We start from the raw sequence: 456,295 nt of genomic DNA on the forward strand, positions 1-456,295 counted from the left end.
CTGGATCGCCTGCCCGAGGAAAGCACGCTGGAACTGCTGCCCAGCGGTTGGCTCGATGGCCTGGGCCTGCCGTCGCTGCGCAGCGCGCTGCTGACCGTGCACCGGCCACCGCCGGATGCCGACCTCGCCGCGCTGGCCGCCGGCACCCACCCGGCGCAGCGCCGCCTGGCGATGGAAGAACTGCTGGCCCACCACCTCAGCCTGCGTCGCCAGCGCATTGCCTTGCAGGCACACCATGCGCCGCCGCTGGCTGGTCCTGGCAAGCTGGCCAAGGCGCTGCTGAAGCAGCTGCCGTTCGCGCTCACCGGCGCGCAGGCGCGCGTGTTCAAGCAGATCCGTGAAGACCTCGCGCGCCCCAGCCCGATGCTGCGGCTGGTGCAGGGCGACGTCGGTTCCGGCAAGACCGTGGTGGCCGCACTGGCGGCGATGCTGGCGGTGGAGCAGGGCAAGCAGGTCGCATTGGCAGCGCCCACCGAACTGCTGGCCGAACAGCATCTCAACAACCTGCGCGGCTGGCTGGAGCCGCTCGGTGTGCGTATCGCCTGGCTGGCCGGCAAGGTCACCGGCAAGGCGCGCGCCAAGGTGATGGAGCAGGTCGCCAGCGGCGAAGCGCAGGTGGTGGTCGGTACCCACGCGCTGATGCAGGAGGCGGTGGTGTTCCAGGATCTGGCCTTGGCCATCGTCGACGAACAGCACCGCTTCGGCGTGCACCAGCGCTTGGCGCTGCGCGACAAGGGCGCGGGCGGCAACAGCGTGCCGCACCAGCTGGTGATGACCGCCACGCCGATTCCGCGCACGCTGGCGATGTCCGAGTACGCGGACCTGGATGTGTCGGCCATCGATGAACTGCCACCGGGACGCACGCCGGTGCAGACCGTCGCCCTCAACAATGACCGTCGCCCGGAACTGATCGAGCGCATCGCGCTGGCCTGCGAGGAAGGGCGGCAGGTGTACTGGGTGTGCACGCTCATCGAGGAAAGCGAAGAACTGGATGCCACCCCGGCGCAGGCCACCTACGAATCGCTGCAGGCACTGCTGCCCGGCGTTCGCGTGGGGCTGGTGCACGGACGCCTGAAAGCCGCCGAAAAGCTGGCGACGATGGTGGCGTTCAAGACCGGCGAGATCGACCTGCTGGTCGCGACCACGGTCATCGAAGTGGGCGTGGACGTACCCAATGCTTCGTTGATGGTGATCGAGAACGCCGAACGCCTCGGCCTGGCCCAGCTGCACCAGCTGCGCGGCCGCGTGGGGCGTGGTTCGGCGGTATCGCGCTGCGTGCTGCTGTACCAGGCTCCGCTTTCGCAGATGGCGCGCGAGCGCCTGCAGACCATGCGCGAAACCAACGATGGTTTCGTCATCGCCGAGAAGGATCTGGAACTGCGCGGCCCCGGCGAACTGCTGGGCACCCGCCAGACCGGCCTGGCCGGTTTCCGCATTGCAGACCTGGCCCGCGATGCCGGCCTGCTGCCCGGCGTGCATGACCTGGCCGAGCGGCTGCTGGCCCAGCAGCCCGCGTTGGCCGATCGCGTGGTGCAGCGCTGGATCGGCACCGCCGTGCGCTACGCCTCGGCGTAAGTGGCGGGGTCAGGCCCCTTTGCACAGCAAAGGGCTCTGACCCCATCCCCGGGACGCTCATCCACGCACGGCGTGGATCCACTGTAGAGCCGAGCCCACGCTCGGTTGCCGTTCGCGCTGCGCGCGTGAGTCGAGCATGGCTCGACTCTACAGAGAGCTCTTCCCTGCCATCCGCGGGAAACCCGTTTTCGGCGTTGCTGTTGAAGTTGTCGGCCAGCGGCCGGCACTACCGCGGGTGCAGGTCGCAGCCCTGCCGCCCCCCATACTTGCAACGGTCATCATCCCGGTCCACACTTCGTTGCCGATCTGAAGACGGCAACGATGACCCACAAGATCCCCCTGTTGATCGACACCGACCCCGGTGTGGACGACGCCCTGGCCCTGCTGATGGCCTTTGCCGATGAACGGCATGACGTGGTCGCCCTGACCATCGCCGCCGGCAATGTCGGCCTGCAGTACACCGTCCGCAACGCCCTCAAGCTCTGCGACATCGTCGGCCGCACCGACGTGCCGGTGTTTGCCGGCAGCCCGGATCCGCTGCTGCATCCTTCCGTAGACGCTGCCCACGTGCATGGCCGTGATGGCTATGGCGACGTGGACCTGCCGCCGCCGAGCCGCCAGGCCGAAGCCGAGCATGCTGCGCTGGCCATCCTGCGCCTGTCGCACGCGCATGCCGGCGAACTGATGCTGGTGATGCTTGGCCCGCTGACCAACCTCGCGCTGGCACTGAAGCTGGACCCGACCCTGCCCCAGCGCATCAAGCGCATCGTGGTGATGGGCGGCGCGGTCACCTGCCACGGCAACATCACCCCGGCAGCCGAATTCAACATCGCCTTCGACCCGGAAGCGGCGCATGTGGTGTTCACCTCGTTCAAGCACCTGCTGGTGTCGGACTGGGAGGCCACCGTCGCCCATGGCCTGCCGCTGGAAGAAGCCGAGAAATGGCTGCAGGCCGATTCCGATCGCGCCCGCTTCTACGAGCTGATTTCGCGCAAGACCCGGGGCCTGTCCGAAGACAGCAAGGGCGGCCGCTGGTACACCGCCGACGCGGTTGCCATGGCCTGGGCACTGAACCCGGAAGGGCAGCTGCGGGTCGAGTCGCGTCCGCTGAACGTGGAGCTGAATGGCACGTTCAGCCGCGGCGCCACCATCGTCGACTGGAACCGCCAGACCGGCCAGCCGGACAACTGCGATCTGCTGATGGCCTACGACCAGCAGCGTTTCGAGACCCTGGTACGCCAGGCCCTGGGCGCGGACTGAAGCCGATTGACCGGCACCGGTTGCCCCGGGCGGCAACCGGTGCTTATAATGCCGCTCTTGACCACCAGCCCATTTACGGTGTGAGCCCATGAAGGCCGATATCCATCCGAACTACCGCGACGTCGTCTTCCATGACGTCACCTCCGATTTCAAGATCCTGACCCGCTCGACCATGGCGACGAAGGAAACCATCAAGTGGGAAGACGGCAACGACTACCCGCTGGTGAAGGTTGAAATTTCCTCGGCTTCGCACCCGTTCTACACGGGCAAGCACAAGGTCATCGACACCTCGGGCCGTATCGACAAGTTCCAGAAGCGCTACGCGCGCTGATCTGTCGATCCAGCTTCGAACCGACGGCCGCGCTCTGCGCGGCCGTTTGTTTTTCCCCAATGCCTACCCAACGGGCGTTTGGATGGACAGAACACTGCGTTCGTGTGACAACGCTTTTGCCGATCCGGGCCGCTTGCTGGCCGGGTTCTGGCCGCCTGCCGTCTACGACTTCTGTCTAGCGCCTGGCAAATGCTGCTGTGCGATAATGGCATGATCCCCGGCACAGGCCGAGGACGTCATTCACGTGCCTGACCAATGCGCTTGGGCAGGCGCCTTCCCATGAAGGAGCGCACACAGTGTCCGATCTTGATCAGGTCACGCTCAACGCCGGCGATAAGTCCGTCGTTCTGCCCGTCATCAAACCCACCCTCGGCAACGACTGCGTCGACATCGCGAAGCTGACCAAGGAAACGGGGTTTTTCACCTACGATTCCGGCTTCACCGCGACGGCCAGCTGCAAGTCCGCCATCACTTACATCGACGGCGACAAGGGCGTGCTGCTGTATCGCGGCTACCCGATCGAGCAGCTGTCGGAAAAGTCGAGCTACGTCGAAGTGGCCTACCTGCTGATCAACGGCGAGCGCCCGAGCGCCGAGCAGCTGAAGGCCTTCACCGATGAGCTGACTGCCGAAGCCAATGTCGACGACTCGATCAACACCCTGATCGGCAGCTTCGCCAAGGACGCCCACCCGATGGCCATCCTGGCTGCTGCGATCGCGCAGCTGTCGGCCATCTACCACGATGCGCTGGACCTGTCCGACGCCGAACAGCGCCGCCAGGCCGCCGTGCGCCTGATCGCCAAGGTGCCGACCCTGTCGGCGCTGATCTACCGCCATGGCAAGGGCCTGCCGGCCAACAAGCCGGACACGTCGCTGGACTACGTCAGCCGCTTCCTGAAGCAGACCTTCGAGTCGGCTGACGGCCAGTACGATCTGAACCCGGATGTGGTCAAGGCGCTGGACCTGCTGTTCATCCTGCACGCCGACCACGAGCAGAACGCCTCGACCTCGACCGTGCGCCTGGTCGGTTCGACCGGTGCCAACCCGTACGCGTCGGTCGCCGCTGGCGTCACCGCGCTGTGGGGTCCGGCCCACGGCGGTGCCAACGAAGCCGTGCTGAAGATGCTGGAAGAGATCGGCAGCGCCGACAACGTCGAGTCCGCCGTGGTCAAGGCCAAGGACAAGACCTCCGGCTTCCGCCTGATGGGCTTCGGCCACCGCGTCTACAAGAATTTCGATCCGCGCGCCAAGGTCATCGGCGAGATGACCAGCAAGGTGCTCAAGCAGCTGGGCGTGCAGGATCCGCTGCTGGACGTGGCCGTGAAGCTGGAACAGGCCGCGCTGCAGGACGAGTACTTCGTCGCGCGCAAGCTGTACCCGAACGTCGATTTCTACAGCGGCATCATCTACAAGGCGCTGCAGATCCCGACCGAAATGTTCACCGTCATGTTCGCCCTGGGCCGTACCTCCGGCTGGGTCTCGCATTGGCTGGAACAGCAGGTCGATCCGGAAATGAAGATCGGCCGTCCGCGCCAGGTCTACACCGGCAGCGACGTGCGCGACTACCAGGGCTGATCGCCCCGCGTAGGTTGTGCCGAGAACGCCCCGCATGCGCGGGGCGTTTTTTTTTCTGCCGCCCTGGTGGGTGCCAACCAAGGTTGGCACGCTTTCGACACTCGCGAAAAACCATCCACGCATGGCGTGGATCCACTTGTTCCCGCCCTTGGTTGGCACGCTCCCCATCCACGCGTGGCATGGATTTACCGCGTTCCCGCCTTGGTAGGTGCCAACCTTGGTTGGCACGCTCTTCAACGCGCCAAGACCGCGTGATCCAGGGGTCTCATCAGCTTCACAAGCGCTCGCGCAGCCTCAGGACGCCAGCTGCATTCGCAGCACCTGAAATGGAGCGTCCATCCCGATGAGTACCCGATTCGACCCACCCGAGCGCGGCCCGCTCGGCGCTGACGTCGCCGCTGTCGTCACTGCCCCCATCGTTCCGCCCGCCAGCGAAAGCGCGGTGTCGTGGGGAGCCATCTTCGCTGGCGCCGCCGCCGCCGCTGCGCTCTCTCTCATCCTGCTGATCCTCGGCGTGGGCCTGGGGTTGTCGTCGGTGTCGCCCTGGTCGTTCGAAGGCGTCAGCAAGGAAACCTTCGGCTGGTCCAGCATCGCCTGGCTCACCTTCACCGCGCTGGCCGCTTCCGGCCTGGGTGGCTATCTGGCGGGTCGCCTGCGCACCAAGTGGACGCAGATCCACGGCGACGAAACCTACTTCCGCGACACCGCGCACGGCTTCGTGTCGTGGGCGGTGGCCACGCTGCTGACCGCGGGCCTGCTGACGTCGGCCATCGGTGGCGTGCTGGGTGCGGGCGCAAAGGTGGCCGGCGCCACTGCCGGTGCCGCTGCGTCCACCGTCGGCGTGGCTGCTGCCGGTGCCAGCGGCGCTGTGGCGGCTGCACCGGAAGGCGACCTCGACTATTGGGTGGATGCGCTGTTCCGCAGCACGACCCACGCAGGGCCGGCCGATCCCGCAGCGCCGCCGCCGGGCGCACCGATGGACCCGGATGCCGCGCCACCGCCGGCAGCGGGCGCCGGTCCGCGCGACGCGCGCATGGCCCCGCCGCCGCGACCGGCGCCGGGCAACGGTCCGATCGGCGATCGCCGCGAAGTGCGTGCCGAAGTGAACCGCATCATCGTCAACAGCCTGCAGGGGGAAGGCCTGGATCCGGCCGATACCCAGTACCTGTCACAGCTGATCGCGCGCGATGCCGGGATGAGCCCGGCTGAAGCGCAGGCCCGCGTGACCGATGTGCAGACGCGCATGCGTGCAGCGCTGGAGAAGGCCAGGAATACCGCCAAGCAGGCTGCCGACGATGCGCGGAAGGCGACCGCCTACGCCGCATTGTGGCTCTTCATCACCCTGCTGATCGGCGCGTTCTTCGCCAGCCTCAGCGCCACCTGGGGCGGCCGCCGCCGCGACCTGTAATCCACCCTTCCATGCAAGGAGACCTGCCATGAAGATGATTCTGCTCTGGTTGCTGGGCGTGCCGATTCCGCTGCTGATCCTGTACGCGATCTTCTTCTGATCGCGCACCACCGCGCCGTGTCATCAGGCCGCCGAAAGGCGGCCTGATGCCATCCCGCAGGCGTGGATGCCCCACTATAGAGTCGAGCAATGCTCGACTCTACAAAGGCAAAGCAATGAGGTTTGTTGCATTGAGCCGATGAGGAAAATTGCATAACCCTCAAACATTGAACACCTTCAAAAATTCTCCTTAACGTTCAACGATTTAGGAATGCTTGAATGGCCTGCATGGCAATGGATTTCTAACATTCTCTCCGTCGCCCGCACCCATCCCCGCGGGCGGCGCTTCCCTCCCTTTTCTCCTTGGGGAGGGGAGCTTTCAAATTCCCCCTTGTCCGAGAGAGACAACCATGCACGCCATTATCAAGAAGGCCGCGCTCGCTGCAGCGCTGGCTACTGCTTCGCTGTCCGCGCACGCGCTGGAAACCAAGATCACCGTCTACGCCGACGTCGACCCGACCCTGGCGCTGCTGCGCGACGATGGCACCCCGCTGCCGGACACCGTGCAGCTGACCCACGATCCGCTGCGTGGCCTGCTGCCGTCGACGCAGCAGGTGCGCATCCATTCCAATGACGAAACCGCGGACATCGAGGTGCGCCTCGGCCACGATCCGGTGCTGCTCAATGGCGCCACGCGCGTGCCGCTGGCCGTCAGCCTGAACACCGACGCGCTGACCACCGCGGTCACCGAGTTCAAGGCGGCTGACCTGTTCAACGGCGCCAGCTCGACGCCGGGTGCCTCCATCTCGATGCCCCTGACCATCGCCCAGGCGGGTGCCGGTGGCCCGCTTACGGTCAACGGCCGCTACGAAGGCATGGTCTACATCGTCATGAACCAGAAGCCCTGATCCACGGCTTCCCGCGCCGGCCCGCACTCCGGGCCGGCCGCTACTCCAGCGGTACCCTCCATGACCCCACATGCCCCCGCCGTTACACGGTTGGCGGTCGCGCTCGCCCTGGCACTGGCTGCTCCCTCGGTAGCGGCCCACGGCGTCCCCGCCGGCTTCGAGGATCTGGTCGAAGGCCAGACCGAACAACTCGACATCCAGCTGTTCGGCCGCTCGGCCGGGCTGTCGCCGGTACGCGTGACCCTGGAACACGTGCAGCTGGAAGACCCCGCGCGCGTGCTGCAGGCGCTGGCCCTGCCTGCCGAAGCACAGGCTGCGTTGCTACCGGGGCTGTCGCAGCCGTTGCCGCGCAACAGCCACCTGGCCTGCCGTTTTGGTGGCGCCACGGCGGGGTGCGGCTATCTGGACCCGCCCGAAGAGCCCACCGCGGCGCGCGCGCTGTACGACGAAGGCGAGGGCGCGGTGCGCCTGTTCGTGGCGCGTCAGTGGATTCCCGGCGAGCCGGCAGCGGAGCGTTACCACACGGTCACGGCCAACGCCGAGAACGCCTTCCTGCACCAGCAGACGCTTAATGTGAGCGGTGGTCGCGATTATCAGGCACTGTCCGCGCGCGGCGTGGGCACGCTGGGCCTGTTTGATCGCGGCCACCTGTCCGCCGACTGGTACTACACCCAGCAGCGCTACCGCAGCCGTGGCAGCAACGACGACTTCCAGTTCGACAACGTCTATTACCGCCATGACCTGGGCCAGGCGCATTACCTGCAGGCCGGGCGCATGGACCGCCGCAACCTGTCCAGCCCGCAGGGCGGCACCTTCAGTTTCAGCATGCTGCCGCTGGACCGTTTCCAGGGCGCGCGCGTGGGCACCACCCAGGCCTACGTGGACACCGACGCCGCCGTGCAGGCGACGCCGCTGACCGTGCTGCTGGCGCGCGATGCCCGCGTCGATGTCTTCGACGGCGAGCGCCTGCTGCAGACCTTCTACCTGCAGGCCGGCATCAACCAGATCGACACCCGCAATTTCCCCTTCGGCAACTACCTGGTGCGCATGCGCATCTACGAGGACGGTGTGCTGGTGCGCACCGAGGAGGCGCCGTTCGACAAAGGCGGCGACTGGACCAACAGCCAGTGGCAGTGGTTCGTGCAGGGTGGCCGTCGCAACGAGCGCCGTAGCGACCGTTTCGATGGAGAAAGCGTGGCAATGGCCGGCGTGCGCGTGCCGCTGGGCCGCGATGCCGCACTTACCGCGGGTGCCGCCAACCTCGGCGGCCACAGCTACGGCGAGCTGCGCCTGGACCTGCGCCGCGTGCTGGCCACCCAGGAAATGCGCGCCTCGCTCAGCGGCATGCGTGGAAGCGATGGCAGCAATGGCCAGCAGCACCAGCTGTCATACCGGCGCAAGGCGTCGTGGAATCTTTACCAGCAGCGCATGCGCGGCAAGGCCTGCCAGTTCGAGGCCGATGCACGCGACCAGCTGGGCTGCACCAACTCACTCAGCGGCTCGGTATCGCTGCCGCTGGCCGGCGGCAACGTCTACGTGGGCTACACCCGGCGCCAGACCTGGCGCACCGGCTGGCATCGGCCCGGATTCGAGCAGGACCCGTTGTTCGGGCTGGATCCCTTGCTGCCGCCCGGTCCGCTGGAGCCGCGCCGCGAGCCCGTGCTCAGCCGGACCTGGCAGGCCAGCTTCAGCCGCAGCCATCGCTGGCAGGACTTCAGCGTGTCCACGCGCGTGGGGCTATGGCAGCAGCGCAGCACCGACAGCGTGCGCGGCAGCAACGAGCGTGACCGTGGCATCTACTTCAACCTCAGCCTGACCCGCCTGCAGCGCAGCCATGACAGCAGTGGCCAGCGCCGCTATGCGGTGGACGTGCGCCAGCCGCAGCATCAGCGCCCGGCCATCGACTACAGCGTGGGCCAGAGCCTGCGCCAGGACCGGGACACGCACTATCGGGAGCTGAACGCCGAACTGCGCGCCAACAACAACGATCGCTACAGCGCATCGCTGAGTGGCCAGCTGCAGAACGGCACCGGCAACACAACCGCCAGCATCGCGCACTATCAGCAGCGCGGGCGTGGTGAGACCGGCTACAGCGGCAGCCACAGCTCTGGCTTCGCACTGGGTCGTCGTGGCCTCTACTGGAGCGGTGCCAACGGCGCCGAGGCCGGCCTGGCCGTGCAGGTGGACGGTTTCGACGATGCCGACCTGCATGGCGTGGCCGCAGAATTGCAGGTGGGCGGGCTGCGCCGACAGCGTCTGCAGATCGGCGAGCGCCGGCTGCTGCCGCTGCAGGCCTATCAGTCGCAGCGCGCCGAAGTGCAGGACGCCAGCACGCTGGACAGCATCGCCGCGATCCGCGTGACCGGCGTGGGCGGAGCACGGCCGATGTTCCTCACCCCCGGCAAGCTGATGCGCATGCCAGTGCCGATCGAAGTGACCTACACCTTCATTGGCAATGCCAAGGACCTTGCGGGGTCGCCGCTGGGCGGCGCCCGCATCCTCAACGCGCCGGTGCCCGGCACCAGCGCCAACGGCAGCTTCGTTGCCGATTTCCCGCGCCGCGAAACAACGCTGTACCTGCTGCAGGACGACCGCCTGCTGCACTGCCCGTTGCAGGTGCGCGAGCGCCGCCAGGTGGTGCTGCTGGTCGGCGCCGTGCACTGCGAGCCGCTGGCCGTGGCCCAGCTGCCCCCCGAGATCCGCCAGCAGGCCCGCGTGACCCGCCTGCTGCAGGAACGCGCGTTGATCGCCGCCACGCCCCAGACCGCTGCTGCAGGAGGTACGCCATGAGCCGGCGTTGGATGTGTGTGTTGATGCTGGTGTGTGCGCTGGTGCTGGTGATGCCACGGGCGTGGGCGCAATGGCCGCCGGAGACGCATCCGACGGACCAGAGCCGGGACATCGTGCTGAGCTGGGATCGCTCGGCGGTGCCGGGTGATGTGGAGCTGTGGGCGCCGCGGACGGTGCTGGGGTTCAGTCATGACCTGGCGTTCAAGTATGGGCAGATCCATGTGGTTTGTGGGTCTGCTTCTGATAGTGAGTTTGGGAAATGTGCCGTAGATGGTGAGCCGGGACAGTCGCTTGGCATCAGTAACGTTGCCCTGCTGTTCGTAGAACAGAGAACCGGCCTGCGTACTGAGCTTCGAGCGGAGGGGTATCTGCAGAGGATCATGTCGGACTGGATCTGCGCCAGTGACTACTGGGACACGTCTAGAAGACATCTGAATGCGTCCTTCTGGTTCGAGTGCGGCTCGGGTGAGCCAGCGGGTACCGGGGCGAACCTTGAGGTTCCAGCTGCAGAACTCTCCAGACTCGTCGCAGGCCACTGGAAGGCCACGATGCGCCTGAACATCAAGGCCGATCCCGCCGCAGCACCCGTCGCCACGGCGACCTTCAACTTCGACTTCACCGTCACCGACTACGACGCGATCTCGATCTACTTTCCCGGCTTCGATGGCATCGCGCCGCTGGTCAACATGGACCTGCGCTACGACCCCATCCGCAAGATGGTCGGCGGCTACAAGGAAGTGGACATGTGCCTGTACGACGGCGTGGGTTCGCAGAGCGAGTTCCTCGGCGTCACCGTGCGCGACAGCGGGCCACGGGCCCCGCCCGGACGGGACTTCGCAGTCTGGCACGGGGATGGCGGCAGCGATGACACCCAGCGCCTGGACTACCAGGTCGGCCTGAAATACGGCGGAAACCTGCTGGCCATGAAACACGGCGAGGAACAGCTGCTGCGCGGCATCGACAGCGCGCAGCTGCGCCTGGTGATGCTGCCGGGCATCAATCAACCCGTGTACTGCGTGCCCACGCCGCTGGTGCTGGAAACGCCGCCTACCCCCATCGCCAGCAAGCGGCCCGGTCTTTACGACGGCGAGCTGACGGTAGAGCTGCGCGTGCCGACCGCCAAACCCTGATCCCACGGAGCCTCATCATGAAGAAGCTGCTGTTCTGTCTGCTGCCGTTGAGCGCGCTGCTGGCGCCGCCGGTACATGCCAACCTCTCGATCCATCCGATGCGCGCGGCCGTCGATGGCAAGCGCGGTACGCAGATCCGCGTCTACTCGCACTCCACCCAGCCGCAGTACGTGCAGGCACGCCTGTTGCGCATCGCGAATCCTGCGCAGGTTGGCGAGGAAGAGGTGGAAATGGAGGCGGCCGACGCCGCGGTCGCCATCACCCCTGGGAAGTTCGCACTCAGTGGCGGAGGCAATCGCCTGATCCGGGTCATTCCACTGCGCAGCGTGGAGAAGGAAGTGGCCTACCGCGTCTACTTCGAGGGCGTCAGGGGACCGGACGGGACCCTGCTCGAGGGTGACGAGCAGGCGGCACAGGCCAACGTCGGTGTCAGCCTGGTCTGGGGCGCGCTGGTGAACGTGCTGCCCGCCAACGGCAGCGTGGATCTGCAACTGCAGGGCGACACCCTGCGCAACGTGGGGACCTTGCGGGTCGGCATCACCGGACTGGCCGAGTGCAGCGCCAGTGGTGCCTGCACGACCCACGACTTTGCCAAAAGCCTGTACCCGGACGCGGAGCTGAAGCTGCCGTTCCAGCCTCAGCCGGGCAACACCGTGCAGCTGCATTACCGCCTGTCCAAGGACGGCTACCGCGAGCACGTAACCACCCTGGCGCCGAGCGCCTGAACGTTCTGGCCCCGCGCTATTCGCGGGGCCTCATTTTCGATGTCCTGTTAAGGGAGAGAGCATGAATCGCATCTATCGTCGTATCTGGAGTGCCGCCAAGCAGTGCTGGGTGGTTGGAAGTGAGTTGAGCAGTCCGCGCGGCAAGTCCGCTGGAGGCAGGGCACTATTGCTGGTGGCGGCACTGGTGGGCCTCCCTGCCGCAGCGCACGAGCACTCGGAGGAAGTGGCTGAGGGCGAGCGTGAAGGGACCGACTCCACTCAACTCCTGTTGCCCTCTCCGTGGCGCTTTTCGTCATTTTCGAACCAGGTAAATGCGGGTTACACCCAGCTGGCTCTGGTAAATGACAGCCAGTATCGGAATGCCACGATCAGCGGTGATATGCAGATGATCCTGGGGTCACGGTCGAGCATCAGTGGCTGGGGATCGGTGGTCTACGGCACCGAATCATCGTTGTCGGGGCTGGGAAGTGTGCTTGTGGGGAATTCATCCATTGCACGCGGCGACAGGAACGTCGTCGTTGGATATGGATCTGAGGCCAAGAGCGGATACGCGACAGTCGTAGGCGCCAGCTCGATCGCATCAGGAATTGGTGCAACCGCACTGGGGCATGACGCCAGGGCATACGCGAGCAACTCCATTGCAGTGGGCAGCGGTGCCAGGACCGTGGAGAGTTCCGCAGGTGTTTCCCGTATTGCTATTGGCGGGAACGCCTTCGCTGGAACGGCGGGGTACTCCGGTGCCATCGCGTTGGGAGGGAACGCACGTGCCGAGTACAGTGGAGTTGCGCTGGGGCATCATGCCAAGGCGAGCGCCCATGGCTCGATAGCCATCGGAGCATATTCCGAGGCAACGGAAAGCAATTCGGTGTCCGTTGGCAGCTCATCGACGAAGCGGCGAGTGACCAATGTGGACGATGCGCGATTGAACGCCAGCAGCACGGATGCCGTTACCGGAAAGCAGCTCCATGCTACCAATAGCAATGTAGCGGCCGCGCGGTCCGTCGCCGATTCCGCCAAGACCAATGCCGACAGCGCGCTGGCAAAAGCCAATGTGATTTCCGGCCTTCTGAGCCAGACATCGGCCTCGGGGAACGTCCGCCTCGGCGCAAGCAACAGTGGCACCGTACTGGATGTACGCAACAGCGCAAACGCCAGCCGTAAGATCACGGGCGTCGCAGACGCCACGCTGAGTACGACCAGCACGGAGGCTGTGTCTGGCAAGCAGCTGAATGCCACCAACACCAATGTAACGGCCGCACGGTCCGTCGCCGACTCCGCCAAGACCAATGCCGACAGTGCGCTGGCAAAGGCCAATACGCTCTCCGGCCTTCTGAGCCAGACGTCTGCTTCGGGAAATATCCGTATAGGCGCAAGCAACAGCGGCACCGCACTGGACGTCCGCAACAGTGCCAGCGCCAATCGCAAGATCACGGGCGTGGCGGATGCCACGCTGAGCACGACCAGCACGGATGCTGTGTCAGGCAAGCAGTTGAATGCCACCAACACCAAGCTGGCAGATGCACAGCGCGTCGCAGACGCGGCAGCCGCGCGCCTGAGCGCATCCGCCCCGGCCATCGGGCTGGCGGCAGAGGCGGAGGGAAGCGGAAGCACCGCCAGCGTAGCAATGGGGCGCTCGGCGAAGGCCTACAACACCAACAGCATCGCAGTTGGTGCAGATGCTAGGGCCAGTGTCGACGCCAACGGCGACAAGAGCGCTGCCACCGGTGCAGTTGCTCTCGGTGCTGCAACGCGCAGTGGCAACGGCGCGGTGGCGGCAGGCCTGCGTGCTTCGGCAGTGGGTGATCGCGCCGTGGCCGTAGGCAATGATGCGACCGCCGCGGCGACCCATGCCGCCGCGCTGGGCTACAAGGCAAATGCGAGCGGCAACCAGGCCGTCGCCATTGGCCGGGAGGCCGCCGCATCGGGTTTGTATTCGACGGCGCTTGGCAATCTTGCAAAGGCAGGAGCCGAAAGTGCCATTGCGTTGGGCGACCGCGCCCTGGCATCGCACACGGGAAGTGTCGCTCTGGGCAACGCCTCGCAGACCACCGGCATCAATCAGGTCTCGGTCGGCAGCTCCAGTATCAAGCGCAAGATCGTCAACCTTGCGGATGGCGCTGTCAGCAGCAGCAGTACCGAGGCCATTACGGGCAAGCAGTTGAATGAAACAAATGGCCGGGTAACGACTGCACAGAATGCCGCCAACGGCGCGCAGACCACCGCCAATGCCGCACAGGTTGATGCCAGCAAGGCCTTGTCTGAAGCCACCGTTCTGGGTGGGCTGGTCGGGCAGGTTTCGGCCACGGGGATTGTCCGCCTGGGTGAAAAGAACAGCGGCACCGTAGTGGATGTGCGCAATAGCGCAAATGCGAACCGTAAGCTGACCGGCGTGGCCGATGGCGTGGTCAGCGCCAGCAGCTACGAGGTCGTCAACGGCAGGCAGCTCAATGCCACCAATGAGAAGGTGGGGGCTGTGGAAGGCATGGCCACCTCTGCGGCTGCGGACGCGACCCTGGCAAAAGCGGATGCGGCCAAGGCGCTGGCCGAAACAGCGGTTCTGGGCGGGTTGGTGGCGCAGGTATCCGCCTCTGGCGATGTGCGTTTGGGAGAGAAGAACAGCGGTACGACCCTGAATGTGCGTAATAGTGCAAATGCCAACCGGAAGATCAGTGGTGTGGCGGATGGAGCCTTGAGTGCCGGTAGTGCCGAGGCTGTGTCAGGGAGGCAGCTGTACTCGAGTAATGCTCGGATCGCAGCCCTGGAAGATACAACTCAGTTTCTGAGCATTGGCACGGCGCCTGCTAGCGAGCGTGCCGAGGCGGGGCCGGTAGGAGTCGCTGTAGGTAACTCAGCCAAGACCGGCAACGATGGGGGAACAGCAGTGGGTACACATGCGAAGGCACTCGGCAGAAACTCCGTGGCCATTGGCCGTGCGTCAGTTGTGCATGAGGATTCTGATAGTGGATTTGCACTAGGTGCTGGAGCGGAGGTTGGCATTGCGGGAAGCGGCGCACGGGGAGGTGTTGCAATCGGTGCTGGAGCAAAGGTGGGTGAAGGAGCGGATGGTTCACTGGCACTCGGCGAAGGCTCTCAGGCGAATGAGGCCGGAGTGGCTTCCTTTGGAAGTGCGACTACTTATCGTCGTCTGGTGAACATCGCCCGAGGCACCGCCGACCACAACGCCACCACCGTCTCTCAGCTCAAGGAGTCCCTCGCCACGCTCGGCGGAGGCGCAGGCATGGATGCCAACGGCAACATCATTGCCCCTATTTATTCAGTGCAGAGCGGAACGCAGAACACTGTCGAGGATGCGCTGATGGCGCTCGACGGCGCAGTCGTCAGCACCACCTCGCGCGTGAACCAGGTCGAATCACAGCTCCGCTCCGTGTTCCAGGAAACTCCCTCGGTGCGTGCAGACGGCACCCACCAGCTCACCCTGGCTGGTGCCAACGGCATGGTCATTTCCAACGTGGCCAACGGCCTGATCGCGGCCGGCAGCCGCGATGCGGTCAACGGTGGCCAGCTGCATTCGATGCAGCAGCAGATCAACGGCCGCATGGATGGGCTGGAGCAGCGCATCGACGGTCAGCCGCAGGCCCGCGCCATGGCGGCAGCATCCACGCCTTCGCCGTTCACCGAAGACATCGCGCCGGCACCGGAAACCAGCGGCTCGCCGCAGATCGCCTCGACCGGTGAAGGTGACAAGCCCACGCCGCAGCCGAAGCCGAAGCAGGACGACACGCCCAAGCCGCAGGTCGACACCGCCGACCTGGAAAAGATGCTGGCCCGGGCCAACGAGTACACCGATGGTGCGATCAGCACCTTCGAGCGCCGCCTGGACAAGATGGACAAGCGCTTCAACCGCATGGCGGCAATGAGCAGCGCACAGAGTGCGATGGCGATGAATACCGCCGGCCTGGCCACCTACAACCGCCTGGGTGCGGGCGTGGGTTACAGCGAGGGTGAGTCGGCGATGGCGGTGGGCTACCAGCGCGTGCTGAACGAGAAGGGTTCGGCCACCTTCAGCCTCAATGGTGCGTTCACCAACAGCGGTGAGCGCAGCATGGGCGTCGGCGTGGGCATCGGCTGGTAAGCCGTGCAGCCCCGGCGTGGTGCGCGTAATGAACCCCGCCGCGCCGGGGTCCTTGCCGAGGAGATGGCAATGTATCGATGGGTAAGCCGATTCATCAGCTACCGCACGTTCTATCTGTGGCGGGCGCGTTTTTACTACTACACCCGCAATCTGGATCGCTGGGTGCAGTTCACCTTGTTGTGCCTGGTGGGCATGGTGCTGGTGCTCTGGTACCACTGGCGGGTGGCGAGCGTGCCGCCACCGCGCGTGCATCCGGAGGCCGCCGCGCTGCGCGTGGAGAACATCACCCAGGAAGCGATCCACCGCATCGTGCTGGTGCGGCATGGTGGCCCGACACCGGGCGAGCCGTTCACCACGCCGGAAGACGTCCGCGCGGGAACGCTGCGCACACTGCGGGTGCGACAACTGCTGGACAGTGAGAGGGTGTGGCAGCTGAAAGCCCACATGCTGGCCGACATGGCGGCGTACATCGAAGCCACGGGCAGCTGCTTCCCCTTCCCATGCTGGCAGGTGAGCCACCGGCTGGAGCTCATGCGTGCGGCGGAGGCGGAGAACGCGGCCATCAACCGGGGGCTGGAGCCGGTGCTGGAGGTGCCGTTGGACAGGATGCCCAACCTCAACGGCGGTGAGCGCGCGCGGATACAGACGGCGTGGTCGGACCCGTTCGGCGATGTCTACAACCAGACCTGGTTGCTGGGCGATCTGCAGAACATGCATGCGCGGATGATGATGGCGTATCCGCAGCGGGTGGGAGCACCGTGGCTGATGCGCCTGCTTGGCGATGAGACGGAGGAGCAGCACCATGATGTCTGGTAGGGCAGCGCGCCTTCTGTAGAGCCGAGCCATGCTCGGCTGCTCTTGGGCCAGGTGTCCGCATGCCTGATGCACAGTGCGGACCAACGGTCCGCACCTACCAGAAGAAGGAAGCAGGCAGCGCGCCTTCTGTAGAGCCGAGCCATGCTCGGCTGCTCTTGGGCCAGGTGTCCGCATGCCCGATGCATCGTGCGGACCAACGGTCCGCACCCACCAGAAGAAGTAAGCCGGCAGCGCGCCTACTGTAGAGCCGAGCCATGCTCGGCTGCTCTTGGGCCAGGTGTCCGCACGCCTGATGCACGGTGCGGGCCAACGGTCCGCACCCACCAAGGCCGGAACCACCCAAGGTCGGCGCAACCGTCACCCCCCGATATACGCGGTGATCTCCGCCTCGGCCAGCAGCTGCCGCAACTGTGCGACAGACGCGCGTCGCATCGGCTTCTCATCCACCGGCGACAAGGGCGCCTGGCGCAGGGCGTCATACGGCAGCACGGCCAGGTCGAAGGTCAGCTCTTCGGCGCTGAACACCCACACCGGCACGTCCAGGCTCCGTTCGCGGTCCATCCGCAGTCGGCGCGTCCGCGATTCGGCGGGAATGCCGTGCTCGTCCAGGAAGCGGTGCACGGCTTCCGGGTCGTCACTGTGCAGGTGCAGCTGTACGGGGCTGTTGGCATCGGCGGTGCCCTCCAGCACCGGGCCGGCCAGGCGCGGTGCGAAGCCGTGCAGGAACTCCAGCGCACGCAACGCGGCTTCGCGGCGGCGCTGCAGTTCGTTGCCGTGCTGGGGGCCGGAGAACAGCCGCTGGTACTCGCGCAGGGCGTCTTCGATCTCGGTGTTGCGGGGCAGGGAGGCATCGTCGTGGATGCCGAGCCGGCTGGCGGCCTTCAACTTGGCCTGGTGGTAGTCGCGGATGCCGCCTTCGGCCATCAGGCGGGCGGCTTCGTGGGCGAGGCGATGGCGCCGCTCGCGGGTCTGGCTGGCAGCATGCTGACGGGCGCGATGCATGCGATGACTCCTGTTGCGACCTGGCTACAGACTAGCGCAAGGATGTGACATCCGCGTGGGTATGGCGGAGGCAACCGCTCTGGTAGGTGCCGACCTTGGTCGGCACGGGGCGCCAACCAAGGTTGGCCTCTACCGGAGCCGCATCGGTACCAACCAACGGTTGGCAGCCACCAACGCCTTGGTAGGTGCCGACCTTGGTCGGCACGGGGCGCCAACCAAGGTTGGTCTCTACCGGAGCCGCATCGGTGCCAACCAAGGTTGGCCTCTACCGGAGCCGCATCGGTGCCAACCAAGGTTGGCCTCTACCAGAGCCGCATCGGTGCCAACCAAGGTTGGCCTCTACCGGAGCCGCATCGGTGCCAACCAAGGTTGGCCTCTACCAGAGCCGCATCGGTATCAACCCATGGTTGGCACCCACCCGACCATTCCTCAGAAGATGTCGAACGCGGCGGCGTCGGCCTGCGGCGTATTGAGGTTCAGGTCGTAGTCGGTCAGGCGGTCCATGTCTTCCACCTTCACCCACTCGGTCGCGCCGTTGAGGGTGGCCTGGACCATGCCGCTGGGCGGGTCGTTCTGCGCGATCGGGGTGTCCTTCAGCGCGGTGCGCATGTAGTCGATCCAGATCGGCAGGGCGGCCTTGCCACCGTATTCGCGGTAGCCCAGCGAGCGGAAGTCGTCGCGGCCCACCCACACGGTGGTCACGTACGGGCCACCGAAGCCGGAGAACCAGGCGTCGCGGTGGTCGTTGGTGGAGCCGGTCTTGCCGCCCACGTCCTCGCGGCCGAGCACCTTGGCCTGGACGCCGGTACCGCGCTGGACCACGTCGCGCATCATCGATACCAGCTGGTAGGCGGTGCGGGCGTCGATCGCGCGCGGGGCTGTGCGGGCATCCGGGTTGGCCGGTGCCGCCGGGGTTTCGACCTTGGCTTCGGCCTTGGCTGCGGCGGCCGGGTCCACCTTCGGGGCCGGAGCGCCGAAGTTGAAGCCGTCCACCACCTGGTTGACCGGCTGGTCGCTGCTGCCGGCGCAGTCGCGGCAGGCCAGCGCCGGGTTTTCCTTGAACACCAGGCTGCCGTCGCGGTCATTGACCTGGTCGATCAGCCAGGTGTCCACGCGCGAGCCGCCGTTGGCGAACACGGCGTAGCCGCGCGCCACCGACAGCGGGGTCAGCGAGGCGGTGCCCAGCGACATCGACAGGTTCGGCGGCAGCTCCGATTCGGCAAAGCCAAACTCGCTGATGTACTTGCGTGCGTAGTCCACGCCCATGCCATCGAGCAGGCGCACCGACACCAGGTTGCGTGACTGCACCAGCGCTTCGCGCAGACGCATCGGGCCGCGGAAGCCGCCGCCGTCGTTCTGCGGGGCCCAGGTCTTGCCGCGGCGGTCGCGGAACACGACCGGGGCGTCGAGCACGATCGAGGCCGGGTTGTAGCCCTTGTCGAAGGCGGCTGCGTAGACGAACGGCTTGAAGCTCGAACCCGGCTGGCGACGGGCCTGGGTGGCGCGGTTGAACTTGTTGCCGGAGAAGCTGAAGCCACCCACCAGCGCCTTCAGCGCGCCGCTGTGGGCATCCAGCGAGACCAGCGCGGACTGGCCGCGCGGGATCTGGTCCAGCAGCCACTCACCTTCCTTGGCACCGGCGCGCACGCGCACGATGTCGCCGCGCTGCACCAGCTTGCCCGGGGTCTTGTTGGTCCACTTGGCGGCCCCGGCCGGCAGCACGATCTCGCTGCGGTTGGCCAGCACCACGGTGGCGCTGCCGTCGGCGCCGGTGCCGGCGACGATCGCCGGCAGCAGGCCGGCCTGGCCGTACATGCCGCGCAGGTGCTCGGCCAGGGCGGCGGCGTCTTCGCCGGCACCCACCTGCACCTGCTTCTCCACGCCGTGCCAGCCGTGGCGGTGGTCGTACAGCAGCAGGCCGTCGCGCACCGACTGGTTCGCGGCGGTCTGCAGGGTGGAGTCGATGGTAGTGGTGACGTGATAGCCCTTGTTGACCACGTCGCCGCCGAAGCGGGCGATCATCTCCTGGCGCACCAGCTCGGCCACGTACGGGGCATCGACCTGCACCGGCGGCTCATGCGCGGTGGCGTGCATCGGCACGGCCTTGGCCGCGTCGGCCTCGGCCTGGCTGACGAACTTCAGGTCGGCCATGCGCTGCAGCACGTAGTTGTCGCGGCGCTGGCGGGCACGTTCCGGGTTGGAGATCGGATTGCCCGACGAGGGGAACTTGGGGATGCCGGCCAGCGAGGCCATCTCGTCCAGGTCCAGCTCGTTCAGCTTCTTGCCGTAATAGAACTCGGCGGCAGCGGCCACGCCGTAGGCACGGTTGCCGAAGAAACTCTTGTTCAGGTACAGCTCGAAGATCTCGTCCTTGCTCAGCTCGGACTCGATCTTCCGCGCCAGCAGGATCTCGGCCAGCTTGCGGGTGTAGCTGTACTCGGAGCTGAGGAAGAACTGGCGGGCCACCTGCTGGGTGATGGTGGAGCCACCCGGCACGCGCTTGTCGCTGGTGGTGGCCAGCAGCCAGACCGCCCGGCCGATGCCCATGTAGTCCACGCCGCCGTGCTCGTAGAAGCGGGCGTCCTCGGTGGCCAGGAAGGCCTGCTTCAGCTTCTCCGGCACGTCCTTCATGGTGATCGGGGTCCGCCGGGTCTCGCCGAACACCGCCATCAGCTTGCCATCGGCAGCATAGACGTACATCGGCTCCTGCATTTCCACGTCGCGCAGGGTCTGCACGTCGGGAAGCTTGGAGGAAACGGCATAGTACAGACCGCCCACGGCGGCCGCGCCGATCAGCGCCAGGACCAGGACAATCAGGAAGATCCAGCGCAGCCAGCGGCGGAGTCGAGTCATCGGGTTCAGATTCCGATTGCGAATTTCGTGGTCGCAGAGTATAGATTACGCAAGGTGCCGGCTGGGGTCGGCACCGGGGAGCGCAAGGGGAACAGTCAGGGGCTGCATGGTGAATCCGTGAAGGAATTCACAGCAGGGCCGTTGCCATTTGCTAAGAATACGTTATTAATGCTTGGGCGCAGGTCTTGCGTCCAAGTGCCCGTCGGCAGGGGAGAAACCGTGGGGCTCATCCCAAAAAGTCAGTCGCCGCTCGTAGGCGTCGACATCAGTTCGACTGCGGTAAAGCTTTTGCAGCTGTCCCGCAGCGGCAATCGTTTCCGCGTGGAACATTACGCTGTGGAACCTCTGCCGCCGAATGCGGTGGTGGAGAAGAACATCGTTGAAGTGGAGGCCGTGGGTGAGGCCATCCGTCGGGCGATGAACCGTTCAGGCAGCAAGGTCAAATTGGCCGCTGCCGCTGCCGCCGTCGCGGGGTCGGCAGTGATCACCAAGGTGATCCCGATGCCGGCCGATCTCGACGAAAACGACATGGAAGCCCAGATCGAGCTGGAAGCGGTCAACTACATTCCGTATCCGATCGAGGAAGTGAACCTGGACTTCGAGGTGATCGGGTCGATCCCGAACAACCCGGAGATGGTCCAGGTGCTGCTGGCCGCGTCGCGTTCGGAGAATGTCGAGCTGCGCCAGTCGGCGCTGGAACTCGGTGGCCTGCAGGCCAAGGTGATGGACGTGGAGGCCTTCGCGGTCGAGAACGCCTACGCCCTGGTCGCCAGCGAGCTGCCGGTATCCATCGACGGCGTGGTCGCGCTGGTCGATATCGGCGCCACCATGACCACCCTCAATGTCCTGCGCGGCGGCCGCAGCCTCTACAGCCGCGAGCAGGTGTTCGGTGGCAAGCAGCTGACCGATGAGATCATGCGCCGCTACGGGCTGAGCTACGAGGAAGCCGGGCTGGCCAAGCGCCAGGGCGGCCTGCCGGAAAGCTACGAGATGGAAGTGCTGGAGCCGTTCAAGGAAGCCACGGTCCAGCAGATCAGCCGCCTGCTGCAGTTCTTCTACGCAGGCAGCGAGTTCAACCGCGTCGATCACATCGTGCTGGCCGGCGGCTGCGCCGTGCTCGGTGGCCTGCCGGAGATGGTCGAGGAACAGCTGGGCGTGCCGACCGTGGTCGCCAACCCGCTGGCGCAGATGACCCTGGGGCCGAAGGTGAACGCGCATGCGTTGGCCCAGGATGCCCCCGCGCTGATGATCGCGACCGGTCTGGCGCTGAGGAGCTTTGACTGATGGCACGCATCAATCTATTGCCCTGGCGCGCCGAGCGGCGCAAGCAACGCCAGCGCGAGTTCTACGCAATGCTGGGCATGGCCGCCGTCGGTGGCCTGCTGCTGTCGCTGATGATCTGGTTCTACTACGACCGTCAGGTGAGCGGCCAGATGGACCGCAATGCCTATCTGGAAGCCGAGATCGAGAAGGTCAAGGAACAGAACAAGGAGATCGATCGCCTCGACGCGCAGAAGGAACGCCTGCTGGCCCGCAAGAAGGTGATCGAGGAACTGCAGGCCAAGCGCTCGCAGATGGTCCACCTGTTCGACGCGCTGGTGCGCACCATCCCCGACGGTGTGGTGCTGACCGCGCTGAAGCAGGAGGGTGATGTGCTGACGCTGGAAGGCCGCACCCAGTCCAACGCCCGCGTTTCGGCCTACATGCGCAACCTGGAGACCTCCGGCTGGATGACCAACCCGGAGCTGTCGATCATCGAAGCGCGCGACCCGGAGAAGGACAAGGACGGCAAGGCCGGCCCGCTGGCCGACATCAAGGCGCTGCCCTACGTGTTCGTGGTCAAGGTGAAACTGCCGGCACAGAGCGAAGAGGTGTCGGCGACGCCGGGCCTGAACGCCGATGGCTCGGTGGCGACGGCTGCCCCGGCACCGGTGGCACCGTTGGCCGCAGGTCCGGATGCCGCGACGCCTGCGGCTCCGGCAGCGGGCCAGCCGGCAGCGGCTCCCGCCGCACCGGCTGCTGCACCGTCGGCCGCTCCGGCCAAGCCGAACCAACCGGCCGCTCCGGCCCCGGCACCTGCCCCGAAGCCTGAGGGCAGCCGCCTGGCGCAGCCGCCGCAGGCCTTCAATGCGCTGCTGCAGGGGGACCGCGCATGAGCCAGAAGATCGACATCAAGAACCTGGATTTCAACGACATCGGCAACTGGCCGCAGAAGGCCAAGATCGTCTTCTGCTCGTTGCTGGCGCTGGTCATCATGTTCGTGGCGTGGATGCTGCTGATCAGCGGCAAGCGCGAAGAACTGGCCGGCCTGGAATCGAAGGAAGTCGAGCTGCGCACCGAGTTCACCAAGCAGCAGGAACGCGCGGTGAACCTGGGGCCGCTGAAGCAGCAGTTGGCGCAGATGGAGCAGGTGCTGCAGCAGATGCTGCGGCAGCTGCCGAGCAAGACCGAAATGCCCGACCTGATCATCGACATCTCGCAGACCGCGCTGTCCAGCGGCCTGACCAACGAGCTGTTCGAGCCGGAGCAGGAGCAGATCAAGGAGTTCTACGCCGAGAAGCCGATCAAGCTGCGCATGGTGGGCAGTTACCACCAGTTCGGCGCGTTCGTCAGTGGCGTGGCCTCGCTGCCGCGGGTGGTGATCCTGACCATGCATGACATCAACCTCAAGCCCAAGGAAAAGACCGGCGGCAACGTCCGCAGCGGTGCACTGGAACTGTCCGGTACGGTCAAGACCTACCGCTACCTGGACGAGACCGAGGTGCAGGCGCAGCAGGCGGCCGACGCTGGCAAGGAGGGCAAGAAGTGATGCGCGCGCAGACCGTACGTGGTGCGATGGTGCTGGCTGTGCTGCTGCTGGCTGGTTGCGGCCGTGGCGTGACCAGCACGCCCGGTGACGCACCGAACCTTGAGAAGTGGGTGGAAGGCGAGCGCGCGCGACCGGCGCAACCGCTGGAGCCGCTGCCGGTGATGCAGCAGTTCGAGACCTTCGAATACTCCGCGCAGGGCATGCGCGATCCGTTCACCGATGCCTGGACCAATCCGCAGCAGGGGAATGGCGGATTGCGACCGGACCCGAACCGACGCAAGGAGCCGCTGGAAGGCTTCCCGCTGGATGCGCTGGACATGGTCGGCACCATCGGTACCGGCGCAGGTACCGTGGCGCTGGTGATGGGGCCGGACAAGGTCACCTACCGGGTTCGCCCGGGCGGTTACCTGGGGCAGAGCGACGGGCGGGTCACGGCGGTCTTCGAAGACCGCGTGGAGCTGATCGAACTGGTGCCGGATGGCGCGGGTGGCTGGCTGGAACGGCCGGCAACGCTCTCGCTTGAAGATCAATGATCGTTTACTGGGGATAGCACGATGACCTTTCACCAAGCCAAGGGGCTGCGTCCCATCCGGCGCTCTACCTTGAACCGTGTCAGCGCGCTGGGAGTCGCGCTGATGCTGGCCTGCGCTCCGGCGCTGGCTGCCGCACCGGCGGAAAAGCCGGTGGGCGCCACCGTGGCACCGGCCGCCGCGCCGGCGGGCCTGTCGGTGGCCAAGATCGATTTCAAGCGTGGCGATGACGGCGCCGGGCGCCTGATCGTGCAGTTCGACGGGCAGGGCGCGATCCCTGACCTGCGCACGCAGGGCAACAGCGTGGTGGTCGACGTCGGCAATGCCCGACTGCCGGCCAACCTGCAGAAGCCGATGAACGTCACCGACTTCGCCACGCCGGTACAGCGCATCGACGCCAAGCCGTCGGGCGCCGGCACCCAGCTGGTGCTGAGCACCGGTGGCGCGGTGGAGTCGCTGGCCTACCAGAGCGGCAACGAATACGTGGTCGAGATCAGCCCGCGCCAGGCCCAGGCCGCCGTGGGTGCGGTCACCGCCGGCAGCGTCACCCAGGCGGCCAAGGCCGTCGGCCAGCGCGGCTTCACCGGCAAGCCGGTGACCTTCAACTTCCAGGACGTGCCGGTGCGCACCGTGCTGCAGTTGATCGCCGAGGAGTCCAACCTGAACGTGGTGGCGTCCGACTCGGTGCAGGGCAACGTGACCCTGCGCCTGGTCAATGTGCCGTGGGACCAGGCGCTGGACATCGTCCTGCGCGCCAAGGGCCTGGACAAGCGTCGCGACGGCAGCGTGATCTGGGTGGCGCCGCAGGCCGAACTGGCCAAGTTCGAGCAGGAAAAGGAAGACGCGCGCATCGCCATCGAGAACCGCGAAGACCTGCAGACCGACTACATCCAGATCAACTACCACAGCGCCACGCAGATCTTCAAAGCGCTGACCGAGGCCAAGGGCATCGGCGGCAGCGGTGGTGGTGGCAGTGGTGGTGGTTCGGGCAGCTCCTCGCAGGAAGACAGTGGCTTCCTGTCCTCGCGCGGCCGCATCGTGGCCGACGAGCGCACCAACACGCTGATGATCAGCGACATCCCGAAGAAGATCGCGCGCATGCGCGAGCTGATCAACGTGATCGACCGCCCGGTCGACCAGGTGCTGATCGAAAGCCGCATCGTCATCGCTACCGACACCTTCGCCCGCGAGCTGGGCGCGAAGTTCGGTGTCAGCGGCAGCCGCGACAACGTGTACTTCAGCGGTAGCCTGGATGCCAATGCGAAGACCCGTGAGTCGCAGGTTGCGACCGACCTGGCCAATGCCAAGGCCGAGCGTGACTGGGTAGCCGGTGGCCGGGTCGGCCCGCCGCCGGTGAAGTCCGGCTCGGCGATCACCCGTGGCCTGAACTGGAACCTGCCGGTGGCTGCCGCCAGCAACCCGGGTTCGCTGGCACTGTCCATCCTCAATGCCGGTTACCTGCTGGACGTGGAGCTGTCGGCCATGCAGCAGGAGTCGCGAGGCGAGGTGATCTCCAACCCGCGCGTGGTCACCACCAACCAGCGCGAAGCGATGATCAAGCAGGGCAAGGAAATCGGCTACGTCACCATCAGCGGTGGTACCGCTGGCGGCGTGGCGACCCCGAACGTCCAGTTCAAGGAAGTGGTGCTGGAGCTGAAGGTCACCCCGACCATCACCAACGACAACCGCGTGTTCCTCAACATGCAGGTGAAGAAGGACGAAGTCGACCAGCTGATCCAGCTGGAGGGCTACGGCACCGTGCCGTCGATCAACCGACGCGAAGTCAACACCGCGGTGCTGGTCGAGGATGGGCAGACCGTGGTGATCGGTGGCGTCTACGAGTTCACCGATCGCAACAGCATCAGCAAGGTGCCGTTCCTGGGCGACGTGCCGTTCCTGGGCAACCTGTTCAAGAAGCGCGGTCGCAACAAGGACAAGGCCGAGCTGCTGGTGTTCGTCACCCCGAAGGTGCTGCGCGTGGCCAAGCAGAACTGAGCCGTCGCACCGGAGTCTTCGAAGAAGGGCCGCCCCGTGCGGCCCTTCTCCGTTTGGGCTGGCGGCATGCACTAAGCAGATCCATGCCCAGCGTGGACGGCTGTTCAGCGGTTCTTGATGCCAATCGCAGGGCACCCTGCGATGATGTCGGGAACCCGTGCCGTCCTGCGCCGGTCAAAGGCCCCCATGAACCTGCCACCGCCGATGCCCGAAACCGTCTCGCCGCCGCCCGCGCCGGCCACCTCCCGCCTGCATGCGGCGTTCACCCAGCTGCGCGACGCGCTGTCGGCCGAGATCGTCGGCCAGGCGGCACTGGTCGAACGCCTGCTGATTGCATTGTTGGCCGACGGCCATCTGCTGGTGGAGGGCGCGCCGGGCCTGGCCAAGACCACGGCGATCCGTGCACTGGCCTCGCGCCTGGAAGCAGACTTTGCCCGCGTGCAGTTCACCCCCGACCTGCTGCCGGCCGACCTCACCGGCACCGAGATCTGGCGCCCGCAGGAGGGCCGCTTCGAGTTCGTGCCCGGCCCGATCTTCCACCCGATCCTGCTGGCCGACGAGATCAACCGGGCACCGGCCAAGGTGCAGTCGGCGCTGCTGGAGGCCATGGGCGAGCGCCAGGTCACGGTTGGCCGCCATACCTATGCGCTGCCGCCGCTGTTCCTGGTGATGGCCACGCAGAACCCGATCGAGCAGGAGGGCACCTTCCCGCTGCCGGAAGCGCAGCTGGACCGTTTCCTGATGCATGTGCGCATCGGTTACCCGGACCAGGCCGCCGAATCGGAAATCCTGCGGCTGGCCCGTGAGCGTGCCCGTGGTGCATTGGGCGAGGCTGCGCCGGCGCCGGACAAGATGCCGATGCAGGACGTGTTCGACGCCCGCCGCGAAGTGCTGGACCTGCACATGGCACCGGCACTTGAGCGCTACCTGATCGAACTGGTGCTGGCCTCGCGCGATCCCGCGCGCTACGACGCCGGCCTCGGCCGCCGCATCGCCTGGGGGGCAAGCCCGCGCGGTTCCATCGCACTGGAGCGCTGTGCCCGTGCGCGGGCGTGGCTGGCCGGCCGTGACTTCGTCACGCCCGACGACGTGCGTGCAGTCGCCGCCGACGTGCTGCGCCATCGCGTGCTGCCCAGCTATGAAGCCACCGCCGAGGGCTGGGACGGCGAGCGCCTGGTGCAGGAGCTGCTGGCCCGGGTGCCGGCACCCTGAGCCTGCGCATGACCGATCCATCCCTGGAACAGGCACCGTCCGCGCTCGAAGGTGACGGGCTGCGCCCGCAGCTGGCCGAACTGGTCGCGCTACGGCGGCTGGCACAGCGTCCGCCGCCGCCGCGCCGTGGCCGCACCGGCAACGCGGGCCAGGCACCGTCCCAACTGCGCGGCCGCGGCATGGAATACGCCGAGTCGCGCGAATATGTAGCTGGCGACGACGCGCGCCACATCAATTGGCGCGTGACTGCGCGCACCGGCCGCGCCCATACCAAATTGTTCCAGGCCGAGCGCGAGCGGGTCAGCCTGATCGTGGCCGATACGTCGCCGGCGCTGTACTTCGGCACGCGCGTGCGCTTCAAATCGGTGCAGGCCGCCCGTGCCGGTGCGGTTGCCGCGTGGTCGGCGCAGCGCCGCGGCGACCGCGTGGGTGCGCTGCGCGGCAGTGACCGCGAAGCGCCGATTGCCCCTGCGGGCGGGCCACGCGGCGTGCTGCGCGTGCTCGACGCGCTGACCCGCTGGTATGCACAGCCGCCGGTCGACGATCTGGGCCTGGCGCGTGCACTGGATCATGCCGGTCGCGTGCTGCGCCCGGGGGCACGCATGCTGGTGCTGGCCGATCCGCAGCAGGCCATCCGCATTCCGCCCGCGCGCTGGAGCGCGCTGGCCCAGCATCACGATCTCAGCCTGGTGCTGCTGGTTGATCCGCTGGAACTGCATCCCCCCTCGGCGGCGCTGCAGTTCCAGACCGCACAGCAGCGCATCGGCCTCGACCTGCGCCGCAGTGAAGTGCAGGCGCATTGGCAGGCACACTTCGTCGAACCGCTGCAGGAACTGCGGCGCCAGCTCGGCGCACGCCGTGTCGATGTGCAGGTGCTGTCCACGGATGCGCCCAGCGACGCGTGGCTGGCGCCATCACCGACCGAGGTGCCGGCGTGAGCGCCGCGCTGCCGCTGCGCGATGTGCAGTTGCCACCGGCACCTTCATGGTGGCCGCCTGCCCCCGGTTACCTGATGGTCGGCGCGGCGGTGGTGCTGGTGCTGTTGGTGATCGCCGTGCTGATGTGGCGGCGTCGCCGTCGCCGCCAGCGTTGGTTGCAGCTGTTCGATAGTGAACTGGCAGCCACCACCGACGCTGCGGCCGAACTGGCGGCCATTGCCGGATTGCTGCGCCGTGCCGCACGCCGTGCAAAGCCGGGCAGTGAATCGCTGCGCGATGATGCCTGGTGGCAGCGTGTAGACCCGCAGGGCACGTTGCCCGATGCGCGTCGCAGCCTGCTGGCCGAAGGCGCGTATCGCCCACGCGTCGACAGCAGCGACGTGGCGGCCGTGCGCAGTTGGGCCCGCGAGCGCTATCTGGCGATGCTGCTGGAGCGCCGCCGATGAACCTCTGGACGACCTATTGGCCATGGCCGGACCTGCAGCTGGCATGGCCACTGGCATTGCTCGCGCTGCCGTTGCCGTTGCTGATGCGCTGGTGGAAGCGCCGTGCAGAACCGGGCGCCGCGCTGCGTGTGCCCTACGCCGCCGCCGAGCTCGAAGCGCTGTCCGGTGGGGGCCGCGTCGACGTGTCGTGGCTGCGCACGCTGCTGCTATGGCTGGGCTGGTGCGCGCTGTGCATCGCGCTGGCACGGCCGCAGCAGCTGGGCGAAGCCATCACGCCGCCGCAGCAGGGCCGGCAGATGATGCTGGCGATGGACGTGTCCGGCAGCATGGGCGAGGGTGACATGGTGCTGGGAGCCCAGGCGGTTGATCGCCTCACCGCGGCCAAGGCCGTGCTGGCCGACTTCCTGGATCGTCGTGCCGGCGACCGCGTCGGCCTGCTGATTTTCGGTGATCGCGCCTACACGCTTACGCCGCTTACCGCAGACCTGGCCAGCGTGCGCGATCAGCTGCGCGACAGCGTGGTCGGCCTGGCCGGGCGCGAGACCGCCATCGGTGATGCCATCGGCCTGGCGGTGAAGCGCCTGCGCAGCCAGCCGGAGGGACAGCGCGTGCTGATCCTGTTGACCGATGGTGTCAGCAACGCCGGTGTGCTGGAGCCGCTGCGCGCCGCGGAAGTCGCGCGCGCCGAAGGCGTGCGCATCCACACGGTTGCATTCGGCGGCGATGGCAGCATGCGCTTGTTTGGTATCCCGATTTCCACCGACCAGGATCCGGTCGATGAGGCCACCCTGAAGAAGATCGCCAGCATGACCGGTGGCCAGTTCTTCCGCGCGCGTGACACCGCGCAGCTGGCCGGGATCTACGCCGAGCTCGATCGCCTGGAGCCGGTCGCCGCGAAGGGGCCGAGCCTGCGTCCGCGCGAAGAACGCTATGCCTGGCCGTTGGGGCTGGCGTTGCTGCTGGGCGTGCTGGCCTGGCTGTGGCCGGAGCGTCGCCGATGATCGCGTTTGCTTCGAATCTCCCCGATTGGAGCGCATTGCACTTCCTGCGACCAGAGTGGTTGTGGGCGCTGCTGGCGTTGCCCCTGATCCTCGCGCTCGCGGTGTACCGGCAGCGACGCAGTGATGCGTGGCGGCAGGCGGTGGACGCACACCTGTTGCCACATCTGCTGGCCGCGGGCGCGAAGCGGCGAGTGCGCCTGCCATGGGCGCTGCTGCTGGGCTGGACACTGGCATCGCTGGCCATGGCCGGGCCGAGCTGGCGCCAGCAGGCACAACCGATGTTCCAGGCCAGCGCACCGCTGCTGGTGGTGCTGGACCTGTCCAGCCGGATCACGGCAACCGATCTTCCGCCGTCGCGCCTGCTGCAGGCGCGGGCGAAAGTGGGCGAGCTGCTGCGCGCGCGCCAGGGCGGGCAGGTGGGGCTGGTGGTGTATGCCGATGATGCCTACACCGTGGCGCCGCTGACCGACGACGGCAGCAATGTTGCGTTGTATCTGGATGCGCTGTCGCCGGACGTGATGCCGCGTGATGGCCAGCGTGCCGACCGCGGCATCGACTGGGCGACACGCTTGATGCGGCAGATCGGCGCGCTGCAGGGGCAGATCCTGCTGGTCAGCGATCAGGCGGACAGCGAAGCTGCACTGGCGGCGGCGCAGGCACGCAGCCTGGGCCTGCAGGTGTCGGTGCTGGGCCTGGGCACGCCTGCCGGTGCGGCCTACCGCGATGGCAATGGGCAGATCCGCCAGGCCGCGCTGGATGAGGGCAGCCTGCGTGCAGTCGCCACTGCCGGTGGCGGCCGCTATGCGCGCATCTCTGCCGATGACAGCGATCTGCGTGCGCTCGGTGTACTCGACGCGCGCGACGGCACGGCGGCGCAGCGGCCGGGCGAAGGCAAGCAGTGGCGTGACGAAGGCTTCTGGTTGCTGCCGCCGGTGATGCTGCTGGCATTGCTGGCCTTCCGCCGACGCGCGGTGCTGGCTGCGGTGCTCGCGGTGGGTCTGCTGCCATGGATGAATGACGCGCAGGCGCAGGCCCCTGCGACGCCTGTCTCGCAGCCGGCGCAGGGCACGCTGTGGAAGCGCAGCGACCAGCTGCAGCATCAACGCCTGGCCGAGGGGGTTCAGGCCTACCGCAAGGGCGACTTCGCCACTGCACGCAGACAGTTCGAAGGCATCGACAGCGATGCCGGTTGGTACAACCTGGCCAACACGCTGGCACGCGAAGGCAACTACGACGAAGCGATCGCCGCCTACGACCGCGCACTGGCGCTGCATCCGGGCATGGCCGATGCAGTGGCCAACCGCGCCGTGGTCGATGCTGCACGCAAGCGCAGGCCATCCGGGGGCGGCCAAGGCCCGGATCAACAGAAGCCACCGCAGAACGGGCAGCAGAAACAACCGCAGGGCCCGCAGGGCCAACAGAACCCACAGGGACAGCCGAAGCAGGGCCAGCAGCAACCCGGCCAGGGCCAGCCGCCGTCGGGCCAGCAGGGCCAGCCCAAGGCGGGTGACAACAACGCGCAGTCGGAGCCTCAGCCTGGCGAACGTGGCCGCGATGGCCAGCAGGCACCGCCGCAGGTGGAAGATGCCAAGGCGCAGGCGCAGGCCGATGAACAGCAGCGCCAGCGCATGCAGCAGGCGATGCAGCAGGCACGCGAGGGTGAGGCCGGCAAGGGCGGCAAGCCAGTGCCGGGTGGTGAGGGCCGCACGCCGCGCCAGCGCGAGGAGCAACAGGCGGTGGAGGCATGGATGCGGCGTGTGCCGGATGATCCGGGCGCATTGCTGCGGGCCAAGTTCCAGCTGGAAAACGAACGCAGGAAGAGGGAAGGGCGATGACGCGGTCGATCAACATGCACGGGCACTGGCCTCGACAGGTACTGGCGGCGCTGCTGTTGTGGCTGCCGCTGCTGGCCTGGGCGCAGCCGCGCGCGTGGCTGGACCGCGACCGCATCGCGATGGGCGACACGGCCACGCTCAATATCGAGAGCGACCAGGGCGCCCCTGACTTCACGCCATTGCGCACCGACTTCGACCTGAGCGGGCAGACCAGCAGCCGCCAGGTGGAATGGAGCAATGGCAGCATGCAGCAGCGCAACCTGTATGGCGTGGCGCTGACACCACGACGTAGTGGTGCGCTGGTGGTACCGGGCCTGCAGGTGGGCAGTGTGCGCACCGCACCGCTGACGCTGCAGGTCGATGCGGCGGCCGTGGCGGGGCCCGACAGCAATGCGATGGCCTTCATCGAAACCGTTGTCGATGACGATACGCCGTATGTGCAGCAGAGCGTGGGCGTGGTGGTGCGGCTGTACTTCGCCTCGCAGCTGGCCTCCGGCGAGCTGGTGCTGGATACCCCGGCGGGCGCGTCGTTGCAGCGTGTGGGCGACGACCGCACCGATGTACGCCAGGTCAACGGGCGCCGCTACAACGTGGTCGAACGGCGTTTCCTGCTGATCCCCGAGCGCAGCGGCGCGTTGCGCCTGGCCGGTGCCCGTTTCAGTGGGCGCAGTGCGGGTGGCTTCTTCGACGACTTCTTCGGCGGTGGCGATGGCCGCATGAATGCCACCGGCGCAGACCGCACGCTGCAGGTGCAGGCACAGCCGGCGCAGGCCCCGCACCCGTGGCTGCCACTGCAGAGCCTGCAGCTGCGCTACACCAGTGCGCCGACCAGTGCCCGCACCGGTGAGGCCGCCAACGTGGTGGTCGAAGCGGTTGCCGAAGGCGCGACGCGCGCGCAGTTCACCGACCTGCCGGTGCCGGATGTCGGCACCAATGCGCAGGTGTTCGCCGAACCGGCACAGTACGAAGAGACCTTCAACGGCAGCACGCCGCGCCTGAAGATCACCCGCCGCTATTCGATCGTGCCGCGCCAGCCGGGTTCGCTGGTGGTGCCGGGGCCGCGCCTGCCCTGGTGGGATGTGCGTAACGGCAAGGCGCAGGAGGCGAAGCTGCCGGACCTGACGCTGGCCGTCGCGGCCGGCACCGGCACCGGCACTGCCTCACCGGCGCCATTGCCGCCGATCGACACCGATGCCGCGCTGCCGGGCGCCGATGGCCAGGACAGCCGCATCGCCGCGACCGATCCGCGTGCCAGCGGCCTGTCCGAGCGTCCGTGGCCGTGGATGGCGGCGGCCATCGGCCTGGCGTTGCTGTGGGTGCTGACTCTCCTGTGGGGCTGGCAGCGAGGTCGGCGCCCGCGCGCAGTGGCGCCAGTAGCGGGCAAGGCCTCTGTGCCGACTGCGGCGGGCGGGCGTGCCGGCCTGGCAGAACTGCGCCGCGCGCTGGATGGCGAGGGCTTCGACCAGGTGGAAGCACAGCTGTGTGCGATGGCTGGTGTGGAACGCATCGAGCAGGTCATCGCGCGGCTTGGGGATGCAGCCCAGCGTCAAGTGCTACAGGACCTGCAGCAGGCGCGGTGGGGCGGGCAGGGGGATCTGGCGCCGCTGCGCACGCGCCTGCGCGAGGTCTTCCGTGACGGACCGCACTGGTCGGCGGCTGCGGGCACCGCCGACACTGACCTGGCGCCGCTGTATCCGCCGCGGCGAACCTGAACCGGCGCCGCTTGCGCGCTTTGTTAGAGTGCATTCATTTTTCGAGGAAACCCGCGTATGACAGCAGCTGCTGCCGACAAGAAGAAGTTGCCCCTGCATTGGAAGATGGGCATCGGCTTTGCGATCGGCCTGGTCCTGGGACTGATCGTGCACGCCCTGGGCGGCAGCGTCGATGGTCTGCAGGCTGGTGCCAAGTGGGTAATGGACTACGTCACCACCCCGGCGTCGGGCCTGTTCCTCAACCTGATCTTCATGCTGATCGTGCCGCTGATCTTCTCGGCGCTGATCATGGGCGTGTCGGAGATGGGCGACATCCGCGCCCTCGGCCGCATCGGCTGGAAGACCCTGGCCTACACCGTGCTGCTGTCCGGCATCGCGGTGGGCATCGGCCTGGTGCTGGTCAACCTGCTCAAGCCGGGCGCGGGCGTCGATCCGCAGACTGCGGCACTGATGCTCTCGGAGAACGCCGAGCGCAGCAAGGAAATCGTCGCTGGCATCCACGGCACGCCGAAGGGCATGGACATGCTGCTGTCGATCGTGCCGAGCAACGTGCTGCAGGCCGCGTCGGACAACGGCGCGATCCTGTCGCTGATGTTCTTCGCGCTGATGTTCGGCATCGGCATGGTGCTGACCGACAATGAAAAGGTTGCCCCGCTGCGCCGCGCCATCGAAGGCGTGTTCGAAATCTCGATGACCCTGATCAACCTGGTCATCCGCCTGGCCCCTTATGCGGTGGCCTGCTTCATGTTCAACCTGGCCGCGCTGTTCGGCTTCGAGCTGATCATCCGCCTGGGTGCCTATGTGGGCGTGGTGGTGCTGGCGCTGGGTCTGCACATGATCGTGACCTACGGTACCGCGGTGTGGCTGTCCGGCCGCTCGCCGCTGTCGTTCTTCCGCGATACCCAGGAAGCAACGGTGATGGCGTTCTCCACCGCCTCCAGCAATGCCACCCTGCCGACCGCGCTGCGCGTGGCCGACCAGATGGGCTTGCCGCAGCGCGTGTCGCGCTTCGTGCTGACCGTGGGTGCCACCGCCAACCAGAACGGCACCGCGCTGTTCGAGGGTGTGACGGTGATCTTCCTGGCCCAGTTCTTCGGCGTGGACCTGAGCATCGGCCAGCAGATCATGGTGATGGCGGTCTGCATCCTCGGTGGCATCGGTACCGCCGGCGTGCCGTCGGGATCGCTGCCGGTGGTGGCGATGATCTGCGCGATGGTCGGTGTGAACCCGCTGGGCATCGGCCTGATCCTGGGCGTGAATCACTTCCTGGACATGTGCCGTACCGCGCTGAACGTGACCGGCGACCTGGCCCTGACCACGCTGGTGGCCAAGGGCGAGTCGCACGATGGCCCGGCGCTGGGTCCGCAGCAGGACTGAGTCCAACGCCCCTCCTGGCGACCTGATCGGGGTCGGATTCCTTTCCTCAGGGGAAAGGGCTCCGGCCCCTTTTCACATGCGGAATCCGGCGGAGATCACGTCCTTGCGGGCCAGCGGCCGGCACGACCGGGCAAGGTGAACTGACCCCCCGCCCGGCGACTATGGGACAATAGGCCGCCCGCACGTCCGCGGCCGCCTCCCGATTCCGACAGAACCATGACGCAGCCTACCCGTCGCCAGTTGGCCAACGCCATCCGCTTCCTTGCCGCCGATGCGGTTGAAACCGCAAAGTCCGGCCACCCCGGCATGCCCATGGGCATGGCCGACATCGCCGAAGTCCTCTGGAACGACTACCTCCGCCATAACCCGAGCAACCCGCACTGGTTCAACCGCGACCGTTTCGTGCTGTCCAACGGCCACGGTTCGATGCTGCAGTACGCGCTGCTGCACCTGAGCGGCTACGACCTGCCGATCGAGCAGCTGAAGCTGTTCCGCCAGCTGGGCAGCCACACCGCCGGTCACCCGGAACGCCACGAGACCCCGGGCGTGGAGACCACCACCGGCCCGCTGGGCCAGGGTTTCGCCAATGCCGTGGGCTTCGCCCTGGCCGAGAAGCTGCTGGCACAGCGCTTCAACCGCCCGGAGCTGGAAGTGGTCGACCACCGCACCTGGGTGTTCATGGGCGATGGCTGCCTGATGGAAGGCGTGTCGCATGAAGCGGCCTCACTGGCCGGTACCTGGGGCCTGCACAAGCTGGTCTGCTTCTGGGACAACAACCACATCTCCATCGACGGCAACGTCGAGGGCTGGTTCACCGACAACACCCCGGAGCGTTTCGAGGCCTATGGCTGGAACGTGGTCCGCGACGTCGATGGCCATGACCCGGACAGCATCAAGGCCGGCATCGAGGCCGCGCTGTCGCAGAGCGACAAGCCGACCCTGATCTGCTGCCGCACTACCATTGGTTTTGGTTCGCCGAACAAGGCGGGCAAGGAATCCAGCCACGGTGCACCGCTGGGCAAGGACGAGCTGGAAGCCACCCGCAAGCAGCTGGGCTGGGAATACGGCCCGTTCGAGATCCCGCAGGCGATCTACGACGGTTGGCGCGCCAATGGCGCCGGCACCCTGCGCCAGGCCGAGTGGGAACAGCTGTTCGACAAGTACGCCAGCCAGTACCCGGCTGAAGCAGCCGAACTGACCCGCCGCTCGCATGGCGAACTGCCGGCCGACTTCGTTGCCAAGGCCGATGCGTACATCGCCCAGGTGGCCGCGGAAGGCCCGACGATCGCCTCGCGCAAGGCCTCGCAGCTGGCCATCGAAGCCTATGCCCCGCTGCTGCCGGAAATCGTCGGCGGTTCGGCCGACCTGGCGCACTCCAACCTGACCCTCTGGAAGGGCAGCAAATCGGTTGCCAGCGACGACGCCAACGCCAACTACGTGTACTACGGCGTGCGCGAGTTCGGCATGACCGCCATTGCCAACGGCCTGGCCCTGCACGGTGGCTTCATTCCGTTCGACGCCACCTTCCTGGTGTTCAGCGATTACGCCCGCAATGGCGTGCGCATGAGCGCGCTGATCCCGGCGCACGCCATCCACGTCTACACCCACGACTCGATCGGCCTGGGCGAAGACGGCCCGACCCACCAGCCGGTGGAGCACCTGGCCTCGCTTCGCTACATCCCGAACAACGACGTGTGGCGTCCGTGCGATGCGGTCGAGTCGGCGGTGAGCTGGAAGGCCGCGATCACCCGCCAGGACGGCCCGAGCTGCCTGGTGTTCAGCCGCCAGAACCTGCCGCACCAGCCGCGCAGCGCCGAGCAGATCGCGCAGATCGAGCGCGGCGGTTACGTGCTGGCCGATGCCGCCGGTACCCCGGATGTGATCCTGATCGCCACCGGTTCGGAAGTCTCGCTGGCCACCGAAGCCAAGGCCCAGCTGGATGCGGCTGGCCTCAAGACCCGCGTGGTCTCGATGCCGTCCACCGACGTGTTCCTGCGCCAGGACGCGGCCTACCGTGAATCGGTGCTGCCGAACGCGGTGCGCAAGCGCGTGGCCGTGGAAGCCGGTGTCACCGGCTTCTGGCGCCAGTTCGTCGGCCTGGACGGTGCCGTGATCGGTATCGACACCTTCGGTGCCTCCGCCCCGGCCGACCAGCTGTACAAGCACTTCGGCATCACCACCGCGCACGTGGTGGAAGCCGCCAAGGCGCTGTAAGCAGCATTGCGACGTAATGAGGAAAGGCCGGCGCACGCCGGCCTTTTCTTTGCCGCAGGAAAAAGGGGACGGAGGGGATTAAGTCGTTTGTGCACAAACGACTTAATCCCCTCCGTCCCCTTTTCTCAGGCGGTGCGTGCCAGTGCCAGGCGCAGCAGGCGCGCGTCCAGGCGTTCGGCGAAATCCTTCGGTGCCTGCAGGCCCATGCGCTGCAGGTACACCGCATCGCCGTCGCCGGCCGGTTGCCGTAGTGCTGCCCAGACGGTACGCAGCTTGTCGCCGCGGGTCTGCGTATTGGCCTTCAGCCACGCCAGCGCTTTCACCAGCACCTGCTCGATCTCGTTGAAGTCACTGCCCAGCGGATAGTCCGGCAGGCTGCCATCGGCGCGGAACGGGGCCAGCGCCGCTGTCAGCGCCTGCGGCGTATTGCGCTGCTGCCGCTGCGGATCCGGTTGCGCGACCGCCAGCAGTTTGCGCGAGGCGTGCGCCTGCTGCAGCAGGCCGCCCTGGAACGGGGCCTCAGTGATTGCGGTCATCGCATGCACGCAGTCCTCGTCGGTCAGTCCGCGCAGGTCGGCAATGCCGTATTCGTTGAGGTAGATGTCGCGCAGGTGGCGCGGAATGGTGGTGTGCCCGTAGTTCCAGCGCACGTTGGATTCGCGTCGGCCCTTGTCATCGCGCGCGGCACGGAACATCAGCACGCTGCGGGCTTCCGGCAGGGCATGTGCCATCGCCACGAAGTTGTACTGGCCGCCCACACCGGATACCACGCGTCCATCGTCCAGCGCGTCGGACACCGCCGCGCCCAGCGCGGTGGCCATCATGCAGGAGTTGAAGAAGCGCGCATGGCGGCGCTGCAGGCGTTCCAGCGTTTCGTTGCCGCCGTACAGCTGGTTGATCTCGCTGATGCGGCGCATGCCGATCGCACGGCACTCGTCCTCCGGCAGCGTGCGCAGCCACTCGTAGAATTCCGGCGAGCCCAGGTAGAACGCGCCGTGCAGGTACTCACCTTCGGCCGCCAGGGTGGCGTGGTCGATCGACAGCGTGCTGCCGTTCTCGATGCGCTGCATCAGCGCCAGGTCATCGTGTACCTTGCGCTTGATCACCCCGGTCTGCACCAGCCTGCGGAAGCCCTCGTTGAGCATCTCGCTGCAGCCGTACAGGCCCACTTCGAACGGGTCCACGCCGCCGATCTCCTGCACCAGCGGGTGGCTGGCCAGCTGCGGATCCAGCGCGTGCAGCACGCGGCGGTAGCGCGCGTTGTCGGTGTGGCGCAGCACCAGCGCATGGCTGAGCGCGTCGGCCAGCGTACCGATGCCGATCTGCAGCGTGCCGCCATCGCGCACCAGCGTGCTGGCGTACAGGCCGATGGCGTAGTCGGCATCGCCGACCGGCTGCCGCGGCAGCCCGAACAGCGCCGGGTACGGCGGCGGTGGGGTGATCACCAGATCGAAGAACGAGACATCGACCGTGGCCGAGCCGCCCAGGTAGGGCAACTGGGGATCGATCTCGGCAATCAGCAGCGGACGCGGCAGGCCACGTGCGGTCATCGCGTCCAGCGTGTCCTGGGTGATGTCGTTGTTGCACGACAGGGAAAGCCGGCGGTCGTTCGGGCGCATCGCCACTTTCTGCACGATCACCTGTGGCGCGCGCTGCGCCACCGCACCGGCGGCGTGGGTGTAGTTCAGGCTGGTATAGCTGGACTGCGCCTGGCGCGAGCCGAGCAGGGCGCCGGACTGCATGTAGAACTCTTCCACCTGCACATGTGCAGGCAACGCGTCGCGCGCGATCGCATCGGCATAGGCCAGGCGCGGGAAGTCGTCGCCGAAATGGCGCTGCGCGAACGGTGCCAGGAAGCGGGCTTCCAGGCCGTTGCCCCGCGCCTTCGGCGGATTCAGCGACAGCGCGGTATACAGCTGCAGCGGCCGCGACGGATCGTGCTCGACGCGCGCGTAGAGGGCATTGAGCAGCCGATGCGGCTTGCCCAGTGCCAGCGGTGCCCCGATCCGCAGCGGCCCGTCCACGCGCGCAAACAACCAGTCGACGGCGGCGTCCAGGTCGGTGAGGTGTTCGGTCATGCGCGGCGGTCCTGCGTCGGGGGAGTGCGGGCATTACAGCATGTCGGGCTTGAACCGCCGTCGACGCGAGACTTCCGCGCCGGCCACCATGAACTGCCCATCGCCGCGGTAATGCACCGTGCGCGGCAGTTTCGGCCGGGGCGCAACATGGGCGTGCACGATTTCCCAGATGAACAGATTGCTCGCTGCCACCTGGCTGTCGTCGTACAGGCGGCATTCGAAGCACGAATGGCATTGGCCGACCAGTGGCGCGCCGACCTCACGCGCGGGCAGTGCGTCGAGCCCGAAACGGGCGAACTTGTCGACCTCGCGGCCGCTGCAGTTGCCGATGTCCACCACGGTATCGAGCAGCTCCACCCCGGGCACGTTGATCACGCACTCGCCGCTGCCGCGCGCCAACGCGTGGCTGTGGTTTGCGCCCCACAGGTAGGTGGCGACCAGTGAAGGCGAGAAGCCCATGACCATGTGCCAGCCCATCGTCATCAGGTTGCGCTGGCCGCGCCATGCCGTGCTGACCAGCACGATCGGGCCGGGTTCGAAGAAGCGGCGGGCCTGCTCGACCGGGAAATCCTTCTTCGGCAGTGCTTTCATCCGGGGCCAGGGGCGGGAGGAACCGATGCTGGCGCAGCCGGGATGAACCCGGAGTCGAGGGGCTTGACAGGCAGTTCGATTACGCGCGTAATCAATATGTCGATTACGGATGTAAACCATGACCCCGATCAGCGAAGCCGAGGCCGTCGTGATGGAGGTGCTGTGGCAGCAGGCACCGCGTAGTGCCGATGACGTGGTGGCCGCGCTGGCCCATCGCGACTGGGCCGAGCCGACCATCAAGACCCTGCTCAACCGCCTGCTGACCAAGGGCGCGATCACTGCCGAGCGCGATGGACGGCGTTACCTGTACCGGCCGCTGCTGCAGCGACAGGCGTGGGTGGAGGCGCAGAGCCAGGACTTCATCGGCCGTGTCTTCGAAGGGCGCGTGGCGCCGCTGGTCGCGCACTTCAGCGAACGCGGCCAGCTGAGCGCGCAGGACATCGCCGAACTGAAGAAGCTGATCCAGGAGCTGGACCATGACTGAGCTGCTCGACGGACTGTGGCGGGCCAGCTTGTGGCTGGCCGTGGGTGTGGTCCTGCTGGCGGTGCTGCGACCGCTGCTGGTGCGGTTGGGGGGCGCTGGGCTGGCCTACCGCAGCTGGTGGCTGCTGCCGCTGCTGCTGGTGGCCCTGACGCTGCCATTGCCACAGGTTGCGGTGTTGCAGCAGGTACCCACGCTGCCGCTGAAAGTGATGCCCGGTGCCCTCGATGCCCTGAGCGGGCCCTCGCTGCCATGGGCCGGGCTGTTGTTCGCGCTGTGGGCATTGGGCGCGGGCATCCGCCTGTTGCGCGACCTGCACGCACAACATCGTTTCGAACGGAGCATGGGCCCACTGACGCCGCGCACCGATGGCAGCTGGCAGGCCAGCGGCGATCCCGGCTTGCCCGCGCTGGTTGGCCTGTGGCGCCCACGCATCGTGGTTGGTCCCGACTTCGACCTGCAGTTCACCGCACAGGAACAGAGCTTGATCCTGCAGCACGAGCGCAGCCATCACCGTCATGGCGATCACTGGGCCAACGGTGCGCTGCTGCTGGTGCGCGCGGTGTTCTGGTTCCACCCGCTTCTGCCGTGGGCTGCGGGCCGCTTCCTGCGCGACCAGGAACTGGCCTGCGATGCCCGCACCATGGCCCCGCAGCCGGCGCTGCGCGGCCTCTACGCCAGCACGCTGCTGAAGGCGCAGCTGGTCCACCCGGTTGCGCCCGCGGTCTGCCATTGGCGCAGCCAACCCGTGTTGAAGGAGCGTATCGCCATGTTGAAGCAGTCCAAGCGGAAGGCATTGCCGTGGGTGTCCGGGCAGGTGCTGGTGGTCGGGTTGTGTGTGGGCATGGGCGCGGTGGCATGGGCCAGCCAGGGCGGCGCGGTTGGGAGCCCGGGGATCGGTGTCGAGCCGTTCGAGCACGCGGAAGAAGATGCGGCCAAGGCTGGGCTGGACCGTCCGATCCAGATCGACAGGATGCCACCGCCGTCCTATCCAAAATCCGCGTTCGAGCAGCGCCAGGTAGGTGTGGTGAACCTGCGCGTGGAGGTGGATGCGCAGGGGCGTCCCAGCGATGTCCGCGTGCTCAGTGCCACCAATCCGGGCGTGTTCGATGCGGTGTCGATCGCTGCGGCACGCAGCTGGACCTATCGGCCGGCGATGAAGAACGGTAAGCCGGTTGCAGCGGCGGTGAAGATTCCGATCACGTTCGCCATGGACAACACCGAGGACACCCAATGAAGTCCGCTGCGCTGATCATGGCGGCAGCGCTGCTGGTGGGGTGTGCGAGCCAGGACCGCCTGACCACGGTGGATACCCGCAGCGAAAATGTCGGCCACCAGCGCCTGCAGCCGCAGGCGGGCAGCGGCGGTGGACAGCTGCAGGTGTATTCGCTGGGTGCGACCGAAGGCTACCGGATGCCCCAGCTGTACGCGGCACCGGACCCGGAGGTTGGCGATCGTGACCCGCGCGCGGAACTGGCACCGACCACGATCTGCCTGCAGGTGGTGGTTGATGCCAATGGCGCCGTGGAGCGAAGCCTGCCATTGACCGATCGTCCGGAGTGCGCGGCAGGTGCTGCGGGCGAGAATGCGCCCCTGCTGCAGGCTGCCCAGGAAGCCGTAGCGATGTGGAAGTACTCGTCCGCAGCGGTCTGCCACTTCGCGGCGGGCAAGGTGCCTGCCGACCGCGGTGACTGCCGGGGCGCCGAGCGCGTCGAGCCGGTAGCGGTCACCCTGCAGTACGCCTTCACGTTCGAGATCGTGAAGGGCCAGCACGTGGTGCGGATGCAGGGAAAATGAACACTGGCGGTCCGTGATGGAAACCGATGGCGCCGGGCTCTGCCGGGCGTACGTCAGGCCCCGCCCTGAATATTGGCCTTTACCGCAGGCTGCATCAGCTTCGGTTCTTCCAACGTCGCATCGCGGGCCTGGCGCACGCTGACGAACTCCGCCTCGGCCACGCCGTCGTGCACGTGGATGTTGTGCGCGCGCTGTTCACCGATGGTGGTTTCGTTGGCGAAGTCGCGGCCGCCCGGGCCGTAGTCGTGGCAGACGAAAACGCGGGTGGCATCCGGCAGGGCCAGCAGGCGCTGGATCGAGCGGTACAGCTGTGCGGCATCACCGCCGGGGAAGTCGCAGCGGGCAGTGCCGCCGTCGGGCATGAACAGCGAGTCGCCAGTGAACAGCGCATCGTCGATCAGGTAGGCGATGCTGTCGCTGGTGTGGCCAGGCACGGCGATCACCTGGCAGCGCAGTTCGCCCAAAGTGAAGGTCTCGCCGTCACTGAACAGGTGGTCGAAGATTTCATCGGCGCCCGGAAGCTGCAGGCCATAGCGTGGCGCAAACGTCGCCTGCACCGCACGGATGCCTTCACCGATGGCCAGCGTGGCCTGCGGAAAGCGCTGCTTGAGCCGGCGCCCGGCCGACACATGGTCGGCGTGGGCATGGGTCTCCAGCAGCCAGCGCAGCTGCAGGCCCTGTTGTTCGATGGCCTGCAATGCCGCGCGCAGCGGTGATTCGCTGCTGGCGTCGGTGTCCGGGTCGTAGTCCAGGACCGGATCGATCAGCGCCGCCTCGCCGCTGGCCGGGTCGCTGACCAGGTAGCTGAAGGTGTTGCTGTCACGGTGGAAGAACGACTGCACCTGGACCGGCATTGGAGCTCTCCTCAGCGCGTGCCGAGCACGCGGTTCAGCAACTGCGCCAGGTTTTCACCGGCCAGCCGCAGCTGCGCTTCGGCCAGCGGCCGGTAGCGCTCGGTGTACTCGTCACCGATTTTACGCGAGGCCGGATAAACGCCAGGTTGCATGGAGATGCGGCAGCTGGCCTCGGCCCAGGCCTGCGGGTCGCGCTGCGGGTTGGACTGGCGCGCCAGCTTCGGTGCGCGCTGGCTCTGCAGCACCGGCAGGTAGCCGGCATCGTCCAGCTTGCGGGTGTTGAGCATGCCGCTGTCCCACAGCGAGTGCAGGTTTGTACCGCGGTTGCCGAACTGCAGCTGGAAATCGTTGCCGCCCTTGTCGTGGGCGTAGCCGGCGTGCATCGGCTGGTGGATGTCGCCGACCAGGTGCACGACGAACTTCAGCGCCTGCAGGCGCTCGCCGTCAGTCAGGCTGCGGTCGCCCAGAATGGCGCTCTGCGCCTTGAGGGCCTCGACGATGCAGTTGCCGTTCCTGCAGTGCTTCGGTGCTTCGTAGTGGCAGTCGTCTTCGGCGATGTTGACGTAGTGCCAGCCGGCCGAGCGACGGCCCAGGCCCGGGTCCTTGGCGCGCAGCTGGTCGGCCCAGGGCGCGATGCTGGCCAGGGTGGCGTCCGGTTCGGTGGCCAGCAGGCGGTCCACTTCGGCGCGGGCGGCGGGGGTGAGGCGGGCGTCGGCGACTTCGGCGACAAGGCGGTGGCCTTGCGCGCCCCAGGCATGGGCAGGGGCGGAGACGGACAGCAGGGCCGGCGCCAGGGCGGCGGCGAGGAACAGGGAGTGCAGGGCTTTCATGCGCCCATTCTAGCGGGGTAGGTGGATTGAAGAGCGGCGCGTTCCTGTTCCGAAGTGGAAGCGTAGAGGGAGGGGCGGCGGGACACGCCGTAAATCCGTCCTTGGGGGCTCGATGGCGCCATCCATGGCGCCAACGGTCCCGCCGCCCCTCCCTCTGCGCTCCCCTCCAAACATGGCCGCGGAGGCGGATGCAAACGTCAAAGGCAACATCAAAAACAAATGCAGGATCAAAATCGGCCTCCTGCAATTACAGGCAATCACTGCGCCTCGGATGCACGGGTTCTGCTCTTGCCTTTGCTTGAGCTGGTACGCACGCGGTGATGGGAAGGGGCAAGGCGGGGAGCGGAGCCGGGACCGTTGGCGCCATGGATGGCGCCATCGAGCCCCCAGGGATGGGTTTACGGCGTGTCCCGGCTCCGCTCCCTGCCTTGCCCCAGCTCCGGAACCGCTTCAGTCCCAGGCACAAAAAAGCCCCGGCAATTACCGGGGCAACATGCTGCGAGGGTTTTGCGTGTAGCGGGGGAGCGGGGGCGAAGCCCCCGCGCCCAATACACCGCTTTAGAACTTGAAGACGTACGAAGCGCCGTAGACCAGCGGATCGATGTTGACCGTGCCGATCTTCTCGCCGTTCAACTTCACCTTGCTGTCGATGTCGATCCAGCGCATGTCCACGCGCAGGGCGCCCTTCTCGCCGATCGCGAAGTCCACGCCGGCGTGTGCGGCCAGGCCCCACGAATCCTGCAGCTTCAGCTTGCTGCCGGCCAGCGCACCCGTAGTGTCTTCGCTGAAGAAGGTGGTGTAGTTCAGGCCGGCGCCGACGAACGGCGACACCTTGCCCTTGCTGTTGAAGTGGTACTGCAGGGTGACCACCGGCGGCAGCTGCTTGGTGCTGCCGACGCGGCCCAGGCCGTTGATGTTGATGTCGTGCTTGAACGGCAGCGCGGCCAGCACTTCGATGCCCAGGTTGTCGGCGATGAAGTACTCGCCGGTGATGGTCGGCTTGACGTCATTGTCGACGTCGACCTTCAGGGTGCCGCCGGCCAGCCAGCCGTTGTTCGACTTCGGCGCCACCTGGTGCACGCCGGCCGAGACGGTCCAGTCGCCCTTGGACTGGGCCATGGCCGGGGCGGCGGCGAGCGACAGGGCGGCGGCCAGGCTGGCCACGATCAGGGGGGAGGTCTTGCGCATGGGGGTGTTCTCGTTGCTGGGTGGATGGCGACAGTCTCGGCCTCACGCCGCGCTAACGCTTTGATCCGGATCAAATCCTGTCCGTGGGCCGGCCGGCGGTCCCGGCTGGCCCACGGTGGCCAGCGGCGGTTTGCTAGACTTGTGGGCCCTATCCATCCCGCCGCACCTGTCGCGGCCGCAGGAGCTTGAGAAATGGCAATCAAGGTTGGTATCAACGGTTTCGGTCGCATCGGGCGTAACGTCCTGCGCTCGGCGGTGCTGAACTTCGGCGACGACATCGAAATCGTGGCCATCAACGATCTGCTGGAGCCGGACTACCTGGCGTACATGCTCAAGTACGACTCCGTGCACGGCCGCTTCAAGGCCGACGTGGCGGTGCAGGGCAATGACCTGCTGGTCAACGGCAAGAAGATCCGCCTGACCCAGGAACGCGACCCGGCCAACCTGAAGTGGGATGAAGTCGGCGCTGATGTGGTGCTGGAAGCCACCGGCCTGTTCCTGACCAAGGAAACCGCGCAGAAGCACATCGATGCCGGCGCCAAGAAGGTCATCATGTCGGCCCCGTCGAAGGACGACACGCCGATGTTCGTGTACGGCGTGAACGACAAGACCTACGCCGGCCAGGCGATCATCTCCAACGCTTCGTGCACCACCAACTGCCTGGCCCCGCTGGCCAAGGTCATCAACGACAAGTGGGGCATCAAGCGCGGCCTGATGACCACCGTGCATGCGGCCACCGCCACCCAGAAGACCGTCGATGGCCCGTCCAACAAGGACTGGCGCGGCGGCCGTGGCATCCTGGAAAACATCATTCCCTCGTCCACCGGTGCGGCCAAGGCCGTCGGCGTGGTCATTCCGGAACTGAACAAGAAGCTGACCGGCATGAGCTTCCGCGTGCCGACCTCGGACGTGTCGGTGGTCGACCTGACCGTCGAGCTGGAAAAGGAAGCCACCTACGCCGAGATCTGCGCCGAAGTGAAGGCACAGAGCGAAGGCCCGCTGAAGGGCATCCTGGGCTACACCGAAGACAAGGTGGTGGCCACCGATTTCCGCGGCGAAACCTGCACGTCGGTGTTCGACGCCGATGCCGGCATCGCCCTGGACGGCACCTTCGTCAAGCTGGTGACCTGGTACGACAACGAGTGGGGCTACTCGAACAAGTGCCTGGAAATGGCCAAGGTCATCGCCGCCAAGTAAGGCCGGCGTAGATCGCAGACGAACCCCGGCCTGGCCGGGGTTCGTCGTTTAAGGGGCCCACCCTGTCGTAGCATGGGGCGGTCGACCGCTGCCGCTGGGGCGCGGGAACGCAATGGAAGCACGCAATGGAAGCACTGATCGCACTGGTCGTATTGGTCCTGTTGGCCATCCCCCTGCTGCTGGTGGTGGCGCTGGTGATGATCTCCGGCCTGCGCCGCCGCGTCGCGGCGCTGGAAAGCGCGATGGCCGCCGCGCCTGCCACCGCCAGGCCGGCCGCCAGCGCGCCCACGCCCGAACGGGCTGCGGCCACGCCCACGGCCAGTGCCGATCCACCGTTCCTGCGGCCGGTCGCCGCTGCTGCGCCGCACCCCGCGCAGCCAACGGTGCGCGAAGCAGCGCCGACCGAGGCGCCTGTTCCCCGACCTGCTGCGCCACCGCCGGTGCCCCCGGTGCCGGTGCAGCCGCCGCTGCCTTCCGAGCCGGCACTGCCCAACGTCATCGAGCGCGGCATCAGTGCGGTCAAGCGCTGGTTCACCGAAGGCAACGTGCCGGTCAAGATCGGCATGCTGGTGCTGCTGGCCGGTGTCGCGGCGCTGCTGAAGTACGTCAGCGACCAGGGCTGGCTGGTGTTGCCGATCGAGCTGCGCTTGGCCGGCATCACCGTGGGGGCGCTGGGCCTGCTGGCCTTTGGTTGGCACCAGCGCGAGCGCCGGCGCCTGTTTGCGCTGGCATTGCAGGGCGGTGCCATCGGCGTACTGCTGCTGACCATCTTCGCGGCCTTCAAGCGCTTCGACCTGATTCCGCCGGGCTTCGCCTTCGCCAGCTCCATTGCCCTGGTGGCCGGGCTGTGCGTGCTGGCGGTGGTGCAGAACTCGCGCACGCTGGCCGTGCTGGGCATCCTGGCTGGCTTCATGGCACCGCTGTGGCTGTCCACCGGCAGCGGCAATCACGTGGGGCTGTTCAGCTATTACGCGGTGCTCAACGCGGGCATTTTCGCCATCGCCTGGTTCCGCCCTTGGCGCGCGCTGAACCTGCTGGGCTTCGCCTTCACTTTCGGCATCGGCACCTTCTGGGGCGTGCTGCAGTACGTACCGGACAAGTTCAGCAGCACTGAGCCGTTCCTGCTGTTGTTCTTCGTGTTCTACCTGCTGATCCCGCTGCTGTACGCGCGCCGCCAGCCGGCCGGCCGGCGCGATCTGATCGATGGCAGCCTGGTGTTCGGCGCGCCGCTGGTCGCATTCTCGTTGCAGGCAGGCATGCTGCACGAACAACCGATGACGCTGGCACTATGCGCGCTGGGCCTGGCCGCGATCTACGCGGTACTGGCACGGGCGCTGATCGCACGTGCGTCGTACACCATGCTGGCGCAGTCGCATGCCGTGCTTGCGGTGGGCTTCGCCACGCTGGCGGTGCCGCTGGCCTTGTCGGCGCGTGCCACCGGTGCCGTGTTTGCGCTGGAAGGTGCAGGCCTGGCCTGGTTGGGGCTGCGCCAGAAGCGCTGGCTGCCGCAGGTATCCGGCGCGTTGCTGCAGATCGGCGCCGCATTCGCCTTCGTTGCCGGTGGCGACCACTGGCACGAAGACCTGCGCTTCCTGATCAACCCGACCGCCATCGGCGCGCTGTTGCTGGCCCTGGCCGGCTTCGCGTCGGCGTGGAGCTACCAGCGCAGGCCACGTCATGACGTCGCACTGGTGTACTACCTGTGGGGCCTGCTGTGGTGGCTGGGCGGCCTGGTCCATGAGATCACGCGCTTCTTCCCGTACCGCACCGAAGTGGACGCGTTGCTGGTGCTGGCCGCGGTCACTGCCTGGCTGGTGGCCGAAGTGCAGCGTCGCCAGCCGGCGCGTGCACTGGGCGTGACCGCACTGGCCATGCTCGCGCTGGGCTTCCCGCTGGCCCTGGTGCAGAGCGATGCACACCACCAGCCGTTCGCCGGTTATGGCGCGCTGGCCTGGGCGGTGTTCGCGGTGCTGGGCGTGCGGACCCTGCTGTGCCTGCGCCAGGGCGGCGATACCGTGGCCCGCATCGCGCAGTTCCTGTGGTGGCTGCTGTGGCCGTCGCTGCTTTCGCTGCTGGCCCTGTGGGGCGGTGGCGAAGCCGATCTGGCGCAGGGCTGGACGACCCTGCTGGTGACCTTGCCATGGCTGCTGATGGCGGCACTGTCGCTGTGGCGCTGGAATGCGCTGCGCTGGCCATTGGGACAGGCCTTCGACAGCGTGCGCGTCCCGCTGCAGTGCGTGCTGTTCGGCCTGCTGTCGATCGGCTGGCTGTTGGGCCAGCTGCTGCCGGGCGACGCCGCACCGCTGTTGTGGCTGCCGGTGCTGAATCCGGCCGAGATCGGCCAATGGTTGAGCCTGTTGCTGCTGGCGCGCTGGCTGTACAGCAATCAGGGTTCGCAGGCCCCGCAGGCATTGCTGAACATCCGCATGCCGCTGCTGGCACTGGCGGCCTTCGTCGCGCTGACCAGCCTGGTGCTGCATGGCGTGCACCAGTGGGGTGGGCTGGCGTGGAACGCGTCGATGATGCGCTTCAGCCTGGCCCAGACCAGCCTGACCGTGTTGTGGAGCGTGCTGGGCGTGATTGCCTGGGTGTGGGGTTCGCGTCGTGGCCAGCGTGTGCTGTGGATGGTCGGTGCCGTGCTGATGGGCGTGGTACTGGCCAAGCTGGTTATTGTCGATCGCCAGCACCTGGGCAACCTGCTGGGCATCGCATCGTTCATCGCCTACGGCCTGCTGTGCACGGTCGTGGGTTATCTGGCACCGGCTCCGCCGAGCGTGGCGCCGACCGTGGAGGAAAAGCAATGAGGAAGTGGAGCAGGGCGCTGCTGCCGGCGATGTTCGGCATGCTGGCCGCCGTCGTGGTGCAGGCGGCTGATTACCGCACGCAGTATGCCGAGCAATGGCCGCTCACATTGTCCAGCGCGCAGTCCGGTGCCTACCGCATCGTGCTGGAGCCGGCGATCTACCGCCGTGCCGTGAGCCCCGACCTCAGCGACCTGCAGGTGTTCAATGCAGCCAGCCAGCTGCTGCCGTCGGCACTGCTGGCGCCGGACCAGCCGCTGGCGCAACCGCCGGTGCAGCGTGAACTGCCGTGGTTCGTGCTGCCACCGCTGGCCGATGCCCAGCGCAACGATCTGCAGCTGCTGACCGAGCGTGATACCGATGGGCGCGTGCGCCGGGTCGAAGCACGGGTGAGTGGCGGGGCGACGGCGAACGGGCAGGGCGGCTGGCTGATCGACGCCAGCATGCTCGACCAGCAGCCGCTGGCGGCGCTGGTGCTGGACTGGGCCGACAGCGGCCAGCCGCTGCAGGCGCAGGTTCAGCTGGATGCCAGTGATGACCTGCAGCACTGGCGATCGATGGGTCGCGACGTGCCGCTGGTGGATCTGCAGCGCGCCGGCAAGCGCCTGCTGCAGCGCCGCCTGCAGGTGGACGGCACTGCACGCTACCTGCGCATCCTGGCGCAGGGCGACTCGCGGCTGCCGACCCTGCGCGGCGTGTTGGCGGAACTGCCGCCAGCGCCGGCCACGCTGCCGTGGGAATGGCTGTCGCTGGAGCCGACGTCGAAGGGCAAGGGCGAATACACCTTCGAGATGGATGGCCGGTTCCCGGTGGCGCGCGCCGATGTGGCCAGCACCGACAACAGCCTGGTGCAATGGACGCTGTTCAGTCGTGATGACGAGAGTGCCGAGTGGCAGCGCCGCAGCGCGCCGTGGATCGCCTACCAGGTGCAACAGGGCACGCAGGGCCAGCGCCAGCAGTCGGCGGCGCAGCCGCTGGGCGGCGTGCACCGCGACCGCTACTGGAAGCTGGTGGCGAATCCGGCGGAATCTGCCACTGCGCCGACGCTGCGCCTGGGCTACCAACCGGAAGTGCTGGTGTTCCTGAGCCAGGGTGCGGCGCCCTACGCACTGGCGGTGGGCAGCGCGACCGCGCGCCGCACGGACGCGCCGATCGGGGTGTTGATCGAGGAACTTCGGCAGCGCAACGATCCGTCGTGGCAGCCGACGCTGGCGCGACTGGAAGGCAGCCCGGAGCCGCTGGCGGGCGATGCGGCGCTGAAGCCGCAGCATGACTGGAAGTCGTGGCTGTTGTGGGCGCTGCTGGGTCTGGGCGTGCTGGTGGTGGGTGGTCTGGCGCTCAGCCTGCTTCGGCAGAAGCCGACGCCTTCGGCGTAGGTTCCGGCGAACGGCGCAGCCCCTCGTGGGTGGCTGCAAAGCGCGATCCCGGGGATGGGCCGAGCGGGTGGGCTGGGCAGGGGACGCCGTGAATCCGTCCCTGGAGGCTTAGCCGCGCCATCCATGGCGCGGATACCCCTGCCCAGCCCACCCGCCCGGCCTCTGACAGTTTCCGTGTGCGTCCACCCACGGAAATAAAAAAAGAAGAGCAAAAGCTGCTTGGCTGGGCGCTCTTTGTAGAGCCGAGCCCACGCTCGGCTGCTGCTCGCGGTAGACCCAGCCGAGCATGGGCTCGGCTCTACATTGGTTTCTCCGACATCAGAAACCGCTCTTGCTCCTGCCTTTGCCATCCGCTCCGCCTCATGAACCTGTCGAGGCCGGGATGGTGTGGGGTGGCAGGGGTGTGAGCCGCATGGATGCGGCGACCAAGCCCCCATGGACGGGTTTACGGCGTCCCCTGCCACCCCACAGCACCCCGGCTCACCCTCAGCACCAAGAAGCGCCAGCGCTTTGGCTGTTGCAGTTCGCTGTTGCCGTACGCCTCTGCCTGCCGCAGGCATCGCCACCCGATACAATGACCGCCTGCCGTAGCCCGGCATCCCGTCCCTGAGCCAAAGAGTTGCCCATGTCCATCGTCCGCATGACCGACCTCGACCTCTCCGGCAAGCGCGTGCTGATCCGCCAGGATCTGAACGTGCCGATCGAGAATGGCCGCATCACTTCCGAACAGCGCATCACCGCTTCGCTGCCGACGCTCAAGCGCGCGCTGGAGCAGGGCGCGGCAGTGATGGTCACCTCGCACCTGGGGCGCCCGAAGGAAGGCGTGTGGAGCGAGGCCGACTCGCTGGCGCCGGTCGCCCAGCGCCTGTCCGAGCTGCTCGGCCGCGAGGTTCCACTGGTGCGTGACTGGGTCGACGGTGTCGACGTGCAGCCGGGCCAGCTGGTGCTGCTGGAAAACTGCCGCATGAATGTCGGCGAGGGCAAGGACGACGAGGCCCTGTCGAAGAAGTACGCCGCCCTGTGCGACGTGTTCGTGATGGATGCCTTTGGTACCGCACACCGCGCGCAGGCCTCGACCCATGGCGTCATCCGCTTCGCCCCGGTCGCGGCCGGTGGCCCGCTGTTGATGGCCGAGCTGGACGCGCTGGCGCAGGCGCTGGACGCACCGGCCAAGCCGCTGCTGGCCATCGTTGCCGGCAGCAAGGTCAGCACCAAGCTGGAACTGCTGGCCAACCTGGTCGGCAAGGTCGACCAGCTGATCGTTGGTGGTGGCATCGCCAACACCTTCATCGCTGCCGCCGGCTACAAGGTCGGCAAGTCGCTGTATGAGCCGGACCTGCTGGACACCGCGAAGAAGATCGTGGCCGATGCCAAGGCGCGTGGCGCCGACATCCCGCTGCCGGTCGACGTGGTCACCGCCAAGCAGTTCATGCCGGACGCTGTTGCCGAAGTGAAGGCGGTCGACGCCGTCGCCGAGGACGACCTGATCCTGGATATTGGCCCGCAGACCGCTGCGCAGTACGCGCAGCTGATCGGAAAGGCCGGCACCGTGGTCTGGAACGGCCCGGTCGGCGTGTTCGAGTTCGTAGCCTTCAGCAAGGGCACCGAAGCGCTGGCCCGCGCCATCGCCAGCTCGCCGGCATTCTCCATCGCGGGCGGTGGCGACACCCTGGCGGCGGTCGACAAGTTCGATATCGCCGGGCAGGTCAGCTATATCTCCACTGGCGGTGGTGCGTTCCTGGAGTTCCTGGAAGGCAAGACCCTGCCGGCCGTCGCCGCGCTCGACGCGCGCGGCGCATGAGTGCCGACCGTAGCAAGGATGTCCTGTTCTTCGACCTCGACGGCACGCTGATCGATTCGCAGGTGGGCATCACCGCCTGCATCGCCTATGCGCTGCAGAAGATGGACCATCCGGTGCCGCCGCAGGAGACGCTGCTGGGCTGGATCGGTCCGTCGCTGCGCACCACCTTCGCGCCGCTGTTCGTCGAACCGGCACGGGTGGAACAGGCGGTGGGCTACTACCGTGAGCGCTTCGACGCCGAAGGCTGGCGCGAACACACGGTGTACCCGCAGGTGGAAGACACGCTGCGCACGCTGCATGGCCGTGGCCACCGCCTGGCGGTGGTCACCGCCAAGAACGAGCCGCATGCGCGCCGCATCCTTGCGCACCTGCCGTTTGGCGGGCTGTTCGAGGAGATCATCGGTTCGACCCTGGATGGCTCGCGCAGCCACAAGCCGGAGCTGGTCGGGGAAGCTCTGCGCCGGCTGCAGGTGCAGCCCGCACAGTGCTGGATGATCGGCGACCGCCGCATGGACATCGAAGGCGCGCGTCACCACGGCCTACGCAGCGTGGGTGTGCTGTGGGGCTTTGGCGGTGAGGCGGAACTCACCGCGGCCGGTGCGGGCCAGCTGGCACGCGAGCCGGCACAGCTGACGGCGCTGTTGGCCTAGGCTCCTGTAGCGCCGAGCCCATGCCCGGCTGCTTCGGCGAGTGGCCAGCCGGGCATGGGCTCGGCTCTACGGAATGCCCTGCGCCACCGTATGTCCGGATAATGTCCGTTGCATGACCTGCGGAGTCAGGCAGCACAAGGCTGTAACCGTATACATGCGGCGTGAAGGATGTGCTAATTTCCGTTCTTTAACGGGAGAGGCCCATCCACCATGTTCGAGCGTCAGCGTCGCACCAAGATCCTTGCCACCCTCGGTCCGGCCACTGATCCGCCGGGCGTGCTGGAGGATCTTTTCCGCGCCGGCGTCAATGTGGTGCGCCTGAACTTCAGCCATGGCGATCCGTCCGGCCAGGCCAAGCGTGCCGCCGAAGTGCGTGCTGCCGCGGCCCGCGTAGGCGTGGAAGTGGGCATCCTGGCCGACCTGCCGGGCCCGAAGATCCGCATCGAGCGCTTCGCCGAAGGCAAGGTGCAGCTGAAGGCGGGTGACCGCTTCGACCTGATCGCCAGCGAGAACGCCGGCCCGGGCAACGCCAGCCAGGTGGGCGTGAGCTACCTCGGCCTGCCGCAGGACGTGGGCCCGGGTGATGTGCTGCTGCTCGACGACGGCCTGATGCAGCTGCAGGTGGTGGAAGTGCAGGGCGAGCGCATCGTCAACACCGTGCTCAACGATGGTGTGTTGTCCGACCGCAAGGGCCTGAACAAGCAGGGCGGCGGCCTGTCGCTGGGTGCCCTGACCGAGCGCGACAAGGAACTGATCGGCATCGTTGCCAAGATCGGCGTGGACTTCATCGCCGTGTCGTTCTGCCGCAACGCGCAGGACATGAACGACGCGCGCGACATCGCCCGCTCGCACGGCTGTGATGCCGCTCTGGTGTCGAAGATCGAGCGCACCGAGGCGATCGAGAACCTGGAAGAAATCGTCGAGGCCAGCGACGTGGTGATGGTTGCCCGTGGCGACCTTGGCGTGGAAATCGGCGATGCCGAGCTGCCGGGCCTGCAGAAGAAGATCATCAAGGCCTCGCTGGCGCAGAACAAGGTGGTGATCACCGCCACGCAGATGCTGCAGTCGATGGTGGAAAGCCCGATCCCGACCCGCGCCGAAGTGCTGGACGTGGCCAACTCGGTCATCGACGGTACCGACGCGGTGATGCTGTCGGCGGAAACCGCCGCCGGTGCCTACCCGGTCAAGGCGGTGGAAGCGATGGCACGCATCTGCCTGGGTGCCGAGCGCCAGTTCCAGACCGAGACCGATTTCAACGCCTCGCCGCGCAACCTGGAACGTGCCGACCAGGCAATTGCCATGGCCACCATGTTCCTGTCGCAGCATGTGGGCGTGCGCGCGATCGTGGCCATGACCGAATCCGGCGGCACCGCGCGTTACCTGTCGCGTTTCCGCGCCAAGGCGCCGGTGTTCGCGGTCACCCGCCATGACGGTGCGCGTCGCCAGATGGCGCTGATGCGCGATGTGTTCCCGATCAACTTCGACAGCCGCGGCCTGACCCCGCGCGAAGCGGCGCGCGGCAGCATCCGCCTGCTGGTCGAATCGGAACTGCTGCAGGCCGGTGACCGCGTTGTGTTCACCAGCGGCGAGCACATGGAAACCCATGGTGCCACCAACACCCTGCGCCTGCTGGAAGTGGGCGAGGATGGCCGCGCCATCGGCCTGGGCGATCTGTAAGCCCTGACGGTCGGGTCGGCGCTGCTGATCTGGGGTCAGAGCCCCTGCGGGGATCTGACCCCATGCCGCAGGACATCCTTTGTCCTGCGTAGACGTGGAAGCGTTTCCATCCTGTCCTCCACGGCGAGGCAACGGGCAGCAGGGCTATACTTACGTTTTTCCCGCACCCGCCACAGGAAATACATGAGCATCGAACAGCTGGCTGAAACCGCCCAGGCCATGGTCGCCCCGGGCAAGGGCATCATCGCGATCGACGAATCCACCGCTACCATCGCCAAGCGTTTCGCCGGCGTCGGTATCGAGAACACCGAGGAGAACCGTCGCGCCTACCGCGAGCTGCTGCTGACCACGCCGAAGCTCAACGAGCACATTTCCGGCGCCATCCTGTACGACGAGACCATCCGCCAGTCGACCAAGGACGGCGTGCCGTTCGCCAAGTACATGGCCGACCACGGCATGATTCCGGGCATCAAGGTGGACAAGGGGGCGCACCCGCTGGCCGGCTGCCCGGGCGAGCTGGTGACCGAAGGCCTCGACGGCCTGCGCGAGCGCCTGCAGGAGTATTACAAGCTGGGCGCGCGCTTCGCCAAGTGGCGTGCGGTCATCAACATCGGCGAGAGCATCCCGTCGGGCACCTGCATCGAGTCCAACGCCCATGCGCTGGCCCGCTATGCAGCGCTGTGCCAGGAATGCGGTCTGGTGCCGATGGTCGAGCCGGAAGTGATCATGGACGGCGACCACGACATCGAAACCTGCTACGAAGTCACCGAAGCCACCCTGCGCTCGCTGTTCGACGCGCTGTACCAGCAGAACGTGCTGCTGGAAGGCACCATCCTGAAGGCCTCGATGGTCATCTCCGGCAAGGACTGTGAAGAGCAGGCCGATGTCGAGGAAGTGGCCGAGTCGACCGTGATGTGCCTGAAGAGCACCGTGCCGGCGATCCTGCCGGGCGTGGTGTTCCTGTCCGGTGGCCAGAGCGACGAGCAGTCCACCGAGCACCTGAACGCGATGAACCAGCTGGGCAACCTGCCGTGGCCGCTGAGCTTCTCCTACGGCCGCGCCATGCAGCAAGCCGCGCTGAAGCTGTGGGCCAAGGACATGAAGGGCAACTACGCTGCTGCCCAGAAGACGGTGTACGAGCGCGCCAAGGACAACGGCCTGGCCGCGCTGGGCAAGTGGAACGGTTGATCCGTCCCATCGCCGGATGAACAAGGCAGCGCCGGCATCACGCCGGCGTTTGCTTTTGCGGGTATCTTTTCCGCCCCCGCGTGCCTGGCCGGTATGCGGGAACCACATGGAAGGCCAAGGAGAAACAACATGCGTTTGGCAGCAATCACACTGGCCGTTGCCACGGTCCTGGTCGCCAGCGGTTGCAACCGCATCGGCGGCGGCGCGGACGCGGGCAAGGCCGCGTCACTCGATTTCGACAAGCCGGTATCCGGCGAGATCACCTCGCGCAGCGGCATCAACTACAACGACGGCAGCCACCACCAGCTCTACCAGATCAAGCTGGAAGACAAGCAGCTGGTCGGGCTGAAGCTGACCGGTTCGCTGAGCGGCTCGATCGCCGTGTTCAACAACGGCAGCCTGGTGGCCAGCAGCAACACCGGCTACGAGCGCGAAGGCGACGTCTCGGTGGCCTTCCGTGCCAACGGTGGCGGCACCTACCAGGTGGCGGTCAACGCCAACGGCTCGACCGACTACGGTCCTTACCGCCTGCGCGCCGAGAAGCTGGTGCCGTACGACGGCAAGCCGCTGGCGGGCAGCGGCGAGATCGTCGACATGCTGGCCGGTGGTTCCCAGGACTACACCCTGCAGGTGGACAAGGCCGGCCTGTACGAGATCCGCCTGGTGTCGGATGTCTTCGATCCGGTGCTGAAGCTGTCGGGCCAGGGCGTGGATGCAGAGAATGACGATGGCGGCGACAGCACCAACTCGCGTCTGACCCTGTCACTGAAGCCGGGCAAGTACACCCTGACCGCGCGCGGCCTCGGCGACGGCGTCAGCGGCATGTTCACCCTGTCGGCCAACCGCATCGAGCTGCCCGGCAATCTGGTCGAGCGCGATGGCACGGCGCTGCCGAAGGCGGGCAGCGTGTACACGATGCTCGACAACGATGGCCGTCGCCGCTTCCTGCTGTCGCTGGACCGCCCGGCCGATGTGCGCCTGGATGCGATTTCCAGCCAGGTTGATACCGTGCTGCGCGTGGTCGGCGGCGATGTCGAGCTGACCGACGACGATGGTGGCAACGGCACCAATTCGCGCCTGGAAGAGACCCTGCCGGCCGGTCATTACACGGTCGACGTGTCCAGCCTGAACAATGGCGCGGGCATGGTGGAAGTGCGCGTGCAGGTGGATGGCGCCAGCGCCGATGGGGCTGCGGCCTCGGCGGCACGCGCCGCAGCCGACGCAGCCGCCGTGGCCGATGACGCCGCCGCGGTGGAAGCTGCCAGCCGTTGAGCGTGACCCACGCCATGCGTGGCTGAGCACAACGGTGCAACGGAAAAGGCCGGGCACTGCCCGGCCTTTTTCTTTACGTCGCGCACCGGGATTCAGTGCGCGGCGGCAAAACCCGCATCGCCCAGGGGCGGCAGCATCGACCCGCGCGGTTCGCTGTCCGCGCTTTGCCCGGCGGCGCTCAACGCCTGCTGGTAGGCCTTGGCCGTAGCGGTATTGAACGCCACCAGCACGATGCGCATCGGTTGCGCATGGCTGCGCTGCCACGCCAGTGTTTCGGTCACTGCGATCTGCGCCGCCTGGTACAGCGGATAGCCATAGACGCCGCAGCTGATCGCCGGGAACGCGATCGACTGCACGCCCAGCGACTCGGCCAGCTGCAGCGACTTCCAGTAGCAGTTGGCAAGCAGCGCCGGTTCGTCGCGCTGGCCGTCATGCCAGACCGGGCCCACCGTGTGCAGTACATGGCGCGCCGGCAGCGCATGGGCGCTGGTAGCGCGTACTTCGCCCGTCGGGCAACGCACGCCCGGGCGCAGCTCCGGCAACTGCGCGCACTCGGCCAGCAATGCGGGGCCGGCCGCGCGATGGATCGCGCCGTCGACACCGCCGCCACCGAGCAGTGTTTCGTTGGCCGCGTTGACGATCGCATCCACCGCCAGGGTCGTGATGTCACCCTGCCAAACCTCGATCTTCATGCGTCCGTCTCCTGCCTGTGAGGTGATCCGCGCAGCATCTGCGCCGGCTGTTCCCACGGTAGGGGACAGGGCATCGATACTGCGTCATGACCGTCTCACGCGCTGCGATCCGACGGCCTTCACGCACGATGGCGGGCGACGCCTTCACGCAGGCTGAAGCAGAACGGGGTCAGATCCTTTCCCGCATGGGAAAGGCTCTGACCCCTGTCGCTGATCCACGCGGGTGGGGTCAGAGCCCTTTCCCTGCGGCAAAGGGATCCGACCCCGGGCGGTTTACGGCAGGCCGGCCAGCCAGTCGTCGTCGGAGCCTTCGTTGACATCGGCGAACAGCGGTGTGGAGAAATAGCGTTCACCAGTGTCCGGCAGCATCGCCAGGATCACCGAGCCGGGTTCGGCGCGGGCAGCCACGTCCAGCGCGCTGGCCACGGTGGCACCGGCAGAGATGCCGACGAAGATGCCTTCCTCGGCGGCCAGGCGGCGCGCGGTGGCGATCGCGCGGTCATCTTCGACCGAGACCAGTTCGTCCACCACATCGCGGTTGAGCACGTCCGGCACGAAGTCCGGGGTCCAACCCTGGATCTTGTGCGGCTTCCAGTCATCGCCCTTGAGCAGGGCGGCGCCGGCCGGCTCGGTGGCGATGATGCGGGTCTGCGGGCGCGCGACCTTCAGCACTTCGCCCACACCAGTGAGCGTGCCGCCGGTGCCCCAGCCGCTGACGAAATAGTCCAGCCGCTTGCCGGCGAAGTCGCGCAGGATTTCCGCGGCGGTGGTGTTGCGGTGATAGGCCGGGTTGGCCGGGTTGGCGAACTGGCTGGCCAGGAACCAGCCGTGCTGTTCGGCCAGTTCGGCTGCCTTGCGCACCATGCCGCTGCCGCGTTCGGCGGCCGGGGTCAGGATCACCTTGGCACCATAGGCACGCATCAGCTTGCGGCGCTCGACCGAGAAGGTCTCGACCATGGTCGCCACGAACTTGTAGCCGCGCGCTGCGGCGACCATCGCCAGTGCCACGCCGGTATTGCCCGAGGTGGCCTCCACGATGGTGTCGCCCGGCTTGAGCAGGCCACGCGCTTCAGCGTCGAGGATGATCGCCAAAGCCAGGCGGTCCTTGACCGAGCCGCCCGGATTGAACGACTCGACCTTGGCGTAAACGCTGACCTGCGGCGGTGCCAGACGCTGCAGCTTGACGATTGGGGTGTTGCCGACGGTGTCGAGGATGGAGTCGTACAGGGCCATGGAAGCGCTCCGGAAACGGGGCCGCGCCGGGCTTCGGCGGGCGAAGGGGGAGGGCTGGCTGTTCAGGCCAGCGGCTGCCGGCTGACCGTAGCGCCGGCATATGACGCCCGGAAATGACCAGATACCTTTCTTAAACAACCTTTGGTTATAAGCTGGTGACGGCAATTGACCCTAGAGTGGACCTCCGCCCCACGCCGCCTGCCTGCCCATGACGCTGACCCAGCTGCGCTACCTGGTTGCCATCGCCGACGCCGAGCTGAACATCACGCTGGCCGCCTCGCGCGTGCATGCCACCCAGCCCGGCTTGTCCAAGCAGCTCAAGCAGCTGGAGGACGAGCTGGGTTTCCTGTTGTTCGTGCGCAAGGGCCGCAGCCTGGAGTCGGTCACCCCGGCCGGGACCGAGGTGATCGCCCGCGCCCGCGCCGTGCTGGCCGAGGCCAACAACATCCGCACCTACGCGGCCAACCAGCGGCGCGAGAGCCAGGGCCAGCTGATCCTGACCACCACCCACACCCAGGCGCGCTTCGTGCTGCCGCCGGCGGTGGCGGCGATCAAGCAGGCTTACCCGCAGGTCAGCGTGCACCTGCAGCAGGCCGGTGAAGCCGACGCGCTGGATCGCTTGAACCAGGGTGACGCGGATATCGCCATCATCAGCACCGCTGGGGGAGAGCCCACCGATGGCATCGCGGTGCCACTGTTCCGCTGGCGACGCCTGGTGGTGGTGCCCAAGGGCCACCCGCTGGACCGCGCCGGGCGTGCACCGGACCTGGCCGCGCTGGCCCGGCAACCATTGATCAGCTACGAATCCTCGACCCGCCCGAATTCGTCGCTGCAGCGTGCGTTTGCCGCCAACGGGCTGGTGCCGGATCTGGCGCTGACCGCGCTGGATGCCGATCTGATCAAGACCTATGTGCGTACCGGCCTGGGCGTGGGCCTGCTGGCCGAAATGGCGGTCAGTTCCAACGACGAAGACCTGAGGTCGTGGCCGGCGCCGGACCCGATCAGCGAGTGCATCGCCTGGGCGGTGCTGCCGCGCGACCGCGTGCTGCGTGATTACGCGCTGGAACTGGTGCATGTGCTGGCACCGCAGATCGATCCGCGCGACCTGCGGCGGGTGCTGGATGGCAACCAGGCGGCCGCGTGGCCGGTGCCACCGACCTGGGAATCACTGACCCAGACCATCACGGTGTGAGGGGTTGGTCGAGCAGGGCTTGCAGCCCTGCACCTGCCGCGGCATTCAAGCAACAGCAACAGCAACAGCAGAAGTGGCATTCCGTGGGTTGGCGGGGCGGTGTCGGAGTGCGGGGACGCTGCAAGTACGTCCCTGTAAGCTTGGCAGCCGCATCCATGCGGCTGACACCCCGCACTCCGACACCGCCCCACCTCTGACAGATCTTCGCGGCTGTTGGTAGGTGTCGACCTTGGTCGACACGGTAGATCCACGCCATGCGTGGATGAAAGCTGTCAGATATCGAAATACATCTGGGGTCAGATCCGTTTTCCTTCGGAAAACGGATCTGACCCCAAAGCCGTTCCAACAGACCGCAGGAAACTGTCGAAGGCGGGGTGGGTCCGGTTGCGGGAGTGTCCGCGGCATGGATGCCGCGGCCAAGCCCCCATGGATGGGTTTACGGCGTCTCCCGCAACCGGACCCGCCCCGCCATTCAACAGGAAGCCAGCTTTTGCTTTTGCTGTTGCTTCGGCTCTTGCCGTGGACGTGGCCTCTGCAGGTGCAGGGCGCAGCCCTGCCGATAAACCCCTCCTGCGACGGTTCGTCGCACGGGCAACCCTGGACCCGGCTCTACACTAGCGGGATGACCCGGCTGTCCCGCCCGCAGCGCCTTCTGCTCCAGCTTGCCGTCCTGGCGACGCTGCTGATGGTGCTTGCGCCGCTGGTCAGCCGCGCGCTGAAGGCGCCATCGGTGGGCCACGCTGCGATGGCCGGCATGGACCACGCGCACATGCATCATGATGGCGCCGGATTGGGTCAGAGCCCTCTGCATGGGCAGAGGGATCCGGCCCCACCGGCCGATCCCCACGCCATGCACGGCGAAGCCTGCGAATACTGCGTGCTGGCGATGCGCCTGCTGCCGTGGCTGGCCGTGCTGGTGCTGCTGTTGCCGCTGTTGTGGCGGCCGCGGCTGGTGTTCCCCTGGTCGCGGCAGGTGCTGCCCGCGCTGTGCTGGCCGGCGCATGCCGCGCGTGGGCCGCCGCCTTTCTCCATCGTTCGCTGATGTCCCTGTCGAATCTGCCGCACGACGCCTGACCGGGCGCCGTGCGCGCGTGCGTACCTTGGAGCTGTTCCGATGAAAATGACTTCCCGCCCCGCGGGCGCCTGTGCGCGCCTGCCGGTTGCCCTTGGCCTGGCCGTAGCTGCAACGCTCGCCCATGCCGCGCCCGCCGAAGAGGCGCGTACCCTCGACACCCTGGTGGTCACCGCTGCCGCACCGTCCTCGCCACTGCACTGGGTGACCGACCCACGCCTGCCGCGGCAGCCGGTACCCGCCAGTGATGGCGCCGATTACCTGAAGACCGTTCCCGGTTTCTCCGCCATCCGCAACGGCGGCACCAACGGTGACCCGGTGCTGCGCGGCATGTTCGGTTCGCGCCTGAACATCCTCAGCAATGACGGCAACCTGATCGGTGCCTGCCCGTCGCGCATGGACAATCCGCTGTCCTACATCGCGCCGGAAAGCTTCGACCGGCTGACCATCATCAAGGGCCCGCAGAGCGTGCGCTGGGGCGCAGGTGCCTCGGCTGGCACCGTACGCTTCGAGCGCGATACACCGCGTTTCGAAGAGCCGGGCCTGCGTGCCGATGCCAGTGCGCTGGTCGGTTCGCGCAACCGCAACGACCAGGTGCTGGACCTGACCCTGGGCAACCCGACCGGCTATGTGCGCGCCAGTGGCAACCGTTCCGAAGCCGATGACTACAAGGACGGCCACGGCGATGTGGTGCCATCGAAGTGGCGCAAGTGGAACGGTGACGTGGCGATCGGCTGGACGCCGGATGCCGACACGCTGCTGGAAATTTCTGCCGGTGCCGGAGATGCGATCGCACGCTATGCGGGACGCGGCATGGACGGGGCCGCGTTCGAACGCACCAGCTATGCCGCGCGCTTCGAGAAGCGCAACCTGCCGGGTGCGTGGGACACGGTGCAGGCCAACGTGTACTACAACGAGGCCGATCACGTGATGGACAACTATACGCTGCGTGCGCCGAACCCGAACAGCATGATGCCGATGCCGATGGCTTCGAACGTGGATCGCCGTACCCAGGGCGGCCGGGTCAGTTCCGAGTGGCGCTGGCAGGACGTGCAGCTGGTGGCTGGCGTGGACGGCGAAGACAGCCGCCATCGTGGGCGCATGGGCATGGGCCGCGGCACCTATCGCCAGGTGGCGTGGGAGACCGATGCCCACTTCCGCCGCTATGGCGTGTTCACCGAGTTGACCCTCGGCGCCGGCACCGATCAGCGTTGGATCAGCGGCCTGCGCATCGATCGCGCCAGCGTGCGCGACGAGCGGCAGTCGCTCCGCGGAATGATGGGCAACATGCCCAATCCGACTGCGGGCCAGCGTCGCAAGGAATGGCTCGGCAGTGGCTTCCTGCGCTACGAGCAGGACCTGGCCGACGGCCTGACCTGGTACGCCGGCCTCGGCCACAGTGAACGCATGCCCGACTACTGGGAGCTGTTCTCGCCCGACCACGGCCCGGCCGATGCGGTGAACGCGTTTGCCGGCATCCAGCCCGAGCGCACCACCCAGCTCGACGCTGGCCTGCAGTACAAGGGACCGCGCGTGCAGGCCTGGGTCTCGGCGTACGCCGGGCAGATCCAGGACTACATCCTGTTCACCTACCACCGCAGCGGCGCGATGGGGATGAGCCAGGCCAGCAACGTCGATGCGCGCATCGCCGGTGCCGAGGCGGGGCTGGAAGTGAGCGTGGCCGAACAGTGGAAGCTGGGTGGCACGCTGGCCTATGCCTGGGGCGAGAACCGCGACCAGCAGCGTCCGCTGCCGCAGATGCCGCCGCTGGAAGCGCGCCTGAGTGCGAACTGGGAAGGCCAGCGCTGGAGCGCCGGTGCGCTGCTGCGCGCGGTGACCCACCAGCACCGTGTCGCAGATGGCCAGGGCAACGTGGTCGCACAGGATCTCGGGCCGAGCGCGGGCTTTGCCACCTTCGCGCTCAACGCGGCGTACCGTTTCGGTTCGCAGCTGCAGCTCAGCGCAGGCGTCGACAACCTGTTCGACCGCGCCTACAGCGAGCACCTGAACCTGGCCGGCAGCGCCGACTTCGGCTTCCCGGGCGACCCGGTGCGCATCAACGAGCCGGGGCGCAGCGTGTGGATGAAGCTGAACTACCGGTATTGATCCGCCGGATGTAAAAAAAACGGGGCCGGATCCCCGCCAGGATCCGTCCCCGCCCGACGCCCTCCGTCGGGCAGCTTCGACTCTACGATGACTGACCCGGCGGTGCACGACGGGATACACCCCGATACACGCCGACACTGCCCATGGCAGCCTTGCACGGAATGGGTTCAAGGCGCTATCGCAGCCCTGGTTCCACGCCGGTAAACGCTTGGCACATACCGCTTTCAGGGGCACTTGCCTACACTCGGCGGCCGTGGATCAATTTGGACCATTCATGTTGGCTCGTATCGCTTCGACCCTGGCCCTTGGCCTCAGCCTGGCCGTGCTGGCCGGGTGCGCAGGCAAACAGGAGGCCGCCGCGCGTCGGCAGGGAGAAGCGGTGCCGGTCACTGCGCAGGTCGTGCAGTCCCGTCAGTGGAGCGACACCCTGCAGGCGCTTGGCACGGCCAAGGCGCGCGAATCGATCAGCGTGACCGCCAAGGTCAGCGAGATCGTCGAGAAGGTGCATTTCGAAAGCGGCCAGCACATTGCTGCCGGTGCGCCGATCGTGACCCTGCGTGGGCAGGCCCAGGAGGCCGCACTGGTGCAGGCGCAGGCGACCTTCCATGAAGCCGATCAGCTGTACAAGCGCCAGCGCGAGCTGGCCGCCCAGCGGCTGGTGTCCAGCGCCACGCTGGATACGCAGAAGTCGATCCGCGATGCCGCCGAAGCGCGCGTGATGCAGATGCAGGCAGACATCGGTGATCGCCGTGTGCGCGCGCCGTTCGCCGGTGTGCTCGGCATCCGCCAGGTCAGCCCTGGCTCGCTGGTGACCCCGACCACGGTCATCGCCACGCTCGATGACATCGAGCACATGCACATCGATTTCCAGGTGCCTGAAGTGGAACTGGCTGCGCTGAGCGTCGGTGACAAGGTCAGCGCCACCAGCGTGGCCTGGCCGGGCCGCACCTTCGAGGGCGTGGTCAGCACCATCGATGCGCGCATCGACCCGGCCACCCGTGCCGTGACCGTGCGCGCCGACTTTGCCAACGGCGACCATGCGCTGCGTCCTGGCATGCTGCTGGACGTGCGCCTGTTCCGCCCCGAGCGCCCGGCGCTGGTGATTCCGGAAATCGCCGTGGTGCAGGTCGGTCGCGATACCTTCGTGTACCGCATCAAGGTTGACGACAGCGTCGAGCGTGTGGACGTGGTAACTGGCGCGCGCCGTGCCGGCGTGGTCGAGATCAGGCAGGGTCTGGAAGCGGGCCAGCGCATCGTGGTCGATGGCACCGGCAAGCTGCGTCCGGGCCTGAAGGTTGCCGCCAAGGACGCAGCGCCCGCCAGTGGTGCAAAGCCCGCTGAAGACGCTGCGCCGGCCGCGGCCGAGGGCCACGGCGGATGAAGCTGTCCGACATCTCCATCCAGCGGCCGGTGTTCGCCGTGGTGATGAGCCTGTTGCTGCTGGTGCTGGGCGTGATGTCCTTCACCCGCCTGACCCTGCGCGAACTGCCGGCCATCGACCCGCCGATCGTCTCGGTCTCGGTGGACTACACCGGCGCCTCGGCGGCGGTCATTGAAAGCCGCATCACCCAGGTGCTGGAAGATGCGCTGGCCGGCATCGAAGGCATCGATACGATCAATGCGCGCAGCACCAACGGCCGCTCGCAGGTCAGCATCGAGTTCACCTCCAACCGCGATATCGAAGCGGCGGCCAACGACGTGCGCGATGCGGTCAGCCGCGTGGCCGACCGCATGCCGGAGGAGGCGCGGCCACCGGAGATCGCCAAGGTCGAAAGCGATGCCGACCCCATCATCTGGTTCAACATGGTCTCCTCGACCATGGACACGCTGGAGCTGAGCGACTACGCCGACCGTTACGTGGTCGATCGCTTTTCCAGCCTCGATGGCGTGGCCCAGGTCCGCATCGGCGGCCGCCAGCGCTATGCGATGCGGATCTGGCTGGACCGGGACCAGCTGGCCGCACGCGGGCTGACCACCGGCGACGTGGAAACCGCGCTGCGCAACGAGAACGTGGAGCTGCCGGCCGGCCGCATCGAGTCGACCGACCGTGATTTCACCCTGCGCGTGGAGCGCAACTACATCAAGCCCGAAGATTTCGCGACCATCCCGCTGGGCAAGGGCCGCGACGGTTACGTGGTGCGCATGGGCGACGTGGCGAAGATCGAGCTGGCCTCGGCCGAACGCCGCGCGTACTACCGCAGCAACGGCGAACCGGGCATCGGCCTGGGCATCGTCAAGACCTCCACGGCCAACTCGCTGGACGTGGCGCGTACCGCGCGCGCTGAAGCCGAGCGGGTCGCGCTGACCCTGCCCAAGGGCACGCAGATCTTCGTCGCCTTCGACAACACCACCTTCATCGAAGCGGCGGTGGACCGCGTCTACGCCACGCTGGTGGAGGCGATGATCCTGGTGCTGGCGGTGATCTGGCTGTTCCTCGGCAGTTTCCGCGCCGCGTTGATCCCGGCGGTGACGGTGCCGGTCTGCCTGGTCGCGGCGTTCATCGCGCTGTACGCGTTCGATTTCTCGATCAACCTGCTGACCCTGCTGGCGCTGGTGCTGTGCATCGGCCTGGTGGTGGACGATGCGATCGTGGTGGTGGAGAACGTGCAGCGCCGCATCGACCTGGGTGAGCCACCGCTGGTGGCCTCCAAGCGCGGCACCGCGCAGGTCGCCTTCGCGGTGATCGCCACCACCGCCGTGCTGGTGGCAGTGTTCCTGCCGGTCGGCTTCCTGGAAGGCAACACCGGGCGCCTGTTCCGCGAGCTGGCAGTGGCGCTGGCCGCCGCCGTGGCGTTGTCCGCGTTCGTGGCGCTCACACTGACGCCGATGATGGCCTCCAAGCTGCTCAAGCCGCACACCGGGCAGGCGCCACGTGGCCTGCACGGCTTCATCAACCGCAACCTGGAACGCCTCGCGGGTGCCTATGGGCGGGTGCTCGATCACCATGTCGACCGCACCTGGATCTACCTGCTGGTGATGGTGGCCGCGCTGGTCGCCAGCTGGGGCCTGCTCAAGCTGCTGCCCTCGGAACTGGCGCCGGCCGAAGACCGCGGTTCGTTCCAGATCATGATCGACGGCCCGGAAGGTGCCGGCTACGACTACACCGTGCAGCAGGTGCAGCAGGTGGAGGCGCTGCTGGCCCCGCATGTCGGCCCGGACAAGCCGATCGTGCGTGCCAACCCGCGCGTGCCCGGTGGCTTCGGTGCCAGCGAGGAAATGCACACCGGCCGCGTCAGCATCTTCCTGCAGCCGTGGCGCCAGCGCAGCGAGGCCACGCCGGACGTGGCCAACGAACTGCAGAAGGAACTGGACACCATCCGTGGCGTGCGTGTGCGTACCCAGGTCGGTGGCGGCCTGGTGCGCAGCGGCGGGCAGCCGTTCCAGATCGTGCTGGGTGGGCCGGAATACGCGGAGATCGCGCAGTGGCGCGACCGCATCCTGCTGCGCATGGCCGACAACCCCGGCCTGGTCGGCCCCGACTCGGACTACAAGGAAACCCGGCCGCAGATGCGGGTCAACATCGACCGCCAGCGTGCGGCCGATCTCGGCGTGCCGGTCACCGCGATCGGTTCGGCGCTGGAAACCATGATGGGCTCGCGCCGCGTCACCACCTTCGTCGACAATGGCGAGGAGTACGACGTGCTGGTGCAGGCCGGACGTGACGGTCGCGCCAGCCCGGCCGACCTGGCCGCGATCCGCGTGCGCGCCACCTCTGGCGAACTGGTGCCGCTGTCCAACCTGGTCACGTTGAGCGAAGTGGCCGAGGCCGGCACCCTGAACCGCTTCAACCGCCTGCGCTCGATCACCATCAGTGCCGGCCTGGCGCCGGGCTATCCGCTGGGCGAGGCCATTGCCTGGGCGCAGAGCGTGGCCCAGGAAGAGCTGCCGCAGTACGCGCAGGTGAACTGGAAGGGTGAATCGCGCGAGTACCAGAGCGCCGGTGGCGCCGTGCTGCTCACTTTCGCCATGGCCCTGCTGGTGGTCTACCTGGTGCTGGCCGCGCAGTTCGAGAGCTTCATCCACCCGCTCACCATCATGCTGACCGTGCCGCTGGGCGTGCTCGGCGCGCTGGTCGGGTTGTGGGTGAGTGGCGGTACGGTGAACCTGTTCAGCCAGATCGGCATCGTGATGCTGGTTGGCCTGGCCGCGAAGAACGGCATCCTCATCGTCGAATTCGCCAACCAGCTGCGCGACGATGGGCGCAGCGTGCGCGAGGCGATCATTGAATCGGCGATGGTGCGCCTGCGCCCGATCCTGATGACCTCGATCGCCACCGTGGTCGGCGCCATTCCGCTGGTGGTGGCCGGTGGTCCCGGTTCGGCCAGCCGTGGCACGATCGGCATCGTGATCATCTTCGGCGTGACCCTCTCGACCTTCCTGTCGCTGTTCGTGGTGCCGGCGTTCTACGCGCGGCTTGCCCCGTACACCCGTTCGCCGGAAGCGGTGAAGCGCGAGCTGGAGAAGCAGGAAGCGGAATCGCCGTCGGTGGGCGGCCATGCCTGACCGGCACACCGACGGGATCGGGTCCCTCGCTGACGGGGTCGGACCCCTTTCCCAAAGGGAAAGGGCTCTGACGCCACTTCGAGGCGACGGCTTCCAGCTGCGCCCCTGGCGCCCGGATGATCTGGAATCGCTGCTGCGCCACGCCAACGATCCCGAGGTGTCGCGCGGCCTGCGCGACCGTTTCCCGTACCCGTACACGCGCACCGATGGCGAGGCCTTTCTCGCCGGCCGCGTGCTGGCCCCCGGAACCCTGAATCTGGCCATCGAGATCGACGGCCAGGCCTGCGGCAGCGTCGCTGCCCAGCAGGGCATGGCCGAGCGTGGGCACACCGCCGAACTGGGCTACTGGCTGGGCCAGGCCTATTGGGGGCACGGCGTGATGACCCGTGTGGTCGGGCTGTTCGCACCGTGGGTGATGGACGAGCTGCGCCTGTTCAGGCTGCAGGCCACGGTCGTCGACTTCAACCTCGGCTCGGCGCGGGTGCTGGAGAAGAACGGCTTCCAGGAGGAGGGCGTGGAGCGCTGCGCGGTCTACAAGCGCGGCGTGCTGCACGACCTTCGCCGTTTCGCCCGGGTACGCACCCAGCTGCCGTGAACACGCGGGCTGGCCGTTGTAGAGCCGAGCCCATGCTCGGCTGCCCTCGGGGGGCCAAGCCGAGCATGGGCTCGGCTCTACAAAACAGCGCTACCGCAGCGGCCTGCGATCAGGGAGAATCGACCGGTCCCTTCCAGCCGACGGGACGTCCTTACAACCCGCCGACTGGAGAGAGCGCGCGTGGAAGCAACCGTACACTTCATCAACAGCATCATCTGGAGCAAGGCACTGATCTTCGTGTGCCTGGGCGCCGGCCTGTTCTTCAGCCTGCGCACGCGCTTCATGCAGATCCGTGGCTTCTTCGAGATGTGCCGCCTCACCGTCAAGGGTGAGAAATCCGACGCCGGCGTGTCCTCGTTCCAGGCCTTGGCCATGTCGATGGCCGGCCGCATGGGCATCGGCAACATCGCCGGCGTGGCTACGGCCATCGCCTTCGGCGGCCCCGGTGCGATCTTCTGGATGTGGGTGATGGGCTTCCTCGGCGCGTCCACGTCGTATGTGGAATGCACCCTGGCGCAGATCTACAAGACCAAGGACGCCGAAGGCCGCTACCGCGGTGGCCCGGCGTACTACATCGAAAAGGCCATGGGCCTGAAGTGGTACGCGCTGGCCTTCGCCATCGCCACGATCATCGCCGCCGGCTTCCTGATGCCGGGCGTACAGGCCAACGCCATTGCCGACAGCATCATCAACGCCTGCCGTGGCACCGCGCTGTGCGGTCCGCTCGATGGCCAGGCCTTCGGCATGGAATCGGTGCAGGCGCTGAAGCTGGGCATCGGCATCGTGGTGGCGCTGCTGCTGGGCGTGGTGATCTTCGGTGGCGTCAAGCGCATCGCCAACTTCGCCGAAGTGGTGGTGCCGTTCATGGCCGCCGGTTTCATCCTGATGGCCATCATCATCATGATCATCAACTACGACCGCGTGCCGGAAATGTTCGGCATCATCTTCAAGAGTGCCTTCGGCACGCATGCCGCATTCGGCGCGATGATGGGCCTGGCGGTGGAGTGGGGCATCAAGCGCGGCATCTATGCCAACGAAGCCGGCCAGGGCTCGGGCCCGCATGCAGCGGCCGCCTCGGAAGTCTCGCACCCGGCCAAGCAGGGCTACGTGCAGGCCTTCGCGATCTACTTCGACACCATGATGGTGTGCACCGCCACCGCGTTCCTGATCCTGGCCAGTGGTACCTACAACGTGTACTCGCCGGTGGAGGGCGCCGCGCCGATCTTCCAGGGCCTGGCCGGCATTCCCGAAGGTGCGGGCTACGCCCAGGCCGGCGTGGAAGCGGTGCTGCCGGGCTGGGGTTCGGCGTTCGTGTCGATCGCCATCTTCTTCTTCGCCTTCACCACCATCATGGCGTACTACTACATGGCCGAGACCAACCTCAGCTATGTGAACCACAACAGGAAGCGCCCGCTGACCGTGCTGGTGCTGCGCCTGGGCATCATCGGCATGGTGGTGTTCGGCGCGTTCCATAATGCGACCCTGGCCTGGGCGCTGGGTGACATCGGCGTCGGCCTGATGGCCTGGCTGAACATCATTGCCATCCTCATCATCCAGAAGCCGGCGATGCTGGCCCTGCGTGACTACGAACGACAGAAGAAGCTGGGCCTGGATCCGGTGTTCGACCCTGATGCCCTGGGCATCAAGAACGCCGATTTCTGGCGCCAGCGCAAGCAGGAGAGTGTGTAAGTGAACAACCCCTGGAACAACCGCCGCCCGTCCGCCCGTCCGCCGCGCGCAACGCCGTTGCCGCGCCCGGAGGTGCCGGCCACGGGCGGTGGTGGGCGCGGTGGCAGCGACGAGCTGCGCCTGTACGGCCTGAATGCCGTGCTGGCCGCGTTCGAAGCGCGGCCACAGGCGCTGCGCAAGCTGTACCTGCTGGAGGCGCGCATTCCGCGCCTGCAGCCGCTGCTGAAGTGGTGCGTGGCCAACCGCGTGGGGTATCGCGTGGTTGAAGACGGCGATCTGAACAAGCTTGCCGGCACCACCCACCACGAAGGCGTGGTGGCCGATGTGCTGCGCGCACCGGCGCTGCCGCTGGCGCAGTGGCTGGAGCAGGTCGGCGACGGCCCGGCGCTGGCGCTGTGGCTTGATGGCGTGGGCAACCCGCACAACCTCGGTGCGATCCTGCGCTCGGCCGCACACTTCGGCGCCAAGGCGCTGCTGCTGCCGGCCGGCAGCACGCTGGCGCTGTCCGGTGCCGCCGCGCGCGTGGCCGAGGGCGGTGCAGAAGCGGTGCCGCTGGTGCAGCTGCCGGAGACCGCCCAGGCGATGACGCAGCTGCGTGCGGCCGGCTTCGGCCTGGCGGCGACCCTGGTGGAGGGCGGTGACGACGTGTTCCGCACCTCGCTGCCGGCCCGCCTGGTGTATGTGATGGGCGCCGAAGGCGAGGGCATGGACCGCAGCCTGGCGGGAGCGTGCGACCAGCAGGTCTCGATTCCCGGCAGCGGCGCGGTGGAGAGCCTGAACGTGGCCTCGGCCACGGCGGTACTGCTGGCGCAGTGGGCGAGCCGCCGCGGCTGATCCGGTATCCCGGGTCGGATCCCTCGCCGCAGGCGAGGGCTCTGACCCCTTCCAGGGTCCGTAATTGCGTCAAGCGCGCATGATGTTTTGAAAGTTTCCTTATTGGTCAGCCGCTTCCGGCAACGCAGGGTGGAACTCCATCCCACGTTGTCCAGAAGAGGCTGCCATGCATCACCCACGCTGTATCCTCATCGCATTGCTGGTCCTGACCAGCGTCCTTGCCAACGGCCGTGCCGCAGCCAGCGAACGCAGCCTGGACGGCGTCAACTTCACCGGGCCGCTGATCACCCCCAACCCGGCTGGCCTGCCGCAGGGCAACTGGTACATCGAACCCTATCTGGTGCGGATCGACAGCCGCGATCATTACGACGATGGCGGCCATCGCCGCCGCAGTGGGCAACGCAGCGGCGCATGGGCAACGGTGGTACCGATCATCTACGGCTTCAGCGACCGGGTGATGGGGCAGGTCAATCTCAGTGCATCGCGTGCCGAACAGGGCGGCGCGCGCAGCAGTGGTTTCCGTGCCGGTGACACCACCGCGCGCCTGCAGTACCTGTTGCAGGCGCCCAATGCCGATGGCACGCGTCCGGCCATCTCGGTCGCGCTGGTGCAGCGCTTCAGCACCGGCAGCCATGACCGCATCACCGGCAATCCGCTCGATGCGCAGGGCGACGGTGTGCAGCGCACCACTGCCGCATTGGGCGTGCAGCAGGTGGTCTGGCTGGGTAACGACCGCCCGCTGCGCTGGCGTGCCCAGCTCAGCGCCGGGCCTGCGCCGTCGCGGACGGCGATCTCCGGGGCCAGCGTCTACGGCACCGACGACAGCTTCCAGGGGCACATCTCCCGGGGGTCGGTGCTGGGCCTGTCGGTCGGCGCCGAGTACAGCTTCAATCCGCGCTGGGTGGGCGTGATGGAAGTGGCCGCCAGCCGCGAGACCGGCCAGCGCCTGAGGGGTTTCGCGCGCAACGCCAGCGGTGGTTTCGAACGCATCGACGAGCATCGCCCGGCCAGCCGCAGCGTCACCCTGGCGCCAGCCGTGGAGTACCACTTCAGCCCGTCACTGGGCCTGATCGCCGGCGTCGAGTTCAGCGTGGCCGGCCGCAACACCGGCCGCATCATCAGCCCCCAGGTCGCCCTGGGCATGTTCTTCTGAGGGACCGCCGATGAACATCGAATCCATCGTCAACGCGATCCTTGGCGTCGTCTGGAGCCCCTACCTGGTGGTGCTGTGCCTGCTCACCGGCCTGTACTTCAGCGTCCGCACGCGCTTCATCCAGCTGCGTGCATTGCCGGACATGCTGCGCCTGATGTTCCGCCATGAGCGCTCCGATGCCGGCGTGTCGCCGTTCCAGGCGTTGTCCCTTTCGCTGTCCAGCCGCGTGGGCGTGGGCAACATCGCCGGCGTCGCCATGGCCATCGCCTTCGGCGGGCCCGGCGCGATCTTCTGGATGTGGATCGTCGCCTTCCTCGGCGCATCCAGTGCCTTTATCGAATCCACGCTCGCACAGATCTACAAGGAGCGCGACGGCAAGGGGCAGTACCGGGGCGGCCCGGCGTACTACATCGAAAAAGGCCTCGGCCAACGTTGGTATGCAGTGCTGTTCGCATTGGTGACGGTGCTGGCGGGCGCGATGCTGGCCGGCACGCAGTCCAATGCGATCACCAGTGCGGTGAACGAAGCCTGGGACGTGCCGGTGATGACCACCACGGCGGTTCTGCTGGTGGTGCTGGGCGCCATCCTCATCGGCGGTGTGCGGCGCATTGCGCGCGTGGCCGAATGGGTGGTGCCGCTGATTGCCGTGGCCTACCTGCTGGTCGCGGCGCTGGTGATGGTGCTCAACGCGGACAGGGTGCCGGAGGTGATCATGCTGGTGCTGCGCAGTGCATTCGGCGTGGATGCGGCGTTCGGCGCGATGATCGGCACCGCCATCCAGTGGGGCGTGCGCCGTGGCGTGCTGTCCAACGAGGCCGGCATGGGCAGTGGTGCGCATCCGGCCGCCGCCGCGGAAGTCTCGCATCCGGTCAAGCAGGGCCTGGTGCAGTCGTTCTCGGTCTACATCGACACAATGGTGGTGTGCAGTGCGACCGCCTTCCTGATCCTGTCCACCGGCCTGTACAACGTCTACGACCCGGCGGTGAACGGTATTCCGGATGAGGCGCGCCTGCTGCTGGGCAATCTGCCGGGTGTCGAAGCCGGGCCACGCTTCGTGCAGCACGCGGTGGAATCGACGCTGCCGGGCTTCGGCCGTTCGTTCGTGGCGCTGGCGATCCTGCCGTTTGCGTTCACCACCATCCTGGCGCTGTATTACATGGCCGAGACCAACGTCAGCTATCTGTGCCGTGATCGGCCGACGCCCTGGGTGATGGGCGGCTTCCAGCTGCTGTTCCTGGCGGCAACCGGCTACTCGGCGGTGAACAGTGCCACAGTGGCCTGGTCGCTGGGCGACATCGGCGTCGGCCTGATGAGCTGGCTGAACATCATCGCTATCCTGCTGTTGCAAAGGCCTGCCCTGGCCGCACTGCGCGATTACGAGGCGCAGAAGCGCAAGCAGCGTGATCCGCTGTTCAAGCCGCAGACGATCGGGGTAAGCAACACCCGGGTCTGGGAGAGCTAATACGATCAGGGGTCAGATCCCTCGCCAAGGGCGAGGGCTCTGACCCCCTGTGTCACCGCATCACTCGTTCGGCGGCGTGGTCGCCTTGGCCTCGCTGCCAAAGCTGCCGTCGGCTTCCGCCGCCAGGTACGCGAACACGGTATACGCGGCCACGTTCTGCGCCAGCGCCTTCGGGTCGATCTTGTCCAGCGTGTCGTCGGCGGTGTGGTGCAGGTGGAAGTAGTCCGAGCCATCCTGCGCCAGCCACGCCCACGCACCGCCCTTGGCGGCCAGCGGGCCGACGTCGGGGCCCGGGCCACCCTTGTCGGCCTGGTACTCGATGCCCAGCGGCTTCATTACTTCGGCAATCTGCTTCGTCGCTTCACGTGAGCCTTCCGGATTCGGTGAACCAGTATTGAAGGCATAGATGCGGCCTGCGCCGAAGTCGCTCTCGGCGGCCAGCTGGTGCAGGGCCACGTCCTTGGCGTGTGCCTCGGCATAGGCCTTGCCGCCGTAGAGGCCCTGTTCCTCGTTGGCGAAGGCGATCACGCGGATGGTGCGCTTCGGTGCCTGCTTGAGCTGGCCGATCAGGTGGCCGGCGGCCATCGTGATGCCCACGCCCGCGCCGTCATCCACGGCGCCGGTGCCCAGGTCCCACGAATCCAGGTGACCACCGATCACCACCACTTCCTTCGGCAGGCTGCGGCCGGAGATCTCGCCGATCACGTTGTACGAGGTGGCGGTGCCGTCCCAGCCGCAATCCAGTGCCACCTTCACTGTGGTGCTGCCACGCGCCAGCAGGCGGGCCAGCTGGTCGGCATCGGGCACCGACAGCGCGGCCGACGGCACCGGGGTCAGGCCGTCATCGAAACGGGTGATGCCGGTGTGCGGCACGCGGTGCGAGTCGGTACCGGCCGAGCGCATCAGGAAGCCGACCGCGCCCTTGCGGATGGCTTCGGATGGGCCCTTGCTGCGGATCGCACCGCCGCGGCCGTAATCGCGGCCATCGCGGAAGGGCAGCATCTGGTAATCGACGAAGGCGATCTTGCCCTTCAGCGAACCTGCCGGTGCGGCCTGCAGCGCGGCCAGGTCGGCGAAGCGCACCACCTCGGCTTCCACGGTGCCACCCGGGCTGCCGCCCAGTGCGGTGATCTGCAGCGGCTGCGGGTTCCTGCCGGTCACGGCGGCGTGTTCGCTGCGGCGCTCCCATTTCGGGAACGTCACCGGCTCCTTCCAGACCTTGTCGAAGCCCAGGGCCTTGAACTTGGCTTCGGCCCAGGCAACGGCGCGGGCATCGGCTTCGCTGCCGGCGATGCGCGGACCAATCTCGGTGGTGAGCGACTCGACCACCTTCCAGCCGGTGTCATCGGCCAGCGCCTGGTCGCGCAGCTGCGCGGCGGTCGCCAGCGAGGCGGGGGGCAGGGTGGTGGTGCGCGGTGCCGCGAAGGCCGGGGCGGCCAACAGGGCGAGGGAGGATGCGATGGCAAGGACGCGGCGACGCATGGACAACTCCGGGAAGGGACCTAAGCCTTGGAGCTTAACAGTCGTTCAGCCCGGCGCATGGGCGGGAGGTCATGGCTGGCGCGGATGCTGTTTTCCGCCAGATGCAGCAAAGCGAAAGCCCCGCCGGAGCGGGGCTTTCGCCTGCTTCTGTAGAGCCGAGCCCATGCTCGGCTGCCTTTTGCAGATCAGCCGAGCGTGGGCTCGGCTCTACAGGTGGGAGGGGCGCCCATAGGCGCCCGGTATCCTTACTTCTTCAGGCTGTCGCGGATCTCGCGCAGCAGCACCACTTCTTCGGCCGGCGCCGCCGGTGCCGCTTCCTTCTTGCGCGACAGGCGGTTGATCGCCTTGACCACGATGAAGATCGCGAAAGCCACGATCACGAACTGGATGACGGTGTTGATGAAGTCGCCGTAGCCAACCACCACCGCCGGGATCTCCTTGCCATCCGGTCCGAGCCGGGCTGGCGACAGCGTCCAGGCCAGGCTGGAGAAGTCCACGCGGCCGATCAGGTAGCCCAGCGGCGGCATGATGATCTTCTCGACCAGTGCGGTCACGATCTTGCCGAAGGCCGCGCCGATCACCACGCCGACGGCGAGGTCGATGACGTTGCCGCGCATCGCGAATTCCTTGAACTCGGTGAGCATTCCCATTGTTGTTTTTCTCCGGTGGGGAAGTGGACAGCGCGCAGGGTAGCGCAGGTGATGTCAGCCGGCGATCACGCCGTGGCGCTCGGCCACGTTTTCCAGGCGCGCGCTGAAGCGGTCGCCGGGCTTGAGCGCGGCCACGCCGGACGGCGTGCCCATGAACACCAGGTCGCCGGCACGCAGCTGCCACAGCTTGGACAGCTCATGCAGGATCTCCGGCACGTTCCAGATCATCTGGTCGAGCAGAGCCTGCTGACGCACCTCGCCGTTGACCTCCAGCGACAGGTTCAGCGCGGCCAGGTCGGCGACTTCCTCGGCGTGGACGATTTCGCTGATCGGCGCGGAGGCATCGAAGCCCTTGGCCGCGTCCCACGGGTGGCCCTTGTCCTTGGCGGCGGCCTGCAGGTCGCGGCGGGTCAGGTCCAGGCCGACGGCATAGCCGTAGACCAGTGCGTCGGCATCGGCCACCGCCAGCTCGCCGACGGGCGCATCGCGGCCGATCGCCACCACCAGCTCCACTTCGTGGTGCAGGTTGGCGGTCGCTGGCGGGTAGGGGATTGCATCGTCGTGGCCGACCACGATCGCATCGGCCGGCTTGCTGAAGAACATCGGGCGGCCACGGTCATCGGCCGCCGGCACTGCCGCACCCATTTCGCGGGCGTGGTCGGCAAAGTTGCGGCCGACGCAGTAGATGCGGTGCACGGGGAAACTGCCACCACCGGCTACCGGCACACGCGGCAGGGCTACGGCAGGGATCACATCGGAGACATCGGACATGCGGGCATCCAGGAAGGGCGTGCCCGCAGTCTAGAACGCATGGCGCCCGCCGTCAGCGGGCGCGCAGGAGGTGGATCAGCGCGAGGCCGGCAACACCGGCTTGCGTACCACGCGGTACTCGCCTTCGACCACGGTCGGGTCGACCGGGCGGGCAACACCCGGCTTGCGCGAGGCCAGCAGCTTCCACGCCAGGCCGACCAGGATCATCGCCGCACCGACGAACACACCGATGAACACCATCGCGGCCAGGATCGCCAGGCCAAGCAGGCCCACGGCAACGCGCACCAGCGGGTGGCGCGGCTTGCGCGGCGCGAACAGGGTGCGGAACTGGTTGAAGGCGGATGCGCGATTGAACATGGCGGCTCGATAGGCTGGGATCAGCGAAACCAGAGTATCGGGACGCGCCACTGTCATTGAGTGAAAAACTCGTTAAATATAGCCTGTGCTTATTACGGATCAATGACTTGTGTTCATGTCGCAGCCAGTCACCTGAGTGGGCATGCGACAATGCGGGTTTACCTTACGAGCCTTCGCCATGACTGCCGCTGCTGCCCTGATCGCCCTGGATGCCATTGCCGATGGCGCGTTTGCCGAGGTCGAAGCGGTGGTCGATGGCGATGCCGAATCGCTGGTGCTGTACCGCGATGGCGCGCAGGTGCGCGCATTCCTGAACATCTGCCCGCATGCCGGCCGCCGCCTGGACTGGGCGCCGGGGCAGTTCCTGAAGAGCCGCGAGGGCCACCTGGTGTGCGCCGCGCATGGCGCGTCGTTCGCGCTGGACAGTGGCGACTGCATCGCCGGCCCGTGCAAGGGCGACCGCCTGCGCGCGGTGCCGATGGACGTGCGCGACGGGCAGGTCTACCTGGCCTGAGGCCGGCTAGAGGGCGGATCCGTTTTCCGGAGGAAAACGGCTCTGACCCCATCACGCCAGGAGCAGTCGAGCATGGCTCGACGCTACAAAAGCCGTGTCGACCAAGGTCGACACCTACCAAAGCGATGCACGACGCCGTTCTGACAGATCGCCGCAACCTGCCATGCCACCGAATGCCAGCCTTTGACGTTGACGTTGATTCGGCGGGTGCAGGGCGCAGCCCTGCCAACAAACCCCAACCCTCAGAACATCAGGTTGATCATCAGCACCACCACGCAGGTGTAGATCAGCGACAACGGGCCGCCGACCCGCCACATCTCGCGCGGGGTGTAGTTGGCCGGGCCGGTGATCATCGAGATCACCGGGTTGGAGGCCGTCATCAGGTTGTTGGACGCCGACAGCGCCACGATCAGCGCGAACGCGGTCGGGTTGCCACCCGCCGCCAGTGCCAGGTTCACCGCAATGGGGACCATCACGATGGTCGCGCCCACATGGCTGATCACCAGCGAGAACGCCGTGGTCAGCAGCGCCAGCGCCACCTCCAGCACCCACACCGGAATGCCGGTCGGCAGCTTGTCGATGGTATGGCCGGCTACCCACGCGGCCGCACCGCTGGAGTCCATCGCCCAGCCGAGCGGAATCAGCCCGGCCATCATGAACACCGTCTTCCAGTTGATCGAGGCATAGGCCTCGTCCATGCGCAGCACGCCGGTCAGCAGCATGCCGGCCACGCCGGTCATCAGCGTCAGCGCCACCGGCAGCTTGCTGGTCAGCGCGATCAGGATGGTCAACGCGAAGATCGCCATCGCGATCTTGAACTTGTGCGGGCGCTGCTCGCCGGTCGGGTAGTCGGTCACCACCACGAAGTCGCGGCTCTTGGCAGCCTGCGCCAGGTCGGTCCAGATGCTGTGGAACACCAGCATGTCACCGGCGCGCAGCTGCACGTCACGCACGTCCTCGCGGATCACCTGCTTGTCGCGGTTGATCGCCAGCAGGCTGATGCCGCGCTCCTTGCGCAGGCGCAGGTCGGCCGCACTCTTGCCGATCACGTTCGAGGTCGGCGGCACCACCGCCTCGGAAATGCCGGCGCGGCTGGGGTTGAACAGGTCGCCCAGGTGCTTCAGGCGCGAGGACATGCGCAGGAACTGGTTCTGCGCGAAGTCGCTGATCTGCTGGCGCGGGCCCATCGCACCGAGCACGCTGCCGACCCAGATGCGCATCTCCGCCGGCGGCGCCAGGCGGGTGTCATTGCCGGTCTTCAGGGCCAGCAGCAGTGGCGCATCGTGCAGGGTCTCGGCCTCGCCCAGGGTCATGCCGACCAGCGGGCTTTCGGCGCTGACCACCAGCTCGAACACATCGCCTTCGATGCCGTAGGTCTTGGCAAAGTAGCTCTCGGTTCGCGCCGGGGTGACCCCGTCGTTGACCAGGTTTTCTTCCTCGATCAGCTTGCGGTCGCCGTAGTAGCGGAAGTACAGCAGCGAGGCGACCAGCAGTGCCACGCCGATCGGCAGCGGCGCGAACATGCGCAGCGGCTCGATGGTGGCCAGGCCGGAGGGCAGGTTGTTGTTGGCCGAGGCCAGCAGATCGTTCAGCAGGATCAGCGGCGAATTGCCGACCATGGTCAGCGCGCCGCCCATCACGATCGCCGCCGAGATCGGCAGCAGCAGGCGCTGCATCGTCAGCCCGGTGCGCGCTGCCAGTCGCGAGGCGACCGGCAGGTACAACGCCATCACCGACGGGTTCTGCATGAAGGATGAGTTCAGGCCGGCGATGGCCGTGGTCATCATCAGCAGCCGCTGCTCGACACCGTGGCCGCGCCGCAGCAGCCAGGCGGCCAGCCGGTTCAGCGCCCCGGTGCGGTCCAGACCCGCACCGAGGATGGTGGTGGCGATGATGCTCATCACCGCGTTACCGGAGAAACCGCCGAAGATTTCCTCCGGCGCGATCAGTCCGGTGACACCGAGCACCACCAGCACCACCAGCGCGACCACGTCGGCGCGGATGCGCTCGAACAGGAACATCGCCATCGTGAAGCCGACCAGCCCGAGCACGAGCTTCATGTCGTTGGTCAGCGTCAGCGCGGTATCCATGTGGGGCGCGGCGTCCTCAGGCGATCGTCAGGTGCGGTCGTACAGCAGGTCCCAGACGCCATGGCCGAGCTTCTGGCCGCGGGTCTCGAAGTGGGTCTGCGGGCGCCAGTCCGGGCGCGGCACGCTGCCACGCGGGCCGGCACGGTTGACCAGGCCGGCGGTGGCATCGAGCACATCCCACATCTGCTCGGCGTAGTCTTCCCAGTCGGTCGCGCAGTGCAGGCGGCCACCCGGGCGCAGCTTGCGCACCAGCAGTTCGGCGAACGCCGGCTGCAGCAGGCGGCGCTTGTTGTGGCGCTTCTTGTGCCACGGGTCCGGGAAGTAGATGCGCACTTCATCGAGCGCGCCGTCGGCGATCTCGTTCTGCAGCACTTCCACCGCATCGTGGTGGTACAGGCGCACGTGGTCGGCGTTGTCGTCGGCCAGCGCGTTCAGCAGACGGCCCACGCCCGGGGCGTGCACCTCGATGCCGATGTAGTCGCGCGACGGGTCGTGCTGGGCGGCGAAGCTAAGCGCGGCACCGTTGCCGAAGCCGATTTCCAGCACCTTGTGTGCCGGGCGGCCGAAGGTGGCGTCCAGGTCACGCAGCTGGCCGTTGTAATCGATGCCGAAGCGCGGCCAGCGTTCGTCGAACGCGCGCTGCTGGGCAGGGGTGAAGCGGCCCTGGCGCAACACGAAGCTGCGCACCTCGCGGCGGCCCTCGCTCACGGTGAAGGGCTTGGGCGGGGCCTTGGAACCGGCGCTGTCAAAAGGATTGGTCATCAGCCGATCAGCCCATCCACCGGCGAGGAGGCGCTGGCGTAGCGCTTGCGCGGGATGCGCCCGGCAAGGAAGGCCTCGCGACCGGCCTCGACCGCCTTGCGCATCGCACTGGCCATCAGCACCGGGCTGCGCGCACCCGCAATGGCGGTGTTCATCAGCACGCCGTCGCAGCCCAGCTCCATCGCGATCGCCGCATCCGAAGCGGTACCGACGCCGGCATCAACGATGATCGGCACCTTGGCGTCTTCGATGATCTGCAGCAGGTTGTACTTGTTCTGGATGCCCAGGCCCGAGCCGATCGGCGCGGCCAGCGGCATCACCGCAGCGCAGCCGATCTCTTCCAGGCGCTTGGCCAGGATCGGGTCGTCGGAGGTATAGACCATCACCTCGAAACCGTCCTTGACCAGCTGCTCGGCGGCCTTCAGGGTCTGCATCACGTCCGGGTAAAGGGTCTTCTGGTCGCCCAGCACTTCCAGCTTGGTCAGGGTGTGGCCGTCCAGCAGCTCACGGGCCAGCCGGCAGGTACGCACGGCGTCCTCGGCGGTGTAGCAGCCGGCGGTGTTGGGCAGGATGGTGAAGCGCTCCGGCGGCAGCACGTCCAGCAGGTTCGGCTCGCCCGGGTTCTGCCCGATGTTGGTGCGGCGGATGGCCACGGTGACGATCTGGGCGCCAGCGGCCTCGGTGGCCAGGCGGGTTTCTTCCAGGTCCTTGAACTTGCCGGTGCCGGTCAGCAGCCGCGAGCCATAGGTCTTGCCGGCGATCACCAGCGAATCGGGGGAGACATGAACGTTCATGGCGCGATTATCGCTTATCCGCCTGAAGATGGGGTCACGCAGAGGGCGGGGTCGAGCGTGGGGTCAGATCCCTTTGCCATCGGCAAAGGGATCTGACCCCTGAACACCCGCGCAGGCCTCAGCCCCCGCCCAGCGCGTGCACGATCTCCACCACGTCGCCTTCGGCCAGGACGTGCTCGCCATGGCGGCTGCGGCTGACGATCTCGCCGTTGACCTCCACCGCCACCCGGCGCTGCAGCAGCTGCTCGGCCTGCAGCAGGTCGTGGAGGGTCGCCGAAGCGGGCAGGGTACGGGGTTCGCCGTTGAGCTGGATGTTCATCGCCGCATTGTCGCCGATGGCCTGCGCGGATCGGAACCCTTGCAAATTTCGTTGATCGCCAGCCCCGGCACAGCGTGGTCCAGCGCCCTCAGGCGACAATCCATGCGGCGGCGCAGCGTGAGCAAAACGCGGCGCAGTGGAACCATTCACCGTGCGCCGGCGTACGTCCGCCGGGTCCTCAACGATATCCCCACAGGAGTTTTTTACATGCTGCTCAGCAAACGCCCGATCCGCTCCCTGATGGCGGCCGCGATCGCGCTGGCCGCGCTTCCGGCCATGGCAGGCGAATCCCCCTATTCCAAGGCCGTGTTCTTCGGTGACAGCCTGACCGACGCTGGCTATTTCCGCCCGCTGCTGCCGGCCGATGTGCGTCCGGTGACCGGCCAGTTCACCACCAACCCGGGTTGGGTGTGGGCGCAGCAGGTCGCCAACTACTACGGCCTCAACGGCACGCCCAACGGCAATGGCCAGAACGGTGACAACTACGCCGTCGGCGGCGCCCGTGTATCGGCCGACGAAGCGGGTGGCCTCGGAGCCATTCCGTCGCTGAAGTCGCAGGCGACCCGTTACCTTGCTGCGAATGGTGGCAAGGCTGACGCCAATGCCCTGTACACCGTATGGGGCGGTGCCAATGATCTGTTCGCGGCCACGCGCGCAGCGGCCGGTGGTGCCTCGCAGGCCCAGGTGCAGGGCATCATCGGCGCCGCGGTCACCGACCAGATCGCGCTGGTGGGCGCCCTGAAGCAGGCCGGTGCCCAGTACGTGCTCGTGCCGAATCTGCCGGACGTGGGCATCACTCCGCAGTTCCGTGGCCCCAACGCCGCCGCCGCCACTGCACTGTCGGCCGGTTACAACAAGGCCCTGTACGGTGGTCTGAAGCAGGCGGGAATCGAGTTCATTCCGCTCGACACCTTCAGCATCCTGCGTGAAGTGACCGCCAACCCGGGCATGTACGGCTTCACCAACGTCACCAGCACCGCCTGCAAGATCGATCCGGCCAACTCGACGCAGAGCATCCTGACCTGCAACCCGACTAGCTACGTCAGCCCGGATGCGGCCAACACCTACCTGTTTGCCGATGGCGTGCACCCGACCACTGCCGGTCATCAGCTGCTGGGCCAGTACGCGGTCTCGGTGCTGGAAGGCCCGCGCCTGCAGCAGGTGCTGAGCCACTCGGCACAGACCATCGGCCGCTCGCGTGCCGACCAGGTCAGCATGCACCTGGGTGGTCGGCCGGCTGACGGCCTGTCCTGGTGGGGGGGCGTGCGTGGCGACCTGCAGCGCTACGACCACGCCGACCTGTACGACGGCCTGGCCCCGGCCGGCCTGTTCGGTATCGACTGGGCCCGCGACGGCATGGTGTTCGGCGGTTTCGCCGGCTTCGGCCGCCTCAGCGCCGACTTGGGCAACAGCCGTGGCGACTTCACCCAGAAGGACACCACCGCCGGTCTGTTCGCCGGCTGGTATGGCGACCGCATCTGGGTGAACGGCCAGGTCAGCTACACCTGGCTGTCCTATGACGTGAACCGCAAGGTCCAGCTGGGCCCGGCCACCCGTGAGCATGGTGGTTCGCCGGACGGCAGCAACCTGACCGCGGCCCTGAACGCCGGTTACGAGTTCGGCACCGAAGGCGGCTTCCGCCACGGCCCGATCGCCTCGGTGATCTGGCAGAAGGTGAAGATCGACGGCTACACCGAAAGCGCCGCGGCCGGCACCCTGGCCACCGCACTGGGCTATGACCGCCAGAACGTCGATTCGACCGTCGGCCGCCTCGGCTGGCAGGCCCGCTTCGATGGCGGCGCCGTCAAGCCGTACGCGCAGGTGACCTACGATCACGAGTTCGAGGACACCAAGCAGGCCAGCGCCTGGCTGCAGACCCTGCCGGAACTGGGCAACTACCGCGTGCCCGGCCTGAAGTTCGACAAGAACTACGCCACCGTCGTGCTGGGCGCCCGCACCGAGCTGTTTGGCCTGCAGAGCAACTTCGGCCTGAGCGCTTCGACCGGCCAGAAGCGCGCGCAGGACGCTACCCTGTTCGCCAACTTCAGCGGCACGTTCTAAGCAGCACCCGCTGGGGTCGGATCCCTTTCCGCAAGGAAAGGGCCCCGACCTGTTGCGCCGGGGGTCGGATCCGTTTCCGCCAGGAAACGGCTCTGACCCCATTGCGGCATGCTGCCATTGCGCAACACTGGCCCAACCGCATAGACTTTCACCGCGCACTGCGGGCGTAGCTCAATGGTAGAGCTGTAGCTTCCCAAGCTACTGACGTGGGTTCGATTCCCATCGCCCGCTCCATGTCTCCCAACGGTTTGCGCCGTCTCAGGCGCTCCGCTCCCGCTGCGCCGCTTCGCAGTCCATCGCATGGCAGTGGCGTTGCAAGCGTTCTTCTTTCGCACATGCATCCCGGTTGTGGTAGCCGATGGATGGCTTTGCCGTATTCGCCGTTCTACCCCGCCGTCAGGTTCAGTCGTGGCTGGGTTTGAAGTGCTAAAAGATCGTTAGCTGCTGGTTTTCATCACCACGTTGACTGGAGCGTCAATGATCGCTGCACTTGCGCCGCTCGGGCGGTGCCTTGATTTCTCAGGGCGCTCCGACCGCATCGAATTCTGGTCGTTTTCCCTGCTGGGCCTTCTGGTGGCGGGGCTCAGCTACAGCCTGATGAACATCGGCTACTGGCTGATCGGCACTGATCTGTTCGATTGGGAGCTGTCCCGGCAACTTGGGAAACTAGGACAGGTGTTGGCGATCATCGCACTCCTCGTCTTCCTTCCCCCGATGCTGGCATTGGCCGTGCGTAGACTGCACGACATCGACGAGTCAGGCTGGTACGTCGTGATTGCCTTCATTCCATTGGGTGTATTCGTTCTGTTTCCCGTCATGCTGCTTCCGGGCAGCGAAGAAGAGAATCGATTCGGCTGACATCACGTCTGCCAGTGCCGGAATGAAACGCATCACGGCATCTTCTCCGCCAGTCGCTGCGCATAGCCCTCGGTAAACAATTCCGCCAACGCCTGCCGCTGCGATGTGTCGATCGCGCGCGAGGCGCTTGACGTGGGTTCGATTCCCATCGCCCGCTCCACATCAAGTTTCCAGGGGCCTCCACCAACTCCTTGCAAACTAGTGATCTGATTGGGTTTTTCCTCACCCCCCTCAGTTCAGTGACTTCCAGCGAAAACCACTGACTACCAGCTCCAACCGGCACATTAAGTGGTACATCAATACGGCAGAGGTGCAGTTCGCATTGTTGCTGGAGGAGGAGCCACGGTACCGGAATGAACATCGCTTCCAACTCGACCTTCCAGGAGTTAGACGCCATGTTCATCGACGTCATGGTCCGCCAGGCCCGGGCCACTGGCAAACCCTACGCCCTCGCTGATTTTGACAGGCTGTCCCTGTTTGTCTCATCTGGCGGAACCAGGAACTGGTACTTCCGCTACACCTGGTTGGGCAAGCGAGCCCGGATCTCTCTCGGGACCTACCCTGAGCTGACGCTGCGCGAAGCGCGTAAGCTGCGTGACTAGGCGCGTGCGCTGGTCGCCAAATGTGTCAACCCACGGCTGGAACGCAATCTTTAACGACAGGCCCCCGGCTTGCCACCGAGAACACATTCAAGGCGGTCTATGAGAAGTGGATGGAACACCGCCGTCTGTCGCTCGAGGGAGGCCGCCAGACCACGGCGCCCATCATCCAGCGGATCTTCACCAAGGACATCTTCTCCTACCTGAAGCGCTACACCGACTACGAGATCACCCGGCCCATGCTGCTGGAGGTGGTCGCCCGCATCGAAAAGCGCGGGTCGCTATCGGTGGCCGAGAAGGTGCGGACCTGGCTCAAGCAGCTGTTCGACTACGCCATGGTGGTCATTCCGGCCATGCAGCCCAATCCTGCGACCGACCTGCGCGTGGTAGCCATCCCACTGCCGCCGGTGGCGCGCCCCCCCTCCTTCTTGCGGATGGCCGAGTTGCCGACGTTTCTTCAGGCGCTGCGCAAGTACCACGATACCCAGAAGGCCTGCTGACCGCCCGCTTGCTCCTGCTGACGCGCGTGCGTACGGGCGAGCTTCGCCTGGCCACGCCCGACCGGTTCGACTTGGAGCGCGGTCTGCGGATCATCCCGGTCGCCTCGCTCAAGTAGCGCAAGTTGCTCACAAAGAAGCGGCGCAAGCGCGTGACGGACATTCCGCCCTACATCGTGCGACTCTCGGCCCAGGCTCGGGAAATCGTCTGTTTCATGTTTGAACAGTTCAAACCCGCCCAGCAGTACCTGTTCTCCGGTGCCAAGCGCATTACCGACCGGATGAGCGAAAATACCGTCAATGCCGGGCTTAACCGCCTGGGCTATGAAGGCCGGCTCACCAGCCATGGCATGCGGGCCACGCTCTCAACGGCGCTCAACGAACTGGGCTATCCCAATATCTGAGTCGATGCCCAGCTTTCCCATTCCGATCCCAACCGCATCAGCGTCACCTACAACCACGCCGAGTACCTCAAGCAACGGGGGATGATGAAGCAGGATTGGACCGACCGACTAGACCTGTTCGAGTAGTATCAGGTCGAGGTCGCCAACATGCACCCGACGATCCACCTTCAGGGCGTACCGATCATTGCGGGGCAGCAGACCCAGCTATTGCATGCACCGGCTGAAAACGCAGCCATCACGCTGGTCACCCCCACCGAGCAGGCGATGACCCTGGCCACTCCCGAGTCCCAGCGGTTGTCAGCCGTGGTGATGCCAGATTACACAAAGCCCAAAATCTCGGACCTGCAGCGCGGGCGGCTGGAACTCCTGGAGACCTTCGAGCATTCCGAAAATCTGGTGGTGGCTGAGTGCGCAAGGATGGTTGGGAAATCGCGGAAGTGGGTCACCTACGAAATCCAGGCGGGGAATCTGCTGGCGCTCCAGTTCGGCAACAAAGGGCAGCGCGTGCCGGAGTGGCAGATGGACCCGCTGAATCGCCGCCTGGTCCAGAAAGTCATCCGACGGACGCCCCGCGCAGATATTGATTTACCACACCCCTCTGGAAGCGGTCGCAGGCCAGGGCCTAGACCTTGTGGCAGACCTGGTGCTTGAACACTGCAGCCGTAGCGAATCTACCGGCTTGCGGCCTGATTTGGGCTACTACAACTAGGCCTTGGCCTGACACACTTCCCAGCCGCTCAGTGGCGACGCGGCTGAGATACACCCCGATGTCACGCCGGGGAAGGCGTTATCGAGTGCTTCGTGCGGTGCGAGGTGAGGCCACCGGCCCGACCTAGCAGAAGAGCCGCAGCACCGCCTCCTTCACACTTGCTCCGGCATCGGGTGAATCCAGCATCCAGGGCTTTCGCAGTCGAAGAAGTCCACCTGGACCGGCCCCAGATCATCTTGAATCGTCTGATAGGCGTAGTTGCAGTAGACCTGGTCGTTGCCAAGCACCGATACCGCAACCCGCTGGATACCACTGTTGCGCATGCGCTGCAGCAAATGCCGGTCATGCTCGCCAATCCCCCAACCGAATAGCGTCAACGCCTGCCGCTGCGAAGTCAGCACCTCTCGATACACCGTCGACAGGTAATAGCTGTTCTGGATCGAGGAAACCTTCTGCGTCTTCGTCCCCTCGCTGACAAACAGCGGGACAACACGCTCGCTTCGCCACTCGTCCAGGATCGCCTCCAGCAGGCGGCCTCCGCCGGCATGAACCTTGAACTCTTGCTCCACGGCATCGCGGCATAGGGCCAGACTGCCATGGGGATAAAACACCAGCGTGTTGGTTTTCTCCTTGTAGAGTTCGCGGTACTTCTGCCAGTCATCATCGAATCTGGCGTGCCTGAGAAAGCAGTCCTTGAAGGTATGGCGATCATCAACGTTGAGCCCAAAGGTCATCGTCCAATAGACCAGCAGGTCGTAATTGAGCGACAGGACCGTATCGAACGACTTGAGGAACTGGTACATGAGCGGGAGATGGGCTTGCACCTCGCCGTGCTCTGGATGGACCGCTCGAACGGCTTCAATCAAGCAGTCCCGAACATGCAGGTAAGCTGCCCGTGTACGCTCGTCGGGAATCTGCAACGACTTGTTGACGGTGGTGGCCTGCCAAACCAGCCGCAGGACCAGCTCGAAATCTTGCGTGCCGAAAAAATCGAAAAGGCGGCCCACATCCTCTGTAAGCAGACCGTCTTGCTGGGCGTGGTCGAGCAATGAGCCGTAAGCAAAGCGGCGCGACACGGCGATACTTGCCCCGTTCCCAAGCACAATCGTGCCACGGTGGTACTGTTCGGCAATCTCGGCCCATCGAGCAACCTGATGCGGCATGTCGGCTCCCTCCTGTTTTTCTGGTGAGGGGATGATATCCGATCGGTTTGCAGCCCACTATTATCGTGCCACCTGCGTATCCAACAAATCCAAGGATGAGTGAATGAAGGACTACTTCAGTGATCGTGAGCACGGAGCCCGCCCCAGAACGGAACAGGAAATGACTCCGACAGCCTGGGCCGGCATCGTTGCGCTCGTGGAAGCCTTGGCCAATGGCGGTGCCTTCGGGCATAGCTATCCGGAGCAATGTGCAGATGGAGGGGTGTGCGGCAACGACATTCAGCTCCTGAACGGCGCCATTGAGGCCGAACTTCATGGTCTGTCGTGGCCATTGCAGACCCAGCACGATCGTGAGCCAGAAAGCTACCGACGCGAAATGGCGCCATGGTGCCCGCCCACACTGCTTGCCCTGGACCTAATTGAGTTCGTCTGGCGCAAGGTCGCCAAGCCCATCCAAATCGGCAAGTACCATGAGTACGCTCGGCATTATCACCTGACGTTCAACCAAGATGGTGGGCGAACCGAGTTTCGCGAGGAAGTGAACCTTATCCTTGCCCGCAACGGATTGGCATATGAGCTGACCGCCTACGGGAGCATTCGTCGCTTGCTACCCGCGGTAATTGGCGAGGCCTTGGCCAGGACGTACTTTCGTACTGGGGAGCGAACTTTGGACGTCCTGTTGGAGGAGAGTTGCGTGAAGTTCTCCGATCCTGATCCACTCATCCGTCGCGAGGCCCTGGAACGCTTATTCGACTCATGGGAGAGAATCAAGTCCATGGCCGACGACAACGACAAGGCGAAGTCCATCGCGATCATCCTAGACCGGTGTGCCACGGAGCCCGAATTTCGGAAGATGCTGGATGCAGAGGCGCGCGAGCTTACGAGAATAGGCAACAGCCATCTGTTCCGTCACCACGAGATGAAGCAGACGCCTGTCGTCGATGTGCAGCAGGTGGACTACCTGTATCACCGCCTGTTTGCGATGGTCGAACTTGTCATTCGTAAGAACGCACCTCGCTAAGGCGCGAGCGCATCACTCAGCTCATCCGTACCTGGACTCAAGAGATTCTGCCTAGGAGCCACTTGTGGGAACCATTATTGACCTGACCGTTGGAGGTCTCGAAGTCGATTGGAGCAAGAACTACAAGGGGATTGATCACGGTGATCTATTCCAAGAGCAGGATCGGGAACCGGATGGGGAGTTCAGACGCCCCTTGCGCACGATCGTCCCCCGCCTGGAGCTTCTCGGCTATCGCATAGAGACGGTCCGCCATCTGTATGAGCAAATGGCAAAGCAATGGGGGGAGGACCAAGCCGATTTCGATGATGCGGATCCAAGGGGTGCGGAGCCTTTGAGTTTTGAAGAGCTGCTCGTATTTGTGAGAGCCCATCCCATCCAGGCATTGGACGACCGGTTTGTTGAAGAGTTGGACGCTGGGAAGATGCGTGGCCGTTTTGACGGCTCCGAGATCGTGGCGCGGATCCCTGCGAATCCTGATCACGCCTCTAATGCTTACTCCGAGCGCAGCTACTTCGGTGTGCTAATCGATTTTTTACCCGCCTACGCCGTCCTAAGGCTGCTTGCCGAAAACCCCGCGAACTTGGATCTGAGCGTCATCTGGCGCTACGGCCCATTGGTTGAGGCCGGCTGGGCCGATGCCTCGGACTTCGTACCCTGTACCCGCCGGGAGCAAACGGTTTTGATTGCCACCGAGGGTTCATCGGATGTGCACATTCTGAAGCTTGCAATTAAGCTGATTCGCCCTGAGGTCGCGGACTTCTTTCGATTCATCGACGTGAGCGAGCGACATCCCTTTTCAGGCACCGGCAGTCTCGTGAAGTTTGCTGAAGGCCTAGCCAAGATCGATGTGCAGAACCAAGTCCTGGTTGTCTTAGACAATGATGCAGAGGGGATGGATGCACTGGAAGCCATAAAGCGCTTCAGACTCCCCAGTAACATGCGTGCATTGTGCCTCCCTGAGCTCGATGAGTTTCGAGACTTCCCCGCTCGCGGCCCAGACGGGGTTACCAATAGCGATATCAATGGCCGAGCCGCCGCGATTGAATGCTATTTGGACCTGTCGCTGCCTAATCACGGTCCCGCGACCGTCGTATGGACCAACTACAAGGAAAAGCGAGAGGTTTACCAAGGGTCTCTGGAATTCAAGGACACTTATACGCGAGCGTTCCTGAATCAGACAGCCGAAAGCCTGCGAACAGGCACTTACGACGTTCGCAAGCTCCAATACGTACTGGATGCTCTCATCGAGGAAAGTAGCCTGCTAGCGGCCTCAGTGAGGACCACCTGCTGAAATGCGCCAATATGTGCCATGGCTTGCGACTAAGGCCGGCACTCTGGCGCGGGCTTTCGGTCGGCCGATAAGCGACGCCAAACGGCGCAGTGCACGCACAGTGTCACTTATCCATCGCATCTTCACTGGTGCGCTCAAGCGCTTCCTTGTATTGCATCAGATCGGCAAACCTCACCCTGCGGTGCTTGCCGGTCCGATGAAATGCCAACACCCCATGTTCGAGCAGCTTGACGAGATGGGGCGGGACACATTGAGCAGATCTGCAGCCTCCAGCGTGGTCAGTTTCGCATTGCGAACTGACCATGTGGCGCATGGGTCGTGGCGCTTCGCGGAGCCATTCGACATCACCCAATGCCGGAGCAAAGAGCGAGAATCAAAGACCCGCCTGTCCGAGGAAGACGGGCCGATCACTGATGTGCCGATGCTGCTGGCGCGGGAACTGTACTTTGCATGGGATCGGGATCAGGCATTGTCCGTCCTAGCCGAGGCGCACGCTGCAGTTTCGCGTTGGCGGGAATCGCCCTAGGTGCCGATGTTGGATTGCGTACAAAACGAACTGGATGAGTTCGTAGCTGGAGTGAGGTTTTCTTTAATTATCATATAGTTGCGTGCGAGTTTAAATTCCCATCGCCCGCTCCAATCACGCCACGCGCGTAGACAGAAGGCCGCTCATCAGCGGCCTTCTTCATTTCTGATTAGTTTCATATCCACGGCCATACGCGCCCGGTTAGCGTTGCCGCATTTCCTACACGGAAGCAGCGCATGGAAACGAAGGACGACGTCGTCGGCAGCCTTCATGAGATCTACAAGAACTCCGGTGCCGGCACCTCCCGCCAGCTGGCGGCAGTGCGCGCACTGGGTCGCGCCGGTGGGCCGAAGGCCGCGCAGCTTCTGTGGCAGATCTATGAGGGGACCTCGGCCGGATCGGTCACGCAGATGGCCTGCATCGCAGCGCTGGGTGAATCCGCGCGCGGGTTCTGAAGCGGACCCAGCCCGCATGGTGATGCGGGCCTGTGGTGTATCCGGCGACGGTTACTCTTTCGCCGGAATCGTCGCCGCAGGAGCCGGCCACTACCGGCGCAGGCGGCACGGGCCAGGCATCATCCACCCGCCACACGCCCGCGCTATGCTTCGCGCCTGCCGACCGATCCCACCGCGATGAAGCTCGCCATCCTGTCCCGCAACAGCTCCCTGTATTCCACCCGTCGGCTGGTCGAGGCGGCGCGCGCGCGCGGCCACACCGTGCGCATCCTGGACCCGTTGCGCTGCTACATGCGCATCGCCGCCGATGGCTTTTCCATGCACTACAAGGGCCGGCCAATGACCGGCGTGGACATGGTCATTCCGCGCATCGGTGCCTCGATCACCCGCTACGGCACCGCGGTGCTGCGCCAGTTCGAGCTGATGGGCGCGCGCACGCCCAATCCGTCCGACGCCATCCTGCGTTCGCGCGACAAGCTGCGCGCGCACCAGCTGCTGGCGGCCAAGGGCATCGACATGCCGGTCACCGTGTTCGGCGACAACCCCGACGACACCGTCGACCTGCTGTCCATGCTGGGCCCGCCGCCGCACGTGGTGAAGCTCAATGAAGGCACCCAGGGGCGCGGCGTGATCCTGACCGAGAAGGCCAGTGCCTCGCGCGGCATCGTCGAAGCGCTGCGCGGCCTGTACGCCAACTTCCTGATGCAGGAATTCATCGGCGAGGCCAAGGGGGCCGACCTGCGCTGCTTCGTGGTGGGCGACCAGGTGGTGGCGTCGATGCAGCGGCAGGCACCGGAGGGCGACTTCCGCTCCAACCTGCACGCCGGGGGTACCGCCGTGGCGGCCAAGGCCAGCCGTGCCGAGCAGCAGGTGGCGGTGCGTTCGGCCAAGGCGCTGGGCCTGTCGGTCTGCGGCGTGGACCTGATCCGTTCCGCGCGCGGCCCGCTGGTGCTGGAGGTCAACTCCACGCCCGGGCTGGAAGGCATCGAAGCGGCCTGCGGGGTCGACGTGGCGACACGCATCATCGAGCACGTAGAGAAGATCAAAAAACCCTGATTATCCATGGGGTTATGATTCTCACCGGCAAATGATCCGGGCCTTTAACGAGGCTTTAATCGGATCGGGCGTAGGCTTCAGCGAACCGCAGCTCTGCCTCTCAGCAGGATCGGTATCGGGATACGACTTCAGGCCCAGGCGGGTGCACCGTCTGGGCCTTTTTTATGCCTGTCGGCCCCATGCCCAAGGTCTCTTGTGGAGGCCGCGTGACGGTCGTAGAGTTGGCCCTTCGTTCCGGGATGGATCGGGAGGTTGGCGATGTACCGCATCATGATGATCGCGTTGCTGCTGGGCCTGTCTGGCGCTGTTGCCGCCAAGCCGGAGAAAGTGGCTGTACAGATGGACCGGCAGGGCTCGGTCGCCGAGCAGATGCGTCAGGTGGAAACCGCCCTGGCCGCCCCCGACTATGCCGAACTGTCCGCCGAGGATCGCGGCCAGGTGCAGCAGTCGCTGTCGCGTATCCGCCAGCACATGGGCGAACGCCAGACCGTGCAGGAGCTGCCGCCGCAGCTGCAGGCCGAGGTCTTCAACGAGCAGGAACGCATCAACACCCTGTTGGCGCGTGGCCATGAAGACAGCCGGCAGATCTGCAGGTACGAACGCACCACCGGCAGCAACATGCCCAAGAGCCGCTGCCTGACCGTGGCCGAACGGCGCCGGATCGAAGAGAAAGGCAAGGCGCTGATCAACGACCAGCGCAGCTACAACACGCTCAGCCCACCGCCCGCCGGGCGTTGACCGCACCGCCCTTCGGCCCATCGAGCGTGCTGTGACGGCGCATCGGTGGCACCGCAGGATCGATGTTCCACTCATGGAAGAACCTGGAGGTAACGATGCAGCGCATGACCCCCTTCGCCCTGATGTTGGGCCTGGCCCTGGCCACCACCGCCCACGCCAAGCCCGAGAAAGGGCAGGTGAAGTTCGACGCCAACGCACCGGTGGCCGAACAGATCCGCAACGTTGAGACGGCGATCAACAGCGAGGACTACAGCGAGATCGGGCTGGAAGACAAAAGCCGCGTGCAGCAGGCGCTGGGCCGCATCAAGATCAAGATGGGCGACCACGAACGCGTGGAGCAGGTCAGTCCGCAGGACCGCACCGAGATCTTCAACGACCAGGAAGTGATCAACACGATCATGACCCGCGCCCACGCCGACAGCCGCATGGTCTGCCGTCGTGAACGCACCACCGGCAGCAACATGCCGCAGAGTGTCTGCCTGACCGTGGCCCAGCGCCGCAAGGCGCAGGAAGACAGCCGCAAGGCGCTCAACGACAACCAGCGCTTCAACAACTACAAGCCCTGATCGCTGCCGGACCGATCGCATGCCGCCATCGGTCACCCTGCCGTGCGTCCCTTGTGGGCGCATCGGCGGAATCGTACAGTCGAGACCCTATTCATGGACGAACATGGAGCTCGTCATGTACCGCAATACGACACTTGCCCTGATGCTGTCGCTCGGCCTGGTAGCCACCGTGCAGGCCAAGGCGCAGAAGGACACCGTGCAGATGGATGCCTTCACCCCGGTGTCCGAGCAGATCCGCCGCGTTGAAACGGCCATGGGCAGCGAGGACTACAGCGAGATCGGGCTGGAGGACAAGAGTCGCGTGCAGCAGGCACTGAACCGGATCCGGATCAAGATGAATGGCCGGGAGAAGGTGGATGAGTTGGCCCCGCAGGAGCGCAACGACCTGTTCAACGAGCAGGAGATCGTCAACACCATCATGACCCGCGCCCAGGCCGACAGCCGCATGATCTGCCGCCGCGAGCGCCTTACCGGCAGCAACATGCCGACCAGCGTCTGCCTGACCGTGGCCCAGCGTCGCAAGGCCCAGGAAGACAGCCGCCGGGCGCTGACCGACCAGCAGCGCATCAGCCGCTGACCGCTCGCCGAGGGGGCTTTTGCCGGTGTCGGCCCTTCGGTACGAAATGTTAAGAATGGAACCTGTATCGTTCAGCAGGTAGACGTCGCGTCCACCCACGCAGGGGCATCCTGAGCGGGTGGGCCTGGCCCCCCGACGACCCTTCAAGAACCAGAGGTCCCAGTGCGCATTCTCGTAATCGAAGACAACAGCGACATCGCCGCCAACCTTGGCGACTACCTTGAGGATCGTGGCCACACCGTGGACTTCGCCGCCGACGGCGTGACCGGCCTGCACCTGGCCGTGGTCCACGAGTTCGACGCCATCGTTCTGGACCTGAACCTGCCGGGCATGGATGGCATCGAAGTGTGCCGCAAGCTGCGCAACGAAGCGCGCAAGCAGACCCCGGTGCTGATGCTGACCGCCCGCGACTCGCTGGACAACAAGCTGGCCGGTTTCGATTCCGGCGCCGATGACTACCTGATCAAGCCGTTCGCGCTGCAGGAAGTGGAAGTGCGCTTGAACGCGCTGTCGCGCCGCGGCAAGGGCGTGCAGACCCGCGTGCTGGAAACCGGCGACCTGGAATACAACCTTGACACGCTGGAAGTGCGCCGCCAGGGCAAGCTGCTGCAACTCAACCCGACCGCGCTGAAGATCCTGCAGGCCCTGATGGAGGCCGCGCCGGCCGTGGTCACCCGCCAGGAGCTGGAAACCCGCGTGTGGGGCGAGGAGCTGCCCGACTCGGATTCGCTGCGTGTCCACATCCACGGCCTGCGTGCGGTGGTCGACAAGCCGTTTGAAGTGCCGCTGATCCAGACCCGCCATGGCATCGGATACCGCATCGCCACCCCGGAAGCCTGATTCCGTGGCAACCAAGGGGGAGCGCCGGCGTTCGCCGTATCGGCGGCGCCTGCGCAGCCGCATCATCGTCTCGTTCGTGTTGTTGGGCTTCTGCCTGACGACACTGTTCGCGTTTGCCACCAACTGGGCCCGCATGCGCGTGGAAAACCAGCTGGTGGAAGACGTGATGAACCGCAACATCAACGAGTACGTGCGGCGGTTCTACGAGAGCCCGGATCGCAACCCCGACCTGCCCGTGCAGCAGATGCGTGCGCGCCTGATCAAGCCTGACAAGTTTGACGCGCTGCGCGAGGAAGAGCCGGACTGGTATGAGTTCAAGGATGGCCTGTACAACATGGGCGGCGTGGACGAGCGCGGCCAGCGCTATTCCTACAAGCTGGCCGTGCGCAAGACGCCCGACGCCTGGGCATTCCTGGCCTACGACATGACCGACAGCGTGCGCGGTGGGCAGCAGCTCAACCGCGCGCTGGTGCTGTCGGTGCTGGTGTTCAGCCTGTTGTCGCTGGTGCTGGGCTGGTGGTCGGCATCGAAGGTGATGAAGCCGGTCTCGGACCTGGCCGCGCGGCTGCGTGCCTATCGCGGCGGCACCAGTGATCCCGAGCCGCTGGCGCCGCGGTTCCCCGACGACGAAGTGGGGCAGCTGGCGCAGGCGCTGGATGATTATTCGTCGCGACTGACCGAAGTGGTGCAGCGCGACCGCGAGTTCAATGCCGACGTCAGCCACGAACTGCGCACGCCGCTGGCGGTGATCCGTGGCGCCACCGAACTGCTGCTGACCCGGCCCGGCCTGGATGAGAAGGTGCTGCAGCGGCTACAGCGCATCCAACGCGCCGAACAGCAGTGCAGCGACCTGATCGGCGCGCTGCTGCTGCTGTCGCGCAACGAGCGCGGGCAGGGCACCAGCAACGTCGCGCGCGTGGCCGAACAGCTGCTGGACGCCCACCGCGCCCAGCTGGGTGGCAAGCCGCTGGAGCTGGCGCTGGAAGGCGAGCGCAACCTGGTGATCGATGCGCCGGAGGCGGCCTTGTCGGTGGCGCTGGGCAACCTGATCGGCAACGCGGTGAAGTACTCGCAGGATGGCGAAGTGCGCGTCTTTGTCGGCAGCAATTCAGTGTCGGTGACTGACAGCGGCCCGGGCCTGAGCGAAGAAGACGCCGCCAAGCTGTTCCAGCGCGGCTATCGCGGCACCCATGCCGGCCATTCGCAGGGTGGTGGCATCGGCCTGTCGATCGTCAGCCGCCTGTGCGATCTGTACGGCTGGCAGGTCAGCGTGCGCCCCGGTGGCGAGCGCGGCGTGATCGCCACGCTGACGTTCTCGCCGAAGCCGTTGTAAGGGCCCCTGCTTGGGTGGGTGCTCCACTTGTAGAGCCGAGCCTGCGCTCGGCTGCCGTGGCTTCCCGAAGCCGAGCATGGGCTCGGCTCCACAGCGGGTTCGTGTCGCGCCCTCTGTCGCTTGTGCCACCGAATTCCCCTCGCAGGAAGGATGGGCCAGAAGCCCAACACGACATCACCGTGACCGTTGCCACGTAGCGCGCGTGTCCGCATGCACGCATTCGTACACCCAACAGCGGCTTGAGAATTTCCTTACAGATCACAGCGCTGCGTGATGGCCAGATGGGGCGGCCGGGGCAGGTGCCCTGGCCGGGATTGGCGTCCTGAAAAAAACCAACATTCAGCTCTCTTCGACGGCCCCTCGGCCAGTCGTTGAAAATGCACCGCGTGCCTTGCTTCGGCGGGCGGTGCGTGGGGATTCATCAGAATCCGCTGGAGTATTTTTGCTGAATGTCGGATCTCCGGTACGCCAACCCGCACCGTCCGCCACCTCGCATCCGCAGGTGGCTCGTCGTCTGCGAGGAGATTCACCATGTCCGCACGCCCCGTGTTCCCCCAACTGTACGCACTGATCGGCGAAGCCGCTGACCTGCTGCCGGCCGACGTCGCCGCGCGCATCGAAACCCTGCTCGATGATCCGAAGGATCTGCTGCCTGCGCTGCTTGCCCGCATGGACGGCCGCGATGCCGCCGACGGCCGGCGACTGGAAGCGCAGGGCCTCAGCCCTGCCCAGGCGGCCACCATGGCCGGTCTCAGCCGCACCCTGGCCGGCTTGAATGCACTCATGCAGGTGCTGCACGCCGCCGAAGCCGCCCGCGAACAGGGCGGTGCCCACCAGCAGCTGAGCCCGGATGTCGTCGACGGCCTGCTGCTCGGCGCACGAGAACTGGCCCGTTATGCCCGCCTGCAGCTGGAGTAGGTCCACGCCACGCGTGAATGCAGAACGCTTTGTAGAGCCGAGCCCATGCTCGGCTTGATGATCGCAGCCGAGCGTGGGCTCGGCTCTACAGCAGTTCCGCGCTGGTGCAGGGTAAATCGCCGCAATGCGTGGATGCGTGTGGTAGTGCCGGCCGCTGGCCGGCAACCAAGCCTCAACCCCCAGCCAACCCCAGATACCGCTCATGCAGCGCTTCCACCTGCGCCTGCAGCTCTTCCGGGTGACCATCGTTGACCACCACATCATCGGCAAGTGCCAACCGCTGCGTGCGGCTGGCCTGGGCGGCGATCATCTTGTCGGCCAGCGCGGCGTCGATGCCGTCGCGCTGCATCAGCCGGGCGTGCTGCACGGCTTCGGGCGCATCCACCAGCAATACCCGGTCCAACCACGGGTAGGCCTGCCGCCCACCGACCTCGGTCAGCAACGGAATGGCGGCAATCGCATAGGGGCTGGCGGCCTGCTCGCACTGCTGTTGCATCAGCAGACGGATGGCCGGGTGGGTGATCGCTTCCAGCGCCGCCCGTTCGGCCGGGTCGGCGAACACGTGGGCCCGCAGGCGTGCCCGGTCCAGGCTACCGTCCGCCTGCAGCATGCCGGCGCCGAAGCGCTCGGCGATACGGTCCAGGGCCGGGCTGCCGGCGGCAACCACCGCGCGGGCGGCCAGATCGGCGTCGGCCACCACGATGCCCAGCGCGTCGAAGCGCCGGGTCACCTCGCTCTTGCCGGCGGCAATGCCGCCGGTCAGGCCAACCACATAGCGGCTCATGGGGATTCCCCTCAGCGCAGTCCGCTCAACACCAGGTACTGCTCCACCACGGGCGCGCCCCACATGAAGTACAGCCAGCCCGCGATCGCCAGGTAGGGGCCGAACGGGATCGGCGTGGCGCGGTCACGGCCCCGGGTGTACAGCCAGATCGAGCCGATGATGGCGCCCAGCACCGACGACAGCAGGATGATCGGCAGGATGCCCTTCAGCCCGCACCAGGCGCCGAGGGCGGCCAGCAGCTTGAAATCGCCGTGGCCCATGCCTTCCTTGCCGGTCAGCTGCTTGAACAGCCACCAGACCATCCACAGCGACAGATAGCCCACCGCCGCGCCGACCAAGGCAGGCTTGGCCGGCATGTACAGGTTGTCGATGTTGCCTATCAGGCCCAGCCACATCAGGGACAGGGTCAACTGGTCGGGCAGCAGCTGGGTGCGCAGGTCGATGCCAGACAAGGCGATCAGGAAGCAGGTCAGCACGATGGCGCCGAAGCCCTGCCAGCCGAAGCCGAACTGCCAGACGCAGGCCAGCACCAGCACCGAGGTCAGGGCCTCGACCAGCGGGTACTGCAACGAGATCGGCGCCTTGCAGTGGCGGCACTTGCCGCCCTGGATGATCCAGCTGAACAGCGGGATGTTCTCGTACCAGCTCAGCTTGTGCTTGCAGTGCGGGCAGTGCGAGGGCTCGACCACGATCCCCGGTGGCGGGGGTTCGTAGAAGTCCGGTTCCTCCAGGACCTCGCGCGCATCGCGCTTCCACTGCCACTCCAGCCGCTTGGGCAGGCGCAGGATGACGACGTTGAGGAAACTGCCCAGCAGCAGCCCCAGGGCGGCCGCGGCGGGGTAGCCGAGGCCGGGATGCTGGTCGAGAAATGCCATGTAGTGATTATCCGACGACGGAAGCGAGCTTGAAGATCGGCAGGTACATGCCGATGACCATGCCGCCGACGATGGTACCAATGATCACCATGATCACAGGTTCCAGCAGGCTGCTCAGGGCGTCAACGGCATTGTTGACCTCCTGCTCATAGTACTCGGCCACCTTGAACAGCATGGCGTCCAGGGCGCCCGCCTCTTCACCGATGCCGGTCATCTGGATGACCATGTGCGGGAACAGGGCGGTCTGCTTCATGGCCATGTTGACCGGGTAACCGACCGACACGTCGTCGCGCATGCGCAATACGGCATGCTCGTAAACCGTATTGCCGGTAGCGCCGGCCACGATACTCAGTGCCTCCACCAGTGGTACGCCCGCCTTGAAGGTCACGGCGGTGGTACGGGCAAAGCGGGCGATCGAGCTGTTGTGCATGATCTGCCCAATGACCGGCAGCTTCAGTATCAGCCGATCTATGCTGTGCTGCAGTTTCGGTGAACGCTTATAAGCGGCGATGAAGCCTACTACCGAGCCAATGATGACCAGCAGGATCAGCCACCACCATGAGACCATGAATCTAGACATGTTGACGATCAACTGCGTGAACGCCGGCAAGTCTGCACCGAAGCCTTTGAATACGTCTTCGAACTGCGGTACGACCCAGACCAGCAGGATGCCGCTGACCAGCAGGGCAACCGCAAGTACCATCGCCGGGTAGAACATCGCCTTCTTGATCTTGCCCTTCAGCGCCTCAATGTTCTCTTTATAGTTGGCAACAGTGTCCAGCACCGTCTCCAGGACACCGGCGCCTTCACCGGCCCGTACCAGGTTGCGGTAGAGCTCGTCGAACTGTACCGGGTACTTGCTGACAGCCTCATAGAGCGACGAGCCGCCCTCGATGTCGGTGCGCAGGCCATCCACCATCTTCTTCATGCGCGGGTTCTTGTGCCCGTTCGCGATGATGTCCAGCGACCCCACAATGGGTACGCCTGACTTCATCATGGTGGCCATCTGCCGGCTGAAGAAAGCGATTTCCTTGGGTGTGATCTTGCTCCCGGCCGCGCCAAACAGCGGCTTGGGCTTGGGTTTGACCACGCCGGGATTTATGCCCTGGCGGCGTAGTTCAGCCCGCAGCAGGTTCGCGTTCTTCGCGGCCTGCTCCCCTTTCATCTTCACGCCCCGCTTGTCGGTCCCCTCCCAGACAAACGGCTGCAGTTCCGTGGTGCTGCGCGCCACGGGCTCCTTCTTGATCGCACTGCGACTGACAGACATATCGGCTCCCCAAGACCCGCCATCCCCAGGCGGGCGTCTAGCCGTCGATGGTAGCGGGTTCATGCCCGTCTGGGCAGTTGCCAAGGGGCCCATGATGCGAATTCGTGCCGGTTGCCGGCCAAAGGTGACGCACTGCGTCACATTGCCGCGTCCATCGCAGATTCGCATCCGGGGGGTTCCCATCCGTGAAATAGCTGCCATCATGGGCGCGGGGAAATCCAGGGGGAGGCGTGCCGGGGTTGGCACGCAACCTGCGTTGATCCACCCGCAGGGGGCAGGACCCGCTCAGCTGGCCGCTGGTCAGACCGATCCTGACTTCTGAAATCAACCACCACTTATCTTGGGGATGTACCAAATGAAGAACCAGAAGGGCTTCACCCTTATCGAACTGATGATCGTCGTTGCGATCATCGCCATCCTGGCCGCCATCGCCCTGCCGATGTACCAGGACTACGTGGCCAAGTCGCAGACTGCGGCGGGCCTGGCCGAAGTCACCAGCGGCAAGACCGCTGCTGAGGTCGCACTCAACGAAGGCAAGGATTTCGCTGATCCGGCTGACATCGGTCTGAAGGTTTCGACCCGTTGCCCGACCGTCACCGTGAAGGGCACCGCGTCTTCCGGTGCAGCGTCGATCGCCTGCACCCTGGCTGGTAACTCTCAGGTGAAGGACAAGACCATCACCCTGACCCGCGCCACTGCTGACGGTACTTGGACCTGTGCCACGACCGTACTGAAGAAGTACGCCCCGACGGGCTGCACCGGCGCCTAAAGCGCTCCGGAAGAAGCCCCGCGAAAGCGGGGCTTCTTCCGTTTGGAAGGGCGATAACTCACTCATGAGCTGGGGGAGCCATGAAGCGAACTAGGGGTTTCACACTGATCGAGCTGATGATAGTAGTTGCCATCATTGCCATCCTGGCAGCTATTGCATTGCCGATGTATCAGGATTACGTGGCCAAGGCTGATTTGGCTGCAGCTTTGTCGGATATCCGGCCGGGTAAGACCACGATGGAGTCCGTTGCCCAGGACAACCAGAACGCATCTCTGGTTAACGCGGAATACATTGGGCTCAAGCCGAGTACGAGGTGTTCTGCGGTTTCAGCGGAACTGGCGGCGACGGGCGTGGGCAGTATCACGTGCACTCTCGTTGGAGGGGCGCCAGTATCGGGCAAGAACTTGGTCCTCCGTCGCGCAGCCGACGGCACTTGGACCTGCGACGGCAGCGCCTTCGAAGCGCGCTATCGCCCAACCGGCTGTTGATCACACTTCGGCCTGCCAATGGGATGTTGGCGGGCCGTTGACGGGGCTATCATCCCCGGGGGAGTCAGGATCGTGCCTGCCGGGCTGGGAGTGCCGGGCGAGGCAGTCATGCTGAAGGATTGGCGTCGTCGTCGGCCATCGGGTCGCGGCAGGTTCTGCTGCCCTGTGCGGTGCCTCTGGAAGGCGCGCCGCACTGCCTGACCCATGATGAGCCAAGGATCCATATGAACGCCGTAACCACCGCCAATCTCGTCGGCATCACCGGCCTGGCCCGTCGCCTGGTCCAGGATGGTGCGCTGGACGAGGCTTCCGCCCGCGACGCCATGGCCAAGGCCGCTGCGGCCCGGCAGCCGCTGCCGACCTGGTTCGCGCAGAACAAGGTGGTCGGGGCGGCCCAGTTGGCGGCGGCCAACGCGGTCGAGTTCGGCATGCCGCTGTTCGACGTGTCCACGTTCGACGCCAGCCAGAACGCGATGAGCCTGGTCAGCGAGGAGCTGCTGCGCAAGCACAACGTGCTGCCGCTGTTCAAGCGCGGCGGCAAGCTGTTCGTGGGTACCAGCAATCCGACCCATTCGCTGGACGAGATCAAGTTCCACACCAATCTGGTGGTGGAGCCGATCCTGGTGGATGAAGACCAGATCCGCCGCACGCTCGAGCAGTGGCATGCCAGCCATGACACGCTGGGCGACGCGCTGGGCGGTGACGACGATGGCATGGGCAACCTGGATGTTGCGGCCGGAGACGAGGATCTCGGCGCCGGTGGCGACTCCGGCATCGATGCCAAGGGTGATGACACCCCGGTGGTGAAGTTCGTCAACAAGGTACTGGTGGACGCGATCCGCAAGGGCGCCTCGGACATCCACTTCGAGCCCTATGAAGACGACTATCGCGTGCGCCTGCGCATCGATGGCCTGCTGAAGATGGTCGCGCGCGCGCCGGTGAAGCTGAACCAGCGCATCGCCGCGCGCCTGAAGGTGATGGCGCAGCTGGACATCGCCGAGAAGCGCGTGCCGCAGGACGGACGCATCAAGCTCAACCTGTCCAAGACCAAGCAGATCGACTTCCGCGTTAGCACGCTGCCGACCCTGTTCGGCGAGAAGGTGGTGCTGCGTATCCTGGACGGCAGCGCGGCCAAGCTGGGCATCGACAAGCTGGGTTACGAGCCGGACCAGCAGAAGCTGTTCCTGGACGCCATCCACAAGCCCTACGGCATGGTGCTGGTGACCGGCCCGACCGGTTCGGGCAAGACGGTGTCGCTGTATACCGCGCTGGGCATCCTCAACGACGAGACGCGCAACATCTCCACCGCCGAAGACCCGGTGGAAATCCGCCTGCCCGGCGTCAACCAGGTGCAGCAGAACAACAAGCGCGGCATGACCTTCGCCGCGGCATTGCGCTCGTTCCTGCGACAGGATCCGGACATCATCATGGTCGGCGAAATCCGCGACCTGGAGACGGCCGAGATCGCGATCAAGGCGGCGCAGACCGGCCACATGGTGCTATCCACGCTGCACACCAACGATGCACCGCAGACCATCGCGCGCCTGATGAACATGGGCATCGCGCCGTACAACATCACCAGCTCGGTGACGCTGGTGATCGCCCAGCGCCTGGCGCGCCGGTTGTGCAACAACTGCAAGCGCCCGGCCAACCTGCCCGAACATGCGTTGCTGGCCGAGGGCTTTACCCAGGCGCAGCTGGATGCGGGTATCGAGCTGTACGAGGCGGTCGGCTGTGACGAGTGCACCGAGGGGTACAAGGGCCGCACCGGTATCTACCAGGTGATGCCGATGACCGACGAGATCGCCACGATCGTGCTGGCCGGTGGCAATGCGTTGCAGATTGCCGAGGCCGCACAGCAGATCGGGGTGAATGATCTGCGCCAGTCGGCGTTGAAGAAGGCGGCGGCGGGTGTCACCAGCCTGGCCGAGATCAACCGCGTTACCAAGGATTGAGGTCGATCCACGCCATGCGTGGATGCCGCGATTCATGAGGTTGCCGGCCAGCGGCCGGCACTACCCGTTGGTGGCCCGCGTCGGGGCCCTGACCTTACTCCATCCCCAGCTTCTTCAGCTTGTAGCGCAGCGCGCGGAAGGTGATGCCCAGCTGCGCGGCGGTGCGGGTCTTGTTCCAGCGGTTCTCTTCCAGCGCGCGCTGGATGGCGCTGCGCTCGAGCTGTTCGATGTACGAGGGCAGGGCGGCGCTGCCGGGCTGCAGGTCCACCACGGCCTCGGCGTGTGCTGCGCTGCCGGGCGTGCGCGGGGCATGCTGCGGCAGGCGCAGGTCGTCGGCGCCGATGCGGTCTTCTTCGGCCAGGGCCAGCGCGCGTTCCAGGATGTTCTCCAATTCGCGCACGTTGCCAGGGAAGGCGTACTGGGCCAGTGCGTCCAGCGCCGACGGCGCCAGCAACGGCGTCGGGCGGCCATGGCTGCGGGCCAGCCGTGCCAGTACCGATGCGGCCAGTTCCGGCAGGTCCTGGCGACGCTCGCGCAGCGGCGGCACCCTCAGTTCGATCACGTTGATGCGGTAGTAGAGGTCGTGGCGGAAGCGCCCGTCCTCGACCAGCTCGGCCAGGTCCTTGTGGGTGGCCGAGAGGATGCGCACGTCCACCGGCTCCTCGGTAGCCGCGCCCACCGCGCGCACTGATTTTTCCTGGATCGCGCGCAGCAGCTTCACCTGCATCTGCAGCGGCAGCTCGGCCACTTCGTCGAGGAACAGGGTGCCGCCATGCGCGGCCTGGAACAGCCCGGGCTTGTCGGCGTGGGCGCCGCTGAAGCTGCCTTTGCGGTGGCCGAAGAATTCGCTTTCCATCAGCTCGCCGGGAATGGCGCCGCAGTTGACCGGCACGAACGGGCCGGCCGCGCGGGCGCCCTGGGCGTGGATGGTTCGTGCGACCAGCTCCTTGCCCACGCCGGATTCGCCGAGGATGTAGACCGGCGCCTGGCTGCGCGCGACCTTGCCGATGGTGGTACGCAGCACGTCCATGGCCGGCGAATCGCCGAGCAGGCGTGCGCCCTGTTCGGCGGCGGGGCCGGGTGCAGGGCGCTCGGTGTTGTTCAGTTCCAGCGCGTGCTTGACCAGGCCGCGCAGCACGGCGATATCCACCGGCTTGCTGACGAAGTCGAAGGCGCCGGCCTTCAGCGCTTCCACGGCCAGGTCCATGCTGCCGAAGGCGGTGATCATCGCCACTGGCGTGCGCGGGTAGTGCTGCGCGATCTCGCTGACCAGCTCGATGCCATTGCCGTCCGGCAGGCGCATGTCGGTGATGCACAGGTCGTACGGATTGCTGGCCAGCAGTTCGCGCGCTTCGGCAAGGTTGGCTGCCGTACTGATGCGCAGCCCCATGCGGCCGAGCGTCAGTACCAGCAGTTCGCGGATGTCGCGTTCGTCGTCGACGACGAGGGCGCTGCGGGTTTCGTTCATGGGCGTGAAAGATAAACGAGGGGGCTGGAAGCGACAAATGTTTGACGCACAGAATCGAGATCAGGTGGGCAACAGCGTATGCGGGCCGGGCAGCACCAGGCGGAAGCAGGAGCCTCCAGCGGGAACCGGGATGTAGTCCAGCCGCGCCTGGTTGGCCCGGCACAGCTCGCGGGCGATATACAGGCCCAGCCCGGTGCCATGCTCGGACGTGGTGAAGAACGGTCGGAACAACTGTGCGGCCACACTCTCGGGAATACCGGGGCCACGGTCCATCACGTCGATGACCGCACTGCGCTCGTGCTGCGCCACGCGCAGGCGCACCCGCGCCGGCTGCTGGCCGATGCGGCCATATTTGAGCGCGTTGTGCACCAGTACGGTCAGCACCTGGTAGAGGTGCTTGGTGTCGACCTGGGCCAGCACCGAGGTGTCGTTGATGATCGGCTCGATGCTGTCGGTCTCCAGCGTCTGGCCCTGCTTGTACTCCAGCACGAAGCGGCGCACGAAGGCCGCCAGGTCGACGTTCTCCGGCGTGGCGCGCTCGCGCCGGGCCAGGCCCAGCACGCTTTCGACGATGCCGTTGGTGCGCTGGCACTGCTGGCGGATGATCTGCAGCAGGCGGCGGTCGCTTTCGTTGAAGCCGGTGCCTTCTTCCAGCAGCTGCACCGCGTAGTTGATCGCGGCCAGTGGGTTGCGGATCTCGTGGGCGAGGCTGGCCGAGAAGCGGCCCATCGCCGACAGGGTGAGCGATTCGGCGCGGCGCGAGACCACGCTGGAGTCGTCCAGGAACACCAGGGCCAGGTCGCTGCCGGCCAGCAGGCGGGCAAAGCGCGGCTGCACTTCGGGCTGGTCGGGGTTGAGCTGCAGCGGTAGTTCGTCCTGCGCCCAGCCATTGCGCCAGCGCTGCAGGCGACGGGCGAGTTCCGGGGCGGCGCTGGCCAGGTCCAGGCGGCCGCTTTCGCCGCTGCCATCACTGTCACCGAGCAGCATCGAGGCCGCCTCGTTGGCCAGGGTGACGCGGTTGTCGGCGTCGACCACCAGCACGCCGGTACGCATGCGGCGGATGATCAGCTCGTTGATCTGGAACAGGTTGGCCACTTCATCGCCGCGCTGGTTGGCCAGCTGCTGGTTGCGGCGCGCGCGGCTGCCGACCTGGTAACTGATGAAGGCCAGTGCCAGGTAGCTGGTGGCGAACATCGCCAGTTCGGCCAGGGTACGGGTGGGGTCGCCGCCTTCCAGCAGCTTCCAGGTGTACTCCACGCCGGTGGCGAGGCTGGCGGCCAGGGCCAGGCCCAGCCCCAGGCTGAGCGGCAGCAGGGTGGCGGCGGCGGCGATGTTGAACAGCAGCGACATCGAGATGCCGGCGCTGGCACCGGGCAGGGCATGTGACAGCAGGGTGGCGGCGACGATGTCCACCAGCACGCCGCTGACCACGATCGGGCGCAGCCAGCGTTCGTTGCGGCCGATCACCAGGGCCAGCAGGGACAGCACCAGGTAGATGGCGGCGACGGTGTCGGCCAGCCGCGGGTGGTGCGCTTCGCCGACCATGGCCGACAGCGGGCTGTAGAGCAGGGCGGCGATGACCGAGGCGATCAGCACCCGGTACAGCGCGAAGAAGTACAGCTCACGCCGCGGAATCGATTCGATGCGGTCGATCAATGAAGCACTGGGTGACACGCCGGAACTCCCCTTCTGGCTGCCTGGGTCTGGAATCTGCGGCAGGCCTGCCCGGCGTCCCCTGAGGCCGGGCGGGCACGTCGCTTCGATGTGGCCTGCGGTGGAAGCGGTCGAGCAACCCCGACGCGACACACCCTGGCTGACCAGTATAGGGCCCCCGGCAGGGCGCCGCCGGAGCCGCCCGGATCGCGCATTTGGCCCGGGATGGATACCGGTGGCCAGTGGGCCGCCGGGCGCAACTGCCTGAATGACGGCGGAAATCTGGCGGGGTCTGGCGTTTTGTACAGACTTCTTTGCGCCCCGGCGCCGGCTCGGCCACAATAGTGGGCCCGCCGCGGTCCATGCCGGCGCCCCGCCGGGGCCCTGAGGAATTGCGTGCGGTCGTTCCTATTCCCACGGTGACGCATGAATTTCCACGAATACCAGTCAAAACAACTGCTTGCCGAGTACGGCATCCCGGTCCCGGCCGGCAAGGTCGCTGCGACCCCGGACGAAGCGGTTGCCGCTGCCAACTCCCTGGGCCAGGGCCCTTGGATGGTCAAGGCGCAGATCCACGCTGGCGGCCGCGGCAAGGCTGGCGGCGTCAAGTTCTGCAAGACCACCGACGACGTGAAGGCCGCTGCGGCCAAGATGCTCGGCACCAAGATGGCCACCTACCAGACCGCAGGCGTTGAACTGCCGGTCAACCTGGTGCTGGTGACCACCGCCGGCGAGATCGTCAAGGAACTGTACCTGTCGGTGCTGGTCGACCGTGGCACCAAGACCATCACCTACATCGCCTCTTCGGAAGGCGGCGTGGAAATCGAGCAGGTCGCTGCTGAAACCCCGGAGCTGATCCACTCGCTGAACGTCGACTTCGTCGAAGGCGTGCAGGGTTACCACGGCCGTGATTTCGGCTTCAAGCTGGGCCTGACCGCCAAGCAGGCCGGCCAGTTCGCCAGCATCATGGTGAACCTGTACCGCCTGTTCAACGAAAAGGACCTGGCCCTGGTTGAAATCAACCCGCTGGCCATCCTGGACGACGGCAACCTGTACGCGCTGGACGGCAAGTTCGACAGCGACGACAACGCCGCGTTCCGCCAGAAGGCCCTGGTCGCCATGCGCGACAAGACCCAGGAAGATCCGACCGAAGTGATCGCTTCGGAGCTGGACATCAACTACGTCACCATGGACGGCAACATCGGCTGCATGGTGAACGGCGCCGGCCTGGCCATGGCCACCATGGACGTCATCAAGCTCAACGGCGGCGAGCCGGCGAACTTCCTGGACGTGGGCGGCGGTGCCAACAAGCAGCGCGTCATCGAAGCGTTCAAGCTGATCCTGTCCTCGGACAAGGTCGAAGGCATCTTCGTCAACATTTTCGGCGGCATCGTCCGCTGCGACATGATTGCCGAAGGCATCATCGCCGCCGTGAAGGAAGTGGGCGTCAAGGTTCCGGTCGTGGTGCGCCTGGAAGGCACCAACGTGGAAGAAGGCAAGCAGCTGCTGCGCGACAGCGGCATGGCCATCATCCCGGCTGACAACATCAACGATGGCGCCAAGAAGATCGTTGAAGCTGTCAAGAACGCTGCCTGATTCGACACCAAGGAATTCCCATGTCTGTTTTGATTAACAAGAACACCAAGGTGATCGTGCAGGGCTTCACCGGCCAGCAGGGCACCTTCCACGCCACTCAGATGATCGAGTACGGCACCCAGGTTGTTGGCGGCGTGACCCCGGGCAAGGGTGGCACCACCCACATCGACCTGCCGGTCTTCAACACCGTTGCCGACGCCGTGCAGAGCACCGGCGCCAACGCTTCGGTCATCTACGTGCCGCCGCCGTACGCGGCCGACGCGATCCTGGAAGCCGCTGCTGCCGGCATCAAGGTCATCGTCTGCATCACCGAAGGCATCCCGGTGCTGGACATGCTGCGCGTCAAGAACGTGCTGACCCGTTCGCATCCGGACACCGTGCTGATCGGGCCGAACTGCCCGGGCGTCATCACCCCGGGTGAGTGCAAGATCGGCATCATGCCGGGTCACATCCACCAGCCGGGCAAGATCGGCATCGTGTCGCGTTCGGGCACCCTGACCTATGAAGCGGTCAAGCAGACCACCGAAGTCGGCCTGGGCCAGTCCACCTGCATCGGCATCGGTGGTGACCCGATCAACGGCCTGAACTTTGTTGACTGCCTGAAGCTGTTCAACGAAGACCCGCAGACCGAAGGCATCATCATGGTTGGCGAGATCGGCGGTGACGCTGAAGAAGCCGGCGCCGAGTACATCAAGAACCACGTGAAGAAGCCGGTCGTCGGTTTCATCGCCGGTGCGTCGGCTCCGGCCGGCAAGCGCATGGGCCACGCGGGCGCGATCGCCTCGGGCGGCAAGGGCACCGCGGAAGGCAAGTTCGCCGCCATGGAAGCTGCCGGTGTTGTCACCGTCCGCTCGCCGGGCGACCTGGGCGCTGCCATCGCCAAGCTGGTGAAATAAGATCGACTGCCTCCGGCAGACGATGCTGTAGAGCCGGCCGCTGGCCGGCTGCTTGAACACAGAAAGGCCGCCTCCGGGCGGCCTTTCTGCGTCTGGCGTGGGGCCGGATCCCTTTTGCTGTGCAAAAGGGATCTGACCCCGGCGTTACAATGGCGGCATTGCAACCACAGGCTGGAATCCCATGGCTTCGATCCGCATCGCGATGGCGCAGTTCGACTTCCCGGTCGGCGATGTCGCCGGCAACACCGAGCGCATCATCGAGATGATCGGCCAGGCGCGCGACGAGTACGGTGCCGAGCTGGTGATGTTCCCCGAGCTGGCGGTGAGCGGCTACCCGCCGGAAGACCTGCTGCTGCGCCCGGGCTTCCTGTACGAGTGCGAGCAGGCGATGGCCCGCATCGCTGCCGCCTGCCGCGGCATCACCGCCGTGGTCGGCTGGCCGCAGGCGGCCGGCGCGGTGGTCTACAACGCCGCCAGCGTGCTGCGTGACGGCCTGGTCGAGCAGACCTACCGCAAGCGTGAGCTGCCCAACTACGCCGTGTTCGACGAGCGCCGCTACTTCGATGTCGATCCGGATGGCGGCAGCTGCGTGTTCGAGGTCAACGGTATTCCGGTTGGCCTGCTGATCTGCGAGGACCTGTGGTTTGCCGAGCCGCTGGCCGACACCATGCGCGCCGGTGCGCAGCTGGTGGTGGTGCCGAATGCTTCGCCGTACGAGCGTGGCAAGCATGCCCAGCGCGACGCCGTGCTGGCTGCACGTACCCGCGAGAGCGGGGCGGCGATCGCCTATCTCAACGTGGTTGGCGGCCAGGACGCGCTGGTGTTCGATGGCGCCTCGGTGGTGGCCGACGGTGATGGCACGGTGCACCCGGCCGCTGCTGCCTTCGTCGACCAGTGGCTGGTGGTGGAGTACGACGGCGCCAGCCGCCGCTTCATGCCGCACGTGTGGATGGACGACGGCGACGAGAGCATGGACGCGCTGGCCTGGCGCGCGGTGACCCGTGGCATCCAGGACTACTGCCGCAAGAACGGCTTCAAGAAAGTGTGGCTGGGCCTGTCCGGCGGCATCGACTCGGCGATCGTGCTGGCCATGGCGGTGGACGCGATGGGCGCGGAGAACGTAACCGCCGTGCGCCTGCCGTCGCGCTATACCGCGGGCCTGTCCAACGACCTTGCGGCCGAGCAGTGTCAGGCGCTGGGCGTGAAGCTGGAGGCGGTGTCGATCGAGCCGGCGTTCAAGGGCCTGATGGAAGCGTTGGCGCCGATGTTCGAGGGCACCGCGCCGGACGTGACCGAAGAGAACCTGCAGTCGCGCAGCCGTGGCGTGATCCTGATGGCGCTGGCCAACAAGTTCGGTGGCCTGCTGCTGACCACCGGCAACAAGAGCGAGTATGCGGTCGGCTATGCCACGATCTACGGTGACATGTGCGGTGGCTATGCGCCGCTGAAGGACCTGTACAAGACCGAGGTGTTCGGCCTGTCCAAGTGGCGCAATACCGTGGGCGGCGCGCCGGTGATCCCGCCGGCGGTGATCAGCCGCCCGCCGTCGGCCGAGCTGCGCGAGAACCAGCTGGACCAGGATTCGTTGCCGGCGTATGACGTGCTGGACGGCATCCTGTACCGCTACATCGACCAGGAGCAGTCGCGCACGGAGATCGTGGCCGCCGGTTACGACGCGGCCGTGGTTGACCGCGTGCTGCGCCTGGTGCGCATCAGCGAGTGGAAGCGGCACCAGGCCGCGCCGGGGCCGAAGGTCTCGCGCCGCGCCTTTGGCCGCGAGCGTCGCTACCCGATCAGCAACGGCTACAAGGGCTGAGGCAGCCGTTGGCAGGTAGTGCCGGCCGCTGGCCGGCAACCCGTATCCCGCGCATCCACGCATGGCGCGGATCTACCGTGTTCGGTAGTGCCGGCCGCTGGCCGGCAACTTCCTGGATCGCGTATCCGGCATGGCGTGGATCTACCGGGCTTCGTCGAGCCGTTGTTCGAGGCCTGCGATCTCCGCAGCGTCGTTGAAGTGGTCGTCCTCCAGCCGCGCACGCACGAACGCCAGGGCATCCGCCGCCGCCGCATCCAGCGTGCCGCGATGATCGACCGGGTAGCGCCGGAACGCGACCGGCTCACCTCGCACGGCCAGGCTTGCGGCGTACAGCAGGGTGGTCAGATAGGGCACGTCGCGGTCCTCGCTGCCATGGGCCAGCATCAGCGGCTGGCTGAAGCCGCGGCGCGGTACACCCAGATAGTCGTACAGCACCGCCCAGATGCCCGGCACGCTGGTCAGTGGTGCAGTAAACATGCTGCCGGTATCGGCACCGTCCAGCGTGGCGGTCAGTTCGCTCAGGCACTGCTCGCGGGCCACTGCCACACGGGCACGGCCTGCGTCGCTGAGGACGCGGTCGATCTGAGGCGCGGCCTGCAGCAGGCCGTCGAGCAGATACGCGTGATATGCGTTGGGTGCGCCAGGATTGGCGGTGCGGTTGCCGGGATTCATCACCAGCGCGGTCAGTTCGACTGTGGTGGGCGTTCCGGCGGTGAAACTGCCGCGGTACTGCAGGGATGGGCCGCCATGGGAGGCGGCCAGATGGCCTGCTGTCAATGCGGCCGCGCCCCCCTGCGAATATCCGACCGAGACCCAGCGCGGCGACAATGTTGCCGTACCCAGGTACTGGCGGCTGGCCTTGACCATGTCGATGGCGTTGCGCGCCGCGGTACGCACGTGCAGGTAGGCATGATTGCCTGGGCTGCCCAGGCCCTGGTAGTCGGCGGCGGCGACGGAATAGCCCTGGGCCAGGAACACGTCCAGGAAGCGTCCGTCGCGTTCGGCATGGGTGGGGCCGGAGACCGAGGGCGCACAGCGATCCGCAATGCCCTGAGTGCCATGTGCCCAGGACACCACCGGCCACCCGCCCGCAGGCGCCGCGCCGGCGGGCAGGTACAGCAGGCCGGTGCCTTCCGCCAGCTGGCCGCGGTGGTCCGGGGTGCGGTAGTGCAGCTTGTAGGCCTGCGCGGCCTTCGACGGCACCCATGACGCGCGATAGGGGACAGCAGACAGCAGATCGCCCGGCGCGGCCGGTGCAGCGGCCAGGGGGCGCGGGGATAGCGCCAGCAGGGCGGTGGCGATGAGGCAGGACAGGGGACGGAAACTGCAGCGCAGTGGGGCCATGAGACGCTCCGTGATGGCCGGTGTGGCCGTTGCGCCGCAGTGTGGAACGCCTCGCCCAGGCGGGCTGCGACCGGCGTCGCATCCGCGCTGGATTCGTAGCATTCCTAGGTGCCGGCCCCGGCCCCGGCGCGGGGAGGCGGATGAGGAAAGCAGTCGAGCGTGGCTCGACTCCACAAAGAAGAAGGGCCCCTTTCGGGGCCCTCTCTTATTTCTTTTCCAGTCGCGCGTTGCGCTGGCCGGTGCTGGCGGACTTCTCGCCGGCGAACGGGTTCAGCTTGCGGATCATCCACGGGTACTTCGGCCACTTGCCTTCCAGCCACGGGTGATCCGGCTGGTTCAGCTGCAGGACGCGACGGGCGTCGTCGGCCAGGGTCTTGTTGCCCAGGTGGGTGTAGGAATCGGCCAGCACGGCCACGGCGTCGTACTGGAAGGCGCTCTGCGGGTAGGTTTCCAGCAGGTAGTTGGCGCGGCCCACGGCCGAGACCCAGGCGCCGCGGCGCATGTAGTACAGGGCGTTGTCCAGCTCGTGCTGGGCGAACACGTCACGCAGCTCCAGCATGCGCTGGCGCGCATCGGCGGCGTAGCGGCTGTTCGGGTAACGATCAACCACGATGTTGAAGTCCGAGTACGCCTGGTGCGGCGTGGACAGGTCGCGGCGGCTGGCATCCAGCGACCATACGCGGCGCAGGAAAACCGTACTGCGGTTGGAGTTGGCCAGGCCGCGCAGGTAGTACAGGTACGCAATGTTGCGGTGGGTCGGGTAGGTCCGGATGAAGCGGTCGATGCTGGACACCGCGTCATCGTGCTTGCCGGCCTTGTACTGGGCGTAGGCGGTTTCGATCATCGCCTGCTCGGTGTACGGGCCGTACGGATACTGGGCCACCAAGCGGCGGAAGCTGGCTTCGGCGCCGCTCCAGTTGCCGCCCTGCATCAGCTTGTGGCTTTTCTCGTACAGCTGTTCGACCGGCACGCCTTCGTCGGGGCGATCACCCTTCTTGGCGCCGCGGTGGCAGCCGGTTGCGGCGATGACCAGCACCAGCAGCAGGGCGGTGAGGCGGACGGGCGCGGAGAGCATGGCGGAGCGTCGGATCATGGGGTCGAGGCGGGACGCGGCTGGAATACGAAGGGTCGATGATAGCCTAGTGTCCTGTCCAGCGACTGAAACCGGCCGCCGGGACCCCAAAATTTCAAAGAATGCCCCCTGCCATGTCTGAACAACCCTCTGAATCGGCCCGCCAGGCCATCGTCCCCGACACCGCTGCCGGCCGTCGTTTCGATGCCGTCGTGGCCGAACTGTTCCCCGAATATTCGCGTTCGCGCCTGACCGAGTGGATCAAGTCCGGTGACGTCCTGCTGGACGGCGCCCAAGTGCGCCCGCGCGATCCGCTGCGCGGCGGCGAGGTGGTGACCCTCCATGTGGTGCTGGAAACCCAGACCGACGCCCAGCCGGAGGACATCCCGCTGGACGTGCTGTTCGAGGACGAGCATGTGCTGGTGATCAACAAGCCGGTCGGCCTGGTGGTCCACCCCGGCGCCGGCAACCACAGCGGCACCCTGGTCAACGCGCTGCTGTTCCGCGACCCGTCGGTGGCGGTGCTGCCGCGCGCGGGCATCGTGCACCGCCTGGACAAGGACACCAGCGGCGTGATGGTGGTGGCCAAGACCCTGGAAGCGCAGACTGCATTGGTCGAGCAACTGGCGGCCCGTGACGTGCACCGCCAGTACCTGGCCATCGTGATGGGCGCGCTGGTGGCAGGCGGTACCGCCGATGCCCCGATCGACCGCCACCCGCGCGACCGGCTGAAGATGGCGGTGCGCGAAGACGGCAAGGAAGCGGTGACCCACTACCGCCTGCGCGAGCGCTTCCGTGCGCACACCGCGCTGGAGTGCCGCCTGGAAACCGGCCGTACCCACCAGATCCGCGTGCACATGGCACACGTGCGCCATCCGATCATCGGCGACCCGCTGTACGGCGGTGCGCTGAAGCTGCCCAAGGGTGCCAGCGACGAGCTGGTGGCCGCGCTGCGCGGCTTCAAGCGCCAGGCCCTGCACGCCGAGACCTTGGAGTTCATGCATCCGATCACCGGTGAGCCGGTGCGCAATACCGCGCCGGTGCCGGAGGACATGCTGCACCTGATGAAGGTGCTGCGCGAAGACAGCGAAGCCTTCGCCGCCCGCGAGCGGGATCGCTGGTGATGGCCGCCGCGCTGCCGTTGCTGCAGGCGGACTGGCCGGCGCCGGCAGGCGTCCATGCGCTGACCACGCGCCGGCATGGCGCGGGCATTTCGCCGGCGCCGTTCGCGCAGTTCAACCTCGGCAACCGGCACGCGGCCGATGGTGATACCCCGGCCAACGTGGAGCACAACCGCCAGCTGCTGCAGGAGGGGCTGGCACTGCCCTCGGCACCGCACTGGCTGCGCCAGGTGCACAGCAGCACCGTGCTGCGCTTCACCGCGCCACCGGTGGCTGGCGCCAGCGAACCGGTGGCCGACGCCGCGGTGACTTCGGTGCCGGGCGTGGTGCTGGCGATCCTGACCGCCGACTGCCTGCCGGTGGTGTTTGCCGCGGCCGATGGCAGCGAGGTGGGTGCGGCCCATGCCGGCTGGCGTGGGCTGGCTGACGGCATGCTGGAGGCCACGGTGGCCGCCCTGCAGACGCCGCCGGCGCAGCTGCGGGCTTGGCTGGGCCCGGCTGCCGGGCCGGCCGACTACGAGATCGGCGAGGAGGTCTACCACGCCTTCGTCGGCCATGATCCGGCCGCCGGGGCGGCGTTCGTGGCCACCCGCGCAGGCCACTGGAAAGTGGACCTGTTCGCGCTGGCGCGGCAGCGGTTGCAGGCGGCGGGGATGGACCCGGCGCAGGTGTATGGCGGCACGGTGTCGACCATGGCCGATCCTGACCTGTATTCGCACCGGCGCGACCGTCGTACCGGGCGCATGGCGACCCTGGCCTGGATCGCGCCCTGACCCCGCCGCTGTTCGCGCGGGTGCTGGGGCCGGCCTTCGCCACCCTGGCAGCGCCGGTGCAGGCGCTGCATGCCGCGCCGTTGCCCTGCCGCTACGTGGGGCAGGCGCGCATCGTGCGAGGGCGGCACTGGCTGGTGCCGCTGTTGGCCGCGTTGGCGCGGCTGCCGAAGGACGGCGACGCGCTGCCCACCGAAGTGGCGTTCAGTGCACGCGGGCAGGGCGAGCAGTGGGCGCGACGGTTCGGCCGCTGGCCGATGGTGTCGCGGCTGTGGGCGCACGAAGGGCTTCTGCGCGAGCAGCTGGGCGCGGTGCGCTTCGAGTTCGCGTTGCAGGCCCGCGAGGGCGGCATCGACTGGTCGGTGCGGCGGGTCTGGGCGTTCGGGCTGCTGCCGCTGCCGACGCGTTGGTTCGGCGGTGTGCGCTGCCGTGAAGCCTGGCGCGGCGAGCGTTACACTTTCCTGGTCGATGTGACGCTGCCCTGGGCCGGAGCCCTGATCCGCTATGAAGGCTGGCTCGAACCACAGTGACGGCGCCGCCGGGACTGGCAGCGCGGTGATCGTGTTCGACGGCGTGTGCGCCCTGTGCAACCGCTGGGTGCGCTTCCTGCTGCGTTTCGACCGCAAGGGGCGCTACCGTTTTGCGGCGATGCAGGGGCAGCAGGGCAGCGCGATGTTGCGCGCGCACGGGCTGGACCCGCAGGACCCGATGTCGTTCCTGCTGCTGGACGCGCAGGGCGCCTGGACCGATACCGATGCCATCCTGCGTGTACTGGCCGGGCTGGACGGCGCCTGGCGCCTGACCGGCGTGCTGCGGATGGTGCCGCGCGGCTGGCGTGATGCCGCGTATCGCGCGCTGGCGCGCAACCGCTACCGCTGGTTCGGGCGGCATGATGCCTGTCATCTGCCCGCACCGGAGCAGGCAGCGCGATTCCTGGATTGAAGAAAAAGGGGACGGAGGGGATTAAGTCGTTTGTGCACAAACGACTTAATCCCCTCCGTCCCCTTTTTCCTCAGCCTTCCAGTGCGTCCAGGTAGCTGCCCCGCCAGTGGTTGATGTCGTAGGTGCGCAGGTGCTCCATCATGGCGTGCCAGCGCTCCTTGCGCTTGCGCAGCGACATCGTCGCCGCGGTGGCGATGGCGTCGGCAACGCCATCCAGGTCGTGCGGGTTCACCAGCAGTGCCTGCTTGAGTTCGTCGGCGGCGCCGGCCAGCAGCGACAGCACCAGCACGCCCGGGTCCTCCGGGTCCTGCGAGGCCACGTATTCCTTGGCCACCAGGTTCATGCCATCACGCAGCGGCGTGACCAGCCCCACCGCCGCTGCACGGTAGAAACCGGTGAGGGTGGCATGGGTGAAGTTCTGGTTGACGTAGCGCAGCGGTGTCCAGTCCGGCTCGGCGTGGCCGCCGTTGATGTGGCCGGCGATCTGCTCCAGCTGGCTGCGCAGCTGCCGGTACTCGGTGACATCACCGCGCGAGACGGGGGCGATCTGCAGGTAGGTCAGCGACCCGCGCTGGTCGGGATGGCGCTCAAGATACCGTTCAAAGCCGAGGAAGCGCTCGGGCAGGCCCTTGGAATAATCCAGGCGATCAACGCCGATCGCCAGTTGGCGATCACGCAGGCTCGCGCGCAGGTTCTTTACGGCGGCCTTGGTGGCGGCGGTACCGGCCTGGCGCGCGATCAGCTCGGTGTCGATGCCGATCGGGAACGCCGCCGCGCGGAAACGACGCCCGCCGGGTGCTTCCAGCTCGCCGTTGGCGAGTACCCGACCGCCGCCGAACAGGCGCAGGTAGGTCTGGAAGCGATCGGCATCGCGCTGGGTCTGGAAGCCCACCAGGTCATACGCGTAGAGCGCGGAGAACAGCCGCAGGTGGTCGGGCATCGCCTGCAGCAGGTCGGCCGAGGGCATCGGGATGTGCAGGAAGAAGCCGATGCGGCAGCCGATGCCACGCTCGCGCAGCAGTGCGCCAAGCGGGATCAGGTGATAGTCGTGGATCCAGACGATGTCATCCTCGCGCAGCAAGGGCGCGAGCTTGTCGGCGAACAGTGCGTTGACCTTGTGGTAGGTCTCGCGGGTGGCACGGTCGTAGTCGACCAGATCCAGGCGGAAGTGCAGCAGCGGCCACAGCGTGCGGTTGGCAAAGCCGTTGTAGTAGCCGTCCACCTCGCGCTTGCTCAGGTCCATGGTGACGTAGTCGATGTCACCGTCTTTCTGCCGGTGCAGCGTGCCGCTGCCGTCCTTTACCGTCTTGCCGCTCCAGCCGAACCACAGGCCGCCGCGTTCCTTCAGGGCGGCCAGCAGGCCGACCGCCAGGCCGCCGGCGCGGTTCTCGCCGGGTACGGCCACGCGATTTGAAACCACCACCAGACGACTCACGATGCCTCCTGCCAGGACCGCGACAGGCGCATCGCGGCGGTGATCAGGCCGACGTGCGAATAGGTCTGCGGGAAATTGCCCCAGGCCTCGCCGCTGTCGAAGGCCAGATCCTCCGACAGCAGGCCCAGGTGGTTGCGCTGCTTCAGCAGCAGCTCGAACATCTCGCGCGCCTCGTCCATGCGCCCGATCGCCGCCAGCGCATCGATGTACCAGAACGTGCAGATGGTGAAGCTGGTCTCCGGCTCGCCGAAGTCATCCGGCGCGACATAGCGGTACAGCGAATTGCCATGCTTGAGGTCGCGGCCGATCGCATCGACGGTGGCGATGAAGCGGGCGTCCATCGCATCGATGAAGCCGATGTCGGCCAGCAGCAGGAGCGAGGCGTCCAGGCGATGGCCGCCGAAGGTATCGGTGAAGTGGCCCAGTTCCTCATTCCAGGACTCGGCCATGATGCGCGCATGGATGGTGTCGGCGCGCTCGCGCCAGTAGTGTGCACGGTCATCGCGCTTGAGGCGCACGGCGATCTTGCACAGGCGGTCGCAGGCGGCCCAGCACATCGCGCTGGTGTAGGTGTGTACCTCGGTGCGGCCACGGAACTCCCACAGGCCCGCATCGGGCACGTCATGCAGGGCGAAGGCCTGTTCGCCCAGCGGTTCGAGGCGGGCGAATGTGTGCGCGTCGCCGGGATCCTGCAGGCGGCGGTCGAAGAACAGCTGCGTGGAGGCCAACACCACGCTGCCGTAGACATCGTGCTGGCGCTGCACCCAGGCCAGGTTGCCACGGCGCACCGGGCCCATGCCGCGGTAGCCGGACAGGCTGGGCACTTCGTCTTCGTCCAGCGTGGCTTCAAAGCCGATGCCATACAGCGGCTGCAGCGTGCCGTCGGTGGTGGCCAGGTTGAAGATGTAGCCGAGGAACTGTTCCATCGTGCGCGTTGCGCCGAGACGGTTCAGTGCCCGCACCACGAAAGCCGCGTCGCGCAGCCAGCAGTAGCGGTAGTCCCAGTTGCGCACGCTGCCGGGTGCTTCCGGAATGGAGGTGGTCATCGCCGCGATGATCGCGCCGCTGTCTTCGTACTGGCACAGCTTCAACGTGATCGCACTGCGGATGACCGCGTCCTGCCACTCCAGTGGAATGGACAGGTAGCGCACCCATTCGCGCCAGTAGTCGCGGGTGCGCTGGAAGGCTTCCTGCACGTAGCCGCTGATCGACCGGTTGAGCGACTCATCCACGCCCAGGATCAGGTGGATGGGATGGTTGAGCACGAACGGCAGGCCATCGCGCACGAAGCGCACTGGCACATCGGTGGTCAGCCGCAGCACGTGCTCCGGCAGGATCCAGCGCACATGGTTGCTGCCCCAGGTCGACTCTGGCACGCGTGCGCCCCAGTCGGCCAGCGGGCGCGCACGCACGGTGATGCGCGGGCTGCCGGCCAGCGGACGCACCTGGCGGATCAGGCTGACCGGCCGGTAGAAGCGGTCGTTCTGCCGCCAGCGGGGGGCGAAATCCAGGATTTCCAGTTCGCCGCCGTGCGCGTCGCGGAGCACCGTGCGCAGGATCGCCGTGTTGGTGAGGTATTCCTGCTCGCTGCTGGCGAAGTCTTCCAGCTCGATGGCGAAGTCGCCACCGGTCTGCTGGTTGGGGCCGAGCAGCGCACAGAAGGTAGGGTCGCCGTCGAAGGTGGGCAGGCAGCTCCAGACAACGCGGGCACGTTTGTCGACCAGGGCGCCGAAGCTGCCGTTGCCGACCACGCCCAGATCAAGATCGGGTTGGGTCATCACGCGGTACATCTCGGTTGCGGCCGTGGGGGTTGGCCGGGTCAATAGGCATTCTCACGCAGCCAGGCGTGCACGCTGCGTATGTCGGGCAGCGCGAACACCGCCGCGCTGGGTTCACGTTCACCCACCAGCACGCTCCAGCCATGCTGGCTGTTGGCGGCATCGAAGCCGAATTCATCGGTGAGGTCGTCACCGAGAAACACCGGCAGGCGGCCGCGGAAGGGCAGGTACTGCATCATCCGGCGCACGGCACGGCCCTTGTCGGTGCCGACGGGCACGAACTCGACCACATGGTCGCCGGGTTGCAGGCGGTAGCTGGCGCGGCCCCGCACGTGGCGATCGGCGAAGGCGCGCACATCACTTGCCGCGTGCGGCGCACCGCGCCAATGCAGGGCCAGGCCGACGCCCTTGTCTTCCACCAGCACGCCGGGATGGCCGTGGGCAAAGCGCATCGCCTGCTGGTGCAGCGCGTGCAGCCACTCGGCGGTGTCGTCGTCGTGCTCGTCGCGCAGCACACGACCGTCCTCGCCGCGCAGTTCGTGCCCATGCAGGCCGGCGGCAGGCAGCTGGAGGGGAGCGAACAGCTGGTCCAGCTGTTCAAGCGGTCGGCCACTGACCAGTGCCACGGCGCCTTCCAGGCGGTCACTGATGCGGCCGATGGCTTCGCGCACATCCGGCAGGAGCTGCACGGCATCCGGTCGTGCAGCGAATTCGATGAGGGTGCCATCGACATCGAGGAACAACGCACAGGCGTCGTCCAGCAATGGCGGTGGCGGACGCAGGGGGAGCGGTTCAGCCATGACGACCAGCCTGCCAGCCTGAGCGTGTACGTGGGGTCGAGGGCAGGCTGCGGATCAGCTTCGGTGGGTGCCGACCGTTGGTCGGCACGGCAGGTCAGCCTGCATCCAGCCCAAACAGCGCGGACCAACGGTCCGCACCCACCCAATGCGATCAGAACGTATAGCGGACGCGGCCGTAGTAGTACGCGCCGTTGCTGCCGATCGGCGACAGCACGTCGTACGGCAGGTTGCCGAAGTAGTGGATATCGCTGTTGGATCGATCCGGGTAGTTGTCGGTCAGGTTCTGGCCGCCGATGGCCACGCTCCATTGCGGGGTAATGCGGTACTCGACTTCGGCATCCAGCTGCCATTCGGCCTGGTAGGTCTGGCGCGGGATGTAGCCATCACCGAAGTTGAACACCCGGGTGGCGCTGCCGTAACGGTTCACGCGGGTGCTCAGCGACCAGTGGTCGTTGCTCCAGGCGGCCGAGAAGCTGCCACGCGTGCGCGGGGTGGCATCGGTCAGGGTGTTGGTCTCCTCGATGCCGAACAGTACGTAGTCCGGGTTCAGCGCGCGCAGCTGCGCCGGCGTGGCCAGCACATTCTTCAGCGTGGTCTTGGTGTAGGCGTAGGTGCCGGTCAGCAGCAGCTGGCCATCGCCCAGCGACTGCCGCCAGTTGCTTACCAGCTCGGCGCCACGGGTGCGGGTATCGGCGGCATTGACGAAGAAGCTGGCGCTCTGCAGGCCACTGACGCCGTAGCTGGCGGCCACGTAATCGGTCAGCGCATCGCCGGTGATGCTCTCCGACAGCGCGATGCGGTCGTCGATGTCGATCTGGAAGAAGTCCAGCGACAGGTCGAAATGCTCGCCGATGCGGCTGGTGAAGCCCAGCGAGGTGTTGATCGACTTCTCCGGCTTCAGGTTCTGCGCACCCAGGCCACGCGCGATCGGATTGTTGACCGACAGCAGCCGGCCCTGCACCAGCTGGCCGCCGGCGTTGTAGCCGGTGGAGGTGGATTCGTAGCCGATCTGCGCCAGCGACGGAGCGCGGAAATTGTTGGAGATGGCACCGCGCAGTGCGAACGCCGGGGTGAATTCGTAGCGCAGGCCGAGCTTGCCGGTCAGTTCGCCGCCAAAGTCGTCGTTGTGCTCGTAGCGCGCGGCCAGGTCGGTGGAGAACTTCTCGCCGAACTGGCTGGACAGGCTGGCATAGGCGCTGGCCACGTCGCGCGACAGGGTGGCGGCGTCCTGTGGGGTCAGGCCGCCACCGGCCTGCGAGCCGGTCGGGCGGTCGGTGTACGGGCCCGCCGCATAGCTGGCCGGGTCGCCGGGGCGGGTCTGGTAGCGCTCATGGCGCGCTTCCACGCCCAGGCCCAGCGTGTGGCTGATGCTGTCGCTCTGGGTGAACACGCGGCTCAGATCGAGGTTGCCCACGGCCTGCGCGTACTCGTAGTCGGCGGTCTTGAAGCGGGTCGGGCTGGTCGGGCCCAGCGACGCGTTGAGCGAATCACGCAGGCGGTAGGTGAAGTCGTTCTGGCCGTAATCCAGGCTGCTGTCGTAGCTCCATTCGCCCCACTGCCCGCGCACGCCGGCCACGGCCTGCACGTCGCGGTTCTCGCCTTCGGAAATGGGCCGGTAACCGTTCGGATAGACCTGCTTCCAGTTGGCCTCGCCATCGGGATAGCGGAAGTAGTTGGCGCCTTCGGTGTCACGCTGGTTGAAGGTGCCGAACGCGTAGAACGTCGAGGTCTGTCCCACCGGGATCTCGGTGTTCAGCCACAGGTTGATGTCCTTGCTCTTGCCATCGCCCAGCACGTAGTTGCGCTTGCCCTGCAGCGCCAGGTTGTCCGGCGTCTGGTCCCACGGCGGAATCTGGTCGAAGCCGGCGCGGTTGGTGCCGTTGCGGTGCTTGTATTCCAGGCCGACGCGCAGGAAGCCGCCGTCCTCGCCCAGCGAAGTACCGACCTTGGCGCTGATGTTGCCGGTCTGGCCATCGGTGAGGGTGCGGCCGATCGGCTTGAGGTCGGTGTGGTTGGCACCGTAGCTGGCCTCGATCTCGCCGCCGTCGCCGTCGTTGTCGAGGATCACGTTGATCACGCCGGCCACGGCGTCCGAGCCGTAAAGCGCACCGGCACCGTCGCGCAGCACTTCGATGCGCTTGATCGCGCTGACCGGGATCGCATTGAAATCGACCGGGGTGGTGCCCTTGCCGATCTTGCTGTCGGTGTTGACCAGCGCGGTGTGGTGGCGGCGCTTGCCGTTGACCAGCACCAGCACCTGGTCGGGGGACAGGCCACGCAACTGTGCGGCGCGCACGTGGTCGGCGCCACCGGAGTTGGATTGGCGAGGGAAGTTGAACGACGGCAGCAGCGCCTGCAGCGCGCTGCCCAGTTCACCGTTGACCACGCCGGCCTTGCGGATGTCCTCGGCGGTGAGCACATCCACCGGCGAGGTGGATTCGAGCACGGTGCGGTCTGCGGCACGGGTGCCGGTGACGATCACGGTGTCCAGGTTGGTGGCGTCCTGGGCCAGGGCCGGGATGGCAGCGGAGGAAAGCGCGAGGGCGATGGCGAGGCCGAGCGGCGACGCGGGCAGGCGGGCGGACATGGAGGGCTCCAGCAACAACGACGACGGGGAAGGGGGGAGATAGTTTCACTTACATCCATCCGGATGAAGCGATATATTATCTTCGCGTGATGGCCGGTGCCGATGCAAGTCCCTGCCGGTCCGGCATGAGCTGATGCCCGGTTGGCATCAGCACGCCGGGCCGGTGGCGCTGTACGCTGCCGGCTTGCCCTGTCCCCCTTCCCCGGAGCTGTACCGATGAAACACCTTGGCCTCGTCTTCGCCGTGCTGCTGGCCACCAGTGGCTGCGCCAGCCTGTCTTCGCAGGCGCCCAGCGCCTATGCCACGGCCACCACCGCCGAACTGAAGGGCGATGCCGCCCGCCCTTCCGCCGGCCATGGCTGGGTGCGCAGCGAGCTGTACTTCGGCGTAGGCGAGGAGCAGGGCGCCGGCAACCGCCCGCAGGCCGACACCATCAGCGACGCGCAGTGGCGCGCCTTCCTTGACAAGGAAGTAACGCCGCGCTTCCCGGACGGCCTGACCGTGTTCGATGCCTACGGCCAGTGGCTGTTCCGCGGCGATGCCGCGCCCAACCGCCTGCGCACCAAGGTGCTGGCGGTGCTGCACGAGGACACCCCGCAGCGCCGCGCCGACATCGAGGCGATCCGCCTGGCGTGGAAGCAGCAGACCAGGCATCAGTCGGTGCTGTGGTCACGGCAGCCGGTCGAGGTATCGTTCTGAGTTGAAGGTGCCGCCGCGGTGCTGCAGGGAGCAATGATGAACTACAGGGAATGCCTGCTGGGCCTGGCATTGGCAGGCGTACTGGCACCGACGGCGCAGGCGGGTGGGGACGACGGAGAAACGCTGCGCTTCCAAGTGGCCGCGCACGTGCAGGCGCACGCCGATCCCCAGCAGGACGGCAGCATCGCGGTGCAGCTGTCACCGTCAGGCAAGCGCCAGACGCTTGAGGGCGCGGCCGATGCCGACGGCAATTCGCGATGGTCGCTCGAAGATGTCGATTTCGATGGCTACCCGGAACTGGTCGCGCGCGCCTCGGTGGGCATGGTCAACGAAGCGGTGACGGTGTACCGCTTCGATCCGGCCAGTGCCGGGTTCCGCGCGCTGCAGGCCGATACCCACGGCAAGGACAGTTGCGGTGACCTCATGGGGCTTACGGTCGACCGTCCGAGCCGCACGCTGACCAGCAGCTGCCGCAGCGGCCCGATGTGGTACACCGACCAGTACCGGTTTGCAGGCGCGAAGCTCTATCTGTACCGCGCCGAGAGCGTGCTGATGCTGGGCGATACGTTGAACGCCGCGCTGCAGTGGGAACAGACCGGCGAGCAGGGCCCGCTGGCGGTCTGGCGCACCTATGATGCCGCCGGCCGGGTGCTGGAAAGTGCCATCGCCGATGGCCTGGGTGCACCGCCGGATGGACCGTTGCGTGGCCAGCAGGCCACCGTGGTACCCGCGCGGCTGTTCCTGTTCGATCGACCCGGCGCATCCAGCACCAGGCGTTACCTGGTGCAGGGAGACCGCGTGGAGATGCTGGATGAACAGGATGGCTGGGTGAAGCTGCGCTACCGCGACCCGAAGCAGGGCGCGGTGGAGGGCTGGATCAACGTCAACGATTGACTCGATCTCCGCCGGTAGTTTGCCTATCGAGGTGATGTGCGCCTTGCCCACGGAGGCATCACTTCTTCGGGTCTAGCCTCGGATGCTCTCCCCTCGAGGATGTATCCGATGAGCAAGCGCGTTGCCGAGATCGTTGTCGATACCCTGCAGCAGGCGGGCGTCCGCCGCTGTTACGGCATCGTTGGCGATACCTTGAATCACGTCACCGATGCCCTGCACCGCAGTGAAATCGACTGGGTACATGTACGCCACGAAGAAGTGGCCGGCTTCGCTGCCGGCGCCGATTCGCTGGTGAGCGGCGAGTTGACCGCCTGTGCGGGTTCTTGTGGTCCCGGTGGCCTGCACTTCATCAACGGCGTCTTCGAGAGCAATCGCAACCGTGCACCGATGGTACTGATCGCCAGCCAGGTGGTGACCAGTGAGCTGGGCATGGAATTTCCGCAGGAAGTGGACTTCAAGGCGGTGTATGCCAGTTGTTCGGTGTTCTGCGAGCAGGTGCACAGCCCGGAGCAGGCGCGGCGCGTCGTGGCCCTGGCCTGCCAGGCCGCGATCAGCCGCCGTGGCGTGGCGGTGGTGATCCTGCCGGCCGACATCAGCCAGGCCGAGGTGAAGCACGATGTGCCGTTCTCGGTGCACTACACCCAGCCGGTGCTGCGCCCGTCCGATGCCGAGCTGCAGCGCATCACCGAACTGCTGGGGCAGGGCAAGCGCATCGGCATCTATGCCGGTGCCGGTTGCCAGGGCGCACACGCGCAGCTGCTGGAGTTGGCCCGGCGCCTGCAGGCGCCCATCGCGCATACCTCGCGCGCCAAGGATTTCGTCGAGCCGGACAACCCGTACAACATGGGCATGACCGGCATCTTCGGCATCGAATCCGGCTTCCACACGCTGATGGAGTGCGACACGCTGCTGCTGCTCGGCGCCGATTTCGCCTGGGGCCAGTTCTACCCGGACAAGGCCACGATCATCCAGGTCGACCGCGATGGCAGTCACCTCGGCCGCCGCCACCCGGTGAGCCTTGGCGTGGTCGGTGACATCGCACCGACGCTGGACGCGCTGCTGCCGATGCTGCCGCCGCGCGAGGACAGCAGTTTCCTGGACGAGTGCATCGGGCATCGCGACAAGGCGCTGAAGAAGCGCCAACAGGAAGAACAACCGGGCGAGGGTGAACTGATCCATCCGCAGCACCTGACGGCATTGCTGTCGAGGCATGCCAGCGACGATGCGCTGTTCACCGCCGACGGCGGTTCGCCGATGGTGTGGGTGCTGCGCCATATCCGCGTCAACGGCCGCCGCCGCACGCTGACCAGCCTGCTGCACGGCACGATGGCCAACGCGATGCCGCAGGCGCTGGGCCTGCAGAAGGCCTTCCCCGGCCGGCAGGTGATCTCGCTGTCCGGTGATGGTGGCCTGGCGATGCTGCTGGGTGACCTGCTCACGGCAGTGCAGGAGAACCTGCCGATCAAGGTGGTGGTGTTCAACAATGGTTCGCTGAACTTCGTCGAGCTGGAGCAGAAGGTGGAGGGCCTGCTGGACAACTACACCGACCTGAAGAATCCGGACTTCGGCCGCCTGGCCGAGGTCATCGGCTTCCACGGCCGCACGGTGACCCGCAGCGAGGATCTGGAGGAGGCGGTGCTGGATTTCCTGTCCCAGCGCGGCCCGGCGCTGCTGGACGTGCATACCAGCCGCGCGGAGCTGGTGATGCCGCCGCAGATCGAGGCCAAGCAGGTGGCCGGTACGGCGTTGTACGCCGCCAAGGCAGTGTTGAACGGCCGCTTCGACGACGTGAAGCATCTGCTGGTGGACAACTTCCTGAAGAAGTAGAGGGTTGGTCGATGCAGGGCTGCGCCCTGCACCCGCGGTAGTGCCGGCCGCTGGCCGGCCACTCAGAAGCAACGGCGGCCATCCGTGTGGTAGGTGTCGACCTTGGTCGACACGGTAGATCCACGCCATGCGTGGATGAACGAACGAATGATCGAAATAATCTTCTGTAGAGCCGAGCCATGCTCGGCTCAGAGCCTTCGCGTACAGCGGGCGAGCATGGGCTCGGCACTGCAGCGAGAGCCTGCCTTGGCTTTGGATCTTGTGATCTTCTTCCGTGGCTGCCGCGCGCAGGAAACTGTCAGGGGTCGGTCGGGTGGGCTGCGCAGGACCGTTGGCGCCATGGATGGCGCCATCGAGCCCCCATGGGTGAGGGCGCTTTGCTTGCGAAGCACTGCTTCGCAAGGCCCGAACGCACAGCCGCCAGCGGCTGGGCCGGTCTGGGGATTTACGGCGTGTCCTGCGCAGCCCCCCCGACCGGCCGAACTCGCAATGCCGGTCGACTAACAGTCGACTCTACCCGCGACCAGCCACGAGGGGCCCCGCCGTTGGCTGGAACCCATCATTCCACGACGGAATTGGCGCGCCGGCCCCGCTGGGCCTACCATCGGCGCTCCCCACCCCCACCGCCCCTTCCATGTCCGCTCCCGCTTCCGCCGTACCGCGTCGCTGGTTCGTCGCCGGCGACTTCAACGGCTTCTTCGGCCTGGTCGTCGACAACCTCTCCATCCTCGGCTTCATCGCCATGGCCCTGGTCGGGATCTTCCAGTTCCCCGCCGACGTGGTGTTCGGCCGAATGTTCCCCGGCACCGCCTTTGGCGTGCTGGTCGGCAACCTGCTGTACACCCTGATGGCGCGCCGGCTGGCGGCACGTACCGGCCGCGACGATGTCACCGCCATGCCGCTCGGCCTGGATGCCCCCACCAGCATCGGCATGGCCCTGCTGGTGCTCGGCCCGGCCTTCCTCGCCTTCAAGCAGCAGGGCATGGATCCGCATGCTGCGGGCATCGCCACCTGGCAGCTGGGCATGGCCGCGCTGGTCATCATGGGCGTGCTCAAGTTCGTGCTGTCGTTCTTCGGTGAAGCGGTCACCCGCGCACTGCCGCGAGCTGCGCTGCTGGGTTCCATCGCGGGCATCGCGCTGGTGCTGATGGGCCTGCTGCCGCTGCTGGAAACGCTGCGCTCGCCGCTGGTCGGCTTCACCACGCTGGGCCTGCTGCTGTATGTGCTGATCGCCAAGGGCAAGCTGCCGGTGCGTGGCCCGGGCGTGCTGCTGGCCTTCGTGTTCGGCACCGTGCTGTATTACGGACTTGGCCTGGCCGGGCTGGGCGCGCCCGGCTTCCATGTGCCGGAATGGGTGCCGCCGCAGGTGGTGCTGCCGCTGCCGACGCTGGGCTTCCTTGAGGGCCTGCCCACCGCGATGACCTACCTGCCGCTGCTGTTGCCGTTCGGCCTGCTGATGGTGGTCGGCGGCATCAACGTCTCTGAAAGCGCACGCGCGGCTGGCGATGACTACCGCACCCGCGACATCCTGCTGGTGGAAGCGGTGGCCACGCTGGTGGCGGGTGTCTGTGGCGGCGTCGCGCAGACCACGCCCTACATCGGCCAGCCTGCCTACAAGCACATGGGCGCGCGCAGCGGCTACACGCTGCTGACCGGCCTGTTCGTCGGCATCGGCGGCATGCTCGGCATCATCTCCGGGCTGGTGCAGTGGCTGCCGCTGGCGGTGCTGGCACCGATCATCGTGTACGTGGCCATCGACATCACCACCCAGGCCTTCCAGGCCACGCCGCGCCACCATACCGGCGCGATGGTGTTCGGTTTCCTGCCGTCGGTGGCCTACCTGCTGGCGATCAAGGCGCCCGGCTGGATCGCACCGGACCAGCTGCCGCAGCTGCTGACCAAGCTCGACGGCCATGGCCTGCCCGAGCTGGCGGTGATTTTCACCCTCGGCAACGGCTTCATCATCACCTCGGTGCTGTGGATTTCGGCGGTGGCGGCGATGGTCGATGGCCGCCTGCGCCGTGCCTGCGGCTTCCTGCTGGTGGCGGCAGTGCTGACCCTGTTCGGCCTGATCCATTCGGTGGACCCGCGTGGCGGCATCTACCTGCCGTGGGATCTGGACGGGCTGGCACGCATCATCAGCTTGCAGTTCGCCGGCGCCTACGTGGCATTGGCGCTGCTGCTGGGCCTGCTGTCGCTGCAGAAGCAGCCGGTGAAACCGCTGGATGATCGCACCGATCATTGACTGGTGACGCCGGGCATGGCCCGGCGTTACCGCTCCTTCCACTTCTGGTGCTCTGTAGAGCCGAGCATGGCTCGGCTCTACAGGGGCGTGTTGCAGGCGGCGAATGATCACAGCGCGCTCTGCCGGCCAGCGGCCGGCACTACCGTTCGGCGTCCAGTTCCGGGTAATGGCGGAAGATGCCGTTGGTGTTGAACGGCAACCGCCGCTCAGACGCCAGATAGGCGGCAATGTTGGGTCGTTTCGCCACTCGTTCCTGCAGCGCGCGCAGCCGGGGCAGGGTGGGGCCGAGCGCCTGCATGCGGCGCGGAAACATGTAGTCCAGCCCGCTCAGCAGCTGGAACAGTGACAGATCCACATAGGAGTGCTCGCGCAGTGCATGGCGGCCACCGTTGGCGGCCATCACCTGCTCGAAATAGCCGAGGAACTTGGGCAGGCGCTCGCTGCGCAGTGACGCGGCTCGTGCCCTGGCCTGGGTCTTCTGCTGTTCGTAGTACTTCGATGCGGCGATCGGATGGTGGGTGTCGTGCACCTCGGCTACCAGGTCGGCGATGGTCAGCTGCAGTTGCAGCGCCTGCATCCGCCGCGAGGCCGCCTGCGGCACCAGGTCAAGCGGCGGGCCGAGAAAATCCAGGATCGCGGCGACCTGTGCAATGACCTGGCGGCCCGCCTTCAGGAATGGCGGCGCGAAGGGCTGCGCACCTTCACTGCTGCCATCGAGAAACGGCTGCATCACCGCATCGCCGTGCACCCGCGCCATGTCGATGTAGTCGGCACCGGCATCCTCCAGCGCCAGCCGCACGAACTCGCCACGGCCCTGGATGCCGGTCCAGTAGTACAGCGCGTACTGCATGGCAGAGTCTCCACGGGACAGGACTCCTAGCCTCGCGCGGGTGGCGCAAAGCAGACGTGAGCGTGGACGACGCGTGCCTGAACCCGAACGGCAGCGGAACAGGCGGGGAACCGGCTGCACTCGATGGGGTCACACCTTCTCCATGCGTGTGAAACGAGGTGCTGCATCATGCAGAGTGGAAAGGCGGTCTGGCCCTGGGTGTTGGGTGTGGTGGTGATCGGTGGCGCGGGCGGCTGGTTGTTCCGCGATCAGCTGAAGAGCCTGGCCGACGGTGTCCCGGTGCCGGTGCAATCAAGCCCTGCCAGTACCAGCGCACCGGCACAACCGCAGGCGGCCGCAGAGCCCGCGCCAGCACCACCATCGATCAGGCATCCGCTGGATACCGAGGCCGCCGCCGACCCGGCGCTGCCGAAACTGGCTGACAGCGACGCCGCGGCCTGGGGCGCACTGAGCCAGCTGTTCCAAGGCGAGGGGTCGCTGACCCTGCTGCTGCGTGATCACCTGATCCAGCGCCTGGTCACCCAGGTCGACAACCTGGACAAGCCCAGCGTGTCGCCGACCGCGCTGGCCGCGCGGCCGCTGCCGGGCAACCTGCAGGTCGATACGGGCGAAGGCGGCGAACGCATCGCCGCCAGCAATGCGGCACGCTATGCGCCTTACGTACAGGCGTTCACTGCGCTGGACCCGGCGGCAACGGCTACCGCTTACAAGCGCTTCTATCCGCTGATCCAGCAGGCCTATGCCGACCTTGGCCGGCCCGAGGGTTATTTCAACGACCGCCTGGTCATGGTGATCGACCACCTGCTGGACACCCCGGAACTGGCCCAGTCGCCGCTGGTGCAGCGCGATGAACGCGGCCGCTATCGCTTCGTCGATCCCACCCTGCAGTCACGCTCGATCGGGCAGAAGGCCCTGCTACGCATGGATCCTGCACAGGCGCGGGCGATCAAGCAGCAGCTGCGGGCGATCCGCAGCGCGATCACCCGCTGAGCCCGTCCACCGTACGGAACTGATCGGGATCAACGCGCCGACCACACGCGCTCCGGCATGCTGGCCGCAGGCTGACTGGCCCCGGGGTGCAGTCGCAGCCACCCTTGAAACCGGGTGGGGCAACCGCATCTTTCCAGCATTGCCGGCCCAGGCCGGCCCTGATGACCGATGAGGATTCGCAATGCGGATGGACAAGCTCACCTCGCGTTTCCAGCAGGCGCTGGCAGACGCCCAGTCGCTGGCCGTGGGCCGCGACAACAGCATCATTGAACCGGTTCACCTGTTCAGCGCGCTGCTGGACCAGCAGGGTGGCAGCACGCGCCCGCTGCTGGCCCAGGCCGGGGTGAACGTGCCGGTGCTGCGCGAGCGCCTGACCGAGGCGCTGGACGCACTGCCGAAGGTATCCGGCCAGGCCGGCAACGTTTCGATGGGCAACGATCTGGGGCGCCTGCTGAACCAGACCGACAAGCTGGCGCAGCAGCACGGGGACGCCTTCATTGCCAGCGAATGGTTCGTGCTGGCGGCGCTGGACGATGGTGGCACGCTGGGCATGGCGCTGCGCGCCGCCGGTGCCGACAAGACGCGCCTGCAGGCGGCGATCGACAAGCTGCGTGGCGGCGAGAACGTGCAGTCGGAGAATGCCGAGGAGCAGCGGCAGGCGCTGGAGAAGTACACCATCGACCTGACCGCGCGGGCCGAGAGCGGCAAGCTCGACCCGGTGATCGGCCGTGACGAGGAAATCCGCCGCACCATCCAGGTGCTGCAGCGCCGGACCAAGAACAACCCGGTGCTGATCGGCGAACCCGGCGTGGGCAAGACCGCGATCGTGGAAGGGCTGGCCCAGCGCATCATCAACGACGAAGTACCCGAAGGCCTGCGCGGCAAGCGCGTGCTGTCGCTGGACATGGGCGCGCTGATCGCCGGGGCCAAGTTCCGCGGCGAATTCGAGGAGCGCCTGAAGGGTGTACTCAACGACCTGGCCAAGAACGAAGGCCAGATCATCCTGTTCATCGATGAACTGCACACCATGGTCGGCGCGGGCAAGGCCGACGGCGCGATGGATGCCGGCAACATGCTGAAGCCGGCGCTGGCACGCGGCGAGCTGCACTGCATCGGTGCGACCACGCTGGACGAATACCGCAAGTACATCGAGAAGGACGCTGCGCTGGAGCGCCGCTTCCAGAAAGTCTTCGTCGGTGAGCCGTCGGTGGAGGACACCATCGCGATCCTGCGCGGGCTGAAGGAAAAGTACGCCGTGCACCACGGGGTGGAGATCACCGACCCGGCCATCGTGGCCGCCGCCACGCTGTCCAACCGCTACATCACCGATCGCCAGCTGCCGGACAAGGCCATCGACCTGATGGACGAGGCTGCCTCGCGCCTGCGCATGGAGATCGACTCCAAGCCGGAGGAGCTGGATCGCCTGGAACGCCGGGTGATCCAGCTGAAGATCCAGCGCGAGATGCTGAAGAAGGAAAAGGACGAAGCCTCGCGGCAGCGGCTGGCCGACCTGGAGAACGACATCGACGGGCTGGAGCGCGAGTTCTCCGACCTCAATGAAATCTGGAAGTCGGAGAAGGCTGCGCTGCAGGGCGCCACCAAGATCAAGGAGCAGGTCGAGCAGGCCAAGCTGGAACTGGAAGCCGCGCAGCGCCGCCAGGATTTCGCCAAGATGAGCGAGATCCAGTACGGCCTGTTGCCGCAGCTGGAAAAGCAGCTGGCCGCGGCCCAGGAAGCCGAGCACAAGGACTTCAAGCTGGTGCAGGACCGGGTCACCGACGAGGAGATCGCCGAGGTCGTGTCGCGCTGGACCGGCATTCCGGTCAACAAGATGCTCGAAGGCGAGCGCGACAAGCTGCTGCGCATGGAAGAAGTGCTGCACAACCGTGTGGTCGGCCAGGAGGAAGCGATCAAGGTCGTCTCCGATGCCGTGCGCCGTTCGCGTGCCGGCCTGTCCGATCCGAACCGTCCGGCCGGCTCGTTCCTGTTCCTCGGCCCGACCGGCGTCGGCAAGACCGAGCTGTGCAAGTCGCTGGCCGAATTCCTGTTCGACAGCGCCGACGCGATGATCCGCATCGACATGAGCGAATTCATGGAGAAGCACAGCGTCGCCCGCCTGATCGGCGCCCCCCCGGGTTACGTGGGCTACGAGGAAGGCGGCTACCTGACCGAGGCGGTGCGCCGTCGCCCGTACTCGCTGATCCTGCTGGACGAAGTGGAGAAGGCGCATCCGGATGTGTTCAACATCCTGCTGCAGGTGCTGGACGATGGCCGCCTGACCGATGGCCAGGGCCGCACCGTGGACTTCCGCAATACCGTCATCGTGATGACCTCGAACCTGGGCTCGCACCAGATCCAGGACATGAGCGCCGACGACAGCCCGGAGGCCTACACGCAGATGAAGGCAGCGGTGATGGGCGTGGTGCAGGCGCACTTCCGTCCGGAGTTCATCAACCGCCTGGACGACATCGTGGTGTTCCACCCGCTGGACAAGCAGCAGATCAAGCAGATCGCGCGCATCCAGATGCGCGGGCTTGAGAAGCGGCTGGCCGAGCGCGGGTTGAAGCTGGCGGTCTCCGATGCGGCGTTTGACCTGCTCGGCAACGTCGGCTTCGATCCGGTGTACGGCGCGCGCCCGTTGAAGCGTGCGATCCAGTCGCAGCTGGAAAACCCGCTGGCGCAGCAGATCCTGTCCGGCGCCTTCGTCAACGGCGATACCATCGAAGTCGGCAACGACGGTGGTCGCCTGGTGTTCGCCAAGGCTTGAACCGGTGGCGCCCCGGCCATGGCTGGGGCGCCATCCGAGCCTTGGCAGCGCACGATGGTCCTGTTTCACTTTCGCAAGGATGAGGAGAACCGCATGGACGTTGCCCGCAGGGCTTCACTCTGCATGACGCTGGCGTTGGCTGCTGTTTGTGGACACGCCGCGGCCGCCGAACAGGTCCAGCTGCCGCCGATGAAGGGCTACCAGCAGGCCCACCAGAGCACCGACGCGCAAGGCAACCGCATCACCGAGTACGTGCCACAGGGCCAGACCGTGCACGACTGGACCGACATGGTCACCGTCAACGATGCGCCGAACAGTGGCCATGTGAGTCCGCGTGAGTTCCTCGGCATCATCGAGGCGGGGTGGCGCATCGCCTGTCCGGCGGCGCAGAGCCACTGGATCCGCGAAGGTGAAGAAGGGGGACGGCCCTTCGCCCTGCTGATGCTCAGCTGCCCGCGGAATCCGGGGACAGGCAAGCCGGAGTTCACCTGGATCAAGGGCGTGCAGGGCAGGCAGGGCTTCCACACCGTGCAGAAGTCGTTCCGCTCCGAGCCGGAGAAGGAGGACGTCGTGCAGTGGATCGGCTGGCTGCGCGAGGTCGGGTTGTGCGGCAGCGGCGACGCACCGGCCTGCCGCTGACCGCAGAGGGAAAGGGCGCCCAGCGGCGCCCTTCATGCATCAGAAGCGGTGGGTGTAACCGCTCATCAGCCCGAACTGGTTTGCCTTCTGCACGATCGGGCTGTTGGCCGCATCGCCGAGCAGGCGCGTGCCTTCGGCCGAGATGTACCAGTTGCCGTTGCGGCCCACGCGGTGGCTCCACTTCAGGCCGACACCGGCACTGACCAGGCCGGCCTTCGGCCTGTGCTCGGCGAAGCCCGTGCGTTTGGCCTGTTCCGGGCTGACGCCGTACCAGGTCTGCATGTAGCCGCGGTTGCCGTAGTCGGTGGAAACACTGCCGCTGACCACGCCACCGGCCAGGTCGAACAGCGGCATGCTCAGGTTCAGATGGATCTGCTGGGTGGCCAGGCCGTTCTCGGCCTTGTCCTCGTCCTTGCGGGTGAACTGCCAGGAGCCGCTCAGCACGGCTTCGCCCAGCGTATAACCAGCCGAGACGCCGACCAGGGGACGGGTATCGATATCACCCATGCCGCGCAGGAAGTCCGAACCGCCCAGCAGCGAGTCCTTGTCCTTGCGGATGCCGCTGGCGCCGACATAGGCACGCACGCGCGTGTGCTCGCCGAGGGAGGTGCCCCAGCCGATGCCACTGGTGCCCAGAAACCATCCCCCCGGCGAGGTGACATCAAAGGACAGCGACGGCGTCGCACGATACTCCTCGCTGCCGCTGTAACGCGGTGCCACGCCGCCACCGGCGGCGAGCTCGAAGGTCCAGTGGTCATCCTTGGCGTGGGCGATCGGGGCGGCGAACAGCGGCAACACGGCCAGGCAGAGCAGGGCGGGGGAACGGCGAAGCTGGGACATGGAAACTCTCGGCAATGGGAGGAAAGCAGCGCGCGCATCCGGCGAGTGCTGCAGGGTTGCCAGCGTGGCGATATGCCGGCGACCGATCCGTCCGCAGTTGTGCGGGAGTTGTAATCAACTGTAATCGCGCCCTTGGGCGTTCAGCTGGCAGCCAGCGGCCAGTGCATTTCCAGGCGCGCGCCGCCCAGCGTGGCGCGACTGATGCGCAGCTCGCCGCCGTGGCGGGCTGCAATGCGGCCGACAATGGCCAGGCCCAGGCCGAAGCCGCCGGTATCGCGGCTGCGGCTGTCGTCCAGGCGGGTGAACGGGCGCATCACCTTCTCCCGATCGGCTTCGGCGATGCCCGGGCCGTCATCGTCCACGCGCAGGCAGGCGCGGCCGCTGATACCGACCAGCGAGACCTCCACCTGCGAACGCGCGTGGCGCAGCGCATTGCCGACCAGGTTGCTCAGCGCCAGCTGCAACAGGCGTGGCTCGGCATCCACTCGCGGCAACGCGCTGGGCTGCACGCGCAGGACAATGCCGGCACGTTCGGCATCGCGGCGGGCATCGGCCAGGCAGGCCTGCAGCCAGTCGTTGGCTTCGATGCGCTGCATCGGTTCGCCCTCGCTGGGATGCTCCAGCCGTTCGTAGGCCAGCAGTTCGCTGACCAGCCGGTTGAGCTCGGCCAGGTCGCCGTGCAGGCCCTGCGCCAGCCGTTCGCGGCGTTCGCGGTCATCGCTGTCCTGCATCAGGTCCAGGCCGAAGGCCACGCGCGCGATGGGCGTGCGCAGTTCGTGCGAAATGGCATGGGTCAGGTCGCGCTGGCGCTGCACCAGTTCGGCCACGCGTGCCGCCATGCGGTTGGAGTGTTCGACGATGACCCGGATCTGCGAGCGGGGCGAAACCTGCGCACGTGCCTGCAGGTCGCCGGAACCGATGCGGTCGGCGTGCCGGCGCAGTGCTTCCAGGTCGCGCCAGAGCAGGCGCACCCAGGCATACAGGCTGGCGCCCACCAGCAGCAGGATGCTGAGGTAGGCGGCGATGGTCATGTACGTCGTCATCTGCACCGCGCCGGGCAGGCGCAGGTGCAGCCAGCGGCCATCGCTGCTGTCGATGGGCAGCAGCACCTGCTGGTACTGATCGCGCACGACGAAGCCATCGGCCTTCACGGCCTCCTGTTCCTGCGCGTCGAGCGCGGGAGGCTTGTCGAGCAGGGTCAGGGCGATGCCGTAGTGTGGCTGCCACTGTTGCAGGCGCTCACGCTGCTGGACGGCGTCCAGGCCGGCCAGGCCACTGCGCAGGGCGTACACCTGCCCGCGCACCTGCTGCACGAACACGCGATCCTGCACGGGCGTGTAGATGCCATCCAGGATGTGGTTGAGAAAGAACACCGACACCAGGAAGCAGGCGCCGGTGATGAACCACAGCCACAGGAACAGCCGCTTCATTCCGACCAGGCCGCAGGATTGAACTGGTAGCCGCGCCCCCACACGGTCTTGATCCGCCGCGGTTCGCGCGCATCGTCGCCGAGCTTGCGGCGCAGCTTGCCGATGCAGACGTCGACGCTGCGGTCCAGACCGTCGAAGCCGATGCCGCGCACCGCCTGCAGGATCTGGTCGCGCGACAGGATCTGCCCCGGCTGGCTGGCCAGCAGCCACAGGATCTCGAATTCCGTGGTGCCCAGCTCGACCGGCTGGCCGTGCAGGTGCACCTCGCGCTGCATGCGATCGATCAGCAGCTCACCATGCATCAGCCGGCTGGGCGTGCCGGTATTGCTGCTGCCGTGGCGGCGGCGCAGCAGGGCGCGCAGGCGGGCCAGCAGCAGGCGTGGCTCGATCGGCTTGTGCACATAGTCATCGGCACCCGATTCCAGGCCCAGCACCTGCTCGATGTCGTCCTCACAGGCGGTCAACATCAGGATCGGCACATCGGAGAAGCTGCGGATCTGCCGGCACACATCGATGCCCCCCAGGCCGGGCAGCATCAGGTCCAGCACCACCAGCTCCGGCGCATGCTGGCGGCAGGCGGCGCTGGCGAGGTCGCCGCGTGCCACGTGCTGCACGGTGAAGCCATGTTCGTGGAGATAGTCGCTGACCAGTTCGGCCAGGCGACGGTCGTCCTCCACCAGCAGGACCGACGTGGGCGAACTGCTGGCAGGGGGAGTCCAGGGGGATGGCTGCATGCGTGGGGCCTCCGTTCCCAGGCAGGAGCGCCCGGCGGCGCAGCCTAGCAATGCCCCATGACGACTGCCTGAATCGCGGCCAACCTGATAACCGCGGGTACGGACGTCATCGCCAGCGGCTTTCAGCGGGCGGCCCCGGCTGGCCTATGGTGGCGGTTTCCCCGGATGGAGCCTGGTGCAATGAGCGACCCGCAGTGGCAACTGGAAACCCTGGCCGTGCACGGCGGTTACCGTCCCGACCCGACCACCCGCGCGGTGGCGGTGCCGATCTACCAGACCGTGGCGTATGCCTTCGATGACACCCAGCACGGCGCCGACCTGTTCGACCTGAAGGTTCCGGGCAACATCTACACGCGCATCATGAACCCCACCACCGACGTGCTGGAGCAGCGCCTGGCCGCGCTGGAAGGCGGCATCGGCGCGCTGGCGCTGGCCTCGGGGCAGGCCGCGATCACCTATGCCATCCAGACCATCGCCGAGGCCGGCGACAACATCGTCGCCTCCAGTGCGCTCTACGGTGGCAGCCTCAACCTGCTGGCGCACACGCTGCCGCAGCACGGCATCCAGGCGCGCTTTGCCGATCCGGCCGACCCGGCCGCGTTCGCCGCGCTGATCGACGACCGCACCAAGGCGGTGTTCGTCGAATCGATCGGCAACCCGCGCGGCAATGTCACCGACATTGCTGCGATCGCCGAGGTCGCGCATGCCGCGGGCGTGCCGCTGATCGTCGACAACACCGTGGCCACGCCGTTCCTGCTGCGCCCGTTCGAGCACGGCGCCGACATCGTGGTGCATTCGCTGACCAAATACCTCGGGGGACACGGCAACAGCCTGGGCGGCGCGATCATCGATTCCGGCCGCTTCGACTGGACCGCACAGCCCCAACGCTTCGCGCGGCTCAACCAGCCCGACCCCAGCTACCACGGCGTGGTCTATACCGAAGCACTGGGGCCAGCCGCCTACATCGGCCGGGCGCGGGTGGTGCCGCTGCGCAATACGGGCGCTGCGTTGTCGCCGTTCAACGCGTTCCTGATCCTGCAGGGCATCGAGACCCTGGCCCTGCGCATGGAACGCATCAATGCCAATGCGCTGGCCGTTGCGCAGTTCCTGAAGGCGCATGCCAAGGTCGCCTGGGTGCGCTACGCCGGACTGGCCGACGACCCCGAGCATGCCGCCGCGCAGCGCTATCTGGGTGGACACGGCTCGGGCGTACTGACCTTCGGTCTGCCCGGTGGGCGCGAGGCCGGCGCCCGCTTCCTCGATGCGCTGAAGCTGTTCACCCGCCTGGTCAACCTGGGGGATGCGAAGTCACTGGCCACCCATCCGGCTTCGACCACGCATCGCCAGCTGGATGCAGCGGAGCTGGCCAAGGCCGGTGTCAGCGAGGACACCGTGCGGCTGTCGATCGGCATCGAGCACATCGGCGACCTGCGCGCGGACCTGGAACAGGCCCTGGCCGGCGCCTGATAGCTGCGCGCTTGGTCGTCATCGCCACAGGCGATCACCGCCGGCACCGCGATGGGTTACGGTGGAACTGCCTCTCCAAGGCATGGCAACGTGGCGATCCAGATCCCCGGTCGATGCGGGTCGACCGGGGATTTTTTGTTTGACGATGACTCCAGCCCGGCACTTCGCTGGACTGCGCCCAAACCCGCTACAGCAGGTTTATCAATGACTTAGGCGCGTCCATCATATGCCGGTGCTTTCCGAAATTTGACCCGGCTTCCGGTCGCGTGGCTCCCATGTGGCTCTCGGAATCCGAGGTTTCCGAGGAGTCATCATGGCAAGAATCAAACTCACCAAGTCCGCTGTCGATGCCGCCAAGCCCCAGGCGCAGGCCATCGAACTGCGGGACACCGTGGTGCCCGGCTTCCTGTGCAAGATCACCCCGGCCGGCCGCAAGGTGTTCATGCTCCAGTACCGCACGAACGCCGGCGAGCGCCGCAAGCCCGCCCTGGGCCAGTACGGGGAACTGACCGTCGAGCAGGCCCGTGTCATGGCGCAGGAGTGGCTGGCCGAGGTGCGCCGGGGCGGCGACCCGAGCGCGGCCAAAGCTGCCGCCCGCAAGGCACAGACCATGAAGGAGTATTGCCTCACCTTCATGGAGGACTACTCCAGGCAGCGCAACAAGCCCAGCACTCAGCGGGGCTATCAGGGCGTAATCGACCGCTGCATCATCCCGATCATGGGGCGGATGAAGGTGCAGGACGTGAAGCGCCCGGACGTGGCCGCGCTGATGAAGAAGCTGGCCCACAAGCCGGCCGAGGCCAACCGCACCTTCGGCGTGCTGCGCAAGATGTTCAACCTGGCCGAAGTGTGGGGGCTGCGTCCGGACGGCACCAATCCGTGCCGCCACGTCCCGATGTTCCCGCCCGGCAAGGAAACCCGGCTCATCGTGGACGACGAGCTGGTGAGGATCTTCCGGCATCTGGAACACGTGGAGGCGGAAGGATTGGAGAACTACGTCATCCCGCTGGCGATTCGCCTGCAATTCGAGTTTGCCGCCCGCCGCTCCGAAATCTGTCCGCTGGAGTGGGACTGGATTGATCTGGAGAAGCGCCGCGTGGTCTGGCCCGACAGCAAGACCGGCGGCATTTCCAAGCCCATGAGCGAAGAAGCCTATCGGCTGCTTTCGACGGCGCCGCGCCGGGAGAGCTGCCCCTACGTCCTGCCGTCGCCCAACGACCCGGCCCGGCATCTGACGCATGGCGAACACTATGGCGGCTGGAAGCGCGTACTCAAGGCCGCCGGTGTGCCGCATGTCGGCACGCACGGTATCCGCCACCGGGCTACGACCGACATTGCCAATTCGGGCGTGCCGACCAAGGTCGGCATGAAGCTGACGGGCCACAAGACGGTGGCGATGTTCATGCACTACGTCCACACCGAGGACAAGCCGGTGCGCGATGCGGCCGAACTGGTGGCGAGCCGGCGGCAGGCCATCACGGGTGCGCTGCGCCCTGCGGAGGCGACGGCATGATCCAGTTCGGGCTTCCTGGGCTATCCGCCGTCGCGCTGGAGACGCTGGAGAAGCTGCCGTATCCGAGCGCCCAACCTCATGGCTCGATTGTCGCATCGCAGTTGCGACAATTTCCATACTTGCCTTCTATATCCGAACAGATATAATGATGAGGGAGAAACGCAAGCTCCTGTTCTGGGAAGGCTCCTCGAAGAAGGACTTCAAGGTGTTCCCCGTCCCCGTGCAGAAAGACATGGGCGTGGCACTGTTCGTCGTTCAGTTGGGGGGTACGCCGGACGTGGCCAAGCCTTGGAAGGGGCTCGGCTCCGGGGTGTACGAGCTGGTGGAAGACCATCGGGGCGACACCTTCCGCGCCGTCTACACGGTACGGGTCGGCGATGCGGTGCATGTGCTACATGCGTTTCAGAAGAAGTCCAAGTCCGGCATTGCCACACCGCAGCCGGACGTGGAGTTGATCGAGAAGCGGTTAAAGGCAGTGCTCGCCCGATATGGTGCGAGCGGGAGATCGTGATGACGCGCAAAGACCATCCTCAAGGCACCGACAACGTGCTGGCCGACCTCGGATTCGCCGACGCGGAAGAGCTGTCGGCGAAAGCCGTCTTGGCGGTCAAGCTGAACGAGCTGATCGACAAGCGTAGCCTCAGCCAGACCGAAGCCGCTCACATCACCGGCATGACACAGCCTAAGGTGTCTCAGGTGCGACGCTACAAGCTGCAAAACATCTCACTTGAACGCTTGATGCAGGCGCTTGTCTCGCTGGACCAGCATGTCGAGATCGTCGTTCGGCCGGCGCGGCGCGCGCATGCCGCCGGCATCACGGTCGCAGCTTAACGATTCGAGCGAGCAAGAGCCGCAATGAAATTCGCATACGAAGACCTCAGTGATGGCCAGTTCGAGACACTAGTCGTTCTCCTGTGCCAGCGGTTGCTTGGGGTCTCGGTACAGGGATTTGCGAAAGGGCCTGATGGCGGGCGCGATGCCAAGTTCATAGGAACGGCGGAACTGCACCCGAGCAAGACGGTCCCGTGGGTCGGTACAACCATCGTCCAGGCCAAGCATACCAACGGCTATAACCGTAACTTCTCCGAGTCCGACTTCTTCAGCACGACGGCCGCGAACACTGTGCTGGGCAAAGAAATTCCCCGCGTTAAGAAACTGCGCGAGGCCAGGCAGCTCGATCACTACATGCTGTTCGCCAACCGTCGGCTGGCAGGCAACGCCGAAACCGAGATACGCGACTACATCGCGTCTCAGTGCGGCATTCCCGCCTCGTCGATCTATCTCTGCGGACTGGAGCAACTGGAAATCTGGCTGAAGCGCTTCCCCGAGGTTGCGAGGGAAGCAGACCTTGATCCGGTCGATTCACCGTTGATCGTCAGCCCCGATGATCTGGCCGAAGTAGTGCAGGCATTGGCGCGCCAGAAAGACGGCGTGATCGCACTGCTAGGGAGGGTCTGAACAACGCACTCTGACACTTGGATTTCAGCGTCAGAGCGCCGGACCAGCGTCGATTTGATCAATTTCCCGCCCTTTCAGGCGGTTTCTGGCGGGTTTTCCCGCCTTACAGGCGCACCACCCCCATCGCCGGCAACAGGCGCCGGCGCGCCATCCACAGGTTCGACAGCGCGAACAGCGTCAGCACCTGCGCCGCGTTCTTCGCCAGGCCGCGGTAGCGCACCTTCGTGTAGCCGAACTGGCGCTTGATCACCCGGAACGGATGCTCGACCTTCGCGCGCAGGCTCGCCTTGTACCGCTCCCAGCGCTCGGTGTAACGCCGCTCGCGCGGGTTCTTCATCGCCCGCAACTTCGACGGCTTCTCCGCGATCAGGAAGCCGGCCTCCACATCCTTCAACTCTTCACGCTTGTCGGCACCGGTATAGCCGCTGTCGCCACAGATCGTGTCTTCCCGGCCGTGCAGCAGCCTGTGTACCCGGGTCACGTCGGCCACGTTCGCCGCCGTGCACTCGACGTGGTGCACCAGGCCGGATTCATCATCGACGCCGATGTGCGCCTTCATGCCGAAGTGCCACTGGTTGCCCTTCTTCGTCTGGCACATTTCCGGATCGCGCTTGCCTTCGGCGTTCTTCGTCGAGCTCGGCGCGGCGATGATCGTCGCGTCCACGATCGTGCCCGCGTGCAGGCTCAGGCCCTTGCGCGCCAGATGCGCATTCACCCGCTCGAAGATCCGCCCGGCCAGGCCGTGGGTTTCCAGCAACCGGCGGAAGTGGAGGATCGTGGTCTCGTCGGGAATCGCGTCCACGCCGCCCAACCGCGCGAACCGGCGCATCACCGGCGTGTCGTACAAGGCCTCTTCCATCGCCGGGTCGCTGAGCGCGTACCACTGCTGCAGGAAATGGATGCGCAGCATCGTCGCCAGCGGGTACGGCTGGCGGCCGGGACGGCCCAGCTTCGGGTAGTGCGGCTCGATCAGCGCCAGCAGCGCCTGCCACGGCACCACCTGCTCCATCTCGGCCAGGAAGATCTCCCGCCGCGTGCGCTTGCGCTGGCCCAGGGTCTCGGCATCACCGAACGTCAGCTGCATCGATCGTCACCCCAATCTGGTGCGCTATTGTCGCCTGCAGCAGCGGAGTTGTTCAGACCTTCCCTAGACGATCCACCGACTGCGCGCGTGACGTACGAGCAGAAGAACGCACTCAACAACATGAGTGCCGACTACGCCAAGGCGCAGCGGCGGAAATACCTGAAGGAGACGGCTCAAATTCGGGCTTTCTTGGCAGCACCGGAAAACCTCGACCTGCTGCGCATGTACGAGTCGGTGGTCGATGAGTTCCAACTCAAGATCATCGCGAAGCGCAAGGACTACCAGACCTTCGACGAGGTCATGGAGTATCTAGTGGACCTGTTGTTCAACCGCGATCCTGTCTTGCGGCAGCACGCCCACAAGCGCCTGACTCGCGCCGTGCTGTTCTACATGTACTGGAATTGCGATATCGGGGAGGTGGGCGATGCTGCGGCCGACCAAGCACTCTCATCCTGATCGCACGGTCATCAACGTCTCGTTGCTGCTGCTGGCTCGCCTGAAGGCCCGGCGCGTGGATGAGTACGACGTGCTGCGCACGTTCGCGAAGAAAAGTGTCGTCGGCGGGGACGTGCTGTTCCTGCCGGCACTGAATTTTCTGTATCTCATGGGCCTGATCGAATATCGCCCCAAGACCGACGCCGTGGAATACATGGGGCCAAATGAAGCTGTCTAGACTTTATTCCAGCAAGCCTGACTTGTTCGAGCCTGTGGAGTTCGTCCAGGGCCTGAACGTCGTCATGGCTGAAATTCGCCTGCCGGAGAACCGAAACAAGGACACCCATAACCTCGGCAAGACCACGCTTGGGCGTTTGCTCGACTTTGGCTTCCTTGCCAAGCGCGATCCCAAGTTCTTTCTTTTCAAACACGTCGAATTGTTCAAGGACTTCATCTTCTTCCTGGAGATCGAGCTGGAAGATGCTTCGTTCGTGACGATCCGGCGCGGTGTGGAAGAAGCCACCAAGATCAGCTTCAAGCGCCATGAGGCCGGGCATCAGGACTTGTCGGGGCTACCGCTGGTGGAATGGGATCACCAGGACATGCCCTTCGAGCGGGCGCGTGACCTGTTGGATGGATTGCTTGACTGGCGCGCACTCAAGCCTTGGGCGTTCCGCAAAGGCTTAGGCTACCTGCTGCGCTCCCAGGATGATTTCCGCGATGTGTTTCATCTGCGCAAGTTCGCGGCTGCGCATTCGGATTGGAAGCCTTTCCTGGCTCACGTTCTCGGCTTTGACGCTCAACTCGTGGCGAAGCACTACGAGAAGGAAGAGCAGCTTGCGGAGAAGCAGTCCACCGCGCAGACCATCAAGAACGAGCTGGGCGGGTCCATTGAGGACATCAGCAAGATCGAGGGCATCCTGCTGCTCAAGCAAAAAGAGGCTGAGAAAAAGCAGAAACTGCTTGACGCCTTCGACTTCCGCGCCCAGGACAAGGACAGCACCAAACAGTTGGTTGATGACATCGACGAACGCATCGCGTCGCTCAATGCCGAACGCTACTCGCTCAACCAGAACAAGAAGAAGATCATCACCTCGCTGGAAGAGGATCAGATCCTCTTCAACCCTGACGAAGCGCAGCGCCTGTTCGAGGAAGCCGGCGTTCTGTTCAAGGGGCAGATCAAGAAAGACTTCCAGCAGTTGATTGCCTTCAATCGGGCAATTACCGATGAGCGCCGCGGCTATCTGCAGGAAGAACGCGCAGAGGTCGAAGCTGAGCTTAAGCGCATCAATGCAGAACTGAATACCTTGGGCAAAAAACGATCGGAAATGCTTTCATTTCTGAGTGGAACCGACATCTTTGGCAAGTACAAGCAGGTCTCGGACGAGATGGTGACGCTGCGCGCTGACATCACTTCCCTGGAGCGTCAACGCGGCTTCCTGCATCGTTTGCAGGAGTTGCGAACCGAGATAAGGGCGTTGACCGAAGAGCGTGGGCATCTACAGACACAGATCGAGGCGGATGTCGAGAAGCAGAACTCCGATCAGAACAGTTTGTTCTCGGCAATCCGCGTGTTCTTCAGCGAGATTGTCGAAGAGGTGATCGACCGCAAGGCGCTGCTGAGCGTATCGCCGAACCAAGCGGGGCATCTGGAGTTCAGGGCGGAAATTCTTGACGAATCAGGCAACGCAACCAGCGCCGACCTTGGGCACACGTACAGGAAACTGCTGTGCATCGCCTTTGACTTGGCCATCCTGCGAGCCCACTTGGACGACAAGTTCCCGCGCTTCGTTTACCACGACGGCGTGTTCGAGTCTCTGGATGATCGCAAAAAGGAAAATCTGCTGACGGTCATTCGCCGGTATGCCGACCTGGGGCTCCAACCCATCATCACGCTGATTGATTCTGACCTGCCAACGCGGGCCGAAGACGATGAGCCGGTGTTCTCGGCCGATGAGATCGTGGTCACATTGCACGACGAGGGTGAGCACGGGAGGCTTTTCAGGACGAAGGCTTGGTAGCGATGGAGGCTTTCTCGTTTGAGTCAGTGTTTCGTCCCCTCTTAGCGGAACAAGAAGCCTACCTGCGTCTTTATCCGCCTGGTGAAGCTGTGCTGCTTGCTTTGCGCGATCTGCTGGAAAGAGACAGTCGCCTACTCTACATCGATGCCAACGAGCGCTCCATCACTTTCCGCTTTGCTATGCATTTGCAGTCCCATCTGAGGGAATGGGAGATCGACTGCGAGTTCAACCGAGATGGCGTCGAGCCCAAGCGGCTTGGCCACATGGAGCTATATCCAGACAGCGAGGACGAGGAGGCGAAAACAGTCTTTCCAGATGTAATAGCCCATCGGCGCGGAAAGAAAGAGAACTTTCTCGTTGTCGAGTTCAAGAAGTCAACAAGCCACGTAGACCGAAGTATTGATCGCCGGAAGCTCCTCGGCTACAAACGCCAACTGGGATACGAGCACGCACTCTTTGTCGAGGTTGGATCGGGCGGACAGGCAAGCATTACATCGCTCGAATGGATTTAACGCCAAGGTCTACTTATACAGATCATCAAGAACAAGGCTTTGGGTTCTGAGTCTGATGTATCTGTGCCTACCCCTCTACTTCAAGCTGCTTCGACTGCCGGTAGGCTGACGCAGTCTGGCGGGCGCAGCGCGAATAAGAACTACGCCTTCCAGTGGGTTTGGTAGTTGGGGCCGTCAGAAAGAGGTTTCGCGCTCGGCGGGAAGACTTGAATGGTCAACGGAATAGGAAAATCGGCGCCGATGATCGCAGCCTCGCCGGGCTTCAGGTTGGGCAGGAACGACGAAGCGGACCGATCAATTTCGCCGCAGGCGCGTTCGACAACCTCGCGGTCCCGATCATTCGTGAGCCGATGCACCACGAGTGTTCCCATCTGGCTCAGAACACCTTCCGTTATGTCGCGTGGGCGCTGAGTTGACAGACAGATGTTGAGTCCGTACTTCCGGCCCTCTTTGGCGATCAACTCGAATGCGTCCAGGCGGGCGACCGCGTCATCGCCTCCGATATGCCGCCCGAGAAAGTTATGTGCCTCGTCGACGATGATGACAACAGGGCAACTCTTGAATGCGCCATCGCGTGCCATGTTGAGAAGATGCCGTCCGATCACGTTCGCGATGATCTCGCGCGCCTTGAACTCAAAGGCAACGCCGCTCAGGCATATCCGAAGCAACCGATCTTCGTTGGAGACGAAGGACGAGATGCTTTCCGTCAATGCAGGAGCCTTCGACTTGAAGACACAATCGAAGGAAGATGAACTGAGAATGCCGCTAATGCGCGACATCAAGGACAGGCAGTACGAGACCTCGCCTGAGTCGCCACCCCATTTGGTGGTGTCCTTCGACCCCCGGGCCACACCGAATCCGTCCGGGTAGACACACTCCTGCTCGATCTGTGAAACGAGCTTCCACACGTCGAACGCTTGCTGTGGATCGTCGAGCTTCTCCGCAATGCCAGCTTTGGCCTCTTCTGCCAAGATCGGGACTTTGGACTGATCGATCTTTTTGATGATCCCACCAGTCGAAATATGGGGAGCGAGGGTGGCAAGTCGAAGACTGCGGATCGCCGCGCGCAGCTTCGGTCCCTGAACCTTGCCGGCAGGCTCAAACAGCGCGATGAAGTCCGATTCAATAAAAGACGTTTGCGGCAAGGCGCAAGGAGAGGACGACTTCGCAGTGTTGACCGGCGCGCCCAAGTGAAAGTTGGAGACGTGCTTTCCGTCAAACCCGCGATACTCCCCCGTCGCGTCCAAGAGGATAATTTTGGTCTTGTAGCGCAGGCATTCTTCGATGATCCGAGCGGTCGTCCAACTCTTGCCGCCGCCAGTGGCGCCCAGAATCGCGCAGTGTCGGCCGAACAGTTTCTCCGGCTTGACCGACACGTAGCTTTCAGGCGCGACATCGATCGAGCCCAGCTTGAGAAGGACGTGGCTGGCTTCGGCCTCCGCCGCCTCCATGAACTTCGGTAAGTTGGCGATGAAGCTGTGCGGCGCAGCGTAGACGCGGTCGCCCAGGCGAGGATAGGAGTCAACGCCCGCCGAGATTCGAAGTGAGTCCATTGCGATGGAGCCCAGCAGTTGGATCGTCCCGATGCCGTCCAAATCTGGCACCCTGCCATGCGAGGTGTCGATCAGGCGCCTGTCGGCATCTGGCAAATGGATCTCGACCACCCGTCCAAGCAGGAGGTTGATCTGTCCCTCGATCAGGACGAACTCTCCAACTTCACCCTTTCCGTATCGGCCACCCAGAAAGTGGGAACCGCTGGGCGAGCCCGCCTCGTTGAGATTGAACTTCACCACCTGGGCGGAAACGGAGCACAACTGGCCAACATACAACTCCGGTCGGAGCAATCCGCGCGGAAAAGCGTCGGTGACGTCAAGCGCGGTACTCATGTCGGTTTGACCAGCGACTTGATGTCGCGCGTGAGCCGCTGCGCGGGCGTCAGCGATTTGAGGTCCGGAATCATCTCGGCGAACTCGCTGAACGTGGCATTGATCAGCCACACGTCCTCGCCCTGTTTGGCGAGGTTGTAGAGCGCATCCCAGTATCGGTTGTTCTCCTTGCTCCGAGAGGTCAGATCATCCGCCGAGGGATTGACGATGATCAACCGCAAATGCGGATTGGTGCGAACCGCCGCGACAATGGGTTCCGACAAGTGATCATCATTGAAACCGAAGCCCGATACGATGAGGCAAGTATTTGGTTCTCGCAGCGCCGCCAGGTACTGCGAGATCAGTTCCAAGTGCGGTTGGACGTAGGACTGTTGGTATTTACCTTTGGCGGGATAGATCAGACAGGCCGTCTCCGGAGTCGGGTCAGTCTTGATCTCGATATCGCCCGAACTGGATTGATCCCAGTTAACCGAACCATGCAGCTTGTACAGGTGAAACACGCCTTCCAACGGGTTGCCAACCTCATCGCCTGTCGAAGGCCGACGGACGATGTCGTACAGGAAGAACCGCGGATCAAACTGCCGGGGCTGTGTAAATGAGAAGCCGTCGAGCAAAACCAGCCCCTGCTTGCCCGCAGCGCGCTCAAAGCAAAGATCGTAGTTCGTCGTGAACAATTTCATCCGCGAGTCGCGAACGCGGCGTCGAGACAGTCGATGCAGGAAAGTGCGATGGCTCGCCAACTTGGAATCGTCGGCGCCATCGAGAAAGGCGGAACATTCTTTTAAGATCACACCCTTTGAGACGGAGACAAATTTCTCGACCTGCTCGCTTTTTTTGATCTGAAGATATGCATCGCAACGCGAAAGCAAAGCCTCGATGTTCTCCTGTTCAACGGCAGTCTCATAGCCGATCTCAGCAATTACGGCATTAGCCTGTTCGGTCGGCTTCCGCTCATCCTTTCCAGTGTCAGGATTCGAGTTCACGCAGTGATCCCACAACGTCCACATCGAAGGACCGTTGATCTCTCCGAGAGACGTCCCACTTCCTGCAAGGGCGACCACATGCTGCATCTGAAGCGAGGAAAGCAATACCGCTTTCAGTTCTTCGCGTGCAGCAGCGGCTTCAGACAAAATCTGCTGCCTCTTTGCGTCGTCAGCCTCGCCAGTTACATCCGGCCTGAGGGACTTCCAAGCGCCGGATTCCGGACTGAAGAAAAGTTGTTGACCGAAGGTGGTCGGCTGTGACGTCGTCATGTCGTCCCTACAGATGTGTTTGGATTCTTCCGGATGCCCGATCGCCCGGGACCAGCCTTTGGAATAGTAACAAAGCGCTTCGCACATTCTGGCCGACCCGCGGCCCAACATCCACGAAAGCCAAGGCTGTGCGTCCCGGCGCGTTCCGCCGTCGGGTTCGCGGGCCGCGCCACGTGCAGAGTCGCGGCCATCCTGCTTTGATCCTTGGCGCCTCCGGCCCACTCGGGCCTGCGCGTTCCGCTTACCCCCAAAGGCGACTGTGTGAGTATTTCTCCAGCAGACCATGAGATGGGTGTTAATTCCTCACTCGCCAACTTCGTGGCCTACATCGAATGAAGTTGTCGTGTACGTTTCGCCTGTCCTAGCGTTGAGCCCTTAAGGCTGAATCGAGCCGCTACTCGGTTCCGTTGCGCTCACGCTGACGCAGGCGCTTCACGTAGGCCTCGTCCAGCAGCTCGTGCGGGCTCAGATCCAACGCACAGTTCGCCAATGAGGCCAATGTCCGGTCTGTGAGCTTGAACCCCCTCGGCAGTTGGCCGTGGTTCTCCGCGCTGTTTTCCTCGATCGAGGCGAACAGTGCCTTGAAGAAGTCGGCATTGGAGGGACGTGTCGCCGCAGTGGCGGCGGCCGTCAGCGGGTCTGTGGCCGCCATCTCCGCCTTCTCCGCATCCGATGCCAGTTCGCGCATGAAGTCACTCAGCGAGGGCCAATACTTCAAATCAAACTGGCCACGAAGTGCATCCAGCTTCTCTTGGACGTAAGACTGAAACAGGTAGTTGTCCCGGGATGCCGCTTCGATCACTTCGCCAACGTGATAGTGGGTTTCGCTGCTGAAGCCCGAGGTGTCGTGCAGGTCTGAGCGCTGTTCCAGCAGCGCCGCCAACTCGTCTGCCTTCCTCGCGATTTGCCGATTGACGTTGGATAGATCGCTGCGTGCAGCGCGAGCCTCCTGCATCTTCTGTGGATTCCAGAAAGCGGCGGTGCTCAACACGAGGCCAAGAAAGACCTGGAGCGCCGGCGGGTGGGAATGGAGCTTTTCGTGCAATTCATCATAGGCGTCCTTCAACTCGACGCCACGCGCCAGCAGTCGATCCGCGACAGCGTTCTCGCTGGGCAGGATGTGGTGTTCGATGTTGTACTGCCTCCCCTCCAAGAGGAGTTTTTCGCAGGCTTGCTGCGGAATCATGGTTTGAGACGAACTCACGGTCTTGTCCTTGATGTTTTAGACCCTTCACAGCGTATTGAACCCTGCCGGATTTGTCGGTACCCGAGCGACTGTCGATGAACCGACTCTGAGGTACCCAGGCAGGTGCAGTCCGGGCGTCCCCGGCCACCTGGGAGATGGCCGGTCGCGCTGTCGTGCGCGTAGCGCATCGAGCCGCCTGCAGCGTCTCGCCCCTGCAGGGCTTCCATCGTTCCCTCGCTCCGCTCGGCTGACGCCTCCGGCCCGGATTCCTCGATCCGGGCCTGCGCGCTTCGCTTGCCGTACGGTCGGCGTGTTGGGGGGCCATTGCCTTGTCCAGCCGTCTCCCCTGACTTCATCACCTTGTCCGCGACTGTAGCCCGCGCCCGTGTGCCGTCAAGGCGCGCAGGGCCGTGTCCTCGGCTGCGCCTGCGGGCCGCACCAACCCTGCGCTTGTTTCCTTGACGGTCCCCCGTCCGCGCGCTCCTGACCGTCGCGGGCGATGAACTCAGGAAAGACGGTGGCAACAGGGCCAACCGGGTTCCTCGTGCCGACCGCACCAAACAGCCGAAAGGCTGGGCTCCGAATCTAGGAATCCGGTGTGCGGTTTGAACAGCAAACCCTTTTCGTCAGGAGAAATGCAATGCAACTCGCATCCCGATTCGCTTCCCGTTCCCCGTCGCTGCGCAGCGACTACCCGCTGTCCGACGATCAAATCCGCAAGGTCGCGCCGTCCATCTTCGCGGACGCCCCGCACGAAAGCCGTTCCGAACGGTACGCCTACATCCCCACCGCCGCCGTGCTGGCAGAACTGCGCAAGGAAGGGTTTGAACCCTTTATGGCAGCGCAAACCCGCGTGCGCCACGACGACCGCCGCGACTACACCAAGCACATGCTGCGCCTGCGCCACGCCAGCCAGATCAACGGCGCGGAAGCCAATGAAATCGTGCTGTTGAACTCGCATGACGGCACGAGCAGCTATCAGATGCTGGCCGGAATGTTCCGGTTCGTGTGCAGCAATGGTCTTGTCTGCGGCGACACGGTGGCGGACGTGCGCGTGCCCCACAAAGGCGACGTGGCCGGTTCCATCATCGAAGGCGCTTACGAAGTGTTGAGAGGCTTCGACCGCGTGCAGGAATCCCGCGATTCCATGCGCGCCATCACCTTGAGCGATGGCGAATCCGAAGTGTTCGCCCGCGCCGCGCTGGCCCTCAAGTACGACGACCCCGACAAGCCCGCGCCCATCACGGAATCGCAAATCCTGATGCCGCGCCGCCACGACGACCGCCGCCCGGACTTGTGGAGCGTGTTCAACCGCACGCAAGAGAACCTGACCCAAGGCGGCCTGCGCGGGCGCAGCGCCAACGGACGCCGCCAGCAAACCCGCCCGGTGCAGGGCATCGACCAAAACATCCGCCTCAACCGTGCGCTTTGGCTGCTGGCCGATGGCATGCGCCAGTTGAAAGCCTGAATCCCCACGCGGCAGGGGCAGGCAGCAGCCCTTGCCGCTTCTCTCGCTGCTGCATCCCTAACCGCAAGGAGTTATCACCATGAACGCCGATACCCAAATCGAAACCCGCGCCATCGAAACCGCCGCGCCGCTGGAAGTGGCCGACCCGACCAAGAACCTGATTTTGGTTCCGCTCTCGCAGTTGCTGCCGCGCCGCTCCAAGCGCAACGCGCGGACGACCTCGCGCATGTCCATCCCCGAACTGGCCGCGAGCATTGCCCGCGTCGGCCCGCTGCAAAACCTCGTCGTCATCCTTGCCGCTGATGGCGAGCATTACGAAGTGGTGGCCGGCGACCGACGCCTGACCGCCTTGAAGCTGCTGGCGAAGAAGAAGCGCATCCCTGCCGACTACGAAGTGGCGTGCCTGCTGGTGCCCGACGCTTCGGCCCGTACCGTCAGCCTCGCGGAAAACCTGCTGCGCGAGCAGATGCACCCGGCCGACCAGTTCGAGGCGTTCGCCGCACTGGTCAAGGAAGGCCGCCCCATCGAAGACATTGCCGCCGACTTCGGCGTGACCCCGCTGGTGGTGCAGCGCCGTCTCAAACTCGCCAACGTCTCGCCGCGCCTGCTGGCCGACTACCGGGCCGGAGCCGTCACGCTGGAACAGTTGATGGCCCTGACCATCACCGACGACCACGCCGCACAGGAAAGCGCGTTCTACGGTGCGCCCGAATGGCAGCGTGGCGCGTCCGCGCTGCGCGAACGCCTGACCGAACGCGAAATCGACGCCACGCATCCGCTGGTGCGCTTCGCCGGGCTGGACGCCTACACGGCGGCGGGCGGCGGCATCCGCCGCGACCTGTTCGCGGAAGGCGATGCCGGAACCTACCTGACCGACGCCGCGCTGCTGGAAACGCTGGTGCGTGGCAAGCTGGATGCGCTGGCCGGGGACGTGCGCGCCGAGGGTTGGGCGTGGGTCGAAGCCGTGCCGCATATGAGCTACGCCGAGCGGCAGGCGTTCCAGAACGCGCCGCGCCAGCGCCGCGAACCGAACGCCCGCGAAGCCCGCCGCATCGCCTCGCTGCAAACCCGCCTCGACAAGATCTACGCCGAACTGGAAGAAGCCTACGACGCCGAGGACGAGGACAAGACCGAAGCGCTGGAACCGCGCCGCGAACAGGTTGCCGGGGAACTGCAAGCCGTGGAGGAAGCCTTGCAGGGCTACGCCCCGGATGTGCGCGCCGTGGCCGGTGCCATCGTCACCCTCGACCGCAGCGGCGAAGCCATGATTCATCGCGGGTTGCTGCGCGAGGCCGAAGCCAAGGCGTTGCGCACGCTGGAACGCTTGCGGCAGGGGTTCGGCAGCGCGGAAAGCGAAGCCGGGAACGACGACGAAGGCGAGGACGCCGAACAGCCCAAGGCCGCGAGCCTGTCCGACCGGCTGGCGCAGCGCTTGAGCGCGCACCGCACCGCCGCGCTGCAAATCGAAGTCGCCCGCCATCCGCAAGTCGCGCTGGCCGCGCTGGTGCATGGCATGGTGCAGAGCGTCTTGCAGGACAACCACTACGGCCACGACTTGCCGCTGGGCGTGAGCCTGAAAGTGCAAGACCGGCTGGAAGGCATGGCCCCCGACTGGCCCGAGTCGCCCGCCGCCGTCGCCCTGCGCGAGTTGCAGCAGGTCGCGGGCGAAGCGCTGCCGCAGGACAGCGCCGAACTGTTCGCCGCGCTGCTGGCGATAGAGCAAGGCGAACTGGTGCGGCTGCTGGCGGTATGTGTGGCGGCGACCGTGGACGTGGTGACGCCTCGCGCCACGGCGCAGCAGCCGGGCGCGGAACTGGCGCAGGCTGTGGGGCTGGACATGGCCGCATGGTGGCAGCCCACCGCAGACGGGTATTTCCAGCATGTGCCGAAGGCCGCGATTCTGGAAGCCGTGGGCGATTTTGCACCGTCGCACGCTGCCCGGCTGACGAAGTTGAAGAAGGCCGACATTGCCAGCGAGGCGGAACGGCTGGCCGATGGTACGGGTTGGATGCCCACCATCTTCAAGGCCGAAGGCCCGGAAGCTGCGCCGGAGGAAACGCAGGCGCAGGACGCCCCGGAGGATGCCGAGGCAATGGCGGATGAACCCGCCGAGGCACTGGCCGCTTGACCCGCGCCGAAGGCAAGCGCCCCGGCCTCGACCGGGGCGCTTCGCTTGAAGGAGAAGCCCCCATGGCCCGCACCACCACCAGCCGCCTGCGCATGGCGGCGATCTATGCGCCCGGCGCAGTACGCGCCCGCCGCTGGCACGGCGAAGGCGACGTGCGCGGCTACCGCCCACCCTCGGGCTGGTCGGCCCGCGCCGACCTCACCGACATTCACCCCATCACGGGCCGCGCCTTGCCGCGTGCCATGTGGTGGATTATCGAAACCAAGGAATAACGAGCCGCACCGGCCCCAAGCCGTTCCGCCTTGGGGCCGGTGGTCGAAAATCCGGGCGCGGCGGTGGCCGCGCCCGGTTCCAGCGTCCAAAGCAAAATCGCCACGTCGCCGCCTTCGACCAGGCGGCGACGTGGCGGACGTGCAAGTGCCTTGCGCGCGGTACGGCGATCGGCGCCCGCTGGCGCGGGCAAGGTTTCGATGGCGCCCCGCCGCAATGGGCGGGGCTTGTGGGGCTACGCCCCGGCTTGCTGCGGCAGGTTGTGCCAAAGCGTGCCGTCCTCGACGCTGGCGGTTCGCGCCTGTACGTCACGAAGGACGGTTCACCGACAAGCCACCCGGCTTCGCTATGGCGCATCCACGCCACGCCTCAACCACGTCGTCGCAATCTGCGGCAAGAAGCGTTCTCGCCTGTCGTTGGGGTGTTGGCCTTGCCAGTGTCAGGGCGCAAGCCGGTGAAGCCGTCACGCGGGGATGCCGAGTCGGCCACGTCTCCATTCGGGAGCGGGCGGCCCGTGCGTCCTTGGCTTGTCGTGAATCCTGGCGGTGGCACGGCTGCGCCTTGGGCTTCATGGCCGCAACCTTCCAGCGAAAACAATTTCCCCTGCGCTGCGCGCATTCCTCGCGGGACAAATTCTTTTCGCTTCCAGGTTCTCCACGGTATTGCGACCGCTGCGCGGTGCGGCCAGCCCATCCCCCGCCGGCCGGATCACAACAAGGACGCACTGGCGCGACCTTGTTCAAACCGAAAGGAGAGAAACATCATGGCTAACATCGGCACCTTCACCGCAGAGAAAGACGGCTTCACCGGCCAGCTCCGCACCCTGACCCTCAACGTCAAGGTCAAGCTGGTTCCCAACGACAAGGGCGACAGCGAGAACGCCCCCGACTTCCACCTTCAGGCGGCCGGCCACGAGATCGGCGCGGCGTGGAAGAAGACCAGTGAGGCCGGGCGCGAGTACCTGTCCGTGAGCATAGACGACCCTTCGTTCCCGGCGACGGTCTATGCCCGCCTGATCGAGAACGAGGACGGCACGCACGACTTGATCTGGTCGCGCAGCAAGCCCAAGGCGGCCTGACGGCCGCCCACCGCGCCCCGCCCATTGCGGCGGGGCGCGGCATCTCTCAGTTCCAATCGCTCGCCTGAGCGTTAGGCGAGCGCAATCTTCCGATCTACGCCGCAAAAATCAGCGATCACCCCAACCACCGCCTGCGCCTGTGAAGGCAGTGCGGATGGCGTGGGAGCTTGGGGAGAGAAGGCTGCGGACTCTAACGCAAGTGCCACATCGAACGCCGCTGACCCCGTTAGGTTTCTGGCGAAGAACTCGGCCAACAGATCGGCTTTGACGTTACTAGCCTGTTGCTGAAGTTCCTGTTGCAGCGTATCAGCGAGACCAGGTTGAGCCGCAACGCCTTCCACTAGTGCTGCCGCCATGCGACCGACCTTCTCCGTGAAAGCCTGCCCTGATACGCCGTAGCGTATTCCACGCTCGATGATCTGACGGCGTTGCTCCTGATCCTCAGCAATGAATTCCCTGAGGATGAAGTCCATCGCGATCATGAAATGCGAGCATGAGGCATAGAAGAGTCTCCATGCCCGATTTCCGGAGGCGATTTGGGCCAGCAAATATTCGATGTCTTCAAGCCAGGCATTGCATCCGTCGAAGTTCAAGGAGTGAAGCAGGCGAGATTTGCTTTCTTCATACCTACCACGCCAGTCACCACTTAATCGACCTAGAGAGCCCGATTCAAGATCCGCAAGGAAATCTTCCTCGGTGATGCGCTCCTTGTGGCTGCGTGCGCTATTGGTTAATCGCGAAAGGAACTTACCATCCAATACCCGGACATTGTGTTGGAGGCCAAACTCGCGAACATCCGGCCTAGAATCCGTTGTCGCGACAATGCACGAGTCAAGACCTAGAACTGACTGTAGGCCCTTTGCCCAAAAAATGCGTTCAAGAGCCTGCGGTGTCTTCTTGTTCTTGATGTCGACGCAGATGCGTTCTCTGCTGAGAGGCGAATTGCGCGCGTATAGCCACAGATCGACATCCGTCACATCGAATCGATGGAATGTAAACTTGATGCCTCTGGCAACATAGTAGCCAATGCTTAGGAAATAATTCCGCAGTGCTTCCTCGGCGACAGAGCCCTTTAGTGGTTGGCTTTTCATCGCTTGAGCCCGCCGGTTCGAATTTCTTGGAGCAGGTTGCGCGCCTTCAGTTTCACTGCCTCTGTGGCATTTTTCCGCTGCACCTCTCGATTCAATTCCGGCGCGACGTATTCAGTGATACGTGCACCAGGAATATGCGAAACGCTCTCGGCCGTTATGTCGCCATCTTCGATTACGGCGAGCGCAAGTCGCCCCACTTCTGGCTTCAGGAGCCTCATGGTGAACATGCCGTTATCAGCAGGCGTCACAGCGACGACGCCTTTCAACTCAAGGGCTTGATAGTCGCTTCCAATGGCGGTGGCGGGACCGACGCTATGGCCTGCGATCAGCTTATTCATGAGTGCCGAGACCATCTGGATACGGCCGCGGTAGTAGCTGCTGACGGTCATCCCGTAGGTGAGCGAGGCTACCAGCGCCTTGGCTAAATCCAGCGCATCGTCCGCAATGGAGTTGCTGAATTTGGAGAATGCAGCCGGACGGGTAACGAAGTGGCTCTTGCCCTGATCATTGCCGACAACGCTGACATCGAACAGACCAATGGAGTGAAGACGTGCGAAAAGATCCTGCCCTAGAATCCTGTTAACCGTCTCCAATGGCAGGCAACCTGTTTCTTGAAGCTTCTGATTAACTTCTGTCAGAAGCGCAGCCTCGGGGGCTTTCAAGGTTGATAGAATTGCATTGACCTTCCGCGCATCATCGCGCCGGAACAGGTTGCCATTGAAAAGCAGTTTCTCTTGAGCCGAGATCGGCTCAGAGTCAAAGAAGCCGATGTTGGTCGCAAGATCCAACGTATCACCGACCTCCTTGCGTGAAAGCTTCAAGTGATCGGAAACGACCTCGGCGATAGCTTTGTCCGTCGTGGGCGTCTCGGAGGCAATCTCTGATACGAAGATTACGGCTTCTTCATGTGCCTCGTGGCTGCTTTCATCGAAAATTCTGGATGTGTGCTCAAGCACACTATGTCCAGTCAAGCCAAGGACTTCCACCCCCCCGTTGCCCGGCAGGATTAGTCTTTGCCGCGCGAGTTCGGCAACGATTGCAGGGAGTTCCGTTTTGGGGCTGATGTGGTTGGCACGTGCGAGTGCCTCTAGGCGTTGTTGCGTGACAACGCTTTGCCTTTCCGCAGAGATTGCGGATAACAACGTGCCACTTTTCCCAGCGAAGGCGATCGAGTCGAAATCTTGGTTCGTTGTTGCTTGAAGTTTTCTTGCGTGGTGCAACAGCCACGCGCCTTGGGTCTTCTTATCCATGAACATCCCGTTGCTCGATAGATAGCAGCTCTTGCTCTACTTGCTTAAGCACACGCCTTACCTTGTCCATGTCGTCGCCTGCATAGGCCAGCGTCAGCAACGTGAGCGGATGCACGTCCATGACCTCGCACAGCTCGGTCAGCTTGTGCATGGTCGGGCTTTTCAAGTCGCGCTCCAACGAACTCATGTAGGTACGGCTGGACACGTCGGAGAACGCTTCCTGGCTCAAGCCACGCGCCTTCCTGACCGTCCGTATGGCCGTCGCCAATGAGTGTTTCGCTGCCGCCAACTTGGTTTCCCCTAGAAAACCAAGATGACAGCCCATTGAACCCAATAGGGCTACAATCTATAGTGTTCATTTCTGCGAAGCAATCCGCTTCGTGTCTTTACGGGAATCCGCATGGACGGGTTCCAACAGAATCGGGGCGCCGCATCTGTGTCTTTCCTGGCCTGCGTAATTCCGCTTCTGCGTTTCCGTGCATGTACGGATTCGATGGCTTGCGCCTTCGTGCTTTCCCGCCAAAGCACGCATCCGCTTCAGCGGTTCCGCGCTTCGTTGGAAAATCGTATCCGTGCATCCTCGGATGCGTGGGGATTCGGGGGATGACCCAGCCGCTTGTCACCACTGAACAGCGAGCGCAACTGCTCGCCGTCGGCGCGTGCCGCGCCGACGGCCGGAGCATCGACCCTATGCCAGTGGTGCGACTGTTCACCCCTGACGCGCACGCCACCTGGCTGCTGGCCGCACTCGATCCGGCCGATGGCGATACGGCCTGGGGGCTGATCGACCTCGGAATAGGCATGCCCGGCCTGGGCCATGTGAAGCTGTCCGATCTGGCGTCCATCGTCGGGCCGCGCAAGCAGCCGGTGATGCGTGATCGCTACTTCCAGCCGGTGCGGCGGCTATCGGAGTACCTGCGGCTGGCCGAAGAAAACGGCTCGATCACCGACTGACCAACCCCCAGCAACAACAGCGCATTCTGACTATTTCAGTCTTACCCAAGACCTGCGCAGTCTGAATCCGCACTCTTGCACCGAAGCGGTGCGTTCTGTTGCAAACAGTCATGATCTTTGGTGCGGGCTGCTGCACGGTGCTCCATGCTGCGCGCCATTTTCGTGGCGGCCCAGCCGTCGCATTCAGACGATTTCCGCAATGCCCTGGAGCGAATCAGTCTTGACACCAGCAGTTACAGCTTATCCCGATTTCGATGACGACTTGATGGCGACTCGATAGCTCCCGCACGGCGGAATCCGTGGCGACGTTCCTGCTGAATGACAGGAGGCTGCGTCATGGCTGACCCGAGCGCCGAACACTGGTATCCGACCGCCGCGTATCTCTACACGCTGCACCTCGACGGCCCCGCGCTGGCGTGGGAATACCTGCGTCGCCACCCCGACTACCGCCGCGACTGGCTGCGCCGGCGCCGCCGGCCAGAGGCCGCCGCGCGCTGGGGATTGCGCCTGCTGGAAGATCCCGCCCTGGATGCGCGCGACGCGCATCCGGCTTGGTTCCCTGACCACGATGCTGTCGTGCAACTCTATCCCGATGCCGACCCGCCACCCGATGCGGTGGCCTTCGCGTTCTGGCGCATTCCCGGCCAGAAACGCCTGGTCCACGATGGCAAGCGCCTGGTGCTGCTGACACGATGGCCGGGCTGCTGCCTGCGGCTGGTGATCGCTCCCGGCTTGGCCGACGGTATGGCCTACGCCTATGCCATTCGCGCCTGCGGCGCATCCTGCGGGCGCTATCAGGCACTGGCGGCTGAGCTGGACAAGCTGGCCATCGCTGGCGACACCTTACCCGCGGGAACGGCACGGCCACGGCCGACACTCGCCACATTGCTGGAGTTGAACACGCTCCAGGCGCTCGACGGCACCCTGGCGGGCGCATCCTTGCGCGAAGTGGCCGAAGGACTGTTCGGTGCCGATGCAGTCGCAGACGACTGGTACGCCGATAGCGCCTTGCGCGCCCGCGTGCGGCGACTGGTGCGCCGGGGCGATGCGCTGATGCGCGGCGGCTACCGCCGCCTTGCACAGCTTCCGCCCGTTGCACAGGGACGCGCTGCATCCCATGCAAAACGTCCCTGAGCAGGAAGCCTTGCTTTCTTGAAAGTGCCTCTATCCGGCTGCGTGGTGTGGCCGGGCTTGATGGAGGTACATCCCATGCGACCCGCTCCCTTGCGGCCTGCCGCCACTGCTGTCGCTGCGCCCGTGCAGCCCCAACGCTACCTGACCAACGACGAAGCCGCCGAATACTTGCGGCTGTCGCCGCGCACGCTGGAGAAACAGCGCGTGATCGGCGGCGGCCCGAAGTTCCGCAAGTTCGGCCGCCGCGTCATGTACGCGGTGGCCGACCTCGATGCCTGGGCCGACCAGCGCAGCTACGAGGCCACGTCCGACCCGGAATATGCCGAGCGTCACGCGGGCGACTACCGTGATGGCCGCTGATCGTCGGCTCGCCGGTGGCCATCGTCATGTCCAGCCCATCGCTGCCGTCGAGGCAGCGATCGCAGCAGCGGGAACAGCTCGACCTGTTCCGCGCGCTGCCGGGCGACGGCATGGCGCCGCGCGACAGCCAGGACTTGATGGCCTTTCCGTTCTTCTCGCTGGCGAAGTCGCGGCGCACGGCGCCGATCGACTTCCGCAGCGGGAACATCACCATCCGCGTGGAAGGCACGGCCGAGCACGGCATCGCCACGATATGGGATGCCGACGTTTTGATTTGGGCGGCCTCGCAGATCGTGGAGGCGCGCGACGCAGGCATTCGCCCGTCGCGCTGGATACACGCCACGCCCTACGAAATCCTGCGCTTCATCGGGCGCGGCACGTCCCTCAACGACTACAAGCGCCTGAAAGCCGCGCTCGACCGGCTGCAATCGACCAGCGTGGCCACGTCCATCCGCGAAACCACCGGGCGGCGCTTGCATCGCTTTTCGTGGGTGAACGAATGGCGCGAGCTGGCCGACGCCAGCGGCACGCCGCTGGGCATCGAACTGATCCTGCCGGACTGGTTCTATGCCGGCGTACTCGACGCCGCCCTGGTACTGACCATCGACCCGGCCTATTTCCGCTTGAAGGGCGGTATCGAACGCTGGCTGTACCGCCTGGTGCGCAAGCACGGCGGGCGGCAGGAACACGGCTGGCAATTCGACTTCCGGCACCTGCACCGGAAGTCCGGCAGCGCGGCGCGCTTCTCGGACTTCGCCTACGACCTGCGCGTGCTGGTCGCGCGGCAGTCGCTGCCCGGCTACGTCCTGGGCATCGAGCCGATGCCGGGCGAAAGGCTGGAACTGCTGACCTTCCGGCCCGTGCCGTTCACGGCACGGGGATAACTGAGGGAAAAGGTGTGGACGGCCTCGTGCTATCAGGAGTACAGGGTATCGTGCTATCGGGAGTACGCCTATCGTGCTATCAGGAGTACGAAAACGCCGCAAAGCCAGTAACGGCGCGGGTTTTCGCCCCCTCTAACTTACCTAACTATAAATCTCTAACTTTTAGTAGAAGCGCGCCGTTTCGGTGGACAACCGCAAAACGGCACGGCCAGGCCGGCTTTCCAGCAGGGAGGGCCGCGCCATGATCTTCGCGTTTCTCAATCAAAAAGGCGGCGTCGGCAAGACCACACTCGCCACCCACATCGCCGGCGAGCTGGCGATGCGCGGTCTGCACGTCATCCTGCTGGACGCCGACCCGCAGGGTTCGTCGCTGGACTGGACGCAGCGCAGAAGCCAGCAGGGCTTGCCACGGCTGTTCAGCGCCGTGGGCCTCGCCCGCGAAACGCTGCATCAGGAAGCGCCGGAGCTGGCCCGCCGCGCCGATCACATCATCATCGACGGCCCGCCGCGCATCGCCGCCCTGGCGCGTTCCGCGCTGCTGGCGGCCGAGCGCGTGCTGATTCCCGTGCAGCCCAGCCCGTATGACCTTTGGGCCAGCGCCGAGATGGTGGCGCTGATCCGCGAGGCACAGGTGTTCCGGCCTGCGCTGCGCGCGGCCTTTGTCATCAACCGGCGTGTCAGTACCACCATCATCGGCAGGGAAGCACGGCAATCGTTGGCCGAACAGCCGCTGCCGGCACTGCGCAGCGAAGTGCGCCAGCGCATCGTCTTCGCCGACAGCGTGGCCGCTGGCCGGCTCGCCCGCGAAATCGCGCCCGACAGCGCCGCCGCACGCGAGATCGCCGCGCTCACCGATGAACTGCTGCGGTGGCCGACATGAGCGGCCCGCGCAGCAAGCGCGTCGGCATCGGCGCACGTCCGCCCGCGAATCCGCACGCCGAGGCGTGGATTCGCCAGGGCGATGCCGATGCACTCAACAAAGGCGACCTCTACACCGCACGCCTCACGCTCGACGTGACGCCCGCGCTGCGCGCACGCATCAAGATCGCCGCCTTCGGCCAGGGCGTGACCGTAGCCGAACTGCTGCGCGGTCTGCTGGAACGGGAGTTTCCCGAGAACCGCATGGAGAGCACGCCATGAACGCATCCCTCGCGACCGCCGCGACCGCCGCGAACGCGGCCACGGCTACGCCGCCGTATTCGCTTCCAACACTCGCCGGCCGACCCGGCAACGTGCCGATGACCCGCGTATCGCTCGCCTACATCGAGCCGCGCTTCAAGCTCTATCTGCGCTTCGGCGAACCTGCGCGCACGCTGCGGCTCGACCGCTGGCGGCGCTGTGCGGTGTTCCTGCCGCGCATGGTGTTCTGCCGTATCCGCTGGCAAGCCAACGACTACGGCACGATCCGCTGGCAGCTCATGGTGATGCAAGCCGCCACGCCGCTGGACGACATGCAGCGTATCCCTGGCGTGCGGCCAGGCGCACGCCTGCTGCTGCACGCCGAAGGCGAAAACGCGGTGCGTGCCGTGCTGGAACGCATCGACGGCATCGAAGGGCAAGGCATCGCCGCCATCGACGTGTCGCCCGCGTACTGGCGCACGCTGGGCAACCGCCTGGCGGCCCGCCTGGCGCTGCCCGAATACACCGCCGAGCGGCACGCCGCCTGGCTGGCCGGAAAGGCGCTGCCATGACGACCCAATCCAACACCACATGCACGCACGAAGTCGCGCCGCATCCTCGCTCGCGCCTGCGCGTTCGCATCGTGCTGGCGGGCTTCGCTGCCGTCGGCCTCGCTGCGCTGGCCTGGGCGGCTTTCGTGTCGCCGCTGCCGCGTCTGACCTACAACCCGTCCGACAGCGTGGCGATCGGCTGGTATCGCATCGAACCGTTCGACCCGCGCACCGCCTCGCTGCCACGTCCGTTGTCCGTGGACAGCATCGTGCTGGTGCCGCTGCCCGACAGGGCCGCCATGCTGGCTGCGCAGCGCGGCTACCTGCCGACCCGCGTTCCGCTGCTCAAACGTGTGGGCGCAGTCGCGCCGCAACACGTTTGCATCGTCGCCGGGCAGCTACGCATCGACGGCGTGCCTGCGGCCGCTGCGCTGCCTGCCGACCGGCTGGGCCGGCCGCTGCCATCCTTGCAGCTTTGCCGCCGCCTCGAACCGGGCGAGCTGTTCCTGTTGAGCGTGACCAATCCGGCGTCGTTCGACAGCCGCTATTTCGGCCCGGTCAGCGCATCCGCCGTGATCGGCGTCGCGCACCCGGTCTGGCTGAAGACACGCCCATGATGGCCGCCGATTCACTGCACGTTGCCGTGCCTCTCATCGTGCCATCGGGCATGCCGTTCCGGCTGCCGCCGCCGTGTCGTCGCGCGTGCAGCGCGGGCGCATTCGCGCCGCGCTTCGCGCAACATCCGGCGCAGCCGTCCAGCGTGCAGGCGTCTTGCCTCGAACGCGCCCGGCCTGCGGCCATTGGCGCGTTCGCCGGCGGGCTGGCTGCAAGCAGCGCAGCGCCGCCGGGCCGCCGACGCCCGGAGCGACAGCGAGGGGCAAAGGCGGAAGGCAAGACAAAAGGACGTGGCACCGGGCCGCGTCGAAAGCCAGTCTGCACATGGGGGTGGCGCGGCACGGAGCGGCTTCGCCGCCGTGCCGCGTTCGGCGCGAAGGTCGCGCCAATGCGGGCATGTCCGCGTGCTTCGCACGACCGGACACGCCAGAGCTTGCAGGGAGAACGGCCATGACCGACCGCCGCGACGACGATTTCCGCGTGCGCCCCAGCGCCCCGAAGAACCGGGGTAAGGGCCAGGGGCAGAGCTTCGTTTCCAAGGTGCTCAAGCAGGCCGGAAAAGCCAGCAGCGGCAAGTCGGCGGTGCGCCGTCCTGGGGCGGCTGCCACCGGCCAGCGTCCCGGCTCACGCCTGGGGCGCGGCCATACGGCGGCGCGCTTCGCCGGCGCGAAGCTGACGCCCATGTCGCGGCGCGTGACCATCAAAACCTTGCTGGTCAATCACCAACGGGCCAGCCCACAGTCGCTCGCCAAGCACCTGCGCTACATCGAGCGCGACGGCGCGGGTCGCGATGGCGAACCGGGCCGGGCCTACGGGCCACAGGCCGACGAAGCTGACCTCGATGCCTTCAAGGAACGCTGCGCCGATGACCGCCACCATTTCCGCTTCATCGTCTCGCCGGAGGACGGGGCCGAACTGGACGACCTGCGCACCTACACCCGGCATCTGGTGGATCGCATGGAAGCCGACCTGGGCACGCGGCTGGATTGGGTGGCGGTCGATCACTGGAACACCGACAACCCGCACACCCACCTGATCGTGCGCGGGCGCGACGACACCGGCAAAGACCTCATCATCGCGGGCGACTACATCGCCGATGGCTTCCGCCACCGCGCCGCCGAGCTGGCGACCGAATGGCTGGGGCCGCGCACCGAGCTGGAGATCCAGCAGACCTTGGGGCGCGAGGTGGAACAGGAGCGGTGGACGAGCCTGGATCGCACCTTGAAGCGCGAGGCCAGCGACGATGGCCTGGTGCATGTCGAACGGCTCAACGAACCCCGCTTGCAGCGCCAGCGCCTGCTGCTGATCGGCCGCCTGCAGCGCTTGCAGCGCCTGGGCTTGGCCGACGAGGCGCAGCCGGGCTCCTGGGCCATCCATACCGATGCCGAGAAGACCTTGCGCGCCCTGGGCGAGCGTGGCGACATCATCCGCACGATGCAGCGCGCCATGAGCGGACAGCCGCGCGAGCTGGCGGTGTTCGAGCCGGGCGATGACGGCCGCACCATCTTCGGCCGCGTAGCAGCCAAGGGGCTGGCCGACGAACTGCACGACCGCGGCTATCTGGTCATCGACGGCGTGGACGGCAAGGCCCACTACGTCGCGCTGAACGCCCGCGACGAGCTGGCGAACTATCCGACCGGCGCCGTGGTGGAGGTGAAGGGATCGGCCGACGTGCGCGCCGCCGACAGGAACATCGCCGCGCTGGCGAGCGATGGGCTGTATCGCACCGATCATCACCTGGCGATTGAGCAAGGCCGAGCCAAGCCCGGTCGTGACCCGCAGGAAGTCGTTGCGGCCCATGTCCGCCGACTGGAAGCCCTGCGCCGGGCCGGCATCGTGGAGCGCGTGGCCGACGGGCTATGGAAGGTGCCGGACGACCTGGCCGAGCGTGGCCGCCGCTACGACGCGCAGCGCCTGGGCGGTGTGGCGGTGGAGCTGAAATCGCACCTACCCATCGAGCGGCAGGCCCGCGTCATCGGCGCCACTTGGCTGGATCAGCAGTTGATTAACGGCGGCCGAGGCTTGGGCGACCTGGGCTTTGGTGGCGAGGCCAAGCAGGCGATGCAGCAGCGTGCCGACTTCCTGGCCGAACGGGGGCTGGCCGAGAAGCGCGGCCAGCGCGTGATCCTCACCCGGAATCTGTTGGCTACGCTGCGCAATCGGGAATTGGCGCAAGCCACGAAAGACATTGCCGCCGACACCGGACTGGAGCATAGGCCCATCGCCGACGGTCAGCGCGTGGCCGGCATCTACCGTCGCTCGGTCATGCTCGCCAGCGGTCGCTACGCGATGCTCGATGATGGCATGGGGTTCAGCCTGGTACCGTGGCGGCCGGTGATCGAACAGCGGCTGGGGCAGCAACTCGCCGCGACGGTGCGCGGTGGCGGGGTGTCCTGGGAGTTTGGGCCTCAGCGCTGGCCTGGCATCGGATAGAACTGTTGCTCATAAGCAAAGCCCCACCAACCGCCTTGAAAAGCGCCACCGCATCCTGCGGCCAATGCACCTGTGAGCGCGGTATGCTCGACTTCTCTATCGGCGGGTCTCGTTCGCTCACTATTCCCAATACCTGTCCGCGCTCCTTGCCCTGCCAGACCTTCTGGCGATCGACGGTACTCGCATCAGGTAGGTAATTGGGTCACAGGCTGGCGTAAATAGTGCCGCGGCGTGACCCTGAACCATTGCGCTTCCGTCCTAGCTGCGCCCGGCTTTCGAGTTGAATCTGTCATTGGAGTTATGAAGGGTGGGCGGACAAGCCTGCAGGATGAATTTCATTGATTCATGGGGACGCGAACACGGACGTAAGTGCCTCGGCCCGGCTGGCTGTCCAGATCAACCGAGCCGCCGTGCTTCGACACCGCCGCCTGGACGATGGCCAGCCCGAGCCCGCTGCCCGGTTTCCCGACCGACGTACTGCCGCGGTAGTGGCGCTCGAAGGCCAGGATGCGGTCTTCCTCGTCCATGCCGGGGCCGTGGTCGCCGACCTGGATCAGGACCATGCCGTTGTCTGCGGTCGCCCGCAGGTCGATGGGCGATCCGGGAGCGTACTTGCGCGCATTGTCCAGCAGGTTGCGGATGATCTCGCGCAGCATGGTCGGGTCCATGCAAACACGAAGTCCGGGAGCCGCCTGTACGGCGATCACGCGATCCGGTTCCAGTTGCCTGACCTCGGCCGCGAGTTCTTCCAGCGTCGGCACGAGCGCGATCCATTCGTTCGATGGGCGACGCATGACATCCAGCCGGGCCAGCAGCAACACGTCGGCGACCAGGGCGCTCATCCTTTTGACCTCCTGCTGCAGGCCATCGAGCTGGGTATAGGCGCTGGTATCGCCAGGGCGGATGGCGTGCCGCAGGTTGTCGAGCGAGGCGGACATCACCGCCAATGGCGTTCGCAACTCGTGCCCGGCCTCGGCCAGATGGCTTCGCAACCTTGACTCCTTTGCCTGGGCGTCGCGTGCGACCGTGGCCTGGGCCAGTTGCGCGATCAGGTATCCGACCAGCGCCGACAGCACCAGGCTGATGGCCGACACTGCCCAATAGCGCTTCAGCACGCCCGGACCCACGCGCGGATAGACCAGCAAGGCCATCAGCAGGATCGCCAACGCCAGCACGCAGCACACCGCGGCCGAAATCCAAGCCGTTCGCGTGGAGCGCTTCATCCGATTTTCTCCTCGATGCGCAGTGTGTAGCCCACGCCGCGCACGGTCTGGACCAGACGCGGGCTTCCATCGGCCTCCAGCTTCGCACGCAGCAAGGACACGAATCGATCCACCGTTTCCGTACCGACTTCGGCGTCCACTCCCCAGACCGACTCCAGCAACTGGCTCTTGCGGAAGACCCGCCCCTGCTCGCGCATCAGGCCGACCAGCAGATCGAACTCACGCGCGGACAGGGCCAATGGCGAATCCGACTTCCATGCGCGGCGCCTGAGTGGATCGACACGCAGATCCGCATACGCCAGCAGGTCGCTCGATCCCGCTCCGCGCCGAAGGTGCGCCACCAGCCGCGCCTTGAGTTCGTCCATGGCAAAGGGCTTGGTGAGGTAATCGTCGGCCCCGCCCTCCAGCGCCACGATCTTGTCCCCCAGTTCGGTGCTTGCCGTGAGCATCAGGACCGGCACCTGTGTGCGTTTGCGGATGAGCGGGAGAAGCGCCAGGCCATCGATGTCGGGCATGGCCAGGTCCAGCACGATGGCGTCCGGGCGGCGCTGTGCGATGCGCGCCAACGCCTCCCGACCGTTGGCGGCCGTGTCGACCTCGAACCCGCGCAAGCGCAGTGCGACTTCCACGGCGCGGCGCAGGTTGGGTTCGTCGTCGACGACCAGGATGCGGGGGCTCTGCTGCATGGGGTGCCTCTGCGGTGCCGGCTAAACCTAAACCAACCAGCCGCAGCGCATCCAGCCGGCTTTCCGGATTCCTTCCGATATCGCTCTCGAGACTGGCGGTGTCCGATCCGGGACAGTCATGGAGATACGACGATGAAGAAGCAGAATACGGTGATCCTGATGCTGGTTTTGGCCGTTCCACCGGCGTGGGCCGCCCAGGATACCGGCGTCAGCGGCAACGGGATGGCGGCAGGCCAAGGCTCGGCGAATGGACAAGGCCTCGCTGTCGGCCAAGGGGAGGCCAGCGGGACCGGCACGGTCTACTACCGCGGCGAAGATGGACTTATCCATCGCAAATCGGGTACCGGAACCGTGGATGGCCGTGGCGTCGCGGTGGGCGCAGGCGAGGTGGACGGAAAGGCACTGGTCGCCGGCCATGGGCGGGTCGAAGGGGATGGCGCCGTCCGGCCCACGCATGGGAACACCCCTGTCAGCGGTGCCATCGGAAGCGGCACGGCCACGGGAACAGGGGCGGCCATCGGCAAAGGTCAGGCCAGCGGAACGGGGACGGTGTATTACCGGGGCGAAGATGGCCGGATCCACCGCAAATCGGGCACCGGTTCGGTGGCCGGACGGGGCGTGGCCATCGGAGATGGTTCCGTCAAGGGCAAGGCCGCCGTACGAGGCAAAGGCCAGGCCCATGGCTATGGCATCAAGCGGCCTTGATAGCCAGACGCGCGGCGCCCCGGTCGTCTGACTGGGGCGATCACGTAGCTGGCTGTTACCCAAATGTGATCACTTGACACGTCAGCGCGGCATCCAGCAAGGCGTTGTCCCTGGCGTGTCTTCCACATCGAGCAAGAAGGAGCATGCAATGCACACTGCCATTCGCTGGATCGCCCCGATGCTGCTCTCCACACTGGCCGTTACCGGCTGTGCTGCCGCCCAGCACCGGGATTGGGACAACAATCCGCCCGGCCCCGCCGGCGGCCCCGGCACCAACTGGGAAAACCCGCCGGGCTGGCGTGGCGGTCCGGGCGCTTCGCCCAACCAGCGTTTCTACCGGCGCGACGGCGTGCGTTACGAGTTCAAGCTCGTCAGCGGCGGTTATTACTACAGCCCGCGCTGGGGCTATTGGCATCCGCGATACGGCTTGTGGAACCAGGGCCGCCGCTGCTGGATGGATATCGACAACAACCCGCCAGGTCCGGCCGGTGGCCGGGGCACCAACTGGGAAAACCCGCCGGGCTGGCGCGGCGGGCCGGGGGCATCGCCGGATCGGTTCGACCGTTGCCGTTGAACGTGCGTCCCGGACCCGCTTGTCGGACGCCACCTCGAACGATGTCTCATCACATGAGCACTGAAGGTCGTCACGCATGAACCGTCAGCACGCTGTCAGCGCGGCCAATCGTTTTGGCCTGGGCGCCCGGCCCGGTGAGATCGATTCGATCACCGACCCGCAGGAATGGCTCCTGGCGCAGTTGCGAATGCCGGCTTCGGAGCCGGCGTTGGCCGAATTGCCCGGCAGCCTGGAATATCTGCGCCAGGACATTGCCCTGCGGCAAACCCGGCGCGAATCCAGGCAACGCGGCCCGGCCGGGGGCGCGATGCCGCTGGCCAGGCGCCAGCGGCAGGCGCAATTGCATGAACTGCTGCTGCGCCACCAGGTTGCCGTGGCCAGCCCGACCAGCTTCAGGGAGCGCATGGTGCGGTTCTGGTCGAACCATTTCGCCGTGTCCGTGGACAAGCGCGTGGCGGCGCCCTATGCCGCGCCGATGGAGCGCGAAGCGATCCGCCCGCACGTGCTGGGGCGATTCGCCGACATGCTGCTGGCGGTGGAAACCCATCCGGCGATGCTGCGATTCCTGGACAACACGCGATCGGCCGGGGCGGACTCGAAACTGGCAGTCCGCGCACATCGGCGGAATCCGGAGCGGGAACTCGGGCTCAACGAGAACCTGGCCCGCGAGATCCTCGAACTGCACACGCTGGGGGTGCAAGGCGGGTATTCGCAGGCGGACGTGACCGAGCTGGCCAAGGCCATCACCGGATGGAGCGTGCCGGCGCCGCAGGACTTCGAGCGCGGCGCGCCGGTGCGTGCCTTCATGTTCCGCGCCAACGCCCATGAAGGCGGATCGCGCGTGGTGATGGGCAAGCGCTACGCCGAGGACGGACTGGCGCAGGGCCAGGCCGTCCTGGCCGATCTTGCGGTCCATCCCGCCACCGCACGGCACGTGTCGTGGAAGATCGCCCGCCACCTGGTCAGCGACGAGCCGCCGCAGGCGCTGGTGGAGGCGATGGCAAGAACCTGGCTCGCTTCCGGCGGCGACCTGGCGCAGGTATATGCCGCGTTGATCCGCCATCCGGCCGCCTGGGGCGAGTCGGCACGCAAGTTCAAGACGCCCGACGACTATCTGCTGTCGGCTGTGCGCGCCGGCGGCGTGCTGGACAGCTCCCGCCCGCAGGCCCTGTACACCTTGCTGGACAGGATGGGACAACCGCCGTTCACCCCGCGCTCGCCCGCCGGCTTCGCCGACGAGGCCGCACAGTGGAGCGGTCCGGATGCGCTCTGGAAGCGGATCCAGAGTGCGCAGGCGCTGGCCGAGGCCGTACCGGAGGATCGGCTCGATCCGGAAGGTACCGCCCGCGCCATCTTCGCCGACACGCTGGACGAAGAAACGCGGTCCGCCCTGCGCCGGGCCGAGTCGCCGCGTGACGGCCTCGCCCTCCTGTTCGCCAGCCCCGCCTTCCAGTGGAGGATCTGACCATGACGCTGACCCGACGCATGTTCCTGGGCGCTGCCGGCGCGGTGACCACGTTGACCCTGTGGCCGTGGCAGGGCCAGGCCCGGACAGCGGGCGATACCCGGCTGCTGGTCGTGCTTTTGCGCGGAGGACTGGATGGACTGCATACGCTGATTCCCCGCGACGATCCCCAATACCGCAGCCTGCGCGGCAGCCTGGTTCCCGACGATGCACCGGCGCTGGATGGCAGCTTCGCGCTGCATCCGTCGCTGTCCTTCGCGCACGATCTTTATCGGCGCAAGCAGCTGCTGCCGGTGGTGGCGGTGGCCCCTCCGTATCAGGAGCGTTCGCATTTCGACGCCCAGAACTGCCTGGAGAATGGCACCGGTCGCCCCAGTGGCGCCGGGACCGGCTGGCTCAACCGCTGTGCCGGCGCAATGGCCGATGGCGAGGCATTGGCCATCGGCAGCGTGATGCCGCTGATCATGCGTGGCCCGGGGGACGCCGCGACCTGGTCGCCGCCCCTGCCGGAGGACGTCAATCCGATCCTGTTGCAGCGGCTCGAGCCCCTCTATTCGCATGACGCGGCGCTATCCGCCAGTTTTTCCCGGGCAATGGCCACCCAGGGAACAGTCGCCGGCGTGGGCGGCCGCGCAGCGCGCATGGTGGCCGCCACCACGGCGGCGGGGCGCTTCATGGCCAAGGCCGACGGACCGCGAATCGGGTTCGTGGAGGATTCCGGCTGGGACACCCACGCCAACGAAGCCGCGATCCTGAAGAACAAGCTGTCCGAGCTCGACGTGGGACTGCGGGCCTTCCACGAGGCCGCGCAGCCGATCTGGGACCGCACGGTGGTGGTCGTGGTGAGCGAGTTTGGCCGGACCGCCAAAGTCAACGGCACCGGGGGGACCGACCATGGAACGGGAGGGCTGGCCTTGCTGGCCGGCGGGGCGGTTCGCGGGGGGCATATTGCCGGGCAGTGGCCTGGACTGGCTCCGGGCGATCTCAACGAAGGTCGGGACGTGCGCGTGACGACGGACATGAGGGCCTTGTTCAAGGGCGTGCTTGCCGGGCACCTGCGGCTGGACATGAGAACACTGGACACGGCGGTGTTCCCGGATAGCGGCAAGGTGCGCCCGATGGATGGGTTGCTGGTTTAGCACTCGAACCGTCGAGTCCAGGTCGCCGAAGATGCCGATCGGCGGGCGTTGCTGGAAAATCCCTCGACTACTTTGCTACTCCTGCCAGCCGCCACCAACCGCCTTGAAAAGCGCCACCGCATCCTGGGCCAATGCGCCTTGCGCGCTCAGCGCGGTCTGTTGCGCATCGAGCATGCTCAACGTCTCCACCAGCACGTCGCGCTCGCTCGCCGTGCCCAGCATCTGCTCGCGTTGCTTGCGCTGCCAGACTTCCTGGCGGTCGAAGGTCGCACGCGCCGCGTATGCGGCCTGGCGTTGCTGATAACCATAGTCCGACAGCGCATCCTCGGTTTCCTGTAGTGCGCCCAGCACGCTCTGACGGTACTGGGCAACGGTAGCCTCGTAGCCGGCGCGCGCCTGCGCCGTTTGCGATCGACGCGCACCACCGTCGAACACCGTGCCCAGCAGTTGCGCGCCGAGCGACCAGGTTCGCAGCGGCGCATCGAGCAGATCGTCGACGCTGCCGCCGACATAGCCACCGTTGGCCGACAACCCCAGGCTCGGGAAATACGCGGCCTGCGCGGCTCCCACCTGCGCATTGGCAGCCTTGACCCGTGCCTCGGCCGCCATCACGTCGGGGCGGCGCCGCAGCAGTTCGGCCGGCATCACCGCCGGGGGCGCCGGTGCCTCGAACCCGTATTCGGGCCTGGGAGCCAGCACGAACGATGACGGTGCCTGCCCGGTGAGCGCGGCCAGCGCATGCAGGCACCGGGCGCGCGTGGCCGAGGCCGCTTCCAGTCCCATGATGCTGCTGTCCAGTGCGTTGCGCGTCTCCACCACGTCGTTGGGCGAGGCGGTGCCAAGCTCATTCGCCCGTTCGGTCATCTCCAGCAGTCGGCCGTTGGCATCGACCTGATTCTCCAGTAGCGCCATCTGCACTTCGGTCTGGCGCAACGACAGATAGGTGCTGGCCACGGTCGCGGCGATGCTCAGCCGTTGCGCATGCAGATCCTGCGCCGAGGCCTCGGCCTGCGCACTTTGGGCTTCGGCGCGCCTGCGCACGGCTCCCCACAGGTCCAGCTCCCAGCTCACGGTACCCTGTGCAGTAGCTTGCTGGCGCACCTGTCCCTCGCCCAGCCCCTGCGCAGCCGCCGTGTTCTCGCTGCGGCTTTGCGAAACGCCCATGCTGACCTGCGGCCTCCCGGCCGCACGGACCTCGCCGATTGCCGCCTGAGCCTGGCGCCACGCGGCGTCCGCTGCCGCAATGGACAGGTTGGCCTGTTGCGCGCGCTCTTGCAGCTCATTGAGGTCGGGATCGTGCCAGGCCTGCCACCAGGCCTCGCCGTACCATTCAGTCGGTTCCGGGTCGGCACGCGTCCACACCATGCCGCCCTCCTCGAACCGTTCGGGGACGGGCAGGTCGGGCCGGACATAGTCGTGGCCCACGGTGCAGGCCGCCAGCGCCAGAGGCAGTAGCGCGCTGGCGAGCAGGCGCCTGCGAGATCGGGAAATGCGTGTCATGGTGGGGTCCTGCGGTGGAGGGTGCCGAATCGATCCATGAGCACATAGATCGCCGGTGTCGAATAGAGCGTCAGCACCTGGCTGAGCATCAGCCCGCCGATGATCGCCACGCCCAGTGGTTGCCGGAACTCGGAGCCGTAGCCGGAACCGATGACCAGGGGGACTGCTCCCAGGATTGCCGCAAGCGTGGTCATCATGATGGGGCGGAGCCGCACCAGACTGGCACGCAGGATCGCCTCCTGCGGAGACAGTCCCTCGGCGCGCTCGACCTGCAATGCGAAATCGATCATCAAGATCGCGTTCTTCTTGACGATGCCGATCAGCAGGATCACGCCGATCAGCGCGATGATGCTGAACTCGAAGCCCCCCGCCGCCAGCGCGATCAGCGCACCGATGCCGGCAGAGGGCAAGGTGGAGAGGATGGTCAGCGGATGACGCAGGCTCTCGTAGAGCATGCCCAGCACGATGTATACGGCCAGCAGCGCGGTGACAATCAGCAACGGCATCGTCTTGACCGTGTCGGCGAAGGCCTTGGCATTGCCTGCAGGCGCCGCGGCGATGCCTGGGTCCAGGTGCAGCGCATCGACCGCCTGCCGTATCGCGCGTTGCGCCGGTTCCAGCGAAGCGCCGGGACTGAGGTTGTAGGACAGCGTGACGGCGGGGAATTGGCCTTGGTGGGACTGTGACAGGCTGGTCTTCTGCACGCTCCAGCGCGCTATTGCCGACAGTGGCACCAGCTCGCTGCCGTGACCAGGCGTGACGTAGATCTGGTCCAGCGTCGCGGGGTTGCCAGCCTGCGACGGGTCCAGCCCCATGACCACGTGGTACTGGTTCATTTCCCGGTAGATCGTGGAAACTAGGCGCTGGCCGAAGCTATCGTAGAGCGCCTGATCGATGGCCTGCGCCGATACGCCGAGCCGCGCGGCAGCGGGCCGGTCGATCTCGATCTGCGCCTCGACGCTGCCGTCCATCAGGTCGGAGCTGACGTCGGTGATCAACGAAACCTTGCGCATGGCCTGTTCGACCCGCGCAGCGGCCACATCCAGGGCCGCGCGGTTGTCGGCCGACAAGGTGAACTGATATTGCCCGGCCGACTGCCGCCCGCCGACGCCGATGTCCTGCACGGCCTGCAGCGTCACTTGCACGCCGGCCTCATTGGCGAAGGTCTTGCGCAACTGGTCGATGACCACATCCGCGCTGTCCTGGCGCGGATCGTGCAGCGGCTTGAGCGTGACGTAGAGCGCGCCGGCGTTGGAGGCGCTGCTGCCGGTAGCCCCGAGGACGCCGATCACCTGGTCGACGGACGGATTGCCGCGCAACATGCGTACCACTTCGCTGAAGCGATCGCGCATCTGCCCGAAGGAGATGTTCTGCGGCCCATAGACCTGGCCCAGCAGCAAGCCCGTGTCCTGCTGCGGGAAGAAGCCCTTGGGCATGACCGCGAACACGACCAGTCCCAGGCCGACGACCGCAGCGGTAGCCCAGGCCATCAGCCGCGGGCGCTGCAGCGTCCAGCGCAGTGTGCGTCCATAGAAGCCATCGGGGGAAGCGCCCTGCCCATCGGGGTGCCGCGCGTCGTCCGCCGGACGCAACAGCATGCGGCTCATCATCGGGGTGACGGTGAGCGAGATGACCATCGATACCAGCACCGCGGCCGCAAGCGTGACCGAGAACTCGCGGAAGAGGCGTCCGACCAGGCCAGACATCAGCAGCAGCGGAATGAACACCGCCACCAGCGAGACGCTGATTGAGAACACGGTGAAACCAACCTCGCGCGCGCCGTCCAGCGCCGCCTGCACGCGGCTCTTGCCCATCTGCTGGTGGCGCATGATGTTCTCCACCACCACGATGGCGTCGTCCACAACGAATCCGGCCGCGACGATCAGCGCCATCAGCGAGAGGATGTTCATGCTGTAGCCCAGCGCCCACATCACTGCGAAGGTACCCAGCAGCGACAGCGGCACCGCGACCGCCGGCACCAGGGTGGCGCGCCAGTCGCGGAAGAAGACCGCTGTCACCGCGATCACCAGCAGGATCGACACCACCAGCGTCAGCTCCACCTCGTGCAGCGAGGCGCGGATGGTCTGGGTCCGGTCCAGCATCACGTCCAGCTTCATGGTGGCGGGCACGGCGGCCTGCAATTCCGGCAGCTGCGCGCGGACCCGGTCCACGGTCTCGACCACGTTGGCGCCGGGGCGCTTGCTGATGATCAGTGCCACGCCCGGCCGCCCGTTCATCAAGCCGAAGCTGCGGACGTTCTGCGTCGAATCGGTGACCGAGCCCAGGTCGGACAGCCGGACCACCGCGCCGGCGTTGTCGCGCACCACCAGGTCCCGGTAGGCGGCCGCCTGCAGCAGATCGTCGTTGGCGGCCAGCGCGTATTCGGCGTCGCCGACCTGCACCGATCCCTTGGCGCGACGCGCATTGGCACCGTTCAGCAACTGCCGGATCTGGTCCAGACCGATCCCGTACTGGCTCAGCCGCTGCCCGTCCAGCTCCACACGCACGGCCGGCAGCGCGCCGCCACCGACCTGCACATCGCCCACGCCTTCGGTCTGAAGCAGCTTCTGCTGCAGCAACGTGGATGCTGCGTCGTACAGCGCGGCACTGTCATCGGTCTGCGAGGTCAGCGCCAGCGCCATGATTGGCGCTTCGGCGGGGTTGACCTTGCGATAGGTCGGCACGCCGTCCATGTCGCTGGGCAGGCGGCTCATCGCGGCGTTGATGGCGGCCTGCACGTCGCGTGCGGCGCCGTCCACGTCGCGGGCCAGGTCGAACTGGATCACGATGCGCACCGAGCCGCTATAGCTGACCGACGTCATGTCGGTGATCCCGGCGATGGCGCTGAACTGGCGCTCCAGTGGCGTGGCCAACGAACTGGCGACGGTATCCGGATCGGCACCGGGAAGGTTGGCGGTAACGGCGATGGTGGGGAATTCCACCTGCGGCAGCGAAGCCACCGGCAGCATGCGAAAGGCCAGCAGGCCCAGCAGCATGATGCCGACGGCGATCAGAGTGGTGGCCACCGGCCGACGCACGAACGGACCGGACAGATCGATCGCCATGGCTTAGATCCGCTTGGCCAGGGCCTGCTCGGCCGGACGCAGCAACAGGTAGATCACCGGCGTGGAGAACAGTGTCAGCAACTGGCTCACGATCAGCCCACCGATGATGGCCAGGCCCAGCGGGTGGCGCAGCTCCGCGCCCATGCCGCTGCCGAACGCCAGCGGAACGGCGCCCAGCAATGCGGCCAGCGTGGTCATCAGGATCGGCCGGAAGCGCTGCTCGCAGGCGCGCTTGATCGCCTCGGTACCGTCCAGGCTGTGGTCACGCTCCAGCTCCAGCGCGAAATCGATCATCATGATCGCGTTCTTCATGACCATGCCGACCAGCAGCACCACGCCGATGGTTCCGATCACGTCGAACTGGCTGCCGCTCAACATCAGCGCCGCCAGCGCACCCAACACTGCCGAGGGCAAGGTGGACAGGATCGTCAACGGGTGGATGAAGCTCTCATAGAGCATGCCCAGCACCAGATACACCACCAGCACCGCCGCCAGCATCAGAATGGCTTGGCCGGACATGGCGCCGCCCAGGCTGCCGGCCGCGCCTTCCAGATGCAGCGTGACCGCAGCCGGCAGGCCGATGTCCTTGGCAATGGAGTCCAGCCGCTTCACCGCGTCGCCGAGGGTGACGCCATCGGCCAGATCGAAACCGATATCGGCGTAAGGGAACTGCCCCTGACGCTCGAATGATACCGGCGCGTCCCCCGCGTCGATCGTGGCCAGCGCGGCCAGCAAGACAGGGGTGCCATTGGTGCCGGGTACGTGGATGCGCTGCAGCACGTCCCGTATGTCCTGCAGGCCGCCCTTGGCGGCCAGTACGACGTGGTACTGGCTCAGGTCGGTATAGATGGTCGAGACCTGATTCTGACCAAACGCTGCGTACAGTGTGTCATCGATACTGCGCATGTTCACGCCCAGGCGCGAAGCCGCGACCCGATCCACGTCCAAACGTGCCTGCAGGCCCCGGCGGGCTGCCTGGCTGTCCACCGCAGAGAACGCTGGATCGGCTCGCATGGCGGCCATCAGCTTCGACGTCCACTCGGCCAGCAGGCCACGATCGGTGGACTCTAGGCCTGCCGCATAGGGCATGGACGAGGACTGGGTATCGAGTGTCAGGTCTTGGACCGGGCGCAGGTGCAGCACCATACCGGCGCGCTGCGCCTTGTCGGCGAGGCGTTTGATGACTGTGGCGCTGGTGTCCTTTCCCGCCTTCAGGCGCACGAGCATTGGCACGGTCCCGAGCGCGGTGTTGGTCTGGCTCACGCCGGCGCTGATGGAGATGTTCTCCACGGCCGAATCGGCAGCCACCAGCCGCGCTGCGGCCTGCTCGCGCTCTTGGATGCGCGAGAACGCACTGTGCGCATCGACTTGCAGCGCGCCCTGCAGCATGCTGGTGTCCTGCACCGGGAACAGGCCCTTCGGCAGCGCCCACAACAGCGCCAGGGTCAGCACCGTCGCGCCGGCCACGGCAAGCATGACCGCCGCACGGCGCTGCATCAGGCGATCCAGCAATCGTGCATAGCCACGCTCCAGGCGCACGAAGAACCCTGCCTCGTCGTGCTCGGCCTCCGGCTTGAGCACGCGCGCGCACAGCATCGGTACCAGCGTCAGGGTCACGCCTGCCGACACCACGATGGCCACCGAGAGGGTCACTGCAAACTCGCGGAACAGGCGGCCAACCACGTCGCCCATGAACAACAGCGGGATCATTACCGCGATCAAGGCTGCCGACAGCGATACGATGGTGAAGCCGACCTGTCCGGCACCTTCCAAAGCGGCCTGCATGCGCGACTTGCCCATCGCCATGTGCCGGCTGATGTTTTCGATCATCACGATGGCATCGTCGACCAGGAAGCCAGTGGCCACGGTCAACGCCATCAGGGTCAGATTGTTGAGGCTGAACCCCAGCCCATAGATGATCGCCACCGTGCCAAGCAGGGACAATGGGACGGTGATGCCCGGGATGATCGTCGCTGGCCAGTTGCGCAGGAATACCCAGATCACCGCTACCACCAGCACGATCGCAATCAGCAGTTCGACCTGCACGTCGTGAACCGATGCGCGGATCGTCTCGGTTCGGTCGCTCAGTATCTGCAGACGGACCGAGCTGGGCAGGGCGGCCGACAGGCTCGGCAGCGCGGCGCGAATGCCGTCGACGGTCCTGATCACGTTGGCACCGGGTTGGCGCTGGATGCTGATCAGGATCGCCGGCGTGTCGTTCGCGTAGGCCGCCTGTCGCGTGTCTTCCGCTCCGGTGGCGATCTGCGCCACTTCGCGCAGATACAGCGGCGCACCATCGTGCCAGGCCAGCACCAACGATGCATATTCTTCCGGTTCGACCAACTGGTCGTTGGCGCCGATCGCGTAGGCGACCGTCGGACCGTCTATGGTGCCCTTGGGAAGGTTGACGTTGGCGGCGGTCAGGGCCGCCTCGACGTCTGCCAGCGTCAGCCCGTGGCTGGCGAGCTGGCGTGTATCGACCGTAACGCGGACTGCGGGACGGTGGCCGCCGCTGACCGTTACCAGCCCGACACCGGACATCTGCGAGATCTTCTGCGAGATGCGCGTCTCGGCCAACGCCTGCACCTGCGTCAGCGGCAGCACGTCGGACGTCATGGCGAGCGTCAGCACCGCCGTGTCGGCTGGGTTGACCTTGCTGTAGACCGGGGGATAAGGCAGGTCGTCGGGCAGGCGTGCCCGCGCCGCGTTGATCGCGGCCTGCACTTCCTGCTCCACTTCCTCCAGCGAGGTGGACAGGCCGAATTGCAGCGTAATGACCGAGGCACCATTGGCACTGCTCGACCGCATACGCTCCAGTCCCGCGATCTGTCCCAGCTGGCGCTCGAGCGGTGCGGTAAGGGTGTTCGCGGTTACGTCGGGTCCAGCGCCGGGATACTCGGTGTAGACCTGCAGGGTGGGATAGTCGACTTCTGGCAGTGCCGAGATCGGCAAGCTGCGATAGCCGATAAGACCGGCAAGCAGTACGCCGACCATCAGCAGTGCGGTGGCCACCGGCCGGCGGATGAAGGTGCTGGAGAGATTCATGGCGTAGGTTCAACGCCCGGCTTGCGCCGGCGCGACCACGCGCACCGCAACACCGTCCTCCAGCGCGTCGATGCCGTCGACTGCGATCTGCATGCCGGGCTTGAGCGCGTCGGCGACCACCACGCTTTGGCTGTCCAGGGTCGGCCCCATCGTTACGTTCTGCAGATGCGCCTTGTCGTCTTTGATCATGAAGACATAGGCACCCTGGTTGCCGTACCGGATCGCCGAAAGCGGCACGACCATGGCGTTTTCCAGTGTCTGCAGATGGACCCGCGCGCTGACGAATTGGTTGGGAAACAATCGGTGCGCGGCATCGTTGAACTGGGCGCGCAACATCACCGTTCCTGTTGCGGCGTCCACGCGGTTGTCGATGGCCTCCAGGCTGCCCTCGGCAAGCACGTCGCCGCCGTCCCGGCCCAACGCATCAACCCGTACAGGACCTTGTCGCCGTGCGTTGAGTACACGGGACATCTGGTCGATCGATAGCGCGAACTTCACCGTCGTCGGCGATACGCTCGTCAGCGTGGCAACGCCGTTGGCATCACCGGATTGCACAAGATTGCCAAGATCCACCGCCCGCAGGCCCACCACACCGTCGATGGGCGCGGTGATCCGGGTATAGCTCAGCTGTACGCGCAGGTTGTCCACCGAGCCCGAGTCCGCCTTGACTATGCCCTCGGCCTGCTGGACCGCAGTCTCTTGCGTGTCGAGCTGCTGGCGCGAGGCGGAGCCAATGTCGACCAGCGCCCGCGTGCGATCCAGGTCGCGGCGCGCGTTGGCGAGTTGTGCGCGATCTCGCAGCAGCGCGCCTTCCGCCGTCTGCAACTGCGCCCGCAACGCACGATCATCGATCGTAGCCAGCAGATCGCCGCGGGCGACCACTTGTCCTTCCCTGAAGTTGATCGAGGCCAACGTGCCTTGTACTTGGGCACGCACGATGACCGTGGTCGATGGCGTGACGGTACCGACCGCGTTCAGAAATACAGGCACGTCGCGTACGGCGATCGCTGTGGTCCGCACGACCCGCGATACATTCTCGTCGCCTTGGCCTGCTTGACGATGTCTAAGGAAGGTCTGAACAACTCCGCTGCTGCAGGCGACAATAGCGCACCAGATTGGGGTGACGATCGATGCAGCTGACGTTCGGTGATGCCGAGACCCTGGGCCAGCGCAAGCGCACGCGGCGGGAGATCTTCCTGGCCGAGATGGAGCAGGTGGTGCCGTGGCAGGCGCTGCTGGCGCTGATCGAGCCGCACTACCCGAAGCTGGGCCGTCCCGGCCGCCAGCCGTACCCGCTGGCGACGATGCTGCGCATCCATTTCCTGCAGCAGTGGTACGCGCTCAGCGACCCGGCGATGGAAGAGGCCTTGTACGACACGCCGGTGATGCGCCGGTTCGCGCGGTTGGGCGGCGTGGACGCGATTCCCGACGAGACCACGATCCTCCACTTCCGCCGGTTGCTGGAAACCCACGGCCTGGCCGGGCGGATCTTCGAGCGGGTGAATGCGCATCTGGCGCGCAAGGGCCTGAGCCTGCACGCGGGCACGATCGTGGACGCGACGATCATCGCCGCGCCGAGCTCGACGAAGAACGCCGAAGGCAAGCGCGATCCGGAAATGTGCCAGACGAAGAAGGGCAACCAGTGGCACTTCGGCATGAAGGCGCACATCGGCGTCGATGATGAATCCGGCCTGGTGCACCACGTCGAGTGCACGGCGGCGAACGTGGCCGACGTGACCCGGGTACACAGGCTGCTGCACGGCCGGGAAGACACGATCTGTGGCGACAGCGGCTATACCGGTGCCGACAAGCGTGAAGAGTTGAAGGATGTGGAGGCCGGCTTCCTGATCGCGGAGAAGCCGTCGAAGTTGCGGGCGATGAAGAACCCGCGCGAGCGGCGTTACACCGAGCGCTGGGAGCGGTACAAGGCGAGCCTGCGCGCGAAGGTCGAGCATCCGTTCCGGGTGATCAAGCGCCAGTTCGGCTACACGAAGGTGCGCTACCGCGGCCTGGCGAAGAACGCGGCGCAGGTGCTGACGCTGTTCGCGCTGTCGAACCTGTGGATGGCGCGCCGGCGCCTGTTGCCGGCGATGGGGGTGGTGCGCCTGTAAGGCGGGAAAACCCGCCAGAAACCGCCTGAAAGGGCGGGAAATTGATCAAATCGACGCTGGTCCGGCGCTCTGACGCTGAAATCCAAGTGTCAGAGTGCGTTGTTCAGACCCTCCCTAACTAGTAAGCTGGCTACGAGAACGATCACAACGAGCAAAAGGGTAAGCAGCGCCACAGGGCGCCAACGTCGGACTTTCACTGGAATAGGCCACACGGAAGCAAGGAAGGGAGAGAAGGAAGGGCCGAGCCCCGATCGGCATGGATCGATGCGGGGCCGTTACGAACCTTCCTCGTCGGGGCGGCATGGTACGAACGCCGCCTGCCCAATCGGCTTCAAACTGCGCACATGTTGTTACATTCGGTTACAGCCTTGGTCGACCGTCATGGACAAGTGGCTGAAACAAAAGGGCTATTTCCGAGATTCATCATGCCCTGACGGTGCGGTTGCGGTTGCAAGGCAACGCCTCTTGCGCGAAGAATTTGTCTAACCCTTCGTGAATGGCAGACTCCGTGGAAGATGCACCGCACCGAATACTGGTCGTCGACGATGACCTGGAATTGCGCGACATGCTGCGCCGCTATCTGGGCGAGCATCGCTTCGACGTACAGATTCTGGCTTCCGCCGACCGACTCGACGAACGACTACGGCGTGAACCCTTCGACGTACTGATCCTGGACCTGATGATGCCTGGCGAGGACGGCTTGTCGATTTGCCGTCGCCTGCGCGCGGAGGGAAGCACCGTTCCCATCCTGATGCTGACCGCACGCGGGGCGGCGGTGGACAGGATCCTGGGCCTTGAAATGGGCGCTGACGACTATCTGGCGAAACCTTTCGACCCGCGCGAGCTGATTGCACGGCTGCATTCGATCCTGCGCCGGCAGTCCATGGTGAACTGCGATGGCCGCTGGGCCGGTGGCAACGTCATCCACTTCGGGCCCTTCATTCTCAATCTGACTCGGATGGAGGTGACACGCCATGGTGAGGTACTGGCGCTCTCCAGTTCGGAATTTCAGCTCTTGCGCATTATGGCGACCAATGCCGGGCGCCCCTTGAGCCGCGAGCATCTGCTGGAGAAGCTGAAGGGGCGCGAGTACGACTCGCTCGATCGCAGCCTGGATGTGCAGGTCCTGCGTCTACGACGCAAGATCGAGGACGACCCGTCATCACCACGCTACATCCGCACGGTATGGGGCGTAGGCTACATGTTCGTTGCCCAGGCCTCCGAATGAAACTGCCCTGGCCCAGGTCGCTACTGGCGCGTAATTTTCTGCTGCTGATGGTTCTGGCGCTGGCGCTGGAGTTCTCGGTGTTCGCGACCTTCTACCAACTCCTGCAGAAGCCCCGCAGCGAAGGGCTGGCGACGCTTGTCGCCTCGCAGATCAACACCCAACGCGTCATCCTCGCGGCACTGCCTCCTGGCGAGCGCGACGACGTGATCCGGCGGATCAACGCCGAAGGCGCCATGAAGATCAGCCCCGCCATTGAGGGGAATGCTTCTCACGGGGAGGAGAGCGGCGGCATTTGGCTGACCGATTTTGCCCGGCGCCTGGAGAGACAACTGCCGCCAGGCAGCCGGCCGGCGATCACGCACCTGGGCGCTGCCCATGTACGGATGCAGGTGGGTGATCAGGCCTACTGGCTATCGTTACCGCTTCATGTGCAGCTGCGCGACCGGGCCATGACCGTCGCCGTGGCCACTTCGGGGCTGATCGTCGGCCTGATGTTGCTGGCTGCCTGGCTCATCCAGCGAAGAATCAATCGCCCGCTACGGCAGCTGCAACGCGCAACCCATGCCCTGGGTAGCGGCCGGGCGCCCGGTAGACTGCCCGAAGACGGACCCAGCGAACTGGCAGCGGTCACGAGGCAGTTCAATCGCATGGCCGAGAACCTGGAACGCAACGAAGGCATGCGTACGCTGATGTTGGCCGGCATCTCGCACGACATCCGAACGCCGTTGACCAAGCTGCGCCTGTTGCTGGCCATGGACCAGCTGGACGAGCACACCGCCAGCGGCTACATCCAGCAGATCGATGCAATCCTCGGCCAGTTCCTGGACTTCGGCCGAACCGAGGGTGACGAGGCACCGTCCATACTCGACGTCAACATCCTCGTACAGCAGCTTGCCGCGGAATTCGGCGAGCGTGGGGACACTTTCGCTCTGAATCTGGACCCTGCCCTTCCTACGATGTGCTTGCGGCCGCTGGCATTGCAACGTGCCATCGCCAACCTGATGGAAAATGCCGTGCGCTACGGCAAGACAGGGCTGGCCGTAGACACGCAGGTCGGCGATGGATGTGTGAGCATCCGTGTTCGTGACGCTGGCCCCGGCATTCCGCCGGACCAGGTGGAGTACCTGACGCGGCCATTCACGCGTGCCGACGATGCACGCTCGAACAACGGAGGCACGGGTCTGGGTCTGGCGATCGTGGACCGCCTGGCAAGGATTCATGGCGGGGATCTGCGCCTGGAAAGTCCGCCTGAAGGCGGCCTGCATGCGACCATCGTGCTGCCCGTTCAGGCATCGCCGAACTGAAGGTCATCTGTACGCGCCAAACCTCTGTAAGGAAATGAAACATCTGCCTTACCGAGCGCAACACCTCTCGCAGCAGCACTTCCTAGCATGGATTCATCAGGCCGGATCTACTCCGCCTGATTCCATCAACCCAATAGGAGTACTGCCAAATGCGATCCCTCATTCTGACTTCCTTGCTGGTGCTGCCTGGATTGGCCCTGGCCGCGCCGCAGTTCGGCGGCGCTGATCGTGCCAAGGCCGCCGAGCAGCTGGAAGCGCGGTTCAAGCAGGCCGACACCGATCAGGACGGCAAGCTGACCCAAGCCGAGGCCGAGAGGGGCATGCCTCGGATCGCCAAGAACTTCTCCAAGATCGACGCCGCCGGAAACGGTTACGTGACCCTGGATCAGCTCCGCGCATTCGCCCAGCAAGCGGCCGCGGCCGGCAGGGGCAACTAAGCCTCGCATAGCCAGTTTCCTCCCCGTTCACCGGCACACCCATCTCCCGGTCTCTCCCGGGCCGGTGAACGGGGCTCTCTTCCTTCGCGAGGAATCGCCCGATGCCAAAGCAGTTCACGGGTGCGGTGCTTGCGCTCGCATCTCTCTTCCTTTCAGCCAAGCCGATCAACGCGCGTGCGCAAGATGCATGGTCGTCGGACCACGATCACAAGATGCATGGTCTGATCGGCCTGGGCGCGGCGTCAATCCCGGATGCGCCGGGAAGCGATGACCAGCGAACCATTCCTCTTCCTGTCCTGAGCCTGCGCTTCTCGGGAAGTGCGTTCTACGTGGGAAACCCGTTTGGCGGATCGCCACTTCAAGCCGGCGCAGCATGGAAAACCGATGGCGGCTGGCGTTTCGGCGCAGGATTTTCCACCCAAGCCAACGAGCCTCGCGAAGCCGACAATCGCCAGCGAGAAGCGGGTGTGGAAGACATCGAGCGAGGCAGCGCCGCATTGGTGTTCGCGCAATGGAACTATGAGCAGGTATCGGCCACGCTGACCGGAGCCAAGGCGCTGGGCGACAGCGAACAAGGAATGATCGCGACGCTCCGTCTGGAGCGCGTTATTACCCTGAATCCCAGGCTGCGTATCACCTTCGGACCGTCGGCGACCTGGGCAGATGACGAAAACATGCGGACCTACTTCGGTGTCCCGCTTGGCAGTACCGAACTCGCGCAATACGAGCCTTCCGGTGGCCTTCAGGAAATCGCGATGCAGGCGGGGATCAGTTACGCGGTATCTCCCAAATGGATCCTCGGCGCGGGCCTGCGGATCGCGAGGCTGCAGTCCGAAGCGCGCGCCAGTCCGCTGGTCGAGGACGAGACCCAGCGCAGCATGTCTGCATTCCTGGCACGTCGATTCTGACGGTAGATCGGAGCAAGACCGGCCACTCCTACTTACGCCGGCGCGTGGGAAGTGTATGCGGATGTTGACGCATGGTCGGTGAGCATCCTTGGCAGAGCGTGCGATTCCCACCGCCGGCACCTTCAAGCGCGGCGTCCCCGCGCCGCCATTTCCCCTATCCCATAGCACAGGAGTCCCACCATGTATTTACTGAAAATCATTTCGAAACTGGCCGTCCTGGCCGCCGTCGCCATCCCCTTCGCGGACATCAGCAGCGCGCACGCTGCGGTTGTCGTAGTCCCGCCGCCCGCGCCGCCGGCAGCGACCGTCGTAGTACGGAAACCGGCGCCAGTCGTAGTCGCGGTGCCAGCACCGCCCGCCACAGCCGTCGTTGTGAGGAAACCCGCGCCGGTCATCGTCTCGACGCCAACACACCCCTCGGCCGTCTATGCTCGTACCCGTAACTTCAGCGCCGACGGAAACGGCAATCGCAGCGCCAGTCGCTCCGGCAGCGCCGGCACCATCTATGGCGGGAGCGCCCATTATCAGGCCAATGCCTATCGCAATGCCGATGGCAGCGCCGGGAGGAGCGCGACCGCCTCCGTCCAAGGGGCGAATGGCGGGCGTGCGAGCCGCACGGCCAACGGTTACCGGGATGGCGCAGGCAATGCCGGCTACAACTACAACGCCTCGGTCGAAGGTGCCAATGGGGGCAGTGCTAGTCGCAGCAGCAACTTCGCCAAGACCGACGATGGAAGCTATTCCGGCAGCCGCAGCACTGAGATGACTGGTCGCAATGGCAACAGCTACTCCGGTTCGACCGAAGTCAGCAACGGCACGCTCACCCACACCGGCAGCTGCACCAACGCCTCGGGTGAGGTGGTGTCCTGCCGCTGATGCTTGTCTGGGTGCCGCTGCGGGGCGGATTCTCCTCCCTCTGGCCGTCTCCGTAGCGGCGCCCACCTTACCGCCCTTGGGAAGAAATTGCGCGAGTTTCGGGTCCTATTGGCCCCATCACGGCCGTCCCTGCAATTCTCGTCCTTTGCTCCATCGGAGAGCTTCATGGAAATTCGTATCCTGCTTTCCCTTGCTGCCTGCATCGCCCTTACCGCCTGTGCCACCGCGCCCAAGCCGCTGCAAGGCACATTCACCCAAGTTAGCCCGCACGATGTGGCGGCCGGCGCGCAGGCCGTTGCGCAAGTGCGCTGGGGTGGCAGCATCGTCGAAACCAAGCCAGGACCGGACTCGACCTGCGTGCAACTGATCTCTCGACCTCTCGACAGCCATGCTCGCCCGAACCGCAGCACACCGGATGCGGCAGGCGGACGCTTCGTCGCCTGTCACGCGGACTTCTACGATCCAGTCGTGTTCGCCCCGGGACGCGAGGTCACCGTCGTGGGCACGATCGAAGGTACTACCACGACCAAGATCGGCGAGTACGACTACACATTGCCCAGAGTCAATGCCAGCGTGATTTATCTGTGGCCCGAAACGAAGGAAGCGCGCGTGGTCTATCCATATCCCTACTACGGTCCTGTCTGGGGTTACCGCGGTTGGTGGTGGTAGACGGTAAGGGAAAGCGCCAAGACATCAAAATGGCCTTTGATTCCATCAACTGTCGAAGGTGGCAAGCATGTATGCCTACGAGACGATGCCGCTGAATTCCAATGAGGATGACATGCCGGTTGTTGAATTGATCATCGCATTGAAGGCATCGAGTGATCGCATAGAGGAAATGCGTGACGTGCTGCAGGCATTACGCGAGGCCGCCATTCAAGATCCAGGATGTCTGGACTATCGCATTGCCCGAGGAAGCCTATCGGAAAACCGATTTTTCCTGCTGGAGCGTTGGGTCGATGCCGAGGCACTGTTCCGACACGAGCATACGCCGTACTTCTTGGATGGAGTGGCGCGCGTGCGAGCATGCTGTGAATCCGTGGATTTTCAGCCAATTACCTGGTTGGAATGAGCGAACGTTATGGAGCTTCGCCATCTTCGTTGCTTCCTGGCTGTCGCCGAAGAATTGCACTTCGCCCGTGCAGCTGAGCGCCTGCACATCGAGCAGTCGCCATTGTCACGCGCCATCAAGGAGCTGGAGGAAGAACTGGGCGTGGCGCTGTTCGCCCGCACCACGCGCAGCACGCGACTGACCCGTGCGGGCAAACTGTTCCTGGATCACGTGCCGCGCGTGTTCACTGCTTTGCAGCAGGCGCGCGACAGTGCGAAGGCCGCGGCCAATGGCTTCCACGGCCAGTTGCGCATCGCCCTGTCCGACGGCATTACGCCGTCGCGTCTGCCGGCCTTGCTGGCGCTGTGCAGGCAGGAAGAACCCGAAGTCGAAATCCGCCTGACCGAGGTGCCGCTGTCGCAGCAGATCAAGGGCCTGCACGACGACCTGTACGACGTGGGGTTCGCTCGCGCCGACGAAGCAGGTGACGGCATCGTAGCGATGCCTGTCTGGAACGATCCGCTGATGGTGGCCGTGCCGGCCCGGCATGACCTGCTCAGGTACAAGCGGATTCCGTTGGAAGAAGTGCTGCGCTTCCCACTGGTGCTCTGCGACCCGGTGGCGTGCGAAGGCCACGCGCGACAAGTGGATCGCCTGCTGCGCCGCGTGGACATGGAACCGCTGGTGGCCGAGCGGGTGGCGTCCTGCGACCTGATGATGGCCTTGGTATCGGCCGGGTTCGCCCTAGGGCTGACGGGCGCAGCGCACATCACGGCCAGCCGCGAACAAGGCGTGGTCGCACGGGCGCTGGCGGGATGTTCGCCCGTGCTCACCACCTATCTGCTGCGCCTGGATGCCGAACCATCGGAGACGCTGGCTCGCTTCATCGAGCGCGTGCAGGCCATCGACTCGCCCGAGGCCGCCAGGCCGACGCCAGGCGATGAACCCGATGTCCCGGAGGAATCCGAACCATGAAGAAGACCATTCCGTTCCTGCTGGCTGCTGCGGTGCTGACGGCCTGCGGCCCCACTGACACGCCAGAGAAGACGGACGCGCCCAGCGTTGAAGAACTGGCATCCGATCCCGTGCGGCTGAAAGAACTGCGCCAGCAATGCAAGACGGATCGCCCCAAGCTGGGCGACGTGCTTTGCAATCGAGTCGCCGAAGCCACGCGCAAGCGGTTCTATGGCGACGGCAATACGCCCTACACGCCGCCGGAGAGTCCGCCGAAGTTCTGACCGTGGGTGCTCCACCACGAAACCTCTGCTTTTCTGCTCGACACGCCGCAGCGCGCCTTCGCTTGCGGCGTTTTTCTTTGGCGCGATGCAGCCCCAATTCGTTCCGATTACTCGACCTTTCTCCCGATAACGGTCTTTGACCGGCACCGACCCGGCACTGATCCTCACTTCATGCGGCACGTCCTTGTGCTGCGCGTGAACGAGGAATCAGCGCAGAGGAAATCGGAGGCCAGTCATGCAAGGTCAGGGCGTGTTGTTCGGGCAGATCGCCGCCGTCTTCGGCATCGTGATCGCCGGTGTGTGGGGTGCCACACAATGGACAGCCGCCGCCCTGGGCTATCAACTACGCCTTGGCTCGCCCTGGTTCGATTTCTTCGGAACGCCGGTCTATCACCCCTGGCGGCTGTTCGAGTGGTGGTTCTTCTTCGATGCCTACGCGCCGCAGGTCTTCGACATCGGCGGGGCCTTCGCGGGCGGCAGCGGCCTGCTGGCCGTGGTGGTGGCCATCGCCATGTCGGTGTGGCGCTCGCGGCAGGCCAAGCTGGTCACGACCTATGGTTCGGCGCGCTGGGCCGAAGCCGACGACATTCGCAAAGCCGGGCTGACGCAGCCGGCCGGCGTCTTCCTCGGCAAGTATCGCAACGAGTATCTGCGACATGAAGGCCCGGAACACGTCCTGACCTTCGCGCCCACGCGCTCGGGCAAAGGCGTGGGCTTGGTCGTCCCGACATTGTTGTCCTGGCCGGCTTCGGCCGTCATCCATGACATCAAGGGCGAGAACTGGCAGATCACCGCAGGCTGGCGCTCGCGCTTCTCGCACTGCCTGCTGTTCAACCCCACGGATGCGAAGTCGGCGGCCTACAACCCGCTGCTGGAAGTCCGGCGCGGCGCGCATGAGGTGCGCGACGTGCAGAACATTGCCGACATCCTGGTCGATCCCGAAGGCGCGCTGGAGAAGCGCAACCACTGGGAGAAGACTTCGCACGCGCTGCTGGTCGGGGCCATCCTGCATGTGTTGTACGCGGGCGAGGACAAGACGCTGCGAGGCGTCGCCAACTTCCTGTCCGACCCGGCCAGCCCGTTCGAGCTGACCTTGCACCGGATGATGACGACGAAGCACCTGGGCGATGCACCGCACCCGGTTGTCGCGTCCGCTGCGCGCGAAGTGCTCAACAAGTCGGATAACGAGCGTTCGGGCGTGTTGAGCACCGCCATGTCGTTTCTTGGCCTCTACCGCGACCCCACGGTGGCCGAAGTCACCTCGCGCTGCGATTGGCGCATCGCCGACCTGATCGCATCCGAGCATCCCGTCTCGCTGTATCTGGTGGTCCCGCCTTCGGACATTTCGCGGACGAAACCGCTCATTCGCCTGATCCTCAACCAGATCGGCCGGCGCCTAACGGAATCGCTCGACGGCAGCGACGGCATCGCGCGCCGCCACAAGCTGCTGCTGATGCTCGACGAGTTCCCGGCGCTTGGCAGGCTCGATTTCTTCGAGACGGCGCTGGCCTTCATGGCGGGCTACGGCATCCGCAGCTTCCTCATCGCGCAGTCGCTCAACCAGATCGACAAAGCCTACGGCCAGAACCATTCCATCCTCGACAACTGCCATGTGCGCGTGACGTTTGCGACCAACGACGAGCGCACCGCCAAGCGGATCTCCGAGACGCTGGGCACCGCCACCGAACTGCGTGCGCAGCGCAACTACGCCGGCCACCGGCTCGCGCCGTGGCTGGGCCACCTGATGGTGTCGCGCCAGGAGACGGCTCGCCCGCTGCTGACGCCGGGCGAAGTGATGCAGCTTCCGCCCGACGAGGCCGTGGTGATGGTGTCCAGCGTGGCGCCCATCAAGGCGAACAAGCTGCGCTACTACGCCGACGCCAATTTCAAGCGGCGCGTGCTGCCGCCGCCGGCGCTCGCAGCCGGGCAGTACGCCGATGCGCCGCCCTCGCGGCCGGATGACTGGAGCGGCCTGGCGATTCCTGCCGTGCCCGACGCCCCTGCAACGACATCCGCCGATGGCCTGGGCACCGCCGACGACGGCGGCCCACGTCGCCAGCCCGAGCTATCCGAAGTCGCCGAATACAGCCCCGAGCCGCAGCACGCAGGCAACGACCTGGCGCTGCTCGATGACGACGACGACCTGCCGCTGCCGCTTCCCGGCCAGCTCGACCCGGCCATGCAGCGCACGGCCCGGCTGGCATCGCTGAATCCCAACGACGGAATCGAACTATGAGCCAGTACCGCCTCAACCTGTTCATCCAGCCCGAACATGCCAAGCGCCTCGAAGAACTGGCCGCCAAGAAAGGCGTCTCGAAATCCAGCATCGTTGCCGCCGCCCTGGCGTCCTGGCTATCGCCGGATGCCGGCGACCAGCGCGAGGCGGCCATCGCCAGGCGGCTGGATCGCCTGTCGCGCCAGGCCGAACGCCTGGAGCGCGACCAGAACATCGAAATCGAAACGCTGGCGCTGTTCATCCGCTACTTCCTGACCGTCAGCACGCCGATTCCCGAAGCCCATCAGGACGCGGCCCGCGCGCAGGGCAAGGCGCGCTTCGAGCAGTTCGTGGAACAGCTTGGCCGCCACCTGCTGCGCGGCCGCAGCTTGGTGCGCGACGTGGTGGAAGAACTGCACCCTGACCCGGTGCGGATGGAGGATGCGGCGGCGCTGGCCGAGGCGCGGGAGCGTGCGTCATGAGCGCCGCACCGAAGTCATCCACCGCCGCTGCTCTGGATCGCCGCATCCAGATGCTGCGCACGGCAATGGGGCCGCTGATCGCCACCGCGCTGGAAGACCCCGACGTGGTGGAAATCATGCTCAACCCCGACCGCACCCTATGGGTGGATCGGCTGTCGTCGGGCCGCGCCCCGCTGGGCGTCGAACTGTCCGAGGCCGATGGCGAACGCATCATCCGCCTGGTGGCCGCGCATGTCGGTGCGGAAGTGCATCGCGGCCAGCCGCTGCTGACCGCCGAGTTGCCGGAAACCGGCGAACGCTTCGAGGGCATTCTGCCGCCGGCCGCGCCCGGCCCGGCCTTCGCGCTGCGCAAGCGGGCCGTGAGCATCATCGGCCTGGATCGCTACGTGGTCGACGGCATCCTGTCCGCGCCACAGGCCGAGTTCCTACGGCGGGCGGTACGCGAACGGCAGAACGTGCTGATCGCGGGCGGCACCAGTACGGGCAAGACCACGCTCGCCAATGCCTTGTTGGCCGAGATCGCCGCCACCGGCGACCGCGTGCTGGTGCTCGAAGACACCATCGAACTGCAATGCGCGGCCCGCGACCACGTGCCGCTGCGCACCCGCGCCGGCGTCGTGTCGATGCAGGAATTGGTGCGCGCCACGATGCGCCTGCGCCCCGACCGCGTAATCGTCGGCGAGGTGCGCGGCGGCGGAGCCCTGGACTTGGTGAAGGTGTGGGGCACCGGCCACCCCGGCGGTATCGCCACCATCCACGCCGGTTCCGCGCTGGGCGCGCTGCTGCGCCTGGAACAACTGATTCTCGAAGTGGCGGTGAACCCGCCGCGTGCGCTGATCGCCGAGGCGGTCAACGTCGTGATCCACATCGCCGGGCGTGGCCGCAAGCGCCACGTCGAAAGCATCGCCCGCGTCGTCGGCTTCGACGCCGCCGGCTACCAACTGGCGGACGCGCTGGAAACGCCGTTTCCCGAGCTGCCGCCGGTTTCCCTCGCAGCCGCCGCCGCTGCGCCTTCCCCGTCCCTCGACCCACTTGGAGAACTGCCATGACGCAGATGCACGTTCCTGCTTTCCGCCTTTCCGTAAATCCGGTTCCCATCCTTGCACGCCTCCGGCGCCTGGCCCGGCCGGCCCATCGCGGCCTGCTGCTGGCCGCCATCATGCTGATGACGGCCGGCACCGCGCAGGCTGCCGGTTCCTCGATGCCCTGGGAAGGGCCGCTGCAATCCATCCTGGAGTCGATCCAGGGGCCGGTCGCGCGCATCGTGGCCGTCATCATCATCATCGCGACCGGCCTCGCGCTGGCCTTCGGCGACACGTCGGGCGGCTTCCGCAAGCTGATCCAGATCGTGTTCGGCCTGTCCATCGCGTTCGCCGCATCCTCGTTCTTCCTGTCCTTCTTTTCGTTCTCCGGCGGGGCCGTCGTATGAGTGCCGCCGATGAAGGCACGCCGGGCTTCGCGCTCGGCTTCGAGGTGCCGCTGCATCGCTCGCTGACCGAGCCGATCCTGCTGGGCGGCGCACCGCGCACCGTGGCGATCGCCAACGGCACGCTGGCCGCTGCCGTCGGGCTGGGCCTGCAACTGTGGATTCCCGGCGTCGTGCTCTGGATCGTCGGCCACTCGCTGGCCGTGTGGGGCGCGCGCGTCGATCCGCAGTTCATGCAGGTCTTCGCCCGGCACATCAAGCACCGCCCGCTGCTGGACGTGTGAGGGGATGCCGCCATGCTGAACCTTGCCGAATACCGCCAGCGACCCGCGCTGCTGGCCGACTGGCTGCCCTGGGCCGGGCTGGTCGCGCCGGGTGTCGTCTTGAACAAGGACGGCAGCTTTCAGCGCACGGCCCGTTTCCGCGGCCCCGACCTCGATAGCGCCACGCAGGGCGAGCTGATCGCCACCACCGCACGGCTGAACAACGCGCTGCGCCGGCTGGGTTCGGGCTGGGCGCTGTTCGTGGAGGCAGAACGCCAGCCGGCGGCGGACTACCCGCATTCCGACTTCCCCGAACCGCTGTCGTGGCTGGTCGATGAGGAACGCCGCGCGGCGTTCGAGGAATCGACCCACCATTTCGAGAGCGCCTATCACCTGACGCTCGCGTTCCTGCCACCGGAGGAATCGCGCGCCCGTGCCGCCAGGCTGCTCTATGAGAACACGCCCGGCGATGGCGTGGACTGGCGCGGCCGGCTCGACGCCTTCGTAGCGGAAACCGATCGCGTGTTCGATCTGCTCGATGGCGTGATGCCGGAAGTCGCCTGGCTCGATGACAGTCAGACGCTGACCTACCTGCATGGCACGGTATCCACCCGGCGCTATCGGGTCGCGGTGCCCGAGGTGCCGTTCTATCTCGACGCGCTGCTGGCCGACTCCATGCTGGCCGGCGGCCTGGCGCCCACGCTGGGCGACCAGCACCTGCGCGTGGTGACGGTGCGGGGCTTTCCGACCTCGACCTGGCCGGGACTGCTGGACGACCTCAATCACCTGGGGTTCGCCTACCGCTGGAGCACGCGCTTCCTGTGCATGGACAAGGCCGAAGCGGAAAAGGAACTCGGCCGGCTGCGCCGCCAGTGGTTCGCCAAGCGCAAGAACGTCATCGCGCTGCTGCGCGAAACCATCTTCCAGCAGGAATCGCCGCTGGTGGATACCGACGCCAGCAACAAGGCGGCCGATGCCGATGCCGCCTTGCAGGAACTGGGCAGCGATCAGGTCGCCTTCGGCTATCTCACCGCCACGGTGACGGTGCTCGACGCCGATCCGGCCGTGGCCGACGAGAAGCAGCGGATGGTGGAGCGCGCCATCCAGGGCCGAGGCTTCGTCACCATCCCCGAAACCCTCAATGCCGTGGACGCCTGGCTGTCGTCCATCCCCGGCCACGCCTACGCCAACGTGCGCCAGCCCATCGTCTCGACGCTGAATCTTGCACACATGATGCCGCTGTCGGCGGTATGGGCCGGGCCGGAGAAGAACGACCATCTCGACGGCCCGCCGCTGATCGTGACGCGCACCGATGGCGCGACGCCGTTCCGGCTGGTGACGCACATCGGCGACGTGGGGCATACGCTGGTCGCTGGCCCGACCGGCATGGGCAAGTCGGTCCTGCTTGCCGTCCTGGCGATGCAGTTCCGGCGCTACTTCAGCTCGCGCATCTTTGCCTTCGACATGGGGCGGTCCATGCGGGCGACGGTGTTGGGCCTGGGCGGCGAGCACTACGACCTCGGTGCCGATGGCGGCATCGCGTTCCAGCCCTTGGCCCGTATCGACAGCGAGGGCTATCGCACCTGGGCGGCCGAGTGGGTGGAAGGCCGCCTGCTGCACGAAGGCGTCACCGTCGGCCCGGACGAGAAGGCCGCCATCTGGTCGGCGCTGGGGAGCCTCGCCGGTGCGCCGCCGGAGCAGCGCACGATGACGGGGCTCTCCGTGCTGCTGCAATCCAACGCGCTGCGTCAGGCACTCTCGCCCTACGTGCTCGGCGGCGCCCACGGCAAGCTGCTGGACGCCGACCTCGACCGGCTGGGCAGCGCCGACGTGCAGGGCTTCGAGATGGAGGAGCTGATGCACAGCCCGGCCGCCGTGCAAGCGGTGCTGCGCTATCTGTTCGCCCGCTTCGATGAACGGTTCGACGGCGCGCCCACGCTGCTGATCCTCGATGAAGCCTGGCTGTTCCTCGATGAACCGGCCTTCGCGGCGCGCATCCGCCAGTGGCTCAAGACGCTGCGCAAGAAGAACGTCAGCGTCATCTTCGCCACCCAGTCGCTGGCCGACATCAAGGACTCGACCATCGCGCCGGCGATCATCGAAAGCTGCGCCAGCCGAATCTTCCTGCCGAACCCGCAGGCCACCGAGCCGCAGATACGGACGATCTACGAGGGCTTTGGCCTCAACAGCCGGCAGATCGAGATCGTTGCCACCGCCGAGCCCAAGCGCGACTACTACTACCAGTCGCGCCTGGGCAATCGCCTGTTCGACCTCGACCTGGGGCCGGCCGCGCTCGCGTTCGCGGGCGCTTCGACCCCGCAGGACCAGCGCGACATCGACCGCGTGCTGGCGCAAGCCGGCGTGCCCGGTTTTGCCGGCGCGTGGCTGCGCCATCGCGGCCTCGATTGGGCCGCCGACCTGCTGGCCGAGTTCCCCGGCGCCGCGCCATTGGCCCCTTCCGTCCTTTCCCCACCACCACAGGAGAACCTGCCATGAAGAAGCGTCTTATCGCCACCGCCATCGCGGCCATGCTTTGCACCGTGTCCACCGCGCAGGCGCAATGGGTCGTGGTTGATCCCACGAACTTGGTGCAGAACACGCTGACCGCGATCCGCACGCTGGAGCAGATCAACAACCAGATCCAGCAGCTCCAGAACGAAGCACAGATGCTCATCAACCAGGCACGCAACCTGGCGAGCCTGGACTTCAACATCGTCAACCGGCTGCGCTCGACGCTGGCGACGACCGAGCGGCTGATCGCCGAGGCGCAGGGACTGGCCTTTGATGTGCAGAACCTCGACCGCGAGTTCGCACGTCTGTACCCGGAGCAATACGCCGCCACCGTCAGCGGCGACCAGATGTACCGGGATGCGCAGGAGCGTTGGAAGCACACGCTCGACGGTCTGCATACTGCGATGCGCATGCAGGCGCAGGTATCGCAGAACCTGCGCGAGGACGAATCCGCGCTGGCCGACCTCGTGAGCCAGAGCCAGTCCGCCACCGGCGCCTTGCAGGCCGCGCAGGCGACCAATCAGCTCCTGGCCTTGCAGGCCAAGCAGTCGATCCAGGCGCAACAGCTCCAGATCACCCAGGACCGCGCGACCTCGCTCGAACTGGCGCGGCAGGCGGCGGCCACCGAGCGCGCCCGCGAAGTGCGCCGGCGCTTCCTCGGCACCGGCACGCCGTACACGCCGCAGCGCGTGGATTTCTACCGCAACTGACGGGAGACGGCCATGCGATGCGCTTGCCTCCTGCTGGCCGTGCTGCTGACAGCCTGCGGCCAGCACTCGGCCGACAACCGCGCCGATGCCCTGGCCGCCGATCCCGTGCGGCTCAAGGCACTGCGCGCGCAATGCGCGGCCGACCGGCAGGCCGTCGGCGAGGACGCTTGCCTGGCCGCCGCAGAAGCCTTCCGCCGGCGCTTCTTCGCCGGCCAAACCGGGCCGGACGAGTACCGAACGCTGGAGGAGCTGCCGCCCATTCCCCCAACCTTCGATGAGCCGATTGGAGATGAAACGCCATGAACGACGTGACGATCATCGACCGCTTTCTGGATACGTTCTCGCGCTACATCGACTCCGGGTTCGGGCTGTTGCAGGGCGAGGTGGCGTTCCTGACGGCCACGCTGATCGTCATCGACATGACCATCGCCGGCCTCTACTGGGCCATGAGCCACGCCACCGGCCAAGGCGAGGACGTGATCGCCAAGCTGCTGCGCAAGGTGCTCTACGTCGGTGCCTTCGCCTACATCATCGGCAACTTCAACTGGCTGGCAGGCATCGTCTTCCGGTCCTTCGCCGGCCTGGGCCTGACGGCCACCGGCTCGACCTTGAGCATGGAGAACTTCCTGCAACCGGGCCGGCTGGCGAAGACCGGCATCGACGCAGGCACGCCGATCCTGGAGCAGGTCGGCGAGATGGCTGGTTTCCCCGAGGTGTTCGTGAACCTTGACGCCATCACGGTGATGTTCCTGGCCTGGCTGGTGGTGGTCCTGTGCTTCTTCGTGCTGGCGATCCAGCTTTTCATCACGCTGATCGAGTTCAAGCTGACCACGCTCGCCGGCTTCGTGCTGGTGCCGTTCGCCTTGTGGAACAAGACCAGCTTTCTCGCCGAGAAGGTGCTGGGCAACGTGGTGTCGGCCGGCATCAAGGTGCTGGTGCTAGCCGTGATCGTCGGCATCGGCTCGGGCCTGTTCGCCGAGTTCCAGGTGCATCCCGACGAGCCATCCATCGACCACGCGCTGGTCATCATGCTGGCCTCGCTGACGCTGCTGGCGCTGGGCATCTTCGGCCCCGGCATCGCCACCGGCCTGGTGTCCGGTGCACCGCAGCTCGGTGCGGGGGCGATGGCCGGTGCCGCTGTCGGCGCTGCCGGCACGGCCGTCGCCATCGGTGCTGCCGCAACCGGCGTGGGCGGGGCGGTGGCCGCCGGGGCGCGCATGGCGCCTGCTGCCGCCAAGCTGGCCGGCAGCGGTGCGCGCGCCGCGACATCAACGGCCGGTGGTGCCCGGTCAGCGTTCCGGGCCGGGTCCGCCGCTGCCGGCGGCGGGGCCAAGGGCGCTGCGGCCGGCCTGGGCAACGTCGCCAAGACGGGCGCGCAGGCGGCCGGGCGCGGTGCCGCATCCCGCGCTTCCGCCATCGGGCAACGCATGGCTGCGCCTTTCCGCGCCGGCTGGAACGGGCCGCCGGCCGATGAAGGCGCAGGCGCCGCGTCCGGCGGCGGCCAGTCCGGCGGCGAAGCCACGTCCAACACCGGGCAGCAACCGGCCTGGGCCAAGCGGCTGCACCGCCGCCAGCAGCTCACCCACGCCGCGACCACCGCCGCCCATGCGCTGCGCGGCGGCGACGGCGGCGGCTCCGGGCAAGGCCCGAGCCTGCGCGATTCCGATTCCTGACCTTCAAGGAGAACACCCATGCGATTCAAACGACCGCAGGTGCGCTATGCCGACACGCCGCAGCCTGCCACGCCGTATCAATCTGCCGCGCAGGTGTGGGACGAGCGTATCGGCGCGCCCCGCGTGCAGGCCAAGAACTGGCGCCTCATGGCCTTCGGCCTGCTGGTGCTGACGCTGCTGATGGCCGGCGGCCTGGTCTGGCGCTCGGCGCAGTCCATCGTCACGCCCTACGTGGTGGAGGTGGACAAGGAGCACGTGCGCGCCGTAGGCGAGGCGGCCACGCCGTACAAGCCCACGGATGCGCAGATCGCGCATCACCTGGCGCGCTTCGTGACGTTGGTGCGCTCGCTGTCCATCGACCCGATCGTGGTCCGGCAGAACTGGCTGGACGCCTACGACTACGCGACCGACCGAGGCGCCGCCATGCTCAACGACTACGCCAGCAAGAACGATCCCTTCGCGCGCGTCGGCAAGGAGTCGGTCACGGTGCAGATCACCAGCGTCGTGCGCGCCAGCGACACGTCGTTCAACGTGCGCTGGACCGAGCAACGCTTCTCCAACGGCGCGCCGGCCGGCACCGAGCGCTGGAACGCCGTCATCTCCATCGTCCTGCAAACCCCACGCACCGAGGAGCGCCTGCGCAAGAACCCGCTGGGCATCTACGTCAACGGCCTGTCGTGGAGCCGCGAACTTGATCCCTCGGAAGGAACGAAACCATGAACACTCTCCAATCGCATGATCCCGTTTCGCGTCAGGATGATCTTCCCCTCGATGAGCGGTGGCGGATGTCTCAGGAGGCGTATCAGCAGCGTCTGCGGGATGGCGTCGTATCGGTATGGCCCTTGTTCGCCCCGAATCTGCGGATAGACGATCGAACACTTCGCCACGTTTGCCTGTTGACGCTGGTGGCGGCCTTGGCGGGCTGCGCCACACAGGGCAAGCCGCCGCCCGTGATCCCACTCGATGAGCCAGTGCAGGCGCAGCTCGTGCCCGATCCACCCTCGCCGGTGGAGGTGGTCGCCGTCCCCGAACCGCTGGCGCTGCCGGAGCAGTTGAAGCCGCTGCCGGAAGGTGACGAAGCCCAGCCCGGGCCGGAGCCGGCCGACGAAACCGTGCGCGTGTCCAAGGCCAATACCGAGGCGCGGGTCGCGCCCACGCGCGAGGGCTACGTCAATGCCATCCAGGTCTGGCCCTTCACCGATGGCGCGCTGTATCAGGTCTATGCCGCGCCGGGGCGCGTGACCGTGGTTTCGCTCCAGCCCGGCGAAGAACTGGTGACGGTCGCCGCCGGCGATACCGTGCGCTGGATCGTCGGCGACACGTCCAGCGGTGCCGGCGACGAGCTGCGCGTCAACGTGCTGGTCAAGCCTGTCCGCTCGGGCCTCAAGACCAATCTGGTCATCACCACCAATCGGCGCACCTACCTGCTGGAGCTGACCTCGACAGAGCGCGCTTGGATGGCGTCGGTGTCGTGGGACTACCCGAAGGACCGGATGCTGGCTTTGCAGCGCCAGGCGCAGGCCGCGCAGGTGGCGGCGCCGGTTGATACGGGCCTATCGCTGGAGCGCATCCGCTTCCGCTACGCGATCAGCGGCAGCAATCCGTCATGGAAGCCGCTGCGTGCCTTCGATGACGGCGAGAAGGTCTACATCCAGTTCCCTGCCGGCATCGCCCAGGGTGAACTGCCGCCGCTGTTCGTCATCGGCGTGCAGGGCGATGGGCAGTTGGTGAACTACCGCTTCCGCTCGCCGTACTACATCGTGGACCGGCTGTTCGGCGCGGCCGAACTGCGTCTGGGCGGCGACAAGGGCGACGTGGTGCGCATCGAGCGCACCGACGGCGTGGCGCGGAGGAACTGATGATGCGCCAGGACGACACCCCCGAGCCGGTCGCACCGCAGGCGGCCAAGGCAGCGCCCGAGGCGGTAGCGCTGCGCGCCCAGCCGCGTCCGGTCACGCGCTTGAATCGTCGCATGCTGGCGATCCTGGCCGGCGGGCTGTCGGTCGCCGTGCTGGGCGCGCTGATGTGGTCGCTGCAACCGCAGCGACACGGCGCCAGCGAACAGACCGAGCTTTACAACGTCGATCGCGTTTCGCGCTCCGAAGGGCTGGAGCGGCTTCCGACCGACTACTCCAAGCTGCCGCCGGCCGCGCCGTCCCCGGTGCCGGAGCTGGGGCCGCCGCTGCCGGGCGACCTCGGGCCGGCCATCGTCAATGCGCAGCAACCGACACCAGGTTACGCGCCGCCCGGCCACGATCCGGCCGAGGCCGAGCGCCTGGCCCGGTTGAAGGAAGCCGAGGAAGCGGCGGCGTCATCGGTGTTCTTCCGCTCGGGTACGCAGCGCGCCGCGCCGGTGGCGCAGTCACAGGCCACCGTGGCGCCGGGCTTCGCCGCCAATGCGGCGTTCGATCCGATGGCCGCCGGGCCGGCCTCGACGGCAGCCCAGCCTGCCGACCCGACCGCAGTACAGAACCGGCAGGAACAGAAGGAGGCGTTCCTGCAAGGCGGTTCCACGCAAACCCGTAATTCCGGCAACCTGCAATTGCCAGCCTCCCCGTATCAGGTCATGGCCGGGACGGTCATCGCCGGCGCGCTGGTGACGGGCATCAAGTCGGACTTGCCGGGCGATGTCATCGCCACGGTGACGGAGCCGGTCTATGACACGGCCACCGGCAAGTTCCTGCTGATCCCGCAGGGCTCGCGCATCCTCGGTCGCTACAACAGCCAGGTGAGCTACGGACAGAGCCGGGTTCAAGTCGTCTGGAACCGGATCATTCTGCCCGATACGTCGTCGGTGACGCTCGACAACCTGGTCGGCACCGATCCGGCCGGCTATGCCGGGCTGGAGGATGAAGTCGATTGGCATTGGGATCGGATCTTCGCCGGGGCGGCGCTGACGACGCTGCTGGGCGTCGGCGCCGAGCTGGCCGCGCCGGAGAACCGCCAGGACGGCAACCGCATCGTCATCGCCGGCCGCGACAGCGCGCAGGACAGCATCAACCAGGTCGGCCAGGAGATGACCCGGCGCAACATGAACATCCAACCGACGTTGAGCGCGCGCCCCGGTCTGCCGGTGCGTCTGGTCGTGAGTCGGGACTTGGCGCTGCGCCCCTACCAGCCCCTGTTCTTCAACCGAGGGACTTCACGATGAGCACGACCAGGAAGCTGCGGTTGGGACCGCTGCCGAAGACCGAGAACATCAAGCTGACCTTTCCTTGCCCGGCCAGCCTGAAAGCCGACCTCGACCGCTACGCCGCGCTGCATGCGCAGACCTATGGCGAAGCAGTCGATGCCGTGACGCTGATCCCGCACATGCTCGAAGCCTTCATCGCGGGGGACCGGGGATTCAGGAAGGGAAGCGTGAGCAGGACGGTGCCAGCGAAGCCGGGCTGACGATGCACGGTCTCGCCGGCGGCCATCCCTCGAATGCGCAGCCCAACGCTGCGCGTTCTTCGTTCTGGAGGATGGCGACAGAGTGGGCTATGATCGTGCGGCAAGCCCGCCGTCTGCCGGTGATCGTCCCCGATGCAGCACGACTTGGCCCTCTACCGCGACGCTCCCATGTGGCTCCTAGTCCATATGGCCGCCGCCCCGCAAAGCGGCCCGAAGTAGAGCTAACTCCCTGTCTTGTTTAAGCTTTCGGACTCTTGGCGATTTTCGCCGAGGGCTTGACACAGGCCCTTTTTTGTTTCCGGGGTCAGATCCGTTTTCCTGTGGAAAACGGATCTGACCCCGCGCGCCGCCGTGTCGACCAAGGTCGACACCTACCAACAGCAGCGGGGAACTGTCGAAGGCGGGGTGGGTCCGGTTGCGGGAGTGTCCGCGGCATGGATGCCGCGGCCAAGCCCCCATGGAAGGGTTTACGGCGTCTCCCGCAACTGGACCCAACCCCGCCATCCCACGGAATGCCAGCTTTTGCTCTAGTTGTTGCTGTTGCCGTTGTTTCGGCAGGTGCAGGGCTGCAAGCCCTGCCGCACGCACACCCCTCACACCACCGGGATGCTGTGCTGCCCCAGGTTCCGGTACGGCGGCGTGGACATGATCATCTCCGCCAGCGAATACGCCAGCTCGCGCTCGGCCATCACCGTGCCATCGGCGCCGTGCTCCAGCAGATGCTTCACCTCGGCATCGCTGTGCGCGCGCGCCAGCAGGGTCAGGTCCGGATTGATCGCCCGCAGCTTGGCCAGCGCCTCACCGGCTTCCAGCGGCTGCGGAATCGCCAGCACCGCGATCTTGGCGCGCTCCGGATGGGCCTCGGCCAGCACCCGGTCGGCGGCGGCACTGCCGCGGATCGCCGCCAGGCCCTTGGCATGTGCCCGCTCGACGTGTTCCTTGTTGTCATCGATCACCAGCACCGGCACGCCACGGTCGCGCAGCACCTGCGCCAGTTCGCTGCCGACGCGGCCGTAACCGATCACGATGGCGTGGTCATGCAGGTCGCGCGACGGGCCGATCGCTTCGGGCGGCTCGGGTACCTGCGGAGACTGCTCCTGCTTGGCCTGCCAACGGTCCAGCAGGCCGAACACCAGCGGGTTGAGCATGATCGACACCAGCGCGCCGGCCAGCACCAGCGACTGGCCTTCCTTCGGCAGGATCTGCAGCGCCACGCCGAGGCCGGCGATGATGAAGGCGAACTCGCCGATCTGCGCCAGGCTGGCCGAGATGGTCAGCGCGGTGCTGGTCGGGTGGCCGAACGCACGCACGATGAAGAATGCCGCCGCCGACTTGCCGAACATGATGATGGCGACGGTGGCCAGCACCTGCCACGGATGCTGGACGAGGATGTTGGGGTCGAACAGCATGCCGACCGACACAAAGAACAGCACCGCGAACGCATCGCGCAGCGGCAACGAATCATGCGCGGCCTTGTGGCTCAGCTCCGATTCGTTGAGCAGCATGCCGGCGAAGAACGCGCCCAGCGCGAACGAGACGCCGAACAGCATCGCCGAGCCGAACGCCACGCCCAGCGCGATCGCCAGCACCGACAGGGTGAACAGCTCACGCGAACCGGTACCGGCGATGCGCTCGAGGATCCACGGGATGACCCGCCGACCGACCACCAGCATCACCGCCACGAACAGGCCCAGCTGCACGAAGGTCCAGCCGATGTCGGCCAGCACGCTGCCGAGCGAGTGCGATTCCTTGGCCGCGTCAGGACCGAACACACCGGCCATCACCGGCATCATCACCAGCGCCAGCACACAGGCCAGGTCTTCCACGATCAGCCAGCCGACCGCGATCTTGCCGCGCATCGTTTCCAGCAGGCGGCGTTCCTCCATCGCCCGCAGCAGCACCACGGTACTGGCGGTGGCCAGCGAGAAACCGAAGATGACGCCATGGATGGCCGGCCAGCCCATCAGCGAGGCCACGCCCCAGCCGAGCAGGGTGGCCACCGCGATCTGGCCAATGGCGCCGGGAATGGCGATCGCCTTGACCGCCATCAGGTCCTTCAGCGAGAAGTGCAGGCCGACGCCGAACATCAGCAGCATGACGCCCAGTTCGGCCAGCTGGTTGGCCAGCGCCTGGTCGGCGACGAAGCCGGGAGTGAACGGGCCTACGCAGATGCCAGCAACCAGGTAACCGACCAAGGGAGACAAGCGGAGCTTGTTGGCCAGCGCGCCGAAGATGAAGGCGAGCCCCAGGCCAACGGCAACGATGTTGATCAGGTCGGTGTCATGGTGCATCGGCACTCGCAGAAAGCAGGGGGATACCCCGATTTTCACCGAAGCGGCCAGATACGGCAAACCCGCCGTCCACGTGCCGTGGCCGGCGGGTTTGTCCACGCATTTCTCCTCTACCCCCGCCATCGGCGCGCCCCTTCAACAAGAAGGGGCGCTCCTCCAGACGCGGCCCGGGTATGCCGGCCAGCGGCCGGCACTACCCCTTACCAGGTGTACTTGATCCGCCCGTACACATACGCGCCGTTGAAGCCGAACGGCGAGTAGTTGCTGTACGGCAGCATGCCGAAGGTGGAGTTCTGCAGGTCCTCGGTGCGGTCCGGGTACTTGTCCAGCAGGTTGTCGGCACCCACGGTCAGGGTCCAGTTGCTGCTGGGCTTGTAGCTGGCCGAGGCATCCACCACCCAGGCGTCGCCGTAGGTCTGGTCACGCAGCGCGGTGGCCGAGTTGCGCACGGTGAATTTGCCGTAGCGGGTGGCGGCCAGGCCCAGTTCCCAGTGGTCCGAGCGCCAGGTGCCGCTCAGGATCGCCTTGTCGCGCGGGTAGCTGTCCTCGATGCGGCCAATTTCATCGCGACCGATCAGCGACTGGGTCAGGCCCAGCGTGCCGAACACCGGCGGGGTGCCGCCAACGCGGCGCACTTCGGTGTCGTTGTAGCTGTATGCCGCGGTCAGCTCCAGGCTGCTGGCGTTGAACGGCACCGTGTAGCTGGACACGAAGTCGACGCCACGGGTGCGCGTATCCAGGCCGTTGGTGAAGTAGGAGAACGCGGTCACCTGCGGCAGGCCCAGGGTGCCCAGCAGCGCGCTGGTGGCCGCGTTGGTGGTGATGCTGGACGACAATGCGATGCGGTCATCGATGTCGATCTGGTAAGCGTCGACGGTGATATACAGGCGGTCGACCGGCTGCAGCACCAGGCCCAGGCTGTAGGAGGTGGAAGTTTCGGCCTTCAGCGGCGAGGCGCCCAGCGCCTGCGCGGCCGGGCTGGTGGTCGGGAAGGTGCCACGCTCGACGAATACGCCATTGAGGAACTGGCTGGTGACCGCCTGGTAGCCCTGCTGCGCCAGCGAGGGCGCACGGAAACCACTGGAGGCGGTGGCCCGCAGCGCCACCTTGTCGGTGAACGCGTAGCGCGCCGACAGCTTGCCCGAGAAGCGGTCGCCGAAGTCCGAATAGTCTTCGTAGCGGCCGGTGATGCCGGCCGAGAACTTCTCGGTCAGGTCCGCTTCCAGGCCGGCGTAGACCGCGTAGTTGTGGCGGTCGGCATGCACTTCATTGGTCGGGGTGAAGCCCGCGAAGCCCTGCGCGCCGCTGCCGGTGTACGAGTTCAGTTCGCCCGGGTTCTGGTCCCACTTCTCCTTGCGGTACTCACCACCGAAGGACAGCGTGACCGGGTAGGCCAGGCCCCAGTCCAGCGACTTGGTCAGGTCGGCATTGAAGATGTCCTGCTGGTACTTCAGCGTGCCGTCGTAGAACGAGCGCGGGCTGGTTGCGCCGAGGCTGTAGTTGATGCTGTTGCGGGTGTGGAAGTCCAGGGTGTTCTCGCCGTGATTCAGGCTCAGGTCCCAGGTCCAGCCGTTGTCGGTGTTGCCCTTGACCCCGGCCACCAGCGAGCGGTCCTTGGAGTACTGGTTGATCTCCGGCACGAAGCCGTCCGGATAGGTCTGCGCCAGCAGCGCGCTCTGCCCGTTGTGGTTGCGCGAGCGGTAGAACGCGAACGAGGTGATGTCGCGGTTGCTGAGCAGCGCGCTGGCGTAGCCGGTCGCGTGGTCGCTGAAATCGAAGCTGGCGTTGGCCGACGCAGCGGTGGCATCCACGCGCGGGTCGCCGACGATGAAGGTCTTCTGGCCGATGCTGGGGAAGTTGCCGGTATTCGGGGTGGTACCGCGGTACGGGCCGGCGCGGTTGCTCTCGTCCTGCTGGCTGATCTGGCCGGCCACATGCACGCGGCCACGGCCGTTGCCGAACTCGACGCCGGTATCGCCGGAAAGCTGGTACTTGTTGCCGTCACCAGCCGAGTACTGGCCGTAGTCCACCGCCAGGCTGCCGCCACGGCCGCTGCCCTTGAGCACGATGTTGATGACGCCGGCGATGGCGTCCGAGCCGTACTGCGCCGAGGCACCGTCGCGCAGCACTTCCACGCGCTCGATGGCGGCGATCGGGATCGCGTTGATGTCCACCGCCGACGAACCACGGCCGATGCTGCCGTTGACGTTGATCATCGCCGAGGTGTGGCGGCGCTTGCCGTTGACCAGCACCAGCACCTGGTCCGGCGACAGGCCGCGCAGCTGCGCCGGGCGCACGCCGCTGGTGCCGTCGGTCAGCGCCGGGCGCGGGAAGTTCAGCGAGGGCAGGGCGCGCGACAGTGCGGTGGCCAGTTCACTGGTACCGGTGGACTGCAGCACTTCGGGGGTGATGATGTCGATCGGCGACTGCGATTCGGCGACCGTGCGGTCGGCCACGCGGGTGCCGGTGACGATCACCGTGTCCAGGGTGTTGGCGGCGGTGCCGGCCTGCTGTGCAGCGGCGACGAACGGAGAGCCACCGAGTGCGACAGCGACGGCGGCGGCGATCAGGCGGGTCTTGCGGGTCATCGGGATGGGCTCCGGTTGGCGGGGGCGGCACCGGAATCGACATCACGAGCGTGAGGCGGACGGCGGTTGTTGCGGTGCGCAATACAGCAATTAACGGGATATTCAGTGCCTGTCAAATGCCAGGCGTCAGAAAAAACGTTGCAGCAGCAACCATTTAGCCCGGATCAGCGCTGGCAGGAAGGGACCCCGGGACGCGCGCGGCGGGGACGTGGGAGAGAGGAACGTCGGCCACTGCGCATCCCGGGACGCGTCAAGTATTCGTTAACGCTAGAATTGCGTCGCAGGAACAGTGCTCACCAGCACATTCCATCCGGTTATATGGACCCCTCCCCCGATGATCTCCCTTCGTAATTTCGCCTTGCGCCGCGGCGAGCGGCTGCTGTTGTCCAATGTCGACCTGACCCTGCACGCCGGTTACCGGGTAGGTGTGGTCGGCCGCAACGGTGCTGGCAAGTCCAGCCTGTTCGCGGCGGTGAAGGGCGAGCTGGAGGCCGACAAGGGTGACGTCGACCTGCCCGGCAAGGTGCGCATCGCCAGCGTGGCCCAGGAAACCCCGTCGCTGCCGGATCCGGCGCTGAGCTTCGTGCTGGGCGGCGATACCGAGGTGGCCGCGGTGCTGGCCGAAGAGGCCGAGGCGACCGCGCGCGAAGACTGGGAGGCGGTGGCCAACGCGCACACCAAGATGGCCGAGATGGGGGCCTACGACGCCGAAGCGCGTGCCGGCAAGCTGCTGCACGGCCTCGGCTTCCCTGCCGAGACGCACCACCGTGCGGTGTCCTCGTTCTCCGGCGGCTGGCGCGTGCGCCTGAATCTGGCCCGCGCGCTGATGATGCCCAGCGACCTGCTGCTGCTCGACGAACCGACCAACCACCTGGATCTGGACGCGGTGTACTGGCTGGAACAGTGGCTGCTGAAGTACCCCGGCACCCTGCTGCTGATCTCGCATGACCGCGAGTTCCTCGACAACGTGGCCACCCACACCCTGCACCTGCATGGCGGCGGCGCCAAGCTCTACCCGGGCGGCTACACCGATTTCGAGCGCCAGCGCGCCGAACAGCTGCGCCAGCAGCAGATCGCGCACGAGAAGGAACAGGCCGAGCGCGCCCACCTGCAGAGCTTCATCGACCGCTTCAAGGCGCAGGCCAGCAAGGCCGCGCAGGCGCAGAGCCGCATGAAGCGCCTGGCCAAGCTGGCCGGCACCGAAGCGGTGCGCGCCGAGCGTGAGTTCCGCATCGAGTTCGCGCCGCCGGCGAAGCTGCCGTTCTCGCTGATCCGCCTGAACCACGTCGAGGCCGGCTACGGCAAGGACGCGGTGATCCTGCACAACGTCGGCTTCGGCCTGGAAGCGGGACAGCGCATCGGCCTGCTCGGCCCGAACGGTGCGGGCAAGACCACCTTGGTGAAGACCCTGGTGGGCGAGCTGGCGCCGATCGTTGGCGAGCGCATGGCGCATCCGGACCTGAAGATTGGCTACTTCGCCCAGCACACGGTGGAGTCGCTGCACGAAGGCCAGTCGCCGATGGAGCACTTCCGCGAGATCGCCCCGGACGCACCGAACCAGTCGTTCCGCGATTTCCTCGGCAAGTGGAACTTCCCGGGCGACCGTGCATTCGAGCCGGTCGATGGGTTCTCCGGTGGCGAGCGCGCGCGCCTGGCGCTGGCGCTGATCGCCTGGCAGCAGCCGAACGTGCTGCTGCTGGACGAACCGACCAACCACCTTGACTTGGAAATGCGCGAAGCACTGGCCGAAGCGCTGGCCACCTTCGAAGGCGCGATCGTGATGGTCTCGCATGACCGCCACCTCATCGGCCTGGTCTGCGATACCTATTGGCGCGTGGCCGATGGTGTGGTCGAACCGTTCGATGGCGACCTGGACGCGTACGCCGCGTGGCTGCGCACCCGCCCGCAGGCGCAGGGCACCAAGGCGCGCATGGAGCAGGTGGAAGAGCCGGTGGTGGTCAAGACCGCACCGGTGGCGCAGGTGGTGCAGAAGAAGCCGGTGAACCCACACAAGCTGGCGGCTGCCGAGGCCAAGGTGGCCGAACTGGAGAGCGCGCTGGCCGAGCTCGACCGCCAGCTGGCCGACCCGGCCAACTATGCCGATGCCACCCGCATGGCGGTGATCGGCCGCGACCGCGAAACCACCGCCGCGCAGCTGGAGAAAGCCGAAGCGGCGTGGATGGAGCTGCTGGAGTCCTGATCACGCAAAAAAGGGGACGGAGGGGATTAAGTCGTTTGTGCCACAAACGACTTAATCCCCTCCGTCCCCTTTTTTGTTACGTGCCCTGCGCCTGCAGCCACTCGCGGAAGCGCTTGGCTGGTTCGCGCTCGGCGCGCGAGCGCAGCCGCGTCAGCCAGTAGCGGCCCAGCTCCAAGGTGGTGCCGAAGGGCTGCAGCAGGCGGCCTTCGGCCAGTTCCTGCTCGAACATGCGCAAGGGCAGCAAGGCCACACCGGCGCCCCCGGCGGCGGCCATCGCCACCGTCAGTGAGGAATCGAACACCGGCCCGCGGGCTTCCACGCCGCTCACCCCGGCCGCCTGCAACCAGCGCGGCCATTCGTCGCTGCGGTAGGAACGCAACAACGGCAGTGTGGCGAGGTCGCGCGGTTGCTTCAGCCGCCGCGCCAATGCCGGTGCGCACAGCGGCGCGAACGGGGCATCCAGGATCGCCGTGCAGGCCTGTCCCTGCCAGTCGCCATCACCGAAGCGGATCGCCAGGTCCAGCCCTTCGCCGGCCAGGTCGATGCGGTTGTTGTGGGTCTGCAGGCGCAGCTCGATGTCCGGGTGCGCCGCCTCGAACGCCGCCAGCCGTGGCAGCAGCCAGCCGGTGGCGAAGGTGCCGACCACGCCCAGCGTCAGTACTTCCCGGGCCGGCCCGCCGGTGTAGCGCGCAATGCTGGCGGAGATGCGTTCAAACGACTCGTTGAGCACCGGATACAGCGCGGCGCCCTCGTCGGTGAGCGCCACGCCGCGTGGGAGGCGATGGAACAGGCGGATGCCAAGTCGGTCCTCCAGCCCACGGATCTGATGGCTCAGCGCGGCCTGGCTGACACACAGCTCCAGCGCGGCACGGGTGAAGTTCTGGTGGCGGGCGGCGGCCTCGAAGGCGCGCAGCGCGTTCAGGGGCAGGGTAGGGTGCAACATCGCGCAGTCGTGAGCTGGAGTGATGGCTGATCCTAACGCTTCAACGATTGATTTCGGAAAATTAAGGGGTTGAACGCGTCAGGCATTAATTCACTTCATACCTCCTGTTGATTTTTTGCGCTGGTCGCCCCCGATAGCGGCTTCAATAATCGAGCGGTCCCCAGGAGAACCCGTATGCTCGCCCGTCGCCGATTCCTGCAGTTCAGTGGTGCTGCCGTGGCTTCCTCGCTTGCCCTGCCGCTGCTGGCACGTGCTGCGGGCAAGACCACCGCCAACGCACCCACCGATGCCACCCTCACCGCCGCCGCTGACTTCGCCGCGCTGGAAAAGGCCTGCGCCGGGCGCCTCGGCGTGACCCTGCTGGACACTGCCAGCGGTCGCCGTTTCGGCCATCGCCAGGACGAGCGCTTCCCGATGTGCAGCACTTTCAAGAGCATGCTGGCGGCCACCGTGCTCAGCCAGGCCGAGCGCACGCCGGCATTGCTGGACACCCGCGTGCCGGTGCGCGACGCCGATCTGCTCTCGCACGCACCGGTCACCCGCCGCCATGCAGGCAAGGACATGACGGTGCGCGATCTGTGCCGTGCCACGATCATCACCAGCGACAACACCGCCGCCAACCTGCTGTTCGGCGTGGTCGGTGGCCCGCCCGCAGTGACCGCGTTCCTGCGCGCGAGCGGTGATGCGGTGAGCCGCAGTGACCGGCTGGAGCCGGAGCTGAACAGCTTTGCCGAGGGCGATCCACGCGATACCACCACGCCGGCGGCGATGGCCATGACCCTGCAGCGCGTGATGATGGGTGAGGTGCTGCAACCGGCTTCGCGGCAGCAGCTGGCCGACTGGCTGATTGACAACGAAACCGGTGATGCCTGCCTGCGTGCGGGCCTCGGCAAGCGCTGGCGCGTTGGCGACAAGACCGGCAGCAACGGTGAAGACGCGCGCAACGACATCGCCGTGCTGTGGCCACTGGCCGGCGGCGCACCGTGGGTGCTGACGGCTTATCTGCAGGCAGGTGCGATCAGCTACGAGCAACGCGCTAGCGTGCTGGCACAGGTGGGGCGCATTGCCGATCGCCTGATCGGATGAGGTAACCGGGAGTCATCCAGAAACGGCTTGCCGGATCGGTCGGGCACGCGCATCCTGCGCGCGTTCGAACCCCACGGAAGACCCCGATGAGCCATGAGTTGATCTACCTGCTGCTGATCTTCGCGCTGCTGGTGATCCCGCGCGCACTGCAGCGCTTCAGCCTGCCGGCGCCGTTGACCTGCCTGCTGTTCGGCATCATCGGCATGCTCTGGCTGGGCGACCAGGCACACGACGCGGTGATCGGCCTGCTGGCCACGCTGGGCATTTCCTCGCTGTTCCTGTTCGCGGGCCTGGAAGTGGATCTGCAGGCGCTGCGGCGTGGCATGTGGCCGCTGCTGGCGCACCTGGTGATCCGTACCGGCACGCTGTTCGGCGTGGGCTGGCTGGCCTGGCGCTATGCGGGGCTGCCATGGCAGGCCGCTGGGCTGCTGGCGCTGGCGCTGCTGACGCCCTCCACCGGCTTCATCATGGATTCGCTGTCGCGGCTGGGCCTGAGCGAGGACGAGAGGTTCTGGGTCACCAGCAAGGCCATCGCCGGCGAACTGCTGGCGCTGGCGGCGTTGTTCATCGTGCTGCAGGCCGGCGACCCGGGCCACATGGCGCTGTCCAGCCTGGCCCTGCTGGCGATGATGATCGGCCTGCCGCTGCTGTTCATCGCGCTGGGCCGCTGGGTGGCGCCGCACGCGCCGGGCTCGGAGTTCTCGCTGCTGGTGATGGTCGGCATGGTGGCGGCGTACATCACCTATCTGCTGGGCGTGTATTACCTCGTGGGCGCGTTCATCGCCGGCCTGGTCGCGCGCCTGCTGCACCAGCGCATGCCGCTGCTGGCCTCGCACGAGAACCTGCACGCGCTGCGCCTGTTCGCCTCGTTCTTCGTGCCATTCTATTTCTTCAATGCCGGCACCAAGGTGCCCAGCGAAGCCCTCAGTTTCGAGGCGCTGGGGCTGGGCATCGTGATCACCCTGGTGGTGCTGCCGCTGCGCATCGGCGTGGTCTGGCTGCAGCGCCGGGTGATGTTCGGCGAGAGCTTCCGCAGCAGCCTGCGCGTCTCGCTGGCGCTGGCCCCGACCCTGATCTTCACCCTGGTGCTGGCGGCGATCATGCGCGAGCGTTTCCAGATTCCGGCGGTGCTGTTCGGCGCGCTGCTGCTGTACGCCGCACTGACCACACTGTTGCCGTCGCTGGTGTTCCGCACACCCTTCGACGTCGATCCGGTGGAGCAGGAGCCGGCGGGCGAGGGCGAGTCCGCGCCGGTAGCGGCCACCGAGACGCGGCCGGAACCTCACATCGCCGAACGTTGACCGGTTGCCGCGCGCGGTTTGCGCCCGTCGGCCATGGCCGTTAGGGTTGGGGCATGAAACTGCCTGCCGTTGTCACCGCTTCCGCCCTCCTGCTCAGCCTCGCTGCCTGCTCGCAGCGTTCCGATACGGTCGCGCATGATCTGGCGACCGCACCGGCCGATGCCTTCATGGCTGCCATCGCCGCGCATTGCGGCCAGGCCTATGAGGGCCGGGTGGTGGAGGACACGCCGGCACCGACCGGCAAGGACCCGTTCGCCGGCCAGCGCCTGGTCATGCATGTGCGCGGCTGTGCCGACCCCGCCCATGAACTGCGGATTCCCTTCCATGTGGGGGATGACCATTCGCGCACCTGGGTGCTGACCCGCACCGGAAACGGCCTGCGCCTGAAACACGATCATCGCCACGAAGACGGTAGCCCCGACGCGATCACCCTCTATGGCGGCGACAGCACGCCACCGGGCACCGCCGAGCGCCAGCGGTTCCCAGCCGACTCCGATTCGGTGGCGATGTTCCGTCGTGCCGACATGCTGGCCTCCACGCACAACACCTGGGCGATGGAGATCGACCCCGACCAGACTTTCGTCTACGAACTGACGCGCCCGGAAGGCCGCCGTTTCCGCGTGAAGTTCGACCTGAGCAAGCCGGTCGAGCTGCCGCCCGCACCGTGGGGCGACGAGAAGGCGCCAGCACCCTGATCTTCGGGTCGGATCCCTCCTGCGGAGGGTCCGACCCGGTCACTGCATGAACCCACGGGTCAGAGCCCTGGCCGTCGGCCAGGGATCCGACCCCGGGGCTCAGCGCGCGCTGAAGCGTGCGCGGCAGCCGTTGCTCACCCACACCTGGCCGCGTGCATAGCCCCAGCTGCGGCCTTCCTGGCAGGCACTGCCGGACAGCTGCTGCTGCAGCACCGGCCGGCCCTGGCGCTCATCCCAGTCGCAGTTCTGCGTGCGGTTGTTGTTGCTGCTGCAGGTGATCGAATAATTGCTGTTGCCGCCGCCCCAGCCACCGCCGCCGCCCCAGCCGCGGGCCTCGGCGAACTCGGCGCGGCAGCCGTTGCTGACCCAGACCGCGCCGTTGCGCACGCCCCAGGTGCGGCCTTCATCGCAGGGGCTGCCGGACAGCTGGCGGACCAGGCGGGCGTTGCGCCAGCCGACCGGGCAGCTGCGCTCACGGTTGCTCTGGCTCTCGCAGCGGATGGTTTCGCCGGGACGGCCGTTGTTGCCGCCCCAGCCACCGCCATTGCCACCGCCCCAGCCGCCGCGGGCTTCAACGAACTCGGCGCGGCAGCCATTGCTGACCCAGATGCTGCCATTGCGGCTGCCCCAGGTGCGGCCCTCGTCGCAGGCGCTGCCGGACAGCTGGCGGACCAGCTGCGCATTGCGCCAGCCGGTGCTGCAGACACGTTCACGGTTGTTCTGGCTTTCGCAGCGGATTACCCCGTCCTGCGCAGCGGCCGGAGCAGAGGGCAGGGCGAGCACGGCCAGAGTGCTCAGGGTCACGGCCAGGCTGGCCAGGGACAACGATTTCATGGCGGCATCCCATACGGTGGCAGGTGCCCGACTATAGGGACCGGGGCGATCAAGCCGGCGTGACTGCCCGGATTTGCCCCGGCCGGGGCCTCGGCCGCAGAATACGAGGCTTTCCGGCCCCCATCCGGTGCCGGCGTTCTCCAGCGGAGCTTCCCCCCATGCGTACCCACTTCTGCGGCCTGGTCGACGAGACCCTGATTGGCCAGACTGTCACCCTCGCCGGCTGGACCGACGTGGCCCGTAACCAGGGCGGCGTCTGCTTCATCGATCTCCGCGATCATGAAGGCATCGTGCAGGTGACCGTGGAGGTCGACAACGCCGACGTGTTCGCCGTGGCCGCGTCGCTGGGCTATGAGGACGTGCTGCAGGTGGAGGGCGTCGTGCGCGCCCGCCACGCGGTGAACGACAAGATGCGCACCGGCAAGGTGGAAGTGATCGCCACCGCCATCACCGTGCTGAACAAGGCCGCCCCGCTGCCGTTCCACGCCCACGAGAACCCGGGCGAGGAAACCCGCCTGAAGTACCGCTACCTGGACCTGCGCCGCCCCGAAATGCAGCGCATGCAGCGCACCCGCATCAAGCTGGTGCAGGCGCTGCGCCGCCACCTGGACGAAAAGGGCTTCCAGGACATCGAGACCCCGATCCTGACCAAGGCCACTCCGGAAGGCGCGCGCGACTTCCTGGTGCCGGCGCGCATGCATCCGGGCGAGTTCTACGCCCTGCCGCAGAGCCCGCAGCTGTTCAAGCAGATCCTGATGGTGGCCGGGTTCGACCGCTACTACCAGATCGCGCGCTGCTTCCGCGACGAGGCCCTGCGTGCCGACCGCCAGCTGGAATTCACCCAGCTGGACATGGAGTTCGCCTTCGTCCGCGAACGCGATGTGCAGGACTTCGTCGAGGACATGATCCGCGTCATCTTCAAGGAAGTGGTCGATGTCGAGCTGGATGCCAGCTTCCCGCGCATGACCTGGGCCGAGGCGATGCGTCGCTATGGTTCGGACAAGCCGGATCTGCGCATCGCGCTGGAACTGGTCGACGTGGCTGAACTGGTCAAGGACAGCGAGTTCCCGGTGTTCACCGGCCCGGCCAACGATGCCGAAGGCCGCGTCGCCGCGCTGCGCATCCCGGGCGGCGCGTCGCTGAGCCGCAAGCAGATCGACGAGTACGCCGCGCATGCCGCCAAGTACGGCGCCAAGGGCCTGGCCTACATCAAGATCGCCGACAACGGCGAAGTCAGCTCGCCGATCCAGAAGTTCTTCAGCGAAGAGCGCTTCGCCGCGCTGGTGGCCCATGTCGGTGCCGGCAACGGCGATATCGTGTTCTTCGGTGCCGGTGGCTACAACAAGGTGTCCGACTTCATGGGCGCGCTGCGCCTGAAGGCCGGCAAGGACTTTGGCCTGGTCGCCGACGGCTGGGCACCGCTGTGGGTCACCGACTTCCCGATGTTCGAGTGGGACGAGGAAGAACAGCGCTACGTCGCCCTGCATCACCCCTTCACCGCGCCGGCCGTGGACGACATCGCCGACCTGCGCGCCAATGCCCGTACCGCCGTCTCGCGCGGTTACGACATGGTGCTCAACGGCAATGAAATCGGCGGCGGTTCGATCCGTATCCACCGTCCGGACATGCAGAGCGCGGTGTTCGAGCTGCTGGGCATCGGCGCCGAAGAGGCCCGCGCCAAGTTCGGCTTCCTGCTCGACGCGCTGAACTACGGCGCGCCGCCGCACGGTGGCATCGCCTTCGGCATCGACCGCATCGCCGCGCTGATGGCCGGAACCGAGTCGATCCGCGACGTCATCCCGTTCCCGAAGACCACCGGTGCACAGGATCTGATGACCGACGCGCCGTCGCCGATCGTCGACGCGCAGCTGGCCGAAGTGCACATCCAGGTTCGCCCCAAGACCAACTGATCAGGAGATCCAGGCAATGACCGAGTTTGCGTTTTCGCTGGAGTGGGAAAAGCTGGGCAATGAAGGTTCCGAGGCCACCCTGGTCACCGAGCGTGCACGCGTGTTCGGGGGGTGGCTGGTCCGCGTCGGTACCAATCCGGCCGCGATGGCCCTGACCTTCGTCGCCGACGGCGAAGGCCGTTGGGACGGTGAAGACTTCGGCGTCGAGGACTACGAGGACGACGAAGAGGAAGAAGAGTACGACGAGGACGAGGAAGGCGAGGAAGAAGAGGACGAGGACGAAGAGGAATACGAGGAAGAGGACGAGGAAGAAGAAGCGGAATCGCCTGGAAAGGCTTGACCAGCGCTTCGCCCTGACGTCAACTTCCTGCATGTATTCGATCCGCCGCGCCACTGTGGACGACGCGCCGACCCTGTCGGCGCTGGCCGCACGCACGTTCACTGAAACCTTCGGCCATCTGTACCCGCCGCAGGACCTGCAGGCCTTCCTCGAGGAGGCCTACACGGTCGAGCGCCAGCGCGTGATCCTGTCCCACCCCGATTACGCGGTGTGGCTGCTGGAACTGGATGGGGAGGCGGTCGGCCATGCCGCCGCCGGCCCCTGTGGCCTGCCGCATCCGGATGTGAAACCCGGTGACGGCGAACTCAAGCGCCTGTACCTGGTCAAGACGCAGCAGAGCTGCGGCTGGGGCAGCCGCCTGCTGGAAACCGCGCTGGCCTGGCTGGAACGCGAAGGCCCGCGCACGTTGTGGCTGGGCGTGTGGTCGGAGAACTTCGGCGCGCAGCGCTTCTACGCCCGCTACGGCTTCGAGAAGGCCGGCGAGTACCTGTTCCCTGTCGGCGACACCCAGGACCTCGAATTCATCCTGCGCCGCGCGCCGCGCGCGGCCTGACGTTCACCGCCGCTTGCCGCGCGCGCGTGTTCAATCACCTCACGTTCCTGCCCCGCTGACCGCCAGGCTGTTTGCATGACTCCCCCCGTATTGCTGCTGCATGGCATCTGGAATGCCCGTGCCTGGGTCGGGCCACTGGCCTGGCGCCTGCGCGCGCGTGGTTTCCAGGTACACGCGTTCGGCTATCCCTCGGTGTTCGGTGGCCCCGATGTGGCAGTGCCGCAGTTGCTGGAACGTCTGGCCGACGCCGGGCCGTTGTCGCTGGTCGGTCACAGCCTGGGCGGACTGCTGGCACTGGAGGCACTGCGCCGCGATCCGCAGCTGCCAGTGCAGCGCGTGGTCTGCCTGGGCTCGCCGCTGCGCGGCAGTGGTACCGCGCGCTCGTTGTCCGATCATGGCTGGGGCCTGGCGCTGGGGCGCAGCAGCGAGCTGCTGCTGGACGGCCTGCCGGACTGGCAGGGCAAGGCCGAGGTTGGCCTGATCGCCGGTTCGGTGCCGCACGGGCTGGGCAGCCTGCTGGGCGCGATCGACGATGCGTCCGACGGCACCGTGGCCCTGGCCGAGACCCGCCTGCCGGGCCTGGCCGACCATTGCGTGGTGCGTACCAGCCACAGCGGCCTGGTGGTGTCGCCCGACGCCGCGCGGCAGACCGCGCATTTCCTGCGCCACGGCCACTTCGACCACAGCCGCGACGCGGCGGCGGCATAGGGGCAGGGGAGGCGGGGCCGCCTTGTAGCGCCGAGCCCATGCTCGGCTGCATTCCGTCGGGCCCATTGAGCCGAGCATTGGCCCGGCGCTACAACAATACGGGCCTAGACACGGTTGCAGCGCCCGATCAGGTAGAATCCGCGCCTTGATCCTGAAGCAGCCAGACGGTAGCACCCATGGGTAGAGGCCCCTCCATCGAAGCCCGCAAGAACGCGTCCGACGCGAAGCGCGGCAAGATTTTCACCAAGATCATCCGCGAGATCGGCGTTGCCGCGCGCGGCGGTGGAGGCGACCCCAACAACAACCCGCGCCTGCGCGTGGCGGTGGACAAGGGCCTGGCCGTGAACATGTCCAAGGACGTGATCGAGCGCGCCATCAAGAAGGCCACCGGTGAACTGGAAGGCGTCGACTACGAGGAAATCCGCTACGAGGGCTATGCCCCGGGTGGCGTGGCCGTGATCGTCGACTGCCTGACCGACAACCGCGTGCGCACCGTGGCCGACGTCCGCCATGCGTTCAGCAAGTGCGGCGGCAACATGGGTACCGAAGGCTCGGTGGCCTTCATGTTCAAGCGCCTGGGCGTGCTCAGCTTTGCCCCGGGTGCCGACGAAGAAGCCATCACCGAAGCAGCCATCGAGGCCGGCGCCGACGACATCGTGGTCTACCCCGATGACGGCTCGATCGACGTGGTCACCAGCCCTGACGCGTTCAATGCAGTCAAGGACGCAATGGTCGCCGCCGGGCATGTCGCCGACCACGCCGAGATCACCTTCCGCGCCGACAACGACATCAAGGTCGAAGGCGAGGTCGCCCTGCAGGTCAAGAAGCTGCTGGACATGCTCGAAGACCTGGACGACGTGCAGGACGTGTATTCCAACGCCGAACTCGGCGCCGACGCCTACGCCTGAGCCGTCCTCGACGGCCTGGGCGCGGGCCGTTGAACGGTCACCGCGGACAGTCATGAGCCCATACGCCTGCCAGCGCCCCCCGTTCCGCCCCGCCAGGAGCGCGGCATGACCCGCATCCTCGGCATCGACCCCGGTTCGCAGCGGACCGGGGTCGGCATCATCGATGTCGACGCCGCCGGCCGCGTCAGTTACGTGCACCACCAGCCGCTGGTGCTGCTGGGCGCCGACGACTTCCCGCAGCGCATGAAACTGCTGGTGCTGGGCCTGGCCGATCTGTGCCGCGAGTACCAGCCCAATGAAGTGGCCATCGAAAAGGTGTTCATGGCGCGCAATCCCGATTCGGCGCTGAAGCTGGGCCAGGCCCGCGGCGCGGCGATCTCGGCCGTGGTGCTGCGCGACCTGCCGGTGCACGAATACGCCGCCAGCGAGATCAAGCTCGCGGTGGTCGGGCGCGGTGGCGCCGAAAAGCAACAGGTTCAACACATGGTCGGGCTCATGCTCAACCTGAAAACCAAGCTGCAGGCCGACGCGGCCGACGCGTTGGCGGTGGCGATCACCCATGCCCACGTAAGGGCGACGGCCAACCGCCTGGGGCTCAGTGCCCGCCAGGCGTGGGGCCGCAAATGAGGAGCTGCACGCAATGATCGGTCGACTGCGCGGCATCGTCGCCTACAAGGCGCCGCCGTGGCTGGTGGTGGACGTGAACGGAGTGGGCTACGAACTGGAGGCGCCGATGAGCACCTTCTACGACCTGCCCGAGCTCGGCCGCGAGGTCACCCTGTACACCCATTACTCGCAGAAGGAAGACAGCGTCTCGCTGTACGGCTTCCTGCGCGAGGGCGAGCGGCGCCTGTTCCGCGACGTGCAGAAGGTCAGCGGCATCGGCGCGAAGATCGCGCTGGCCGTGCTGTCCGGTGTCAGCGTCGAAGAATTCGCGCGCATGGTCCAGGCCGGCGACATCACCGCGCTGACCCGCATCCCGGGTATCGGCAAGAAGACCGCCGAACGCATGGTGCTGGAACTGCGGGACCGCGCGGCCCAGTTCGGTGCCGGCGGCGCGCTGCCCACCGGCAGTGGTCCGGCCCCGGCCGATCCGCTGTCCGATGCCACCGTGGCCCTGCAGCAGCTGGGCTACAAGCCGGCCGAAGCGGCCCGCATGGCCCGCGATGCCTTCAATGAAGGCGACGAAGTGGCCACCGTGATCCGCAAGGCGCTGCAGTCCGCGCTGCGCTGAACCGCGTCCCTTTCCCCCAGCCTACCGCCTGAGCTTCGCCAGGAGTCCCATGTCCAGCAGTCAAACCCCGCACGCAGCCGCCCCCGGCGGCCATGGCCACGCCCCCTCCACTGGAGGACTGGCGCTGGTCATCGGTGCGATCGGCGTGGTGTTCGGCGATATCGGTACCAGCCCGCTGTACACCCTGAAGGAAGCGTTCTCGCCACACTACGGGCTCAACAGCGACCACGACACCGTGCTGGGCGTGCTGTCGCTGGCGTTCTGGGCGCTGAACCTGGTGGTGACCCTGAAGTACGTCACCATCATCATGCGCGCCGACAACGATGGCGAAGGCGGCATCATGGCGCTGATGGCGTTGACCCAACGCACGCTGCGCAACGGCTCGCGCTCGGCTTATGTGGTGGGCATCCTCGGCATCTTCGGCGCCTCGCTGTTCTTCGGCGACGGCGTGATCACCCCGGCCATGTCCGTGCTCAGTGCGGTCGAAGGCCTGGAGGTGGCCGCGCCCGGACTTCATGTCTTCATCGTGCCGGTCACCCTGGTGGTGCTGCTGGCGGTGTTCGCCGCGCAACGCTTCGGTACCGAGAAGATCGGCAAGGCGTTCGGCCCGATCATGGCAATCTGGTTCGTGTCGCTGGCGGCAATCGGCATCTACAACATCGTCGATGCGCCCGAGGTGCTGAAGGCCTTCAACCCCTGGTGGGGCATCCGCTTCTTCATGGAGCACGGCTGGCACGGCATCTTCATTCTCGGTGCAGTGGTGCTGGCGGTGACCGGCGGCGAAGCGCTGTATGCGGACATGGGCCACTTCGGGCTGCGCCCGATCCGCCACGCCTGGTACTTCTTCGTGCTGCCGTGCCTGGTGCTGAACTACCTGGGGCAGGGCGCACTGGTGCTCAACCACCCCGAGGCCCTGAAGAATCCGTTCTTCGAGGCAGTGCCGTCGTGGGCGCTGTACCCGATGATCATCCTGGCCACCATGGCGGCGGTGATCGCCTCGCAGTCGGTCATCACCGGCGCATTCTCGGTCTCGCGCCAGGCCATGCAGCTGGGCTACATCCCGCGCATGCGCATCAAGCACACCTCGCACGACACCATCGGCCAGATCTACATCCCGGGCATCAACTGGGGCATTGCGGTGATGGTGTTCGGGCTGGTGCTGGCGTTCCGCAGTTCGTCCAACTTGGCCGTGGCGTACGGTATTTCGGTGTCGGCCACGATGCTGATCGACACCCTGCTGCTGGCCGTGGTGGCGCGGACGTTGTGGCCGAAGTCGCGTGGCTGGCTGCTGCCGCTGTGCGTGGTGTTCTTCATCATCGACCTCGGCTTCGTCATCGCCAACGGCGCCAAGCTGCTGCAGGGCGCCTGGTTCCCGGTGGTGCTGGGCATCTTCCTGTTCACCATGATGCGCACCTGGCGCCGTGGCCGCGAGCTGCTGCGCGACGAGATCCGCAAGGACGGCATCCGCCTCGATACCTTCCTGCCGGGCCTGATGCTGGCCCCGCCGGTGCGCGTGCCGGGCACCGCGGTGTTCCTCACCGCCGACCCGACCGTGGCGCCGCATGCGCTGATGCACAACCTCAAGCACAACAAGGTGCTGCACGAGCGCAACGTGTTCCTGCACGTGGAAACCCTGCCGATCCCGTATGCGATGGAAGGGCAGCGGCTGAAGATCGAATCAGTGGGTGACGAGTTCTACCGCGTCTACGTGCGCTTCGGCTTCATGGAGACCCCGGACGTGCCGCTGGCGCTGATGCGCTCGTGCGACCACGGTGGCATCTATTTTGATCCGATGGACACTACCTTCTTCGCCAGCCGCGAGACCATCGTCGCCACCGCCAACCGCGGCATGCCGATCTGGCGTGACAAGCTGTTCGCGCTGATGCACCGGAATGCCGCTCCTGCGACCGGCTTCTTCCGGATTCCGGGCAACCGCCTGGTCGAACTCGGGGCCCAGGTCGAGATCTGACGCGCGCGGGGTCGGATCCCTTTTCCGCAGGAAAAGGGCTCTGACCCCATGTTCCCGGTGTTCCGGTTCGGGGTCAGAGCCGTTTTCCTCTGGAAAACGGATCCGACCCCATACGCTTTTGCCGCATAATCAGCACATGACCGACGACCGCATCATCGGCGCCGGCGCCACCCGCGAGGATGACGCCGCCGACGCCAGCATCCGCCCCAGGCGCTTGGCCGACTACCTCGGCCAGGCCCCGGTGCGCGAGCAGCTGGAGATCTACATCGAAGCGGCCAAGGCCCGTGGCGACGCGCTCGACCATGTGCTGATCTTCGGGCCGCCCGGCCTGGGCAAGACCACGCTCAGCCACGTCATCGCCAACGAGCTGGGCGTGGCCCTGCGGGTGACCTCCGGCCCGGTGATCGAGAAGGCCGGCGACCTCGCTGCACTGCTGACCAACCTGCAGCCGCACGACGTGCTGTTCGTGGACGAGATCCACCGCCTGTCGCCGGTGGTCGAGGAAGTGCTGTACCCGGCGATGGAGGACTTCCAGATCGACATCATGATCGGCGAGGGCCCCGCCGCCCGTTCGATCAAGATCGACCTGCCGCCATTCACCCTGATTGGTGCCACCACCCGCGCCGGCCTGCTGACCGCGCCGCTGCGCGACCGCTTCGGCATCGTCCAGCGCCTGGAGTTCTACAGCGTCGAAGAGCTGACCCGGATCGTGCGCCGTTCGGCCACCATCCTCGGCATCGACTGCACCGCCGATGGCGCCGGCGAGATCGCGCGCCGCGCGCGCGGCACCCCGCGTATCGCCAATCGCCTGCTGCGCCGCGTGCGCGACTACGCGCAGGTGAAGGCCGGCGGCCACATCGACGAGGCCGTGGCACAGGCCGCGATGAAGATGCTCAAGGTCGATCCGGAGGGCTTCGACGAGCTCGACCGGCGCCTGCTCAAGACCCTGGTCGACTACTTCGACGGCGGCCCGGTCGGCATCGAATCGCTGGCCGCGGCGCTGTCCGAAGAGCGCGGCACGCTGGAAGACGTGGTCGAGCCGTACCTGATCCAGCAGGGCTTCCTGGTGCGTACCGCGCGCGGCCGCATGGCCACCCACAAGGCTTACCGGCACATGGGCCTGAAGCCGAAGAACCCGCCGCAGGACCTGTTCGCGGAGGTTCCCGATGTCGGTTGAGCCCCGATTCAGTTGGCCGACACGCATTTACTGGGAAGATACCGACGCAGGTGGCGTGGTCTACCACGCCCGCTACGTGGCCTTCATGGAACGGGCCCGGACCGAATGGATGCGCGCGCTCGGCTACGGCCAGGAGCGCATGCGCGCCGAGCACGGGATGGTCTTCGCGGTGCGCTCGATGCAGATGGATTTCATCAGGCCGGCACGGCTGGATGACACCCTGCAGGTGACTGCCCGCCTGGTCCAGCTGAAGAAGGCCAGCATGGTCTTCGACCAGCAGATCCTGCGCGACGGCGAGCTGCTGCTGTCCGCGCAGGTCCGCATCGCCGCACTGGAAGCGGCCAGTTTCCGCCCGCGTGGCATGGACGATGCCGTCCTTGCCGTGCTGCAACCCCACCTCCACCCCGAATCCGAACATTGAGGAACAACGGATGATCGCAACGCTCCTGGCCCTGCAGGCCACGGTCACCGAGGCACTGCCGGCCGACGTCAGTAACGCCGCGACACAGACCCTTGCCCAGGCCACCACCGGCGGCGGCATCAACTACCTCGAACTGATGGCCAAGGCCAGCCTGCCGGTGAAGATCATCGTGCTGCTGCTGCTGGTCGGCTCGTTCGTCAGCTGGGTGATCATTTTCCGCAAGGCCCGCGTGTTCAAGCAGGCCACCCGCGAAGCCGACGAGTTCGAGAACCGCTTCTGGTCCGGCGCCGACCTGGGCAAGCTGTACAGCGCAGCCACCGACCGCAGCCGCAGCGTGACCGGCCTGGAAGCCATCTTCGAAGCCGGTTTCCGCGAGTACACCCGCCTGCGCGACAAGCGCCGGCTGGATGGCCGTGCGCAGCTTGAAGGCGCGCAGCGCGCCATGCGCACCACCTACACCCGTGAAGTGGACCAGCTCGAGCGCAACCTGGAGCTGCTGGCCAACATCGGCTCGACTGCCCCGTACGTGGGCCTGGTCGGTACCGTGTTCGGCATCATGGTGACCATGCACGACATGATCAGCAGCGGTGCCCAGGCCGGTATCGCCGCCGTCGCGCCGGGCATCTCCGAGGCACTGTTCGCCACCGCCATCGGCCTGTTCGTGGCGATCCCGGCGGTGTGGGCCTACAACCGCTTCACCACCCGCGTGGAGCGCATGTCGGTGCGGTTCGAGACCTTCGCCGAAGAGTTCAGCTCCATCCTGCAGCGCCAGAGCGCTGGCGACGAGTAAGCGCCTGACCCGGGAGTCCAAGCCATGTCCGCTGCCATCGGTCGCCGCAAGCGCCGCAAGCTGAAATCGGAAATCAACGTCGTTCCCTACATCGACGTCATGCTGGTGCTGCTGATCATCTTCATGGTCACCGCACCGCTGCTCACCCTGAGCTTCGACGTCGACCTGCCGCAGTCCAACGCCAAGGCGCTGGAGAGCAAGCAGGACCCGGTGATCGTCTCGGTGCGCCAGGACGGCCAGCTCAGCCTGAAGCTGCCCGACGCCAAGGAGCCGGCCGCCGTGTCGGCCGAGGAACTGGAAGGCCGCCTGGCCGGCATCGCCGCCCAGGACAAGGGCGTGCGCGTGATCGTCGCCGCCGACCGCGCCGTGGCCTATGAGAAGGTCATTGCCGCGATGGACGTGATCAAGCGCGCCAAGGTAGACAAGGTAGGCCTGGCCACCGATGCACGCTGACGCCCTGCCACCCCCGCATCAGCGCGAACCCGGCTGGGGTCTGCCCCTGGCGCTGGCGTTGCTGGTGCACCTGCTGGTCGCGCTGGTCTTCATCGTGGCCTGGCTGTGGTCGCCCCAGCGCAACACCGATGCCGCCGCTGGCGACCCCTCGGTCGAGGCCAGCCTGGCGCTGTCCGCCTCCGAGGCGTCCGCCGCACGCCAGGCGCTGCGCCAGTCGGAGAAGCTGGAGGACCTGCCGCCGCCGGTCGCCGAGCCGATCCCGGTGCCGGAAGACACCATTCCGCCGCCGCAGCCGATTCCCGAGCCGCGCCCGCAGGACGCGCCCACGCCCCAGCAGCAACAGGCGCAGGAGCGTGTTGCGCAGCCGGACACCAAGGACCAGGAAGCGGTGAGCGCACTGGCCATCTCGCAGGAGAAGGCCAAGCAGGAACAGGAAGCCAAGCGCCGCCAGGAGCAGATCGACCTGACCGAACGCAAGCGCCAGGAAGAAGCGGAGCAGAAGCTGCGCCTGGCCAAGCAGCAGGAAGCGGACGAGAAGAAGAAGCAGGCCGAGCAGGAGCGCGTCGCGGCTGACAAGGCCGAGGCCGAGAAGCAGAAGAAGATCGCCGAGATCCGTGCCCGCCGCGAGCAGGCCGAGAAGGAAGCCAAGCTGGCCGAGCGGAAGCTGCGCGAGGTCGCCGCCGCGCGCAATGCCGCAGGTAGTGCCGCTGCCGGCTCCAGCGGCGCTTCCCAGCCGGCGGCCGGTGGTGGTGGCAACAGCGACGATCTTTCAGCCAAGTACGCCGCAGCGATCCAGGCCAAGGTGCTGTCGCAGTGGGTGCGCCCGGATACGGTGCCGCTGGGCCAGCGTTGCCAGATCACCATCACCCAGATTCCGGGCGGCACGGTGATGCAGGCCAAGGTCAGCCCGAACTGCCCCTATGACGAGGCCGGCAAGCGTTCGATCGAGGCCGCGGTGCTCAATGCGCAGCCACTGCCGTACCGCGGCTTCGAGTCGGTGTTCGCGCGTACGCTCAACTTCACCTTTACCGCCCAGGATCGCTGAGGCGGGCAGGGCAGGGGTGGCCTCGGGCCACTCCTGCCCACGGATGTCGCGCTTGCCTCTGGCGTGCTCGGTTTCGGCCGGGCAGGCTGCAGGCTGCTGTCGAACACCGCCCCGAGGGGCGGCGTGACCGGGGCAGGCAGGTGCGATGTTAGCCACGACGTTAACGGTGCGTGAGAGGACGGGCTGGAACTGACCCGGAATTCACGTACCCTTGGTTCATGATTGCGAAGCGGTTCACTCCCGCTTTGTTATCCCTCGTTCCGGTTTCCCCCTATTGAGCGCTCCATGAAAAAGATGCCTCGCTGGCTTGCCGTGTTTGCGGCCCTGTTGCTGCCCTTTGCTGCCGTCGCGCAGCAGAAGGGGCTGGATATCGACATCATCGGCGGCAATGCCTCCGCCCTGCCGATCACCATCGTGCCGATGCCCTACCAGGGTTCGTCGGCCGCTCCGCAGACCGACGTCGCCGGCGTGGTCCGCGCCGACCTGGAGCGTTCGGGCCAGTTCCGCACGCTGCCGGAAGCGCAGATCGTCGAGAAGCCCGTGCGTGGCGGTGACATCCAGTTCGCCACCTGGCGCGCGCTGAAGCAGAACTACATCGTGGTCGGCCGCGTGCTCGATGCCGGTGCCGGTGCCTACCGCGTCGAGTACGAACTGTTCGACGTGCCCAAGGGCGAGCGCCTGCTGGGCCTGGCGATGACCGCCCGTGGCAACGCCATGCGCGACGTCGCCCACCAGATGGCCGACGCCATCTACGAGAAGATCACCGGCGTGCGCGGCGCCTTCTGGACCCGCATCGCCTACGTGACCGCCAGCGGCAAGGGCGATGCCATGCGCTATGCGCTGATGGTGGCCGACTCCGACGGCTACAACCCGCAGACCATCGTGCGTTCGGCCGAGCCGCTGCTGTCGCCGTCGTGGAGCCCGGATGGCAGCAAGCTGGCCTACGTCAGCTTCGAGCGTGGCAATTCGGCGATCTACATCCAGAACATCGGCACCGGTGCGCGCGAACTGGTCACCAGCTTCCGCGGCATCAACAGCGCCCCGGCGTTCTCACCCGATGGCCGCAAGCTGGCCCTGACCCTGTCGCGTTCGGGCAACCCGGAAATCTACGTGATGGACCTGGGCAGCAAGCAGCTGACCCAGCTGACCAACCACTTCGCCATCGACACCGAGCCGACCTGGGCGCCGGATGGCAGCGCGGTGTACTTCACCTCCGACCGCGGCGGCCGCCCGCAGGTCTACAAGGTCGGCGCCGGTGGCGGCAGTGCCGAGCGCGTGACCTTCCAGGGCAACTACAATGCCAAGCCCTCGGTGTCCTACGACGGCAAGAAGATCGCCGTTGCGCAGGGCTCGGGCAACAGCTACAAGATCGCGATGATGGACAGCTCGCTGGGTTCGCCCCGCTGGAGCACGCTGTCCCCGGGTTCGCTGGATGAATCTCCGAGCTTTGCGCCCAACGCAAGCATGGTGTTGTACGCCGCCCGCGAGGGTGGCCGTGGTGTGCTGTACGCCGTTTCCGCCGATGCGCGCGTGCGCCAGCGGTTGGTTCTGGCTGACGGAGATGTGCGCGAACCGGCATGGTCCCCATACCGTACCCAGCGCTAAAAGAGTGTTAATATTTTCGCTGTCTTGAACCCCTCATCGGCCTAGGAGCCACAAAGGTATCGCCATGAACAAGTCCACCCGCGTTCTGCTTGTTTCCCTGCTGTCTGTGGCCGTCCTGGCCGGTTGCTCGAAGAAGGTGAAGGAAGAGCCGGCAACCCCGGTCGACACCGGCACCTCCACCACCACCCCGACCGGTCCGTCGACCTCCGGCCTGTACGGCCCGGGCGACCTGGACACCGACGCTTGCCTGCGCCAGCGCGTTGTCTACTTCGACCTGGACAAGGAAGACGTGAAGCCGGAATTCCAGGCCATCATGGCTTGCCACGCCAAGTACCTGCGTGACCGTCCGTCCTCGCGCATCACCCTGCAGGGCCACACCGACGAACGCGGTTCGCGCGCGTACAACCAGGCCCTGGGTGAGCGTCGTGGCAACGGCGTCAACTCGGCCCTGCAGGCCAACGGTGGCTCGGCTTCGCAGCTGACCGTCGTGTCCTACGGTGAAGAGCGTCCGGTCTGCACCGAGTCGAACGAGTCCTGCTGGTCGCAGAACCGTCGCGTCGAAATCGTCTACACCGCGCAGTAATCCATGCGCATTGGCATCAAACTGATGCTGGTCGTTGCGGCAGCCCTCGTGGCTGCCGCACCGGCGCATGCACAGCGACAGAGCCTGGCCGACCGTGTCGGCGCGCTCGAGCAGCAGATGTACAACAACAGCGCCAACCAGGACCTGTTGAACCAGATCAATCAGCTGCGGCAGCAGGTCACCAGCCTGCAGGCCTCGATCGAGCAGTTGCAGCACGACAACGCCCAGCTTAAGCAGTCCGCCCAGGACCAGTACCTGGATCTGGACAGCCGCCTGAACCGGTTGGAAGGGGGCAATGCCGCCCCGGCCCTGCCGCCCGTTCCGGCGAGCGCGCCGAAGGCCGCACCGGCCCCGGCAAAACCCGCAGCGGCGGCCACTTCCGAGCGGCCGCCTTCCGTCCACGGTGATGCCGGCAGTCTTGCCGCCACCGGCGACGAGCGCACCTCCTACAACGTCGCCTTCGATTCGCTGAAGGCCGGCAAGTACGATGATTCGGCGCAGTTGTTCCTGAGCTTCCTGCAGCTGTACCCGAACGGCGTCTACGCGCCGAACGCGCTGTACTGGCTGGGCGAGAGCTACTACGCCACCCGCAACTTCCCGATGGCCGAGACCCAGTTCCGCGAACTGCTCTCGCGCTATCCGACCCACGACAAGGCCGCCGGCGGCCTGCTCAAGGTCGGCCTCTCGCAGTATGGCGAGGGCAAGGTCGACCAGGCCCAGCAGACGCTGGAGGCCGTCGTGGCGCAGTACCCCGGCTCGGACGCCGCGCGCACCGCGCAGGACCGTCTGCAGTCCATCCGCCTCGGCAAGCAGATCCGCTGACCCGGCGTACAATAGGTGCCCTGTAGAGCCGAGCCCACGCTCGGCTGCTTTCGTTTCCGGTTCGGCAAACCCGCCCGGATCCGGCAGCGCCGGGCCCTGTCTGCCCGGTTGTTTTCGTAGAGCCGAGCCATGCTCGGCTGCGTTCGTTACCGGCCACGGTAGCCCACCCGCCACGTGTCCCACCAAGAAGTACCCGCCATGACCGCCGTTACTCCGTCCAGCGCCGCCGCCACGCCCAGTGAGATCGTGCAGTCGCCCCTGCCACGCCTGAAGATCACCGAGATCTTCACCTCGCTGCAGGGCGAAGCCGATACCGCCGGCTGGCCAACCGTGTTCGTGCGCCTGACCGGCTGCCCGCTGCGTTGCCAGTACTGCGACACCGCCTATGCCTTCCACGGCGGCACCTGGTGGGATATCGACGACATCGTGGCCGAGGTGCTGGCTCAGGGCGTGCGCCACGTCTGCGTGACCGGTGGCGAGCCGTTGGCGCAGAAGCGCTGCCTGGTGCTGTTGGAAAAGCTGTGCGATGCCGGCATGGACGTCTCGCTGGAAACTTCCGGTGCGCTGGACGTCAGCGCGGTGGACCCGCGGGTGTCGCGCGTCGTCGACATCAAGACGCCGGGTTCGGCCGAAGCCGCCCGCAACCGCCTGGAAAACCTGCCGCTGCTGACCGCCCGCGACCAGATCAAGTTCGTCATCTGCAACCGCGAGGATTACGACTGGGCCAAGGCGATGGTCGCCGGGCACGGCCTGGTGCAGCGCTGCACCGTGTTCTTCTCGCCCAGCAAGGGCGAGATCACCGCGCGGCAGCTGGCCGACTGGATTGTCGAAGACCGGCTGCCGGTGCGCTTCCAGATGCAGTTGCATAAAATCCTGTGGAACGACGAGCCGGGCCGATGAGCCGGCGCAGCGTTCCCTGATGTAACTCCGGCGCGGGACAGCGTGCTGGCTTTCCCCTCCCAACCGGATGTTTTTCCCATGAAGAAGGCAGTCGTGCTTCTCTCCGGCGGCATGGATTCAGCCGCCGTCATCGCCATGGCCCAGGAACAGGGCTTCGCCGTGCATGCCCTGAGCGTGCGCTATGGCCAGCGCCATACCTCCGAACTGGACGCTGCCGCCCGCGTGGCCAAGGCCCAGGGCGTGGTCGCGCACAAGACCGTGGACGTGGACCTGCGCAGCATCGGCGGCTCGGCACTGACCGACGACATCGACGTGCCGGAGGCCGGCGGTGCCGGCATTCCGGTCACCTATGTGCCGGCGCGCAACACCATCATGCTGTCGCTGGCCCTGGGCTGGGCCGAAGTGCTTGGCGCCAACGACATCTTCTGCGGCGTCAACGCCGTGGATTACTCCGGCTACCCGGACTGCCGCCCCGAGTTCGTGGCGGCGTTCCAGGCGCTGGCCAACCTGGCCACCAAGTCGGGCGTGGAAGGTGCGGGCATCAAGGTGCACGCACCGCTGCAGTTCCTCAGCAAGGGCCAGATCGTCAGCGAAGGCGTGCGCCTGGGCGTGGACTTCGGCCTGACCGTGTCCTGCTACAACGCCGACGCTCACGGCGCCGCCTGCGGTCATTGCGATGCCTGCCGCCTGCGCGCGCAGGGCTTTGCCGAGGCCGGCGTGCCCGACCCCACGCTGTACGCCTGACCGCGTCTGGTAGAGCCGGCCGCTGGCCGGCTTCACTGCAGGTGCGAACCGCCCCTTCTTGGTGTGTGCAAGCCGCCCCTCTCGGTGGGTGCGAACCGTTGGTTCGCACTCCTTGACCTACCGGGCCTGCAACCATCCCGATGCCTCGATGAAGCCGCGCACCGCGTCCGGATCGGCGTAGTCCAGTTCGATCATCCGCGCGATGGCGGCCCCCTCGTCGGTCTGTTGGCGCATGTACTCCTGCGCGATGCGGTATCCGGCGTAGTAGCCCAGATCACTCACCCCGAACGGATTGCGCGCGCTGTTGTACAGCCAGTTGTCCAGGCTGTCACCGTGCATCTCGGCAAGGAAGCGCGTGCGGATTTGTGCCTCGTGCGCGGGCCCATAGGCGTACAGCGGCAGTGCCGGACGGCGACCGCTGATGCGCTCTGCCACGTATTCGGCCACGCCTTCGCGTACTGCGTACTGGGCCAGGCTGCCAGTGGTCTCGCGCTGCTGGGTATGCACGTACTCGTGCAGGTTGTTCTGCGCGTTGTTCGCACCGGGGCGGCTGTCGTAGAAGATCCGCAGGCGGCCGCGCATCGGCTCGGGCAGCTCGCTTACGTCCACGCGCTCATCGCCCAGCGCCATCTCCGCCCCGATCAACACCTTGTCGCCCAACGTGGTGCCGCCGGTACGCAGCACGCCCATCGCGTAGGTGATGGTGGCCGGACGCAGTGCAGGGTAGAGCGCGCGGAACGCGTCCAGGTCCCGGTCCAGCGTGGCGCTGGCCTGCTGCGCGTTCGCAGTCAACGGCCGTACCGAAGTCCAGAAGCGTGGCCATGACTGCATGGCCTCGGCGTATTCGCGGGCCGTGTAGTTGCGGACCTGCATCAGTGCATGCAGTCCGGGGCTGCCGGGATCGATGTAGCGTTGCTGGACCAGCACCACGCGGCGTTCGGCATCAGGCTCGGCGCGCACCGCGTCATAGGTGGCCCAGAAGCGGGCGATGTCGTCAGTGACGACCTGGGACGTCGAGGCCACTGCTGTGCAGGGCAACAGCAGGATGGCGATCAGACAGCAGGTGAGGCGCATCCGTGGCTCCGGGTGGTGAACATGGATGGGATGCGTGGAAGGCCCGGAAGGTTTAAGCGGGCTGACCCGACCGGGTAGTGCCGGCCGCTGGCCGGGACACGCAACACCCCTGTACTTCGCGCGACCCGGCAAAGTAGGGTAGAATGCGGACCCCGCCGAAAGGCCGGGCGATGCATCGGGCCGTTAGCTCAGTCGGTAGAGCAGAAGACTTTTAATCTTTTGGTCGAAGGTTCGAATCCTTCACGGCCCACCATTGCATTGACGATCAAGAAGGCGCCCAAGGGGCGCCTTTTTTGTTGCTTCCTTCAAAGCACTTCCGCAATGGGGGAAGCGCCGCTGCAACGATGCGGTGTTGCAGGTGCTATCGACTCCCCGGCGCCCGCTGGCAGCGGGTGCGGGGAGGCGGCGCTCCGCGCACCCGCTTCCGTCGCTGCTGCCCCCACGTCGCTCACCTTAAAAAAATTACCTTTAAGGTAACAATAAAGGTAATTTCAGGTAATTGATCTCATCAGAACCGGCCGTTTCCGGCCGGCCAGGGACGCTGTCAGCCGTAATGCGCGCGCAACAGCCCGGCGTCGTGGAAGGAAATGCCCTCGCGGATGCACTCCTCCGCGCGCTCCATGTCCTTGTGCAACTGGATCAGTGCGTCGTCGGCGAGCTGCTCGATGTTGACCACACCGCAACATGCCTGATCGATCACATGCTGCATGGGTTCGCCCCAGCGTCGGCGTACGTTGCGGATCATGCGGCAATGCCACTCGCGCATGATCGCGTCCATGCGCCTCTCCCCGCGGACCACATGTGCGTCTCCCGCCACCACCCGCAATGCCGGCGCCGGGGTGCGCTCGCCGCGCAGTTCCTGGGTCCTAGCGGCCAACCGCTGTGCGAGCTCCTCGAGTCGCGTGTGAGTCATCCTTTGCCTCCCTGATCCGTCTTGCCAGAAGCTTCGTCAGGTCGAGCACATTGTCCGGTGCAGAGGGCTGACCGAACTCGTCCACGACCATGAATGCGGTCTCCAGCAGCACGGGATCGTAGATCCATTCCGGTGGATCGCCGACCAGCTCCAGGTAGTGCGAAAGCACCTTGACCGCAGCGCTCATTTTCTCGAAATCCAGTCCCGTAGATTGAGACTGAAGCGACACGTCTCCGTCCTGATCGACGCGATCCAGCGTTCCATGTGGAAGCTGCATCACTGATTCAAGATCGCGCGCAAGCCGATGGCCGATGCTCTTCGGGTTGCTCTCGGAAATCCACTGGCTGACCTGGGGCTGGGCCCAGCGGGTGCCACCGTACAGGCGGGCCCACTCGGCCGGGCCGCCGGCGGCGGCCACGCGGAGGCGCATGTTGAGGGTGCGAGCGGTACTGGCGTCCATCTGTAGATGGTGCGCTGCATTACCAATCCAGCAAATGACCAAAACGGTATTGACTATCCATTACCGTGGCGGTAATGTGTGGCCCATGAACCTCATCGACTACGCCATCTCCCAAGGGGGTTACGGCACCCCCAGCTGTCCCGTCATGCGCCGCCTGGCCCACCAGACCGGTTGCGCGCTGCGGACCCTCTACATGATCGCCCGCGGCCACAAGCTGCCCGGCGCGCGCCTGTGCCGGCGCATCGAGCTGGCCACTGCGGGCGCCGTGCGCCGCGAATCCCTGCGCCCGGATGTGTTCGGTCCGGCCCCGTCGCCCGTCAAAGGAGAAGCCACCCATGCAGCTTGATACGTTCGGTGAGTATGTCCGCAGCCGCCTGGAGCACTGGGGCGGCGAATATGCGCTGCATCGCGACTGCGAATACCTCGGCTTCCAGTCGCGCAACCTGCTGGCGGTGCTGATCGAGCATCGTGGTGACATGCCGGGGCGGGCCCAGGGCTACAAGCCTCTGGAAACCGATCAGCTGGCGCAGCAGATCGAAGACATCATCACGGCGGTCGCGCGTGACAACGTGGCGATGGCCTGTGCGCTGCGCGGCTACTACTGCGGGCGTGGCCGACGCAAGGTCGAACGATTCGAAACGGCGAATCTGCTGCTGGCCAACAGCGGGCAGCGGCCGGTATCCAACCGGCATTACCTCAACCTGGTCGAACTTGGCTTCCAGCGCGTACGTGGCTGGATGGAGGGCATCGCCCAGGCCGCATGAGCGGCGGAACCGATCTTCCGCCCGCCTCCCGACCGGAACAACCCTCGTGCCGAGCCGGCAGCGGGGCGGGCACCTCTTCGGGCCACGTCGATGCGACGCGGCCTGCATTCCCTCCAGGACCCATCATGAAAGAAGAAATCATCAGCACGGCCGGCGCGGCGGCCATCAAGTCGGCGCCGCCGGTTACCGTCGCCGGTGCGCTTGCAGCCGGCATCACCCTGGACCGCCTGGTCGTGGTCCTCACCATCATCTACTTGGCGGCGCAGATTGCCTATCTGGGCTGGCGCTGGCTGCGCGAATGGCGCCGCAGGGAGCGCGAATGAGCCGGCCCGGCAGTACATTGCCGGTACGCAGCCTGGTCGCCGCGCTTGCGCTGAGTGCTGCGGGCCTGATCGCCATCGTTGACCGCGAGGGATACACCGACGCCGCAGTGGTGCCCACGCGCAATGACCGGCCCACCTATGGCTTCGGCTCGACCGTTCGCGAGGATGGCACGCCGGTGAGGCTGGGCGACCGCACCACGCCAGTACGCGCGCTGCATGCCGTGCAGGCTCATCTGGCCAGGGAGGAAGGGCAGTTCCGCGCGTCGCTGCCCGGTGTGGCGCTCAGCCAGGGCGAGTACGACGTCTATGTCGATTTCCTCTACCAGTACGGCATCGGCAACTGGCGCGCGTCGTCGATGCGCCGGCATCTGCTGCAGGGTGAGTATCACCAGGCCTGCGATGCCTTGCTGCTGTGGAGACGGGCAGGGGGCTACGACTGTTCAACCCGCATCGACGGCCGCCCCAACACCGTGTGCTGGGGAGTGTGGGAGCGCCAGCAGCAGCGCCACGCGCGTTGCCTGGCGGAGCAGTGACCCATGCCGCGCATGCTGGTGGTGATGGCGTCGCTGCTGCTGTGGTCGTTGCTGATGTTCATGACTGGCTGGCGTTGGCGCGGTGATCGCAGCGACCTCGCGATGGCGCGTGCCGATGTGGAGCAACAGGCCGGCGCGGTGCAGTCCGAACGGCGGTTGCGCCGGGATCAGGAAGAACGGAGCGAGGCGATGGCCTCACTGGGGGAACAACATGAACAGGATCGTGAGCGCGCGGCCGAGGTGGATGCCGATGTGGTGGCTGCCCTGCGCGCTGGCACTCTCCGCCTGCGCGACGACCTCGCCGCGTGCCATACCGGCCGTCTGTCCGAAGCCGCCGCCCGCACCGGCGAACGTGATGCGGGCGCCCAGTTACGAGCAGAGGTTGCGGCAGCGCTTGTTCGAATCGGACGCGATGCCGACGACCAGCTCCGTGCCTGCCAGGCCGTGATCGAACTGGATCGCCGTTGAGGGCGCCGGCGCAGTTATGCTGGCCGTCCTCTCGAAAATGGAAGTTCGCATGCGCGTCGTCGCTCTCTCCGCTCTGATCCTGCTGGCCGCCGCAGGGCCGGGCCTCGCAGCTGTTCCCACCGTGCCGGCAGCACCGCCGGCATCGACCGCTGCGGCCGCACCACTGGTGATCGGCGAGACCTTCACCGTGCAGTCGAAGGCACTGGGCGAGACCCGCCGCATCAATGTCTATCGTCCGCAGCCCTGGGGCCTGGATCCGAAGGCGCCGCTGCCGGTGCTGTACATGGCCGATGGCGGCATCGGCGAGGATTTCCTGCATGTGGCAGGGCTGGTGCAGGTGCTGACCGGCAATGGCAGCATGCGTCCGTTCCTGCTGGTCGGCATCGAGAATACCGAGCGCCGCCGCGACATGACCGGCCCCAGCAGCGACCCGCAGGACCAGAAGATCGCGCCACGCATCGGTGGCTCGGCGGCCTACCGCAGCTTCCTGCGCGATGAACTGATGCCGCAGGTACGCCAGCGCTACCCGACCACAGACGAGCGTGCGCTGATCGGTGAGTCGCTAGCTGGCCTGTTCGTGGTCGAGACGCTGCTGCAGGAGCCGACGCTGTTCAACAGCTATATCGCGCTGGACCCCAGCCTGTGGTGGAACCGTGGTGCGATGCTGGCCGGAGCATCCCGGCAGCTGCCGGCGGTGACGCGTGCACAGCCGCACGTGTTCCTGGCCAGCAGCGGGCAACCGGAACTGGCCGCCTCCACGGCACGACTGGCCGCGCTGCTGCAGCAGGCCTCGCCGTCGCCGCTGGTGAAGTACCTGCCGCTGCCGGAGGAAACCCACGCCACGATCTATCATCCGGCCGCATTGCAGGCGCTGCGCACGCTGTTCCCGGCGCCGCCGTCGGCCTCGCCCTGATCAGGAGGATTGGCGTGCCGCGGCATGCCATGTGAGGATGCGGCAGCGGCGCCATCCGGTGCGCCGCCCGCAATGGGAGCGTGTGGATGCAGCGTGTGCGTGGATGGAGTGTAGCGGCCTGCCTGGCCGTGAGTGGCTGTGCGATGTCGGTGGCGCCGCCAGCAACCCAGCCTGGAGCGAAGGAGGTCGCAGCCACGGTCGCCACGGGCGTGGTGCTGCCGGAGACCGAAGCGCTGCGCGTGCACGACCCGGTGGGACGCGATTACCCGATCTGGGTCGCACTGCCGGCCGACTACGCCGCGCATCCGGAGAAGCACTATCCGGTGCTGTACGTGACCGATGCGCTGTACAGTTTTCCGCTGGTGCGCAGCGTGCGCAACCTGGTGGGGCAGCAGGGCGTCAACATCGAGAACTTCATCCTGGTCGGGCTGCCGCCGCAGGAGGGGCTGACCTCCAAGCAGAGCCGCTCGCGCGACTACACGCCCAGCACCCCGGCGCGTACGGTCGATGGCTACTACAGCGACGACGTCTCCTACGGCGGGGCCGCGCACTACCGCGATTTCCTGGCGGCGCAGGTGCTGCCGATGGTCGATGCGCGCTACCGCACCGATCCCACCCGCCGCATGTTCGCCGGCCACTCCTATGGCGCGCTGTTCGGCGCCTATGTGCTGACCACCCAGCCGGACTTGTTCAGCACCTACATCCTGTCCAGTCCGTCGCTGTGGTTCGACCAGCTACTGCTGCCACGCATGCAGGACGTCGCCGTCATCCCGGCGCAGCCCACGCGCGTTCTGTTGTCGGTGGGCAGCTATGAAACGGACAAGCCCGGGCCGCGCTATTCAACCGGCAACGACATGCTGCGCCAGACCGCCGACTTCACCGCCCAGCTTCAGCGCAGTGGCCGCAAGCTGAAGGTGGACAACGTGGTGATCGACGGTGAGGACCACCTGACCGTCTACCCGCGGGCGATCACCCGTGCGCTGCTGGAAGTGATGCCGGGCGAGGGGCCGTATACCGGCGGTTGATGGCCGGTGGCATCCACGCATGGCATGGATACCGGGGTGTGGTGTGGATGAATGCCTCAGGCGGCCTGTGCATCCGGCCCGGTCAATACGCCCACATCGGCGTGCCGGAAGCACAGCCGGATGGCGTCGAGCAGCTCGCTCATGTTGTAAGGTTTGGGCAGGAAATGGATGCCGTCGCGCAGCTGCGGCAGCACCTGGTGCTGGTCCATGCCCGACGTCACCAGGATCGGCAGCTGGGGATACAGGCTGCGGACCCGGTTGGCGGCTTCAATGCCACTGATCGCACCCAGATTGACGTCGGTGAACAGCAGGTCGAAACGCTCACCGGCCGCCAGCAGGCCCAGCGCCGCTTCGGCAGAGCTCACGCCCACTACGTGGCAGGCCTGGCTTTCCAGCGCCAGTCGGCTCAGCTCGCGGGTTTCCTCGGCGTCCTCGATGAGCAGGACGCGGGGTTCAACGTGGCGCTTGGACAGCAACATGACGCGACAACTCCGGACAGCAACGGTGAAAAGGCGCGCAAGTATGCGCAAGCCGGTAGTGATCCCGACGTGCACGGCAAGCTAAGCGGGCGTTACAGGCCTCTCTGGCGCCTGAGCCGCACGTGCCAGGCCAGCACCGCCACTGCGAGCAGGGCGGTGCCGATGCGCAGGCCGGTGGCCTGCCAGCCCAATGCGATGGCGTCATCGAGGCTGAACACATTCCAGGCCAGGTTCATCGAAACATGCAGGATCAGGCCGCACCACAGGGTGTCGCCGTCGAGGTGGTCGAGCCAGGCGAAGATGAAGCCGCCCAGCGCGATCACCGCGCCAATGAACAGTGCGATGCCGCCGCCGTCGAACCCGCCGAAGCCGAGCCAGTGCACCATGCCGAACAGCAATGCCTGCGGCAGCGCGAGCAACGGCCACGGACCGCGCACGATCTTCACCAGCAGCACGAAGCCGAGGCCACGGAACAGCACTTCCTCGGCCAGCGGGAACAGCGCGGCCAGCATCGTGGCATCCAGCGCAGTCAGTGCCGTGTTCGGAGTTCCGAGCAGCGCCAGTCCCAGCCAGCAGGGCAGGCTGGCCAGCAGCACCCACAACGGGCCGCCCCAGCCGTTTCCGCGCAGTCCCAAGCTGGCCATCAGGCCCATGTCACGGGGCCGCAGCAGCGCGGCCAGCAGCAGTGCCACCAGCACCGCCAGCGCGTTGTCCAACAGGCTGCCGCCATAGGGGATGGGCAGTGGGGGAACCGGTGTGCCGATGGCCGCGGCGATATCCCGCAGGTTCAGGCCAAGGCCGACACCCAGCAGCACCAGCAACAGGCGCGCGGTGGTGGGCAGGCGGGACAATACGGTCATGTACGCATTCCCTGCGGAACAAGGGCGCAGTGTGCCGCGCGGTACGCATGTGGGCACGCGCCGGAAGTCCCTGTGCCATCGGTCACGCGTTGCCGCACAGTCATCGCGGTGCAGGTACAGTCGAAACCAGACCGACAGGAGCAATACCGATGCTGTGCCCCGTGTGCAAGACCCAGACGCTGCAGATGGCCGAACGCCACGGCATCGAGATCGATTACTGCCCAAGTTGCCGCGGCGTGTGGCTGGATCGTGGCGAGCTGGACAAGATCATCGAGCGCGCAGGCGCCGGTGCGGCCGTACCGCCGCCAGCGCCCGTGCAGGCTCAGCCGGCGTCGCCGCCACCGGTGATGCACCGTGATACCCGCCACCTCGGCCAGCGCTACGAGGACAACCGGGGCCAGGGCTACAAGAAAAAGAAGAAGGACAGCTTCCTGTCGGAACTGTTCGATTTCTAGTTTGTAGCGTCGAGCCATGCTCGACTGGATATTGCAGACCCTGGCCAAGCATGGCTCGACGCTACATGGGCTGCATGATCATGGCCGCCGCAGGATGAACTCGCGGTCGTGGGTATCACCGACGATGAAGTCGTACTCGCCGACCTTGCTGCAGCCATAGCGCGCGTAGAAGCGCTGCGCGCCGAAGTTTTCTTCCCATACGCCCACCCACAGGGTGCGGCGCTGTGGCTGGTCCAGCCAGGCCATGAACGCGTCCATCAGGCGTGCACCATGGCCGCCGTTCTGGTGTGCGGCGAGGATGTAGAACCGCTTCAGTTCGATGTCGCCCTCGCGTGCATCGGCATGCGGCAGGGTGTTGGCACCGGCGGCCAGGTAGCCGACCACGGCGTCGCCGTCCATCAGCAGCCAGATGGCACTGCGTGGGTCGGACAGTTCAGTGCGCTGCGGTTCGCTGCTGTAGTGCGCCTGCAGGAAATCATGCAGCTCCTGCGCGGGGTACGAGTCGCCCCAGGTTTCGGTGTAGGTGGTGATGGCGATCGCCGACAGGGCGTCGACATCGGCAAGGGTGGCGCGGCGGATCTGCAACGACATGGCGGTGCCTGCACTGGAACGTGGCGCAGTGTAGCCGGCCCCGGCGGCTGCCGGGGCTGGCCATTGCGCACGAGCCGCTGCTCAGAACCACATGCGCACGCCGGCCACCCAGCGTGTGTCGCGCGCGTGGTCACCGGCGTAGTCGGCGGTGTCGCCAAACGTGCGCTCGTGGCTGATGCCGATGTATGGCGCAAAACGGCGGCTGAACTCATAGCGCAGGCGCAGCCCGGCTTCGACCTTGTTCAGTCCGCGACCAATGCCGTACTCCGGTTCATCCCTGGCAGCGACGGTGGCTTCCAGCAGCGGCTGCAGGATCAGGCGGTTGGTCAGCAGCACGTCGTACTCGACCTCGGCCTTGGCCAGCACCTGGCCGCCGGAACCCATATACAGCGTGGCCGAGCTCTCGAACTTGTACGGTGCAAGTCCCTGGATGCCGACCGCTGCCCAGGTGCGCGAGTCGGCCGGCCGGAAATCCTGGCGCACGCCGACCAGCACGTCCCACCACGGCGACACGCTGCGGCCATACAGTGCTTCCAGCGACGATGACTCGGTGCGGCCGCGGCTGCGTTCGCCATCGGTGCGCAGCCACAGGCGGTTGATGTTGCCACCGATCCAGCCGGTGGCCTCCCAGGCCTGGCCGTTGCTGTTCTTGCCGTCCCAATGTTCGAGGCGGTCGATCAGCAGCAGGCTGTTGATCTCCGGCGCATGCTCCATCGCACCGTGCGCGATCGGTGGGAATGCAGCGGCACGATCGGCATCGGACGGCACCGGGATGGGGTCGCGCGGTTCGGTGGGCGCGGGCGTGGCATGGCCCATTGCCCCGTGGTCCATCTGCGAATGGTCCATCGCCGCCGGTTGCATCGCGCCATGGTCCATCTTCGAGTGATCCATGCCGGCATGATCTGTGGCGCCCGAATCCATCTTCGAATGATCCATCTTCGAATGATCGGCCTGTTCGACCGGCGCGTTGGCGGTCTTTGCGGGCGGATCCATCGCGGCCATGTCATGCCCGGCGTGCGACTGCGCGAACACCGGCAATGCGGCGGCCAGGCCCAGGGCCAGCAGGCTGGGGGAAAGCAGTGAGCGGCTCATTCTTCGATCCTCACTTCGCGCATCATGCCCGCTTCCATGTGGTACAGCAGATGGCAGTGGTAGGCCCAGCGGCCGAGCGCATCGGCGCGCACGCGATAGCTGCGGCGGGTGCCGGGCGGCATGTCGATGGTGTGCTTGCGCACCTGGAATTCCTCTTGCGCGTTCTCCAGATCGCTCCACACGCCATGCAGGTGGATCGGGTGCTGCATCATGGTGTCGTTGACCAGCACGATGCGCATGCGCTCGCCGTAGTTCAGCCGCAGCGGTTCGGCGCTGGCGAACGGAATGCCATCGAACGACCAGGAGAATTTCTCCATGTGCCCGGTCAGGTGCAGTTCGATCTCACGGCTGGGCTCGCGGCCATCGGGGTCCTCGAACAGGCTGCGCATCGCGCCATAGGTCAGCACCTGGCGGCCGTTGTCGCGCAGGCCGATGCCGGGGTCGTCCAGCTTCGGTTCGGTGGCCGAGCTCTGCATGTCCACCAGCGGGTTGTTGCGCTCGCTGGCCGGGTGCTTCGGCGCCTTGCTGGCGGTATCGCCACCGGCAGGCGCGCCGTGGCCCATGCTGGCGCCGCAGCCGCCCTCCATGCCCTTCATCGCGGCCATGTCGTGGCCGCCGTGGCCACCACTGCCCATGTCGTGGCCCATGTCGCTCATCGTCAGCAACGGGCGTGGGTCGCGCTCGGGAATCGGCGCCTGCAGGCCATGGCGCACCGCCAGCGTGCCGGCAGCGTAGCCGGTGCGGCCCATGTCTTGGCAGAAGATCGTGTAGGCATCCTGGCCGCTCGGTTCCACCAGCACATCGTAGGTCTCGGCCGGCGCGATGCGGAATTCATCGATGCTGACCGGGTGGATGTACTGGCCATCGGCGGCGACCACGGTCATCTTCAGGCCGGGAATGCGCACATCGAAGTAGGTCATCGAGGCGCCATTGATGAAACGCAGCAGCACCTTCTCGCCGCTGCGGAACAGCCCGGTCCAGTTGCCGGCCGGGGCGGTGCCGTTCATCAGGTAGGTGTAGGTGTGGGCGTTGATGTCGGAGATGTCGGTCGGCGTCATCCGCATCCGCCCCCACATGCCACGGTCGGACAGCGCGGCTGACCAGCCCCCGCGCTTCACGTCACGCAGGAAGTCGGGCAGGGTGCGCTTGTAGTAGTTGTCATGCTCGGCGAGCTTCTTCATGCGCCGGAACAGCGCACCCGGATCCATGTCGGTCCAGTCGGACAGCATGATCACGTGCTCGCGGTCGTGCCGGTACGGCGCCGGTTCGGCCGGATCGATGATCAGCGCGCCGTACAGGCCGGCCTGCTCCTGGAACATCGAGTGGCTGTGGTACCAGTAGGTACCCGACTGCTTCAGCTGGAAGTGGTAGTGGTAGGTCTCGCCGGGGCCGATGCCGTTGAAGCTCAGGCCGGGCACGCCGTCCATGTTGGCCGGCAGCAGGATGCCGTGCCAGTGGATCGAGGTCGGGTGGCGTTCCAGCGTGTTGCGCACGAACAGGTCCACGGTCTGGCCTTCGCGCCAGCGCAGGATCGGCGCCGGCAGCGATCCATTGACGGTGATCGCCGGGCGGGTGCGGCCGGTGAAGTTGGCCAGTGATTCGCCGATGGCCAGTTCGATGCGGGTGTCGCTGAGCACGGCTGGGGCGCCGGCCAGGCGCGGGGTGGCCGTGGCGGCGGCGAGCGCGCGCTGTGGTGCGCCGACGGCGGCGATGCCGGCAACCACGCCGCCGGCGGCCAGGCCCTGCACGAACAGGCGGCGCGACGGCATGGGCACGGCGCCCGGACCGGGGGGAATGCGGGTATTCATGGTGGTGACTCCAGACACGTAAAGACGCCGGCAGGTGGCCGGCTACGGTGCGCAGGGCGCACGGTGCATGTGGAATCAGCCGATGGGAGGGCGTGAGATCGGCGGCAGCGGCGGCGCCGGACGGCCGGTGGCCGGCATCGGCTGCGGGGCCAGCGACAGCGCCGGGCCGGCCATGAACGGCAACGGCTGCACCACCAGCAACGGGTGCTGGGCACAGCTGCGCACGCAGTCCTTGATCTGGCAGTGGGCGTCGTGGGCGGAGGCCTTGGCCTGCGGGGCCGGGTCGGCCTGCATGCCGGCGTGGTGGTGGCAGTCGGCGTCACCGCCAGCTGCGGCGGCCGCGACGGCGTGTGCCATCCGCCCCATTTCTTCATGACCGCTGGCCATGGCCGCGTTCAGCCCGTTGAGCAACAGGCTGAGCATGAGCACGACACGAAGCAGGGTCGAGGCCAGGGACATGGCGCTAATCTAGCCGCAAGCGGGCGCGGATGCACTTCCGGCTGAATGGCCGGTTCAAGGTTGGAGCTGCACCAAGGTGGAGCCGGGGCCGCGCTCGGCTGCTGTTCGCGCAGGGGCAGCCGAGCGTGGGCTCGGCTCTACCGGGGCGCCCGCGCGCCGTTGGGACCATGCCCGGCGGCCGCGCAGCGCGGCAACGCGATACCGTCAGCCCTCTTCGCGCACGATCTCGACCAGGCGCGGGCCGTAACGGCTCAGCTTGGTGCCGCCGATGCCGCCGACCCGTGCCAGTGCATCCAGGCTGGTCGGGCGCTGTTCGGCGATGTTGCGCAGGGTGCTGTCGTGGAAGATCACGAACGCCGGCACGTTCTGTTCGCGGGCCAGTTCGGCACGCAGGCCGCGCAGGGCGTTGAACAGCGCCAGATCCTGCGGCAGTACCGACAGCCCGGTACGCTGCGCACTGCGCTCGCGCCCGCTGGTGCTGCTGGCCGGGTCGCGGCGCATGCTGATCTGGCGGCGGCCGGTCAGTACGTCGCGGCTGGCGTCGGTCAGGCGCAGGCCGCCGTGGCCCTCGCTGTCCACTTCCAGCAGGCTGGCGGCGACCAGTTGGCGGAACACGCTGCGCCAGGTGCGCGCATCCAGATCGCGACCGATCGCATAGGTGCTGAGCTTGTCGTGGCCCTGCTGCTTCACCTTCTCGTTCTCGCTGCCACGCAGGATGTCGATCAGGTGGCCGACGCCGAAGCGCTGGCCGCTGCGGTAGACGCAGCTCAGCGCCTTCTGTGCCGGAATGGTCGCGTCCCACGAGGCCGGCGGTGTCAGGCAGTTGTCGCAGTTGCCGCAGGGCTGGGGGTAGGTCTCGCCGAAACCGGCCAGCAGCACCTGGCGGCGGCACTGCATGGATTCGCAGTAGCCCAGCAGATGGTCGAGCTTGGCCCGCTCCAGCTGCTTGCGCTCTTCGCCGGCCTCGGACTGCTCGATCATCTGCTTGAGCAGCACCACGTCGCCCAGGCCGTAGCACAGCCAGGCCTCGGCGGCCTCGCCATCGCGACCGGCGCGGCCGGTTTCCTGGTAGTAGCCTTCCATCGACTTGGGCAGGTCGGTATGCGCGACAAAGCGCACGTCCGGCTTGTCGATGCCCATGCCGAAGGCGATGGTGGCGCACATCACGATGCCGTCCTCGCGCAGGAAGCGGCGCTGGTTGTTCGCGCGCACGTCCGGCGGCAGGCCGGCGTGGTAGGGCAGGGCGTTGAAGCCCTGGCCGCAGAGGAATTCAGCGGTCTCCTCGACCTTGCGCCGCGACATGCAGTAGACGATGCCGGCCTCGCCACGGTGGCTGCGCAGGAAGTCGGTCAGCTGCTTGCGGGCGTTGTCCTTCTGCACCACGGTGTAGCGGATGTTGGGGCGGTCGAAGGAGCTGACGAAGTGGCGTGCTTCCTGCAGATCCAGGCGCTCGGCGATCTCGCGCTGGGTTGGCGGATCGGCGGTGGCGGTCAGCGCGATCCTCGGGATCTGCGGCCAGCGCTCGTGCAGCACGGTCAGCTGGCGGTATTCCGGGCGGAAGTCGTGGCCCCACTGCGACACGCAGTGTGCTTCGTCGATGGCGAACAGGGCGATCTGGCTGCGCGACAGCAGCGACAGGAAGCGACCGGTCAGCAGCCGCTCGGGAGCGACATAGAGCATGTCCAGCTCACCGGCGAGCAGTTCGCGCTCGACGCGGCCGGCAGTCTCGGCATCCAGGGTGGAATTCAGGTACTCGGCGCGCACGCCGAGCTGGCGCAGGGCTTCGACCTGGTCCTGCATCAGCGCGATCAGCGGCGAGATGACGATGCCGCAACCGTCACGCAGCAGGGCCGGGACCTGGTAGCACAGCGATTTGCCGCCGCCGGTGGGCATCAGCACCAGGGCATCGTGACCGGCAGCCACATGCTCCACGATGTCCTGCTGCGGACCACGGAAATCGTCGTAACCAAAGACGCGTTGGAGCAGGTCGTGCGCGGGACGGGAAGCCATCCGGTTAGTTTACCCCGGAGGGAGGGGTAGGGGTTCGGCAGGGCTGCGCCCTGCACCTGCTGCAAGCCAGTGCAACGTCAAAGGCAACAGCCGGCTCTGGGCTGTCTGCTTATTGGGCGGGGCGGTGTGGGCTTGCAGGACACGCCGTAAACCCGTCCTTGGGGGCTCGATGGCGCCATCCATGGCGCCAACGGTCCTGCAAGCCCACACCGCCCCACCCCCGACGGTTTCCGGTGACGGGGGGCCAGATCAATCCACGCCATGCGTGGATGAAAACTGTCAGAACTCGACAAACAAAATGGGGTCAGATCCGTTTTCCTGCGGAAAACGGATCTGACCCCAATGGCTTTGCCGGCAGATCGCGGAAAACTGCCGAAGGCGGGGTGGGTCCGGTGGCAGGGGTGTCCGCGGCATGGATGCCGCGGCCAAGCCCCCAAGGACGGGTTTACGGCGTCCCCTGCCACCGGACCCATCCCGCCTACCCACAGGAGGCCAGCTTTTGCTCTGGCTCTGGCCTTGGCTTTAAGGCCTCTGCGGGTGCAGGGCGCAGCCCTGCCGGGCCCCCCAACTCTTACTGCAGCAGCGAACGCAGCATCCAGGCGTACTTCTCGTGGGTCTGCAGCCGCTGGGTCATCAGATCCTCGGTCGGGGCGTCGTCTCCCTTGGCCGCCACCTCCAGCACTTCACGTGCCGTACGGCAGACTGCTTCGTTGGCGACCACCAACTGGCGTACCATTTCACGCCAGTCCGCGCTGTCGGTCAGGCCCGGTTCCTCGGCGATCGAGGTCAGCGCAGCGAATTCCCGGTAGGAGCCCGGGGCATTGAAGCCCAGCGCGCGGATGCGCTCGGCCACGTCGTCCAGTGCCGCCCACTGCTCGGTGTACTGCGTCTCGAACATGGTGTGCAGCGAGTTGAACATCGACCCGGTCACGTTCCAGTGGAAGTTGTGCGTCTTCAGGTAGAGCGTGAACGCATCGGCCTGGAAGCGCGACAGACCGTCGGCGATCTTCTTGCGGTCGCCCTGGGTGATCCCGATATCGATGTTCGGGGCCGACGGTGCCGCCGCTGCAAGCTTCTGCTTGCCGGTCTTGGCCTTGGTCGTGCTCTTGGTCTTCGCCATGGGGTTCCTCCTTGTGGAATCGTTGGCCTTCACAATAAACCGGTCGTGATGACTGGTCGCTATCAAAGTTTTGAACGAACCGATTGATGAACTCTATCGATAAAAATCCATCGTCCCGCCTGCGCCAACAGCGCGCCGCCATCGACGGCGCCATGAGCCGCGACCGGGGCCGTTTGCTGGGGATGCTCTCGCGTTGCCAGGCCAAGCCACAGGATGCGGCATTGGCCGCTACCTTCGAGCAGGCCTTGCAGGCGTCGGTGCAGCGCCGGCAGGTCCGGGCGCAGCAGCAGCCGTCCATTACTCTGGACCCGCAGCTGCCGATTGCGCGTGAAGCCGACGCCATCATCGGGCTGATCCGCGACCATCAGGTGGTGGTGATCGCTGGTGAAACCGGCTCGGGCAAGACCACCCAGCTGCCGAAACTGTGCCTGGCCGCAGGCCGTGGCCAGGCCGGCATGATCGGCTGCACCCAGCCGCGACGGATTGCCGCACGTGCGGTGGCAAGCCGCGTGGCGCAGGAACTGCAGAGCGAACTGGGCCAGCTGGTCGGCTACCAGGTGCGCTTCAACGACAAGGTCAGCGACGACAGCCGCATCAAGTTCATGACCGACGGCATCCTGCTGGCGGAGATCGCCAGTGACCGCTGGCTGTCGAACTACGACACGATCATCGTCGACGAGGCGCACGAACGCAGCCTCAACATCGATTTCCTGCTGGGCTACCTGAAGCAGCTGCTGCGCAAGCGCCCGGACCTGAAACTGATCGTCACCTCGGCCACCATCGATACCGAACGCTTCGCCCAGCATTTCGACAATGCGCCGGTGATCAGCGTCGAAGGCCGCACCTACCCGGTGGAAGTGCGCTATCGCGCGCTGGAAGGCGAGGGCGAAGACCAGGGCGAACGCACCGTCAACGACGCCATCGTGTCGGCCATCGACGAGATCACCCGCCTGGATGCGCGCGGCGACGTGCTGATCTTCCTGCCGGGCGAACGCGAGATCCGCGATGCGCACCAGTCGCTGGAGCGCCGCAAGTACCGCAACACCGAGGTGCTGCCGCTCTATGCGCGGCTGTCCAACCAGGACCAGGACCGGGTGTTCAATCCCGGGCCGAACCGGCGCATCGTGCTGGCCACCAACGTCGCGGAGACCTCGCTGACGGTGCCGCGCATCCGCTACGTGGTCGATCCGGGCTTTGCCCGCGTCAAGCGCTACAGTCCGCGCAACAAGCTGGACCGCCTGCACATCGAGCCGATCTCGCAGGCCAGCGCCAACCAGCGCAAGGGCCGCTGCGGCCGTATCGCCGAGGGCATCTGTTACCGCCTGTACGCCGAAGCCGATTTCCAGGCGCGGCCGGAGTTCACCGATCCGGAAATCCGCCGCTCCAGCCTGGCCGGGGTGATCCTGCGCATGCTGCAGCTGGGCCTGGGCCGCATCGAGGAGTTTCCGTTCCTGGAAGCGCCGGACGAGCGTGCGGTGGCCGATGGCTGGCAGCAGCTGACCGAACTGGGTGCGATCGACGCCGAGCGGCGCATGACCACCATCGGCAAGCAGATGGCACGCCTGCCGGTGGACGTGAAGCTGGCGCGCATGCTGGTCGCCGCGCAGGCCGCCGGCTGCCTGCGGCCGATGCTGGTGATCGCCTCGTTCCTGGGCATCCAGGACCCGCGCGAACGTCCGCCCGAAGCACGCGGTGCCGCCGACAGCGCGCATGCGCAGTTCGCCGATGGTCGTTCCGAGTTCGTTGGCGTGCTGCGCCTGTGGGATGCCTACCGGCAGGCCCATGAAGACCTGACCCAGTCCAAGCTGCGCGACTGGTGCGGCCGTCATTTCCTCGGCTTCCTGCGCATGCGCGAGTGGCGCGAGCTGCACCGCCAGCTGCGGCTGCTGTGCGAGGAACTGGGCTGGAAGGAAGAGGCCAACGAGGCGTCGATGGCGCCGTTGCTGGCCGGCAGCAGTGCGCCGGCGGCAGCGCGTGATGATGCCGCCGCAGTGAAGGCCACCCGTGGCCAGCTGCACCGCGCTGCACGCCTGGCCCGCGAAGGCAAGGCCGAAGCGGCGCCGACGCCGGTGGCCGTACGTGCACAGAAGGAGCAGGCACCGGCGGGCGGCGGCTTCAGCGAACGCGTGCGCGCGGCTGCCTACCAGACCCTGCACCGGGCGTTGGTGGCGGGCCTGCCGACGCAGATCGGGCACCGCACCGAGAAGGGCGATTTCCAGGCGCCACGCCAGCGCCGTTTCCTGCCGTTCCCCGGTTCGGCGCTGTCCAAGCGCCCGCCGCCGTGGTTGCTGGTGGCCAACCTGCTGGACACGCAGAAGGTCTGGGGCATGACCCTGGCCGCGATCGAGCCGGACTGGGTCATCGCCGAACTGCCGCACCTGCTGCTGCGCAAGCACTTCGACCCGCACTGGTCGCGCGCGCAGGGCCAGGTGCTGGCCTCCGAGCAGATCAGCCTGTTCGGCCTGGTGCTGGCACCGAAGAAGCCGGTGCACTACGGCCGCATCGCACCGGGCGAGGCGCACGACATCTTCGTGCGCCAGGCGCTGGTGACCGGCGAGATCAACACCCGCGCCAGCTTCGTGGCCGACAACCAGAAAGTGCTGGAGGTCGCCCGCGAGGAGGAAGCGAAGCTGCGCCGCGCCGGCATCGTGGCCGACGAGGACTGGCAGGCGCGCTGGTACCTGGACCGGGTGCCGCCGCAGATCCATTCGGCCGCAGGGCTGGATACCTGGTGGAAGGGGCTGGCGCCGGAACAGCGCAAGACCCTGCACTGGTCGCTGGTCGACCTGTTGCCGGGTGAGGGCAGCGAACAGGAGCGCTACCCGAAGTACCTGCCACTGGGCCAGGCGCGCCTGCCACTGCACTACCGCTTCGAGCCGGGTGCCGATGATGACGGCGTGACCCTGGACGTGCCGCTGCACCTGCTCAACGCGCTGGACCCGGTGCAGCTGGGCTGGCTGGCGCCGGGCTTCGTCGCCGACAAGGCCTCGGCACTCATCCGCAGCCTGCCCAAGGCGATGCGCCGCAACTACGTGCCGGCGCCGGACTTCGGTCGTGCGTTCTTCGAGGCATTCCCGCAGCCCAGCGCCGATGCCATCACTGGCGAACTGGCGCGCTTTTTGTCACGTGCCACCGGCGCGACGGTGACGGCGCTCGATTTCGAACCCGCTTCGATCGAACCGCACCTGCACATGAACCTGCGCCTGCGCGACGAGCACGGCAAGGTGCTGGCGACCTCGCGTGATCTCGATGCGTTGCGCGCGAAATTCGGCGGCCGTGCCGGCGATGCCTTCGCTGCACGCGCGGGGCGCGAGATGGCGGCCGATGGCCTGCGCACGTTCCCGGCCGCGCCGATTCCGCTGCAGGTGCCCGGTGAAGCCGGCGTTCCGGCCTATCCGGCGCTGCTGGACGAGGGCGACAGCGTGGCGCTGCGCATCTTCGCCGATCGCCAGCAGGCGCAGGAGGCCCACCCGCTGGGTGTGCGCCGGCTGCTGGAGATTGCCCTGGCCGAGAAGGTCAAGCAGGCGCGCAAGCAGCTGCCGGTGGGTGCCAAGACCGGCCTGCTGTATGCCGCGATCGAATCGCAGGAACGCCTGCGTGGAGACCTGGTGGATGCGGCGATGAACGCGGTGCTGGCCGAAGGCCTGGAAGACATCCGCGATGCGGCAGCCTTCGAGCAACGCCGCGAGCATGCGGCCAAGGCCCTGTTCGGCGAGGCGATGTCGCGGCTGAAACTGGCCGAGTCCATCCTGGCGCTGGTGGCGGAACTGAAGCCGATGCTGGAGGCGCCGTTGATGGGCTGGGCGCGCGGCAACCTGGACGACATGGAAGCGCAGCTGGCCGGGCTGATCCACCCCGGCTTCCTGCGCGACACGCCGGCCGACGCGCTGGCGCAGTACCCGCGCTACCTGAAGGCGATGATCCTGCGCACCGAGCGTGCCAAGCGTGATCCGCCGCGTGACCAGGCGCGCATGCTGGAACTGCACCCGTTCCTGGAGGCGCTGGAAGCGGGCGAGCAGCAGGGCCTGCGTGATCGCCCGCAATGGCAGGCGCTGCGTTGGGATCTGGAAGAGCTGCGGGTGTCGTTGTTCGCGCAGGAGCTGGGGGCACGCACCGGCATTTCGGCGAAGAAGCTGGCGCAGCGGGTGGCTGCACTTCGCCAGGCGTGAACGCGCGCCATGGTCGCCCCATCGGGCGACCATGGCCGCCGGGCATCGATCCGGCACGGCCGGAATGCCCGGGCGTTACTTGGTGCGACGAACCTTCGGTTGCACGTTCACCCCGTCCACCTTCATGTACCAGGCGCCCATCACACCTGGGCGCATGCTGACGTTCGGCGCTTCCTTGCGGCCACCGGAATAGTGCGTGGCGTCTATCTGCTCCCACTCCTGGCCGTTCTGCAGCACGTAGCGGCGGCCCTGGCCGAAGCCACGGAATTCGCCCTGCAGGGTGCTTTCGATCGGTTCGCTGCTGCCGAAGTCCAGGAAACCGCGGTTCTTCTTGATCACTTCCTGGCGGCCTTCTTCGCGCGCTGCGGCGACGGCCTGGGTGGTGGCCGCCTCGACCTTGCCCTGCAGCCAGCGGTTGAGCGTGGCCAGTTCAGCGGCGCTGAGCTTGTCCAGGCCGGCGGCCTTGAACTCGGCGGGCGACATCTGCTGCTGCAGGTCGCCCTCCACCACGCGCTGGGCCAGCGCAGGCGCGGACAGGGACAGCAACACGGCGGCACAGGCCAGCAGCCGTGGACGGACGCGCAGGGCAATCGAAGGCATGGCGGGTCTCTCCTGGATGTGTTGGCGAGTGTAGCGGCATGTCTTCATGCCGGGTGATGGTGGCCGCAGTGATTGTCCCTGAACGGCGCCGGCGCTAGTGTAGGGGCCTCTGTCTTGCCTGCTCGATGCTGTGAACCGCGCTTCCGTCCCTGGCCTGGATGCCTTGTTGAACCGTCCCTCGGCAGCGGTGCTGCCTGCTCCGCTGCGCCAGGCCCTGCGCGAGCATTGGGAAGCGCCGGATTGCGACCACCAGATGCGTGCCACCTGGTCGGTGCTGGGCGATACCCTCGATGCGCTGGCGATGCTCTCGGCCGACGAAGGCGCGGTGGTGGCAGCCTTGCTGTTTGACCTGCCGGGCCTGCGTGCCAGCCTGGACCAGCTGCCGCTGGGCAACCACAAGGCGGCGGTGATCGGCCTGCTCGACGGCCAGGATGCCGCCGATCCTGTGTGGGCACTGCATGCCGGCCGCGAGGCCGGGCGCAACAGCGAGGGCCTGCGCCGGCTGCTGCTGGCGATCATCCGCGACCTGCGCGTGGTGCCGATCCTGCTGGCGCGCCAGCTCGCGAGGATGCGCGCGGCCGACAAGCTGGACGACGAGCAACGCCGCGCGCTGGCCCAGCTGACCCGCGACATCCACGCGCCCCTGGCCAACCGCCTGGGCATCTGGCAGCTGAAGTGGGAGCTGGAGGACCTGGCGTTCCGCCACCTGGAACCGGAAACCTACCGCCGCATCGCCCGCGAGGTGGACGAAACCCGCATCGCCCGCGAGCGTTACGTCGAGAACGTCAAGAAGGTGCTGTCGCGCGAGCTGGTCGCCCAGGGCATCAAGGCCGAAGTCAGCGGCCGCCCGAAGCACATCTACAGCATCTGGCGGAAGATGCAGAAGAAGCGGCTGGCCTTCGACCAGCTGTATGACATCCGTGCGGTGCGCGTGATGGTCGACGACGTCGCCGCCTGCTACGCCGCGCTGGGCGTGGTGCACGCGCTGTGGGCGCCGGTACCAAGCGAGTTCGATGATTACATCGCACGCCCGAAGGCCAACGACTATCGCTCGCTGCATACCGCCGTGGTCGGCCCGGAAGGGCGCACCATCGAAGTGCAGATCCGTACCCATGAAATGCACTCGCAGGCCGAGCTGGGCGTGGCCGCGCACTGGAAGTACAAGGAAGGCGGCAAGGGCGCGGAGAAGTCCTTCGATCGCAAGATCACCTGGATGCGCCAGCTGCTGGAGCAGGCGCAGGACGGGCAGGGCAATGAACTGGCCGGGGCGCTCGATGCCGAGCTGACCGAGGACCGGGTCTATGCGCTGAGCCCGAAGGACGAGGTGCTGGACCTGCCGCAGGGCGCTACGCCGCTCGATTTCGCCTACCAGGTGCACACCATGGTCGGGCACCGCTGCCGCGGCGCCAAGGTCAACGGCCGTATCGTGCCGCTGACCTATCGCCTGCGCAGCGGCGACCGCGTCGAAATCCTGACCGGCAAGGAGGCCGACCCGCGCCGCGACTGGCTGATGCCGGCCAATGGCTTCCTGGCCAGCAACCGCTCGCGCGAGAAGGTGCGCAGCTGGTTCCACAAGCTGGACCGCGCGCGCAACGTGCAGGCCGGTCGCGAGCTGCTCGAGCGCGAGCTGAAGCGGCTGGGCCTGCAGCACTCGGACCTGGCCATCGCGGCCAAGAAATTCCATGCCGACAGCGTCGATGACCTGTACATCCAGGTGGCGCTGGGCGATACCGGCCCGAACCAGGTCAGCCGGACGTTGCTGGAGGCGGAACGTGCCGCCAGCCAGCCCGCGCCCGCGCCGACCCTGCCGCGGCCGACCGCGCGCCGCGAGAACCTGGGCAAGTCCAAGTTCACCGTGCAGGGCGTGGGCAACCTGCTGGTGCAGCTGGCACGCTGCTGCCAGCCGGTGGCCGGCGAGCCGATCGTCGGCTACCTGACCCGTAGCCGTGGTGTCACTGTGCATCGTGCAGACTGTGCCGCGCTGGCCCGGCTGGCCGCCGCCAGCCCGCAGCGCATCCTGCCGGTGGAGTGGGGCCAGGCCGGTGGCGGCTACGAAGTGGACGTGGTGGTAGACGCGGTCGACCGCCGCTGGTTGCTGAAGGACATCACCAACCTGATCGCCCAGGAAGACGCCTACGTGCTCGACATCCACAGTGACAACGTGCGCAACAGTGGCCGTGCCCATCTGCGGCTGCGGCTGAAGGTCAGCGACTACGGGCAGTTGTCGACGCTGCTGGGCAAGCTTGATGCGCTGCCGGGCGTGAGCGAGGCGCGTCGCCTCGGCTGAGCTTCACGCTGCCCCGGCTACCCTGCACGCATGGAACGCGAGCCCCCGCATCGCCCGCATGGCGCTGAACATCCTGCGCTGGACCGCGTCCGTCGCGAGGGCCGCTGGTGGTGGCTGCAGGCACGCCATGCGCGCCGGGTCTGGCGCTGGGCGCTGCTTGCGGCGCTGGCCGTGTTCGTGCTGCTGGTCCTGCTGCGCAAGCCGCTGGCCGACTGGTTCTGGGATGAGCCGCAGATCGAACAGCTGCTGGCCGAGGGGGATCGTGCGCTGGCCGCCGGTCGTTTGAGCGATGCCGATGGCAGTGGTGCGCGCGAGCGCTACCAGGCGGTGCTGGCGCTGGACGGTGATCGCCCGCAGGCGCGCCAGGGCCTGGCCAATACCGGCGCGGCAGCGCTGCAACAGGCGCGCGATCGCCTGCACGCCGGTGACCTGGACGGCAGCGCGCAGGCACTGGCACTGGCCCGTGAGCTGCAGGTGCCGCAGGGCGAAGCCGATGCGGTCGCCCGCCAGCTGCAGGCGCGACGCAGTGCCGGAGCCGGTATTGGTGCGTTGTTGGCCCAGGCGCGCAACGCGTTCGCGGCCGGACGCCTGGATGATGGCGACAGCAGTGCGTTGCCCTTGTTCCAGCGCATCCTTGCCCTGCAGCCGGACAACCTGCCGGCGCTGGAAGGTCGCGAAGATGCGCTGAGCGACCTGCTGCTGCAGGCGCGCACGCTGGCAGGGCGCGGAGAGCTGGCCGAGGCGGCCGCGATCCTGCGTCGTGCCCGCCAGTTCGATGCCGGTCATGCCGATCTGCCGGCCAGCGAGGAAGCCCTGGCGCGCGCGGTGGACCAGCGCCTGCAGCAGGCGCAGCGGGCACTGCAACGACAGCAGCTGGACGCCGCGGCCCAGGGTTTCCTGGCAGTGCTTGCGGTGGCGGCCGATGATCCCAATGCCCAGCGGGGGCGTGAGCAGGCGCTGCAGGCGGTGGTGGTGCGCAGCCAGACATCCGCCGACGACTTCCAGTTCGATGCGGCGCAACGCGATGCAGCCCTGGCGGCGGAGCTGGGCGCTTCGCAGGCAATCCGGCAACAACTGGCACAGCGCCTGCAGCGTGCGCGCCAGGCGCAACAGGCCCTGCAGCAGCCCGCGATCAGTACGGCGCAGCGCGAACGCCAGCTGCGCGACCACCTGCGCAAGATCGAGCGTGCCGAACGTGCAGGGCAGTGGATCAGCCCACCGGGGCACAGCGCGTTCGACGCACTGCGCGAAGCCCAGTCACTGGCCCCCCGCGACACGCGGGTGAAGGCTGCCGCAGCACGCCTGCTGCCCGCCAGTCGCCGCTGCTTCGACGACAATCTGCGGCAGAACCGGGTACAGGCGGCGGGTGCCTGCCTGCAGGCCTGGCAGACGCTGTCACCGACCGCAGCGGGCCTGCCCTCGGCGCGGCTGCGGCTGGCCCAGCGCTGGCTGGCGATCGGCAGCGAACGGCTCGGCAATGGCGACCTGGCCTTTGCCGCGCACGCTGCCGAACAGGCGCGGTTGCTGCAACCGGACCTGGCCGAACTGCCGGCGTTCGAAGACCGCCTGCGTCGCGCCGGTGGACGGGCGGACTAGGCGAAGAACACCCGCTGCACGGTCGCGCGGGCGGCATCAAGTGAGAAATGCTGGGCGACGTTGGCCAGGCCGGCATCGGACAACTGCTGCCACAGCTGTGGATCCTGGTACAGGCGGATCACCGCATCGGCGAAACCGACAGCGTCATCGGCCACCAGCACGTCCTGGCCGGGATGCAGGTGCATGCCTTCCACGGCGCAGGTGGTACCGACCACCGGCTGGCCATGGGCCATGCTCAGGTTGATCTTGCCCTTCACGCCGGCGCCGAACCGCAGCGGCGCAATGGCGATGCGCGCGCCGTCCATGTAGGGCGTGATGTCTTCGACGAACCCGTGCATCTGCACACCGGGCTGGCGTGCGGCCAGTGCCAGCAACGACTCCGGCGCCGCGGCGCCGATGCAGTGCAGGCGCACTTCCGGCAACCGGGCGCGGATGCGGGCAAAGACCTCGCCGATGAACCATTCCATGCCGTCCAGGTTCGGCGGATGACGGAAGCCGCCGACAAACACCAGGTCGCGCCGCTGCTCGAATACGGCGCCGGCACCGGCGACCTCATGCAGGTTGGAGATCAGCTCCACCCGTACCTGCGGCGCATCGGACTGCAGCTGCTCCCGTTCGGCCGCACTGACCAGCACGGTGATGTCGCACTGCTCCATCACGGCCAGTTCGCTGCTGCGGGTACGTTCCGCTGCACGCAGCAGGGTTGCGTCGCCGGCCACTTCGGCACCGCGGCGTTCGCGCAGGTAGTGCAGGTCGACGGTGTCGAACACGGTCCGTGCCTGCGGTGCATAGCGCTTGAGCAGCGGCAGGCATTCGTGGGCGACGTGGTGACGCACCAGCATTGCCACGTCGAAACGCGATCCGTGGCTGCGCAGCCAGCCGGCTACGCTGTCCAGGAAGGGCGCGTACCAGACTTCCACGCCCATCCGTTGCAGCGCTTCGGTGGCCGCACCGGCGTGCTCGCGCCGGGTCGGTACGAACACAACGTGGGCGCCGCCCTGCAGCAGCAGGCGGATCAGATTGACCTGGCGCAGTGACCCGGAATCGCGATCCGGTTGCGGTACTTCCTCGTCCAGGATCAGCACCTGGCGCCGGCCGCGCAGCAGCAGCGCCGGAGACGGCACTTCGCCGACCGCCGGATGACGGCCCAGTTCGGTGGCCCAGCGGGCGGCGAAGATGGCCTGGTTGCGTACCTGGTAGGCCTTCACCCCGCTGCCGGTGTCGGTACCGTTGCTGGTGCCTTCGTCGTGGATCACCCGGCTGGCCGGCTGCACCAGCACGCGCAGGCCGTGTGCACGCACGCGGAAGGCCAGGTCGGTGTCCTCGTAGTAGGCCGGCTTGTAGCGGGTGTCGAAGCCGTCCAGCTGCTGCCAGAGGGCGCGTGGCAGCATCAGCGCCGCGCCCGAGCAGTAGTCGACGTCGCGCAGGCTGGCAAAGCGCGGATCATCGGCGGCCTCGAAGCGGCCGTAGCTCCAGCCACTGCCATCGGCGAAGATCACCCCGCCCGACTCCTGCAGGCGGCCATCCGGGTACAGCAGCTGGCTGCCGACCAGGCCGGCGTCGGGCACGCTGCCGAAGGTGTCCAGCAGGGCGTCGAGCCAGCCCGGCTGCGGCACCGTATCGTTGTTCAGCAGTACCACGTAGCGGCCGCGTGCGCGCGATACACCGTCATTGCAGGCTTCAATGAAGCCGCCGTTGTGCGCACGCACTTCATAGCGCAGCCCGGCCACCTGCGGCATCCACTGCACGGTGGCATCGCTGCTGCCGTCATCCACTACCAGGATCTCGCACGCGGCGGCCGGCGGGTGCGCCGCCAGGGCGCGCAGGCAGGCCACGGTGTGGGCGACGTGGTTGTAGACCGGGATGACGATGCTCACCTCCGGCGACTCGCTGAACGGCACCGTGAAGGGGGCGAAATCCTGCGCTGGCGGCAGGAACAGTGGCGTGCGCGGGGCGGGGACGGCGCGCTGGGCATGCACGCGGATGCGTTGCCAGGTGGCACGCCAGCCACGGGTGCGCAGGCTTGCCAGGCTCCGGCGGGCCAGGCCCGACAGGCGGTTGATCAGGTATCGGATCTCGGCCAGGGACATCGCCATCCGGTTGCAACTCCAGCTTAAGCAGGGGAACCCGGGAGAATTCGCCAGCCGCAGCGGCTGGGGTAGACTCGCCAGACCCTACATTCTCGCATTCCCGTGCCCCGACGCTACGATTCCGACGACATCGACGATTCCGACGACGACCAGCAGGACAACGGTCCGCTGTGGCGGCGCCGGCTGATCACCTGGAGCATGGCTGCGGTCGCGTTGGGATTGGGTTTCCTCATTCCCTATACGCTGTACCTGAACCAACAGGTGACCCAGCGTTTCGGTGAACTGCGCTGGCAGATCCCGACGCGCGTGTACGCGCGCCCGCTGGTGCTCACCCCCGGCAAGGCGATGGATGCGTCTACGCTGAAGACCGAGCTGGCCGCCTCTGCCTACCGCGATGACGGGCAGGGCAAGGAGCCGGCCACCTATGCGGTGAACGGCGGGCGCTTCGTCATCTCCAGCCGCGGCTTCAACGACGTTGACGGCCGGGTGGCCCCGCGCCGGGTGGAGCTGTCGCTGGCCGATGGCGGCGTGGCCTCGCTGCGCGACGCCGACAACCGCAAGGCGCTGAAGGCCGCGCGGCTGGATCCGGCGCGCATCGCCACCCTGTACGGCCAGAAGCAGGAAGAGCGCCGCCTGATCCGCATGGACGAGGCGCCGGACCTGCTGGTGACTGGCCTGCAGGCGGTGGAGGACAAGGACTTCAACCGCCACCACGGCATCGACCTGTCCGGCATCGCGCGCGCGGTGTGGGTGACGATCCGTTCCGGTGGCCAGAGCCGCCAGGGCGCTTCGACGCTGACCCAGCAGCTGGCCCGCAGCGGCCTGCTCGGCATCGGCAAGGAGCAGACGGTCACCCGCAAGTTCAATGAGGTGCTGTACGCACTGATCATGGAAGCGCGTTATGACAAGCGCACCATCTTCGAGGCCTATCTCAACCAGGTGTACCTGGGCCAGCGCGGCAGCCAGGCGATCCATGGCATGTCCTCCGGCGCCGAGTTCTGGTTCGGCCGTGACCTGCAGTCGCTGGAGACCGAGCAGATCGCACTGCTGATCGGCCTGGTCAAGGGGCCGTCCTGCTACGACCCGCGGCGCAACCCGGAGCGCGCGCTGGATCGCCGCAACTTCGTGCTGGGCAAGCTGCACGAGGCCACGCTGATCGACGATGCCGAGTACCAGCGCGCGCTGAAGGCACCGCTGGGCGTGCCCAAGACGCCGGGCCTGGTGGCAGCCAACCGCTTCCCGGCCTACGTTGACCTGGTCCGCCGCCAGCTCGGCCATGACTATCCGGAATCGGCGCTGCAGGGCGCGGGCCTGAGCGTGATGACCGGCATGTCGCCGTCCGCGCAGGCCTATGCCGAAGGCGCGGTGACCCGCACCATCAAGTCGCTGGAAAGCAAGCGCCGCCCCGAGCTGCAGGCCGGCATGGTGCTGACCGACGTGCACAACGGCGACGTGCTGGCGGTGATCGGCAGCCGCGAGGTGTCCGAGGTCGGCTTCAACCGCGCGATCGAGGCGCAGCGTCCGGTCGGTTCGCTGCTCAAGCCGTTCGTCTACCTGCTGGCCCTGGCGCAGCCGGACCGTTACTCGCTGGCCAGCTGGGTGGATGATTCGCCGGTGACGGTGCAGCTCGGCCGCGGCCGCAACTGGAGTCCCGGCAACGCGGACAACCGCAGCCACGGCACGGTGCGCCTGATCGACGCACTGGCGCATTCCTACAACCAGGCCACGGTGCGCGTGGGCATGCAGGTCGGCCCGGAGCGCGTGACCCAGCTGATCCATGTCCTGGCCGGCATCAAGGCTGACGCCAACCCGGCGGTGATCCTCGGCTCGACCGACCAGAGCCCGTACGCGATGGCGCAGCTGTATCAGTTCCTGGCGTCCGGCGGCGAGATCCAGCCGCTGCACGCGGTGCGTGGCGTGCTCGATCCGCAGGGCAAGCTGCTCAAGCGGTACGACAAGACCCCGGCACCGGCGCAGGAAGGCGACTCGATTGCCGCCAACCTGATCAGTGTCGGCCTGCAGCAGGTGGTCGCCAGCGGTACCGCGCAGCGGCTCAATGCCGATGGCCTCGGCCGCCTGCAGCCCGCCGGCAAGACCGGCACCACCAACGATGGCCGTGACAGCTGGTATGCCGGCTACACCGGTGATCACCTGGCAGTGATCTGGATCGGCAACGACCAGAACGCGCAGGCCGGCCTGTATGGCGCCACCGGCGCGATGCGGGTCTGGTCGGGCATCTTCCAGCGCCTGCCGAGCGCGCCGCTGCGGGTCAGCAACAAGGGCCTGGACTGGCAGTCGGTGGCTCCCACCGGCCTCAACAGCACCGATGAAGGCTGCCCCGGCGCGCGTCGTTTCCCGTTCGTGGTGGGCTATGCGCCTGCCTATGCGCCGTGCGCGCCGGCCGCGTCGCCGGAGGGGCAGGGCGAGGCCGACGGCGAGGGCGGTGGCTGGCGCAGCTGGTTCGGCCTGGACCGCAAGCCGGAAGCGCCTGCCGAACCTGCCGCGGCACCTGCCGCCGCCACTCCTCCCCCGAGCCGATGATGCCGATGAACATGCGATCCCTGCTGCAGCCCCTGGCCCTGACCGGCCTCAGCCTGGCCCTGGCCGCCTGCGTGAGCAGCGCACCACCGGTGGTCAAGCCGGTCGATACCACCACGCCGGCGCAGCGCCTGGCTGCGGTGGATGCTGCAGCGGGTCCGGACGACAAGGAATTGTCGGTACAGCCGCTGCGTGATTCGCAGGTGGAAGATCTGCGGGTAACCGCACTGGCACAACGCCAGGCGAACGACCTGGCCGGCGCGGCCAGCAGCCTGGACCACGCGCTGGAGATCGTGGCGGGTGACCCGGCAGTGCTGCAGGAACGTGCCGAACTGGCGCTGCTGCAGGGCCAGTGGGCGCAGGCGGAGACGTTCGCGCGCAAGGCGGTGGATCTGGGCTCGAAGACCGGGCCGCTGTGCCGCCGGCATTGGGCGACGATCGAGCAGTCGCGCCTGGCGCGGGGCGAGAAGGAGAATGCGGTGTCGGCGCATGCGCAGATTGAGGGCTGCACGGTGCCGGGGATCAAGCGGTACTGAATTTCCAGCCAACGGCGCAGCCCCTCGTGGCTGTGGGTTGGTCGCTGAAGCCAGAAGCAAAAGCCGCGCTTGGCCGCGGCATCCATGCCGCGGACACCCCCGCGAACCCACCCCGCCCGACCTCTGACAGTTTCCGTGTGCGTCCAGCCACGGAAAAGAAAAAGAAAATCAAAAGCGGGTCGCGCGCTGCGCGCACTCGTTGTGGGGTCGGATCCGTTTTCCGCAGGAAAACGGATCCGACCCCTTCTTGTTTCCGTTCCACCCACCGCTTCTGAAAGGGCAGTCGAGCAAGCTCGACGCGACGCCGCGCGTGCATCCGTCACTGGGAAACTGTCGAGGGTGGGGCGGGAGGGGCAGGCAGGACCGTTGGCGCCATGGATGGCGCCATCGAGCCCCCATGGATGGGTTTACGGCGTGTCCTGCCTGCCCCTCCCGCCCCGCCAAACACGCAGCAACCCAGAGCCATGAAACACGCTGTTGCTGTTGCCTTTGCCTGCGCTCTGGCTTGAAACGGGTGCCGGGCAGCGCCCGGCCGGGTATCCTTTCCCTCTGATGTCCGACCTTGTCCATGCCAGCCGCGAAGCCCTCAGCGAAGGCGGCGCGCTCGCCTCGCATCTGGATGCCTTTGTCCCGCGTCCGGCACAGCTCCACCTGACCGACGCCATCGCCGAAGCGCTGCAGCAGCGCGACCTGCTGCTGGCCGAGGCCGGTACAGGCACCGGCAAGACCTTCGCCTATCTGGTGCCGGTGCTGCTGTCCGGGCTGCGCACCATCATCTCCACCGGTACCCGCGCGTTGCAGGACCAGCTCTACCACCGCGATCTGCCGCGCGTGCGCCAGGCACTGGGCGTTGGCCTGCGCAGCGCGCTGCTGAAGGGGCGCGCGAATTACCTGTGCCGCTACCGCCTGCAGCAGGCGCGGGGCGAACCGCGTTTTTCCAGCCCGGAGCAGGCTGCGCAGTTCCAGCGCATCCTGGCCTGGTCCGGCCGTTCGGAGTTCGGTGACATCGCCGAACTGGAAGGCCTGGCCGATGACTCGCCGCTTCTGCCGATGGTCACTTCCACGGTCGACAACTGCCTGGGTACCGATTGCCCGTTCTGGGACGACTGCTTCGTGGTGCGCGCGCGCCAACGTGCGCAGGCCGCCGACGTGGTGGTGGTCAACCACCACCTGCTGCTGGCCGACCTGGCACTGAAACAGGACGGCTTCGGTGAGTTGCTGCCGGGGGCGCAGGCCTTTGTCATCGACGAGGCGCATCAGCTGCCCGAGTTGGCCGCGCAGTTTTTCGGCGAAGGCTTCGGCATGCGCCCGTGGCAGGAACTCGGCCGCGACTGCCTGGCCGAGGCGCGCGGCGTAGGCGGCGCGCAGTCGGCCCTGCAGGAACCGGTCGACCAGTTGCAGCAGGCGTTGCTGGCGCTGCGCTCGGCGATGGAGGGGCTGCCGCCACGGGGTACGCAGTGGCGTGCGCTGGCGATGCCACAGGTGCGCGATGGATTCGATACGGTGATGGCCGGCCTGGTGACGCTGGAGCAGGCACTGCAACCGCTGCGCGAGGCGGCGGCGGGTCTGGATGCCTGTCATGCCCGGGCACGCGAGGCGGTGTCGCGGCTGCAGCGCTGGCTGGGCGATGATGAGCCCACCCTCGATTTCGATACCGATCCGGCGGAGACCCCCCGTGCCGCCGATGTGCTCTGGTATGAGCTCACCCCGCGTGGTTTCCGCTGCCAGCGCACGCCGATGGATGTGTCCGGCCCGCTGCGCGAGCATCGCGAGCGCAGCCGCGCGGCATGGATCTTCACCTCGGCCACGCTGACCGTGGGCGGTGGCTTCGACCACATCGCCACGCGCCTGGGCCTGGACGATCCGCACACGCTGGTCCAGCCGAGCCCGTTCAACTGGCCCGAGCAGGCGTTGTGCTACCTGCCCGAAGGCCTGCCCGATCCGGCGGCGCGCGGGTTTGGCACCGCGCTGATCCAGACCTTGCGGCCGGTGTTGCAGGCCTCGCAGGGCAGGGCGTTCCTGTTGTTCGCCTCGCACCGTGCATTGCGCGAGGCCGCCGAGGCACTGCGCGACGGGCCGTGGCCGTTGTTCGTGCAGGGCGAGGCGCCACGCGCAGCGCTGCTGCAGCGTTTCCGCGAATCGGGCAATGGCGTGCTGCTGGGCTCGGCCAGTTTCCGCGAGGGCGTGGACGTGGTCGGCGAAGCGCTGAGCGTGGTGATGATCGACAAGCTGCCGTTCGCGGCACCGGATGACCCGGTATACGAGGCGCGGCTGGAGGCGATCCGCAGCCAGGGGGGCAACCCGTTCCGCGACGAGCAGCTGCCGCAGGCGGTGATCGCCCTGAAGCAGGGCGTTGGCCGCCTGATCCGCAGCGAAAGCGACCGGGGCGTGCTGGTCCTGTGCGATCCGCGCCTGCTCAACCGTGGCTATGGCCGGGTCTTTCTTGAGTCGCTGCCGCCGTTCCGGCGCACCCGCAGCCTGGCCGATGTGCAGGCCTTCTTTAGGCCACAATGGCTGCCCGTGGCCGATGATGCGGCTGCCCCGGCCGCCGTTGCGGCGGGCCCGGAGCCTGCTCCCGGTGCCACGTTCCCCTTGTTCTGACCTGATCCAATGAAACTGCTTGCCTTTGAAACCGCCACCGAAGCCTGTTCCGTTGCCCTGCATGTCGATGGGCAGGTCCTGGAACGCTTCGAGATCGCCCCGCGCCGGCACGCCGAGTTGAGCCTGCCGTGGGCCGAGGCGCTGCTGGCCGACGCCGGCATCAGCCGTCGCCAGCTTGATGGCATCGCCCTCAGTCGCGGTCCGGGTGCGTTCACGGGCGTGCGCCTGGCGATTGCCATTGCCCAGGGCATCGCACTGGCACTGGACCGCCCGCTGCTGCCGGTCTCGACGCTGCAGGTGTTGGCGCTGCGCGCACCGGCGGAAGAAACGCAGATCCTGTCGGCGATCGATGCGCGGATGGGCGAACTCTACGTCGCCCGCTTCGAGCGCGTGGACGGCCTGCCGGTCGCGCGCGATGCCGAGCGCGTCTGCGCGCCGGCAGCGGTGGCGCTGCCGGAAGGGCTGTCGGCCTACGGTGTCGGTACCGGGTTCGCCGCAGCCGAGGGTGCGCTGGTCGCGCAGCTCGGTACAGGTTTGCGCGGATTCGACGCCACGGCATTGCCGCGTGCGTCGGACGTGCTCGCACTGGCGGTGCCGGCGTTCGCGCGCGGCGAAGCCATTGCACCGGAGAAGGTCGAGCCGGCCTACCTGCGCGACAACGTGGCACTGACCCTGGTCGAGCAGCAGGCCGCGCGCGAGGCGAAGGCGAAGGCCAACGGCTGAGCCCCTCGTGGCGGGGTTGGTTGATCGCATAAACCCAAAGCCGCGCTTGGCCGGGCGGGGTGGGTTCGCGGGGGACGCCGTAAACCCCGCTCCGCGGTCCGGCCCAGCCGCTGGCGGCTGTGCGTTCGGGCGCTTGCGAAGCAGTGCTTCGCAAGCAAAGCGCCCTCACCCATGGGGGCTTGGCCGCGGCATCCATGCCGCGGACACCCCCGCGAACCCACCCCGCCCGACCTCTGACAGTTTCCGTGTGCGTCCGCCACGGAAAATCAAAAGAAAATCAAAGTCAACAGCGGATCGCTTCGCTCGCATCCACGCGTAGCGTGGATGTGTGTCGACCAAGGTCGACACCTACCAACAGCAATGATGCGTCGGGATCTGTCAGAGGCGGGGCGGTATGGGCTTGCAAGACCGTTGGCGCCATGGATGGCGCCATCGAGCCCCCAGGGACGGGGTTTACGGCGTGTCCTGCAAGCCCATACCGCCCCGCCAAACCCAATATCCCGACCGCTGCTGTTGATGTTGACTTTGACTTTGCTTCCAGCGGGTCCCGGGCCGCAGGCCCGGGCAACAAACCCCTACCGGTCGTCGTGCAGGGTGCCACCCGGCAGGAACACCCAGGTGCGGGTGACCTGCAGGATGTCGATCTCGTCCTCGGTCTTCGGCAGCGGCGGGAATGGCTGCGCAAGCTGCACCACCCGCAGCGCCGCCTCATCCAGCAACGGCGTCCCGCTTGAACGCAGGATCCGGCTGCTTTCCACGCTGCCATCGCGGCGCACGCCCACGCTGATCACCACCTGGCCGCCGAGCCGGCGCTGCCGGGCCTCGTCCGGGTAATTCAGGTTGCCGACGCGCTCGGCGCGGTCGACCCAGGCGCGCAGGTAATTGGCGTAGGCATATTCGCGCGTGCTGGCCGACACGAACTTGCGGTTCGGGCGCTTGGCGTACTGCGCCGAGCGCAGATGCACCTCGGCCGCCAGCCGCGCCATCTCGGCATCACGCTGCTCGCGTGCCGTCAGCGGTGCATCCGGTTCCGGCTGCTCCGGTGTCGGGCGCGCCTGCGCCTGGGCCACTGCCTCTTCGCCGTTGCGGCTGCTGACCACCCGCGCCTGCGGCGGGGGCGCCGGCGCGGCCGATTGCTGCTGTTGCGGCACCGGGCTCAGCCCCGCCTGGGCCTGCGGAACGATGCCGGCCTGGTTGTCGCGCGGGCGCTGCGCACGGTCGTGCTCGCCGCCACCTTCCTGGCTGGCGGCGGCAAGGAAATCGGCCTGCTTCGGGGTCAGTGCGGTGCGGGTCTGGCTGAAGATCACCTCCAGCGTCGGCACCAGTGGTGCGTCGCCTTTCACCGCAAAACCCACGCCCAGGATCAGCAGGGCGTGGACCACGATCGACAGCGCGATGGTCGCGCCCAGCCGTTGCGCTTCGCGCGCCGGCGGGGGCAGGACGGCAGGTGCGGCCGCCATCAGCGCAGGCCGGCCTCGAGCGCGTCGAACAGGGTGCCGGCGATGTTCAGGCCGTACTGCGCGTCGAGCTCGCGCACGCAGGTCGGGCTGGTCACGTTGACCTCGGTCAGGTAATCGCCGATCACGTCCAGGCCGACGAAGCGCATGCCACGGCGCTTCATCTCCGGGCCAACCTGGCCGGCGATCCAGCGGTCACGCTCGCTCAGCGGGCGCCCTTCGCCACGGCCGCCAGCCGCCAGGTTGCCGCGGAACTCGTCACCCTGGGGAATGCGCGCCAGGCAGTAGTCGACCGGTTCGCCGTCGACCAGCAGGATGCGCTTGTCGCCGGCCGTGATGTCGGGAATGAACTTCTGGGCCAGCGCCAGCTTGCGGCCGCCGTCGGTCAGGGTTTCCAGGATCACGTTCAGGTTCGGATCGCCCTGGCCGCTGCGGAAGATCGAGCGGCCGCCCATCCCATCCAGCGGCTTCAGCACGGCCTGGCCGTGCTCCAGCGCGAAGGCCTTCAATGCCTTGGCATCGCGGCTGACCAGGGTCGGCGGGCAGCACTGCGGGAACAGCAGGGCGGCCAGCTTCTCGTTGTAGTCGCGCAGGCCCTGCGGGTTGTTGACCACGCAGGCGCCGGCAGCGGCAGCCACGTCCAGCACCTGCGTGTCGTAGATGTACTCGGCGTCGACGGGCGGGTCCTTGCGCATCAGCACGATCTGGCCGGGACCGAACGCGGTACGGCTGAACGCGCCCAGCTCATACCAGCCGGCCGGGTCGTCGCGCACCTGCAGCGGTGCGGTCTGGGCCACCGCCACGCCACCTTCCAGGGCCAGCCCGCCGGGCCGCACGTAGTGCAGGGCATGGCCACGGCGCTGGGCTTCCAGCAACATGGCGAAGGTGGTGTCCTTGGCGATCTTGATGTGGGCGATGGGGTCCATCACCACGATGACGTTCAACGGCATGGGCGCACCTGTCAGGCAAGGCGTTGATGGTAGCGGCAACGCCGGCCGTGCGCCTCCCCGCCGTAGTGCAACGCAGCGTCCGCCTGCCGGCAGCGCAGTCATTGCGAACCCGGTCACGTTCAGCCCGGTGCTACCCCCTGCGCGGCAGGCCGGCCTTGAAGCGGGCGCGGGAAGTGCGATATAGATACGCTTTCGCAGCGGCTCCCGCCAGAGATTGGGCCGTGCGCTTGGGGATAGGCAATGACTGAAAACACGACTGCGGGCGGGGAACTCGCAGGACTCCGGGTGATGGTCATCGATGATTCGAAGACCATCCGCAGGACTGCGGAAACGCTGCTCAAGCGCGAAGGCTGCGAGGTGGTCACCGCCACCGACGGCTTCGAAGCGCTTGCCAAGATCGCAGACCAGCAGCCGCAGATCATCTTCGTCGACATCATGATGCCGCGCCTGGATGGCTACCAGACCTGTGCGCTGATCAAGGGCAACCAGCTGTTCAAGGCGACCCCGGTGATCATGCTGTCGTCCAAGGATGGTCTGTTCGACAAGGCGCGGGGGCGCATCGTCGGCTCGGAGCAATACCTGACCAAGCCTTTCACGCGCGAAGAACTGCTGGGTGCCATCCGCACATACGTCAACGCCTGACCAGGGGGGAAAGGCACAATGGCTCGTATCGTCCTGATCGAGGATTCACCGACCGACCGCGCGGTGTTCACCCAGTGGCTGCGCCGTGCCGGCCACGAGGTGCTGGAAGCGGACAACGCCGAGGATGGCCTGCAGCTGGTCCGCGACCAGGTGCCGCAGCTGGTGCTGATGGACGTGGTCCTGCCCGGCATGAGCGGGTTCCAGGCCACCCGGGCGATGGCCCGCGATGCGGCGATCAAGCACATCCCGGTGATCATCGTCAGCACCAAGGCGATGGAAACCGACAAGGCCTGGGGCCTGCGGCAGGGCGCAGCCGATTACATCGTCAAGCCGCCGCGCGAGGATGAACTGATCGCGCGGATCAACGAACTGGTGGCCTGATGCGCTCGCCCTTCGACATCCTTGAAGCCTACGAACGACGCAGCCTGGCCCATGCAGTGCAGCTGCCCGGGCGGCAGTTCGCCCAGGACCTGTGGCGTGGCGTCGGTTACCGCGTCGGCCAGCGCCGGCTGGTGTCCGATTTCCGCGAAGTGGTGGAAATCGTGCCGATGCCGCCGGTGACCCCGGTGCCCTGCGCGCAGCCCTGGCTGCTGGGCGTGGGCAACCTGCGTGGCAACCTGTTTCCGGTGGTCGACCTGAAGTACTTCCTGGAAGGCACGCGCACCGTGCAGCAGGAAGGCCAGCGCGTGCTGATCATGCGCCAGGCTGGCGGCGACGTCGCACTGACCATCGATGAACTGTTCGGCCAGCGCAGCTTCGAGCTGGACCAGCAGATCGACGCGGGCACGTTGGCCGAAGGCCGCTACGGCCATTTCGTTGACCGTGCCTTCCATGCCGACGGCCATGACTGGGGCGTGTTCTCGCTCTCGCTGCTGTCGCGCACCCCTGAATTCCGGCAAGCCGCGGCCTGAGGCCGGGCATCGCCCCCTGCATTGAAGATCGAGGTTGAACGATGAGTACTGCTTCGGACGCCACCAAGACCGGCAAGCTGCGGCTGGGCGGCAGCAACCTCTGGCTGTTCCTGCTGCTGGCATCGATGATCCTGTTCGGCGTCAACACCGGCGTCGCCACCTGGCAGGGCAGCCGCCTTGCCGACGCCGGCTCCAAGGCCGCCGACCTGCAGGTGCTGTCGCAGCAGCTGGCCAACCAGGGACGTGACGCGGTCGGCGGCAACGCCCAGGCCTTCACCGCCTTCAAGGCCACCCGCAACGCGATCGAACAGAACGTGTCGACGCTGCAGGGCCGCTATGGCAAGGAGCCGGGCGTGTCCGGCGCCATCGCCACCCTGGGCGAAACCTGGGCGCCGCTGGGCAAGCAGGCCGGGCAGCTGGTGGCCAGCGAGCCGGCGGTGCTGGCGCTGGCCGGCAATGCCAACAACTTCACCGGCGCGGTACCGGGCCTGCAGGCCCAGCTGAACGAGCTGGTGCGCGCGATGTCCGCCTCCGGCGCCCCCTCGTCGCAGGTGTACAGCGCACTGCAGCAGGTCGTGGTGGCCGGTTCGATGGCCCGTCGGGTGACCGAAATGCGTGCCGGTGGCAGCGCCGCAGCGACCTCCGGGGATGCGCTGGCGCGTGACATCACCGTGTTCTCGCAGGTGCTCGACGGCCTGCGCAACGGCAACGAGGAACTGGGCATCACCGCCGTGCGCGGTGCTGCCGCCGTGGCCGCACTGGAGCAGTCGCAGCAGAAGTGGGAAGCGATGAAGCAGGACGCCGATGCGATCCTGGCCAGCTCGCGCCAGCTGTTCGCGGCGCAGTCGGCGGCGACCGCGCTGGGCCAGGGCTCGGCCCACATGCTGGACGACAGCCGCAAGCTGTTCGATGCGTTCTCCTCGTTCGGCTCGGTGTCCGACACCCGCCTGTTCCCCAACTTCTGGATCGGCGTGGTGTCCGGCGCGCTGTCGCTGATCGCGATCATCGGCTTCGTCTCCACCAACGTGCGCAGCCGCTCGCGCGAGCAGGAACTGCGTTACCAGACCCAGGTGGAATTCAACAGCCGCAACCAGCAGGCGATCATGCGGCTGCTGGACGAAATCTCCTCGCTCGGTGAGGGTGACCTGACGGTGAAGGCCTCGGTGACCGAGGACATGACCGGCGCGATCGCCGACGCGATCAACTATGCGGTGGACGAGCTGCGCCACCTGGTGACCACCATCAACGACACCTCGGCCAAGGTCGCGATGTCCACCCAGGAAACCCAGGCCACCGCGATGCAGCTGGCAGAGGCGGCGGGCCACCAGGCCAACCAGATCACCTCCGCCTCGGACCGCATCGGTGAAATCGCAGCGAGCATCGAGCAGGTGTCGCGCAACTCGGCCGAGTCGGCCGATGTGGCACAGCGCTCGGTGGTGATCGCCGCCGAAGGCGCCGGCGTGGTGCGCGAGACCATCCAGGGCATGGACCAGATCCGCGACCAGATCCAGGAAACCTCCAAGCGCATCAAGCGCCTGGGCGAGTCGTCGCAGGAAATCGGCTCGATCGTGGAACTGATCAATGACATTTCCGAGCAGACCAACATCCTGGCGCTGAACGCGGCGGTGCAGGCGGCGTCGGCGGGTGAAGCGGGCCGCGGTTTCGCGGTCGTGGCCGACGAAGTGCAGCGCCTGGCAGAACGTACCTCGGGTGCGACCCGACGCATCGAAAACCTGGTCCAGGCCATTCAGGCCGATACCAACGAAGCGGTCACCTCGATGGAGCAGACCACGGCCGAAGTGGTGTCCGGTGCGCGCCTGGCCGAGGACGCCGGTACCGCGCTGACCGAGATCGAGCGCGTGTCCAACGCCCTCAATACCCTCATCAAGAACATCTCCATCGCCGCCCAGCAGCAGTCGGCCGCGGCCTCGGACATCACCCGCACCATGGGCGTGATCCGGCAGATCACCGGCCAGACCTCGCAGGGTGCCGGGCAGACCGCAGAGTCGATCGGCCACCTCGCGCAGCTGGCGGCGGACCTGCGCCGGTCGGTCGCCGACTTCAAGCTGCCGGCGTGACGCGGGCAGGGCGGCGAGCAAGGAACCAGTCGATGAAGCATTTCCATTCCCCACGCCAGAATCCGCGCGGCCATCGCGCGGCGGCGAACGGAGCGCGTCCATGAGCAGTCTGCGCGATGCGATGAGCCACGCAGCGCTGGGCTGGGTCAAGCCCGAGCTGGACGAGACCCTGCGCCAGGTGCGCAACGAGGTCGAGTACTACGCGGAAGACCCGAGTGATGCCAGCCGCATGCGCATCTGCGCCGGCTACCTGCACCAGGTGCAGGGCACCCTGCGCATGGTTGAACTGTATGCCCCGGCGATGGTGGCCGAAGAGCTGGAGCAGCTGGCCAATGCCATCGGCGCCGGCCAAGTGGCCGACCGGGATGAAGCCTGTGCGACCCTGATGCGTGGCAGCGTGCTGCTGCCGGACTATCTGGAGCGCCTGCAGAACGGCCATCGCGACATTCCGATCGTGCTGATGCCGCTGCTCAACGAGATCCGCGCGTCGCGTGGCGAAGAAGGCGTCAACGACAGCGTGCTGCTGGCCTTTGCGCCGGACAGCATCACCGCCACCGAGGCCGAACTGGACCATGCCCGGGGCAGCCTGAGCGGGCGCAACCGCGAGCTGCTCGATACCGTCGGCAGCGCAGTGAAGGAAGAACTGCTGCGCATCAAGGATGCGCTTGACCTGCACCTGCGCACCGGCGGTGCACCGGAACAGTTGCAGACCCAGGCCAACGAACTGGGCGCCGTGGCCGACACGCTGGGCATGATGGGCCTGGGCGTGGCCCGCGGCGTGGTCGTGCAGCAGCGCGACGCGCTGCGTGGCGTGGTCGAGGGGCGCCAGCAGATCGACGAGAACCTGCTGCTGGATATCGCCGGTGCGCTGCTGTACGTCGATGCCTCGCTGGACGACCAGGTTGCCCATCTGGGCGCCGGCGGCAGTGGCGAGGACGATCCGAGCGCGGTGGAGAACCGGCGCACGGTGGAAGTGCTGGCCCATGAAGCCATCGCCAACTTCGCTGCCGCCCGCGAGCATTTCGTCGCCTTCATCGAAACCAGCTGGAACCATGCCGAGCTGCAGGATGTACCGCGCCTGCTGGGCGATGTGTCCGGCGCGCTGCGCATGCTCGACCTGGGTACCGCCGCCGATTACCTGCGCGGCGTGCAGCAGTACATCGAGGCCGAGCTGATCGGCCGCCAGCGCGTGCCCAGCGGCCGCCAGCTGGACACCCTGGCCGATGCCATGGCCAGCCTGGAGTACTACCTGGAAGCCCTGCGCGATCGTCGCCCGGGCCGCGAAGACATCCTCGAAATCACCCGCAGCAGCCTCGAGGCACTGCGCTACTGGCCGCTGCCCGAACGCAACGCCGCCGCACCGGAAGCGCCGGCAGCGCTGGCGATCGAACGTGAGCCGCTGCCGGTGCAGGTCGAGCCGCTGCAGCCCGAGCGCATCGAGGTACCGGTGCAGCCTGCTGCGCCCGCGGCCGGCGACGTGCCGGTATCGCTGCCGGACTTCACCTTCGATCCGCCGCCGGCCACACCGGCACCGAGGGTGCCCGACAACAGCCTGATGTTCGGCGCGCTGGGCACCGCGGGCGTCGTGGCCGCCAGCCCGTTGGATGCTGGCGCCTCGCCGCTGCCAACACAGCATGATGCCGAGGCATCGCTGGTCTTCGCCGCGTCCAGCGCACCTGCGCCTGATGTCCCGCAGTGGGAGCTGGCGCCGTTCTACCCCGAAGCCGAGGCGGCCGCGCCCGCCGGCGACGAACGCGCGCCGACGTTCGCCAGTTTCGATCCCGTCAGCTTCGAACTGGCCGACAGCGATCACGCCGATGCACCGCAGTGGTCGCTGTCCGAGGCGCCGCAGGTGCTCGAGGAAAGCGCAGCGCCTGCGATCGACGAGACGACGGACAGCATGGTTTCGCCCGTAACCGGATTCGACGCTGCGCCGGTGTTCGATCCGGTAGCGGCCGAACAGGGCGCGGTTGCCGAGGCCGACGACGTGGTGTTCCGCTTCGACGCCGATGCATTGGACAACGCTGACGACGTGCTGTCGCTGCATGCGATGGAAACGTTGTCGCTGGACGATGACGCCGGGTTGCATCCGTCGCTGGAGATCGTCGATGCCGTGGCGCCGCCGCTGGCCGATGCATCGCCTGCGGCGGAGGTCAGGGTGGACGAGGCTCCGGATGACCTGCCGGCATCGTCGATCACGCCGCCGTCGATCGAAGCGCCCGCCCCGGCAGCGGAAACGTCGGCGCCGGCCGTGTCGGTGATCGATATCGACACCATCGCGCCGATCGATTTCAGCGAAGCCGATGCCCAGTTCTTCGCCGAGCTGAGCGCAGCCGCTGCCGGCTTCAATCCGCAGGCGATGCCCACCGCGACGGCACCGGAGGCGGTCGTTGCGACCGGCGCCGACGCCAATGCCGACGCGACTACGGGCTTTGACGCCGGCTTCGACGACGACGCTGAGAACATCGACGAGGACATCCGCGAGGTGTTCCTGGAAGAGTTCGACGACGAGCTCGCCAATCTGGGCACGCTGCTGCCGGCGTGGCGCATGCAGCCGGACAACATGGACCGGCTGCGCCCGATCCGCCGCATCTTCCATACCCTCAAGGGCAGTGGCCGCCTGGTTGGCGCACGTACGCTGGGCGAGTTCGCGTGGAAGATCGAAGGCATGCTCAACCGCGTGCTGGATGGCAGCCGCGCCGCCTCGCCGGCGGTGCTGGCGATGGTCGACAACGCACATGCGGCGCTGCCACAGCTGAACGCAGCGCTGCGCCACGGCCAGCGCATCAGCGTCGACCTGCAGGCCATGCAGGCCATTGCCGACCGTGTCGGCGCAGGCGAGGAAACCTACTACGTACCGCTGCCGGGTGCGGCTGCGCCGGTTGTACCGGTTGCTGAAGCTGACGGCGAAGACGAGATCAGCCGCATTCTCGACGCGGAGGCTGCCGCCTCGGCGCCGGCCGATACCGACGTGGAGGCCGAAGTGGCCGGTACGCCGGCCAACATCGACAGCGTGCTGCGCGAGATTCTCGAGGCCGAGGTGGAAGTCCACCAGGCCACCCTGCAGGACTGGCTGCGTTCGGCGCAGCAGGCGCCGCAACCGGTCAGCGATGCACTGCTGCGCGCGGTGCACACCATGAACGGCGCCTTCGCGATGACCGAAGTGCCCGAGATCACGGCGGTGACCGGCGGCGCGGAGTCCTACATCAAGCGCGCACTGGCCGCCGAGGTGGTCCCGGGTGATGAAGGCGTAGCCGCCCTGGATGCGACTGCGCAGGCGATCACCGCCACCATGGAAGCGTTGCAGGCCGAACAGCCGCGCATCGCGCCGCAACAGGTACTCGCGCAGCGCCTGCAGGCGCTGGCTGGCGCGTTGCCGGAAGCGCGCTGGCCGATGGTGGGCCTGGAAGACGAAGAAGACGATCTGGCGCTGGATGACGAACCGCCGGTGGAACTGGACGCGGATGCATCGACCGCCGTCGCGCTTGAATCCGATGCGGTGCCGCATTCGTTTGCCGCACCGGAGCAGGACGCGGAAGCACGTGCCGATACTGCCGAAGCCCCGGTCGCCGACGTGGCGATCGAGGCCGGGCTGGAGGTCGGTGAGCTGACGGCCAGCGATGATCTTTCGCGCTACTTCGATGCCGGATGGCCGTCCGTACCGGGTGAGGAGGATGCGTCGCTGCCGGTGGTCGAATCGATCCAGGTGGCCGACGACGTTCCAGCCGTTGCCGTAGCCGGTGTCGAGGCGGAGGCCGAAGGCGTGCTGCGGTTGTCCGACGATGCCGGTTTGACCGTCGTGGATGATCTGTCGCCGTACCTGGATGCCAGTGCGCTGCCGGTTGACGACCGCGACGCCGAAGAGACTCCGGCCGCTGTCGAAGCCGTCGCATCTGACCTGAATGCGCCCTCGGCCGATCACGCGCACGTCGCTGATGCCACGGCGTTCGAAATGCCTGCTGCACTGCCACTCGACAGCGAGCTGTCGAGCCTGCAGGATGAAATGGCTGCGCCGGGGTTTGCAGAACCGGTCTCGCTGGAAGCCGCGCTCGAGGCCGGCCTGCACGTGATCGACGAAGAGCAGCCCCTGGCCGACGACGGGCAATGGCCCGTGCTCGGCCTGCAGGCCAGCGAACTCGCGCCGGGCGAGGCGGAAGCCTTTGCCGAGGACGCGGACGTCGGCGGGGAGGCGGCGATCGGTGAAGGAGAGAGCGCCGATCAGCCGTCCCCGGCGACGGTGAATGAGGAGATCGCGGAGGCCGCAGCGCAGGCCACCGCCGAACCGGTTCGCTTCTTCGAACTGGAAGACGCGCCGGGCCAGGCGGAGGTCCACGCCGAAGCCGCCGACGTCGATGCGGTTGCGGTATCGGATGCCGTGGCAGCCAGCGCGCCCGAAGCCGACGTGCCTGAAACCGTGACACCTGACATCCTTGCCATGCCGGTGCCTGAAGACAGCACCGATACGCTCGACTTCAGCGTCTACGATCGCGAGCTGGTCGACATCTTCGTCGAGGAAGGCAAGGACCTGCTCGACCACTGCGATGGCCTGATCAGCGAGCTGCGTGATGCACCGCAGGACCGCGAGGTGCTGGCCGGCCTGCAGCGTGACCTGCACACCCTGAAGGGTGGCGCACGCATGGCCGGCATCAACGCCATCGGTGATCTCGGCCACAGCATCGAATCGTTGCTGGAGGCGGTCGCCGCCGGTCGCACCGAGATCGAACGCCGCGATGTGCAGTTGCTGGAGCGCGGATTCGATCGCCTGCACCAGTTGCTGACCCGCACCGGTAACCACCGCGTGGTGGAACCGGCGCAGGATCTGGTCGATGCGTTCGAAGTGCGTACCACCACCGATATTGCCGCAGCAGCAGCGGCTGCCGCAGGCGCAGCGGACGTGGCGAGCGTTGCAGAAACCGCGTCGGCAGCGGTCGCCGGCCCTGCGCCGGCACTGCTCGATGCGCCGTTGTCGGCACCGCTGCCGGCCGAAGGCGTGATCGATGAAGATCCGCTGGCGCGCCCGCAGCAGGAACAGGTGCGCGTGCGCGCGGATCTGCTCGACCGCCTGGTCAACCATGCCGGTGAAGTGGCGATCTACCGCTCGCGCCTGGAACAGCAGCTTGGTGCCTTCCGCGGCGCGATGGGCGAGCTGGAGCGCACCAATGCGCGACTGCGCGACCAGCTGCGCCGACTCGACCTGGAAACCGAGGCGCAGATCGTCGCCCGCTACCAGCGTGAGCAGGACCAGGCCGATCAGAAGTTCGATCCGCTGGAACTGGACCGCTTCTCCACGCTGCAGCAGCTCAGCCGTGCACTGAACGAGTCGGCGGCCGATCTCGGGGGCCTGCAGGGCGTGCTCGACGATCTGTCACGCCAGTACGATTCGTTGCTGCAACAGCAGTCGCGCGTCAGCTCCGAGCTGCAGGATGGCCTGATGCGCGCGCGCATGGTGCCGTTCGATGGCCTGGTGCCGCGCCTGCGCCGCGTGGTCCGCCAGTCCGGAATGGATACCGGCAAGCAGGTGCACCTGACCCTGGAGGGCACCCACGGCGAACTGGACCGCAATGTCCTCGATCGCATGGTCGCGCCGCTCGAACACATGCTGCGCAACTCCGTGGCCCACGGCCTGGAAGCGCCGGAACAGCGTCGCGCCGCCGGCAAGCCGGAGGAGGGCGAAGTCGCCATCCGCCTGCACCGTGAAGGCTCGGAAATCGTGCTGGAAGTGGCCGATGACGGTGCTGGCCTGGACCGCGAAGCGATCCGCCGCCGCGCCATCGATCGTGGCCTGTTGGCCGCCGATGCGCAGCCCAGCGAGCAGGAACTGGACAACCTGATCTTCGCCTCCGGTTTCTCCACCGCCGACCAGGTCAGCCAGCTGGCGGGTCGTGGCGTGGGCATGGACGTGGTGCGCAACGAAGTGCGCCAGCTCGGCGGCTCGGTCGACATCCAGTCGGTGCGTGGCCAGGGCGTGCGCTTCACCTTGCGCCTGCCGCAGACGCTGGCCGTCACCCAGGCGGTGTTCGTGCAGATCGGTGAAACCACCTTCGCCGTGCCGGTGGCCTCGGTCAGTGGTATCGGCCGCCTGTCACGCGAACGCTTCGAGGCCGCCGACAGCAGCTACCGCTACAGCGGCGAAGACTATCCGCTGTATGACCTCGGCAGCCTGGTCGGGCAGGCCCCGGCACGCGCCGATGGCCAGGACCAGGTGCCGCTGCTGCTGGTGCGTGCCGGTGACCTGCGCGCTGCCGTGGCGATCGACCAGGTGCTGGGCAACCGCGAAATCGTGGTCAAGCCGGTCGGCCTGCAGATCGCATCGGTACCGGGCATCTACGGTGCCACCATCACCGGCGATGGTCGCGTGGTGGTGATCCTGGACGTCGCGCCGCTGGTGCGCCGTTTCCTCGCCAATCCGACCGCACCGGTGCTGGCCAATGCACCGCGCGACGAACGCCAGGTGCCGCTGGTGATGGTGGTCGATGACTCGCTGACCATGCGCAAAGTGACCGGACGCATCCTGGAACGCCACAACTTCGAAGTCAGTGTTGCCCGTGACGGCGTGGAAGCACTGGAGCGGCTGGAAGAGCGCGTGCCGGACCTGATGCTGCTGGATATCGAGATGCCGCGCATGGACGGCTACGAGCTGGCCACGGCGATGCGCGCCGACCCGCGCTACAAGGATGTACCGATCGTGATGATCACCTCGCGCAGCGGCGACAAGCACCGCCAGCGCGCCTTCGAGATCGGTGTCCAGCGTTACCTGGGCAAGCCGTACCAGGAACTGGACCTGATGCGTAACGTGTACGACCTGCTGGGGATCGCCCGTGTCCGTGAGTGAAACCCATCCGGCCCCGGCCGTCGCCCTGCTGGCCCGCCCCGGTGCGGCGCGCGAACGCCTGCGCGAGGCGCTGTCGCATGCAGATGTGCAGCTGGTCCTGGAAGATGACCCGAACGGCCTGGAGCCACAGGTCCTGCAGGCTGCGGATCCGCAGTTCGTGGTGATCGCGCTGGAAGCGGCCATCGAGGACGCACTGGAACGGCTGGACGCCGTGCTCTCGGCACCGGGGCTGACCTTGGTGTTCGATGAGGCCGAGCTGGCCGCGCGCCGCGACGGCTGGGAGGCGCAGCGTTGGGGGCGCCATCTGGCCGCCAAGCTGCACGGCCACCAGCAGGTGTTGCCGCCGGGTGCCGAGGAAGAGCCCAGCCTGCAGCTGGAGCCCGGCCATCCGGCGCCCGCGCCGGCGCCGCAGGAAGAAGCCCTGCAGCCGCATCTGGCGCAGGCGCTGAGCTGGGCCGATGACGTTCCGGCCGACGGTCTGTACTCGCCGCCGGCACACCTGCACGAACCGATCGCGCTGGAGCAGGCCCTGGCGGCACTGCAGCCGGACGTGCCCGAACCACGGGATCCGCCTTCGCCGCCGCAAGCGCCGGCCGAACCGGCGGCGCCTGCGGCACCGCCGATCTCCTTCGATCACACCGCCTGGTCGCTGGTCGAGGAATCGATCGAAGCGCCGGCACCGGCAGAAGTGGCGGCGCCGGCCGCCGCGCCGCAGCCCTCCTTCGATACCGATCATTTGACCCTGGTCGATCTGGATGCGGCCGCCCCGGCCGGTGCGCGCGCCGCATCACTGCTGGTGCTGGCCGGCATCGGTGGCCCGGATGCGTTGCGTCGCCTGCTCGGCGCACTGCCCGCGTCTTTGAGCGTGCCGGTCCTGGTGCACATGCGCCTGGACGGTGGCCGCTACGGCAACCTGGTCAAGCAGATGTCGCGTGTTTCGCCGTTGCCGGTGCAGCTGGCCGAGGCCGGCCAGCGCGCCGCGCCGGGCGAGGTCCACGTGCTGGCCGATGATATCGGCGTGCGCGCGGCCAGCGATGGCCTGCATTTCCAGAGCGATGCCACCGGTATTTCGCTCGCTGCATTGCCGGCCGCACACACTGCGCTGGTGCTGCTCAGCGGTGCTGACCTGGCCCATGTCGGCCCGGCGCTGGACCTGGCGGCCGCCGGTGCGTGGGTGGCCGGGCAGGTAGGCGAGGGCTGCTACGACCCGGCTGCGGCCACCGCCGTGGTTGCTGCCGGCATGGTGGCCGGTGAACCGCAGGAGCTGGCGCAGGCAATTGCCGCGCGCTGGGGTGAGCAGGACGACAACGGAGAGGCACCATGAGCTACGCCAGCAACGACGAAATCCGCGGCGTCCTGATCCAGGCCGGCAACGAGCGCGTACTGCTGCCCAATGCCACCGTGGCCGAAATGATGTCGCGCGTACCGGTGCAGCCGGTCTCCGATGCGCCGCGCTGGCTGGTTGGCGAGATCGGCTGGCACGGCTGGCAGGTGCCGCTGGTGTCGTTCGCACGCCTTTCCGGGCTGGGCGAAGAGACGGTGGCCGGCCACAACAAGGTGGTGGTGCTGAAGTCCCTCAGCGGCAACGCGCAGCGCCCGTACTACGCGCTGCTGACGCAGAACTTCCCGCAGCTGATCTCGGTGCCGCGCGACGGCCTGCTGGCCGACGCCTCCGAAGAAACCCTGCCGCAGATCGTGCACATGCGCGTGCTGCTGGGTGAGCAGAGCGCGCTGCTGCCGAACCTGGATGCACTGGAAGCGGCGCTGGATTCCTTGGCGGCCTGATCGGCAATCCGCCGCTCGGGTTCCCGGTAGTGCCGGCCGCTGGCCGGCAACCCCATGATCCCGTGGATGCCGGCCAGCGGCCGGCACTACCACGAATCAGCCTTACCCCAGATCGCCCAACCGCGCCTGCAACGCCGCGATCGCGGCCAGTCCGGCCGTTTCCGTGCGCAGGATCCGCGGCCCCAGTTGCAGCCCCTGGAACCCTGCCGATTGCAATCACGATGCCGCCAGCGGGAGCGGCTTCCAGCGTCGACATCCGCTGGCGGCCTGATCGGCAATCCGCCGGTCGGGTTCCCGGTAGTGCCGGCCGCTGGCCGGCAGCCCCATGATCCCGTGGATGCCGGCCAGCGGCCGGCACTACCACGAATCAGCCTTACCCCAGATCGCCCAAGCGCGCCTGCAACGCCGCGATCGCGGCCAGTCCGGCCGTTTCCGTGCGCAGGATCCGCGGCCCCAGTTGCAGCCCCTGGAATCCTGCCGATTGCAATCACGATGCCGCCAGCGGGAGCGGCTTCCAGCGTCGACATCCGCTGGCGGCCTGATCGGCAATCCGCCGGTCGGGTTCCCGGTAGTGCCGGCCGCTGGCCGGCAACCTCATGATCCCGTGGATGCCGGCCAGCGGCCGGCACTACCACGAAGCCTTACCCCAGATCGCCCAACCGCGCCTGCAACGCCGCGATCGCGGCCAGTCCGGCCGTTTCCGTGCGCAGGATCCGCGGCCCCAGTTGCAGCCCCTGGAATCCTGCTGCGGCCAGTTGATCGCGGTCGCGTGGCGACCAGCCGCCTTCCGGGCCGATTGCAATCACGATGCCGCCAGCGGGAGCGGCTTCCAGCGTCGACAGGCGATGTGCTCCCTGCGGATCCAGGGTCAGCCGCAGCGAATCGGCTGGCAGCGCCGCCGCAGCCTGCGCCAGCGACAGCGGCGAACCTACCGGCGGAATGCGCGCGCGCCCGGACTGGCCGCAGGCCGAGGTCACCACGTTGTTCCAGTGCGCCACGCGCTTCTCGGCCCGTGCCGCGTCCAGCTTCACCTCGGTGCGCTCGGCGTTGACCGGAATGATCGCGGCCACGCCCAGCTCGGTGGCCTTCTGCAGGATCAGGTCCATCTTCTCGCCACGGGCGATGCCCTGCAGCAGGGTGATCGCCAGCGGGGACTCATTGTCGATGGCCTGCACGGCGTCGATGCGGACCTGCACCTCGCGCTTGCCGGCCACGGTCAGCGTCGCGCTGTAGTCGTGGCCATCGCCGTTGAACAGCACGCAGGTATCGCCTTCGCGCAGGCGCATCACCCGCACCAGGTGGTTGGCGGTCTCTTCCGGCAGGGTCACGGTCTGGCCGCTGTGCAGCGCCAGGTCGATGGGGCAGCGGGTCACGCGCATGCAATCGCCTCGTCGATGGCCGCCAGCGTGGTGTGCGCCAGCAGCTCCAGTTGTTCGTCGTCCACGCAGTAGGGTGGCATCCAGTACAGCACGTCGCCCAGCGGGCGCAGCACCACGCCGCGCTTGAGGGCGGCCTTGTAGGCCTGCAGGCCCAGCCGCAGACCCGGGTCGAACGGCGTGCGCTTGTTGCCGTCGCGCGACAGCTCGAACGCCACCACCATGCCGGCCTGGCGCACGTCGGCCACGTGCGGGTGGTCGGCAAACGGTGCCGCCAGCGTGCCCATCACCGAGGCGATGCCCCGGTTGCGCGCGATCACATCGTCGTCGCGGAAGATGTCCAGCGTCGCCAGCGCCGCGGCGCAGGCCAGCGGGTTGCCGGTGTAACTGTGCGAATGCAGGAAGGCGCGCTCGCGCGAGTCGTCGAGGAAGGCGTCATACAGCGCCTGCGTCGCCAGTACGGCGGCCAGTGGCAGGAAGCCGCCGGTCAGGCCCTTGGACAGGCACATCAGGTCCGGCATCACCCCGGCCTGCTCGCAGGCGAACAGGGTGCCGGTGCGGCCGAAGCCGGTGGCGATCTCGTCGGCGATCATGAACGCGCCATGGGCATCGCACAGTTCGCGCACGCGCTGCAGGTAGACCGGGTCATGCATGCGCATGCCGCCGGCACACTGCAGGCGCGGTTCCAGGATCACCGCGCAGACCTCGCCCGGGTGCTGATCGAACAGCGTGGCCAGGCCATCGGCCGCCTGCCGTGCGCGATCGGCCGCGCTCTGGCCCGGTTCGGCCAGGTAGGCATCGGGCGACGGCGCGAACAGGCCCTCGGCCAGCAGCGGCGCATAGACGCGGCGGTACAGCGGAATGTCACCCAGCGCCAGCGCGCCCAGGGTTTCGCCGTGGTAGCCGTTCTCGAGCGCGATGAAGCGCGTGCGCCGGGGCTCTCCGCGGTTCTGGAAGTACTGGAAGGCCATCTTCAGCGCCACTTCCACGCCGGCGGACCCGTTGTCGGCGTAGAACACCTTGGCCAGCGGTTCGCGGCCGGCCTGGCGTGGCGCCAGTGCCAGCAGGCGTTCGGCCAGGGTGATCGCCGGCTCGTGGCCGAAACCGGCGAGCATCACCTGTTCCAGCTGCCCGGCCTGGGCAGCGATGGCACCACCGATGCGCGGTTCGGCATGACCGAACAGATTGGTCCACCAGCTGCTGACCGCGTCCAGATAGCGGTTGCCGTCGTGGTCGATCAGCCATGCGCCTTCGCCACGGGCAATCGGTACCAGCGGCAGGGTGTCCGGATGCTCACGCATCTGCGTGCACGGGTGCCACAGCACCTGCAGGTCGCGCTGCCGCCAGTGGCGGGCCAGCGGGGAGGGGGTTGGGTCTGCTAGCATTTCGGGCTCATGAACATGTTGCTGCCTGCACATTCTATCGGCCCCGGCGCAGCCGCCGGTCGCCGCGGAGATTCCGCATGAACGATGACCGTGCCGGCCGTCGCTTGCCGATCATCCATCGGATCACCGATGAGGAGAACGGCCCCTTCCAGCGCCAGCACCTGGACCTGGAGTTCTCCAACGGCGAACGCCGCCGCTTCGAGCGCCTGGTCAGCCGTGGGCACGGTGCGGTGGTGGTGGTGCCGATGCTCGACGACGAAACCGTGCTGCTGGTACGTGAATACGCCGCTGGCATGCACCGTTACGAACTGGGGCTGGTGAAGGGCCGGATCGATGCCGGCGAGACGCCCGAGCAGGCGGCCGACCGCGAACTGAAGGAAGAGGCCGGTTATGGTGCGCGCCGGGTCGACGTGCTGCGCGCGATGACCCTGGCCCCGACCTACATGAGCCACCAGTCGTGGCTGGTGGTGGCGCGCGACCTGTACCCGGAAAAACTGGCCGGCGACGAGCCGGAGGAGCTGGAAGTGGTGCCGTGGAAGCTGGCCGAACTGGACCAGCTGATGCTGCGCGAGGACTTCTCAGAGGGACGCTCGCTGGCGGCGCTGTTCATTGCCCGCCAGTGGTTGCAGGGAACGCGATGATCAAGCTGACGACGGACCTGCGCGAGACCGCCATCGCCATCGCCCAGGAAGCCGGACAGGCCATCATGCAGGTGTATGCCGATGGCTTCGACGTGCAGATCAAGGACGACAACAGCCCGGTCACCGCAGCTGACCTGGCCGCCAATCAGGTCATTGAACTGGGCCTGCGCCAGCTGACCCCGGACCTGCCGATCCTGTCCGAGGAATCGGCGCAGGTGGGCTGGGAGCAGCGCCGCCACTGGGGCGCCTACTGGCTGGTGGACCCGCTCGACGGCACCCGCGAGTTCGTCAAGCGCAACGGTGAGTTCAGCGTCAACATTGCCTTGATCTACCAGGGCGCACCGGCATTCGGCGTGGTGCTGGCGCCGGTCACCGGTATTGTCTGGCATGCCATGCGCGGGGAACTGGCCTATCGGCGGCAGGGTCTGCACGACACCGTGCTGCGCACCCGCACGCCGGCCACTGCTCCGCTGCGCGTCGCCGCCAGCCGATCGCACCGTTCGCCGGAAACCGAGGCGCTGCTGGCGCGCATGGGCCGCATCGAGACCATCGCGCAGGGCTCGTCGCTGAAATTCTGCCGGATCGCCGAAGGCGGCCTGGATGTCTATCCGCGGCTCGGCCCGACCTCTGAATGGGATACCGCCGCCGGCCAGTGCGTGCTGCATGCGGCGGGTGGCGCGGTGCTGTCGGCCGCGACCGGCAAGCCGTTCCGCTACAACCGCCGCGAAACGCTGTTGAACGGCGATTTCATTGCCCTTGGTGATACCAGCCTGCCGTGGCGCGACTGGTTGTCCGACTGAACCTGGAGGCCGCATGAGCGCGCACGACACCCCTGCCACCGGCAGCGAGGCAAGCCATCAACTGGAACGCCTGCTGGTCATCATGGCGCGCCTGCGCGACCCGCAGGGAGGTTGCCCATGGGACCTGGAGCAGGACTTCTCGACCATTGCCCCGTACACCATCGAGGAAGCCTACGAGGTGGCCGATGCGATCGACCGCGGCGACCTCGACGATCTCTGCGACGAGCTCGGCGACCTGCTGCTGCAGGTGGTGTTCCACGCACGCATGGCCGAGGAGCAGGGGGCATTTGCCTTCGCCGATGTCGCACGTGCGATCAGCGACAAGATGCAGCGCCGTCACCCGCATGTGTTTGCCGATGTCAGCGTCGACGATGCCGACGGGGTGATGCGCAACTGGGACGCGATCAAGCGCGCCGAGCGTGCCGCCAAGGGCGAGCAGGACACCTCCGCACTGGCCGGTATCTCGCGTGGCCTGCCGGAATGGCAGCGCGCCGTGAAGCTCCAGTCGCGCGCGGCCAGGGTCGGTTTCGACTGGCCGGGCCCGCTGCCTGTGCTGGACAAGGCGGCCGAGGAGCTGCAGGAGCTGCGAGAGGAATTCGAGCGCGGCGATATCGCGGGCAACAAGGCGCGCCTGCAGGAAGAACTGGGCGACCTGCTGTTCGTCTGCGCCAACCTGGCCCGGCACGCCGATATCGATCTGGGCGCCGCACTGCGCGGGGCCAACCACAAGTTCGAGCGGCGCTTCCGCGCGATGGAAGCGCAGGCCGAGGCGCAGGGGGAGGCGTTGGCGGCACTGGACCTGGATGCGCAGGAAGCGCTGTGGCAGCACGCCAAGGCAGCAGAAAAAGCGTGAAGACGCTTGGCCTGTTCCTGCTGACCGCGCTGGCCGAGATCGTCGGCTGTTACCTGCCATGGTTGTGGCTGCGCAAGGGAGGCAGCGTCTGGTTGCTGCTGCCGGCCGCGGCCAGCCTGGCCCTGTTCGCCTGGCTGCTGACTCTGCACCCGACTGCCAGTGGACGGGTCTATGCCGCCTACGGTGGCGTGTACATCGGCACCGCGCTGTTCTGGTTGTGGCTGGTCGACGGCATCCGCCCCAGCCGCTGGGACCTGTTCGGTGCAGCCCTGTGCCTGGCCGGCATGGCGGTGATCATGTTCGGTCCGCGCACGCCCCCGGTGTAGCGTCGAGCCAGGCTCGACCGCGCCCACCCTTTTGTAGAGCCGAGCCATGCTCGGCTGCTTCTTCGGGGAGCAGTCGAGCAAGCTTGGCGCTACAAAGGCCAAGGCAGCCGAGCATGGCTCGGCTCTACAACGGCCGCCGGGCCATGCCCCGCAAGCGCGCAGCGCTGCATCCCGGTAAGGCGCATGATGGCAGTGACCACGGCCCCCGGAGCACGCGCATGTCCCGCTTCGCCAGCTTCCGCGAGTTCTATCCGTTCTATCTCAGCGAGCACCGCCACCCGGTCTCGCGGCGCCTGCATTTCATCGGCAGCTGCGGGGTGCTGCTGCTGGCTGCGGCTGCCGTGTTGCGCGGCCAGCCGACGCTCCTGCTGGCCGCGCTGTTCTGCGGTTATGGATTCGCCTGGGTCGGCCACTTCTTCTTCGAGAAGAATCGCCCGGCCACCTTCCGGCATCCGCTGTATTCATTCATGGGTGACTGGGTGATGTTCGTGGACATCCTGCGTGGGCGGGTGCGCCTGTAACAGGCGGTTGCGGGGAGCGCAGCCATTGCCTTGCCCGAAAGGGAAAGGGCGCGGCGGGCCGCGCTTCCGCTTCCACGAACCGCTGCGCTGCGGCACGCCTGCGGGCGACCGATCTGGGATAATGGGAATTCCTGTTTCCTCTGCTGCCGGACCGGTCATGACCCAGAAGACGCTGCTCAACGATACCCACCGCGCCCTTGGCGCCAAGATGGTCGATTTCGGGGGTTGGGACATGCCCATCCACTACGGCTCGCAGCTGGACGAACACCACCTGGTGCGTCGCGAAGCCGGCGTGTTCGACGTCAGCCACATGACCGTGGTCGACCTGCGCGGTGACCAGGTCAAGCCGTTCCTGCGCCGCCTGCTGGCCAATTCGATCGACAAACTGAAGGTGACCGGCAAGGCCCTTTACTCGTGCATGCTGAATCCGCGCGGCGGCGTCATCGACGACCTGATCGTCTACTACCTGGGCGACGATTTCTTCCGCATGGTGGTCAATGCCTCCACCCGCGAAAAGGACCTGGCCTGGCTGCGTGAGCAGGCGGCACCGTTCGGTGTTTCCGTCGAGCAGCGCCCGGACCTGGCCATCCTCGCCGTGCAGGGCCCGCAGGCGCGCGACATCGTGATCGGCCTGGCCCGCGAAGCCGACCGTGCAGCACTGACCAAGCTGGGCCGCTTCGCCGCCCTGCAGGCGCAGTCCGACGACGGCGTCGAGTTGTTTGTCGCCCGCACCGGCTACACCGGTGAAGACGGTTTCGAGATCCTGCTGCCGCAGGATGCCGTGGTCGCCTTCTGGAACCGCCTGCTGGCGGCAGGCGTGAAGCCGGCCGGCCTCGGTGCGCGCGACACCCTGCGCCTGGAGGCCGGCATGAACCTGTACGGCCAGGACATGGACGAAGAGATCAGCCCGTATGAAGCGGCACTGGCCTGGACCGTGTCGCTGGACGAAGGCCGCGACTTCATCGGCCGCGACGTGCTGGAGGCGCAGAAGGCCGCCGGCACCGCGCGCCAGATGATCGGCCTGGTGATGGACGAGAAGGGCGTGCTGCGCCACGGCCAGGCGGTGACCACCGCTGGCGGCCAGGGCGAGATCCTGTCCGGCACCTTCTCGCCGACCCTGGCCAAGGGCATCGCCTTCGCCCGCGTGCCGGCCGGTGAACTCGGCGAGGTCACCGTCGACATCCGCGGCCGGCAGGTGCCGGTGCGCGTGGTCAAGTTCCCGTTCGTGCGCGAAGGCCAGGCCCAGCCCGGCGTGCTCGCCGACGCCTGATCCGAACGTGCCGGTCGTCACTGACAGCAGTGGCGGCCGGTTGGTTACACTAGCCCCGTTTTTTCCACCCCTGCATATCTCTGGAGCAGTCCCATGAGCGAGATCCCCGGCGACCTCAAGTTCCTCAAGTCCCATGAGTGGGCCCGTGTCGAAGGCAATGGCCGCGTCACCGTCGGTATTTCCGACCACGCCCAGGGCCTGCTGGGTGACCTGGTCTACGTCGAACTGCCGGAAGTCGGCGCCGACGCCAAGGCCGGCGAACAGATCGCCGTCGTCGAGTCGGTGAAGGCCGCCTCGGACGTCTACAGCCCGATCAGCGGCAAGGTCGTCGAGGTCAACTCGGCCCTGTCCGACAAGCCGGAAACCATCAACGAAGATGCCTACGGCGAAGGCTGGATGTTCGTGATCGAACTGACCAACGCCGAAGAGGTCAACGAGCTACTGGACCCGGACGCGTACGCCGAAGCCCTGGAGAACGACGACCACTGAGTCGTCGTTTCCGGATTCTGGAACGGCCACCTTCGGGTGGCCGTTTTTGTTTTGGCGACCGCGTCGGACTCATGACGCGGGGTTCGCTGTGCACCCTCGGCGTGGCATCAGCCGACAGGCGAACGGTGCCGATGGGCGTGCGCAGTTTTGCGCAAATCCGCGTTTCAGCCCCGCGCCGAAGCGTTCGAATGTGAAAACTTTTCGCCCCCCGTTGCGGCGCCGTTGTGCTGGCGTTGGCGGCGGTGCCGGTGACCACCGACGATGCGCGTACGCCGTTGTGCCTTGCCTGCGCCTGTCTACGCGGAGTGCTTATTTCAAGTGTTTTTTGATCAGCGCCTGCATTGGCATCGATGCAGGCAACGTGCGTGCGCGCCGCTTCCACCGTCGTTGCAGGCCGTGCAGAGTGGTGGCGCCGGCGGCGCCCGGGAAGGCGCGGATGTGAAAATTTTTCGCGGGGGTTGTTGACAGTAAAAAAAACCGTGATTAGGTTTCGCCTCAGCAGACCTTGCCTGCCCAACCGAGTGCGCAGAATCAATCGTCCGATGCGAAGCAGCCCCTTCAAGACCACCGCGACCCTGATGACGGTGGACATGGCCCCGCTTCCCCCGGAGAAATGCAAGGCAACTCCCGTTCCGATGCCCGCTCCGCCGATCGAGGCGGGCATTGCCGCATCCGTAACGGCGCGCCTGACGCGCCGGCGGTCCCCGCACGCAGCATCCGCGGGTTTGATCCAACTGGGCGTTTCAACTCCCTATCACTGACGAGGAGCCATCCCATGGCAACCAAGAAAGCTGCGAAGAAGAAGCCCGCCGCCAAGAAAGCGGTGAAGAAGGTCGCGAAGAAGGCCGCTGCCAAGAAGGCAGTGAAGAAGGTCGCGAAGAAGGCAACCGCCAAGAAGGCAGTGAAGAAGGCTGCGAAGAAGGTCGCCAAGAAGACCACTGCGAAGAAGGCAGTGAAGAAGGCGGCGAAGAAGGTAGCCAAGAAGTCCGCTGCCAAGAAGGTAGCCAAGAAGGCCACCAAGAAGGTAGCCAAGAAGGCCACCAAGAAGACTGCCAAGAAGGCCGCGGCGCGCAAGCCGGCCAAGAAGGTCGCGAAGAAGGCCACTGCCAAGAAGACCGCCAAGAAGGCAGTGAAGAAGACCGCGAAGAAGGCCACCAAGAAGTCTGCCCCGAAGAAGGCAGCGAAGAAGGTTGCCAAGCGCAAGCCGGCCGCCCGCAAGAAGAAGGCCGCTCCGGTCGCTCTGCCGGCAACCCCGGCGCCGCTGATCTAAGTACTTCCCGATAGCCGCATCCTGAAACCCCCTTCCCTGGCTGCCCAGCGGGGAGGGGGTTTTTTTATGGGCCACTTGTAGCGCCGAGTCGAGCCAGGCTCGACCGCTTTGCTGACGGTCGGCGCTAGCCGTGCGGCGCCGCTGGAAAGCGCTCCATCAGGAAGTCGAGGAAGCTGCGCAGGCGGGTGGAGTGGTAACGGTCGTGCGCATAGACCACGTGCATCGGCCGACCGGCCTGACCGTATTCCGGGAACAGCTGCACCAGACGCCCCGCCTCGACATCGGCGGCCAGCAGCAGCGTCGATTGCAGGACGATGCCAAGGCCGTGCAGCGCCGCCGAACGCAGCGCTTCGCCATTGTTGATCTGCAGTCGGCCGTCGGGCACGTGGTCGAGCTCGCCAGCGTCGTCCTGCAGCCACTGCGCAAGCGCACTCGGTTCGAACGACAGGCATTGATGGCCGGCAAATGCGTGCACGCTGCGTGGCGTGCCATGCCTGGCCAGATACGCCGGCGAGGCGCACATCATCAAGCGATAGGGGGCCAGTGCTCGGGCCACCAGCACGCTGCTGTCGGCCAGCGTGCCGATGCGCAGTGCTGCCTCGAAGCCCTCTTCGGCCAGGTCGACCACACGATCGGTCAGCGTGGCTTCGACCCGGACATCCGGATGACGGGCCATGTACTCGGCCAGCGCCGGTACCAGCGCGTGTGTACCGAAGATCACCGGTGCGCTGATGCGCAGCGTGCCCGCCGGTGAGAGCTGCTGGTGCTGCGCCTGCGCGTCGGTTTCCTCCACCAGGCGCAGGATCTCCTTGCAGCGCGCGTAGTAGTCCTCGCCGAACGGTGTCATGTGCTGGCGCCGGGTGGTACGGCTCAACAGCTGCATGCCCAGCCGGGCTTCCAATGCGCGCAGGTGCTTGCCGGCCATCGTTGCCGAGATATCCATCGCCGCGGCTGCCGCACTGAGGCTGCCCTTGTCCACGATCAGCACGTAGACCTGCATGCTCTCCAGCAGGTTCATCTGACACCCCGGGTGTTGAATGCTGAAACCTGCGTGGAGTTTATCAATCAGGGGTGATCAAACAGCATGTCGTGCACGGACCGGATTCGCCGGCCACGCTGACAGGAGAACACCATGGACTTGAACCTTGCTGGCCGTACCGCGTTGGTGACGGGCGCGGCCAGCGGCATCGGTGCCGCCGTCGCCAGGCAGCTGGCGGCCCAGGGCGTGCGCGTTGCCATCACGTCGCGGCAGCGGGCACCGTTGCAGGCGCTGGCGGCGCGGATCGAAGCCGAAGGCGGCGCTGCACCGGTCATCGTGGCCGGCGATGTCACGGTTGCCGGCGACCTCCGGTACATCGCGGACGCATCCCGTGAGGCATTGCAGCGTGTCGACATCCTGGTCAATGCCGCAGGCGGTTCCCGGCCGACCACGGTCGATGCCGATGACGATATCTGGGAGGAAGCGATCGCCCTGAACTTCTCCGCCGCACGACGGCTGACCCAGGCGCTGTTGCCCGGCATGCAGGCGCAGGCATGGGGACGGGTGATCAACTTCAGCGGTTCGATGGAACCGCGCGCGGTGAACGCGGCCACCGCGGCGAAGGCGGCATTGCACCTGTGGAGCAAGGGCCTGTCGTCGGAGGTGGCGGGGCAGGGCATCACGGTGAACGCGATTGCACCGGGGCGCATCAACAGCGCGCAGATCCTGGACCGCCTGCACCCCACCGAGGAAAGCAGACGCGCGTTCATTGCCCGCAACATCCCGATCGGACGCTTTGGTGAACCGGAGGAAGTGGCGCCGCTGGTGGCGTTCCTGGCCTCGCCGCTGGCGGGTTACATCACCGGTGCGGTGATTCCAGTGGACGGCGGCATGCACTACTTCGCGCACTAGCGCTGCGGAACTGCAGAGCCGAGCATGGGCTCGACGCTGCAACGGCCAACAAAAAGGGCGACCGATGGGCCGCCCTTCGCACACACGGTCGAGCCCGCCTGGTCAGCGCGGCGAAGCCACCGCGCGGTTGCCCGAGGCGCCCTTGCCCTTGCGCTTGTCCTGCTGCGCCGGGCTTGCGCCCTCGGCCATCAGGTTGTCGCTGCCGAAGTCGGTGTCCACGTCCAGCCAGCGCTGCGCCGGCAGGCCAAGAGCCGAGTCGAGCACGGTCGGCAGCAGGCCGCTGGGCAGGCCGCTTTCGCCATTCCAGAGGATGGCGATGCCGAGGTCACGTTCCGGCACCAGCGCGACCAGGCCGCGATAGCCCTGCACGGCACCTGCATGGAACACCACGTCGTGGCCGGCGTAGTCGAAGGTACGCCAACCCAATGCGTAGCCCGCCGAGTGCAGGCGCTCACGGCGCCAGCCCGAACGCATCTCGCCCGGCGTGTTGATCAGGCTCGAATGCAGGGTGGCCAGCAGCGGTGCCGGCAGCACGTCGGGGCGATGGCCGGTGTGGGCCAGCAGCCACTGCGCCATGTCGCTGGCGCTGGCGTTGACGCCAGCCGCCGGAGCGACGCGGTAATAGGTGGGCTTGGGCGTCAGCGAGACCCAGCCGTTGCGGCTGCGCACGTGCGGACGCGCCCAGCGCGAGCTGGCCTGGATGCCGGCCAGGCCGAGACTGGCATCATTCATGCCCAGCGGCTTGAAGATGCGGCGCTCGACCGACTGCTCGTAGAAGCTGCCCGAGGCCGCATAGACCACGTCGCCGATCAGGCTGAAGGCCACGTTCTGGTAGGCGTAGCAGTCGCCCGGCAGGCATTTCAGGCTGGTGTTGGCCAGCTTCTGGGTCAGCGCGTAGTACTCGGCGTTGCCTTCGATGTCGCGGTCGTAGGCGTTGTACGGCAGGCCGACGCGATGGCTGAGCACGTCGGCCACGGTCAGGCGGTCGGTGGCTTCGGGCGAATTGAGGCGGAAGCCCGGCACGTAGTCGGTGACCTTGCTGTCCCAGCGCAGCGTGCCGTCGTTGACCAGCAGGCCGGCCATGGTGCCGGCGAAGGCCTTGGACAGCGAGGCCAGGCGGAACACGGTGTGCGCATCGACCGGCAGCGGGTTGTTGACGTCGGTGACGCCATAGCCACGCGCGCTGAGAATGCGGCCGCCCTGCACGATCGCCACCGCCATGCCTGGCACGCGCTCGCCATAGGTCAGCTGCTGCGCCATCGATTCGATGTTGGCGACGTTGAAGCCAGCCGCCGGCGCCTGGACGCGCGGCACCAGACCGGTGCGGTAGGCCGCAGGCTGGGTGTGGGCGACGGTGGCAGCCGTCGCGGATTCGATGTTGGTCGGCATCGGCGGCAACGCCGGCGGTGTCTGCGCGGTGGTGGACAAGGCAACGGGCATCAACATGCCCAGCAAACCGGTGGCCGCCGAACGGATCGGACGACGCAGGCTGTTCTTTTTCATCGGTTGGACCCGTGCGCGACTGCTGATGGCGATTCTAGCGCCGCTTTTCCCCTGTGCACAAACAGAGCGAAGATGAATGCGCATCTTGTTGAAAAAGTTGGAATTTTGACGCCCCGAAAGTGTGTATCGGAACGTGTCGTCCAGGCCGGTCGTCGCGTCCGTCCGCAGGCGCGAGGGCGCGTCACGCTGGCGATGTTGCAGTGCATTGGCTAACGTACGCGCTTCACCGCCCCGGAGCCTGCCATGCTGCTGTCCAACCGCCGTCTGTGGGCGAGGGGCGCTGCATGAGCGCTGCATCGGGCAAGGGGCCGCTGCAGGGCCTGGCGGCGGCGCTGCGCGAGTCGCCGGCGCTGTGGTGGTCGTTCCTGTACTTCTTCTGCCTGCTCAGCGGCTACTACGTGCTGCGCCCGGTGCGTGAGGCCATGGCCGCCTCGGCGGACCTGGAAACGGTGTTCCCGCCCGTGCTGATCACCTGGTTCGCCAGCCATGGCATCGCGTTGAAGGACTTCGTCCTGCAGTTCCTGTTCTCCTGCGTGTTCGTGATCATGCTGGTGCTGCAGCCGGTGTACGGCTGGCTGGTCAGCCGCTTCCCGCGCCGTGTGTTCCTTCCCGTGGTGTACGGCTTCTTCATCGTCACCCTGCTGGGGTTCTACGCACTGTTCGACAGTCACGTGCCAGGGCGGGGCATGGCCTTCTTCCTCTGGGTGATGGTCTTCAACCTGTTCGCGGTGGCGGTGTTCTGGAGCTTCATGGCCGACGTGTTCTCCAACGCACAGGCGCGTGCCTACTACGGCTACATCGGTGCGGCCGGCACCGTTGGCGCGTTCCTCGGCCCGTTGATCACCAGCGCGCTGGCCCAGCGCGTGGGCATCGCCAACCTGATGCTGGTCTCGGCAGCATTCCTGGTCGTGTGCCTGTTGTGCATCTGGCGGCTGCGGCATTGGGCGGTGCTGCGCGAACGCGAGCAGCAACTGGTGTCCGGCGAGCAACCGATGGGCGGCAGCGTGCTGGACGGCCTGAAACTGATCGTGCGCGAGCCACTGCTGCGCTGGCTGGCGGTGATGGTGGTGTTCGGCGTGGGCGTCGGCACGCTGCTGTACAACCAGCAGGCCAGCATCGTGCGCGCGGCGTTTACCGACCCGGCGGCCAGTACCGCGTTCTTCTCGCGCATCGACCTGGCGGTGAACGCGCTGGCGCTGCTGATGCAGGTGGGCCTGACCCGCTGGCTGCTGTCGCGCCACGGCATCGCGCCGGCGCTGCTGATTCCCGGTTTCGCGATCCTGATCGGCTTCTCGGTGCTGGCAGCCTCGCCGATGCCGTTGATGGTCGCGGTGGTGCAGGTGATGACCCGCGCCAGCGAATTCGCACTGGCCAAGCCGGCGCGCGAGACCATCTACACGCGCGTGGACCGGCAGTGGCGCTACAAGGCCGGCGCGGCGATCGACACCGTGGTGTACCGCGGCGCGGACCTGGGGTTCACCTGGATCCACAAGGCACTGACCCTGTTCGGTTCGCACGTGGTGTTCATCGGCGGCGTGCTTGTGGCCGGCTTCATGACCCTGGCTGCGTTCGGCGTGCTGCGCGAAGAAAAGAAGCTGCCGCGCGACCGTTGATTTGCCGGGGTCAGGGCCCTTTCCCGCGGGGAAAGGGCGCTGACCCCATTCTCCTTCCCTGTCCAAGGAACCGCACATGTACTGGATCGCACTCGCCCTGACCTTGCTGGTCGCACTGCTGCACGTCTATTTCCTGGTGCTGGAGATGTTCCTGTGGACCCGCCCGCTGGGCCTGAAGACCTTCCGCAACACGCCGGAGAAGGCCGGGGCCACGCGCGTGCTGGCGGCCAACCAGGGCCTGTACAACGGCTTCCTGGCGGCAGGCATCGTGGTGGGGCTGGTGATCGATCAGCCGGTGCTGGTGACGTTCTCGCTGGCCTGCGTGGTGGTGGCGGGGTGCTATGGCGCGTACAGCGTGAGCCGCCGTATTTTCATGATCCAGGCGGTGCCGGCGATCCTGGCGTTGGTGTTTCGCGCGCTGGCGTAGTTTCCAGCCAACGGCGCAGCCCCTCGTGGGTTGGTCGCGTGGAGCGGGTCATGTGTTGGGGGTGGCGGGTGGGCCGTGCAGGGGACGCTGCAAGTACGTCCATGTAAGCTCGATGGCGCCATCCATGGCGCCAACGCCCCTGAACGGCCCACCCGCCACACCCCTGACAGTTTCAGGGCGCGGCCAGCCCACGGAGAAGAAAAAGAAGTTCAAGAGCAACAGCAACAGCAACAGCAAAAAGCGGCCGGTGGGCCGCTTTTGCTTTTGCTTCTGCCCTTCTTTTTTCTCTTGCGTGGGTGGACGCCGCAGAGATGCGTCCGAGGCTGGGGGCGGTGGGTTCGCGGGGGTGTCCGCGGCATGGATGCCGCGGCCAAGCCCCCAGGGATGGGTTCACGGCGTCCCCCGCGAACCCACCGTCCCCAGCCTAACCAGGGCTTTCCGCGATCAACCGTCCACCCACGAGGGGCTGCGCCGTTCGCGGGGACCTACTTCGCCGGCGACAACCACATGTCGATCACCGCGCTGAACACCTCCGTGCCCGCACGGTCGCGCACGCTCACCGTCACCGGCAGCGCATAGCCCTCGGCCGCGACGACAATCGGCTGTGCCGGCAACGCCACCGCCTGCAGCGTGCCACGTGCCTTGGCCAGGTACTGCACCTGCATCCCCTTCGGGATCCAGCGCATGCCCTTCGGCAGCGATGCATCGACCATCAACCCGGCGGTCAGTTCGGCCAGGTTGCACATCGCGATCGCGTGCACCGTGCCGATGTGGTTGCGCACCCTGCGGCGGTCGGCCAGCGTGCCTTCGCAGCGGCCGTGTTCCAGGCGGGTGATGCGTGGCGCGATGCTGGCGAAGTAGGGCGCCTTGAAGCACACCGCGCGCGAGAACAGCCAGGTGCCGGCGGGCCAGCGCTGCAGCCGGTGGTAAAGCGAGAGCAGGGGCGTGGACATGGTGGGTATTCCGGTCGGCGGATAAAGCGACGGCGGGCCGAGGCCCGCCGTCGAAGCAACGCGTGTCGCGGGCGATCAGGCTGCCTGCGAATGCGGGTCCTTGTGCTGGCGGTCGTAGTAGCTGGCCGCGCGCAGTTCGTGGGTGTCGAAGTCGTCCACGGTGATGGTGTCCAGGGTCAGCGTGCGCAGCTCTTCCAGCAGGCTGCGCTCATCCTGGGTGATCACGCCCTCGGCCACGGCTTCGTCCAGCTGCCCCTTGAAGTCCAGCGCCTCGATGCCCTTGCTCTTCAGCGCCTTCAGGAACTTGCGCTCCACCGGCTCGGCCATGATCGCCTTGCTCAGGTAGCTGTTGATACGGCCGCCCGGGTTGTTCTCGCACGGGGTCAGGAACACGCCACTGGCCAGACGGTCGCGGGCTTCATTCGGCGCCATCAGCAGGGCGGCGACACGACGGCTCAGGCGATCGCCCGGAGCCTCGGCACGACGGCCCAGCGGGAAGATCAGTGCCCACATCAGCCAGCCGATCGGACGGATCGGGAAGTTGCGCAGTGCGGCCGACAGCGACTCTTCGATCTTGTGCACGCTGTCATGGAAGGCCCAGGCCAGCAGCGGCTGGTCGGCCTGCGGTGCGCCTTCGTCGTGGTAGCGCTTGAGCATGGCACTGGTCATGTAGACGTGGCTCAGCACATCGCCCAGGCGGCCGGACAGCGATTCCTTGAACTTCAGCTTGCCGCCGAGGGTCATCATCGAGATGTCGGCCATCAGCGCCAGGTTGGCCGAGTAGCGGTCCAGCTTGCGGAAGTAGCGGCGGGTATAGGCGTCGCCCGGGGCGGCACCGAAGCGCGCGCCGGTCAGGCCGAACCAGAACGAACGCACGGCATTGGAGATGCCGAAGCGGATGTGGCCGAACAGGCTGCGGTCGAAGTCCTGCAGGCCGGCGCGGGTATCCGGATCCTGCGCGGCCTTCATTTCCTTCAGCACCCACGGGTGGCAGAGGATCGCACCCTGGCCGAAGATCAGCAGGCTGCGGGTCATGATGTTGGCGCCTTCCACGGTGATCGCGATCGGCGCGGCCTGCCAGCTGCGGCCAGCGAAGTTGCGCGGCCCCAGGATGATGCCCTTGCCGCCGATCACGTCCATCATGTCCGAGATCACTTCGCGACTCATGGTGGTGCAGTGGTACTTGGCGATCGCCGACGGCACCGACGGCACGTCGCCACGGTCAACCGCGGCGGCGGTGGCCTGCGACAGCGCACTGATCTTGTACGCCTTGCCGCCGATGCGGGCCAGCGCTTCTTCCACGCCCTCGAAGCGGCCGACCGACAGGCCGAACTGCTTGCGGATGCGCGCATAGGCGCCGGTCACCGCGGCACCGGCCTTGGCACCACCACTGGCGGTGGACGGCAGGGTGATCGAGCGGCCCACGGCCAGGCACTCGTTGAGCATGTTCCAGCCCTTGCCGGCCATGGCCGCGCCACCGATCAGCTGGGTCAGCGGAATGAACACGTCCTTGCCGCGGATCGGGCCGTTCTGGAACGTCGAGTTCAGCGGGAAGTGGCGACGGCCGATTTCAACGCCGGCGGTGTCGCGTGGCAGCAGGCCCAGGGTGATGCCGATGTCGCGGGTATCGCCGATCAGGCCATCCGGGTCGTACATGCGGAACGCCAGGCCGATCAGCGAAGCGACCGGGGCCAAGGTGATGTAGCGCTTGTCGAAGGTGAGCTTGACGCCGAGCACCTGCTCGCCGTTCCACTCGCCCCTGCAGACGATGCCGTAGTCCGGGATCGAGGTGGCGTCGGAGCCGGCGAACGGACCGGTCAGGCCGAAGCAGGGCACTTCGCGGCCATCGGCCAGGCGCGGCAGGTACTGGTCCTTCTGTTCCTGGGTGCCGTAATGCACCAGCAGTTCACCCGGGCCCAGCGAGTTGGGCACGCCGACGGTGGAGCTGACCACCGAAGACACCGACGCCAGCTTCTGGATCACCTTGTGGTGGGCCAGTGCGGAGAAGCCCAGCCCGCCATATTCCTTCGGGATGATCATGCCGAAGAACTTGTTCTTCTTGATGAAGGCCCACAGTTCCGGCGGCAGGTCCGCATGGACGTGGGTGATTTCCCAGTCGTTGACCATCGCGCACAGCTCTTCCACCGGGCCATCGAGGAAGGCCTGTTCCTCGGCGGTCAGCTGCGGCTTGGGATAGTTGAGCAGGATGTTCCAGTCCGGATCACCGGTGAACAGTTCGCCCTCGAAACCGACCGAACCGGTTTCCAGTGCGATGCGCTCGGTCTGCGACAGCGGCGGCAGCACCTTGCGGAACACCTTCATCATCGGGCCGGTCAGCAGCGGCTTGCGGATGAACGGCAGCAGCAGCGGCACGGCGATGACGGCCAACACGGCGGCCGCGACGATCGTGGCGGTCTGGTTGACGTAGGGAATGAACCAGCAGGCAGCCAGCAGGGCCACGCTGATCAGCGTCCAGGTAACCAGCCGCATGCGGTGATAGGCGACGAACGCGCCTGCCAGCAGCAGGGCGAGGAAGGGAAGAACGATGCTCATGAGCGTGCTCCGGTGACGTGCTCGTTTGTGGCGGACGAAGCCGCAGCGTCCGCTGCGGGCAACACGTCCAGATAGTCCAACACAGTAGCGGTAAAGGCGTCGTTGTCATCGCCGGCGACCATATGCGTGGCCTGCGGCAGCTGCACATGGCGCGCATGCGGCGCCAACGCCAGGAACTCGGCCACGGTCTGCGGCGTGACCAGGTCGCTGCGTCCGCCGCTGACCAGCAGCAGCGGGCACTTCACCTGGCGCGCGGCCTCGGCCAGTGCGTCCTGGTGCTGTTCGCTGTCGCGGGCCAGTTCGGCCACCAGGCGCGGATCCCAGTGCCAGCGCCAGCGGCCGCGGCCGTCCTCGCGCAGCAGCGCACGCAGCGACTGCTCGGATTTGCGCGGACGGTGCGGCATGTACGCCGAGATCACGTCGGCGGCCTGGGCCAGCGAAGCGAAGCCGTCGGGATGGGCGGTCATGAAGGCGAGGATGCGCTCGACGCCGGCGGTATCCCAGCGCGGGGTGATGTCGACCAGCACCATCGCCGAGAACAGGCCGGGCCAGCGCGACTCGGCCAGCAGGCCGAACAGCCCGCCCATCGATGCGGCAACCAGTACCGGCGGGCGCGGCTGCTCGCCGGCCAGCACGATCAGGTCATCGGCGAACTGTTCGCCGTGATAGGGCAGGTTGGCGGCATTCCAGTCCGAATCGCCGTGGCCGCGGGCGTCGTAGGCCAGCGTCTGCAGGCCGGCGGCATTCAGTGCGCGGGCAGTGGCATTCCAGGCGTGGCGGGTCTGGCCGAAGCCATGCGCGAACAGCACCCGGCCGCGCCGGCCATGGTCGCTGGCGGTGGCGGCCAGGCGGGCGCCATGGGCGGCGTCCAGGCGCAGGTCATGGAACGCAGCGGGAGGTGGGGACGTAACCATACTTGCTAGTATGGATCGGTTCGGGGGGAAGTCAATACTGCACGGTATGGTGCGCTGCGGAAGTCGCCTGAATGGACCTCGCCTGGGAGGCTGCGACGGTTTCGACCGCAACCGCGTACTGCAACGAACCCCGGCGTATGGTTAAATCAGCCCATGAATCAACCTGACGCTTCCGCCGGCGAACCGCGCGCCGGCCGCAACAGCCGCCTGAGTGCCGAAGACTGGGCCCAGGCGGCCCTCGATCTGATTGCTGAACAAGGTGTCGGCGCCGTCGCGGTGGAACCGCTGGCACGGCGGCTCGGCGTCACCAAGGGCAGTTTCTACTGGCATTTCCCTTCGCGCGATGCATTGCTGCAAGCGGCGCTGGAGCGCTGGGAACTGTTCGAACAGGAACAGGTGTTCGGCAGCCTGGAAGACGTGCCGGATCCGCGCGTGCGCCTGCGCCAGCTGTTCCAGATGGTGGCGCATGAAGTGCAGCCGCACATCATCTACAGCGAGCTGCTGAAGGCACTGGATCATCCGATGGTGCGGCCGGTGATCGACCGCGTCTCGCAGCGCCGCCTCGATTATCTGGTCGCGTCGTTCCGCCAGGCCGGCCTCAGCTCGACCGATGCACGCCATCGCGCGCGCCTGGCCTATGCCGCCTATGTCGGCTTCCTGCAGTTGTCGCTGCAGCTGCAGCAGCCCAAGCAGGCACGCGAGGATTTCGAAGCGTACGTCGAGCATCTGATCGAGACGCTGATTCCGAACGGATGAGCGCCCGGGAATGATGTCGAAGGAAGGCCGCGGCGACACCGCGGCCTTTTTTGTTGTGCCTGGCCAGCTGTTTCCATGCGACACAAAGAGCAACGGCCCCTTGCGGGGCCGTTGCTGCATCAGCTGATCAGAGTGCCGATCAGAACTTCTGCTTGTACTGCATGTACATGAAGCGACCGATGTCGTAGCCACCGTAGTAGGAGTACTGCGAGTTCGGCGCCGAGTACATCTGCGGGCCGTAATGATCGAACACGTTACGCGCGCCCACGGCGATGGTTGCATTCCACGGTGCGTTCCAGGAGACCTGGACGTCGTGGAAGGTGGTGGCGCCACGGCGGTTCATCGGCTGGTCGCGTGCCGGATCCGGCGAGCCGAAGTCAGGCAGGCTGCACTCGGTCGAGAAGTAGCACTGTTCCTTCACGCTGGAGAAGTAGCGCGTACCCCAGGTAATGCCCCAATCGCCGTATTCCCAGCCCAGCACCAGGTTCGAACGCAGGCGGAAGTTGCTGCTGAAGCCGTTGAGGATCGACACCGGCACCTGCTGCGCGTTGGTGGTCTTCAGCACGTTCTTGCTGACGTAGGTGTTCTGCAGGTTGGCGTTGAAGCTGCCCCAGCTGCTGGTTTCGAAGCGATAGGCCACATCGAAGTCGAAGCCTTCGGTTTCCTGGTAACCGGCATTACGTGGTGCGTAGGTCAGGTTGGTCACGATGCCACGGGTTGCGTCGCGGGTGAACGAGTTGCAGCGGTCGGCGATGCCGAGTACGTAGCAGTCGTTGAGCTGGGTGGTCGGATCGTCGGTGACGATGGTGTTGGTGATCTTGATGTTCCACCAGTCCAGGCTCATGTTCAGGCCCTGGGCAAAGGTCGGGCTCCACACCAGGCCGACGGTCTTGGACTTGGACTTTTCCGGAGTCAGGTTCGGGTTGGAGACGGCGTTGAACGGCACCGGGCTCTGCTCATCCTGACCTTCCGCCGGGACGTAACCCTGCTTCAGCTGGCGGAAATTCGGGGCCAGCGCGCCCAGAGCGGCGGCGCAACGCTGGGCGGTGGCCGGATCGCTGGCAGCCAGGCCGAAATCGGTATCGCACGGATCGGTGAAGTAGGCGAAGGTCTGCGAGCTGCCACCGTACAGATTATCGATGGTCGGTGCGCGGAAGCCCTCGGCATAGGTGGCACGCACCAGCAACTGGTCGATCGGCTTCCACTTCAGGCCGAACTTGTTGTTGGTGGTGTTGCCGAAGGTGTTGTACTTCGAGTAGCGCGATGCGGCGTTGAAGCTCAGTTCCTTGGCACCCGGCAGGTCGGCCAGGATCGGAACATTCAGCTCCAGATACACTTCGTTGACGTTGTAGCCACCACCGGTCGGGCCGGCCGCCAGATCGGTCGAGTAGCCCGACTGTGACAGCGCATCCGGGACGTAGGTGCCCTTGTCTTCGCGGTACTCGTAACCCAGCGCGAAGCCCAGGTCGCCGGCGGGCAGGGTGAACAGGCTGCCGGCGATGTTCGCGTAGTAGGTCTTGGTGGTGACTTCACCGGTGTTCTTGGTGGTCGGGAACAGGAACTGCTGCAGGGCAGGATTGCCGGTCAGGCCGCCGTCGCCGGTACGGCCGTACGGAATGGCCGGATTCCACGGAATGCAGCCGCCCGGGCCCGGGCCATAGATCGGGTTGGTGCCCGCGGCCAGGCCGGCGGCCGTGCCGCACTCGACGCGGCCGGTGGCCGGGTTGAGGAACGACGCGCCGGTGGCCTGGGTGACCGCCAGCATGTTGTAGTTGCCGGTCTGGGTCTGCAGGTTCTCCGAGTTCTGGTAGATGTAGCCGGCTTCCCAGTCGAAGTACTTGTCATTGAACTGGAAGCTGCCCTGCAGGGCGCCAGTGAAGCGGAAGGTGGTCAGCTTGTTGGTCGACAGGCGCGGCACTTCCCAGCCACGGCGGATGAAGCCCATGTCGGTGCCGAACGGGTTGTAGTAGCTGTCCTGCGAGAGCACGGTACCCAGCTGACGCTCATAGTCGGCCGACTGCAGCGGATAACCGGCGACCTGGGCCTGCGACTCGCGACGGGTGTACAGCAGGTCGGAGACGAAGCGGATGTTGTCGGTCAGGTCGTACTGTACGTTGGCGAACACCGAACGACGCTTGGTCGGCGTCAGCAGGTGCATCTGCTCGTTGGAGTTGCTGACGTCACCGGTGATCGGGGTGAGGTCGGTCTCGTGATAGGCGTTCGGATCGAACGGATTTCCACCACGGTTCAGCGTCAGCAACGGTGCATTCGGATCATTGACGTCATAGACCGCGCCCCACTGGCTGACCGGGGTCCAGCCGCGGTCCGGGTGGCGATCCGTGCGCTGCGACTTGCTGAACCAGCGATTCTTGGCCCAGACGGCCTTTTCTTCGGCGTATTCCGCACCGATGGTGACCGAACCACGATCACCGGTGAAGCCGGCCACGAAGTCGAAGCTGCTCTTCTGGCCGTCGCCTTCGCCGTACTGGCCGACGTAGGCGTTGGCTTCCAGGCCCTGGAAGTTCTTGCGGGTGATGATGTTGATCACGCCGGCGATCGCGTCGGAGCCGTAGATCGACGAGGCGCCGTCCTTCAGGACGTCGATGCGCTCGACGATGGCCGACGGGATCTGCGACACGTCCTGCAGGCCGCTGACGCTGGCGCCGAGGCGCTTGCCGTCGACCAGCACCAGGGTGCGTTCGGCGCCGAGGTTGCGCAGGTCGATGTAGAAGCCACCGACGGCTTCGCCGGAGGACAGCGGCTCGGAACGGCTGATGGCCGGGCTGCCAGCGGCAGAGATGTTCTGCAGGACGTCGGCAACTGTCTTGAAACCGCTCTTCTCGATCGAAGCGCGGCTGATGCTCAGAACGGGCTGGGCGGTTTCGGTATCGACCTGACGGATGCGCGAACCGGTGACCTCGATGCGGTCGAGGTTGGTGGCTTCCTGGGCGTGGGCCGTCGCGGTGGTGGCACCGGCGACAAGCGCGATCACAACTGCGTCACGCAGCTGGCTGGACTTGAGTTTCATTGGCTCTCTCTCTCCAAGAAATCTTGGCTGGGGTTAATGCCCGGCGGGGGAGCGAAAAAGCGCTCCCAAATCGCGAGGCTGACCCGATAGTAACGGGCGTTCGCCAAGAATTAAAGCTGTGTTAATCAAGCCTGTGATTTTGGTAAAGATGCGCTTTTCCCATGCCACTCAATAGTTTACCGGCATGGTCAGGGCGCTCTGCCTCGTTTGTTAACGCAGAATGATGAAAAAAGTTTCGATTGAAATGTATCTCACTATGTCGGTGCGCAGCGTTTCATCGCCCAGCGGCGATACCGGTTACGCAAGTGCGCGGCAGGCTTGCACATGCAAAAGGCGCCTTTCGGCGCCTTTGGGAATATCGTTGCTGAGCCTGTTTACCGGGATCAGAGATCCTGTTCGTAACGCACATACGGCACGGTGCCGTCGTCGTTGCTTTCGTTGCGCGGGGAGAACGGATTCTTGCCGCGGCTGATCACATTCTCGGCGCCGACGGTGAGCTGGCCGGACCACGGGGTACGCCAGGTCAGGCCGATGCCCAGGCCTTCCCACTTGCCGGGCTTGCCCGGGACGTCGACCACGCGGCCGATGATGCTGCCGGTGAAGTTGCCGTAACCGGCGCCGATGCTCAGGCTCTTGCTGTCCCAGCGATCGACGATGGCCGGCGAGGCGTCGGCCAGCGGAACCAGGCGCGCCTTGGCGTAGGTACCGGCAATGGAGACGAAGCCTTCGCGACCGATGTTCTTCTGCGCGAACACGGTCAGATCGTTCTGCTCGGCACGCAGCGAGGGCGTCTTGTTCGGGCCCGACAACCAGGCGGGCAGGGTTTCACGGCCAGTGCCGGCGGTGATGCCCAGGCGGCTGTTGCCGCGGTTCAGCGCGGCGGTACCGCTGAAACGACGGCTGTTCAGATCATCCTCGTCGCCCAGGCTGGCCAGCATGCAATGGCTGGCCAGACCGCTGATGCTGGTGCCGCTGCTGCTGTTGCAGAGCAGGCCCAGCGAATCGCCGGAGGACAGGCCAAAGGCCGCGTCCAGCGAGTTGCGGCCGAAATGCCAGCGGGCGCCGGCCGCCTGTTCGCCGGTCGGCTCAAGGTACAGCAGCGCCTCGACCTTGCCGCTGCCCTTGTTCCAGACCGGCAGCACGGTGCGGGTGTCCTTGCTCTGCGCATGCACGCCCGTGATCGCGCCAAGGGCGATCAGCAGGGCCAGCGGTAGACGCAGGAAGGTACGCATCGGACCAGTTCAGACAGGGACAGACAACGGAAGTTCCCGTGGGGACGGGAACTCGATCCTAGGGTGTTTATGAATTCTTAACAAGCCTTGATCCTCCCCAGGTACAAGACTGCCGTTCACTGAAGTCGTTCAGGCGCCGGTACAGCCCCCTGGGCGCCGTGGAACAGTATGCCGAACTCCGTCAATGGAAAGTGATACTCGCGTCCGCAGAATTCGCAACGCACCTCGACGGCGCCAGTGTCCTCGGCGGCCGCTCGGGCCTCCTCTTCCCCCAGCGACTGCAGCATGCCGGCCACCCGCTCGCGCGAGCAGGAGCAGGCGAAGGAGAGCGGCTTTTCACCCAGCAGCTCCGGCCGCTCCTCGTGGAACAGGCGGTGCAGCAGCTGCTCGGCCGGGGTCGCCAGCAGTTCGGCCCTGCCCAGGGTCTCGAACAGGGCGCTGGCGCGCGCCCAGCCATCTTCGTCGCCTTCGTCGCCCGGCAGTTTCTGCAGCAGCAGGCCGGCGGCACCGTTGCGGTCGGCCGCCAGCAGCAGGCGGGTGGGCAGCTGCTCCGACTGGCGGAAGTAGTCCTCGAAGGCCTCGTCCAGTTCCGGCGCGGTCAGCGCGACCAGGCTCTGGTAGCGCTGCGGCTCGCGCGGGTCCAGGCCGGGGTTCTCGATGGTGATGGCGAGGATGGCGTCATCGCCGAGGCTGGACAGGTCACGCGGCGCGTCGGCGCCTTCGCTGAGCTGGGCGATGCCACGCAGGGTGCCGCCCGCGGTGCATTCGGCGAACAGGGTGCGCAGGGCAGTGCTGCTGCGCAGCTGCACTGACAGGCGGCCGTCGATCTTGGTGTGGCCGGTGAACAGGGCCGAGGCGACACAGGCCTCGCCGAGCAGCTCGGCAGCGGCGTCCGGGTACACGGCGTGGGACAGGATTTCCTGCCAGGTGGCCTGCAGGTGCACATGCACGCCGCGGACGCCGGCGTCGGGGAGCAGGAAACGGATCAGGGAATCGGAGTTGGCGGTCATCGTCTCACATCGCGCGTAAACGGGGGCGGTTGCCGGATAATGCGCCGACAACCAGACAGAAGAAGGATGCACCAGTAATGGGGGCAGCGGGAGAGCAGCACAAGGTAGTGGCGGAGGTGGCCGCACCGCGCAGGCGACGCTGGCGCTGGAAGCGGCTGCTGTGGCTGCCGGTGCTGCTGGCCGCCTTCAGCTGCCTGCAGGTGCTGGTGCTGCGGTTCATCGACCCGCCGGTGTCCACGGTGATGCTGTGGCGTTATGGCGAGGCGCTGGGCGAGGCGGACTGGTCCTATCGGCTGCATTACCAGTGGCGCGACCTCGACCAGATGGCGCCGAGCCTGCCGATCTCGCTGGTGGCGGCCGAGGACCAGCGCTTCCCCGACCACAATGGCTTCGATCTGCAGGCCATCGAAAAGGCCCGCGACCATAACGCCAGGGGAGGGCGCCTGCGTGGCGCCAGCACGATCAGCCAGCAGGTGGCCAAGAACCTGTTCCTGTGGCAGGGCCGCAGCTGGATCCGCAAGGGCCTGGAAGTCTGGTACACGGTGCTGATCGAGGCGCTGTGGCCGAAGGAGCGCATCCTGGAGATGTACGCCAACATCGCCGAGTTCGGTGATGGTGTGTACGGTGCGCAGGCGGCAGCCCAGAAATACTGGGGCAAGGACGCGGCCCGGTTGAGCCCGGCCGAGAGTGCGCGACTGGCGGCGGTACTGCCGGCACCGCGACGCTACAACGCGGCCGCACCGGGGCCGTATGTGCAGCGGCGCGCCGCATGGATCCAGCGCCAGGCGCGCCAGCTGGGAGGCGCGTCATACTTGTCGGAGGACTGAGGCAGGCGTGGCGTGAGCGGCGGGCGACGGGTCGTGCGCCTGGCCGGCAATGTACAATCCGGGCATGACCCGCGAACGGCTCACTTTTGTCATCGCCGCCTACAACGAGGCCCTGGCATTACCGCTGCTGCATCCACGGCTGTGCGCGGTGCTGGACGGCATGCCCGACATCGACGGCCACATCCTCTATGTGGATGACGGCAGTCATGACCGCACCTGGGAGGTGATCGCGGGGTTGGCCCAGGCTGATGCGCGCGTCTCGGCGCTGAAGCTGTCGCGCAACTTCGGCAAGGAGGCGGCGCTGACCGCGGGCCTGGATCTGGTGCACGAGGGGGCAGCGATGATCCTCGATGCCGACGGCCAGGACCCGCCGGAGCTGGTGCCGCAATTCGTCGCGCGCTGGCGCGAGGGCCATGACAACGTCTACGGCACGCGCATGGCCCGCGATGGCGAGTCCTGGATCAAGCGCGCCACGGCAGCGATGTTCTACCGGGTGATGGGTCGCCTGTCGCGTACGCCGATTCCGGCCGATACCGGAGATTTCCGCCTGCTGTCCCCGCGCGCGCTGAGCGCCCTGCGCGGGATGCGTGAGCGCCACCGTTTCATGAAGGGGCTTTTCAGCTGGGTAGGCTTCAAGCGGATTGCCGTGCCCTATCACCGCCACGCGCGCGTGGCCGGCACCAGCAAATTCAGCCTGTGGCGGCTGTGGAATTTCGCCCTCGAAGGCATCACCGGCTTCTCGACTGTGCCGCTGCGGGCTGCCACCTACCTGGGACTGGCAACCGCCGCAGTCGCGTTCGTGTTCGGCCTGTGGGTGATCGTGAAGGCGGCGCTGTATGGCGACCGGGTGGCGGGTTGGCCGACGATGATGGCGGTGATCCTGTTCCTGGGGGGAGTGCAGTTGATCGCGCTGGGGCTGGTGGGAGAGTACCTGGGGCGGCTGTACGAAGAGTCCAAGCAGCGGCCGTTGTACCTGGTTGACGCGTGGCTAGCATCCGCCGTGGCAGACTCGGCCCTGCAACCCACCCTCGGAGGGCAGGCAGATGACGACGGTACGGCAGCTGTTGGATGGCAAGTCTCCTGAAGTACATGCGGTCGCGCCGGACGCGGCGGTGATCGATGCGATCCGGTTGATGGCGGAAAAGGGCATCGGTGCGGTACTGGTGATGGACGGGCCGCGGCTGGTCGGGATCCTGTCCGAGCGTGACTACGCGCGCAAGATCGTGCTGCGTGATCGTTCATCGCGCGATACCGCGGTGGCGGAGATCATGACGGCGCAGGTGGTGACGGTGTCGCCCGGTGAGCAGGTGGAGCATTGCCTGCAACTGGTGACCGACTACCGCATCCGCCATCTGCCGGTGGTGGAGGGCGCGCAGGTGCTGGGGGTGATCTCCATCGGTGACCTGGTGAAGTCGGTGATTGATGCGCAGCGGCGCGAGCTGGACCAGCTGCAGCAGTACATCGTGGCGGGGTGAGGTGTTCACCGGCGGGCCTGCGGCCCGCCGGCCCGCCAACAGCAAGTGCAGAAGCAGAAGCGGCGCCTTCCTGATACGTCGGAGAGGCGGAGGGCATGGGCGTGCAGGACACGCCGCAAGTACGTCCCTGTAGGCTCGATGGCACCATCCATGGCGCCAACGGTCCTGCACGCCCATGCCCTCCGCCTCTGGAAACATTTCCGCGAGCGCGGTGCGTACATGCGCGGTGCCTCGCCTTTGGTAGCCGCCAACCTTGGTTGGCAACAGCTTTTGACTTTGCTTTTTTTTTTGACTTTGAATTTCCGCTCTCGTTCCGCGCGCGCAGGAAACTGTCAGGAGGGGGACGGGTGACGCAGGCAGGACCGTTGGCGCCATGGATGGCACCATCGAGCCTACAGGGACGTACTTGCGGCGTGTCCTGCCTGCGTCACCCGTCCCCCTCAAGCCACCATCAATGCAGGCGCCGCGAACAACGCTGTAACCCTACTTCGCATACTGCCCCCCGCAGTCGGCATCCTTGCCCGGCCCCAGTTCGATGGTTGCCAGCAATGCCGCCGGCGGGGCGATGCTGCCCAGTGCCAGGGCCACCGCGCCGCGGATGCCCAGCGCCTTGAAGTCCGGGCGGAACGACGGGTCCTTGAAAGTGCCGGCGATGTGCAGTGGCGAGCGCAGCACCAGGATGCTCTTGTCCTTCGGGCGTGGCTTCAACAGCAGGTCCAGGCTCTCGTCGCGCAGGCTGACCGTGCCTTCGCCGATGAGGATCGTGTCGGTGGTATCCACCGCCAACGCCTGGCTGGTCATCAGGCCGTCGCGCACGCCGAAGTCGGCGAAGGCGCAACGCAGGGGGATCTGCTTGTCGCCGGTCACCAGGAATTTCAGCGACTCGGTGATGTCCAGGCCGGCCAGTTCCATCACCAGGTTGCCGACATGGCCACGGCCCATTGCCAGGCCGACCTTGCCGCTGCTGCTGCCGAGCATCGCGGCGATCGAATTGCCGCGGCCACTCAGGTCCACCTCGCCGCCGATGCCACCCTTGGCCTGTTCGGCCAGCTTGGCGTCGGGGAACAACTGGCCAAGCTGCACGCCGCGCACACTGGCCTTCAGCGCGGTACTGATCTGCGGCTGGCGCGCGTCCATGCGGATCGTGCTGCGGATGTCGCCGCCAGCGACGCCGAAGTTCAGTGGGTCCAGCCGCAGCACACCGTCGTCCAGCAACAGGTGTGCATCCATGTCGTCCAATGGCAATGACGGCGCGTTGATGCGGTGGGCTTTCCAACGCACGTCGGCATCCATCGCACGCAGCTTGCCGAGGTTGTAGGGCGTGTCCGGCAACACACGCGCACGCGCGGCGACCCGTGCGGCCTCGGCCTTCTGCTCTGCATTGGCGGTTTCGCCGCCGCCGGTCTTCGGTGGCGCACCGACGAAGCCGGCCAGGTCATCGAAGTCCAGGCGTCTGGATTCCAGCGTGGCGGTCAGTCGCGGGCGCGCGCCTCCCACTTCGAACTGCAGGTTGCCACCGAGGTCGCTGTCGCCGACCTTGCCGGTGAACTGCTCGTAACGCCAGAGGTCGTGGTCACGCTTGAGCCGACCATTCAACGCGTAGGGCGGGGACGGCGGAATGGCGATGCCGAGCAAGGGGTAGAGGTCGGCCAGGTCCTGGCCGCTGAGCGCGAACTGCAGGTCGAACACGCGCAGCTGGAAGGGATTGGTCAATGTGCCGCTGGCGACGGCGTGGGTGGCGCCAGCGCGACCGTCGAGGTGGATGCGGAACGGGTGGCCGCTGTCGGTCAGCTCCAGCGGTGATTCAGTACCACCGCGCAGGGTGAACGGATTGCCCTGCCAGCGTCCCTTGCCCTGCACCAGCAGCGGTGGCGCCGCGTCGGCCTGTTTCGGCTGGCCGCTGCGCACGTCCACGCGGATATCGGTGCGGCCGAGCGCATCGAGAAACTGCAGGCGACCGTCATCGACGCGCAGCCGTTTGAGCTGGGGGCTGGTCCCGCCGGCGCTGTCACCGAGGAAATCCCAGTTGCCCGGTTCGCCCTTGCGCGGGGCGGTTTCCAGCAGCACGTCCGGCCGGGTCAGGCGCACTTCGGGCAGCTGCACGCTGCCGCGCAGCAGGGGCCAGACCCGCACGTCGATCTCGACGCGGTCGGCGCTGGCCATATCGGGTTGTTTCGCCCAGCTGGCATTGGCGAAGGTGACCGCATCGGCGCGGATCGTGCTGGTGCGGCCGAGGTCGACATCAAGGTTCCCGATGTGCAGCACGCGGCCGGTGCGTGCCTGCACCGCGCGCTCCACCGGCCCCTTGAACCAGTTCCAGTCCCACAACGCGATCAGTACCAGGATCGCCGCCAGCAGGAAGATCAGGATCGTGAGCCAGCGCCGGCCTCGTGGGCCGGGGCGGCGGAGGCGCCAGCGGGGCGTGCGCTTTGCGGCAGGGGAGGCGGCAGCATTCACGCTGCCATGGTTGCCCCCTCTTCGTGGACAGGGCGCGAAGCGACCATGTGCATGGTGTGCACGCGCTGCCGTCGAGCGGCCGTTACAGCACCTGCATGGTGACCGCGACGAAGTGGCAGACGCTGCCGCCGATCACGAACAGGTGCCAGATGGCATGCGAGTACGGGATCGATTCACGGTGGTAGAAATAGGTCCCCAGCGTGTACGACAGGCCGCCGGCGAACAGCCAGGTGAGGGTGCCGCCATCGATCGAGGCCCACATCGGCTTGATCGCCACGACCACCAGCCAGCCCATGGCGATGTAGATCACCGTTGAGAGCACCTTGAAGCGGCCGGTGTAGAACAGCTTGAACACCACGCCGCCCAGCGCCAGCGCCCAGATCGCGGTGAACAGGCCCCAGCCCCACGGACCGCGCAGGCCGATCAGGGTGAACGGGGTATAGGTGCCCGCGATCAGCACATAGATCGCGCAATGGTCGAACACCTTCAACCGGCCCTTGGCGACCGGATGCTGGATGGCGTGGTACAGCGTGGAGGCGGTGTACAGCAGCAACAGCGCGATACCGAATACGATCGCGCTGGCCAGCTGCCAGCCGTCGCCGTAGATCGCCGCCAGGGTGATCAACACCGCGCTGGCTGCCAGGGCGAATACCGCGCCCAGGCCATGGGTCAGGGCGCTGGCGATTTCTTCACGGATCGAAGCAATGGACGTCGTGGACATGGCGTAGGCATTGTTCGCGGGGAGGGGGACCCGCACCCCCCTATCATCGCCGCGATGGGCGATGCGTGCACGCCTGTCACCGTATGGTGGGTGAATGTCTGCCTTGCGTTGGCTGGGGTCAGAGCCCTTTCCTGCCGGAAAGGGATCCGACCCCGTGGCATCAGCCTGCCGAAACGGTATGCGCCGCTTCGCGGGTGGCAGAGAAGCGCACATCCGGCGAGCGTTCCTGGGCCAGCTGCAGGTTGACCCGGGTCGGCGCCAGGTAGACCAGGTGCCCGGCGGCATCCAGCGCCAGGTTCAGCGCGTTCTTCTCGCGGAACTCTTCCAGCTTCTTCTCGTTGCTGCAGTGGACCCAGCGCGCAGTGGTCACGCTCACCGGCTCGAAGGTGGCTTCCACGCCGTACTCGTCCTTCAGGCGGTAGGCGGCCACGTCGAACTGCAGCACGCCGACCGCACCCAGGATCAGGTCGTTGCTGGTCAGCGGGCGGAAGAACTGGGTCGCGCCTTCCTCGGACAGCTGGGCCAGGCCCTTCTGCAGCTGCTTGAGCTTGAGCGGATCGCGCAGGCGGGCGCGGCGGAACAGTTCCGGGGCGAAGTTGGGGATCCCGGTGAAGGTGACCGCTTCGCCTTCGGTGAAGGTATCGCCAATGGAGATGGTGCCGTGGTTGTGGATGCCGATCACATCGCCCGGCCACGCCTCGGCGGCGATCTCACGGTCGCTGGCCATGAAGGTCAGCGCGTTGGCCAGCTTCATTTCCTTGCCGGTACGCACGTGGAAGGTCTTCATGCCGGCGCTGAAGCGGCCCGAGCAGACCCGCATGAAGGCCACGCGGTCGCGGTGCTGCGGGTCCATGTTGGCCTGGATCTTGAACACGAAGCCGGTCAGCTTGTTTTCTTCCGGGGCGATCTCGCGGCCGGTGGTGGAGCGCGCCTGCGGTGCGGGTGCGTGTTCGACGAAGAAGTCCAGCAGCGGCTGCACGCCGAAGTTGTTGACGCCCGAGCCGAAGAACACCGGCGTCTGCTTGCCCTCGCGGTAGGCCTGCAGGTCGAACGGGTGGCTGGCGCCCTGCACCAGTTCCAGCTCGTCGCGCAGGTCGGCCAGCATCTGTGCACCGATCTTCTCGGCCAGGCCGGGAGCATCGATGGACGGGAAAATGGTCGAGTCCTGGCGGGTGAAGTTGCGGCCCGGTTCGTACAGGTGCACTTCGCCGGTCAGCAGGTGGACCACGCCCTTCAGGCGCTGGCCCATGCCGATCGGCCAGGTGACCGGCGCGCACTGGATGCCGAGCACGGTTTCCACTTCATCCAGCAGCTCGATCGGGTCCTTGCCCTCGCGGTCGAGCTTGTTGATGAAGGTCATGATCGGGGTGTCGCGCAGGCGGCACACTTCCATCAGCTTGATGGTGCGCTCTTCCACGCCCTTGGCCACGTCGATCACCATCAGCGCCGAGTCCACCGCGGTCAGCACGCGGTAGGTGTCTTCGCCGAAGTCGGCGTGGCCGGGGGTGTCGAGCAGGTTGACGATCTTGCCTTCATACGGGAACTGCATCACCGAGGAGGTGACGGAGATGCCGCGCTCCTTTTCCAGCGCCATCCAGTCGGAGGTGGCGTGGCGGGCAGCCTTGCGGCCCTTGACCGAACCGGCCATCTGGATCGCGCCCCCGAACAGCAGCAGCTTTTCGGTCAGCGTGGTCTTGCCGGCGTCAGGGTGGGAAATGATGGCGAAGGTGCGGCGACGCGACGCTTCGTTGGCGACTTCGGACATGGCAGTGGCGCCCGCCCGGGGCGCTTTTCAAAGAGATAAGCGCCCGATTATACCGGCCGGGGGCGGTCAGCGCCCGGTACCGCCTTCGGCCTCGCCCTGGCGGGCGAACTGCAGCTGGCCCTGCTCGGCGAAGATGCGCACCGGCACCGAGCGCAGGCCCATGCCGCGATTGACCTGCACCACGAAGTGCAGGTGCGGGGCACTGCTATAGCCGCTGTTGCCAGACAGGCCGATCGGCTGTCCGGCCCCTATCGCCTGGCCACGACGCACGCGCATGCCGCCGGCCTGCAGGTGGCCGTACAGCGCCATGCTGCCGTCGCTGTGCAGCACGCGGATGAAGTTGGCGCGGGCACCATCGCGTTCGCGGTCCTGGCCGTTGCCACGGAAGCCATCCTGGATCTGCATCACCGTACCCTCGCGCGCGGCCAGCACCAGGGTGCCCTCCGGCAGTGCGAAGTCGACCGCGTCGCGGTTCTCCTCGTCGTCATGGCTGAATCGTCCCTGCGGCGCTTGGTCCACGCGCAGGCGCGCCGCATCGAATGGCAGGCGGTAGGCGACATCTTCGGCCTGTGCGGCCGGGTTGCCCGGCACCGACTGCAGGCGCAGATCCAGCATGCGGCCATCGATCGGGGCGGGCAGGTGGCCGACTACCAGGCTGCTGTCGCCCTGGATCAGCGACTCGACCGGGAGGCCTTCGACCGGGTGCCCGGGGGCGGCGCGCAGCTGGATCTGCAGCGGCCCTGCCAGCCCGTTGTCGATCCGGGCCTGCCATTGCGTACCGACCGGCTGCAGGCGCAATTGGGCCATGGGGGCGGCGCCCTCGGCACTGCCTGCGCGGGTGGCCGGGGCGGAAGGGGGAGCCAGTCCCCAGCCCTGGCGCCAGTCGCCGGCGTGTGCGGTCGCGCTCGCCAGCAGAGGCAGCAGCAGGCAGGACAGGGGCAGGCGCGACATCGGCGTTTCCAGCGGAATGGACCGCCCGGACTGTACCCGATCCTGAACAGGGCGACCGGGACGGCCTTCGCATAGCTGTCCCAAGAATATTCATCGCTTTATCCGCATGAAGGGATTGACAGTGCCGGAATGGGCTGGCATCGTGGCCCCACCATCGAGACCGGCAGAGGGACAGGCCCTTTGAAGCCGGGGCAGCCCGCAGGCGCGCAAGCGTCTGCGTAGGTGCCAAATCCTGCGGGGACCGTGGCGTCCACCGAAAGATGGTTCGAACCATGCACCACACGTGCATCTCGAACGCGGGCCCCGCGAAGGCTCGATGGCCGATTCCCCAACCGGATCCCGCCATGAGCTTCGCCGCCAGTACCGCCATTCGCCCCGAACCCTTTGTCCCCGTCAGCGTGCCGGTCGAAGACCGCGTGCATGCCGAGCGCGGTGAGTTCGCCGCGGTGCTGTCGATGCGCCACGCCGGCCCCAGCCCGGTGCGCCTGCGCTATGAGTGGGTCGGTCCGGCCAATGCACCGGTGGTGGTGCTGGCCGGCGGCATTTCCGCCCATCGCCACGTGGCGTCCAACACGCAGTTCCGCGAGAAGGGCTGGGCCGAAGACCTGGTGGGCAGCGGCCGCGCGCTGGATCCGCAGCAGCTGCGCGTGCTGGCCTTCGACTTCATCGGCGCCGACGGTGCACTGGATGTGCCGATCGATACCGCCGACCAGGCCGATGCCTTGGCGCTGCTGCTGGACCATCTCGGCATCCGCACGCTGAAGGCCTTCGTTGGCTATTCGTATGGCGCGCTGGTCGGCCAGCAGTTCGCGATCCGTCATCGTGCCCGCGTGCGCCAGCTGGTGCTGGCCAGCGGTGCGCACCGACCGCATCCGTATGCCGCCGCCTGGCGCGCATTGCAGCGCCGCGCGGTCGCGCTGGGCCAGCTGCAGTGCGGCGAAGACCACGGCCTGGCCCTGGCCCGGCAGTTCGCCATGCTCAGCTACCGCACCCCGGAAGAGTTCGGCGAGCGCTTTGATGCTGCGCCGGAGGTCATCAATGGCCGCGTGCGCGTGGCTGCCGAAGACTATCTCGATGCGGCCGGTGCGCAGTACGTCGCGCGCACGCCGGTGACCGCTTACCTGCGCCTGTCCGAATCAATCGACCTGCACCGCGTCGATCCCACCGCGATCCTGCCGCCGACCGTGGTGGTGGCCGTGGAGGGCGACCGCCTGGTGCCGCTGGCCGACCTGGTCGGCCTGGTCGAAGGGCTGGGCCCGCGCGGCAGCCTGCGCGTGCTGCGCTCGCCCTATGGCCACGATGCCTTCCTCAAAGAAACCGATCGCATCGATGCGATCCTCGCCACCGCCTTCCGCACTTCTGGAGAGTCCGCATGAGCCTGCACGCCAACGAGCCGTCCTGTAGTCGTACCACTGCCGCCGTCCGTGCCGGCATCGATCGGGACACCGCGCATGGCGCGGTCACGCCGCCGATCGTGCTGTCGTCGAACTTCAGTTTTGAAGGCTTCGGCAACAAGCGCCAGTACGATTACACGCGCAGTGGCAACCCGACCCGCGACCTGCTGGGTGAAGCGCTGGCCGAACTGGAAGGCGGCGCCGGCGGCGTCATCACCGCGACCGGCATGGGCGCGATCAACCTGGTACTGAACGCGCTGCTGCAGCCGGGCGACACCCTGGTGGTGCCGCACGATGCCTACGGCGGCAGCTGGCGGCTGTTCAACGCGTTGGCAAAGAAGGGCCACTTCGAACTGGTCACCGCCGACCTGACCGATCCGCGAGCGCTGGCGCAGGCGCTGGCCACGCAGCCAAAGCTGGTGCTGGTGGAAACCCCGTCCAACCCGCTGCTGCGCATCACCGACCTGCGCTTCGTCATTGATGCCGCGCACAAGGCCGGTGCCCTCGTGGTGGTCGACAACACCTTCCTGTCACCGGCGCTGCAGCAGCCGCTGTCGTTTGGTGCGGACCTGGTGCTGCATTCCACCACCAAGTACATCAATGGCCACAGCGATGTGGTAGGTGGGGCGGTGGTCGCGCGCGATCCGGCGCTGCACGAGCAGCTGGTGTGGTGGGGCAACGCGCTGGGCCTGACCGGTTCGCCGTTCGATGCCTTCCTGACCCTGCGCGGCCTGCGCACGCTGGATGCGCGCCTGCGCGTGCACCAGGAAAACACGGCGTCGATCGTTGCCCTGCTGGACCAGCATCCGGCGGTCGGCGCGGTGTACTACCCGGGCCTGGCCGATCACCCGGGCCACGCCATCGCCGCGCGCCAGCAGAATGGCTTCGGCGCGATGCTGTCGTTCGAACTGGCGCACTGCGCCGGTGATGATCCGCATGCGGCGGTGCGTGCATTTGTGGACGGGCTACGCTGTTTCACCCTGGCCGAATCGCTGGGCGGCGTCGAAAGCCTGATCGCACATCCGGCCACGATGACTCATGCGGCGATGACCGCCGAAGCGCGTGCAGCCGCCGGCATCAGCGAAGGGCTGCTGCGCCTGTCGGTCGGCATCGAGGCCGAGCGTGACCTGCTGGCCGATCTCGGCGCCGCGCTGCAGCGCGCCGAAGCGGTGATCGATGCGGCCGCCCGCCGCAAACAGGTGGTGGACGCATGAGCGCACTCGCCGCTGACATTCCTGCGCTGGGGGTGGGACGCCTGGCGCTGCTCGGTACGGGCACGGTCGGTTCGGCCTTCGTACAGCGCTACCAGGCGCTGCAGGCACGCGGGTTGGAACTGCCCAGCGTGCAATGGCTGGCCAACTCGCGCACCGCGCTGGAGATCGATCGCGACCTGGCGCTGCCCTTGGAACTGGCACGTCGAGCCCCCCGCGATGGCCACAGTTCGCCACCATGGGCGAGCGCCGAAGGGCTGGAGCGTGGCGACGTGGTGGTCGATGCCACGGCCAGTGAAGACGTGGCCGCCCGTCACGTGCAATGGCTGGCGCGCGGCGTGCATGTGGTGACCGCCAACAAGCTGGGCCGGGGCGCGCAGCTCGCCCGCGCGCAGGCCATTGCCGAAAGCTGTGTCGACAGTGGCGCGCGTTATGGCGACAGTGCCACCGTTGGTGCCGGGCTGCCGCTGTTGAGCAGCCTGCGCGCGCTGGTGGCCGGTGGCGATCACATCCATGCCATCGAGGGCGTGCTGTCCGGCTCGCTGGCGTGGCTGTTCCATCGCTATGACGGCCAGTCGCCGTTCTCGGCGGCGGTGCGCGAGGCGCTGGCGGCCGGTTATACCGAGCCAGACCCGCGCCTGGACCTGTCCGGCGAGGACGTGCGCCGCAAGCTGCTGATCCTGGCGCGCAGCAGCGGGCTGGCGCTGGATGCGTCGCAGGTACAGGTGGATTCACTGGTGCCCGAAGCGCTGGCAGCGTTGCCGCTGGAGGATGCCGTGGCTGCCTTGGAGCAGCTGGATGCGCCGCTGCAGGCGCGTTGGCAGCAGGCACGTGACAACGGCCGCGTGCTGCGTTTCGTTGGCCGTGTTGACAGCGAAGGTGCGCAGGTGGGCCTGCGCGAACTGCCGGCGGATCATCCGTTGGCGCAGGGTGCCGGCACCGACAACCGCGTGGCCATCCACAGCGATCGCTACCGCCACCAACCCTTGTTGATCCAGGGACCGGGTGCCGGCGCGGAAGTCACTGCGGCTGCGTTGCTGGATGACGTGCTGCGGATCGTGGGTTGATCGCATTGTTCCTGTAGCGCCGAGCCCACGCTCGGCTGCTCCTGACAGAACCCCGGTCCTGCCGCATGAGCCGAGCGTGGGCTCGGCTCTACAGAGGGCACGCCTGCCGGTCAGCGGGACTTCAGGGCCTTCAACAACGCGCTGTTGAACTGCTTGGGGTCCTGCACCTGCGGCGAATGGCCCAGTTCGGCGAACTCGACCAGCGTCGCGCCGGGAATCGCTGCGGCCGCTGCTTTGCCCAGCACCGGATAATTGCCCAGCGTCGCCTTCACCGCAGGCGGCGCCAGGTCGCGCCCGATCGCGGTGCGGTCCTTCTGGCCGATGAACAGCGTGGTCGGCACCTGCAGGTGCTTCAGTTCGTAGACCACCGGCTGGTTGAACACCATGTCCGAGGCCAGCGCCTGGCTCCATGCAACGGCCTGCTTGCCCGGGCCTTCGTACATGCCCGACTGCATCCGCGCCCACGGTTCGTAGGCCGGTTTCCATTTGCCGTCGTAGTACACCTCCAGCTGGTAGCGGCGGATGCTGTCATAGCTGATGTTCATTTCGCCGGCGTACCACGCGTCGACGCTGCGCCAGGGGACGCCCAGCGCCTTCCAGTCTTCCAGCCCGATCGGATTGACCAGCGACAGGCTGCGCAGGTCCTGCGGGAACATCAGCGCGTAGCGCACCGCCAGCATGCCGCCCATCGAATGACCGACCAGGTGCACCGGGACGTCACCCAGTTGCAGCTGTTGCAGCAGGGCATGGGTGTTGGCGGCCAGCTGCGCGAACGAATATTGGTAACGCTCGGGCTTGCTGGATTTGCAGAAGCCCACCTGGTCCGGGGCAATCACCCGATAGCCGGCGGCGACCAGTGGCTTGATCGATTCCTTCCAGGTGGCGGCACAGAAGTTCTTGCCGTGCAGCAGCACCACCACGCCGATGGGTGCCTTCTTCGGCGCGATGTCCAGGTAGGCCATCTCCAGCGGCTGCCGCTGCGATTCCAGCGCGAAGGTCTTCACCGGATAGGCGTAGTCGAAACCCTCCAGCCGAGGCCCGTAGGTGGGGGCGGCCAGGGCGGCCAGCGGAAGGCAGGCAAGCAGGGCGGCAGCGATCACGCGCATGGGGCAATCCGGGGTGGGGAAGCCCCGAGCCTAACCGGAACGCGGTGACGGTGTCGCCCGTACGGACAAGGGTGACCGGGTAGAGTCGACTGTTGGTCGACTGCTCTTCCCTCAGGCCGCGGAAATCCCGCGCTGCGCGCGATGGTCGACTGACAGTCGACTCTACCTGTGGCCCGTCGCCATCGCGCCGGAGCCGGTCGCCCTCAGCACTCGATGACGTTCACCGCCAAGCCACCGCGGCTGGTTTCCTTGTACTTGTCCTGCATGTCGCGGCCGGTATCGCGCATCGTCTTGATGACCTTGTCCAGCGACACCTTGTGCTTGCCGTCGCCACGCATCGCCATGCGCGAGGCGTTGATCGCCTTCACCGCGCCCATTGCATTGCGCTCGATGCAGGGGATCTGCACCAGCCCGCCGATCGGGTCACAGGTCAGGCCGAGGTTGTGTTCCATGCCGATTTCCGCGGCGTTCTCGATCTGGCTCGGGTTGCCCCCCAGCGCCGCGACCAGGCCACCGGCCGCCATCGAGCAGGCCACGCCCACTTCGCCCTGGCAGCCCACTTCGGCACCGGAAATCGAAGCGTTTTCCTTGTACAGGATGCCGATCGCCGCCGAGGTCAGCAGGAAATCGAACACGCGCTGTTCGTTGGCGCCGGGGCAGAAGCGGTCGAAGTAATGCAGCACCGCCGGCAGTACGCCGGCCGCACCGTTGGTCGGTGCGGTCACCACGCGGCCACCGGCAGCGTTCTCTTCGTTCACTGCCAGTGCGTACAGGTTGACCCAGTCCAGCGTCGTCAGCGGATCGCGCATCGCCGCTTCCGGCTTCGACGACAGCTCGCGGTACAGCGCCGGTGCACGACGGCCGACCTTCAGGCCACCCGGCAGCACGCCCTCCTCGCGGATGCCGCGGGTGACGCACGACTGCATCGCGCTCCAGATCTCGCGCAGCTGGGCGCGGATCTCGTCTTCGCTGCGCCAGCACTTTTCGTTCTCGAACATCAGCTGGGCGATGCTCAGGCCGCTGCGTGCGGTCTGTGCCAGCAGCTCGTCGCCGCTCTTGAACGGGTAGGGCAGCGGGGTTTCATCGGGCACGATGCGGTCATCGGCTGCGTCGTCCTGGTTGACCACGAAGCCACCACCGACCGAGTAGTAATCGCGGGTGGCGATCACTTCGTCGTCGGCGTTGTACGCGGTGAAGCGCATGCCGTTGGTGTGGTAGGGCAGCTTCTGGCGCTTGTTCATGCCGAGATCGCGCTTCTCGTCGAAGGCGATCTCGTGCTGGCCCATCAGCTGGATGCGCTTGCTGCTGCGGATGCGCTCCAGGGTGGCCGGAATGATGTCCGGGTCGATCAGGTTAGGCCGTTGGCCTTCCAGGCCCAGCAGGATCGCCTTGTCGGTGCCATGGCCGCGGCCGGTCAAGGCCAGCGAGCCGTAGACATCGGCGCGGATGCGCGCGACCTCGTGCAGGCGACCCGGGTCGAGCAGCCAGCGATGGATGAATCGCTCGGCGGCCTTCATCGGTCCGACGGTGTGCGAGGAGCTCGGGCCAATGCCGATCTTGAAAACGTCGAACGTGCTGACAGCCATGGATGCCAAACTGCGGGTACCGGACAAGCGGCTATTCTAGCGGCTTGCCGGGCCATCCGATGGCTGCGGCGCAGCATTTCCGCCACGGGAGCCTGACTGGTGCTGACCCTGATCCAGCGTGACGATTGCCACCTGTGCGACCTGGCCCTGGCCGAGCTGGCCAAGGCGCGGGCGCCGGAGTTCGAATCGGTGTTCCTGGATGACCAGCCGGCGCTGGAAGCGCGCTATGGCACGCGGGTGCCGGTGCTGCGCGACGAGCGCGGCGAGCGCGAGCTGGACTGGCCGTTCGATGCGGCCACGGTGCAGGCCTGGTTGGCCGTCGATCAGTAGTGCCGGCCGCTGGCCGGCAACCCCTCTGTTCCCGGTGATGCCGGCCAGCGGCCGGCACTACCGGATGCGTTGCGATGCCCGGTGATGCCGGCCGCGGGCACGGCATCACCGGATGCGTCTTATTTCGCGTCGAACTTCACGATCGTGCTGATCGCGGTGTCGTCCGGAATGGTCTTGGTATCGGCCCAGTCACCGCCGCCGACGCCGAAGTCCAGGCGCTTGACCGTGGCCTTGCCGGTCAGTACCGGCTGGGTGCCCGGCTTCCAGCTGAAGGTCAGGGTGACCGGCTTGCTGACGCCGCGCAGTTCCAGGGTGCCATCGGCGGCGAACTGGTCGTTGCCCACGGCGCGGAAGCCCTTGGCGGTGTAACGCGCGGTGGCGAACTTGCCGACATTGAAGAAGTCGGCGCCCTGCAGGGTCGAGTCACGGTCGCTGTTGCCGCTCCTGGCGCCTGCCAGCGGAATCACTACATCCAGCGAACCGGCGGCCGGGTTGGCCGGGTCGAAGCTGAGCTTGGTGGCGAAGCCCGGGAAGCTGCCGGTGAACACTTCGCCGTCGTACTTGCTGGCGAACACCAGGATCGAGCCGGCACCGGGGGCCTGCGCATACTCCGCAGCGAGCGCCGGGGCGGTGGCCAGCATGCCGGCCAGGGCGGCAGCCACGGCGGCCGGAGTGGTCAGTTTCAGGTTCATCGGTCAGTCCTTCTGAGGGGAGGCGAGCCAGCCGCGCGGCAACATGCGGGACAGCGTTGCATCGCGCTGGAACAGGTGGTGGTAGAAGGCAGCGCCGGCATGGGCCAGCACCACCGCGATCAACAGCCAGAAGCCGTATTCGTGGAGGGCATGGGACACCGCGACGACCTGCGGGTCGGGGCCGCTCAGCTTGGGCACGTCGACCAGGCCGAACCAACGGAACGGGCGCAGGCCACTGGCCGAATCGTACAGCCAGCCCGACAGCGGAATGGCAAACATCAGCACGTACAGCAGCACGTGGGTGGCACTGGCGATGCGTTCCTGCCAGCTGGGCACGCCCGGCACCGGCTTCGGCGCACCGGCATACAGGCGCCAGCCGAGACGGAACAGCACCAGCGCCAGCACGGTGATGCCGATCGACTTGTGCGCGGTGTAGACCCAGAAGTACTTGGGCGTCTTGGGCAGTTCGCCCATGGTCAGGCCGACCACGCCCAGGGCGAGGATCAGCAGTGCGATCAACCAGTGCAGGAGCTGGCTGACACTTCCCCACGCGGCGGGGGTGTTCTTGGCGGTCATGAAGGGTCCTTGGGGGCCGTCGTGTGGTCGGAGTGTGGAACGGGAGCGGGAGTTCCCGGGGCGTCGCTGCGGTCGAGGGTGGCTTCGGCCTCGATCCGCACCTGTACCGCATCACCGATGACCCCCGGCCAGGCGGTGATGCCGAACGCGCGCCGGCTCAGCGTCGTGCTGGCGGAAAACCCGGCGGTGCGTCGGAATGGAGGGAGCGGGTAGCGCTTGAGCGCGTTGAGGGTCACGTCCAGGGTGACTTCCTGGCTGACCCCGCGCAGGGTCAGCGTGCCGATCACATGCGCACGCTTGGCGTCGATCGGTTCGACCCGGCTGGAGACGAAGCGTGCGCTGGGGAATCGCTCGCCATCGAGCAGGCTGCGGGCCAGCGTGGCCTGGTTCCACTTGGCGTCGCCAAGGTCCAGACGCGACACCGGAATGTCCACTTCCAGGGTGGCGTCGCGCCAGTTGTCGGGATCGAACAGCACGCGGCCCTCGCTGCCGGACACGGTGCCCATGGCCTGCGAGTAGCCCGCGTGATCGATGGAGAACAGCACCCGCGTGTGCACCGGATCGAGGCGATAGGTGTCGGCGGCCGCCCAGGCAGGGGCGGTGGCAAGCAGCATCGGCAGCAGGGCCAGGCAGGGACGCATCGATGGCGGGCTCCGGAAGGTGACGCTGTGATCATACGCACAGCCCCCTGCCAACGTTGCGTGCATGGCTGCAACAGTTCGTGGTGGTGCCGCCGCTGGAAACAGCCTGTTGCAGCCATGAACCCGGCCCTGTGTGACAATCGGCCCAGGACAGGGGGTTCAGGATGACGAGCGGCTGGCGCCGGTGGTGCCGTGGCATCGCAGGTATGGGACTGCTGCTGATGGCGATGGCCACGGCGGCTGCGACCCTGGACATGGCAGAAACACCGCGCCTGCGCCGCTTCGGTGCCGCCGAAGGCTTGCCGTCACGCATGGTGGTGGCGCTGGCCGAGGATCGCCAGGGCCACATCTGGGCCGCCACCGATGGTGGACTCGCCCGTTATGACGGCAACAGCCTGCGGGTCTGGGAGCACGATCCGGAACAGCCGGGCTCGCTGCCCGGCAACGAGATCGAGACCCTGCTGATCGATCCGCTGGACCGGGTCTGGGTGGGCATCAACGGCAAGGGCGTGGCCCGCCTGGATGCCGACCGCGAGCGCTTCCGGACCTTCGACACGGTCAATTCCACCTGCCAGGGGCAGTTCTGGGCGCTGGCCTATGTCGACAACGCCTTGTGGATCGGGACCAACAACCATGGCGTCTGCCGGCTTGGCGAGGACGGCAGCGTGCGCCTCTACACCCATGACCCGGCGCAGCCGGGGGGCCTGCCCAGCAACAGCATCTTCACCAGCCTGGTCGATGCGCAGGGCCGCCTGTGGCTGGGCACCGAAGCGGGCGTGGCGCGTTGGAACGGCAGCGGATTCGAGCCGGTGGCCGCGCGGGAACTGGGCACGCTGAGCGTGCTCCGGTTGAGCCGGGATGCGGAGGGTTCGATCTGGGTCGGCAGCCAGAACGATGGCCTGTACCGCATCGATGGGCAGGACCGGGTCAGTCGTCCGCGATGGGCCGACAGCGCCCAGCTGCGCTCGGCCCTGGTCCTGGCCGATCGCCAGGGGGGCTACTGGGCTGGCACCTCCGATGGCCTGTTGCGGGGGGATGCGGCGGCGCTGCGCCGGCTGGAGGGCGACCGCGGCAGCGGCTTCCTGACCGCGCACAGCGGTGTGCTCGATCTGCTGCAGGACCACGAGGGCGGATTGTGGGTGGCGCTGCTGACCCAGGGCCTGGCCTATCTGCCACCGGACTGGCGGCGCTTCTCGATCTGGAACCAGCTCGACGGCAAGCCGCTGGACAGCCAGTACCTGTTGAGCGCGGCCAGCGATGGGAAGAACTACTACGTCGGCTCGGCGCGAGGGGTGTACCAGCTCGATGCGCAGGGCACCCTGCGCCTGCTGGCCAGCGACCGGCAGCTCGGCAGCGGCGTGGTGTGGTCGGTGCTGCCGCGCCCGGATGGGCGCCTGTGGCTGGGACGCGGCGGCCGCATCACCGTCTACGATCCGGCTACCGGCGCGCTGCGCGATCTGCGGATCGATGGCAGTGCCGACCTGCGCCAGCGCATCGACCTGATGCGGCAGGCGCCTGATGGCACGGTGTGGGTGTCGGTGATGGGCCTGGACCTGCAGCAGCGCGATGCAGAGGGCCGGCTGCTGCACCGCTATCCGCTGGAGCATTTCCGCGGGACCGCCGATGCGCCGATCGAGCAGATCCGCTTCGACGCCCATGGCCGGCCCTGGGTGATGGGTGACATGGGCATCTGGCGCGAGCAGGCTGGACGCTTCGAGGCAGTACCGGGCGTTTCGCGCGGGCCCATCTACGACCTGGTGTGGATCGATCCGCAACAGTTGTGGCTGGCGCGCCAAGGCGCGTTCGAGCGCTACCAGTGGGATGGCATGAGCCTGCGCCTGATCCAGCGCATCGATGGCAGTGCAGGCGTGCCGCCGGTCACCATGGGCGGGCTGGCGCTGGCCGGCAACGGCCAGCTGTGGGCGACGACGCCGCGCGGCCTGCTGCGTTGGGACCCGAAAACGCGGCGCCTGCAGCAGTTCAACGAGCGCGATGGACTGTCCGATGCGGAGTTCACCGGCCGGCCACCGGCAGTGAATGCAGATGGTCGCGTGCTGGCCGTCACCCAGACCGGGTTGGTTGCCTTCGATGTGAATGCCGACGACACGGTGCTGCCTTCTTCATCGCTGGTGATCGCCGAAGTGCGCGTACGCCGCGACGACGCGCGCGGCTGGCAACCGTTGCCGCTCACCGGCACCCTGTTGCTGGGACCGGATGACCGCGATCTGCAGATCGATGCGCGGCTGCTGTCCTATGCCAGCCCGCAGGGCAACCGTTACCGCTTCCGCGTGCAGGGCTATGACCAGGACTGGGTGGAGCAGGGGGGCGATGGCCAGCGCACCCTGTCGCGGCTGCCGACCGGCAGCTACGTCATCGAGGTGCAGGCAGCGACCGCCCGGGGCGCGTGGACGCCTTCGCAGCAGTTGCAGGTGAAGGTGCTGCCGCCGTGGTGGCGCAGCGGCATGGCGATCTTCGGTTACATCCTGCTGGGGTCGCTGCTGCTGGTGGTCCTGGTCTGGTCGGTCCGCGCGCGGCTGCGCCGTCGCCAGCAATGGCAGCTGACGGTGCACAAGCAGCAGCTGGCCGAGCAGGCCTCGCAGGCCAAGAGCCGTTTCCTGGCCACGCTGGGCCACGAAGTACGCACGCCGATGACCGGCGTGCTGGGCATGAGCGAACTGCTGCTCGCGACTCCGCTGGATCCGGTGCAGCGTGGCTACGCGGGGTCGATCCAGCAGGCCGGCAGCCATCTGCTGCGGCTGGTCAACGATGCGCTGGACCTGGCCCGCATCGAAGCCGGGCGGCTTGAGCTGGATCTGCGTCCGTTCGACCTGGAGGAACTGCTTGACCAGGTGCAGGGCCTGATGCAGCCGATGGCGCAGCAGCGCCAGCTGGAATTCCGGCGCGGTGAAAACCCGGCAGGGCCGGTCAGTGTCAGCGGAGACGAGATGCGCGTGCGCCAGATCCTGCTGAACCTGCTCGGCAACGCCATCAAGTTCACCGAGCGCGGCCACGTCGGCCTGGCCGTGCGCCTGGAAGAGAAGGGCGGCCTGTGTTTCGAAGTGCATGACAGTGGCCCGGGCATCAATGCCGAGCAGCAGCAGCGCCTGTTCCATCGTTTTGAACAGGCCGACGGTCCGCGCACCGCGTCGCGCTACGGCGGCAGTGGCCTGGGACTGGCGATCTGCCAGGAACTGGCGGTGGCGATGGGGGGGCGTATCGAAGTGGACAGCCAGCCTGGCAAGGGGGCGCGGTTCCGCGTGCGCCTGCCCCTGCCCTGGACGCGCCAGGCCGCCGGCACCGCGGGCGAGGTGGCGGCCCTGCCGGAACTGCCGCCGCTGCGCATCCTGCTGGTCGAGGACGACGCCACGGTGGCCGAGGTCATCGCCGGCCTGCTGCGGGTGCGCGGGCATGAGGTGGTCCACGTGCTGCATGGCCTGGGTGCGCTGTCGGAGATCGCCACCGATGGTTTCGACGTCGGCCTGCTCGATCTCGATCTGCCCGCGCTGGACGGTACGGCCATCGCCCGCCAGCTGCGCACCATGGGCTATGAACTGCCGCTGGTGGCAGTGACCGCCCGTTCCGATGCCTACGCCGAAACCCAGGTGCTGGCCGCCGGCTTCGATGGCTTCCTGCGCAAGCCGGTGACCGGCGACCTGCTGGTGGCGGCCATCGCCCAGGCGCGTGCGAAACGGCAGGCGACTGCGTGACTGTGCCGGCGCCGGGCGTGAACGGCGCGACTTTCGGTTTACCATGCCGACGCCCGCAGCGCGGGAATCATCAGGACCAGCGTGAGGAGGCAATCGGTGGTGTATCTGCGGGCGGCGATGCTGCTGCTGGTCCTCCTGTGCGGCGCGTTGCCCGCTGCGGCACAGCCGGTGCCTCCGAGCCCGCGGCAGGTGACGGTGTTCGATGGCCTGCCGTCCAATACCGTCAACCGCATGGCCGAGGACCGGTACGGCTACCTGTGGATCGCCACCAACGATGGCCTGGCCCGCTATGACGGCCGCACTTACCGCGTGTGGCGTTCCGAGGATGGACTGCGTGACAACCGCATCTGGACGGTGCTGGTCGATGCCCGCAACCAGTTGTGGATAGGCACCGAGAACGCTGGCCTGGTGCGCATGTCGGCCGACCGCCGGCAGCTGCACTTCTACGACCGCAGCAGCCAGCCGTTGATGGGCACCAACACGGTCTGGAGCCTGGCCAGCACGCCTGATGGCTCGATCTGGTTCGGTACCCACGAAGGCGGCCTGTACCGCCTGGACAGCCAGGACCGCCTGCAGCGCTTCCTGCCCGAGCCGAACAATCCGCGCAGCCTGCCTTCGTCGTCGGTGCCCTACCTGGCCACGCTGGCCGATGGCAGCCTGTGGATCGGCACCAAGCATGGCGTGGCGCGCTGGACCGGGACCGACTTCGAACGTGTCGGTACGGACATCATTCCCAGCCTGCTGATCAACGGGTTGACCGCCGAGCCCGATGGCAGCCTGTGGATCAGCACGATGGCCGGGGCCACCGTGCGCCGCCCGGATGGCCGCTTCGAGGCACCACCGTGGAAGCTGCCGCCAGGCGAGCAGGTGCTGGGCATGATGCTGCGCGACGAGCAGGGCGGACATTGGCTGGATACGCGCACCGGGCTGGGACGTGCGGTCGACGGCCAGTACCAGACCGTGCCGCTGTACAGCGCGATCGCACGCGGTCCGGTGCGGCCGAACTGGACCGGTGCCTATGAGGACCGCGAAGGTGGCATCTGGCTGGCCAGCACCAATGCCGGGTTGTGGCACCTGCTGCCACGCTGGTGGCAGTTCTCGGTGCTGTCGCGGCTGGAGGACGACCCCAGCTCGCTGCGCAATGCGCTCGTGCTGGGCACCAGCCCGTCCAGCAATGGCGGTGTCTGGACCGTGGGCAGCCATGGCGCGCTGGACCGCTTCGATCCGAAGACCGGCAGGATCGAGCAGCACCGCACCTGGGTCAACGGCATGCACTGGCTGACCTCGGTGCGCGAGGACCGGCGTGGCCAGGTCTGGATCGGATCGACCGATGCACTGGTGCGCTACGACCCGCAACGGCGCGAACTGCGTCGTTGGGGCCGTGATGCCGGTACCGATGCGGCGATGGAAGGGGTCATCGAAGCGATGATGACCTGCGACGGCGACAGCCTCTGGTTGATGCTTCCCGCGGGCCTGCAGCAACGTGATCTCGACGGACGCCTGCGGCGCCAGCTGGACAATGGCCAGCGCGGCCTGCAGCAGGGCCAGCTCAACCTCGATGTGGAATGCGGTCCGCAGGACCATATCTGGCTGGCCAGCAGCCGTGGCCTGCTGCAGTGGCTGCCGGAAAGCGAACGCTTCCAGCCGGTGCCGGGTGCGCCGGCAACGGCCATCCATGCGTTGCATGTGGGCCGTGACGGCCAGGTCTGGTTGTCCGAGGACGGGCGCCTGTCGCGATACCGCTGGAGCCAGGGGCGGCTGGAACGGCAGGCGGTGGTCGGTGCCGAACAGGGCTATCCGGCGATCTCCGCCTCTGGCCTGGTGGTGGATGCGCAGGGCGTGGCCTGGGCGACCAGCGCACGCGGCCTGGTACGTGTCAGTGCCGATGGGCAGAGCGTGCGCCTGTACGGCGTGCACGACGGCCTGCCAAGCCAGGAATTCCGCGAGCACACCCTGATCGCAGCGGCCGATGGCCACCTGGTGGCCGGAACGGCGGCAGGCGCGGTGGTGTTCGACCCGGAGCAGGTACGGCCTTCGGTACGTCGCGCGCCACTGGTGATCGAGCGGGTGGAAGTGCGCCGCAACGAACAGGTGCTGGACATGACCCACGATGCGCCGTTGCAGATCGCCGATGGCGATCGCGACCTGCGCATCGTCGCGCGATTGCTGTCCTTCGCCGACTCGGCGTCCAATACCTACCGTTATCGCCTGGCCGGCTACGATCCGGATTGGGTTGAAGTCGGTCCGGCGGGTGAGCGCCTGTTCTCGCGCCTGGCGCCGGGCAGCTACCGGCTGGAGGTGCAGGCACGCTCGGCCGACCATGTGTGGTCGCGGGTGCAGAGCCTGGAGTTCCGCGTGCAGCCGCCGTGGTGGCGCAGCCTGTCCGGCCTGCTGGTACTGGCGTCGGTCGGGTTGCTGCTGACCAGCTGGTTCGCCTGGTTGTACCGACGCCGCCTGCAGCGGCGCCACGCCTACCAGCTGGCGCTGCACAAGCAGGAACTGGCCGAGCAGGCCTCGGCGGCCAAGACCCGCTTCCTGGCCAACCTTGGCCATGAGATCCGTACGCCGATGACCGGCGTGCTGGGCATGAGCGAGCTGCTGCTGGCCTCGCCACTGGACCCGCAGCAGCGCGGCTACACGCAGTCGATCCGGCATGCGGGCGAGCACCTGCTGCATCTGGTCAACGATGCGCTGGACCTGGCGCGGATCGAGTCCGGGCGCCTGGAGCTGCAGTCGCAGTCGTTTGCGTTGAATGGCCTGCTGCAGGATCTGGCGGCGCTGATGGGCCCGCTGGCTGCACAGAAGGGCCTGCGCTTCGTCCTGGACAACCAGCTGCCGCCGGGCCTGCAGGCGACCGGTGATGCCATGCGGGTGCGGCAGATCCTGCTGAACCTGCTGTCGAACGCAGTGAAATTCACCAGCCGCGGCACCATCACCCTGCATGCACGTTGCGATGGCGAGCTGCGCGCGCTGCATTTCGAGGTGCGTGATACCGGCCCGGGCATCAGCCAGGAACAGCAGCAGCGCCTGTTCCGCCGCTTCGAGCAGGCCGATGGTGCACGTACGGCAGCGCAGTACGGTGGCAGCGGCCTGGGCCTGGCGATCTGCCGCGAGCTGGCACAAGCGATGCAGGGGCGGATCCAGGTGGAGAGCCAGCTGGGCCGGGGCACCTGCTTCGGCGTCACCCTGCCGTTGCCACTGGTGGTGGACGGTGACGCCGAGGTGTCCGCCGAGGGGCATCGCGACGATGTGGCGAACATGCCACCGCTGCGGGTGCTGCTGGTCGAGGACGATGCCACCGTGGCCGATGTGGTGCGGGGGTTGTTGAGCGCACGCGGCCACGAGGTGGTGCATGCCGGCCATGCGCTGGCGGCGCTGCGCGAGATCAGTGCCGGCGATTTCGACGTCGGCCTGCTGGATCTGGACCTGCCCGGCCTGAGCGGCTTCGAACTGGCCCAGCACCTGCGTAACCAGGGCTACATGCTGCCGCTGCTGGCGGTGACCGCGCGGACTGATCCGGACCTTCAGCAGCAGGTGGAAGCGGCCGGCATCGGCGGCTTCCTGCGCAAGCCGGTGACCGGTGAACTGCTGGTGGAAGCGATTGCCAGGGTGATGGGCAGATAGGGTTTATTGCAGGGCTTGCAGTCCTGCACCTGCAGAATCAACGTCAACGTCAAAAGCCCGCCTTCGACAGTTTTCCGCGATCTGTCGGAGCTCGGGGTCGGATCCCGTTGCTGCGCAACGGGCTCTGCCCCCAATCTGGAATTCGATATCTGACAGATGTGTCGACCAAGGTCGACACCTACCAACAACCGCGCGTTCCAACAGTCGCCGTTACCCACAGCCGCGTGAACCTGTCAGAGGTGGGGCGGTGTGGGCTTGCAGGACCGTTGGCGCCATGGATGGCGCCATCGAGCCCCCATGGGTGAGGGCGCTTTGCTTGCGAAGCACTGCTTCGCAAGCGCCCGAACGCGCAGCCGCCGGCGGCTGGGCCGGACCGCGGAGCGGGATTTACGGCGTGTCCTGCAAGCCCGCACCGCCCCGTCAACCCACGGAATGCTCGCTGTTGCTGTTGCCGGCCAGCGGCCGGCACTACCGCAGGTGCAGGGCCGCAGGCCCTGCCGAACCACCTTCACTCCGCGACGTGCTCGACCTGCCGCGGTTCGGGCTTGGTGTCGGGCAGCTGCCAGAAGATCATCGTCGAGGTCAGCGTGATCGCGCCCACGCACAGGAACGTGGCATGCAACGCCGCAGTGGCGTCGGTGCTGTCCAGGTGGGTGCCGAACGCGGCCAGCAGGCTGCCGGCGGCTGCGGCGCCGAAACCGGCGGCCAGCATCATCACCATCGACAGCAGGCTGTTGCCGGAACTGGCGAACTCACGGTCCAGATCGCGCAGGGTCACGGTGTTCATCACGGTGAACTGCAGCGAATTGACCGCGCCGAAGAACGCCAGCTGCAGCAGGCGCCAGGCCAGGTGCTGGCCGGGTGTCATCAGGATGAAGCTGGCCATCGCCAGGCCGACCAGCACGGTGTTGACCATCAGCACGCGGCGGTAACCGAAGCGCTCGACCAGCCTCACCGCCAGCTGCTTGGAGACCATGCCGGCGGCCGCTACCGGCACCATCATCAGGCCGGCATGCATCGGGCCCAGGCCGAGGCCGACCTGCAGCAGCAGCGGGATCAGCATCGGCATCGCGCTGCTGCCGATGCGCGAGAACAGGTTGCCGAGAATGCCGATGCGGTAGCTGGGCACGCGGAACAGGGCCAGCGAGAACAACGGTGCGGTCGAGTTGGCGGCGTGCAGCCAGTAGCCCACCAGCGCGGCCAGGCCAGCCACGGTCATCAGCATCACCAGTGCGTGTGGCGTACCCAGGCCGGAGATGCCGTCCAGTGCCAGCGACAGCACCACCATCGCGAAGGCCAGCATGACGTAGCCGCGCAGGTCGAAGCGGGTGCGGTGGCTGGCGTAATGGTCGGGCATGATCTTCATCGCGGCGATGAAACCGATCACGCCGATCGGCAGGTTGATCAGGAACACCCAGTGCCATGAGGCGATCTCGACCAGCCAGCCGCCCAGTGTGGGGCCGATCAGCGGGCCGACCAGCGCGGGGATGGCGATGAAGCTCATCGCGCGCAGGAAATCCTCGCGGGGCACCGAGCGCATCACCGCCAGCCGGCCGACCGGCAGCAGCATCGCACCGCCGATGCCCTGCAGCACGCGCGCACCGACCAGCTGGTGCAGGTGCTGGGCCAGCGCGCAGGCCAGCGAGCCGAGGGTGAACAGGATGATCGCCACCAGGAAGGTGCGCCGGGTGCCATAGCGGTCGGCGATCCAGCCCGAGGCGGGAATGAAGGTGGCTACCGCCAGCGCATAGCTGAACACCACCGACTGCATCTGCAGCGGGCTCTCGCCCAGGCTGGCCGCCATCGCCGGCAACGCCGTGTTGACGATGGTCGAGTCCAGCATCTGCATGAAGATCGCCAGGGACACCAGCCACAGCAGGGGACGCTGGCGGTTGTAGGTCGATGGCGATGTGGACATGGGGTGCGGCCGGTGCAGCGTGGGGGCCGCCATGATCGCGCACTGCGGGTCACGGCGCGATCAAGGTCGCGCCGTACCTGCCTGCGGAATGCTCAGCGTTGGCTGTGCGCGTGCACTGCGTCGACCAGCACCTGTACATGCGCCGGGTCCATGTCCGGCGACATGCCATGGCCGAGGTTGAACACATGGCCCTCGCGCGAGCCGCCGTTGCCGGCGGCATAGGTGTCGAGCACGCGCGCGGCGGCCGCGGCGATCGCATCCGGCGAGGCGTACAGCGTGGTCGGGTCGAGGTTGCCCTGCAGCGCGACGCGGCCACGGGTGCGGCGCATCGCCTCGTCCAGGTCCAGCGTCCAGTCCAGGCCGAGTGCATCGGCGCCGGTCTGCGACAGCGCTTCCAGGTGCAGGCCGGTGCCCTTGCCGAACAGGATCAGCGGCGTGCGCTCGCTGCCTTCGCCGCGCTCCAGCCCCTCGGCAATGCGCTGCAGGTAGCGCAGCGAGAACTCGCGGTACATCGACGGCGACAGCACGCCACCCCAGGTGTCGAACACCTGCAGCGCCTGCGCACCGGCGGCGCGCTGCGCGCCGAGGTAGGCGATCACGGCGTCGGTGGTGACCTCCAGCAGGCGGTGCAGGGCCTGCGGATGGTTCAGTGCCATGGCCTTGATGCGCGCAAAGTCCTTGCTGCCACCGCCTTCCACCATGTAGCAGGCCAGTGTCCACGGGCTGCCGGAGAAGCCGATCAGCGGTACCTGGCCGTCCAGCTCGCGGCGGATCAGCCGTACCGCATCCATCACGTAGCCCAGGTCCTGTTCCATGTCCGGCACCGCCAGCCGGGCGATGGCGGCTTCGTCACGCACCGGGTGCCGGAACTTCGGGCCTTCGCCTTCGACGAAGTACAGCTCCAGGCCCATCGCATCGGGAATGGTGAGGATGTCCGAGAACAGGATGGCCGCATCCAGCGGGAAGCGGCGCAGCGGCTGCAGGGTGACTTCGCAGGCAATCTCCGGGGTCTTGGCCATGGCCAGGAAGCTGCCGGCCTTGGCCCGGGTCGCGCGGTATTCCGGCAGGTAGCGGCCGGCCTGGCGCATCAGCCAGACGGGGGTGCAGTCCACCGGTTCGCGGCGCAGGGCGCGCAGCAGGCGATCGTTGCGGAGAGGGCTGGTCACGATGGGCATTCCTTGGACGGGAGGAGCAGCGGCGTCAGTCGCCGTGCGAAAGGATCTGGAAGCCGCGATGCAGTTCGGCATCACGGGCCTTCTCGAAGGCGTGGCGGGCGTCGTCGGCCTGCAGGAACAGCTCGCGCCGCAGCTGCGAGCGGCTGCCGACACGGCCGCTCTCGCGCAGCAGCTCCCAGCCGCCGAACAGGTCCGGCAGCAGGCTCAGGCGCAGGAAGCGCGGTGCCTGCGCACCGGCGTCGGGATGTTGCAGGTAAACGTGCATGGCGCCGATTGTAGCGGGGCCAGGGTGACCCCGGCCGCAACGCCGGCGTGCCGGTCGCTGGCCGGCAATCCTGCCGCGCAGCCCGGTAGTGCCGGCCGCTGGCCGGCCTCCTCGTTGCTGACGTTGCCGGCCAGCGGCCGGCACTACCGGACCGACAGCACCTTCAGCACCGCCGCCTCATCCACGTCCGGCACCACTTCGGCACGGCCCATCCCGCGCCACAACACCAGGCGCAGGCGGCCGGCCACGTTCTTCTTGTCCAGGCGCATGCGGCCGAGCAGGGCCTGCGGCTCCAGCCCGCCCGGGATCGCCACCGGCAGGCCGAGGCGTTCCAGCAGGGCCTGCAGGCGCGCGCGGTCGGCATCGTCGGCCAGGCCCAGGTCGGTGGACAGCTTCGCCGCCAGCACCATGCCCACCGCCACCGCCTCGCCGTGGTTCAGCGCATCGCGGCCCGGGGCCGAATAGCCCTGTTCGGTCTCGATGGCGTGGCCGAAGGTGTGGCCGAGGTTGAGCAGGGCACGCTCGCCCTTTTCGAACGGGTCGCGCTCGACGATGGCGGCCTTGTGCCGGCAGCTGCGCGCGATGGCCTCGGCCAGCACCGCATCCTCGCCGGCCAGCAGCGCATCGGCATGCTGCTGCAGCCACTCGAAGAACACGGCATCACCCAGCGCGCCGTACTTCACCACTTCGGCCAGGCCGGCACGCAGCTCGCGTGGCGGCAGGGTGGCCAGCACGCGGGTATCGGCGATGACCGCACGCGGTGGATGGAAGGCACCGACCAGGTTCTTGCCGGCCGGAATGTCGACTGCGGTCTTGCCGCCCACCGACGAATCGACCATTGCCAGCAGGGTGGTCGGCAGCTGCACGCAGTCCACGCCGCGCATCCAGCAGGCGGCAGCGAAACCGGCGAGATCACCGACCACGCCGCCGCCGAGGGCGAAGACGCAGGCGTCGCGGGTGGCGCCGAGCGCGGCCAGCGCTTCGATCGCGCGGCCGAACTCGGCCAGCGTCTTGGAGGCTTCGCCCGCGGCCAGCACGTGCTCGCCGATGACCAGGTCGGGGCGAGCGGCCAGCAGCGTCTGCTTCACCGGCGCCAGATAGCGCGGGGCGACTTCACTGTCGCTGAGCAGCAGCACATGACGGCCGCGCACGTGCGAGGCCAGCGCGGTGCCATCGGCCTGGGCACCGGCGCCGATGGTGATGGAGTAGGGGCGGTCGCCGCCAACGGCGACCTGCAGCAGGGCGGGGGAGGTCATGCGGTCAGGTCCTGGCGCTGCCATTGCGTGGCCAGCTTGACCACCAGTTGGGCGGTCGCATCGGCAGCGGTATACGGGTCGGTGTCGAGGGTGAGGTCGGCCAGTTCGCGGTACAGCGGGTCGCGGTGTGCGGCCAGATCGTGCAGCACCTGCTCGCGGTCCGGGCGCTGCAGCAGCGGCCGGCCCTTGTCGCGGGCCAGGCGCTCGAGCTGTTCGGCCACGCTGACCCGAAGATAGACCACGAAGCCGCGCCGGGCGATCAGTGCACGATTGTCCGGATCCAGCACGGCGCCGCCACCGGTGGAGACCAGCTGGCCACGGCCTTCCAGTACCCGCGCAAGCGCCTGGCGTTCATGGCTGCGGAAGCCGGCTTCGCCGGAGTGCTCGAAGATGGTCGGAATGCTGGCGCCGGCGGCATCGACGATGGCCTGGTCGACATCGACGAAGTCCAGCGTGAAACGCTCGGCCAGGCGGCGGCCGATGCAGGTTTTGCCGGCGCCCATCGGGCCGATCAGGATCAGGTTCGGAGCAGGATTCATGCCTTCTGATGCTAACACCTCCGTGCCCTGGCCTTTACGTTCTTCACGTCAGGGTGGGCGTTCCTGCGGGGTCTCCCGCGCCAGACGGAGTACAGGCCATGACGGTCGCCAAGGTCATCGAAATCACTGCGTCCTCGCCGAAAAGCGTGGAAGACGCCGTGCGCAGCGGGCTGAAGAAGGTCTCCGAGACGGTCAAGGGCATCCAGGGCGCCTGGGTGAACGAGACCAAGGTAGTCACCAATGGCAGCGGCGAGATCACCGAATGGCGGGCCAACCTGCGGGTGACTTTCCTGGTGGAATAGGGGCGCGTTCAGCGCACGTCCTGCACCTGTCGCTGGCCGTCCAGCACCACCACGTGGTCGGCCAGGGCGGGCAGGGCGCTCAATGCCTGCCGGCTGACCCGCTCGTAGTACTGCACGAAGCGCTCCAGCTGTGGCCGGCTCATGCCGTGCCGGCCCGGCTGCGCGGCCTGCAGGTTCTGCTCCTGCTGCCAGCGCCAGCGTGGTACCACCGAGAAATCCGGCGGCTGCAGGAACCACAGGCGGTCGCAGCGCTGCCACAACGCCGGGTAGTCACGGGCCAGCGCCTGGTTGCACCAGCGCCGCCAGCGGCCATCGGCGTCGGCTTCGCGTTCCAGTGCGTTCAACGGGCTGTCCAGCGCGTCGTCATCCTGCGCGGGCGTGCCCAGGAACCAGCCTTCGAATACCAGCAGGTCCAGCGGTTGCTGCAGCTGCGGCCAGTGTGCTTCGGGCAGGCGCTCGTCGGCCAGCTTGTCGAAGCGCGGCATTGCGAAGGGCTGGCGTGCGGCCACGGCGTTCAATACCGCATGGGCCAGCGGCAGGTCGTGGGTGCCGGGCGGGCCGCGGGTGATCAGCAGTGGGTGCACCTGGCGGGCCAGCCGTTGGCGCTGTGCGCGGGTCAGGTAGACATCATCGATCGACAGCGTGGCTGCGTTCAGGCCGCGTGCCTGGGCACGGGCCACCACCTGCGCCGCCAGCGTCGATTTGCCGCTCCCCTGCAGGCCGCTGATCGCCAATACTGGAACCGCTGCGCCGCTGCCCAGCGCATCATCCAGCGCCTGTTCGGCCAATGTTTCGGGGAATCCTTTCACCTGGGGCATATACGCAGCAGCGGCCATGCAGCCACAATAGCCCAATCCGTGTGAGAAGAACGCAATCATGAGCGACCTGTACGCCGAAGCCCTGTCCACGTTTGCCGGCCTGTTCGACGAGGCCAAACAGAGCCGCGAGGTCGAGCCGAACGCGATGACCGTGGCCACCGCCGATGCGCAGGGTCGTCCCTCGGCGCGCACCGTGCTGCTGAAGGCGTTCGATGAGCGTGGCTTCGTGTTCTACACCCATCTGGACAGCCACAAGGGCCGGGAGCTGCAGGCCAATCCGCAGGCTGCACTGCTGTTCCTGTGGCGCAGCCTGCGCGAGGCCGGCATCCAGGTGCGCATCGAGGGTCGCGTCGAGCAGGTTGCCGCTGCCGAGGCCGACGCCTATTTCGCCAGCCGTCCACGCATGAGCCAGATCGGTGCCTGGGCTTCGCAGCAGTCGAAGACGCTGGCAACGCGCGAGGAATTCGATGCGCGCGTGGCCGAGGTCGAAGCCCGCTTCGAGGGCAAGGACGTGCCGCGCCCGGAGGGCTGGAGCGGCCTGCGCGTGGTGCCTGACCGCATCGAGTTCTGGTATGGCGCGCAGTTCCGCCTGCACGAGCGCTGGTGCTATGAAGCCGGCGCCGAAGGGCGCTGGAGCAAGCGCCTGCTGTACCCGTAAGGCGGGGTGGTGCTGGGGCTGCTGTAGAGCCGAGCCTATGCTCGGCTGATGTTCTCGCAGGAGCAGCCGAGCATGGGCTCGGCTCTACAGCAACCTGCGTTTGTCGCGAACGGACTGGTCCGCTTCATGCACGAGCAGGTCGGCGACGGGCACACTCGCTGCGATGCCCTCGATCTGCGGAGTTGCCATGCCCTCCTGGCGTTGCCTGTTTGCCGTGCCGCCACCACGCCGCGGCGTGGAAGCGTTGTTGTTGCTGCTCGCCCGCATCGTCGCCGGTGTGATGTTCTGCGTGTCCGGCTGGAACAAGGTGTTCACCGACGCCGGGCGCGAGCGCATGGTGCATACGCTGGTCGATGCCGGTATCCCATTCCCGGTGTTCAGTGCGCCGGTACTCGGTGCGATCGAGTGGATTGCGGGTGGTCTGCTGGTGCTGGGCCTTTTGAGCCGCCCCTCGGCCCTGCTGCTGGCGGCGATCTGCGTAGTGGCTGCGCTGACCGATGGCATCGCGCGCATTCCGGCAGGGCTTGGCGTGCTGGATTGGCTGAGCTGGTTCTTCTACCTGAGCGAAGTGCCGCTGGGCGTACTGCTGCTGTGGATTGCCGCAGTGGGTAGTGGACGGTTCGCCATCGAAGCGCGCTGACGACAGGCACCCTGTAGAGCCGAGCCCATGCTCGGCTGCTTACGCGGGAACATCAGCCGGGCATGGGCTCGGCTTTACAGGTCCTCCGCGCGCAGCCAGCGCCACAGCGTGGTGCGTGACACGCCCAGCGCCTGCGCCATGCCCTCGCGATCATGCCGGTGTTCCCGCAACAGTGCTTCCAGCGTAGCCCGCGGTGGGCGCCTGCCGTTGCTTTCCAGCGGCAACGCCGCGACACCTTCATGCACCAGCTCGGGTGCCAGCTGCAGCAGCCGCGCCGTATCGATCAGCCCTTCACCGGGCTGCCAGTGGATGCGCAGGCGATCGACCAGATTGCGCAGCTCGCGCACGTTTCCCGGCCACTCGGCCGCGCACAGCACCGCCAGCGCCGCCTCATCCAATGGCGCGTCGATGCCACGCAGCTGGCGGAAGAAATGCTGCGCCAGCAACGGGATGTCACCGCGTCGGGCGCGCAGCGAGGGCAGGGCAATCCGCAGCGCGGCCAAGCGGTAATACAGGTCGCGGCGGAAGCTGCCGGCCGCCGCGCGCTGCTCGAGCGATTGCAGGGTGGCGGCGACCACGCGCAGGTCCACCGGCGTCGGTTCGGTGGCACCCACGCGCAGCACTTCACGTTCCTCCAGCACCCGCAGCAGGCGGGTCTGCAGCGGCAGCGGCAGTTCGCCGATTTCGTCCAGGAACAGGGTGCCGCCATCTGCAGCTTCCACAAGGCCAACGCGGCCGCCACGCCGTGCGCCGGTGAAGGCGCCATCGCTGTAGCCGAACAGCTCCGCTTCCAGCAGCGATTCGCTGATCGCGCCACAGTTCAGCGCGACGAAGCGGCCACGGCGCCCGCTGGCGGCGTGCAGCTGGCGCGCCACCAGTTCCTTGCCGGTGCCGGTTTCGCCGCTGACCAGCACGGTGCTGTCATGTGGGGCATACAGCGCGATCTGCGCGCGCACCTGCGCCATCGCGTCGCTGTCGCCGAGCAGTTCATGCGCATCGGCACGCGCTGCCGGGCGCCGGCGCGGTGCAGCGCGGTTGCTGCCGGAACGTGCCAGGGTCTGGGTCAGTTCCAGCGCATGTTCGAACGCCTGCCGCACCGAGTCGGCCGAATACAGCAGCACCCCGGGCAGGCCGGCCTGCTCGGCATGGTCGATGGCCATGCCGGTGCCGACGATCACCTCGATGCCGTTGGCGCGCAGGTCGGCGATGCAGTCGCGCGCATCCTCGCGGGTGACGAAACGGCGATGCTCGATATTCAGGCCGAAACTCTGCTGGAAGTTGCTGAACACCGGTACGTCGCTGGCGTGGGTGACCAGGCCGATGCGGCTGGCGATACGCCGTGCCCGGGCCAGCGCTTCCATCAGGTCGAAGCCGTTGGCCTGGATCGGCACCAGCGGCAGCTCCAGCCGGCCGCGCAGCCAGGCCGCGTTGGAGCCGCCAGCGATGACCACGTCGCAGTGCTCGCGGCGCAGGCGTTGGCCGATCACCTCCACCGCTTCCTCGAAGCCGAGGTTGATCTGTTCGATACGCGCGCGGCGGTCGAACTCGGGGATCACGTCGCCGAGCAGGCCGGTCAGCCGCGAGACGCTGACCGTCCAGATCACCGGACGGCCCGGGTCGGCATCGGCATGGCGAAGCGGGGAGCGGGGCAGATACATGGCAGCCGGTTCGGGGAGGATGTTTCATGATACATCCGTTTCAATGTTTCATATGTTCCACTGCTGCATGCCGGTCATTCCCGTGAAATCAACCGCTTGCAGCTTGGCATGGTGCTTGCGCTTCCTATCCGTACTTCAACCTGGATCGTCGCATGACCGCTTCTGCCCCTTTCTCCGCTGGTGCCCGCTTCCGTGAGGCGCTGGCTGCCGAATCGCCGCTGCAGGTGATCGGTGCGATCAACGCCAACCACGCCCTGCTGGCCAAGCGCGCCGGCTTCCGTGCCATTTACCTGTCCGGCGGCGGCGTTGCCGCAGGCTCGCTGGGCCTGCCGGACCTGGGCATCAACACCCTGGAAGACGTGCTGGTGGACGTGCGCCGCATCACCGATGTCTGCGACCTGCCCTTGATGGTCGACATCGACACCGGCTTCGGCCCGAGCGCGTTCAATATCGCGCGCACCGTGAAGTCGCTGATCAAGGCCGGCGCGGCCGCCTGCCACATCGAGGATCAGGTCGGTGCCAAGCGTTGCGGCCATCGTCCGGGCAAGGAGATCGTCTCGCAGGGTGAAATGGTCGACCGTGTGAAGGCCGCTGCCGATGCCAAGACCGATCCGGACTTCTTCCTGATCGCGCGCACCGACGCCATCCAGGTGGACGGCGTGGACAAGGCGATCGAGCGCGCCATCGCCTGTGTCGAGGCCGGTGCCGACGGCATCTTCGCCGAGGCCGCCTACGATCTGGATACCTACCGCCGCTTCGTCGACGCGGTGAAGGTGCCGGTGCTGGCCAACATCACCGAATTCGGCGCCACCCCGCTGTTCAGCCGCGATGAACTGGCCTCGGCTGGCGTCGCCATCCAGCTGTTCCCGCTGTCGGCGTTCCGTGCCGCCAACAAGGCCGCCGAGAACGTCTACCAGGCGGTGCGCCGCGATGGCCACCAGCGCAACGTGGTGGAAACCATGCAGACCCGCGAGGAACTCTACGACCGCATCGGCTATCACGCCTTCGAGCAGCAGCTCGATGCGCTGTTCGCCGCCAAGAAATAAGCAGTACCCTGCACCATCAAGTTTCGGAGGGAAACATGAACGATACGACCGCAACCCCGACCTTCAAGCCGAAGAAGTCCGTCGCCCTGTCCGGCACCGCGGCCGGCAACACCGCGCTGTGCAGCGTGGGCCGCAGCGGCAACGACCTGCACTACCGCGGCTATGACATCCTGGACCTGGCCAACACCAGCGAGTTCGAGGAAATCGCCTACCTGCTGGTGCACGGCAAGCTGCCGACCCGCGCCGAGCTGGTTTCGTACAAGGCCAAGCTGAAGTCGCTGCGTGGGATCCCCGCCGCGGTGAAGGCCGCGCTGGAAGAGCTGCCGCCGTCGGCGCACCCGATGGACGTGATGCGCACCGGCGTGTCCGTGCTCGGCTGCGTGGCACCGGAGAAGGACGACCACAACCACCCGGGCGCGCGCGACATCGCCGACAAGCTGATGGCCTGCCTCGGTTCGATGCTGCTGTACTGGTACCACTGGAGCCACAACGGCCGCGCCATCGATGTGGAAACCGACGATGATTCGATCGGCGGCCACTTCCTGCACCTGCTGCATGGCGAAAAGCCGCAGGATTCGTGGGTGAAGGCGATGCACACCTCGCTGATCCTGTACGCCGAGCACGAGTTCAACGCCTCGACCTTCACCTGCCGTGTCATCGCCGGTACCGGCAGCGACATGTACAGCGCGATCTGCGGTGGCATCGGTGCGCTGCGTGGCCCGAAGCATGGCGGCGCCAACGAAGTGGCGTTCGAAGTGCAGAAGCGCTACGACAACCCGGATGAGGCCGAGGAGGACATCAAGGCGCGCGTCGAGCGCAAGGAAGTGGTGATCGGTTTCGGCCACCCGGTCTATACCGTCTCCGATCCGCGCAACAAGGTGATCAAGGACGTGGCCCGCGAGCTGTCCGAGGAACAGTCGAGCATGAAGATGTACGACATCGCCGAGCGCCTGGAATCGGTGATGTGGGACATCAAGAAGATGTTCCCGAACCTGGACTGGTTCAGTGCGGTCAGCTACCACATGATGGGCGTGCCGACCGCGATGTTCACCCCGCTGTTCGTGATCGCGCGCACCGCCGGCTGGAGCGCGCACATCATCGAGCAGCGCATCGACGGCAAGATCATCCGCCCGAGCGCCAATTACATCGGTCCGGAAGACCGCGACTTCGTTGCCATCGACAAGCGCGTCTGATCCCCCTGCTGTACCCATCCGGCCGGCCGCATGCCGGCCGGGTGCTTTCGCCGCCGCACCGCCGGCATCCGGCCCGCCCCAAGCACTCCGCCAGCCCATGAATACCGATTACCGCAAGAACCTCCCCGGCAGCGCGCTGGACTATTTCGACGCGCGCGCCGCTGTCGATGCGATCCAGCCCGGCGCCTATGCCACCCTGCCGTACACCTCGCGCGTGCTGGCCGAGAACCTGGTGCGCCGCTGCGATCCGACCACGCTCGGCGATTCGCTGAAGCAGCTGATCGAGCGCCGTCGCGACCTCGACTTCCCGTGGTTCCCGGCACGCGTGGTGTGCCACGACATCCTCGGCCAGACCGCGCTGGTGGACCTGGCCGGCCTGCGTGATGCGATCGCCGACAAGGGCGGCGACCCGGCCAAGGTCAATCCGGTGGTGCCGGTGCAGTTGATCGTCGATCACTCGCTGGCGGTGGAATGCGGTGGCTACGATCCGCAGGCGTTCGAGAAGAACCGCGCCATCGAGGATCGCCGCAACGAAGACCGTTTCCACTTCATCGACTGGACCAAGCAGGCGTTCCAGAACGTGGACGTGATTCCGCCGGGCAACGGCATCATGCACCAGATCAACCTGGAGAAGATGTCGCCGGTGATCTACGTGCAGGACGGCGTAGCCTTCCCGGATACCTGCGTGGGCACCGATAGCCACACCCCGCACGTCGACGCGCTGGGCGTGATCGCGATTGGTGTTGGCGGCCTGGAAGCGGAGAACGTGATGCTGGGCCGCGCGTCGTGGATGCGCCTGCCGGATATCATCGGCGTCGAGCTGACCGGCAGGCCGCAGCCGGGCATCACCGCCACCGACGTGGTGCTGGCACTGACCGAGTTCCTGCGCAAGGAACGCGTGGTGGGTGCGTATCTTGAATTCTTCGGCGAGGGGGCGTCGGCACTGACCATCGGTGACCGCGCCACCATCTCCAACATGTGCCCCGAATACGGCGCCACCGCCGCGATGTTCTATATCGACGGGCAGACCATCGATTACCTGCGCCTGACCGGCCGCGAGGAATCGCAGGTGGCGCTGGTGGAGAACTATGCGCGCACCACCGGCCTGTGGGCCGATGACCTGGCCACCGCGCAGTACGAGCGCGTGCTGCGCTTCGACTTGTCCAGCGTGGTGCGCAACATGGCTGGCCCGTCCAACCCGCACAAGCGCGTGGCCACTGCCGAGCTGGCCGAGCGCGGCATCGCCGACAAAGCCAAGCTGGCAGCGGGCAGGGCCGAGCAGGCGCAGGGCCTGATGCCCGACGGCGCGGTGATCATCGCCGCCATCACCAGCTGCACCAACACCTCCAACCCGCGCAACGTGATCGCTGCCGCACTGCTGGCGCGCAAGGCCAACGAACGTGGCCTGCTGCGCAAGCCGTGGGTAAAGTCGTCGCTGGCGCCGGGCTCGAAGGCGGTGCAGCTGTACCTGGAAGAATCCGGCCTGCTGCCGGACCTGGAAAAGCTCGGCTTCGGCATCGTCGCCTTCGCCTGCACCACCTGCAACGGCATGAGCGGCGCGCTGGATCCGGCCATCCAGCAGGAGATCATCGATCGCGACCTGTACGCCACGGCCGTGCTGTCGGGCAACCGCAACTTCGATGGCCGCATCCACCCGTATGCGAAGCAGGCCTTCCTGGCGTCGCCGCCGCTGGTGATCGCCTATGCCATCGCCGGCACCGTGCGCTTCGACATCGAAAAGGACGTGCTGGGCGTGGATGCCGATGGCAACGAGGTGCGCCTGAAGGACATCTGGCCGAGCGATGCCGAGATCGACGCGGTGGTGAAGGCCTCGGTGAAGCCCGAGCAGTTCCGCCGCGTCTACAACCCGATGTTCAACGTGCGCGTGGAGCATGGCGCGGCGGTCAGCCCGCTGTACGACTGGCGCCCGCAGAGCACCTACATCCGCCGTCCGCCGTACTGGGAGGGCGCACTGGCCGGTGAGCGCACACTGTCGGGCATGCGTGCGCTGGCGGTGCTGCCGGACAACATCACCACCGACCACCTGTCGCCGTCCAACGCGATCCTGGCGTCCAGTGCCGCCGGCGAATACCTGGCGAAGATGGGCCTGCCGGAAGAGGACTTCAATTCCTACGCCACCCACCGCGGTGACCACCTGACCGCACAGCGCGCCACCTTCGCCAACCCGAAGCTGTTCAATGAAATGGTGCGCAACGACGATGGCAGCGTGAAGCAGGGTTCGCTGGCGCGCGTGGAGCCGGAAGGCAAGGTGATGCGCATGTGGGAAGCGATCGAGACCTACATGGACCGCAAGCAGCCGCTGATCATCATCGCCGGTGCCGACTATGGCCAGGGCAGCTCGCGTGACTGGGCCGCCAAGGGCGTGCGCCTGGCCGGTGTGGAAGCGATCGTGGCCGAAGGCTTCGAACGCATCCACCGCACCAACCTGATCGGCATGGGCGTGCTGCCGCTGGAGTTCAAGCCGGGCACCACCCGCCTGACCCTGGGCATCGACGGTACCGAGACCTTCGACGTGATCGGCGAGCGCACCCCGCGCGCCGACCTGACCCTGGTCATCCACCGCCGCGACGGCCAGGATGTGATCGTGCCAGTGACCTGCCGCCTGGACAGCGACGAGGAAGTGGCGATCTACGAAGCCGGTGGCGTGCTGCAGCGCTTCGCCCAGGACTTCCTGGAAGGCGCCAAGGTGGCGTAAGGCAGCAGATAGCTGCCTTGTGTCGAGTTGTCGCCATGCTGGCTTCGGCCCGCATGGCGGTGGTCACGAAGGAGAGGGGCGTTGCCCCATCTGCATGGGAACGGCGTTCTACACAATCGCAGGCACGGTCAACACCGCCTTCATCCTGCTGAGCCTGTTGGGTGTGGGCGCGCAGTTGCGCTTGGTGCGCGACCGTCGGGAACGAGCGGATGCGACTGAAAGCGCCACTGCCGTGCTGTCGCTGAATCAGTTCACGGTCAGCTTCCTGGCCTACCTGTCCTTCTTCGTCTATGGCTACAGCGTCACGCCGTTCAATCACTTTATTGTCTGGCCTCGCTTGCTCGCGTCGGTGCTGGTCATGGCCATCCTGGTGGAGATCTGGCGCGACCGACGGAATCGCTCTGCCACGACCAGCCTGGTGACGGCCGTGCTGCTGCTGGCCTGCGCACTGGCTGGCCTGGCTTGGGGCGACCGTCATGTGGATGAGGGCAGGGTAGTGGCCAGCGCGATGATCGTGGGCATCACTGCCTTGCTGGCGCAGGGTTACGCGCACCAGATCCTGCTGATCCTGCGCAATGGCCACACCGGTGCGGTGTCGTTGCGGATGAGTCAGCTGATCCTGCTGATGGATCTATCCACGATTGTGTTTGCCTTCGCCATGGGCATGCGGATGGGATGGCCGTTGCTGCTGCTGGCAGTGGTGAGTGGCAGTACCAAACTGGTCATCCTTTACCTCTTCCATTGGCAGCAAGGAATGTCCGCGCGGGCGCGGCGAAGTCATGCTGGGGCGTCTGCGTGACGGCGAGGACCTCTTTTGCAAAGGCTGGCGCTTTCTACCCTTGTCGTTGTCTTTGGTGCCTCGCAGACTGTCGTGTGACAGTCCCACGGTGGAGGTCCGTATGGTCAATATCAAGGTGGTGCTGACTGATGAGCTCAAACAATTCGTGGACCAGGAAGTTCGAGAAGGCGACTACGCCAGCGCTTCCGAGTACGTTCGCGACCTTCTCCGTCAGAGTCGGCAAAGCAAGGCTGAAGACCTGCTACGCCAGTTAATCGCGGAAGGCCTTGCTTCGGGGCCTCCGGCCCCCCTGCCTCCGGGGTACTTCCAGAGACTGCTTGAGCGCGCGTCGAATCGAGAATGAAGCCAGTACATCCCTCCAACCCCAGGGCGGTGCGCGGCTCCCCGAGAATTTTTCCACTGCACACAGGAATCCGATCCATGACCTTCCTCCCGCAACTTCGTATTCCCGCCACCTACATGCGCGGCGGCACCAGCAAGGGCGTGTTCTTCCGCCTGCAGGACCTGCCCGAAGCCGCTCAGGTGCCGGGCGCCGCACGCGATGCGCTGCTGATGCGCGTGATCGGCTCGCCCGACCCATACGGCAAGCAGACTGACGGCATGGGCGGTGCAACATCCAGCACCAGCAAGTGCGTGATCATCTCCACCGCCTCGGTGCCGGACCACGATGTGGACTACCTGTACGGCCAGGTCTCGATCGACACCGCCTTCGTCGATTGGAGCGGCAACTGCGGCAACCTCAGTACGGCAGTGGGTCCGTTCGCGATCGCCAATGGGCTGATCGATCCGGCCCGGGTGCCGCGCGATGGCCTGTGCACCGTGCGCATCTGGCAGGCCAACATCGGCAAGACCATCATCGCCCACGTGCCGATGCGCGATGGCGAAGTGCAGGAGATCGGCGATTTCGAGCTGGATGGCGTGACCTTCCCGGCCGCCGAGATCCAGCTGGAGTTCATCGATCCGTCCGATGACGGCGATGCGGGCGCGATGTTCCCGACCGGCAACCTGGTCGACACCTTGGACGTGCCGGGCGTCGGCAGTTTTGAGGTGACCATGATCACCGCCGGCATTCCGACCATCTTCCTCAATGCGGCCGACCTGGGCTACACCGGCACCGAGCTGCAGCCTGCGATCAACGAGGACAAGGGAGCGCTGGAGCGCTTCGAGAAGATCCGCGCCTACGGCGCCTTGCGCATGGGTCTGATCAGGAACCTGGAAGATGCGGCCACCCGCCAGCACACGCCGAAGGTGGCCTTCGTGGCGCCGGCACGGGACTACGTGTCCTCCAGCGGCAAGGCCATTCCGGCCTCGGCCATCGACCTGCACGCGCGGGCGTTGTCGATGGGCAAGCTGCACCACGCGATGATGGGCACCGCCGCCGTGGCGATCGGCACTGCGGCGGCGATTCCGGGCACGCTGGTCAATCGCGCGGCCGGTGGTGGTGAACGCGAAGCGGTGACCTTCGGCCACCCCTCCGGCACGCTGCGCGTGGGCGCGCAGGCCGGCCTCGTTGACGGCCAGTGGACAGTGACCAAGGCCATCATGAGCCGCAGCGCCCGCGTATTGATGGAAGGCAAGGTGCGGGTGCCGGCCGAATAACCAGCCGGTCGGCGCTGGCATCACATGCTTCGGTAGATGCCAACCTTGGTTGGCATGGCATTGGCACCGCCCGGGCAACGTCCAGCGCCAACCAAGGTTGGCGACTACCGGGAGGCGCGGCCTGAGCTCTGAAGAGGAGATCGACGATGTCTGACAGCCACACCCCATCCAACGAGCGTGCAGCGTGGGATGCGCTGCTGGTGGACATCGTCGATTACGTACGCGACGCGCGCATCGACTCCCCCCTGGCCTTCCAGACCGCGCACTACTGCCTGCTCGACACGCTGGGCTGCGGGCTGGAAGCGCTGTCCTTCCCGGCCTGCAGCAAGCTGCTCGGTCCGCTGGTGCCGGGTATCAGCGTGGTCAACGGGGCGCGCGTGCCGGGTACGCACTACGTGCTGGACCCGGTGCAGGCCGCCTTCAACCTGGGCGCGATGGTGCGCTGGCTGGATTTCAACGATACCTGGCTGGCCGCCGAGTGGGGCCACCCGTCGGACAACGTGGGCGGCATCCTGTCTGTCTGCGATTGGCTGGGGCGCAACGCGCAGGCCCTGCATCGCCCAGCGCCGACCCTGCATGACGTGCTGCTGGCGATGATCAAGGCACACGAGATCCAGGGCGTGCTGGCCCTGCAGAATTCCTTCAACCGGGTCGGGCTGGACCACGTGGTGCTGGTCAAGGTGGCCACCACCGCGGTGGTCGCGCAGTTGCTCGGCCTGGATCGCGAACGCATGCTCAATGCACTGTCGCTGGCCTGGGTCGATGGCCAGGCGCTGCGCACCTACCGGCACGCGCCCAACACCGGCTCGCGCAAGAGCTGGGCGGCCGGCGATGCGACCAGCCGTGGCGTGCGCCTGGCGCTGATGGCGGCCAGTGGCGAGATGGGCTATCCCAGTGTGTTGAGCGCGCCGACCTGGGGTTTTGAAGCGGTATCGATGCAGGGCAAGGCGCTGACGCTGGAGCGACCGCTGGGCAGCTACGTGATGGAAAACGTGCTGTTCAAGATCAGCTACCCGGCCGAGTTCCATGGCCAGACCGCGGTGGAGGCGGCGATCACGCTGCATCAGCAGCTGCGTGCGGTGGGGCGGCGGGTCGAGGACATCGCGCACATCGCCATCCGCACCCAGGAAGCCTGCATCCGCATCATCGACAAGCAGGGCCCACTGCATAACCCGGCCGACCGCGACCACTGCGTGCAGTACATGGTCGCCATCGCATTGCTGCATGGGCGGCTGGTGGCAGAGGACTACGAGGACGATGTGGCGGCGGATCCGCGCATCGATGCGCTGCGCGCGAAGATGACCTGCCATGAGGATCCGCAGCTCAGCGCCGACTACCTGGACCCGGACAAGCGCAGCATCGCCAACGGCCTGAGCGTGCGCTTCAGCGACGGCACTGAGCTGCCCGAGGTACTGGTGGAATACCCGCTGGGCCACGCGCGCCGACGCGAGGAGGGCATCCCGTTGCTGATGGACAAGTTCCGCCGGCACCTGGCCCATCGCTTCCCGACCACCCAGCAGCAGCGCATCCTGGCCGCATCGCTGGATCCGGTGGCGCTGGCGGCGATGCCGGTGACCGACTATGTGGACCTATACCTGCCGGGGTAGGGGACGCTTCACCGGATCTGACACCACGCCTGCTTGCCGGGCACGTGGTTCGACCCGCTTTGGTAGGTGCCAACCTTGGTTGGCACGGCCGACGCCAACCAAGGTTGGCGGCTACCGAGACTGCCGGCCAGCGGCCGGCACTACCCGCACCGCGGCAATTGCCGGATTTGCGTCAACACCTTGACGTGGCCTGCCTATAATGGCCGCCTCGATCAAGGAGTGACGACATGAGCGGTCCGGCACGGCGGAAGCGGTGGGGATGGGCGGCGGCCGTACTGGCAGGAGGCCTGTTGCTGGGGCTGGCCGGCTGCCGCAATGACAGCGGGCAGCTGCCCAAGGCCAGTGGTGAAGCCATTACCACCAAGGCCGAGCAGGTGAAGGAATTCACCCTGCTGCGTGCGTACCCGGACCAGAAGAATGACGGCCTGTCGCTGGCGCTGGAGTTCTCGCGCCCGCTGGTCGGCACGCAGGATTTCGACAAACTGGTTCGCTTCGAAGAGAAGGTCGGCACCGAGGACAGCAGCTGGACCCTGTCCGATGACGGCCTGACCCTGCGTTACCCGTTCGTCGAGGCCGGCAAGGAGTTCAGCCTGGTGGTCTCGCCGGACCTGCTGGCTGCCGACGGCAGCCGGCTGGGCAAGGAACTGAAGCAGAAGGTGTTCAGCGGCGAGCTGAAGCCGGTGGTCGGTTTCGCCTCGCAGGGCAGCGTGCTGCCGGCCAAGGACAGCCGCGGCCTGCCGGTGGTCTCGGTGAACGTGCCGGAGGTCGACGTCGAGTTCCTGCGCGTGCGCGAGAAGGACCTGCCGACCTTCTTCAGCCAGTACCAGCGCGGCGGCCGCCGTGGCAGCTGGGAGCTCAGCAGCGACTACGAGCGCAGCCCGATCAACAAGCTGGCCGAGCCGGTCTACGTCAACCGCTTCATCCTGGGTGGCAAACAGAACGAGCGGGTGCTGACCTACCTGCCGACCCAGGACATCAAGGAACTGCAGGAGCCGGGCCTGTACTTCGCCCTGCTCAAGCGCACCGGTGACTACGAGGGCGAGTTCGATACCGCGTTCTTCTCGGTCAGCGACATCGGCCTGCATACCCGTGCCTACAAGGACAAGCTGTTCGTGCACACCGCCGGCCTCAAGGACGGTGCGCCGCTGAAGGGCATCGACCTGCGCGTGCTCGACGCCAAGGGTGAGGTGGTGCTGAAGGGCAGCACCGACGGCAACGGCAATGCGCTGCTGAACTACACCCTGGATGCCACCCACGTGCTGGTCGCCAGCAGTGGCAAGGACACCAGCTTCCTGCCGTTCAACCAGCCGGCGCTGGACCTGAGTGAGTTCGCCGTGGCCGGTCGTGACAACGCCTGGTTCGACGTCTACGCCTGGTCCGGCCGCGACCTGTACCGCCCGGGCGAGACCGTGCGCCTGTCCGCGCTGCTGCGCGACAACGACGGCAAGCCGGTCAAGGCACAACCGGTGTTCCTGCGCCTGAAGCAGCCCGACGGCAAGACCTTCCGCGAGACCCGCCTGCAGCCGGGCGACCAGGGCTACATCAACTTCGAGCAGGTGATCCCCGCCGAGGCGCCGACCGGACGCTGGCAGGTCGAGTTCCGCACCGACCCGGCCAGCAAGGAAGCGATTCAGGGCATGACCCTGCGCATCGAGGAGTTCCTGCCCGAGCGCATGAAGCTGGACCTGGACAGCGCGCAGAAGACGCTGAAGCCGGGCGAGGACCTGCGCCTGCAGGCCAACGGCGCCTATCTGTACGGCGCGCCGGCCGACGGCAACCGCTTCACTGCGCGCATGGCGGTGGCTGCCGAACAGCAGCCGGTGGAGGGCCTGCCGGGCTATTTCTTCGGTGACCCGACCCTGCAGCTGCCGCGCGAGGCCAAGGACGTGATCGATACCACGCTGCCGGCCAATGGCCAGCTGCGTGAGGATGTGGCGTTGCCGGAAGAGGCGGCCAAGGCCAAGGCACCGATCGCCGTGGTGTTGTCCGGCAGCCTGTATGAAACCGGTGGCCGCACGGTCACCCGTACCCTGAAGCGGGTGATGTGGCCGGCCAACGCGCTGGTCGGCGTGCGGCCGCTGTTCAACCCCGACGATGGTGCTGATTCCAACGGCAACGCACGCTTCGAACTGATGCGCGTGGATGCCGCCGGCACACCGCAGCCAGCCAAGGGCCTGAAGATCACCCTGGTGCGGGAACTGCGCGACTACCACTGGACCTTCAACGACAACCGCTGGGATTACGATTTCACCCGCCGTTTCGAGAACAAGGAAACCCGCACCGTCGATGCCGGCAGCAGTGCGGTTGCCTTCGATTTCCCGGTGGAGTGGGGCGAGTACCGGGTGGACGTGTTCGATCCGTCCACCGGACTGACCAGCCGCTACCCGTTCCGTGCGGGCTGGAGCTGGGGCGATGACAACCGTGGCCTGGATGCACGCCCGGACAAGGTCAAGCTGGGCCTGGACAAGACCGGCTACAAGGCCGGTGACACCCTGGAAGTGACGGTGACCCCGCCGCACGCCGGCAAGGGCATCCTGATGGTCGAGACCGACCGCATGCTGTATGTGCAGGACATCGAGGCCAAGCCGGGCTCGACCTTCAAGATCCCGGTCACCGCCGACTGGGAACGCCACGACGTCTACATCACCGCGCTGGTGTTCCGCGGGGGCAGTGCGCCGAGCAAGATCACCCCGGCCCGCGCCGTGGGCGTGGTGCATGTGCCGATGGACCGCAAGGGCCGAACCGTGGCCGTCGGCCTGGTCGCGCCCAAGCAGATGCGGCCGGAACAGGACCTGCCGGTAACGGTCAGCGCACCGCAGCTGGCCGGCAGGGCCGCGCACGTGACCGTCTCGGCGGTGGACGTGGGCATCCTCAACATCACCCGTTTCCCGGTGCCCGACGCCGGCGCGCACTTCTTCGCCCAGCGTCGCCTCGGTATCGATGCCTATGACATCTACAGCCGGGTGATCGAGAGCTTCGATGGTGGCAGCGGCAAGCTGAAGTTCGGCGGCGACATGGCGCTGCAGGCACTGCCGCAGGCCAAGCGCCCGACCGCGCGCGTGCAGACCGTGGACCTGTTCTCCGGCCCGGTGCAGCTCGATGCCAAGGGCAATGCCCGCATCCGCCTGAAGGTGCCGGACTTCAACGGCACCCTGCGCGTGTCCGCGCTGGTCTACAGCGATGACCAGTACGGCAAGCGTGACGTGGAAACCATCGTGCGCGCCCCGATCCTGGCCGAAGCCAGCATGCCGCGCGTGCTGGCCCCGGGCGACCGCAGCACCGTGACCCTGGACGTGCAGAACTTCACCGGCAAGCCGGGGCAGTTCAACGTCAAGGTGGAAAGCGAGGGTCCGCTGAACCTGGGTGAGGGCAGCCGCAGCGTGCAGTTGAACGCCGATGCCAAGACCACGCTGAGCTTCCCGTTGTCGGCTCGCGAGGGCCACAGCGTGGCCAAGGTGCGGGTGCGGGTGGACGGCAACGGCTTCAAGGCTGATCGCCGCTACGACCTGCCGGTGCGTGCGGCGTGGCCGCAGGTGCTGCGTTCGCAGGTGCGCACACTCGATCCGCTGGCCGCGGTCAGCCTCGACAACAGCCTGACCGATGGCCTGATGGCAGAGTCGGTGAATGCCCGCCTGCTGGTCAGCCCGCTGCCGCCGATCCCGTTCGCCAGTGCACTGCAGGGCGCGCTGAACTACCCGTATGGCTGTGCCGAGCAGACCACCAGCAAGGGCTATGCCGCGCTGATCCTGGACCAGGCGACGTCGTCGATGCTCGGTGCCGACGGCCTGGATGCCAAGACCCGTAGAGAGCGCATGGAAGGTGCGTTCGGTCGCCTGGCGTCGATGCAGGTGGCCAATGGCAACTTCTCGATGTGGGGTGACGACGGCTACGTCAATCCGTGGCTGACCCCGTACATCACCGAGTTCCTGCTTGATGCCAAGGACGCCGGCTTCGCCGTGCCCGACAACGTGCTGCAGAAGGCGCTCAACCGGCTCAGCGAGGATCTGCTGTCCGGCGGCAATCAGTTCTATGGCCAGGAGGATCGCGAGAAGCTGAAGTTCGCCAACCAGGCGTATTCGGGTTACGTGCTGGCCCGGGTCAACCGTGCGCCGCTGGGTACCCTGCGCACGCTGTACGACAACGAGCGCAGCAAGGCGGTCGGCGGCCTGTCGCTGGTCCACCTGGGCGTGGCGCTGTCGTTGCAGGGTGATGCCAAGCGTGGCCAGGCCGCGCTGGCGGCGGCCTTCGCCAAGTCCAGCAGCGAGCGCCCGTCGTACTTCGGCGACTACGGCAGTGCGATCCGTGATGACGCGCTGATGATCGCGCTGACCCATGAAAACAAGCTGGCCAAGCCGGCCTGGGATGCGCGTGCGGTCGATCTCGGCCGTGGCCTGGATGCGCGCCGCAACGCCGGCTGGATGTGGCTGAGCACGCAGGAACAGGTGGCGATTGCACGTCTCGGCAAGGCCCTGGCCGCCAACCAGAAGGCGCTGGTGGCCGGTGAGCTGGTGATCGGTGGCAACACCGAAGCCATCGGCGAGCGCAAGCTGTTCGGCCGCAACTTCAGCGCCAGCGAACTGGCCAGCGGCGTGCGCTTCACCCCGCAGGGCCAGCCGCCGATGTTCGCCAGCATCGATGTGGCCGGCATTCCGCGCAGCGCACCGGCGCCGGACAACAGCGTGCTGGGCGTCGAGCGCAGCTACTACGGCACCGATGGCAAGCCGTGGTCGCCGCGGCCGCTGAAGGAAGGCGAAGCGCTGATCGTGCGCGTCACGGTGACTGCCGACACCACGATGCCCGATGCGCTGCTGACCGACCTGCTGCCGGCGGGCCTGGAAATCGAGAACTTCAACCTGGGCGACGCCAAGCAGTGGGCCGACGTGGTGGTCGATGGCATCACCATCAGCGACCGTGGTGAGGCCGCCGACACCAAGCACGAGGAGTTCCGCGATGACCGCTATGTGGCCGCGCTGAAGCTCTCGCGTGGCAGCAAGGCCAACGTGTTCTACCTGGTACGCGCGGTGACGCCGGGAACCTACTCGGTGCCGCCGCCGCTGGTGGAGGACATGTACCGGCCGCAGCTGCGCGGCGTCGGCCGCAGCAACCCGACCACGATCACGGTGGTACAGCCGTGACCGCGCGGACGGGCCGCGACGGCGCGGCCCGTCCTGCTGGCAACCTGCAATGAACAACACGATGTCGATCCGGCTGGCGGCCCTGCGCCGCCGGCTGCAGCCGCTGTGGCCGTGGTTGCGCTGGGGTACGGCCGCCACGCTGGTGCTGCTGCTGGTGCTGGATTTCGCCTTCCCGCCACCGCTGCCGAAGCAGCGTGATACCAGCACCCTGGTGGTGGCTGCCGACGGCACGCCGCTGCGTGCATTCGCCGATGCCGAGGGCGTGTGGCGCTACCCGGCTTCGATCAACAGCGTCTCGCCGCTGTACCTGCAGGCGTTGCTGACCTACGAAGACCGCTGGTTCTGGCGGCATCCGGGCATCAACCCGCTGGCGATCGTGCGTGCCAGCGGCCAGCTGCTGCGTGGCGGCCGCATCGTTTCCGGTGGCTCGACCCTGACCATGCAGGTCGCCCGCATCCTCGATCCGCATACGCGCACGCCGTGGGGCAAGCTCAAGCAGATGCTGCGCGCGGTGCAGCTGGAAGTGCACCTGAGCAAGCAGCAGATCCTGGCCCTGTATCTGGAGCGCGCGCCCTACGGCGGCACCATCGAAGGCGTGGAAGCGGCCAGCTGGGCCTACCTGGGCAAGCCGGCGGCGCAGCTGTCGCATGCCGAGGCCGCGTTGCTGGCGGTGCTGCCGCAGGCGCCGAGCCGGCTGCGCCCGGACCGTCATCCGGAAGCGGCGCAGAAGGCGCGCGACAAGGTGCTGTCCCGCATGAACGAGCTGGGCGTGTGGACGGCAGACGAAGTGGAAGACGCGCGTATCGAGAATGTGGTGGCGCGCTCGCTGCGCCCGCCGCTGCACGCCGCGCTGCTGGCGCAGCGCCTGCACTCGGCGCATCCGGGCCAGGCACGCATCCAGAGCAGCATCGACATCGGCCTGCAGCGCACACTGGAAGAACGCGTGGCCAGCTATTTCTCGACGCTGCCTGAACGCACCTCGGCCGCCCTGCTGGTGGTCGACAACCAGACCCTGCAGGCGCGTGCCTATGTCGGCACGCTGGCGTTCGGTGACCGGCAGCGGCTGGGCCACGTGGACATGGTGCAGGCCTGGCGGTCGCCGGGCTCCACGCTCAAACCGTTCCTGTATGCCATGGCGCTGGACGATGGCCTGATCCATTCGGAAAGCCTGCTGGTCGATGCGCCGCAGAGTTTCGGCAGCTACCGCCCCGGCAACTTCGACATGGCTTTCAATGGGCCGATTGGTGCCTCCAGCGCGCTGCGGCTGTCACTCAACGTGCCCTCGGTGGACCTGCTGCAGCGGGTCGGTCCGGCGCGCTTCGCCGCACGCCTGTCGCACTCCGGCATCCAGCTGCGCTTCCCGCCGGGCAGTACACCCAATCTGTCGCTGATCCTGGGCGGCACCGGTGCGCGGCTGGAAGATCTGGTCGGTGCGTTCGCAGCGCTCAACCGCAACGGCATCGCCGGGCGCGTGCGCTACACCGATGACGAACCGATGATCGAGCGTCGCCTGGCCTCGCCGGGCGCCAGCTGGATCGTGCGCGAGATGCTGGAATCGAATCCGCGGCCGGGGTATAGCGTCGGGACGTTCGATGTCGGTGGCCGCCCCCGCGTGGCGTGGAAGACCGGCACCAGTTACGGGTACCGCGATGCGTGGGCGATCGGCAGCACCCGCCACTACACCGTGGGCGTGTGGGTGGGTCGGCCGGACGGCACACCGCTACCGGGCCAGTACGGCGCGGTGACCGCGCTGCCGCTGATGTTCGAGGTGGTGGACAGCCTGCCGCGCCAGCGCGGTGATTCAGCTGCTGCACCGATGCCGGCCAGTGTCAGCCAGGAGGACGTCTGCTGGCCCACCGGCGAACGTGCCGAGGGCCTGCCAGCGGCGCTGTGCCAGCGGCGGATGTCGGCCTATCTGCTGGACGGTGCGGCACCGCCGACCTTCCCCGAGCGCGAGGCGCGGCGCTGGCAGCCGGGGCGGCAGCGTTACCTGGCCGACGCGCGGACCGGTCTGCGTGTATCCGCTGATTGCCGTTTGCCGCATCAGGAAGTCGCGCGGGAGATCGCGCGTTGGCCGGCGTTGTTGTCGCCGTGGCTGCCGAAGGCCACGCGCGAGGCTTCGCAGCTGCCGGCGCTGTCGCCGGACTGCCGCGACGACGGGCGTGAGGCCAGCGTCGCGCTGCACGTGGACGGGCTCAATGACGGCGCCACGCTGGCGCGCGCGCCGAATTCCGAGCACGGCGTGCGCCTGCAGCTGCGCGCGCTGGGCAGCGAGCAGGCGGTGGACTGGCTGCTGGATGGACGCTGGATTGCACAGACCCACAGCGCGCAGCTGATGCAGCGTGAGTTCGCCGATCCGGGCGCACACACCCTGACCGCGCTGGCAGCCGACGGCGCGTGGACGCAGGTGCGGTTCAACGTCCTGCGATAGGTGCTGGGAATGGCCCGTCGACCCGACGCATCCATGCTCTGGTAGGTGCCAACCTTGGTTGGCACGCGATAAATGCGCCCACCAAGGTGGGCATCTACCAAGGCGTTTGCGGGGCCGCTATTCCCCGATCCACCCGTCCAGCAGATCGGCGAACTCGTCGGCGTGTTCTTCCTCCTGCGCCAGGATCTCTTCAAGGATGCGCTTGGTGGTGGTATCGCGGTCGCCGATGAAGTTGATCATCTCGCGGTAGCTGTCTATGGCGATCCGTTCAGCCACCAGGTTCTCGCGCACCATGTCGCGCAGGTCGCTGCCTTCCTTGTATTCGGCATGCGAGCGCGTGGTCAGCGTATCCGGGTTCAGGTCCGGCTCGCCGCCAAGCTGGACGATGCGCTCGGCCAGCTTGCCGGCGTGCGCCTGTTCCTGCTGCGCATGCTCGAGGAACTCGGCCTTGACCGCGTCGGCCAGCATGCCCTTGGCCATGAAATAGTGCCGGTAGTAGCGCAGCACGCACACGTACTCGGTGGCGAGGGCATCGTTGAGCAGCTTGATCACCACCTTGCGGTCGGCGCTGTAGCTGTCGGTGATCGCGCCGTCTTCGATGTTGTGCCGGGCACGCTCGCGCAGGGTCTGACGGTCACTGATGCCGGGAATCCCGGCGGCGGGCTTGCTGGCTTTGGCTGGCTTGCTGGACATTGCTGGCCGTTTCCTTCTGCGGTGGGGAATCAGGTAGGCAGGTGCTCCAGCACGTACTCGGCGGAAGACACCTCGAACTGGCCCGGCTGCTCGATCCAGGCCGCACGCACCACGCCATCGACCACGTACAGCGCGAAGCGGCGCGAGCGCATGCCCATGCCCGAGGCGCTGGCATCCAGCTCCAGGCCGAGCGCGCGGGTCAGCTCGGCATTGCCGTCGGACAGCATCAGCAGGCCGTCGGGCACCTTCTGGTCGGCGGCCCAGGCTTTCATCACGAACGGGTCGTTGACCGCCACGCAGTAGACATCGATGCCGCGCTGGCGGAAGGCCTCGAATTTTTCGACGTAGCCGGGCAGGTGGCGGGCCGAGCAGGTGGGGGTGAACGCGCCGGGCACCGCAAACAGGACGACCTTGCGGGCGTCGAACAGCGAATGCGTATCAAGTGTTTCGATGCCCTCGCGGATGCGCTTGAGGGTCACTTCCGGAATGTGGTCGCCGACTTGGATGGTCATGGGGAACTCCTTGCTGGGGCAGGCTAGTGGGCCGGATGGGACAGGGGCGTCAAGACATTGGAAAACCCGTGTGCAGGCCCCATCTTCAGGCGTTGCGGCGGGGGCTTCCAGCCACAGCCTGGGGCATCGGGATGGCAGCGGCATTGCGCAGGATCAGTCGGCCTCACCGGGGCCGCACGAGGGGCGGCGTAGCATCGCCGGCGCGTAGAATGAACCCGGGGCGGCGCCACCGGCGCGGCCGAAGCAGATCGAGGTAGCTGGATGGAATTCAAGGATTACTACGCCACCCTGGGGGTGGAACCGAGCGCGGGCGAGGCGGAGATCAAGACCGCCTACCGCCGGTTGGCACGCAAGTACCACCCGGACGTCAGCAAGGAGGCCGGGGCCGAAGACAAGTTCAAGGCGGTCAACGAGGCCTACGAGGCGCTGCGCGATCCGGAAAAGCGCGCAGCCTACGACCAGCTGCACGCGCAGGGCTATCGCCCGGGCGAGGAGTTCAACGTGCCGCCGAACTACGGCGGCGCCGGCGGTTTCAATTTCGAGGAAGTATTCGGCGGTGGTGGCCCCAACGGCGGCTTCAGCGACTTCTTCGAAAGCCTGTTCGCGCGCCAGCGTGGCGGTGCCGGTCCGGGCCCGGGCTTCAGCAGCCAGGGCCACGCACCCAACCGCGACACCCGCGCCAAGCTGTCGGTCCCGCTGGAAGCGGCCTACAGCGGCGACAGCCTGCGCATCACCGTCAACGGCAAGCAGCTGGACGTGCGCGTGCCCAAGGGCATCCGTCCGGGCCAGGTGATCCGCCTGGCAGGGCAGGGCAACCATGGCGGCAACCTGCTGCTGGAAGTGGAGTACGCCGCGCATCCGCAGTTCGAGGTCGACGGCCGCAACATCCTCTATACGTTGCCGGTCACGCCCTGGCAGGCCGCGTTGGGTACCAGCATCAGCGTGCCGACCCTGGGCGGTGCGGTGGAGCTGAAGATCCCCGCCGACTCCGATGCCGGCCGCAAACTGCGCCTGCGTGGCCGCGGCCTACCGGGCAGCCCGGACGGCGACCAGATCGTTGAAATCGAGATCGTGGCCCCGGCCGCGACCGACGAGGCGCAGAAGAAGGCCTACCGCAATCTGGCCAAGGCCTTCGGCGAGTCGATCTGAGCACGCCTTGCGGTCGTGCCGGCCGCTGGCCGGCAATTTCATGACCTGGGACGGTGACGCGTGGTTGCCGGCCAGCGGCCGGCACTACCGCGCGGGCCTCAGCCCTGTCCTGCGAACACCCGCTCCAGCACCTCGGACAGCTCGTCTTCCGAGAACGGCTTGGTGATGTAGGCCTTGGCGCCCTGGCGCATGCCCCACATGCGATCGGTGTCCTGGTCCTTGGTGGTCACCAGGATCACCGGGATATGCCGGGTCGCCTCGTCGCGGGCGAGGGTACGGGTGGCCTGGAAGCCGTTGAGATTGGGCATCACCACGTCCATCAAAACCAGGTCGGGCAGCTCGGCCCTGGCGGTTTCGACCCCGGCGGCGCCATCGGTGGCGGTCAGGATCTGGTGCCCGAGCTTCTCGACGATGCGCTGTATCCCCAACAGCTGCGACGGTGAGTCGTCGACGATCAGAATGCGTGCCATGTTGTTCCCCATGTAATGCCCGCAGTGTAGTGCGGGCTCATTACCGGCGGGAGGGGGGCACCTGCCGTCCGTCGCCTGCCTGCGACGTTCAGTCGATCCGCACCACCGTGCGGCCCAGCGATCCACCCGCCAGCATCCGCTCGAACACTGCCCGGAGGCCATCAAGGCCGACCTCGGCGGTGCAGATGCGGTCCAGGTGCTGCGGCTTCCACTCACCGCCCAGGCGCGACCACACCTCTTCGCGCAGCCGGCGCGGCGCATTGGCCGAAGACACGCCGAGCAGCGACACACCGCGCAGGATGAAGGGCATCACCGTCATGTCCAGCGTCGGGCTGGCCGCCAGGCCGGCGCTGACCACGCTGCCGTAGGGCACGGTCTGCGCCAGCAGGCTGGCGAGCATGGCGCCGCCGGCATTGTCCAGGCCCCCGCCGAAGCGCGCCGACTGCAGCGGGGCGGTGTCGGCCAGCGCCTCGCGCGGCAGCACCTCGCTGGCACCGATGTCGCGCAGGAAGTCGGTCTGGTCCGGCTTGCCACTGACCGCGTGCACGGTGTAGCCGGCACGGCTGAAGATCGACAGCGCCAGCGCACCGACGCCGCCGCTGGCGCCGGTGACCGCCAGCGGGCCGAGCTCCGGGGTCTGGCGGTTGTCCTGCATGCGCAGCAGCGCCAGCGCCGCCGTGAAGCCGGCGGTGCCCAGCACCATCGCCTCGCGCGGGCTCAGCCCGGCCGGCTGTGCAATCACCGCACGCGACTCCAGCCGCACATACTGGCTGTAGCCGCCGTCACGGGTCTCGCTGAGGCCGCAGCCGGTGGCCAGCACCGCGTCGCCTTCACGCCAGGCCGGGTCGGTGCTGGCGACCACGGTGCCGGCCACGTCGATGCCGCCGACCAGCGGGAAGCGGCGCAGGATCTTCCCCTTGCCGGTGCCGGCCAGGGCATCCTTGTAGTTGACCGAGGACCAGTGGGCGCGGATCAGCACCTGCCCGGGGTTGAGGTCGTCGACACCGAGCCGGGTCAGGCCGCTGCGATAGCCGGCGTCGTCGTTTTCGATGCGGAAGGCGGTGAACGGGGTGGTGGGGGCCATCGGCGTTGCCTGACTTCGAGGAAAACGCCACCTTACCCCGTCGTCGCCCTTTCGATCCTGCCGATCCGCCCCATCTTGTATGATCGGTAATGGTTTCACGGCTGGCGCCGCGGGAAGGGCCCGCGCCGCAGCCCACATCTTGATGGAGCGTGCATGGCCTGGAATACACCCGGCGGCAACAAGGGCGGACAAGGCCCCGAGGACAATCGACGCGGGCCGTTCGGGTCGCGCGGCGGTGGCAATGGTGGTGGCTGGGGCGGACTGCCCGGGCCGTTGAAGGACCTGTTCGACGGCGGCATCGTGCGTTGGGTGGTGGCGGCCGTGGTGCTGCTGGTGCTGTTCTCCAGCTTCCAGCTGATCGGTGAACAGCAGCGTGGCGTGGTCCTGCGCTTCGGCCAGTTCTCGCGCATCCTGCAGCCCGGCCCGAACTTCAAGCTGCCGTGGCCGATCGAGTCGGTCACCAAGGTCAACGCCACCGAGATCAAGACCTTCTCGATCCAGGTGCCGGTCCTGACCCGTGACGAGAACATCGTCAACGTCTCGCTGAACGTCCAGTACCGCATCGACGATCCGCAGCAGTACCTGTTCGGCACGGTCGATGCCAACCAGGTGCTGGAGCAGTCGGCGCAGAGCGCGGTGCGCGAGGAAGTCGGCCGCGCCGACCTCAATGCCGTGCTGAACAACCGTGGCCCGCTGGCCGTGGCCGCCGAGGAGCGCCTGCAGGCGCTGCTGAAGGCGTTCAAGACCGGCCTGACCGTGACCGGCCTGACCCTGCAGGACGCCCGTCCGCCGGAGGAAGTGAAGCCGGCCTTCGACGAGGTCAATGGTGCCCAGCAGGTCAAGGAACGCCTGATCAACGAAGCCCAGGCCTACGCCGCCAAGGTCGTGCCGGAAGCCCGAGGCCAGGCCTCGCGCGCCCGTACCACCGCCGAAGGCTACAAGCAGGCGGTGGTGTCCAAGGCCGAGGGTGACGCGCAGCGCTTCAGCCTGTTGCAGGCCCAGTACAAGGACGCGCCGGAAGTGACCCGCAAGCGCCTGTGGCTGGAGACCGTGCAGCAGGTGCTGAGCGAGAACCGCAAGGTGATCGGCGGCGATGGCCGCCAGCTGATCTACGTGCCGATGACCGGCGACACCCGTGCCACCACGTCGGCCCCGGCCGCAGTGGCAAACCCGGACGTGGTCATGCCGTCGCTGCCGGGCGCAGCGGTGGAAGCTTCCCGTGATCCGGGCCGGCCGGTGGGCCGCCCGACCGGGCGACCGAGCGGCCGTGAGGAGGGCAGCCGATGAAGAGTCCTATCTGGATCGCCGTGATCGTGGCGGTAGTGCTGGGCCTGCTCGGCTCGGTGTATGTGGTCCGTGAGGACCAGACCGCCATGGTGCTGAACCTGGGCAAGGTGGTGCGGTCGGACATCAAGCCAGGCCTGCACTTCAAGGTGCCGGTGGTGGAAACGGTGAAGGTTTTCGACCGCCGCTTCCAGGTGCTCGACACCGCGCCGGCGCGCTACTTCACCGCCGAGCAGAAGGACGTCAGCGTCGACTTCTTCGCCATCGGCTACATCTCCAACGTGGGTGACTACTTCCGTGCCACCGGCGGCGACCCGCGCGTGGCCAACGCCCGCCTGGCGCCGATCATCACCGATTCGCTGCGCAACCAGATCAACTCGCGCACCCTGCAGCAGCTGGTGTCCGGCGACCGCAGTGAGCTGATCGCCGAGCAGTTGAAGGGAATCAACGAGGCCGTGGCCGGCCTTGGCATGCAGATGATCGACCTGCGCATCAAGCAGGTGGACCTGCCCACCGACAGCCAGGTGATCAACGACGTGTACGAGCGCATGCGCGCCCAGCGCAAGCAGGAAGCCGCCAAGCTGCGCGCGGAAGGCGAGGAACAGTCGCTGACCATCCGCGCCCAGGCCGACCGTGACAGCACCGTGCTGATCGCCGAGGCCGAGCGCGATGCACAGCGCCTGCGCGGTGAAGGTGATGCGGAAGCCACCCGCATCTACGGCAAGGCCGGTTCGGCTGACCCATCGTTCTACGCGTTCTACCGTAGCCTGGAGGCGTACCGCGGCTCCATGACCGACGGCAACGGCGTGATCGTGCTCGACAAGAACGACCCGTTCCTGCAGTACCTGAAGAACGACCGCTGAGGTCGCAGGGCATTACCCCACGGGGCCCGGCCAACTGCCGGGCCCCGTGCTTTTTCCGGAGTTCCGATGAAAGATCTGTTCGCCGCCGTCTGCCTGGTCGCGGTGCTGGAAGGCCTGTTCCTGTTCGTCGCGCCGTTCGCCTGGAAGCGCATGGCCGAACGCCTGCTGGACCTGCCCAGCCCGGCCCTGCGCAGCTTCGGCGGACTGGTGCTGCTGGCCGGCCTGAGCCTGCTGTGGTGGGTGCGGCACTAGAAGCCCCGGCGCGGCCGCCTGCGTCTACGTGCGTGGCCTGGTCTTGGTAGCTGCCAACCTTGGTTGGCATTGCCGGCCAGCGGCCGGCACTACCGGGCGGGGCGGCTGACCGACCTGCACCTGCGTGGCCTGGCCTTGGTAGATGCCAACCTTGGTTGGCATTGCCGGCCAGCGGCCGGCACTACCGGGTGGGGCGGCTGACCGACCTGCACCTGCGTGGCTTGGCCTTGGTAGCTGCCAACCTTGGTTGGCATTGCCGGGCAGCGGCCGGCACGACCGGGCGGGGCGGCTGACCGACCTGCACCTGCGTGGCCTGGCCCTGGTAGATGCCAACCTTGGTTGGCATTGCCGGCCAGCGGCCGGCACTACCGGGTGGGGCAGCTGACCGCCCTGCACCTGCGTGGCCTGGCCCTGGTAGATGCCAACCTTGGTTGGCGTTGCCGGCCAGCGGCCGGCACGACCGGGCGGGGCAGCTGACCGACCTGCACCTGCGTGGCCAGGCTCTGGTAGATGCAACCCTGGTTGGCATTGCCGGCCAGCGGCCGGCACGACCGGGCGGGGCGGCTGACCGGCCTGCACCTGCGTGGCCAGGCCCTGGTAGATGCCAACCTTGGTTGGCATTGCCGGCCAGCTGCCGGCACGACCGGGCGGGGCAGCTGACCGACCTGCACCTGCGTGGCCCGGCTCTGGTAGATGCCAACCTTGGTTGGCATTGCCGGCCAGCGGCCGGCACGACCGGGCGGGGCAGCTGACCGACCTGCACCTGCGTGGCCAGGCTCTGGTAGATGCCAACCTTGGTTGGCATTGCCGGCCAGCGGCCGGCACGACCGGGCGGGGCGGCTGACCGGCCGGTGAAGCCGTCCGTCGGAAAGGTGGCAGCGGACCCCGTAAACCCGGATAATGCACAAAAGCCGGACGGGCCTCCCCGTTCGGCTTTTTCCGTGTCTGGGCCCTCCATCGCCGGCCGCTCCCCGTTTGGAGCCGCCCTCCAGGTGCTGGCCAGCCCCGCCACGGTTTACCCGTCCGCGGCCCCGATGGCCGCAACAAACCGAGGAGCCCGTCATGGGTCAGTCTGTCGTAGTGTTGGGTGCCCAGTGGGGCGATGAAGGCAAGGGCAAGATCGTCGATCTGCTCACTGAGGAAATCGGCGCCGTCGTGCGCTTCCAGGGCGGCCACAATGCCGGCCACACCCTGGTCATCAACGGTAAGAAGACCGTCCTGCACCTGATCCCATCGGGCATCCTGCGTGACGATGCGCTGTGCCTGATCGGCAACGGCGTGGTGATCTCGCCGGCCGCGCTGCAGAAGGAAATCGCCGAGCTGGAAGCCTCCGGCGTGGAAGTGCGTTCGCGCCTGAAGATCTCCCCGGCCGCGCCGCTGATCATGCCGTACCACATCGCCCTGGACCAGGCGCGCGAGCGCGCAGCCGGTGGCAAGGCGATCGGCACCACCGGCCGCGGCATCGGCCCGGCCTACGAAGACAAGGTGGCGCGTCGCGGCATCCGCATCGCCGACCTGCATTACCCGAAGCAGCTGGAAGAACTGCTGCGCACCGCGCTGGATTACCACAACTTCGTGCTGACCAAGTATCTGAACACCGATGCGGTCGACTTCCAGAAGACCTTCGACGAAGCACTGGCCTTCGGCGAATACGTGCAGCCGATGAAGTCCGACGTGGCCGGCATCCTGCACGACCTGCGCAAGCAGGGTAAGCGCGTGCTGTTCGAAGGTGCGCAGGGCGCGCTGCTGGACATCGACCACGGCACCTACCCGTACGTCACCAGCTCCAACACCACCGTCGGTGGTGCGCTGGCCGGTTCCGGCGTCGGCGCTGATTCGATCGACTACGTGCTGGGCATCGCCAAGGCCTACGCCACCCGCGTAGGCGGTGGCCCGTTCCCGACCGAGCTGGACGACGAAGTCGGCCAGGGCATTCGTGACCGCGGCGCCGAGTACGGTGCGTCGACCGGCCGCCCGCGTCGTTGTGGCTGGATGGACATCGTCGCGCTGAAGCGCGCCGTGGCCATCAACGGCATCAGCGGCCTGTGCATCACCAAGCTGGACGTGCTCGATGGCATGGAAAAGCTGAAGGTCTGCATCGCCTACGAATACAACGGCAAGCGCACCGAGTACGCGCCGCTGGACGCGCAGGGCTGGGAAGAATGCACCCCGGTGTACCTGGAGTTCCCGGGCTGGAGCGAGAACACCCACGGCATCACCCAGTGGGACGACCTGCCGCCGGCCGCACGCGCCTACCTGCGTTCGCTGGAAGAGCTGGCCGGCTGCCCGATCAGCATCGTCTCCACCGGCCCGGACCGCGACCACACCATGGTCCTGCAGGATCCGTTCGCCTGAGGTGGCGCCGGGCCATGCCCGGCGTTGGTGACAGGAAAAGCCCCGCGCACGCGGGGCTTTTTCGTTACTGTGTGGCCAGGCCAGCGGGGAAGCGACGCGATGACCAGGATGTCAGCGTGAAAGGCGGGACGGTAGTGCGGGTCACCCTGTGGGTGTCGTGGAGCCTGTGGTGCATGGCCTGCCTGGTTCTGGCGCTTGGCGCCATCGCCAACTGCCTGGCCTCGCGTACCCAGACCCTGCCGCTGCTGCTGAGCCCGGGTGCGACGGCCGAGGTGACGGTCTACCGCCTCATCGATGATCAACTGCGGCTGCACCTGCGTTATGCCGCGGACGGTACAGAGGCTGACCCTGAAGTGCTGCTGCGCATCGAGACTCCCACCGAACATGGAGACTTCCGCGCAGGGGAGCGTTGGGGGAGTGGCCGGGCAGGGCATCGACCGCGCGCTGGTATCGGTTGAGTCCAGCGGCCTCATGGCCTCCTACTTTGGTTACGGTCGCGGCGACGCATTGCCACGCGGCCGCTCATGGCTGCGGGTAACCGTGCTGGAGGTGGATCCGGCGCTGGCGGGACGCACGGCAGACATCGAGCTGCAGCCGCCGCTGGGTCTGCTGAAGCTGACCGACCTGGACTACCTCTGGCTGTGGCCGTTCTTTTTCTGGAAGATGGCGGCGCTGTTCCTGCTGATTCCGGGGGCTGCGTTGACTGTCTTCACTGTGGCGTTGCGGCGCCAGCAGCGCCGGGCATCGGTGCTGCCGACTTCAGCAAGGGATAGGGATTGATCGACTCTCCCTTCCACCACTGCTTCTCCGGCCCCAAGACATGCACTTCGAAGTGCAGGTGCGGGGCCTCGGCGCTGGCATTGCCGGTGCTGCCGACGTAGCCGATCACATCCCCGCGCTTGATCGCCTGTTTCTCGGCCAGGCCATCGGCATAGCGCTGCAGGTGCGCGTAGTAGTAGCACCAGCGTCCGCTGGGCTCGAACTGGTAGATCGTCAGCCCGCCGCGTTCGCTGTCGAACAGTTTTTCCACCGTGCCATCAGCCACCGCGAGTACCGGAGTACCGGCATCGGCCAGGATGTCGATGGCATCGTGCACGCGGCCTTCGCTGCGTGCATCGGTGAAGGTATCGCGCAGCTGCGAGGCCAGGATGCCCTGCACCGGCAGCAGCAGGCCGGACGGTGCATCCGCAGCCTGCGCGGCCGGCGGCGCGGCGGTGGCGGGTGGGGCCGTTGCGCGTGGCGCTGGTTCGACCACCGGCGCGGCGGACACCGCCGATGGCGCTGCCGGCAGCGAGGCGGCTACCGGCTCACTCCCATCGCGACGCAGCCACCAACCTGCCCCCAGTCCCAGCAGTACGCCCAATACGATCAGCTGCGAAAGACGCATGGGCTTACTCCTGCATCACCACGGGCACCGAAGTATCCACTGCGTCGGCCACACGCACCGCATCCCAGTTGGTCATGCGTACGCAGCCATGCGATTCGGTCTTGCCCACGTGGCTGGGTTCGGGTGTGCCATGCAGGCCGTAGTGCGGCTTGGACAGGTCGATCCAGACCCGGCCGACCGGATTGTTCGGGCCCGGTGGCAGCGTCGCCTTCTTTTCCCCCTTGCGCGCATCCCAGAACAACTTCGGGTTGTAGTGGAACGGCGGGTCGCGATACACGCCCAGGATCTTCCATTCGCCGATCGGCAACGGGTCGTGCTGGCTGCCCGACGACACCGGCACCTGCGCGATCAGCTTGCCCTGCGCATCCAGCAACTGCAGGGTGGAGTCGGATTTGTCGACCACGATCTTCGCCGCCTTCGGCAATGCCGCTGGTGCGATGTTGGGCACTTGGATGCGGCTGCCAGCCTTGGTCAGATCCACGCCGGGATTGAGCACCTTCAGCAACTCCGGCGAGGCGTGGAAGCGCTCGCCCAGGGCTTCTTCCACACTGCTGAAACCCAGCGATTTCAGTTTGGCCTGTGCGGCAGGTCCTTTCGGTATGGGCTGGAACGGGCCGGCGACATCCTCGGCAGTCAGCGTGTAGCTGGCCAGCGGCCCCACCGTATCAGCCTGCAGAGCCTTCCAGGTGGCGTCGTCCAGCTCACCCGTCACGGTCAGCCCATGCGCGGCCTGGAAGCCCGCCACCGCGCGTCGCTGGTTGCTGCCCACTTCGCCATCGATCTGGCCAGGCGAGAAATTCGCGCGATCCAGCAGCACTTGGGCATGCAGTGCGGAGCGCACTGCGGTGTCCGGGTCGGCCTTCTCGGCAATGGGGGCGGGCAGGTTGGGTGGCGGCACCTGCGCGAAGGCCGGCGACGCCAGCAGCGAGAGTGCGAGCAGGGTGGATCGGGACACAGATGAGGGCATTGGGATCTCCAGCAGGTAAGCCGCCACCTTGCCCGCAGACAGCGCCGAGCCGCCGTGAAAGGGATCTGATGCCCGCATGAGCAGGCATGTCATTGCGGCCGATTGCCAGCGGCAGGTGCCGCTGGGACGGGGACTCACCAAGGTGAACCGTGGCCGAAGCCACCGATGGAGGGCGATCAAGATTGCCTGCCGTGCCGCCGATAAGGGCGCATCCCCCCGTTTTGGATACCCCCATGAACTACTTGAGGAACGTCAGGGTTGCCTGGCGTCTTGGGCTGGGCTTTGGCCTGTTGCTGCTGCTGGTCGCCGCCGTGGTGGCCACCGGCGCCACTGCCAGTGTCGTGCAGAAGCGCGCGATGCAGCAGGTGGTCGACGTCAGCGTGGCCAAGGTGCGCCTGCTGTCGCAGATGCTCGATGCCAACAACCAGATGATGGTCGTGCGCCGCGAAATGCTGATCCGTCAGGGCGAAGACCGCGGCAGCGACGAGAAGCGCATCGCCGACCTGGTCAAGCGCTATGAGGCCAGCTGGACCGCCTACCAGGCGCTGCCCAGCGATGCCCAGGGCAAGACCATCGCGGAAACCATCGCGGCCAAGCGTGCCGTTGCGCGCCCGCTCAACAAGCAGACCAGCGAACTGATGGAGCAGGGTGATTACCCTGGCGCCGTGGCGCTGACCCTGGGCCCGGTGCAGGAAGCGGCCAACGGCTGGAACAAGGCGCTGTCCGATGGCGTGGACTTCGAGGAGAAGGAAAGCCGTGAAGCTGCCGCCGAAGCGATCCGCCTGGGCGAACGCAGCCTGCTGCAGCTGCTGGTGCTGGGCGGCGTCGCGCTGCTTGCCGGCATCGGCGCCTCGGTGATGATCGGCCGCAGCCTGACCGGCCCGCTGGCGCGCGCGGTGAACCTGGCCGAGCGCCTGTCCAAGGGCCAGCTGGACCAGGAGTTCCGCCTCGGTGGCCGGGATGAACTGACCCAGCTGGGCGAGGCGATGGCCAGCGTGCGGCAGAGCGTGCAGGCGGCGATCGGCGCACAGCTGCAGATGGCTGAGCAGCACGAAGCGGGTGCGATCCGCTATCGCATGGACGACAGTGCCTTCCCCGGTGATTTCGGCCGCATGGTGCAGGCCACCAACAGCCTGGTCGAATCGCACGTGCAGGTGGAGCTGCTGATGGCCGAAGTGATGCAGCGTTACGCGATCGGCGACCTCAGCCGTGACCTGCCGGACTACCCGGGCGAGAAGGGCACGCTGACCCGCACTCTGGCCGCGGTAAAGCAGAGCCTGATGGCGATCAACGCGCAGATCGATGAACTGGCCCGTGCGGCTCGCGCCGGCGACTTCAGCATGCGTGGCGATGCTGCTGCGTTCCAGTACCAGTTCAAGGCGATGGTAGAACACCTCAACGGCATGATGGCCAGTTCGCAGGCCAGCATTGCCGATGTTTCCGACGTGCTGCGCGCGATCTCGCACGGTGACCTGACCGCACGCATGGACGGTGAGTACGACGGCGTGTTCGCGCGCATGCGCGACGACGCCAACACCACCACCGCACAGCTGACCGGCATTGTGCGGGGCATCCAGGTGGCTGCCGACAGCATCAACAACGCGGCACAGGAACTGGCCGCCGGCAACAACGACCTGTCGCGCCGCACGGAGCAGCAGGCGGCCAACCTGGAGGAAGCTGCCGCGTCGATGGAGGAGCTGACCTCCACCGTGCGCCAGAACGCCGAGCTGGCGCGTCAGGCCGACAGCGAAGCGCATGCCGCCGGTGCCGCCGTACGCGAGACCGAGCAGGCGATGGCGCAGATGGCCTCGGTGATGGGTGAGATCGATCAGTCCTCGGCACGCATCTCGGAAATCTCCACCGTTATCGACGGCATCGCGTTCCAGACCAACATCCTGGCGCTGAACGCTGCGGTGGAAGCCGCGCGCGCGGGCGAGCAGGGCCGTGGTTTTGCCGTGGTCGCCAGCGAAGTACGCACGCTCGCGCAGCGCGCCGGCGTCGCGGCCAAGGAAATCAAGGAGCTGATCGAAGACGCCGCTGCCAAGGTGAAGAGTGGCCTGGTGGTGACCGTTGAATCGGAAGCAGCGATCGCACGCGTGGCCCAGGCCAGTTCGCGCACCACCCAGCTGATGAGCGACATCGCAGCGGCCAGCAAGGAACAGGCCGCCGGCATCGAGCAGGTCAACCAGGTGGTGGTGCAGATGGACCAGGTGACCCAGCAGAACGCGGCCCTGGTGGAAGAAGCCACTGCGGCGAGCCGCGCGCTGGAAGAACAGGCGCATGCGCTGACCACGTCGGTGGCGGTATTCAAGGTGGAAGGCGCGACGGTATCTGCTGTGTCCCGTCGCGTAGCCTGAGCGGGCTGCCAGTGCAGCAACAGGAATACGGCCGCCTTGGGCGGCCGTATTTCCATCGCCCGCTCAGGCAGCAGGGAGGATCGCCCTCATTGCTCCAGGACGCTGCCGAGCATGGCCCCAAGCACGTACAGCACGCCAAGCGTGGGAGGAATCACCAGAAGGTAGACGGTGATCCAGGTCATTCCGGAAAGCCAGCGTCCCACGCCGATGACGTTGAGTGCTGCGGTCTGCAGCATCACCGGCAGTTGCATGAGGATGTAGGCGCTCTTGGGGTCGCTGTTGGACCGGGCATCGAGCACCAGCCAGGCGGTCAGCGCGAGATAGAGCGCGCATAGGGCAATGCCGGTCCAGCTGAGCCAGCGTGGCTTGCGCATGCCGCCTTCCTCGTCTGTCCGGGGCCATCAGGGTAGCGCCGCGACCAGCGGCGTGCACTTCCCTGGGTCGAGCCGATAAGCGAAGCTGCGCGGCAGCGAGTCGTGCGAAGGGACCTGAGAAGTGAGCAGTGTGATGAACGCCGTGATGCTCCCGATCGTGATGCTGCCCGGGCTGGATGGCAGCGGCCTGCTGTCGACATGCTTCGTGGAAGCGATGCAGGACCAGGGGGTTACCGTGCAGGTGCTGCCGCTGCCCATGCACGGGCCACAGGACTACGTTACATTGGCGTCGATCCTGCGCGCGCAGCTTCCCATCTCTCCCTTTGTGCTGCTGGCTGAATCGTTTGCCGGGCCGCTGGCTATCGAGCTGGCGGTGGCTTCACCGCCGGGATTGCGCGGATTGATACTGAGTACGACCTTCGCGCGGCGACCGGTGCCGCTGCCAGCGGCGAGCGCACGCTTGCTTGCCCCTGCATGGCCACCGCCGCCGCTGGCGTTGCTGGCCCGGCTTCTGCTGGGGCATTGGCGGACACGCATGAACCTTCGCGAGCTGCGACATGCGATCGCTGCGGTACCGACCGCGATCCTGCGGCAGCGCGCTGCGGCGACACTGCAGATCGATGTCCGCGCGCAGTTGCCGAAGCTCATGCTGCCGACGTTATGCCTGCATGCACGACAGGACCACCTGTTGTGGCCGCCCAGCGTGGCCGAGCTGCAGGTCTTGTTGCCCGATGCCCGGCACGTATCGCTGGAAGGGCCGCATCTACTGCTGCAGGCCCGTGCCGAGGCAGCCGCAGCCGAAGTTGCCGCATGGATGAGGGCGCTCCCCTCCTGATCGAAGACTCAGCCGCGTGCACGCGTGCGCGCGGCTTTCTTCGCCGCCGCCTTGCGCACGGTCTTCTTCGCGGCCCGCGTCTTGGCTGCCTTCTTCGCGGCGGCGCTCCGCGCGGCGGCCGTACCCGCCTTCTTTACCGCTGCCTTCTTCGCCGTCTTCTTTGCGGCCTTCTTTGTCGCGGTCTTGCGAGCCGGTGCCTTCTTCGCCATCGCCTTCTTCGCAGGTGCCTTCTTCGCCGCCGTCCTCTTGGTTGCGGCCTTCTTTGTGGCCGATTTCCTGGCAGGCGCCTTCTTGGCAGCCTTCTTGCTGGTCGCCTTCTTCGCGCCCTTGCGGGCACTGCCGGCGCGCTTGCCGCCGCCGTCCTGCTTGTTCACGGTGGCCCAGGCAATGCGCTCGGCGGTGCCTTCACTCGCGCCGCGATCACGTTCGCTTTCCTCGATGTGCTCGGCCTGTCGCTTCTGCTTTTCGGTGTATGCGGATTTGTCACCACGGGGCATGACGATTCTCCTGTCGTTGTGGTCAGGCCAGCAGGCGCAGCTTGGGCTCGCGCGCCCACTGGCGGGTGGCGGCCGCCGCCAGGAATGCCTTGGCGTCTTCTGCTTCGACGATGCCGGGGTCGTTGCCGACGCGCGCCGCCTTCAGCAGCACCTGGCCGCCCGCGTCGCTGGCGATGGCCTTCAGGTGTGCCCACGCCTGGCTGACGAATTCGACGGCTGCACTCTCTTTCGACAAGGCCTTCGCGGCTTCAAGGCTGAGCACCACGGCTACTGCATCGAACACGGCTGACGGGGTGCCCGCCAGCTGCCCATCTGCCGCCTGCAATGCGCCATCGCTCAGCGTGGCGCCCCCCACTTTTGGCGCGACCAGCTTCACGTCTGCACCTGCCTTCCGGACGGCCTTGCTCAGGCTGGCAATCACGCGCGCGTCGGAGCCTTCGTCGAACAGGATGCCGATGCAGCGACCCTGCAGGGTGGGCTTGTTACGCCCGATCACGCGCACCTCGGGAGCGGGCGGCATGTCCCGCACCGGCGTGGCGGTTGGGGCCGGGTCGGGCAGCGCAGGCAGGGCCAGGCCATCGGCCACGCGCTGCGCCAGCGCGTCATCGATGTTGCGCAGGTGGCTGACGGTGCGCACCCGCACCTTCAGCGTTTCCACCTTGGACAACTCGAACACCAGCGCCGATGCCAGGTGCGCCTGCTCCGGCTTTTCCAGGCTGCGGAAGAACATCCGGGCCTGGCTGTAGTGGTCGGCGAAACTCTCCGCGCGGGTGCGGCCCTTGCGGCCATCGTCGGCGCTGGCATGGCTGCGGAATCCGGCAGGCGTCTCGCGCGGGGTGTCGTCCTGCAGCGAGCTGGGATCGTAGGCGACGCGGCCCTTGGGCACCTGCATCTGCATGTGGCCGTCGCGCTGATGATTGGCAAACGGGCACTTCGGTGCATTCACCGGGATCTGGTGGAAGTTCGGGCCGCCCAGGCGCAGCAGCTGGGTGTCCAGGTAGGAGAACAGGCGGCCCTGCAGCAGCGGGTCGTTGCTGAAGTCGATGCCGGGCGGCACGTTGGCCGGGCAGAACGCCACCTGCTCGGTCTCGGCGAAGAAGTTGTCGGGCCAGCGGTCCAGTACCATGCGCCCGATCACCTGCAACGGCACCAGCGATTCGGGAATGATCTTGGTCGGATCCAGGTGGTCGAACGGGAATGCGTCGGCGTCTTCTTCGGTGAACAGCTGCACCGCCAGCTCCCATTCGGGAAAGTCGCCGCGCTGGATGGCCTCGAACAGGTCGCGGCGATGGAAGTCATTGTCGGCCGATTGCAGTTTCAACGCTTCGTCCCAGACCGTGGACTGAATGCCCAGCTTGGGCCGCCAGTGGAACTTGACGAACGTCGACTCGCCAGCCTCGTTCAGCAGGCGGAAGCTGTGCACGCCGAAGCCTTCGATCATCCGCAGCGAACGCGGGATGGCGCGGTCGCTCATCGCCCACATGATCATGTGCATCGATTCGGGCATCAGCGAAATGAAGTCCCAGAACGTGTCATGGGCCGACGCGGCCTGCGGGAAGGCGCGGTCCGGCTCCATCTTCACTGCGTGCACCAGGTCCGGAAACTTCATCGCGTCCTGGATGAAGAACACCGGGATGTTGTTGCCGACCAGATCCCAGTTGCCCTCCTTGGTGTAGAACTTGACCGCAAAGCCGCGCACGTCGCGCGGGGTATCCACCGAGCCTGCGCCACCGGCCACGGTCGAGAAGCGGGTGAATACCGGCGTCTTCACGCCGACCTCGGTCAGGATGCGTGCGCGGGTATGGGCTGCCAGTGATCGGGTCAGCTCGAAGTAGCCGTGTGCTGCGCTGCCACGTGCGTGCACGATGCGCTCGGGAATGCGTTCGTGATCGAAGTGGGTGATCTTCTCGCGCAGGATGAAGTCCTCCAGCAGCGTGGGCCCCCGAGGACCCTGCCGCAGGGAGTTCTGGTTGTCCGCCACCGGAATGCCCTGGTCGGTGGTCATTGCCGGATGGCTACCCCCGGCCTGCTGGTGCAGTTCATCGCCATCGCCCCGGCGGTGGCTTTCGGCAGGGACGGTTGCGCGCTTGCCGGTCGGCTTGCTGGCGGCCATGGACGTTGGCTCCGGATCATCAAAAGGAATCACGACACTGGAACCAGCCCCGTTAAACCACGGTCCGGCAAAGGTGAACGTACGGGCAAAAGCAGGCTCGGGTATGCTTGCCGCATGCGAGTCGAGCCCGCCGACATCGAAGCCCTGTTCGACGCCATCCCGGATGTGCTGTTCTTCATCAAGGACCGCCAGGGGCGTTACACCCACGTCAACCAGACCATGCTGCGGCGGCTGGGTCTGCGCGCGCGCAAGGACGTGATCGGGCGTACGGCGGCCGAAATCTACCCGACCGGCCTCAGTGCGGACTACGTTGACCAGGACGCCCGCGTGCTGTCCGGTGAGGTGATCGAGAACCTGATGGAGCTGCACCTGTTCGCCAACCGCGAACCGGGCTGGTGCCTGACCTGCAAGCGCCCGCTGGTGGTCGACGGGGCCATCGAGGGCCTGATCGGCATTTCCCGCGACCTTGGCCAGAAGGACAGCCTCGGCACCCAGTACGAGCAGCTGCGGCTGGCGCTGGCCCACCTCAACGCGCACTACGCCGAGAACGTGCGCATGCAGACCCTGCTGGACATCACCGGCTTTTCGCTGTCCAAGCTGGAGCGCAGCTTCCGCAAGGTGTTCCAGATGACCCCGCAGCAGGTGCTGACCCGGCTGCGGATCCAGATGGCCATGCATCTGCTGCATGGCGACGACAGCATCGCCTGCATCGGCCAGGCCTGCGGTTTCAGCGACCAGAGTGCCTTCACCCGCAAGTTCAAGGCTGAAACCGGTTTCTCGCCGCGTGCCTATCGTGCCCGTATCGGTGGGAACGTCGGCGAGCCGGCGCTGGCCTGAGCCGCCTGCTGCGCTGTGCCTATCCCCGTGGGCACGGGACAGGGTAAGGTGTCGCCCCTGTAGCCCGCCGCCAGCCCCGCCGATGCCCAACTCGATTCCGACCGCTTCGCCGTCCCGCCTCGGACATTCGCTCAAGCCCCGCCAGCTGATCATGATGGGCCTGGGCAGCGCCATCGGCGCCGGGCTGTTCCTCGGCTCGGGCGTGGGTGTGCAGGCGGCCGGTCCGGCGGTCCTGGTGTCGTATCTGGTCGCCGGAGCGCTGGTGATCATCGTGATGAACGCGCTGGGCGAGATGGCGGCGGCCAAGCCGACCAGCGGCGCGTTCTCGGTGTATGCAGCCGACGCCATGGGCGCTACCGCCGGTGCAACCGTGGGCTGGCTGTGGTGGGTGCAGCTGGTGATCGTGATCGCCGCCGAAGCAGTGGGTGCGGCCGGGCTGCTGGCCACGGTCTGGCCGGCGATACCGGTACCGATGGCGGCGTTGGCGTTCATGCTGTTCTTCACCGCGATCAACCTGCTCGGAGTGAAGAACTTCGGCGAGTTCGAATTCTGGTTCGCCATCCTCAAGGTCGCGGCGATCCTGGCGTTCATCGCCATTGGCGTGGCGCTGCTGATGGGATGGCTGCCGCAGGTGACCTCCCCGGGCCTGAGCAACTTCACCGAACACGGTGGTTTTGCGCCGAAGGGCCTGGCCGGGATCGGCGCGGCGCTGCTGGTGGTGGTGTTCGCCTTCGGCGGCACCGAGATCGTGGCCGTGGCGGCGGCCGAAACCGAAGACCCCGAGCGCAGCATTGCCCGTGCCATCCGCACCGTGGCCTGGCGCATCCTGGTGTTCTACATCGGCTCGCTGAGCGTGATCATCGCCGTGGTGCCGTGGACCAGCGAGGCGCTGAAGTCGCCGTTCGCCGCCGTGCTGGACATCGCCCGCATCCCGGGCGCTGGTACCGCCATCACGCTGATCGCCGTGATCGCGCTGCTGTCGGCGCTCAATGCCAACCTCTACGGCGCCTCGCGCATGATGTATTCGCTGGCGCAGCGTCGCGAAGCGCCGGCCGTGCTTGGCTGGACCGACCCGCGCCAGGTGCCGGTGATCGCCGTGCTGGCCAGCGTGCTGTTCGGCTTTGCCGCCACGGTGATGGAACTGCTGTTCCCGGACCGGGTGCTGCCAGTGCTGCTGAACATCGTCGGTTCCACCTGCCTGCTGGTGTGGACGCTGTCGCTGGTCTCGCAGCTGGTGCTGCGTCGTCGCGCGGATCGTCTGGGTACCCGACTGCCGTTCCGCATGGCCGGTTTCCCGTGGCTGACCTGCTGTGCACTGGCGATCCTTGCGCTGATCTTCGGCCTGCTGCTGAGTGAGTCGCACACCCGCCTGCAGTTCCTGTCGATGGTGGCGTTGACCGCCACGATCGCCGCCAGCAGTGCCATCGCGCGGCGCATGCGCCAGGCGTGATTCTGTAGAGCCGACCCTGCGGTCGGCTGCTGTTTGCGCGATCGCCAGCCGAGCATGGGCTCGGCTCTACAACAGGCACACACTCCGCGTGGCACTGTGCAGGCAGGCCGTCATCGGCCCGTCGACCAGGAGTACCGCATGCTGCGCAGCCGTCCCTTCCTGATGTTCACCGGCCAGGCCGAGGCCGCGCTGGCCCTGTACGCCGAAGCCTTTGCCGATTTCCGGCTGCTGGCCCTGCAACGCCATCCCGAGGGGGCCGGCGCCGGCGTGCCGGGGCAGGTCCGCCAGGCCATCTTCCTGCTCGGTGGCACCCACTACCTGTGCTTCGACAGCCTGGACGTGCACGATTTCACCTTCTCGCCGTCGATCTCGCTGTTCGTCGAGTGTTCCGGTGCCGAGCAGTTCGAGCGCGCGGCACGCGTGCTGGGTGAGGGCGGCCATTGGTTGATGCCGGTGGGCGACTATGACTTCAGCAATCGCTACGGCTGGGTGCAGGACCGCTTTGGCGTGTCGTGGCAGTTGAGCCTGGGGCAGATGCCGGACCCGTGATCGGATGCTTGTGGGTGTGGGCCTTGGTCCACACGCCCCATGAAAACGGCCCGCTTGCGCGGGCCGTTTTCTTTACCGATGCAGTGAGGAATCACGCCTCGACTTCATCATCCTTGTAGGCATCGACCGGGATGCAGGCGCACATCACGTTCTTGTCGCCGTACACGTTGTCGACACGCGCCACCGGCGGCCAGTATTTGCTCTGCTTCAGGCTGGCCAGCGGGAAGGCGGCCAGTTCACGCGGGTAGGCGTGGGTCCACTCGCTGGCGGTCACTGCGGTGGCAGTGTGCGGCGCGTTCTTCAGCGGGTTGTCCTCGCGGTCGAGGCGGCCGTCTTCGATCGCGGTGATCTCCTCGCGGATCTGGATCATCGCGTTGATGAAGCGATCCAGTTCGTGCAGCGATTCGCTCTCGGTCGGCTCCACCATCAGCGTGCCGGCCACCGGGAAGCTCAGGGTCGGGGCATGGAAGCCGAAGTCGATCAGGCGCTTGGCCACGTCCTCGGCACCGATGCCGCTGGTCTTCTCCAGCGGGCGCACGTCCAGGATGCACTCGTGCGCCACCAGGCCGTTGCGGCCGGTGTACAGGGTCTTGAAGTGCGGGGCCAGGCGCTTGGCGATGTAGTTGGCGTTGAGCTGCGCGACCTGGGTGGCCTTGCGCAGGCCGTCGCGGCCCATCATCGCGATGTACATCCAGCTGATCGGCAGGATCGAGGCGCTGCCGAAGCTGGCCGCGCTGACCATGCCGACCGGACCGTTGTCACCCAGCTTGCCCGGCAGGAACGGGGCCAGGTGCTCCTTGACCGCGCACGGGCCGACGCCCGGGCCGCCACCGCCGTGCGGGATGCAGAAGGTCTTGTGCAGGTTCAGGTGCGAAACGTCCGACCCCCACTTGCCCGGCTTGGCCACGCCGACCAGGGCATTCATGTTGGCACCGTCGGTGTACACCTGGCCGCCGTGCTTGTGGATGATCTCGCAGATCTCCACCACCTCTTCCTCGAACACGCCGTGCGTGGACGGGTAGGTCATCATGATCGCGGCCAGGCGGTCGCTGTACTTCTCGGCGTTGAGGCGGATGTCCTCGACGTCGACGTTGCCGTTGGCATCGGTCTTGGTCACCACCACCTTCATGCCGCACATCTGCGCCGAGGCCGGGTTGGTGCCGTGCGCCGAATCCGGGATCAGGCAGATGTCGCGGTGGCCTTCGCCGCGCGAGCGGTGGTAGGCGCGGATCGCCAGCAGGCCGGCGTACTCGCCCTGCGCGCCGGAGTTCGGCTGCAGGCTGACCGCGTCATAGCCGGTGCATTCCACCAGCATCGCTTCCAGCGTGTCGATGAGTTCCTTGTAGCCCAGCGCCTGGTCGGCCGGCACCAGCGGGTGGATCTGCGAGAACTCCGGCCAGGTCACCGGGATCATCTCGGCGGTGGCGTTGAGCTTCATGGTGCACGAGCCCAGCGGGATCATCGTGCGGTCCATCGCCAGGTCCTTGTCGGCCAGCGAGCGCAGGTAGCGCAGCAGTTCGTGCTCGCTGTGGTGGGTGTTGAACACCGGATGGGTCAGGAATGCGGACTGGCGCAGCAGGCCGGCCGGCAGTGCGTCGGCGGTGCTGGCATCCAGCGCATCGATGTCGGCCTGCGCGCCGAACACGGCGGCCAGCGCGACCACGTCGGCGCGGGTGGCGGTCTCGTCCAGGCTGATGCCGACCGAGTCGCTGTCGATCGCGCGCAGGTTGTAACCGGCGGCGCGGGCCTTGGCGTGGATCTCATCGGCATGCACGCCGGTGATGTGCAGCGTATCGAAGAAGTCGCCACCGACCTGCACGCCGGCCTCGCGCAGCGCGGCGGCCAGGATCGAGGCCAGGCGGTGGGTACGCCGGGCGATGCGGGTCAGGCCTTCCGGGCCGTGGTACACGGCATACATCGAGGCCATCACCGCCAGCAGCACCTGTGCGGTACAGATGTTGGAGGTGGCCTTCTCGCGGCGGATGTGCTGCTCGCGGGTCTGCAGGGTCAGGCGGTAGGCCGGGTTGCCCTGGGCATCGACCGAGACGCCGATCAGGCGGCCCGGCATCGAGCGCTTGTAGGCGTCGCGGCAGGCCATGAATGCGGCGTGCGGGCCGCCGAAGCCGAACGGCACGCCGAAACGCTGGCTGTTGCCGACCACGATGTCCGCACCCCATTCGCCCGGGGCGGCCAGCAGGGTCAGCGCCAGCAGGTCGGTGGCCACGGCCACCAGGCCGCCGCGCGCGTGCACGGCCTCGACCAGCGCCTTGTAGTCGCCGATCTGGCCGAAGGTGTCCGGGTACTGCAGCAGCAGGCCGAAGGCTTCTGCTTCCAGTGCCTCGGCCGGGGTGCCGACGCGCAGCACGATGCCCATGGGCTCGGCGCGGGTACGCAGCAGTTCCAGGGTCTGCGGGTGCACGGCGTCGTGCACGAAGAAGGTGTCCGACTTCGACTTGGCCGAACGCTTGGCCAGGGTCATCGCTTCAGCTGCGGCGGTGGCTTCGTCCAGCAGCGAGGCGTTGGCGATTTCCATGCCGGTGAGGTCGGCGCACAGGGTCTGGAAGTTGATCAGCGCTTCCATGCGGCCCTGCGAGATCTCGGCCTGGTACGGGGTGTAGGCGGTGTACCAGGCCGGGTTTTCCAGGATGTTGCGCAGGATCACGTTCGGCGTGTGGGTACCGTAGTAGCCCTGGCCGATGAAGCTGCGCAGCACGGTGTTCTTGTCGGCGATCGCACGGATCTTCGCCAGTGCCTGCACTTCGGTCATCGATTCCGGCAGTGCCAGCGGCGCCGGCGACTTGATCTTGGCCGGTACGATGGCATCGGTCATCGCATCCAGCGACGCGTGGCCGACGACGTCGAGCATCTGCGCGATCTCGGCATCGTTGGGGCCGATGTGGCGCTCGACGAACGCATTGTGGTGCTCGAGCTCACGCAGGGAAGGGGTGTTCTGGGACATGGCGAAGGATCCGTCAGGAAAGGGCACACGCACGGGCACAAGCCGCCGGTCGGCGGTCTGCGGGGCGCCCCTCTGTCCTTTTGCCTGAGAGTTTGGAAGCGCGGAAAACCGCGGCTTCGTGCCCCTTCGGCGCCGGATCGAACCGGTCTCTCCAGAGTTGTGTTACGGGTGGTATCGGGCCTGAGCGATTACGGGCGTTGCGCCTTCGGCAGCGGTGTTCCGCTTCTCCCACCGTGTTGCCCGCCGATTATAGCCCGTTGCGGGCGCGCCAGCCGCCTGCGGGCCCGGCCGCGGCGCCTGAATGGCCGATGGCCCGCCCGTGCGTTTTGTGCACTGCTGCATGGCATCAGGCGCAATCCCCACCTATGATGGGCGGATACCCGAATTCATCTGGCGCCGTCCCTGCTGCAGGGGACTGGCGCCCGCCGTGCGTGCCGCGCATGGCCCTGCCGGACGCCTTCTCCATGACCGCCGCTGTTGCTCCTTCCACCCGCCGCATGGCCCTGCTGCTCGCCGGCCTGGCCATGTTCGGTCCGTTCTCGATCGACACCATCTTCCCCGCGTTCCCGCAGCTGGCCCAGCGCCTGGCGGTGGACGAGGTGGCGGTGCAGCAGACCATCAGCGTGTACCTGCTGTTCTACGGCCTGATGAGCCTGGCACACGGCCCGCTGTCCGATGCCTGGGGCCGCAAGCGGGTGATCCTCGGCGGCCTGGTGGTGTTCGTCGGCGCCTCGGTCGGCTGTGCGCTGTCCACCGATCTGACCACGCTGCTGGGGTTCCGCGCCCTGCAGGGCCTGTCCGCAGGCGTCGGCATGATCGTCGGCCGCGCGGTGATCCGCGACCTGTACCACGGTCACGACGCGCAGCGGCTGATGAGCCAGGTGTCGATGCTGTTCGGCATCGCCCCGGCGATCGCGCCGATCATCGGTGGCTGGATCCTGCTCAGCGGTGCTGGCTGGCCGCTGATCTTCTGGTTCCTGGTGGTGTTCGCACTGGTTCTGCTGGCGGCCACCGCCCGCTACCTGCCGGAGACCCATCCGCTCGAAGCGCGCGTTCCGTTGTCGCCGCGGGTGCTGATGCGTGATTACGTGCGCATCGGTTTCAATCCGCGCTTCCTGCGCCTGGCGCTGGCCGGCAGCATCGGTTTCGGTGGCATCTTCCTGTACATCTCCTCGGCACCGGTGTTCGTGATGCAGCACCTGCACCTGGGCGAGGGTGGTTTCGCCTGGCTGTTCATCCCCACCATCGGCGGCATGACCACCGGCTCGTTCCTGTCCGGGCGCATGGCCGGGCACACCACGCCCACCCGCCAGGTATCCATTGGTTTCGGCCTGTGCGCGCTGTCGGTGCTGCTGAACGTCGGCTACGTCGCGCTGGCGCCGCAGTTCGTGCTGCCGTGGGCGGTGCTGCCGATCTTCCTGGGTGGCATGGGCATGGCGCTGATCTTCCCGATCCTGGCGCTGGCGGTGCTGGACATGTACCCGCACCAGCGCGGCCTGGCCTCGTCGCTGCAGGCCTTCGTGCAGCTGATGATCAGCACCGTGGTGGCCGGCGTGGTGTCGCCGCTGCTCAGCGCCAGCCCGCTGCACCTGGCGTTGGGCCAGGCTGGGTTCTTCGGCGCCGGCTTCGTGTTCTGGTACTGGGAACACCGGCGCGAACGCGCGGCGCAGGCAGCCTGCACGGGTCACTGAGCAGCGCGCAGGGGTAGGGCGGGCCGTGGCGCCCGCAACGCTTGCGGCGGGAAACCGCCGGACTAGGCTGGGCACTCCAGCCAGCCGGTGCACAGGTGCACGACAGCCAGCCGATCCACTGTCGTTGCATGAGGTTGCCCATGGCTGCGCAGCAGACCTACCGCCTGTTCGAGGTGGCGCTGAAGGAGCGCCGCGTTCTTTCCCCTTCCCTGGACCGCATGGTGTTCACCGGTGCCGACGTGGCGCGGATGACGACCGGAGGGCCGGACCAGCGCATCAAGGTGTTCTTCCCCTTGCCCGGCCAGGAGGCGCCGCAGGTCCCCAGCGGCGAGGACTGGTACCCACGCTATCGGGCCCTGCCGGACGATCAGCGCCCGCCGATGCGCACCTACACCCTCCGCCAGCTGCGTGCAGAGCAGGGCGAGGTCGATGTTGATTTCGTGCTGCATGGCGAGACCGGGCCGGCCTCGCGATGGGCCATCCATGCACGGCCGGGCGACCGCGTGGTGCTGCTGGCCCCGGATGCCGACTGCGCCGACAGCAGCGAGGGCTGGGAATGGAAGCCGCCGGCCGGCGTTGGCCAGGTGCTGCTGGTGGCTGACGAGACCGCGCTGCCGGCAGTGGCCGGGATTCTCGAGGAACTGGCGGCCAGGGTGGATCCGCCGCGTACGCTGGCCCTGCTGGAAGTGGCGCAGGCCGGTGATGCGGTTCGCCTGAAGGCGCCGGCCACGGCCGAGCTGGTCTGGTTGCCGCGCGGGCAGGCGGCGTACGGGGCGCCTCTGTTGCAGGCGGTGCAGGCGCGCCTGGCCGCCTCGAGCGTGGTCGCTGGCGAAGAACTGGAAGAGATCGACGTCGACGCGCAGATCCTCTGGGAACAGGCCGATGCCAGCGTGGCGGGGCCGCTGTATGCCTGGGTGGCAGGCGAGGCGGGAGCGGTGATGGCGATCCGTCGCCATCTGGTCCGCGAGTGCGGGCTGGACCGCCGCACGATCACCTTCATGGGTTACTGGCGGCACGGGAAAGTGTTGGACTGAGGGGGTGTGAAGCGGTGTGGCGGGCGGGGTGCGCTATCCTTGCGCCCCCTTTCGCAGCGGTACCGCACCATGTCCACCAGCTCCAAGACCCGCCGCGACCAGCGCCGTCGCCAGGAAAAGCAGGCCGCCAACAAGGCCGCTGCCCAGGCCTCGCCGGTGGAGCCGCATGCGGAACTGCGCGACGCGCAGCGCACCCTGCTGGCCGGTGTCGTGCGCCGCGATGGCGAATGGGTGCTGGGCATGGACGGCCGTATCGCCGGCCACAGTGACTCCGCCGCGCAGGTACTGGCGCTGATCATGCAGGCCGGTGAACTGCACGAGCGCAACGGCACGCCGGTGCGCCTGATGTACTCCGATGCGCTGCGCGACGCCGCACAGGCCGAAGCGAAGGAAAAGGGCCAGACCTTCGAGGAGTTCAAGGCGGAACTGGCCGCGGCGATGGCGGCGAAGAAGGACAGCTGACAGGCATTCCGGTGGAGCCGGCCGCTGGCCGGCTGCCCGTTGGGTCTTCATCGCGTGGTTGCCGGCCAGCGGCCGGCACTACCAGAAAGGGGCGGATCCTTGCGGACCCGCCCCTTTTTTCATTTTGCCGCCGGGGCCGCGTTGGCCTGCCAGCCGCACATCTGGCCTTTGCTTGATTGCTGTTCCGGTAGAGCCGGCCGCTGGCCGGCTGCCCGTTGGGTCTTCATCGCGTGGTTGCCGGCCAGCGGCCGGCACTACCAGAAAGGGGCGGATCCTTGCGGACCCGCCCCTTTTCTCATTTTGCCGCCGGTGCCGCGTTGGCCTGCCAGCCGCACATCTGGCCTTCGTTCTGCTGCTTCAGCCACTCGTTGACCGGCGTGAAGTACTCGATCATCGGGCCGGCATCGAGCTTGTCGGTGCCGGTCAGCTCCTTCAGCGTGGCCTGCCACGGCTGGCTGGCACCCTTGCTCAGCATCGCCCAGTATTTCTGGCCGGCTTCCTTGTTGCCGTAGAAGGTGCACTCATGCAGCGGGCCCTTGTAGCCGGCCGCGTCGCACAGGCCCTTGTAGAACTGGAACTGCAGGATGCGCGCCAGGAAGTAGCGGGTGTACGGGGTGTTGCCTGGCACGTGGTACTTCGCGCCCGGATCGAAGAACTCCTCGCCACGGGTACTGGCAGGCGCCACGCCCTGGTACTTGGCCTTCAGGTCCCACCATGCCTTGTTGTAGTTGTCGGCGGTGATCGAACCATCGAACACACCCCAGCGCCAGCGGTCGATCATCAGCCCGAACGGCAGGAACGACACGCCCGACAGCGCCATGCGCATCTGGTTGTTGATGACCGCTTCGCGGCTTTCGGTCGGCGTATCGACCAGGCCGATCGAGCTGAGGTACTTGGGGGTCATCGCCAGCACGATGGTGTCGCCGATCGCTTCATGGAACCCATCGTTGGCACCGCCCTGGAACAGCGGCGGCAGCGGGTTGTAGGCCAGGTCGTAATAGATGTGGCCCAGCTCGTGGTAGATGGTGGTGAAGTTCTCTTCGTTCGGCTTGATGCACATCTTGGTGCGCACGTCGCCTTCCATGTTCATGTCCCAGGCGCTGGCGTGGCAGACCACGTCGCGGTCGTCGGGCTTGATGAACTGGGTGCGTTCCCAGTACGACTGCGGCAGCGACGGCATGCCCAGCGACACGTAGAAGTCCTGCGCGCGTTCGGTCATCTGCTTGGCGGTGCGCAGTTCGGCCTCGCGCTGCGCCTTGTACTGTGCGGCCACGTTGGCGTCCTTGCCGGCCTTGGCCAGCGCCGCGCTCAGGTTGGTCTGGTACTGCTTCTCCAGCGCCGCGGTGATGTCCAGGCTGCCGGCGCCCGGGTACGGTTCCAGCTGGTCCCACAGGTTCGACCAGTCCTGCTGCCACATGTTGCCCAGCAGGTGCGCGGCGATCAGGCCGTTGCCCACTTCGGCCTTGTCCTTGCCGTAGGTCTTGTCCAGCTTGCCGCGTGCGTAGCAGTGCAGCTGCTCGTACATCGGCTTGACCTGTTCCCACAGGCGGTCGGTTTCCGGGCCGATCTGCTCCGGCGGCATGTCATAGCCGCTGCGCCACATCTGGCCGGCATCGGTGAAGCCCATGCCCTTGGCGCCTTCGTTCACCAGGCCGACGAACTTCTGGTAGTCGCCGCGCATGTTCTTGGTGGTGCTGTGCCAGCCCTGCCAGGCGTCGAGCTGCTTGTCATAGTCGCGGCTGCGTGCCAGCACCTGCTCCAGCTCGCCCAGCTGGCGGCAGGAGTTCGGATCGTTGGCATCGGTGCAGTACTTGCCGGCGCCATAGCTGCCTTCCATGCGGGTGGCGATCTGGGTCAGCTCGGCCAGCTTGGCCGGGTCGCGCGGTGCCGGCATCGACGACATCAGCTTCAGCAGGTGGATGGCGCGCTTGCTGTCCTCGCTCATCGGCTTGCCGTCGAACTTCGCAGCCTGTTCGATCCAGCTGTTGAGCTGGGTCAGCGAGCGCTCGTTGGCCTTGGCCGCGATGCGTTCCGAATCACTGTTGATGTAGGTGGAGGACAGCCACTGCGCCGAGGTCATCTCCGGGTAGGCGGCCTTGAACTCGGCATTGATGCGGGCCACGAACTGGTCGGCGGTTTCGCCGGCCGGGGCGCTGCTGCTGGCGGTATCGGTGCCTGGGGCAGCTTCCTTCTTGCAGGCGGCCAGGGCCAGCGTGGCGGCGGCGATTGCCGAGGCCAGCAGGAGATGACGGTGTTTCACGGGCGGTCCTTGGGTGGTGAACGACGGCCGAAGGCTAGTGGGCAGCCGCTGCCTCCGCAAGTGGCGGAAGTCGGCCGGGCGGCGCCCGGCACCCGCAGAGGCCAGAGCACAAGCAACAGCAACCGCCGAAGCAACCGCAACAGCGGGGTATCCGTGGGATGGCGCGGCGGTGTGGGCTTGCAGGACACGCCGTAAACCCATCCATGGGGGCTCGATGGCGCCATCCATGGCGCCAACGGTCCTGCAAGCCCACACCGCCCCACCTCTGACAGATCGTGGCGGCTGTTGGTAGGTGTCGACCTTGGTCGACACATCTGTCAGGTATCGACAATCAAAATGGGGTCAGATCCGTTTTCCTCCGGAAAACGGATCTGACCCCAAGATCGTTCCAACAGATCGCGGAAAACTGTCGAAGGCGGGGTGGGTCCGGTGGCGGGAGTGTCCGCGGCATGGATGCCGCGGCCAAGCCCCCAAGGATGGGTTTACGGCGTCTCCCGCAACCGGGCCCACCCCGCCATCCCACGGAATGCACGCTGTTGCTGTTGCTTCGGCCGTTGCCCCGGCAGGTGCAGGGCTGCAAGCCCTGCCGAACACCCCTCAACTCTCGCAGTTGGCGAACACGTCGCGGTCGCGTTCGTACAGCGAGGTCTTCACCTGCATCAGGCCCAGCACCGACGGGAACAGGTTGTCATGGTCGGTATACGCCGCCGAACGCTTGCGCACGCACTGCAGGTCCAGCCCACGGCTGCTGGCGAAGCCTGGCGAGAACCACATCGTCATCGGTACCCGGGTCTGCTCGGCCGGGGCGATGGCGTAGGGCACGCCGTGCAGGAACAGGCCCTTCTCGCCCAGCGACTCGCCGTGGTCGGACAGGTAGATCATCGCCGTGTCGTAATCCTGCATGCCCTGCAGCGTGCCGATGGTCTTTGTCAGGAAGTGATCGGTGTACAGCACGGCATTGTCGTAGCTGTTGGTGATCTCTTCGCGCGAGCAACGGCCAATGTCACGGGTATCGCAGGTCGGGGTGAAACGGCGGAATGCGGGCGGATAGCGCTCGAAGTAGGCCGGACCGTGGTTGCCCAGCTGGTGCAGCACCACCACCCGGTCGCCGGGCCTGGCGCGTACCTGGGTGGCCAGGTCCTGCAGCAGGATCTCGTCCATGCAGCGGCCATCGGCGCACAGGCCCGGCGTGGTGGCATCGGACAGCGACTGGAAGTCCAGGCCTTCGCACACGCCCTTGCAGCCGGACTGGTTGTCACGCCACAACGGTGCGATGCCGGCACGGTTCAATACGTGCAGCAGCGACTGGTGCGCGCGGATCTTCTTCTCGTCGTAGTCATGGCGGCCCCACGGCGAGAACAGGCACGGCAACGAAACCTCGGTGCTGGTGCCGCACGAATGCATGTCCGGGAAATTGATCACGCTGGCCTGCGCCAGTTCCGGGGTGGTGTTGCGGCCACCGTTGAGCCCCCAGTTCTGCGCACGCACGGTCTCGCCCATGACGATCACCAGCAGGCGCGGCTTGCTGGCCGGCGCGCGCGGGGTGGCCTTGGCATCGGTGCCGATCGGCAGCTTCGGCGCGCGCTGCACCGGATTGTCGCCACGCAATGCACGCGGCATGCCCAACAGGACATTGGCCGGTGTCGCGAGATAGCGCACTTCACGCTGGTTGCGCATCAGTGCCGAGACATCCTGGAACGAGATCAACGCGCCGCCGACAGCCGTCACTGCCGCCACCACCAGGAAGCCGACGCGCCAGAGCAGGCTGCGGCCCCAGCTGCGGCGGCGCAGCTGCACGCGCCACAGCACCACCATCGGCAGCACTGCCAGCAGCAGTACCGGCCACAGCAGCGATACCGTCATCAGCTCGCGGCTTTCCTTGGGGTCGGTCGCCAGCACGTTGCGCAGCATGTCCGCATCCAGGTAGATGTGGTAGCGGCTCATGTAGTGTGCGGCGAATGCGGTCACCAGCAGCAGCAGGCTGATCACCACTTTGGCGTTCCAGCGCCAGACCAGGATGCCCAGCAGCACGCCGTGCGCACCCAGCAGCAACAGCAGCAGCGACAGCGCGTAGCGCAGGCTGCCCGGATGGCTGGCCATCGCGCTGTGCCAGAACAGGCCGTTGCCGGCCACCGCGAAGAACAGGCTGGTGAACGCGATCAGTGCTTCGGTGGACAGCTGTGGCCGCCAGTGGCGAAGACCCGCCAGCGCAGAAGCGCGGGCGGGGCGTTGGACCGATGCACTCATGCGTTTGCCTCCTGGCGGTTGGGACGGTCCAGCTGACGGCGGATCAGGATGCCTTTGACGATCAGGTACAGGCCGAGTGACAGCAGCCAACATATCAACGCGGTGGCAACGTCATGCGAAAGGAAATGCGCGCCCCGGAGCTGCTGGCTGATGCCGAACACCAGGCCGGTGCCGAGGCCGATCCACAAGCCTGCCCAGCGCCATGACGGGCGCCACAGCAGGGCGAAATAGTACAGGCACAGCCACGCATAGCCTGCGCTGGCGTGGCCGGCAGGGAAGCAGGCCTGTGCGGCCATGCCGGCCGGGCGCTGCGTGAAAAGCCCGATATAGGGCTGATGGCCACCGTAGCGCAGCAGGTCCCAGGGACATTCCATCGGCACCAGGGTCTTCAGCAGGGAGATCACGCCCGTACCCAGCGCCATGCCAATTACGACATAAAGCAGCGCCCATCGCAGGGTGCGATCGCCCCCCTTGCGCCAGTGGTGCACGCACAACAGGATCGCGACCAGCGCCGCCGACGTGCTCAGCCACTTGCCGGCCTTGTGCACCACCGTGCGGGTGACCCAGGCGTCCTGCAACGCCCAGTGGCCACCTTCGAGGCGGAACAGGTGATCGGCCACCCATTGATCACCGCCGAAACCCATCAGCAGCGTAAACACGGGCAGACCGATTGCGACAGGCAGCCAGAAGTGAGTTACGGCGAATCTTGACGCCAGTGGTGATGTCGCAAGCGGCGCTGCCGCATCAATGGGACGAACGGGCATGCTGGGAAGGGGCGGTTCGGGAATCCGCGCTCATGCTCGTCACCTCGATGTCGGAGAAGGGTCGGACGCCCGTTCGCGCCGGGTTAATGAGTCCCCGGCGCGCGTCACCGTTCAGTCTTCTTCGGCGGTCGATCCGGTCCGCTCGGCGTGGCACTTCGGGTCCCAAGCCGTACCGGGAAGCAGTTGCCAACGATTCCTGTTGGCAATGCCGATGTCGATCACCTTGGCCGGGTCCACGCAGGGGCTCATCGCATCGTCCAGCACCAGCACCCAGCGCTTGCCCGGCGCCTCGGCCAGCCACGGGCCGGCGTCATGCCATTGTTCGGCCCACGGGCGCTTGAAGCCGAACTCGCGCACCGGCCGATCTGCCTGCAGCAGGTTCTGTTCGCGCCAGGCGACCAGTGCCAGCTCCGCATCCGGGCCGATCCGCGCGCCCACCCGGCGCATCACCGCCGACGCTGATGCGTACGGATCCAGCGCCGGGATCAGCACCAGGCCGTAGAGCATCCACAGCATGCCGTGGGTCAGCAACACCAGCGTTGCGGCACGTCGCACCCGCAGCCACACGATCAACGTGGCCAGGGCAATGGCAAAGGTCAGCAGGCCATCTCCCAGCACCGGCAGCAGCGAATCGGGCATCGCCCGCCGTTCCAGCTGCGCCAGGGCCCACGGATGTTCGGTCATCAGCATCAGGCCGAGCACACCGGTGGCCAGCATCAGCACCACGGTGTAGCCGAACAGGTAGCGCCGCACGCAAAGCCGTCGCAGCAGGCCAGGCAACAGCGGGGCCACCGCCAGCGCCATCGCCGGCAGCATTGGCAGCACATAGACCTCGCGCTTGCCGGGGCTGGCACTGAAGAACACCAGCACCAGCAGCGCCCAGCCCAACAGCAGCCATTGCCGGCAGTCACCACGGCGGATGCGGCGCCACCAGGGTTTGAACAGCATCGGCAGCAACAGGCTGCCCGGCAGCCACAAGGTCAGGATCACCTGCAGGTAGTACCAGACCGGCTGGCGGTGGTGCCAGGCGTTGGCGTAGCGGGTGCCGGTCTGCTTGAACAGCAGTTCGTGGGCGTAGGACTGCAGGGACGCGCTGGGCTCATGCAGCAATGCCCAGCCCAGCGGGGCAAGCCACACCGCCACGCCCACCAGGAAGGCCGGGATCAGCCACAGCAGCGTTGCCGGGTGCGGACCGTCCACGCTGCACCCGCGGCGGCGCTGGTACAGCCACCAGCCGAACCACGGCAGCACCATCAGCAGCGGCAGGAACCCCACGCCCTTGGTCACCGTGCCGAGGCCAGCGGCGAAACCGGCCAGCCACAGCGCGGGCAGGTTGCGGCGCTCGCACAGGTGGCGCATCAATCCCCACAGGGCCACCGTGGTCATGCCGACCAGCACCATGTCGATCTGCGCGCGCTTGGCCATCAGGCCGAACTGCAGGGTGCAGAACAGCGCCGCGAGGGCGTACAGGGAATGCCGCGGCGACCACAGCCGCCGTGCCAGGTCCGACACCAGCCACAGGCTGAGCAGGGCGCCCAGCAGCGACGGCAGCAGGAACGACCATTGCCAGCTGCCGACGACCTCGTAAGCGGCCGCCTGCAGCCACATGAAGACCGGCGGCTTCTCCGCGTACAGCTCCACGCCCCGGTGCGGCAGCAGCCATTCTCCACTTTCGACCATGGTACGGGCCGCCAGCACGAAGCGCGGCTCGTCCGGCGGCTGCGGCTGGCGCAGGCCGATACCGGCGGCCAACGCGGCGATGATCAGCAGCCACAACAGGGGCAGGCGCCAACGGCGGGGCAGGGCTACGGGCACGGCAGGCTCCGGGAGCAAAACCGCCACTCTGACGTGGCTGGGGTAGGAAAGGCGTCGGAGCGGGCGCAGGGCGACCGCATTCCGACATGGTCGGCGCTACCATGGTACGAACTTCCGTGGATCTTTCGTGCATGCGTCTGTTGGTGATCGAGGACAACCGCCAGCTGGTGGCCAACCTGTTCGACTATTTCGAGTCGCGCGGGCACGTGCTCGACGTGGCCCCGGATGGCATCACCGGCCTGCACCTGGCAGGCAGCCACCCCTACGATGCGGTGATCCTGGACTGGATGCTGCCGCGCATGGAGGGGCCGGAGGTGCTGCGTCGCCTGCGCGCCGAGCACGCGTCGGAGGTGCCGGTGATCATGCTGACCGCGCGCGACGAGCTGCCGGACAAGATCGCCGGCTTCCGCGCCGGTGCCGACGACTACCTGACCAAGCCGTTCGCCCTGCCCGAGCTGGAAGTGCGGCTGGAGGCGCTGCTGCTGCGCGCGCAGGGCCGCAATCCGCGCAAGCGCCTGCAGGTGGGCGACCTGGTGCTGGACCTGGCGACCCTGGAAGCCCAGCGTGGTGGCCAGGTGCTGCACCTGTACCCGGCCTGCCGCAAGCTGCTGGAAGTGCTGATGCGCGCCAGCCCCGGTGCGGTCACCCGCCAGCAGCTGGAGTTCGCCCTGTGGGGCGACGAGCCACCGGATGGCGATCTGCTGCGCTCGCATGTCTACGAGCTGCGCCGCAGCGTCGACGGCCCGTTTGCCGACAAGCTGATCCATACGCTGCCGCGGGTGGGCTATCGGTTGGCGCTGATGGACGCTGCCGACGCAGGCAGGAATGCTGATGAGGGCGCGTAAGCCGGGGCCGCTGTACCGGCGGGTGGTGTGGTGGTTGCTCGGGTACCTGGCGCTGCTGTCGATTGCAGTGTTCAGTGTCGGCAACTACGTGCACGAACACGCCGAGCACGCCGCGTGGCGCGCGCTGCTCAATTCCGAACTGGACAGCATCGTCGAGCATGTCGAGCACGAACCGCACTATCGCTGGCAGGACTCGGACACGCTGAGCCTGTACCGCTTTGACGCAGTCAATCTGCCAGAGAGCCTGCGCTCCCTGCATCCTGGGTTGCATGACGGAGTGATGGTCAAGGGCCGCGAGACGGCGGTGATGGTCCGTGAAACGCAGTCGATGGGACGGGTGGCGCTGGCGCTGGACATCTCCGATTTCCATGACCTGGAACAGTTCGCCACGCGCTGGGTGATGCTGGCCGGGGTGATCATGATCTTCGTCACCGTGCTGATGGCGTCGTTCGGCATGGAGCGGATGGTGCGTCCGTTGAGCCTGCTGGCACAGCACATTGCCGGGCTGCGGCCGGGCGTGCAGGGCCAGCGTATCGAGGTCGATCCGCGCGGCAGCGCTGAGCTGCATACCATCGCCGGTGCGTTGAACGACTACCTGGACCGCAACGAGCAGTTCGTCGAGCGCGAGCGGGTCTTCATCAGCACCGCCAGCCACGAACTGCGCACGCCGATCGCGGTGATGACCGGTGCTGCCGAGCTCGCGCTGGAGCAACCGGGCCTGCCCGAGCGCGCCCGCCAGCAGATGCAGCGGGTGTTGCGCACAGCGCAGAGTGTGGAGCAGCTGATCGAGCTGCTGCTGGTGCTGGCGCGTGATCCGGCACGCCTGGCCGCGCGTGCCGAGCGCATCGCCCTGGACCAACTGCTGCCGGAGATCGTCGACGACCATCGCCACCTGCTCGGTGACAAGGACCTGAGCATCGGCATCCAGGCGGCGCCGGTGGATATCGTTGCGCCGATGGCAGTGGTGCAGGCGGCGATCGGCAACCTGCTGCGCAATGCCATCGAGAACAGCGGCCGCGGCCATATCGAGCTGCAGCTGAGTGCGTCGGCGGTACTGACGCTGCAGGACCCAGGGCATGGCATGAGCCCGGAGGAGATTGCCGCCATCCACGCGCGCATGGCCCGTGGCGGACGCGCCGATCGTGGCAGCGGCATTGGCCTGGACCTGATCGCGCGGCTGTGCGAGCACCTGGGCTGGACCCTGCAGCTGCAGCCCTGCGAACCGCGCGGAACGCGTGTCACGCTCGATTTCAGTGCCTCGCGCCCGGCCTGAACCGGCCGTCCTGGTAGATGCCAACCTTGGTTGGCATGCGGCCCGTCGACCAAGGTCGACGCCTACCCACGCAATGGCTGTTCGCATTACCGCCCGTTCGGCTGCGCCACGTGCTGGTCGATCAGGATCACGTTGCCGTCGGGATCGGCCAGCTGCAGGTAGCCGGTCCCCTGGCCATCGGGGTCAGTGCGGACTGCCAGTTCGATACCCTTGGCATCCAGTTCCGCCTGCAGTTCACGCACATCCTGGAAGTGGGGCAGTTCCTGCCTGTGCTGGTCCCAGCCGGGGTTGAAGGTCAGCAGGTTGCCCTCGAACATGCCCTGGAACAGCCCGATGACCGTGCCGTTGCTGCGCATTACCAGCCAGTTCTGCGTGGGATCGCCACCGGTGACCGAGAACCCGAGGGCTTCGTAGAATGCACGGGAGGCGGCCAGATCCTTCACGGACAGGCTGACAGAGAACGCACCAAGCTGCATGGGCCTGCTCCACAACGGTGATGCCGCAATCGTCGTCAATGCAGGGGAAGGCTGCAAGCAGCGCAGCATGACCAGGCGTGAAGACAATGTTAGTCTCGACCTGCGCCGCGTCATGCGGCGCTTTTTTTTATCCGCTCTTTCGATCGACAGAGGATCCCATGCCGACCGAACCCGCTACCGCCCTGATCAGCAACGACATCGTTGGATTGGGCCTGATTGCCGCCACCCTGGCCCTGATCTTCTGGGCCGCCAGTGGTCCGACCCCGTTGTTGAAGAAGATCTTCGCCTGGGTGCCGGCACTGCTGCTGTGCTACTTCATCCCCGCCATCTACAACACCGCCGGTGTCATCGATGGCCACAACACCTCGCTGTACAACCCGGTCGCGCGCGACGTGCTGCTGCCCGCTGCGCTGGTCCTGCTGACACTGTCGATCGACCTGAAAGGCGTCATCAAGCTCGGCCCAAAGCTGCTGATCGTGTTCTGCGCCGGTACCGCCGGCATCATGCTCGGCGCCATCGTCTCGTTCCAGCTGATGAAGCTGATCCATCCGGAAACGTTGGCCGGTGATACCTGGGCCGGCATGGCCGCGCTGGCCGGCAGCTGGATCGGTGGCGGCGCCAACATGGTGGCCATGCGCGAGGTGTTCGGCACCGATGCCACCACCTTTGGCCAGTTCGCGGTGGTCGACGTGGCCTGCGCCAGCCTGTGGATGGCGATCCTGCTGTTTTTGGCCAACCGCGCGCAGCAGATCGATACCCGCAACGGTGCCGACACCCGCGCCATCGACGAGATGAAGGCGCGCATCAGCGCCTACGAGGCACAGAACGCGCGCATTCCCAGCATGACCGACCTGATGGTGATCGTTGGCGTGGCATTGGGTGGCGTCGGCCTGGCCCATGCCATCGCCGCGCCGTTGTCGGGCTGGTTCAAGGCCAATGTCAGCTGGGCCAGCCAGTTCAGCCTCGACAGCCAGTTCGTCTGGGTGATCCTGCTGTCCACGGCGATGGGCCTGGGCCTGAGCTTCACCCGTGCGCGCCGGCTGGAAGCCGCAGGCGCTTCGCGGCTGGGCACGGTGTTCCTGTACTTCCTGATCGCCTGCATCGGCATGCAGATGAACCTGCTGTCGCTGCTGGATCGGCCGTGGCTGTTCCTGCTTGGCGCGATCTGGATGGCCACGCACGTGCTGGTGCTGTGGGTGGTGGCCAAGCTGCTGCGCGCGCCGCTGTTCTTCTTCGCGATCGGTTCGCAGGGCAACATCGGCGCGGCCGCCTCGGCCCCCGTGGTGGCCGCAGCCTTCCATCCGACGCTGGCCCCGGTGGGCGTGCTGCTGGGTACGGTGGGCTATGCCACCGGCACCGGGCTGGCGTATGTCACCGGCCTGATCCTGAAGTGGATGGCCGGCGCCTGAGTCCTGGCCGGACGATCCTGTTGCGGGTTCGCGGCGTGCGCCGCGAGCCCGCTCTGCCCGTGTAGAGCCGAGCCCGCGCTCGGCCTTCTTTTGCCTGCTGAAAGGCAGGCCTGGCCCTCAGCAGCAGCGCCCGCCGTTGCGCCCGCCGTAACGCGCTTCCTGGCGCTCGCGGAAGAACGTCTTGTAGTCCATCGGCTCCTGGTCCGGGTGCTTATCCAGCATGTGCCGGACGTAATTGTCGTAATCAGGAATGCCACAGCACAGTCGTGCGGTCTGCACCAGGCACCGCCAGATGCGGCGGTGCGCCTGGTACTGGCCGGCGGGAACCAGTTGCGTGCTCATCACAGATCCACCATTTCATGCGGCTTCAGCGCCACGTACGGGGTCTCGCGGTCGCTGCGCTGCGGGTTGCGGCGTGCCGCCAGGATGGTCTTGATCGAATACACCAGCACCGCGCCGACCACCAGCAGGAACAGCGCGGTCAGGCCGGTGTTGACGTAGGCGTTGACCACGATCTGCTTCATCTGCGCCACCGACTTGGCCGGTGCAGTGATCGTATCGCTGGCGAGCGCGGCCTGGAACTTGTGTGCCTGCGCCAGGAAACCCTGCGCCGGGTTGCTGTCGAAGATCTTGATGAAGCCGGCGTAGGTGGTGCAGATCAGCAGCCACACCGCCGGTACCGCAGTGACCCACGCATAGCGGTCACGCTTCATCTTGAACAGCACCACCGTGCCCAGCATCAGCGCGATGCCAGCCAGCATCTGGTTGGAGATGCCGAACAGCGGCCACAGCGTCTGGATGCCGCCGAACGGATCGACCACGCCGGTGTAGAGCAGGTAGCCCCACAGCGCCACGCAGCCGGCGGTACCGATGATGTTGGCGGTCCACGACTCGGTCTTCTTCAGGGCCGGCACGAAGTTGCCCAGCAGGTCCTGCAGCATGAAGCGCCCGGCGCGGGTGCCGGCGTCCACCGCGGTCAGGATGAACAAGGCTTCGAACAGGATCGCGAAGTGGTACCAGAACGCCATCATCGCGTCGCTGCCACTGGGAATCGCTTCGTGCAGGATCTGCGCGATGCCTACCGCCAGCGTCGGTGCACCACCGGCGCGGTGCAGGATGGTCGGTTCACCAATGGCGGCCGCGGTCGCGGTCAACTGCTCGGGGGTAATGGTGAAGCCCCAGGTGTTGGTGATGTAGTGCGCCGCCGAGGCTGCATCGGCACCGATCACGGCGGCCGGGCTGTTCATCGCGAAGTAGATGCCCGGATCGATGATCGAGGCCGCCACCAGCGCCATCACCGCCACGAACGATTCCATCAGCATGCCGCCGTAGCCGATGTAGCGCATGTGCGCTTCATTGGCCAGCAGCTTCGGCGTGGTGCCGGAGGAGATCAGTGCGTGGAAACCCGAGACCGCACCGCAGGCGATGGTGATGAACAGGAAGGGGAACATGCCGCCCTTCCACACCGGGCCATCACCGCTGGCGGCGAACTGGGTCAGCGCCGGCATCTTCAGTTCCGGCATCACCACCAGGATGCCGATGGCCAGCGCGATGATGGTGCCGATCTTGAGGAAGGTCGACAGGTAGTCGCGCGGGGCCAGCAGCAGCCACACCGGCAGCACCGAGGCGACGAAGCCGTAGCCGATCAGCATCCAGGTGATCTGGGTGCCGGTGAAGGTGAACGCCGGCCCCCACACCGGGTCGGCGGCGACCTTGCCGCCGTACCAGATCGCGGCCAGCAGCAGGATCAGGCCAACCACCGAAATCTCGCCGATCCTGCCGGGGCGGATGTAGCGCATGTACACGCCCATCAGGATCGCGATGGGCATCGTCGCGATCACCGTGAACATGCCCCACGGGCTTTCGGCCAGCGCCTTGACCACCACCATCGCCAGCACCGCCAGGATGATGATCATGATCAGGAACGCACCGAACAGGGCGATGGTGCCGGGTACCTGGCCCATCTCCTCGCGCACCAGGTCACCCAGCGAGCGGCCGTTGCGACGGCTGGACAGGAACAGCACCATGAAGTCCTGCACTGCGCCGGCCAGCACCACGCCCACCACCAGCCACAGCAGGCCGGGCAGGTAGCCCATCTGCGCGGCCAGCACCGGGCCGACCAGCGGGCCGGCGCCGGCAATGGCGGCGAAGTGGTGGCCGAACAGCACGTGCTTGTTGGTCGGCACGTAGTCCAGGCCATCGTTGTTGATCACCGCCGGGGTGGCCCGGGTCGGATCCAGCTGCATCACCTTGTTGGCGATGAACAGGCTGTAGAAGCGGTAGGCGACCAGGTACAGCGAGACCGCGGCCACCACGATCCACAGTGCGTTGATGTGCTCGCCGCGGCGCAGGGCGACGGTGCCCAGACAGAATGCGCCGAGCAGGGCGAGTGCCGCCCAGCCCAGTTTGGAAAACCCTTTCATGAGGTGCTCTCTCCCGGAAAGACAGTCAAAGAGTCCTGCTTGCCCACGACAGGGTCAATTGGCACAGGACGAATCGGCGGTAGTACTTTGGTCGTACGACGGTGGCGCTGACGTGCAGCCAACATCAGGGATGGAACAATTGGTTGCGGTGCCATCCATTGGCGTACGGCCATGTGGCGTCCATCTTCAGGGGCATCCATCCCACAGGAGTCGCCATGAGCCTTCCCGAACCGGTCCGCGTGCTGCGCACCATCCGTGGCATGCCCACCTCCGACGGTGCCGGCGTGCGCCTGACCCGCGTCATCGGCGGCCCGACGCTGCCGGACCTGGACCCGTTCCTGCTGCTCGATGAATTCGGCACCGACCGGGCCGAGGACTACATCGCCGGCTTCCCGGAACACCCGCACCGCGGTTTCGAGACCGTCACCTACATGCTCGACGGACGCATGCGGCATCGCGACAACCATGGCAACGAAGGCCTGTTGACCCCGGGCAGCGTGCAGTGGATGACCGCTGGCCGCGGCCTGGTGCACTCGGAGATGCCCGAGCAGGAAAGCGGGCAGATGCGTGGATTCCAGCTGTGGGTGAACCTGCCGGCGAAGGAGAAGATGACCGAGCCGAAGTACCAGGAGTTCGCGCCCGAGCGCATTCCCGTGGTGCAGCCGGCAGCCGGCGTGGAAGTGAAGGTGATCGCCGGCTCGGTCGACGGCACCCGCGGCCCGATCGTGCAGCCGGCCACCGAGCCGCTGTATCTCGACATCACGTTGGCGCCCGACCGGGCCTGGACTTACACGCTGCCGGAAGGCCACAACGCCTTTGCCTATGTATTTGAAGGCGGACTGACGGTGGGTGAACAGGACGCCGCCCGTGATGTTGCGCGCCAGGAGCTGGCGGTGCTGGGCGGCGGCGAACAGCTGCATGTTTCGGCTGGCAGCGAAGGCGCGCGGCTGATCCTGGTGGCCGGCCGTCCGTTGCGCGAGCCGGTGATGCGGCACGGCCCGTTCGTGATGAACACGCGGCAGGAACTGATGCAGGCCTTCGTCGATTTCCAGGAAGGCAGGTTCTGAGGTAGTGCCGGCCGCCGGCCGGCACCTGCTTTTGATCAGGACCGAAGGGTTTGCCGGCCGGCGGCCGGCACTACCTGCCGATCGAGGTGCATTGCGGGGATGCTGCCAGGCAGTCATCCCCGTCACCTTCAGCGCCCGGCGGCCACGGCCGAAGGGGTCAGGCTCATGCCCTGCGCCAGCTGCTGCAGTGAGCTCAGTTCCTGCGCGCTGTCCGGATACAGCGCAATCTGCGCATAACGCCCTTTGTCGATCTTGACCACGCTGATGCGCCGTTCGGCATATCCCGGCGGTTGCTGGCCGCCCAGGTCGGGCTGGTACCAGTACAGCGATTCACCGCCGAAGCTGCCTTTTTCCTGGCGCAGCGAGCGGCTCAGCGGAATGGCGGGGTCACGCGCGCTGAGCATCAGGCTCAGTACTTCGCGGCCATCAGGGGTGCTGGCGCGGCAGACCAGGAAATCGGCCTGCACCTGCTGCTGCCACTGCAGGCCACTGCTGGCTGGCAGCGAAGGACATTCGGACGGCGCCTGCGCGGCGGCCTGGGCCGCAGCGAACAGCAGGCTCGACAAGATGACAGGCACGAACTTCATGCATCCCCCAAGGTGATGAGTTGTTTGGCTCCGCCAGCAGGGCCGGCGGCCGTGGCATCCCATCCCCGGATGCCGCCCCATCCGGCATGTGCACGGACGGTCAACTCAACCTTAACGGAACGTGAGCAATCGCACAATTCGCGGTTGCAGACGTAACCATTGCGGCCGAGGGTGGGCCGCAATGGGAGCCGCGTGGATCAGCGGTCGCTGCCGATCCACTTGTAGATCAGGCCGCCGATCGCGCCGCCCAGCAGGGGAGCGACCCAGAACAGCCACAGCTGGCTGACTGCGCCGCTGCCGGCAAAGAAGGCCACGGCGGTGGAGCGGGCCGGGTTCACCGAGGTGTTGGTGACCGGAATGCTGATCAGGTGGATCAGGGTCAGCGACAGGCCGATCGCCAGCGGGGCGAAACCGGCCGGTGCCTTGCCGTGGGTGGAACCCATGATCACGATCAGGAACACCGCCGTCAGCACCACTTCGCACAGGAAGGCGGCTGCCACGCTGTAGCCGCCGGGCGACAGCGCGCCATAGCCATTGCTGGCGAACGCACCCGCCTGGCTGCCATCGATGGCGAAGCCACTGGCGCCGGAGGCGATCTGCAGCAGGATGAAGCCGGCCAGCAGGCCGCCGGCAACCTGGGCGATGATGTAGGGCACCAGATCCCTGGTCGGGAAACGACCACCGGCCCACAGCCCGACGCTGACTGCCGGGTTGAAGTGCGCGCCGGAGATATGGCCGAACGCATAGGCGCCGGTCACCACGGTCAGGCCGAAGGCCAGCGCCACGCCGAGGAAACCGATACCCAGCGGATTGCCGTCGCCACCGAACTTGGCGGCCAGCACCGCACTGCCACAGCCACCCAGAACCAGCCAGAACGTGCCGAGGAACTCGGCGGACAAGCGTTTACCCATGCTCATGTGTTGCACTCCTTTGACGGTCGAAAGTGTGATTTATGTCACATTTCAATGATCAGCGGGTGACTGTAGCGTCAACGCCGGGTGCAGGGATACACCTTCAGATGTGTGCAACACGCGATGTTCAGTACTGCGGAAGTGGGATGAATTCCTTGTCGTCGCCCGGAATGGTGCCGAAGCGGCCGGCTTCCCAGTCGTGCTTGGCCTGCTCGATGCGCTCCTTCGAGCTCGACACGAAGTTCCACCACAGGTGGCGCGGGCCATCCAGCGGCTCGCCACCGAACAGCATCGCCTTCACCGGCGTCTTCGCGCGCAGGCGGCCGCGTGCACCGGCTTCGGGGATCACCAGGTGCTGCGCGGGAATATCCACGCCATCCAGCTGCGCGTCGCCCTCGAGGATGTACAACGCGCGCTCGCGGTGGCCGTCGTCGATATCGATTTCCGCATCGGGGTCGAGATCGATTGCCACGTTGAGGGTGTCGGCGAACACCTTCACCGGCGATTCCTCGCCGTACGCACGGCCGGCGATCACCCGCAGCCACGCGCCGTTGCGACGCTGCTCGGGCAGGGTGGCAGCGGCATGGTGGTAGAACGCCGGCTCGATTTCCTCGTGCGACTTCGGCAGCGCGACCCAGGTCTGCATGCCGTGGATCGGGTTGTCATGGTCGCGGTCCGGCTGCGGCGTGCGCTCGGAATGGGCGATACCGCGGCCGGCGGTCATCCAGTTGACGTCACCGGGACGGATCACCTGATCCGAACCCAGCGTGTCGCGGTGGCCGATCGCGCCCGACCACAGGTAGGTGACGGTGGCCAGGCCGATATGCGGATGCGGGCGCACGTCGATGGCGGTGCCGGGGTGCATGAGTGCCGGGCCCATCTGGTCGACGAACACGAACGAGCCGATGCTGCGCGCCTGCAGGGTGGGGACGGCGCGACGGACTTCGAGGCCGCCGATGTCGTGCACGCGCGGGGCGATGATGGTGGTCATGCGGGCGTTCTCGCTGGCAGGGATCAGGTGGTGAGCATCGCATGCAGCTGTGACGGGCACATGCCCCGTATGGGTAACAGGGTGTTCCAGCCAACGGCGCAGCCCCTCGTGGCTGTGGGGTTGGTTGCGTAAAGCAAAAGCCGCGCTTGGCCGGGCGGGGTGGGTTCGCGGGGGACGCCGTGAATCCGTCCCTGGAGGCTTGGCCGCGGCATCCATGCCGCGGACACCCCCGCGGACCCACCCCGCCCGGCCTCTGACAGTTTCCGTGTGCGTCCAGCCACGGAGAAGAAAAAAGAAAATCAAAATCAAACGCCGGTCGCTTCGCTCCTGGTGACGAGCAAGGTCGACACCCATCAGTTTGTAGTGATCCACACCGATATCGAGATTCACCGACCGTTACCGGGAAACTGTCAGGGGTGGGGCGGTGTGGGCAGGCAGGACCGTTGGGGTCATGGACGGCGCCATCGAGCCCCCATGGACGGGTTTACGGCGTGTCCTGCCTGCCCACACCGCCCCGCCCAACAAATGGAAAAGCCAGAGCCGGCTGTTGCTCCGGCTCTGGCTTCTGCTGTGGAACTTGACGTTGCCTCTGCGGGTGCCGGGCCGCAGGCCCGGCCGATAAACTCAGACCACCGGTTCGCGCAGGACGGGGTTGTCCCAGCCGGGGCGCGGCGCGAAACGGTCGCCATGGCGCTGCTGCAGCGCCTTCAACCGCTCGACGATCGCATCGGCACCGACCGCACGGATGTGCTGGATCGGACCGCCGCGGAACGGTGCGAAACCGGTGCCGAAGATCACGCCGGCATCCAGCAGGTCCGCGTCGGCCACCACGCCCTCGTGCAGGCAGGCCACCGCCTCGTTCAACAGCGGCAGGATCAGGCGGTCCTCCAGATCGGCCGGGGCCTGGTAGTCGCTGGCCACGTCCGGCTTCTTCGGCTTGCCGTTCTCCCAGGTGTAGATGCCCTGGCCATCCTTCTTGCCGCGCTTGTCCGGTTCCACCGTCTGCAGTGCGGCCGGGATCTGCAGGCCCAGGAACGGCGCCAGTTCGCGGCCGACGCCGGCGGCCACGTCCAGGCCGACGGTATCGATCAGTTCGATCGGGCCCATCGGCATGCCGAACTTCACCGCGGCCTTGTCGATCACCGGGCCCGGAATGCCCTCGGCATACGCGGTGGCCGCTTCCAGCATGTACGGGAACAGCACGCGGTTGACCAGGAAGCCCGGGCTGCCGGCCACCGGCACCGGGAACTTGCCCAGCGCCTTGCAGAACGCGGCCAGGCGGCGCTCGGTCTCCGGCGCCATGCCGTCGTGATGGATGATCTCCACCAACGGCATCTGCGCCACCGGGTTGAAGTAGTGCAGGCCCGCGAACTGCGCAGGGCGCTGGATGTGGTCGCGCAGTTCCACCAGCGGAATCGACGAGGTGTTGGTGGTCAGCAGGGCGTCCTGCTTCATCTTCGGCTCAAGCGTCTGGTACAGCGCACGCTTGGCTTCGGGGTTCTCGATGATTGCCTCGATCACCAGGTCGGCCTCGGCCACGCCGTTGCCTTCCAGGTCGGCACGCAGGCGCGCGGCCACGGCCGGGCGCTTGCTCTCGTCGCGCACCTTCTTGGCGAACAGCGCCTGCGCGCGTTCCATGGCCGGGTCGATGAAGCGCTGCTCGCGGTCCTGCAGGGTCACCTCGAAGCCCTTGTAGGCGGCCCATGCGGCGATGTCGCCGCCCATCACGCCGGCGCCGACCACGTGCACGTGGCGGATGCCGGAATCACCGCCACCGAGGCCCTTCAGGCGCTCGGTCAGGAAGAAGATACGGATCAGGTTGCGCGCGGTCGGAGTACTGGCCAGCTTCACCACGGCACGCCGCTCGGCGTCCAGGCGGGCCTGGATCGGCTTGCCGCCACTGCGCTGCCAGGTGCTGATCAGTGCGTACGGCGCCGGGTACTGGTCCTTCTTCGCCTTGCGGGCGACCTGCTTGACCATCTGCGGTGCCAGCAGCGTGCGTGCCAGCCAGGTGTTGGTGGCCCAGGCCGTGGCGCGCTGCTTGAACGGGCGGGTGGTGCCGGACAGCGCCAGTGCAACGGCCGTGTCGAGCACCACCGCCGGTGCCACCACCTTGTCGACCAGGCCGATGCCACGCGCGGCCGAGGCCGACAGGGTGCGGCCGGTCAGCATCATGTCCATCGCTGCCGGGGCGCCTACCAGTTGCGGCAGGCGGGCGCTGCCACCCCACCCCGGGAAGATGCCCAGCTGGGTCTCCGGCAGGCCGATGCGGGTGCTGCTGTCATTGGAGGCCACGCGATAGCGGCAGGCCAGGGCAAGCTCGGTGCCACCGCCGAGGCAATGGCCGTGGATGGCCGCTACGGTCGGGCAGGGCAGCTCGGCCAGCTTCTGGTAGGTGGCCTGGCCACGCCGGATCGCGTCGTTGACGGTGCCGCGACGGTCGAATTCCTGGAACTCCTTCAGGTCGGCACCGGCAATGAAGCCGGCCTTCTTCAGCGACTGGATGACTACGCCCTTGGGCGGGTCCAGGGCAATGCGCTCAAGCAGGTCGCCCAGTTCCAGCAGCACGTCCTGCGACATCGCATTGACGCTGCTGTCCTGGCGATCCAGGGAGAGAACCACCACGCCGTCGTCGCGGATCTCGGGGTGCCAGTGGCTGAAGCGGAGACCATCGAAGCCTGAGAGCATGGACGTTCCATCCGGTTGTGTATGGAGAAGCGGCTATGATCCAGAGGTTGTTTCCCCCGCGTCAAATCCCAATAGCAGGGGAGTGGCGCCCCCGGATCCATGGCCGTGGATCGGGACGCTAACCGAATGGTGGTTAAAAGCTGGTGCGGCGCCAGGTGATCGGCGACTGAACTTTTCCCGGGATTGGCAGTCTCATTGCCCGACGTCGGTTGGGCTGACAGGAGTGCGGCCCCTCATGGCCGATGTTGATACACCTCAGGAGCTGGATCTGGAGCTGGTCCGGCGCGTGCAGCACGGCGAGAGTGCCGCGTTCGATGTCCTGGTGCGCAAGTACCAGCATCGGGTCGTGGCCCTGGTCGGTCGCTACATCGCCGACTGGAGCGAATGTCAGGACGTCGCCCAGGACACTTTCATCCGTGCCTACCGCGCGATCGGGAGTTTCCGTGGCGATGCCCAGTTCTCAACCTGGTTGCATCGAATCGCCGTGAATACCGCCAAAAACTACCTGGCTTCACACAATCGTCGTCCGCCGACCGATGACATCGACATCGGTGACGCCGAGCAGTTCGACAGCGGTACCCGCCTGCGGGACACCGACACGCCCGAGCGCGAGTTGATGCGCCAGGAGCTGGAACAGACGGTCATGAAGGCCGTCAACGCGCTGCCGGAGGAACTCCGGTCGGCGATCACCCTGCGCGAGGTGGAAGGCCTGAGCTACGAGGATATCGCGCAGAAGATGGGGTGCCCGATCGGCACCGTGCGTTCCCGGATCTTCCGGGCGCGCGAGGCGATCGACACCGAACTCCGGCCGCTGTTGGACATCGGCAGCGCCACCCGTGAGAAGAGCCGCGTATGACCAGTAATCCGTTCAACGAATCGCAGAACCATCAATCGCCCGCCGGGCAGCGCCTGGACCAGCGCCATCGCGAGCAGCTGTCGGCCCTGGTCGATGGCGAGCTGGGTGCCGATGAAGCGCGCTTCCTGCTGCGCCGGATGGAACACGACCCCGAACTGGCCGGCTGCCAGGAGCGCTGGCAGCTGCTGGGCGACGTGATGCGCGGGCAGGCCCCGGCGTTGGCACCGGCCGGCTTCAGTGCCGCCGTTGCGGCCGCCATTGCGGCAGAGCCGACGCCGCAGGCCGAGCCGCGTCGCCAGGTGCGTCGCAGTGGCTGGCGCGCCTGGGGCGGCGGTGCTGCGCTGGCCGCATCTGTGGCCGCGGTCGCCCTGTTCATCGGCGGCGAGAAATTGAAGGAGGCGACGCCGGGTGAACCGCAGGCGCCGCAGGTGATCGCCAGCCAGGCGGAACTGGCACCGGCCGCGCCGACCCCAGTCACCGAGGCTTCGGTGGACACGGCCGCGGTGGCCGTGGCTGCTGCGCCGGCCGTAGCGATGGCCGCGGCGGGCCGCCGCCAGGACGCCCGCCGTGCCAGCGCTACGCGCAGCCAGCAGGCCGCGCGTGCCGCCCAGCGCGACGACACTTCGCAGCGCGCCATCGCCGCCGTGCAGGCACCGTTGACCCCGACCGTGCCGGCCAACGCCAACCGCAACCTGCCGTTCGGCGAGGTCAGCGGGCTGCAGGCCCGGCCATGGCCGCGCTCCAGCCTGGCGCCCGCCGCTGGCGGCGCGCTCAATGCCAGCTTCCCGTCCCACGCCGGTAGTGCCGCGTTCTATCCGTTCGAGCCGCGCCTGCAGGATGACCTGCCGGTGCCGCCGCGCCCGCGCGACTGAGCCGGGCGCCTTCACGCCCCGCCGTCGGCGGGGCCCGTATTCCTCTTTCCACCCGACCCGGAGGTTGCCGTCCGATGACTCCCCGACTCCGCACGCAGGCCATTGGCCTGCTGGCCCTGACCCTTCCCCTGGTGGCCTGCGCACAGGCGCCGGCGCCCGTCGCGCAGACCCAGCCCGTGCCAGCCGCTGCCGCGCGGGCACCGGCGCAGCCGCTGGTCAGTGGCCTGCCCGACTTCACCAACCTGGTCGAACAGGTCGGCCCGGGCGTGGTCAACGTCGATACCACCATCGTCCGCAACAACCGCCAGGCCGCGCGCGGCCCGATGGGCGACGATGACATGCCAGAGTTCTTCCGCCGCTTCTTTGGTCCCGACTTCCCGATGCCGGGGCAGGGGCCGGGTGGGCCAGACGGTGGCCCCAGCATCAAGGGCCGTGGCATGGGTTCGGGCTTCATCATCTCGCCCGATGGCTATGTGCTGACCAATTACCACGTGGTGGCCGACGCCAGTGACGTGAAGGTCAAGCTGGGCGACAGCCGTGAGTTCACCGCCAAGGTGGTGGGCAGCGACCAGCAGTACGACGTCGCCCTGCTGAAGATCGACGGGAAGAACCTGCCAACCGTGCGCGTGGGTGACTCCAACAGCCTGAAGCCGGGGCAGTGGGTTGTCGCGATCGGCTCGCCGTTCGGCCTCGACCATTCTGTCACCGCCGGCGTGGTCAGCGCCGTCGGCCGCAGTACGGGCGGCCCCGACCAGCGCTATGTGCCGTTCATCCAGACCGACGTGGCGATCAACCAGGGCAATTCCGGTGGCCCTCTTCTGAACACCCGCGGCGAAGTGGTCGGCATCAACTCGCAGATCTTCTCCGCGTCCGGCGGCTACATGGGCATCAGCTTCGCGATCCCGATCGACCTGGCGATGAGCGCGGTCGAGCAGATCAAGAAGAGCGGCAAGGTCACCCGCGGCCAGCTCGGCGCGGTCGTGGAGCCGATCGATTCGCTGAAGGCGCAGGGCCTGGGCCTGCCGGACAGCCGTGGCGCCCTGGTCAACCAGATCGTGGCCGGCAGTGCGGCCGCCAAGGCCGGCGTGCAGGTGGGCGACGTCATCCGCTCGGTCAACGGCAGCCCGGTCAACAGCTGGTCCGACCTGCCGCCGCTGATCGGTGCGATGGCGCCGGGCAGCAAGGTGAACCTGGTGGTGTACCGCGACGGCAAGCCGCATGACCTCAGTGCCACGTTGACCGCGCTGAGTGAAGACGGGCAGGCCAGTGCCCGCGGGCCGTCGGCCGGCGGTGCCGAGGCGGCGCCGCAGACCGGGGCCAATGCCCTGCTGGGGCTGGACGTGAGCGACCTGAGCGCGGCTCAGCGCAAGCAGTTCGGGCTCAACGGCAACGAAGGCGTGCGCATCACCGGGGTCAAGGGCCAGGCGGCGCGTGATGCTGGCCTGTCGCCGGGCATGGTGATCCTGCAGGTCGGCCGCGTCGCGGTCGGCAGTGTGGATGCCCTGAACCGGGCGCTGTCCAGCTTCAAGAAGGACGACGTGGTCATGCTGCTGGTCCGCACGGCCAACGGCAACAGCGCCTTCGTGGCGGTCAAGGCCGGCCAGTAGGGCCTGCCGGGGCCGCTCCGGCGGCCCCTGGGCCTCCCCCGAAGCCCCGCCCCGGCGGGGCTTCGGTCGTTCCGGGCCGGTGCCCGGCAGCCGGTTTTCGCGGCCGGGCGCTGGGCGTGCGATAATCGACCGTTACCCTGACGACGCCGCGCGCCGCCGCCACCTATGTCTTCTGATTCGATGCGGAACATCCGCAACTTCTCCATCATCGCCCATGTCGACCACGGCAAGTCCACGCTGGCCGACCGCATCATCCAGCTCTGCGGTGGCCTGCAGGCCCGCGAGATGGAAGCGCAGGTGCTCGATTCCAATCCGATCGAGCGCGAGCGTGGCATCACGATCAAGGCGCAGTCGGTGTCACTGCCGTACCTGGCCAAGGACGGGCAGACCTACCACCTGAATTTCATCGACACCCCCGGCCACGTCGACTTCTCCTATGAAGTCAGCCGCTCGCTGGCCGCCTGCGAAGGCGCGCTGCTGGTGGTCGATGCGGCGCAGGGCGTGGAAGCCCAGTCGGTGGCCAACTGCTACACCGCCGTGGAGCAGGGCCTGGAAGTGGTGCCGGTGATCAACAAGATCGACCTGCCCACCGCCGACATCGAGCGCGCCAAGGCCGAGATCGAGGCCGTGATCGGCATCGATGCCTCCGACGCCGTGCCGGTCAGTGCCAAGACCGGCCTCAACGTGCAGGACGTGCTGGAAGCGATCGTGCACCGCATTCCGCCGCCGGCGCCGCGCGACACCGACAAGCTGCAGGCGCTGATCATCGACTCGTGGTTCGACAACTACCTCGGCGTGGTGTCGCTGGTGCGCGTGATGCAGGGCGAGATCAAGGCCGGTGACAAGCTGCAGGTGATGTCGACCGGCCGCAACCACCAGGTCGACAACGTCGGCGTGTTCACGCCGAAGCGCAAGGTGCTGCCGGCGCTGCGTGCCGGTGAAGTGGGCTGGGTCACCGCCAGCATCAAGGACGTGCATGGCGCGCCGGTTGGCGACACCCTCACCCTGGCCGGCGACCCGGCGCCGAAGCCGCTGCCGGGCTTCCAGGAAATGCAGCCGCGCGTGTTCGCCGGCCTGTTCCCGGTCGATGCCGAAGACTACCCGGACCTGCGCGAAGCGCTGGACAAGCTGCGCCTGAACGATGCCGCGCTGCGTTTCGAGCCGGAAAGCTCCGAGGCGATGGGCTTCGGCTTCCGCTGCGGCTTCCTGGGCATGCTGCACATGGAAATCGTGCAGGAGCGCCTGGAGCGCGAATACAACCTGGACCTGATCAGCACCGCGCCGACGGTGGTGTATGAGGTCCTGAAGACCGATGGCTCGATCATCAACATGGACAACCCGGCCAAGCTGCCGGCGGTGAACCAGGTCGAGGAAATCCGCGAACCGATCATCCGCGCCAACGTGCTCACCCCCGAGGAGTACATCGGCAACATCATCAAGCTGTGCGAAGAAAAGCGCGGCAGCCAGATCGGCATCAACTACCTGGGCAGCCAGGTGCAGATCAGCTACGAGCTGCCGATGGCCGAGGTGGTGCTGGACTTCTTCGACAAGCTGAAGTCGGTCAGCCGCGGCTACGCCTCGCTCGATTACCACTTCGTGCGCTTCGACGCAGGCCCGTTCGTGCGCGTGGACGTGCTGATCAACGGTGACAAGGTCGATGCGCTGTCGTTGATCGTGCACCGCAGCCACGCTGACCGACGTGGCCGCGAGCTGTGCGAGAAGATGAAGGACCTGATCCCGCGCCAGATGTTCGACGTGGCCATCCAGGCCGCCGTCGGCTCGCAGATCATCGCCCGCACCACGGTCAAGGCCATGCGCAAGAACGTGCTGGCCAAGTGCTATGGTGGCGACGTTTCGCGCAAGAAGAAGCTTCTGGAAAAGCAGAAGGAAGGCAAGAAGCGCATGAAGCAGGTCGGACGCGTGGAGATTCCGCAGGAAGCGTTCCTGGCCGTCCTGCAGATGGACAACAAGTAAGGCCCGCACCGGCCCTGCGGGGCCGGTCGTCTGGTGACGTTGCAAAGGACCCTGAATGAAACTGTTTGAGATCCTCCTGGTCGTGCTGACCCTGGCCTCGGGCCTGATCCTGCTCGCGGACAAGCTGTACCTCGCCAAGCGTCGCGCCCAGCGCGCGGGCCTGCTCGACTCCGAGCCGGTGCTGGTGGATTACTCGCGTGCGTTCTTCCCGGTGCTGGCGATCGTGCTGATCGTGCGCAGTTTCATCGCCGAGCCGTACAAGATCCCGTCCAGCTCGATGATGCCGAACCTGCTGATCGGCGACTTCATCCTGGTCAACAAGTTCTCCTACGGCCTGCGCCTGCCGATCAGCAACACCAAGATCGTGCCGTTCGGCGAGCCGTCGCGCGGCGACGTGGTGGTGTTCCACTTCCCCGGCCACAGCGACAACGATCCGGCCAAGGGTGAGAACTTCATCAAGCGCGTCATCGGCGTGCCGGGCGACACCGTGGTCTTCGAAGGCGACGGCGTGATCCTCAACGGCGAACCGCTGAAGTACGACAACAAGGGCATCTATGCAGGCCACAAGGGCCAGGGCGAGGGTGCCAACCTGCTGGTCGAACACCTGCCGGGTCGAACCCACACCGTGCTGGAGACCGACTATCCGCGTGGCCAGGGCCAGTGGACCGTGCCGGCCGGCAAGTACCTGGTGATGGGCGACAACCGTGACAACAGCGACGATGGCCGTTTCTGGGGCCTGCTGCCGGAGGAAAACCTGCGCGGCAAGGCCTTCCTGATCTGGCTGAACTGCCAGGGCTGGTTCTGCAAGGATGGCTTCGAGCCGTCGCGGATCGGCTCGAGCATCAACTGATCGGGCATCAACCGAGTATTTTCACATCCAACGCGTATCTGGGGAGAACGCAATGAAGACGATGAACACGCAGCGTGGCATGACCCTGACCTCGTTCCTGGCGGTCCTGATCGTGGTCGGTTTCTTCCTTTACATCGGCATGAAGCTGTTCCCGATGTACCAGGAGTATTACGCGGTGCGCTCGGCGATGAAGAGCCTGGCCAACGAGCCGGGTGTGGGCAGCATGGAACCGGCCCGGATCCAGGATCTGTTCTTCAAGCGGCTGTACATCAACTACTCGGAAAACGTGAAGCCGGCCAACGTGAAGTTCGACCGCCGCGACAATGGCTGGACCCTCAAGGTCAACTACGAAGTGCGCCGTCCGCTGGTCGGCAACCTGGACGTGGTTGGCAAATTCGATTCATCCCAGGACCTGACCCGAAGCGGTGCCGAATAAACCTTTCCAACGTGGTGACCTGATCGGTCATCCCTTCCGCGACCCGGCGCTGCTGAAGCAGGCGCTGACGCATCGCAGTGCCGGTGCGCCACACAACGAGCGCCTGGAGTTCCTGGGCGACAGCATCGTCAACATGATGGCGGCCGAGGCGTTGTACCAGCGCTGGCCCAAGGCTGACGAAGGCGCGATGACCCGTGCCCGCGCCGAGCTGGTGCGTGAAGGCGCGCTGGCGGTGATCGGGCGCACCCTGGAACTGGGCGATCGACTGATCCTGGGTCCGGGAGAAATGAAGTCCGGCGGCCACCGTCGTGATTCGATCCTGGCCGACGCGGTGGAAGCCGTGGTGGCTGCGATCTACCTGGATGCCGGCTTCGAGGCCTGCCGGGCGGTGGTACTGCCCTGGTTCAGCGCTTCGATCGAGGCACTGCCGGCCTCCGGCCGGCCCGAGAAGGACCCCAAGACCCGCCTGCAGGAATGGCTGCAGGCCCGACAGAAGGCGTTGCCGCAGTATGAACTGGTGTCAGAATCCGGTGACGACCACGCCAAGCACTTCCGGGTACGCTGCAACGTAGCCGACCCGGCCGCCAGCACCGAGGGCGAAGGCGCCTCGCGGCGGCTTGCCGAACAACAGGCGGCTGCGGCCGTCCTAGAACAACTGGATTCCAAGTGAGCGAACAAACTCCCCATCATTGCGGCAGCGTGGCCGTCATCGGCCGCCCGAACGTGGGCAAGTCGACCCTGACCAATGCCCTGGTCGGCGCCAAGGTCAGCATCGTCTCCAACCGTCCGCAGACCACGCGCCATCGCCTGCTGGGCATCGCCACCTATCCGGAAGGCCAGCTGGTCCTGGTCGACACCCCCGGCCTGCACAAGGTGCAGAAGCGGGCGATGAACCGGGTGATGAACCGCGCCGCGCGTGGCTCGCTGGAAGGCGTCGATGCCGGCCTGCTGGTGATCGAAGCCGGTCGCTGGGATGAAGAGGACAGCCTGGCGTTCAACGTGCTGCGCGACGCCGGCATCCCGGTGGTGCTGGTGGTCAACAAGATCGATCGCCTGAAGGAAAAGGGCGCGCTGCTGCCGTTCCTGCAGCAGGTGACCGAAGGTCGTGATTTCGCCGCCGTGCACCCGATCTCGGCGCAGAAGCGCAACGGCCTGGAAGCACTGGTGCGCGACGTGCTGAAGCTGCTGCCGGAAGCCCCGCCGATGTTCGGCGAGGACGAGATCACCGATCGCAGCCAGCGTTTCCTGGCCGGTGAACTGGTGCGCGAGCAGTTGATGCGCCAGCTCGGCGAGGAACTGCCGTACGCAACCACCGTCGAGATCGAGCGCTTCACCGAGGATGGCAACCTGCTGCGCATCGGTGCGGTGATCTGGGTCGAGCGCGAGGGGCAGAAGGCCATCGTGATCGGCAAGGGCGGCGCCCGCCTGAAGGAGATCGGCGCCAAGTCCCGCCTGCAGATGGAGCGTCTGTTCGGGGCCAAGGTGTTCCTGGAAACCTGGGTGCGCGTGCGTGAAGGCTGGTCCGACGACGAGGCCGCGCTGAAGGCCTTCGGCTACGAATAAGCCGCGACGGTCGCTTCGATGATGATCGAGGACGACACCGGCTTCGTGCTGCACGCACGGGCCTACCGCGAGACCAGCCTGCTGGTCGAAGTGTTGAGCGCGCAGCATGGCCGTATCGGCCTGCTGGCGCGTGGCGTGTCCACCGCCAAGGGCCAGGTGCTGCGCGCCGCCCTGCAGCCGTTGCAGTGGATCCGCTTCAGTGCCCAGCAGCGGGGTGAACTGGCCCAGCTGCGGGGTGCCGAGGCGCTGGATGCCGCGCCACGCCTGGTCGGCCAGGCGATGTTGGCCGGCTTCTACCTGAGTGAACTGACCCTGCGCCTGGCCCCGCGCCAGGACCCGCTGCCGGAGCTGTACCTTGCCTACGGTGAGGCACGCGCGCGGCTGGCGGTCGGTGCCGGCCTGGCCTGGACCCTGCGCCGTTTCGAGCGCGAACTGCTGTCCGCGCTGGGCCTGGGTTTCGAGCTGGACAGTGCCAGTGATGGCCAGCCGATCGACCCGGCGGCGCGCTACGAGCTGGACCCGCAGGAAGGGGCGCAGCGCCTGCTGAGCGAGCGTGGCGGGGAGCGCCGGGCGGCGGCCACTGGCTCGGCGCTGCTGGCCCTTGCGGCCGACGAAGAACCGGATGCCGCCGATCTGGCCAGCCTGCGCCTGCCGATGCGGCGGGTGCTGGCCCATCACCTGGGCGCGCGCGGGCTGAAGTCCTGGGAAATGCTCGAGCAGCTTGCGCCGCGCAGGTAGGGGGGGGGGCGGCAGGGCTTGCAGCCCTGCACCTGCGGAATCAACGTCAACGGCAAAAGCTGGCTATCCGTGGGTAGGCGGGGTGGGTCCGGTTGCGGGAGACGCCGTAAACCCGTCCCTGGGGGCTTGGCCGCGGCATCCATGCCGCGGACACTCCCGCAACCGGACCCACCCCGCCTTCGACAGTGTTCCGCGAACTGTCGGAACGGCGTGGGGTCGGATCCGTTTTCCGCAGGAAAACGGATCCGACCCCAGATTGATTTCGATATCTGACAGAAATTCATCCACGCATGGCGTGGATCTACCCGATCGCGGAAAACTGTAAGAGGTGGGGCGGTATCGGAGGGCGGGGTGTCAGCCGCATGGATGCGGCTGCCAAGCCCCCAAGGACGGGTTTACGGCGTCCCCGCCCTCCGATACCGCACCGCCAACCCACGGAATGCATGCCGTTGCTGTTGCTGTTGCCTTGGCTTGGCTTGAAGCCTCTGCGGGTGCAGGGCGCAGCCTTGCCGAAAAACCCTCAATGCAGCAGGGCAGCTACCGCGGCGCGGAACCCGTCCTGGGCCTGCCCGGACTCGGGTGCATGATGCAGCTGGCGCACCGCCCGGCCCAACCGTGCCGCCCCCACGAAGCCACAGCTCGCCTGCAACCGGTGCAGCTGGCTGCGCAGCTGGCGCTCGTCGTGCTGGTCCACCGCCTGCTCGACCGCGTCGCGCACACCGGGCAACTCGGCCAGGAACAGCTCGCGCAGTGCGATCAGGTGGTTGCGCTGGCCATTGAGCGCGGCCAATGCCGCAGTCTCGTCCCAGTCCTGAACGGCCAGCTCGACTGCGGCCGGGGCCTGTGCCACGAAGATTCCCGCCGGGCTGTTGACCAGCGCACGGCGCACGGCCTTCAGCAGCTGGTCGCGGCCCAGCGGCTTGACCAGGGTGTCGCTGAAACCGGCTTCGCGCAGGCGGGCGTGGATGGAGGTATCGCCGTCGGCCGTATGTGCCAGCGCCGGTGTGTCGGGATGTGAGCGGCGTAGCTCACGCAGCAGTTGCGCGCCATTGCCATCCGGCAGGTTGACGTCGATCAGCCACAGATCATGCGCGCCGGGTTCGGCACTGGCCAGGGCACTGGCCAGCGAATCTGCGGTATCCACATCCGCCGGTAACGTTTCCAACGCCGCCTTGAAAAAACCGCGGCTGATGATGTCGTCCTCGACAAGCAGGAAGCGGGGCCGTGCGGCCCGCGGGGTCATCTGCATCAGGGCTGCCTCCATGTCAGCTGGCCCAATCATCAAGCACGACGGCCACGGGCGCAAGCGGGTCCAGGCCCCGTCGGTCAGGATCTGCGACAATACGCCCCCATTTTTGCCCGCAGCCTGTTGCCACGTGGCCCGATCCCGTTCCCGCACTGACCGTACCCCATTCCAGACCGAGATCCTCGACCTCAGCCATGATGGTCGCGGTGTCGCCCGCCGTGAAGGCGAGGGCGGCAAGGTCACCTTCGTCAGCGGCGCGCTGCCCGGCGAGGTGGTGATGGCTGAACAGACTGCCCGCAGCCGCCATTTCGACGAGGCGCGCACCCTGGAGGTGCTGCAGGCCTCGCCGCAGCGGGTGACCCCCAAGTGCCCCCATTTCGGCACCTGCGCCGGCTGCGTGCTGCAGCACCTGGACGAAGACCAGCAGATCGTGGCCAAGCAGCGCGTGCTGATGGACAACCTGGAGCGGATCGGCCATGTGAAGCCGGGCACCGTGCTCGCGCCGCTGGTCGGTGAGAGCTGGGGCTATCGCCGCAAGGGCCGCTTCTCGGTGCGCCGGGTCGAAAAGAAGGACAAGACCCTGGTCGGCTTCCGTGAACAGGATCCGCGCTTCGTCGCCGACCTCAGCCAGTGCCTGACCGTGATCCCCGAGATCGGCACCAAGGTCGAGGCGCTGTCCACCTTCATCGAGTCACTCGATGGCAAGCGTGACATCCCGCAGATCGAATTCATCGCCGGTGACCAGGCCGTGGTCCTGACCGTTCGCCATCTACAGCCGCTCAGCGATGCCGACCGCGCGGCCTGGGCGGCTTTCGGCCAGCAGCATGGCTTCGTGATCTACCTGCAGTCCGGCGGCGTGGATACCGTGCAGCCGCTGGACGGGCAGGGTGTGCCGCTGTCGTTCCGTCTGGCGCCGTGGGATGTCGAGCTGGCGTTCCGCCCGCTGGACTTCATCCAGGTCAATGCCAAGCTCAACGAGAAGATGATCGCCCACGCCCTGGACCTGCTGGAACCGGGTGAGGACGAGCGTGTACTGGACCTGTTCTGCGGCCTGGGCAACTTCACCCTGCCGCTGGCGCGCCGCGTGCGCGAGGTGGTTGGCGTGGAAGGCGATGCCGGCCTGGTGGCGCGTGCGCGTGAGAACGCCGAGCGCAACGGCCTGGCCAACGCGCAGTTCTTCAGCGCCGACCTGACCCAGGACCAGCGCAGCACCCCGTGGATGCGCCAGGGCTTTGACAAGCTGCTGCTGGACCCGCCGCGCTCGGGTGCGATCGAAGTGCTGCAGCAGCTGCCGCTGAAGCAGTTCAAGCGCATTGTCTACGTCAGCTGCCACCCGGGCTCGCTGGCGCGCGATGCCGGCTATCTGGTCAACGAACAGGGCTTCACCCTGGTCAGCGCCGGTGCCATGGACATGTTCCCGCATACCGCGCACGTGGAAAGCATCGCGGTGTTCGAGAAGCGCTGACAGGTTGTCATCACCCATCGCGCATAATGGCGCGATGGGCATCGAAATCGAACGCAAATTCCTCGTCAGCAGTGATGGCTGGCGCACCGCCGCGCATCGGGTGATCCCGATGGCGCAGGGCTACATCAACGACATGGGCGCGCTCGACCGCGGCACACAGAACGCCTCGGTGCGCGTGCGCATCGAAGGCGACCACGCCGCGCTGAACCTGAAGTCGCGCACCATCGGCCATACCCGCCAGGAGTTCGACTACCCGATCCCGGTGGAGGATGCGCGCGCCCTGTTGGCGCTGTGCGTCGGTGGCCTGATCGACAAGCGCCGCCACCTGGTCGAACACGCCGGCCTGACCTGGGAGGTGGACGAGTTCCTCGGCGACAACGCCGGCCTGGTCGTGGCCGAAGTCGAGCTGGACAGCGCCGACCAGGCGATCGACCTGCCGGACTGGGTGGGTGCCGAAGTCACCGACGACGCGCGCTACTACAACGTCGCACTGGCCAGTCACCCCTATTCACAGTGGTGAAGCCCCCAAGAAAGGGGACGGAGGGGATTAAGTCGTCTTTACCCCAGCTGTGCTGGAAACGACTTAATCCCCTCCGTCCCCTTTTTTCGAGGGAGGCGGGCCCCATGTGGTGGGGATGAGAATCGACATCTACTCCGACGTGGTCTGCCCCTGGTGCTGGATTGGCAAGCATCGCTTCCAGCAGGGTGTGCAGTTGCTCGGCGCCAATGCGCCTGAACTCGACATCCACTGGCAGCCGTTCCAGCTGGACCCGGACGCGGACGCCACCCCGGTGCCGCTGCGCGAGGCCTATGTGCGCAAGTTCGGTGGCGTCGAGCGCACCGAGCAGATCCTCGGCCAGACCCAGACCACCGCGCGGGCCGAGGGCCTGCCGATGGATTTCAGCCAGGGCCAGGTGCGGGTGACCACGCTGCCGGCCCATCGGGTGTTGTGGCTGGCCGGCCAGCACGGCGTGCAGGATGCGGTCGGCGAAGCACTTTTCCGTGCCCACTTCGAGCATGGCCAGAATCTGGCCGATACTGCAGTGCTGGTGAAGGCCGGCGTGGCTGGCGGCCTGGACGGTGCTGAAATCGCGCAGATGCTGGGCTCCGACCGCGGCCTGGCCGAGGTCGAAGCCAGGCTGGCGCAGGCCCATGCACTGGGCATTTCCTCGGTGCCGACTTTCGTCATCGATGGGAAGTGGGCCATTTCCGGGGCCCAGCCGCCAGAGGCCTTCGCCAACGCCCTTCGCCAGATCGCAGCCGAACAGGGCGCCCCGGCAGCTTCGGCTGACGGCGACGAGGCCTGCGGCCCGGACGGCTGCAAGGTCTGAGCAGATCGGGGTCAGAGCCCCTGCGGGGATCCGACCCCGGGGTCAGATCCCCGCAGGGGCTCTGACCCCACACTCCCCTTCGTCTGACCCCTGCGCCTGTCGGCCGGTTCTGCGACAATGCGGCACTGCGCCATGCGGGCGCGCGTTGTGGAGATCGACCATGCTGCTGATCGGCGTTGCCGGCACCGAACTGACCGCCCAGGAACGTGACTGGCTGCAGCACGACGCCGTGGCCGGGGTGGTGCTGTTCAAGCGCAACTTCGCCTCGCGCCAGCAGGTGACCGATCTGAGTGCGGCGATCCGTGCCGCCGCCCCGCGCCCGCAGCTGATCTGCGTGGACCAGGAAGGCGGCCGTGTGCAGCGTTTCCGCGAGGGCTACAGCGCGCTGCCGCCGCTGCAGGACATCGGCGCGCTGTACGCCGCCGACCCGCAGCAGGCGCTGGCCCTGGCCGAACAGCATGCCTGGCTGATGGCCAGCGAAGTACGTGCCAGCGGCCTCGACCTGAGTTTCGCGCCGGTGGTCGACCTTGGCCGCGGCAACCGCGCCATCGGCAACCGTGCCTTCAGTGAAGACCCGCAGGTGGTGGCCGCGTTCACCGACGCCTATGTGCGCGGCATGCATGCGGTCGGCATGGCCGCCACGCTCAAGCATTTCCCCGGCCACGGCACCGTGCTGGAAGACACCCACGTCGATACCGCGATCGACCCGCGCGCGCTGGACGAACTGCGCGCCCAGGACCTGGTGCCGTTCCAGGCCGGCATCGCCGCCGGTGCCGATGCGGTGATGATGGCGCACGTGATCTATCCGCAGGTGGCGCCGGAGCCGGCCGGCTATTCCCCGCGCTGGATCCAGGACATCCTGCGTGGCGAGCTCGGCTTCCGTGGCGTGGTGTTCTCCGATGACATCGGCATGGCCGCCTCGCACAGCGCCGGTGGCGTGCCGGCACGCGTGCACGCGCACCTGGATGCCGGCTGCGACGTGGTGCTGGTCTGCCACCCGGAACTGGTCGATGAAGCCCTGCACGCGGTGCAGGGACGCTCCCTCAATACTGCTGCGCTGCTGGGCCTGCTTGGTCGCGGCGCGCTCGGCTGGGACGGCCTGCTGGCCGACGCCCGCCATGGCGACACCCAATCCCGTCTGCTTGAAACCCTTGGAAGAACCGTCTGATGCCCAACCTCACCATTTCCCAGGCCCTGGCCCAGGCTGACCTGCTGGTCGACCGCCCCACCATCGACAAGGCCATCGCTGGTATCGCCGACGCCATCGCGCGCGATTACAAGGGCGAGGTGCCGCTGTTCCTGTCCATCATGCATGGTGCGCTGCCGTTCGCCGGCCAGCTGGCGCTGGAACTGGGCGCGCGCGGCCAGGACGTGCAGTTCGATTACCTGCACGCGACCCGCTACCGCGGTGAAACCACCGGCGGAGACCTGGTCTGGAAGCACAAGCCGGCCACCTCGCTGTTCGGCCGCCGCGTGCTGCTGATCGACGACATCCTCGACGAGGGCTACACCCTGCAGGGCGTCCGCACCTGGTGCCTGGAGCAGGGCGCGACCGACGTGCGCATCGCCGCGATGACCGTGAAGAAGCACGACCGCGCACTGCCGGACGTGACCGCCGACTACGCCGGCATCGAGCTGCCGGACCGCTACGTGTTCGGCTTCGGCATGGACGTCAACGAGACCCTGCGCTGCGTGCCGGCGATCTACGCAATGAAGGAGTAACGGCGCAGCTGCCTGCGGCGCGTCTTCTTCCACCGCCGGCATCCTCGGGTGCCGGCGTTCGTCTTTCCATGGAGTGCTTTGAATGCAACAGATCGCCCTGGCCGTGATCGGCGGTACCGGTGTCTACAACCTGGCCAAGCTCGACGACGTGCAGACCCACGAGGTCGACACCCGCTTTGGCCGCCCGTCCGGCCCGGTGCGCGTGGGCACGCTGCTCGGCCGTCGCGTGGCGTTCCTGGCGCGGCATGGCGAGGGGCACTCACTGCCGCCGCACAAGATCAACTACCGCGCCAACCTGGCCGCGCTGCAGCAGCTGGGCGCGCAGCGCGTGCTGGCATTGAACACGGTGGGTGGCATCACCGAAGACTTCGGTCCGCGCGTGCTGGCCTGCCCGGACCAGATCATCGACTACACCTGGGGCCGCATCAGCACGATCTGTGAAGAAGAAGGCACCGACGTGGTCCACGTCGATTTCGGCCACCCCTATACGCCGATGCTGCGCAGCAAGATCCTGGCGGCAGCGAAAGTGACCGGCGTCACGGTCCATGACGGTGGCTGCTACGGCGCGACGCAGGGCCCGCGCCTGGAGACCATCGCCGAGATCGCCCGCATGCGCCGTGACGGCTGCGACCTGGTAGGCATGACCGGCATGCCGGAGGCCGCGCTGGCACGCGAGCTGGGGCTGGATTACGCCTGCCTGGCAATCATCGCCAACTGGGCCGCCGGCTGCGGTGATGGCGAGGAGATTACGATGGCCGAAGTACTGGCGAACGTGCAGGCGGCCAGCAACGGACTTCCGGAACTGGTGGGCGAATTGGCGCGGGGGTGATTGTCTTCCCCGAGCAAGCTTTGCATACTCAGCTTGTGCGCGGGTTCAGCGTACACCACCCATTCATTGCATAAGGTCTCGCATCACCATGCCGAACGGTACCGTCAAGTGGTTCAACGACGCCAAGGGATTTGGCTTCATCTCGCCGGAGGATGGCAGCGCCGACGTGTTCGCGCACTTCTCCGCCATCAACTCCAAGGGCTTCCGCAGCCTGCAGGAAGGCCAGCGTGTCACCTATGACGTGACCCAGGGCCCGAAGGGTGCCCAGGCTTCGAACATCACGCCGGCCGAGTGATCCACTCGACAGTGCGTTGAAAACCCCGCTTCGGCGGGGTTTTTTTTGCGTCGCGACGGGCATTGCGGCGCTGTGGGCAGGGTTCCAGGTGGCCATCCGGATTTGCGCTCGGGCACAATGCGCCGATGAAGGAACGACTGCGCATCGCCGTGATCGGCTACGGCACCGCTGGACAGGCATTGTCCATCCTGCTCTCTCGTGATGGCCACGAGGTGGAGATCTTCGAACGCGTGCCCTCGCCGGGGCCGGTTGGCGCCGGCTTCCTGCTGCAGCCCAGCGGCCTGCAGGTGCTGTGGCAGATGGGCCTGCTTGATGCCGTGCGCGCGCATGCGGCGCCGGTGCACCGTCTGTATGGCGATACACCGTGCGAGCGCACGGTGATGGACATGCGCTATGACGGCCTGGATGCGCGCCTGCACGGCCTCGGCATGCAGCGTGGGGCGCTGTTCTCGCTGCTGGACGGGGCGCGTGCGGGTGCGGGCCAGCTGCATGCCGGCGTCACCATCGCCGCAGTGGATGCCGCACAGGGCCGCCTGCATGACAGTGAGGGCCGCATGCATGGGCCGTTCGACCTGGTGGTGGCCGCCGATGGTGCGGCTTCGACGCTGCGCGGCTCGATCGAAGGCGGCACCGGGCTGGACCGCGTGTATCCCTGGGGCGCACTGTGGTGCCTGCTGCCGGCCGAGGACTGGCCGCACCTGCAGGAGCTGCGGCAGCGCTACGTGGCCGCGCGCAAGATGATCGGGCTGCTGCCGGTCGGTACGCGGCCCGGTGATGAGACGCCGCGCCTGAGCTTCTTCTGGAGCCTGCCACGCGCCGACTTCGAACGATGGCAGGCCGATGGCATGACGCCCTGGCTGGACGAGCTGCACGCGCTGTGGCCGCAGGCCAGCGCGCGCTTTGCGCATCTGCATGATGCCGGCCAGCTGGCGCGCGCGGTCTACCGTGACGCCGTGATGACGCGCTGGCATTGCGGCCGCATGGTGCTGGCCGGCGATGCCGCACATGCGATGAGCCCGCAGCTGGGGCAGGGCGTGAACATGGCGCTGCTCGATGCGCTGGCATTGCGCGATGCCGTGCGCGCACATGGCGGGGGAGGCGCTGCATTGCAGGCCTACCAGGCGCAGCGCAGGGCGCACGTTGCGGTCTACCAGCGCTGGAGCCGTTGGCTGACGCCGCTGTTCCAGTCTGATCGCGATGCCTGGGCAAAGGCGCGCGACGTGCTGCTCGGGCCGATGGGGCGCCTGCCGGGTGGGCGTGGCCACATGCTGCGCGTGCTCAGCGGTACGCAGCATGGCTGGTTCGGTTCGCTTGCGCTGGATCCGGCATTTGTCGACGCGTTGGCTGCAGGGGCGCAGATGCCTGGCATCGGCGCGATCACTGCGAATGCGTGAAGCGCGCTGTCACGCGAATTAACGGTTGCCTCACCGTGTATATGCGAGAAGTAGGTTGCACGCGATTGCGCGTCGTCCGTTTTCCTTTCCGTGATTGACATCGCGCGTGGCCCGGGCGGCGCTGCCGTTGCGGCCTGTCGCGGCCCGGACGTGCCGCCTGTTGTTGAAGAGGAGGACGCCATGTGGTTCGCGGTCGAGGAGCTGGAATCGGAAATCTGCAAGCTGCGCGGACTGTTGCAGATGCTGCACGAGGACCAGCCCGACGTACTGGAGGACGTGTTCGAATTCCATGTGGGCAGCTTGATCAGTCATGCATCGCCGGAGCACCACGGACGCATCCGCGCCTGCGCACAGGAGATGCTGGCGGCAATCCAGGCCTTGCCGCGGCGACGTGAAGTTGACACGCCTGAGTTCCAGTTGATGCCGCAGCTGGACATTCGTCCGGCCTGATTCAAGCCACTGGCAGTTCCACCAGGCCGTTTTCCACGCAGGCGATCATCTGTTCGCCGCTGGCGGGAGCAGGCACGATTCCGGCGGTGAACGCGGAAAAGGCCGGCAGGACCGTCATCCGCTCGCGCAGCCAGAAGGCCGGGAAGCGCCGGCGCAATGCGGGCAGTGCGACCTGCGGATGCAGGTGGCCTGCGACCACGTGCCACGCCGGGTCTGCGCACGGTTCATGGCGCAGCAGGAACGGCGCCAGCCGCACCTCCTCGTGGATCTGCACCTGCAGCTGGGCATGCGGTAGCTGCCGGTCATGATTTCCGCGCAGGACATGCACGTCCAGTGCGGTGTTGCGTTCGCGCCAGCCGAGCCATTGCTGGTACCAGGCGGCGCGATGCGCCGGCCCATGCAGGATGTCGCCCAGGATCCACAGTTCGCGGCAGGCGTGCCTGTCCAGCAGACCCTGCAGGCGTTCCAGGTCTTCGCCGGTTCCGCCGCTGGGCAGCGCGATGCCGGCGCGGCGGAACACATCGGCCTTGCCCAGGTGCAGGTCCGCGATCAGCAGCGCCTGCCGCGCCGGCCAGTAGAGTGCGCGTGCGCCCGCCAGGGTCACCGGTTCGCCGGCAAGCAGCAGTGGTATTTCATCGGCCATGGCGACGTTCCAGCTGCTGGGCCGCGCGTTGCACGCGGGTACGCCAGTCCTCGTTGCTGAACTGTCCGCGCAGGCGTTCGGCCCACAGTGGAAAGCCCAGGGGCGTCAGCGATGCAGGGCGCTGCATCGACATGCGTCGCGCGCCGATCCGGACCAGCACCTGGCGCAGCCCCGGCAGGTCAAGGCTGTCATGCAGCACTTCGCGTTCGGCCAGCGCCAGCAGCAGGTGCTCGGGGTCATGCTCGCGCAATACGTCATACAGCAGGCCCGCCGAGGCCTGCAGCTGGCGCAGCGATCGCGGCATGCCCCCCGGCAGGCTGGGTACCAGCAGGCCTGCGACGCGCGCGATGCCACGGAACTGGCGCCGCGCAAGCTCGCCCAGGTTCACCGCCGCACGCAGATCGTCCAGCAGTTGATCGGTGGTGAACAACGCATGCCATTGCGCCGCGTCCAGGTCGATCGCCTGCGCCGGTGCCAGCACCAGGCCGTGATCATTCACGGCATAGCCGATGCTGTTGCGTTGCTGGCGGGTGCAGCGCAGTGCCAACAGGGCGGCCAGCGCCTCGTGCACGTGGCGTCCGGCGAAGGGATAGACGAAGAGGAACTGGCCTTCGCGGCGGCGTACGTCCTCCAGCAGCACGTGGTCCGGGCCGGGAAGCGCCGACACCTGCTGCTGAAGTGCCAGCAGCGGTGCCAGCCAGCGCGCTTCCGCACTGTCGTCGGCGCCTGACAGCACCGACTCCAGTTCGCCGCCGAGTGCCATCGACAGCGGCAGCTGGCCTCCCTGCCAGCGGGGCACGACACCTTCACCGCGCCCTCGTGCCAGCCGCACGAAGGCGGTCATGTCGCGCAGCTGCACCAGCTCCAGCAGGCGCCCGGCGAACTGGAAGCGGTCTCCGCGGCGCAGGCGGCTGGCGAACTGTTCCTCCACGGCGCCGAGGCCGGCCCCGCGCAGGAACTGCACGCGCACGCTGCCATCGCTGCTGATGGTGCCGATCGACAGCCGGTGGCGTAGTGCCTGGCGCCGGTCGTGCATCCGGTAGCGGCCATCGGCGTCCTGCACGACCTTGTGGAAGTCAGGGTACTGGGCCAGGGCCTGGCCCCCCTGCACGATGAAAGTCAGCACGGCCTGCCACTGGTCCTCGGCCAGGGATGCGAACGCATGGGTGCGCCGGACCTGCGCCAGCAGCGCATCCCCGTGGAAGCCACCGGCCAGGGCACGGCTGACCGCATGCTGGGCCAGAACGTCCAGCGACAGCATCGGCGGCCTGCGTGCTTCGACCACGCCTTCGGCCAGTGCGCGACGCACGGCTGCGTACTCGGCCAGTTCCAGCGCATGGCTCGGCACGCAGAGGATCGCGCCACTGGCACCGGGACGATGGCGCGCACGTCCGGCGCGCTGGCGCAGGCGGGCGACGCCCTTCGGGCTGCCCAGCTGCAGTACCTGTTCGACCTCGGGAAAGTCCACGCCGAGGTCGAGGCTGGAGGTGGCGACCACGCAGCGCAGCGTTCCTGCACGCAGCCCGTCCTCCACCTGCTGGCGCAGCGCCGGATCCAGCGAACCGTGGTGCAGCGCAAGCGTGTCGTGTTCCTCGGGCCAGACCGACGCCAGCGCCTGATGCCACAGTTCTGCCTGTGCACGGGTGTTGGTGAAGAGCAGGCTGCTGCGTGCCTGCATCAATGCGTCCAGCACCCGCGGCAGTTGGGCCAGGCCCAGGTGCCCGGCCCAGGGAAAGCGTTCACCGGGTTCGGGCAGCAGGCTGCGCACCGTGGTCGCACGCGGGCGCACGCCCTGCACGATCGGCGCGTCGGGCTGTCCGGGCAGCAGCACGTCGCGCGCCTCATCCAGATTGCCCAGCGTGGCCGACAGCCCCCACAGCTGCAATGCAGGCGCGGCATCGCGCAGCACGGCCAGATTCAACTGCAGCAGGACACCGCGCTTGTTGCCCAGCAGTTCGTGCCATTCGTCCACCACCACGCAGCGCAGCTGGCGCATGCGCGGCAGCGTATCCGGATAGCTCAACAGCAGCGCCAGCGATTCCGGCGTCGTGACCAGTACGTCGATGCGGCCCTCGCGTGCCTGTCGTCGTTCGCGGTTGCTGGCGTCACCGCTGCGCAGGCCGACACGCCATCCAAGCTGCAACCCATCGACCACGGCCTGCAGCGCACGCGCGGTGTCGCTGGCCAACGCGCGCAAGGGCGTCACCCACAGCACCTGCAGCGGGCGTACCGCACTGGCGCGGCGGGGCGAAGGCGGTGGGTCGATCATGGCCTGCAGCAGCGGTCCCCCGAACATCGCCAGTGTCTTGCCGCTGCCTGTGGGCGTGTGCAGCAACCCGGATCCGCCGGCGAGATAGTGCCGCCACATCGCGCGCTGGAACGGCAACGAGCGCCAGCCTTTCGACGCGAACCAGTCTTCCAGCCGGCGTAGTGCCTGGCTGCGGTTCATCGCGCCAGCGCCTGCAGGGTAGCCAGCTGATCGGCCTCGCTGGCTGGCTTGTCGCGGCGCCAGCGCAGGATGCGTGGAAAGCGTACGGCGATACCGGACTTGTGCCGGCTGCTGCGGTTGACCGCCTCGAAGCCCAGTTCGAAGACGTGTTCGGGGCGTACGCTGCGCACCGGGCCAAAGCGCTCGCGGGTATTGGCGCGGATCCAGCGATCAAGCGCGAGGATCTCCTTGTCATCCAGGCCCGAATAGGCCTTGGCCACCGGTACCAGCGTGTCGCCGTCCCAGACGCCGAAGGTGTAGTCGGTGTACAACGTGCTGCGCCGCCCATGGCCAGCCTGCGCGTACAGGAGCACTGCATCGATGGTGAGCGGATCGACCTTCCATTTCCACCAGTCACCGCGGCGTCGCCCGGCCTGGTAGGGTGAGGCACGACATTTCAGCATCAGCCCTTCCACGCCACGTTCGCGTGCCACATCGCGCATCGCCGCCGCCTGCGGCCAGTCTTCGGCGGCAACGTCGGGTGAGAGCTGGATCCGTGCATCACCCAGGGCACCGACGACGTCGGCAAGCCGTGCACGCCGTTCCCGCAACGGCAACTCACGCAGGTCCGCGCCATCGTGTTCCAGCAGGTCATAGGCGAGCACGCGCACCGGCGTGTTGCGCAGGGTAGCCGCACCGGGCTTGCGGCGCTGGATGCGGGTCTGCAGCGCGGTGAATGCACGCGGCAGGTCCGTGGCTTCGTCCCAGGCCAGCAGCTCTCCGTCCAGCACGCAGCCATCGGGAAGCGCCATCGCCGCCTGTTCGATTTCGGGGAAGCGACCATCCAGCCGCTCTTCGCCGCGTGACCACAATGCGACCTCGCCGCGCCGGCGCAGCAGCTGCAGGCGGATGCCATCCCACTTCCATTCCAGCAGCCAATCTTCGATGGGGCCGAGGCGTTCGGCAGGATCGCCTTCCAGTGGCGAGGCGAGGAAGAACGGGTAGGGTTGCTGCCGGTCCAGTGGCAGCTCATCCGGCGACAGCAGCTGGCCCAGCAGTGCGGGCGAGGGCACCCACTCGCCAAGCATGCGCTGGGCGATGCGCGCGATGTCCAGGCCGGACCACTCCGCCAGTGCCTGCTGCACCAGCCGCTGCGAGACGCCGACGCGCAGGGCACCGGTCAGCAGCTTGTTGAACACCAGGCGTTCGCTGCTGCACAGCTGCTGCCAGCCCGCGACGACCGCCGCACGGCGTACCGCTTCGGGCTGGTTGGCCACCGCCAGCAGATGCTGTTCGATCCAATCCGCCAACGCACGGTCGGCGGCCGGCTGGGATGGATCATCCAGCAGCAGGGTCAACGTTTCGGCCAGGTCACCGACCTGCGCATAGCTGTCTTCCACCAGCCATGGCGGCAAGCCGGATTCTTCGGCAATCCAGGCGCGCAGTTCGCCACTGGCGGCGATCTTGCGGCGTGCGCCGCCCACCTTGCCACCGCTGAGCAGGTACAGCGCCCACGCCGCATCGTGCGCGCCTGCCTGGCGGAAGTAATCGATCAATGCGGCACGCTTGTCCAGCGTGGCGGTGCTGCGGTCCAGGCGCTGGTAGAGCGCCGCGAAGGCCTTCATTCCTCGCTCCCGAAATCGGTACGGAAGGCTTCAGCCGCTACGCCGCGCTCTCGCAGGAAGGGAATCAACGCATCGGTATTGCCATGGGTGGCGATCACCCGCTGCGCGCCGGTCTGTTCGATGGTCTGCAGCAGTGCGGGCCAATCGGCGTGATCGGAAATGACGAAGCCACGATCGACGTTGCGGCGACGCCGGTTGCCGCGCAGCTGCATCCAGCCCGAGGCGAAGCCCAGCTGGTAGCGGCCGAAGCGGCGCATCCACGGCGTGCCGGCGGCCGAGGGCGGGGCGAGGATCAACTGGCCGGCGGCATCCGGCTGGCGACCCTGCTCGGCCACCGCCAGCGTCTCCAGCATTGGCACGTTGGCCTGCCGATACACCTCCACACCATTGGCGATGGCACCGTGCAGCCAGGCCGGGCGATCGTCCAGCGGCAGCAGTTCGGCCAGTACCCGCTGCGCCTTGCCCAGTGCATAGCACAGCAGGATGGCAGCTTCGCCGCGCTGTTCGCATTCGCGGCGCCACGCCACGATCTCCGCAGCGACGGTGGGCGTGTCCGGCCAACGATAGATCGGCAGGGCAAAGGTGGCCTCGGTGATGAAGGTATCGCAGGGCACCACTTCGAACGGCGCACAGGTTGGATCAGGCTGGCGCTTGTAGTCGCCGGACGCCACCCAGACCTGCTGCCCGTCGTCGATGCGCACCTGCGAAGACCCCAGTACATGGCCGGCGGGATGCAGCGATACCTGCACCCGGCCCAGGCGGAACGGCACGCCCTCGGCATGCGCCTGCACCGGCACATCGCCCAGGCGCCAGCGCAGGATCGGCAGGCTGCCGTCGCTGCAGTGGTATTCGCCCATGCCCGGGCGTGCGTGATCGCCGTGGCCATGGGTGATGACCGCGCGCGGGACCGGTCGCCAGGGATCGATGTGGAAATCACCGGCGGCGCAGTACAGCCCTTCGGGGCGCAGGACCACCAGATCGTCATTGACTGCCATGCGGTCACTGTGGCCGGCCGCTCGTGCACAGGGTGAGAATCGGCCTGAACACGGGCTTGGCAGGCGATGCGGCACAATCGGACCGCAGATCTCTTGCCGCCAGGACGGACCGGATGAGTGGACCCAGCTTCAGCAGCAATGCGCCCTACGAAACCCATGTGGTGCTGAACCAGCCGCCGTCGTTCGCGGGGCGCCAGTTGTGGACCGATGACGTGGCGCTGATGGAGGCGGTGCAGCGCGAAGGCGCTGGCGGCTTTGCGCCGCGGCTGGCGGTCTATGGCGCGCTGGCGGGTGACGAACTGTACCGGCTCGGCTTCGATGCCAACCGCGATCGGCCGCGCCTGCGCACGCATGATGCGCAGGGCCATCGCATCGATACGGTGGAGTTCCATCCGGCCTATCACCAGTTGATGGGCACAGCGAAATCGCACGGGGTCGCCGGGTTGTCCTGGCACGAGCCGCAACCGGGCGGGCATGTCGCGCGCGCGGTGTTGAGCTACCTGCACCACCAGGCCGAGGCTGGCACCAGTTGCCCGTTGACGATGACCCATGCGGCAGTTGCAGTGCTGCACACGCAGCCGCACCTGGCCGAGTGGGCGCGCAAGGCCGCAGCGCCGGTCTATGACCCGCGCGATGTACCGGTGGCGGACAAGGCCGGCATCACGCTGGGCATGGGCATGACCGAGAAGCAGGGAGGCTCGGATGTGCGTGCCAACAGCACGCGCGCTGAACCGATCGATGGCGAGCGCTATCGCCTGGTCGGTCACAAGTGGTTCTTTTCCGCACCGATGTGCGATGGCTTCCTGGTGCTGGCGCAGGCGCCGGGAGGACTGACCTGCCTGCTGATGCCGCGCCGGCTGGCCGACGGCGACCGCAACGCATTCCGGTTGATGCGCTTGAAGGACAAGCTTGGCGATTGGGCCAATGCCTCCAGCGAAGTCGAGTTCTGCGGGGCGCAGGCGTGGCGCGTGGGCGAGGAGGGACGCGGCGTGGCCACCATCATCGGCATGGTGATGATGACCCGCCTGGACTGCATGCTGGGCGCGGCGGCGGAAATGCGCATGGCGCTGGCGCAGGCGCTGCATCACGCACGTCATCGCCGCACGTTCGGCAAGCTGCTGGTCGAGCACCCGTTGATGACCAATGTGCTGGCCGACCTGGCACTGGAGTCGGAAGCGGCCACAGTGCTGTCGATGCGCATCGCGCGTGCGGTGGACCGGGCCGGCGTGGATGCCAACGAAGCCGCGTTGGCGCGTGTGGGGACGGCGCTGGGCAAGTACTGGTTGTGCAAGCGCGCGCCGGCCTTCGTCAATGAAGCACAGGAATGCCTGGGCGGCGCGGGCTATGTGGAGGAATCGATGCTGCCGCGGCTGTACCGGCAGGCACCGTTGAATTCGATCTGGGAAGGAAGCGGCAACATCCAGTGTCTGGACGTGCTGCGCGCGCTGGCGCGCGAACCGGAGGCGCTGGCGGCGCTGCGCGCTGAACTGGCGGCGGTGGCCGATCGTGATGCGCGCTACGCAGCGGCTTTGCAGCGGTGGGCAGCAGCACCGCCACCGGATGAGTCGCAGGCGCGGCTGTTCTGCGAGCGCACAGTGCTGTTGTTGCAGGCCGCGCTGCTGTTGCGTGCGCAAAGTCCGATGGCAGAGGCGTTCGTGCGCAGCCGGCTGCAAGCAGAGCATGGGCTGGTGTTCGGGACCCTGCCGACGGGCGTGGATCTGTCGGCGATGCTGGTGCGCGCGCTGCCGTAGGAGCGCCCACCACGGAATCAACGGAAAAAACGCAAAGCGAAAAGCAGAAAAGCCGCGGCAGTGCCGCGGCTTTTCCTGTAGCGCCGGGCCCATGCCTGGCTGCCGGTACGCCTCAGTGCTTGGCTTCTTCCTTGGCGGCGTTCGCCTTCGCGTCATTGGCAACATCGCGGGCCTTGTCGGCCACCTTCTGTGCGGCGTTGGCAGTCGCGTCGCTGGCGTGTGCGGCGGCGTCGGTTGCGGCGTCCTTGGCCTTGTCGGCAGCGTTGGCGGTGGCGTCTGCAGCCTTGTCCAGCGCCTGCTGGGTATCGGCGGCGGCCTGCTCGGAGGCTGCTGCGGTCTTGTCGGCGGCGTCACGGGTAGCTTCTGCCGCCTTGTCGACGGCATCGCGGGCAGCCGCGCCGGCGCTGTCAGCGGCCTGCTGCGCGTCCTGCTTGGCCTGTTCGGCTTCCGGGCCCTTGCAGGCGGCCAGGGCCAGCAGCAGGGAGGCGGCCAGCAGGGTGGTGGTGATCGGGCGAATCTTCATGGCGGTCTCCGGTACTGCAATGGATGGGGACGCCAGCCTATTCATGCCGTTGTGAAGGCGGGGTCGCGATGCCCGCGCCGCGAGGTCGCAGTGGCGCAAAGAAAAAGCCGCTGGCGAACCAGCGGCTTTTCCGGAACAGCGTGAAGAAAGAAGTTATTACTTCTTGGCTTCTTCAGCAGCGTCCTTGGCCTGCTCAGCGGTAGCTTCGGCAGCCTTGGCAGCGTCCTTGGCTTCGCCAGCAGCAGCGTCGGTCGCGGCAGCAGCGGTGTTGGCAGCAGCGTCGGTCGCAGCGTCAGCAGCGGTGGCGGCGGTGTTGGCAGCCTGCTGGGCAGCGTCGGCGGTCTGGGCGCCGGCAGCGGCGGCCTGGTCGGCAGCAGCCTGGGCTTCGGTGGCGGCTTCGTTGGCCGAAGCAGCGGCGTCCTGGGCAGCTTCCTGCTTCGAGCAGGCGGCCAGGGCCAGAGCCAGGGACATCGCGACCAGCAGCTTGTTGATGCTCATTGTGTAAATCCTCGTCGTTAGAATTAGGCAACGCGCATGCTGCGCGCCGACAACATGATGACAAGCCAAGATTGGGTGTCAAGCGATCCCGCATTCATTTTTGCGAAATCATCGTTAAATCTTTTTAAATCAATTCGATGGCGATTGCCGTTGCTTCGCCGCCACCGATGCACAGGGTGGCAATGCCGCGCTTGCCACCGCGCGTGCGCAGGGCGTTGACCAGGGTCACCACCAGGCGTGCACCGGAGGCACCGATGGGATGACCCAGCGCGCAGGCACCGCCATTCACGTTCAGCTTGTCGTGCGGGATGCCCAGCTCACGCATCGGCGCCATTGCCACCACGGCAAAGGCCTCGTTGATCTCGAACAGGTCGATCTGGTCCAGCGACCAGCCGGTCTTGGCCAGCAGCGTGTGGATCGCGCCGATCGGGGCGGTGGTGAACCACTCCGGTTCCTGCGAATGGGTGGCGTGGCCGACGATGCGGGCCAGCGGAGTGATGCCACGGGCGGCCGCGTCTTCCTCGGTCAGCAGGACCACCGCGGCGGCGCCGTCGGAGATGCTGGAGGAACTGGCGGCGGTGACGCTGCCGTCCTTCTTGAAGGCCGGACGCAGGGTCGGGATCTTGGCGATATCCGAGCGCCCCGGCTGCTCGTCGGTGGCGACCTCGACGTCACCCTTGCGGGTGGCCACCTTCACCGGGACGATCTCGTCGGCGAACGCACCGTTGGCCTGTGCGGCCTGCGCGCGCTTGACCGATTCGATCGCGTAGGCGTCCTGCTCCTCGCGGCTGAACTGGTACTTGTCCACGGCGCATTCGGCGAATTCGCCCATGGCCTTGCCGTCATAGGCGTTGACCAGGCCGTCGTGGGCCATGTGGTCGACCGCCTGGAAGTTGCCGAAGCGGTTGCCGGTACGGGAGTTCGGCAGCAGGTGCGGGGCGTTGGACATCGATTCCATGCCACCGGCGACCACGATGCTGGCCGAACCGGCCTTGATCAGGTCATGGCCGAGCATGATGGTCTTCATGCCCGAGCCGCACACCTTGTTGAGGGTGGTGGCGCCGGTCGACAGCGGAATGCCGGCGGCGATCGCCGCCTGGCGGGCGGGCGCCTGGCCGAGGTTGGCCGGCAGCACGCAGCCCATGAGGACCTCGGAGACGTCGCTGGCCGGTACGCCCGACTGTTCCAGGGCGGCAGCGATGGCGGCCGCGCCGAGGGTGGGGGTCGGCACGCCGTTGAACTGGCCGAGGAAGGAGCCGATGGCGGTGCGCTTGGCGGCGGCGATGACGATGTTGGACATGGCAATCTCGTTGATGCGTAAGCAATGTTCGGAAAGGAGACCGCGGACGTTGGAAGCGCCCCGGTTTCCCGGCAGACTGCGTGGGGGTCGGCCCAAGTATAGAGGGTCGGGGAGGGCCGCCGCTGGGCGGCACCGCACGCCTGCCGGGATGTAGGCAGGTCAACGTTCATGGGAAGGAATCGATGGAACGCACGACGATGGTTAGGTCCGCGCTGGCAACGGCGCTGGCGATGGCAATGACGGCATGTGGCGGCGGCGGAGGCGGCGGCAATGTCCGCATCGATCCCCCTCCGACCACCCCCACACCCCCAACGACGCCCCCTCCGACGGCACCGCCTCCGGCCAAGCCGCAGGAACCGGCCTTCGACGCGCACCTGTCAGTGACCAATGCGCGTGCCGCACAGGCCGCCGGCCTGACCGGGCAGGGCGTGCGCATCGGCATCGTCGACTCGGGCGTGCAGCGCAACGCAGCGGCATTGAACGGGCGGGTGGTGGGCAACCTCAACTACATCGATCCGGCGCGCAACAACCTGCTGGTGGACGACGTGGTGGGCCACGGCACGGCGGTAGCCAGCCTGGCCGCCGGCGCGCCGGTGGGAACCTGGCCGGGCGGCATCGCCCCCGGTGCGCAGATCGTTTCGGCGCGGATCATCGCCGACAAGCCGCCTGTCGATGACGGCAGCGGCAAGGGCAATTCCTTCAGCGGTCCGCTGGGCGTGGCGCAGGTCCACCAGGACCTGATCAGCTACAACGTGAAGGTGATGAACAACTCGTGGGGCGGCCTGTACTGGACCGACCTGCCGACCACCGCGCAGGTGGCGGCCGAGTACCGTCCGTTCGTCATCAACCATGGCGGCCTGGTGGTGTTCGCGGCCGGCAACGATGCGCGCACCGAACCGAGCAGCCTGGCCGCCCTGCCCAGCCAGCTGGGCGTTGCCGGCTCGCTGCCGGCGGCCGACCTGGAGCGCGGTTGGCTGGTGGCGACCGCAGTGGATCCCTATGCACCGGGCACGCTGGCCAGCTACGCCAATGCCTGCGGGCAGGCGGCGCGCTATTGCCTGGCGGCGCCGGGCAGCGCGGTCTATCCCGATGCCAATGGCAGCACCTACTACTGGAACTACGGGACGTCCTTCGCCGCCCCGTTGATCTCCGGCGCCGCCGCGCTGGTCTGGCAGCGCTACCCGTACTTCGACAACAACCTGGTGCGGCAGACCCTGCTGGGCACGGCCAAGGACATCGGCGCGCCCGGCGTGGATGCGGTGTTCGGCTACGGCCTGCTCGACATCTCGCGGGCGATCAAGGGCCCGGGCCGCTTCGACTGGGGTGATGTAGTGGCCAATGTCGATGCGCCATCGAGCGGCTCGCTGTGGAGCAACGACATCGTCGGCAGCGGCGGCCTGGTCAAGCAGGGCGGGGGCACCCTGGTGCTCGCAGGCAACAACAGCTACAGCGGCGCCACCCGCATCGAACGCGGCATCCTGTCGCTGCAGAACGGCGGTGTCATCCGTTCCAACGTGACCATCCTCGGCCAGCCCGACCCGGATTCGACCGGCCTGCAGTTCAATGGCGGCACGCCGCGCGTGATCGGCAACGTGGTCAACGGCAGCAGCGTGTTCCTGACCACCGGCAGCACCACCGGCACCATCGAGGGCAACTACACGCAGCAGGCGGGTGGCCAGTTGATGATCGCGCTCGGTGCCAATGCGCTGCAGGTGACCGGCACGGCCTCGATCAATGGTGGCGTGCGCGTGCATGGCTTCGTCTCCGGCTACGTGCCGCAGAACGGCAGCCGCCAGGACGTGGTCCATGCGGCCGGTGGCCTGAGCGGCACCTTCAGCAGCCCGGCCTCCTCCAGCGGCCTGCAGGGCCTGTCGCTGCTGCAGAGCAGCTATGGCTATGACAGCAACACTGCCTGGTTGAACCTGACCCAGGTGAGCGTGACGGCGGCGGCGACCGGGCTCGCGGCCTCGGCGCAGTCCGCGGCGCAACGACTGGAAGGTGCGTTCAGCGCACTCGATGGCAGTCCTGCGCTGCAGGGCTCGGCCTTCGGCACGGCGGCCGGTGCGCTGCAGTGGACCGGCGGTGGCAGCGAGGGCCTGGCAGCCAGCCTGCAGAGCCTGTCCGGGCAGGCGCATGCGCGGGCCGAGTCGGCCACCTTCGACAGCATCGACATGTCGCGCCGTGCGATCGCCGAGCGCTTCGATCGCGTGCAGGCGGCGCCGCGCCTGCGCGGGGCCTGGCAGAGCGCGCTCGGTGAGGCCGGGCAGGGCAGTTTTGCCGGCAATGCCGCCGACAGCCGTGGCTGGATGGCCGGCCAGGACCTGCCGCTGGGCAGCAATGGGCTGATGGGCGTGGCCTTTGGCGAGACCCGCAGCAATGGTGGCAGCAGCTTCGGCGGCGATCGTGGGCGTGATCGCCAGGCGCAGGCACAGTTGTACGCCGGTTGGAACCTGGGCCGGGGCTATGCGCTGGCGCAGGTCGGCAGCGGCCAGTTCACCCGTGCGCTGGATCGCCAGTTGCTGCTGGGTGCCGGTGCCTATGGTGTTTCCGCACGTTACGGCGGACGCTTCAGCAGTGCCAGCGTCGAAGGCGGCTATCGTTTTGGCCGCGCGGGCGCGTCGTTGACACCGTATCTGGGTGCCAGCACCACGCGCGTGGATACCGATGCCTTCAATGAGCTGGGTGGTTTCGGCTTCGGCCTGCGTGGCGACGCCAACCGCGTGCAGCGCAGCAAGATGCTGGCCGGTATCCGCGGCGAGCGCGGCTGGGGGCGCTGGACGCTGCGCGGGCACGCCGAGTGGCAGCAACGGCTCGACGGTGCCGATGCGGACTGGCAGGCCAGCTTCGTTGGTGTCGATGCCTGGGCACCCCTGGCGGGATGGGACGCACCGCGTGGCAGTGCGCTGTTCGGCGTGGCGCTGGAGTCGTGGTGGGGCCGCAATGGCCGCCTGAGCCTGGGCTTCGACCAGCGCGTCGGTGGCGAGGGCGCGCGCCAGGCGGCGCTGCGCTACAGCACCGGGTTCTGAGCGGGAGGTCGCGCCGGGACGTCAGCTCCGGCGCGACATCGGCAGGCTCAGCCGCCGCGCAGGTTGCCCAGGCGCGGGGTGCTGCGGCCCAGCGGCATCTTCAGCTTGCCGATCGACAGGATGCGGCTTTCGGCGATGCGGTCGGCCGCACGCTGCGGCGCGATGTTCTCGCGCTGCGACAGTTCGAAGATGCGGGTGAGGTTGTGATAGATGCTGCGGATCAGGCGCATCGCGCGTTCGCGGTTGTAGCCATCGATCTCCAGCGACACGTTCATCACGCCGCCAGCGTTGACCGCATAGTCCGGCGCATACAGGATGCCGCGCGCGTGCAGTTCATCGCCGATTTCCAGGCTCGACAGCTGGTTGTTGGCGGTACCGCAGATGATCTTGGCCTTGATCCGCGGCAGGGTGTCGGCGTTGATGGCGCCTTCCAGCGCGCACGGTGCGAACACGTCGGCGTTCACTTCGTGGATCTCGTCGGGCTTGACCGCTTCGGCGCCGAAATCGCTGACCGCGCGATCAACCAGTGCGCTGTCCAGGTCGGTGACATACAGCTTGGCACCGCGGTCGCGCAGCAGTTTCACCAGCTCCATGCCGATGTGGCCCAGGCCCTGCACCGCGATGCTGGTCTTGCCCACTTCCTCGTGGCCGAACTTGAAGCGCATCGCCGCCATCAGCGCCTGCAGCGCACCGTAGGCGGTGAACGGGGCCGGATCGCCGGAGCCGCCATGGACCTGGTGCACGCCGGTCACGAACTGGCTCTCCAGGTAGATGTTCTCCATGTCGTTGACGTCGGTGCCGACGTCTTCGGCGGTGATGTAGCGGCCGCCCAGCGAGTCGACGTAACGGCCGAAGGCGCGGAACAGCACCTCGGTCTTGTCCACCTTCGGGTCGCCGATGATCACCGCCTTGCCGCCACCGACGTTGAGGCCGGCCAGCGCATTCTTGTAGGTCATCGTCCGGCTCAGCCGCAGCACGTCGGCCAGTGCCTCGTCGGTGCTGGCGTAGGGGCGCATGCGCACGCCGCCCAGGGCCGGGCCCAGGGTGGTGTTGTGAATGGCGATGATCGCCTTCAGGCCGGCATCGTGGTTGTGGCAGAACACCACTTGTTCGTGGCCGGTGGTGGCGAGGGTTTCGAATAGCATGGCGTCTCCGATGGCGCGAACAGCGGCGAACTGCAGCGAACGGCCAGTGAACGATAGGGTCCCAAAACAAAAAAAGCGACGTCGTCATGGCTGGGGGACGGGTCGCGCGGCGCCATTCTAGTCCATTCGCCCGGCCGTTGCCGTCGACGTCGGCGGCCGTCAGGTTAAAGAAGATGAAAGTGCGGCCGATGCTGCGACGACGGCGGGTGGCCGGATGGGCGTGAAGAGGCAGGGCGGTCAGTGACGGCAAGGGCATCACAACGACAGGGCGGGCGGCGATGACAGCGGCATGGTGGCGATCGCTGCGCGGCTGGCTGACACGTTCGACCGGGACGGCACCGGCGCGGCTGGTTGCCGCATCCCGCCAGGCGGTGGCCGCCGCAGCCGCAAGCCTGCAGGGCGAGGCGCTGCCGTCGCCGGAGATCGCCGCTCACCTGCAACGCGGGCTGCATGCGCTTGCGTTGTACCCACGGCTGGCCGGCGAGCCAACGCCGGTGCAGGACCCAGGCCTGGGCGAGGCGGTGGCGCGCGCGCTGCAGGACCGCGACTGGGCGGCCAGGCAGCTGCCCCGCCGGCCGCAGCTGCTGCCGCAGCTGATCCAGACCGTCAACGACGATGCCGCCTCGGCCCGGGTGATGGCCGCGATCATCGGCCAGGACCCGGTGCTGACCGGCAACCTGCTGCGCATCGCCAACAGCCCGGCCTACAAGGTCCACGAGCGCCCGGTAGAGAGCCTGCAGCGGGCGGTGACCCTGGTCGGCACCGAGGGCGTGCGCCAGATCATCAGTGCGGTACTGGTACAGCCGGTGATGCAGGTGCAATGCGAGGTGTTCCCGCAGTTCAGCGCGATCATCTGGGAGCACGCACTGCTGGCATCGCGTGCAGCGGCCGACCACGCACGCACGGTCACCTTCGGCGATGCCTTCGCCGCGCAGTGGCTGGGCCTGGTGCAGGGGCTGGGTGCGGCGCTGGTGATGCGCCAGCTGCTGCAGGAGGCACAGGCCCGTGGCGAGCCCGTGGAACCGGCGTTGGCCCTGCAGCTGTTGCAGCAGTGGTCGTTGCCACTTGCGCAGCGGGTCGCTGCCGCATGGGAGTTGCCTGAGCCGGTTCACCAGGCCTTGGCGGTGGATGCGGAAGGACCGTTGGCCGACAGCCTGCGCCTGGCCAGCGCGGCCGCAGCGGCCAGCCTGTTGTGCCGCCATGGGCATGCCAGCCAGAGCCGCATGCTGGCCCTGCTGGAGCAGCTGCCTTCGGCACCGCCGCATGCATTGCGCTGGATCTGGCGGCGCCTGCATGGGCGCAACGTGGAAACGCTGGATGAGGCCGGACAGGATGAGGCCGCTCCGGCGTCCTGAGCGCTACAGCTGCGATTCCACCGGCAGCCAGCTGATCACCCGCGACAACCAGCGCTTGCGCGCCGTTGCCCCTGGCTCGGCCTCCACCCAGTGGGGGGGCGGTTCGCGCTCCAGCCAGCGCAACCGGCGGCGGTCGTCCAGTGCCAGCCACCAGCTGTGCCTGGGGTCAGCCAGGCGCAGGTATTCGTCCCGCAGTTGTGTACCCAGCACCGGATCGTCGAACAGCACACCCATTTCAGTGTTCAGGTAGGCCGAGCGCGGGTCCAGGTTGAAGGAGCCGACGAAACCGCGGCGGTCATCGATCAGGAATGCCTTGGTGTGCAGGCTCGCGCCGCTGCTGCCGAACACGCCGGCATCGCCCGACTGACCCTGTGCCTTCAGCTCGTACAGGTGGACGCCGGCTTCCAGCAGTGGCACGCGGTAGCCCATGTAGCCCCCGTGCACGGCGGCGACGTCGTTGGCGGCCAGCGAGTTGGTGACCACGCCCACCTGCACGCCCCGCCCGGCCATTGCCGAAAAGCCATCGAGGCCCTCGTTGCCGGGCACGAAGTAGGGCGAGATCAACAGGGCCTTGTGCCGGGCGGCCTGCAGCTCGCTGATCAGGGTCGACACCAGCCAGGTGGCGCGATCATCCCTGCGGTGCTTCATCGGCGGGTCCGACACGATGCGCACGGCACCGCTCCAGTGCAACGGCTCGGGGCTCGGGCGCTGCCGCTGGCGTGATTCGGCCACGCGCGCAAGGTAGGGGCGGGCCACGTCCCGCTGCGCCTCGTGGTCCGATTCGCGCACCAGCAGGCGCAGTTGTGCGTCGGTATGGAAGGCAAGCGCGGATACCGGGATGGCGGTTTCGCTGTTCCAGTAGTCGTCGAAGATCCGGTTGGCCTGCTCCACGGCGGGGCCGGCGACCAGCAGGTCCAGATCCTGGAAGTTCACGTCGGTGCGCGCGCTGAAGTACTCCTCGCCGATGTTGCGGCCACCGACGATCGCGACGCGGCCATCGGCGATCCAGCTCTTGTTGTGCATGCGGTGGTTCACGCTGAAGAAGCGCTGCACCATCTCCACCATGCGCAGGATGCCGGTCCGGTTGCGGAACGGGTTGTACAGGCGGATCTCGATGTTCGGATGGGCATCGAGCGCCATCATCAGCGCGTCCTTGTCCTTGGCATTCATGTCATCGAGCAGGATGCGCACGCGCACGCCGCGCTCGGCGGCGTCGTACAGCGCCTTGGCCATCAGGTGGCCGATCAGGTCGTCGTGCCAGATGTAGTACTGCAGGTCCAGGCTGCGGCCGGCCTGGGTGGTGATCATCGCGCGGGCGGCGAAGGCATCCATGCCATCGCTGAGGAAGGCCACGCCCGACTGGCCGGGATGGGCCGCCTGCAGCCGCACGATCTGCTGGTCGATGCGGGTCTGTGCCGGCTGCAGCGGCAGCACGTGCGAAGGCGCGCCATGCGCCTGCGGCGTGAGATGGTCGGCCAGCAGCAGCCCGGACAGGACCAGCAGCACCAGCACGGCGAGGATGATCGCAGCAACACGCAGCAGGCGTCGCCACAGCGGCTTGGGCAGGCTCATGCCCCGATGGTAGAGCCACGCCATGCGTGAAGGAATGCCTGCAGGATCGACCGGGGGTCAGAGCCCCCTGCCTTCGGCACGGGATCCGACCCCCGGATCCCTCTCCACGGGAAAGGGCCCTGACCCGCACACCTCAGAACCGCTCGTCGCTGCCCAGGTAGCGCCACTGCCCCGGCGGCAGCGGCCCCAGCGCCACGCGTCCGATACGCAGGCGGCGCACGGCCGTGACCTGCAGGCCGGCGGCGCTGACCGCCACACGCAGCCCCTTGGCCGTCAGGCCCTTGCCGGCGAAGCGCAGGCGCTGCTCGCTCTGCCAGCTGACCTTGGCGCCGCCCGATTCCTGCTGCAGCCGCGCCATCAGCCACGGCCCGCGCTCGGGACCGCCTTCGGCCACTTCGATCAGGTATTCCTGCTCGGTACGGCCCAGGTTGCGCTGCAGGTGGGCCAGCGTGGCCGGATCCTGGCTGACCACCACCAGCCCGCTGTCGCTGGCCGGCAGCGAGGCGGCCAGCTGCAGGCCGTGGAAGTGACGCTGCAACGGGCGGATGTCGCTGGCATCAAGTTCGCTGCGGCTGTCACTGCTGACCAGGGCACACAGGGTTTCGGCGGCGACACCGGCCGGCTTGTGCAGCAGCATGCTGACCCGCTCGGCCTTTTCATCGCTGGCCTGTTCGGCCACCACGATCACCGCGCTGTCATCGACCGGGCGCTGCGGCTGTTCCACCACGTCGCCGTTGACCGTGACCCAGCCGCCTTCGATGTAGCGCCGCGCTTCGCCGCGCGGGATGCCGAGCAGGGCGGACAGGCGTTTGTCGAGACGGATCGGTTCCATGGCAGGCAGGTCGGGCAGGGGGCGCGCAGTGTAGCTGCTGCGGCCGGTCAGCGCTGGCCGCGGTTGGCCAGCTCGGTCAGGTACAGGCGGGTATCGAACTCCAGCTGCAGGTAGTCCGGCTCCATGTGCTGGCACAGCTGGTAGAAGGCCTTGTTGTGGTCGGCTTCCTTCAGGTGGGCCAGCTCATGCACCACGATCATGCGCAGGAACGCCGCGGGTGCCTGGCGGAACACGGTCGCGATGCGGATCTCGCGGCTGGCCTTGAGGCGGCCGCCGTGCACGCGGGAGATGGCGGTGTGGGTGCCCAGCGCGTGCTTGATCACTTCCAGCGTATTGTCGTAGCAGACCTTGTTGAGCGGCACCGACTTGCGCAGGTAACGGTCCTTCAGCTCCTGGGTGTACTCGTACAGCTGCCGGTCGCTGCGCACCTCGTGCGGGTCGGGGTAGCGCTGCTGCAGCCAGGGGCCGAGCCTGCCCTGCGCCAGCAGCTCGCTGACCTGGGCAACCAGGGGTTCGGGATAACCGGTGAGGTACTTCAGGACTGCCATGCAGGGCCGGCGGGGCGTCGGTAGAATGGGGCATCCAAGATTACACGCGGTACGCACCGACCATGGCAAAGCCCAACGCGCTGCAGGAACAATTGCTCAAGGCCGGCCTGGCCAAGAAGTCGCAGGCCAGCGCCGCCGCACGCGAGCAGGCCAAGGCCCGCCAGGGCAAGGCCGAATCGACCTCGGCCGAGGTCCAGCGCGAGGCTGAACGTGCCCGCGCCGAGAAGGTCGAGCGCGACCGCGCACTGGCCGCCGAACGCAATGCCCAGGCCAGGCAGGCTGAACAGAAGGCCCAGGCCAGGCAGATCATCACGGCCCATGCCGTAACCCACAAGGGCGACGACGAGTACCGCTTCAGCGATGGCGCGGCGATCCGTACCCTGCTGATCGACCCCAAGCTGCGCAAGGCGCTGTCGGTGGGCGTGCTGGTCATCGTCGCCCACGGCGAGGGCTATGCGTTGCTGCCCCGCGCCGCCGCCGAAAAGGTGCGTGAACGCGCACCCGAAGCAATCATCGTCGACCACGGCCAGCCGGGCTCGACCGCCGAGATCTCCACCGGCAACGCAGAGGACGACGCCTATTACGCGCAGTTCCAGGTGCCCGACGACCTGGTCTGGTAAGCAAAAAGGGGACGGAGGGGATTAAGTCGCAATCGGCCTGATCGGATCCGTCGGCGTTCTGTTTGGCATCCTGAAGAGCAGCCGAGCATGGCTCGGCTCCACATGAAGGCCTTCCCTTTTGCCGGGGTGTATCGTCCCCATATCGGGCGACACACCTGCGGAGGATAGCCATGGCCACCGGTTGGGCAGGAGACGGCGCGGTCCAGGACCAGATCGACGCCACTGTCGATGATGCGATCGCCCGCGCGCGGCGACAGCTGCGCGACGGCCCCGGCCTGGACCACTGTGAGGAATGCGACGCGCCGATCCCGTTGGCGCGGCGCCAGGCTGTGCCTGGTGTGCGGTTGTGCGTTGCGTGCCAGCAGGCGCGGGACGACGAAGACCAGGCGCATGCCGGGTACAACCGGCGTGGCAGCAAGGACAGCCAGCTGAGGTAAACGGGTGTTTTATTGCAGGGCTGCGCCCTGCACCTGCTGAAGCAACGTCAACATCAAAGGCGCCATCCATGGCGCTCACTGATCTGGCCCCCCTCAACCGGACCCACCCCGCCTTCGACAGATTTCCGCGATCTGTTGGAACCTGCTGCTGATGGTGGGTGCCGACCGTTGGTCGGCACGGGGTCGGATCCAATTTTGACTATCGATATCTGACAGATGTGCCGACCAACGGTCGGCACCCACCAACAGCGCGCGGAATCTGTCAGAGGTGGGGCGGTGTGGGTGGGCAGGACCGTTGGCGCCATGGATGGCGCCATCGAGCCCCCATGGGTGAGGGCGCTTTGCTTGCGAAGCACTGCTTCGCAAGCGCCCGAACGCACAGCCGCCAGCGGCTGGGCCGGCCCCCGGAGGGGGGTTTACGGCGTGTCCTGACCACCCACACCGCCCCGCCATCCCACGGAATGCCGCTCTTGATCTTGCTTCGGCTTCGGCTTCGGCCTCTGCAGGTGCAGGGCGCAGCCCTGCCGAAAACTCCACCCTCAACCGTCGCCCTGGATGCCGCCGGGGGCCTGCGCCGGGTCGCGCCAGCGCCGTACCGTGCGCTGGAAGAACAGGTTGTTCGGCAGCTGCAGCACTGTGCCCTCGTGGCCCTCGCCGGTCTCCTGCAGCGTGGTGTAGATCAGGTTCACGTCGATCACCCGGCCCTTCAGGCCCGGCTTCTCGCCGTTCTCCAGCACCTCGATGTAGTCGTGCAGGCGGAACGGGCGGGTGGTGAAGATCAGCAGCGTGCAGAAGATGTTGGACAGCACGCTCCAGGCCGCGAAGAAGGCCACTGCGCCCACGGCCGCGAAGCCGGTGAACGCGGTCCACAGCACCGAGGGCTTCGCGCCGAGCAGGCTGAGGATGTACAGCAGGGCACTGAAATAGACCACGAAACTGGTGATCCGGCGCGCGCCCATCACCATCTCGGGCGGCAACGTGTAGTGCTCGGCGAAGCGGCGGATCAGGCGCCGGGCGAGCACGCGCAGGAGCCACGCGACCAGAAGCACCACTACGATCTGCAGGGCGACGCCGGCGTAGTTCAACCACGGGTGGGTCCAGGGCGGCAGGTGATCCTTCAGCGACAACATCATGGGGCGACAACAGGTTGCAATAACGACCTTCGATGTTACCCGGCGTGTGCCGGGGATTCGACCGCCGGGGCCCAGGCCAGGCACACCAGCGCCTGGCGGTGCTGTTGCAGGCAGGCACGGCCGTTACCGGGGTGCAGCTGCAGCGACAGGCCCAGCGCCTGCAGCACGACGCAGGCGGCGATCACCAGCAGGGCGGCGCAGGTTGGGCTGGACATGGCAGGACTCCTGGACGGCAATTTCGCGAAGGACCTTCCATGGATGCAGCAGGTGTTGAAAAGGTTGCACGGCAGTGATCGTCGTCCGGCTCTAAACCTTTTCCCGGGCCGCCGCATCCAAGCGATATGCTCGACACCACCATGCCCGCGCCGCCTGCCGCCCACGACGCCGTCGATGAACCCGCCCTGGTGCGGGCGGCCGCCGCCGGCGATACCTCGGCCTATGAACTGCTGTACCGGCGGCATGCACCGCGTGTGTTCGCCGTGCTGTGGCGGCTGTGCGGGGGCCAGCAGGCGCGTGCCGAAGACGCCTTGCAGGAAGCCTTCCTGCAGGCGTGGAAGGCGCTGCCGGGGTTCCGTTTCGAGAGCAGCCTGTCGACCTGGCTGCATCGCCTGGGCGTCAACGCTGCGCTGATGGAACTGCGTGGGCGCGCCGCCGGGCAGGACCACGACAGTCTTGATGATGTGGACGGAGGACTGCAGGAACTGGCCGTACACGACCGCTGCGCCGGTACCGAGCGCGACCTGGAGCGCGCGCTGGCGACGCTGCCGCCGAGGGCGCGCGCGGTACTGGTGCTGCATGACATCGAAGGCTGGAAACACCAGGAGATCGCCGCGCAGCTGCAGATGGCCGTCGGCAGCTCCAAGGCACAGTTGCATCGTGCGCGCGGCCTGTTGCGCGCACGGCTGGGAGACATGACATGAGTACACACGAACACGATTCCGACCACGATCTGGTGGCCCGACTGCGCGCGCTGCCATCCGAACGCGGCCTGCCCGCCGATGGCTGGGCGCGGTTGTCGGCGCAGCTGCCGCCGCGTGAACCACAGGCGGCGCCTGCGCCGACCGGCAACGTGGTGGTGCTGCCGGGGCGTTCGCGCCGGCGCTGGTGGTTGCCGGTGGGGGCCGCACTGGCCGCAAGCCTGGCGCTCTACGCGGTGGCGCCGTGGCGCCATGCGCAACCGGACGCGCCGGTGCCGTCTACCCTGCAACTGCAGGCCGCGGCGATGACCGAGCAGTACCAGCAGGCAGTGGCCTCGTTGCCCGCAGGCCGGGCGCCGGAATGGCAGCCGGCGCTGCACGAACTCGATGAGAGCGCGGCACAGATCCGGGCCGCGCTGGCGCAGGATCCACGCGCGCCGCATCTGCTTGGCCAGCTCAAGCGCACCTATGCGTTGCGGCTGGAATTGACCCGGCAGGCGGCCTATGCCGCCGAGTCCGGCCTGACGACCTGAGGAGACCCCCGATGACACGAACCCTGATGACCTGCTGCGCCGCGCTGTTGCTGCTGCCCGCGGTGGCCCTGGCTGACACCCGGATCGACGAGCGCCACAACCTGGCCGCCGGCGGCCGCATCGAACTGAGCAACGTGGCCGGCAAAGTGAGCGTGCGTGGCTGGGACCGCAACGACGTGCAGCTCACCGGTACGCTGAGCGATGGCCTGCAGCTGCGCCAGGAGAAGAGTGCCAACCGCGTGCGCTGGGAGATCGAGTATCCGCGTCGCAACAACAACGGCGGCGCGACGCTGGTGCTGAACGTGCCGCGCTCGGTGGAACTGCTGCTGAGTACGGTCAGTGCCAGCCAGGACATCAGCGGCATCGATGTGCGCCGCCTGCAGGCCGACACGGTCAGCGGCAGCCTGAGCGCCTCCGGTCGCAGCGGCGACAGCAAGCTCAATACGGTCAGCGGCGGTGTCATCGCGCGCCTGCAGACGCCGAAGCTGGACGTGAACACGGTCAGTGGCCGCATCGAAGCCGGCGGCGGCGTGTCCGGTGACATCGGTGCACAGACGGTATCCGGCCGGGTCGAGGTCGATGCCGGGCGGGTGCAGCGGCTGGCGGTGGAAACCGTGTCGGGCAGCATCGACCTGTCGGCGGCCGGGCTGGCGCCGGGGGGCCGTATCAATGTCGAATCGGTGAGCGCGTCGGTCAACCTGCGCCTGCCACGCACGGTTTCGGCGCAGCTGTCGGTGAACAGCTTCAGCGGGTCGATCAACAGCGACGCCGGCCAGGTGGAACGGCCGCGCTACGGCCCCGGCAGCCATCTCGATACTCGGCTCGGCAATGGCGACGGTGACATCCGCATCCAGTCGCATTCGGGCAGTGTGCGGGTACGCCTGGATCGCTGAGCGCGGTCCGGCAGGCCGCGGCGGCAGCGCCGCCGCGGTCGGAGCTGGGTCAGCTGGCTTTCTTCAGCGCCCAGGTAGTGCCGAGGACTTCGATCTTGCCACCGGCCTTGCGGAACGCTGCCAGGTCCGAAGCGATCGAATCGCTGCTGACCACGGTGCTGGCGGCCGCGCCCTTGCGTTCGCTGCGGATGCTGTTGCTGGCCTTCGCGGGGGTCTTTGCCTTGCGGGGCATGGTTGCTCCTGTCAGGTGGAAGGGGAGGAAAGCGCCCAGGCATCGGCCTGGCGCAGGTAGTCCTGCCGCTCGCGGCGGCAGTCATCGCCGCCCATCGAGAACTGGCGGCAGATCGCCGGGCGCTGCGAATAGATCGTGCAGCGCAGGTGATAGGGATCGATCGCCGCGCACCAGCCTTCCTCGTTGCGCGCCATCACGGCACGGCCGTGGGTGTCGCGTGACAGGAACTGGCCGGGCACGTGGTCGCCGGGCTGCAGCAGCACGGGCAACCGGCAACAGACCGCGTCACAACGGCGGCAGTCGATGGGTGCAGGTGCTGCGTCAGGTTGTAAGGCCTCAGGGGCCTGGCGGGTGCCCAAAGCGGGTCTCAATGGCGGCTCAGGTGCTGCGCGGACCATGAACGAGCCAGGAAGGCATGGCCGCTAGGCCCGCTGGGCGGGCCAGGCTGCACCGTGGACACACACCGGCATGGCCGGTGGAAGGGGCAGCAGGGTTCTAGCCGACCAAGAGTAACTTAGACCGCGTAACGTTTTGTTAATCCTGGCTGGCTGCCGCCAGCGCAAGGCCCTGGACCACGCCCAGCGAGGGCTCGCCGTGGACCATGCGGGCGCCCGGGAAGGCGGCCGCCACCGCCTGGCGCAGGTAGCCGGCGCGGGACATGCCACCGGTCAGGAACACGGCATCCGGGTCGCCGCCGATGTCGCTGCGGACCTGGGCCAGCAGCTCGCGGATCTGCTCCAGGTAGCCATGGGCGGCGGCGGCCAGGCCGTCGGCGCTGCTGTCGGCATGCAGGTCGCGGGCGATGTAGTCCAGCGTGCTGCGGTGCTCGCTGGCAGCGCTGAGGGCGATCTTGGCGCGTTCGACGTCACGGTACAGGCGGGCGGTGTTGCCGGTGTCCTGCAGGGCCTGCAGGCGGTCGCCCCAGGGCGCGTCGACATGGTCGTACTTGTGCAGGCGGAAGTCGCGCTGGCGGGTCATGTCCTGCACGGTGGCCGCTTCCACGTAGTGGTGGGCCGGCACGCGGGTGATGCCGCGGCCGAACAGCGGCATGTAGCTGGACAGGCTCAGCGCCAGATCGATGTCGGTACCGCCGCGGGCGATACCCCAGGCGCGGTGGATGCGCGGGGCGTCGTCGCCGCCGACTTCGGCATGGGCGATGTCGGTGGTGCCGCCGCCGATATCGACGATCACCGCCTGGTGCCGCTCGCGGCTTTCGGCGTGGTAATGCATGGCCGCCGCGGCTGGCTCCTCGAGGAAATCAACCTGGTCGAAGCCGGCCTGGGTGGCCGCTTCACGCAGGATGTCCAGCGCCTGGTCGTTGCCGGCTGCGCCGATCGAACTGCGGAACTGCACCGGGCGCCCGAGCAGGGCGGCGCGCAGCGGCCGGCCGAGCTGGGCACTGGCGGTCAGGCGGATGTGTTCGAGGATGTGCGCGGCGATGCCGGTGATGGTCTGCTTCGCGCGCGGGTGCAGGTTGTAGCCGAGCATCGACTTCGGGCTCTGCACCAGGTTGCCTTCGTGTTCCTCGAAATAGGCTTCCAGCGCTTCGTCGCCGTAGACCGCGTTCTGCAGCAGGTCGTTGGCGCTGCGTTCCTTGCCGGCGCGGGCTTCCATCCATTCCCGGCGCAGCGCGCGCAGGGCTTCGCGGCGCAGCGCCTGCGGCGTGCGTTCCTGGCCGGCGGCGCGCGCCGCGCGCGCGGCGCTGTCGATCATCTGCTGCAGCTGGTGTTCCTGGCCGTCGTCGAGCTGGAAGTCGTCCGGGTCGGGCACCACGCCGGGGAAGTACACACTGGTGCGGAACTGCTCGGCGTCGCCGAAGCGGATCGGCAGCAGTGTTCCCTCATGCACGATGGCGGCGGCGGAGTTGCTGGTACCGAAGTCGATGCCGAGGCGCATGGGGAGTTCCGGGGGGCGATCAGGGGCCGCGCACTCTGCTGCAGTTCGCCGCCGACTGCAAGTTCCTGCGGCCTCCCATTCCGTATCGGGAGGCCGGATCGGGTCAAGCCGGGAGCCGGGCGCCGCCCGGAAAAGGGCAGGCGAGCCGGGCGGTTACAATGGCGGCTGTTGATTCACTTTGAGGTACTTGCTGATGTCTTCTGCCCCCGCCTGCCCGCAGTGCACCCTGGAAAACACCTATGCCGATGGCGCGCTGTGGATCTGCGCCGACTGCGGCTTCGAATGGACCGCCGAGGAAAGTGCCGGTTCGACCCTGGTCGTGCGTGACAGCAACGGCAATACCCTGCAGGCCGGTGACACGGTCACCGTGATCAAGGACCTGAAGGTGAAGGGTTCCTCGATCCCGCTCAAGCAGGGCACCGTGATCCGCAACATCCGCCTGGTCGAGGACGATGCCGAGCACATCGAAGGCAACTCGGACAAGATCAAGGGCCTGGTCCTGAAGACCTGCTTCCTCAAGAAGGCCTGACCGGCCTTCAGCGCCTGGCCTGCTGCTGTGCGCGCCAGCGGGCCAGGCTGTCCAGCTTGGCCTGGTAGCGCGCCTGCTGCGGGGCACCGCCAAGCGCCTGCGCGCGCAGCAGTTCACGATCGGCGCGCTTGAGCTGGCCGGCCAGGAAATAGGCCCGCGCCAGCCCGAAGTGGAACTGGTGTGCGGTGTCGTACAGGCGCACGGCCTGCCGGTAATAGCGGATCGCCTGATCCAGTCGGCCGGCGCGTTCGGCCTCGGCGCCGAGCATGTACTGCGCGAACGGATCCTCGCGCTGCACCGACTGCAGGCGCTGCTCCAGCGCCTGCGCCTGAATGATCATGCCCAGCTTCCGGTACAGCGCGCTGGCGTTGGTCAGTGCAGCGTCCTGGCGGCCGTCCAGTCGCAGCGCCGTTTCCAATGCCCGGCGCGCGGCGGCGGTATCGCCCGTACGGTTTTCCAGCACGCCCAGGTTGTTCCAGGTGGCGGCGAAGCTGTTGTCCTGTGCCAGCGCGGCATTGAAGAAGGTGCGTGCACCCACCAGATCGCCGCTGGCCATGCGTTCGGCGCCGCGGTTGTTGTAGAAGTGTGCCAATGCCCGTGCCTGGCTGATCGGCAGCGGCCCGCGGCGGTCGTACAGCACGTTGCGATCCAGATCGACGGTGGCGAAGCGGCCGGCGAAGCCGACCCCGGCATTGACGTGGCCGACGCTGTAGACCAGGCCCTGGGCCTGGTCCTGGTACCACGACACGACCTGGCCGACTTCCTGCACGCGTGCCTGGATGCCGGCTTCGCGTGCCAGCGCGACGAACATCAGGGTAAAGGCCAGGCAGTTGGCGCGCCGCTGCTGCCAGATCTCGCTGACGGTGAAGGTCGCATCGGCGTCGTACTGCAGGTCCAGGCCGTGGCGGTCGAAGATCATCTCCACCAGCGCCTGCAGGCGCTGCTCGCGGGAGTAACCGTGATTGATCACCTGCGTGCGCAGCATGTCGCGCATCGCCGGTGGAATCGCGAACACCTGCTGCGGCGTCGGCATCGCCGGAGTGGTGGTGCTGGCAACGGCCAGCGGCGCGGCCGTTCCCGGATGATCCTGTGCGATCGCGGACGGTGCTGCCAATGCGGCCAGTGCGAGCAGAACGAATCGGGCGGCAGGACGGTACATGACGGCTCCCGGCAGCGGCGGGCGCTCCCGCCTGAGGCGAGTGTAGACCTGTGCGCGCACCGCTGCAGCGACCGTTGGTCGGTCCGCACGTTCATCCACAACCGGTGTGGACCAGCGCTCGGGAAAGCTGTGGACAACCGCGTTGCGGCCTAGTGCGAAGGGCGTTGTGAGGACGTGGTGAAAAAAGCGACAGCTTGCCCGTCAACCGCGCAGGCGGGATGATCCGGGCATGGACTTTTCCCCGCTGACGCTCGCTCCGGCGCAGTGGCAGGCGCTGCAGGACAGCTATGCAACGCCACCACGCGCCTACCATCACTTCGGCCACGTGCGCGCGGTGCTGCAGCACTGCCAGGAGGTTGCCGACGGCCCCGGCTGGCAGCAGCCGGCCGAGGTCTACCTGGCCGTGCTCTACCACGATGCGATCTACGTGGCGGGGCGAAAGGACAACGAAGCACGTTCGGCGCAGATGGCCCTGCAGGCGATCACGCAGGCGCCGGAACTCGCCGCTGTCGATGCCGCCCGGGTCGAGCAGCTGATCCTGCTGACCGCCCGCCATGGCGCGCTCGGCCCGGACGATGTCGATGCCGAGGCCGCGCTGTTCCTGGACTGCGACATGGCGATCCTGGCCGCGCCGGAACCGGTGTTCACCGCCTATGACCGGGGCGTGGCCGAAGAGTACAAGGGCGTGGTGCCGGGCTTCCTGTATCGCGCTGGCCGCCGCCGTTTCCTGCAGGGCCTGCTGCGCGCACCGCGCATCTTCCTCAGCGAGTTCTTCCACCAGCGCCTCGACGCGGCCGCGCGCGACAACCTGCGGCGGCAGCTGGGTCGCTGAGCCAGCCCGCTACACTGGGGCCCGTTTCCACCGATTGCCGCTTCCAACCGTGTCCGTCCCTGACCCCGATCCCCGTCCGCTGCCGCCGGAAGAGCCCGGTCCCAACGAATGCTGTGGCAGCGGTTGCCCGCTGTGCGTGCTGGACCTGTATGCCGACGAGCTGCAGCGCTATCGCAAGGCGTTGGCCGAATGGCAGGCGCGGCACCCGGAAGCCTCCGCATGAGCCGCGCGCGTCCGGCGGCGCTGCTGGCGCTGGCAGCCCTGGTTCTGTTCCTGGTTACCGCGCTGTGGACCCAGTTCGCACGCACCGACCTGGACTGGGTGCGGGCCACGCTCAGCCTCTACCTGCACGGGCCGTGGGGGCTGGCGTTGCGTGCGGCGTACTGCCTGCTGGCACTGGCGATCACCCTGCTCGGCATCGCCCTTTATCGCGGCAGCATCGGTCCGCGGCGCAGCGCGGCGGCGCCGCTGCTGTTCACGGTCTCGGCGCTGGGCCTGGCCACGGTCGCCATCGGTGACAGCTGGCTGCCCGAAGCAACCCCGCTGCTGGCACCGTTCATCCACGGGTTGGCGGCCAACACTGCGTTCCTGTGTGCCAGCGTCGGCATGCTGCTGCAGGCCTGGTACCTGCGCCGCGAACCGGGCTGGCAATCCGCCGCCGGCCTGCTCTGGGGCTGGGCCTGGCTGGCCTTCGTGCTGCTGTGGCTGCACGTGCTGTGGCGTGGCGGGCCGCCGCGCGGGCTGGGGCAGAAAGTGGTGATCGTGGTGATCGTGGGCTGGCTGCTGTATCTGGCGCTGGCGCTGTATCGGCGCAGTCGTCGCGCCGCAGCCTGCTGAAACCCCAACGGCCTGCACCGGTACGTGCCGTGCACGTGGAGGCAGCGTATCGTGTGCGCATTCCATCGGGGCTGCGATATGAAGCGTGCAGGGCTGGGCAGGGTAATGGGCGTGGTGCTGGCGCTGGCCGCACTGCCGGCAACCGCGGCAGCGACCGTGCAGCAGTTCAGCCACGGGCGGTTCGAACAGATTCCGGTGCATATGCCGGCCGGTACCCCGCAGCGGGTGGTGATCTGGTTCCACGAACCGACTCCCGGTGGCGATACCAGCCGTCTGCCGATCGAGGCCCTGCGTGCCGACGGTGCGATGGTCGCCGCCGTGGACATCGCGCACCTGCGCGGCGTGCTCAAGCGCGAAGGCAACCCGACCTGTTCGTTCGGTTCCGGCGATGTCGAGAATTTCTCGCGCTGGCTGCAGGCCTCGCTGCATCTGCCCGGGTACCACCTGCCGCTGGTCGGCGGCGATGGCGAAGGCGCTGAAATGGCCTATGCGCTGGCTGCGCAGGCCGATACGCAGGTGTTCGCCGGCCTGCTCACCACTGGTTTCTGCCCGGACCACAACCACGAGCGCATGGTCTGCGGCGATGGCGTGAAGCGCAACACGCTGCAACCCGCCGAGCTGAACTTCCCGTGGTTGAGTGCAGCCGGTGATCACGGCTGCAAGGCGGGCGAGGCCAGCGGTTTCGTGCAGCAGGTGGCGATGGCGCGCGAGTTCAAGCGCACGGCGCGTGGTGATGCCTCACCGGGCCTGGTGGCTGCAGCGCGGGTGATGGGTGCGCAGGCAGGCGTCAGCCTGGCACCGCCGCCGGCCGCGCTGAAGGGCCTGCCGGTGGTGGAAGTACCGTCGACCGGCAACGGCGACACGCTGGCCGTGTTCGTCTCCGGTGATGGTGGCTGGGCCGGCCTGGACAAGGACGTGGCGTCGTCGCTCAACGAGCACGGCGTGGCCGTGGTCGGCATCGACTCGCTGCGCTACTTCTGGAGCGAGCGCACGCCGAAGGGCTTCGCTGCTGACCTGCAGAAGATCATCGATCACTACCGCCAGCAGTGGCACCGCGACAAGGTGATGCTGATCGGTTTCTCGCAGGGGGCCGACGTGCTGCCGGCGACCATCAACCAGCTCGATGCCGATACCCGTGCAGCGCTGGACCGCATCGTGCTGCTGTCGGTAGGCAAGAAGGCCGACTTCGAGTTCCACGTCAGCAACTGGCTGGGCGGCGGCGGCCACGGCCTGCCGATCGCGCCGGAAGTGGCCAGACTGCCGGCGGAGAAAACGCTGTGCGTGTACGGCGACAAGGATGAGGACGCACTGTGCCCGGACCTGCCGGCCAATGACGGTGTGAAGAAGGTGAAGCTGCCGGGTGACCACCATTTCGGTGGTGACTATGATCGGCTGGCCGAGGTGATCCTCAAGGGCGGTATGTAGCGCTTGGTAGACGCCGACCTTGGTCGGCGCTGGGGCTGAGGGCGCCTTGGGGATGAGCGTGTCGACCAAAGTCGACACCTACCGGGCGACAGGTGGCGCCGGGTATGCCTGGTGGTACGGGGCTTCAGTTGCGCCGCGGGTCCAGCGAGATCAGGCGCGTGGCATCCAGCAGTGCGGCCGGCAGGTGCATGCCGCCCGGCGCAGCGAGATAGCGTGGCCGCCACTGCGGGTCGAACTTCGACTTGAAGCGGCGCAGGCCACTGAAGCCGTAGAAGCGTTCGCCATGCCGCGCCAGCAGGCCGGCCAGGCGGTTCCAGCGGCCGGCCAGGCGATGCTGTGCCAGCCCGGACAGTGGCGCCATGCCCAGCGAGAAGCGTGCATAGCCCTGCGCGCGGCCCCACAGGAACAGTTCGATGAAGAGGAAGTCCATCGTCCCCTTCGGCGCCTCGTTGACGTGGCGCATCAGGTCCACCGACAGCTCGGCACCGGCCGGTGCCTGCCACAGGTTGGCAAACGCCACGATCTGGCCTTCGGCCTCCACCAGTGCCACCGGGAACCGCACCAGGTAATCCGGGTCGTAGCTGCCCAGCGAAAAGCCCTTTTCGTCGCCGGCCTTGTCTTCCAGCCACGCGTTGGAAATCGCGTGCAGGCGCGGCAGCAGGCTGGGAATTTCCTCCACCGGTGCCACACGGAAGGACAGGCCGCCGCGCTTGCCCCGGTTCCAGGCCTGGCGCAGGTCCGCACGTTCGCGGCCTTCCAGGCCGAAATCGTGCAGCGGCACCATCGCTTCTTCGCCCAGCTTGACCAGGCCCAGGCCCAGGTCGAGGTAGGTCTGCCAGTAGGACTCGCCGACCTGGTAGAACACCGGGCGCAGGCCGAGCCGGTCGGCTTCCTCGCGGAAGCGCCAGATCAATGCGCGGGCGACCTCCGGCGGGCCGACCGGATCGCCCATCGCGATCAGCGAACCGCCGTAGCGCTGCATCATCACGAAGCCCTGTTTGGCCTCGTCGCGCAGCACCGCCTTGTCGGCGGTCAGCACCAGGCAGGCCTGGGTATCGGTGGCACCGGCCAGTACCGGCGCCAGTGATTGCAGCGTGGCCTCGTCGGCGGCTGGCAGCGGGCTGCGCGTGCTGTGCAGCAGCCGCGCCAGGCCGAACATCACCAGCGCGATCGCCACGACCAGCAACGCGCGCAGCGCGCGTGGTGCGTTGCCGGATATCGCAAACTGCCACCACAGCTCGTTCTGGTATTCGACATGGCTGTAGGTGAAGAACAGCAGCCAGGTGACCGCGACCAGCACCAGGCCGAGGTTGCGCAGCCACGGCCATGACCAGGCTTCGTCCAGCAGCGCGCCCTGGCGGTAGAACTCGCGACGTGCGGCCCACAGTGCCATCGCCACCAGCACTGCCGAGACGGCGATCAACAGTTGGCCACCCCGCAGCCACAGCGGCAGCGGGGTGATCACGCACACCGCCATCGCCAGCACCCACGCGGCGTGGCTGCGCCGGGCCAGGCCCTGGCCGATCAGCAGCAGCGCGACGCCGCTGAGGCTGCCGATCAGGTGCGAGGTCTCCAGGATCGGCAGCGAGGCATTGACCAGGTGACGGCGTGGCGTCGGCAGCGTGCCGTCGATGACCAGTGCGGCGCCGATGCTGAACACCGCCAGCGCGATGATCTGCGGCAGCCACGGGCGCAGCGCGTTCCAGCCCGCACGGGTTGCCCCGGCGCTGGCCTGCAGCGGTTGGCGCAGGGCGGGCGCGAGCGCGAGCAGGGTGGCCAGCACCAGCGGCAGCACGTAGTAAGTGACGCGGTAGATCAGCGCCGCTGCCAGCACCGCCGCCGGTGCCACCTGCGGCAACAGCTTCAGCAGGCTCCACTCGAACACGCCAAGGCCGGCGGGCACGGTCGAGACCAGGCCGGCCAGCACGGCCACCAGGTACAGGCCGACGAAGCCGGGCAGTCCGGTCGGCGTGGAGTCCGGCAGCAGCACGTAGAACGCGGCACTGGCCAGCACCAGTTCGATCACGCTCAGCACGGTGACGCCGATCATGGTGCGGCGGTCGGGCAGCCACAACGCATGGCCGAACACGCTGAACTGCCGTCCATCGCGGCCGACCAGCAGCACGGTGCCGAGATATGCGAGCAGGGCGACGATGCCGACGATGCGCACGGCATCGGGATTCAATGGCAATGCCAACGCTGCCGCTGCAGGTTCCATGCACAGTGCCACGCTGATCAGCAGCCATGCCCCGAACACGAAGCCGAGCGTGCTCATCAGCACCACCTGGCCGATCTGCGCCAGGTCCAGGCCGGCGCTGCGGTAGCCACGCAGGCGCACCGCGCCGCCGGTCAACGCGGCAAAGCCCACGGTCTGGCCCAGCGTGTGCGCAAGGAACGCGGTGATGCCGACTCGCGCAGGGTGCACGCGGATGCCGCTGCGACGCAGGCCGATGGCATCGAAGCCGATCAGGCAGGCGTAACTGGCCAGGCCGAGTACCACGGTGAGCGCGATCTGCATGCCACTGAGCTGGCGGAACGCCTGGCGGATGGCCCGGTAGCCGTGCTCGTCGAACTCGTTGGCCAGGCCGTGCAGGGCCAGGGCGAGGATCAGCAGCGGGATGACGATGGTGGCAACCCGCTTCCAGGCTGGCGTGGAAGGGGCAGTGGTGGAATCGACGGGGACGGTCATCGGCGCAAGGGTGCGGCAGGAGGGGCGAGGGCGGTGTCAACGCGGGCGTGGCGCATCGTGCGCCTGTCATCGTCATTTGACCAGTGGGACCGTCGGAGCCCGGTAGTGACGTGTCGCGGAAGGTGCCCGTGCACCCACCGTCGACCGGATTGGAGGACAATGCAGGCCTGATCACCCGCAGGAGCCACGCCCATGATGGAGCGTTACGACGTCGGACCGCGCATGTCCGAAATGACCGTGTACAACAAGGTCGCCTACCTCTCCGGCCAGATTCCGGAAGACACCAGCCAGGACATCACCGGGCAGACCCGGCAGGTGCTGGCGGAGATCGACAAGCTGCTGGCACTGGTCGCCAGTGATCGCCAGCACGTGCTGCGCGCGGAAGTGTTCCTGGCCGATATCGCCGACTTCGACGGCATGAACAAGGCGTGGGGCGAGTGGGTGGTCGAGGGCGCGACCCCGGCCCGCGCAACCTTCGAAGCCAAGCTGGCCCACGCCGAGTGGAAGGTCGAGATCGTCGTGACGGCGGCCGTGCCGTAACTGCGGGATGGGGTCGGATCCCCTTCCCGCGGAAAGGGATCCGACCCCTGTTACAGGTGCAGCAACTCGATGCAGTCCACCGGGCACGGCGGAATGCACAGTTCGCAACCGGTGCACAGATCGGCGATGACCGTGTGCATGTACTTGGCGCCGCCGACGATGGCGTCCACCGGGCAGGCCTGGATGCACTTGGTGCAGCCGATGCAGTCGGCTTCCACGATCAGCGCCACCTGCGGCACCTTGTGTTCGCCACGCGAACGATCAAACGGAATGGCAGGCACGCCCAGTACCTGCGCCAGCGCGCGCGCGCCGGCATCGCCGCCCGGCGGGCAGCGGTCCACGCCCACCTCGCCGCGCGCCATCGCCTGCGCATACGGGCGGCAGCCGTCGTAGCCGCACTGCCCGCATTGGGTCTGCGGCAGCAGGCGGTCGAGGCGTTCGGTCAGGGGCGGGATCAGGCTCATGCGTGGCGAAGGCTGCGCGTCGGGGTTACTTCAGGGGTTTGCCACGGAACCAGCGCTCGTGGGCCAGCGCCAGCATCGGCTTGTCTTCGGAACTGTCACCGTAGGCATGGATACGCACGTAGCGGGACAGATCGAACTGGCGACGGATGTGCTCGACCTTGCGCGGGCCGCAGTCGCCACCGGCATAGCGACCGGTCAGGCGGCCGTCCTGGCTTTCCAGCCGGTTGCAGATCAACTGAAGGCCCAGCTGCTCGCACCATGGCCGCAGGTACAGGTCGAGCGAGCCGGACACGATCACCACGGTATGCTGCTGTTCCCTGTGCCAGCGGATCTGCTCCAGCATTTCCGGGCGCACCACCTCGGGCAGGAACTCACGCGAGAAGCCTGCGGCCAGCGTGGCGATGTCATCGCTGTGGCGGTTGCTGAAGGTCAGGCGGGTGACGCGTGCACGGATGCGTTCGGCCGAGATCAGTTTCAGCTTGTATGCGGCCAGCCACGGGCCGACCTTCCACCACGCCTGCGCCAGCTGTTCGGCGGTGGCCACGCGGCGCAGGAAACGGCCATAGGTATCGCAGGTGGTCACGGTGTGGTCGAAGTCGAACAGCGCCAGTTCCATTCCATTGCTTCCCATCGCGTTGCCTCCGCTGGCCGATGCTGCCGGCAGGCGCGGCGGTGGCCGCGCCCGCTGCAGGCATCAGCGGACCGGCATGCCCGGCTGCGCGCCGCTGTCGGCGTCCAGCAGCGCCAGCGCGCCGCCGTCGAAACCGGCCGACAGGATCATGCCTTCGCTCAGGCCGAAGCGCATCTTGCGCGGGGCCAGGTTGGCGATGAACACCACGCTGCGACCGACCAGGGCTTCCGGCTCGCCGTAGCTGCCACGGATGCCGGAGAAGATCTGGCGCTTGCCCAGTTCGCCGGCATCCAGTTCGAAGCGCAGCAGCTTGTCCGAACCTTCCACGAACTCGCACACCAGCACCTTGCCGATGCGCAGGTCGAGCTTGGCGAAATCGTCGATGCCGATATAGGCCGGAGCATCGGCGCTCTTCGCGTCGTCCTTGGCCGGGGCCGGTGTGGCCGGCTTGGCGGCGTCGGTCCTGGCGGCGGGGGCGGCAGCGGCGGCCGGCTGCAGGGTGTCCTTGGAGGCGTCGATCATGGCGTCAATCTTCTTCGGGTCGATACGGGTGAACAGCGGGGTGTAGTCGGTGATGCGGTGGCCCAGCAGCGGCTGTGCCAGTTCGGTCCAGTCATTGACCGGCGCGGCCAGGAAGGCCTCGGCCTGCGCGGCGGTGGCCGGCAGCACCGGCTTCAGTGCGGTGACCAGCACGCGGAACAGGTTCAGGCCCTGGCTGCACACGGCCTGCAGCTGCACGTCGGCGCCTTCCTGCTTGGCGATGACCCACGGCTTGACGTCGTCGATGTAGCGGTTGGCTTCGTCGGCCAGGGTCATGGTCAGGCGGATCGCCGCAGCCGGGTCGTTGCGCTCGTAGGCTTCACGGATCGGCGCCAGGCCGTCGACGAAGCGCTGGTACTGCGCCGCGTCGGGCAGCTGCGCGGCCAGCTGGCCGTCGAAGCGCTTGCTGATGAAGCCGGCGCAGCGGCTGGCCAGGTTGACGAACTTGCCGACCAGGTCGGCGTTGACGCGGGCGATGAAGTCACCCAGGTTCAGGTCAAGATCGTCGACGCCACCGCCGGACTTGGCGGCGTAGTAGTAGCGCAGCGCTTCCGGCTCCAGGCCGGCATCGAGGAAGGTACGCGCCATCACGAAGGTGCCGCGCGACTTGCTCATCTTGGCACCGTCCACGGTCAGGTAGCCGTTGACGTGCAGGCGGGTCGGCGCGCGGTGGCCGGTACCGTGCAGCACCGCCGGCCAGAACAGGCCGTGGAAGTTGACGATGTCCTTGCCGATGAAGTGGTGCAGTTCGGTGGCGGTGCCGGCGCGCAGGTGCGCTTCGAAGTCTTCGCCGAGCTTGCCGCACAGGGTCTGGAAGCTGGACAGGTAGCCGATCGGCGCATCCAGCCAGACATAGAAGTACTTGCCCGGCTGGCCGGGAATCTGGAAACCGAAGTACGGCGCATCGCGCGAGATGTCCCACGCGCGCAGGCCACCTTCGGCGTTGAGCCACTCACCCAGCTTGGCCTTCACGCCCGGCAGGGCGACATCGCCGGCCAGCCATTCGCGCAGGAATGCATCGAAGTGGCCCACCTCGAAGAAGAAGTGCTCCGAATCGCGCATTTCCGGCGTGGCGCCGGAGATGACCGAACGCGGCTCCTTCAGGTCGGTCGGTGCATAGGTCGCGCCGCAGACTTCGCAGTTGTCGCCGTACTGGTCGGGGCTGCCGCAGTTCGGGCAGATGCCCTTGACGTAGCGGTCGGGCAGGAACATGCCCTTGGCCGGGTCGTAGAACTGGGCGACCGAACGGCGGCTGATGTGGCCGGCCGCTTCCAGCTTCAGGTAGAACTGCTCGGTCAGTGCCTTGTTGGCCGCCGAGTTGGTCGAGTCGTAGTGGTCGAAGGCCACGCCGAAGGCGGCGAAGTCACGTTCGTGGCTGGCCTGGATGTTGGCGATGAAGGTTTCCGGGGTGACCCCGGCCTTTTCCGCGGCCAGCATGATCGGCGTGCCGTGGGTGTCGTCGGCGCAGACGAACCAGGCCTTGCCGCCGCTCATTCGCCGCGCACGCACCCAGATGTCGGCCTGGATGTAGCCGACCAGGTGGCCCAGGTGCAGCGGGCCGTTGGCGTAGGGCAGGGCGGTGGTGACGAGCGCGGTACGGGTCATGGTCGCGGGGTGAAGCCGAGGGGAACCGCAGAGTATCGCATGCCCGCAACGACGTGACCCGGCCGGGGCCGGGTCACGGGGATGAAGCGGGGGCCGGGGCGCTTATTCGCGCTGCCAGGTCTGCGCGCGGCAGATGAAGGCGATGCAGCCGGACACGTCCAGCCTGGTGCCACCCGGCTGCAGCTCCATCTTCGACTTGTAGGTCTTGCCGTTGGCCGGGTCGAGGATGGTGCCGCCGGACCACTTGTTGGCGCCATCGGCCTTCAGGTTCCAGAGGATGGTCATGCCCTTCACCGGCTTGTTCCTGTTGGCGCCTTCACATCCATCGCAGACCGGGTTCGGGCCCTTGTCCGAGTGCAGGATGTCGACCACCTTGCCGGTCAGGGTGCCGTTGGCGGCTTGGCTGATCTCGACGATCGACTTCACCTTGCCGGTCTTGTCGTCGATGGTCTTCCAGCGGCCGGCGGCGCCGTCGGCGGCCTGGGCCGACAGGGCGGCCAGGCACAGCGGCAGTGCCAGCAGCAGGGTCTTGAAGGTGTTGCGCATGGTCCCCTCCCAGGGTTCATTCCGGCACGGTGCCGGCATGGGTCGACTGTATACCCATTCGGCGGGGTATGGGGAAGGGGGGCTTTGCAGGGCTGCGCCCTGCACCTGCAGAGGCAGCCGCAACAGCCGGAGCAACAGCAAAAGCGGACTTGCTGAGGGATGGCGGGGCACTGTGGGTTTGCGGGGCCGCCGTAAACCCGTCCCTGGGGGCTTGGTCGCCGCATCCATGCGGCTCACACCCCGCAAACCCACAATGCCCCGCCTTCGACAGTTTCCGGCGATCTGCCGGTGCTGGTGCGGTTGGTGGGTGTCGACCTTGGTCGACACAGATCCATGCCATGCGTGGGTGACGTTTCCGGTGGCGGCGATAGGGTCAGATCCCTTTTCCGACGGAAAAGGGATCTGACCCCCGGGGACGTCAACCGGCTTCGTACAACTCCAGCGGAAGGTCGTCGGGGTCGGCGAAGAAGGTGAAGCGGCGGCCGGTGTACTCGTCCACGCGGATCGGTTCGCACACTACGCCGTGCGCTGACAGGCGCTGGATGAAGGGTTCCAGCGTGGCCACGCGGAACGCGAGGTGGCGCAGGCCCTGGGCTTCCGGGCGGCTGGGACGGGGCGGCGGCGAGGGGAAGGAGAACAGTTCCAGCTGGCCGCCGTCGGGCAGGGCCAGGTCCAGCTTCCAGGAGTCGCGCGCGGCGCGGTGGTTCTCGGCCAGCACGCGCAGGCCGAGGATGCGCACGTAGAAGTCTTTTGAACGCGCGTAGTCGCTGCAGATCAGTGCGGCGTGGTGGATGCCCAGCAGGGCACCGGAATCGGCGGTCATTGCAGGGTGTCCAGCCAGCGCTGGGCGATCTTCAGCGCCAGCGGATAGGGTTCGGGGTCGTTGCGGTTGGTCAGAACGATCACGGTCAGGTGTTTTTCCGGGTGGCGCACGATCACGTTGCGGAAGCCGATGCTCTCGCCGCTGTGCCATTGCACGGGGCCATTCAGCCGCCAGCCGAACCCGTAGTGCGGTACATCCGGTTCGGGCGTCGATGTGGCGGGGCTGAACATCGCGCGGCGCGAGGCCTTCGACAGCAGGCGGTCGTCGTACAGCGCCGCATCCCAGTGGGCCAGGTCGTCCAGCGAGGAATAGATGCCGCCATCGCCGAGCACGGCGCTGGTGGTGCTCTGGTCGGTGCGCTGCCAACGGCCATCGATCCAGCTGTAGCCATAGGCGCGTGCGGCGATGGTATCGATGCCGTCCTGATGGGCCACGGTGTGGGCCATGCCCAGCGGGCGGAAGATGCGCTGTTGCAGGAAGGCTGCGAAATCCTGGCCGGAGGCGCGGCCGACGATCAGTGCCAGCAGCGCATAGCCGCTGTTGCTGTAGTGGTACTGCGTGCCGGGCGCGAAGTTCAGCCGGTCCTGGCGCGACAGCAGGGTCAGCACATCGGCGTCATGCACCTGCCGAGCATCAGCCGGGTCCATCAGGTCTTCGTAGTCGGGCAGGCCACCGGTATGCGAGAGCAGCTGGCGGATGGTGATGGCGGCCGCAGCCGGGGGCAGTTCGGGCAGCCATTGCCGGGCAGGTTGGTCCAGCCCGAGCCGGCCATCTTCCACCAGCAGCAGCACCGCCGCAGCGGTGAACTGCTTGCTGACCGAGGCCAGCCGGAAGTTGCTGGCCGCGGTGACCGCCGTGCCGTCCTCCACCACCGCCAGGCCATAGCCGCGGCGGAATACCGGTTTTCCGTCATGCAGCACCAGTACGGCGGCGCCGGGCACCTGGCCGTCGTAGGCCTGCATCAGGCCGTCGATGCCCGCATCCCGTGGGGCCAGCACCGGTGCGGCAACGGTGGCCAGCGGCAGCAGGCCCAGCACGGCGGCGAACAGGGCGACGGCAGGACGCATGGCGGCTCCGGAAGGCTCAGGGTGACGGGGCGGGCGTGGCGCTGGCCGGCTGGGCCATCCAGCGTTCCATCTTGCGGTCCAGCACGTCCAGCGGCATCGAGCCGTCCTTCAGCAGTTCGGCGTGGAAGCGGCGCAGGTCGAAGGCGGCGCCCTGGCGCGCCTTGGCTTTGTCGCGCAGGGCGACAATGGTGGTCAGGCCGGCCACGTTCGACAGTGCCTGGCCAGGCTGGGCCATGACCCGCTCGACTTCGGCGTTGGCATCGTCGCTGCTCATGTCCACGGTCTTCTGCAGGTAGGTGACAGCCTGCTGCTTGCTCCAGCCCTGGGCATTCACGCCGGTATCGGCCACCACGCGGGCGGCGCGCAGCAGGCGCGAGTACAGGTAGCCGATGCGGTCGTAGGGATCGGTGTAGATGCCCAGGTCCTCGCCCAGCGTTTCGGCGTACAGGCCCCAGCCTTCGACGAAGGCGAGATCGCCACCGAGGCGGCGGAAGCGCGGCAGCTTGGCCAGCTCCTGCTGCAGGCCCAGCTGCACGTGGTGGCCGGGGATCGCTTCATGCAGGTACTGCACCGGCACGTTCCAGCGCTTGCGGCCGGGCAGGTCGCGGGTGTTCACGTACAGCACCGCGGATTGCCCGGGCAGTGCCGGCTGGTAGGCAGCGGCAGCGGCGGTGAGCGCACGCTCCGGTTCCACCGCGCGTACGTCCAGCGGCGCCTTGGGCAAGGTATCCAGCACCTGCGGCAGGCGTGCGTTGACCTGCTGCTGCACCTGGCGGTAACGGTTGATCAGCGCATTGGCATCGCCGTACTGGAACTGGCGGTCGTTGCGCATGCTGCGCAGCAGCTTGGTGGGGGTGCCGCGCAGCTTGGCATCCTTCATCACCGTGGCGATCTGCGCCTGCAGTTCCTGCACGCGTTGTTCGCCCAGCGCGTGCAGCTGCGCGGCGGTCTGGTCGCTGGCGGTGGTCTGCACGATCAGGCTGGCGTACCAGGCCTGGCCATCGGGCAGTGCGCCCAGGCCGCTGCTGGCGCGCGTGGCCGGCAGGTATTCGGTGGCGATGAAGCCGCGCAGGGCGCGATAGGCCGGCATGATGCGCAGTTCGATCATGCGCTTGTACTCGGCGCTGATGCGCGCCTTGTCCTCGGCCGGGATGGTGTTGGGCATGGTGCGGATCGGCGACCAGAAGATGCTCTCTTCGGCGGTCGGCTTGATCACCGCATCCAGTTGCGGCAGCACTTTTTCCATCAGGTCGCGCGGCTGTACCACGCCGGCCTTCATGCCTTGGCGCATGTTGTCGATGGCCTGGTCGAACAGTTCGGGAATGCCCAGCGAACGGCGCGACCAGGTGTCGTAGTCCTGCACGGTGTTGAATGGCTGCGCGCCGGCACCGGCACCGAGGATCGCCATGATGCTGCCGATGTTGTAGTACTGGCTGATCGGCATCATCCAGCTCGGGTAGCGCTCGGCGGCCAGCGAGGCGCGTGCGTCGCGCACGAAGATCTCGTAGCTGAGCAGGTCCTGGCCCTGCAGGCCATCACTGCCGAGCTTCTCGACCTTGCCCAGCCATTGCGTGGTGAAGTCGTGCGACTGCTGGCGCCAGGCGGCGGACAGGATGTTGGGCAGCTGGTCGTTGTAGCGGGATTCGCCCTGGAAGGTGGCCTGCAGCGGGTTCAACCGCATCGAGGCATCCCAGTACTCGTCGTACAGGCGCTCCAGCTGTACCTGCTTGGGTACGGCACGGGCCGGCGCGACCGGACGCGGCGCGGCGCGGCGTGCCGAGCTGCCACGCGCCGGTGCGGTGGCGCGGGCGGGCCTGGCCTTGGGCTTGGCAGCCTGGCGGGTCTGCGCGGCGGCAGGGCGACTGGCCTTCTTTTTCGCTGCTTCGGCCGACGGCACGGCACTGAACAGGAACAACGCGGCGATGGCGGCGGCCAGGGCGCGGGTGGGATGCGGCATCAGGAGCTTCCGTGGAACACAGACCGTGGAGCTTGCACGATCCGGCCGCGTACGGCCAGCGTGAAGGCGCAGTCAGCTTGCCGCCGCTGGGGCTTCAGTCAGCCGCCGCCGCCTCGCGCAGCGCAGCGGCCCTGTCTGCGCCCAGATAGCGGGTGATCGCACGCCGCATCAGGTACAGCACCGGAATCAGGGCAATTGCAAAGCCCATCTTGTAGATGTAGTTGACGCTGCTGACGGCCAGGAACAGCGAGGTCGGCCAGTGCTGCGGGCCGAGCACGAAGGCGATCCAGATCACCACGAAGCTGTCCACCACCTGCGAGATCGCGGTGGACCCGGTCGCACGCAGCCACACGTGGCGCTCGCCGGTGGCCTGGCGGATGCGATGGAACACCGCCACGTCGATCAGCTGGCCGAGCAGGAAGGCCACCAGTGAACCGGCGATGGTCCACATGCCCTGGCCGAACACCGCTGCGAATGCGGCCTGGTAGTCCGGCACGCCGTGCCCGTCCATGGAGGTGACCCACCAGCTGGCCGGCGCCAGCGAGATCGCCGCGAAGGCGAACAGGAAGCCATAGGCGATCAGGACCACGGCCAGCCACGAGATGAAGCGCACGCCGCGCTTGCCGAAGAACTCGTTGATGGTGTCGGTCATGATGAACACCACCGGCCATAGCAGGGTGCCGGCGGTGAAGCTGAGCGAACCCGTCTGGCCGAACAGGTTCCAGTTCAGCGGATCGATGCCGAGGGTGTCTTCCAGCGCGAAGATCTTCACCCCGATCAGTTCGGCCAGCACCGCATTGCCGCAGAAGAACGCGGCCAGCACGATGAAAAGCAGGACCGCGCGGTCCTGCAACGGACGCTCGATCGGCGCCGCGGTCATTCGCTGCGATCGCCGGCGCGCGTGAACGGAACGCTGGACGGCGCGACGGCGCCGCCGGAAATGATGAAGCTCATGGCCTGGTCGACGGTCCAGTCGGTCGGGGTCAGCAGTTCCACCGGCACGATTTCCAGATAACCCGAAGTCGGGTTCGGCGTGGTGGGCACGTACACCGCGGCCAGTTCACGGTCGGTGCCGTGTTCCTTGATCACGCGGGTGACCAGCCCGACCGACTTCATGTCGCGGTGCGGGAAGTCGATCAGCACCACGCGCTGGGTGCTGCCCGGTTCGGTCTGCAGCATGTCCAGCAGCTTCTTGGCGCTGTCGTAGATGATGCTGGCCAGCGGAATGCGCTTGATGACCGCGCCGACCCAGCGCAGCAGGCGCTGGCCCAGTACGCGGCGGCTGGCCACGCCCACCGCCAGGATCACCAGCAAGGTGGCCAGCAGGGCGATGGTGTTCTGGATCCACTCGGCCCGGACCCAGCCGAGGTAGTGCGGAAAGCTTGTCGCGATCTGCTCGGAAAGTGGCACCACCAACGGGCTGGAAATGCCCGACAGCAGCACGAACACGAACTTGACCACGACCCAGGTCAGCCAGATCGGCAGCAGGGTCAGCAGGCCGGTCAGGAACAGGCGCTGCAGGGAGGGGCGGGGGACCAGGGCGGGGGCTTCGAGCGACATGTGCGCATTGTAGCGGTCACGGCCGGTCGATTACGCTGGGCAATCGACTGCGGCAACGGCACATGGAAGGGAAGCTGTGTTGAAGATTCTGCGCGGACTGGGTTGGACCCTGGCAGGCCTTCTGGTGCTGGCCATCGTGGTGTGGTGCGCCTCGCGCATGTGGCCGGTGCCGGAATCGCGGCTACAGGCCCAGCAGCGCCTGCAGGCCCGCCTGCCTGTCCACGGCCACAACGGTTTTGCGCTGCTGTGGACGCTCGCGTTCGACGATCTGGACGCGCGCCAGCGCGAACAGGCCCTGGCCCGCGACGTGCAGCGTTGGGAGGCCGATCCGCGCGGCAATGGCGGCGCCGGACCGCAGCTGGCGGAGGACCATGACGCGCTGCGATCACGACCGGCGGCCAGCTGCGGACCGACCGCCAGTGACTGCCTGGGCCAGGTGCGCGCCGACCCGCAGCGCTTCGTCGATGCCCACGCTGGCCACCAGCAGCTGCATGCGCGCCTGGACCAGCTGGCCGATGCGGACCACTTCGTGTCGCCATTCCGGCCCAAGGGCGACGGCATCCTGGTGCCGATGCCGACCTATGGCCTGATGATCGATGCCACCAGCGCACGCGCGCTGGCCTATGTGCAGGGCGATATCGACGGTGCGCTGCGTGGCAGTTGCAGGGGGCTTCAGCTGGGCCGGCGGCTGGTGACGGGCGGCAGTTACCTGGTGGAGAGCATCATCGGTGCCAGCCTGGTGCAGGCCAATGCCCAACTGCTGGCCGACATGCTGGTCGAACTGCCGGCCGACCATCCGTTGCCAGCGGAATGCGATCAGGCAATGCAGCCGATGCTGGCCGCCGAACAGAGCCTGTGCCGTGCGATGCAGGGTGAGTACGCGATGAGCCGGGCTGCGATCGAAACCTCGGCGCAGGAATTCGGCGGGGTGCTGGTACTGGATCGCAGCAGCACCCTGGCGCGCGCGGCGGGCAATCTGGGCTGGGCCTGCGGGGCGGCGGCGATGGCGGCGCTGGAAGCGGATCGCCCGCTGCCGGTGCCGGCACCGCCGCAGCATGACTTTGGCTGCCTGTCGAACATCCTGGGGTGCGTGCTGACCGATATTGCCCGCCCGGTCTATCCGGCCTATTCGTCACGGACCCAGGATGCCGCCGCGATGGTGCGGCTGATCGGCGCGCAGCGCTGGCTGCGGCAGCAGGCGCAGGATCCGGTGGATGCGCTGCAGCGCCTGCCTGCGCAGTTCCGCTCGCCGGTGCGGGCACCGCAGCTGTCGGCCGATGGCCGCCGTCTGCAGGTGCCGCGGCGTTCACCGTCGCGCAGCACCGACGAGAGCCCATGGCTGTCGGTGCCGCTGGTGATGGAGAACGCCCCGGCCGCTGCTGCGCGCGACTGAGCAGCGTCTCAGTCGCTGCCCGCCAGCGGATCGAATGCCCAGCCATCACCAATGGTCTGCAGCGTCCAGCGGCGGCGGCTGTGCAGGGCCTCCCAGTGCACGCTGTCCTTGTCGTCCTCGATGCTGCCTTCGCTCCGCTTTACCCTGCCGGTGGAGAAGTTCACGCTCACCGACTCGGTCTGCCCGGAATTGCGCATCACCGAATTCTGGTCGTAGCCGATCAGCGCAAAGGCATCGTCCTGCCAACGGAAGGTAAAGGCGGTCGTGCCCATTGACCAGCTGCCCGCGCTGGCGAATGAAAACAGTGCGACCTTCAGGGTGCCCCGCTGGATGCTGACGCCGCCGTCTTCGAGCG

General features: G+C 66.9%; 396 protein-coding genes, 2 tRNA genes, 4 pseudogenes and 2 riboswitches (2 of these 404 running past the window's edge). Of the genes and pseudogenes, 258 read left to right on the top strand and 144 right to left on the bottom strand.

Going from position 1 to position 456,295, the window contains the following annotated elements:
• The 11 genes from recG to J3A72_RS06860 form a co-directional block, all read left to right on the top strand.
• Positions 1-1,575, top strand: the 3' portion of a protein-coding gene (gene recG, locus J3A72_RS06810; RefSeq protein ID WP_046432316.1) for an ATP-dependent DNA helicase RecG. Its footprint begins 537 nt before the window's first position; only the last 1,575 of its 2,112 coding nucleotides appear in the window; its start codon lies beyond the left edge, outside the window; its stop codon occupies positions 1,573-1,575.
• 321 nt (positions 1,576-1,896) lie between these two features.
• Complete coding sequence (locus J3A72_RS06815) at positions 1,897-2,835, top strand: nucleoside hydrolase (RefSeq protein WP_032956077.1); 939 nt, start codon at positions 1,897-1,899, stop codon at positions 2,833-2,835.
• An 88-nt stretch (positions 2,836-2,923) separates the two neighbouring features.
• Positions 2,924-3,166 (top strand): type B 50S ribosomal protein L31, encoded by a 243-nt coding sequence (locus J3A72_RS06820; protein WP_010484049.1) that lies wholly within the window; start codon positions 2,924-2,926, stop codon positions 3,164-3,166.
• Between the two features lie 296 nt (positions 3,167-3,462).
• On the top strand, positions 3,463-4,740 hold the full coding sequence (locus J3A72_RS06825) for a citrate synthase (RefSeq protein WP_014648268.1): 1,278 nt from the start codon (positions 3,463-3,465) through the stop codon (positions 4,738-4,740).
• 343 nt (positions 4,741-5,083) lie between these two features.
• Positions 5,084-6,148: a hypothetical protein gene (locus tag J3A72_RS06830; protein ID WP_075076006.1), complete on the top strand. Its 1,065-nt coding sequence runs from the start codon at positions 5,084-5,086 to the stop codon at positions 6,146-6,148.
• 449 nt (positions 6,149-6,597) lie between these two features.
• Complete coding sequence (locus tag J3A72_RS06835; RefSeq protein ID WP_046432313.1) at positions 6,598-7,095, top strand: CS1 type fimbrial major subunit; 498 nt, start codon at positions 6,598-6,600, stop codon at positions 7,093-7,095.
• Positions 7,096-7,155: 60 nt separating this feature from the next.
• Positions 7,156-9,885, top strand: a complete 2,730-nt coding sequence (locus J3A72_RS06840; protein ID WP_075076005.1) for a TcfC E-set like domain-containing protein — start codon at positions 7,156-7,158, stop codon at positions 9,883-9,885.
• The gene (locus J3A72_RS06845) at positions 9,882-11,015 is read left to right on the top strand and encodes a CfaE/CblD family pilus tip adhesin (RefSeq protein ID WP_075076004.1); all 1,134 of its coding nucleotides are present in this window, start codon (positions 9,882-9,884) and stop codon (positions 11,013-11,015) included. Before J3A72_RS06840 ends, J3A72_RS06845 begins: the two co-directional genes overlap by 4 nt.
• 17 nt (positions 11,016-11,032) lie before the next feature.
• On the top strand, positions 11,033-11,740 hold the full coding sequence (locus tag J3A72_RS06850; RefSeq protein WP_075076003.1) for a pilus assembly protein: 708 nt from the start codon (positions 11,033-11,035) through the stop codon (positions 11,738-11,740).
• A gap of 61 nt (positions 11,741-11,801) precedes the next feature.
• Positions 11,802-15,833 (top strand): ESPR-type extended signal peptide-containing protein, encoded by a 4,032-nt coding sequence (locus J3A72_RS06855; RefSeq protein WP_075076002.1) that lies wholly within the window; start codon positions 11,802-11,804, stop codon positions 15,831-15,833.
• A gap of 69 nt (positions 15,834-15,902) precedes the next feature.
• Positions 15,903-16,649 carry a hypothetical protein gene (locus tag J3A72_RS06860; protein WP_075076029.1) on the top strand — a complete coding sequence of 249 codons (747 nt, stop codon included), beginning with the start codon at positions 15,903-15,905 and terminating at the stop codon, positions 16,647-16,649.
• A gap of 357 nt (positions 16,650-17,006) precedes the next feature.
• Here the strand turns inward: J3A72_RS06860 and J3A72_RS06865 are convergent, their stop codons facing one another.
• Positions 17,007-17,651, bottom strand: coding sequence for a hypothetical protein (locus J3A72_RS06865; RefSeq protein ID WP_014648262.1), 645 nt, complete (start codon positions 17,649-17,651; stop codon positions 17,007-17,009).
• A 429-nt stretch (positions 17,652-18,080) separates the two neighbouring features.
• Positions 18,081-20,504, bottom strand: coding sequence for a penicillin-binding protein 1A (locus J3A72_RS06870; protein ID WP_075076001.1), 2,424 nt, complete (start codon positions 20,502-20,504; stop codon positions 18,081-18,083).
• Positions 20,505-20,723: 219 nt separating this feature from the next.
• On the opposite strand from J3A72_RS06870, the gene J3A72_RS06875 reads away from it, so the two are divergent.
• The 13 genes from J3A72_RS06875 to tkt all read left to right on the top strand — a co-directional run bounded on the left by J3A72_RS06875 (position 20,724) and on the right by tkt (position 36,573).
• Positions 20,724-21,788: a pilus assembly protein PilM gene (locus J3A72_RS06875; protein WP_345776746.1), complete on the top strand. Its 1,065-nt coding sequence runs from the start codon at positions 20,724-20,726 to the stop codon at positions 21,786-21,788.
• Positions 21,788-22,660 carry a PilN domain-containing protein gene (locus tag J3A72_RS06880; protein WP_075075999.1) on the top strand — a complete coding sequence of 291 codons (873 nt, stop codon included), beginning with the start codon at positions 21,788-21,790 and terminating at the stop codon, positions 22,658-22,660. Before J3A72_RS06875 ends, J3A72_RS06880 begins: the two co-directional genes overlap by 1 nt.
• Positions 22,657-23,313, top strand: a complete 657-nt coding sequence (pilO, locus tag J3A72_RS06885; RefSeq protein ID WP_005418916.1) for a type 4a pilus biogenesis protein PilO — start codon at positions 22,657-22,659, stop codon at positions 23,311-23,313. The genes J3A72_RS06880 and pilO overlap by 4 nt, the downstream gene beginning before the upstream one ends.
• Entirely contained in the window at positions 23,313-23,846 is a 534-nt protein-coding gene (locus J3A72_RS06890; protein ID WP_005418914.1) for a pilus assembly protein PilP, read from the top strand. Before pilO ends, J3A72_RS06890 begins: the two co-directional genes overlap by 1 nt.
• A 21-nt stretch (positions 23,847-23,867) precedes the next feature.
• A complete protein-coding gene (locus J3A72_RS06895; protein ID WP_075075998.1) occupies positions 23,868-25,838 on the top strand; it encodes a type IV pilus secretin PilQ family protein in 1,971 nt (656 codons plus the stop codon).
• Positions 25,839-26,024: 186 nt separating this feature from the next.
• Positions 26,025-27,050 carry a MoxR family ATPase gene (locus J3A72_RS06900; protein WP_014648255.1) on the top strand — a complete coding sequence of 342 codons (1,026 nt, stop codon included), beginning with the start codon at positions 26,025-26,027 and terminating at the stop codon, positions 27,048-27,050.
• A gap of 8 nt (positions 27,051-27,058) precedes the next feature.
• A complete protein-coding gene (locus tag J3A72_RS06905; protein WP_075075997.1) occupies positions 27,059-27,988 on the top strand; it encodes a DUF58 domain-containing protein in 930 nt (309 codons plus the stop codon).
• Positions 27,985-28,434 (top strand): DUF4381 family protein, encoded by a 450-nt coding sequence (locus tag J3A72_RS06910; RefSeq protein WP_014648253.1) that lies wholly within the window; start codon positions 27,985-27,987, stop codon positions 28,432-28,434. Before J3A72_RS06905 ends, J3A72_RS06910 begins: the two co-directional genes overlap by 4 nt.
• Positions 28,431-29,435, top strand: a complete 1,005-nt coding sequence (locus tag J3A72_RS06915; RefSeq protein WP_014648252.1) for a VWA domain-containing protein — start codon at positions 28,431-28,433, stop codon at positions 29,433-29,435. The genes J3A72_RS06910 and J3A72_RS06915 overlap by 4 nt, the downstream gene beginning before the upstream one ends.
• The gene (locus tag J3A72_RS06920; protein ID WP_075075996.1) at positions 29,432-31,270 is read left to right on the top strand and encodes a VWA domain-containing protein; all 1,839 of its coding nucleotides are present in this window, start codon (positions 29,432-29,434) and stop codon (positions 31,268-31,270) included. The genes J3A72_RS06915 and J3A72_RS06920 overlap by 4 nt, the downstream gene beginning before the upstream one ends.
• Positions 31,267-32,982 (top strand): BatD family protein, encoded by a 1,716-nt coding sequence (locus tag J3A72_RS06925; RefSeq protein ID WP_209571990.1) that lies wholly within the window; start codon positions 31,267-31,269, stop codon positions 32,980-32,982. The genes J3A72_RS06920 and J3A72_RS06925 overlap by 4 nt, the downstream gene beginning before the upstream one ends.
• Positions 32,983-33,039: 57 nt before the next feature.
• Positions 33,040-34,359 carry a dicarboxylate/amino acid:cation symporter gene (locus tag J3A72_RS06930; protein WP_014648249.1) on the top strand — a complete coding sequence of 440 codons (1,320 nt, stop codon included), beginning with the start codon at positions 33,040-33,042 and terminating at the stop codon, positions 34,357-34,359.
• 216 nt (positions 34,360-34,575) lie between these two features.
• Positions 34,576-36,573, top strand: a complete 1,998-nt coding sequence (tkt, locus tag J3A72_RS06935; protein ID WP_014648248.1) for a transketolase — start codon at positions 34,576-34,578, stop codon at positions 36,571-36,573.
• A 125-nt stretch (positions 36,574-36,698) separates the two neighbouring features.
• Here tkt and J3A72_RS06940 read toward each other — a convergent pair whose 3' ends face one another.
• On the bottom strand, positions 36,699-38,651 hold the full coding sequence (locus J3A72_RS06940; RefSeq protein WP_075075801.1) for an acetyl-CoA hydrolase/transferase C-terminal domain-containing protein: 1,953 nt from the start codon (positions 38,649-38,651) through the stop codon (positions 36,699-36,701).
• 33 nt (positions 38,652-38,684) lie between these two features.
• Positions 38,685-39,242 carry a flavin reductase family protein gene (locus J3A72_RS06945; protein WP_075075802.1) on the bottom strand — a complete coding sequence of 186 codons (558 nt, stop codon included), beginning with the start codon at positions 39,240-39,242 and terminating at the stop codon, positions 38,685-38,687.
• A gap of 118 nt (positions 39,243-39,360) precedes the next feature.
• Between J3A72_RS06945 and J3A72_RS06950 the strand changes: the two genes are divergently transcribed.
• The 3 genes from J3A72_RS06950 to J3A72_RS06960 are packed head-to-tail and all read left to right on the top strand — an operon-like array spanning position 39,361 to position 41,520.
• Positions 39,361-39,726: a BlaI/MecI/CopY family transcriptional regulator gene (locus tag J3A72_RS06950; protein WP_014648244.1), complete on the top strand. Its 366-nt coding sequence runs from the start codon at positions 39,361-39,363 to the stop codon at positions 39,724-39,726.
• Complete coding sequence (locus J3A72_RS06955) at positions 39,719-40,960, top strand: TonB family protein (RefSeq protein ID WP_069118238.1); 1,242 nt, start codon at positions 39,719-39,721, stop codon at positions 40,958-40,960. The genes J3A72_RS06950 and J3A72_RS06955 overlap by 8 nt, the downstream gene beginning before the upstream one ends.
• The gene (locus J3A72_RS06960; RefSeq protein ID WP_032962142.1) at positions 40,957-41,520 is read left to right on the top strand and encodes a hypothetical protein; all 564 of its coding nucleotides are present in this window, start codon (positions 40,957-40,959) and stop codon (positions 41,518-41,520) included. The genes J3A72_RS06955 and J3A72_RS06960 overlap by 4 nt, the downstream gene beginning before the upstream one ends.
• 53 nt (positions 41,521-41,573) lie before the next feature.
• Here the strand turns inward: J3A72_RS06960 and J3A72_RS06965 are convergent, their stop codons facing one another.
• The 3 genes from J3A72_RS06965 to J3A72_RS06975 form a co-directional block, all read right to left on the bottom strand.
• Positions 41,574-42,374: an MBL fold metallo-hydrolase gene (locus tag J3A72_RS06965; RefSeq protein ID WP_014648241.1), complete on the bottom strand. Its 801-nt coding sequence runs from the start codon at positions 42,372-42,374 to the stop codon at positions 41,574-41,576.
• Between the two features lie 11 nt (positions 42,375-42,385).
• Entirely contained in the window at positions 42,386-43,204 is an 819-nt protein-coding gene (locus tag J3A72_RS06970; RefSeq protein ID WP_049406223.1) for a S1/P1 nuclease, read from the bottom strand.
• Positions 43,205-43,762: 558 nt separating this feature from the next.
• Positions 43,763-44,392: an OmpW family outer membrane protein gene (locus J3A72_RS06975; protein ID WP_014648239.1), complete on the bottom strand. Its 630-nt coding sequence runs from the start codon at positions 44,390-44,392 to the stop codon at positions 43,763-43,765.
• Positions 44,393-44,584: 192 nt separating this feature from the next.
• On the opposite strand from J3A72_RS06975, the gene gap reads away from it, so the two are divergent.
• The 8 genes from gap to J3A72_RS07015 all read left to right on the top strand — a co-directional run bounded on the left by gap (position 44,585) and on the right by J3A72_RS07015 (position 56,354).
• Positions 44,585-45,589: a type I glyceraldehyde-3-phosphate dehydrogenase gene (gene gap / locus J3A72_RS06980; RefSeq protein ID WP_005414333.1), complete on the top strand. Its 1,005-nt coding sequence runs from the start codon at positions 44,585-44,587 to the stop codon at positions 45,587-45,589.
• A 125-nt stretch (positions 45,590-45,714) separates the two neighbouring features.
• Positions 45,715-48,393, top strand: coding sequence for a DUF2339 domain-containing protein (locus J3A72_RS06985; RefSeq protein WP_075075804.1), 2,679 nt, complete (start codon positions 45,715-45,717; stop codon positions 48,391-48,393).
• The gene (locus J3A72_RS06990) at positions 48,390-49,766 is read left to right on the top strand and encodes a DUF3999 domain-containing protein (protein WP_032962132.1); all 1,377 of its coding nucleotides are present in this window, start codon (positions 48,390-48,392) and stop codon (positions 49,764-49,766) included. The genes J3A72_RS06985 and J3A72_RS06990 overlap by 4 nt, the downstream gene beginning before the upstream one ends.
• A 625-nt stretch (positions 49,767-50,391) precedes the next feature.
• On the top strand, positions 50,392-51,567 hold the full coding sequence (locus J3A72_RS06995; protein WP_075075805.1) for a phosphoglycerate kinase: 1,176 nt from the start codon (positions 50,392-50,394) through the stop codon (positions 51,565-51,567).
• On the top strand, positions 51,564-52,217 hold the full coding sequence (locus J3A72_RS07000; protein WP_053496281.1) for an HAD hydrolase-like protein: 654 nt from the start codon (positions 51,564-51,566) through the stop codon (positions 52,215-52,217). Before J3A72_RS06995 ends, J3A72_RS07000 begins: the two co-directional genes overlap by 4 nt.
• A 210-nt stretch (positions 52,218-52,427) precedes the next feature.
• Complete coding sequence (pyk, locus tag J3A72_RS07005; RefSeq protein ID WP_014648234.1) at positions 52,428-53,894, top strand: pyruvate kinase; 1,467 nt, start codon at positions 52,428-52,430, stop codon at positions 53,892-53,894.
• Positions 53,895-54,077: 183 nt separating this feature from the next.
• On the top strand, positions 54,078-55,082 hold the full coding sequence (locus J3A72_RS07010) for a class I fructose-bisphosphate aldolase (protein ID WP_014648233.1): 1,005 nt from the start codon (positions 54,078-54,080) through the stop codon (positions 55,080-55,082).
• Between the two features lie 129 nt (positions 55,083-55,211).
• The gene (locus J3A72_RS07015) at positions 55,212-56,354 is read left to right on the top strand and encodes an ABC transporter substrate-binding protein (RefSeq protein WP_075075806.1); all 1,143 of its coding nucleotides are present in this window, start codon (positions 55,212-55,214) and stop codon (positions 56,352-56,354) included.
• A gap of 92 nt (positions 56,355-56,446) precedes the next feature.
• On the opposite strand, the gene J3A72_RS07020 is transcribed toward J3A72_RS07015, so the two are convergent.
• The gene (locus J3A72_RS07020; protein ID WP_014648231.1) at positions 56,447-57,046 is read right to left on the bottom strand and encodes an O-acetyl-ADP-ribose deacetylase; all 600 of its coding nucleotides are present in this window, start codon (positions 57,044-57,046) and stop codon (positions 56,447-56,449) included.
• 273 nt (positions 57,047-57,319) lie between these two features.
• A complete protein-coding gene (cysK, locus tag J3A72_RS07025) occupies positions 57,320-58,279 on the bottom strand; it encodes a cysteine synthase A (protein WP_046432270.1) in 960 nt (319 codons plus the stop codon).
• A 208-nt stretch (positions 58,280-58,487) separates the two neighbouring features.
• On the opposite strand from cysK, the gene J3A72_RS07030 reads away from it, so the two are divergent.
• From J3A72_RS07030 to J3A72_RS07075, 10 genes are all read left to right on the top strand, one after another.
• Positions 58,488-59,471: a LysR family transcriptional regulator gene (locus J3A72_RS07030; protein ID WP_010481448.1), complete on the top strand. Its 984-nt coding sequence runs from the start codon at positions 58,488-58,490 to the stop codon at positions 59,469-59,471.
• A gap of 622 nt (positions 59,472-60,093) precedes the next feature.
• Positions 60,094-60,513 carry a DUF2946 family protein gene (locus tag J3A72_RS07035; protein ID WP_049440427.1) on the top strand — a complete coding sequence of 140 codons (420 nt, stop codon included), beginning with the start codon at positions 60,094-60,096 and terminating at the stop codon, positions 60,511-60,513.
• A gap of 72 nt (positions 60,514-60,585) precedes the next feature.
• Complete coding sequence (locus tag J3A72_RS07040; RefSeq protein ID WP_075076057.1) at positions 60,586-62,649, top strand: TonB-dependent copper receptor; 2,064 nt, start codon at positions 60,586-60,588, stop codon at positions 62,647-62,649.
• Positions 62,650-62,923: 274 nt separating this feature from the next.
• Entirely contained in the window at positions 62,924-64,030 is a 1,107-nt protein-coding gene (locus tag J3A72_RS07045) for an efflux RND transporter periplasmic adaptor subunit (protein ID WP_075076058.1), read from the top strand.
• Positions 64,027-67,152 (top strand): efflux RND transporter permease subunit, encoded by a 3,126-nt coding sequence (locus J3A72_RS07050; RefSeq protein WP_075076059.1) that lies wholly within the window; start codon positions 64,027-64,029, stop codon positions 67,150-67,152. The genes J3A72_RS07045 and J3A72_RS07050 overlap by 4 nt, the downstream gene beginning before the upstream one ends.
• The gene (locus J3A72_RS07055) at positions 67,145-67,747 is read left to right on the top strand and encodes a GNAT family protein (protein WP_075076060.1); all 603 of its coding nucleotides are present in this window, start codon (positions 67,145-67,147) and stop codon (positions 67,745-67,747) included. Before J3A72_RS07050 ends, J3A72_RS07055 begins: the two co-directional genes overlap by 8 nt.
• A 180-nt stretch (positions 67,748-67,927) precedes the next feature.
• Positions 67,928-69,436, top strand: coding sequence for an alanine/glycine:cation symporter family protein (locus tag J3A72_RS07060; RefSeq protein ID WP_014648223.1), 1,509 nt, complete (start codon positions 67,928-67,930; stop codon positions 69,434-69,436).
• On the top strand, positions 69,437-70,270 hold the full coding sequence (locus J3A72_RS07065; RefSeq protein ID WP_046432259.1) for a TrmH family RNA methyltransferase: 834 nt from the start codon (positions 69,437-69,439) through the stop codon (positions 70,268-70,270). It abuts the gene before it with no gap.
• A 166-nt stretch (positions 70,271-70,436) separates the two neighbouring features.
• Complete coding sequence (locus J3A72_RS07070; RefSeq protein WP_049404925.1) at positions 70,437-71,423, top strand: hypothetical protein; 987 nt, start codon at positions 70,437-70,439, stop codon at positions 71,421-71,423.
• 10 nt (positions 71,424-71,433) lie between these two features.
• Positions 71,434-72,885, top strand: coding sequence for an alanine/glycine:cation symporter family protein (locus J3A72_RS07075; protein WP_075076061.1), 1,452 nt, complete (start codon positions 71,434-71,436; stop codon positions 72,883-72,885).
• A gap of 60 nt (positions 72,886-72,945) precedes the next feature.
• Here J3A72_RS07075 and J3A72_RS07080 read toward each other — a convergent pair whose 3' ends face one another.
• The 4 genes from J3A72_RS07080 to J3A72_RS07095 form a co-directional block, all read right to left on the bottom strand.
• The gene (locus J3A72_RS07080) at positions 72,946-74,367 is read right to left on the bottom strand and encodes a M28 family peptidase (RefSeq protein WP_075076062.1); all 1,422 of its coding nucleotides are present in this window, start codon (positions 74,365-74,367) and stop codon (positions 72,946-72,948) included.
• A gap of 245 nt (positions 74,368-74,612) precedes the next feature.
• Complete coding sequence (mscL, locus tag J3A72_RS07085; protein WP_005418809.1) at positions 74,613-75,017, bottom strand: large-conductance mechanosensitive channel protein MscL; 405 nt, start codon at positions 75,015-75,017, stop codon at positions 74,613-74,615.
• A gap of 54 nt (positions 75,018-75,071) precedes the next feature.
• On the bottom strand, positions 75,072-75,788 hold the full coding sequence (locus tag J3A72_RS07090; protein ID WP_075076063.1) for a fumarylacetoacetate hydrolase family protein: 717 nt from the start codon (positions 75,786-75,788) through the stop codon (positions 75,072-75,074).
• Positions 75,789-75,863: 75 nt separating this feature from the next.
• Entirely contained in the window at positions 75,864-76,145 is a 282-nt protein-coding gene (locus J3A72_RS07095) for a hypothetical protein (RefSeq protein ID WP_005410817.1), read from the bottom strand.
• A gap of 178 nt (positions 76,146-76,323) precedes the next feature.
• Between J3A72_RS07095 and J3A72_RS07100 the strand changes: the two genes are divergently transcribed.
• Entirely contained in the window at positions 76,324-76,659 is a 336-nt protein-coding gene (locus J3A72_RS07100; RefSeq protein WP_049440406.1) for a Rieske (2Fe-2S) protein, read from the top strand.
• A 242-nt stretch (positions 76,660-76,901) separates the two neighbouring features.
• On the opposite strand, the gene J3A72_RS07105 is transcribed toward J3A72_RS07100, so the two are convergent.
• From J3A72_RS07105 to thiS, 4 genes are all read right to left on the bottom strand, one after another.
• Entirely contained in the window at positions 76,902-78,749 is a 1,848-nt protein-coding gene (locus J3A72_RS07105; protein ID WP_032957191.1) for an SLC13 family permease, read from the bottom strand.
• Positions 78,750-78,776: 27 nt separating this feature from the next.
• A complete protein-coding gene (gene trmB / locus J3A72_RS07110) occupies positions 78,777-79,511 on the bottom strand; it encodes a tRNA (guanosine(46)-N7)-methyltransferase TrmB (protein ID WP_209571992.1) in 735 nt (244 codons plus the stop codon).
• Positions 79,511-80,305 (bottom strand): thiazole synthase, encoded by a 795-nt coding sequence (locus J3A72_RS07115; RefSeq protein ID WP_075076065.1) that lies wholly within the window; start codon positions 80,303-80,305, stop codon positions 79,511-79,513. The genes trmB and J3A72_RS07115 overlap by 1 nt, the downstream gene beginning before the upstream one ends.
• Positions 80,306-80,423: 118 nt before the next feature.
• The gene (gene thiS, locus J3A72_RS07120; protein WP_005418796.1) at positions 80,424-80,624 is read right to left on the bottom strand and encodes a sulfur carrier protein ThiS; all 201 of its coding nucleotides are present in this window, start codon (positions 80,622-80,624) and stop codon (positions 80,424-80,426) included.
• 207 nt (positions 80,625-80,831) lie between these two features.
• On the opposite strand from thiS, the gene J3A72_RS07125 reads away from it, so the two are divergent.
• From J3A72_RS07125 to J3A72_RS22990, 7 genes are all read left to right on the top strand, one after another.
• The gene (locus tag J3A72_RS07125) at positions 80,832-82,685 is read left to right on the top strand and encodes an autotransporter domain-containing esterase (RefSeq protein ID WP_075076066.1); all 1,854 of its coding nucleotides are present in this window, start codon (positions 80,832-80,834) and stop codon (positions 82,683-82,685) included.
• 160 nt (positions 82,686-82,845) lie between these two features.
• Positions 82,846-82,919 (top strand) — tRNA-Gly (locus J3A72_RS07130).
• Between the two features lie 243 nt (positions 82,920-83,162).
• Positions 83,163-83,543 (top strand): DUF805 domain-containing protein, encoded by a 381-nt coding sequence (locus J3A72_RS07135; protein WP_075076067.1) that lies wholly within the window; start codon positions 83,163-83,165, stop codon positions 83,541-83,543.
• A 353-nt stretch (positions 83,544-83,896) separates the two neighbouring features.
• Positions 83,897-84,145 (top strand): Arm DNA-binding domain-containing protein, encoded by a 249-nt coding sequence (locus J3A72_RS22975; protein ID WP_075076068.1) that lies wholly within the window; start codon positions 83,897-83,899, stop codon positions 84,143-84,145.
• 110 nt (positions 84,146-84,255) lie between these two features.
• Positions 84,256-84,642: a hypothetical protein gene (locus tag J3A72_RS22980; RefSeq protein ID WP_075076069.1), complete on the top strand. Its 387-nt coding sequence runs from the start codon at positions 84,256-84,258 to the stop codon at positions 84,640-84,642.
• A 122-nt stretch (positions 84,643-84,764) separates the two neighbouring features.
• Positions 84,765-85,043 (top strand): hypothetical protein, encoded by a 279-nt coding sequence (locus J3A72_RS22985; RefSeq protein ID WP_230374556.1) that lies wholly within the window; start codon positions 84,765-84,767, stop codon positions 85,041-85,043.
• Between the two features lie 147 nt (positions 85,044-85,190).
• Positions 85,191-85,694, top strand: coding sequence for a hypothetical protein (locus J3A72_RS22990; RefSeq protein WP_075076071.1), 504 nt, complete (start codon positions 85,191-85,193; stop codon positions 85,692-85,694).
• A 210-nt stretch (positions 85,695-85,904) separates the two neighbouring features.
• Here the strand turns inward: J3A72_RS22990 and J3A72_RS07145 are convergent, their stop codons facing one another.
• The gene (locus J3A72_RS07145; RefSeq protein WP_075076072.1) at positions 85,905-86,915 is read right to left on the bottom strand and encodes a DUF4917 family protein; all 1,011 of its coding nucleotides are present in this window, start codon (positions 86,913-86,915) and stop codon (positions 85,905-85,907) included.
• Positions 86,916-87,018: 103 nt separating this feature from the next.
• On the opposite strand from J3A72_RS07145, the gene J3A72_RS07150 reads away from it, so the two are divergent.
• Entirely contained in the window at positions 87,019-87,936 is a 918-nt protein-coding gene (locus J3A72_RS07150; protein ID WP_075076073.1) for a hypothetical protein, read from the top strand.
• A 64-nt stretch (positions 87,937-88,000) separates the two neighbouring features.
• The gene (locus tag J3A72_RS07155; protein ID WP_075076074.1) at positions 88,001-89,227 is read left to right on the top strand and encodes a HEPN/Toprim-associated domain-containing protein; all 1,227 of its coding nucleotides are present in this window, start codon (positions 88,001-88,003) and stop codon (positions 89,225-89,227) included.
• A 103-nt stretch (positions 89,228-89,330) separates the two neighbouring features.
• Here the strand turns inward: J3A72_RS07155 and J3A72_RS07160 are convergent.
• Positions 89,331-89,518 (bottom strand): annotated as a pseudogene (locus tag J3A72_RS07160) (helix-turn-helix domain-containing protein); the annotation flags it as partial.
• Between the two features lie 471 nt (positions 89,519-89,989).
• On the opposite strand from J3A72_RS07160, the gene J3A72_RS07165 reads away from it, so the two are divergent.
• The 8 genes from J3A72_RS07165 to J3A72_RS07200 all read left to right on the top strand — a co-directional run bounded on the left by J3A72_RS07165 (position 89,990) and on the right by J3A72_RS07200 (position 96,236).
• On the top strand, positions 89,990-90,208 hold the full coding sequence (locus J3A72_RS07165) for a hypothetical protein (RefSeq protein ID WP_046432239.1): 219 nt from the start codon (positions 89,990-89,992) through the stop codon (positions 90,206-90,208).
• A 177-nt stretch (positions 90,209-90,385) separates the two neighbouring features.
• Positions 90,386-91,264, top strand: a complete 879-nt coding sequence (rimK, locus tag J3A72_RS07170; protein WP_005418651.1) for a 30S ribosomal protein S6--L-glutamate ligase — start codon at positions 90,386-90,388, stop codon at positions 91,262-91,264.
• A 258-nt stretch (positions 91,265-91,522) separates the two neighbouring features.
• On the top strand, positions 91,523-92,002 hold the full coding sequence (locus J3A72_RS07175) for a hypothetical protein (protein ID WP_032957208.1): 480 nt from the start codon (positions 91,523-91,525) through the stop codon (positions 92,000-92,002).
• Positions 92,003-92,097: 95 nt separating this feature from the next.
• Complete coding sequence (locus J3A72_RS07180; protein ID WP_014648207.1) at positions 92,098-92,568, top strand: hypothetical protein; 471 nt, start codon at positions 92,098-92,100, stop codon at positions 92,566-92,568.
• A 115-nt stretch (positions 92,569-92,683) separates the two neighbouring features.
• The gene (locus J3A72_RS07185; protein ID WP_014648206.1) at positions 92,684-93,145 is read left to right on the top strand and encodes a hypothetical protein; all 462 of its coding nucleotides are present in this window, start codon (positions 92,684-92,686) and stop codon (positions 93,143-93,145) included.
• A gap of 162 nt (positions 93,146-93,307) precedes the next feature.
• Positions 93,308-93,985 (top strand): response regulator transcription factor, encoded by a 678-nt coding sequence (locus J3A72_RS07190; protein ID WP_005410804.1) that lies wholly within the window; start codon positions 93,308-93,310, stop codon positions 93,983-93,985.
• On the top strand, positions 93,948-95,318 hold the full coding sequence (locus tag J3A72_RS07195) for a HAMP domain-containing sensor histidine kinase (protein ID WP_032957212.1): 1,371 nt from the start codon (positions 93,948-93,950) through the stop codon (positions 95,316-95,318). Before J3A72_RS07190 ends, J3A72_RS07195 begins: the two co-directional genes overlap by 38 nt.
• Positions 95,319-95,849: 531 nt before the next feature.
• A complete protein-coding gene (locus J3A72_RS07200; RefSeq protein WP_075076075.1) occupies positions 95,850-96,236 on the top strand; it encodes a hypothetical protein in 387 nt (128 codons plus the stop codon).
• Positions 96,237-96,408: 172 nt separating this feature from the next.
• Here J3A72_RS07200 and coaE read toward each other — a convergent pair whose 3' ends face one another.
• From coaE to J3A72_RS07215, 3 genes are read right to left on the bottom strand one after another with little or no spacing between them, the layout of a single operon-like run.
• Positions 96,409-97,020, bottom strand: a complete 612-nt coding sequence (gene coaE / locus J3A72_RS07205) for a dephospho-CoA kinase (protein WP_075076076.1) — start codon at positions 97,018-97,020, stop codon at positions 96,409-96,411.
• An 11-nt stretch (positions 97,021-97,031) separates the two neighbouring features.
• A complete protein-coding gene (locus tag J3A72_RS07210) occupies positions 97,032-97,895 on the bottom strand; it encodes an A24 family peptidase (RefSeq protein ID WP_075076077.1) in 864 nt (287 codons plus the stop codon).
• A gap of 7 nt (positions 97,896-97,902) precedes the next feature.
• A complete protein-coding gene (locus J3A72_RS07215; RefSeq protein WP_075076078.1) occupies positions 97,903-99,162 on the bottom strand; it encodes a type II secretion system F family protein in 1,260 nt (419 codons plus the stop codon).
• 355 nt (positions 99,163-99,517) lie between these two features.
• On the opposite strand from J3A72_RS07215, the gene J3A72_RS07220 reads away from it, so the two are divergent.
• The 3 genes from J3A72_RS07220 (at position 99,518) to pilB (ending at position 102,374) form a co-directional block, all read left to right on the top strand.
• The gene (locus J3A72_RS07220) at positions 99,518-99,931 is read left to right on the top strand and encodes a pilin (RefSeq protein ID WP_075076079.1); all 414 of its coding nucleotides are present in this window, start codon (positions 99,518-99,520) and stop codon (positions 99,929-99,931) included.
• Positions 99,932-100,011: 80 nt separating this feature from the next.
• Entirely contained in the window at positions 100,012-100,419 is a 408-nt protein-coding gene (locus J3A72_RS07225) for a pilin (RefSeq protein WP_075076080.1), read from the top strand.
• Between the two features lie 224 nt (positions 100,420-100,643).
• Positions 100,644-102,374, top strand: a complete 1,731-nt coding sequence (pilB, locus tag J3A72_RS07230) for a type IV-A pilus assembly ATPase PilB (RefSeq protein WP_014648200.1) — start codon at positions 100,644-100,646, stop codon at positions 102,372-102,374.
• Between the two features lie 94 nt (positions 102,375-102,468).
• Here pilB and J3A72_RS07235 read toward each other — a convergent pair whose 3' ends face one another.
• Entirely contained in the window at positions 102,469-103,842 is a 1,374-nt protein-coding gene (locus J3A72_RS07235; RefSeq protein WP_014648199.1) for a sigma-54 dependent transcriptional regulator, read from the bottom strand.
• A gap of 60 nt (positions 103,843-103,902) precedes the next feature.
• On the bottom strand, positions 103,903-105,516 hold the full coding sequence (locus tag J3A72_RS07240) for an ATP-binding protein (RefSeq protein ID WP_014648198.1): 1,614 nt from the start codon (positions 105,514-105,516) through the stop codon (positions 103,903-103,905).
• 405 nt (positions 105,517-105,921) lie between these two features.
• On the opposite strand from J3A72_RS07240, the gene sucC reads away from it, so the two are divergent.
• The 3 genes from sucC (at position 105,922) to J3A72_RS07255 (ending at position 109,803) form a co-directional block, all read left to right on the top strand.
• Positions 105,922-107,091, top strand: a complete 1,170-nt coding sequence (gene sucC, locus J3A72_RS07245) for an ADP-forming succinate--CoA ligase subunit beta (RefSeq protein WP_004154430.1) — start codon at positions 105,922-105,924, stop codon at positions 107,089-107,091.
• A gap of 20 nt (positions 107,092-107,111) precedes the next feature.
• Positions 107,112-107,987: a succinate--CoA ligase subunit alpha gene (gene sucD, locus J3A72_RS07250; RefSeq protein WP_005410793.1), complete on the top strand. Its 876-nt coding sequence runs from the start codon at positions 107,112-107,114 to the stop codon at positions 107,985-107,987.
• Between the two features lie 181 nt (positions 107,988-108,168).
• Positions 108,169-109,803: an NAD+ synthase gene (locus tag J3A72_RS07255; protein WP_014648197.1), complete on the top strand. Its 1,635-nt coding sequence runs from the start codon at positions 108,169-108,171 to the stop codon at positions 109,801-109,803.
• Between the two features lie 141 nt (positions 109,804-109,944).
• Here the strand turns inward: J3A72_RS07255 and J3A72_RS07260 are convergent, their stop codons facing one another.
• Together J3A72_RS07260 and J3A72_RS07265 are read right to left on the bottom strand one after the other, a co-directional pair.
• Positions 109,945-111,147 (bottom strand): lipase family protein, encoded by a 1,203-nt coding sequence (locus tag J3A72_RS07260; RefSeq protein WP_075076081.1) that lies wholly within the window; start codon positions 111,145-111,147, stop codon positions 109,945-109,947.
• 205 nt (positions 111,148-111,352) lie between these two features.
• Positions 111,353-112,240 (bottom strand): outer membrane protein assembly factor BamD, encoded by an 888-nt coding sequence (locus tag J3A72_RS07265; RefSeq protein ID WP_032960726.1) that lies wholly within the window; start codon positions 112,238-112,240, stop codon positions 111,353-111,355.
• A gap of 113 nt (positions 112,241-112,353) precedes the next feature.
• Here J3A72_RS07265 and rluD point away from each other — a divergent pair, with 113 nt between their 5' ends.
• Genes rluD through J3A72_RS07285 form a run of 4 tightly spaced genes read left to right on the top strand, consistent with a single transcriptional unit; the run spans position 112,354 to position 115,052 of the window.
• Positions 112,354-113,343: a 23S rRNA pseudouridine(1911/1915/1917) synthase RluD gene (rluD, locus tag J3A72_RS07270; RefSeq protein ID WP_014038257.1), complete on the top strand. Its 990-nt coding sequence runs from the start codon at positions 112,354-112,356 to the stop codon at positions 113,341-113,343.
• Positions 113,343-114,113, top strand: coding sequence for a peptidoglycan editing factor PgeF (gene pgeF, locus J3A72_RS07275; RefSeq protein WP_075076082.1), 771 nt, complete (start codon positions 113,343-113,345; stop codon positions 114,111-114,113). The genes rluD and pgeF overlap by 1 nt, the downstream gene beginning before the upstream one ends.
• A gap of 20 nt (positions 114,114-114,133) precedes the next feature.
• A complete protein-coding gene (locus J3A72_RS07280) occupies positions 114,134-114,640 on the top strand; it encodes a DUF4166 domain-containing protein (protein WP_080469272.1) in 507 nt (168 codons plus the stop codon).
• Positions 114,615-115,052, top strand: coding sequence for a thiol-disulfide oxidoreductase DCC family protein (locus tag J3A72_RS07285; RefSeq protein ID WP_075076084.1), 438 nt, complete (start codon positions 114,615-114,617; stop codon positions 115,050-115,052). The genes J3A72_RS07280 and J3A72_RS07285 overlap by 26 nt, the downstream gene beginning before the upstream one ends.
• A 70-nt stretch (positions 115,053-115,122) precedes the next feature.
• On the opposite strand, the gene otsA is transcribed toward J3A72_RS07285, so the two are convergent.
• The 4 genes from otsA to J3A72_RS07305 form a co-directional block, all read right to left on the bottom strand.
• Complete coding sequence (gene otsA, locus J3A72_RS07290) at positions 115,123-116,487, bottom strand: alpha,alpha-trehalose-phosphate synthase (UDP-forming) (protein WP_075075711.1); 1,365 nt, start codon at positions 116,485-116,487, stop codon at positions 115,123-115,125.
• Positions 116,484-118,265: a glycoside hydrolase family 15 protein gene (locus J3A72_RS07295; protein WP_075075736.1), complete on the bottom strand. Its 1,782-nt coding sequence runs from the start codon at positions 118,263-118,265 to the stop codon at positions 116,484-116,486. Before J3A72_RS07295 ends, otsA begins: the two co-directional genes overlap by 4 nt.
• Before the next feature lie 41 nt (positions 118,266-118,306).
• Positions 118,307-119,065, bottom strand: a complete 759-nt coding sequence (gene otsB, locus J3A72_RS07300; protein WP_014648189.1) for a trehalose-phosphatase — start codon at positions 119,063-119,065, stop codon at positions 118,307-118,309.
• A gap of 151 nt (positions 119,066-119,216) precedes the next feature.
• A complete protein-coding gene (locus J3A72_RS07305) occupies positions 119,217-121,652 on the bottom strand; it encodes a TonB-dependent receptor (RefSeq protein ID WP_075075712.1) in 2,436 nt (811 codons plus the stop codon).
• 216 nt (positions 121,653-121,868) lie between these two features.
• Between J3A72_RS07305 and J3A72_RS07310 the strand changes: the two genes are divergently transcribed.
• The 4 genes from J3A72_RS07310 (at position 121,869) to J3A72_RS07325 (ending at position 127,317) form a co-directional block, all read left to right on the top strand.
• The gene (locus J3A72_RS07310) at positions 121,869-122,351 is read left to right on the top strand and encodes a DUF3574 domain-containing protein (protein WP_075075713.1); all 483 of its coding nucleotides are present in this window, start codon (positions 121,869-121,871) and stop codon (positions 122,349-122,351) included.
• A 36-nt stretch (positions 122,352-122,387) separates the two neighbouring features.
• Positions 122,388-123,245: an SH3 domain-containing protein gene (locus J3A72_RS07315; RefSeq protein WP_075075737.1), complete on the top strand. Its 858-nt coding sequence runs from the start codon at positions 122,388-122,390 to the stop codon at positions 123,243-123,245.
• Positions 123,246-123,353: 108 nt separating this feature from the next.
• Positions 123,354-125,072 (top strand): thiamine pyrophosphate-dependent enzyme, encoded by a 1,719-nt coding sequence (locus J3A72_RS07320; protein WP_075075714.1) that lies wholly within the window; start codon positions 123,354-123,356, stop codon positions 125,070-125,072.
• 634 nt (positions 125,073-125,706) lie between these two features.
• The gene (locus J3A72_RS07325; protein ID WP_075075715.1) at positions 125,707-127,317 is read left to right on the top strand and encodes a hypothetical protein; all 1,611 of its coding nucleotides are present in this window, start codon (positions 125,707-125,709) and stop codon (positions 127,315-127,317) included.
• 139 nt (positions 127,318-127,456) lie between these two features.
• Here J3A72_RS07325 and J3A72_RS07330 read toward each other — a convergent pair whose 3' ends face one another.
• A complete protein-coding gene (locus J3A72_RS07330; RefSeq protein ID WP_075075716.1) occupies positions 127,457-128,167 on the bottom strand; it encodes a glutathione S-transferase in 711 nt (236 codons plus the stop codon).
• A gap of 168 nt (positions 128,168-128,335) precedes the next feature.
• On the opposite strand from J3A72_RS07330, the gene J3A72_RS07335 reads away from it, so the two are divergent.
• From J3A72_RS07335 to J3A72_RS07345, 3 genes are all read left to right on the top strand, one after another.
• On the top strand, positions 128,336-129,157 hold the full coding sequence (locus J3A72_RS07335; RefSeq protein ID WP_209571994.1) for a DUF3014 domain-containing protein: 822 nt from the start codon (positions 128,336-128,338) through the stop codon (positions 129,155-129,157).
• Between the two features lie 181 nt (positions 129,158-129,338).
• Entirely contained in the window at positions 129,339-131,924 is a 2,586-nt protein-coding gene (clpB, locus tag J3A72_RS07340) for an ATP-dependent chaperone ClpB (protein ID WP_012481080.1), read from the top strand.
• 93 nt (positions 131,925-132,017) lie between these two features.
• Positions 132,018-132,563 carry a hypothetical protein gene (locus J3A72_RS07345; RefSeq protein WP_230374536.1) on the top strand — a complete coding sequence of 182 codons (546 nt, stop codon included), beginning with the start codon at positions 132,018-132,020 and terminating at the stop codon, positions 132,561-132,563.
• Between the two features lie 39 nt (positions 132,564-132,602).
• Here J3A72_RS07345 and J3A72_RS07350 read toward each other — a convergent pair whose 3' ends face one another.
• From J3A72_RS07350 to J3A72_RS07360, 3 genes are all read right to left on the bottom strand, one after another.
• Positions 132,603-133,403: a MipA/OmpV family protein gene (locus J3A72_RS07350; RefSeq protein ID WP_046432175.1), complete on the bottom strand. Its 801-nt coding sequence runs from the start codon at positions 133,401-133,403 to the stop codon at positions 132,603-132,605.
• Positions 133,404-133,543: 140 nt separating this feature from the next.
• Entirely contained in the window at positions 133,544-134,833 is a 1,290-nt protein-coding gene (locus J3A72_RS07355) for an ATP-binding protein (protein WP_075075719.1), read from the bottom strand.
• A complete protein-coding gene (locus J3A72_RS07360; RefSeq protein WP_049407034.1) occupies positions 134,830-135,567 on the bottom strand; it encodes a response regulator transcription factor in 738 nt (245 codons plus the stop codon). Before J3A72_RS07360 ends, J3A72_RS07355 begins: the two co-directional genes overlap by 4 nt.
• A gap of 180 nt (positions 135,568-135,747) precedes the next feature.
• Here J3A72_RS07360 and J3A72_RS07365 point away from each other — a divergent pair, with 180 nt between their 5' ends.
• From J3A72_RS07365 to J3A72_RS07385, 5 genes are all read left to right on the top strand, one after another.
• A complete protein-coding gene (locus J3A72_RS07365; RefSeq protein ID WP_140222879.1) occupies positions 135,748-137,034 on the top strand; it encodes an aminotransferase class V-fold PLP-dependent enzyme in 1,287 nt (428 codons plus the stop codon).
• Positions 137,035-137,347: 313 nt separating this feature from the next.
• Entirely contained in the window at positions 137,348-138,547 is a 1,200-nt protein-coding gene (locus tag J3A72_RS07370; RefSeq protein ID WP_014646102.1) for a site-specific integrase, read from the top strand.
• A 148-nt stretch (positions 138,548-138,695) separates the two neighbouring features.
• Positions 138,696-139,058 (top strand): type II toxin-antitoxin system RelE/ParE family toxin, encoded by a 363-nt coding sequence (locus J3A72_RS07375; protein ID WP_034010229.1) that lies wholly within the window; start codon positions 138,696-138,698, stop codon positions 139,056-139,058.
• Positions 139,058-139,378: a helix-turn-helix transcriptional regulator gene (locus tag J3A72_RS07380; protein WP_014646104.1), complete on the top strand. Its 321-nt coding sequence runs from the start codon at positions 139,058-139,060 to the stop codon at positions 139,376-139,378. Before J3A72_RS07375 ends, J3A72_RS07380 begins: the two co-directional genes overlap by 1 nt.
• A gap of 24 nt (positions 139,379-139,402) precedes the next feature.
• Complete coding sequence (locus J3A72_RS07385) at positions 139,403-140,005, top strand: ABC-three component system protein (RefSeq protein ID WP_245336367.1); 603 nt, start codon at positions 139,403-139,405, stop codon at positions 140,003-140,005.
• A 103-nt stretch (positions 140,006-140,108) separates the two neighbouring features.
• Here J3A72_RS07385 and J3A72_RS07390 read toward each other — a convergent pair whose 3' ends face one another.
• The gene (locus J3A72_RS07390) at positions 140,109-141,089 is read right to left on the bottom strand and encodes an IS5 family transposase (RefSeq protein WP_075076136.1); all 981 of its coding nucleotides are present in this window, start codon (positions 141,087-141,089) and stop codon (positions 140,109-140,111) included.
• 48 nt (positions 141,090-141,137) lie between these two features.
• Between J3A72_RS07390 and J3A72_RS07395 the strand changes: the two genes are divergently transcribed.
• From J3A72_RS07395 to J3A72_RS07410, 4 genes are read left to right on the top strand one after another with little or no spacing between them, the layout of a single operon-like run.
• Entirely contained in the window at positions 141,138-141,545 is a 408-nt protein-coding gene (locus tag J3A72_RS07395) for an ABC-three component system protein (RefSeq protein ID WP_345776748.1), read from the top strand.
• Positions 141,514-141,762, top strand: coding sequence for an ABC-three component system middle component 8 (locus J3A72_RS07400; RefSeq protein ID WP_014646106.1), 249 nt, complete (start codon positions 141,514-141,516; stop codon positions 141,760-141,762). Before J3A72_RS07395 ends, J3A72_RS07400 begins: the two co-directional genes overlap by 32 nt.
• Positions 141,763-141,784: 22 nt before the next feature.
• Positions 141,785-143,545, top strand: a complete 1,761-nt coding sequence (locus J3A72_RS07405) for a DUF2326 domain-containing protein (protein WP_230374612.1) — start codon at positions 141,785-141,787, stop codon at positions 143,543-143,545.
• Between the two features lie 2 nt (positions 143,546-143,547).
• Positions 143,548-144,057: a hypothetical protein gene (locus J3A72_RS07410; protein ID WP_051007147.1), complete on the top strand. Its 510-nt coding sequence runs from the start codon at positions 143,548-143,550 to the stop codon at positions 144,055-144,057.
• Positions 144,058-144,197: 140 nt separating this feature from the next.
• Here the strand turns inward: J3A72_RS07410 and J3A72_RS07415 are convergent, their stop codons facing one another.
• From J3A72_RS07415 to J3A72_RS07425, 3 genes are all read right to left on the bottom strand, one after another.
• Entirely contained in the window at positions 144,198-145,943 is a 1,746-nt protein-coding gene (locus tag J3A72_RS07415; RefSeq protein ID WP_014646108.1) for an ATP-binding protein, read from the bottom strand.
• Positions 145,940-147,196 (bottom strand): SIR2 family protein, encoded by a 1,257-nt coding sequence (locus J3A72_RS07420; protein WP_128987718.1) that lies wholly within the window; start codon positions 147,194-147,196, stop codon positions 145,940-145,942. Before J3A72_RS07420 ends, J3A72_RS07415 begins: the two co-directional genes overlap by 4 nt.
• Positions 147,197-147,590: 394 nt before the next feature.
• Positions 147,591-148,400 (bottom strand): hypothetical protein, encoded by an 810-nt coding sequence (locus J3A72_RS07425; RefSeq protein WP_014646110.1) that lies wholly within the window; start codon positions 148,398-148,400, stop codon positions 147,591-147,593.
• A 622-nt stretch (positions 148,401-149,022) separates the two neighbouring features.
• On the opposite strand from J3A72_RS07425, the gene J3A72_RS07430 reads away from it, so the two are divergent.
• The 4 genes from J3A72_RS07430 (at position 149,023) to J3A72_RS07445 (ending at position 153,326) form a co-directional block, all read left to right on the top strand.
• On the top strand, positions 149,023-149,850 hold the full coding sequence (locus J3A72_RS07430) for a DUF932 domain-containing protein (protein ID WP_014646111.1): 828 nt from the start codon (positions 149,023-149,025) through the stop codon (positions 149,848-149,850).
• A 79-nt stretch (positions 149,851-149,929) separates the two neighbouring features.
• Positions 149,930-151,978, top strand: coding sequence for a ParB/RepB/Spo0J family partition protein (locus J3A72_RS07435; RefSeq protein ID WP_014646112.1), 2,049 nt, complete (start codon positions 149,930-149,932; stop codon positions 151,976-151,978).
• Between the two features lie 62 nt (positions 151,979-152,040).
• Positions 152,041-152,250 (top strand): hypothetical protein, encoded by a 210-nt coding sequence (locus tag J3A72_RS07440; RefSeq protein ID WP_140222834.1) that lies wholly within the window; start codon positions 152,041-152,043, stop codon positions 152,248-152,250.
• Between the two features lie 761 nt (positions 152,251-153,011).
• Entirely contained in the window at positions 153,012-153,326 is a 315-nt protein-coding gene (locus J3A72_RS07445) for a DUF736 domain-containing protein (RefSeq protein WP_014646114.1), read from the top strand.
• Between the two features lie 71 nt (positions 153,327-153,397).
• Here J3A72_RS07445 and J3A72_RS07450 read toward each other — a convergent pair whose 3' ends face one another.
• Genes J3A72_RS07450 through J3A72_RS07460 form a run of 3 tightly spaced genes read right to left on the bottom strand, consistent with a single transcriptional unit; the run spans position 153,398 to position 155,992 of the window.
• Entirely contained in the window at positions 153,398-154,417 is a 1,020-nt protein-coding gene (locus J3A72_RS07450) for a hypothetical protein (protein ID WP_034010234.1), read from the bottom strand.
• Positions 154,414-155,667, bottom strand: coding sequence for a hypothetical protein (locus J3A72_RS07455; protein ID WP_034010257.1), 1,254 nt, complete (start codon positions 155,665-155,667; stop codon positions 154,414-154,416). The genes J3A72_RS07450 and J3A72_RS07455 overlap by 4 nt, the downstream gene beginning before the upstream one ends.
• The gene (locus J3A72_RS07460) at positions 155,660-155,992 is read right to left on the bottom strand and encodes a helix-turn-helix transcriptional regulator (RefSeq protein WP_051007148.1); all 333 of its coding nucleotides are present in this window, start codon (positions 155,990-155,992) and stop codon (positions 155,660-155,662) included. The genes J3A72_RS07455 and J3A72_RS07460 overlap by 8 nt, the downstream gene beginning before the upstream one ends.
• Before the next feature lie 278 nt (positions 155,993-156,270).
• Between J3A72_RS07460 and J3A72_RS07465 the strand changes: the two genes are divergently transcribed.
• The 9 genes from J3A72_RS07465 (at position 156,271) to J3A72_RS07505 (ending at position 163,717) form a co-directional block, all read left to right on the top strand.
• Complete coding sequence (locus J3A72_RS07465) at positions 156,271-156,621, top strand: DUF2958 domain-containing protein (RefSeq protein ID WP_034010237.1); 351 nt, start codon at positions 156,271-156,273, stop codon at positions 156,619-156,621.
• 336 nt (positions 156,622-156,957) lie between these two features.
• A complete protein-coding gene (locus J3A72_RS07470; protein WP_014646117.1) occupies positions 156,958-157,755 on the top strand; it encodes a DUF2285 domain-containing protein in 798 nt (265 codons plus the stop codon).
• A gap of 75 nt (positions 157,756-157,830) precedes the next feature.
• Complete coding sequence (locus tag J3A72_RS07475) at positions 157,831-158,115, top strand: helix-turn-helix domain-containing protein (RefSeq protein WP_014646118.1); 285 nt, start codon at positions 157,831-157,833, stop codon at positions 158,113-158,115.
• Positions 158,116-158,141: 26 nt separating this feature from the next.
• Complete coding sequence (locus tag J3A72_RS07480) at positions 158,142-158,999, top strand: replication initiator protein A (protein WP_087948673.1); 858 nt, start codon at positions 158,142-158,144, stop codon at positions 158,997-158,999.
• A 241-nt stretch (positions 159,000-159,240) separates the two neighbouring features.
• Complete coding sequence (gene parA / locus J3A72_RS07485) at positions 159,241-159,879, top strand: ParA family partition ATPase (RefSeq protein WP_014646120.1); 639 nt, start codon at positions 159,241-159,243, stop codon at positions 159,877-159,879.
• A complete protein-coding gene (locus J3A72_RS07490) occupies positions 159,876-160,139 on the top strand; it encodes a hypothetical protein (protein WP_014646121.1) in 264 nt (87 codons plus the stop codon). The genes parA and J3A72_RS07490 overlap by 4 nt, the downstream gene beginning before the upstream one ends.
• Positions 160,136-160,690 (top strand): DUF2840 domain-containing protein, encoded by a 555-nt coding sequence (locus J3A72_RS07495; RefSeq protein ID WP_209571996.1) that lies wholly within the window; start codon positions 160,136-160,138, stop codon positions 160,688-160,690. The genes J3A72_RS07490 and J3A72_RS07495 overlap by 4 nt, the downstream gene beginning before the upstream one ends.
• Complete coding sequence (locus tag J3A72_RS07500) at positions 160,687-161,286, top strand: S26 family signal peptidase (RefSeq protein WP_014646123.1); 600 nt, start codon at positions 160,687-160,689, stop codon at positions 161,284-161,286. The genes J3A72_RS07495 and J3A72_RS07500 overlap by 4 nt, the downstream gene beginning before the upstream one ends.
• 448 nt (positions 161,287-161,734) lie before the next feature.
• Positions 161,735-163,717, top strand: coding sequence for a relaxase/mobilization nuclease and DUF3363 domain-containing protein (locus J3A72_RS07505; protein ID WP_014646124.1), 1,983 nt, complete (start codon positions 161,735-161,737; stop codon positions 163,715-163,717).
• 335 nt (positions 163,718-164,052) lie between these two features.
• On the opposite strand, the gene J3A72_RS07510 is transcribed toward J3A72_RS07505, so the two are convergent.
• Both J3A72_RS07510 and J3A72_RS07515 read right to left on the bottom strand, forming a co-directional pair.
• Positions 164,053-164,940 (bottom strand): HAMP domain-containing sensor histidine kinase, encoded by an 888-nt coding sequence (locus J3A72_RS07510; protein WP_014646125.1) that lies wholly within the window; start codon positions 164,938-164,940, stop codon positions 164,053-164,055.
• Positions 164,937-165,626 carry a response regulator transcription factor gene (locus J3A72_RS07515; protein WP_014646126.1) on the bottom strand — a complete coding sequence of 230 codons (690 nt, stop codon included), beginning with the start codon at positions 165,624-165,626 and terminating at the stop codon, positions 164,937-164,939. Before J3A72_RS07515 ends, J3A72_RS07510 begins: the two co-directional genes overlap by 4 nt.
• A gap of 132 nt (positions 165,627-165,758) precedes the next feature.
• On the opposite strand from J3A72_RS07515, the gene J3A72_RS07520 reads away from it, so the two are divergent.
• The 4 genes from J3A72_RS07520 (at position 165,759) to J3A72_RS07535 (ending at position 169,509) form a co-directional block, all read left to right on the top strand.
• Complete coding sequence (locus tag J3A72_RS07520) at positions 165,759-166,331, top strand: PE-PGRS family protein (protein ID WP_014646127.1); 573 nt, start codon at positions 165,759-165,761, stop codon at positions 166,329-166,331.
• A 148-nt stretch (positions 166,332-166,479) separates the two neighbouring features.
• Positions 166,480-166,905, top strand: a complete 426-nt coding sequence (locus J3A72_RS07525; RefSeq protein ID WP_014646128.1) for a hypothetical protein — start codon at positions 166,480-166,482, stop codon at positions 166,903-166,905.
• A 76-nt stretch (positions 166,906-166,981) separates the two neighbouring features.
• Complete coding sequence (locus J3A72_RS07530; protein ID WP_014646129.1) at positions 166,982-168,370, top strand: DUF1800 domain-containing protein; 1,389 nt, start codon at positions 166,982-166,984, stop codon at positions 168,368-168,370.
• A 2-nt stretch (positions 168,371-168,372) separates the two neighbouring features.
• The gene (locus J3A72_RS07535; protein ID WP_014646130.1) at positions 168,373-169,509 is read left to right on the top strand and encodes a DUF1501 domain-containing protein; all 1,137 of its coding nucleotides are present in this window, start codon (positions 168,373-168,375) and stop codon (positions 169,507-169,509) included.
• Between the two features lie 75 nt (positions 169,510-169,584).
• Here J3A72_RS07535 and J3A72_RS07540 read toward each other — a convergent pair whose 3' ends face one another.
• The 4 genes from J3A72_RS07540 to J3A72_RS07555 are packed head-to-tail and all read right to left on the bottom strand — an operon-like array spanning position 169,585 to position 178,139.
• Positions 169,585-171,009, bottom strand: coding sequence for an efflux transporter outer membrane subunit (locus J3A72_RS07540; RefSeq protein WP_034010241.1), 1,425 nt, complete (start codon positions 171,007-171,009; stop codon positions 169,585-169,587).
• Complete coding sequence (locus J3A72_RS07545; RefSeq protein WP_209571998.1) at positions 171,006-174,074, bottom strand: efflux RND transporter permease subunit; 3,069 nt, start codon at positions 174,072-174,074, stop codon at positions 171,006-171,008. Before J3A72_RS07545 ends, J3A72_RS07540 begins: the two co-directional genes overlap by 4 nt.
• A 3-nt stretch (positions 174,075-174,077) precedes the next feature.
• Complete coding sequence (locus tag J3A72_RS07550; RefSeq protein WP_014646133.1) at positions 174,078-177,119, bottom strand: efflux RND transporter permease subunit; 3,042 nt, start codon at positions 177,117-177,119, stop codon at positions 174,078-174,080.
• Between the two features lie 9 nt (positions 177,120-177,128).
• Positions 177,129-178,139: an efflux RND transporter periplasmic adaptor subunit gene (locus J3A72_RS07555; RefSeq protein ID WP_014646134.1), complete on the bottom strand. Its 1,011-nt coding sequence runs from the start codon at positions 178,137-178,139 to the stop codon at positions 177,129-177,131.
• Between the two features lie 110 nt (positions 178,140-178,249).
• On the opposite strand from J3A72_RS07555, the gene J3A72_RS07560 reads away from it, so the two are divergent.
• The 23 genes from J3A72_RS07560 to J3A72_RS07670 all read left to right on the top strand — a co-directional run bounded on the left by J3A72_RS07560 (position 178,250) and on the right by J3A72_RS07670 (position 198,945).
• Positions 178,250-179,230, top strand: a complete 981-nt coding sequence (locus tag J3A72_RS07560) for an IS5 family transposase (RefSeq protein ID WP_075076136.1) — start codon at positions 178,250-178,252, stop codon at positions 179,228-179,230.
• A gap of 508 nt (positions 179,231-179,738) precedes the next feature.
• Positions 179,739-180,458 (top strand): response regulator, encoded by a 720-nt coding sequence (locus J3A72_RS07565; RefSeq protein ID WP_014646135.1) that lies wholly within the window; start codon positions 179,739-179,741, stop codon positions 180,456-180,458.
• Entirely contained in the window at positions 180,455-181,762 is a 1,308-nt protein-coding gene (locus tag J3A72_RS07570; RefSeq protein ID WP_019184023.1) for an ATP-binding protein, read from the top strand. Before J3A72_RS07565 ends, J3A72_RS07570 begins: the two co-directional genes overlap by 4 nt.
• Positions 181,763-181,911: 149 nt before the next feature.
• A complete protein-coding gene (locus J3A72_RS07575; protein ID WP_034010244.1) occupies positions 181,912-182,199 on the top strand; it encodes an EF-hand domain-containing protein in 288 nt (95 codons plus the stop codon).
• Between the two features lie 101 nt (positions 182,200-182,300).
• Positions 182,301-183,107 (top strand): MipA/OmpV family protein, encoded by an 807-nt coding sequence (locus J3A72_RS07580; protein WP_209572000.1) that lies wholly within the window; start codon positions 182,301-182,303, stop codon positions 183,105-183,107.
• Between the two features lie 180 nt (positions 183,108-183,287).
• Complete coding sequence (locus J3A72_RS07585) at positions 183,288-183,983, top strand: hypothetical protein (protein WP_099589019.1); 696 nt, start codon at positions 183,288-183,290, stop codon at positions 183,981-183,983.
• 165 nt (positions 183,984-184,148) lie between these two features.
• Complete coding sequence (locus J3A72_RS07590) at positions 184,149-184,652, top strand: Slp family lipoprotein (protein ID WP_019184026.1); 504 nt, start codon at positions 184,149-184,151, stop codon at positions 184,650-184,652.
• 67 nt (positions 184,653-184,719) lie between these two features.
• On the top strand, positions 184,720-185,055 hold the full coding sequence (locus J3A72_RS07595; RefSeq protein ID WP_034010246.1) for a putative quinol monooxygenase: 336 nt from the start codon (positions 184,720-184,722) through the stop codon (positions 185,053-185,055).
• Positions 185,056-185,064: 9 nt separating this feature from the next.
• A complete protein-coding gene (locus J3A72_RS07600; RefSeq protein WP_014646139.1) occupies positions 185,065-186,009 on the top strand; it encodes a LysR family transcriptional regulator in 945 nt (314 codons plus the stop codon).
• A complete protein-coding gene (locus tag J3A72_RS07605; RefSeq protein WP_014646140.1) occupies positions 186,006-186,272 on the top strand; it encodes an EexN family lipoprotein in 267 nt (88 codons plus the stop codon). The genes J3A72_RS07600 and J3A72_RS07605 overlap by 4 nt, the downstream gene beginning before the upstream one ends.
• A 235-nt stretch (positions 186,273-186,507) precedes the next feature.
• A complete protein-coding gene (locus tag J3A72_RS07610) occupies positions 186,508-188,508 on the top strand; it encodes a conjugal transfer protein TraG (RefSeq protein WP_019184027.1) in 2,001 nt (666 codons plus the stop codon).
• Entirely contained in the window at positions 188,505-188,969 is a 465-nt protein-coding gene (locus tag J3A72_RS07615) for a ribbon-helix-helix protein, CopG family (RefSeq protein ID WP_014646142.1), read from the top strand. The genes J3A72_RS07610 and J3A72_RS07615 overlap by 4 nt, the downstream gene beginning before the upstream one ends.
• Positions 188,966-190,018, top strand: coding sequence for a P-type conjugative transfer ATPase TrbB (gene trbB, locus J3A72_RS07620; RefSeq protein ID WP_140222835.1), 1,053 nt, complete (start codon positions 188,966-188,968; stop codon positions 190,016-190,018). The genes J3A72_RS07615 and trbB overlap by 4 nt, the downstream gene beginning before the upstream one ends.
• Entirely contained in the window at positions 190,015-190,398 is a 384-nt protein-coding gene (locus J3A72_RS07625) for a TrbC/VirB2 family protein (RefSeq protein WP_014646144.1), read from the top strand. Before trbB ends, J3A72_RS07625 begins: the two co-directional genes overlap by 4 nt.
• The gene (locus J3A72_RS07630) at positions 190,395-190,679 is read left to right on the top strand and encodes a VirB3 family type IV secretion system protein (protein WP_014646145.1); all 285 of its coding nucleotides are present in this window, start codon (positions 190,395-190,397) and stop codon (positions 190,677-190,679) included. Before J3A72_RS07625 ends, J3A72_RS07630 begins: the two co-directional genes overlap by 4 nt.
• Before the next feature lie 12 nt (positions 190,680-190,691).
• Complete coding sequence (gene trbE / locus J3A72_RS07635) at positions 190,692-193,154, top strand: conjugal transfer protein TrbE (RefSeq protein ID WP_014646146.1); 2,463 nt, start codon at positions 190,692-190,694, stop codon at positions 193,152-193,154.
• The gene (trbJ, locus tag J3A72_RS07640) at positions 193,151-193,879 is read left to right on the top strand and encodes a P-type conjugative transfer protein TrbJ (RefSeq protein ID WP_014646147.1); all 729 of its coding nucleotides are present in this window, start codon (positions 193,151-193,153) and stop codon (positions 193,877-193,879) included. The genes trbE and trbJ overlap by 4 nt, the downstream gene beginning before the upstream one ends.
• Positions 193,880-193,891: 12 nt before the next feature.
• The gene (locus tag J3A72_RS07645; protein WP_014646148.1) at positions 193,892-194,182 is read left to right on the top strand and encodes a hypothetical protein; all 291 of its coding nucleotides are present in this window, start codon (positions 193,892-193,894) and stop codon (positions 194,180-194,182) included.
• Entirely contained in the window at positions 194,179-195,552 is a 1,374-nt protein-coding gene (gene trbL / locus J3A72_RS07650) for a P-type conjugative transfer protein TrbL (RefSeq protein ID WP_014646149.1), read from the top strand. The genes J3A72_RS07645 and trbL overlap by 4 nt, the downstream gene beginning before the upstream one ends.
• Before the next feature lie 18 nt (positions 195,553-195,570).
• Complete coding sequence (gene trbF, locus J3A72_RS07655) at positions 195,571-196,272, top strand: conjugal transfer protein TrbF (RefSeq protein ID WP_014646150.1); 702 nt, start codon at positions 195,571-195,573, stop codon at positions 196,270-196,272.
• Positions 196,269-197,411 (top strand): P-type conjugative transfer protein TrbG, encoded by a 1,143-nt coding sequence (gene trbG / locus J3A72_RS07660; protein ID WP_229766898.1) that lies wholly within the window; start codon positions 196,269-196,271, stop codon positions 197,409-197,411. The genes trbF and trbG overlap by 4 nt, the downstream gene beginning before the upstream one ends.
• A 2-nt stretch (positions 197,412-197,413) precedes the next feature.
• Positions 197,414-198,703 (top strand): TrbI/VirB10 family protein, encoded by a 1,290-nt coding sequence (locus J3A72_RS07665; RefSeq protein ID WP_026069910.1) that lies wholly within the window; start codon positions 197,414-197,416, stop codon positions 198,701-198,703.
• The gene (locus tag J3A72_RS07670) at positions 198,700-198,945 is read left to right on the top strand and encodes a DUF2274 domain-containing protein (RefSeq protein WP_026069911.1); all 246 of its coding nucleotides are present in this window, start codon (positions 198,700-198,702) and stop codon (positions 198,943-198,945) included. Before J3A72_RS07665 ends, J3A72_RS07670 begins: the two co-directional genes overlap by 4 nt.
• Positions 198,946-199,538: 593 nt before the next feature.
• Here the strand turns inward: J3A72_RS07670 and ybaL are convergent.
• Both ybaL and J3A72_RS07680 read right to left on the bottom strand, forming a co-directional pair.
• Positions 199,539-201,236, bottom strand: coding sequence for a YbaL family putative K(+) efflux transporter (ybaL, locus tag J3A72_RS07675; RefSeq protein ID WP_075075721.1), 1,698 nt, complete (start codon positions 201,234-201,236; stop codon positions 199,539-199,541).
• Positions 201,237-201,436: 200 nt separating this feature from the next.
• The gene (locus tag J3A72_RS07680) at positions 201,437-203,824 is read right to left on the bottom strand and encodes a TonB-dependent receptor (RefSeq protein ID WP_075075722.1); all 2,388 of its coding nucleotides are present in this window, start codon (positions 203,822-203,824) and stop codon (positions 201,437-201,439) included.
• Between the two features lie 334 nt (positions 203,825-204,158).
• On the opposite strand from J3A72_RS07680, the gene J3A72_RS07685 reads away from it, so the two are divergent.
• Positions 204,159-206,024 carry an ABC-F family ATP-binding cassette domain-containing protein gene (locus tag J3A72_RS07685; protein ID WP_032958937.1) on the top strand — a complete coding sequence of 622 codons (1,866 nt, stop codon included), beginning with the start codon at positions 204,159-204,161 and terminating at the stop codon, positions 206,022-206,024.
• 76 nt (positions 206,025-206,100) lie between these two features.
• Here the strand turns inward: J3A72_RS07685 and ampR are convergent, their stop codons facing one another.
• Positions 206,101-206,967 carry a LysR family transcriptional regulator AmpR gene (gene ampR, locus J3A72_RS07690; protein WP_053461166.1) on the bottom strand — a complete coding sequence of 289 codons (867 nt, stop codon included), beginning with the start codon at positions 206,965-206,967 and terminating at the stop codon, positions 206,101-206,103.
• Between the two features lie 174 nt (positions 206,968-207,141).
• On the opposite strand from ampR, the gene blaL2 reads away from it, so the two are divergent.
• The 3 genes from blaL2 (at position 207,142) to J3A72_RS07705 (ending at position 210,049) form a co-directional block, all read left to right on the top strand.
• On the top strand, positions 207,142-208,053 hold the full coding sequence (gene blaL2, locus J3A72_RS07695; RefSeq protein ID WP_075075723.1) for a L2 family extended-spectrum class A beta-lactamase: 912 nt from the start codon (positions 207,142-207,144) through the stop codon (positions 208,051-208,053).
• Between the two features lie 86 nt (positions 208,054-208,139).
• Positions 208,140-209,354 (top strand): cation:proton antiporter, encoded by a 1,215-nt coding sequence (locus J3A72_RS07700; RefSeq protein WP_032958940.1) that lies wholly within the window; start codon positions 208,140-208,142, stop codon positions 209,352-209,354.
• A gap of 53 nt (positions 209,355-209,407) precedes the next feature.
• Positions 209,408-210,049, top strand: a complete 642-nt coding sequence (locus J3A72_RS07705; RefSeq protein ID WP_049406173.1) for a hypothetical protein — start codon at positions 209,408-209,410, stop codon at positions 210,047-210,049.
• Between the two features lie 99 nt (positions 210,050-210,148).
• Here J3A72_RS07705 and J3A72_RS07710 read toward each other — a convergent pair whose 3' ends face one another.
• Complete coding sequence (locus tag J3A72_RS07710) at positions 210,149-210,883, bottom strand: DUF3011 domain-containing protein (RefSeq protein WP_032958942.1); 735 nt, start codon at positions 210,881-210,883, stop codon at positions 210,149-210,151.
• A 158-nt stretch (positions 210,884-211,041) separates the two neighbouring features.
• Between J3A72_RS07710 and aspS the strand changes: the two genes are divergently transcribed.
• The 18 genes from aspS (at position 211,042) to queC (ending at position 227,045) form a co-directional block, all read left to right on the top strand.
• Positions 211,042-212,793 (top strand): aspartate--tRNA ligase, encoded by a 1,752-nt coding sequence (aspS, locus tag J3A72_RS07715; protein ID WP_075075724.1) that lies wholly within the window; start codon positions 211,042-211,044, stop codon positions 212,791-212,793.
• A 16-nt stretch (positions 212,794-212,809) separates the two neighbouring features.
• On the top strand, positions 212,810-213,133 hold the full coding sequence (locus tag J3A72_RS07720; RefSeq protein WP_014648168.1) for a hypothetical protein: 324 nt from the start codon (positions 212,810-212,812) through the stop codon (positions 213,131-213,133).
• A 31-nt stretch (positions 213,134-213,164) separates the two neighbouring features.
• Positions 213,165-213,686, top strand: a complete 522-nt coding sequence (locus J3A72_RS07725) for a GNAT family N-acetyltransferase (RefSeq protein ID WP_075075725.1) — start codon at positions 213,165-213,167, stop codon at positions 213,684-213,686.
• A 75-nt stretch (positions 213,687-213,761) separates the two neighbouring features.
• Positions 213,762-214,394 carry an alpha/beta fold hydrolase gene (locus J3A72_RS07730; RefSeq protein ID WP_032958946.1) on the top strand — a complete coding sequence of 211 codons (633 nt, stop codon included), beginning with the start codon at positions 213,762-213,764 and terminating at the stop codon, positions 214,392-214,394.
• Positions 214,395-214,570: 176 nt separating this feature from the next.
• The gene (locus J3A72_RS07735) at positions 214,571-215,302 is read left to right on the top strand and encodes a YebC/PmpR family DNA-binding transcriptional regulator (RefSeq protein ID WP_014648165.1); all 732 of its coding nucleotides are present in this window, start codon (positions 214,571-214,573) and stop codon (positions 215,300-215,302) included.
• Between the two features lie 105 nt (positions 215,303-215,407).
• Positions 215,408-215,929 carry a crossover junction endodeoxyribonuclease RuvC gene (gene ruvC, locus J3A72_RS07740; RefSeq protein ID WP_014648164.1) on the top strand — a complete coding sequence of 174 codons (522 nt, stop codon included), beginning with the start codon at positions 215,408-215,410 and terminating at the stop codon, positions 215,927-215,929.
• Between the two features lie 13 nt (positions 215,930-215,942).
• Positions 215,943-216,536 (top strand): Holliday junction branch migration protein RuvA, encoded by a 594-nt coding sequence (gene ruvA / locus J3A72_RS07745; RefSeq protein ID WP_014648163.1) that lies wholly within the window; start codon positions 215,943-215,945, stop codon positions 216,534-216,536.
• A gap of 49 nt (positions 216,537-216,585) precedes the next feature.
• Entirely contained in the window at positions 216,586-218,505 is a 1,920-nt protein-coding gene (locus tag J3A72_RS07750) for a potassium transporter Kup (protein WP_075075726.1), read from the top strand.
• 136 nt (positions 218,506-218,641) lie between these two features.
• The gene (ruvB, locus tag J3A72_RS07755) at positions 218,642-219,682 is read left to right on the top strand and encodes a Holliday junction branch migration DNA helicase RuvB (protein ID WP_014648161.1); all 1,041 of its coding nucleotides are present in this window, start codon (positions 218,642-218,644) and stop codon (positions 219,680-219,682) included.
• Positions 219,672-220,103 (top strand): tol-pal system-associated acyl-CoA thioesterase, encoded by a 432-nt coding sequence (gene ybgC, locus J3A72_RS07760; protein ID WP_014648160.1) that lies wholly within the window; start codon positions 219,672-219,674, stop codon positions 220,101-220,103. Before ruvB ends, ybgC begins: the two co-directional genes overlap by 11 nt.
• A 10-nt stretch (positions 220,104-220,113) precedes the next feature.
• Complete coding sequence (gene tolQ / locus J3A72_RS07765; RefSeq protein WP_005410752.1) at positions 220,114-220,893, top strand: protein TolQ; 780 nt, start codon at positions 220,114-220,116, stop codon at positions 220,891-220,893.
• Positions 220,894-220,917: 24 nt separating this feature from the next.
• A complete protein-coding gene (gene tolR / locus J3A72_RS07770) occupies positions 220,918-221,346 on the top strand; it encodes a protein TolR (protein WP_006438804.1) in 429 nt (142 codons plus the stop codon).
• Entirely contained in the window at positions 221,336-222,391 is a 1,056-nt protein-coding gene (gene tolA / locus J3A72_RS07775; protein WP_014648159.1) for a cell envelope integrity protein TolA, read from the top strand. The genes tolR and tolA overlap by 11 nt, the downstream gene beginning before the upstream one ends.
• Positions 222,392-222,676: 285 nt before the next feature.
• On the top strand, positions 222,677-223,996 hold the full coding sequence (gene tolB, locus J3A72_RS07780) for a Tol-Pal system beta propeller repeat protein TolB (protein WP_014038220.1): 1,320 nt from the start codon (positions 222,677-222,679) through the stop codon (positions 223,994-223,996).
• A 64-nt stretch (positions 223,997-224,060) separates the two neighbouring features.
• Positions 224,061-224,579: a peptidoglycan-associated lipoprotein Pal gene (pal, locus tag J3A72_RS07785; RefSeq protein WP_014648158.1), complete on the top strand. Its 519-nt coding sequence runs from the start codon at positions 224,061-224,063 to the stop codon at positions 224,577-224,579.
• 3 nt (positions 224,580-224,582) lie between these two features.
• Positions 224,583-225,401: a tol-pal system protein YbgF gene (gene ybgF, locus J3A72_RS07790; RefSeq protein WP_049406165.1), complete on the top strand. Its 819-nt coding sequence runs from the start codon at positions 224,583-224,585 to the stop codon at positions 225,399-225,401.
• Between the two features lie 198 nt (positions 225,402-225,599).
• Entirely contained in the window at positions 225,600-226,301 is a 702-nt protein-coding gene (gene queE, locus J3A72_RS07795; protein WP_032958953.1) for a 7-carboxy-7-deazaguanine synthase QueE, read from the top strand.
• Positions 226,302-226,379: 78 nt separating this feature from the next.
• The gene (gene queC, locus J3A72_RS07800; RefSeq protein WP_032958954.1) at positions 226,380-227,045 is read left to right on the top strand and encodes a 7-cyano-7-deazaguanine synthase QueC; all 666 of its coding nucleotides are present in this window, start codon (positions 226,380-226,382) and stop codon (positions 227,043-227,045) included.
• A 117-nt stretch (positions 227,046-227,162) separates the two neighbouring features.
• Here the strand turns inward: queC and J3A72_RS07805 are convergent, their stop codons facing one another.
• Positions 227,163-228,119, bottom strand: a complete 957-nt coding sequence (locus J3A72_RS07805; RefSeq protein WP_049440334.1) for a DUF2268 domain-containing putative Zn-dependent protease — start codon at positions 228,117-228,119, stop codon at positions 227,163-227,165.
• Between the two features lie 177 nt (positions 228,120-228,296).
• On the opposite strand from J3A72_RS07805, the gene J3A72_RS07810 reads away from it, so the two are divergent.
• A tRNA-Lys gene (locus J3A72_RS07810) sits at positions 228,297-228,372 on the top strand.
• 291 nt (positions 228,373-228,663) lie between these two features.
• Here the strand turns inward: J3A72_RS07810 and J3A72_RS07815 are convergent.
• Entirely contained in the window at positions 228,664-228,897 is a 234-nt protein-coding gene (locus J3A72_RS07815) for a hypothetical protein (RefSeq protein WP_032958956.1), read from the bottom strand.
• Between the two features lie 88 nt (positions 228,898-228,985).
• Entirely contained in the window at positions 228,986-229,492 is a 507-nt protein-coding gene (locus J3A72_RS07820) for a hypothetical protein (protein ID WP_041863715.1), read from the bottom strand.
• 85 nt (positions 229,493-229,577) lie between these two features.
• Here J3A72_RS07820 and J3A72_RS07825 point away from each other — a divergent pair, with 85 nt between their 5' ends.
• From J3A72_RS07825 to J3A72_RS07855, 7 genes are all read left to right on the top strand, one after another.
• The gene (locus J3A72_RS07825) at positions 229,578-229,838 is read left to right on the top strand and encodes a YdaS family helix-turn-helix protein (protein ID WP_032958958.1); all 261 of its coding nucleotides are present in this window, start codon (positions 229,578-229,580) and stop codon (positions 229,836-229,838) included.
• Entirely contained in the window at positions 229,828-230,256 is a 429-nt protein-coding gene (locus tag J3A72_RS07830) for a hypothetical protein (protein WP_014038211.1), read from the top strand. Before J3A72_RS07825 ends, J3A72_RS07830 begins: the two co-directional genes overlap by 11 nt.
• A 125-nt stretch (positions 230,257-230,381) precedes the next feature.
• Complete coding sequence (locus J3A72_RS07835) at positions 230,382-230,579, top strand: hypothetical protein (protein ID WP_014038210.1); 198 nt, start codon at positions 230,382-230,384, stop codon at positions 230,577-230,579.
• A complete protein-coding gene (locus J3A72_RS07840) occupies positions 230,576-231,112 on the top strand; it encodes a glycoside hydrolase family protein (RefSeq protein WP_014648117.1) in 537 nt (178 codons plus the stop codon). Before J3A72_RS07835 ends, J3A72_RS07840 begins: the two co-directional genes overlap by 4 nt.
• A 3-nt stretch (positions 231,113-231,115) precedes the next feature.
• A complete protein-coding gene (locus J3A72_RS07845; protein WP_014648116.1) occupies positions 231,116-231,580 on the top strand; it encodes a lysis system i-spanin subunit Rz in 465 nt (154 codons plus the stop codon).
• A gap of 49 nt (positions 231,581-231,629) precedes the next feature.
• On the top strand, positions 231,630-232,493 hold the full coding sequence (locus J3A72_RS07850; RefSeq protein WP_075075727.1) for an alpha/beta hydrolase-fold protein: 864 nt from the start codon (positions 231,630-231,632) through the stop codon (positions 232,491-232,493).
• Between the two features lie 86 nt (positions 232,494-232,579).
• Positions 232,580-233,518, top strand: coding sequence for an alpha/beta hydrolase-fold protein (locus tag J3A72_RS07855; RefSeq protein WP_075075728.1), 939 nt, complete (start codon positions 232,580-232,582; stop codon positions 233,516-233,518).
• Between the two features lie 56 nt (positions 233,519-233,574).
• Here J3A72_RS07855 and J3A72_RS07860 read toward each other — a convergent pair whose 3' ends face one another.
• Complete coding sequence (locus J3A72_RS07860) at positions 233,575-233,997, bottom strand: response regulator (RefSeq protein WP_014648113.1); 423 nt, start codon at positions 233,995-233,997, stop codon at positions 233,575-233,577.
• 92 nt (positions 233,998-234,089) lie between these two features.
• Positions 234,090-234,857 (bottom strand): CPBP family glutamic-type intramembrane protease, encoded by a 768-nt coding sequence (locus J3A72_RS07865; protein ID WP_075075729.1) that lies wholly within the window; start codon positions 234,855-234,857, stop codon positions 234,090-234,092.
• Between the two features lie 149 nt (positions 234,858-235,006).
• On the opposite strand from J3A72_RS07865, the gene J3A72_RS07870 reads away from it, so the two are divergent.
• A complete protein-coding gene (locus J3A72_RS07870) occupies positions 235,007-235,312 on the top strand; it encodes a zf-TFIIB domain-containing protein (protein ID WP_014648111.1) in 306 nt (101 codons plus the stop codon).
• A gap of 78 nt (positions 235,313-235,390) precedes the next feature.
• Here J3A72_RS07870 and J3A72_RS07875 read toward each other — a convergent pair whose 3' ends face one another.
• The 6 genes from J3A72_RS07875 to J3A72_RS07900 all read right to left on the bottom strand — a co-directional run bounded on the left by J3A72_RS07875 (position 235,391) and on the right by J3A72_RS07900 (position 242,392).
• On the bottom strand, positions 235,391-235,903 hold the full coding sequence (locus J3A72_RS07875; RefSeq protein ID WP_032958968.1) for a GNAT family N-acetyltransferase: 513 nt from the start codon (positions 235,901-235,903) through the stop codon (positions 235,391-235,393).
• A gap of 81 nt (positions 235,904-235,984) precedes the next feature.
• Entirely contained in the window at positions 235,985-236,995 is a 1,011-nt protein-coding gene (locus J3A72_RS07880; RefSeq protein ID WP_075075730.1) for a copper resistance protein B, read from the bottom strand.
• Positions 236,992-238,803, bottom strand: a complete 1,812-nt coding sequence (locus tag J3A72_RS07885) for a copper resistance system multicopper oxidase (protein WP_075075731.1) — start codon at positions 238,801-238,803, stop codon at positions 236,992-236,994. Before J3A72_RS07885 ends, J3A72_RS07880 begins: the two co-directional genes overlap by 4 nt.
• 75 nt (positions 238,804-238,878) lie before the next feature.
• Entirely contained in the window at positions 238,879-239,262 is a 384-nt protein-coding gene (locus J3A72_RS07890; RefSeq protein WP_049406146.1) for a CopL family metal-binding regulatory protein, read from the bottom strand.
• Positions 239,263-239,466: 204 nt separating this feature from the next.
• Positions 239,467-241,272: a DNA helicase RecQ gene (gene recQ, locus J3A72_RS07895; RefSeq protein WP_032958973.1), complete on the bottom strand. Its 1,806-nt coding sequence runs from the start codon at positions 241,270-241,272 to the stop codon at positions 239,467-239,469.
• 571 nt (positions 241,273-241,843) lie between these two features.
• Entirely contained in the window at positions 241,844-242,392 is a 549-nt protein-coding gene (locus J3A72_RS07900) for a Dps family protein (RefSeq protein ID WP_005410730.1), read from the bottom strand.
• An 86-nt stretch (positions 242,393-242,478) separates the two neighbouring features.
• Here J3A72_RS07900 and hrpA point away from each other — a divergent pair, with 86 nt between their 5' ends.
• Positions 242,479-246,561 (top strand): ATP-dependent RNA helicase HrpA, encoded by a 4,083-nt coding sequence (gene hrpA, locus J3A72_RS07905; RefSeq protein WP_075075732.1) that lies wholly within the window; start codon positions 242,479-242,481, stop codon positions 246,559-246,561.
• A gap of 75 nt (positions 246,562-246,636) precedes the next feature.
• Here the strand turns inward: hrpA and J3A72_RS07910 are convergent, their stop codons facing one another.
• Positions 246,637-247,161: a hypothetical protein gene (locus tag J3A72_RS07910; RefSeq protein ID WP_032958975.1), complete on the bottom strand. Its 525-nt coding sequence runs from the start codon at positions 247,159-247,161 to the stop codon at positions 246,637-246,639.
• A gap of 130 nt (positions 247,162-247,291) precedes the next feature.
• Here J3A72_RS07910 and J3A72_RS07915 point away from each other — a divergent pair, with 130 nt between their 5' ends.
• Positions 247,292-249,448: a bifunctional (p)ppGpp synthetase/guanosine-3',5'-bis(diphosphate) 3'-pyrophosphohydrolase gene (locus J3A72_RS07915; protein WP_075075733.1), complete on the top strand. Its 2,157-nt coding sequence runs from the start codon at positions 247,292-247,294 to the stop codon at positions 249,446-249,448.
• Positions 249,449-249,478: 30 nt separating this feature from the next.
• Positions 249,479-251,044 (top strand): hypothetical protein, encoded by a 1,566-nt coding sequence (locus J3A72_RS07920; RefSeq protein ID WP_075075734.1) that lies wholly within the window; start codon positions 249,479-249,481, stop codon positions 251,042-251,044.
• On the opposite strand, the gene J3A72_RS07925 is transcribed toward J3A72_RS07920, so the two are convergent.
• Positions 251,041-253,140, bottom strand: coding sequence for a glycosyltransferase (locus J3A72_RS07925; RefSeq protein WP_075075735.1), 2,100 nt, complete (start codon positions 253,138-253,140; stop codon positions 251,041-251,043). The genes J3A72_RS07920 and J3A72_RS07925 overlap by 4 nt on opposite strands.
• Positions 253,141-253,236: 96 nt before the next feature.
• Between J3A72_RS07925 and mrcB the strand changes: the two genes are divergently transcribed.
• The 4 genes from mrcB to tsaB all read left to right on the top strand — a co-directional run bounded on the left by mrcB (position 253,237) and on the right by tsaB (position 259,532).
• On the top strand, positions 253,237-255,675 hold the full coding sequence (gene mrcB / locus J3A72_RS07930; RefSeq protein ID WP_209572002.1) for a penicillin-binding protein 1B: 2,439 nt from the start codon (positions 253,237-253,239) through the stop codon (positions 255,673-255,675).
• Positions 255,672-256,208: a hypothetical protein gene (locus J3A72_RS07935; protein WP_014648099.1), complete on the top strand. Its 537-nt coding sequence runs from the start codon at positions 255,672-255,674 to the stop codon at positions 256,206-256,208. Before mrcB ends, J3A72_RS07935 begins: the two co-directional genes overlap by 4 nt.
• A gap of 552 nt (positions 256,209-256,760) precedes the next feature.
• On the top strand, positions 256,761-258,809 hold the full coding sequence (locus J3A72_RS07940) for an ATP-dependent DNA helicase (RefSeq protein WP_014648097.1): 2,049 nt from the start codon (positions 256,761-256,763) through the stop codon (positions 258,807-258,809).
• Positions 258,810-258,818: 9 nt separating this feature from the next.
• Positions 258,819-259,532, top strand: coding sequence for a tRNA (adenosine(37)-N6)-threonylcarbamoyltransferase complex dimerization subunit type 1 TsaB (gene tsaB, locus J3A72_RS07945; protein WP_049440310.1), 714 nt, complete (start codon positions 258,819-258,821; stop codon positions 259,530-259,532).
• Positions 259,533-260,107: 575 nt separating this feature from the next.
• Here tsaB and J3A72_RS07950 read toward each other — a convergent pair.
• Positions 260,108-260,992: an energy transducer TonB gene (locus J3A72_RS07950; RefSeq protein ID WP_014648095.1), complete on the bottom strand. Its 885-nt coding sequence runs from the start codon at positions 260,990-260,992 to the stop codon at positions 260,108-260,110.
• Positions 260,992-261,939, bottom strand: a complete 948-nt coding sequence (gene gshB / locus J3A72_RS07955; RefSeq protein ID WP_032959093.1) for a glutathione synthase — start codon at positions 261,937-261,939, stop codon at positions 260,992-260,994. The genes J3A72_RS07950 and gshB overlap by 1 nt, the downstream gene beginning before the upstream one ends.
• 240 nt (positions 261,940-262,179) lie before the next feature.
• On the opposite strand from gshB, the gene pilG reads away from it, so the two are divergent.
• The 7 genes from pilG (at position 262,180) to J3A72_RS07990 (ending at position 274,187) form a co-directional block, all read left to right on the top strand.
• The gene (pilG, locus tag J3A72_RS07960; RefSeq protein ID WP_005418455.1) at positions 262,180-262,581 is read left to right on the top strand and encodes a twitching motility response regulator PilG; all 402 of its coding nucleotides are present in this window, start codon (positions 262,180-262,182) and stop codon (positions 262,579-262,581) included.
• 18 nt (positions 262,582-262,599) lie between these two features.
• The gene (locus tag J3A72_RS07965) at positions 262,600-262,962 is read left to right on the top strand and encodes a response regulator (RefSeq protein ID WP_005410717.1); all 363 of its coding nucleotides are present in this window, start codon (positions 262,600-262,602) and stop codon (positions 262,960-262,962) included.
• Complete coding sequence (locus J3A72_RS07970) at positions 262,962-263,492, top strand: chemotaxis protein CheW (protein ID WP_014648092.1); 531 nt, start codon at positions 262,962-262,964, stop codon at positions 263,490-263,492. The genes J3A72_RS07965 and J3A72_RS07970 overlap by 1 nt, the downstream gene beginning before the upstream one ends.
• A 41-nt stretch (positions 263,493-263,533) precedes the next feature.
• Positions 263,534-265,570: a methyl-accepting chemotaxis protein gene (locus tag J3A72_RS07975; protein WP_014038185.1), complete on the top strand. Its 2,037-nt coding sequence runs from the start codon at positions 263,534-263,536 to the stop codon at positions 265,568-265,570.
• Positions 265,571-265,670: 100 nt separating this feature from the next.
• Positions 265,671-272,402 carry an Hpt domain-containing protein gene (locus J3A72_RS07980; RefSeq protein ID WP_075077246.1) on the top strand — a complete coding sequence of 2,244 codons (6,732 nt, stop codon included), beginning with the start codon at positions 265,671-265,673 and terminating at the stop codon, positions 272,400-272,402.
• On the top strand, positions 272,389-273,726 hold the full coding sequence (locus J3A72_RS07985; protein WP_075077245.1) for a chemotaxis protein CheB: 1,338 nt from the start codon (positions 272,389-272,391) through the stop codon (positions 273,724-273,726). The genes J3A72_RS07980 and J3A72_RS07985 overlap by 14 nt, the downstream gene beginning before the upstream one ends.
• A complete protein-coding gene (locus J3A72_RS07990; RefSeq protein WP_014648089.1) occupies positions 273,723-274,187 on the top strand; it encodes a chemotaxis protein CheW in 465 nt (154 codons plus the stop codon). Before J3A72_RS07985 ends, J3A72_RS07990 begins: the two co-directional genes overlap by 4 nt.
• A 102-nt stretch (positions 274,188-274,289) precedes the next feature.
• Here J3A72_RS07990 and J3A72_RS07995 read toward each other — a convergent pair.
• The 4 genes and pseudogenes from J3A72_RS07995 to bioA all read right to left on the bottom strand — a co-directional run.
• Positions 274,290-274,394: pseudogene (locus J3A72_RS07995) on the bottom strand (16S rRNA (uracil(1498)-N(3))-methyltransferase); the annotation flags it as partial.
• Positions 274,395-274,560: 166 nt separating this feature from the next.
• Positions 274,561-274,665 (bottom strand): annotated as a pseudogene (locus J3A72_RS08000) (16S rRNA (uracil(1498)-N(3))-methyltransferase); the annotation flags it as partial.
• A gap of 163 nt (positions 274,666-274,828) precedes the next feature.
• Complete coding sequence (locus J3A72_RS08005) at positions 274,829-275,566, bottom strand: 16S rRNA (uracil(1498)-N(3))-methyltransferase (protein WP_032959098.1); 738 nt, start codon at positions 275,564-275,566, stop codon at positions 274,829-274,831.
• Positions 275,557-276,948 carry an adenosylmethionine--8-amino-7-oxononanoate transaminase gene (gene bioA / locus J3A72_RS08010; protein ID WP_032959099.1) on the bottom strand — a complete coding sequence of 464 codons (1,392 nt, stop codon included), beginning with the start codon at positions 276,946-276,948 and terminating at the stop codon, positions 275,557-275,559. Before bioA ends, J3A72_RS08005 begins: the two co-directional genes overlap by 10 nt.
• Before the next feature lie 77 nt (positions 276,949-277,025).
• Between bioA and nudE the strand changes: the two genes are divergently transcribed.
• The 8 genes from nudE to J3A72_RS08050 all read left to right on the top strand — a co-directional run bounded on the left by nudE (position 277,026) and on the right by J3A72_RS08050 (position 283,118).
• Positions 277,026-277,589: an ADP compounds hydrolase NudE gene (gene nudE, locus J3A72_RS08015; RefSeq protein WP_005418435.1), complete on the top strand. Its 564-nt coding sequence runs from the start codon at positions 277,026-277,028 to the stop codon at positions 277,587-277,589.
• Complete coding sequence (gene cysQ, locus J3A72_RS08020; RefSeq protein ID WP_014038179.1) at positions 277,586-278,389, top strand: 3'(2'),5'-bisphosphate nucleotidase CysQ; 804 nt, start codon at positions 277,586-277,588, stop codon at positions 278,387-278,389. The genes nudE and cysQ overlap by 4 nt, the downstream gene beginning before the upstream one ends.
• 13 nt (positions 278,390-278,402) lie before the next feature.
• Entirely contained in the window at positions 278,403-279,242 is an 840-nt protein-coding gene (mazG, locus tag J3A72_RS08025) for a nucleoside triphosphate pyrophosphohydrolase (protein ID WP_014648086.1), read from the top strand.
• On the top strand, positions 279,239-279,568 hold the full coding sequence (locus J3A72_RS08030) for a YnfA family protein (protein ID WP_014648085.1): 330 nt from the start codon (positions 279,239-279,241) through the stop codon (positions 279,566-279,568). The genes mazG and J3A72_RS08030 overlap by 4 nt, the downstream gene beginning before the upstream one ends.
• A 218-nt stretch (positions 279,569-279,786) precedes the next feature.
• Complete coding sequence (locus J3A72_RS08035) at positions 279,787-280,089, top strand: DUF962 domain-containing protein (protein WP_014648084.1); 303 nt, start codon at positions 279,787-279,789, stop codon at positions 280,087-280,089.
• 157 nt (positions 280,090-280,246) lie between these two features.
• Positions 280,247-281,359 (top strand): glycine cleavage system aminomethyltransferase GcvT, encoded by a 1,113-nt coding sequence (gcvT, locus tag J3A72_RS08040; protein WP_014648083.1) that lies wholly within the window; start codon positions 280,247-280,249, stop codon positions 281,357-281,359.
• Positions 281,360-281,452: 93 nt separating this feature from the next.
• Entirely contained in the window at positions 281,453-281,848 is a 396-nt protein-coding gene (gcvH, locus tag J3A72_RS08045; protein WP_014648082.1) for a glycine cleavage system protein GcvH, read from the top strand.
• Between the two features lie 775 nt (positions 281,849-282,623).
• Positions 282,624-283,118, top strand: coding sequence for a histone (locus J3A72_RS08050; RefSeq protein WP_075077118.1), 495 nt, complete (start codon positions 282,624-282,626; stop codon positions 283,116-283,118).
• Between the two features lie 124 nt (positions 283,119-283,242).
• Here the strand turns inward: J3A72_RS08050 and J3A72_RS08055 are convergent, their stop codons facing one another.
• Complete coding sequence (locus tag J3A72_RS08055) at positions 283,243-284,136, bottom strand: LysR family transcriptional regulator (RefSeq protein WP_075077119.1); 894 nt, start codon at positions 284,134-284,136, stop codon at positions 283,243-283,245.
• Between the two features lie 114 nt (positions 284,137-284,250).
• Between J3A72_RS08055 and J3A72_RS08060 the strand changes: the two genes are divergently transcribed.
• Positions 284,251-285,009: an SDR family oxidoreductase gene (locus tag J3A72_RS08060; protein ID WP_069116271.1), complete on the top strand. Its 759-nt coding sequence runs from the start codon at positions 284,251-284,253 to the stop codon at positions 285,007-285,009.
• A gap of 102 nt (positions 285,010-285,111) precedes the next feature.
• On the opposite strand, the gene J3A72_RS08065 is transcribed toward J3A72_RS08060, so the two are convergent.
• Complete coding sequence (locus J3A72_RS08065; RefSeq protein WP_032960851.1) at positions 285,112-286,512, bottom strand: serine hydrolase domain-containing protein; 1,401 nt, start codon at positions 286,510-286,512, stop codon at positions 285,112-285,114.
• Positions 286,513-286,796: 284 nt separating this feature from the next.
• Between J3A72_RS08065 and J3A72_RS08070 the strand changes: the two genes are divergently transcribed.
• Together J3A72_RS08070 and J3A72_RS08075 are read left to right on the top strand one after the other, a co-directional pair.
• Entirely contained in the window at positions 286,797-288,125 is a 1,329-nt protein-coding gene (locus J3A72_RS08070; RefSeq protein ID WP_014648077.1) for an MFS transporter, read from the top strand.
• 76 nt (positions 288,126-288,201) lie between these two features.
• The gene (locus tag J3A72_RS08075) at positions 288,202-288,552 is read left to right on the top strand and encodes a DUF1304 domain-containing protein (RefSeq protein ID WP_014648076.1); all 351 of its coding nucleotides are present in this window, start codon (positions 288,202-288,204) and stop codon (positions 288,550-288,552) included.
• A 485-nt stretch (positions 288,553-289,037) separates the two neighbouring features.
• Here the strand turns inward: J3A72_RS08075 and J3A72_RS08080 are convergent, their stop codons facing one another.
• The 3 genes from J3A72_RS08080 to J3A72_RS08090 all read right to left on the bottom strand — a co-directional run bounded on the left by J3A72_RS08080 (position 289,038) and on the right by J3A72_RS08090 (position 292,972).
• Complete coding sequence (locus J3A72_RS08080; RefSeq protein ID WP_014648075.1) at positions 289,038-289,505, bottom strand: hotdog fold domain-containing protein; 468 nt, start codon at positions 289,503-289,505, stop codon at positions 289,038-289,040.
• 75 nt (positions 289,506-289,580) lie between these two features.
• Positions 289,581-292,058, bottom strand: coding sequence for an acyl-CoA dehydrogenase (locus J3A72_RS08085; protein ID WP_075076721.1), 2,478 nt, complete (start codon positions 292,056-292,058; stop codon positions 289,581-289,583).
• Positions 292,055-292,972: an alpha/beta hydrolase gene (locus tag J3A72_RS08090; RefSeq protein WP_014648073.1), complete on the bottom strand. Its 918-nt coding sequence runs from the start codon at positions 292,970-292,972 to the stop codon at positions 292,055-292,057. Before J3A72_RS08090 ends, J3A72_RS08085 begins: the two co-directional genes overlap by 4 nt.
• A gap of 153 nt (positions 292,973-293,125) precedes the next feature.
• Between J3A72_RS08090 and J3A72_RS08095 the strand changes: the two genes are divergently transcribed.
• Positions 293,126-293,728, top strand: a complete 603-nt coding sequence (locus J3A72_RS08095; protein ID WP_005418411.1) for a TetR/AcrR family transcriptional regulator — start codon at positions 293,126-293,128, stop codon at positions 293,726-293,728.
• 139 nt (positions 293,729-293,867) lie between these two features.
• Here the strand turns inward: J3A72_RS08095 and J3A72_RS08100 are convergent, their stop codons facing one another.
• The 3 genes from J3A72_RS08100 to J3A72_RS08110 all read right to left on the bottom strand — a co-directional run bounded on the left by J3A72_RS08100 (position 293,868) and on the right by J3A72_RS08110 (position 298,998).
• Positions 293,868-296,756, bottom strand: a complete 2,889-nt coding sequence (locus J3A72_RS08100) for a TonB-dependent receptor (protein WP_053496147.1) — start codon at positions 296,754-296,756, stop codon at positions 293,868-293,870.
• A 383-nt stretch (positions 296,757-297,139) separates the two neighbouring features.
• Positions 297,140-297,988: a hypothetical protein gene (locus tag J3A72_RS08105; protein ID WP_014648071.1), complete on the bottom strand. Its 849-nt coding sequence runs from the start codon at positions 297,986-297,988 to the stop codon at positions 297,140-297,142.
• Between the two features lie 116 nt (positions 297,989-298,104).
• Entirely contained in the window at positions 298,105-298,998 is an 894-nt protein-coding gene (locus J3A72_RS08110; RefSeq protein WP_075076722.1) for an Hsp33 family molecular chaperone HslO, read from the bottom strand.
• A 77-nt stretch (positions 298,999-299,075) separates the two neighbouring features.
• On the opposite strand from J3A72_RS08110, the gene mtgA reads away from it, so the two are divergent.
• The 3 genes from mtgA to J3A72_RS08125 all read left to right on the top strand — a co-directional run bounded on the left by mtgA (position 299,076) and on the right by J3A72_RS08125 (position 301,300).
• A complete protein-coding gene (gene mtgA, locus J3A72_RS08115) occupies positions 299,076-299,825 on the top strand; it encodes a monofunctional biosynthetic peptidoglycan transglycosylase (RefSeq protein WP_032957384.1) in 750 nt (249 codons plus the stop codon).
• Positions 299,826-299,889: 64 nt separating this feature from the next.
• The gene (locus J3A72_RS08120) at positions 299,890-300,909 is read left to right on the top strand and encodes a glycosyltransferase family 2 protein (RefSeq protein WP_049441325.1); all 1,020 of its coding nucleotides are present in this window, start codon (positions 299,890-299,892) and stop codon (positions 300,907-300,909) included.
• Positions 300,869-301,300 (top strand): CBS domain-containing protein, encoded by a 432-nt coding sequence (locus J3A72_RS08125; RefSeq protein ID WP_012511858.1) that lies wholly within the window; start codon positions 300,869-300,871, stop codon positions 301,298-301,300. The genes J3A72_RS08120 and J3A72_RS08125 overlap by 41 nt, the downstream gene beginning before the upstream one ends.
• A 483-nt stretch (positions 301,301-301,783) precedes the next feature.
• Here the strand turns inward: J3A72_RS08125 and J3A72_RS08130 are convergent, their stop codons facing one another.
• The 4 genes from J3A72_RS08130 to J3A72_RS08145 form a co-directional block, all read right to left on the bottom strand.
• Positions 301,784-303,757, bottom strand: a complete 1,974-nt coding sequence (locus J3A72_RS08130) for an AsmA family protein (protein ID WP_075077174.1) — start codon at positions 303,755-303,757, stop codon at positions 301,784-301,786.
• A gap of 82 nt (positions 303,758-303,839) precedes the next feature.
• Entirely contained in the window at positions 303,840-304,478 is a 639-nt protein-coding gene (locus J3A72_RS08135) for a hemolysin III family protein (protein WP_005410682.1), read from the bottom strand.
• Between the two features lie 160 nt (positions 304,479-304,638).
• A complete protein-coding gene (locus tag J3A72_RS08140; protein ID WP_014648065.1) occupies positions 304,639-306,243 on the bottom strand; it encodes a peptide chain release factor 3 in 1,605 nt (534 codons plus the stop codon).
• Between the two features lie 66 nt (positions 306,244-306,309).
• A complete protein-coding gene (locus tag J3A72_RS08145; RefSeq protein ID WP_046432023.1) occupies positions 306,310-307,194 on the bottom strand; it encodes a M23 family metallopeptidase in 885 nt (294 codons plus the stop codon).
• Positions 307,195-307,342: 148 nt separating this feature from the next.
• Positions 307,343-307,461, top strand: a riboswitch (SAM riboswitch).
• Positions 307,462-307,538: 77 nt separating this feature from the next.
• Here J3A72_RS08145 and J3A72_RS08150 point away from each other — a divergent pair.
• From J3A72_RS08150 to J3A72_RS08160, 3 genes are read left to right on the top strand one after another with little or no spacing between them, the layout of a single operon-like run.
• Positions 307,539-308,570: a homoserine O-succinyltransferase gene (locus tag J3A72_RS08150; RefSeq protein WP_014648063.1), complete on the top strand. Its 1,032-nt coding sequence runs from the start codon at positions 307,539-307,541 to the stop codon at positions 308,568-308,570.
• On the top strand, positions 308,567-309,802 hold the full coding sequence (locus tag J3A72_RS08155; RefSeq protein WP_046432019.1) for an O-succinylhomoserine (thiol)-lyase: 1,236 nt from the start codon (positions 308,567-308,569) through the stop codon (positions 309,800-309,802). The genes J3A72_RS08150 and J3A72_RS08155 overlap by 4 nt, the downstream gene beginning before the upstream one ends.
• On the top strand, positions 309,799-310,866 hold the full coding sequence (locus J3A72_RS08160; protein WP_075077172.1) for a homoserine dehydrogenase: 1,068 nt from the start codon (positions 309,799-309,801) through the stop codon (positions 310,864-310,866). Before J3A72_RS08155 ends, J3A72_RS08160 begins: the two co-directional genes overlap by 4 nt.
• Before the next feature lie 110 nt (positions 310,867-310,976).
• Here the strand turns inward: J3A72_RS08160 and J3A72_RS08165 are convergent, their stop codons facing one another.
• A complete protein-coding gene (locus J3A72_RS08165; protein ID WP_075077171.1) occupies positions 310,977-311,972 on the bottom strand; it encodes an alpha/beta hydrolase in 996 nt (331 codons plus the stop codon).
• Positions 311,973-312,175: 203 nt separating this feature from the next.
• Positions 312,176-313,558: an L-serine ammonia-lyase gene (locus J3A72_RS08170; RefSeq protein ID WP_006464040.1), complete on the bottom strand. Its 1,383-nt coding sequence runs from the start codon at positions 313,556-313,558 to the stop codon at positions 312,176-312,178.
• A 99-nt stretch (positions 313,559-313,657) separates the two neighbouring features.
• On the opposite strand from J3A72_RS08170, the gene J3A72_RS08175 reads away from it, so the two are divergent.
• On the top strand, positions 313,658-313,888 hold the full coding sequence (locus J3A72_RS08175) for a glutaredoxin family protein (RefSeq protein WP_014648059.1): 231 nt from the start codon (positions 313,658-313,660) through the stop codon (positions 313,886-313,888).
• A gap of 119 nt (positions 313,889-314,007) precedes the next feature.
• On the opposite strand, the gene J3A72_RS08180 is transcribed toward J3A72_RS08175, so the two are convergent.
• From J3A72_RS08180 to J3A72_RS08190, 3 genes are read right to left on the bottom strand one after another with little or no spacing between them, the layout of a single operon-like run.
• Positions 314,008-314,580 (bottom strand): YceI family protein, encoded by a 573-nt coding sequence (locus tag J3A72_RS08180; protein WP_075077170.1) that lies wholly within the window; start codon positions 314,578-314,580, stop codon positions 314,008-314,010.
• 3 nt (positions 314,581-314,583) lie between these two features.
• Positions 314,584-315,156: a cytochrome b gene (locus tag J3A72_RS08185; RefSeq protein WP_032957065.1), complete on the bottom strand. Its 573-nt coding sequence runs from the start codon at positions 315,154-315,156 to the stop codon at positions 314,584-314,586.
• A complete protein-coding gene (locus J3A72_RS08190) occupies positions 315,153-315,797 on the bottom strand; it encodes a YceI family protein (RefSeq protein WP_014648056.1) in 645 nt (214 codons plus the stop codon). Before J3A72_RS08190 ends, J3A72_RS08185 begins: the two co-directional genes overlap by 4 nt.
• Before the next feature lie 164 nt (positions 315,798-315,961).
• Here J3A72_RS08190 and J3A72_RS08195 point away from each other — a divergent pair, with 164 nt between their 5' ends.
• On the top strand, positions 315,962-319,504 hold the full coding sequence (locus J3A72_RS08195; RefSeq protein WP_075077169.1) for an ATP-binding protein: 3,543 nt from the start codon (positions 315,962-315,964) through the stop codon (positions 319,502-319,504).
• Between the two features lie 96 nt (positions 319,505-319,600).
• Positions 319,601-323,128, top strand: coding sequence for a hybrid sensor histidine kinase/response regulator (locus tag J3A72_RS08200; RefSeq protein ID WP_075077168.1), 3,528 nt, complete (start codon positions 319,601-319,603; stop codon positions 323,126-323,128).
• A 508-nt stretch (positions 323,129-323,636) separates the two neighbouring features.
• On the opposite strand, the gene mdtD is transcribed toward J3A72_RS08200, so the two are convergent.
• From mdtD to J3A72_RS08225, 5 genes are all read right to left on the bottom strand, one after another.
• Positions 323,637-325,046: a multidrug transporter subunit MdtD gene (gene mdtD / locus J3A72_RS08205; RefSeq protein WP_046432009.1), complete on the bottom strand. Its 1,410-nt coding sequence runs from the start codon at positions 325,044-325,046 to the stop codon at positions 323,637-323,639.
• Between the two features lie 92 nt (positions 325,047-325,138).
• On the bottom strand, positions 325,139-326,221 hold the full coding sequence (gene hemE, locus J3A72_RS08210; RefSeq protein ID WP_053495221.1) for a uroporphyrinogen decarboxylase: 1,083 nt from the start codon (positions 326,219-326,221) through the stop codon (positions 325,139-325,141).
• 25 nt (positions 326,222-326,246) lie between these two features.
• Complete coding sequence (locus J3A72_RS08215; RefSeq protein WP_014648051.1) at positions 326,247-326,486, bottom strand: WGR domain-containing protein; 240 nt, start codon at positions 326,484-326,486, stop codon at positions 326,247-326,249.
• Positions 326,487-326,629: 143 nt separating this feature from the next.
• A complete protein-coding gene (gene aroB, locus J3A72_RS08220) occupies positions 326,630-327,742 on the bottom strand; it encodes a 3-dehydroquinate synthase (protein WP_053495220.1) in 1,113 nt (370 codons plus the stop codon).
• Entirely contained in the window at positions 327,739-328,281 is a 543-nt protein-coding gene (locus J3A72_RS08225) for a shikimate kinase (protein WP_014648049.1), read from the bottom strand. Before J3A72_RS08225 ends, aroB begins: the two co-directional genes overlap by 4 nt.
• Positions 328,282-328,379: 98 nt before the next feature.
• On the opposite strand from J3A72_RS08225, the gene J3A72_RS08230 reads away from it, so the two are divergent.
• Complete coding sequence (locus J3A72_RS08230) at positions 328,380-328,583, top strand: dodecin family protein (protein ID WP_075077166.1); 204 nt, start codon at positions 328,380-328,382, stop codon at positions 328,581-328,583.
• A gap of 8 nt (positions 328,584-328,591) precedes the next feature.
• Here the strand turns inward: J3A72_RS08230 and J3A72_RS08235 are convergent, their stop codons facing one another.
• Positions 328,592-329,419, bottom strand: a complete 828-nt coding sequence (locus tag J3A72_RS08235) for a kinase (protein WP_046432003.1) — start codon at positions 329,417-329,419, stop codon at positions 328,592-328,594.
• 40 nt (positions 329,420-329,459) lie between these two features.
• On the opposite strand from J3A72_RS08235, the gene pdxH reads away from it, so the two are divergent.
• A complete protein-coding gene (gene pdxH, locus J3A72_RS08240; RefSeq protein WP_069116254.1) occupies positions 329,460-330,059 on the top strand; it encodes a pyridoxamine 5'-phosphate oxidase in 600 nt (199 codons plus the stop codon).
• Between the two features lie 187 nt (positions 330,060-330,246).
• Positions 330,247-330,699, top strand: a complete 453-nt coding sequence (locus J3A72_RS08245; protein ID WP_032957082.1) for a DoxX family protein — start codon at positions 330,247-330,249, stop codon at positions 330,697-330,699.
• A 74-nt stretch (positions 330,700-330,773) separates the two neighbouring features.
• Here the strand turns inward: J3A72_RS08245 and prpR are convergent, their stop codons facing one another.
• Positions 330,774-332,357, bottom strand: a complete 1,584-nt coding sequence (gene prpR / locus J3A72_RS08250; protein ID WP_053495217.1) for a propionate catabolism operon regulatory protein PrpR — start codon at positions 332,355-332,357, stop codon at positions 330,774-330,776.
• 152 nt (positions 332,358-332,509) lie between these two features.
• On the opposite strand from prpR, the gene prpB reads away from it, so the two are divergent.
• The 9 genes from prpB (at position 332,510) to pbpC (ending at position 348,883) form a co-directional block, all read left to right on the top strand.
• Complete coding sequence (gene prpB / locus J3A72_RS08255; protein ID WP_005418360.1) at positions 332,510-333,403, top strand: methylisocitrate lyase; 894 nt, start codon at positions 332,510-332,512, stop codon at positions 333,401-333,403.
• 35 nt (positions 333,404-333,438) lie between these two features.
• Positions 333,439-334,596 (top strand): 2-methylcitrate synthase, encoded by a 1,158-nt coding sequence (gene prpC / locus J3A72_RS08260; RefSeq protein WP_005418357.1) that lies wholly within the window; start codon positions 333,439-333,441, stop codon positions 334,594-334,596.
• 97 nt (positions 334,597-334,693) lie between these two features.
• On the top strand, positions 334,694-337,312 hold the full coding sequence (gene acnD / locus J3A72_RS08265) for a Fe/S-dependent 2-methylisocitrate dehydratase AcnD (protein WP_053495216.1): 2,619 nt from the start codon (positions 334,694-334,696) through the stop codon (positions 337,310-337,312).
• 94 nt (positions 337,313-337,406) lie between these two features.
• Positions 337,407-338,111: a hypothetical protein gene (locus J3A72_RS08270; protein WP_046431997.1), complete on the top strand. Its 705-nt coding sequence runs from the start codon at positions 337,407-337,409 to the stop codon at positions 338,109-338,111.
• 100 nt (positions 338,112-338,211) lie between these two features.
• On the top strand, positions 338,212-338,454 hold the full coding sequence (locus tag J3A72_RS08275) for a type II toxin-antitoxin system ParD family antitoxin (RefSeq protein ID WP_046432026.1): 243 nt from the start codon (positions 338,212-338,214) through the stop codon (positions 338,452-338,454).
• Positions 338,455-338,531: 77 nt separating this feature from the next.
• Positions 338,532-339,710 carry a 2-methylaconitate cis-trans isomerase PrpF gene (gene prpF, locus J3A72_RS08280; protein ID WP_046431995.1) on the top strand — a complete coding sequence of 393 codons (1,179 nt, stop codon included), beginning with the start codon at positions 338,532-338,534 and terminating at the stop codon, positions 339,708-339,710.
• Positions 339,711-339,856: 146 nt separating this feature from the next.
• Positions 339,857-341,317, top strand: a complete 1,461-nt coding sequence (locus J3A72_RS08285) for a bifunctional 2-methylcitrate dehydratase/aconitate hydratase (RefSeq protein ID WP_053495215.1) — start codon at positions 339,857-339,859, stop codon at positions 341,315-341,317.
• 227 nt (positions 341,318-341,544) lie between these two features.
• Complete coding sequence (locus J3A72_RS08290) at positions 341,545-346,452, top strand: alpha-2-macroglobulin (protein ID WP_053495214.1); 4,908 nt, start codon at positions 341,545-341,547, stop codon at positions 346,450-346,452.
• Positions 346,453-346,501: 49 nt separating this feature from the next.
• Positions 346,502-348,883, top strand: a complete 2,382-nt coding sequence (gene pbpC, locus J3A72_RS08295) for a penicillin-binding protein 1C (RefSeq protein WP_075077165.1) — start codon at positions 346,502-346,504, stop codon at positions 348,881-348,883.
• A gap of 117 nt (positions 348,884-349,000) precedes the next feature.
• On the opposite strand, the gene J3A72_RS08300 is transcribed toward pbpC, so the two are convergent.
• Positions 349,001-349,576, bottom strand: a complete 576-nt coding sequence (locus J3A72_RS08300; protein ID WP_014648036.1) for a ferritin-like domain-containing protein — start codon at positions 349,574-349,576, stop codon at positions 349,001-349,003.
• 29 nt (positions 349,577-349,605) lie between these two features.
• A complete protein-coding gene (locus J3A72_RS08305) occupies positions 349,606-350,088 on the bottom strand; it encodes a peroxiredoxin (RefSeq protein WP_049408230.1) in 483 nt (160 codons plus the stop codon).
• A gap of 261 nt (positions 350,089-350,349) precedes the next feature.
• Between J3A72_RS08305 and J3A72_RS08310 the strand changes: the two genes are divergently transcribed.
• Positions 350,350-351,237 carry a DnaJ C-terminal domain-containing protein gene (locus J3A72_RS08310; RefSeq protein ID WP_209572005.1) on the top strand — a complete coding sequence of 296 codons (888 nt, stop codon included), beginning with the start codon at positions 350,350-350,352 and terminating at the stop codon, positions 351,235-351,237.
• Between the two features lie 98 nt (positions 351,238-351,335).
• Here J3A72_RS08310 and pilH read toward each other — a convergent pair whose 3' ends face one another.
• Both pilH and J3A72_RS08320 read right to left on the bottom strand, forming a co-directional pair.
• Positions 351,336-351,707: a twitching motility response regulator PilH gene (gene pilH, locus J3A72_RS08315; protein ID WP_014648033.1), complete on the bottom strand. Its 372-nt coding sequence runs from the start codon at positions 351,705-351,707 to the stop codon at positions 351,336-351,338.
• 88 nt (positions 351,708-351,795) lie between these two features.
• Positions 351,796-352,791, bottom strand: coding sequence for a YhdH/YhfP family quinone oxidoreductase (locus tag J3A72_RS08320; RefSeq protein WP_075077164.1), 996 nt, complete (start codon positions 352,789-352,791; stop codon positions 351,796-351,798).
• Positions 352,792-352,944: 153 nt separating this feature from the next.
• Between J3A72_RS08320 and hflK the strand changes: the two genes are divergently transcribed.
• The 5 genes and pseudogenes from hflK (at position 352,945) to J3A72_RS08345 (ending at position 358,325) form a co-directional block, all read left to right on the top strand.
• Positions 352,945-354,078, top strand: coding sequence for an FtsH protease activity modulator HflK (gene hflK / locus J3A72_RS08325; protein ID WP_075077163.1), 1,134 nt, complete (start codon positions 352,945-352,947; stop codon positions 354,076-354,078).
• The gene (locus J3A72_RS08330; protein ID WP_014648031.1) at positions 354,075-354,938 is read left to right on the top strand and encodes a protease modulator HflC; all 864 of its coding nucleotides are present in this window, start codon (positions 354,075-354,077) and stop codon (positions 354,936-354,938) included. The genes hflK and J3A72_RS08330 overlap by 4 nt, the downstream gene beginning before the upstream one ends.
• Positions 354,939-355,004: 66 nt before the next feature.
• Positions 355,005-355,190 carry a DUF2065 family protein gene (locus J3A72_RS08335; RefSeq protein WP_005414170.1) on the top strand — a complete coding sequence of 62 codons (186 nt, stop codon included), beginning with the start codon at positions 355,005-355,007 and terminating at the stop codon, positions 355,188-355,190.
• 1,062 nt (positions 355,191-356,252) lie between these two features.
• Positions 356,253-357,545 carry an adenylosuccinate synthase gene (locus J3A72_RS08340; protein ID WP_014648029.1) on the top strand — a complete coding sequence of 431 codons (1,293 nt, stop codon included), beginning with the start codon at positions 356,253-356,255 and terminating at the stop codon, positions 357,543-357,545.
• A 116-nt stretch (positions 357,546-357,661) separates the two neighbouring features.
• A pseudogene (locus J3A72_RS08345) lies at positions 357,662-358,325 on the top strand (hypothetical protein).
• Here J3A72_RS08345 and J3A72_RS08350 read toward each other — a convergent pair.
• Both J3A72_RS08350 and J3A72_RS08355 read right to left on the bottom strand, forming a co-directional pair.
• A complete protein-coding gene (locus J3A72_RS08350) occupies positions 358,255-358,932 on the bottom strand; it encodes a M23 family metallopeptidase (protein ID WP_075077162.1) in 678 nt (225 codons plus the stop codon). The pseudogene J3A72_RS08345 and the gene J3A72_RS08350 overlap by 71 nt on opposite strands.
• 4 nt (positions 358,933-358,936) lie before the next feature.
• Positions 358,937-359,899, bottom strand: a complete 963-nt coding sequence (locus J3A72_RS08355; RefSeq protein WP_041863687.1) for a L,D-transpeptidase — start codon at positions 359,897-359,899, stop codon at positions 358,937-358,939.
• Between the two features lie 233 nt (positions 359,900-360,132).
• Here J3A72_RS08355 and J3A72_RS08360 point away from each other — a divergent pair, with 233 nt between their 5' ends.
• Positions 360,133-362,256: a methyl-accepting chemotaxis protein gene (locus tag J3A72_RS08360; protein ID WP_075077161.1), complete on the top strand. Its 2,124-nt coding sequence runs from the start codon at positions 360,133-360,135 to the stop codon at positions 362,254-362,256.
• A gap of 86 nt (positions 362,257-362,342) precedes the next feature.
• On the opposite strand, the gene J3A72_RS08365 is transcribed toward J3A72_RS08360, so the two are convergent.
• Positions 362,343-362,630: a hypothetical protein gene (locus J3A72_RS08365; protein ID WP_053495719.1), complete on the bottom strand. Its 288-nt coding sequence runs from the start codon at positions 362,628-362,630 to the stop codon at positions 362,343-362,345.
• A gap of 214 nt (positions 362,631-362,844) precedes the next feature.
• Here J3A72_RS08365 and J3A72_RS08370 point away from each other — a divergent pair, with 214 nt between their 5' ends.
• Positions 362,845-363,465: an alpha/beta hydrolase gene (locus J3A72_RS08370; protein ID WP_230374621.1), complete on the top strand. Its 621-nt coding sequence runs from the start codon at positions 362,845-362,847 to the stop codon at positions 363,463-363,465.
• A gap of 8 nt (positions 363,466-363,473) precedes the next feature.
• Here J3A72_RS08370 and J3A72_RS08375 read toward each other — a convergent pair whose 3' ends face one another.
• A complete protein-coding gene (locus tag J3A72_RS08375) occupies positions 363,474-363,962 on the bottom strand; it encodes a hypothetical protein (protein ID WP_075077159.1) in 489 nt (162 codons plus the stop codon).
• 22 nt (positions 363,963-363,984) lie between these two features.
• Positions 363,985-366,075, bottom strand: coding sequence for a catalase (locus J3A72_RS08380; protein ID WP_075077158.1), 2,091 nt, complete (start codon positions 366,073-366,075; stop codon positions 363,985-363,987).
• 114 nt (positions 366,076-366,189) lie between these two features.
• Here J3A72_RS08380 and J3A72_RS08385 point away from each other — a divergent pair, with 114 nt between their 5' ends.
• The 3 genes from J3A72_RS08385 (at position 366,190) to J3A72_RS08395 (ending at position 368,911) form a co-directional block, all read left to right on the top strand.
• A complete protein-coding gene (locus J3A72_RS08385; protein WP_014038112.1) occupies positions 366,190-366,912 on the top strand; it encodes an AraC family transcriptional regulator in 723 nt (240 codons plus the stop codon).
• A gap of 82 nt (positions 366,913-366,994) precedes the next feature.
• Positions 366,995-368,362 (top strand): amino acid permease, encoded by a 1,368-nt coding sequence (locus J3A72_RS08390; protein WP_014648020.1) that lies wholly within the window; start codon positions 366,995-366,997, stop codon positions 368,360-368,362.
• 138 nt (positions 368,363-368,500) lie between these two features.
• Entirely contained in the window at positions 368,501-368,911 is a 411-nt protein-coding gene (locus J3A72_RS08395) for a VOC family protein (RefSeq protein WP_005418291.1), read from the top strand.
• Between the two features lie 91 nt (positions 368,912-369,002).
• Here the strand turns inward: J3A72_RS08395 and gcvP are convergent, their stop codons facing one another.
• Positions 369,003-371,870, bottom strand: a complete 2,868-nt coding sequence (gene gcvP / locus J3A72_RS08400; RefSeq protein WP_075077157.1) for an aminomethyl-transferring glycine dehydrogenase — start codon at positions 371,868-371,870, stop codon at positions 369,003-369,005.
• Between the two features lie 62 nt (positions 371,871-371,932).
• Positions 371,933-372,035, bottom strand: a riboswitch (glycine riboswitch).
• A gap of 299 nt (positions 372,036-372,334) precedes the next feature.
• On the opposite strand from gcvP, the gene J3A72_RS08405 reads away from it, so the two are divergent.
• The 3 genes from J3A72_RS08405 to J3A72_RS08415 all read left to right on the top strand — a co-directional run bounded on the left by J3A72_RS08405 (position 372,335) and on the right by J3A72_RS08415 (position 375,057).
• Positions 372,335-373,561, top strand: a complete 1,227-nt coding sequence (locus tag J3A72_RS08405; protein ID WP_032960036.1) for a multidrug effflux MFS transporter — start codon at positions 372,335-372,337, stop codon at positions 373,559-373,561.
• Between the two features lie 140 nt (positions 373,562-373,701).
• Positions 373,702-374,595: a siderophore-interacting protein gene (locus tag J3A72_RS08410; RefSeq protein ID WP_032960029.1), complete on the top strand. Its 894-nt coding sequence runs from the start codon at positions 373,702-373,704 to the stop codon at positions 374,593-374,595.
• Between the two features lie 69 nt (positions 374,596-374,664).
• Entirely contained in the window at positions 374,665-375,057 is a 393-nt protein-coding gene (locus J3A72_RS08415) for a hypothetical protein (protein ID WP_069116224.1), read from the top strand.
• Positions 375,058-375,352: 295 nt separating this feature from the next.
• On the opposite strand, the gene J3A72_RS08420 is transcribed toward J3A72_RS08415, so the two are convergent.
• The 4 genes from J3A72_RS08420 to J3A72_RS08435 all read right to left on the bottom strand — a co-directional run bounded on the left by J3A72_RS08420 (position 375,353) and on the right by J3A72_RS08435 (position 382,143).
• On the bottom strand, positions 375,353-377,317 hold the full coding sequence (locus J3A72_RS08420) for a M2 family metallopeptidase (protein ID WP_075077156.1): 1,965 nt from the start codon (positions 377,315-377,317) through the stop codon (positions 375,353-375,355).
• Positions 377,318-377,914: 597 nt separating this feature from the next.
• Positions 377,915-379,564 (bottom strand): phosphoethanolamine--lipid A transferase, encoded by a 1,650-nt coding sequence (locus J3A72_RS08425; RefSeq protein WP_075075619.1) that lies wholly within the window; start codon positions 379,562-379,564, stop codon positions 377,915-377,917.
• Positions 379,561-380,328: a phosphatase PAP2 family protein gene (locus J3A72_RS08430; protein WP_069116217.1), complete on the bottom strand. Its 768-nt coding sequence runs from the start codon at positions 380,326-380,328 to the stop codon at positions 379,561-379,563. Before J3A72_RS08430 ends, J3A72_RS08425 begins: the two co-directional genes overlap by 4 nt.
• A 111-nt stretch (positions 380,329-380,439) precedes the next feature.
• Complete coding sequence (locus J3A72_RS08435) at positions 380,440-382,143, bottom strand: glycosyltransferase family 39 protein (protein ID WP_075075620.1); 1,704 nt, start codon at positions 382,141-382,143, stop codon at positions 380,440-380,442.
• A 131-nt stretch (positions 382,144-382,274) separates the two neighbouring features.
• Between J3A72_RS08435 and J3A72_RS08440 the strand changes: the two genes are divergently transcribed.
• Positions 382,275-382,988, top strand: a complete 714-nt coding sequence (locus tag J3A72_RS08440; protein ID WP_014648011.1) for a response regulator transcription factor — start codon at positions 382,275-382,277, stop codon at positions 382,986-382,988.
• Entirely contained in the window at positions 382,975-384,261 is a 1,287-nt protein-coding gene (locus tag J3A72_RS08445) for a HAMP domain-containing sensor histidine kinase (protein ID WP_032958989.1), read from the top strand. The genes J3A72_RS08440 and J3A72_RS08445 overlap by 14 nt, the downstream gene beginning before the upstream one ends.
• An 86-nt stretch (positions 384,262-384,347) precedes the next feature.
• Here J3A72_RS08445 and J3A72_RS08450 read toward each other — a convergent pair whose 3' ends face one another.
• On the bottom strand, positions 384,348-384,737 hold the full coding sequence (locus tag J3A72_RS08450) for a VOC family protein (RefSeq protein ID WP_075077151.1): 390 nt from the start codon (positions 384,735-384,737) through the stop codon (positions 384,348-384,350).
• A 158-nt stretch (positions 384,738-384,895) separates the two neighbouring features.
• On the opposite strand from J3A72_RS08450, the gene J3A72_RS08455 reads away from it, so the two are divergent.
• Positions 384,896-386,146 (top strand): DUF819 family protein, encoded by a 1,251-nt coding sequence (locus tag J3A72_RS08455; RefSeq protein ID WP_075077152.1) that lies wholly within the window; start codon positions 384,896-384,898, stop codon positions 386,144-386,146.
• 117 nt (positions 386,147-386,263) lie between these two features.
• Here the strand turns inward: J3A72_RS08455 and J3A72_RS08460 are convergent, their stop codons facing one another.
• A complete protein-coding gene (locus tag J3A72_RS08460; protein WP_075077153.1) occupies positions 386,264-386,488 on the bottom strand; it encodes a CstA-like transporter-associated (seleno)protein in 225 nt (74 codons plus the stop codon).
• Positions 386,488-388,569 carry a carbon starvation CstA family protein gene (locus tag J3A72_RS08465; protein WP_014648006.1) on the bottom strand — a complete coding sequence of 694 codons (2,082 nt, stop codon included), beginning with the start codon at positions 388,567-388,569 and terminating at the stop codon, positions 386,488-386,490. Before J3A72_RS08465 ends, J3A72_RS08460 begins: the two co-directional genes overlap by 1 nt.
• Before the next feature lie 215 nt (positions 388,570-388,784).
• Between J3A72_RS08465 and J3A72_RS08470 the strand changes: the two genes are divergently transcribed.
• Entirely contained in the window at positions 388,785-389,636 is an 852-nt protein-coding gene (locus J3A72_RS08470) for a pirin family protein (RefSeq protein ID WP_014648005.1), read from the top strand.
• Positions 389,637-389,764: 128 nt separating this feature from the next.
• On the opposite strand, the gene J3A72_RS08475 is transcribed toward J3A72_RS08470, so the two are convergent.
• From J3A72_RS08475 to J3A72_RS08490, 4 genes are all read right to left on the bottom strand, one after another.
• Entirely contained in the window at positions 389,765-390,223 is a 459-nt protein-coding gene (locus tag J3A72_RS08475; protein ID WP_014648004.1) for a hypothetical protein, read from the bottom strand.
• A 197-nt stretch (positions 390,224-390,420) separates the two neighbouring features.
• Positions 390,421-391,140, bottom strand: coding sequence for an aquaporin Z (aqpZ, locus tag J3A72_RS08480; protein ID WP_053496518.1), 720 nt, complete (start codon positions 391,138-391,140; stop codon positions 390,421-390,423).
• Positions 391,141-391,261: 121 nt separating this feature from the next.
• A complete protein-coding gene (locus tag J3A72_RS08485) occupies positions 391,262-392,125 on the bottom strand; it encodes a pirin family protein (protein WP_005410608.1) in 864 nt (287 codons plus the stop codon).
• A gap of 624 nt (positions 392,126-392,749) precedes the next feature.
• Positions 392,750-394,813: a 3-hydroxyacyl-CoA dehydrogenase NAD-binding domain-containing protein gene (locus tag J3A72_RS08490; protein ID WP_014648002.1), complete on the bottom strand. Its 2,064-nt coding sequence runs from the start codon at positions 394,811-394,813 to the stop codon at positions 392,750-392,752.
• A gap of 235 nt (positions 394,814-395,048) precedes the next feature.
• Between J3A72_RS08490 and rpoE the strand changes: the two genes are divergently transcribed.
• From rpoE to recO, 9 genes are all read left to right on the top strand, one after another.
• A complete protein-coding gene (gene rpoE / locus J3A72_RS08495) occupies positions 395,049-395,669 on the top strand; it encodes an RNA polymerase sigma factor RpoE (protein ID WP_014038091.1) in 621 nt (206 codons plus the stop codon).
• Positions 395,666-396,541, top strand: a complete 876-nt coding sequence (locus tag J3A72_RS08500; RefSeq protein WP_075077155.1) for a sigma-E factor negative regulatory protein — start codon at positions 395,666-395,668, stop codon at positions 396,539-396,541. The genes rpoE and J3A72_RS08500 overlap by 4 nt, the downstream gene beginning before the upstream one ends.
• Before the next feature lie 74 nt (positions 396,542-396,615).
• Entirely contained in the window at positions 396,616-398,148 is a 1,533-nt protein-coding gene (locus J3A72_RS08505) for a DegQ family serine endoprotease (RefSeq protein WP_049420101.1), read from the top strand.
• A 180-nt stretch (positions 398,149-398,328) separates the two neighbouring features.
• The gene (lepA, locus tag J3A72_RS08510; RefSeq protein ID WP_032958997.1) at positions 398,329-400,122 is read left to right on the top strand and encodes a translation elongation factor 4; all 1,794 of its coding nucleotides are present in this window, start codon (positions 398,329-398,331) and stop codon (positions 400,120-400,122) included.
• Positions 400,123-400,177: 55 nt separating this feature from the next.
• Entirely contained in the window at positions 400,178-400,972 is a 795-nt protein-coding gene (gene lepB / locus J3A72_RS08515; RefSeq protein ID WP_014038087.1) for a signal peptidase I, read from the top strand.
• A 52-nt stretch (positions 400,973-401,024) separates the two neighbouring features.
• The gene (locus J3A72_RS08520) at positions 401,025-401,408 is read left to right on the top strand and encodes a DUF4845 domain-containing protein (protein ID WP_014647998.1); all 384 of its coding nucleotides are present in this window, start codon (positions 401,025-401,027) and stop codon (positions 401,406-401,408) included.
• Complete coding sequence (gene rnc, locus J3A72_RS08525) at positions 401,398-402,078, top strand: ribonuclease III (RefSeq protein WP_046431951.1); 681 nt, start codon at positions 401,398-401,400, stop codon at positions 402,076-402,078. The genes J3A72_RS08520 and rnc overlap by 11 nt, the downstream gene beginning before the upstream one ends.
• Positions 402,075-402,971 (top strand): GTPase Era, encoded by an 897-nt coding sequence (gene era / locus J3A72_RS08530; RefSeq protein ID WP_005410599.1) that lies wholly within the window; start codon positions 402,075-402,077, stop codon positions 402,969-402,971. The genes rnc and era overlap by 4 nt, the downstream gene beginning before the upstream one ends.
• A gap of 18 nt (positions 402,972-402,989) precedes the next feature.
• Positions 402,990-403,709 carry a DNA repair protein RecO gene (recO, locus tag J3A72_RS08535; RefSeq protein ID WP_014647995.1) on the top strand — a complete coding sequence of 240 codons (720 nt, stop codon included), beginning with the start codon at positions 402,990-402,992 and terminating at the stop codon, positions 403,707-403,709.
• Positions 403,710-404,229: 520 nt separating this feature from the next.
• Here recO and J3A72_RS08540 read toward each other — a convergent pair.
• Positions 404,230-404,958 carry a response regulator gene (locus J3A72_RS08540; RefSeq protein WP_014647994.1) on the bottom strand — a complete coding sequence of 243 codons (729 nt, stop codon included), beginning with the start codon at positions 404,956-404,958 and terminating at the stop codon, positions 404,230-404,232.
• Between the two features lie 127 nt (positions 404,959-405,085).
• On the opposite strand from J3A72_RS08540, the gene rlmD reads away from it, so the two are divergent.
• From rlmD to J3A72_RS08585, 9 genes are all read left to right on the top strand, one after another.
• Positions 405,086-406,420 carry a 23S rRNA (uracil(1939)-C(5))-methyltransferase RlmD gene (gene rlmD, locus J3A72_RS08545; RefSeq protein WP_032959001.1) on the top strand — a complete coding sequence of 445 codons (1,335 nt, stop codon included), beginning with the start codon at positions 405,086-405,088 and terminating at the stop codon, positions 406,418-406,420.
• A gap of 34 nt (positions 406,421-406,454) precedes the next feature.
• Positions 406,455-406,940, top strand: a complete 486-nt coding sequence (locus J3A72_RS08550) for a CYTH domain-containing protein (RefSeq protein WP_042359274.1) — start codon at positions 406,455-406,457, stop codon at positions 406,938-406,940.
• Between the two features lie 115 nt (positions 406,941-407,055).
• Positions 407,056-407,751 (top strand): DsbA family oxidoreductase, encoded by a 696-nt coding sequence (locus J3A72_RS08555; RefSeq protein WP_014647991.1) that lies wholly within the window; start codon positions 407,056-407,058, stop codon positions 407,749-407,751.
• A gap of 160 nt (positions 407,752-407,911) precedes the next feature.
• Positions 407,912-408,919, top strand: coding sequence for a beta-N-acetylhexosaminidase (gene nagZ / locus J3A72_RS08560; RefSeq protein WP_075077049.1), 1,008 nt, complete (start codon positions 407,912-407,914; stop codon positions 408,917-408,919).
• Positions 408,919-409,473, top strand: a complete 555-nt coding sequence (locus tag J3A72_RS08565) for a hypoxanthine-guanine phosphoribosyltransferase (protein ID WP_014038078.1) — start codon at positions 408,919-408,921, stop codon at positions 409,471-409,473. The genes nagZ and J3A72_RS08565 overlap by 1 nt, the downstream gene beginning before the upstream one ends.
• A gap of 82 nt (positions 409,474-409,555) precedes the next feature.
• On the top strand, positions 409,556-410,302 hold the full coding sequence (locus J3A72_RS08570; protein WP_075077048.1) for an S-methyl-5'-thioinosine phosphorylase: 747 nt from the start codon (positions 409,556-409,558) through the stop codon (positions 410,300-410,302).
• An 88-nt stretch (positions 410,303-410,390) separates the two neighbouring features.
• Positions 410,391-410,597, top strand: coding sequence for a cold-shock protein (locus J3A72_RS08575; RefSeq protein WP_005410590.1), 207 nt, complete (start codon positions 410,391-410,393; stop codon positions 410,595-410,597).
• Between the two features lie 125 nt (positions 410,598-410,722).
• Complete coding sequence (locus tag J3A72_RS08580; RefSeq protein ID WP_075077047.1) at positions 410,723-411,991, top strand: NAD(P)/FAD-dependent oxidoreductase; 1,269 nt, start codon at positions 410,723-410,725, stop codon at positions 411,989-411,991.
• 180 nt (positions 411,992-412,171) lie between these two features.
• Positions 412,172-412,441 (top strand): hypothetical protein, encoded by a 270-nt coding sequence (locus J3A72_RS08585; protein WP_014647988.1) that lies wholly within the window; start codon positions 412,172-412,174, stop codon positions 412,439-412,441.
• Position 412,442: 1 nt separating this feature from the next.
• Here the strand turns inward: J3A72_RS08585 and pdeM are convergent, their stop codons facing one another.
• The 4 genes from pdeM to J3A72_RS08605 are packed head-to-tail and all read right to left on the bottom strand — an operon-like array spanning position 412,443 to position 418,132.
• Entirely contained in the window at positions 412,443-413,084 is a 642-nt protein-coding gene (gene pdeM / locus J3A72_RS08590; protein ID WP_075077046.1) for a ligase-associated DNA damage response endonuclease PdeM, read from the bottom strand.
• Positions 413,074-415,533 (bottom strand): ligase-associated DNA damage response DEXH box helicase, encoded by a 2,460-nt coding sequence (locus tag J3A72_RS08595; protein WP_075077045.1) that lies wholly within the window; start codon positions 415,531-415,533, stop codon positions 413,074-413,076. The genes pdeM and J3A72_RS08595 overlap by 11 nt, the downstream gene beginning before the upstream one ends.
• Complete coding sequence (locus tag J3A72_RS08600) at positions 415,530-417,137, bottom strand: ATP-dependent DNA ligase (RefSeq protein ID WP_075077044.1); 1,608 nt, start codon at positions 417,135-417,137, stop codon at positions 415,530-415,532. The genes J3A72_RS08595 and J3A72_RS08600 overlap by 4 nt, the downstream gene beginning before the upstream one ends.
• The gene (locus tag J3A72_RS08605; protein WP_046431930.1) at positions 417,134-418,132 is read right to left on the bottom strand and encodes a ligase-associated DNA damage response exonuclease; all 999 of its coding nucleotides are present in this window, start codon (positions 418,130-418,132) and stop codon (positions 417,134-417,136) included. The genes J3A72_RS08600 and J3A72_RS08605 overlap by 4 nt, the downstream gene beginning before the upstream one ends.
• A gap of 113 nt (positions 418,133-418,245) precedes the next feature.
• On the opposite strand from J3A72_RS08605, the gene J3A72_RS08610 reads away from it, so the two are divergent.
• Entirely contained in the window at positions 418,246-419,883 is a 1,638-nt protein-coding gene (locus tag J3A72_RS08610; protein ID WP_046431928.1) for an acyl-CoA dehydrogenase family protein, read from the top strand.
• 112 nt (positions 419,884-419,995) lie between these two features.
• Here the strand turns inward: J3A72_RS08610 and J3A72_RS08615 are convergent, their stop codons facing one another.
• From J3A72_RS08615 to J3A72_RS08625, 3 genes are all read right to left on the bottom strand, one after another.
• A complete protein-coding gene (locus tag J3A72_RS08615) occupies positions 419,996-420,406 on the bottom strand; it encodes a hypothetical protein (protein WP_014647982.1) in 411 nt (136 codons plus the stop codon).
• A gap of 156 nt (positions 420,407-420,562) precedes the next feature.
• The gene (locus tag J3A72_RS08620) at positions 420,563-420,904 is read right to left on the bottom strand and encodes a hypothetical protein (protein WP_005418203.1); all 342 of its coding nucleotides are present in this window, start codon (positions 420,902-420,904) and stop codon (positions 420,563-420,565) included.
• 124 nt (positions 420,905-421,028) lie between these two features.
• Positions 421,029-422,204, bottom strand: a complete 1,176-nt coding sequence (locus J3A72_RS08625; RefSeq protein ID WP_075077043.1) for a thiolase family protein — start codon at positions 422,202-422,204, stop codon at positions 421,029-421,031.
• Positions 422,205-422,386: 182 nt separating this feature from the next.
• On the opposite strand from J3A72_RS08625, the gene J3A72_RS08630 reads away from it, so the two are divergent.
• The gene (locus tag J3A72_RS08630) at positions 422,387-425,230 is read left to right on the top strand and encodes an autotransporter serine protease (RefSeq protein WP_075077042.1); all 2,844 of its coding nucleotides are present in this window, start codon (positions 422,387-422,389) and stop codon (positions 425,228-425,230) included.
• 47 nt (positions 425,231-425,277) lie between these two features.
• Here J3A72_RS08630 and J3A72_RS08635 read toward each other — a convergent pair whose 3' ends face one another.
• A complete protein-coding gene (locus J3A72_RS08635; RefSeq protein ID WP_008264553.1) occupies positions 425,278-426,375 on the bottom strand; it encodes a Glu/Leu/Phe/Val dehydrogenase dimerization domain-containing protein in 1,098 nt (365 codons plus the stop codon).
• A gap of 278 nt (positions 426,376-426,653) precedes the next feature.
• Between J3A72_RS08635 and J3A72_RS08640 the strand changes: the two genes are divergently transcribed.
• Entirely contained in the window at positions 426,654-427,730 is a 1,077-nt protein-coding gene (locus J3A72_RS08640; protein WP_075077041.1) for an HDOD domain-containing protein, read from the top strand.
• Positions 427,731-427,733: 3 nt separating this feature from the next.
• Here J3A72_RS08640 and J3A72_RS08645 read toward each other — a convergent pair whose 3' ends face one another.
• The 3 genes from J3A72_RS08645 to J3A72_RS08655 form a co-directional block, all read right to left on the bottom strand.
• Positions 427,734-429,326 (bottom strand): phospholipase D family protein, encoded by a 1,593-nt coding sequence (locus J3A72_RS08645; protein WP_075077040.1) that lies wholly within the window; start codon positions 429,324-429,326, stop codon positions 427,734-427,736.
• A 109-nt stretch (positions 429,327-429,435) separates the two neighbouring features.
• Positions 429,436-430,134: an RNA pseudouridine synthase gene (locus J3A72_RS08650; RefSeq protein WP_032958643.1), complete on the bottom strand. Its 699-nt coding sequence runs from the start codon at positions 430,132-430,134 to the stop codon at positions 429,436-429,438.
• Between the two features lie 47 nt (positions 430,135-430,181).
• Entirely contained in the window at positions 430,182-430,682 is a 501-nt protein-coding gene (locus J3A72_RS08655) for a M48 family metallopeptidase (RefSeq protein WP_075077039.1), read from the bottom strand.
• Between the two features lie 62 nt (positions 430,683-430,744).
• Here J3A72_RS08655 and J3A72_RS08660 point away from each other — a divergent pair, with 62 nt between their 5' ends.
• Together J3A72_RS08660 and J3A72_RS08665 are read left to right on the top strand one after the other, a co-directional pair.
• Positions 430,745-431,302, top strand: a complete 558-nt coding sequence (locus tag J3A72_RS08660) for a DUF2058 domain-containing protein (RefSeq protein ID WP_075077038.1) — start codon at positions 430,745-430,747, stop codon at positions 431,300-431,302.
• Positions 431,303-431,472: 170 nt separating this feature from the next.
• On the top strand, positions 431,473-431,739 hold the full coding sequence (locus tag J3A72_RS08665) for a DksA/TraR family C4-type zinc finger protein (RefSeq protein WP_075077037.1): 267 nt from the start codon (positions 431,473-431,475) through the stop codon (positions 431,737-431,739).
• 539 nt (positions 431,740-432,278) lie between these two features.
• On the opposite strand, the gene J3A72_RS08670 is transcribed toward J3A72_RS08665, so the two are convergent.
• Together J3A72_RS08670 and J3A72_RS08675 are read right to left on the bottom strand one after the other, a co-directional pair.
• A complete protein-coding gene (locus J3A72_RS08670; protein ID WP_080469282.1) occupies positions 432,279-432,872 on the bottom strand; it encodes a mechanosensitive ion channel family protein in 594 nt (197 codons plus the stop codon).
• 35 nt (positions 432,873-432,907) lie between these two features.
• On the bottom strand, positions 432,908-433,087 hold the full coding sequence (locus tag J3A72_RS08675) for a hypothetical protein (RefSeq protein WP_075076249.1): 180 nt from the start codon (positions 433,085-433,087) through the stop codon (positions 432,908-432,910).
• A 126-nt stretch (positions 433,088-433,213) separates the two neighbouring features.
• Here J3A72_RS08675 and J3A72_RS08680 point away from each other — a divergent pair, with 126 nt between their 5' ends.
• Genes J3A72_RS08680 through J3A72_RS08690 form a run of 3 tightly spaced genes read left to right on the top strand, consistent with a single transcriptional unit; the run spans position 433,214 to position 435,215 of the window.
• Positions 433,214-433,792 carry a sigma-70 family RNA polymerase sigma factor gene (locus J3A72_RS08680; protein WP_032958649.1) on the top strand — a complete coding sequence of 193 codons (579 nt, stop codon included), beginning with the start codon at positions 433,214-433,216 and terminating at the stop codon, positions 433,790-433,792.
• A complete protein-coding gene (locus J3A72_RS08685; protein ID WP_046431913.1) occupies positions 433,789-434,322 on the top strand; it encodes a hypothetical protein in 534 nt (177 codons plus the stop codon). The genes J3A72_RS08680 and J3A72_RS08685 overlap by 4 nt, the downstream gene beginning before the upstream one ends.
• An 11-nt stretch (positions 434,323-434,333) precedes the next feature.
• Positions 434,334-435,215 carry a DUF4097 family beta strand repeat-containing protein gene (locus J3A72_RS08690; RefSeq protein ID WP_032958651.1) on the top strand — a complete coding sequence of 294 codons (882 nt, stop codon included), beginning with the start codon at positions 434,334-434,336 and terminating at the stop codon, positions 435,213-435,215.
• 49 nt (positions 435,216-435,264) lie between these two features.
• Here J3A72_RS08690 and J3A72_RS08695 read toward each other — a convergent pair whose 3' ends face one another.
• The 3 genes from J3A72_RS08695 to J3A72_RS08705 all read right to left on the bottom strand — a co-directional run bounded on the left by J3A72_RS08695 (position 435,265) and on the right by J3A72_RS08705 (position 437,343).
• Positions 435,265-435,447 carry a hypothetical protein gene (locus J3A72_RS08695; protein WP_005410566.1) on the bottom strand — a complete coding sequence of 61 codons (183 nt, stop codon included), beginning with the start codon at positions 435,445-435,447 and terminating at the stop codon, positions 435,265-435,267.
• Positions 435,448-435,458: 11 nt separating this feature from the next.
• Positions 435,459-435,752 (bottom strand): YkgJ family cysteine cluster protein, encoded by a 294-nt coding sequence (locus J3A72_RS08700; protein WP_053462562.1) that lies wholly within the window; start codon positions 435,750-435,752, stop codon positions 435,459-435,461.
• Positions 435,753-435,981: 229 nt separating this feature from the next.
• Positions 435,982-437,343: an Hsp70 family protein gene (locus J3A72_RS08705; RefSeq protein WP_075076250.1), complete on the bottom strand. Its 1,362-nt coding sequence runs from the start codon at positions 437,341-437,343 to the stop codon at positions 435,982-435,984.
• Positions 437,344-437,536: 193 nt separating this feature from the next.
• On the opposite strand from J3A72_RS08705, the gene J3A72_RS08710 reads away from it, so the two are divergent.
• A complete protein-coding gene (locus J3A72_RS08710) occupies positions 437,537-437,872 on the top strand; it encodes a zinc ribbon domain-containing protein YjdM (RefSeq protein WP_010482882.1) in 336 nt (111 codons plus the stop codon).
• Positions 437,873-437,879: 7 nt separating this feature from the next.
• On the opposite strand, the gene J3A72_RS08715 is transcribed toward J3A72_RS08710, so the two are convergent.
• Positions 437,880-439,031 carry a tetratricopeptide repeat protein gene (locus tag J3A72_RS08715; RefSeq protein ID WP_075076251.1) on the bottom strand — a complete coding sequence of 384 codons (1,152 nt, stop codon included), beginning with the start codon at positions 439,029-439,031 and terminating at the stop codon, positions 437,880-437,882.
• Positions 439,032-439,260: 229 nt separating this feature from the next.
• Between J3A72_RS08715 and J3A72_RS08720 the strand changes: the two genes are divergently transcribed.
• From J3A72_RS08720 to J3A72_RS08735, 4 genes are all read left to right on the top strand, one after another.
• Positions 439,261-439,863: a hypothetical protein gene (locus tag J3A72_RS08720; protein ID WP_014647966.1), complete on the top strand. Its 603-nt coding sequence runs from the start codon at positions 439,261-439,263 to the stop codon at positions 439,861-439,863.
• Positions 439,864-439,912: 49 nt separating this feature from the next.
• Positions 439,913-440,086, top strand: a complete 174-nt coding sequence (locus tag J3A72_RS08725) for an oxidoreductase-like domain-containing protein (RefSeq protein ID WP_032958663.1) — start codon at positions 439,913-439,915, stop codon at positions 440,084-440,086.
• Positions 440,083-440,700, top strand: coding sequence for a DUF998 domain-containing protein (locus tag J3A72_RS08730; RefSeq protein WP_014647965.1), 618 nt, complete (start codon positions 440,083-440,085; stop codon positions 440,698-440,700). The genes J3A72_RS08725 and J3A72_RS08730 overlap by 4 nt, the downstream gene beginning before the upstream one ends.
• A gap of 78 nt (positions 440,701-440,778) precedes the next feature.
• Positions 440,779-442,125, top strand: a complete 1,347-nt coding sequence (locus tag J3A72_RS08735; RefSeq protein WP_075076252.1) for an AcvB/VirJ family lysyl-phosphatidylglycerol hydrolase — start codon at positions 440,779-440,781, stop codon at positions 442,123-442,125.
• A gap of 124 nt (positions 442,126-442,249) precedes the next feature.
• Here J3A72_RS08735 and mprF read toward each other — a convergent pair whose 3' ends face one another.
• On the bottom strand, positions 442,250-444,814 hold the full coding sequence (mprF, locus tag J3A72_RS08740; RefSeq protein WP_014647963.1) for a bifunctional lysylphosphatidylglycerol flippase/synthetase MprF: 2,565 nt from the start codon (positions 444,812-444,814) through the stop codon (positions 442,250-442,252).
• A 192-nt stretch (positions 444,815-445,006) separates the two neighbouring features.
• Between mprF and J3A72_RS08745 the strand changes: the two genes are divergently transcribed.
• The gene (locus J3A72_RS08745; protein ID WP_075076253.1) at positions 445,007-445,354 is read left to right on the top strand and encodes a RidA family protein; all 348 of its coding nucleotides are present in this window, start codon (positions 445,007-445,009) and stop codon (positions 445,352-445,354) included.
• Between the two features lie 50 nt (positions 445,355-445,404).
• Here J3A72_RS08745 and rnfB read toward each other — a convergent pair whose 3' ends face one another.
• The 9 genes from rnfB to J3A72_RS08790 form a co-directional block, all read right to left on the bottom strand.
• Positions 445,405-445,818 carry an Rnf electron transport complex subunit RnfB gene (gene rnfB, locus J3A72_RS08750; protein ID WP_075076254.1) on the bottom strand — a complete coding sequence of 138 codons (414 nt, stop codon included), beginning with the start codon at positions 445,816-445,818 and terminating at the stop codon, positions 445,405-445,407.
• A 25-nt stretch (positions 445,819-445,843) separates the two neighbouring features.
• The gene (locus tag J3A72_RS08755; RefSeq protein WP_032958670.1) at positions 445,844-446,434 is read right to left on the bottom strand and encodes an HAD family hydrolase; all 591 of its coding nucleotides are present in this window, start codon (positions 446,432-446,434) and stop codon (positions 445,844-445,846) included.
• Between the two features lie 78 nt (positions 446,435-446,512).
• Positions 446,513-448,594 carry a methionine--tRNA ligase gene (gene metG, locus J3A72_RS08760; protein WP_032958673.1) on the bottom strand — a complete coding sequence of 694 codons (2,082 nt, stop codon included), beginning with the start codon at positions 448,592-448,594 and terminating at the stop codon, positions 446,513-446,515.
• 102 nt (positions 448,595-448,696) lie between these two features.
• Entirely contained in the window at positions 448,697-449,140 is a 444-nt protein-coding gene (locus J3A72_RS08765; RefSeq protein ID WP_032958676.1) for a DUF2147 domain-containing protein, read from the bottom strand.
• 418 nt (positions 449,141-449,558) lie between these two features.
• Entirely contained in the window at positions 449,559-449,963 is a 405-nt protein-coding gene (locus tag J3A72_RS08770) for a VOC family protein (RefSeq protein WP_014647959.1), read from the bottom strand.
• A complete protein-coding gene (locus tag J3A72_RS08775; protein WP_075076255.1) occupies positions 449,960-451,030 on the bottom strand; it encodes a serine hydrolase domain-containing protein in 1,071 nt (356 codons plus the stop codon). Before J3A72_RS08775 ends, J3A72_RS08770 begins: the two co-directional genes overlap by 4 nt.
• A gap of 16 nt (positions 451,031-451,046) precedes the next feature.
• On the bottom strand, positions 451,047-452,987 hold the full coding sequence (locus tag J3A72_RS08780; RefSeq protein WP_075076256.1) for a DUF885 family protein: 1,941 nt from the start codon (positions 452,985-452,987) through the stop codon (positions 451,047-451,049).
• A 94-nt stretch (positions 452,988-453,081) separates the two neighbouring features.
• On the bottom strand, positions 453,082-453,867 hold the full coding sequence (locus tag J3A72_RS08785) for a queuosine precursor transporter (RefSeq protein ID WP_075076257.1): 786 nt from the start codon (positions 453,865-453,867) through the stop codon (positions 453,082-453,084).
• On the bottom strand, positions 453,864-454,547 hold the full coding sequence (locus J3A72_RS08790; protein ID WP_014647956.1) for a DUF502 domain-containing protein: 684 nt from the start codon (positions 454,545-454,547) through the stop codon (positions 453,864-453,866). Before J3A72_RS08790 ends, J3A72_RS08785 begins: the two co-directional genes overlap by 4 nt.
• 76 nt (positions 454,548-454,623) lie before the next feature.
• On the opposite strand from J3A72_RS08790, the gene J3A72_RS08795 reads away from it, so the two are divergent.
• A complete protein-coding gene (locus tag J3A72_RS08795; RefSeq protein WP_014647955.1) occupies positions 454,624-455,940 on the top strand; it encodes a hypothetical protein in 1,317 nt (438 codons plus the stop codon).
• Positions 455,941-455,948: 8 nt separating this feature from the next.
• On the opposite strand, the gene J3A72_RS08800 is transcribed toward J3A72_RS08795, so the two are convergent.
• Positions 455,949-456,295: the end of a hypothetical protein gene (locus tag J3A72_RS08800; protein ID WP_032961933.1), read on the bottom strand. 370 nt of this gene lie beyond the right edge of the window; only the last 347 of its 717 coding nucleotides appear in the window; its start codon lies off the right edge, out of view — the gene reads right to left on this strand; it ends in the stop codon at positions 455,949-455,951.

This window comes from Stenotrophomonas sp. PvP093, from assembly GCF_017876915.1.
Lineage (GTDB): Bacteria > Pseudomonadota > Gammaproteobacteria > Xanthomonadales > Xanthomonadaceae > Stenotrophomonas > Stenotrophomonas muris.

What these genes read in the sequence shown, in the direction of transcription:
- J3A72_RS07180 (WP_014648207.1), top strand. Translation starts at nt 92,098, where the DNA reads ATGCAGCGCATGACCCCCTTCGCCCTGATGTTGGGCCTGGCCCTGGCC.
- J3A72_RS08085 (WP_075076721.1), bottom strand. Translation starts at nt 292,058, where the DNA reads ATGAGCATCGTTCTTCCCTTCCTCGCCCTGCTGCTGGCAGGCGCGTTC.
- J3A72_RS06950 (WP_014648244.1), top strand. Translation starts at nt 39,361, where the DNA reads ATGACCCCGATCAGCGAAGCCGAGGCCGTCGTGATGGAGGTGCTGTGG.
- lepA (WP_032958997.1), top strand. Translation starts at nt 398,329, where the DNA reads ATGCGGAACATCCGCAACTTCTCCATCATCGCCCATGTCGACCACGGC.
- J3A72_RS06985 (WP_075075804.1), top strand. Translation starts at nt 45,715, where the DNA reads ATGGAAGCACTGATCGCACTGGTCGTATTGGTCCTGTTGGCCATCCCC.
- J3A72_RS08440 (WP_014648011.1), top strand. Translation starts at nt 382,275, where the DNA reads ATGCGTCTGTTGGTGATCGAGGACAACCGCCAGCTGGTGGCCAACCTG.
- J3A72_RS08485 (WP_005410608.1), bottom strand. Translation starts at nt 392,125, where the DNA reads ATGACCACCATCATCGCCCCGCGCGTGCACGACATCGGCGGCCTCGAA.
- J3A72_RS08450 (WP_075077151.1), bottom strand. Translation starts at nt 384,737, where the DNA reads ATGCAGCTTGGTGCGTTCTCTGTCAGCCTGTCCGTGAAGGATCTGGCC.
- J3A72_RS08705 (WP_075076250.1), bottom strand. Translation starts at nt 437,343, where the DNA reads ATGCGCCTCGGCATCGACTTCGGTACCAGCAACTCCGCCGCCGCCATC.
- coaE (WP_075076076.1), bottom strand. Translation starts at nt 97,020, where the DNA reads ATGAGCCGCTATGTGGTTGGCCTGACCGGCGGCATTGCCGCCGGCAAG.
- J3A72_RS22980 (WP_075076069.1), top strand. Translation starts at nt 84,256, where the DNA reads ATGGAACACCGCCGTCTGTCGCTCGAGGGAGGCCGCCAGACCACGGCG.
- J3A72_RS22990 (WP_075076071.1), top strand. Translation starts at nt 85,191, where the DNA reads ATGCACCCGACGATCCACCTTCAGGGCGTACCGATCATTGCGGGGCAG.
- pilB (WP_014648200.1), top strand. Translation starts at nt 100,644, where the DNA reads ATGAACGCCGTAACCACCGCCAATCTCGTCGGCATCACCGGCCTGGCC.
- J3A72_RS07665 (WP_026069910.1), top strand. Translation starts at nt 197,414, where the DNA reads ATGCGCCAGGACGACACCCCCGAGCCGGTCGCACCGCAGGCGGCCAAG.
- J3A72_RS08500 (WP_075077155.1), top strand. Translation starts at nt 395,666, where the DNA reads ATGACCAGTAATCCGTTCAACGAATCGCAGAACCATCAATCGCCCGCC.
- J3A72_RS08305 (WP_049408230.1), bottom strand. Translation starts at nt 350,088, where the DNA reads ATGACCATCCAAGTCGGCGACCACATTCCGGAAGTGACCCTCAAGCGC.
- J3A72_RS07070 (WP_049404925.1), top strand. Translation starts at nt 70,437, where the DNA reads ATGCATCACCCACGCTGTATCCTCATCGCATTGCTGGTCCTGACCAGC.
- gcvP (WP_075077157.1), bottom strand. Translation starts at nt 371,870, where the DNA reads ATGTCCCAGAACACCCCTTCCCTGCGTGAGCTCGAGCACCACAATGCG.
- J3A72_RS08645 (WP_075077040.1), bottom strand. Translation starts at nt 429,326, where the DNA reads ATGGCGTGGCTCTACCATCGGGGCATGAGCCTGCCCAAGCCGCTGTGG.
- rimK (WP_005418651.1), top strand. Translation starts at nt 90,386, where the DNA reads ATGAAGCTCGCCATCCTGTCCCGCAACAGCTCCCTGTATTCCACCCGT.
- nagZ (WP_075077049.1), top strand. Translation starts at nt 407,912, where the DNA reads ATGCTGCTGATCGGCGTTGCCGGCACCGAACTGACCGCCCAGGAACGT.
- nudE (WP_005418435.1), top strand. Translation starts at nt 277,026, where the DNA reads ATGAACGATGACCGTGCCGGCCGTCGCTTGCCGATCATCCATCGGATC.
- J3A72_RS06840 (WP_075076005.1), top strand. Translation starts at nt 7,156, where the DNA reads ATGACCCCACATGCCCCCGCCGTTACACGGTTGGCGGTCGCGCTCGCC.
- J3A72_RS08550 (WP_042359274.1), top strand. Translation starts at nt 406,455, where the DNA reads ATGGGCATCGAAATCGAACGCAAATTCCTCGTCAGCAGTGATGGCTGG.
- J3A72_RS08615 (WP_014647982.1), bottom strand. Translation starts at nt 420,406, where the DNA reads ATGAAGATTCGCCCGATCACCACCACCCTGCTGGCCGCCTCCCTGCTG.
- J3A72_RS07400 (WP_014646106.1), top strand. Translation starts at nt 141,514, where the DNA reads ATGCTGCGGCCGACCAAGCACTCTCATCCTGATCGCACGGTCATCAAC.
- J3A72_RS08215 (WP_014648051.1), bottom strand. Translation starts at nt 326,486, where the DNA reads ATGCACGTTTACCTGCAACATCCCGACGCCGGTGCGCAGGCACCGCGC.
- J3A72_RS07835 (WP_014038210.1), top strand. Translation starts at nt 230,382, where the DNA reads ATGAAAGAAGAAATCATCAGCACGGCCGGCGCGGCGGCCATCAAGTCG.
- prpR (WP_053495217.1), bottom strand. Translation starts at nt 332,357, where the DNA reads ATGTATCTGCCCCGCTCCCCGCTTCGCCATGCCGATGCCGACCCGGGC.
- J3A72_RS07350 (WP_046432175.1), bottom strand. Translation starts at nt 133,403, where the DNA reads ATGTCCCAGCTTCGCCGTTCCCCCGCCCTGCTCTGCCTGGCCGTGTTG.
- J3A72_RS08660 (WP_075077038.1), top strand. Translation starts at nt 430,745, where the DNA reads ATGGCAAAGCCCAACGCGCTGCAGGAACAATTGCTCAAGGCCGGCCTG.
- J3A72_RS06855 (WP_075076002.1), top strand. Translation starts at nt 11,802, where the DNA reads ATGAATCGCATCTATCGTCGTATCTGGAGTGCCGCCAAGCAGTGCTGG.
- J3A72_RS07335 (WP_209571994.1), top strand. Translation starts at nt 128,336, where the DNA reads ATGCAGAGTGGAAAGGCGGTCTGGCCCTGGGTGTTGGGTGTGGTGGTG.
- pdeM (WP_075077046.1), bottom strand. Translation starts at nt 413,084, where the DNA reads ATGGCCGATGAAATACCACTGCTGCTTGCCGGCGAACCGGTGACCCTG.
- J3A72_RS08100 (WP_053496147.1), bottom strand. Translation starts at nt 296,756, where the DNA reads ATGAAACTCAAGTCCAGCCAGCTGCGTGACGCAGTTGTGATCGCGCTT.
- J3A72_RS07670 (WP_026069911.1), top strand. Translation starts at nt 198,700, where the DNA reads ATGAGCACGACCAGGAAGCTGCGGTTGGGACCGCTGCCGAAGACCGAG.
- J3A72_RS08655 (WP_075077039.1), bottom strand. Translation starts at nt 430,682, where the DNA reads ATGGCAGTCCTGAAGTACCTCACCGGTTATCCCGAACCCCTGGTTGCC.
- J3A72_RS08580 (WP_075077047.1), top strand. Translation starts at nt 410,723, where the DNA reads ATGAAGGAACGACTGCGCATCGCCGTGATCGGCTACGGCACCGCTGGA.
- mazG (WP_014648086.1), top strand. Translation starts at nt 278,403, where the DNA reads ATGAGCGCGCACGACACCCCTGCCACCGGCAGCGAGGCAAGCCATCAA.
- J3A72_RS07950 (WP_014648095.1), bottom strand. Translation starts at nt 260,992, where the DNA reads ATGGCGGCCGCACCTGCCGTCCTGCCCCCGCCGGCGCGCGAAGCGCAA.
- J3A72_RS08330 (WP_014648031.1), top strand. Translation starts at nt 354,075, where the DNA reads ATGAAGAGTCCTATCTGGATCGCCGTGATCGTGGCGGTAGTGCTGGGC.
- J3A72_RS07590 (WP_019184026.1), top strand. Translation starts at nt 184,149, where the DNA reads ATGGAAATTCGTATCCTGCTTTCCCTTGCTGCCTGCATCGCCCTTACC.
- J3A72_RS07845 (WP_014648116.1), top strand. Translation starts at nt 231,116, where the DNA reads ATGCCGCGCATGCTGGTGGTGATGGCGTCGCTGCTGCTGTGGTCGTTG.
- J3A72_RS07015 (WP_075075806.1), top strand. Translation starts at nt 55,212, where the DNA reads ATGCGTTTGGCAGCAATCACACTGGCCGTTGCCACGGTCCTGGTCGCC.
- J3A72_RS08600 (WP_075077044.1), bottom strand. Translation starts at nt 417,137, where the DNA reads ATGAAGGCCTTCGCGGCGCTCTACCAGCGCCTGGACCGCAGCACCGCC.
- J3A72_RS07045 (WP_075076058.1), top strand. Translation starts at nt 62,924, where the DNA reads ATGTTGGCTCGTATCGCTTCGACCCTGGCCCTTGGCCTCAGCCTGGCC.
- trbB (WP_140222835.1), top strand. Translation starts at nt 188,966, where the DNA reads ATGAGCGCCGCACCGAAGTCATCCACCGCCGCTGCTCTGGATCGCCGC.
- J3A72_RS06835 (WP_046432313.1), top strand. Translation starts at nt 6,598, where the DNA reads ATGCACGCCATTATCAAGAAGGCCGCGCTCGCTGCAGCGCTGGCTACT.
- J3A72_RS08105 (WP_014648071.1), bottom strand. Translation starts at nt 297,988, where the DNA reads ATGCGTACCTTCCTGCGTCTACCGCTGGCCCTGCTGATCGCCCTTGGC.
- J3A72_RS07255 (WP_014648197.1), top strand. Translation starts at nt 108,169, where the DNA reads ATGGCTTCGATCCGCATCGCGATGGCGCAGTTCGACTTCCCGGTCGGC.
- J3A72_RS07725 (WP_075075725.1), top strand. Translation starts at nt 213,165, where the DNA reads ATGTATTCGATCCGCCGCGCCACTGTGGACGACGCGCCGACCCTGTCG.
- J3A72_RS07090 (WP_075076063.1), bottom strand. Translation starts at nt 75,788, where the DNA reads ATGTCCGATGTCTCCGATGTGATCCCTGCCGTAGCCCTGCCGCGTGTG.
- J3A72_RS07100 (WP_049440406.1), top strand. Translation starts at nt 76,324, where the DNA reads ATGACTGCCGCTGCTGCCCTGATCGCCCTGGATGCCATTGCCGATGGC.
- mdtD (WP_046432009.1), bottom strand. Translation starts at nt 325,046, where the DNA reads ATGTCCACATCGCCATCGACCTACAACCGCCAGCGTCCCCTGCTGTGG.
- trbL (WP_014646149.1), top strand. Translation starts at nt 194,179, where the DNA reads ATGAACGACGTGACGATCATCGACCGCTTTCTGGATACGTTCTCGCGC.
- J3A72_RS06820 (WP_010484049.1), top strand. Translation starts at nt 2,924, where the DNA reads ATGAAGGCCGATATCCATCCGAACTACCGCGACGTCGTCTTCCATGAC.
- J3A72_RS07825 (WP_032958958.1), top strand. Translation starts at nt 229,578, where the DNA reads ATGAACCTCATCGACTACGCCATCTCCCAAGGGGGTTACGGCACCCCC.
- J3A72_RS08385 (WP_014038112.1), top strand. Translation starts at nt 366,190, where the DNA reads ATGCGAGTCGAGCCCGCCGACATCGAAGCCCTGTTCGACGCCATCCCG.
- J3A72_RS07500 (WP_014646123.1), top strand. Translation starts at nt 160,687, where the DNA reads ATGACGACCCAATCCAACACCACATGCACGCACGAAGTCGCGCCGCAT.
- J3A72_RS22975 (WP_075076068.1), top strand. Translation starts at nt 83,897, where the DNA reads ATGAACATCGCTTCCAACTCGACCTTCCAGGAGTTAGACGCCATGTTC.
- mtgA (WP_032957384.1), top strand. Translation starts at nt 299,076, where the DNA reads ATGGGGGCAGCGGGAGAGCAGCACAAGGTAGTGGCGGAGGTGGCCGCA.
- J3A72_RS06845 (WP_075076004.1), top strand. Translation starts at nt 9,882, where the DNA reads ATGAGCCGGCGTTGGATGTGTGTGTTGATGCTGGTGTGTGCGCTGGTG.
- J3A72_RS08290 (WP_053495214.1), top strand. Translation starts at nt 341,545, where the DNA reads ATGAGCGGTCCGGCACGGCGGAAGCGGTGGGGATGGGCGGCGGCCGTA.
- ybgC (WP_014648160.1), top strand. Translation starts at nt 219,672, where the DNA reads ATGTCGGTTGAGCCCCGATTCAGTTGGCCGACACGCATTTACTGGGAA.
- J3A72_RS07265 (WP_032960726.1), bottom strand. Translation starts at nt 112,240, where the DNA reads ATGATCCGACGCTCCGCCATGCTCTCCGCGCCCGTCCGCCTCACCGCC.
- J3A72_RS08715 (WP_075076251.1), bottom strand. Translation starts at nt 439,031, where the DNA reads ATGTACCGTCCTGCCGCCCGATTCGTTCTGCTCGCACTGGCCGCATTG.
- J3A72_RS08710 (WP_010482882.1), top strand. Translation starts at nt 437,537, where the DNA reads ATGTCTTCTGCCCCCGCCTGCCCGCAGTGCACCCTGGAAAACACCTAT.
- cysQ (WP_014038179.1), top strand. Translation starts at nt 277,586, where the DNA reads ATGATCAAGCTGACGACGGACCTGCGCGAGACCGCCATCGCCATCGCC.
- pal (WP_014648158.1), top strand. Translation starts at nt 224,061, where the DNA reads ATGAACAAGTCCACCCGCGTTCTGCTTGTTTCCCTGCTGTCTGTGGCC.
- J3A72_RS07080 (WP_075076062.1), bottom strand. Translation starts at nt 74,367, where the DNA reads ATGCGTCGCCGCGTCCTTGCCATCGCATCCTCCCTCGCCCTGTTGGCC.
- J3A72_RS08370 (WP_230374621.1), top strand. Translation starts at nt 362,845, where the DNA reads ATGCAGGACCAGGGGGTTACCGTGCAGGTGCTGCCGCTGCCCATGCAC.
- J3A72_RS07580 (WP_209572000.1), top strand. Translation starts at nt 182,301, where the DNA reads ATGCCAAAGCAGTTCACGGGTGCGGTGCTTGCGCTCGCATCTCTCTTC.
- queC (WP_032958954.1), top strand. Translation starts at nt 226,380, where the DNA reads ATGAAGAAGGCAGTCGTGCTTCTCTCCGGCGGCATGGATTCAGCCGCC.
- J3A72_RS07550 (WP_014646133.1), bottom strand. Translation starts at nt 177,119, where the DNA reads ATGAATCTCTCCAGCACCTTCATCCGCCGGCCGGTGGCCACCGCACTG.
- J3A72_RS07705 (WP_049406173.1), top strand. Translation starts at nt 209,408, where the DNA reads ATGAAACTGCCTGCCGTTGTCACCGCTTCCGCCCTCCTGCTCAGCCTC.
- J3A72_RS08170 (WP_006464040.1), bottom strand. Translation starts at nt 313,558, where the DNA reads ATGGCTGTCAGCACGTTCGACGTTTTCAAGATCGGCATTGGCCCGAGC.
- J3A72_RS06990 (WP_032962132.1), top strand. Translation starts at nt 48,390, where the DNA reads ATGAGGAAGTGGAGCAGGGCGCTGCTGCCGGCGATGTTCGGCATGCTG.
- J3A72_RS08410 (WP_032960029.1), top strand. Translation starts at nt 373,702, where the DNA reads ATGGCTGCGCAGCAGACCTACCGCCTGTTCGAGGTGGCGCTGAAGGAG.
- J3A72_RS08320 (WP_075077164.1), bottom strand. Translation starts at nt 352,791, where the DNA reads ATGGCCCCCACCACCCCGTTCACCGCCTTCCGCATCGAAAACGACGAC.
- J3A72_RS07030 (WP_010481448.1), top strand. Translation starts at nt 58,488, where the DNA reads ATGACGCTGACCCAGCTGCGCTACCTGGTTGCCATCGCCGACGCCGAG.
- thiS (WP_005418796.1), bottom strand. Translation starts at nt 80,624, where the DNA reads ATGAACATCCAGCTCAACGGCGAACCCCGTACCCTGCCCGCTTCGGCG.
- J3A72_RS08245 (WP_032957082.1), top strand. Translation starts at nt 330,247, where the DNA reads ATGCCCTCCTGGCGTTGCCTGTTTGCCGTGCCGCCACCACGCCGCGGC.
- J3A72_RS07200 (WP_075076075.1), top strand. Translation starts at nt 95,850, where the DNA reads ATGTCCGCACGCCCCGTGTTCCCCCAACTGTACGCACTGATCGGCGAA.
- tolR (WP_006438804.1), top strand. Translation starts at nt 220,918, where the DNA reads ATGTCCGCTGCCATCGGTCGCCGCAAGCGCCGCAAGCTGAAATCGGAA.
- J3A72_RS08035 (WP_014648084.1), top strand. Translation starts at nt 279,787, where the DNA reads ATGTCCCGCTTCGCCAGCTTCCGCGAGTTCTATCCGTTCTATCTCAGC.
- J3A72_RS07320 (WP_075075714.1), top strand. Translation starts at nt 123,354, where the DNA reads ATGAGCAAGCGCGTTGCCGAGATCGTTGTCGATACCCTGCAGCAGGCG.
- J3A72_RS07075 (WP_075076061.1), top strand. Translation starts at nt 71,434, where the DNA reads ATGAACATCGAATCCATCGTCAACGCGATCCTTGGCGTCGTCTGGAGC.
- prpF (WP_046431995.1), top strand. Translation starts at nt 338,532, where the DNA reads ATGACCTTCCTCCCGCAACTTCGTATTCCCGCCACCTACATGCGCGGC.
- mscL (WP_005418809.1), bottom strand. Translation starts at nt 75,017, where the DNA reads ATGGGAATGCTCACCGAGTTCAAGGAATTCGCGATGCGCGGCAACGTC.
- J3A72_RS08775 (WP_075076255.1), bottom strand. Translation starts at nt 451,030, where the DNA reads ATGCGTCCTGCCGTCGCCCTGTTCGCCGCCGTGCTGGGCCTGCTGCCG.
- J3A72_RS07260 (WP_075076081.1), bottom strand. Translation starts at nt 111,147, where the DNA reads ATGGCCCCACTGCGCTGCAGTTTCCGTCCCCTGTCCTGCCTCATCGCC.
- J3A72_RS08735 (WP_075076252.1), top strand. Translation starts at nt 440,779, where the DNA reads ATGAAGCGTGCAGGGCTGGGCAGGGTAATGGGCGTGGTGCTGGCGCTG.
- J3A72_RS07910 (WP_032958975.1), bottom strand. Translation starts at nt 247,161, where the DNA reads ATGCCTTCGATTGCCCTGCGCGTCCGTCCACGGCTGCTGGCCTGTGCC.
- J3A72_RS07680 (WP_075075722.1), bottom strand. Translation starts at nt 203,824, where the DNA reads ATGACCCGCAAGACCCGCCTGATCGCCGCCGCCGTCGCTGTCGCACTC.
- J3A72_RS06965 (WP_014648241.1), bottom strand. Translation starts at nt 42,374, where the DNA reads ATGCCGGTCCAGGTGCAGTCGTTCTTCCACCGTGACAGCAACACCTTC.
- J3A72_RS07700 (WP_032958940.1), top strand. Translation starts at nt 208,140, where the DNA reads ATGAGCCATGAGTTGATCTACCTGCTGCTGATCTTCGCGCTGCTGGTG.
- J3A72_RS07535 (WP_014646130.1), top strand. Translation starts at nt 168,373, where the DNA reads ATGACGCTGACCCGACGCATGTTCCTGGGCGCTGCCGGCGCGGTGACC.
- J3A72_RS07135 (WP_075076067.1), top strand. Translation starts at nt 83,163, where the DNA reads ATGATCGCTGCACTTGCGCCGCTCGGGCGGTGCCTTGATTTCTCAGGG.
- J3A72_RS06905 (WP_075075997.1), top strand. Translation starts at nt 27,059, where the DNA reads ATGACCGATCCATCCCTGGAACAGGCACCGTCCGCGCTCGAAGGTGAC.
- J3A72_RS08690 (WP_032958651.1), top strand. Translation starts at nt 434,334, where the DNA reads ATGACACGAACCCTGATGACCTGCTGCGCCGCGCTGTTGCTGCTGCCC.
- J3A72_RS07850 (WP_075075727.1), top strand. Translation starts at nt 231,630, where the DNA reads ATGCGCGTCGTCGCTCTCTCCGCTCTGATCCTGCTGGCCGCCGCAGGG.
- J3A72_RS08635 (WP_008264553.1), bottom strand. Translation starts at nt 426,375, where the DNA reads ATGCTATTCGAAACCCTCGCCACCACCGGCCACGAACAAGTGGTGTTC.
- J3A72_RS06895 (WP_075075998.1), top strand. Translation starts at nt 23,868, where the DNA reads ATGACCTTTCACCAAGCCAAGGGGCTGCGTCCCATCCGGCGCTCTACC.
- J3A72_RS07600 (WP_014646139.1), top strand. Translation starts at nt 185,065, where the DNA reads ATGGAGCTTCGCCATCTTCGTTGCTTCCTGGCTGTCGCCGAAGAATTG.
- J3A72_RS08090 (WP_014648073.1), bottom strand. Translation starts at nt 292,972, where the DNA reads ATGGTTACGTCCCCACCTCCCGCTGCGTTCCATGACCTGCGCCTGGAC.
- trbG (WP_229766898.1), top strand. Translation starts at nt 196,269, where the DNA reads ATGAACACTCTCCAATCGCATGATCCCGTTTCGCGTCAGGATGATCTT.
- J3A72_RS07560 (WP_075076136.1), top strand. Translation starts at nt 178,250, where the DNA reads ATGCAGCTGACGTTCGGTGATGCCGAGACCCTGGGCCAGCGCAAGCGC.
- J3A72_RS08405 (WP_032960036.1), top strand. Translation starts at nt 372,335, where the DNA reads ATGACCGCCGCTGTTGCTCCTTCCACCCGCCGCATGGCCCTGCTGCTC.
- J3A72_RS06870 (WP_075076001.1), bottom strand. Translation starts at nt 20,504, where the DNA reads ATGACTCGACTCCGCCGCTGGCTGCGCTGGATCTTCCTGATTGTCCTG.
- J3A72_RS08490 (WP_014648002.1), bottom strand. Translation starts at nt 394,813, where the DNA reads ATGCTCTCAGGCTTCGATGGTCTCCGCTTCAGCCACTGGCACCCCGAG.
- J3A72_RS07470 (WP_014646117.1), top strand. Translation starts at nt 156,958, where the DNA reads ATGGCTGACCCGAGCGCCGAACACTGGTATCCGACCGCCGCGTATCTC.
- gshB (WP_032959093.1), bottom strand. Translation starts at nt 261,939, where the DNA reads ATGCCGTTGAACGTCATCGTGGTGATGGACCCCATCGCCCACATCAAG.
- J3A72_RS07370 (WP_014646102.1), top strand. Translation starts at nt 137,348, where the DNA reads ATGGCAAGAATCAAACTCACCAAGTCCGCTGTCGATGCCGCCAAGCCC.
- J3A72_RS07360 (WP_049407034.1), bottom strand. Translation starts at nt 135,567, where the DNA reads ATGCAGCCATCCCCCTGGACTCCCCCTGCCAGCAGTTCGCCCACGTCG.
- J3A72_RS07105 (WP_032957191.1), bottom strand. Translation starts at nt 78,749, where the DNA reads ATGGATACCGCGCTGACGCTGACCAACGACATGAAGCTCGTGCTCGGG.
- J3A72_RS07185 (WP_014648206.1), top strand. Translation starts at nt 92,684, where the DNA reads ATGTACCGCAATACGACACTTGCCCTGATGCTGTCGCTCGGCCTGGTA.
- J3A72_RS06915 (WP_014648252.1), top strand. Translation starts at nt 28,431, where the DNA reads ATGAACCTCTGGACGACCTATTGGCCATGGCCGGACCTGCAGCTGGCA.
- J3A72_RS07195 (WP_032957212.1), top strand. Translation starts at nt 93,948, where the DNA reads ATGGCATCGGATACCGCATCGCCACCCCGGAAGCCTGATTCCGTGGCA.
- J3A72_RS08455 (WP_075077152.1), top strand. Translation starts at nt 384,896, where the DNA reads ATGCCGACCGAACCCGCTACCGCCCTGATCAGCAACGACATCGTTGGA.
- J3A72_RS07885 (WP_075075731.1), bottom strand. Translation starts at nt 238,803, where the DNA reads ATGAATACCCGCATTCCCCCCGGTCCGGGCGCCGTGCCCATGCCGTCG.
- J3A72_RS08140 (WP_014648065.1), bottom strand. Translation starts at nt 306,243, where the DNA reads ATGTCCGAAGTCGCCAACGAAGCGTCGCGTCGCCGCACCTTCGCCATC.
- aspS (WP_075075724.1), top strand. Translation starts at nt 211,042, where the DNA reads ATGCGTACCCACTTCTGCGGCCTGGTCGACGAGACCCTGATTGGCCAG.
- J3A72_RS08150 (WP_014648063.1), top strand. Translation starts at nt 307,539, where the DNA reads ATGAGCTTCGCCGCCAGTACCGCCATTCGCCCCGAACCCTTTGTCCCC.
- J3A72_RS07860 (WP_014648113.1), bottom strand. Translation starts at nt 233,997, where the DNA reads ATGTTGCTGTCCAAGCGCCACGTTGAACCCCGCGTCCTGCTCATCGAG.
- J3A72_RS07630 (WP_014646145.1), top strand. Translation starts at nt 190,395, where the DNA reads ATGAGTGCCGCCGATGAAGGCACGCCGGGCTTCGCGCTCGGCTTCGAG.
- J3A72_RS07940 (WP_014648097.1), top strand. Translation starts at nt 256,761, where the DNA reads ATGTCCGACCTTGTCCATGCCAGCCGCGAAGCCCTCAGCGAAGGCGGC.
- J3A72_RS08190 (WP_014648056.1), bottom strand. Translation starts at nt 315,797, where the DNA reads ATGCGTCCCTGCCTGGCCCTGCTGCCGATGCTGCTTGCCACCGCCCCT.
- rnfB (WP_075076254.1), bottom strand. Translation starts at nt 445,818, where the DNA reads ATGAGCCTGATCCCGCCCCTGACCGAACGCCTCGACCGCCTGCTGCCG.
- trbJ (WP_014646147.1), top strand. Translation starts at nt 193,151, where the DNA reads ATGAAGAAGCGTCTTATCGCCACCGCCATCGCGGCCATGCTTTGCACC.
- J3A72_RS06995 (WP_075075805.1), top strand. Translation starts at nt 50,392, where the DNA reads ATGTCCATCGTCCGCATGACCGACCTCGACCTCTCCGGCAAGCGCGTG.
- J3A72_RS07490 (WP_014646121.1), top strand. Translation starts at nt 159,876, where the DNA reads ATGAGCGGCCCGCGCAGCAAGCGCGTCGGCATCGGCGCACGTCCGCCC.
- J3A72_RS07645 (WP_014646148.1), top strand. Translation starts at nt 193,892, where the DNA reads ATGCGATGCGCTTGCCTCCTGCTGGCCGTGCTGCTGACAGCCTGCGGC.
- J3A72_RS08235 (WP_046432003.1), bottom strand. Translation starts at nt 329,419, where the DNA reads ATGGCCGCTGCTGCGTATATGCCCCAGGTGAAAGGATTCCCCGAAACA.
- J3A72_RS07175 (WP_032957208.1), top strand. Translation starts at nt 91,523, where the DNA reads ATGTACCGCATCATGATGATCGCGTTGCTGCTGGGCCTGTCTGGCGCT.
- J3A72_RS08540 (WP_014647994.1), bottom strand. Translation starts at nt 404,958, where the DNA reads ATGCAGATGACCCCGCGGGCCGCACGGCCCCGCTTCCTGCTTGTCGAG.
- J3A72_RS07685 (WP_032958937.1), top strand. Translation starts at nt 204,159, where the DNA reads ATGATCTCCCTTCGTAATTTCGCCTTGCGCCGCGGCGAGCGGCTGCTG.
- J3A72_RS08180 (WP_075077170.1), bottom strand. Translation starts at nt 314,580, where the DNA reads ATGAACCTGAAACTGACCACTCCGGCCGCCGTGGCTGCCGCCCTGGCC.
- J3A72_RS07605 (WP_014646140.1), top strand. Translation starts at nt 186,006, where the DNA reads ATGAAGAAGACCATTCCGTTCCTGCTGGCTGCTGCGGTGCTGACGGCC.
- J3A72_RS08475 (WP_014648004.1), bottom strand. Translation starts at nt 390,223, where the DNA reads ATGAAGTTCGTGCCTGTCATCTTGTCGAGCCTGCTGTTCGCTGCGGCC.
- pilO (WP_005418916.1), top strand. Translation starts at nt 22,657, where the DNA reads ATGAGCCAGAAGATCGACATCAAGAACCTGGATTTCAACGACATCGGC.
- J3A72_RS07840 (WP_014648117.1), top strand. Translation starts at nt 230,576, where the DNA reads ATGAGCCGGCCCGGCAGTACATTGCCGGTACGCAGCCTGGTCGCCGCG.
- J3A72_RS08755 (WP_032958670.1), bottom strand. Translation starts at nt 446,434, where the DNA reads ATGGAACTGGCGCTGTTCGACTTCGACCACACCGTGACCACCTGCGAT.
- J3A72_RS08070 (WP_014648077.1), top strand. Translation starts at nt 286,797, where the DNA reads ATGAGCGCTGCATCGGGCAAGGGGCCGCTGCAGGGCCTGGCGGCGGCG.
- J3A72_RS06945 (WP_075075802.1), bottom strand. Translation starts at nt 39,242, where the DNA reads ATGAAAGCACTGCCGAAGAAGGATTTCCCGGTCGAGCAGGCCCGCCGC.
- sucC (WP_004154430.1), top strand. Translation starts at nt 105,922, where the DNA reads ATGAATTTCCACGAATACCAGTCAAAACAACTGCTTGCCGAGTACGGC.
- J3A72_RS08275 (WP_046432026.1), top strand. Translation starts at nt 338,212, where the DNA reads ATGGTCAATATCAAGGTGGTGCTGACTGATGAGCTCAAACAATTCGTG.
- J3A72_RS06860 (WP_075076029.1), top strand. Translation starts at nt 15,903, where the DNA reads ATGTATCGATGGGTAAGCCGATTCATCAGCTACCGCACGTTCTATCTG.
- J3A72_RS08050 (WP_075077118.1), top strand. Translation starts at nt 282,624, where the DNA reads ATGGCAACCAAGAAAGCTGCGAAGAAGAAGCCCGCCGCCAAGAAAGCG.
- J3A72_RS08640 (WP_075077041.1), top strand. Translation starts at nt 426,654, where the DNA reads ATGACAGCGGCATGGTGGCGATCGCTGCGCGGCTGGCTGACACGTTCG.
- J3A72_RS08310 (WP_209572005.1), top strand. Translation starts at nt 350,350, where the DNA reads ATGGAATTCAAGGATTACTACGCCACCCTGGGGGTGGAACCGAGCGCG.
- J3A72_RS08075 (WP_014648076.1), top strand. Translation starts at nt 288,202, where the DNA reads ATGTACTGGATCGCACTCGCCCTGACCTTGCTGGTCGCACTGCTGCAC.
- mprF (WP_014647963.1), bottom strand. Translation starts at nt 444,814, where the DNA reads ATGACCGTCCCCGTCGATTCCACCACTGCCCCTTCCACGCCAGCCTGG.
- J3A72_RS08470 (WP_014648005.1), top strand. Translation starts at nt 388,785, where the DNA reads ATGAGCCTTCCCGAACCGGTCCGCGTGCTGCGCACCATCCGTGGCATG.
- J3A72_RS08380 (WP_075077158.1), bottom strand. Translation starts at nt 366,075, where the DNA reads ATGGCCGCCAGCAAGCCGACCGGCAAGCGCGCAACCGTCCCTGCCGAA.
- J3A72_RS07210 (WP_075076077.1), bottom strand. Translation starts at nt 97,895, where the DNA reads ATGGCATTTCTCGACCAGCATCCCGGCCTCGGCTACCCCGCCGCGGCC.
- J3A72_RS08415 (WP_069116224.1), top strand. Translation starts at nt 374,665, where the DNA reads ATGTCCACCAGCTCCAAGACCCGCCGCGACCAGCGCCGTCGCCAGGAA.
- J3A72_RS08680 (WP_032958649.1), top strand. Translation starts at nt 433,214, where the DNA reads ATGCTCGACACCACCATGCCCGCGCCGCCTGCCGCCCACGACGCCGTC.
- J3A72_RS07055 (WP_075076060.1), top strand. Translation starts at nt 67,145, where the DNA reads ATGCCTGACCGGCACACCGACGGGATCGGGTCCCTCGCTGACGGGGTC.
- J3A72_RS07970 (WP_014648092.1), top strand. Translation starts at nt 262,962, where the DNA reads ATGCGCTCGCCCTTCGACATCCTTGAAGCCTACGAACGACGCAGCCTG.
- tkt (WP_014648248.1), top strand. Translation starts at nt 34,576, where the DNA reads ATGACGCAGCCTACCCGTCGCCAGTTGGCCAACGCCATCCGCTTCCTT.
- J3A72_RS08340 (WP_014648029.1), top strand. Translation starts at nt 356,253, where the DNA reads ATGGGTCAGTCTGTCGTAGTGTTGGGTGCCCAGTGGGGCGATGAAGGC.
- J3A72_RS08555 (WP_014647991.1), top strand. Translation starts at nt 407,056, where the DNA reads ATGAGAATCGACATCTACTCCGACGTGGTCTGCCCCTGGTGCTGGATT.
- J3A72_RS07035 (WP_049440427.1), top strand. Translation starts at nt 60,094, where the DNA reads ATGACCCGGCTGTCCCGCCCGCAGCGCCTTCTGCTCCAGCTTGCCGTC.
- J3A72_RS07145 (WP_075076072.1), bottom strand. Translation starts at nt 86,915, where the DNA reads ATGCCGCATCAGGTTGCTCGATGGGCCGAGATTGCCGAACAGTACCAC.
- J3A72_RS08770 (WP_014647959.1), bottom strand. Translation starts at nt 449,963, where the DNA reads ATGACCGCCGATTCCGGTGCCCTGCTGGGCATCCACCACGCCGCACTG.
- J3A72_RS08145 (WP_046432023.1), bottom strand. Translation starts at nt 307,194, where the DNA reads ATGTCGCGCCTGCCCCTGTCCTGCCTGCTGCTGCCTCTGCTGGCGAGC.
- metG (WP_032958673.1), bottom strand. Translation starts at nt 448,594, where the DNA reads ATGACCCGTACCGCGCTCGTCACCACCGCCCTGCCCTACGCCAACGGC.
- J3A72_RS07545 (WP_209571998.1), bottom strand. Translation starts at nt 174,074, where the DNA reads ATGGCGATCGATCTGTCCGGTCCGTTCGTGCGTCGGCCGGTGGCCACC.
- J3A72_RS07315 (WP_075075737.1), top strand. Translation starts at nt 122,388, where the DNA reads ATGAACTACAGGGAATGCCTGCTGGGCCTGGCATTGGCAGGCGTACTG.
- pilH (WP_014648033.1), bottom strand. Translation starts at nt 351,707, where the DNA reads ATGGCACGCATTCTGATCGTCGACGACTCACCGTCGCAGCTGTTGGGG.
- J3A72_RS08445 (WP_032958989.1), top strand. Translation starts at nt 382,975, where the DNA reads ATGAGGGCGCGTAAGCCGGGGCCGCTGTACCGGCGGGTGGTGTGGTGG.
- J3A72_RS07625 (WP_014646144.1), top strand. Translation starts at nt 190,015, where the DNA reads ATGACGCAGATGCACGTTCCTGCTTTCCGCCTTTCCGTAAATCCGGTT.
- J3A72_RS08185 (WP_032957065.1), bottom strand. Translation starts at nt 315,156, where the DNA reads ATGACCGCCAAGAACACCCCCGCCGCGTGGGGAAGTGTCAGCCAGCTC.
- J3A72_RS07525 (WP_014646128.1), top strand. Translation starts at nt 166,480, where the DNA reads ATGCACACTGCCATTCGCTGGATCGCCCCGATGCTGCTCTCCACACTG.
- gcvH (WP_014648082.1), top strand. Translation starts at nt 281,453, where the DNA reads ATGAGCGAGATCCCCGGCGACCTCAAGTTCCTCAAGTCCCATGAGTGG.
- J3A72_RS07440 (WP_140222834.1), top strand. Translation starts at nt 152,041, where the DNA reads ATGGCCCGCACCACCACCAGCCGCCTGCGCATGGCGGCGATCTATGCG.
- sucD (WP_005410793.1), top strand. Translation starts at nt 107,112, where the DNA reads ATGTCTGTTTTGATTAACAAGAACACCAAGGTGATCGTGCAGGGCTTC.
- J3A72_RS08430 (WP_069116217.1), bottom strand. Translation starts at nt 380,328, where the DNA reads ATGCCCGTTCGTCCCATTGATGCGGCAGCGCCGCTTGCGACATCACCA.
- queE (WP_032958953.1), top strand. Translation starts at nt 225,600, where the DNA reads ATGACCGCCGTTACTCCGTCCAGCGCCGCCGCCACGCCCAGTGAGATC.
- J3A72_RS07520 (WP_014646127.1), top strand. Translation starts at nt 165,759, where the DNA reads ATGAAGAAGCAGAATACGGTGATCCTGATGCTGGTTTTGGCCGTTCCA.
- J3A72_RS08465 (WP_014648006.1), bottom strand. Translation starts at nt 388,569, where the DNA reads ATGAAAGGGTTTTCCAAACTGGGCTGGGCGGCACTCGCCCTGCTCGGC.
- parA (WP_014646120.1), top strand. Translation starts at nt 159,241, where the DNA reads ATGATCTTCGCGTTTCTCAATCAAAAAGGCGGCGTCGGCAAGACCACA.
- rluD (WP_014038257.1), top strand. Translation starts at nt 112,354, where the DNA reads ATGTCTGAACAACCCTCTGAATCGGCCCGCCAGGCCATCGTCCCCGAC.
- J3A72_RS07415 (WP_014646108.1), bottom strand. Translation starts at nt 145,943, where the DNA reads ATGAGTACCGCGCTTGACGTCACCGACGCTTTTCCGCGCGGATTGCTC.
- ybaL (WP_075075721.1), bottom strand. Translation starts at nt 201,236, where the DNA reads ATGCACCATGACACCGACCTGATCAACATCGTTGCCGTTGGCCTGGGG.
- J3A72_RS06930 (WP_014648249.1), top strand. Translation starts at nt 33,040, where the DNA reads ATGACAGCAGCTGCTGCCGACAAGAAGAAGTTGCCCCTGCATTGGAAG.
- J3A72_RS08195 (WP_075077169.1), top strand. Translation starts at nt 315,962, where the DNA reads ATGACGAGCGGCTGGCGCCGGTGGTGCCGTGGCATCGCAGGTATGGGA.
- J3A72_RS08300 (WP_014648036.1), bottom strand. Translation starts at nt 349,576, where the DNA reads ATGTCCAGCAAGCCAGCCAAAGCCAGCAAGCCCGCCGCCGGGATTCCC.
- acnD (WP_053495216.1), top strand. Translation starts at nt 334,694, where the DNA reads ATGAATACCGATTACCGCAAGAACCTCCCCGGCAGCGCGCTGGACTAT.
- J3A72_RS07710 (WP_032958942.1), bottom strand. Translation starts at nt 210,883, where the DNA reads ATGAAATCGTTGTCCCTGGCCAGCCTGGCCGTGACCCTGAGCACTCTG.
- J3A72_RS08080 (WP_014648075.1), bottom strand. Translation starts at nt 289,505, where the DNA reads ATGTCCACGCCCCTGCTCTCGCTTTACCACCGGCTGCAGCGCTGGCCC.
- J3A72_RS07870 (WP_014648111.1), top strand. Translation starts at nt 235,007, where the DNA reads ATGCTGTGCCCCGTGTGCAAGACCCAGACGCTGCAGATGGCCGAACGC.
- J3A72_RS08125 (WP_012511858.1), top strand. Translation starts at nt 300,869, where the DNA reads ATGACGACGGTACGGCAGCTGTTGGATGGCAAGTCTCCTGAAGTACAT.
- J3A72_RS06925 (WP_209571990.1), top strand. Translation starts at nt 31,267, where the DNA reads ATGACGCGGTCGATCAACATGCACGGGCACTGGCCTCGACAGGTACTG.
- J3A72_RS07815 (WP_032958956.1), bottom strand. Translation starts at nt 228,897, where the DNA reads ATGGACGCGATCATGCGCGAGTGGCATTGCCGCATGATCCGCAACGTA.
- J3A72_RS07215 (WP_075076078.1), bottom strand. Translation starts at nt 99,162, where the DNA reads ATGTCTGTCAGTCGCAGTGCGATCAAGAAGGAGCCCGTGGCGCGCAGC.
- J3A72_RS07875 (WP_032958968.1), bottom strand. Translation starts at nt 235,903, where the DNA reads ATGTCGTTGCAGATCCGCCGCGCCACCCTTGCCGATGTCGACGCCCTG.
- J3A72_RS06920 (WP_075075996.1), top strand. Translation starts at nt 29,432, where the DNA reads ATGATCGCGTTTGCTTCGAATCTCCCCGATTGGAGCGCATTGCACTTC.
- J3A72_RS07220 (WP_075076079.1), top strand. Translation starts at nt 99,518, where the DNA reads ATGAAGAACCAGAAGGGCTTCACCCTTATCGAACTGATGATCGTCGTT.
- J3A72_RS07975 (WP_014038185.1), top strand. Translation starts at nt 263,534, where the DNA reads ATGAGTACTGCTTCGGACGCCACCAAGACCGGCAAGCTGCGGCTGGGC.
- J3A72_RS08460 (WP_075077153.1), bottom strand. Translation starts at nt 386,488, where the DNA reads ATGAGCACGCAACTGGTTCCCGCCGGCCAGTACCAGGCGCACCGCCGC.
- J3A72_RS07420 (WP_128987718.1), bottom strand. Translation starts at nt 147,196, where the DNA reads ATGACGACGTCACAGCCGACCACCTTCGGTCAACAACTTTTCTTCAGT.
- J3A72_RS08780 (WP_075076256.1), bottom strand. Translation starts at nt 452,987, where the DNA reads ATGCCGCATCCCACCCGCGCCCTGGCCGCCGCCATCGCCGCGTTGTTC.
- prpB (WP_005418360.1), top strand. Translation starts at nt 332,510, where the DNA reads ATGACCGCTTCTGCCCCTTTCTCCGCTGGTGCCCGCTTCCGTGAGGCG.
- J3A72_RS07460 (WP_051007148.1), bottom strand. Translation starts at nt 155,992, where the DNA reads ATGGGCTGTCATCTTGGTTTTCTAGGGGAAACCAAGTTGGCGGCAGCG.
- J3A72_RS08520 (WP_014647998.1), top strand. Translation starts at nt 401,025, where the DNA reads ATGAAGACGATGAACACGCAGCGTGGCATGACCCTGACCTCGTTCCTG.
- J3A72_RS07830 (WP_014038211.1), top strand. Translation starts at nt 229,828, where the DNA reads ATGCAGCTTGATACGTTCGGTGAGTATGTCCGCAGCCGCCTGGAGCAC.
- J3A72_RS08285 (WP_053495215.1), top strand. Translation starts at nt 339,857, where the DNA reads ATGTCTGACAGCCACACCCCATCCAACGAGCGTGCAGCGTGGGATGCG.
- J3A72_RS07925 (WP_075075735.1), bottom strand. Translation starts at nt 253,140, where the DNA reads ATGGCGATGTCCCTGGCCGAGATCCGATACCTGATCAACCGCCTGTCG.
- recQ (WP_032958973.1), bottom strand. Translation starts at nt 241,272, where the DNA reads ATGGCTTCCCGTCCCGCGCACGACCTGCTCCAACGCGTCTTTGGTTAC.
- J3A72_RS07990 (WP_014648089.1), top strand. Translation starts at nt 273,723, where the DNA reads ATGAGCTACGCCAGCAACGACGAAATCCGCGGCGTCCTGATCCAGGCC.
- J3A72_RS07750 (WP_075075726.1), top strand. Translation starts at nt 216,586, where the DNA reads ATGTCCAGCAGTCAAACCCCGCACGCAGCCGCCCCCGGCGGCCATGGC.
- J3A72_RS07595 (WP_034010246.1), top strand. Translation starts at nt 184,720, where the DNA reads ATGTATGCCTACGAGACGATGCCGCTGAATTCCAATGAGGATGACATG.
- J3A72_RS07965 (WP_005410717.1), top strand. Translation starts at nt 262,600, where the DNA reads ATGGCTCGTATCGTCCTGATCGAGGATTCACCGACCGACCGCGCGGTG.
- J3A72_RS07805 (WP_049440334.1), bottom strand. Translation starts at nt 228,119, where the DNA reads ATGCGCCTCACCTGCTGTCTGATCGCCATCCTGCTGTTGCCCTGCACA.
- J3A72_RS07510 (WP_014646125.1), bottom strand. Translation starts at nt 164,940, where the DNA reads ATGAAGCGCTCCACGCGAACGGCTTGGATTTCGGCCGCGGTGTGCTGC.
- J3A72_RS07125 (WP_075076066.1), top strand. Translation starts at nt 80,832, where the DNA reads ATGCTGCTCAGCAAACGCCCGATCCGCTCCCTGATGGCGGCCGCGATC.
- J3A72_RS08005 (WP_032959098.1), bottom strand. Translation starts at nt 275,566, where the DNA reads ATGCGCGTGACCCGCTGCCCCATCGACCTGGCGCTGCACAGCGGCCAG.
- J3A72_RS08065 (WP_032960851.1), bottom strand. Translation starts at nt 286,512, where the DNA reads ATGAAAAAGAACAGCCTGCGTCGTCCGATCCGTTCGGCGGCCACCGGT.
- J3A72_RS08605 (WP_046431930.1), bottom strand. Translation starts at nt 418,132, where the DNA reads ATGGCAGTCAATGACGATCTGGTGGTCCTGCGCCCCGAAGGGCTGTAC.
- J3A72_RS08785 (WP_075076257.1), bottom strand. Translation starts at nt 453,867, where the DNA reads ATGACCGCGGCGCCGATCGAGCGTCCGTTGCAGGACCGCGCGGTCCTG.
- rpoE (WP_014038091.1), top strand. Translation starts at nt 395,049, where the DNA reads ATGGCCGATGTTGATACACCTCAGGAGCTGGATCTGGAGCTGGTCCGG.
- J3A72_RS06955 (WP_069118238.1), top strand. Translation starts at nt 39,719, where the DNA reads ATGACTGAGCTGCTCGACGGACTGTGGCGGGCCAGCTTGTGGCTGGCC.
- J3A72_RS08685 (WP_046431913.1), top strand. Translation starts at nt 433,789, where the DNA reads ATGAGTACACACGAACACGATTCCGACCACGATCTGGTGGCCCGACTG.
- ampR (WP_053461166.1), bottom strand. Translation starts at nt 206,967, where the DNA reads ATGTTGCACCCTACCCTGCCCCTGAACGCGCTGCGCGCCTTCGAGGCC.
- J3A72_RS08665 (WP_075077037.1), top strand. Translation starts at nt 431,473, where the DNA reads ATGGCCACCGGTTGGGCAGGAGACGGCGCGGTCCAGGACCAGATCGAC.
- J3A72_RS08695 (WP_005410566.1), bottom strand. Translation starts at nt 435,447, where the DNA reads ATGCCCCGCAAGGCAAAGACCCCCGCGAAGGCCAGCAACAGCATCCGC.
- J3A72_RS08165 (WP_075077171.1), bottom strand. Translation starts at nt 311,972, where the DNA reads ATGCGCGTGATCGCTGCCGCCCTGCTTGCCTGCCTTCCGCTGGCCGCC.
- J3A72_RS07285 (WP_075076084.1), top strand. Translation starts at nt 114,615, where the DNA reads ATGAAGGCTGGCTCGAACCACAGTGACGGCGCCGCCGGGACTGGCAGC.
- J3A72_RS08765 (WP_032958676.1), bottom strand. Translation starts at nt 449,140, where the DNA reads ATGCGCAACACCTTCAAGACCCTGCTGCTGGCACTGCCGCTGTGCCTG.
- J3A72_RS08575 (WP_005410590.1), top strand. Translation starts at nt 410,391, where the DNA reads ATGCCGAACGGTACCGTCAAGTGGTTCAACGACGCCAAGGGATTTGGC.
- trbE (WP_014646146.1), top strand. Translation starts at nt 190,692, where the DNA reads ATGCTGAACCTTGCCGAATACCGCCAGCGACCCGCGCTGCTGGCCGAC.
- J3A72_RS07345 (WP_230374536.1), top strand. Translation starts at nt 132,018, where the DNA reads ATGGACGTTGCCCGCAGGGCTTCACTCTGCATGACGCTGGCGTTGGCT.
- pilG (WP_005418455.1), top strand. Translation starts at nt 262,180, where the DNA reads ATGACTGAAAACACGACTGCGGGCGGGGAACTCGCAGGACTCCGGGTG.
- J3A72_RS07505 (WP_014646124.1), top strand. Translation starts at nt 161,735, where the DNA reads ATGACCGACCGCCGCGACGACGATTTCCGCGTGCGCCCCAGCGCCCCG.
- J3A72_RS07540 (WP_034010241.1), bottom strand. Translation starts at nt 171,009, where the DNA reads ATGACACGCATTTCCCGATCTCGCAGGCGCCTGCTCGCCAGCGCGCTA.
- J3A72_RS07165 (WP_046432239.1), top strand. Translation starts at nt 89,990, where the DNA reads ATGGAAACGAAGGACGACGTCGTCGGCAGCCTTCATGAGATCTACAAG.
- recO (WP_014647995.1), top strand. Translation starts at nt 402,990, where the DNA reads ATGATGATCGAGGACGACACCGGCTTCGTGCTGCACGCACGGGCCTAC.
- J3A72_RS07325 (WP_075075715.1), top strand. Translation starts at nt 125,707, where the DNA reads ATGTCCGCTCCCGCTTCCGCCGTACCGCGTCGCTGGTTCGTCGCCGGC.
- aroB (WP_053495220.1), bottom strand. Translation starts at nt 327,742, where the DNA reads ATGACCTCCCCCGCCCTGCTGCAGGTCGCCGTTGGCGGCGACCGCCCC.
- aqpZ (WP_053496518.1), bottom strand. Translation starts at nt 391,140, where the DNA reads ATGAGCATGGGTAAACGCTTGTCCGCCGAGTTCCTCGGCACGTTCTGG.
- prpC (WP_005418357.1), top strand. Translation starts at nt 333,439, where the DNA reads ATGAACGATACGACCGCAACCCCGACCTTCAAGCCGAAGAAGTCCGTC.
- J3A72_RS08365 (WP_053495719.1), bottom strand. Translation starts at nt 362,630, where the DNA reads ATGCGCAAGCCACGCTGGCTCAGCTGGACCGGCATTGCCCTATGCGCG.
- gap (WP_005414333.1), top strand. Translation starts at nt 44,585, where the DNA reads ATGGCAATCAAGGTTGGTATCAACGGTTTCGGTCGCATCGGGCGTAAC.
- trmB (WP_209571992.1), bottom strand. Translation starts at nt 79,511, where the DNA reads ATGACCAATCCTTTTGACAGCGCCGGTTCCAAGGCCCCGCCCAAGCCC.
- J3A72_RS07375 (WP_034010229.1), top strand. Translation starts at nt 138,696, where the DNA reads ATGAGGGAGAAACGCAAGCTCCTGTTCTGGGAAGGCTCCTCGAAGAAG.
- J3A72_RS08595 (WP_075077045.1), bottom strand. Translation starts at nt 415,533, where the DNA reads ATGAACCGCAGCCAGGCACTACGCCGGCTGGAAGACTGGTTCGCGTCG.
- J3A72_RS07855 (WP_075075728.1), top strand. Translation starts at nt 232,580, where the DNA reads ATGCAGCGTGTGCGTGGATGGAGTGTAGCGGCCTGCCTGGCCGTGAGT.
- J3A72_RS08350 (WP_075077162.1), bottom strand. Translation starts at nt 358,932, where the DNA reads ATGCGTCTTTCGCAGCTGATCGTATTGGGCGTACTGCTGGGACTGGGG.
- J3A72_RS07880 (WP_075075730.1), bottom strand. Translation starts at nt 236,995, where the DNA reads ATGAGCCGCTCACTGCTTTCCCCCAGCCTGCTGGCCCTGGGCCTGGCC.
- J3A72_RS08505 (WP_049420101.1), top strand. Translation starts at nt 396,616, where the DNA reads ATGACTCCCCGACTCCGCACGCAGGCCATTGGCCTGCTGGCCCTGACC.
- tolB (WP_014038220.1), top strand. Translation starts at nt 222,677, where the DNA reads ATGAAAAAGATGCCTCGCTGGCTTGCCGTGTTTGCGGCCCTGTTGCTG.
- J3A72_RS08110 (WP_075076722.1), bottom strand. Translation starts at nt 298,998, where the DNA reads ATGACCGCCAACTCCGATTCCCTGATCCGTTTCCTGCTCCCCGACGCC.
- J3A72_RS08060 (WP_069116271.1), top strand. Translation starts at nt 284,251, where the DNA reads ATGGACTTGAACCTTGCTGGCCGTACCGCGTTGGTGACGGGCGCGGCC.
- gcvT (WP_014648083.1), top strand. Translation starts at nt 280,247, where the DNA reads ATGACCCAGAAGACGCTGCTCAACGATACCCACCGCGCCCTTGGCGCC.
- J3A72_RS07445 (WP_014646114.1), top strand. Translation starts at nt 153,012, where the DNA reads ATGGCTAACATCGGCACCTTCACCGCAGAGAAAGACGGCTTCACCGGC.
- J3A72_RS07050 (WP_075076059.1), top strand. Translation starts at nt 64,027, where the DNA reads ATGAAGCTGTCCGACATCTCCATCCAGCGGCCGGTGTTCGCCGTGGTG.
- J3A72_RS07305 (WP_075075712.1), bottom strand. Translation starts at nt 121,652, where the DNA reads ATGTCCGCCCGCCTGCCCGCGTCGCCGCTCGGCCTCGCCATCGCCCTC.
- J3A72_RS07920 (WP_075075734.1), top strand. Translation starts at nt 249,479, where the DNA reads ATGGAACGCGAGCCCCCGCATCGCCCGCATGGCGCTGAACATCCTGCG.
- J3A72_RS08270 (WP_046431997.1), top strand. Translation starts at nt 337,407, where the DNA reads ATGGGAACGGCGTTCTACACAATCGCAGGCACGGTCAACACCGCCTTC.
- J3A72_RS07900 (WP_005410730.1), bottom strand. Translation starts at nt 242,392, where the DNA reads ATGGCGAAGACCAAGAGCACGACCAAGGCCAAGACCGGCAAGCAGAAG.
- J3A72_RS07720 (WP_014648168.1), top strand. Translation starts at nt 212,810, where the DNA reads ATGACCGAGTTTGCGTTTTCGCTGGAGTGGGAAAAGCTGGGCAATGAA.
- J3A72_RS06865 (WP_014648262.1), bottom strand. Translation starts at nt 17,651, where the DNA reads ATGCATCGCGCCCGTCAGCATGCTGCCAGCCAGACCCGCGAGCGGCGC.
- tolA (WP_014648159.1), top strand. Translation starts at nt 221,336, where the DNA reads ATGCACGCTGACGCCCTGCCACCCCCGCATCAGCGCGAACCCGGCTGG.
- hflK (WP_075077163.1), top strand. Translation starts at nt 352,945, where the DNA reads ATGGCCTGGAATACACCCGGCGGCAACAAGGGCGGACAAGGCCCCGAG.
- trbF (WP_014646150.1), top strand. Translation starts at nt 195,571, where the DNA reads ATGCGATTCAAACGACCGCAGGTGCGCTATGCCGACACGCCGCAGCCT.
- pgeF (WP_075076082.1), top strand. Translation starts at nt 113,343, where the DNA reads ATGGCCGCCGCGCTGCCGTTGCTGCAGGCGGACTGGCCGGCGCCGGCA.
- J3A72_RS08630 (WP_075077042.1), top strand. Translation starts at nt 422,387, where the DNA reads ATGGAACGCACGACGATGGTTAGGTCCGCGCTGGCAACGGCGCTGGCG.
- pdxH (WP_069116254.1), top strand. Translation starts at nt 329,460, where the DNA reads ATGAGCGACCTGTACGCCGAAGCCCTGTCCACGTTTGCCGGCCTGTTC.
- J3A72_RS07430 (WP_014646111.1), top strand. Translation starts at nt 149,023, where the DNA reads ATGCAACTCGCATCCCGATTCGCTTCCCGTTCCCCGTCGCTGCGCAGC.
- J3A72_RS07935 (WP_014648099.1), top strand. Translation starts at nt 255,672, where the DNA reads ATGATGCCGATGAACATGCGATCCCTGCTGCAGCCCCTGGCCCTGACC.
- J3A72_RS07295 (WP_075075736.1), bottom strand. Translation starts at nt 118,265, where the DNA reads ATGACCCAACCCGATCTTGATCTGGGCGTGGTCGGCAACGGCAGCTTC.
- bioA (WP_032959099.1), bottom strand. Translation starts at nt 276,948, where the DNA reads ATGCTAGCAGACCCAACCCCCTCCCCGCTGGCCCGCCACTGGCGGCAG.
- tsaB (WP_049440310.1), top strand. Translation starts at nt 258,819, where the DNA reads ATGAAACTGCTTGCCTTTGAAACCGCCACCGAAGCCTGTTCCGTTGCC.
- J3A72_RS08565 (WP_014038078.1), top strand. Translation starts at nt 408,919, where the DNA reads ATGCCCAACCTCACCATTTCCCAGGCCCTGGCCCAGGCTGACCTGCTG.
- otsB (WP_014648189.1), bottom strand. Translation starts at nt 119,065, where the DNA reads ATGGCTGAACCGCTCCCCCTGCGTCCGCCACCGCCATTGCTGGACGAC.
- J3A72_RS07000 (WP_053496281.1), top strand. Translation starts at nt 51,564, where the DNA reads ATGAGTGCCGACCGTAGCAAGGATGTCCTGTTCTTCGACCTCGACGGC.
- J3A72_RS07040 (WP_075076057.1), top strand. Translation starts at nt 60,586, where the DNA reads ATGAAAATGACTTCCCGCCCCGCGGGCGCCTGTGCGCGCCTGCCGGTT.
- J3A72_RS08375 (WP_075077159.1), bottom strand. Translation starts at nt 363,962, where the DNA reads ATGCCCCGTGGTGACAAATCCGCATACACCGAAAAGCAGAAGCGACAG.
- J3A72_RS06970 (WP_049406223.1), bottom strand. Translation starts at nt 43,204, where the DNA reads ATGAAAGCCCTGCACTCCCTGTTCCTCGCCGCCGCCCTGGCGCCGGCC.
- J3A72_RS08160 (WP_075077172.1), top strand. Translation starts at nt 309,799, where the DNA reads ATGAGCGCACTCGCCGCTGACATTCCTGCGCTGGGGGTGGGACGCCTG.
- J3A72_RS08120 (WP_049441325.1), top strand. Translation starts at nt 299,890, where the DNA reads ATGACCCGCGAACGGCTCACTTTTGTCATCGCCGCCTACAACGAGGCC.
- tolQ (WP_005410752.1), top strand. Translation starts at nt 220,114, where the DNA reads ATGATCGCAACGCTCCTGGCCCTGCAGGCCACGGTCACCGAGGCACTG.
- clpB (WP_012481080.1), top strand. Translation starts at nt 129,339, where the DNA reads ATGCGGATGGACAAGCTCACCTCGCGTTTCCAGCAGGCGCTGGCAGAC.
- J3A72_RS08135 (WP_005410682.1), bottom strand. Translation starts at nt 304,478, where the DNA reads ATGTCCACGACGTCCATTGCTTCGATCCGTGAAGAAATCGCCAGCGCC.
- J3A72_RS08570 (WP_075077048.1), top strand. Translation starts at nt 409,556, where the DNA reads ATGCAACAGATCGCCCTGGCCGTGATCGGCGGTACCGGTGTCTACAAC.
- J3A72_RS07530 (WP_014646129.1), top strand. Translation starts at nt 166,982, where the DNA reads ATGAACCGTCAGCACGCTGTCAGCGCGGCCAATCGTTTTGGCCTGGGC.
- J3A72_RS07010 (WP_014648233.1), top strand. Translation starts at nt 54,078, where the DNA reads ATGAGCATCGAACAGCTGGCTGAAACCGCCCAGGCCATGGTCGCCCCG.
- ruvC (WP_014648164.1), top strand. Translation starts at nt 215,408, where the DNA reads ATGACCCGCATCCTCGGCATCGACCCCGGTTCGCAGCGGACCGGGGTC.
- J3A72_RS08610 (WP_046431928.1), top strand. Translation starts at nt 418,246, where the DNA reads ATGAGTGGACCCAGCTTCAGCAGCAATGCGCCCTACGAAACCCATGTG.
- J3A72_RS07150 (WP_075076073.1), top strand. Translation starts at nt 87,019, where the DNA reads ATGAAGGACTACTTCAGTGATCGTGAGCACGGAGCCCGCCCCAGAACG.
- J3A72_RS08395 (WP_005418291.1), top strand. Translation starts at nt 368,501, where the DNA reads ATGCTGCGCAGCCGTCCCTTCCTGATGTTCACCGGCCAGGCCGAGGCC.
- J3A72_RS07310 (WP_075075713.1), top strand. Translation starts at nt 121,869, where the DNA reads ATGAAACACCTTGGCCTCGTCTTCGCCGTGCTGCTGGCCACCAGTGGC.
- cysK (WP_046432270.1), bottom strand. Translation starts at nt 58,279, where the DNA reads ATGGCCCTGTACGACTCCATCCTCGACACCGTCGGCAACACCCCAATC.
- J3A72_RS07095 (WP_005410817.1), bottom strand. Translation starts at nt 76,145, where the DNA reads ATGTTCAATCGCGCATCCGCCTTCAACCAGTTCCGCACCCTGTTCGCG.
- J3A72_RS08675 (WP_075076249.1), bottom strand. Translation starts at nt 433,087, where the DNA reads ATGTCCAGCCCAACCTGCGCCGCCCTGCTGGTGATCGCCGCCTGCGTC.
- J3A72_RS07385 (WP_245336367.1), top strand. Translation starts at nt 139,403, where the DNA reads ATGAAATTCGCATACGAAGACCTCAGTGATGGCCAGTTCGAGACACTA.
- J3A72_RS07390 (WP_075076136.1), bottom strand. Translation starts at nt 141,089, where the DNA reads ATGCAGCTGACGTTCGGTGATGCCGAGACCCTGGGCCAGCGCAAGCGC.
- hemE (WP_053495221.1), bottom strand. Translation starts at nt 326,221, where the DNA reads ATGCCCATCGTGACCAGCCCTCTCCGCAACGATCGCCTGCTGCGCGCC.
- J3A72_RS07575 (WP_034010244.1), top strand. Translation starts at nt 181,912, where the DNA reads ATGCGATCCCTCATTCTGACTTCCTTGCTGGTGCTGCCTGGATTGGCC.
- J3A72_RS07365 (WP_140222879.1), top strand. Translation starts at nt 135,748, where the DNA reads ATGAGCGACCCGCAGTGGCAACTGGAAACCCTGGCCGTGCACGGCGGT.
- J3A72_RS07570 (WP_019184023.1), top strand. Translation starts at nt 180,455, where the DNA reads ATGAAACTGCCCTGGCCCAGGTCGCTACTGGCGCGTAATTTTCTGCTG.
- blaL2 (WP_075075723.1), top strand. Translation starts at nt 207,142, where the DNA reads ATGCTCGCCCGTCGCCGATTCCTGCAGTTCAGTGGTGCTGCCGTGGCT.
- J3A72_RS07435 (WP_014646112.1), top strand. Translation starts at nt 149,930, where the DNA reads ATGAACGCCGATACCCAAATCGAAACCCGCGCCATCGAAACCGCCGCG.
- J3A72_RS06815 (WP_032956077.1), top strand. Translation starts at nt 1,897, where the DNA reads ATGACCCACAAGATCCCCCTGTTGATCGACACCGACCCCGGTGTGGAC.
- J3A72_RS06975 (WP_014648239.1), bottom strand. Translation starts at nt 44,392, where the DNA reads ATGCGCAAGACCTCCCCCCTGATCGTGGCCAGCCTGGCCGCCGCCCTG.
- J3A72_RS07450 (WP_034010234.1), bottom strand. Translation starts at nt 154,417, where the DNA reads ATGAAAAGCCAACCACTAAAGGGCTCTGTCGCCGAGGAAGCACTGCGG.
- J3A72_RS07980 (WP_075077246.1), top strand. Translation starts at nt 265,671, where the DNA reads ATGAGCAGTCTGCGCGATGCGATGAGCCACGCAGCGCTGGGCTGGGTC.
- J3A72_RS06880 (WP_075075999.1), top strand. Translation starts at nt 21,788, where the DNA reads ATGGCACGCATCAATCTATTGCCCTGGCGCGCCGAGCGGCGCAAGCAA.
- ruvB (WP_014648161.1), top strand. Translation starts at nt 218,642, where the DNA reads ATGACCGACGACCGCATCATCGGCGCCGGCGCCACCCGCGAGGATGAC.
- J3A72_RS06900 (WP_014648255.1), top strand. Translation starts at nt 26,025, where the DNA reads ATGAACCTGCCACCGCCGATGCCCGAAACCGTCTCGCCGCCGCCCGCG.
- J3A72_RS07890 (WP_049406146.1), bottom strand. Translation starts at nt 239,262, where the DNA reads ATGTCCCTGGCCTCGACCCTGCTTCGTGTCGTGCTCATGCTCAGCCTG.
- J3A72_RS08650 (WP_032958643.1), bottom strand. Translation starts at nt 430,134, where the DNA reads ATGGAACCGATCCGTCTCGACAAACGCCTGTCCGCCCTGCTCGGCATC.
- hrpA (WP_075075732.1), top strand. Translation starts at nt 242,479, where the DNA reads ATGAACTCTATCGATAAAAATCCATCGTCCCGCCTGCGCCAACAGCGC.
- J3A72_RS08335 (WP_005414170.1), top strand. Translation starts at nt 355,005, where the DNA reads ATGAAAGATCTGTTCGCCGCCGTCTGCCTGGTCGCGGTGCTGGAAGGC.
- J3A72_RS07380 (WP_014646104.1), top strand. Translation starts at nt 139,058, where the DNA reads ATGACGCGCAAAGACCATCCTCAAGGCACCGACAACGTGCTGGCCGAC.
- J3A72_RS06940 (WP_075075801.1), bottom strand. Translation starts at nt 38,651, where the DNA reads ATGACCGAACACCTCACCGACCTGGACGCCGCCGTCGACTGGTTGTTT.
- J3A72_RS08720 (WP_014647966.1), top strand. Translation starts at nt 439,261, where the DNA reads ATGGACTTTTCCCCGCTGACGCTCGCTCCGGCGCAGTGGCAGGCGCTG.
- ybgF (WP_049406165.1), top strand. Translation starts at nt 224,583, where the DNA reads ATGCGCATTGGCATCAAACTGATGCTGGTCGTTGCGGCAGCCCTCGTG.
- J3A72_RS08355 (WP_041863687.1), bottom strand. Translation starts at nt 359,899, where the DNA reads ATGCCCTCATCTGTGTCCCGATCCACCCTGCTCGCACTCTCGCTGCTG.
- pyk (WP_014648234.1), top strand. Translation starts at nt 52,428, where the DNA reads ATGTTCGAGCGTCAGCGTCGCACCAAGATCCTTGCCACCCTCGGTCCG.
- J3A72_RS07465 (WP_034010237.1), top strand. Translation starts at nt 156,271, where the DNA reads ATGACCCAGCCGCTTGTCACCACTGAACAGCGAGCGCAACTGCTCGCC.
- J3A72_RS08670 (WP_080469282.1), bottom strand. Translation starts at nt 432,872, where the DNA reads ATGATGTTGTCGCTGAAGGATCACCTGCCGCCCTGGACCCACCCGTGG.
- J3A72_RS06960 (WP_032962142.1), top strand. Translation starts at nt 40,957, where the DNA reads ATGAAGTCCGCTGCGCTGATCATGGCGGCAGCGCTGCTGGTGGGGTGT.
- J3A72_RS06830 (WP_075076006.1), top strand. Translation starts at nt 5,084, where the DNA reads ATGAGTACCCGATTCGACCCACCCGAGCGCGGCCCGCTCGGCGCTGAC.
- J3A72_RS07585 (WP_099589019.1), top strand. Translation starts at nt 183,288, where the DNA reads ATGTATTTACTGAAAATCATTTCGAAACTGGCCGTCCTGGCCGCCGTC.
- J3A72_RS06850 (WP_075076003.1), top strand. Translation starts at nt 11,033, where the DNA reads ATGAAGAAGCTGCTGTTCTGTCTGCTGCCGTTGAGCGCGCTGCTGGCG.
- J3A72_RS07865 (WP_075075729.1), bottom strand. Translation starts at nt 234,857, where the DNA reads ATGACCGTATTGTCCCGCCTGCCCACCACCGCGCGCCTGTTGCTGGTG.
- J3A72_RS07115 (WP_075076065.1), bottom strand. Translation starts at nt 80,305, where the DNA reads ATGAACGTTCATGTCTCCCCCGATTCGCTGGTGATCGCCGGCAAGACC.
- J3A72_RS07410 (WP_051007147.1), top strand. Translation starts at nt 143,548, where the DNA reads ATGGAGGCTTTCTCGTTTGAGTCAGTGTTTCGTCCCCTCTTAGCGGAA.
- J3A72_RS08730 (WP_014647965.1), top strand. Translation starts at nt 440,083, where the DNA reads ATGAGCCGCGCGCGTCCGGCGGCGCTGCTGGCGCTGGCAGCCCTGGTT.
- J3A72_RS08425 (WP_075075619.1), bottom strand. Translation starts at nt 379,564, where the DNA reads ATGAGTGCATCGGTCCAACGCCCCGCCCGCGCTTCTGCGCTGGCGGGT.
- J3A72_RS08360 (WP_075077161.1), top strand. Translation starts at nt 360,133, where the DNA reads ATGAACTACTTGAGGAACGTCAGGGTTGCCTGGCGTCTTGGGCTGGGC.
- J3A72_RS08625 (WP_075077043.1), bottom strand. Translation starts at nt 422,204, where the DNA reads ATGTCCAACATCGTCATCGCCGCCGCCAAGCGCACCGCCATCGGCTCC.
- J3A72_RS08585 (WP_014647988.1), top strand. Translation starts at nt 412,172, where the DNA reads ATGTGGTTCGCGGTCGAGGAGCTGGAATCGGAAATCTGCAAGCTGCGC.
- J3A72_RS08225 (WP_014648049.1), bottom strand. Translation starts at nt 328,281, where the DNA reads ATGAATCCTGCTCCGAACCTGATCCTGATCGGCCCGATGGGCGCCGGC.
- J3A72_RS08790 (WP_014647956.1), bottom strand. Translation starts at nt 454,547, where the DNA reads ATGTCGCTCGAAGCCCCCGCCCTGGTCCCCCGCCCCTCCCTGCAGCGC.
- J3A72_RS08095 (WP_005418411.1), top strand. Translation starts at nt 293,126, where the DNA reads ATGAATCAACCTGACGCTTCCGCCGGCGAACCGCGCGCCGGCCGCAAC.
- J3A72_RS07455 (WP_034010257.1), bottom strand. Translation starts at nt 155,667, where the DNA reads ATGGATAAGAAGACCCAAGGCGCGTGGCTGTTGCACCACGCAAGAAAA.
- J3A72_RS07615 (WP_014646142.1), top strand. Translation starts at nt 188,505, where the DNA reads ATGAGCCAGTACCGCCTCAACCTGTTCATCCAGCCCGAACATGCCAAG.
- J3A72_RS08155 (WP_046432019.1), top strand. Translation starts at nt 308,567, where the DNA reads ATGAGCCTGCACGCCAACGAGCCGTCCTGTAGTCGTACCACTGCCGCC.
- J3A72_RS08230 (WP_075077166.1), top strand. Translation starts at nt 328,380, where the DNA reads ATGACGGTCGCCAAGGTCATCGAAATCACTGCGTCCTCGCCGAAAAGC.
- J3A72_RS07610 (WP_019184027.1), top strand. Translation starts at nt 186,508, where the DNA reads ATGCAAGGTCAGGGCGTGTTGTTCGGGCAGATCGCCGCCGTCTTCGGC.
- pbpC (WP_075077165.1), top strand. Translation starts at nt 346,502, where the DNA reads ATGAACAACACGATGTCGATCCGGCTGGCGGCCCTGCGCCGCCGGCTG.
- J3A72_RS07480 (WP_087948673.1), top strand. Translation starts at nt 158,142, where the DNA reads ATGTCCAGCCCATCGCTGCCGTCGAGGCAGCGATCGCAGCAGCGGGAA.
- lepB (WP_014038087.1), top strand. Translation starts at nt 400,178, where the DNA reads ATGAAACTGTTTGAGATCCTCCTGGTCGTGCTGACCCTGGCCTCGGGC.
- J3A72_RS07225 (WP_075076080.1), top strand. Translation starts at nt 100,012, where the DNA reads ATGAAGCGAACTAGGGGTTTCACACTGATCGAGCTGATGATAGTAGTT.
- J3A72_RS07355 (WP_075075719.1), bottom strand. Translation starts at nt 134,833, where the DNA reads ATGAAGCGGCTGTTCCTGTGGCTGTGGTTCATCACCGGCGCCTGCTTC.
- J3A72_RS07735 (WP_014648165.1), top strand. Translation starts at nt 214,571, where the DNA reads ATGGGTAGAGGCCCCTCCATCGAAGCCCGCAAGAACGCGTCCGACGCG.
- J3A72_RS08390 (WP_014648020.1), top strand. Translation starts at nt 366,995, where the DNA reads ATGCCCAACTCGATTCCGACCGCTTCGCCGTCCCGCCTCGGACATTCG.
- J3A72_RS08620 (WP_005418203.1), bottom strand. Translation starts at nt 420,904, where the DNA reads ATGAGCATCAACAAGCTGCTGGTCGCGATGTCCCTGGCTCTGGCCCTG.
- J3A72_RS07495 (WP_209571996.1), top strand. Translation starts at nt 160,136, where the DNA reads ATGAACGCATCCCTCGCGACCGCCGCGACCGCCGCGAACGCGGCCACG.
- J3A72_RS07475 (WP_014646118.1), top strand. Translation starts at nt 157,831, where the DNA reads ATGCGACCCGCTCCCTTGCGGCCTGCCGCCACTGCTGTCGCTGCGCCC.
- J3A72_RS07515 (WP_014646126.1), bottom strand. Translation starts at nt 165,626, where the DNA reads ATGCAGCAGAGCCCCCGCATCCTGGTCGTCGACGACGAACCCAACCTG.
- J3A72_RS07020 (WP_014648231.1), bottom strand. Translation starts at nt 57,046, where the DNA reads ATGAAGATCGAGGTTTGGCAGGGTGACATCACGACCCTGGCGGTGGAT.
- J3A72_RS07235 (WP_014648199.1), bottom strand. Translation starts at nt 103,842, where the DNA reads ATGAACGAAACCCGCAGCGCCCTCGTCGTCGACGACGAACGCGACATC.
- J3A72_RS06890 (WP_005418914.1), top strand. Translation starts at nt 23,313, where the DNA reads ATGCGCGCGCAGACCGTACGTGGTGCGATGGTGCTGGCTGTGCTGCTG.
- J3A72_RS08745 (WP_075076253.1), top strand. Translation starts at nt 445,007, where the DNA reads ATGATGGAGCGTTACGACGTCGGACCGCGCATGTCCGAAATGACCGTG.
- J3A72_RS08055 (WP_075077119.1), bottom strand. Translation starts at nt 284,136, where the DNA reads ATGAACCTGCTGGAGAGCATGCAGGTCTACGTGCTGATCGTGGACAAG.
- J3A72_RS07330 (WP_075075716.1), bottom strand. Translation starts at nt 128,167, where the DNA reads ATGCAGTACGCGCTGTACTACTGGACCGGCATCCAGGGCCGTGGCGAG.
- ruvA (WP_014648163.1), top strand. Translation starts at nt 215,943, where the DNA reads ATGATCGGTCGACTGCGCGGCATCGTCGCCTACAAGGCGCCGCCGTGG.
- J3A72_RS07730 (WP_032958946.1), top strand. Translation starts at nt 213,762, where the DNA reads ATGACTCCCCCCGTATTGCTGCTGCATGGCATCTGGAATGCCCGTGCC.
- J3A72_RS07820 (WP_041863715.1), bottom strand. Translation starts at nt 229,492, where the DNA reads ATGGACGCCAGTACCGCTCGCACCCTCAACATGCGCCTCCGCGTGGCC.